This is a genomic window from Bacillus silvicola (assembly GCF_050524305.1).
GTDB lineage: Bacteria > Bacillota > Bacilli > Bacillales > Bacillaceae_G > Bacillus_A > Bacillus_A cereus_AT.
The window spans coordinates 226,660-688,032 of record NZ_JBNGVC010000012.1; the positions used below are offsets into that span (position 1 = coordinate 226,660).

Consider the following 461,373-nt stretch of genomic DNA (forward strand, 5'->3'; position numbering starts at 1 on the left):
TCTTCTCAAACGCAGCAGATACTTTTTCAAATTCCTCATCACTTTCAATGTATGAAAATTCGTCAGCTTCTTCTACTTTTAAAAAGAAGATATCAATGTCTTCCTCTGTTTCTGTTTGAATGTCTTCAACAAAGGCAACCGCAATGTATTCTGCTCCTTCGACATCCATCGCTCCAAGCACTTCAACTTCCTGTTCCTCATTATTCTCGTCGCTAAGGCTAAAGATTTCGCCTACTTCAATATCTGACATATTCATTCTCCTCCTATCACACTCTAAAAAATAGAACGTTCATATCGTATACTTACTAGCATATCTTTCCATAAAAAAGTTGAATTCATACAGAAAGAACAACAAATTTTCGCTGGTTTAGCATAAGTATCCAATTAATACTATAATCGATAAATATATATTTTCATACTAAAGAGACTTATGCAGCAATTCGAGTACATCTTTCATAGCATAAGGACCATCTTTTTTTACGTGCTCCGCAAATTCAGAAACGAGACGTAGTGTTCTCACACTTTCGATTGGATGCTCTCCTGATGCACTTTCAGCAGAAAGCATAACTGCATTTGTCCCGTCCAGTACAGCTTGAAATACATCAGTCACCTCAGCTCTTGTAGGAATAGAATGATCTACCATAGATTGAAGCATTTGTGTCGCTGTAATGACATACGTATTCGTTCGATTGCACTCACGAATCAGCATTTTTTGTAAAAGCGGAATAACTTGATACGGCAATTCCACGCCTAAATCTCCCCTTGCGATCATAATTCCATCCGCTTCTTTACATATATCTTGAAAATTCTCGATTGCTTCCAGCGTTTCTATTTTTGCAATTAAACTTGGGGACGTTTCTTTATGCTCTTGTATAAAATCTCGTATTTCTTTTATATGACTAGGTTTTCGTACAAAAGAACACGCAATAAAATTAACATCTTCTTCTAAAAGAAATTGAATATCTTTTTTATCTTTCTCTGTAATAGCCGGTAAACTAACGATTGTACCTGGTAAATTCACCCCTTTATGAGATGAAATATTGCCACCTGTTTTTACCCTTGTTTCTATTTTTTCCGTACTTACCTTTTCAGCGATTAACTCAACTTCTCCATCATTAATAAGAATTCTACTTCCAACTTTCACGTCATTCGCAATCCCTACATAATCAACACTTGCTTCTTCTTTATTCCCTTCAACTGGAGTGGTATGTAAAATAAATAACTCCCCTGCTTCAAGTGTAATTTGTTACTCTTTCATTTCACCCAATCTTATTTTAGGACCTTGTACATCCCCTAGAATTTTAATAGAATCGTCTAACGATTTCACTAAACGCATGATTGTTTTATGACTTTCATGCGTGCCATGTGATAAATTCAACCGAACAATTTTCATACCATTGTTTATTAACTGCGCTAATGTTTCTTTATTATTACTTGCTGGCCCAATTGTACAAACTCGATCAATTGTCATTTTCCCACCATCCTTTTTTAAATGTTTCCCATAAAATAAAGAGAAGATTCTTTTTATAAGAAAGACCGTACAACTAAGGGTGCAAAGAAGTTTTATATGAGGAGAATGTTTTGCTGAAGAAGTAGCTTAAATTTAACTTTTTGACTCCATAGTTATTGTTAGTTTCGTTGCAATAGGGTACTACTAATAATAAATCTTGTTTACATACGAATGTTAGATTGGGATGTCGAAAACAATCTATGGAGGGACAGCAATGACTAATCTTCGTAAAAAGATAATAGGACTAACATTAGCGGGAACGGTAGCACTAGGTTCATTCGCTGCAGGAAGCATGATGATGAACGGTAATGAGGTAAAAGCTGCGGCGAAAAAAGCAGAGAAACAACCAAAAAACGTAATTATCATGGTTATGGATGGGACAAGTTCTTCCGTCACAACATTGGCCAGATGGTATAAAGGCACACCTCTTGCACTAGATCAAATTGTATCCGGAGGTGTTCGTACGTATTCCGCAGAATCAGCTATTACGGACTCTGCACCGGCAGCTACAGCTTTAGCGACAGGAAACAAATCAAATTCAGGTTACGTGGGCGTATTACCTTCTGTTGTGAATTCACCTGGCTTAGAACCAGTGAAAGAAGAATGTAAGTTTCGTCCAGTTGCCAACGTCTTAGAAGGCGCAAAACGTTCCGGCCGTGCGACAGGAATCATTGCTACTTCAGAAATTCAGCATGCTACTCCTGCTAGCTTCTCTGCCCACCACGTTAACCGTAAAAATTTCGAAGTGCTTGGTGAACAGCAAGTTTATCAAAATATGGAAGTTGTTTTAGGTGGTGGAAAGGCAGCGCTTCAGCCGACGACAAGCAATGGAATTCGTAAAGACAACGAAGATTTAGTAAAAGTCATTCGAGACAAAGGCTACGACTTTGTCGAAACAAAAGATGCGTTATTAAACTCTAAATCAAATAAAATCTGGGGTTCTTTCTCTAATACTGCCCTTGCCTTCGATATGGATCGTGAAGCAAATCATCCTGAGCAGCCAACTCTTTCCCAGATGACGAGCAAAGCAATTCAAACATTATCAAAAGATAAAGATGGTTTCTTCTTATTCGTAGAAGGCAGTAAGGCAGATTGGGCAGCACACGCAAATGACCCAATCGGGATGATTAGCGATGTATTGGCATTTGATGATGCGGTTACCGAAGCGTTAGAGTTTGCGAAGAAAGATCATAATACTATGGTTATCGCTTTAACCGATCATGGAAATAGCGGTATTTCCATTGGTAACAGCAATACCACAAAAGGCTATGATACTACACCAGTATCAGCTTACATAGACCCACTGAAAAAGGCAAAAATGACACTTGAAGGTGCTACAAATAAACTAAAAGATGATTTATCTAATATAAAAGAAGTAGCTGCTCTATACGGTTTAGACAACTTAACTGATGATGAAAGAGAAAAATTAAAAGCTGCACGTAAGAAAGCTGATGTAGGTCCGATCCTTACTACATTATTGTCCAACCGTGCGAACCTCGGTTTTACAACTGGTGGTCATACGGGTGAAGATGTATTCTTATACTCTTACGGTCCTCAAAAGCCATACGGTTTAGTCCAAAATACCGACATTGCGAAGACAATGGCCAAAGCAATGGGCTTTCAATTAGGAGAAATAACTAAGAAATTATTTTTAGATGCTGAAACATCCTTTAAAAAAATTGGTGCAATTGTAACGATTGATAAAAAAGATGCACTAAACCCTGTACTTGTAGCAAAACGCGATAATACGGAGGCAAGATTGTCTGTTAATAAAAACATTATCTGTATCGATGGAAAAGATTATGAATTAGGAAGCATCGTTGTAGAAAGCAATGGGAAATTCTATGTACCTGAGCAAGCAATTCAACTATTTTTAAGACACTCTCACTAAATTAAAAAGTGCCTCCACGTGTCCATCAAACTAAGTTTCGAAAAAAGAAATTGAACTTCCTATGCAAATATACAAACAGACGTCATACAAAAACGCCATCCTTTCCTATGTTTCTACAGAAAGGATGGCGTTTTTTTCGTTATATTGATACAAATTTATCTTATTAAATCCATTCAACAATTGTATCCATAGTTTTTCTTGTTTTATCACGCTTCGGCTCTCCTTTACGGTAACCAAAGGCAACCATAACTGATACTTCAAGATTATCGTCTTTTATAATTCCTTCTTGACGAAGTAAAGAATCTACTTTCGCTTTATCAAATCCTTCTATTGGACAAGAATCAATACCGATTTGAGCTGCACTAGTCATCATATTAGCTAAAGCAATATAAGATTGCTTTGATGACCAATCAAGTACAGCACGTTCGGAGTCTAGCAATTTAAAATCGGATTCTTGGAATTTTTTGAATATTTCATATCTCATCTGTTGGGCTTCTTCAGGTAATCCAATAATATCTTTCATCATGTGCTGAATATACGCTGCATCATAGTGCATATCTTTAATATTTCTTGAAAGAACAATGACAAAATGACTTGCTGTTGCGAGCTGCCCACCTGCTCCCCATGAATATGGTAATAGTTTTTCTCTTAATTCTTTATTTTGTACCACAATAAATTTCCAAGGCTCATAGCCAAAAGAAGAAGGAGATAATCTGCCTGTTTCTAAAATAAATTTAAAATCATCTTCTGAAATTTTCTTCATAGGATCAAACTCTTTACATGCATGTCTAAAGTTAAAAGCTTCCATAATTTTTTGTTTTGTATTTGTGTTAGTCATAAAAAAAACCTCTTTTCATTATTTTTTTGCTCAACCAAATTATATTTTTTAAGCAACAATGATACAAGTACGCACATTTATGTGGTATAGTATCAAAAAAGATACTATTGTAAAAGGAGAGTCTTTTTTATGGTTAGTTCGAAAGAAGATGATGTGAATTATCCATTTTTAAATACTTATTCATGTCCAGTAGAAGCTATGGTTGAAGTTATTGGTGGAAAATGGAAAGGTGTTATTCTTTATCATTTATTAGATGGTAAAAAACGATTTAACGAATTAAAAAGATTAAAACCTAATATCACTCAAAGAATGTTAACACTTCAACTTAGAGAACTTGAAGCAGATGGCATCGTACATCGAGAGGTATACCGTGAAGTACCTCCTAAAGTAGAATATTCGTTAACCGAACTTGGCGAGTCACTACGTCCAATGATCCTTTTAATGATGGAATGGGCAACTCATAATATGGAGAAGGTTTTGGAGAGTAGAAATAACATTAAATAATATATAAAACCTGTAATTAGCCATTACAAACAACTCAAAAAAGATTGCCTCATAGGATACGGGTAATCTTTTTTGAGTTGTTTAGGTATGAAATTTTTGTCTTTGTAGCCTGTATCCATCAAGTTAAAAGTTTTTTGTTCCCCATCAAAGATCTATTTCTATTTTGTCATTGTTCGCTATAAAACATATACAGTTTCATATGGCAACGATCGAAAATAAATTCCATCCTTGTGTAATCTACATCGGGTAATATGATTGTGATGGGTAATACACCTGTGGTGGATAATAAGACTGTAATGAATAATAAGATTGTGGTGGGTAATAACTTTGTTGCATTTGTTGTGCTTGTAATGCTTGTTGCTGTGCTTGTATAGCCTGATGAACAGCCTGAATAGTACTTTGCGCTGGCCCCTGCCCTCCTAAAGGGCGCATTTGCGTTTCATTGTAAAAATAATTGCAAAGCATTCTTTATTCACCTCATCTCTGCATATATTTTTGTCTTCATGTTTCATACTATGAATATTGAATTAAAGTGGATAATTCCTAAAACTTATCATCTTGCAATCCCTAAATTTCTTTCTCTTCAATAAAATGAATCAAATGTAAAATAAAAGTTAATTTCAAGACAAATCATTGAGATTTTTGAAATTTTCATATATTGTTTTAATTGGGTTTAAACTCTCGAATATCAGAGGTGTTATTTATGAAAAAGATATATATTATTATCGGTATTTTACTAGTTTCGATACTTATAATTTATATTTTGTTCAATACTTCAATTATACAAAGTCCGAATTTATCTCATGCACCTTCTAAAGAAAAGATGAAGAAAGAAAAACAGAGAGAGTTGCAAACTAACACCGTTTCTTACGGCTTAAAGGATGATCAAGGTCAACATATCGACAATGGAAGTGACATTACTAGTAAAAATAATAAGATCAACGTAGCATTATCATTTATACATAATATTAATGAAGACCGAAAATATGGATTAATTATTTTAGAAGATTACGAACAAAAGCCTTTTAAAATAGATGACACTCCAAATGCGGTATCCCACTATTCTTTCGATATAAAGCCAAACAGTTCGATTACTACTAAAATCCATTTACAAATTTCTCCTACTGCTAGGGAATTAACCTTTTTAATAATTAAAAAACCTGAATATAAATTAAAAGATAATGACTTAAATAAAGCCGCTATATTAGAAGAGGTTCAAAGTATGCGATATTCGATTAATACTCATCATAGAGATAATGAGAAAATAAAACCTACTCCTGTACAGCTGAAAACTGTTTTAAAAGATGATCTTTATGAACCATTATTTGTTACTAGAAATGAGGAAAAACTACAAGCGGTGCTTTCTGAGAATGAAGGTAAAGAGCTAACTATATCAAATGGAAATGAAACAACAGAAGAAATAAATTATGCAATCGTGGCCTTTAACAATTGGGAGCAAGTTGAATTATTAAATAACAAAAAAGTTGCTTATACTACGGTCGCTCCTGAAACGAGACAAATTTTTAATTTCACATTACCTATAGTGGAAAAAGAAAGTAATTTCCAATTAGTTGCTTTTCCATTTCCTTATAAAGTCAGTAAAAACAATTATATGAGTCAACAAGCATTCGGTTCATTTCGCATCGTAATTAAAAATGAACAATAAATTAAGTCAGACTGAATGTAGCGAGCCCCTTATACTACCTCTACAAACTAAAAAGGCCTACTCACACGAGTAGGCTTTTTAAACTATGAAAGCTTCGTTAATAATTGATTTAAATCTTTTTTCGTTTTCGTCGTTAATGACTTCATTTTATTAACATCGATCTTTTCTTTCTCCGCTCCTACAATTAACGGATACATACTTTGACCAATTGTTTTAGAATCCGTCGGATGTGATGCTTCTAACTCTTTTTCAATTACATCCCACTTCTCATTAATTTGTTTTCCGAGTTTATTTACTGTATCTAACTTAGGATTAGCAGCCAACTGCTTGTCTAAGCTATCAATTAATGCAACAACTTCTTTAACGCTCGTTTTCACAGCAACACTTTTCTTCGGATCTTTCGTTGTCTTTCCGTTATTGTTTGTGCTTGTACTTGTGCTTTGATCTGTTGTTTTCCCGCTAGTAGTTTGATCATTCGTTTTTCCTGTCGTTTCTTTTTCTTTTGTTTTTCCATTCTCATTTTGAGTTGACGTTTTACCGTTGCTTTCTGTTCCTGATGATTCTTTCGTATTTTTTGTATCTTTATCTGTTTTTTCATTCGAAGAAGTATTTGTGTCTTTTTCAGTATCTTTCGTTGTTTTTGACGCTTCATCTGCACTTGTCGTTTTTGATTGCTCTTCATTTTGTGCAGTTGCCTGATCCTTCTTCGCTGCATCTTTATCTGTGGAGGTACTACAAGCTGCCATTGTAAGCATTGTACCAATTGCTACTGATGCGATAGCGACCTTTTTCATTTTCATATAAATCCCCCTATGTTTATATAATTTATCCTCCTCTTTACGATTCTATTTTCCCTTGAAAAATTCCTTTTCACACGAATCACCATCTTTCCGACAGTAATCTTCATAATAATACGTACAAAAAACGATAAATTCATTTTAATATTCGAGTTTCTTCTACTTCATTTTTCTCCTCTGCAGCAAAAGAAAAAGAGTATATTGTCACATGAAGATTTACAATCTACAAATGACAACATACTCTCCTATCAATTTTTTATCTTTCTTGACATTTTATTTATGCAAAAAAATTAAATATTTTATAATATTTTTGTTTCTCAACAAATGTTAACATAATATTATTATGAATAACCTCCATTCGAATGAATGACTTGCCCAGTAATCCATTTTGCCTCTTCACTTACTAAAAAAGAAATTAAACGTGCTGCATCCACCGGTTCTCCAACTCTACCTTGCGGGAATTTCCATACTAAATGATGCTGTAATTCCTCTGTAATCCATCCTGTATTCGTTGGCCCTGGATCAATAGCATTGACTGTAATCCCCTTCTCCATCGCAACTGGTGCTACTGATTTTGTAAATGCTTCAATTGCTCCTTTCGTTGCTGCGTATGCTAGTTCATCAGGCATTGGCCCTAGTGACTGTCCTGAAGTAAGGTTAATAATACTTCCATTCGTCTTGCTTGCATAATGTTTTATAAATAATGAACTTAATAACATAGTGGCACGAACATTTACCGTATAATGTTTATCTAACTGTTCTATATTTAATTCCTCAATTCTCGTATGAGTAGCATACGCTGCATTATTAATTAAAATAGATGGATCACCTAAACGTTCTGAGACCATATAAAACAAACGATTTGGCGAATATGACTGCGATAAATTGATTTCTGCCATTTCACATCGAACACCGTAACTTTCAATCTCCTCTTTCAACAAAAAGGGCTCTTTGTCATGCATTCCCCACGGCATCGCTTTATCATACTGAGACCAGTACGTGAAAAAAATGTCTATTCCTTTTTGAGCAAGCACCTTGCATACAGCTGCACCAATTCCATTCAGACGAGTTGCCCCTGTTACAATTGCTATTTTCTTCACCTTTTCTCCTCCATCTATGGATAAATCCTCTGCACGAATACAGAGGATCTATCTTTTTATTCAATATTTGACAATATGCGTTCTGCACCTAGTTTTAAAATTTTAATAAAGATATAATTTACAATCGTAAACATTACAAATAAAACAATAAACATAACCCACAGTCCTACTTGAAGGAAGAAGTATAATACACTTACTCCCGCTACAATAACTAAAGCTATTAAAATATTAGCTAAAAAATTCCACAAAGTTGTATAGCGGCTCTTAAATAATTTCTGTTCTGTATCCCAATGTATATCGGCAGTTTGTGCATCCCAGCGTGTACCGATTAAATTGATTAGCAATAACCCGTTCGCACTTAGCAAGTACCAAAGTATCATAAAGACTGGTGAAACTCCCGCTACAACTGCCATCGTAATACCGAATACTGCTAGAATTGCTATATTAATTATCCAAGCTGTTAATGCTTTCGCAAAAAAGATATCGGACGCCTTTACTGGTAAGTATCGATTCACAAACCAAGAGCTTCCATCTCGTGAAAATGACGTTGTTGCAATAACGTTACTTCCCATTAAAAATAGAGATGCACAAAGCCCTACACCAATCGCAAGACCTGCTGATTCTGGATTATTAATATATTCTGTAATCCATTTTAAATTTCCATCTTGTACAAATAAAACAAAGAACAGCATAATCGGCATAACGAAAGTTTGTACAATACAATTTAAGAAAAATTGCGGTGTACGGAATAACGTTTTAAATTCTTTTTTCACATATGCTTTTAAATGTGAACTTTGTACCGTTGATTTCTGTAAACCTTCCGACGTAATAGCTTGTTTCTTTGCTGTACTCGTTGAAAGTCCAATAACCCCTTTTAAATATGTACGCTCTGCAATGTAATAAAACACCACAAAAAATACAAATGAAATAAGTGCAAAGATTAATACATATAAAGGTCCCTTCCAACTTGCACTTTCTATTAATGCCACTGCTCCAAAATATGTAGTTGGAAAATAATTTGTCATTTGTACTAAAAGAGAGGATTGATTATTTACAAGGTATTCCGCAGCTGCGTCTCCAGAAAACGCACTTTTATTTCTCCACTGCATAAATACGTTAATTCCTACAATAAATAGTATACTTACGATTCCAATGAATATATTTCCTCGGTCTTTATTTTTCGCTATATTCGTATACCTCATAATAATTGTCATCAGTAACGAAGCTAATACTAACGGCACGATCGGGAAGAGTAAGTAAATAAAAATCATGTATATGTAATATGTAATAAATGCGCCACTTTTTAGACCGTACGTAATAAAGATTGGTAATAAAATGAATGAACTCATTACGTATTGTGTTATTAATACCGTTAAAAATTTCGCTGAAATAATTTGCGCTGGTTTTAATGGTAACGGCAGTAACATTTCAATATCATTGCTGTAGTAAAATACAGTTAAAATGTTCGTAATACTCATTAAAAATACCCAAATACTCGCAATCGCAAGTCCTATTGCGATAATAATTCCCGGTTCCTGTCCTATATGTTTCATACCTTCATACATTCCGTGTGTCATCGAACCAAATATTAAGAAGCCAACAAATAATATTGCTGCAAATGAAAATACATACGCCCAGCGTTTCTTCTTATCTGTTATGAAATCTGCATAATTTAATTTCAATAATACTTTCGTTAACGTCCAAATTTTACTCATTGCCCGTCATCTCCAAGAACATTTTTTCAAGTGATTCATTGGATTTAAAATGATCTCTCATTTCATTTAAATTCCCTTTAAACTGAAGATTCCCCCTATTAATAATCGCAACGCGGTCACATAATTTTTCTGCCACTTCTAATACGTGTGTAGAGAAAAATACAATCTTCCCTTTATCCGCATGTTCTCTCATCATTTCTTTTAAAATATATGCAGATTTCGGATCAAGCCCTGTTAATGGTTCGTCTAAAATCCATACATCCGGCTCATGTATAAGCACACCAATAATAACGATTTTTTGTCTCATACCGTGTGAATAACTTTGAATTTGATCAGATAATGCATTATAAAGATCAAATTTCTTCGCTAAAGACTCTATTCGTTCTTGTCGTACCTCTTTCGGCACTTCATACATATCTGCCATAAAGTTTAAATATTCAATTCCTTTTAATCGTAAAAACATATCTGGGCTATCTGGCACATAACCAAACGTCTTTTTCGCTTCCATCGGCTCTTTCGTAATATCTTTGCCGTTAATCGTAATGGTCCCTTTGTCCACCCCATGAATACCAGTAATCATCTTAATTGTCGTTGATTTACCCGCACCATTCGGTCCTAAAAATCCAAAGATTTCTCCGCTAGGTACCGATAAGCTTAAATCTTTTACTGCATAGGTAGATCCATTATAACTTTTCGACACATTCGTAATTTCAATCATTCCATCCAATCCTTTCCTTAATTACCAAATAACTATATTGATATTATAGCATACTTCTTTTTTTAGATTTTTGTATTTTTTCAGTTTTTTAACTTTTAAAATAAATATACAAACCTAATCCAACGATTAAAACAACAGCTAGTATAATATAAATCATCGTCAACCGTTTAATATTCCCTTTTGTCGCCTTACTATAATTCGCATCACCATTCCGCCCAATTAACACCGTCGCCACTACAGTAATCACTACAAGTAATACAACTATCATGATCCAAGTTAACATTTCTTCCTCCCCCTCCTTACAATCATTTTACAATATTATCCTCTTTATTTCGCAGTATATTTCCTCTTTTTACTATTATTATGAAAAGAGCTGGAAAACTACTATTACCATTCATTTCCATACGTGATATATTTATAACATGATGTGATTTATTTCTAACATTATAAGGAGGACCTATCATGAAAACAACTTGGATAAAATATTTAGGATTTCTCGGTTTTTTCGGATTTCTCGGATTTTTTTACGAAAAAGGATTGTTTACTATGTTCTGTTTCTTCTCCTTTTTCACAACGTATAGAACGGTTCAACACGATGAACTGTTTGAACAAATCGTCAATAAATCGTGCCGCAATGCATTTATCGTTACATTACTAACTACCGCTATCATTATGTTTATTGAAATGTTATTTCCAAACCCTACACTACAAGAGATTGATATCGCTCTTATTTTCGGCACACTTATTCTTACGTTCGGTTTCTCTATGTTCTTTTACGATAAACCAGTTGATGAAATGGAAGATGCGCCATGGCGTTCGTAACGAAGATAAAAGAATACCGCGCCAAATTGAATTTGACACAAGAAGATTTAGCGAAAAGTGTTGGTGTACGCCGTGAAACAATTAGCCATCTCGAAAAAGGAAAATATAATCCTTCCTTGCAGCTTGCCCATGATATCGCGAAAGCACTACATAGTTCTATTGATGAGATCTTTATTTTTGAAGATTAATGTAAAAAAGCCCTTATAAAATAAAGGGCTTTTTGTGTCATAACATGTCGTTAAATCGATATCTTTTGTTGAAAAGTCGATATATTTCATTTAGATTAAGAACAGACTACACTTTTTTCCGCAATCTCTACAATTCCTAAAATTTGCAGCAAACTCTCCACTTCATAGGTCGGCTTAACACTTGTCTTGTTTTCTTTCAATCTCGGATTATACCAACACGTATCAATGCCGTAATCTTCTCCGCCTTTCATATCAGAAGTTAGCGAATCTCCAACGATTAGTACGCTTGATTTATCAGTAATCCCAAACTTCTCAAATGCATACTCAAAAATCTCACGTGCTGGTTTTTGATGACCAACCTCTTCTGAAATAATAATATGATCAAAGAAGTTACTTAAAGGTGAATTTCCAATTCTCGATTGTTGTACTTTCGTATATCCATTCGTAATAATACCTAGCTTGCAATCTTGTAGATTCTCACATAATTGCACTGCACCTTCTATAAGGTGTACTTCTTTCCCTAAGTTTTCAAGGTATACATCACTAAATTGCTGTGCATCTACTTCTATATTATGAAGCGCAAATAATTGTCTAAATCGATCTACCGCTAATTCACTTAGCGTAATCATTTTATTTTCTAAGTCTCTCCATAATCCATTACTAATCTCTTTATAACTTGCAAGATAATCTTTATATCCTGTAGGCATGCCAAACTGTACAAACGCGTTATGTAATGCGTTTCTTTCCGTTTCAGGGAAATCTAATAATGTATCGTCTACGTCGAATAGTATTACTTTGTATTTCATGATGTTCTCCTCAATTCCTAATTTAAAAACTTCATTCTCATTGCTTAATTATAAGCTTATATATATTTCATTATAAAGTGCTTTAACCCGCTCTTTATAGAATACACCTTTATCTTCTATTTTCAAATGTGCTATAAATAAGTTTGCAAGCATGACCGCTGTATCTAACCTATAAAATAAACTAACAATATGCGGAGTAGCGTTAAAGATACTATCATTCTTATATCCCTCTTTAAATTCTTCCCAATTAACCTCATTCGTTTCAGCTATTCTCATAAGCTCCAATAATGGATGACCAATTAGAGCGTTATCCCAATCAACTATCGCTTTAATTTCTCCATTATATCCAATTAAATTGGCTGGTCGAATGTCCATATGCAATAAACTCTTTACATGATCTGCTGTACTAAGAATATGTTCAATTGTTTTTGTATCCGGAAGATTAATTTCACAGTTCGTGATTGTATTAAACCCTTCTATCCGTTTCACAATTCTTTCTGCTATATACTTACTAATGGGCTCTCTACTATTTTGTTCGTAATGCAAACCATCAATTGGCATACTATGAAGATTGCTCACTAACTCCCCTATTTTGCATGCAGAAATTGGCATATGATCAGTATACACACAATCCGAAATTAAAAAATCAAGTTCGGTTGAAAGATGCAATCCGTGTATCCTTGGTACTGGAATACTTTTTGAATGACAATACTTAGACAGTCCTGCTTCCTTTTGCAACGAAATCCGACTGTTAAATAAATCTTCATTTATATTTTCCACTTCTCTTTCCCATGGTACTCGAAATGCCAAAGGCCCCTTTTCTGAATCCCCTCGAAAAACAATATTTTGCACTCCCGTTCCAATCACCTTTAAATCCTGAACAGCTAGTTCCTTATACTCTTGACTTAGTATTGTTGCTAGCTTTTCTCTTAACCCCTCTGCTTTTACACGTGTATGAATCATTTTATCCCCCGATTCGTAAGTTCTTTTCATCCATTTTCTCCTCGGTGCACAACATCCTCATTAGCCAAATTATAGCAACAATAGTAAAAGGAGGCTAATCCAATTAGCCTCCTGACTTCTTATTTATCCTCTAACAATAACACTTTCATTTCCTCTAACGACTCTTTCGTAAAGCCAAGAGCTTTTTCAGCGTATGCTTCAATTGATCCGTATTGCTTCTTAATTTCATTAATCGCAGCTTGTAAATATTCAGCACGTGCTTCAAACATTGCACCTAATATCGCTCTGCTCTCATCGTTTTGTAATTTTGCACCTAAAAAGGCCATCATTTTCTCATTTAACTTTTCACGGAAGCCGTTACTTAATAAATAGTCTTCCATGACTGTTTCTTCTGATACACCTAATAGAAGTAATAATAATGCCGAACCAAATCCAGTACGATCTTTTCCAGCTGTACAGTGGTTTACTAACGGTAAGTTTTCTGGATTTCGAGCTAGTTTTAAGAAGCTCACAAACGCCTCATTACCACTTACAAAATCTTGATTCATTTTCACAAGGTATTCGCCTGGTTTGCCTAATACTGATAAATCACCAACTTGGAAAAACTCATTTATATTTAAATCTTTCGCTAATTCTTGCATAACTGGTAAGCATATTTGACGAGCGCCTGTAATACCTGGATTTGGCTTATGTTTCACTTCAAAATCTGTACGATAATCACAAATTAATTTTAAGCCAGACTTTTGTAAATACTCGATATCCCACTCTGTTAATCCTGCTAATTCTTCAGAGCGGTACAACTTGCCCCATTTTACTTTACGGCCTTCTGTCGTTTCATATCCGCCCATATCACGGAAGTTAAACGCGCCTTGTAATGGCAGTCTACGCTCAGCTACTGTTACTGCTTGTCCATTACTACCTACTAGTCTAAAATATGGACGCTCATTTCCGCTTAAGTTTTCAATTGTATATGATGATTCTCCATTTACCGTTGCAAGTAATTCTCCAATTTCTTCAATATGATCTGGTGAAGTACTCCAATAAATACGAACTTCTTCTATATTATTTTCCCACTTTATTTGTAACGTATTATCTTCATTTCTTTCTACAGTTGCTTGTAGCCAATTTCTTTGCTGCCCCATTCTTTCACCAACGCTTTCTCTTATAATCGAATCTTACTCTATTGTATTATAGGAATATCTACTTTGTCGTTCTCATTTTTCTTTTTATCTTACAAACAGGCAAAAAGTTCTTTTACTTGTTCAAAATTTGTACACGGATTCCCTCGAAATACGTATGCGATTTGTTCATTACCTAAATCTTCATATACAACTGTTCCTCGATCAGGGTGCGAATAAAACTCTAACCCGTTTATCATCTGTTTAACGCTATAATTCGTTGTCCATGAAGAAACAGGATAGTACACTTTGTTTTTATGCCTACAAACCCAAAGTGCATATAGTTTACTATCTTCATCCCAGTATACATACTGCGTTTCGTCATTTCCTAATCCGACCGATTCGAGCTTCCAACTTAACTTTTCATGAATTGGCAATTTCGAATAGATTACGTCATCTGGAGCATTCCACTCACGACATCTTCCTATCTCACCTATTTCACCTCTATTCGCTTGAAAGCTTAATAAGTGAAATGGTGTATGTAATATCGTTTTCGCAAACTCCATATTTACCGGCTGTAACCCAAATAGAAATCTTTCCATTTCATCTTGTTTTACATTTCCACGATCAATAGAAATTTCAATTTGCGTTTTCCATTTAGATGTAACGTAACTTTCTTTTCCCTTATAATTTACACCTTTCCAATACACAAGCCCTTTATATTGAAAACAAGCTCCTTTTGCTTGAGAAATACAACTATCTGGAAATACCGGCTCCATTATATCGAGAAAAAACTCTTTTACCCGAAACATTCCAGTTGGAGTAACAACCTGAAACCAAAATGTTTCCCACTTTTCACCCTCATAACGCTCTGAAAATTTTTCGATGTTCCAACCTTCTAACAAGATCTCTGGATACAGTAAAACAAAAGAATGGAATTGTTTTTCCAGCATATATAACCCTCCCGCTAAATGAGTTCGAGAGAGTAAGCCATCCATCCTTCTAAAATATTCTCACATATCGCTCAGTAGAGCTCAGTTGCTGACATCCGTTCTTTTCAAAGACATCCTTCATCCACTCGTTTTGTACATTTGTCTCACCAATATAATAAGATGCGCCTATTTCCTTTAAGACAAACATTGCCCCTGTAAAGAATGCTGCTTCATACCCTTTATTTCGCATATTTGGAGCGACTGCGAAATACATAAGTTTTCCTTCTTCTAACGTACCTCTTTCAATATGCGGGATTACAATTCCTATTGGCTCTTCTTCATCGATACTCGCTGTTAAACAATGTTCTTTCCATTGCCCACCAATTTCTTGTAGCATCATATTTACAAATTGATCATAAGTGACTTGTTCTTCCGTCATTTCGTTCCAAAGAGAATAAAAAGTATCTTCTCCTACTTCTTCAATAAGCTTAAAATCAATTTCACTTTCTACAGCTTCTACTTCATATATATCCTTAAATACGATCATGTTTTCAGTAATATATTCAAATGAATACGTTTCGAAACATTTTTTATACACATCATAATTTGGGCTTTTTGAAGAGATTTCAAAATGTAGTTTTTCTAATCCATCTTTTTCAGCTTCAGCAACGCAATATTGCATCATCTCTTCTAATTGCTCTTCTGTAAAAATCTCTGCATTATTTTCTTTTATCATGACAGAAGAAGCATTTCTTCTTATTTTAAAATGTTTTTCTAACTGTTCTATAGTCATCATATATTTCCCTCATCTATGTCATACTCGAATTTCTACTTGTTCTCCTTGCATGAGCAGGATTGTCCTTGAATATATAGAATACTAGAAAACATCGCATCTTTAAAGTGCGGAGGAGGTTCTCCATTGGATATTACAGCGCTGCAACAACAGTTAGAGCTTATACAACAAAATGACTATACGCAACTGCAACATATAGATATTAATGAGTTAACGTTGAACATGCTTCAGTATGTCGGAACGACTGATAGTTACGTTCGTTACCAACTTATCTATAAATGTTTTTCCCATTTTATTCATCACGAATTTCTTATGGATGATCAACTGAAATTACTTTTACAAACTTGTTTAAGTGATGAGTATTTATATTGTGACATTCACTCCCCACATACAGATGGGGTTTTCACACGTTCTTACACTGTTTCGTTAATCGCGTTAATACTCCAATTCGCTAACTCGCACTACTTTTTTACAGAGGAGGATATCGAAGAAATAAAAAACAAACTCATTACATACACAAACTTAGAAATGGATTTTCGAGGCTATATTGAAAATAAAGGATGGGCTCATTGTCTTGCACACGTATCTGATGCCTTCACTGAAATTGTTCACAATTCCTATACGACCTTTGAGTCGTACGAGGAATTAATTCATTGTTTATTAAATAAAATGTTCATTCCATCGGATCTATTTCATAATAACGAAGATGAACGCATTGTTACGCCGTTACTATCGATGCTATATCATGACTTTCCGCAAGATGAGTTAATTTCAATTATTTATAAAAAAATAAAAAGGCTTCCTCAAATCAGAAAACGCCTTTCTCTTAATGAGTATTGTATTTTATGCGCAAACATTAAACTCTTTTTACGCACATTATTTTTTAGAACAAAAGATGATCATAACTTAGCATTTACAGCACGTAAAACAGAAAAAATGTTAAAAGAACTGCCTAATTATTATTAAATATAAGGAGAAGAAATATGGGCTATATTGAAGACATGAGAAATCTAGTAGGAAATCATCCACTCATTTTAATCGGGTCACACGCCATTATATTAAATGAGAAAAATGAAATATTATTGCAGCTCCGTACAGATTTTAACCGCTGGGGCATTATTGGCGGCGCCTTAGAATATCATGAAACGTTAGAAGACGCGTTAAAACGAGAAGTATTTGAAGAAACTGGACTTATTATCAAAAATCCAGAACTTTTCCGTACATACTCAGGACCTGATTTCTTTCAAACCTATCCAAACGGTGATCAAGTACATGGTGTACTCGTTGTTTATATTTGCCGAGAATTCCACGGCGAGCTTGTATGCGATCAAACGGAATCGAAAGAACTGCGCTTCTTTTCGCTTGATAAGCTGCCTTTTAATCTTCATCCAGTCATTGAGCGGATTATTAAGGAGTTCCAACACTCCAATTAAAAAACATTACATATTTTATATAGAAATAAAACAACCTCATCTCCCGTCATTATAACGTGAAATGAGGTTGTTACCGTTCACCATAAATTCCAATTTCCCCAAAATGATATTAACGCTCTCTTTCTACAGCTTTATATTCCTTTGCAAATAAGAGTGTTATATAAGAAGTAATAAATGAAAAAATAGTATACATGCCCACCCAAAAGAAAAATGATGGATCGTATAATGTAATATTTAACATAAGAAAAATAAGAAATGTTACCATTGGCATCATATAAAATGTACCTACTTTATATGTCACAGCTATTGATATAATACAAATAAGCAATGGATATATACAGAAAATAAAAATTGACTCACTCAATGTTATGTCCCCCTTTCTGAAGAAATAATAGGTTTCTCGTAAACATTTTGGGGAACAACAAAGTTTTATATTTTTATTCGTTATTAGTAAATAAAATGTTAGATTGTTATCTCAATCTGATTTCCTTCAGGATCACTTACTACACTTTCGTAGTAACCATCCCCTGTAGTACGCGGGCCGTTTAATACAGGGGATCCTGCTTCTCTTAATGTATTAGTTAATTCGTTCACTTTTTCTTTACTACCTACAGAAAAAGCAATATGTGCATATCCTATTGTTTGTGTTTGTAATGCATCATCTATCCCTACCTGCTTCATAAGTTCTAGACGCGCACCACCTTCAAAAGTTATAAAATAAGATTCAAACTGCTTTTTCGGATTGTGATATAAGCTATTTTCTTCACCATTAAAGTACTGTTTATAGAAATCACGCATTCCTTCTAAATCATTCACCCAAATTGCTATATGTTCAATTTTCATAATCGACACCTTTTCTTTTATGCTATTCAACTGACAATTGGATGCTTCATTGCCAGCACATTTAATTTTCTTTATTTGTTCTCGTAATCATAAGATCAAGTCCAAGACTTTTTAATCCATATAAATAATCTTCTTTCCAATTACTCACTGATATTTTCGGAATATGTTCTGCCGGGATATACTGCGGACAACTTTTTACAATTTGATCTATTACGAATTGGTTCACTTCATCATCACAGAAGATGAATCCATGAGGGTTAATAATAGCTATACATGTAGCTATTAATCGGGTAATAGCATCTATATTATATTCCTCTGGATTATTAGAATTTTCAACTTCGTCTCCACTTCTCAAAGCTTGCAAGAAATTTTTATTATCGTACTGCGGGACGAAAGATATCTCTCCTGAGAAAAATGTACTTCCGCGTACAACATCTCCATTTACCATAATCCCCGCACCTGGCCCATTTTGACCTGAATACAAATATACAAGAGATGAATTGTCATTACTTCCTGTGTTTTTATGATAGCCGAGCACAGCAGCATTCATATCGTTTTCTATTACTACTGGTATAGAAAACAGTTCCTCCAAATGACTTTTCAAATTAAAATTTTGGAACTTTTCATATCCAGGAATATAGAAAATACGCCCATTATCGACTGCACCAGGAACACCAATTGATATAGAACTTATTTTTGGAAACGTAGCTATAAGACTTTCTATATGTTCTGTTAATACGCTTAGGCCCGTATCAATTAATGCACTTGAAGTACTCCCTTGTTCTTTTACTTCCCCTAAACAGTTAAAAATTGTATAGTTCGTCTCATTTCTCTCTAAAAATATCGCTAAACCTAACATATATTCTGGATTATATTCATATCGTTTTGCTCTTCTTCCGCCACTTGAATCATCTAAACCGGCTAAAGTTACTTCACCGTCTTGTTTCATTTTTTCTATAAATTTACTTATCGTTGGAAAACTAATTTCTAATGTATTACTAAGTTCAACTTTCGTTGCACTACCTCGCTCTAGAAGAGCTGTACGAATGCCGCGAAGGATTGTCTCTTTAATCGATTTTTGAGTAACAAATTGTTCACTCAAATCGCTCACCACCTTAATCAACATACTTATTAAACACTTTTAATAAGTTGCGTTGACAATATATCATACATCATTTTCTAAAGCAATAGAGATGATATATTTCTACTAGCGGCACTCCGTATTTAATTCGATGTATTCTCTCTCGTAACAGACGATACAATTCCAGACAAGATAACAAATAATAAAACAGCTAGCAAAGCATTACGTATTCCAAATGCTTCTCCAAGTATCCCTAAAAATGGTGGTCCGACTAAAAACGCTGTAAAACCGATTATAGAAACTGTAGCAACATTAGAAGTCGCATTTTCGCCACCATCTCCAGCAGCAGAAAGCCCAATCGGGAAACCTAGCGCGGCACCAATCCCCCACAGTACTACACCAAGTGCTAGAAAATATGAGTCACTCCCAAATATGACAATTGTCATTCCTATAATTGCCATCATAATAGTAGCACGCATAACAGCGACACGACCGAATCGATCAAGAAAATAACTACTACACATACGAGCTAACGTCATTGCCAATACAAAAATAGTGTACATAATAGAACCTGTCACTACACTTTGCTGATGTCCGTCTACCATCACGATAGGTAGCCAATCATTAGCACTCCCTTCTGCAAATGCCATTCCAAGTACAAAAAGACCAAGTAAAAGCACCTTTTTTTCCATACGTAAGGAAGTATGCTTTGCTCGCTGTTTGTTCCGCGATTTCTCCTTCTTTCCTGTTCCATGCGGAAGAAAACGATACAACATACATACAAGTAATACAAATACGATCGAAATTGCAAGAAACTGATACAGAATTGGGATGTGAAGCGAAGCCGCGACAGAACCACTAAGCGCGCCTACTAAAGTTCCTACGCTAAAAAAACCGTGAAATTTCGGTAGAAGTGTTGTTCCTAATTTCCGCTCAATGGAAGAACCTTCTACATTTAATGCGACTTCTGCTAATCCATATCCTACCCCAAATACTAGTAAGCTACCAAAAACCCCCATACTAGAAACAAAATAAATATTAATACCTAAACAAAGCAATCCAACAATCATAAAAAACATACTGCCTATAATAACGCCTCTAGCTCCCTTACAGTCAATGAAGCGACTTGCACTCAGTAAACCAATTATTGAACCGACTGATAGTCCGAACAAAATCCAGCCCATTTCTGCATTTGAAACTGCTAAAATCTCTCGCACCGCTGCCGTTCTAGAAATCCATGTAGCAAAAGCGACACCTGGCAAAGCAAATAAGAGGAATAGAGCGTTTCGAGAGGCAAGTAGTATCTTTGTATCATTCTCCGCGAAATCTTTCTTCATATGAAACACCTTTCAAATTGTTTATGCGTTAATTTACACACTGATGAAAACACCTTTTATTCTTCTATCGTTTTAATAACTTTAGCTGGGTTACCACCAACAACTACATTATTAGGTACATCTTTTGTCACAACTGCCCCTGAAGCAATTACAACATTATCTCCAATTGAAATACCAGGGTTAATAATGGCTCCCCCGCCAACCCAAACATTGTTACCAATCTTTACAGGCTTCCCATATTCTTTTCCAGAGTTCCGCTCTACCGGATGCAACGGATGCGTAGCAGTATAAATGTGAACGCCAGGTGCAAACATACAATTATCACCGATTCGTACTTCACAAACATCCAAAATCACACAATTAAAATTTGCGAAAAAGCTCTTTCCAACATGAATATTGTAGCCGTAATCACAACGAAAATCAGGATTAATGTGGGTTTTTCCGTCAGCTGAAGAACCTAAAAGCTGATTTAATAAAGTAAAACGTTGTTCATCTCCTGTCTCCATAGCCTCGTTATAAAGACGTGTCAAACGTTTTGTCTCCACCCTATCAGCCACTAATTCTTCGTCATCCGCAATATACATTTCTCCCGCCAACATCTTTTCTTTTTCCGTTTTCATAGAATCATCTCCTTCGTTATAGAATGAATTACACTTATTAAACAACTTTAATAAGTGACTTCAATTATACTTATTAAACACGTTTAATAAGTATCCCTATATTAGCATACTTTTTAATATATGCAACTAATAAGTTTGGAAAAGAAGTGCGAACTCCTTGCTCTACGTATCGATATAAAGAATAATTTATATCGAAAAACGAGGGAACGCTCATCGCCCCCTCTCAAATCCAATCCGTTTTTTAATTTCTGCTAAATTTATCTTCGCAATTTCACGAGCCTTCTCAGCACCGTTTTCTAACGCTTCATATAATAAATGCGGCTCATTCATATACATTTCGTATTTTTCCCGAGGTCCAGCCAATTCGCGGTCTACAACGCGAAACAACTCTTTTTTCACATCTCCCCATCCAATGCCTGTCTCATACTTTTCACGCATCGACTGCATTTCATCTTTCGTCGCGAATTCTTTATATATTGTAAATAACGTTTCTATTTCTTTCGGTTCATTTGGAAGTGAAGAATCTGTTTTGATTTTAAATATTAACTTTCGTAGTTTTTCTTGTTCTGCAAATAATGGGATCACATTCCCATAACTTTTACTCATCTTTCTTCCATCAAGGCCGGGTAAAATGGCACCCTCTTCTTGCACTACATACTCTGGAAGCGTAAATGTCGTGCCGAATGTATGATTAAAATACGTCGCAATATCACGCGCAATTTCAATATGCTGAATTTGGTCTTTTCCAACTGGTACATGAGTAGCTTGGAATAGTAATATATCAGCCGCCATTAAAATCGGATACGTATATAATCCCATATTCACTCCAGCATCGACCTCTAACCCTGCTTCTTTATTTTGCTCTACTTTCGCTTTATACGCATGAGCACGGTTCATAAGACCTTTCGGAGTTAGACAAGCTAATATCCAAGCTAGTTCTAAAATCTCCGGCACTTCTGTTTGTCGGTAAAAAATAACATCTTCTCCAAGTCCGAGTGATAACCAAGTAGCTGCTACCTCTTTCGTATAACTACTGAACTTTTCTGGATCATGCACAGCATTTAACGCATGATAGTCAGCTATAAAATATAATGCTTTTCCTTCATTATTTTTTGACATTTGTAATGCTGGTTTAATTGCACCAATATAATTTCCTAAATGCGGATAACCTGTTGGCTTAATTCCTGTTAACATTATTTTTTCACTCACACTAACTCCTCCTTCCTCAAAATAAAATAAAAAGAGCCCCTCATCCTATAAAAAGGACGAGAGACTCCCGCGGTACCACCTTAATTAGCTATCATTAGCTCACTTCATACTTCGATAACGTGAAGTAACCGTCTTTACCTACTCATTTCAGTGAGAAGCTCCAGAGCCCATTCCATATCCATCCCTTACTGATTCCCACCACATATCAGTTCTCTGAAAAGTTTTGAATATGTACTCTTCTCTTTCATTGCTTTTTAGTTATTTTTTACAGTTTATCACATTTTCCCTTCTAATAAAACTGAATTTTCTGGTTTTCTTTATTTGGAATTTTAACAATAACCATTACCGATTTATTCCACACCATATATAATCAATATATACAGAATTTCTTTGCAATACAAAAACGGGGTGAAGTTATGGGTTGGTTTACTAAAAAAATCGATAAGTTTAAGAGAAATATTCAGACTAACGATGATACTTTAGGGGTAATTATACATTTCACACCTATCGCTATATATTTATACACCTGCGATGAGTACATAGAAACGTTTGAAGGTGCGCTCACTTTTGAGAATGAGAACGGAAATCAAGTAGAAATAGGGGGTACTTTCATTTCTCTTGAAGTAGATGCTAATTTTCGCATGGACGATTTAATATTTGATTACAAACTAAAGGAAAGCAATCTACCTATTATTGAATTAAAAGCCTACGCATGAGACTAATTTGTTTACTATAAACTAAATAAGAGTAATAGATTTCTCCTCCCCAAAAGTCCTTATCGCTACCAAAACTGAAGATAAAAGAATCTTCTCGAAATGATAATACTATATCTTTTGTTTAAAAGGATTGATGATAACAAACTCTAACATGAACAGATTGCCCAGTTTATCAATTCATTGTATAAATTCTTATTCGAAGATTGAAAGTCCTTTTATCTATATCCTATACATATGAAGTTCACATAACCCCACTTATCAGTAGTTAGTCTGCCTAATTTCAAATGAGAATAAGCTCCTTTATTTTCTTTAAGCATAGCATGTAAAAGAGTATGAAATATTTATAAAAAGTAGGTGGAAACATGACATTAGATTCTCACCGTATTATAGGTTTTCCTGGAATGGGTATGGGCGGTTTCCCTGGAACAGGTATGGGTGGTTTTCCTGGAATGGGTATGGGTGGCTTCCCTGGAACAGGTATGGGTGGTTTCCCTGGAATGGGTATGGGCGGTTTCCCTGGAACAGGTATGGGTGGTTTCCCTGGAATGGGTATGGGCGGTTTTCCTGGAATGGGTATGGGTGGTTTCCCTGGAATGGGTATGGGTGGTTTTCCTGGAATGGGTATGGGCGGTTTCCCTGGAATGGGTATGGGCGGTTTCCCTGGAACAGGTATGGGCGGTTTCCCTAGAATGGATATACCAGTTATCTATAACCTTGATTTTTAATAGGGATACCGCTACATTGCTATCAAACTTTGAAAATACATTTTAATATCTATATACCAAAAACCTAAACATACTTCTTATTAAATGCAGCAAATGAAATTACATTTTTCGATATAAAAAAACAATTGATGCCCATCATACAGTAAAAAACCCTTCTCTAGACGCTATATTAGAAGCTGATTAATGGGCACGCCAATATGCAAATCAATTATTAATAAAAAAGAGCTAAAACAGTTTTATCTGTTTTAGCTCTTCTTTACGTATTCAACTTCACAAATCTATAACCGTGCGTTACTAACACTTTTAATATCGCATATCCTGGAATTGCTAAAATAATCCCCATAATTCCAAATAAATTTCCCGCAGTTAAAATGATAAATATAATAGTAATCGGGTGAATATCTAACTTTTTCCCCATGACTTGCGGAGAAATAAATTTACCTTCTGCTAATTGTACAATCATCATAACGATAATTACTTTTAACACCATTGATGGCGAGTCGATAAATGCGATAATTAAAGCTGGTGTAATTGCAATGATTGGTCCTACGTACGGAACGATATTTACAATCATCGCTAAAATAGCAAGTAGTACCGCATATTTAATACCAATAATAAGATAACCGATTAATAGCATAATACCGATAAATAAACTAACAATAATTTGCCCTCTAATATACGAACTAATCGCATAATGCATATCATCTAGTATTCTCTTCGCTGCTGGTTGTCTTTGCTCAGATATAAACCTTAAAAAATGATTCGGTAATTGCTCACCATCTTTTAAAAGATAGAACAATATAAACGGAACCATTACAAATGTTAAAACGACCTCTGTAACAGTACTTAAAAATCCAGTTACATTTCCTGTCACTGATGATAACGACTTCGTAAAATCAACTGTGTAGTCTTTTACCATACTCGCTACATCAATATTTAAATTCTCCTGAATTTTCCCTAGTAAATTACTTTCTCCGAATCTACGTGCTGCTCGTTCGATTTCATGACCGAAATACGGTAAGTTATCTATTAATGCATCAATTTGATCTTTAATAATTGGGATTACAGTTACAACTAAAAATACAAATAACCCTAGTACTACTAAATATATGGAAGCTATTGATACGATTCTTGAAACACCTTTCTTTTCTAAAAGCGAAACGAATGGATGTAAAATATAAAATAGCACTCCCGCCAATAATACCGGGAAGAAAATTGTTTTTAAAAAGACGATAAACGGAGTAAACACAAAAGAAATTTTCGTTAGCAGTAATATGTTAATGAACAATAACGCAAATCCAAGTAACACCGCTAAATAATTTTGTTCTCTAAAAAACTTTTTCAACTTATCTCTTTTTCTTATATTTACTTTCTCCAACGAAACCACCTCTTTGAATAATGAAAAGCCCTTATTCAGGGCTTCTCATTATAATCTATATCTTTATTTTCTTGCAGCTTTCACTACAAATGATACAATAAGAATTAAAACGATTGCTCCTAATAATGCTGGCACGACATGAATCCCACCAAATGATGGCCCAAAAGATCCAAATAATCTACCACCTAACGAAGCACCTAATAAACCTGCGATAATATTTCCAAACATACCACCCGGAAAATTTTTACCCGTTATAGAACTAGCAATTGCACCTATAATAGCACCAACTATTAATGTGATAATCCATCCCATCTTTAGTCCTCCATTTCTATTATGGTGTATTTCTTTTTAATACTAAATGATTATGTAACTATTATAATTATTATATCCAAAAAAGAAAAATGTTGTCAAATCTATGAAAATAAAGTCTACAAGGAGGTTTTACCCTATGATTCAAAAATTAATAACAACTTCTCACAACACGGCTACTTCTATTTTAAACATTCAAATACCCGCTTATGAAATCGAGGCGAAATATATAAATAGTACAGCTATCCCTCGTCTTTATGATACTGTAGCCGATATTCAATCATGTGATGAAATTTTTTACGGCTATTTTTATGAAGATACACTTGCCGGGTTTATTTCATTTAAAATGGATGAAGAGGAAGTTGATATTCATCGTTTAGTAGTATCCCCTGATCATTTTCATAAAGGAATTGCAACAAAACTACTACTATATGTATTTGACATGTTCTCCCCTTCCAAAACATATATTGTACAAACAGGGAAAGAAAATACCCCTGCTCTATCTTTATATAAAAAATACGGATTTATTGAAGTAAAGGATATCATATTACCCGATGGTGTGGTTTTAACCTCCCTTAAAAAATCAGAAAACAATAAATAGTTTGACTCATTAAATTATTTATGTTATCTTTTACTTTATAAAACCTTTTGCTGAGTCCAAATTTTGGAGCGGGGGAACCATTTTTGTAGCTATGCTACTTGGGGCGAATCTTATTTAAGTAGGGAAACTCTCACTTCCCGAGTCCGACAGCTAACCTCGTAAGCGTAATGGGAGAGGAAGGTGCTTTTTGCCTATGTTACACAGTGTACCTCCTTAATTATAAATATGGAATCGATACCATTAGACACCTATATTTATAGAAAAGGAGACATGTATAATGTTACGTTTATCTGATCACGCAATAAAAATGATGGAGCAAAGACTTCGACTTGAACAGCACCGCACATATCAAGCAAATAAAGTTGTAGATAATTTACATCACAAATACTTCTTTCAGCATATTTTTCAGCCGAAAAGATAAGGAAACCATACGTATAATATAATTTAATACAGAAAGCTTTGCGGTTCTGAATCGCAAAGCTTTTTGTATTACTATTAAAAATAATTTTCCATTAACTTATTCATCCAATCTGGCACACGAGCATTTTCTCTTGTATCAAAAGCAGCAATATATGGTTTTATATCTAAAATAGCCGTTCGATCATTAGCGTCTAATCCTTGCACAGTCATAATGTTATTTTCAATCGACAATATTTCAACAGTAGTAATTCCAATAGGGTTTGGACGATGCTTTGTCCGCTGAGCAAAACATCCCTTTTCATCAAAATCACTTAACCCCCTTGGCTTTCTAGCCCACGACTGTTTATTTTCTTCCTGAAAATCATTCATATAAAAAATAACAATTGCATGAGAATAATCCTCAAGACCTGTTAATCCTCCAATATACTCTGGATATATTTTGATGTTTGAAATAATACTTCCCCAATTACGATACACTTTCTCGTCTATAGAAGATTGTGCTTCACCAATCTTCACCATACTCACATGGACCATTTTCCTCCCCCTTTATATAACACTATTTACTTCCTCGCCTTAATAATAAAAGTAGTTGGTACCATCCTAGCTTTATATAAAGAATAATATTTCGTAGACGGCTCAGCTCGTTCTCCATCAAACGAGCTCGATGGTTCAGGCTCCTCTATTCTCTCAATTATAAATCCGGCTCTATTTAACTCATTTATGTATGTACTTATTTTTCTCTTATATAATGTCGCTTGTACATTTTCTCCTTTAAATGTTTCAAACGTAATAGGCGTTTCCTCATGATAAGAAGACTTTATAGCAATTTCTTCTGTACCATACTGTAAATTTGAATATACTGGGTGCTCCCAACTAAAAATAAAACTTCCTCCTGGCTTTACATATGAATAAATCAGTTCCAACGTTTTTCTTAAATTCGAAGTCCAACCTAATGCATAAATGGAATATACAATATCAAAATACCCTTTCGGAATATCTCCTTCTTCTTCCATTGCTCCGCATACTAACTTTGGATTCCAACTCTTTAACGTTTCATTCGCTGTTTTAATTTGTTCACTTGAAAGATCAAGCCCCCATAATTCCTCTGCTCCATGTTCCGCCATATATTGCAACGAATGCCCACTTCCACATCCAATATCAAGAACTTTTTTATTTCTGATTGAATCGAACAAATGAATCTCATCTTCAGACGCTGTATACGGGCCGTATTTAGGTAAACAATCCACTTGAAAGAAATAAGGTGCAACTGTATCCCAACACTTTTTATTTAAAGCTAACATTTGTGTATCTTCCATATCCTACATTCCTCCATCCAATTTTCTTCCCCTACTATAAATTACACATTATAGCCCGATCTTCCTTTTCTCTTTGCCCGGTAATTTTTCACTTTCGCGATCGTTCCGCACGCTCTTCCTCCTTCTTCTCCAGCATACATACCACACCATCTTTTGCTTCCATTTCGCGAATGATCATAAAATACCCAGCGACAATCTGGACATGCTTTTAACCTTCCCCACAAATTTCCTTGAATTGACATTAACACAATGCTTAATACTTTTGTATATACATTCTCTTCGTGCACAGGCCCATATGTAATACCTTTCATATCTTCCTTTACATGTACATGAAATGGGTATTTCACTAACCAATTTTGCAACGATCCTTCGCCTTCAATTGCCACCCGAATATCTTCTCGAAAACTTTTTAATTCCTCTATCGTATGAAATGGAACCTTTTTATGAAAATATTTTTTCATAAAAAGGTTTATATCCTCTTCTGTTTGTAGCAAATCAATTGGCTCTCTCGTATCGTTTGGTATTCTCCATGTATTTAAAAATTCCCGAATATATTCTAGTTCATTTGGTGCATTTTGATTCAATTCCATCCACCTTCTTCTCAAAATTTACTTTTTTCTGACTTTATGTATAATTATAATATAAAATAGTTAACCATCAAATAATTTTACTGGTTACATAATTAGGAGGAGTTCTATGAAAAGTCTCTCAATACCGATACGTTTCATGCTTATTTCTTCATTTTTTATGTCTTTTGGGTATTTTGCAGTATACGCATTTTTAGCTATTTATCTATTAACCTTTCTCCATTTTTCAGCTGTTCAAGTAGGAACAGTGTTGACGGTTATGACAATCACATCACGAGTTATCCCATTATTTTCAGGATTAATTGCTGAGAAAATCGGCTATATCATTATGATGATAGCCGGATTATTTTTAAGAGGAATCGGATTTATCGCTTTAGGAATATGCTCTGATTTCCATACAATTTCTATTTCTTCTGCACTTATCGGTTTTGGAACTGCATTTTACGAACCTGCTGCTCGCGCCATATTCGGGTCACAACCAGCTCATATGAGAAAAAATTTATTTACATATTTAAACCTTAGTTTTAATTGCGGTGCAATAATCGGACCAATTGCAGGAGGTTTTTTACTCTTACTCGATCCAATCTATGCTTTCTCCCTAACAGGATCTCTTATGCTGTTATTCGCTTTTATCTTTTACTTACTTAAAAATCACTTCCAAGTCACTACTGAAAACACGTCTATTACATTAGGAATACAGGCCATCTTACAAAACAAGTCTTTCCTTCTGTTTTCATTTATCATGATTTTCTTCTATATTATGTTTACTCAGCTTACTGTCGCACTTCCACTTCATATGAAAAACATTAGTAATAGCAACCAACTCGCTACATTAGTTATTACGATAAATGCAATAACAGGCGTCATATTTATGGTGCTATTCCGAAAACTATTTCACAAATACAACACACTTTCGATTATTAAATACGGTGTTTTATTAATGAGTATTTCCTTTTTACTCATTCCTTTATTTCAACACCCATATTGGCTATTTATTTGTGTAATTTTATTTACAATCGGTGAAACACTCGTATTACCTAACGCTGATATCGCTATTGCAAATTACAGTAGCGAATCATATACAGCTACTTACTTCGGATTTTATCAACTATCACTCGCATTTGGTTTTATCATCGGTAATTATACCGGTACATCTTTTACATCCAACTTAAACGGAATGTATACACCATGGCTTATTTTCGGTGGAATAGGACTTATTGGTTTTATTTCCCTACATATTTTAAATGTTAAAAAAGGATTACCTAAGGAGGATATATACCTATGTAATGATACGAAACACCTTTAACAAATTACAATTGAGATGGTACCTTTAGACAACCGACCTATAATAAAAAGATTCGACCATCATATGTGACAGTCGAATCTTTTTATTTTTCATATTCAAGATGATTATGTCTTTTACAACCAAATAAATAGCAAGCCCCTATATAATCAGTTTCAAATTCTAATCCTGGAACGTATCCAGATTTGATACGTTCTATCATTTTTTTATAACAATCATTCTCTTCTATATATTCCTCAATTAACTCTTTCTTATCGTTTTCTGTCCAGTTTTCTTCTACTTCTTCATTCTGAACATCTTCTATTTCTGCTGTTTTCGCTTCGATAGACTCCCGTATAACTTCATTTATACGGGAGAAATTATTAACTTTATATAGAGCATAAACAAATCTACCAATCCAATTGGGGCTTTTCCAATATTCTTTGTATCCCTTTTCGAACCATTCAATTGCTTCTTTATAGCAATTCAACTCAACATATAAATCTGCTACATTAATTTCCCCTAAAAAATTATCAGATTCCCTGTTAAAAGCATCTAACTTCTCTTTCGCTTCTGTCGTTCGTTCTAAATCAATTAAACATTTTACATAGTTATACATTATATAGTCCGAATCCCCTGCAATTCGTAAGAAAAATTCCGAAGCTTTTTCCAGCTCTCCAAGATTATAATGTGCTACAGCTACATTGTGATATGCTTCATCCGATGGTTGAATCGAAATAGATTTTTGTAATACTGCTTTCGCTTCTGCCCACTTTTTTGTTTCATATAAATTTCCCCTAAGATGTTATAGGGAAAGTATGAGGAAGGATTCAACTTAACAACTTCTCTTATTAATTCAAGAGCTTTATCATCATTCTCTTCCTCATAAAAATACATCCAAGCAAGATTATTGAGAGATTGTACATCTCTAGATTCATGTACTGCTTGTTGAAACAGTTCCATTGCTTCCTCATATTTATTTTGTTCAAACATTTCAATTGCCTTCTCGTTAATGTTCAAATAACTACCTCCGAAGTGAATGAATTCATCTATTCTTTATCATTATTTTAAAATGTAAAAATTGTAATTTCCATAAAAAATTTCTTTATCCTGTCTACATTTCGCTTGAAACAGAAGCTAAAACACACGAATTCACAACAATAAGTATACATTTCAATCTCCCTTAAATTGGATATGCAGCCTGTTTTAATTTACATATTATGGTATAATTAAAAAGAGTACTAGCTAAACATTTAAGCTCCACACTAGCAGTCTAACAATGCCAAAATCAAAAATCACATAGAATTGGGGGATATTATGAAACAGAAATTAATTGTTCTTCTATTCATTGGAATCATATTATCAGGATGTTCCACTATAGCAGAAAATTCTTTAGAAACCAGGAGTGGCAATATGGAATTATTAACACCAACGATTACTACAAAAGATAACGAATTAGAAATTAAGACCGAGGGCATTGATGAAAATAAAGTGACTTTTATTTATGTTGCCAATAAAAAAGTATTGGAACAAAAAATTAATAATGGCGAATCTCACAAACTTAACATTAAAGATATCGAGCACGCACATAGGACAGATTACAAACCAAGAGTTCAACTTTTGCAAACGAAAGATGATAATAATGATGGAGAAATAGTAACCTTCAAACAAGTGAGATATACAGTTAAAAACTAATTTGAAAGTTGTTTCATTATAAATGTAACGAACGAAAATATAATTTCAACAGTGGGTAAATGTAAGGGGTGCTAACATGAAAAAACGATGGATTTCTTGGTGGATTGGTAACATATTTTGGATTATCGTTTTTGGAATCTGGGCAGCTATTATTTGGCTACGAGATGTTGATGGTGCTGGTGTTACTCAAACACCTGAGCTTAAATTAGTGGCATTTATCGTTTTATTAATTGCTTTTATATTACCGATACTTATTCAAGTTGTATGGTTAATTGTTAATCTGAGAAAAGGTAGAAAAAAATAACGCATAAAAAAGAGAGGAACCTTTTTCAAACTAGATTCCTCTCTTTTTTATATGGGGATTATGCCATTCTTGTTAAGCTGCACTATTCCCTTTTCTTTACGATGCATGATCATCTTTCTTCTTCAACAACGCTCTCTTCTTCATCGCCTTCGTTAAATATCCGCCTTTAAATGAACGGATTTCATAAGAAGACATAAATGCTTTTGGTGCAATTTCATTAATAATTTCTAAAAGCTCTTTCTCTCTAGAACGCTTAGCAACGATATCTAACCGATAACGTATAGAATTAATACCTTCACCTTCAAATACTGTAACACCAAATCCAGAGTGCCGTAATTCATCTACTAATTCATTACAACGGTCTAGTAAACTAACTTGATACGTAATATAACCAATTGCTAATTTATTCTCTATATAACCGCCTAATAATAGTCCTGTACTAAAGCCAATGACATAGGCAATGATGTTCATCCAATTTGATAAATCTTGAAACACAATACCTAAACTGACAATGTAAATAGCTCCTTCTAACAATCCAACACCAGCAGCGGATCTTGTTTGATTCTTTACAAGCAAAATCGTACGGATCGTTAAAATGGGAACGTAAATAATTTGAAGCACAAAAATAAGTAGCGCTTGTAACATTGGTATCCACCTCTTTCACGAATTCTTTTGTCATGATAACATACTTAAGCTTTAGAAATCGATGGGTTTTTAAATTTTCTCGAATTTTTTTCCACACTATTGAAAAACCTAAAAAAGAAGCGTATTATATTTGGTCGTAAATTCAATTGTCATTATTAAATCGCTCATAGTATATTAACTATTGCGCCATTTATTCTCAAACACAAAAAAGGAACCCGGTCAGGTTCCTCTCATTATAACTCTATGTTTTTCGAAGCTTGTTCTCTTTGCTTCTCTTCTTCTTTTACTAACTGCATATTTGCATAGGCTAAATTCGCAATCATTAAAAAGTGACCGCCTAAAATACCCGTACCAAATGCCCACATTTCCATTTCATGCTCAATTTCATACATAATGATAGCCCCTAATATCGCGGCTGCAAATCGGTTTAAGACTCCTAATCCAGGAGCCTTTTCTTTCATTACAATACTTCTTCCTAGTTTCTCCACTCTACGAGCTAATAACCAAAGGCAATATGCGCTAACTGCTAAACCAATACCGAACCCTGTCACTTGTTTTCCAAATGGAGTAATCGCCCACATTAGTAGTAAACCACTAAAGATTGTATACAATTGTAATCGATATACACGTAAGGCTACTTGAATCAAAATATCCGCTCCTAATTTCACATTTTATTATGTGTCAGAAGAAAAGCAGCAACTTACACAGTTGCTGCTTTCTCTTGTTCTTGTTCCATTTTTTGAATTTCAACACGTTTAATTTGATAAGCATCTTTTTCTAACACTTTAAATTCATAACCTTCTGCTTCAACGTATTGTCCTTCTTCAATTTCATGATTTTGCATCATAATCCATCCACCGATTGTATCCACATCGTCTTCTTCAATGTGTAATCCAAACAAATCTTTTACTTCTGAGATAAGCACTTTTCCATCAACAATTTTATGATACTCGTTCACATGTTGAATTGGTGGTGCTTCATCTTCATCATATTCATCACGAATTTCGCCGACGATTTCCTCCAATATATCTTCAAGCGTTACAATTCCAGCTGTTCCTCCGTACTCATCATATAAAACAGCCATTGGAATTCGCTTTTTCTGCATTTGCAGTAATAAATCATGAATTGGAGTAGTTTCCATAACTTCAATAATCGGACGCATATACGTGCGAATCGATGATAAATCTTCTTTATCGTTGTTCATATATCGAATAAAGAAATCTTTTACATTGACCATACCGATAATATCATCTTTATCTTCTCCAAAAATCGGATAACGTGTGTATCGTTCATTTTGGATTACTTTCATGTGTTCTTCTACTGAATCTTCAAGATAGAAACCAACGATTTCCGTACGCGGTACCATGATTTCTTTCGCAATGCGATTATCAAATTCAAAGATATTATTTACATACTTGTATTCAGCTTGATTAATTTCTCCACTTTCATAGCTCTCTGAAAGAATAAGACGTAACTCTTCTTCTGTATGAGCTACTTCATGTTCAGAAGCTGGCTTCAAACCGAATAAACCAGTTACAACACGAGCAGAACCATTCAATACCCAAATAAACGGATACATAGCTTTATAGAATATCATTAACGGACCTGCTAATAACAATGTCACTTTTTCAGCTTTTTGAATTGCCATCGTTTTCGGAGCTAATTCCCCGACTACAACGTGCAAGTACGTCATCGTCATAAATGCAAGACCAAATGTTAATACTGATGAGATAGAAGGATTTAAATTCCATTTCTCAAATAATGGGTGTAATAATTTTTCTATCGTCGGTTCACCTAACCAACCAAGTCCCATCGCTGTAACTGTAATACCTAATTGACAAGCAGATAAATATTCGTCTAAATTTGTTGTTACTTTTTTCGCTGCTAATGCGCCGCGTTTCCCTTCCGCAACAAGCTGATCAATGCGACTTGAACGTATTTTTACAATCGCAAACTCTGCTGCTACGAAAAATCCAGTAAATGCGATTAAAACCGCAACCATGAATAAATTAAATATTTCCAATGAATCCCCTTAGTTAAAAAACTAAGGTGTCCACCTCCTGTATACTATAATGTTTTCTTATTTGTTCGTTAGAAAACATAGCCCGATACAAAAATTAAAGAGGTCGGATTTCACTTATTCTATAATAATAGAGCAAGTGTCTGTATTAAAGCTGTCGTTTGACCTGATAAAGATTTCGATATTTTTTCACGTTGTGAATCAGTCAATTCATCTAAAAGAGGCTTTAACTCCGTTAGTTCTGCTTCTAATCTATGAATATGGTCTGTCACATCATTCACATGTTTCGAAACGTGTTCATTGATACCGAGCAGCTTTTTCTTCTCCTCGATTCTCTCTTTAATCTCACAAAGCGGCATATGCATTTCTTTGCACTTCTCAATAAATTGTAATGTCTCAAATGCTGTTTCGTCGTAATAGCGATAATTAGATTGAGATCGCTCCGCTTTTAAGATACCTAGATTCGTATAATAATCAATCGTTCGTTTCGACACGTGAGCCATGAGAGCCAACTGTCCGATTCGATACACCTTCCCAACGATCTTCCCCCCTTGTTTATATTACTCCCATCATACAATACATAAACTGTACAGTCAAACGTGATGGTTTCTTATTCACAATTTATACAAAATTTTACGTCGCATCTTATGTTATCCATACACATATAATCTATTAAATTAACTATATAATAAAATCATTAGATTCATTAAGCCACCACTACCAAAATATAGCCAGTGAATAGCCCGTTCCTTTCAACCTTTCTTATTTAAGAACATATCATAATAGTATCGATATAAAATTCTTATTTATTCTATAGGAGGAGATTGAAATTACCACGACTATTATTTCTCATTTTTATAACGAAGAATATTTGCTTCCTTGGTGGCTTATGCACCATACAAAAATATTCGATCACGGTATATTAATTAATAGAGGCTCCACTGATCGTTCCGTTGAGATTTGTAAATTATTCGCACCCCATTGGGAAGTACGAAATTCAAGATTTATTGAGTTTGATCCAACAAATACTGACATTGAAGTGATGGGAATTGAAAGAGAAGTTTCAGGTTGGAAAATCGTTTTAAATACTACGGAATTCTTTTGTTGTAATAATGCAGAAGAGTTTTTCTCATCCCTTCATACACTAGGGCAAAATATGTATGCAATTAGAATGATTTTAATGATTGATAGCCATACTTACAATTATTCAAAGCCAAGATATTCTATCCCCTTAGTGGAACAACGACACCACGGTGTCTTCCCTTATAACCCAAAACTCGGATGTGCCTGGAGATTTATTCACAATCACCTAGATGGAGCATATTTACCCGGTAGACATTATTCGCGGCACGGGAATATAGTTTATAACTATCCTTCATTTATTTTAAAATTTTATTTTAGCCCTTGGAATGAACAGTCAAAGGCAAGAAAATTACAAATCACACCTACCCTTTCCAAAATGGGTGTTCAAATGGGGCTCCAAACACATTATGGACAATCTCCCGAAGAACTTGAAACCCGTTTTTTAGAACTTAATAACGTAACACAAGATCTCCGTAATAATCCTGAATATCAAGAATTATTTCCAAAGTTCAAACCTTAATATTATACGTACCGGCATTCTCACACATACTTTTTTCCTTCTTGATCAAAAACAATACCATTCGCATAAAATATGAATACTGTATATACTATAACTTTTTTAATTTAGGAGGACAAAATGAAAGCTGTTATTCTTGCTGGTGGGTACGGGACAAGGATTGGGGAAGAAACTCATTTAAAACCAAAACCTATGATTGAAATTGGAACAAAACCTATTCTATGGCACATTATGAGTTTGTTTAGTCATTACGGAATTACTGAATTTATTATTTGCTTAGGCTATAAAGGATATGCAATTAAAGAGTTCTTTTTAAATTACAACTTACACATGTCAGATTTCACAATACATTTAAGCGATAATACAATTACTAACCATTCTCATCGTATTGAACCTTGGAAAGTTACACTAATTGATACCGGTCTAAATACTGAAACGGGTGGACGGGTTAAAAAAATACAAAATTACGTCGGGGACGAACCTTTTTGCCTTACTTATGGTGATGGATTAAGTAATGTAAATATAAAGGAACTAATTGCATTTCATAAAAATCACGAAAAAATAGCTACCGTTACTGCCGTACAGCCTCCAGGAAGATTTGGATCTCTCGTTTTAGATAAACAATCTGTCACATCCTTTCAAGAGAAGCCACTAGGTGATGGTGGTTGGGTGAATGGTGGTTTTTTTGTTTTAAATCCTGATATTTTCAATTATATTAGCGGGGATAAATCTATTTTTGAAACAGAAACTTTAGTGCAGTTAGTAAATAAAAATGAATTAGCAGCCTTTCAACATACTGGTTTTTGGCATCCGATGGATACATTGCGCGATAAAAATAAATTAGTCGAGCTATGGGAAAATAATAAAGCTCCGTGGAAGGTTTGGTAATATGGCTTCATCATCTTTTTGGAATAAGAAAAAAGTATTTATTACGGGACATACTGGCTTTAAAGGTTCATGGCTCACCCTTTTTTTAACTTCTTTAGGTGCAGAGGTCATCGGCTACTCTTTTCAGCTTCCATCCTTCCCTAACCTTTTTGAACAAGGTAACGTGGCAAAAGAGTGTACGACAATTAAAGGCGATATTACAGATTACGATTCTTTATTCCATGCCCTGAAACAACATACTCCTGACATACTATTTCATTTAGCAGCCCAACCAATCGTCACCACTTCATATAAAAATCCTATCGAAACATTTAAAACGAATGTTTTAGGTACTGTTCACGTATTAGAAGCGGCAAAACATATAGAAAGTATACGCTGCATCATTAATGTTACAAGCGATAAATGTTATGAAAATGATGGGAGCGGTAACCGGGCATTCGTGGAAAGCGACCGACTTGGAGGGTTTGATCCTTATAGTGCTAGTAAAGCTTGTGCTGAACTAGTTGCAACGTCATATCAAAAATCATTCTTCCGCACTAACACTCAGAAAATTGCCTCAGTCAGAGCAGGTAACGTCATCGGCGGCGGTGATTGGGCAGAAGACAGATTATTCCCAGATATCATTCGAGCGTATTTACAAAATGATACGTTAAATATTAGAAACAAAAACGCTATTCGCCCGTGGCAACACGTATTAGATCCTTTACATGGCTATATCCTTTTAGCTGAAAAACTTTGGGAAAATACCGAATATGCAGAAGCTTGGAATTTCGGCCCGATGAATGAACCTAACAGAACGGTTCATGATGTCATTCAATCTATAATGAAATTATGGAATAAACCACTAACAATCCTTTCTCCTCTTACAAATACTCCTTATGAATCACCTACTTTAACACTCGATAGTACAAAAGCAGTAAATAAACTCAGTTGGACTCCTAAGTTATCAACAGATCATTCTATCGCTTGGGCTGTTGATTGGTACAAAGAATATGCATCTGGTCAAAATATGGAATCTTTCACGCGACAACAAATCGATGCATTCAAAAATTTATAAGGGGGCTATAAAATGGAACAGAAAAAATGCCGTTTTTGCCACTCATTACTAACAAATACTTTTTTAGATTTAGGAGTTTCCCCTCTCGCTAACTCATTTGTAGCTCCTGAAAACTCATATAAAATGGAACCATTTTATCCGCTGCACACATTTGTTTGTAACTCTTGTTTGCTTGTACAATTAGATGAATTTGAATCTCCGCACAATATTTTTCATGACTATTTATACTTCAGTTCTTACTCATCAAGCTGGCTACTACACGCTAAGCAATACGTAGAAATGGCAATTAAGCGTTTTAACTTAACAAACCATTCAAAAGTGATTGAAATTGCGAGTAACGACGGGTATTTATTACAATACTTTCAAAAAGAACATATCGAAACGTTAGGAATTGAACCAGCAAAAAATGTAGCAGAAATCGCTATCCAAAAAGGAATCCCTACTAAAGTGAATTTTTTCAGCAACGACTTAGCAAAAAAATTACCACAAGCCGATTTAATCATCGCAAATAACGTATTAGCACACGTTCCGAACTTGCATGATTTTGTCGCCGGTTTAAAAACGTTATTAAAACAAGATGGCACGATAACAATTGAATTCCCGCACTTATTAAATCTCATATCATTTAAACAGTTTGATACGATCTACCATGAGCATTTCTCCTATTTCTCACTTATAAGTCTTCAAAAAGTTTTAACTCATCATCATTTACAAATTGTTGATGTAGAAGAGCTTTCAACGCACGGTGGTTCATTGCGTATTTTTATAAACCATCATAGTGACTCATCCACTATCCATTCCAATGTTACAAACTTAATCCAAAAAGAAGTAGATCACGGGCTAGATACATTAGATTGCTATCTCCTTTTTTCTAAACAAGTGGAGCAATTGAAAATAGATATTTTGAAATTTTTTATCGAAGCAAAAACTTTAAACAAACAGGTTATCGGCTACGGAGCTCCCGCTAAAGGAAACACCCTTTTAAATTATTGTGGAATCGGAAAAGAATTCCTAGCTTATACGGTAGACAAAAATCCCCATAAACAAGATCTCCTTTTACCAGGAACTCGTATCCCTGTAAAATCTCCAGAAGAAATTCAGCACACTAAACCTGATTATATTCTCATATTACCTTGGAATTTAAAGGAGGAAATTATGAAAGAATGCTCCTTCATCCATGAATGGGGCGGCAAATTTTTAGTGACGATTCCAGAAGTTGGGGTAATTGAGCCATGAAAAAAATCCTTATAACAGGCGGTAGTGGATGGATAGGTAAGTATGTTGTACATTCACTTATAGAAAAGGGCTATGAAGTGCACGCCACTTATAATAAAAATAAGCCTTCTCACCTTTCCTGCCATTGGCATAAAGTAAACTTGCTTCGCGATGAAGAAGTAAAGAAACTCATTTACGAAATTAAGCCTACTTATCTTGTTCATTTAGCTTGGGAAGCAGTGCCACCCAAATGCTATGTATCCATCAATAATTATTATTGGCTCCAGTCCAGTATTTCTTTAATTCAACACTTCACAACATGTGGTGGAAAACGAGTCGTTGTAGCAGGTACAGGTGCAGAGTATGAATGGTTTAACGGTGTATTATTTGAAGATTCTCCGCTTCTTTCCTATAAAACACCTTATTCATTATGTAAAAATGCATTACATTCCTGGTTACAATCGTACGCAAAACAAACCGGCCTCAGCATGAGCTGGGGCCGAATTTTTCATATGTATGGTCCTTATGAACATGGCAATCGTCTCATTTCTAATATTATCACTTCATTATTAAAAAACGAGGAAGTACTATGTACACATGGAAATCAATCTCGAGATTTTCTCCATGTGAGTGATGTCGCTGATGCTCTTGTTACCTTATTACAGTGTAACGTTACAGGTACGATAAATATCGCTTCTGGTCACTCTGTACAAATTAAAGAATTAGCTTCTATCATTACCAAAAAGATAGGAAAAGAAAATCTAATTAAACTAGGTGTTATCCCTTTTCCTAAAGATGAACCTTTATTTGTCGGTGTTAATGTGGAACGTTTAAAAACTGAAGTAAAATGGGTACCAAGATACAATCTAAACGAAGGAATTGAGGAAACTATTTTCTGGTGGGAATCATTTATAAAAAAGCATAACGATACGCAGCACTAAAACGTAAATCCTTCGTCCCTCTCGCTAATTCCCTATACCATTCTTCCAATCTTTCAGGTGTAATAATGTGATGTGTCCCCATTCCTGCATGCTTACTACCTTCAGAAAGAGTCGGACCAATTTGTAATTTTCTCTTCCTCATCTCATCATTCCACGGACTAAATCCAAGCCATGCAATACAAGCAAGAGGTGGGTAATTCATAAATTCATGTGCAGTTAAATGTCTTCCAACTGTGTAGCTTCCATGTTCATTATTATGAATGAACCTACCTCTTCTCCATAATCTCCAATCTTCTGGTAAGTAACCATGAAATCGCTGTTTCATTAAAGGCATATCATACTTAAGTTCTGGATAACTATAGTCAGGATTATCGACCATGATAAGCCCTTCCAGCCAGTACATCTTTCCTCCCATTTCATTAAGTGATTTCCAAAATTGTTTTTTATCTTGAACACAAAGAAACTCCGTCGTATTTAAAATCATTTTCCAACCTTCTAATTCTTGTTCTACATGCATTACTTCACGGTCAGTTGCTAACGCATCAAATTCTGGATGTGCAGAATCTCGCACTTCCCAATGCGGTGCGAATTTTTTGCAAATTTCGACTGAACGATCTGTAGAACCTTTATTAATTAAAATACCATGATCAAACAGTTTCGTATGATGCATAAGCCACCACGGTAATAAATATTCTTCATTGTAAAAATGAGAAATAACGGTTGTAGTTATAATAATCTCCTCCTCTTTCTCTATTAATCTACTTTTTCATCCTACTCTTAATATACTTATCAGTTATGCAATTGGTTTCTTTTATTTTAAAAATATGTTTTTCTACCATATACTATGCTTTCTTCGACAACCACCATTTTCTAAAGAATCAACTCCGTACAATTAACATCCCAATAAACTGAAAATTAAGTTATAATATCATTATAAAATTATGAAGGAGGAATGCGCTCATGTACTACAACACTTCATTCGAAAACGATCAACCTGTAGACCGTCTATAATCTAAGACGGGCATTCATATAACAAGTGCACTATGCCTCGTCTTAGGGAATAAATCATAACCCTAAAAATAGACGGAGGTAATTCAAATGAAACAAACAATTTTAGGAGCTATATGTTTATCTCTAGCAGCAAGTATTTGGGGCGGTATGTACGTCGTTAGTAAATACGTACTCGACTTTATCCCGCCACTTACACTCGTTTGGCTACGTTTTATTATCGCTTTTGTTGTTTTATATGTGATTTTGAAAATAACTGAAAAAAAGCAAAAGAAAAAAGTAACCATCCACAAAAAAGATTGGCTATCATTTGCTTGGATTGGATTCATCGGGTATTTCATTTCGATCACATGTCAATTTATCGGAACGAAATTATCCGATGCTCATACAGGCTCCTTAGTGACATCAGCTACCCCTGCATTTATGGTTATATTTGCAGCGCTCATTTTAAAAGAGAAACTAACTACTCGTAGACTTTTATCAACTATAATAGCGACAATCGGTGTCATTATCGTTATCGGATGGGATATTGAAATCGGCTCCTATTTTATCGGTACAATCATTTTAGTTGGAGCCGCTATTACGTGGGCTTTACTGTCCATTTATGTAAAAATCGCTTCAGCTCGATTTTCATCTTTAGTTATTACAACGTACGCAATATTTTTTTCACTCTTTTTCATTACACCTTTTATGATATGGGAATTCCAATCAAGTCCTATTGAACATATGAACATGTACGTATTATTAGGCGTACTCTATTTAGGAATCGTCTCAACCGCAGGTGCATTTTTCCTTTGGAATAAAGGGTTAGAATTAATGGATGCTAGCATCGGTTCCTTATTTTTCTTCTTTCAACCTATCGTCGGTTCAATACTTGGCTGGCTCCTATTAAATGAGACGTTAAGCAGTAACTTTTTCATTGGTGGTATCCTTATTATATGTAGCGTTATAATTACGACTTTTGAAAAGAGAACGTAGTATAAAAAAACAGGCAGAGACTTAGTCTCTGCCTGTTCGCATAATTGGCTCTTGGTCGTGAAAACCAATACAAATTGGTATATTACTTTGTAATCCACCACATGCACTTATAAAACTACACACTGTTCTTGCAATTAAATATAAAGTAATACCTACAGACTTTTTATCTGAATCAAAGCCATTTTCACCATAAATATCAGCTAACTCTCCTAAAGATGGTCCTTCTATTTCATCCGTCCAATCACTTGACCAATCTTCATCTTCTTCTTCAAGAAACATGTAATCGTCACAAATATAGAACTGACTATCCCACTCATTATCAAGATCATACTCAAAATAAATCGCCTTTGCTTCTTCACTTCCAGCAATTTCTAACGCTTCTTTCAAACCTATTCTCATACTTTCCTTGTATGAATTTAATGGAATCCATTTAATTCGCTCCGCATGCTTACTTGATGCTAGTGTGCTACAAATATCATAATACTTCGATTCAATTTGAGATACTGATAACGAAAATACATCCTCTTGCATTTCCTCTAAATGCTGAAAAACATCCAAACTATTTCACTCCATACTCTTTACGCAGGCCAATGCGCTGGACGAGACAACACTTTCGGTAATTTCGTATGTTTGTCCCCTTTCGCCGCGTTAATTTGAACTTGTGTAAGAAAAATACTATTTGTAAAATCCGTCCCGCGAATATCTGCATCTCGCAAATCTGCTCCGATGAGATCTGCTCCTCTTAAATCTGCACCGTTTAAGTTAGCCGCAATTAAGTAAGCTCCTCTTAAATTCGCCCCTTGCAAATTTTTCTTTTTCAGATTTGCTCCCATAAGGTCTGCTCCGCGGTGACTAATTCGTTTCTTACGCGTGACATTCATTTCCTTCCAAACTAGCTCACTCGTTTCTAAAAGTAAAACATTTACTTCTGCACGGTGTAACGGGATATTTACTTTCATTAACTCGTCCGCAGTTAAATTCGAAAGGCGCTCTGTCTCTTCAATTGCTTTACTTAGTTCTTTATGAATTGATTGTGTCCCATTTAAATGAAGAGCCTCAGTCAAATACCACAGCATTTCATGAAGCTGATGCATAACTGGAAAAGCATCATACATTTTTCTCGCATGCTTAGCATCTTTCCGCCAATCAATCCCGTTAAATGTAACTTGAGAAATCTTCTGTCCAGCGCCAAAACATTCAAATACTGTACAACCTTTATAACCTTTTCCTCTGAGATCTTTATGTATGCTACATTTATAATCTGACTGTAAATTAGAACATGGCTTCCCACCATCTTTATTCACCGCAAAATCTACCGATGCTGCGAACGGTAACGCCACGCAACATAAACCGAAGCATTTTTCGCAGTTTGCTTTTAAATGATCGTTATGATTAGTCAAAATATATACCCCCTGTTGTCTTTTGACTATTTCATAATATTCCAACTGCACTAAATAATCAATTTTAAAATAAAATAGCATCTTTCATTTCAATTCATAACTTTATCCTGCAATTTCCTTTCAATTGAAAAAGACAGTTTCTATCAAATGAATTATAATTAAATTACAAATATTCAAATTAAAAGGAGACTTACTATGGCACTCGAAATGAAAACAAACTGTCAAATTTGCGATCATTCCCTTCAGCCCGATTCTGAAGCATACATATGCGTGTATGAATGTACATTTTGTGCACCATGTACAGAGGAAAGACAAAACGTTTGCCCGAATTGTGGCGGCGAGTTAGTACGTAGACCGAAAAAGAAATAATAAAAAGCAAAGCGATATCGCTTTGCTTTTTATTATTTTCTGGGTATCTGAAATTATATCAACGATTTTTTAATATATCGACTTACTGGTAAACAACGAGATTTCTACATGAATTGAGTTTCAATCCCTCTCATAAGTTACACATTTAAAAATTTAACACACACAGGCTCTGGTACAACAACATCAGGTTGTAAAAGTGTTAACTTTCCTGTAGATTCATTTCTTGAAAATAGTACAAGATTATGTGACTTTTCATTTGTCACAACAAGGAACTTTTCAGTAGGATCTAATACAAAGTCCCTCGGCCAATTTCCTTCTGTAGATGTATGTTCAACAAATGTAAGCTGACCTGAATTTTGATCCACGCTGAAAACAGCGATACTATTATGACCACGATTACCTGCATATACAAACCGGCCGTCAGAAGAAATATGAATCGCACTTCCTTGACTATTCCCATCAAATTCTTCTGGAATAGTAGAAATATACTGCAACTCTGTAAAGGCCCCTTCTGACGGGTTATATGTTAACACAATAACCTCTGAACTAAGCTCAGTCATCACATACGCATACTTTCCATTCGGATGAAAAGTAATATGTCTCGGACCACTCCCTGGATTTACAGATAAACTATTCACTTCTGTTAATGTACTATCTTTTATTTCATACGTAATTAATTTATCTATCCCTAAATCAACACCCACCACATATTTTTCATCAGGAGTATATCCCGCGTAATGCGCATGTGGTTTTTCTTGCCTTTCCCTATTCGGACCTGAACCTTTATGCGTCATAATAGATGCGGCAGGATTTACAGTTCCATTTTCTTCATTTACTACGAAAGACTCAATCGTTCCTTTATGATAATTCGCTGTAACTACCGTATGATTTCCACTATCAACACTCACATGACAAGGAGAAGCACCTTCTACTACTTGTCTATTTCCCGCCTTTAGTTCTCCAGTATGACTTTCAATCGAATAAGTAGCTACTCCGCCATTTTCTCCTTCCTTAACAACAGAATAGAGATATTCATTATTTCGATTAATCGTTACATATGTAGGGTTATCCAGCTTGGCCGCAAGTGTTACATTACTAATTTTTTTCGCTTCCGTGTCTAACGTAAACTTATATATTCCTTCACTATTTTCTTTCGTGTATGTTCCAACATATCCAATAAACTCTTTGTTATCCTTCATTTTCATAACCCTCTCTCCCTATATTTTTCGTTCATCATACTTCTTAAAATATTTTATGTTGAAAGAGTATCCTAAAAAATCGGAGTACCTCTTTATACGTTACCATATTTTCCTGCTAAATAGCTTTTAAACCCACTTTTTTTGATACGCTGCTATACTTTCGTATTCTTCTTCCAAGTGACGAGACAGACGAATATAGATTGGCGTTAAATCTTTGTATTTCTCCACACTTTCCACGTTTGGCTCATGATAAAAATTTGCACCTACCATTTCAGAAACTACGTGTAATGTATCTACTTCTCCTAAGCTATATAAACCGAGAATCGCAGCTCCTAAGCAAGAGCTTTCGAAACTTTCCGGAACATATACGTCTTGATGAAAAATATCCGCCATCATCTGTCTCCAAAGTTCCGACCTTGCAAATCCACCTGTCGCTTGAATTTTTTTCGGTTCACCAATGAGTTCTTTTAAAGCAAGAAGAACTGTATACAAGTTATAAATGATCCCTTCTAAAACAGCGCGAATAAGATGTTCTTTTTTATGATGCAATCCAAGTCCAAAGAATGATCCTCGTGCATTGGCGTTCCATAAAGGTGCTCTTTCTCCTGCTAAATATGGATGAAATAATAAACCATCAGATCCAGGATTCACTTTTGCTGCTATTTCCGTAAGCACTTCATATGGATCTTTTCCTAAACGCTGCGCATGCTCAACTTCTAACGTACATAATTGATCGCGAACCCACCTAAAAATCATACCACCGTTATTAACCGGTCCGCCAATTACCCAAAGATCCTCAGTTAACGCATAACAAAAAGTCCTACCCTTCGGATCCGTTACAGGATGATTTGTTACAACTCGCACTGCACCGCTCGTACCAATTGTAATAGCAACTACTCCAGGTTCTATTGCATTTACACCTAAATTCGATAATACCCCATCACTCGCACCTACTACAAAAGGAGTAGTAACAAGTACATTCATCTCTTTTGCAAGTTTTTCATTTATTCCTATTAAGCTGTGCGTCGTTGGAACAAGTGTAGAAAGTTTTTCATCTGAAATCCCCGCAACACGAAGAGCTTCCTCATCCCATTTTATAGATTTTAAATTGAACATCCCTGTCGCTGATGCTATAGAATAATCAATTACATATTCCTTAAATAACTTATAAAAAACATACTCTTTAATAGAAATGAATTTATAGCTTTTGGCGAACAATTCTGCCTGCTCTTTCTGAAGCCAAACTAATTTCGAAAGTGGTGACATAGGATGAATTGGTGTTCCAGTACGAAGATATATTTCATGACCATTCATATCATTTTTTATTTTCTCTGCCCAGCTTGCGCTTCTATTATCTGCCCAAGTAATACATCGCGTTAATGGATTTCCTTCTTTGTCTACAGCAATGACGCTATGCATTGCCGAGCTAAAAGAAACACAAAGAATATCAACCGGCTGTACATTACTTGATTGTATAACTTCTTTAATCGTATGTATCACTGCTTGAAAAATCTCTTCCGGATCTTGTTCTGCTATTTCCGGCGTGGGAGAATATAAAGGATATTCAATTCCATGACTTGCAATAACAGATCCATCAGTCGAAAATAGAACTGATTTTGTACTAGTTGTTCCAATATCTACACCGATCATATATTTCGAGCTCACCATGTAACCCCTTTCAAATTATTCCTATAACAAAAGAGCACTATGATTTTGATTTATACAAAAAAGACTCTCCCTTATGAGAGGTACGCGCTAACTAACTTTACTCTCATAAGGGAGGCCTTTTCATATCTATTGTGCTAATTTGAAAAAGAATCGTTTCTTTATTATATTACCGTTTTCACGTAATAAGATGCCAAACTCGAGATTAAGTTTATAGGATGAAGTTACATAGAGATTGGCCCTCCCGTGAAAAAGCAATTGGTGAAACTTTACTTCATTATAACTTAGGCGCTTTCGCCCAATCCGCAGCAAACTTTTCAATACCTTGGTCTGTTAATGGGTGCATAGCAAGTTGTTCAATTACTTTATAAGGAATTGTTGCAATGTGAGCACCTGCCATCGCTACACGAGTTACATGATCCGGGTGTCTGACAGAAGCTGCAATAATTTGTGTATCTAATTGATGAACATCGAATAATTCAGCAATTTTAGCAACTAATAATACGCCATCTTCAGAAATATCATCTAAACGTCCTAAAAATGGAGAAACGTACGTTGCACCTGCTCGGGCTGCTAAAAGAGCTTGGTTCACAGTGAAAATAAGTGTAACGTTCGTTTTCACACCTTTTTCAGTAAGATAGCGACAAGCTTCTAATCCTGCTAGCGTCATCGGAAGTTTTATCGTGACGTTTTTATCACCACCGTTAATTTTAATTAATTCTTCTGCTTGAGCAATCATTTCTTCAGCTGTAACAGCATCTGGCGTTACTTCTGCCGAAACAGACTCAACTTTAGGTACTGCCTGACAAATTTCTGCGATACGATCTTCAAACTTAACGCCCTCTTTTGCTACTAAAGAAGGATTCGTTGTAACACCAGCTAAAACTCCAAGTTTATATGCTTTTTTTATGTCCTCAAGATTTGCAGTATCAATAAAAAACTTCATGATCCATTCCCTCCATTTTTTAAACGTTAACGAGTTAAATTTTTAAGATGTTTATTTCTTTTCTACTGCATGTCCGCCAAATTCATTGCGCAGAGCTGCTACAACTTTTCCTGTAAATGTATCATTGTCTAATGAGCGGTAGCGCATTAATAGAGACATTGCGATAACAGGCGTTGCTGTTTGAAGGTCTAATGCTGTTTCTACTGTCCATTTCCCTTCACCAGAAGAATGCATAACACCCTTAATTTCATCTAGTTTTGCATCTTTAGAAAATGCATTTTCAGTTAATTCCATTAACCAAGAGCGAATCACTGAACCGTTGTTCCATACTCTTGATACTTTTTCATAATCGTAATCAAATTCACTTTTCTCTAAAATCTCAAATCCTTCACCAATAGCAGCCATCATACCGTATTCAATTCCGTTATGAACCATTTTTAAGAAGTGACCACTACCAGCTTTTCCAGCATATAAGTATCCATTTTCTACAGCTGTATCACGGAAGACAGGTTCAATGATGTCCCAAGCTTCTTGATCTCCTCCGATCATGTAACAAGCACCATTACGAGCGCCTTCCATTCCGCCAGAAGTTCCTGCATCCATAAAGTGAATGCCATCTTTCTTTAGTTGCTCGTATCGGCGAATAGACTCTTTATAATGTGAATTACCAGCTTCAATTAAAATATCTCCTTTTGAAAGCAATGGTGTAACCTCTTCAATAACAGAATCAACAACAGCGTGCGGAACCATAACCCAAAGAATTCTTGGTGATTGTAATGACTGAACAAGTTCATTTAAGCTAGATACACCTGTAGCTCCGTACTCTTTCATTTCTTCTACTGCACTTGAATTTAAATCAAATGCTACTACTTCATGTTTATGATCCATTAAATTTTTCCCTAAGTTTAATCCCATTTTACCTAAACCAATTAATCCTACTTGCATAATATAATTCCTCCTCAAATCATCTTTTATTAAAAATCCATATCACTACAATCTGGAATACCTTTCAGCACTAATAAGTTAGTATGTACAGAAAGGTATTCACAGTCATAGCTTACGAATTCAATACATTTTTTGTAATTTGAACAACATTTTCTGTCGTAAATCCAAATAGATTCATGACTTCAGCTCCAGTTCCTGAAGCTCCAAATGTTTCAATCGATAATATTTTTCCTTCTTGTCCTACATAACGCTCCCATCCAAGAGATACACCCATCTCAAGAGATACTCGCTTCGTTACAGAAGACGGAAGAACTGATTCTTTATATTCTTTCGATTGGCGATCGAATAACTCCCAGCTTGGCATTGCAACGATACGAACAGAAACTTGATCCTCTTCTAATTTTGCTTTCGCACTAGCAGCTAAGGATACTTCAGAACCTGTCGCAATTAAAATCACATCCGGCTTTTCATTCGTTTGTGTTAATACATAAGCTCCTTTAGAAAGATTCTCTATGTTCGCTTTCGTTTCATTAAACACCGGTAAATTTTGACGGCTAAGTACTAAAACGACTGGACCATCCGTTTGCTGTAAAGCATAAGCCCAAGCACTCGCTGTTTCATTTGCATCTGATGGGCGGATAACTGTTAAACCAGGAATTGCCCGAAGAGCTGCCAATTGTTCAATTGGTTCATGCGTTGGACCATCTTCTCCTACAGCAATCGAATCATGTGTAAATACGTAAGTAACAGGTAACTTTTGCAATGCAGCAAGTCGAATAGATGGACGAAGATAATCATTAAATACAAAGAATGTACTAACGAACGGTTTTACTCCTCCATGAAGTGCAAGCCCATTCGCTGCCGCGCCCATTGCATGTTCACGTACACCGAAGTATATATTTCGGCCAGCATACGATTCTACCGCATAGACTGCTTCACCTTTCATATCTGTCATAGTGGAATGTGAAAGATCCGCACTTCCACCGAAAATAGAAGGTATCGATTTCACATAATGATTAATAGCTTCTCCACTTGCAACACGCGTCGAAATTGCTTTATCCATACCAAAGGATAGAATGTCTTTCGCTTCAATTAAAACCTCACCTGTAATCGCTTTTTCTAATTCATCTGCTAGTGCAGGATTCGATTCTCTGTATAGATTGAACTGATCATTCCAGTCGTTCTCTTTTTCAATACCTTTTTGTTTAAGTTCATTAAAATGAGTTTTCACTTCTTCAGGCACAAAGAAGTCTTCCTCATAATGCCAACCATACACTTGTTTTGTCGCTGTCGCCTCTTCTACTCCAAGCGGATTACCATGTGCTTTGTTTGTTCCAGCAACTTTTGGACTTCCATAACCTATAATTGTTCTGACTTCTATAAGAGTAGGTTGGTCTATATTTTCTTTTCCTAATTGAATGGCTCTTGTGATAGCATCAACATCGTTTCCATCTTCAACTCTTACATATTGCCATTGTGCAGATTCTACCCGTTTCTGAATATCTTCAGAGAAAGCAATGTTTAATTCACCATCAAGTGAAATTTCATTTGAATCATACAATACAATTAACTTACCAAGTTTCATATGTCCTGCCATTGACATCGCTTCATAAGAGACACCCTCCATTAAGTCACCGTCTCCAACTAAAGCGTACGTATTGTGATCTATAATAGAGTGACCATCCTTATTGAACTTCGCTGCTAAATGAGCTTCTGCCATTGCCATTCCGACAGCATTGGCAATCCCTTGTCCTAATGGGCCTGTAGTCGCTTCAACTCCAGAAGTGTGACCAAACTCAGGATGTCCTGGTGTTTTACTATTTAACTTTCTGAAGCTTTTCAAGTCATCAATTGAAACGTCATATCCAGCTAAATGAAGTAAGCTATATAGTAGGCTCGATCCGTGTCCCGCTGATAAAACGAATCGATCACGGTTAAACCATTTTGGATGATTAGGATTATGATTTAAATGATTCGCCCATAATGCATAAGCCATCGGTGCTGCTCCCATCGGAAGACCTGGATGACCTGAGTTTGCCGCATTAATAGCATCAATTGATAACGTACGAAGTGTATTCACTGCTAATTGATTTATGTTTTGTGTCATAGTAATCGTCCCCCTAAATACTTTCATTAAAGAAAGTACTTATTTTTCCGTTTCTTGATCTAACCACCATTTAAATCCACTTTCTTGCAATAATTCATTAGACGCATCTGGACCATATGAACCAGACTCATATTCATGAAGTGGTAATACGTTTTCCTCGAATGCTTCAAGAATTGGTTGTACCCATTCCCATGACAATTCAACTTCTCTCCAATGTGCAAAGAATGTAGCGTCTCCATTCACAGCATCATGGATAAGTCTTTCATATGCTTCAGGTACTCCCACATCCGCTTGCTCGCAAGTAAAGTTAATACGGATCGGTTCAATCTCTCCATTTTTCAATGGATTTTTACTATTTAATTGTAATGAAACATTCTCACCTGGGCTGATTTCAATTATTAATAAGTTAGGCTCTGCATTTGGATTATTATCTTGATATTGTTGTTTTAACGTATTTTTAAATTCGATTACAATACGAGTAGACTTTTCTTTCATTCTTTTGCCTGTTCTTATATAGAAAGGAACGCCAGTCCAAAACGGATTATCGATCCATAAGCGTGCAGCAACAAATGTGTCTATGTTAGAAGAAGGATTTACTCCTGGCTCCTCTTTATATGCTACAACTTGCCCGCCTTTTATCTCTCCTGAAGAGTATTGTCCACGAATAATATGGTTCTGAACGTCTTCTTTTTTCACTTTACGAAGCGTCTCCATTACCTTTCGTTTTTCCTCTCGAATTTCACATGCGTTAATTTTTTCCGGCAGATTCATAGCAGTCATCATTAATATTTGTAACATATGATTTTGAACCATATCTCGAATGGCTCCAGCCTGATCATAATATCCTGCCCTTTCTTCAACCCCAACTGTTTCACTAGCTGTGATTTGTACATTCGCTATATGTTCTTTATTCCAAATCGATTGGAGAACAGGATTTGCAAATTCAAGTGCTTCAAGATTTTGAATCATCGGCTTACCTAAATAATGATCTATACGGTATATCTCGTCTTCTTCAAACGTTCGACTAAGCTTATCATTAAGTTCACGCGCAGATTTAAGATCATGCCCGAACGGTTTCTCAATCATCAGACGTTTCCATCCATCCGTTTTATCAAGTCCGCTTTCCTTAATATTTAAAGCGATTATCTCGAAAAATTCAGGTGCAACTGAAAGGTAGAACATTCTATTACCTTTTATGTTTAGTTCTTCTTCCCTTTCACGAACGACTTGTAATAATCTCTCATAGTCTTCCGGCTTACTCACATCTAATGGACAATAACGAAAATTATCTAAAAAACCTTCGAGTTCTGGAGTACCTTCTTCTCTATGACGGGAAAACGTCTCTATTGATTCTTTTATTCTTTTTTGAAAATCTATATGAGATACTTCACGTCTTCCAAGCCCAATAACGGATATTTGCTTTGGAAGCTTTTGATCTCTATATAAGTTATATAGTGCGGGGTAAATTTTACGTTTCGCTAAGTCCCCTGTCGCTCCAAATAAAACAAAGGTCATTGATTCCAATTTCAGTCCCCCTCTTGTTGTATAATCCTGGTCAATATATTAGAAATGAATTGTACAGAAGCCCATGTTTTATAAAAAACAAAGAGTTATCAAATTCCAATTCTTTTTTATACCTTTCGCTTTCTAATTGTCCCCAATATTAATAGTGCCAATTCAAAGCATTTCTACCACAACTTACTTATTTATCAAACTTAACAAACTAATGTATATTCAATTACTTTTAGTAATTAAATAACCTTACGTCTAGTATATTAACTATATAAATTACTATCGTCAATAAAAATGCCTCGAAATAAAGATTCTTTATTTCGTAATAGTTTTTTTGTGTATTCCTAGTTACCATCCATTTTCAAAGATAATGATCAATACAATAAATATCAGCTTTATCAAAACTTTTAATTACCTTCGTATTTAACTCACGAGCAGATTTTACACTATGACCAAAAGGCTTTTCTAAAATGAGACGGTTCAATCCTTTTGTAGCCCACAATCCACTTTCCTTAATATTTAAAGCAATTACATCAAATACTTCTGGTATAACAGATAGGTAAAACATGCGATTTTTAGGAATGTTTAATTCTGTTTCACGCATCTTTACAAGACTCAACAAATCTTGATAGTCCTCTATATTCGCTGTATCTAATTGACAATAACGAAATGTGCTAATAAATTCTTCTACTCCCGATTCGTCATCAGTAGATATTCTAGAAAATGTAGCAAGGGATTGTTCTACCTTTGTTTGAAATTCCACATCTGACATTACCCTTCTGCCAATACCGATAATCGAAATAGATTGCGGTATATTTTGATTACTAAATAGTTTGTATAAAGCCGGATACATTTTGCGTGTCGCTAAATCCCCTGTCGCTCCGAATAAAAGAAATGTCATTGAATCCATTACTTGTTCATTTCCATCTCTTGTAATACATTTTTATCTCCATATTGCATAAGTCCTATCGCTTTCATTCTTTATACTCCTTTACAACGCAGGGAAATGAGGTAGTACTTCTTCTCCTAGCTCATCCAATACTTCGTCAGCCGGGCGTTGACCATCAAATAGAGCAAGGAATAAATGATTCACACCAATACTTCGGTATATATCAAGTAATTCAATTAGTGCCTTACGCCCTGTACGGTAACCTAAACGTATTGGTGTAGGTCGTTCATTTGGATCTTCGGATAAGTCTAAATGCATCGGCTGTATAAATGGTTTGAATACATCTTGGTGATAATCCTCTACTAGTTCTCGCCATTGTCCAATTGCTGCTGCCTGATGTACCGGACTACGTGGGTAATACATCCATCCATCGCCATGTTCAGCGAACCATTCCATATTTTGTTGACTAAAACCTGTGATAAAGGTTGGAACGTGCTTAGACGGTTTTGGAACTAAATTCGCTCCATGCACTTCTCCTAGTGTCGACTGGATAGATGGGAAGTTTTTATACAAAATCTCTTCCAAGTAAGCAAACGCTTCTCTAAACTTTTCACCTCGTGTTTCATGACTAACACCTAACGCCTTAAAATCAGCACGTCTGTCACCGGATGAAACGCCAAGCATAATTCTTTCTGGAAATAGTTGATCCAATGTCGCAATTTCTTTCGCCACACGCAATGGATGACGAAGTGATAATACAGTTGCCGACGTTCCAAATGCGATTTTCTCTGTTTTGCTTGCTAAATACGTCAAATAAATCATCATATCGTGAATTTGACCTGTTGCAGGATCGCCAAAGTCAGGATCTTGTAGTAAAACATCTCGAAGCCATACGCCTGTAAAACCGTATTGTTCCGCTTTTTGTACTAACTCTACTTGTTTTTCCATCGTTGGAGCATGAAACTGATAATTTTCAATCGGAATGTGAACTCCTAACGTAAGTTGATCTTTTGCAAACATACGATTATATCCAAAATGATTCGCAAACTTTTCCATGTGTTTCACTCACTTTCCTTCATTCATATAAATCTATAATTTTCTTTAATTTTCGGTATTTTTTTCCAGAATTCATAAACAATACTGTACACCTTGTTGCCGATGGTAATCGTATTACCCCAAACATAATCGTTATAACTTTGTGCTCCGAGTGTTATTATAAATCGGTCATAACATGAATAACAGTACGTACTTTAAAGTGATGTAGGCACTTTTAAGTACCTATACTAAGTGAGTAATAATAAAGTGAAACTTTAATCAGTGGGGGTTTTGTTCATCCCCCACTGATTATTAGTTGAACCAATCGGGCTTTTACAGGCAGCCCGACCCCCACATAACTTCTTTGCTTCCGCTGAATTTTGAGGTGGGGGTCTTACTGCCCGGCAAATAGCAGAATAAACGTAATTAATAAATCATGCTGTAAAAAATAACATCTATCCTTTCTTCAAAAAGCTTTACAGTTGCTTTTGCAAGTGCGTTACATCATTCCACACACTTTCCTCTTCTTTATATAAGATTCTCACTAGCCAAATTCAAAATATTATACTTATTTTTTGTGCTTTGCTATGCTATAACCACGAACAGGAGGTAATAAACAATGAAAGCACAAGTTATCCATTCTTTTGGGGATTCATCTGTATTTCAATTAGAAGAAGTTTCAAAACCGAAAACTTTACCAGGTCATGTTCTCATTCATGTAAAAGCAACTAGTGTAAATCCAATCGATACAAAAATGCGTAGTGGTGCCGTTTCATCAGTTGCTCCTGAATTTCCAGCTATATTACACGGGGATGTAGCAGGTATTGTTATAGAAGTGGGAGAAGGCGTTTCAAAATTCAAAACTGGTGATGAAGTATATGGATGTGCCGGAGGTTTTAAAGAAACTGGTGGGGCACTTGCAGAATTTATGCTTGCTGATGCACGACTGATTGCTCACAAACCTAACAATTTAACAATGGAAGAAGCAGCTGTCTTGCCATTAGTTGCAATTACAGCTTGGGAATCTTTATTTGATCGTGCAAATATTAAACCTGGTCAAAATGTTCTCATTCATGGAGCTACTGGTGGCGTGGGACACGTTGCCATTCAACTAGCTAAATGGGCAGGTGCTAAAGTTTTTACAACAGCTTCTCAGCAGAACAAAATTGAAATAGCCCATCGTCTAGGAGCCGACATAGCTATTAATTATAAAGAAGAATCTGTTCAAGAATCTGTTCAAAAACATACGAATGGCAACGGATTTGAAGTTATATTTGATACGGTAGGTGGCAAAAATCTTGATCATTCTTTTGAAGCTGCTGCAGTCAATGGAACTGTCGTAACAATTGCAGCTCGTTCAACCCATGACCTCTCTCCTTTACACGCAAGAGGACTTACTCTGCACGTTACTTTTATGGCGTTAAAAATATTACATACAGATAAACGTGACGCTTGCGGGGAAATTTTAACTAAACTAACTCAAATAGTAGAAGAAGGAAAACTTCGTCCATTGCTAGATTCGAAAACTTTCACGTTTGATGAAGTTGCACAAGCACATGAACACTTGGAGTCGAATAAAGCAATAGGTAAAATAGTATTGAAAAACGTTTGGTAACTATAACTCGATAATAAAAATAATGATTCATTCATGCGGTTTAGCTTATTAAGCTTAATGCATAGATTAATTGTACAAATGTTAAACAAGGCGATCAAAAATGATCGCCTTGTTCTTTTTAAAAATATAATAGTGTTTTTTGGATTTCACCGATAGCATATCCCTATCCCTAAATAAAGCGAATAACTCTACTATAACTAGACCGTATTATTACATTTGAATATTACTTATGAAATTTCACACGCTCTTCAAGCGGTTGGAATTCTTTTTCACCTGGTGCAGCTATTGGATTACCAAATGGCATTTGTGCAATTAGTTTCCAATTAGCAGGGACATTCCATTCTTGTTTTACCTCATCGTCAATTAATGGATTATAATGTTGTAAAGATGCCCCTAATCCCTCTGCTTCTAAACCTGTCCACACGACTAATTGATGCATACCTGATGCTTGGTGTGACCAAATTGGGAAGTTTTCAGCATATGCAGCAAATTTTTCTTGAAGCGATTTAACGATAGCTTCATCTTCAAAGAATAGTACAGTTCCATAACCAGCTTTAAAGGAATCCATTTTTTGTTGCGTTCCTGAAAAATCTCCATCTCCAACTACTTTTCTTAATGTTTCAGTTGTAATATCCCATAATTTATTATGAGCTTCACCAAATAATACAACTAATCGCGCAGTTTGAGAATTGAAAGCTGAAGGAGTATATTTCACAGCAAACTCCACGATTTCTTTAATTTTTTCATCTGATACTTGTACCTCTTTATTAATCCCATAGTAAGTACGTCTTTCTTGCAATGCAGTATAGAAATCTTTTGTCATAATTCAATTCCTCCTAAGTTTTAATATTCTTCAAAATGATACATCTCGAAGATAATATGCGTTTAAATGAGTCCATTTTTGAATCATTGAACTTCATAACACCCATTGTCAGTCATTCTGAATCTAAACACACTGCTTCCTTTAGTTGCCCTAAAAAAGCCTTATTACATCATTGATACAATCTAGTGATCATTCGGTACTATTTTACCCATTCTCTATTCATGTATCCTGCGTGTTTCATATTTACACAAATATGAAAATAACCTTAAATTGATGGTCAAAAAAGCCAGGTAGCATGAATAACGCATCACCTGGCTTTTTACATTTTAAATTTAAGTTCAACTAAACATTACCACTGAATAGTAGTAAAAACTATACCCGTCACTTATTTAATAATTAACATCTCATAAGGATGTTGTTCCATAAATCTATTCTCCCAAGGAATCTCTAATGATGTCCAATTTGAACCACCGTCTACTGACTGATAAACCCCTTTATTGCTAAATAGATAGAACGTTCCATCACTTGTTGCCTTTAATACTGGTATGATTGTGCCTTTAGGAGTTGGTAAACCTACATTCATTTCTGCCCAAGGCTGATCTTTTTCTTTCTTATAAATAAATGATTCACATTTTCCATTATTGTAATCATGCGCTACATGTGGATTTGAAGATGTCGCGATAATAATATTTTCTGGATCATTTGGGTTAACTGCCATTTGATATGCGTAATGATGCTTTAACCCACTACACATATAGTTCCAAGTCTTACCTCCATCATTACTCTCCGCATATTCTTGACCTGGTTCTTTCAAGAATGAATCACCTAACACCCCATATAAACGATTTGGAGCATTGCGATGCGATTTAAGAATATGAATATCTTGAGGATAGTTCCCCTCTTTTTCCTCAGTCCACGTCATACCGCCATCTACACTTTTAATTAATCCCCCAACCTCAATCGTTGTATAAATAGTTTCTGGATTATTAGCATCAATTTCAATATGTTTTACGTGGTGCGTATATGTTCTTTGAGGAAAGAACCATGATGAATACGATGGCATTTGTCGATAATCCGTTAGCAATTCAAAACTGTCTCCTCCATTTTTGGATACAAACATGGCGCTCGGTTCAGTTCCTACATATACGATCCCGTTACCGTCATCACCCTTCTCTGGAGATACAGAAACTGCTGTAATAGCTCTCATATGAATAGCATTGGCTGGGAACACTTCACCAAAAGAAGGTAACGTACCAATCGCTTCCCATGAACTTCCTCCATCTTTGCTTCTCCATAATCCCCTATCAAAAGTACCACAATACATTCTTTCTTGGTCGTATGGATCTAAAGCTAACGCAACTGGATTAGCACCTACAAACTGTGATTGGACGCTCCATGTTGAGTCTTTTTTTTCTGCAATTACAAGTTCTCTATCAAACGCTAATATGAATTTTTCCATAACTAAAATCTCCTCGTTTCATAAATTCCCTACTATATTATTTAAATTTTGAACATTACAAGTTAAGAAATGATATTTATATGCTATAGCATATAAATGATGAATTTTATAAGGAATATGTGATTAATAACTTACATTATATAATTTGTTAACTTCACATCAGTACGATGAACAAGATATCCTGTTAAATCATATAAGCCCATATGCCACCTCCAAACAACTTACAATATACATGCTATAGCATACATTTTATAGAATGCATTATTTTATGTCAAACTTTATACTATTTTAAAATCAGTTTTCCACATAACCTAAAACAATTCAAAAGCCATAAACAGAAACACTTTATTGAATAGAAACTATAAAAAAAGAGCGCAATTTTTTGCACTCTTTTACTCATTTCTATTAGAAATCAAAGTTATCAGGATCTGGACCAACGCGGTGATTTTGATTTAACGCATCGATTTTTTCCATATCTTCTTTCGTTAATTCAAAGTTAAATATATCAGCGTTTGCAATAATACGGTGTTCTTTCGTTGATTTTGGAATTGTAATAACTCCATTTTGTAAGTCCCAACGTAGGATAACTTGCGCTATTGTTTTACCGTGTTTATCAGCAATTGCTTGTAATGTTTCATTATCTAATAATTGACCTTGCATTAGCGGTGACCATGCTTCCATTTGAATACCTTGTTCTTTACAGAAAGCTTGTAATTCTTTTTGCGTTAAACGTGGATGGTATTCCACTTGGTTAATCATTGGCTTAATTTCAGCATCTTTTATTACATCTTGCAAGTGATGGATTTGGAAGTTACTTACACCAATTGCACGTACGCGCTTTTCTTTATAAAGTGTTTCTAACGCTCTCCACGTATCTTTATATTTTCCTTCTACAGGCCAGTGAACAAGATATAAATCTAAATAATCTAGTTTTAATTTTTTTAAGCTCTCTTCATATGCAGCAATTGTTTCTTCATATCCTTGATCTGCGTTCCATACTTTTGAAGTGATAAATAATTCTTCTCTTGAGATTCCAGTCGCTTCAATACCAGCACGGATTCCTTCACCTACAGCTGTTTCATTTCCGTAAATCGCCGCTGTATCGATGCTGCGGTATCCTGCTTTAATCGCTGATTTTACAGCTTCTACAAGTTCTGGTCCTTCTTCTACTTTAAATACACCTAAACCGAACCAAGGCATTTCTACACCATTATTTAATACTGCTTTACTTTGTAAGTTTTTCATTTTATTTTCTCTCCTTTTATTTTACTTGATCTCTTTTTTCTAATGTCATACTCCACGCTGTTAAAATAACAGCACCTACTACCATAATGCCGCCTACCCAAGCCGTATGAATTAACCCTAACGAGTTCGTTACAATACCGCCTAAATAAGCACCAAGAGCAATCCCAGCATTAAACGCCGCAATATTAATTGCCGATGCAACATCGACAGCACTCGGTACGAATCGTTCAGCTAGCATTACGACGTATACTTGTAACCCTGGAACATTCATAAATGCGAATAGTCCCATGAAAATAATTGTGATTAACCCAGCTACCTTAAATGGTGCTGTAAATGTTAAAACAAATAATATAATCGCTTGAATAAAGAACATGTAAAATAGCGCTCGAATTGGATTATGATTCGATAATTTTCCGCCAATCACATTCCCTATCGCAATGGCGATTCCATACACTAATAAAATGATAGTAACCGTATTAGCTTTAAATCCTGTTACTTCTTGTAATAACGGAGATAAATACGTAAATGTTACGAATGTTCCCCCATATCCTAATGCAGTAATGATGAAAACTAGTAACAGTCTTCCGTTCGTAATCAGTTTAAACTGATCGCGGACTGACACAGGCGTACCTTTTTTCATATTAGATGGGATTAGAATACTATTTGCGATTAAGGCAATAATTCCTATTACCACGATTGCTAAAAATGATGTTCTCCAGCCAAATTGTTGACCAATAAAAGTTCCAATTGGCGCACCTGTAATAGTCGCAACTGTTACGCCAGTAAACATAATTGCAATCGCGCTAGCACGTTTATTTTCTGGTACAAGTGCCGCAGCAATCGTTGAACCAATTGACATAAACACACCATGCGAAAGCGCAGACACAATTCGCGCAATAAGTAATACAGTGAAACTTGTTGCGACAGCTGCAATTCCGTTACCAATAATGAAAATAACCATAATCCACATTAATAACGTTTTTCGTGACATATTAGCTGTTAACGACGTTAATACTGGAGCACCAAATGCTACGCCTAACGCATATAAAGAAACTGTTAAACCCGCTGTTGTAACCGACACATGTAAATCTTCCGAAATAGATGGTAGTAAACCGACACTAACAAATTCTGTTGTCCCAATCCCAAACGCACTAATTGCTAGAGCTAATAACGCAAATATACTTCTTCGATTCGTCTGAACTTCTGAAGACGATGCTGTATATGAATTCAATTGAGTTTCCCTATTCCCTATAATTCCTATCATAATAGTGCGATAAAAAGGCCTTTTTATCTTTCAAAAAATATATTTAATCTCTACAAACGCTATTATGAATGGTTTCATTCTCTTTTTAAAGAACGCACTTTAAAGTACGATAGGAACTTTTTAGTACCGTACTTCTTACTTTTCTCTTGCATGTACTATTATGAAATACATTTAAAATAATGAATAGTACGTACTTTAAAGTGCTGTAGGTACTAAAAAGTAACATAGTTAATTACTAGTACTATAAAGTGAAACTTTAATCAGTGGGGGTTTTGTTCATCCCCCACTGATTATTAGCCCTCACCAATCGGGCTTTTACGGGCAGTTCATCCCCCACCTAGCTTCTTTGCTTCCGCTGAATTTTGAGGTGGGGGTCTTACTGCCCGGCAAATAGCGGGATAAAGCTTGTTTCCCTCTCACATGTGCTATTATGAATGATATTTAACATAATAAAAAGTACGTACTTTAAAGTACTATAGGTACTAAAAAGTAACATTTACATAACCTAGCTTATTTTGCTCAAAATTGAAATCTACATTCAACAATGAAGGGTTTCATATGGAGAAATACACTCTTCCTGTAGAGGCAACTTTAGAGGATATCGATTAAAAATGGAAGAACAGTGCTATCCGAAGAATAGCGTACAACCGGACATAGAATATTCTTTAACTGATTACAATCAATCTTTAGATTCTATACTAGATTCTCTTATCCTTTTCATCTAGAAAAGGGTGAGAATACGCTCATGCTCATTTCCCCAGATAAATAATAAAAAAGGCAAAAACGAACAAAAATATGTTCATTTTTGCCTTTTTATTTAACGATTAAAATGTACGACTTTTGGAAAGAAAGTCGTTATCGGCTCCTGTTACACCGCTTTGCCCCCAGTTTCCTGGAATCATTTCACGAATAAGAATTAGCACTTTATCCAAAGGTGCATGAGTATATTTAGATGTTAATTGTGTAAGTTCGTTTACCCACTTATCCTTTGTCTCTTGATCAAATGTATTCCATATATCAATCTTGATAATAGCCATTCCATCAACGTTACTATCCGGTGTATTGTAAGACTCTTTTGTCTCCCAATTGGACACCCTACTTTTCTCAGCAAAGGTAGCATCACTTGCTACAGCCCCAGCTTTCCCCCAATTTTCTTTCTCAAGTTCCGTTATCAACACTTGAATTTTGTCAGGGACAATTTTTAATAGTTTTATTGTAATTTCCGTTACATTATAAATGAATTCCTTCTTTTCTTCTGTTGACATGGTTGGCCAAGTATTTAGTTCAATTAATGGCATAGTATTGCCCCCCTAAAGTTAATTATTTATTCACTAACTACAATTATTGGTTCAAATGATTTTTAACTGCTCTTACTACCAATTCGTGATCTTCTTCTGGTGGTAATCCCGAAACCGTTATCATTCCAATAACCCCTACGTTTTTTATTCTGATAGGAAAGCATCCACCAAACGCAGCATATTCCGAAGTATCTAAAAGATATTTTTCATTATATGAAATTCCAGTTATCTCACTTTGTATCTGCATATAATACGAGCTATGATCATGCAGGGAAACGACTCGTTTTTTACGCTCAATCCATTTCGTATTTTCCTCATTTGTCCCTGTCATCTTGAAATGAAATAATTGCACACCATTTTTCGTTATATCAACAGCAATCAATTTCCCTTCTTGCTTCGCTGTTTCAACGATACATAAACCTAGTTGCAAGGCATCTTCATTTGCAAAAGAGGAAAATTGAAGTGTTTCCTCCTCTTTTAAAATTTGTTTACTTATTTCATTCAAATTTGAAGTACTCATATCTTTAACCTCCATAATTGTTTTATGCCACACCGACATTTTTTGAAATTATTAGGCCATATAATATAACCTTTCAAACAATCTGAATCTAAATAAACTGCTTTAACATCGTTAGTAACTAGTACCGTAAAGCTTGTTTTTTTCTTACTGGTGCTATTATGAATGATATTCAAAGTTATAAAAAGTACGCACTTTAAAGTGCTATAGGTACTTTAAAGTACTATTCTACTTATCCCCATCTTACAGAGACTATTATGAAATATATTTAACATCTTAAAAATGTATGTACTAAAGAATAATATTTTTAATATCAAGCTTTTTTGCTCAATGGCTGTAATTCAAATTCATCAAATTTTTGTATCAAGACAAATGAAAAATAAAAAGAACCTAGCCGATACTAGATTCTTTTCCAATCAAAAAACACTCTTATATTTCTCGTGTGTTGTTACAAACGACTTAGAATAGAACTCCTACTAAAGGCTCATTTTAATTACAGTAAAAGATTGGTGAAACAAATACATTACACCACCTAAAAATAGGAGGCAACAAAAATGAGTGAAAAAACAGCAGGATTCTCACAAGTAAATCACGTCGGAATTACAGTAAGTAATTTAGAAAAATCTATCGTTTTTTATGAAGCATTAACAGGTAAGAAAATATCAAACATCGATAAAATTGGCGGAAAGAGAATGGCGCAAACCCAAGGACTTGAAGATACTCGTATTAAATATGCCAACCTACACTTAGACAATTTGAATATCGACATTCTAGAATACGTTGTCCCTAAATCAGATAAAGCCTCTTACTCAAATGATCAAATTAGTGCGATGCATCTTTGTTTTGAAGTAGAAGATATCAATGCCGCTGTAGAACGTCTAAAAGCAATTGGAATAGAACCAGATGGAGAACCTATTGTCTTCCAAGAAGATGATGGCTTGAAATCTGGATTTGGTACAGGTGTTGCCTACTTCCGTGATCCAGATGGTACTAATTTAGAGCTAATTGCTCCAAAAGGTCCATTTAGACGTGACTAATTACAATAAGCTGCCCATTTGGACAGCTTATTTAGATAATTATCGTTATTGGCAGTGAAATGACTTTACACATCTAAGCTATTGATGATAGATAATATTTGATGAATGGAACTATTTAAAACCAAAGGATTGATCTTACAGAAACTTAAAAATACAAATAGATATCATATTTATTATAATTTTTAAACTCCCCCATTAACTAGCTCTTTTATCGAGTTTAATTTTGAAGAAAGCTCAATAAACCATTCTTCATCCCCTGTTAATAATGCTAGATCTATAAGATAAAGAATTTGCTCCTTATTGATTACCTTTGATTCAGGGAGTTTGTTAACGTGTTTACTAAAGAGTAAAATCGCTTCGTTTATTGTGTACTTGTCGTCACGTTTCACAATGCTAACTGTAACTACATCTTCCACTTTATCAAGGGATACAATGTAACCAACTATAAATTCACCCTCATTTGATATTCCACGAACCCAATCTCCTACTTTTAAAACTTGATTATTATTTGACATCATAATTTTTCACCTTCTTATAAATATTTTTTGTGACGATATAAAAGATATAAAAACGAAATTGAACTGTAATATTTTTCGTTACATTTAAGTGTTAAGAACTCACGGCTATATAATCTTTAAGCCGCTTAACGTTCTTGATTAATAAGATCAACAACTTCTTTCATTGTATAATTCTTTAAGTATTCACCTAGATGCTCTTCCGCGCCTAAGAAAATGGCAAAAAGAACTTTTCGCATGTTCGATCCTACAACACACTGATCATTCGATTCCGGACACTTCGGCTGCAATGCACCTTCAGAGGTTATTTGATAAATATGCCAGAGATTAACTTCACTTAAATCACGAGCGAAAATAAAACCTCCACCAGTTCCCTCTTTTGATTGTATGAACTTATGTTTTTTTAACAAACTTAGCACTTTGCGAATGCGTACTGGATGAACACCTGCACTTTCTGAAATAGCACTACTTGTTGACATCCGGTCTGGCTGTAAAGCTAAATAAGTTAAACTGTGAATGGCCAAGGTAAAGTCGCTGTTCATTGTTTTCCTCCTATGATCAAAAATGTTGTTTCTCGTATATTAACATACTGTAGCCATAAATATTACAGATAGGTTGGTCGAATGTTAAAATATATATAAATAATTCTTACCATAAAAAATAAATTCCTTTATATTCTATCCGGACTCGCCTATATTCCATAACTTCATTTAGCTTTTTAAGTTAAAAATACATTTAACGACTCCATTGTTTCTTCACTTGTTCTTCTGCCAACTGTTTAATTTTTGTCCATATCGTATTTTTGCTTACAATAACATTTGTTTGATAATTTCTATCGTTATAATTAACTGTTACGCATACTTCTATCACCTTCTGTTTCCTCCTTTCAAATTTTTTTATATTTAATTGCTGAAAAGTCTTGGATTTAGTTATAATCTCTAACCTACAACTTCATTTTTTAAATAATCAAATTTAAAAATCCCACTGTTTTTTGACTTGTTCTTCTGCCAATTGTTTAATTTTTGTCCACACCGTATCTTTGCTTACAATAACATTTGTTTGATAATTTCTATCGTTATAATTAACTGTTACGCATACTTCTATCACCTTCTGTTTCCTCCTTTCAAAAAATTTCTCTTTCATACTATTACTTATTAATTAGCCAACTTTTGCAGTTCAATATTTAAGAATGTTCGAACGCTACGTGGTAAAAATTTACGAATTTCTTCGTCATTAAAACCAATCTGTAATCTTTTCTCGTCCAGCATAATTGGGCGACGCAACATTAGCGGATGCTCAATTATTAATTTATAAAATTCATTCAGCGAAAGCTCATCTATATTTATATTTAAGTCTTGAAAAGTTTTAGATCTAGTTGAAATAATTTCAGTAGCACCCTCTTCAGTTAAACGAAGAATGGATTTAAGTTCATCCACTGTCATAGAATTGGATACGATATTTTTTTCAGTATAATCAATTTGATTCTCTTCAAGCCATGCTTTCGCTTTTCGACATGAACCACAGCTTGCTGTTGTATATAAAACCACCATATTTCACTCACTCCTTTAATTTTCTTTATGAAACGTACATGTCAAATATCGGTTATTGAAATGTATTAAAAAAGATTACAGTTCAAAAACAAATACACGTAATATTATTTATTCGGCAATGTTTCGTTTATTTCTACTATTCGTTTCTTTTCATGCTTCTTTTATAAAATTATTGAAACTACATTTTACAGACGATGACCACTCACTTTTAAAAATCTTACTGTAATTTTAAACATTACAGTAAGATTAATCAACTGTTAAGTCTTGGAGTAATTAATCATTTTTTGTGTGAATTTCCCCATAGCGTTATGGCGAACCAATTTCCAATGCACTTCAAAATACATTTTATTCATTTCTTGCTTACATGTGCTATTATGAAATATATTTAGCATAATAAATAGTACGCGCTTTAAAGTGTTATAGGTACTAAAAAGTAATGTATGCATTTTCAAGTGCCGTTCTGCTTATTTCTCTCTTACATCGGTTATTATGAACGATATTTAGCACAATAAATAGTACGCACTTTAAAGTATTATAGGCACTAAAAAGAAATAATTTTAGTATGTGAATCCAAAACTGTAATCTAAATTTATCAAAGGAGTTTTTTATGAAGACATATAATATTCCTGTCGAAGCAACTTTAGAAGTTATTGGTGGAAAGTGGAAAGTTGTTATTCTTTGTCATTTAAAAAAGGGAACAAAAAGAACGAGTGAATTAAAACGGTTAATGCCTGGTATTACTCAAAAAATGTTAACACAACAATTACGTGAATTAGAAGAAGATGATGTAATTCAAAGAAAAGTATATGACCAAGTACCACCGAAAGTAGAGTATTCTTTAACTAATTACGGTTCGTCTTTAGGAGCCATACTCGATTCCCTCTGCACTTGGGGCGAAGTTCATCTTGAAAAAAACGGAAACACATCCATGCTTATTACAGCCGATGAATAATAACCGTTCCTATTGTAGCTACATTGAAGACAAAAAATAGGTCGAGGCATTACTTGCCCCAACCTATTTTTTATGCCTCTTTATAACTTTTTTGCGGTAATGACTGTTTCGAATTCAAAGGTTTCCGGCAAATGATCGGCGTAAGAGTACTCAAAAGTGCGTCCATCCGTTAAGTAGGCTACTTGTTCAACTCTCATTAGGAAATCTTGATTTGTTAAGTTCATAAACTGCTTTTCTTTATCATCTGGGCGAATTCCTTTGACCCTAACAACGGATGTTCCCACTTCAAGACCTAGTTTATTTTGAATGTGCGAGTAGATCGACTCCTCTAAAACCGAAGCTTCAACACCTGGGATGACCGAAATAGGCATCCATGTATGTTCCATAATCGTTGGGATACTGTGAATGATACGGAGGCGAATGATTTTATATACAAAATCCCCTACTGAAATGCCCAATTTTTCAGCAATGATTTCCTCGGCTCCGACAATCGTAAACTCGATAATTTCACTTTCTACCTCACTGCCGTAAACAGCTTTCGTACCTGTTAAAGTTTGAATCATTCGTGCCTTTTCCTGCTGACGCCAATCTTGAACGACTGTTCCACTTCCGCGCCGGCGGATGATGTATCCGTCTCTAACTAACAAATCCAGCGCTTTTTTAATAGTAAGAGCTGAAACCCCAAATTCTTCAGCAAGGACGGGGCTACTTGGAATTTTTTCGTTAATTTTATATTCACCGTCTAAAATTTGCTGTTTAATTTTTTGATAAATGCCGAGGTATTTTACTTGTGTTGATCCGCTTGCCATTTCCATACCTCCTTTAAGCTGTATTCCCTCTTCTATTCATTCAAATGTAAAGCCACAAGTTTGTAAACTGAAGGTGATGGAGCAGCAAATCCATTTTCCAAGATTTCAATATTCGTTACTGCTTCTTCGTCTTTCACAAGCTTTGGTGCACCATTTACGATTGTTTCATATGCTGCATCATAGAAACGACCGTAATCACCAAGCGGCGTTTTAATTTGTTTTTCAATCCAATCACCATTTGCATTGCGATATTTAGCAATTCCATAATACATCGGTGAATCTTCACCAAATCCTGCACTCTCAGGCATAATACCTGCTTTCAAATCATTCTCTTGCTGATCTTCACCATATTTAATAAATGATCCGTTTGTTCCATGAACGATAAAACGTGGATAATCTTTCGCTACAACATGGTTCGTTTTTAGTTTAATTTTCAGCTGATTTCCGTAATGTAGACCAACATCGAAATAGTTATCAACGGCACCTTCCTCTTCATTATTGCGAATATCGTATGTCACCGTATCTGGACGGCCAAATAGTGAAATCATGCGGTCCATCGTATGAATACCTAAACTATAAAATGAACCTTCTTCTTTTGGACCTTCGTGAGTGATTGAACCAGGACGGAAGTAATCAATATGTGATTCAACCTCAACAATATCACCAAGAAATCCTTGTTCAACAACTTGCTTCACCGATAAGAAATCACCATCAAAACGACGGTTTTGATAAGGCATAACTACTACACCTTTTTCTCGGCCTAAAGCTAATAATTCTTTAGCATGTTCTACTGTATCGCAAAATGGTTTTTCAACGATAACTGATTTTCCAGCAAGTATAACTTTTTTTGCTAATTCGTAATGCGTATGTGCTGGCGTACAGACCGTCACCACTTGAATTTCTTTATCATTCAACAATTCATCCAAATTAGTAGTAAAACTAACACCTTTTTCCTCATACGGAGCCGCTAATTCTTCATGAATTTGGCGAGCAAAAATCGTTTTCACTTTTATATTTTTACGTGCATTTACATAAGGTAAATGATAGCGGTTAGCTGATTTTCCAAATCCAATAAAGCCCATTGTTAATATCATATTCTTCAACTTCCTTGCTCCTATATTTTCGATTCTATATTTATTATATATTTTTATTATCAAAAGTATATAGTTTTGATTTTAAAATTATATATAAAAAAATCGAGATAGAAATCATTTTCTGATTACCATCTCGACTTTAAGTTATAGACCTATGTCCTACCATCATTTTATTTACACCCGATGAGTAGTAGAGAGCTACTTGGTTACATGCTCTTATTCATACATATAAGAACGTGTCATCGGAATTGTATCGTTAATGCCTTTTGTAAATACAAATTGATGTAAATCAATATTACCTGTAAAGAACGAAGCTGCACATGCATTTAAATATAAGCGCCACATACGAATGAATCGCTCATCTTTCGTTTTGCGAACTTCCTCCAGTACGTTTTCAAAATTTTGAGACCAATGTTGTAATGTTTTCCCGTAATGTCTACGTAAGCTTTCCACATCAACAATGAAAAATTGTTCGTTTGTCATGTTCGTGATTAATTCGTTAACAGCAGGTACATATCCGCCAGGGAATATATATTTTTCAATCCAACCATTCGTAGCACCACCATTGGCTGGAGAAGTAATACAATGAAGAAGAGAGATCCCACCATCATTTAGTAGTTTATTAACTGTCTCAAAGTATTGCGTAATGTTGTCTTTTCCTACATGTTCAATCATACCTACACTAACAATTTTATCAAATTTATGATTCTTAATATCTCGGTAATCAAGTAAATATACTTCAACTAAATCTGTAAGTCCCTCTTTTTTAATTCGCTCGGAAGTCTTAGCGTATTGTTCCTCACTTAACGTTACTCCCATCGCTTTCACACCGTACTGCTTAGCGGCAGCTGTAATGAGCTCACCCCACCCGCAACCAATGTCTAATAGCGTATCACCTTTTTGAAGGTTCAACTTTTTCAAAATATGATTCACTTTATTATGTTGAGCTGTCGTTAAAGAATCCTGCTCATTTTGGAAATATGCACAAGAATACGTCATTGTTTCATCAAGCCATAATTTATAAAAATCGTTCCCAATATCATAATGGTGAGCTATATCTTCTTTATTTTTTTGTTTTGAGAAATTCCATTTACTTTTGAAATATTGCAATTTACTATCACCTAAAAAGCTATCTTGCCTTTTATAAATAGATTGAATTGCTTTTTCAAGGTTACCCTCTATTTCAAGATCCCCATTCATATATGCTTCACCGAATGCGATAGAAGGATCCTTAGCTATCTCTTTTTTTGAAAGCGGCTTATGGAATGTTACATGAAATTGAGGTTCCCCTTCTCCATAATGGATTGTTTCTCCATTCCAAAGTGTAATTTGAACTGGATCTGAAAAAAGATTTTTGAGTATTTTTTTATAAAAAAGTTCTTCAACCATATAGACATCTCCTACTAAAGAAATTGAACAAAAAACTATACTAGTTAATAAGTCTTTTTGAACATAGCTTAAGATCGTTATGACTTCTTGCTACGAGTGTCATTATAAAACGGTTATATTATGAAGCATAGTACGTACTTTAAAGTGATGAAGGCACTTTTAAGTACCTATTAAAGCTTTAATCAATTATTCATAACGGCTAAAACAGTTGTTAATATGGTATAGATCCTTGCTTTTACTTTCTAAATTTTCATATTGAAAACACCACCTCGTCATTAGGTGGTGTTTTCAATATTACATATAGAGATTTCACTTAACTTTCGTATTTTTCTATCTATGCATTGTTCTCCCCATGCGGTTAATTGGTTTAATACACTTTGTAAAGACCAACCATAATCAGTTAGGGAGTATTCTACTCGGGGCGGAATTTGTTTATAAATTTTACGTGTAATTACACCGTCTTCTTCCAGCTCACGTAGTTGCTGCGTCAACATTCTAACAGAAATTTCAGGAATCAAACGTTGCAACTCGCTCGTTCGCTTCGTTCCTTTCGTTAAGTGGCATAAAATGACGACCTTCCATTTTCCCCCGATAATTTCTAACGTTATCTCTATAGGTATATTATATTGTTTCACGCGTTCTCCTCTCCTTTTTTATAAATTCGCTCTTTATTGTTGCGTAAAACTACATAATTTTCTATACGGCACATTTTAGTTCCTACAGCACAAAAAAGTACCTATATTACCAAAAAGTAATTATGCTACTAAAAAATCTCCCTCTATATACATGACAAAACAAAAAAAACGAACGTATTTCCGTTCGTTTTTTTCTTTTTTATTCTGCTGCTGTTATAAGCATAGACGTGTTGCCATTCTTTTCAAGATGATTTTCTCCCCAGTTACAAAGAGAATCGAGTATAGCATCTAAAGAATGACCGTAATCCGTTAAAGAATACTCTACTTTTGGCGGCACTTGGTTATACACTTTTCTCTCGATTACACCGTCTTCTTCTAATTCACGTAATTGTTGTGTTAACATCTTTTGTGTAATACCAGACATTAATTGTTTTAATTCGCACGTTCTCTTTTTGTCTTTCTTTAAATGACAAAGGATAACTACTTTCCACTTTCCACCGATAACCTCTAAAGTCGCCTCTACAGGAATATTGTATGTTTTCATATAAAAATCTCCTTTAATAATGTTATAAGGCAATTAAGCTAAAGATTTAAATATTACTTTTAAGTATCTATAGCACCTTAAAGTACGTACTTTTTATTGTATTAAACATGTTTCATAATAGCATACGTAAACAGCAGATGAGTAGTACGGCACCAAAAAGTACCTGTATTACTTTTTAGTATCTATATCACTTTAAAGTACGTACTTTTCATTATGTAAAATACATTTCATAATAGCATTTGTAAGAGTTGAGTGAGTCATGTAGTATTAGAAATTACATTTTAGTACCCGTACTTTAAAGTGAGTATTTTTATCATGCATTTTGTCAGACGATGAAATGACATGTATTGATTTTCACATCTATTCACAATGATTAATTAATTTTCAAATACATTTTAGGAGGATATCTTTAATGAGTAATTTACTAAAAGAAAAAATCGGTTTTGGTACAGCACCACTAGGTAATATGTACCGTAATATCCCAGAAGAAGAAGCAATCGCTACAGTAGATGCTGCTTGGGAGAATGGCGTTCGTTACTTTGATACAGCTCCACTTTATGGTTCTGGTTTAGCGGAGATTCGTCTTGGTGAAGCACTTTCAAAAAGAAATCGTGATGATTACTTTTTAAGCACAAAAGTCGGTCGAACTATTTCAGATGAACTAGAAGATCCATCTGCACGTGATTTAGGTGAAAAAGGCGGACTTTTCGAATTTGGTCGTAAAAATAAAATGATCAATGATTATAGCGCAGATGCAACTCTTCGTTCTATCGAGCAAAGTTTGAAACGTTTAAAAACAGATCGTCTAGACTTTGTTTTCATTCATGATTTAGCACAAGACTTTTATGGCGACGAGTGGATTTCACAATTTGAAACGGCTCGTACAGGAGCATTCCGTGCGCTAACACGTTTACGCGAAGAAGGAGTCATTAAAGGTTGGGGACTTGGAGTAAACAAAGTAGAATCAATTGAACTTATGCTAGATTTAGAAGAAGCGCAGCCAAATATATCCTTGTTAGCTGGCCGTTATTCATTATTAGACCACGAGCGTGCCTTACAACGAGTAATGCCTGCAGCTGTAAAGCATAATATGGATATTGTTGTTGGTGGCCCATATAGCTCAGGTATTCTTGCTGGAGGTGCTCACTTCGAATATCAAAAAGCATCACCAGAAATCATTGCAAAAGTTGAGAAAATCAAAGCTCTTGCAGATCGTCACGAAATCAGCATCAAGGCTGCTGCATTACAATTTTCACTAGCTAACCCAGCAGTTGCTGCCGTTGTTCCTGGTGCAAGTAAACCGGAACGAATTGTAGAAGACCAAAATGCCTTAAACACAGTAATCCCAGCAGCATTCTGGGAAGAAATGCGCGAACAAAAACTAGTAGCACCTAATGCACCACTACCAATCAACGTAAAATAAAGTGAAACTTTAATCAGTGGGCCATCCCCCACTGATTATTTCCCTGCAAATAGCGGGATAAAAAGGAGTCTAATAAATATGGCACATACTACTACATCTATGACAGTTTTTGCTTCACCTGAACAAGTATGGCAATTAATCGGAGGTTTTAACTCCCTTCCAGACTGGTTACCTTATATACCTAGCAGCAAAGTAACTGAAGGTGGACGCGTACGTCATCTAGCTAATCCAGATGGTGATACGATTATAGAGCGCTTAGAAGTATTCAATGATAAGGAACGCTACTACACGTATTCAATTATGAATGCACCATTCCCAGTCAATAATTATCTATCCACAATCCAGGTTAAAGAAGGGACTGAAAATAACACATCATTAGTAGAGTGGTCTGGTATTTTCACTCCTGTAGGGGTTAGTGATGAAGAGGCAATTAATCTGTTTCATGGCATCTACAGCGATGGACTAAAAGCATTGCAACAAGCATTTCTAGATTGATCCACCTTAAAAAAAACGATGAAAAGCAAAGCGATATCGCTTTGCTTTTTTATAAAATCCCTTTTAACTTTTCACCAATTAACTTCGCTACATACTCATAGCCTTCTAGTCCAAAATGCAAGCCATCTTTTTCTTCATCTTCTACGAATATTTTATAATTTTCTTCCTGAATCATCTCAGCATACAAATTTAGAAAATGGCTCCCGGTTTGCTTCGCTACTTCCTCTACAACTTCTGCATACTGGCCGAGTATTTCATTTGTTCTATTACGTTGTCTTTCTTCATCAACTGGCGCCGGACTAATAAGTAATACTTTTTCTGGTGAAATCGCGCTTACAATTCTCTCTAAGTTTTCTTTATATGCTTGTAATGGGACTTGAGCAAAAGAAACTGCATCATTCGTACCAAGAAAAACTGTTACAAAGTCTGGTTCATGTGATAATACATCTTCTTCAATTCTATGTAACGCGTCGAACGTATTATCACCTGGAACACCTGCATTCACTACTTCCCAATTCGGAAACATCTCTTGCAAACGTGGTGTTAACCTCGGCGTTCCATTGAAAAACGTTTCATCAGCTGTAATACTATCTCCAAAGCATACTAACGTTTTCATAAAGCTAACTCTCCTTTTATGTATGAAACAACTTTCCTTCTATCGCTTTCATATATCTTTCAGCAGAACGTTCCACTGCCTCATTTGCATTCTCTTTTACTACGCGATGAAAAGCGTTGTATAAACGATTAAACTGTAACGGCTTCACTCGATTCGCCATTTCCTCAACCTTTCTCGCAGGTAATGGAATTAAGTTCGGATAGCTATACATGAAGCTCACCCACTGCTGATCCGCTACAACTTGAATAATATCACCTGTTAATAAAATACCTTTTCCATCATTTCCTTCTTCCCAATGTAATACAGAACCACCACTAAAATGTCCTCCGAGACGATGAATGGTAATTCCATCTGCTAATTGTAAAGACTCTCCAGTCCAATAAATAATACGACTACTCGGGCGCATCACCCATTCTTTATCATCTTCGTGTATATAAATTGGTACATCAAATGTTTCCGCCCATTCTACTTGCGTTGAATAATAATGTGGATGTGACAGTGCGATTGCATCTAATCCGCCCCACTCTTTTATCTTCTCAATTGTCGTGTCATCTAAATAAGTAATACAATCCCATAGCAAACGATATGACTCTGTTTTTACTACAAATGCCGTTTGACCGATCGCAAATTCTGGTTTTGTCGTAATACTATAAAGTCCATTTTCTTCTTCTATAATTTCATTTTTATACGTATCACTCGTTCTCAAGTTTTCTAAAGTTGTCCATGACTGCCCTTTCGGATTAACATATTGTCTCTCCTCATCACAAATAACACAACTTACTGGTTCTTTCACACTCGCTGCATACTGTACTCCACACGTTGTACAAATAAAATTATTCATAGTTATTCCTCTACCCCTTTAATTTTTTATTAAGCTGATATTTGTTGATATTTTTCTGCTTTTTTATTTTCAATTGATAAGCTTATAAGAGTAATAAAGTAAACAACTGTAACCGCCATAGGAATTACGATAAATCCTTTTTCTGCAAAAAGAATCCCGCAAACTGACGTTACGAATACAGTCCCTACTGACAATAAACCATAACTTTTACTTTCATAAATCCATACGTACGGAATAAAATGCACACCTATTAACATTGCTACTACAAAAGGTAACCATTCTGGAAATTGAAAATAGGCAAGTAATACAAGCGGAATATTTAATACATTTATCCCACCAATTAATCCTGCTAAAATCCCTAACGGATTTCCTTTCGCAAACATATCAATTTTCAATATAGCAGCTAACATTAGGCCGAAAGGAAACACACAGCCCATACCAATTAAATACACCCACACAACTTGCTTTTCTGAAAGAAAAACACCAGTTATGCTCGCAATACTCCAAAATAAAAGACCGGCTAGTATAACAGGAAATCCCTTCTTCGTTTTTTGTGCTAAATCTCTTTTTGCTTCTGAAATATTCATTTCACTATCTCCCCCCCAATATTTGTGCTATAAATTCGTCTCAATTTCGTCCATCCAATAACGCCAAGCTACTAAGTAATCTTCTAAATCTTTCGGGTGGTGTCTTAAACACGTATCTATACGCAAAAATAAACCTATAATTATTTCCTCATATAAATCTCGTTCTTTTTTATGAAATACACATTGTTTCATCGCATAATCAATTGTTTCTTTCATTAAATCTTCCGGAGTTGAACAGAACGCGTAAATTAAATCGTATATAGGATCTCCTAAGACTGGTAAAGGATCTATCACACCGGTTAACTTATTCTTTTGAAATATAAAGTTATGGAATCCAAGATCACCATGTAATAAAAATGGCTTATTTATTCCAGTCCCCTTATTTAGACTATTTGTAAGCTTAAGAACAGTTCTATACTCTTCATCACTTATATATGGTTTTAGGTTTTCATAAGCTTCTATCACATTTGTTGTTAAAAATTCATTCCAAGATTGAACCGGACTTTCTTTCCATCCCCATCCATCTATATCTGAAACTATTTCATACTTATTAATAGCTTCTTTTACAAGTATACTAAGCGTAATTCGTTTATATCCACGTTCGCACGAAGTAGCCCCATCGAGAAAGGAATACACAATATATCTATTTAAAGGTTCCTTATACAAAAGCTTTGAAAATAAAGTATTCCCTTCATAAAAAGAAAGAAAATCAGCTTCTTCACGTATCACTTCTGATTCATTCAGCTTTACAACGTATTTCGCGTCCAACAAATATACTGTACTTGTCGTTCCTCCGTTCAACACTTTCATGCTTTTCGGATAATGTGAAATAACCTTCTCATTAACTAGTTGTTTAGCGATTACTGAAATATCCATTCACTCACCCTTGCATCTGAAGATTCCCTCAATTTAAAAGACAACTTTACTATTATTTGACAATTACAAGAGAATCCCTTCTAACATCTTAATATTGCAGAAATTAATTTTTATTTTATTAAAACGGATTCCTTCAATATTTCATCATATAATTCATTCCATTTATAATGATACATTGCACTCTCTTCTACTCTAACAAACATCCTTTTATCGGATTCATACTCACCGTCAAACTTATGCACTTCATTGATCTCCATCCGGTAGAACGGCTGATACCCTACTTTTGGATACGGACTATGTTCATTCCAATTTGGATTATCACTATGGTCAACGATAATATATCCAAATAAAGTACATTCTCCTTTTACATAACCTTCTTCCCACGCTTCTCATGGTCTATTAGTAAAACCTTATTATTATGAAAACAAAAACCGTGAACACTTGTGATTCTTTCGTATTCTGGCAATATACAATCTTTTTTCCACGTTAACTTCACTTTTGATTCCCCATAATTTGCGTATATAGTTACTATTTCCCTCACTCCAAATGATCTTCATTTAATCTAGTAATTTCTATTGAATTATCTCTTTCTTTTAACTTACGAGCCAAACTTTCTACACCAAACACTTCTGTAAATGTGTGACTACCTACAATTAAATTTATCCTTTTAAATTTTGCATGTTGCACCGTATATAATGTTTTTTCTCCCGTTATGTACGTATCACAACCTTTTTCTAGTGCACGCTCAATAAGGTTTGTATTGTTCCCTGCACCCGTTAAAATCGCAATCCGTTTCACTGGTCTGTCATGATTTTTCCAGCTCTTCACTTTCTCTTCCATTCTCTCTTCAAGTTTTTCAACTAAGTTTGAAAAGGGAATCGCTTCTTTATATTCTCCTATTCCCGGTAGCTCTTCTTCCTCATACGTGGAATATTCCAGTATTGTATGTATCTCAATTTCATTAAACAACGACGTACATGTGCCAAACTTTACAAAATCTAACGGCAAATGAATCCAAAAATGGTTCATTTCATATTCTTTTAATTTCTCAATACAAGCCTCTTCCATACCGAATAAAAAACTCCACGGTGCATGATGTGTAAGTATCATATCAACCCCATTTCGATATGCTTCTTCAATTGTTTCTAGCGTCAAATTTGTCGTGTAACCTATTTTGTGAAATCCCTCTTTACTAATGTGAGTGAAACCATACTCGTCATCACCGTATTTATTAAGATGCTCTTCAAAAAGTGATGTAATATGTTCTTTAAACTGCGTTATATTCATTTTCATTTCTCCTTTCATTTACTTTTATATTTCAAAAATAAGGAAATACTATTTAACGACGTTACATACATATAGGAGGACAATATGAAACCTGAATTTTTAAAAGCTATACATGAAGCGATTGGAAATGTTGAGCATATTCATATAGAAGAAAGTGGTGCAGATAGTTTACTCATTCATCACGATGATGCACAGCAATTAAAACAAGTTGCTGAAACGTTAGAACACAACAATTTCCGCTCTACAATTCGAACAACTGGGGATGCTTCGTATATTGAAGTATTGAACAGATAAAGAGAAGTCCCAGCTATATGCTGGGCTTTATTTTTTTATATTGAAATTTCAAACTCTTTCACATATACCGCTGTTCCCGCAATATCTATTTGTAACTTCTCATTTTCTACATCTTTCGTTACATAAACCGTCACACGACCGTCTTTATCTATTTCCTGTCCTTGCTCAACGATTGACTCCAGTTCATGATCAAAATTGTTCTCTAAATACGTCGCATAATAGGCTCCCATTACACCTGAAGCAGTTCCTGTCACTGGATCTTCTATTGTTCCAGAATAAGGTGATGAGAAATGACGACCGTGCATTTTTGCTTCTGCATCATATGTCTCCAAGCAAAGTGGATGAATAGCAACCTTTGGCATTTCTTTTAATACAGATGGAAATTCACTATTATTAGGTTTCATCCTTTCACATGCTTCAAGTTTTTTAATAGGTACAATTAAAGTCCAAATACCAGTACTTCCATATACAATCGGTAATTTTTCATCTAAATCATTTACTTCAAGACCAATACTGTAAGCTAATGCCTCTTTGGAACCTGTAAAATTTTGAAACCGTGGTGTTGCTTGTCTCATTTTAATAAAAGTTTCCCCACTTTTATTCGCACCTATATGTATCGGCAAAATCCCTGCCTTCGTTTCAATTGTTAAATTGTGTTTCCCTTCTAATAATCCTCTTTCATGAAGTGCATATATAGTCCCTACTGTCGCATGACCACATAAATCATTTTCATGACCAGGCGTAAAATAGCGAATTCTTACATCTGCTACTTCTGAAGAAAGAACAAAAGCTGTTTCGTTAAATCCAACCTTTTCAGCAATGAGTTGCATTTCCTCTTCCGCTAATCCATCTCCTTTTAATACAATACCTGCTGGATTTCCCATATTCGGCTTATTACTAAATGCATCATAATGGACTACGTTTACTTTTTTCATTCTCATATCCCCTAATCCTCTTTTGAAACTTTTTTAAAGGCCCAAATATATTTTGAATGGTTGTAAGATCGTACATTACCACTTTAACTCCCCTATACCCGGTTCAATAAACTTACCCGAAACATCCTCATTTGAATCCATTACCCAATCATATATATTTTGAGCTCCTTCAGCAGGAGTCATATTCGCATCAAAAGCACCAATGTCAGTCTTTAACTTTCCAGGGTGAATTGCGGTTACACGAATTCCTTTATCCGTAAACTCTTGTTGTAAACAAAGCGTTAACATATTTTGTGCAGCTTTTGCGATCCGGTATGAATATGAGAACTGCCCTTGTAGAAATTCTTTTTCGGCCATTTTATGTAAAGAGCCTAAACGAGATGATACGTTTATAATTCTCGGCTGATTTGATTTAGTTAAAGCTGAATACGTACCTTTTATTGCTCGAATAACACCTAAACAATGAAGGTTAAATAGTTCCATTAACTCTTCTGAATTTGTACGTAAAATTTCAGTTTCCTTTCCAGTAATTCCAGCGTTATTAATAACTAGATCAATATGCTCTGTGTACTCTCCAATTTGCTCCTTAATACTCTCAGTACTCTCATCATCTGACAAGTCTGCTAAAATAGGAAAACATCTAGAAGTAAAAACCTTATTCAATTGTCCTATCGCTTCCTTACTTCTAACTAGTGGATAAACAATATGTCCATTTTCATGAAATACTTTTACTAACTGCAATCCTAATCCTCGATTCCCACCTGTAACAAGTACCTTCATATATTCATCTCCTTATTTTTATAATAAATAAGAAAATCTACCCACCTACCATTTTCCTGAGAAAATGCTTCCCTCTTACATTCAAAGGAAAATCCGGCTCTGTCTGCAAGACGAACGGATGGCTCATTATCAACATGTATATGTAATTCGATTCTATGGAATTGAAAACTATTAAAAAACAACGGTAACGTCGATTTTACACTTTCAATTCCGTAGCCATTTTTCCAATATTGATTATGAATAGAATAACCCATCATTGCCCATTGATAATCCATACGTAAAATTTTTATAAGTTCTAGTTTTCCAATATTCGCTCCATCTTCTTTTCGGAATATGCCTAATACGTACATTTCATCTCGATGTGCCGCTTCATCAAAACCTCTTATCCATTCCGTAAACCATTCTTTCGTTGAAGACGACATATCATGATAGCCATCATCATATTTATGTTGAGATGGTAACCTCTTATTGAAGCCATCTAACCAATTTTCATAATCCTCTTTTTGAAATGGACGAATAATAAGTCTCTCTGTCTCTACTTGTAATAGCGGCAGCTTCATTTATATCTCTTCCTTTAATTATTTTATTGAATATTCTTTATTATCTTACACAAAATACAAAATCTAGTAAATTATTATGTTTTTTATAAACAAAAATCCAGTTATGCTTTATACATAACTGGATTATTCATTATTTGATAACCTTTTTTATTTTACAAGAAAAACATCCCTTAATTCCCTCTTCAACACTTTCCCTAAAGCGTTTTTCGGTAATTCGTCCATAAATACAACTTCTGGTATTTTATAGCTTGCTAGTTTTTCTTTACAATGCTGAATAATTTCTTCTTCTGTTAAAGATGTTTGAATGTCTTTTACAATGTAAGCTGTCGGAATCTCTCCCCAAAAATCATTTGGAATCCCAACTACTGCAACTTCTAGAACTCCATTTATTTCATGAATTACATCTTCTACTTGATCTGGATATACGTTGTCACCACCGTGCACGATAACATCTTTATATCTTCCCATAATATGTAGGAATCCATCATCATCTATCATGCCGGCGTCACCCATGTTAAACCAATTATCTTTTACTACCTTCTCCGTCGCCTTTTCGTTATTCCAATATCCTTTAAACATGTAAGGACTTCTTACGTGGATCTCTCCAACTTCATTCGTTGCTAGTTCATCACCCGTTTCTGGATGAATAATTTTTAATTCTACATGCTTAAGTGTTTTCCCTACAGAAGACATTTTTTCTTTTCCCATATTTGGATGCCATGAAGTTACGACCCAACCTTCTGTACTACCATAGCCTTGCACCATGTATATTCCTTTTTCCATATATTTTTGAATAAGCGTTTCCGGTACTTTTGTACCACCGCTTTGTGCTACTTTCAAAGTCGAAATGTTACGCTCTTGTTTATTTAGTTCATCAAGCATATAACTATAAACAGCTGGGAACGCAAGCATCGTAGTAATCTTTTCTTCTTCAATCTTATCCCAAATAAGAGTAGGATTCGAATCAGCTAAGAAAATCATCGTAACACCATGATAAATACAATTTAAAATAGAAAGCACGCCACTCATATGAAACAATGGGTGCACTGATAAAAAGCGTTCACCTGCTGGAATTTCTCTTTGCCCCGCAATCTCAGTAAAATAATGGTGTAAGTTTTTATGACCAATTACACATGCTTTTGCCTGTCCAGTCGTTCCTGAAGTAAACAAGTAAATGGCATCATCTTCTTCATGAACTTCCACGTTCGGCTCTGTAATTGACTGTTCTTGTAATTTTAATTCAAATGAACCAAAGCCTTCTTTTGTCGTTTTAATTACATAAGGAATATCTTTAACAGCATCAACCTTTAATAAAACTTCACTAAATTCATCATCAATAACTAATACTTTTAATTTTGCTTCTTTTACAATCGTTTCTAATTCATAAACAGTAAGCTGATGATTTAGCGGAATAAATACCGCTCCAATTTTTAAGCTTGCCATCATAACGCTTGGAAACGGATGATTATTTTTGCATAAGATCCCTATGCGATCTCCTCTTTGCACACCGCAATGTAACAAGTAATGTGCAAGCTGGTTTACTCGTTCATTATATTGTTGAAACGAATACCTTTTCTCTCCCCCGACAAGTGCTTCCATATTCAGTGATTGCATTGCTCTCTTTTGTAATAATTGTCGCATCGTTCTCAAGTAAAACTCCCCTTTATATATATTAGGTTTTTTATTTTATCAGATTAACTATTAATTTACTAAAGATTAAACTTAATGAATTAAATACATATACAAAAATAGCCATCTACTTAACAAGTAAATGGCTATTTCTCCTTATATATTAGAATACTCCTTATTCATCACATATTTCACATACTCAGGTGCACTTTTATTAATCTCTTCATCACTGATTTCATATTCTGCTCCATATAAATAAAATGATGGTATAAATTCCATTCCTGTATATAAGCTTGTAGCGTGAAATGGTTTCTTCAATTCATCCATCGTAATTCCGCTATTTTTATAGTCTTTTTCTAAGCCACCTATAGAAATAGCTACACCAAATTCTTTCCCCTTCACTTTATCCCCTTTTGATCCGTAGGCAAATCCATATGTTAATACATCATCGAACCATTTTTTTAATAATGGTGGTGAGCTATACCAGTAGAGTGGAAATTGAAATATATATCGGTCGTGCTCTACTAACAGCTTTTGTTCCTCTTCAACATTAAACTCCCAATTTGGTGCCGCTTTATATAATTCATGCACCGTAATTTCATCTGAATATTTCTCAAGTTCTTCTACCCATCTTTTATTAATTCGAGACTTTTCAATATCAGGATGTGCTACAATTACAAGTGTTTTCATATATTTTCTTCCCCCTTATAAATAATTCAAACGCTTTAGTATTAGTATGAATGAGTCACATATAATTGAAAAGTACGTACTTTCAGGTACTATAGGAACCTTAAAGTACCTGTGGAGGTGTTATATGAATCAAAATGATGATTGCCCAATCGCAACGACACTCGACGTGATTGGAGGAAAATGGAAAGTTCATATTTTATGTGTTTTGATGGATGGAAAAATGCGAACGAATGAAATCAAACGAGAAATCCCAAACATTACGCAAAAAGTTCTTACACAACAACTTCGGCAACTTGAAGCTGATGGGATTATCCATCGTACTGTATATCAAGAAGTACCACCAAAGGTTGAGTACACAATAAGCGAACATGGAAAATCTTTAATGCAAATTATGGATGAGCTATTTGAATGGGGAAAAGATCATCAGATGAAGAGGTTAAATGAGTAAAAGAACTCTACTTACTGTGTTACATCTTCTATGTCAAAAATTCTTCTGAAATTTTATAATAGGGGTATCGTCACATCACTATTAAGCTAACAAAAAATACCCCTAAAATGAAAAAAAGTTTATTTCTCAAAGGAATTAACTGTAGTGAAAGAAAATTACATATTCTTATAAATATAGCTCTTATGTAAAATCCTAAAAAATTATGGGAACAAAATTTCTTTCTTATTCTCATCTTACTGTTAAATTCAAGAAAGTCAGCATTTAAACTAAACTTGATAATATCGCTTTTGTACGATTGTCCGTTACCTCATAATAAATTTCTAATCCTTTCCGAGTACCTGTAACGATTTTAGCGGCTTTTAGTTTGGACAAATGCTGACTAATTGTACTTTGGGGCATTTGTAAAACTCCATACATTGTTGTTACATTCGTAGGGCCTTTTGCAAGCATTATTTTTACTAAGGATAAACGGACAGGATGTGCCAATACCTTTAATACTTCAGCGATTTCTTCATACATTTCTTTTGTTTTTTTCATATTTTTTCTCCCCTTTTATATAAATATTAATGATATCCATATATATAATTCGAAAGGATACACCATTTTGTGTCCGTCATTTAAAAAATTTAAATAATAAAAATTTCTCTAGTTTGAAACTAGAGGGGTTTATTAACATGAAACGAATTCTCATATTCTATAGATTCTTCTTTCCATCCCCTTGATGCTGTGTGGCAGGAATGTTTTCCCCCTCATTATTAGGCCCGTTATTTTCTTACTGAGACACCCTACCGTTGTTTTCTCGCTGATGTTCATTATTTCCTTGTTGAGACCCTCTACCGTTGTTCTCTTGCTGATTTCTATTATTTTCTTTCTGAGATCCTCTACCGTTGTTTTCTCGCTGATGTTCATTATTTCCTTGTTGAGATCCTCTACCGTTGTTCTCTTGCTGATTTCTATTATTTTCTTTCTGAGATCCTCTACCGTTGTTCTCTTGCTGGTGTCCATTATTTCCTTGCTGAGATTCTCTACCGTTATTCTCTTGCTGGTGTCCATTATTTCCTTCCTGAGGTCCTCTACCGTTATTCTCTTGCTGGTGTCCATTATTTTCTTGCTGAGATCCTCTACCGTTATTCTCTTGCTGGTGTCCATTATTTCCTTCCTGAGATCCTCTACCGTTATTCTCTTGCTGGTGTCCATTATTTCCTTGCTGAGATCCTCTACCGTTATTCTCTTGCTGGTGTCCATTATTTCCTTGCTGAGATCCTCTACCGTTATTCTCTTGCTGGTGTCCATTATTTTCTTTTATTTGCTTCAGTTGCTGTTCCTTGGATTGCTTTTGTTCTATATGCTCCTGCTTCTCGTACCTTTCTTCTTTTGCAGGAGACGAATCCGATGATACATCAGGAGATGACTTTGGTTGCTCTTGATTAGACGGCGGCGCAGGAGGAGTAAGCGATTTCTGCTTCTCATTCTCTTGCTTTATATAAACACCTGTGCCAACTCCTGCTTTCATGGCATTCTCACGCATTTGCATCGTACTGCTTTGATATACGACTTTAACGTGTTTTGTTTCATACTCTTTCTTTAATTTTTGCATAGCCTTTTCCAACTGTGGTTCTAACGACTTGTCCTTTGTAACAGCTGTTAGCATAACTTGCTTATCATTCGTTAAGTACTTATCCTCTTGACTCTGCTTTATAATAGTACGTATTACGTCTTGCAGGTGTTTATTTTCCCATCGCTTCATTTCTTTTAAAATACGCCTTCCATCATCATTACAAGCCCGCAAATCTATAACACGAAGATCCTTTGTTACGCTCACCTCTAAACTTGGATTTATATCAACTGAGACATAAGCAAATACTTTTTCTTCCGGTTGGTTGTAGAAAAACAGCAACACACATAGAAAACAAGCAACTAGTAATGATGCAGGCTTTAAGGAAGAAGGGATTGAAAAACGCGGTGCTCTTTGTTCTTGTTCTTTAAACGAGATTTCTTCTCCAATCATGTAAGAGTGCGCTTTTCTTTTAAACGAAATAAATTCTCCATTTGGAGTTAAAACAACTACGCTATGTTTTTTTATATCCATCACAATTCCTTTATTCATCATGCTTCCCCCCTCTTATATAATCAAGAATATATGTATAGTTATTTGCAAAGATAATACACATTGCAATAATGTATTTTCTATGTCGCTCCAACGTTTTACGACTTACCCTAACACGTGGCTCAATATGTTTCAGCGGTAACTTTTTCTTTCTGAACAGCTCTTCCATCATTTTCTCGTCTTTTATAATAATCTTTACAATTTCTATTAAGTGCTCACGCGTATCACGATGCTTAGGAGATTCCTTAGCAAGCTCTGAAAATGTGATTTTAAACTCAGCTAGCACACTTTGAAAATGAAGAATTTCCTCCTTACGGTTACTATTTTCTATCTCTTTCATATACTCCGTAAGCGATACTTGCATTTCTAATATTTCCTCTTGCTTATCTTCTTTTAAAAAGACAAGATTATGCTTAGACTCCTTGCGTATATAGTCAATTACATCTCTTTTTATAAGAAGATCAGCAAACGCTAGAAAAGATTTTCCTTTTTTATATGAATACTGTTCAATTGCCTCGTTAAACGCAAACAATCCAATACTATATTCATCATCCTGTTCTGTAATATATCGGCGGCAGACAGACGAGATTGATTTTCTAATAAACGGCTGATACTGTACGATAAAAGCGTCCTTATCTCCACCGTTGTTTTGTATGTTAAATACGATATCTTCTATTTTCGGTTTTCTTAAGATCTTCATTACTAAACTCAACACTTGTAATCCCTCTCCCTCCTTCTGCTTTAAATAGCAAAATGGTCACTAAACAAGTGACCATTTAACCACATTTTCTTAGTACTTTTCTTTTAGCTTGTCTTCTTGCTGTTGTTCATATTTTTCACGACCGATTTTTCAGATGATTATTCTTTTCTACTTGCGCTAGAGTGAAGTCTGTATTTGGTTCTGCTTTCTTGTTTTCTTTTGCAATAGCGTCCGCTAGTTTTTCTTGTTCTTTTTCTATTTTAGCCGCAATCTTTGAATAACTCTTCTCTATATTTTTGGTAATTTTAGCTTTTACTTTCGGATTCCCCACTTAATCTAGCAATTTTAGTAATGCTTCAATGTTGTTTTCGATGTGTACTTTTACTTTCATGACTTCTTTTTCATTCATTTGCTTTCTTCACTATATATATTTCGAAGGAACAAAAAGATTTATGGGGGTCAAAAAAACATTTTTTATAAAATAGCTATTTATTTCAAAAATAAAAACTATCAATTTGAAAAAAGATTAATCAAATTGATAGTTTTCTTGTTATATTTATTAATTTTGTATAACTAAGGTTAATCATATAAGCCTTTAATTGTAGTTATCCTTTTTCCTGTTACTTCTATTGCAAACATGATACAAGATTTTATCGGCCACCCCTTCACTAAAACCGTTCATTGCCATAAAGTCTTTTTTTAGCACCAAAAAATCCCTACAGATATAACTCCATACTTAAAAAGTAAGGGGATTATTATTAAAATTACGGAAAGGAATATTCCTAAAGATATTCTTTCAAACTTACCATTTACTCCACCACCAATGTATTTACCTGAAGCTAAATATTTATCTACATTAGACAACATATACTCTGTCATTTGGGTAGGTAATCCTTCTTCTCTTAAAATAAACTTAAATATATTATAGATTTAAAAATATCAGAAAGATAAATGTTATAATTTTCTAAAACATCCAAAAAAAAGTTGTTTTTTTAGAAAAGGAGTAGAGGGGAAATGTTTCAGAAGCTCAAATTTTATTTAATCAGTCTTGTAATTAGTTCAATGTTCGGTGGGATTATCATAGGTGCTAATTTCTTGGTCCATAACATCTACTATTTAGTTGTAGGTAAAGAATTTCATTTTAATATGTGGTCTTCCATTATTATATTTAGTATCGTATTTATTTCGGGTTTCTCGTATATGTTGAAAAAGGGTCCAGATATACTTATTAATGATTAAACCAATAGTAATTATCGTAGGCGCTACCATAATTTTGGTGGCGTTTTGTTTGTTGTTCAGGAAAGCTAACAAAACTAAATCCCCTTAATAATGAAAAAACACGCCATCCTTTCCTATGATCTCAAGAAAAAATAGTGTGTTTTTTAATTTTATGAAGAACTAATTATTTCTTTTATATAAATAAGAAAGGAAATTTATTATCATATTAATTAAACATATAACCTCGCTTCCTATTAAAAGGAGTATTGTGTTTTGAACTGTCGCTCCATTTCATTCATTTGCAACTTTTTCCTCATCTTTCATTTTCCAACATATATGAAACACGACCTGCACCATCCCACTTAAAAAGAAAGAGTTTTTTATATTACCGTTTAAAACCCTTAACAAATTTATCACAAAATTCTCCCCCCTAAAAGTTGCATCATATCTTCATATAGTCATAAAATTAATCTGTGGTCGAAAATACGTAAAGAGCTACTGGAATGAATTACTGAGAATACGAAGAATAAAGGAGAGAAACGGAGTAAAAACTAAAAAAATTAGACAAGGAAAATGGAGAGATGAATTAAATGTTAAAGATTATCAAACATTTAAAGCCATTTGTTGCTTCCATCATTGCAGTTGTATGTCTTTTAACTGTGCAGGCAGTATGCGATCTATCACTGCCAGACTACATGTCTAACATTGTCAATGTAGGGATTCAACAAAAAGGTGTAGAAAATGCAGTACCTGAGGTTATTCGTAAAAGTGAAATGGATAAACTTACGCTCTTTATGAATGAAAATGAGAAGAAAAAAGTTGCTGACAACTATGTGCTTTTAGATAAGAACAACCTCTCTCAAAGTGAACTAAAAAATGACTTAAAAGATTATCAGCAGCTTGATAAAGAGCCACTATATAAGCTACATACAGAAGATAAAAAAATAATTAACGAACTTAACGATATCTTTGGGAAACCAATGTTAATTACACAAGGAATTGAAAAAGGTGGCTCATCTGCTTTCTCTCCTGCTGCGACAGGTGACAACAACACACCAGCGAAGCTTCCGCCAAATACAGATCCTTTTGCAATCATTGCGAAACTTCCTCAAGATCAAATCAATGCAATGAAAGAAAAGGCAGATGAAAAGTTTAAGAATATGCCAGGCAGCATGGTAACACAATCAGCTGTTTCATACATTGAGAATGAGTATAAGAAGATCGGTATCAATACTGATAAGCTTCAATCTAATTTTATTCTTACTTCCGGCGGGAAAATGCTACTTTTATCCTTAGTAAGTATGGCAGCTACCGTTATCGTGAGTTTACTTGCTGCAAAAGTAGCTGCAGGACTCGGCAGAGACCTTAGAAAGAAAGTATTCCGGAAAGTTACAAACTTCTCGAATGCAGAGTTTGATAAGTTTTCCACTGCATCTCTAATCACAAGAAGTACAAATGATATCCAGCAAGTTCAAACACTTATGGTTATGATGCTTCGCATTGTATTCTATGCACCAATTTTAGGTATCGGCGGCATTATTAAAGTACTTACTACAGACCTTTCAATGGGATGGATTATCGCAGTTGCGGTAATTGCGATTTTAAGCCTAGTCATTGGTTTATTTAGCATCGCGATTCCTAGGTTTAAGCGTATCCAAAAGTTAGTAGATAAAATTAACTTAATCACTCGTGAATCTTTAACCGGTATGCTCGTTATTCGTGCTTTTAATAATCAAAAACATGAAGAAAAGAAATTTGAAAAAGGAAATCAAGATTTAACAAAAACAAATTTATTTGTAAGCCGTTTAATGTCATTTATGATGCCAATGATGATGTTTATTATGAATGCCGTTACTGTACTTATTATTTGGGTTGGATCACACCAAGTGGATATGGGACATATGCAAGTTGGTGATTTGATGGCATTTATGCAATATACAATGCAAATCATCATGGCCTTCTTAATGATTTCAATGGTATCTATTATGGTTCCACGTGCTTCAGTTTCCGCACAACGTATCGCAGAAGTTTTAGATACTGACATTACCATTAGTGATGTAAAAGAGCCGAAAACATTTGCTTCAGACAAGAAAGGTTACGTTGAATTTAAAAATGTTGGCTTTAGATACCCAGGTGCAGAAGAAGATGTGCTTTCCAATATCACCTTCACTGCAAAACCTGGTGAAACGACAGCTTTCATCGGAAGTACAGGTAGTGGTAAATCAACATTAATCAACTTAATTCCACGCTTTTACGATGTCACAAGCGGCCAAATATTAATAGATGGCACGGATATTAGAGAAGTATCTCAGAAGGAATTAAGAGAGAAAATTGGTTATGTACCGCAAAAAGGAGTTCTCTTCTCAGGTACAATCGAGAGTAATTTGAAATACGGTAAGAAAGAAGCAACTGAAGAAGAACTCGAAAAAGCGGCAGAAATCGCGCAGGCTATGGAGTTTATTAATGCGAAACCTGAAAACTTCCATACAGAAATATCACAAGGTGGTACGAACGTTTCCGGTGGTCAAAAACAAAGACTTTCTATTGCGCGTGCTCTTACGAAAAAATCGGAAATCTTCATATTCGATGATAGTTTCTCAGCTCTTGACTTTAAGACAGACGCAGCATTGCGCAGAGCTTTAAACAATGAGATTACAGGAAGTACTATTTTACTTATTGCCCAAAGAATCAGTACAATCATGAATGCCGATAAGATTATTGTACTTGACGAAGGAAAAATAGTTGGAACTGGTACTCATGAAGAGCTTATGGAAAACTGTGAAGTTTATAAGCAAATTGCTTTATCACAACTTTCAAGAGAGGAGTTGTCATCATGAGTGATAGAAAAATAGAAAATAGAAAACAAGGCGGTCCTGGCCCTGGCGGTGGCGGTCATATGGGCGGCGGCATGAGAAAGATTGAGAAAGCAAAAAACTTCAAAGGAACGATGAATAAACTCCTTCAATACTTGAAGCCCTATAAATTATCAATCTTAATCGTTATCCTTTTCGCAATCGGTAGTGCAGCCTTTACAATCGTTGGTCCAAAAATTTTAGGAAAAGCGACAACAAAACTTTTCGAAGGACTCGTAAGCAAAGTATCAGGAGCACCCGGTGCGGCCATTGACTTTACCTATATCGGAAACATTGTCATTTTACTCCTTGGATTATATATACTGAGCACTGTGTTTGGTATTATTCAGGGGTACATTATTTCTGGAGTAGCTCAAAAAGTATCTTATAACTTCAGAAAAGAAATCGATGAAAAAATTAACCGTATGCCGCTGAAATACTTTGATAAAACAACGCACGGCGAAGTATTATCGAGAATTACAAATGACGTAGATACGGTGAGCCAAACTTTAAACCAAAGTATGTCGCAAATCATCACATCCGTTATTACAATCATCGGTGTACTTATCATGATGTTATCAATCAGCTGGCAGATGACATTAGTGGCGCTTTTAATATTGCCAGTATCGATGATTCTCATCATGGCAGTCGTAAAACGATCACAAAAATACTTCAAATCCCAGCAAGAATATTTAGGACACGTAAACGGTCAGGTCGAAGAAATTTATAGTGGTCACAATATTGTAAAAGCCTTTAACAAAGAAGAAGAAGAAGTAAAAAAATTCGAAAAGGTAAATGATACCCTTTACCACTCCGCATGGAAATCTCAATTTTTATCTGGAATGATGATGCCGATTATGACATTTATCGGTAATATCGGTTACGTCGCTGTATCTATTTTAGGTGGATGGCTTGCGGTAAAGAGAACCATCGCGGTTGGAGACATTTTAGCCTTTGTGCAATATGTTAGAAGCTTTACGCAACCCATCGCTCAAGTAGCGCAAATCGCAAACGTACTTCAATCCACTGCGGCTGCTGCAGAAAGAGTCTTCGAATTTTTAGAAGAAGAAGAGGAAGTGCCAGAAGCAGAAAATCCAGTGAAGCTGCAAAAGGTTCAAGGAGAAGTTACCTTCCAAGATGTTCAATTTGGATACAATCCAGATAAGATCATCATCAATAATTTCTCATCTAACATTAAACCTGGACAAAAAGTAGCAATCGTCGGACCAACCGGAGCTGGTAAAACAACGATTGTAAAACTGTTAATGCGTTTCTATGACATAAACAGCGGTGCAATATGTATCGACGGTCACGATATAAAAGACTTCACGCGAGAAGACCTGCGCAACATGTTTGGTATGGTACTTCAAGACACTTGGCTATTTAACGGATCCATCATGGAAAATATACGTTACGGTAGACTCGATGCTACAGACGAAGAAGTAATTGAAGCAGCGAAAGCAGCTCACGTTCACAACTTCGTAAAAACATTACCAAATAAATATCAAATGGAACTAAACGAAGAAGCAAGCAACGTATCCCAAGGACAAAAGCAACTACTAACAATTGCACGTGCCCTTATAGCGGATCCGAAAATATTAATACTCGATGAAGCAACAAGCTCCATTGACACTCGTACAGAAGTACTGATTCAAAAAGCGATGGAAAACCTTATGGAAGGTAGAACAAGCTTCATTATCGCTCATAGATTATCAACAATACGTGATGCAGATTTAATCCTTGTCATGAAAGATGGGGATATTGTAGAGCAAGGTAATCATGAAGAGTTATTGAAAGCTGATGGTTTCTATGCTTCGCTTTACAATAGTCAGTTTGAAGGTGCGGATGCTTCGTGAGATTGATGGGACACTCCTCTTTTTTAGAGGGGTGTTTTATTTTTAGCCCCTATTTTAATAACAGTCATTGAAAACATAAAAATAGCCATCATTTCACGGATATTAGGCTAACCCCCATCGCTATCAAGCAAAGGTTTTAATATACCCCCTAAACAAAAATTCACATCCAAGCTGTTGATGATAGCTTATATTTGATGATCTGTCCATTTGGCATTTCAAACTGTTTGCGTAACCTGCATATCCTTAGCGTATAAAATCTGCGTTTTGTCGTCAGCACTCTGTTAAGAAAAAGAAAAAACACTCGAATAAGAGTGTCTTTTCTAATAGTTTTTTTAGCAGAAGCAGCTAGCCCCAACTATGATTAATAAAATAAATAATACAACTAATAAAGCAAATCCTCCAGCAAAGCCGCCGCCACAACTACCACCAAATCCCATAATAGTTCCTCCTTTAGATAAGAGGGGAAAACTAGGGGTCACTCATGTATTTTAATGGATTCATTTTACTTTATGTTTTTACGCATGAATTGAGCAGGTCCTTTTGAAAATCGAATAATACAACAGTTGAAATGCTTCGTGTTGCATAAGTTTGCAAAATATGAAGGCATTCCCCACTCTCTATAGAAGTATATACCTATCGCAAAAATAGGTAGGTGAGAAAATGAAAGCACTTTTGGTCATTGATGTGCAAAATGGCATTGTTAATTTAGGTGATTTCAAAGAAGAACTTTCATTGATGGAAAATGTGATTAACGATTTCAAAGAAAGTAATAGTCCTGTAATCTTTATGAAGCATTTGGATGACACAGAAGAAAGTCCTTTGTGTAGAGGTTCTATTGGTTCTGAACTACATAATTCATTAAAAGACTATGCTGATTATGTACTTGAAAAACAAACACCAAGCTCATTTTTCAATACCGAACTCTCAAATACATTAGATAAATTAGGGGTAAATCATCTTTTTATTATTGGTTTTGAGACTGAATTTTGTTGTATGTTTACGGCTATTTCCGCATTTGATAGAGGATACAAAGTAACATTTATTAAAGATGCAGCTGGAACAACTAATACAGAAAAATCATATGAAATGCAGGGATTAGACATTAGAAACTTTGTAGGAAAAGTCCTCAAATGGTCGAGTGTTATAGAAGTATTAGACTACGAAAGATATGTAGAAGTATACAAAACAGAAAACACCATTTGAGAAAAGGGATACCTTATAAAGAACAACAAAATTTACGAAAACAGCAAAAATAAAGAGAAGACACCTTAAGGTGTCTTCCTCCAACTTGAACCATCTTAATTTTAATACTATGTATTGGACTCCCATCCAACATTATTGTATCACACTGGTGTATAACGATTGTTGAGAAATACGATTCAAAATCACGCCTTTTAAAAGAACAACTCAATACAACAAAATATTGAATTATTCAACTTGTACTATATTCTCCTTTAATTACAAAAAACGAACCTCGAATTGTTCCAGCAAGTTTAGACTTCTGCCTAGCAAACTTAAATTTCTCTTCTAACTCCTTTGGTATCTCCATTCCCTCAGAAAGCTTAAATCCAACAGCCCGCTTCTTCGGATTATCCAGCGTATACATGACGTTAACTGCAAGACCATCCTCATAGAAGACATAGGAAAATTTAATATTTTCCACTTGAAAACACGATGTTTCTAAAGGTTTAGCCGCAAACTCAATATTACGTTCTTCTTTCAAAATGCGATTCACATAATTAAGAGTCTCCTCGCTTTCACTAGCTGGTACAACCGTAAATTCATGCTTATATTTGTTCATAAAGTAACGAGCTTCATGGGCGCGTAAACCAGCCAGCGCTTCTGCTACAGGTGAAGATTCTAAACCGGCTGTAGTTACATTTTTAAAATCTACGATATTGGACAATTCCATCTCTCCTTTTAACTCTTTACTTCCTAACAACTGGAATCCATATTTCACCAAATACTAGGCCGTTTCGCTGCCCCATCTCAACTGTTGTATTTGGCCCACCAACATAGGCAAAATCTTTTGCTTCTGCTAATGCTTGACCAAATGCAATACCAGTAAGCTTATTACTTAGCTCCTCAGATGTCTTGCCCTCCCCTTTAACTACTAGGTATTCTCCCCTCGGAAACTGGATAACTCTAGATTCTTCTTGTATCGTTGCCTCTGTCATGACACCAGCATAATACATCATCTTGTTATTCACCGCTTCACTCACAGCAAAAATGTAATCATTTGTAGCTAAAGTTTTTAAAGTGTCCAACCTTCCATCTTGTTCGACGGCTAGCCAAAAGTCTACCTTTTCCTTGTTTATGCCCGCAAAGTCTGTGTAGTGGCTCTTAAGTTCAGTTCCAATACCTAACACGATAAAACTATCTTTTTCTTCTATTGTATAATTTTTCATATTCAAAACCTTCCTCACTTTTAAATGAATCAAACGATTTATCTTTTCACTTGATGAGTTTATAATACCCTTAAATAATGTCAAAAAATGATACTGTTTAGGAGCACAAAATGAAAAAAGTTGAACGAATTAATACTATCATGCGGTACATCAACAACCGCTCCCACTTTACAATTTCTGAAATCATACAAGAATTTAACATCTCACGATCGACAGCTATTAGAGACATTAGAGAAATTGAAGCTATGGGGATGCCGCTTGTCGCTGAAGTTGGAAGAGATGGAGGATATTCTGTCATGCATAACTCTATCCTGCCCGTTGTTCGCTTTACCGATAATGAGGTTAAAGCTCTTTTTATTGCCTTTATGGCCACAAGAAATCAACAACTCCCTTATCTAAAGAGTCGTCAATCTTTAGCTGAAAAACTACTAGGACTCATCTCAGAAAACCAGCAGGATGACCTTGTTGTTTTAAATCAGCTCTTGCTTTTTGAAGGGACTAATCCCAATAATCCGGACCTACTTGAGCTTTCTGACCTCCCTCATCCTATGTTAGAAAAACTCATCCAAATCCTTCTTTTGGATAGCCATTTATTGATTACCATAAAAGAAGAGAAGGAAATCAAGTCTTATCCAATTTATCTATTGCACCTTTATAAAGAAAAAAGCCATTGGATAATTGAAGGCTTTGACTTAAAGGAAGAAAAGAAGAAAATATTTCCTGTCGACCATCTCACCAATGTCGAACCCTACAAACCGAAACAAAGATTAAGTAAGAAAAAGATTTTAGAAAAACTAAGTAAGAGGGACGAAGCAATTAACCTCGTAATTGAACTTGGTCCAAAAGCGATTGCCCAGTTCAAAAAATATCATCCTTTAAAAGTTTCAATTTCCTATACAGATCCTTACCAATCCACAGCCATTCTAAAGACTTTTATCAATGTTAACAATCTCGATGAATTAACAGAAATAATAAATTGGCTACTTTTCCTAGGTGGGGATATCAAGGTCAGAGAAATGCCCGAAGAAGCCTTAGAAATTTTACAAGAGAGATTATGCTTATATTGCCCATAAACAGTGATCAGTTAAACCCAAAATAATATTGAGTTTGACTAGATGCCCGTTGCCCCTAATTTCAAACATCTAGTAAAAATATTTTATTTGCTACCGCTGCTTTAAACGCTCTTCTAGGAATAAAGCCAACACAAAAAAGACATGAACTAATCTTTGTTCATGTCTTTTTATATTAGAGTTTAATCTTCGTTAAAATTCGAGTGTGGATTTATCTTATCCATAAGATCTTTCATTCTTTTTTCATATTCCACTATTTTTGAACTAAAACCAACAATAGTGAATTAAAATAATGACTTAATACTTGCTAAGACAGTAAGTATACCTATAACAATGACAAATACATTGCTCATTTTCCCTCTGTATTTAGCTAGTACTGGTACTTTACGAATCGCATACATTGGTAATAGACACAAGATGGCAGCCACTAACGGACCGCTAAGGGCATCAATGATTCCAAGAATACTTGGGTTTGCATAAGCTACATACCAGCATGTTAATACGACAAAAGTAAGAATCATTGTCTTAACTGTTTTTTCTCCTATATCTTTCCCACGTTTTTTACCTGACTTGATAATCATGTCACGCATTACCTCATACGCTCCTATATAATGGCCAAGGAAAGACTTTGTAATAGCCACAAACGCAATGATAGGAGCTGCAATAGTGATTACAGGCGAATTAAGCTCATTAGCAAGATATGATAGGATTGACAAGTTCTGTTCTTTTGCCACCTTAAGATCATCTGGAGTCAAACTTAAAGTACTGCTCCAAACAAAGAACATAACAACAGCGAATGTCATGATATAACAAACTTTTTGTATTTGAGCACACTTGGCATCAGTAGCGTCTATTCCATACGTAGCTCTCTGTTTCACAACAAATGATGAAATCATAGGTGAATGATTAAATGAGAATACTATGATTGGCAGTATCATCAATATCGTTCCCAAATATCCTGTTCCTGTTGAAGTAGTAGAAACACTTGAAAAGCTAAGCATTGACGTATTCCACTGTGGAATTAAAGATATTGCGATAAAAAGTAGAGAAGCTATGAAAGGATACACTAGCATACTCATGATTTTCACAGTAATATCTTGACCAAAATTTAGTATAGCTATAAGGCCGAGCACTAATACAAGAGATAAAATGGCCCTTGGGGGCTCCGGCATGTGCAATTGATGCACGATAAAACTACTTGCAGTATTTGTAAGTGCAACCGAATACATCAGCACTATCGTATAAATTGAAACGAAATATACTATGTTAAAAATTATACTTGCCTTATTTCCGAAATACTCTCTTATTGTACCTGTAATCCCCTCATCAGCAGAATTAGAAGCGTATATCATTTTAGCAAGTGCCCTATGTGAATAATACATAACAGGAAATGCAAGTATGGTAATTAACAGTAATGATAATAAACCACCTGAACCTGCATTAATAGGTAAAAAGAGTACTCCTGCTCCAATCGCTGTTCCAAAAAGGCTCAATGCCCAGGTAGTATCTTGTTTATGCCACTTTTTAGGATCTAGATAGTTCTCATTTTTCACTGCAGTATTTTCAGCTTGAAATTCTATTTTTTTTGCAGTATTCCCATTCATATAATAAATCCCCCTTGTATCCTATTCTTACGTCTCTTTTTAGGCTTAAGAATATAGACCATTCTTAAAAAATGAATCACTTACTAGGTGCACCACATTGTAAACGATTCCACCTAAACCTGTTTGCGAGGTATTTATCCTCCAACCCTATACTTCGTCAACATTGATGATATTGTGTACACCAGCTAATACGATGTCCGTTGCTACTAAACTATCTTGAAGAAATTCCCCTTCTGGTCACACACCCTTCTGCAATTAATCGTTTCAGTCTGTCCAACTTTAAAATGTTTGATATTTTCTCCGCAGGTAACCGATTACCTCTCGACGCCCTCATTATAACGTTTATATTTGCGAGTCTAATATTTTTTTATTTTTAGAAAGACTGAATAAACAGAATTATGAATAGATAATAAATTACAATTGCTATGTATTAATTGTGTCCATTGTTTGAAGCTGTATTAGTTAGCAAAAAGGGGAAAATAATACAGATATCATTTTTGTTAACACGTTAATTATGTTGGGAACTCATTATAAAGATAGTTATATTCCCTTTTGCTGAAACATCTTATTTTAGACGTAAAAACTGTTATAATGAATAATCATTGTAGATATAAAGGAATAAATTAAGAAAACATAAAATCATCCAACTGAATATTTATCATAAATATCGAATTAATATGCATTTTTCAGAAAAAAAGAACTTCTTTATCAAGGAGCCACCACATCTTCTATAATGATTGACATATTACGCCTTTCAAAAGAATAACACCATAAGTTTCCATTTACTATATGTAATATTTATTAAGTGTATCTTTTTCTAAATATGCATAATTGCATAGATAGTATACTTTCGTATTGTGTAATAAAGATATAGCCCATCTATGGAAATAGGCATACAAAAACGCCATCCTTTCCTATGATTCTACAGAAAGGATAACGCCTTTTTTGCTTTAGAGGTAGTGCAAAAACTTAGCTTTATAGCGATGGAACAGAATCCCTATAAAGATTTTTAATGTAATAAAATACGTTTATGTTATTATTGGATATTTCATCTCCTATTCCCTTGCTAAATGCCATTTAATGATATGTCCAGCGTGTGTAAGACCTCCTCCAAACCCATAGAGTAAGAGAGTATCCCCTTTTTTCACCTTTCCTTCATTCATACCTATGTCTAATGCTAATGGAATGGAGACAGAAGAAGTATTTCCCATGTATGTTACACTTGTTAACGTTTTATCCAGTGGGAAACCTGATTTTTCACATATAGATTCAATCATTCGTAAATTAGCACTATGTGGAACAAACCAGTTCACCTCTTCCAGTTGTAACTCTGCTTGACATAACAATTCTTTAATACCAATTGGTATTGTCCGTGCTACCCACTTATATACTTCTCTTCCATTTTGAACTATCTTCCCATGTGTTCTTAAAGGATTTCCAAACATGGTAGTAGATAAATTTTTACGATATACATGCATGCCTCCTTCCCCATTTGTCCCAATATGGGTAGCTATAAAGCTAGACTCTTCTTCATCTTTCTCTACTAAAACAGCTGCGGCTCCATCTCCAAATAAGATACATGTAGTTCGATCTGTATAGTCTGTAATCTTAGATAAGGTTTCTGTCGTTACAATTAAAATCTTGCGATGAAGGCCAGATGTAATTAAACCATTCGCCAGATGTAATCCATATGTAAAACCAGCACAAGTCGCATTGAAATCAACAGCACCTGTATGTTGAATATTAAAATACTCTTGTATTTGGCAGGCTACACTTGGAAAAGTGTAGTCAGGCGTAGTTGTTGAAACGAGAATACAATCCACGTCGACAAGACTTTTATGATAACGTTCCACTAAGTTTTCAATAGCTTTAAAAGCTAATGTAGAGGCATATTCGTTATCACCAGTAATTCTTCTTTCCTTCATCCCAGTTCTTTGTACAATCCATGCATCATTTGTATCTACTAATTTTTCTAAATCATCATTGGTCAGCTTTTTTTCAGGTACATAGGTACCAATAGCTGTAATTCTTGCTTTTGATTGCATACATTTATCCCCCTTTACTATTTTCACACTTGGTTATATAATCAAATAATAGTACCAGGTACTAATTGTTGTCAATATTCGAACATTTTATTTTTGGAAATTAAACTAACTAAAATATCTAGCTATGGTATAAAGGAGAGACATTCATGCTCAATATTCAACAAATTGAAGAAATTATTCCCCATCGTTATCCCCTTTTATTAATTGATCGGATTATTGAAGTAGAAGAAGGAAAGCGTGCAGTTTAGATCCAAAATGTTGTAACTAATGAAGGATTTTTTATCATTCATTTTTCTGACTATTCAGTCACTCTCAACGTCCTTATTGTAGATGCCCTTTTAACATGAATAAATAAGTAGAAGTTTATTGAAAAATTTTCTGGAGAAGAACAATGCTAAACCCCTGTATTGATGTAGAAAAAAAGAAATTCAGAATAATGTAAAGGGAGAAGAGTGATGATTGATATTTTAAAGATTTTTGCGGCATTAGTTTTGGGATACCTTTTAGGAAGCCTTAATACAGCGGTGATTGTAGGGAAAATATACGGCAAGGACATAAGAAGCCATGGAAGCAAAAGCGCCGGGCTTACCAATACTCTGAGGGTACTTGGGAAATCTGCTGCGGTGTTTGTTCTTGCGGGAGATATATTAAAAGGGGTAATTGCCTGTTATATAGGCCTGTTCCTTAGCGTTTACTTTTATTCGGGAGAGGCTAAAGATTGCGTAAGCCTTTTAGCGGCGGGCGCAGGGGCGGTTATAGGGCATAACTGGCCGGTATATTTTGGGTTTAAAGGAGGCAAGGGAGCACTTACAGCAGTGGCTGTACTGTTTATGGTTGACTGGGTTATGGCCCTTTTATGCCTTGGCTTTTTTGTGATAATAGTAGCTTTAACCCGTTATGTCTCTTTAGGTACAATATGTGCTACATTCCTTGTTGCGGTCATTTCATTTATTCCTGTTTTTGGGAATACCTTATATTTTTATATATTTGCATTCCTAATGGCGTTTATGGTTATTTTCAGGCATATGGAAAATATACAAAGGCTGCTTTTAGGAACAGAAAATAAACTTATTTTTCCACAGCGTTGAGCATGTCGTCAAAATAGAAAAAAATTGGGGTTAGTTAACCGTTTAAGGAGGACGGCAACTATTCTTTACTTTTGGAGCCACTCAAGAAAAATGTACTTTATAATCCTATTTTTGGTATATCTCCTACCTTAGTAGCAATAAAGGGTTAATATAAGTCATCACATCATGCGTAAATATTAACGTACACATTGAATAGAAGAAATCAAAAAATACGTTATCCTTTCCTATGATTCTACAGAAAGAATAGCGTATTTTTTATTTTAGGGGGGTATTTTGTTTTGTTAGCTTGATAGCGATGCGGTTGTACCCCTTAAACTATAAACGTATTTTGTAAACGGGTTTATGCTGTTCAGAACTTTGCAACGGAACCACTTCTTTCATCACAGCCTCTTGAGATTTGTCTCGCATAATCTCTCGTCTTTCATGCTAAATGCGTTTATAACAATACTTGTCGAGTTGCCCCAATTGTTGAACAAAGAAATACTCTACAAAATAGATCTTTCGATTAAACTTTTTACAAATTATCAATCTTTATTCTTAATGATCAGACTGATTTATAAATTATCGAACCTTATTTTAAACCCACAGTAGTTGGAGGAAGGCTGATGGTAACAGACGATACACCTCCAGATAAAAAATGGCCTCTTTGAGACATACTGTCCTAAGAGGCCATTTTTATTAGTCTTTATTTTAAATCAACAGTTATAAAGCGATTATATATGGCTTAAGAAAATATTTACTCTGCTTTCTTAAATGTAAGTGATTTACCTTTTGTTTCTTTTACTAACATAATACATGAAATTGAAATAATACTTGAGATGACTAAATAAATCGAAATTGGGATAGAGCTATTAAATTTATTTAGGAGACTTAGTGAAATTAGTGGTGCCAATGATCCTGCCAAGATTGGTGCTACTTGATAACATAAAGACAAAGCTGTATATCTGATGTGCGTTGGAAATAACTCTGTCATTAATGCGGAGTATGGTGAATACGTCATAGATTGTATGAATAAACCAATAGTAATGGCAGTTATAATTAACCAATCATTTCCTGTATCCATCATGGGAAACCCGATAAATCCCCAAAATGCAGTTAAAACGGCTCCTGTCATATAGATTGGCTTCCGTCCCCACACATCACTTAAGTGTCCCATTAAGGGGATGAGGAAAAAGTGAATTGCATGAGCACCAAACATTAATAATAAAATTTGTGAAGTATCTTTATCGACAACAAGTTTTAAATAACTAATGGAGAAAGTGACAACTATATAGTATAAGATGTTTTCTGCAAAACGAGCTCCAATACCAGCAATAATCGCTTTTTTATGGTCTTTAAGCACTTCTATAACACCTAATTGTTGTTTTTCTAATTGAGCTTGTTTTTCTTGTGACTCTTTGAAAATAGGGGCATCGTCTACACTTTTACGAATCCAAAGACCAATTAGGACGACAACAGCAGAGAACCAAAATGCTACACGCCAACCCCAGTCCATAAATTGCTCTGGGCTTAAATTTTTAGATAAAAGTAAAAGGATAATTGTTGCTATTAAATTTCCTAATGGCACGCCTGCCTGGGGCCAGCTTGCCCAATACCCACGTCTATCACTAGGGCTGTGCTCAGATACTAAAATAACAGCTCCACCCCATTCTCCGCCGAAAGCAAATCCTTGAATTAAACGTAAAGTAACGAGTAAGATCGGAGCCCAATATCCAATACTACCGAATGTCGGAATACATCCCATTAAGAAAGTCGTTATTCCAACGATAATTAAACTAATCTGTAATAAATTTTTACGCCCAAATTTATCACCATAATGACCAAAAACAAGTCCGCCAATAGGTCTAGCTATAAAACCTACCGCATAGAGAGCAAATGCAGCCAGGATGCCGTCAATAGCACTTCCCGTTTGTTGGAAAAATAATTCTCCAAAAACGAGAGCCGAAGCGGTACCATATAAGAAAAATTCATACCATTCAGCCACAGATCCAATCATCGATGCAACAACAACTTTTTTTAACTGCTTATTATCTGTTTTCCCCATGTTTACTCCCCCAAAAAAGCAGATTCATATTATTATGAATGAACGTACCAAATTACTTTTGTCCGCACATATTGTTCAAAAGCTTCTAATCCATTGTCTTTGCCACCAAAGCCAGATTGTTTAAAGCCACCAAATGGAGTAGTGATATCCCCTTCACTAAAACCATTCACAGAAACGGTACCGGCTTTAATGGCACGTGCCACGCGCATCGTCCGCTGTACATTTTGGCTATAAAAAGAAGCAGCTAACCCATAAGAGGTGTTATTGGCAAGTTCAATTGCTTCTTCTTCCGTTTCGAACGTACTAACCGCTAAAATCGGACCAAATACTTCATTTTGGAACAAGGTCATGTCAGCGGTTACATTTTCAAAAATAGTTGGTTCTATGTACCAGCCACTACCCACATCACTGTGAATGTTCCCTCCAGCGACTAAGCTCCCTCCTTCTTGAAGCGTAATATCCAAAAACGATTTCACTTTATTAAAGTGTGCTTCTTCAATCATGGGGCCAATGGCAACTGACTCATCCATCGGGTTACCCAATTTCCAGTTTGTCAAGCCAGACTTTAATTTTTCTAACAATTCCTCTTTGACAGATTCATGCACGATCAAACGGGAACCACAACTACAGTTTTCACTCATATTCCAAAAGGCAGCTGATAAAATATGCGGAACAGCCGCATCCAAGTCAGCATCTTCAAACACGACTTGTGGGCTTTTACCACCACACTCTAAGACAATTTCTTTGAGGTTACTTTCTGCTGAATATTTTAAGAAATACCTGCCGACTTCCGTTGAACCAGTAAATGATACAATGTCCACATCCATATGTCGCCCTAATGGTTCGCCTACTTTTTCGCCTAAACCACATACTAAGCTTAAAGCGCCTCTTGGAACACCCGCTTCATAAGCAAGTTCAATCATACGGTGAGCACTGAGTGAAGTTAATTCCGCCGGTTTCACAATGACAGAATTCCCTGCAGCTAATGCAGGTGCCACTTTCCAAGCAAACATTTGCGCGGGAAAGTTCCAAGGTAATACCGCACCAACAACGCCAATCGGTTCAGTAACAATCAAGCCCAAAGCATCTTTACCCGTAGGAGCGACTTTGCCAAAGAGTTTATCAATCGCTTCAGCGTACCAATAAAACGTATCGATCGTTGCTGGCATGTCAGTATTTAAACATTCAGTAATCGGTTTTCCAGCATCTATACAATCTAAGGCAGCCAGTTCTTCGCTATGTTCTTCGAGCAATTGCGCCCAGCGAATCATCACTTTCTTACGCTCATTAGGGGATAATTGACTCCAAATCCCTTCTTCAAATGTCTCCCTCGCCACTTTAACAGCCGCATCCACATCCCGCTCATCTCCATCAGCAATATAGCCAATGAAGCTGTTATCAATGGGAGTGCGATTTTCTAATTTGTCGGCAGCACTCTTAAAACCATCAATTAAGTTGCCGGCCCATAGCTTTCCTTCTTTAGCAAGGGCAAAAATTTGTTCTCTTGATACAGTCATTTGTCTCTCCTCCAGATTATTTATTAAAGAAAGCTAAGAATGTCGCCTTTTCTTCTTCTGATAAATCAGATAATGGAAGTCGTACCGCGCCAACGTTGATCTCACCTTTCAGGCAGCCTAGTTTGGCTTTTTGGTTATAGTTTCCAGATTCCATTGAATGAATAGCAGGGTAGATTTCGCGCATAATTTGTCCAGCCTTGTCCCAGTCACCAGATTGCGCAGCATTAAACATGGCAACTTGCTCTTCTGGGAACACATTCCCTGCACCAGCAATCCAGCTTTTCGCACCCCAGAAGAAAAAGTCTACAGCTTGATCATCACAGCCACAAATCACTTCAAAATTCTCAAATGGGGTTTGTAGCAAGCGTAAAGCACGACTAAAGTCACCACTACTCTCTTTAATAGCGACGATATTCAGATTTTTCGACAGATGCACCACAGTGTCATGCTCAATTTCAATGCCAATGCGAGCAGGAAAATTGTACATGATAATCGGTAAATCGGTTGCTGATGCTACAGTTTCGTAATGGGCAATCACACCCGTTTGATCAGGCAGGCTATAAGGAGTTGGTGATAACATTAAGCCTTCATAACCCAATTCTTTCGCTTGTTTAGCACGGTTAACCGCTCCTTCGGTTGATAAATCATTGATACCTGCAATTAAAGTTACGCGTCCTTTAGCCACTTCTGCCACAGTTTTTAAAACGTTTTCACGTTCAGCTTCGTTTAAGGCGTAATATTCGCCAGTCGTTCCACACACTACTAAACCAGTAACACCTTTATCAATAAACGTGTTAGTCAGTTTCTTTAAAGTATCTACATCTAAACTTTTATCGTTTTTAAACGGGGTAACCAACGGAACTAAAATACCATGAAAATTCATCTTCATTCTCCTCAAGTGTTTATTCTTTTTAGTAATAGATTACTTCAATCAGAAATCATTTTTGAAGTGATACTTCAATTATTTACGATAATAACACACCGATTTTTCATTGTAAATGGAATTTTCAGAATATTTTTTTGGAGATATTCTTCTTTTTTGAGCTAGTATCACTTACTATTTAAGTGGCACTTCATTTTAAAGTGAATTTTGGCACATCGATTTCTTGTTATCGTTCTTTAATTAGAGCTATTGTGTTATTCTTATGAACGTGTGCTCCTTGTATTTAGGATTTGGACAGAAGTACCAAACCTAGTTTTAAGGGGTTTTCACATAGCTAATCAGTTCAACAATCTATAAACTAACCATTAACATACATTTATTCAAAAATATCTTAACTAACTTTTTTATTTTCATCATGAGGTTACATCCAGCACCTTACTAAATAAATTTTCCTAGAATAGTAATCATGATTAATGTCAGTAGCGGGAGTGGATAAAAGTGAACGATTTAATTGGAGTAAAAATAAAGAGTTTGAGAAAAGAGCGTAAGTTAACATTAAAACAAATTGCTGATCAGACGAATCTTTCAATCAGCTTTTTATCGCAAGTCGAACGATCAAAATCATCCATAACACTCGAATCATTGAAAAAAATTTCAGAAGCACTCGGTGTCAATCCGAGCTACTTTTTTTCAGAGTCCGAAAAGCAGACAACACCAACAGTTATGAGAAACATCATTAGTAAGACGAACACTCTACATAACCAATTTTTTTATAGAGATTTAGCGGGCAACATTGAAAATCCACTATTTAATCCCATTTTAGTTTTGCTTAACCCAGGTGCTCAAAGAGAGGAATCTTATTCACATTCGGGGCAAGAATTTCTATACATTCTAGAAGGAAAACTGACGATCATCATTGACAAAGAGGAGCATGTTTTGAATCCTTATGATTGTATTTTCCTAGATTCAACAACACCTCACAATTGGATGAATAAAACAGATTCGGTTGTAAAACTCCTTTGCGTTTCAAGTATTCCTGTGTAAATTTCAACAGGTTCATTAGACATGATCTATGATTGGGGTAGCTGCGAGTCATTCGTCCGAATCACCCGCAGCCCTTTCCAAACCTGGTTGAATCTTCAATATTACTGCATCAGTAACTTCAAATTTCTTTTTAAGAATTGGACATAGTCCTTCTTTTTGCTTTCCTTGTACAGGGAAAGGAAAGTCTCTATAGACTTCAGATGTTTCTAATGAGTAGTTATCTATTTTAGTAGAAAAGTAACTAGTTCCTTCAATATAATCTGACTTCCTAAGAAATTGTAGAATTAATTGCTGGACAAGTCTGTCCAAAATGAAGTGAAGTTTATTTATCGACTATTCGGAATAGAGAAAGCATTTGTACGGGAACCATATAAAAAATACCGGCATCCTTCCCATGAAGAATACCGGTACTTCTCATTTATCCCGCTATTTGTGGGCAGTAAGACTCCCACTGATTAAAGTTTCACTTTATCACCCATACAAAACCGCATGAAATACGCCTAACAGTAAATATTGATCATGTATATAATCCCCATCATATACATTCATCTCCATGTAATACATATCTTCCTCAAGACGAATATTCCAATCTGCGATTACATAGCCCTTTCGTAATAACTTTCCAAGCCCAAGTGAAGTTTTGTGAACAACATATTCTTCTGTCTTATATGTAAAGGTAAATAAGAAATTTGCATCCAATAACTTTCCGTCACATACAATCATTTCATGCTCTGCATCATTATTATCGATGTACGTTACTAAAATCTTTCTTTGACGCTGCCTACTTATATCCTTTGCAATAACGCGAATATTGTCCTTACTATCCTTTATTTCATAAATGATATTACTACCAACTTTCGGAATGAAGTCTAGCACTTTCATCAGCGCATTTTTATAATAGCCCCGTACTACGCCTACTTGCTCGCTTCCATTGTAAACCTCTATCGACGTCGTGTCCGCTTTACTATCACACAGTCGTTTGTAAGAAAGCTGCATCATTCGCTCTCCTCTTAAGTACTGATCAAACGTCACAGGATATTCTATCGCGCGGAGTTCCTTATTTAGCCCATACAAATAGCGTTGAACGCTCTCTACTAATGTTGTAGTAGATATACGCTCCTGAAGTTCAAATTGTTGCCAGCTGGAAGAAACCCTCCACTGATTGTCCTCTTCATAGAAGAAACCAAGAATTACGTCATCACGGTCACTCGTTTCATAATTCATATGTACGCTCTGCCCGTGTTGAACTTGTTCCATCCACTGTCCTAAATAAATGCCCAGCTCTGCAACCTTCATGCATGACTTTTGAAAAAATACTCTGTCACCCACACAAATCGTTAAATCCCCTTCGATAAAGCCCTTTGCATAAGCAACATACCGTGGCTCATCCTTCTGTGGAATATCCTTGTCTATTTCAAACGAAAACGTTAACATCCTTTACTCACCTCTAGTTGTTACACAGCTCACACCTGACATCGCATCACTCTGAGAAACTATGTATATACATATATTTAATTAACACACTATAATGCGTGAATGACCTTAGCATAGTAGCGCTATTTTTTCTTCGCGAACTCCCTCAAAACAATATACTTCCACCATCTCCAAGGAAGTAATTTTTTCATCATAATAGCAAACTTTACCCCTTTTCCAATTGGATAACGGAGCGTAGTTTTTTTGCGATTGTAATAGAAATAATTGAAATGCATGTAATGAGTGTACATCTAATTGTTCAATTTGTATATGTTCCGCAAGATTTAGTGCGGTAGCTGATTCTGGTGCAAACACTCCACAACGTTTGTAAGTAACTTAGATATACTGATACTAGTACTCTAAAAAAGGATCCTGATTAGTCAGGACCCTTTCTTCTCTTTTACAGAGACATTTTGTGCATTGTATTGATTTTATGACGATTAGAATTGCAGTCAAAATATTATCTCTTCCCCTTTAACTCTCTCAGGCTGATTTTTCTCAACGTCTGAACCTACTTACGTACCAACTGCGTAACCAGTAAGAATACCAATAATTATGGCAATAACTAAGAAGCATGTGATTTAAATCCATTTTCCCACATATATTTTTCCGGAAAGTTTAGTTTCCATAGAAAACCGAACCGATGGTGCACTTATCCTAACTGACGTTTAAATGCTTTACCAGCGAAGAAGTAAGCGATAACCATAATGCCCACACACCAAGCAAGTGCAATCCAAATATCGTTGCCAACAGACCCTTCATATAAGAGGGCACGAATCGCATTCACGATTGAAGTCACAGGCTGGTTCTCAGCGAATGCACGAACAATTTTTGGCATAGTTTCAGTAGGAACAAAGGCCGAACTAATAAAGGGCAGAAAAATTAGTGGGTACGAATAGGCTGTCGCTCCTTCCATAGACTTCGCCGTCAACCCGGGAATGACAGCCAACCACGTCAGCGCCAGCGTAAACATCCCGAGTATTCCAGCTACCGCAAGCCAATCGAGAATATTAGCGCTGGAACGGAATCCCATTAAGAGCGCAACAAGGATAACCACCACGATAGTAAGCGCATTAGCAACAAGTGATGTTAATACGTGAGCCCATAATACCGACGAGCGCTTGATGGGCATCGTAATGAAACGTGCCATCAGTCCACTCTTTACATCCGTAAACAACCGCACGGATGTGTAAGCGACACCGGATGCGATAGCCATCAGCAAGATTCCCGGCAATAAATAATTGACGTAGTTATCCGTTCCTGTCTTTATGGCACCGCCAAATACGTAAACAAACAACAGCATCATCATAATCGGTGTAATCGCTACCGTAATAATCGTATCCGGACTGCGCATGATATTGCGCATTAAGCGCCCTAGTAATACCCCTGTTTTGCTTTTCATTTACATCTCCTCCTTTTTGCCGATGATCGCAAGAAAAATTTCTTCCAATGTCGGCTGCTTCTCGATATACTCCACTTTTGCTGGTGGGAACATCTCTTTAAGTTCTGCAAGAGTACCAGTTGTGATAATTTTTCCGCCATGCAAGATAGCAATACGGTCAGCCAGTTGTTCTGCTTCCTCCAAGTACTGAGTCGTCAGCAAGATCGTTGTGCCACCGCCGGCAAGTTCCTTGACTGTATCCCACACTTCAATCCGCGCTTCAGGGTCAAGTCCTGTCGTTGGTTCGTCGAGAAAAATGACTGCTGGTGTCCCGATCAAGCTCATGGCGATATCAAGCCGGCGCTTCATCCCTCCCGAATACTGGTCTGCCCTCTGGTTGGCTGCATCGGTCAGACTAAACCTTGCAAGCAAATTATCGGCAACTTGAGCGGGACTAGAAACTCCACGCAACTTGGCGATCATTATCAAGTTTTCTCTCCCAGAGAGCATACCGTCTAAAGCTGCGAACTGTCCTGTCAGACTGATGCTTTGACGGACATGATCCGGTTGATGCTGGACGTCAAAACCACAAATACCTACTTCACCACCATCTTGCTTCATCAGCGTCGAAAGGATATTGACCGTCGTCGTCTTGCCCGCTCCATTTGAGCCCAGCAGCGCGAAGATTTCGCCACGCTGCACCTCAAAATCCACCCCTTTTAAAACTTCCTTGTCTTTAAAAGATTTTTTTAAACCTTTTACAGAAATCGCTGCATTGCTCATACTTTTTCCCCCTTATAAAAATAGATTACCTATACCCTCTATTTAGTATCACTGATAATCTGTACTACTTAGTAGCGGTTTAAAAATATAACTGAATAGCGATGGCGGCAATTCACATTTGTAACCAGCTAATCAGTCAGTATTACTTATTACATTTATTTTTTTCTCAATTGCTTCATGATACTTTCATTCAAATCTTCACGATACTTGGAGACATATGTTTTAGCGTTTGCTACGAGTTCGTCAGCAAACGATGCTACGTCCTCCCCAGTAATGTCAAGCACTTGTCTGCCTTCCGCTGCACCGGCTTCAAACAAATCGATTAATTCATACTGTATGTGCAGCATATCCATTCCATTACCCGCTGAGAAATTCCACATGTAGTTTTGAATTTTCTTAAACACAAACTGATAGTCCTCTGGCAGTGCTCCAACACGTGCCATCATCATTTTGTACTCTTTTTTATCACCAATTAATTTTTTGAACATTTCCAACATCTTATTTTCCTCCTTTTTTATAAAGCAGAACAAGAAACTCTTCAAATATGAGTCGGAACATTTTATATTATGAGGCTAGTTTGACTTCAAGACGTTAATTTTTGAAGATACAAAATCCCATTTTTCCCAAAATAATTCAAGCTCCTGACGGCCATCCTCATTTAGTGAATAAAACTTACGAGGCGGTCCCATATCTGATGGTTTCTTTTCAATATTCACAAGCTTTTTCTTTTCTAATCGTACGAGGATGGTATAAACTGTCCCTTCCACGACTTCGGTAAACCCAAGATCATTCAGGTGGCGGGTAATCTCATATCCATACGTTTCACGACGGCTGATGATTTCCAGCACACACCCTTCCAGTGAACCTTTCAGCATTTCAGTTAAATTTTCCATGTTCTGATCCTCCTTTACCCCCTATTCTGTCTGACTTATATTCAGTATCACAGAGTACTAAGGCGATTTTTTACTGAATAGCTCTTGAGTAAAATCAGACTATTCAGTATTACTTATTACAACTACATTGTATGACTAAGTAGTTGTAGATGTCAACTCATTTTCAAAATTTTTCTAAAATCCACTATTACCTATAGTTTACTGAAAATATTTTGAGAAACAATACTACTCAGTATCACCTATTACAAGTACATTGTATGACTGAGTAGCTGTAAATGTCAACTCGATTTTTTATATTTTTCTAAAATCAACTATTACCTATTAGATACAGGCGATTTTCTTTTTGAAGAAATTTCGCCACATACCTATCCCGTTAAGAAAAAAAAATACCCCAAAACAAAAATGTAGAATTTTTATTTTGGGGCGCCATACTATATCGAAGTTAATGAATACGGCTAGCTCTTCTTATTAATAAGACAGATTATCCTTTTGTTACGATAACATCATATCCATATCTTCTGCTGCAGTTGTAATCAATTTTAAACCGAATGTTTCTTGTAATACATCAAGCACGCTAGGTGAAATAAATTCAGGAGCCTTTGGACCGATACGGATATCTTGAATTCCAAGACTAAATAGCCCGAGTAAAATAGCAACCGCTTTTTGTTCAAACCAAGATAGGACAATACTCAATGGCAATTCGTTTACTTCACATTGAAAAGCATCTGCTAAAGCAGCCGCTATTTTCAATGTAGAAATTGAATTATTACATTGTCCTAAATCAATGTAACGCGGAATCTCCGTACCCGGTACAACCCCATAACTTACATCATTAAAGCGGAATTTCCCACAAGAAGTTGTTAAAATTACCGTTTCTGGTGGAAGTGACGTTGCTAATTCACGATAATATTCCCCACCTTTTCCTGGAGCATCACAACCTGCGATGACAAAGAAACGCTTAATCTTTCCTTCTTTTACTGCCTCAATAATTTCTGGGGCTAATGATAAGACTGTATTATGATGAAACCCTGTTACTAACTGTTCATCCGAATCTATATGTACTTCTGGAAGTTCAAGCGCTTTTTGAATCAATGGTGTAAAATCATCATTTTCAATTTTTTGTACACCCTCTAAACCTGCAATATCATATGAATAGAATCGATCAGAATATGATCCTTTAATTGGCATCACACAGTTCGTTGTAGCTAATATTGCACCGGTAAATTTTTCGAAAAGTCGTCGTTGATCATACCATGCCTTACCAATGTTTCCTTTTAAATGTTTATATTTTTTGAGCTGCGGATATCCGTGCGCTGGTAACATTTCAGAATGCGTATAAATATTAATTTCTTTTCCTTCTGTTTGCTTTAATAATTCTTCTAACGCAAATAAATTATGACCAGTAACTACAATTGCCTTACCTTCTACATGGTTTTGCGTAATTTGAACAGGCTCTGGAACACCAAAGTGATTCGTATGTGCCTCATCTAATAATTCCATCACCCGCAAAGCTGATTTCCCAACTTTCATAGCCATATCAATATGTTCTTGTTCATTAAAATTAGAATTTGTTAATGTCATATATAAAGCTTCTTGCGTTGTAGCATCTACAAATGCATCAGTATACCCTAGCTGAGCAGCATGCGTACGATAAGCCGCAATTCCTTTTAACCCAAACACAATCGTATCTTGTAAACTTGCAATTGTTTCATTTTTACCGCAAACACCTATCACTTTACATCCACCTGTCGGCGTTTGTTCACATTGATAACAAAACATTATCATCCCACCCTCTCCCAATCATTCCTTACAACCTAAGCATAATACCCATTGATGAAAAGGGATGTGATATCAATCACAATAATATGTATAAATTTGTGACAGTTCACATTGTTGACATAATATTTTTACTGTCTTCTGATATTAATACTTGCGCATGATCAATTATTTGCATAATATATCAGCGCACTTTTAAGGAATACAAAAATCATACCCATCTAATATTTCACAAAATTTCCCTTGCTGATGGTACAATTAAAATTATGGAGGGATAATATGGTATATATGATGTTTTATTATGGGATACTATTTCTTATACTCGGTATTGCAGTATTTCTGTTTATTATGGCCGGGTCACGAAAAATTAGGGATAAAAAACTTTCATTCGTAATGATCGGTTTAGGGATAAATACACTTGCAAGTCCAGTGGCACTTTTTATAGGGGTGATGGCAACAGATTCTCCATATAGTACTAGACTTGATTTTTGGAAAGGATTTCTCTTTATTCAAGGAATACCTCTTTTCTTACTACTTATAGCTTTCATTTGGTGGTTTATTCGCCCGCCCAAAGTAAAAGTTTCAACGAGTATTGAAAAAGATCTTGAACAAAATATTAAAAGTACTAAGAAAAAAGCGACACGAGGCCGTCCCGTTACTGCCATACGTATTTTAATTCCAATTATTTTATTAGTAGGCTGTTTTTCTTACTTTTTGTATTTACAGGACATCACACTTAAAAAAAGTCATTCTCCGAATAATATAAATACGATTAAAGTAGTAAAAAAAGATTCGGACTCTACTCATGGTCCCTCTCCAGTCAGAATTAAATACGGTTGGTCGGAACATTTGGACACAAGTATTGCAAATGCTGGGGAACGTCTCGATTCTTCAAACGTTTCAATAGATTGGAAAAACGACTATGAAGCAACGATAACGCTACGCGGAAAAGAAACAGTACCTGAAGTTGTGGAATTTAATGTATCAGATAAATCCAGTAGTTCTGTTTTTAAGAAAGTACAAAAAGTGGTCAGTTCCTTTACCTTTCAAAAAAGTGAATCTCCAAATCTAATAAATATTATCGAGTTTAGGGAAACAATAAAATCAAAAGGACCAAGTCCCAGTTCAACTGTAAGAATCTATTATGGGAAAAGAGGTAGCATTTTAGAAAAATATAAAGAGGTCACTCTTAAGGAAATGTATACGACAGAGAACTTCAATATCAATTGGAGAAACGATGAACAAGTACAGGTAGATGTATTAGAGGAAAATGTAATAACAGCTACCATCGTGATTGATTTGTCAAAGTAAATTTATTTTTCACATGTTATAACTGTTTCCTACATGGCACACGAGAAATACATAGTATATACAACTAAAAAGATTTATAGACATTATGAGCAACCTCTTTCTTTACAACACATTTACATTATCTTTACATTGTTTACATTATTTATATGATATATTTATATAGAAACTACTTAAGAAATTTCATGTACATTTTATCTTTATGATTTCTTATCTGATTGATAAAAAGATCATGTTATATTTTTATAACAGGGGTGAACTAGGATGACTGAAACATTAAAAACACTTATAATGCTTGATGTTACTTACGTTGTTATAGCAATTATGACGGTACTGGTATTTGTATATTTGGAATTAAAATCTCAGTAACGTATACAGGCGTAATTGATAGCTTCGCATTTAAATATAGCTAGAAGAAAGCGAGGAGGAAATTGTTTCCCCTCGCTTTTATATTCCAACAGTTTCTTATTTCAACAAATCCAATGTATGTAAAAGTAATCCTCTGTCCCCTACTTCTCCATGACCAGGCACTACTAAGTTCATATTTCCATATCGGTTCAACACATTCTCAATTGATATCGACCATTCATTTACATATGCATCAGCAACATTCCCTAAATCTTTTGCCCCCGCAGATTTCACTAAACAGCCTCCTGCTAAAATGTTGTATTGCGGTAACCATACGACAATATTATCTTCTGTATGTCCTTTCCCTGGATAGAACGTTTCTACTTTCATATTTCCAAACTTCAAATTCGTAATTGTTTGTAAGTCTCCAAGTGGTTCTTCATATCCATTTTTCTTTGCTAATTCCGCAGTTAATGCTGTACTATGCGCTTTAATACCTCTTTCTTTCAACGTTTGTATTCCGCCAATTCGATCAGCGTGCGCATGTGTAATAATAACATCCGTTACGCGCTTCTTAAATTTCTTTTCTACCATCTCTATTAATTCTTTCGTTAACTTATCATCCCAAGAAGAATCGACAAGTACTAATCCTTTTGAAGTAGTAAGAACTAGACCGTTCGAAGGAACTGCTTCTCCGTTAAAATAACCTAACTCCGTATGAACCCATACATTTTTGTTTAACTGAGAAAGTGAAATAGTTCCTGTCTCATTTTTTATTACTTTGTGCTCTATCATTCGTTCTGCTTGTACAGAGGAAATTGTACTAACAAATTGAGTTGTTCCTAGTAAACTAACACATACCCCTACTTTTAATAATGTATTTTTCATTTTCTCCACCCTTTCTTTCAAACGAAATAGTTATTACCTATATTAGACAATTCATCTCAAATGTTTGTTCCATCTTTTCTTACATATTTTTCATGTAATTAATAAAAAAGCGTACAACATTCTGTACGCTTCAAAACTTAATCGTTCATTCCATAATTCTTAAATTCTTCCTCATTCCCATAAAATACATTCAAATCAATATACTTTTCTTTCCCGTTATACCCTCTTAGCCTTCCACGATTTGTGTATTGCCAAAACGTCCAATTTCTTTCATCCGATAAACTCGGTTTTGTAAGAACACTACGAATCCATATATCACATTCGGGATATGCATCTTTTATGTACAACTCATACGCCTCTTGAGTTGCATACAATATTACTTTCTTGTCATAATGTTTTTCTAGCATTTTTACCATTACTGTCAACTCTTTCTCAACATCTTCACGCTGAGGTGGATTATCTTTTTTATTAGCATAAAACTCAACATCAATTACCGGTGGCAATGCTTGTTTATGTTTTGGAACGGTTCGTATATATTGCTTTGCTTGCGTTTCACCTTTACTATCAAAACTAAAAAAATGATACGCTCCGGTGCGCATACCTGTCTTATTTGCATTCGTCCAATTTGTCGAAAAGTACTCATCCACAAACGCACTTCCTTCAGTAGCCTTTATAAACGCAAACTTCATATTTTGCTTTTCTAACTCTCTCCAATCTATCTCTCCTTGATAAGATGCGACATCTACACCTTTTACCTCATACTTGTCCGCACTGAATTGATTCGGAATGAATATACCTTGAAAAACTAAATAGGCGACAACACCCATTACACTAATTAAGGTGAAAACTCCTCCTATAATAAACTTCTTTTTCATTCATATCCCCCATCTTTACACATTAAAATTCTACTTACCATTCACGTTTTTTATTAATCATCATTTTTTCTTCAAACGCCTTCTCTAAATCAATATTTAATTTATTCGCTAAATCACATACATTCCAAATTACATCAAACATTTCTAAACCAATCTCTCGTTTCGAATCTTGTATTTTATCACGCTTTAATATAACTTCCGCTAATTCACCTAATTCCGCCATCGCATACATCGTGCGTTCTTCAATTGTTGTATGTTGAAACCCTTTTTCTTTACTAAAACTTGCTACATATCTCTGGAATTCTGAAATATTCATACTTAATCTCCCTTCTTCACAAATGCCATTTTTCTATTACACTTAAAATCAAAACTGTATTTTGTTAAATTATAACATTCATACTATAATTTATTTATAGTCCATTAACGGAGGTGTTTCTGGTGACTCTCTTCGCGTATCCATCATTATTTATACTAGCAATCATTTCATTTGCACTAGCTTATTTTATTGAGGTAAAACAATACACTTGGCTCTTATCAGGATTCAATGAACGCCGTGTGCTAGATAAAGTGAAGTTATCAAAAATAGTTGGTCTTTATAATTTAACTTCTGATGTTATTGCCACAATTGGCAGTGTCTTCATTACTCCTAATGTTAAAATTATATTTCCCATCATTATTATTGGCCACGTTATAATCGCTGCTTATGTAAATACACGTATGGTTCAGTAAAAAAAGACCATCCAATTGGATAATCTTTTTTATAACTTATCAACATATTGCTTCGCTTCTAACAATGAAAATCCAAAAGCCTCTCTTACTCTCTTAATTGCTGTAACTGTTTTTCCTTCTTCCACAAGCTGGCGTAATTCTTTATTAATTTCAGGTTCTCTATCTACAATTCCCATTTCTTTCGAAATTAATTGTAATCTATCTTCCATCTTCTTTAAACGCGCATCCGTTTTCTTTTCGATTTTATTTAATTTTTCAACGATATAAATAAACCCAAAAATCGCTATCGGTATGATCATCCAAAATTCCATGACTATTCCTCCTCATTAGCTTTCATTTGTTTTATTTCACTAATTTATGTAAATTTTACCACATGACACATTTAATGTATAATAGTAATATACAACACTATTGATAAAAACTTTTATGCTAGGGGGACACTTCATGAAAAGATTTTTGAAGACATTATTACTATTTGTAGTTCTTTCAATCGTATTACATGTGCTATTCGATATAACTGGTTGGCTCCTTTTCAAAGCACCTATTAAAAATAAAGAAATATTTATTTCCTTTATAACAGCTACATGGCTTATGTACATGTACCGAGATAAATTCCTTCAATTTTTACCTCGAACTTACTTAAAATAAAAGAAAACACTTCATCAACAAAAGATGGAGTGTTTTCTTTTATTCCCTCTTTCTCTTAAAACGCACCTTTTTATTCCATTCACTACACTTCTCTTTATCTACTAATGTATAATAAAGTTAATATTCTGTTTTATCAGAAGGGAGATACTATGAACTTATTAAGTAGAAATATATCCAAGCAAATGAAACAATATTCCGTTTCCGGGTTAAGCCTTGCCGTTATACGTGACGGTAGACTGGATGAAGCGACAGCCTATGGAACACTTGAGTCTGGAACAACTAGAAATATTACTACAAATTCCATCCTCAATTCTTGTTCTATTAGCAAATTCATCACCGCAATGCTCGTACTAACATTATCAGATCAAGCAATCGTACATTTAGATGAAGACGTAAATGATAGACTCACATCTTGGAATATCCCTACCAATCTATTTACTTCAAAGAAAAAAATCACTTTACGAAATTTATTAAGTCATCAATCTGGAATTACTGATCCTCCTAATAGTTTTGAACCTTATACCCTCGCAAAAGGACTACCTAAAATGTCCGAACTCCTTGCCGGTAATACATTATATTGCCCAGTACCTATAGCAGCAACTTATAAACCAGAAAGTGAATTTCACTACTCAGACGCAAACTTTTGTATAATCGAACAACTACTAGAAGATATTACAGGAAAATCATTTAGTCAGTTACTAGAAGAATTTATCTTCCAGCCACTACAAATGAAAAATAGTACACTCTTCTCTCCCAATGTCATAGATAAAACCGATGATTTTGCTTGTGGACATAATAAAGATGGCACCGTTACAAATGAGAAGTATCCATTTTACCCATTCGCAGCAGCTTCAGGCATTTGGACAACACCAACAGACTTATCAACTTTAGTAATTGAAATCATTCATTCCTTACAAGGAAAGGGCAAACTAAAACTTTCTCAAAAAACAGTACAAGACATGATTTCTCCTCAAGGTTGCTCAAAATGGACTGGACTAGGTGTTTTTCTAGATGATTCTAACGAAGACTTACAAATTTATTCCCTTGGATGGGGCGTGGGATTTCAATGTATGATGGTTTGTTATCCACATAGAGGTAATGGAGCTGTTATTATGACGAATTCCGATTTAGGTGTTCATCAAATGAAGGGCATCATTGGTGAGGTTTTAAAAACGTTATCCTTATAATGAAAAGAAAGAAGCTGTTCCTTCCAGCTTCTTTCTTTATCCCGCTATTTGCCGGGCAGTAAGACCGATTGGTTCAACTAATAATCAATGGGGGATGAAGAACCCCCACTGATTAAAGTTTCACTTTATATAACATTTTTCGCAACAATTTTTATATGTTCTGGTGCGATAATTTCCGTTATACTTTCTTGGAAATCTTCATGCAACAGTTCTTCAATATGTTCTAACTGCACTTCGACATGTGTGCATTCTAAATTATGTATGTTTAATAGTGCATAATGATCTTTCTTCTTAATTACTAAATATTGATTTTCTTCTGTTACGAGTATCGATCCTAATCGTACTCCTAGTAAGCGTTGATCATCAAACTTCATAATTACTTCTCCTTCCCTCACATAAATGAAATCAAAATGAAAATAATTATATTTATGGATAACACTCTTTTTTAGACTATATCATAATTTACTAGAATATAAATATCATTTTTCCTTTTAATAAAAATTCCTATTCTTTCATATATTTCAATACAAAAAACTTTCTCAATATAAAATTAGAATTTTCAGTTTTTATTCTTATGAAAATCTATTATAATAAAGTTAATAAATGTTTGACCTCTCCTAATTCATGTACATATGGATGATCAGTAGTTGCTGCTACTGATCTATTTTTTTGATTTCAGAAAGTAAATACGCTGCATCCTTTCCTACACCACAAATAAGTGCAGAGCCCCTTTGAGATTGCCACGGCAAACCGATATAATATAATCCTCTTACGGGACTTATTCCCTTTACATGATTAGGAAATCCTTTCTCATTCACTGTCTTTTCTATTTCAATCCAGTTATAACCTGAAGCAAAACCAGTTGACCATATAATACTTTCTGCACTATATGTATCACCATTCTGAAACATAATATTATTTTCTGATGCACTTACTACTTTTTCCTGTAGTTGTATTGCTCCATTACGAATAAGTTCCTGACCTTCAAAACCAAAAATAGGATCCTTCCTCTTTTGAAACCATTTTCCCCTCTTTGTATTTACTTCAGCGTACAATAAACCCAATTTTTCTAACCAATTAAAAATGCTCTTTCTAAAAAGATGTAACGGTAGAAATGTTAAAGGATGACTGATAGACATTGTAACTTCATGAGTTTTTGCAAGTTCTACTGCGATTTGCATTCCTGAATTCCCACCACCTACTACTAGTACTTTCCCCTTAGGAATTTGCGGTGGTGATTTATATTGTGATGAATGTATTTGAAAAACATGCGATGAAAGACGTTGTGAGTATGAGGGGATATACGGTTGCTGAAAACCACCTGTTGCGATAACAACCTTTTTTGATTGTAAAGTTTCTCTAGGAGTATGTAATTCGAATATATCTTTTTCTTTCTTTATTTTTAAAACTTCGGTTTGCAATTGGACCGGTAATTTAAAGTGCCTTGCATATTCTTCTAAATAGGTTGCAATTTCATCTTTATGTGGTAATTCATTTTTCCCACCTATTAATGCCCTCCCCGGCAAACTACTGTAAGACCTTGGGGTAAAAAGTTGCAAAGAATCATATCTGTTTCTCCATGAATCACCAATTCGCTTTCCTGCCTCAAGTAATAAAAAATTATATCCTTCTTGCTTCAAGTAGTATCCCATTGTTAATCCAGCTTGACCAGCTCCAATAATAATTAGGTCTTTCACTCTAATCCCTCCTTCTTTTATACATATGAATACTTGTTCATGTATTCATATGTTTCCGTAATCATAACATTTTATTTTTATATAATTCAATATCTACTCAAAATAAAAAAGAGCAGTTTACTATAAAGTAAACTCCCCTTCATTCTATCTTCCCAGTCTTTAGCGCCTGTGCCCAGTCATGTCTTTCCTGTTGAGCAGCTAATCCAACAGCTTCTTCCCAATTATAAGGAACTGAAATTTGTTCAATTATCCATTCTCCCAAAACCTTTTCTATCACTACATATTTTGCGTGCGGAGTTCCTGACTCCATTTTATGCATAACAGGTAATTCATCTTTGTATGCTGGAAGTCCTACACTCCCTGGATTTATAATAATCTTTCCGTTTGCTAAATAAACAACTCTAGGAATATGCGTATGACCGCATACTATTATTTTCTGCTCAATATTTTGGAGTTGGTCCATTATATTTTTTTCATTCTTTAATACCGCACCACTTTCATTCATCTCTTCTAACAAATACACCTCATCTGAAGTAGGTGTGCCATGACAACATAACATATCATCTACAATAAATTGTGAAGAATGTTGTTGTAACCAATCTATATGATTTTTTGTTAATTGATTTTGGACAAAAGTTAGTGTAGCAGACTGCTCTTGTATAGATTCCCAAAGCATGCGATCACAATTCCCCTTAATATGTACCATCTCGTTATTCATTAATATTTCAATTGTCCCTAAAGGATCTAACGGCCCATACACGCTATCCCCTAAATTTATTATCATTTCGACCTTACGACGCTCAATATCTTCTAATACAGATTTTAAAGCGTGACTATTCCCATGAATATCCGAAATTATCGCTATTTTTCTGTTCATTGTTACACCTACCTTGATAAATTATTTATGTCATCTCAATTTCTAAACCCGCTCCTCATAAAATATAATTCTATTTAAAAACGGATCAATCACAGTTGATTCCATTGTATCCCAAGGTGTTCTCTCTATATCAGGTTTTGAATAAGCATAATCTTTACTTGATAAAATAGCATAATAACTTTTTAAATCCTCTATTTTCACCCGAATCGCACCGCCTGGTGAAGCATCCCCATGATGTTCTGATAAATGTATCACAGCATCATGTAACGAAATTTGCATATATAATGGCATATTCTCCTCATACCGATGTTCTCAATCCAGTTTAAATCCTAAAAAGTTAAAGTAAAACAACTGAGCTTTTTCAATATCAAAAATTCTAAATATAGGTGTAATCATTTATAATCCTCTCCTATTTATAAACATCCGCAGCCAATTCTCTCAAAACATCCACGTTTACTACTTCAAAGCAACCATTATTTTTCTTGATTATCTCTTTATCACAAAAAATATTCAAAGTGCGCAATAAATGCCGATAACTCGTTCCTAACAATTCAGCTGTTTCCGTTAAATTCCCACTAAACACAATTCTATTTCCATGCTGAGCCGCTCGTTCCCCTGCTGCTAACATGTAACTCGCAAGTCTATTTTCAAGTGGATATAGTAAATTAATTGTACTATTTTTTGAAAGACGATTTAATTTATGTGCTAACGATCCGCAAATACATCGTAAAAATTTCGCATCATGAAATAATTGGTTTCTCACTTTCCCTAAAGGTAAACCAACACAATACGAATCAGCCATTACTTGTACGTTTGAAGCAGTCTTTTGAGAATGAATTAACTCCACATCTCCTAGTAACTGCAAACTATCATAAAAACATAATAATACCGATTTCCCGTTACTTAATGTGTTAAACGCTTTCGCTTTTCCTTCAACAAAAAAATATAAATAATCTATCTCTTCATTTTCTCTACAAATAAACTCATTCTTTTTAAAAAATAAAAGTTCCATATATGGCTTCATATCATTACTAAAAAATGAGTCAATATTATTTTGTTTCATATACTCTGCTAATTTAATAGAATTATATACTTTCTTCATAGTTCCCCCACCTTTACAACCTATCCCCATTGTAATTAAAATTTTCTTCTTCCACTATGACATATGTCATAGTAATACACAATTTCAGCATGATACAGTCATTACAAATATGAAATATAAAGGGGCTATTACATTGTATAACTTTCTTTCTGTCTTTATTGGTGTGCTCATCGCCGTTATGCTTCCATTTAATGGGATTTTATCTGAGTTAATTGGCAAGTACACAGCGAGCGTTGTCATTCACCTTGTCGGTTTAATTGCAGTTATTTTCGTTTTAATCATAAACAAAAATAAAATCCATTTTGATAAAGGTATTCCACTTGTTTTATATAGCGCTGGAGCGATTGGGGTGTTCACTGTTCTTTTTAATAATATAAGTTTCTCCGCCCTTGGTGCCTCTATTACAATCGCATTAAGTTTACTCGGTCAATCCATTGCTGCAATTGTTATTGATCACTTCGGCTTATTAGGAATGAAAGTTGCAAAGTTTGAAAAGAAAAAACTAATTGGATTATTATTCATCTCTTCTGGGATTATAGTCATGACAATTTATTAATGGGGGTAAGAAAATGTTATATATTTGTATCGCTATTTTAGCTGGTGTTTCTATCGTTGTTGCTAGAATTATTAACGCGAATTTAGCAAAGAAAATTGGGAATTGGGAAGGTACATTTTTCAATTATATTACTGGATTATTTTTCTCTATGATATTTTTAATTTTCAGTTCAGATTCATTTTATATTCCTAGTCATACGTTGCGATCTATTCCTATCGCTGTATACTTAGGCGGATTAGTAGGCGTTATCGTTATTTCATTATCCAACTATATTACTCCTAAAATATCGGCATTTTATTTAACGTTACTCATCTTTATCGGACAATTATTTGCGGGGACTATCATTGACTTCTTCCTGTCAAACGAACTCTCAACTGGAAAAATTATCGGCGGTGTTTTCGTATTAATAGGGCTTACTTACAATTTACTTGTTGATCGCCCTATTAAAACTGTGCCTAATAAACACGTTCAACTATAATACTTTGCTCTTACCTATCATATATTAATAGAAAAGCTCTTCACACGAAGTAATAGAGAGGAGAATACCCTATTAAGAAAATCATTTTATTGATAGGTAGCGCATTAATTATTTTTGGGACCGTATGGTTTTTAAACTCTGGAAAATCTATTCAAGATCTCTATACAGCAAGTAAACCAAAAAAGAAAGCTACTATTATTTCAACTCAAAGAGACCCAGATGCACCTCCTGTTTTTTTAGGGAAACAGGAAATAAAAGATATACATGTAGAGTCAATTAAAACAAAAAAATCTATCTTCCTTACAAAAACAGATGAATTAAAAACATTCATTAACAGTATGAATACAGCAAAAAAAGGCGATTTAACGCTAGATGAAGAAGGTTCTGATCTAGTAGATTGTAACATGTGGATTACTTTCCAAGATGGGACTTATAAACAATATTTAATTTGGATAGTAGATAACAACAGTAGTGAAATTATGATTGCTCATCAAAACAGTCCTGATGACATAGATCTTACTTATTATCAATTAAATGAAGGCAATTCGAAAAAAGTATATAGCTTATTTAAAAAGATTATATAAAAGAGAAAGTCATGGGCACATTAGCTCATGACTTTCTCTTTTATATATATTCAGGGAACACTTTACAGCTCTTTTCCTGCTCTATATCATGTCCGAAGAAAACAATTGGGTTTTCTTTCCTCACAACTTCTTTTAAACGCTTAATTGAAGATAAAGCTAACTCCGAATCAACCCCCGCGAACGGCACTTCATCTTCAAAATTTTCTTTCGTATACGATGCATCGATCGTTAATAACACTGGGCCAGAGTTCTCCGTCTCAATGAATAGCGACTGATGCCCTGGAGTATGTCCTGGTGTATACAATAGTTGAACACCTGATACGACCTCATAATCCCCTTCAATGATTTTGTAGTTTAAATTCGGCAATATACATTCTTTCATATATTCTTCTCTATGCTGCGCCGCCTCGTATTCAGCACGCTGTACAATGATTGGTGTATTTATAAAAGCACCATTTCCTCCTGCATGATCAAAATGCAAGTGAGAGCTAATAATATAAAGAAGGTCTTCCGGCTCATACCCTGCACGCTTTAAAATATTTACAATTCTATCTTCTTCAGTCATTTTCGGTAAAATTTGCCCCTCAACAAATGTACCGTTAAAAAGACCTTCATTATTAACCGCACTTTCTGGCATGCCTGTATCTACTAAAATAGGTCCTTCTTCTGTCTCCAATAAATAACACCATACTGGTAAGTTCAATAAATTCCCCGGTGTGAGCGTACTATTAACAGAGGAATGATCTAACATACAACGACCAGCTGGCACGAAATAAAGCTTTTTTACCGTCATTATGTATCCACCTTTACATGTAGTTTTGAATGAAACAATACAGTAAAGAATTCCTCCCATTAGAAATAAAATCCTTCTCACCTTTCATTATTCCAGCTATTATTTTGAGTTGTTCACAACTTTTCATTATATTGACAATTACTATTTATTACTCTCCTAGCAGTCGAGAGTAATAAAACAGCTGTTTGTATTTTGAAATAAAGTTCGATGATTTATAAAACATCCTATAAGGAATACAGAAACAAACAATAGTTTAAGAATGAAAAAAATACACGCTTAAACGAATTTTATATATAAAATAACCGACTACCTATATGCTGAGAAAAGGAGTCGGCTATTTTGCTTGTTATTATTCATTTACAGGCTCTTATATGCGGCGAGCAATGATTATAAAAGATGATATGCTATTTTATTTCACTGAAATATTTCCATTATGCGTGGTTAATTTAATTAGATTTTCTCCCTTTCCAATAATCGCATTACCTTTATATTTATCCAGGATATTCGCTCTGCCATTATCGACAGAAACATTAAATTGAACATTAGTTGGTTCTTTTTCGGTTTCAATATTGATTTTTCCATTGTGAGTCGTAAAATTAAGATTTCGATCAAGTTCAGTTGTTTTAAGAGTAAGACTTCCATTCTTAGATTGCCCCTCTATTTCACCTTCCACATGATCTAGCATAATTCTTCCATTATTCGATTTCACATGAATATTTTGTGCCATTATATCTTTAAAGTCCATAATTCCATTGTTTGCTTCTGCAATAACTTTTTGCGAATTGATTTCTCTTAATTCAACACGCCCATTGCTTGTATTGATATTAAAATTTGTTGCGTTTAGTTTTTTGGCAGAAACGTAGCCATTATTATTGGAAACTTTTAATAAATCATATTGTTTTTCAGGCAGATAAACATTTAATGTTAATGGGGCCAATACTTCGGAAATGTTGAAGTTGAACCAGCTCTGTTGTTTTTCTTTGTAAGAAATGAGAAGCGTTGAATCTTTCTCATCCGTAGCTAACGTTCTTTTTATGTTAGGACTAACTTCCCCATCTAATGTTACTTTAATGTTACTATCTGTTGTAGGATTGATGTTAACACGAACGTTATTCGTATCGATAATGACGCTTGACACATTATTATTGCTAATAACCTTTTCTTCTGAAATTGGTACTGCAGTAATTGAACGATAAGTGAGTAGACTTCCTACAATTCCAATAATGAAAATAATACCTGCAATGATGGAAAATTTCTTTTTATTTATCATGCTTAAAACCACCTTTTACTAGTGCTATATTGAACTTTAAATAACGAACAAATCCATTCTTTGCTAACTTCGTTAAAAATAACATAGCAATTACAATGAAATATCCAAGTCCACAAAGTGCTAAAGAAATGAAAAGGTTAAAAAGCAAGAATGTATTTGGATGCAAAATAGTATCTACAATAACAAACAGTGGTGAACCTAAAAATGAGATTCCTAGAACCCATCCCGAAAAAATCAATGCTGCTAATGTAATTGCAGGTCCAAGCACTATTACTAAATTGAAAAACCCTAATCCAATTACTGCCCAAATTGCCCGAAAAACATTTCCTGTTGTTGCACTTGCTGTTACTTTCTCAATATGATAATCTGCTAATAACTCTTTGGCGATTTGAGCTGGAGAACCTAATGAAGCTACAATTTCTTCTTCACTTTTACCTTCCTCTAATCCGAAGGTAAAATGTTCCTCATAATCTTTTAAAATATCTGCACGCTCTTTTTCAGATAATCTTTTTAGAGATGCATTTAATTGTTGTAAAAATTTATTTTTCGTCATTACGTACACCTTCTTTTATTAATTGATTGACACCTTGTGAGAACTCATTCCATTCCTCCAAAAGTTGGTACAAATACGTTCTACCTTTATCTGTCAGTTTATAATACTTCCTTGAAGGCCCTTCTGAAGACTCCTGTAAATACGTTGTAAAATATTCTTCTTTAGTTAATCTACGAAGTAGAGGATACACAGATCCTTCTGATATTTCAATTTGATTGGAAATACTTCGAACTAATTCATACCCATAACGGTCTTGCTTATCGAGTAAGACAAGCACACAAAGTTCTAAAACTCCTTTTTTAAATTGTACATTCAATGTTCGTTCACCCTATTCTAATTGACTTTCACTACTGTTTATTATTCAGTACCATTTTATAATAAGTAACTCATAAGTATAATATACCACTCAGTATTGTTCATTGCAAGGTACACTGGAAAAATAAGTATAACTTAAAAATAATGTTACAACGCTTATAAAATCAAAACGATGGCTTTCCTCTTTCAATGAAGACATTTTAAATGATGTTTAATCAAGCTCTTTATAAAATAGAAAGGAGTCCGCTTTTTTACATAACGACACTTTACCTACTATAATAAAAAAGAACAGACTCTTATTTTAATGGAGGGAATACAAATGAAAGCAATCGGTTTACATGAATACTTACCTATTGAAGAAGAAAACAGTTTAATTGATATTGAAGTTGAAAGACCTGTTGCCACAGGAAGAGATATACTTGTAAAAATTAACGCTATTTCCGTTAACCCAGTTGATACAAAAGTTCGATTTCCGAAAGATAAAAAAGAAGATGTAGCAAAAATACTTGGCTGGGATGCTAGTGGTGTTGTCGTGCAAACAGGCGAAGGTTGTATGTTATTTAAAGAAGGCGACGAAGTGTTTTACGCTGGAAGCATTACAAGGCAAGGTACATACAGTGAATACCATCTAGTTGATGAAAGAATTGTTGGTAAAAAACCAAAAACGTTAAGTGATGCTGAATCTGCAGCAATTCCTTTAACAGCCATTACCGCATGGGAAGGTTTATTCGAGCGTTTAGGCATTGATTATAATAAAAAAGATACGAACTCATTTAAAAATATTTTAATTATCGGCGGAGCTGGTGGCGTAGGTTCAATTACCATTCAATTAGCTAAATGGGCTGGACTGAATGTAATCGCAACTGCATCCCGCAACGAAACAATACACTGGGTTGAAAAATTCGGTGCCGATTATATTGTTAACCATCACCAACCTTTAAAAGATCAAATATTAGAGTTTGGGCTAAAAGATGTAGATTATATCTTCTGCTTAAACAATACAGATCAACATTGGCATGCAATGTGTGACATCATTAAACCACAAGGAAAAATTTGCTCTATCGTAGAAAATGAGCACCCTCTTGAGATGGGCATTTTAAAAAGTAAAAGCGCCACACTAGTTTGGGAATTTATGTTCACAAAAGCGATGTATGAAACTGGCGATATGATTACGCAGCACGAACTATTAAATAAAGTGAGTGAGCTATTAGATGAAGGTATCCTTCATACAACTTTAAACGATACGTTAACACCGATACATGCAGAAAATCTAAAAAAAGCACATGCATTGCTTGAGAGTGGACGTACAATTGGGAAAATTGTATTAGAAAAGTTTTAATAAAAAAGTCCGATTTCTAAATATGAAATCGGACTTTTTTACCTTTATTTACTTGAAATCCCTTGATCATCTTGAGCGTCTAACGGAGCTCTCTTCCCTATTCCGAAAGCATAGAAACTAATTGTTACGATAGCTAAGAAAACAATACCTACAATTAGTGAAATACGAGTATCATCGTTAAACCACATACCGATTAATACCATAATTAAAAAGGCAATTGTTAAATAGTTTGTAACAGGAGCAAATGGCATTTTGAATGGATGATCTTTCATCTCTGCTCCTTTTTCTTTTCTAAAATTAATTTGACTAATTAAAATGACGAACCATGGCACCATACCAGGAAGTACACTCGCGCTATATACATATACGAATAAGTTTTTCGGTGCGATATAACTTAATACAACACCGACCGCTAGACCGATAATTACGCCAACTGTTCCGAATAAAGGTACACCATTTCCAGAAAGTTTCGTGAAATATTTCGGTGCTTGTCCATTTACACCTAACGTATACAGCATACGTCCAGCACTATAAATACCACTATTACAACCAGACATCGCTGCTGTAATAACAACGAAGTTAATAAGTCCCGCTGCTGCCGTAATACCAACCTTCGCAAAAGTTGCTACGAACGGACTACCAATTGTACTTAATTGATCCCACGGATACACAGTTACAATAACGAAAATAGCACCAATATAGAAAATTAGAATACGCCAAATTGTACTTTGAATTGCTCTTGTAAGTGTCTTCTTCGGATCTTTCGCTTCACCAGCAGTAATCCCGATTAATTCCACACCTTGATACGCTCCAACTACAAGTGATAATGCAAAGAAGAATCCTGAAAAACCACCTGTAAAGAAACCGCCATTTGCCCAAAGGTTTGATATACCAATCGCTTCTCCGCCGTTACCAATTCCGAAGAAAATAAGACCAAATCCAGCAATAATCATTAATAAAATCGTAACGATTTTAATCATCGCAAACCAAAATTCAAATTCACCAAATGATTTAACAGAAATTAAGTTAGCTGCACCAAGAATAACCATTGCGATAACACCCGGTATCCAGGCTGGTAAATCTGGGAACCAATACTTCATATACGCCCCAACTGCGATAATCTCTGACATCCCAACGATAACCCACTGGAACCAGTTACTCCACGCTGTCATATAACCAGCTAACGGGTGAATATACTTATGACCGAACGTCGCAAATGAACCTGTACTTGGCTCCATGTACAACATTTCTCCCATGGCACGCATAATGAAGAAGATAAAAATACCTGCAATTGCATAAGCAAGCATTACTGACGGACCTGTCCATTTAATCGTGCTGGCTGATCCCATAAACAAACCAACACCAATTGTTCCGCCTAAAGCAATCATTTGAATATGACGTGCTTCTAAACCTCTTTTCAATTCTTTGTTTGCCACTTCACTTCCCCCTCTTAGATGATTCATAGCCGCATTTTAAAACAAGATGCTTTCCCCTAATTCCTTTCGGCCCTGAAAATGATGAAGCAAACGTCATTTTACACTAGCTTTAAAGCTATCCTAAAATCGTTTTTTGCCCCTAACAAAATTCTCAAAACCTTTCATCTTCCAATATTCTATAAATCTTAAAATTACTTATTTTATATTAATTCATTTATCTGAAAAATTCAATTATTTTTTCAATAAATTAATATGCATGATTACGTTTAATTTTTAACTTAATTAGAAATAAAATACATCTATTCAATATGATTCTAGTGTAAATGTTATTACAATATAAATAACCGAGGAAAGCATTTCTTCCTCGGTTTTATACAGCATGTACTTCAATATTTATAGTTGATAACGTCATTGTCCATCATTTAAATGAATTACATTTCCATCTCACCTGGAAATATAATATATTAGTAAAATTACATACCATATACATCCTTCGCACGGACTTCCTTATCAAAGCGAACGAATTTACTCTTTACTTCCATTCCAGCTGCTTCGTATACGCGAGGTGCACCTGTAATATTCTCAGAATCTACATTTAGATGGACCTTTAAAATCCCTTCTTCGTATAATTGACCGAATGCGTGATGTAACAGCGCTAATCCCAATCCTTGTTTCCGCTTAGAACGCCTTACACCTAAGTGAGTAATTTCTGCTTTATTATCAGCACCCTTTTTACTAAAGACAAAACCAACTACTTCATCCTCAACCATCGCCAGTGACCATAATGTAGGATGAAACCCATCTCTTTCTGTACGCTGCAAAAACTCTTCTAACGTAGAAGGATGCGAATTCCAGTGGTCTGCAAATGCTTCATTAAAAGCTTGATGTAATCTTCCATCATCTAAACCTAGTATGTAATGTCGCACTGTAACACCATTTGGCCATATTGGTGATGGAATATCTTTCTTTAATTCAATCCCCATCCCCCACCATATACGAGTTGGGATAAATCCATCTTCTTCTAATACTTTTTCCTCATAGAAATTATTTGCTTGTGTTACAATCGTGCCATTCAAGCAAGACGAATTACTTACAAGCCCCGTAGCACGCTCTTCAAGCTTTGACCATATTACATGTTCAATTCCTTGATTTATATAATCAGGGTTTACAAATACAGCAGATGGAAACTGCCCTTCATTCCCTGTCAAAATTCCATAAGCGATTATTTCTTCTTCATTCATAACAACATAAGAGCTTTTACTAACATCAATACCTTTCCATGAGTTATTAATATCCTCTACCGTTGTATCAACTTCACCGTAAATGGCTTGATCATAAATTGTACATAGTTTTAAAATTTGTTGTAAATCTTCTTGTGTAGTTGCTTTAACATTTAGTTTATTTACTAAGTTTCGCATGCATTCCACCTCATTCTAATTGAAAATTCGAACCTTATCGCAAAAACATTTCATAATACTACTATTTTATGAAAAATATTAGTCCTCCTAAAGCAATCAACAATACACCCGAAAACGGAAAACTCTTCTCTTCAGCTTTTATCTTTTCCTCAATAATATCTTTAATTTTCCCCTTCATATCATCTGGATATTTTTTAAATAAAATATTAGTTGTATGTAATGGCCTATTTAATATTCGAATTTTAACAGGAGATCCTGATAAATATATATTATTTTTATCCGAAGTAAATTCTATATTTGCTTCAGTAAGCCCTTCTTTCACTAATATATTCACTCGGCTAGAAGGTAAATTAAACACTGTATAATCGTTAAAAGCTAGTCCTCTAATATCGAAATGTGAGTATACGAGAACTAAAGTTATAAACAACAAAACTAGTACAACTATTGTTTTCACTAATGAAAGTTGATTTAACATATAAGAAGGTGTTGTCATATAAGCACAAAAGAATGCCATTAAATTACAAAGATAGTGGTTGACAATGAAAGTTTTTCTTATAACTATTGTAAGTCCGGAAATGATTAGTAGAGCGCATGCTAGATTCATTAACATATTTTCACCTCCCAAAAACTATAACCATACAACTTTGTTATATTTTAACATTAATTACATATTCATACCTGTAATTTTTTTCATAAAATATAAAAGAGTCTCATTAAAAAATGAGACTCTTTTACCATTTCATATTTAAATCGTTTTTGAAGTTTGTTTACCAAAAATAAATACTTTAGTAAACACCACCATGATAACTGCAATAGTCAGAAAATAAAGTGGCATCACCATCAACGAACCTGTATGAAGCTGACTCATTCCCCAAATTGTCACCGTTACAATTACATAGTAGCCTAAGCTAAACAATGCACCTGCTGTACCAATGACATCTTGAAAATCTACTAATGCTAAACTTAAACAGTTAGGCAACGCTATTCCAATTCCTAATAGCAATATAAACATCGCTACTAAAAATCCAATCATATATATTATGTTTGGATTTGATCCAACTGAAGTAATAACAGTTAAAAGGATAGCTCCCCCTGTCATTACAAGACAACCGATATATATAATTTTCTCTGGTTTATAAGTAGCCAGTAAACGTTTTGAAACTTTCGCCCCAATAATTGAAGCAAAAGCGACAACGATTCCTAAAAATCCATACATACTAGGCGATAACTGAAAGTATTCAATAAAGATAAACGGCGCTTCTGCATAATAGCTAAATAAAACACCATTCGCTCCTCCAATTAATAGACCGTATGTTACTACTTTCGGATTTGTAATCAACCGTTTTAAAACAGAAAACACATTTATTTGATTCGTCACTGAGTCCGTTTTTGTTTCTGGAAGAGAAACAAACGTATACAGCAAAATTCCGACGCTCATAACTACTAAACTTAAAAATACTATTTTAAATCCAAACATTTGATCGAGAAAACCACCAATTAACGGACCTATCGCTGGTGTAAAGGCAATGACTGCCGAAATTTGAGCAAACATAACATGACGTTTATGCCCCTCTACACTTTCACGAAGAATCGTTTGTGTAACAACTGATCCTGCACTTGCCCCAAACGCTTGAATAAAACGACTTAGCAATAAAAATTCAATGGAACTTGCAATATAGCATAAGAAACTTCCTATCCCGTATACTGCAATTCCAAATAACATTGCTGGGCGACGACCAATTATATCTGATAACCATCCAATAAAAAATACACCTAAAGCAAATCCAGCAAAATAAACACTTAGCGTTAACTGTACCTCATTATTACTTACGTGCAACGCCTTTGAAATGTCTGGTAAAGACGGTGTGTAAATTGTTTCACTAATTTGCGGAAATGCTACAAGAATAATCATTAACAAAAGTGATGGTACTGAGACTTTTTTCATTTTTAATACCCTCCTATAACTTTGAAAATTTCAGAAATAAAAAGACTTTCTTAGCTAGGGAACAGGAGGGGCCATTATAGAAATCCGATCATAAAACAACAAAGAAAACACCTCAATTACGCATGTTAATACTTATAGGAGGGTATATATTAACATTGATTTTACAATATAGTCTTTCAATTATATGATAGGTTATGTTCGTTTTCTAGTGTTCATGATCTGAATCTTTGTTAGTAGATGACTGACCTTTTATTCTCTCAGAAAATTAATACAGTTTGAAAAGCGCAACTATACAACGGAAACGCACCCTCCAATTGTTAAAAACAGTCTTACAATTGAAGGGTGCGTTTTTTATGTTAAATTTTCACTGTTTGTTCTTCTTGATAGATAATTTCACCATCAATAATAGTTGTTTCTACTTTTAAATCTTTAATTTTGCTTGGATTGATACTTAAAATGCTGTCATTTAATATAACTAAATCCGCCAACTTTCCGGCCTCTATGCTTCCTTTTATCTCTTCTTCAAAACTCGCATAAGCACCATTCCATGTGTATAGTTTAATAGCTTCCATTACGCTTATAGATTGATTAGTACCAATCTCCATTCCAGACTTGCTTCTTCTATTGACAGCAACGTGAATTCCTAATAAAGGATTATAGTCAGTAACTGGTGCGTCCGATCCACCTGCTGCAATGATGCCACGATCAATAAAATCACGAGCAGCGTACATGTGGTTAACACGCTCACCATAGTGCTGGGCATATATCTCTCCAAATTCATATGGAAATGGAGGGTTTGGAATCGGAATCACCTCGAGTTTTTTCATTCTCTCTTGTAAATCTGGTGAAGAAATTCCCGCGTGTTCGATTCGATGACGGTGGTCTTTTCTTGGTGATTCCTCTAGCGCCCTTTCTACACAATTTAAATACATTTCAATAGCTTTATCACCTTGTGCATGTACAGTGATCTGATAGCCTTTTTTATGAGCTTCACCTAAAACTTGATAGATTTCTTCCTCACTATAATAAAGAATGCCAGAATTGTTAGAGTCACTCGAGTACGGCTCACGTGTTGCAATTGTAGGCCCAGTGCTACTTCCATCTGTAAACATTTTAGCTGGTCCAACTTTGAATCTCTCATCTCCGGTACCAGTTACCACGCCAGCTTCGACCATTTTATTAACAAATTCATGGGAGTTATTTAACTGACATATCATTGCATATATTCTGACACGAATATCCCTACCCTTCACAGCTTGTTGTAGTAAACGGTAACTCTCAGGTCCAAATCCACCTGCGTCATGTATACTTGTTATGCCCGCTGCAACGAAATGATCTGATGCAATTTTCACAGCCTTCATCATTTCACTTTCCGTATAACTCGCAACCGCGCTCATCTCCATATTTGCTGCTTCAATTAACTTTCCTGTAAGCCGTCCTGCCTGATTCTTTTCAATAATCCCCCCACTCGTGTTCGGTGTGTTCTCGTTAATTTGCGCAATTTCTAATGCTTTGCTGTTCACTACGCTTATATGGTTGCAAGTACGAGATACAATAATAGGGTGTTCAGCTGAAATTTCATCCAGCTCAGTAATTGTTGGATAACGCTTTTCCTTCACAGCGTTTTCATTAAAGCCCCAAGCACGTATCCATTCGCCTTTTGGAGTTTCTAAGGCTTTCTTTTTCAGGTCCTCTAACAAAGCTTCGATAGAATCAATATGTTCAGCTTTACAACTTACCGCCAACTGATTCAGCCCGTGAGCAATGAGGTGAATATGAGAATCAATGAATCCGGGAAGAAGTGTTTTTCCTTGCAGGTCAATTACAGCCGTTTGTTCTCCTATTAAACTCTTAACCTCCTGATTTGACCCAACAACTGCGATACGTTTATCTTTTATTGCTACAGCTTCGACTACTGCATTCTTTTGGTCTACTGTAATAACTTCTCCATTTATCAAGACAACATCAGCTTTCATAAACTCAACCCTTTCGGAATTACTCTTTTAGAGTAATTCATTCAGTATTTAAAGCTATATCTCTCAATATTCTATTCCGCTTTTTAACAAATTAAAGTTGATATAAACATTCTTTCATTGTTTTAACGATAAAAGTAAAGTCTTCTTCTGTAATGCTTAATGGAGGCGCAAGCTGCAAAATATTATTGTAACCTGCAACAGTGTCGCCATTTTTACCAATAATTAGACCTTTTTCTTTACAAGCATTGATGACTTTGTTTACCTTTTCAATAGCAGCCGGTTCTTTCGTTTGCTTATCTTCCACTAGTTCAATACCTAAAAGAAGGCCTTTTCCGCGAACATCTCCTACGTTTGGATGCTCTTTTACATCTTCTAATTCATATAACAGTCGTTCACCCAATTCTTTGGAACGTTCAATGAGTTTCTCATTCTCCATAATTTCTAAATTCTTCAAAGCCAAGGCGCAAGCAGCTGGATTTCCTCCGAACGTATTCACATGGCGGAAGCGATCATAATCTTCACTGCCTACGTATGCCTCATAAATCTCTCGTCTGACTGCTGTTGCCGACAAAGGAAGATACGCACTTGTAATACCTTTTGCCATTGTAATGATATCTGGTTTAACGCCATAATTCATAAATCCAAATGGCTTCCCAGTCCGGCCAAATCCACATATAACTTCATCACAAATGAGCAACGCACCGTGCTTCTCGCAAATTCCTTTTACTTTTTCCATATATCCATCAGGAGGCATCAAAATGCCGCCCCCAGTAATAATCGGCTCCATAATCACGCCGGCTACTGTTTGACTTAACTCCCATGTCATAACACGATCAATTTCATCAGCACTTGCCAGTGTACGAACATCATCTGGATTACGATACGTATCAGGTGGTGCTACATGCAAGAACCCTTGCCCGAGTGGTTCATATTTATACTTTCGCTGCGCTTGACCTGTTGCTGCAAGAGCACCCATTGAGTTACCGTGGTAAGCACGATAGCGTGAAATAAACTTATAACGTGCATGATCACCTTTTTGTTGATGGTATTGACGAGCAATTTTAAACGCCGTTTCATTTGCTTCCGATCCACTGTTAGAAAAGAAAATAACATATTCATCATCAAGCCATTCATTCAATTTCTCTGCTAATTTAATAGCAGGAACATGGCTTTGTGTCAAAGGGAAATATGGCATTTCTTCAAGCTGTTCAAAAGCCGCTCTTGCAAGCTCTTTTCGACCATACCCAACATTCACGCACCAAAGACCCGACATACCGTCTAAATAACGGTTTCCATCAATATCCGTCACCCATGCCCCTTCTGCTTTTGTGATAATTAAATTCGTTGGATTAGGGGCTGCTCCTTTCATTGCATGCCAAAGGTACTTTTCATCTGCTTTTTTCAAACTTTGTGTTTGCTCTGTCGCTTGCACAATCACCAACTCCATTCTATTCTTTTATGGTTTCACATAAAGTGAAACTTTGATCAGTGCGGGTTTTGTTCATCCCCCACCGATTATTAGCCCTCACCAATCGGGCTTTTACGGGATCAATCTTTCAATAACGAGCCGTAAGCATTTTCTTGCGAGTATAGAATTCTACGCCATCTTTTCCATTTGCATGGAGATCACCATAGAAGGATTTCTTATAACCTGAGAATGGGAAGAATGCCATTGGAGCAGGAACCCCAAGATTGACCCCAAGCATACCTGCATCAATTTCTTCACGGAATGCACGAATAGCTTTCGCGCTATCGGTGTACAGGCATGCACCATTTGCGAACGGTGATGCATTAGCAACATGAATCGCTTCCATCAAGTCTTTTACACGTACAATAGAAAGAACCGGTGCGAAGATTTCATCTTGCCAGATTTTCATTTCCTGTGTCACATTGTCAAAAATTGTTGGGCCAACAAAATAACCGTTACCGTTTACTGCATCATCTTCACGTCCGTCACGAATAAGTGTCGCTCCCTGCTCTATACCAGATTGAATGTATCCGAGTGTACGCTCTTTATGTCCGTCACGAATAACGGGACCAAGGAACACACCTTCTTCCAGCCCACTTCCAATCGTAATAGCATTCGCCTCTTGAAGCAGTCTATTAACGAGCTCATCTGCAACGTCTTCTTCCACAACAACAACAGCCACGGCCATGCATCTTTCACCAGCTGAACCGAAGGCAGCGTTTGTAATTTCTTTCGCTGCAAAACTAAGGTCCGCATCTTTTAATACGATCGAATGATTTTTTGCACCTGCAAGAGCTTGTACACGTTTACCGTTAGCTGCTGCTGTTTTATATATGTACTCAGCCACAGGTTGAGAACCAACGAAAGATACAGCCTTCACATCCTCATTGTCAAGAATGCCATTTACGACGTCATGTGCACCATGCACAATATTTAGCACGCCACCTGGAAGACCTGCTTCTTTAAACAGTTCAGCTATGCGATTAGCCAGCAATGGTGTTCTTTCAGATGGTTTTAATACAAACGTATTTCCGCATGCAATCGCGAGTGGAAACATCCAGCATGGCACCATCATTGGAAAGTTAAATGGCGTTATTCCTGCAATTACTCCGATCGGGTAACGATACATCCCCGATTCAACACCAGTCGCAATATCAGGAAGTTGCTCTCCCATCATTAAAGTAGGTGCACCTGCGGCAAATTCAACACATTCAATCCCTCGCTGTACTTCACCGTAAGCTTCTTTATAACTTTTTCCATTTTCCAGGGTAACGAGTTTCGCTAACTCTTCCCAGTTTTCAATCAGTAACTGTTGATAACGAAATAGAATCCGAGCACGCCGAGGTACAGCGACCCTTCTCCAAGTTTTGAATGCTTCTTTCGCAGTTGCTACAGCTCTATCTAAATCTTCTTTAGTCGAAAGTGGCACACGAGCAATAATCTCGCCTGTTGCTGGATTTGGTACATCTTCAACTTGTTTACTTGTGGATTCTATCCATTGTCCGCCAATATAATTTTTCAACGTTTGTACATTTTTCGTTACTGCCATGGTGAAACCTCCTATTTTAAGATAACCGTCCTTTGTATTACACCTCTCGGAAGAAAGCGCATTCATCTGATTATATATAAACTGATTTACATATCTCCAACATTACTAATCTTGTCCATTTAATACGCAGGAGCAGCCATCTGCTTAGCATTTGTCCACTCCCAGTTCACATTATTTCAGATCAATCTCATGGTTCATCTTATAATTCTTTTTCAAAAACACTGGACAATCCCATTCACAAACAAGATCCTTAGCCAAAGAAACGACCCAGTCTTTTGTAATATGATACTTTTTTTCATCAACAGTAATAAACACTTCACCGTCTGTCACATAGAAAACTTCCTGCTCTTCTACATGCCACGTTCCTTTATTCGGTTCGCCTACCCATGGTTCCCATGTGTGAACACCTAGTTGCCCTGCTTCTTCTGCCGTAAGTTTTTTCGCAAAAAACATGATGATCCTCTCTCTTTCTTATTGGTAATTTTGAAGGAATCAATTCTATAAATCTACCGTCTTAACATTTGTAACTTTTAAACATTTGAATTCTTTTCTCATAAAGTATATGGCAATGAGAACGCCTGGAATTTCTGCAGCAGGACCTGCGTACCATACACCTTCCACACCCCAGAATTTCGGGAAAATAAATAGAAATGGGAACAAGAACAATAGCATTTTGCTAACATTAATAAACGTTGCAATCCAATTCCTCTCTTGTGATTCGAAATAACCGGAGATAAGTAAACTGACTGCATTAAGCATAAACAAAGAATTGAATACAACCGTCGTCCAAATGCCCAGTTTCTGCAATTCAGGATTACCACCGGAGAAAAATGACACAACTGGATCTGCAAAAATGATTAGTATGGCTGTCACAATCACAAAGAAGGAAACTGTAAAAATGAGCCCCATTTTAATTGCTTGCTTAACACGATCAAGGTTTCCCGCACCGTAATTATAACTAATAATCGGTTGAAGTCCTGTCATCCCACCGAGCGCTGCTAAGGCGAGGAGATTTGTAATGTAACCATTTTGAATCGTGAAAGCGGCAACGTGCAGCCCACCACCGTAGCTTTGTAGTAAGTTGTTGAAGATAATAATGGCAAAAAACATCATAAACTGACTCGAGAAAGATGCAAAGCCCGTCCAAGCTACTTCACCAATGGTCTTGAGATTAATCATCATATCTTTCATTTTCGGCTTAAGTTTTGTTTTACCAAACCAGAAATAAAAGATTAGGAGAACAGGGATCGATTGCGAAATCGTATTGGCCCATGAAGAACCCATCATCCCCATGTCATACTTCGTTACCATAATCCATTCTGTAATCCCAGCAACAACTGCTGCGACTAACCAACTGTTCATTGATAATCCAGGTTTTTCATCGATATTAGTTAAAATACTTAATACAACGGCCAATATCGTTAATGGCAATGAAATCCATAGCAGTCGGCTATATTGCACCGCATACGGGAGCGCTTCATCACTTGCTCCGAATAAAATCATAATTTCATTTTCAAAGACCAATCCAAGTACAGCTATCAAAGCGGAAAGAAAAAGAGTAAACCATAAAGTTTGACCCATAATACCTCTAGCTTCTTCTATCTTCCCTTTTCCAAGTCGAAGTGAAATGACCGCTCCGGCTCCCACACCTAAAAGAACACCAATCATACGGGTAATAACCATGACCGTAAATCCAATTCCAATCCCTTCGATTTCCAGCTCCTGAAAGCCACTGACGAAATAGCCATCGACAACCGATACAACTCCTAGAATTACGTTAGCCATAATTCCTGCCAAAGCAAACCGTAAATATAGTAACGGAATACTTTTGGTTCCTAGCACTGAATCATCCACCGGGTTATTCATTATTTCTGGTTGCTCTATTTTCGATGACGGACGGTTATCCACTATTTTCATGAGCATATCCCCTTACAAATAATTTATATAGCAAGTTAAGCTCAATTAATTCGCATACCACCCTACCGGATTTGCATGCTGGTGGATATTGATTTGCTTCGTTTCCATAAAGTGCTCCAGCCCAGTAGCACCTAATGCTCTACCTATTCCACTTTGCTTATATCCGCCCCAAGGCCCTTCAACATAAGCGAGATGATAACTATTAATCCAAGTAATTCCCGCACGTAATTTACTAATGACACGTTTTGCCAGGTCCATATCTTCAGTAAATACAGCACCGGCTAATCCATAAATGGAATCATTCGCTTTTTGGATGGCATCTTCCTCATCTTTAAATTTCTGTACAACAAGGACTGGGCCAAAAATCTCTTCCTTAACAATACACATATTCGCATTTACATCAGCAAAGATTGTTGGCGCAATAAAAAACCCTCGATCAAGCCCATTTTCTGTTAAGCGATTACCACCACAAACTAATCTTGCACCTTCTTCGATTCCTCTTTGGATATAATGTAAAACTTCATTCATATGAGACTCATTTGTGAGAGCTCCCATTTCAATGTTCTCACTTTCCCCGTTGCCAACTACAATTTTGTTCGCACGCTCAGCCAATCTTTCAACAAACTTATCGTAAATAGTCTCTTGTACAAGTAAACGAGATGCAGCTGAACAAACTTGCCCAGCATTGTGGAAAATACCAAACATCGCATTATCGACTGCGATTTCAAAATCTACATCGTCGAACACAATAAGTGGAGATTTCCCACCAAGTTCAAGTGTGATTTTTTTCATATTGCCTGCAGCTGCACGCATAATACTTTGACCTGTTTTTGTTCCACCGGTAAAGGCTACTTTATCAACATCATGGCTCTCTGCAAGCTCATTCCCAACCTTTGAGCCAGGTCCCAATACCAAGTTTGCCACTCCGTTCGGAAGCCCAACCTCTTCGATAATTTCAAATAATTTGAAAACGCTTACAGGAGTGACATCGGCAGGTTTAATTACAATTGTATTCCCTGCGGCAAGCGCAGGAGCAATTTGCCAAACGGCTAACATAAGCGGGAAGTTCCAAGGTACAATAAGTCCACAAACACCAATCGGTTCATGAATAATAATCGTTTCCGAAGAATCCTCACGAGTGTAAGATTCCTTTTTCATACCTTTGATCAAATCAGCATAATAGCGGAAGCATTCAATCGATACCGGGATATCCACATGGATTGTTGCACGAATAACCTTACCGTTATTTGCAGTTTCCAAACGGGCAATTTCAGCTGTCTTCTCTTCAAGACGGTCTGCAATCTTATATAGATAATCAGCTCTTTCATCAGCCGATAAGTTTGACCAGATTCCACTGTCAAACGCTTTACGAGCCGCCTTAATTGCTACCTTCGCATCGTCTTCTGATCCATGAGCTGACGTTGCGATAACCTCACTGGTTGCAGGATTGATAATGTTTCGTCTAGCACCCGATAATGCTTCTACCCATTTTCCGTCAATGAACATGTTAATTTTCATAACAACTCTCCTTTACGCAATAATATCTAACATTTTGAAACCAATATGTGCTATATTGACCAGCATCGTTTTCTGATTATAGAACGGGAATGATTTGAGGCGTTCCTTTTCAAATCTATATCCACCTGCACTCCCCGTAACGATCCATTGTGCCAATAAATTACCAAACAATGTCGAAAGAGACGCGCCGTGGCCCGTATAACCCGTTGCGAAATATGCGCCCTCTTTGGATCTGCCAATAACTGGGAATGTATCAATCGTTACCCCGATAAATCCACCCCACCGGTAATCAATCTTACTTCCTTCTAGTTTCGGCATTATTTTAACCATGGCATCGTAAACACTTTGATAAACAGCATCACCTAAGTTTGGACGAATATCGCCACCGCCAAATACGATCCGATTATCTGGTGTGCGCCTGAAATAGTAAAGGAAACTGCTTGTATCAAAAACCATGCGATCATTAGGAATGACGGTATTCACCAGCGATTCTGGAAGCTGTTCAGTAGCAATAATACGTGCCGAAATTGGCAGTACTCCTTTATTCAATTCAGCCATGATTTTTCCGGAGTAACCATCTGTAGCAACAATAATGTCTTTCGCTGTAACAGCACCTTTTTCTGTAACAACTTTCACACTGTTTCGCCCGTACTCAATAGATAGTGCTTTCGAATGCTCAAAGATTTTTGCACCTATCGATTTAGCTGCTTCTCCCAAACCAATTGCATAGTTCAGTGGTTGGAACGAGTAACTCGAGTCGTCGACTAAGCAACCATAATATTGCGGGGAATCAATTTCTTGATGCAACTGACTTCGATTAAGCACGCTACATTCATATCCAAAGTTTTTGTTTAAGTATTCACTTTCAAGTTTCAATCCTTCAAAATGCTTGGCTTTGTAAGCCGCCACAATGTGACCTGTCTTTCTAAAGTTACAGTTGATTTGATGCTCATCGATGATGTTTTTAACTAGTTCAACACTAAGCAGCGAAAGATCGTTAAGTTGTCTCGCCTCTTCCGCACCATACTTCTTAGCAAGCTCCTGCATCGTTGGCTTATAGCCTGGCAATACCATCCCGCCGTTACGACCACTTGCGCCATACCCGATTGTTTCCTGCTCCAGGACAATGACACTCTTTCCTAATTTTTGCAAATGATATGCAGAAGAAAGACCTGTGAAACCTGCGCCAATAATGACAACATCTGCTTCTTCATTTCCTTCAAGAGTTTTTCCTTTGTCATAGCTGTTTGCAGTCGCTGTCCACAATGAGAGAGTATCCATTCGATCCATCTTATCCATAGCTAATCCTTCTCCTTTCGTGACATGTATGTTACAATACACTCAAAAATATTCACAATATTCAAACTTATTAAGTTAATCATATGACTTGGAGTTTCCTCCAAGTCAATACCCATTTGAGAGTTTTTTAAATTCATTTTGCGAAAAAAATGGAGTAACTCCACTTTTTTCATCGGGGGGACATCTATGAAAATTGGTACATTTGCGAAGCTTTTTCATGTTACAACTGATACCGTACGTTATTACATTGAACTTGGATTATTAATACCAGACAAAAAAAACACCCAGTATCAAATGAACCAATTGTGTTTAGACGACATGGCTTTTATTACTGAACTGAAAAAATTTCATTTTTCATTGATAGAAATCCAACGAATTTTATCGTATCGGCGTGTCACAAACTTCTCGGACCATGAGGATATCGACTACTACAACAACTTGCTCAATGATAAAAAGAATGAGCTGACTAAGAAAAAAGAAGACATATCAAAAGCTATCCAATTGATTGAAAAAGCGGTTCAACCAAACTCACCTTCAACCAAAGAAGAGGATATTACAGGAATCCCGCTTGACTTTGTAAATCTGCTCTATTGTCCGAAGTGCCGCATTCCACTTGAAATGAAAGATGTAACGATTAAAAAAGTCTACATTAACACGGGGAGTTTAACTTGTAACTGTGGATACGAAGCAGCTATCGAGGAGGGTATTATCATTACCGCGAACTTGTACGAGACGTCACCTTATCCATCTTATTTTTACGATAAAGAAACGATTAAAGAGATTAATCCCAAAATGATTAACTTATTTGAAAAAAGTAATTTTCAATTTCAAAAAGTTCTACAAAATATAGATTTAAAAAACAAATTAGTCGTGGAAACAAACGTTGACGCTTTTGTGTCACTACCGAAATATATCGACATTCTTGAACCGAGCGCATCCTATGTATTCAGTGGCTATTCGCTTGCAATGCTCAAGAAGGTTAGAAATAGAATTGAGCGTATGAATACGAAGCCACGCGTCCTTTATATTTTGAATTCCGATTTAAATCTACCATTGAAACCGCTTAGCATCGATGTTTTTGTGGATAGTTTTACAATAACTGATTTTTCACTGCTCAACCCAGCGTTCCCAAGTCACGTTCTAAAAAACTATTTACATAACAGTTCAAAAATTGTCGGTGGATACTCGTATTATGATAGCTCGGCCAAATCCTTGAAAAATATTTCAGCCTTATATCCAAATTCCCATGAGCATATTTTATATCCAAAATACTTAGAAGAGAATTTATCAGTTAACGGATTTCAAATCATGCAAAATGAAAATATTGGTTACTGTACAGATCCAGGACCTTATTTCGACTATCATGTAAGAGACGAAAAATTCCACATGCTCATGTATTTGGCTAGTACGAAAAAATAGCACATCACACTTCACCCCAAAAAAGCGCCATCACAAGTGACGGCGCTTTTTCTATGTAAGAGCTACTAGAAGATATCCTTCTAGCCTACTCCCATTTATAAGTCCAAAATTGTTCAAGTTGCAACCATTTTAATGTTGCTGCATCTTTGTTTTTTATTTTTGCATGTGTTTCTTCAAGCATTGCTTCTGTTTGTGAACGGTGCGCACCTAGTGCAGCTAATTTATGCTCAAATACTTCACTAATATTATTTACAACATCCGGCTCACCGAGTACAGCTTCTCGATTTCTCGTAATCGCAACCGCATGAATGGCTGGACGTTCTTCTTTTGGCATACGTGATACAGCGCGAACTACAGCGCGGCCAAATGCATCATGATCTGGATGTACGCCGTGTTCTGGATAAAATGTAATAATTCGAGATGGATTTACTTCTTGAATTATCGCTTCGATTTTATCTGCAACGAAATCAACATCTTCAAATTCTAACGTTTTATCATGGAAACCGAGCATTCTTAAATCTTGAATCCCCATCGCTTCACATGCATCTTTTAATTCTTTTTCACGGATATTTGGAATCGTTTCACGGTTAGCGAATACGTTTTTCCCCATGTTACGTCCCATTTGTCCAAGAGTACCACATGCGTATGTTACAGGTACTCCTTGATCTGTTAATAAGCGAATTGTTCCTCCCGCAGCAAATGCTTCATCATCTGGATGCGGAAATACAACAAGTACATGTCTCTCCATAAGTTCCCCTCCTTCTTACTTAAATGGCGTTAAGCTTAACTCAAGCGCTACCGCTAAGCGACCTTGGTTATCATGCCCTGCGAGTAATAAACGCTCTTTATCGTCTACTTCCCAGTGCGTAATACCTTCTGCATATACCCAGCCATGATCCATTTTCAAACCAACTCGGTATGGGTTTGTTCCAGTTATTTTCCCGCGCTCAAAGCGAATAATTGCATTTCGAATGAATGCTCCAACTGTCATCATCTTTTCATTAAAGTGTGACGCATACGCTCCGTTCGTCGTTTCTAAATGAATATATACATCTTTATTTACAAAACGTTCAATTTCATTTTGAATAAGAGAACTATCTTTTACTATTTCCATCGGAATTCACCTCTTTAAACCATTTTACGCAAAAATAATGTAAATTGCTATCTCTATATTAGAGGACAACGCTCACTTTTCCTAATAATTTGCACTGTGTTTTTTATATTTTTTATATGATATGTAAAAATCATATTTTTTCCTTCACTTTGTTAAATAGTTTTCTTTCTTTTTTGAATTTGCTACAATATATTTTATCCCGTATTCATACAGCGAGATACATTTCGACAATTGAATACATACTTTAAAGAAGGTGACATGATTGGAACAATCAGCACATGAAGTAGCAAATTGGCAATATTATTTTGCAATTGCCGTATTTTTAGTCACGTACGGCTTTATTATTTCTGAGAAATTGAATCGTGCTGTAATCGCACTATTCGGCGCTGCTATTATGATTATTTTTGGCGTTGTAGATTTACATACCGCTTTCACATCACATATTCAATGGGAAACGATTACCCTTTTAATTGGGATGATGATTCTCGTACATATTACGAGTCAATCCGGCGTGTTTGAATTTGTAGCCATTAAAGCAGCAAAAGCAGCTAGCGGAAAACCAATCCGCATTTTATTGTTACTATCCCTATTAACCGCTGTCGGTTCTGCATTTTTGGACAACGTAACAACCGTATTATTAATCGTTCCTGTTACACTATCCATTACACGTATTTTAAAAGTAAATCCTGTTCCTTATTTAATTTCAGAAGTACTATTTTCAAATATAGGCGGAACAGCAACATTAATCGGTGACCCGCCGAACATTATGATTGGATCAGCAAATAAGCATTTAGACTTTAATGCCTTTTTACTTAACTTAGCTCCAATCGTAATTATTATTTCTATCGTTACACTTGGCATTATTTACTTCATGTATCGTAACAAACTAAAAACAACACCTGAGCAAATTAAAAAATTAATGGCATTAAATGAAAAAGATTATATTAAAGATCAAAGTCTCCTTTTAAAATCCATTACGATTTTAGGACTAACTATTTTAGGCTTTGTACTGCATTCTATTATTCATGTAGACGCTGCCGTTATTGCGATGACAGGTGCTACTCTACTGATGTTAATCGGAGCGAAAGAACATGAGATAGAAGATATATTCGCTCACGTCGAATGGGTAACAATTTTCTTCTTTGCCGGATTATTCGTTCTCGTTGGCGGGTTAATTGATATCGGACTAATTTCTTCACTCGCTAAAGAAGTAATCGACGTAACAAATGGTGATATCGGTTTCGCTGCTATACTTATCTTATGGGTATCTGGCATCGCATCTGCGACAATTGACAATATCCCCTTTGTCGCAACGATGATCCCGCTTATTCAAGATTTAGCTACAGGACTCGGACTATCTGTCGATTCTCCGCAAATCGAAGTACTATGGTGGGCTTTATCACTTGGAGCTTGCTTAGGAGGAAACGGAACGTTAATTGGAGCATCAGCAAACGTAGTCGTTGCTGGTATTGCAAAACGTGAAGGACATGGGTTCTCTTATATGGACTTCTTAAAAATCGGTTTCCCCTTAACGATCATTGCGCTATTGTTATCACATGCTTACATTTATTTACGTTACTTAATGTAAAAGTTGTATTGCATGAAATTATATCGTCAAATACAAAAGGTTTGCAGCATGGTGCTGCAAACCTTTTTTCTTCACCAAAATATACCTATAATTGCTAATCCACCTAAAATCATACCACCAATTTGTCCGACGATTGCCGGTGATAATTGAACACCTTTTCTCACTTCAACAACCGGTCTCTCGTGCCTTAATTGTTGTACTTCACTTTGAAGTTGATGTACACTTCCGTGTAATTCTTTAATTAGTTCTTTTAATTCAGCGACCTCTTCATTTACTGGTTTTGCTTTTTCTAAATTCATCTCGCATAACTCCTTATAAGTTCAATCAGTACACTGTAAAAATTCGCCAATTATTATTATTTCTCCTGCATACTATATATTCAACAATTCTATTTTTATAGTTTCTTTTCACACCTAAAAAATATAGCTTCATTAAAATTTAGCAGGTGTACCTTGGTGAAAATACATTTGCCACCTTCCTTCTCTAAATTTCCAAATTGAACTACGTAACGAGTGTTGATTATTTGTTTCATTGAATATTCGATAAGTAGTTAATACTACATCTTTGGATAAAGGATGTACTTCAAAATCACTTAAAGTCATTTTTACCACGCCTATTCCATTTTTATCGATATCCTCATTTTTATATAAAACTTTACCAGAACTCCCAAACTCAAAAAAATCATCTGCAAGTATCTTTTTAAGCTCTTTTTGAGATGTGCGAACCTCTGGCTTAAGTAATCGTTCCTCTAGCTGATATAAACACTCTCTTAATGGAGAGAAACCCTCCATTATTACACCCCTCCCTTCTGATTATCTGAATATTAGATTTTCCTCACCACACTATACAATTATTCTGTATGTTTTTACTAGTTTTGCAGCTCAATCCATTCATCCCGCAATATCCCCATAATGATACGATCAAAACACTTTCCATCTCTCTGAACTGCTTCTCTCATACAGCCTTCCATTTGAAAACCCATCTTTTTATACAGTGCAATGGCAGATTTATTATACGAAATAACATCGAGACCGATGCGGTGTAAATTCAATTCATAGAAAGCATACTTTAGAATAAGCTGGATTGCTTCTCTTCCATATCCCTTCCCTCTATCATTTGCATCTCCTATACCAATTGCTAATAAACCTGTTCTGTTATTCCACTCTATGCCATGAATTGCAACAAAACCAATTAAGCGCTCATCTTGAACTGTTCTTAACATGAAAGAAATACTATTCGATCTTCGTCCCTTAAATAGTCCATCATTTGATATTTCATGTAAAGATTGCGGGCATGCTAAGTCTGTATCTACACTTCTTAAATACTCACTATCCTCTTGCCACTTAGCCATTTCTTTAGCATCCGTTTCTCTAACAGCTGATAATTTAATTGTTTTATCCTGAAAAAGATTAATTGTCATCTGAAACTCCCCCTTTATTAAATAGCGGGGATACTTATTCTAGCCTATTTATCCCCTAGTTCCATAAACTCTTTTATAAACTGGATACATACAATAAGCGCTGACATTGGCACATCTCCTTTATACTAAATTAACTTCATTGTATAATTTTTCATTTATTCTAACAATAACAGAAAGGCCCTCCAAATTTAGAGGGCCTTTCCTAATAGCAAAACTGTATTATTTCGTAAACATTTTCTCCGCTTCATCCATTGCCATTTTGTTACCTAAAGCAGAATAGTCAAGCCATGGTTGGTCATTAATAATATATACGTGCTTACCTTTAACAGCTTTTAAATCTTTCCAAATTGGTGTTTCTTGAAGTTGTTTAAATGCAGCTTTCGCTTTATCATCTCTGTTAACGACAACGAAAATAGCATCTGCATCAAAGTCAGGTAATACTTCTTGTGAAATGACTTCGAAAGGACGGTTTCCATCAATTTTCTCTACACCATTTGCAGGTTGTAATCCTAAGTCTTGGAATAAAATTGGTCCCATCGGTCTTTTCGTACTAAATACTCGTAATTCTTTTGCAGTAACACGAATTGCCATTACTTTTTCGTTATTACCTAGCTCTTTATCAATTAAACTTTTCACTCGTTTTGATTGTTCTTCATAGTCTTGAATATATTTATCTGCTTCTTTCTCACGATTTACAAGTTTACCAACTTGTTTTAACTGATCTCTCCACGTACCTTCATCTAAATTGAAAGAATGTGTTTTTGCAATTTTTTCGTATTTCGCTACATCTTTACCAGCATATTTTTCATCCACATAAATTTCAGATGGCTTTAATTGTAGTAATGCTTCCATGTTTGGATCTGTTACAACGCCTAGTTTCTTCGTATCTTTCAACTGCTCTTTTGCGTGCGGTAAGAAATCTTTTAAATCTCCACCAATAACAGAACCTACTGGTGTAATTCCTAATGCAAGTAAATTATTCGTTAAGTGAATGGACATAGAGGCGATTTTTGGATCATTACTTTTTTCCGTTTTTTTCGTTGCCTCTTCATTAGATTTCGTTTGACCACATGCTGCTAATACTAAAATACACATGATGCTAAATAAAATAGTAAGTTTCTTTTTCATATGTTCTCCTCTTTGAAGTATTTATTTTGTTTTTGTAAGTAAATAAAGAAAATACGGTGCTCCTAAAGCCGCCACTACTACACCAGCTGGAATAGAGTTTGGCTCGAATATAGAACGACCTATCGTATCTGCGAGTACTAAAATAATCATTCCAATAATGCCAGCTAGCGGAAGGAAGTGCTGATATGTACTACCTACTAACTTCCTTGCAATATGCGGAGAAACTAAGCCGATAAAGCCAATTCCCCCTGCCATTGATACGCTTGCACAAGACAATCCTACCGCTGTAGCTAAGAGTAGTAACCGTTCTTTTTGAACAGATACACCAAGTCCTGCTGCTACACTATCACCTAGTGACAGTGCATTTAACGTTTTAGATTTCAGCCATGCGTACGGAGTTAGTATCAAAATCCAAGGTAATAATGCTAGAACATGAATCCAATCTCTTCCCCACACGTTACCAACTAACCACCTAGAAGCGAATGTATACGTCTCATCATTTAACTTGAGCGAGAAAAATAACGAAAGTGCACTAAAACCAGCTGAAACTGCAATACCAACAAGAATAAGTCGAATGGGAAGTAAACCTTTTGACCGATCACTCGCAAGCAAAACAATAAGAAATGCAGCTAACACTCCTCCGCCAAATGTAAATAACGGTATTAAAATCGATGCACTCTCGTTAATAGAATGAAAGAGAGTAACAAATACAATAAGCCCGAAAGATGCACCCGAATGTAATCCGAGAATACCAGGATCTGCGAGTGCATTACGAGATAGCCCTTGCAAAATCGCACCGGAAACCCCAAGGCCAATACCGGCTAACATGGTGATTATAATTCTTGGCATACGATAATCGTATAGCACGGTTGCACTCTCAAAATCACCATAGCCAAAAAGCGTTTGAATTACTTTGAGCGGTGCGATGCTCAGCGTCCCCGTATTTAAGCTAATCAAAATTACAGCGATACTTATACATCCGAAAATTGTAGTTACAGTAATAGCTCTCTTTTTATCCGTGTTAAAAAGATCCTTCACTTATAACTCCCTCCCAACTTTACGTGCTATATAAAGGAAGAACGGAACTCCAACAAGAGCTACCATAATTCCTATCGCAAGTTCTTTAGGAGGATTTACTGTTCTTGCCCCTAAATCAGCTAATACCAATAACATAGCTCCTAATAATGCTGACATAGGAATAATAAGCCGATAATTAACACCAACTAATTTTCTAGCAATATGCGGAATGACTAGTCCTACAAATCCAATAGAACCAACAGCTGAAACAGAAACACCTGCTAGAATCACTACCATAATCATCCCGAGTATTCTCGTTCGGTTCGTTTTCACCCCTAAATTTGTAGCAACATCATCCCCCATTGATATGAGTGAAATAGATCGCCCTAGCACTGTCGCAAAAACAATCGTTATGAGAATAATAGGCACTAAAAATTTCAAGTGTTCCCACTTAACCCCCGCAACACCACCAGCATACCAAAACGCTAAATCTTGACTTAAGTCATAATAAATTGCAATACCTGAACTTAATGAGTGTAAAAGCGCTGCCATAACTGCTCCAGCAATCGTTAACCTCATCGGCGTTAGCCCACCTGATGTTGCTGATCCGATAATAAAAATGAGTACTGTACTTAAAACAGCTCCAATAAAGGAGACAATCATTAAATAGGAATACGGCATATGCGGGAAAAAAGCAAAACTAAGTGCTACTACAAACATCGCTCCTGCATTTATTCCGAGCACCCCTGCATCAGCTAAAGGATTTCGTGTTACTCCTTGCATTACAGCCCCAGCGACTGCAAAAGCTGCTCCTACAACTGCCGCACCAATTACCCTCGGAAGCCTTAATTCATAAATAATTTGATGCTGCGTTAATTTCGGATTGTAATCAAAAACCGCTGCCCACACCGTTTGCAAATGAATATCCTTTGCACCGAATGCAACGGCTAAAAATATAGATCCAATTAAGCATAAAATTGTTAAGCTCATGAAAGAAATGAACTTAATATGTATCCAGCGATTATTACCAGCATGTACAGTAGACTTATGTAACATGTTTCATTTCATCCTTTATATTCAGTTGTTTTTTATAATCATTTTTTATTTATAATCATTATTGATAATAATTATCATTTTCATTTAGATATTATATCCCCACTTTTTTTAAATAGCAAACTATTTTTTTTACTTTGTTAAACTATCAAAATACTTATTACAATTCCCTTCTAAAACTTACAAATACATGCAAAATTGTGCGATGTTATATTTTCAAATTTATAGTATACTGAGTTATTATTTTGACTTTTCAAATAAAAATATCAAAGGTGAAGAAATGTTTCATGTAAAACAACTTATCCTCCCTACTTGTCCAATAAAAAAGAAATACACTCTGTAAAAACAGTTAGCCCATCACTCATTAGAGAGTGATGGGCCTTTTTTAATAATATTTTTTAAACCGTCCTCATCAAAGGCATTATAATTTACAAGAGCATAAGCAGTTGCACATTATGAACTAGTACTAGCAGAAGAGGTTGCTGCAGATGAAGCGGCAATCGTTGCTATCATAGCTGCCTGTTGTGCTTGTATGAGGACTTCTATCATAGTTTGTAAACCTGTGCTAGTAGCTTTACTTTCCTCACCTTTCTGACTTACGAACAGCTGAATAGCAATAAGAATATTTGTATCTGTATGCCAACGGAACAATTTCTCTCCCTGCAATTTTTCAATAAATGCTTTAATAGAATGAATCTCTTTTTCTCCATCCTCAAGTAACGCTAGTAGCCCGATAGCTGGATAATGCATCTGTTTCACTTTTACCTTTTCTCGTTTTAACAAATGCCATATGTTTGTACATGTTGCAACTAACATTTCTTCACGGACATCCTTCTTTAGTGAAAGAATGTGACTTAAAAATTGAAGATCATTCCCCTTACGCAAACCCGCTTTCGCTAGTTTCTGATACAGACGTTCTACACGGTCCATAAGTGTTTCTACATTCTCTGATTGTCCTGCTAATAAAACCGCGAGCGGATAATCATTAGTACCTGTAAGAAAAAGATGATCCTCTTTCATGCGTTTATATACTTGCATCGAACGCTGAACGTGCATGCCATGCTGTTCATTTTCTTCTGTTAAAAGCACAGCTGCTGCGAGATAAGTAAATATACTTCGGCTAAAACCACCAGCGACCAATTGTTCATATAAATCTAAAAACCTCCGAAAAGCTTCCTTGTAATCTGTAAAGTGAATATCTAAAGTTGCGGCCACCACAAAGCGATGATAAGACTTTAAGTATGAAAACATCCCTACCTGATTCTTAATATAACTACTAATTTCTAAAAAACGGGCGAGATCAAACAATTTATCACTACTTGCATACATAGCAGCAATCATCATACCTGTTCGAGAATCACTCGTTTTCCATTTTAGTTCTCCTTTTAACTGTGCATATGTATGTGTGTATTGCTCCAACTTTTGTTCCAATGTAATCATAGTATTCCCCCATTTTCTAGTTCCTCTCTTTTATTATACGTATATTCCATATTTAGGAATACCCTATTTCATACAGATTTTGCAACCTTATACTTTCTTCTGTATTATTTTCAATATTTTTCTATTAAGTAATACAAAAAAATAATAACTACCATAAAATTTAAGATGCTTCTTTATCCTAATAGGTTGGTTTTCTTTCCTTCTTCATCAGCATCACGATGATTAGCGTTCATAATCCTTCAAGAAGTTCAACAACAAAAAAGGATAGATAATAAATTATCTACCCTTTTTTGTCTATATATTATTTAACATTACACCTGTATTGTGAAAAATAAGGTTGTAATTACTTACACCTCAATTTTGACAAAACATCTGTGATTTCGTTTTTTATATGCAATTAAACTTTACCAAAAACTAAAGAGCCTTAATAATACGTTCCATCGCCTTCATTTGCCCAATATGGTCTGCTTCATGATAAAGCATCATACCGTAAAGCTCTCCAACTGTTTCCAACCCTAAAAATGGCTCTGGAAGTTTATTTTCAAATACTTCTGCTGGAATTTCGTTAATACGTTTTGCTTGTTCTTTTAATTGGGCCGTTAACACTTCTAACGTTGGTCCTTCTGTTTTCCATTTAGATGGTCTTGATCCATACCCAAACATACCTGGATATTCTGTTGGCAATTGTTTAAATTCTCTTCCAAACATGAAAATTTCTGCTGCTGTTAACACGTGACCGATATGCCAGCGAATTGTATTGTTAAAACCCTCTGGCTGCGTATCCACAGTTTTATCATCTAGCGTATCCATAAATTTAAGTAATGCCCCGCGCGTTATTTCAAATTGTTTTAAACCAATTATTCTATTCATTTTATCGTTCCCCTTCTTCATGTACAATTTATTACGAACTAAGAATGTTCAACTTATTAAAGTTTCACTTTGTTTAATTTATCAGAAACAATGAAGAAATACATCTAATTTGCTTAGTAAAAATAATAAAAAGGTTCACCTCTCGTAAATATAGAATTACTTACTACACAAATAGTTTAGTAAATAAAAGAGGAGTGTTAATTTCATGTTACATGTTTTAAAACAGCAATATAATCTTATTAGCTCTACAAGAGAAACTCTATTTACATTTTTGGAAGAAATTCCACAAGAAAAATTGCACAGTACGGTTCCTAACTTCGGAAGCGGTAGCATTATAAAGACCCATATTCACGTAGCCGATTGCTATCGATACTGGCTTGGATCATTCGCATTTAAACAAAAACGAGCAGAGTTTTCATTTGCTAGCGATTATGAAATTGAGCATGCAGATGTTTCGAAAGTTCGTGCTAGATTTAAAATAGTAGATGAAACTGTACAACGCTTTTTAGATGAATACAATGACCGGTGGCTCGAAAATATAGCAAATGAAGTGAAATGGCAAAAAGAATCTTGGAGCACAACTCCGCTATGGCTTTTAACTCATACAGAGACACATGAATTTCATCATAAAGGACAGATTGTATCGATGGCTCGTCACCTTGGATACAATCCTCCTGACACAGATCTTAGTTAATTCAATTGTTCTAACAAATGAACTACTATAACTGTCGTTAACATTGTTTATGTAAACGGAAAGGCTCTTCATTCTTTTTGATGTTGTTTATAGTTTTGCAAATTTTCTTGCGGCACAAACTTGAAGACTTTTATTATATTTTAATTATGTTTGTGTCGTGTTCTTATTGCTTAGTTTCATATCCATTTAAAATATATATTAATATGTTTCCTTTTATTATTTCAGTTACCTAATCAATAATAGTTTTTTTCTTTTTATTACCACTTTATACACAATAAAAACGAAAATACCGAAAATAATAGTTGAAAATGCTGGTAAAACTTTATAATTTGGCACGTACACAGTCCAAAAAGAATTAAGAAGCGCATGAAAAATTAGACACATAAAAATACTTTTAGTTGCGTTAAAAATTGTAGTTAGTAAGAAAGATACGGCAATTGTCGTAATTATAAAGGCTATAAAATCCCTTTGAGTTTGATTGGTACCCGGAATAAACCATAACGGCCAGTGCCAAATAGCCCATATAACGCTCACAATAACCGTACTAAAAAATGCCGAAAACCTCTTCTGAAGGGCAGGTTGTAAGAACCCTCTCCATCCAATTTCTTCAAGACCGCCACCAATGATCATTATTGGAAAATTAAGTAATGCCACGTATAATGGTTTTTGCATCGTTGCTCCACCAAATATCGTTGGAAGATAACAGCTAATAAAAGCTAGAACAACGATTAGAACATACCATACAAAGTGATGCCTAGGATTAACAATATTTTTAATAAATACTCTAAACTCTTCTTTTGATCCATATTTTTTCTTTAAACTAATTGCAATGATTGATGGCATGATCCCTCCGAAAACAAATAATATCATCGCTAACGGTGTACCAAATGTCGTAATGTTTAATTTTATTAAGCTAATTAATAGCCCCCATAGTATCCATGTAAATATAAAAGTGCGTATTACATATCGTTTAATCTCATTCCCCATTTACTTGCCTCCTTTATTTTAATTAGAGCATAAATTTAGAGATATGAAAATCACTTATGCTAAATTATTCCAAAACATTAAAGGAACCTCCCTACTCTATCGGCCTATCCGTTAATACGGGATAAACAAACAAAAAGAAAGAGCATGTTTTGAGAACCAATCAAAACATGCTCTTGTAAAGTGACAATAACGTTATTTAATTCTTGTTTAACTACGGTGCAAATTAGTGGTACATGCTTATTTCCCACTAAAAATATCTATAAAAACTCATGTTCATTTAAAAGCAGAATGAAAAACAATAATAATGATATTAGCAAAAAGTTTGATGATGTATTTTGTTGTGTATAAAACTTTTATTATTTGTTTTAGGTATACCATGCCATTATAAAATTCATGTAATATCAAAGTAAGACACATACTTTTCAAACAATACAAAAAATAAAGCTCTTCTTCCATGTAGATCAAAAATATTTATATACTCTATCACCAACCTTAAGGAGAAAATTATAATGAGATTAGAGAGTAAAAGAATTTATTTAAGGCCTCTTTGCGAACTAGATGCATCCATTATATTAGAAAGTACGATGGATACAGAGATACGTTATATGACTGGAACTAAGCCCACTTTTTCATTGGAGCAAATTAAGACACATATAGATCATATAAATAATGATTCAAGTCGCTATGATTTCGCTATTTGTTTACAAAGTACTGACGAAATGATTGGAGAGTTGTCGATTTTAGATATCGATGAGGAGAACAAAAGAGCAGGATTCAGAATATCAATGCTGTCCATAGCATTAACAGGACAAGGCTATGGAACTGAAGCTATTAAAATTGTTTTAAGATTTGTTTTTGAACAACTATCATTAAATCGTTTACAGTTAGAAGTATTTAGCCATAATTTACGCGGCATTAGAACTTATGAAAAGGTTGGGTTTGTAAAAGAAGGAACCTTACGTCAATCCTTATTTTATAACGATACGTACTCGGATGAAATTATTATGGCAATACTTAAAAGTGATTATAAAAATATGCTATAAAGAACCGATACTTGTTTCATCCAAGTATCGGTTTTCTCTATACAAAAGTGCTATTCTTCTTTCGTATAAAACAAATATTTCTCCACTTACTTCTTTGTAAAAGACTCCCTCGTTACATCAATAAATTGCTGTAACGGCGCTGTCATCCATTTATCTTTATGCCAAGCGATTTGCGTATAGATCGGAGTGATTGTATTCTTTAAGACTAATTCCTTTATCGTTCCCTCTCGTATATCTTTTTCTACTACTATCGCTGGTAAAACAGCTATACCTAAATCTGCAATGACACATTGTTTAATTGCCTCGACACTAACAAACTCGATTTTATTTGCCGGATATACATCTTCTGCGCGAAATAACTCTTCAAATAAAGTCCGATATGAGCAACCTAGTTCTGTTAGTAAAAGTGTTTCGCTCTCTAAATCTTTTGTAGAAACGAAAGGTTGTTCAAGCAAACGATGCCCCGGAGTAGCTACTACTTTTAATTCTTCTTTCATAAGTGGCTCTACATGCAGAACATCTTCTGTTTTACATTCGTCCAAAATAAATGCAAGATCGACTTTCCCCTCCATCAATTGTTCTTTCGCATCTTTATTGGAATGCGCTGGTTTAAATATAAGTTTTATTTGAGGGAATTGTGCTTTAAACCTTTTTAATATGGAAGGAAGCCTGTATGTACATTGACTTTCTTGCGCACCAATTATTAACGTACCTGCTATTTCCTCATCATCTTTCACAGCCATTTTTGCTTCATTACTGAGTGCAATCATCTTATCAGCATATAATTGAAACTTCCTGCCCGCTTCAGTTAAGAAAAGACGTTTTCCTAATCTTTCAAATAACGGCGTACCTAGCTCAGCCTCTAACGTTTTAATTTGCGCTGTCACGCTCGACTGAGCAAAGTTTAATTTCTTCGCAGTTTGTGTGAAATTCAAACTTTCTGCAGCCACTTTAAATGTAATTAATTGTTTTATCTCCATTTATCATCCCTCTTCTCAATCGATATTATCGATTGATTTCATCGAAATAATCTTCTTTGTCTATTGATAGTTGTATTGTATGATAAAGAACATCTACAAACAATATAAATGGAGGTATTCCATATGAAAGCACTTTGTTTCGAAACATTCGGAAACGCTGATGTACTACAATATAAAGAAATACATGATCCAATCATAAATCCAAATGAAATTCTTGTTCGCACGAAAGCAATCGGTTTAAATTTCGCTGATATTTATAGACGCCGCGGCGATTATCATCTCGCTGGAAATCCGCCTTATATATTAGGTTATGAAGGGGCTGGGATTGTTGAAAAAGTAGGTGCTGAAGTTACTACTATCCATCCTGGAGATCGTATTGCATTTGCTGATGTCCCATTTGCAAACGCAGAACTAGTAGCTGTTCCATCAGAGAAAGCAATTCCACTTCCTGAATCTATTTCTTTTGAAACAGCTGCTTCTGTATTATTACAAGGATTAACTGCACACTATTTAACAAAAGATAGCTATCAAATAAAACAAGGTGATATAGCTTTAGTACACGCTGCGGCTGGCGGTGTTGGTCAACTTCTCGTTCAAATGATTAAACTACAAGGCGGAAAAGTAATTGGTCTAACATCATCAAAAGAAAAAGCACAGGTAGCTACGTTAGCCGGCGCCGATCACGTATTTTTATATACTGAATCCTGGCATACGAAAGTACTTGAAATGACTAATAGTGCTGGCGTAAATGTAGTATATGAATCAGTAGGTTCTACATTAGAGGAAAGCTTTAGCGCTACTAAAATTGGTGGTACTGTCGTATTTTACGGAATGGCTGGTGGTAATCCTGCGCCTGTAGATCCACGTATGCTTATGGATACTTCAAAAACTTTAACTGGCGGAGACCTTTGGAACGTGCTTACTACGTATGAAGAACGTAAAAATCGCTCTACTCAATTATTTGATTGGATCGCTAGTGGAAAATTAAACATCGCAAGTCCTAGGACATTCTCTTTACAAGATGGTGCCCGTGCTCATGAATTATTAGAGAGCAGAAAAAGTACAGGGAAGATTTTATTGATCCCGTAATCGTTCCAATTTAAAAAGGAAAAATAAACATATAAAAGAGCATCGATTACGATGCTCTTTTATTATGGAATTTTATTCGTTTCTTTTTATTTCAGTAATTTCCGGCTCATCATATGAAATAATGTCGATTATATGGTTCAAACAAGGAATTTGATAGTGAATGAACTGCTCTTCAGGAAATATAAATTCAGCAATTGTTCCTGCTTTAACAAAATCTAAATATCTTGATTTCGAGTAAACCTTAAAGATTTCACCCTCTGAAATTTCGTAATCATCCATTACAGTAAACGATTCATTAGTAATGGAGTAAGCAACGTACGTTTCAAAATCCAATTGCAGAATTGATAGATTTTCATCAACATCAATGGAGTATGCTTCTAATTCAACCTCATCTGTGATTTTTACGAGGCTTTTAGTTTCGTTAACTTCACATCTATCAATAAGCACCTTCAGTGAATTATCTTCTGGTTCGAACAATTTGTTTAAATATATATATCCTTTAAATTTCATCAAATCATGAAAATCCATTGCCTTCCCCCCAGCTTAAACATCTAACAAAAACAGCGGCAAATCGCTTTACACTTACGCTACTACTCAGCGAAGGTTTCCTCCACACTTTCTTTCCCTTGTGCAACATAGCTCATATCTCCAACCGACTCGACTGTGTATGTTCCATCTTGATATACAATCTTCGTCACACTAGCATTTTCCACTCCAAGTTTTGTTTTGCTACTGTCTAACATTTCTATTAAGGTTGTAATCAAAAGCCCATGAACGACAACTAAAACGTTACCGCCACCATTTCCAGCAGCTTCTTCACTAATTTTATCAATCTCTGCTTTTATACGAGTAGAAAATAATTCCCAATCTTCCGCCTGTTTCGTAGGGTCTGCTGCTCTAATAAGATTAATCACTTCTTGAATAGAAAACTTCATGAGTTCTTCTGGCGATGCAACGTCCGCAGCTTTTCCAACCACATCCCACATATTTTCAAGCTTTTCACCTTCAAAAATACCAAAATTTAATTCTCGTAAATCTTTCCTTTTCTCAAGTTTCAATTTTGATTGCTCACTATATTTTAATACTAAATTAGCAGTTTCAATCGCTCGGCCGCTATCACTACTATACGCATTCGTAAAATGAATATCTTTTAATCCCATTCCTAAATTTGTGGCAACTTCCACACCTTTTTCTACTAACGGAGAGTCTGCCCAACCTTGCGCGCGATGGTTCGTATTTAATATTGTTTTACCATGTCTTGTAACATATAACGTAACTAAATTCTCATTAGCATCTGTTTCTCGCTTCTTCATCATATTCTCTCCCTTTAACTTTCTATGTTAATCTTACCATCTCAATTATCTATTGAGCAAAATATACGTAAGTGGATTTTCTTAATAAAAAACACTATCTTTCTGTATATCCCTACAAAAAGATAGCGTCTTTTATGATTACATTTTTTAACCGATACTCCTACTCAGCAAAAGCACTCGAATATTGTACAATTCCTTCTACACCTTGAAGAGCGTTCTCTCTTAGCTCCATCGCCATAAACACTTCATCAGGCACTTCAAAAGGCGCTTTTATATTCCACTCACATGCTTTTTTAAATCCAAATTTCGGATAGTACTCTGGATGCCCTAATACCACAACAGATTCATATCCTAGTTCTTTCGCTTTTTCTAAAGCAGCTACGATCAGTTTTCCGCCAATTCCTTTTTTCTGATGGCCCCTAGCAACTGATACTGGTGCAAGTGCTAATGATTCTACAGAAGTTCCATCCTGTTCTATTGTAATTTTTGATAACATAATGTGACCAACTATTTCTTCATCTACCGCAACGATAGATAACTCTGGAACAAACGCGTCACATTCTCTAATACGTTTTACAAGTTCATGTTCTTTTTTATCACTAAATTCTTCATTTAAAAATGCTTGTTTTACAACTTCTTCTGTCTTACTATAATCATTTTTTTGTTCTTGTCTAATCGTTACCATTCTATATTATCCTCTATTCTTTCTTATTTCTTTTTCAATTTTACGAAGCGCTTTTTTCGATCCGCGCTCAATATCGTGTTGCATTTTTCTTTCTTTATAATCAACAAATAGTGTATTTAAATCATATCCTTCTGGGTATAATTCTTTCGCCGCTACCTCTAAAGTAATACGTTTTACATTCACTTCAACGAATTCACCGTTATAATATACAACGACATTATAGAAATTATCTTTTTCCTTATATACAATCCCGAAATCGTTATGATCTAATAATTTCACACGGTCGCCTTTTTTGTATTCATAGTGCACTTCTCTTTTTTCCTGCACGAATTTCGGCTTTTTAATTTTACTTTCATTCACTTTTTCTAGAGCGTACTCTTTATTTCCCATATACTCTTTCGCTCTTTGCAGTACATGTTCTCTCACATTCATTTTATTCGCAATCCAAAGTGCATTACTTTCACCTGATTTACCGATCACTAATTTATAAAGTGGCTCTAGTGTTTCACTATTAAATTGCATTGCTGCGTTCATAAAATCACCATGCATTTCTGAAAAGCGTTTGATTTCACCGTAATGCGTACTCGCAATTGTAATACATCCCGCAAGGTAAAATTCTTCTAAAATAGATATCGCAAGCGCCGCACCTTCATTCGGTTCTGTACCGCTTCCTATTTCGTCAAATAACAGTAACGTATTATTATTTGACATCCTCATGATTTCAGAAAGATTTTTCATATGAGATGAAAATGTACTTAGTGCATTTTCGATACTTTGATTATCACCAATGTCTACAAATACATTTTCAAAAATAGCAATTTCTGTTTCTTTATCTCCAGCGATATGAAGGCCTGACATTGTCGCTAATGTTAACAATCCGATTGTTTTTAGCACAATTGTTTTCCCACCCGCATTTGGTCCTGTAATAATTAAACTTCGGTAGTTTTGACCGATTTCAAAGTTTAATGGTACTACTTTCCCACTTAAAAGCGGATGCTTACAATTCACTAAATGAATGTAGCCATGATCATTTAATTTCGGCTCTATTCCATCGATTGATTTACTAAACTTCGCTTTCGCAAATACCATATCATATTGACTAATCAATTCCATATTAATTTTTATATGATAAATATTTTCTAATACCATTCCTGATAAAGTCGCTAAAATTTGATACTCTTCCATCGCTTCTTCTGCTTTCAAACTTGCGAGCTCCGCATTTAACTTTGTAACCGTATGTGGTTCTATAAATACAGTAGAACCTTTAGCGGAAGCTTCAACAATACTTCCCGCAACTTGATTTTTATAGGTAGATTTGATTGGAATCGTATAGCGATCATCCTTTTTACTAATAAAGAATTCTTGAATATACTTCTTATTTGCACTACTATTTAAAAACTTCGTTAAACGTTCTTTTATTTTCCCATCTACAGAATCAATGTTATTTCGAATTCGTTTTAACTCTTTACTAGCCGCTGCATCAATGCTATTTCCTTTAATTGAAAAGTTAATTTCCTCTTCAATACTTTTAAATTCAGTCATTGAATTTGCATAGGAAGCTAATACTGGCGCAAAAAATTCTTTATCTAGCATAAACTTTTTAATCTTTCGGCACCCACGTAAGAAGTCTGAAACGCTCACTAACTCCGCTGGATCCAAAATCATCCCTTTTTCTAATTTTTGAATTGTACTAGCGATATTGGAAATTCCGAAGAAAGGAACATGCCCTTCTGCATCTACTATAGCTCGTGCTTCTGTCGTTTCATTTAAGCGATTTCTCACTACTTTTATACTCGTACTCGGCTCTAATTTATTTAATAATTCCTTACCTAATCCACTTACACAATATGATTTCACTATTTCCATTAATTCGTTATATTGTAACTTTTCAAAAGTCATCGTATTCATTTTGTTTCTCCTCACTATGATTGATTTATATCATAAATGAAGATACCTACTCATTAGATTCCAATGAGTTCTACATTATTCAATTACTATTTTTATACATTAAAAACATATACAAAAAAGCTGCGGGGATACCGCAGCTTTTACATTTACAAGGCAAGTGTAATAACATATGAGAAAATAAGCCATAAAAAACAGATGGCAATCCCCTTATTACACGCTTTATAAAGTATTGTAGGTATCTTCATAGGTTTCGAAATAAATCCATGACAAAATTAGGGGTATGATGTACATAAAAATCCCCTGGTCTCATCCGATTTATTTCATTAAATTTTTCCTATTTAGTACCTACCGCACTCACAAAAAGCACCTCTCATTAATTTATATTATAGTCATTGAAATCTAATTTACTGAAATCATCATACTATATGTTTTGTAATAAGTAAAGGTGCCAGACTATTGCCTTTCACACCTGAGGAATGTCACTTTTTTCACTTCGTAGACTGTAAAACCTTCATATAATCAGCCTTTTTCTCAAGGGTCTTTTTCGCATCTTCAGCCGTTAATATATAATCTACTGCAATATTTTTTAATACATCCTTATTAACGTCTGGCAGCTTAATCGTTATATCTTCCACACTACTCTTACTATTTTCAATCGTTTTATTAAATTCCTTAATAATTCTTGCAGCCTCCGCTAATGTTTCCATATGTACAGGATTGTGTACATCTAAAACAGTATTACTTCTAAAAACTGCCGTATAATACTGCTTCAAATTTTTCTTCGCTATTTCTTTCTCGGCATTCTTATCGAAAACAGTATCCCCCACCTGTATTTGAGCGAAAATAAGGATAGTATTATTCTCTTTTTTTTCATAATATGTATTGAATCTTTCTTGTAAATCATTCGCTTCTTTTTTTATTTTATAGTTATCATTATTTACTTTTGGAGAGATTTGTCCCTCGAAAGAAAGTTGAAATTGCAAATACGGTTCATCGACTTGCTGTACAGAAACTATCCGCCACTTTGGACCAAGGAAATCTTTTCCGCTATCCAGTGTTTCAACTTGGTTTAGTTTAACAGAAATACCATACTCCGATTTTGTATAACTTTGTGCTTTTTGTTCAAGTTCTTCATCCGTTATATCGCATGATGTTAATAGTAATAAAATAAATACTATGCTACATTTCATTTTTGTTTTTTTCATATTTCCTCTCCTTTTTCTACTACTTCCTATACAGAAATACCCTTAAAAATTTAAAATTACGATTTATATAAAGAACTTCCTCTAATAACCGCTACATCAAATTGTCTCCGCTAACATTAATAATAAAAACTCATCATCTTGCTTTAGAAAGCCCTAATAACCAAAAGTGTAAAAACACCCATTCATTGTCACTTTACACTTATAGTGTAATTTTACACTATAATCATTTTATCGTAAAGCAAATATAACATCTATTAAAATCACGTTAAAAACATACTAATATTTAGTTCTATAGCAATCACAGTACGATTTTTATTATTACGAAAAACAATATATAAATCTTTTATATTCAACGCTCGGTCGTACATTATAATTTTTGAAGCCTCCCCATTTCAGGCAAGGCTTCTTAATTTCCAGCAGGGATTTATTGTATTTCATAGTTATATAGGAATATGACTCATATTTAGAAAGGAAATGATTATGACTGAACTTAAAGATTGACTACAAGTAGATGATAAAGAGAAATGGGATTTAACGGATATTCACCATATAATTGAAGATTAAGAAAGCGATTTTCATAAAATTGAAGTATTAACGAAAGAATTACACGAGTTGGTGGTGGTTCTGGGGTAAGAGTTACATCCGCCAGAACTGATCTATTACCTTTAAACCAAGGAGATGTTCTTCGAGTACGAGTACGAATAAGAGAAGCCACGGGTGACATTATTTATTCCAACGCATCTCTTGTTATTTCAAAAGTCGACTAGTTCATTTATTAAAATAAAGATTTAGGTATGATAACAATATAAAAAGAAGAGGAAGACTTATATTTCAGTCTACCTCTTCTTTCCATCACCAATTCACTGCTGAACATATATGGAAACTGATCCTCCACTTACATAGAACTGCCCCCATCCGTCCTTATTAATTGTTACTGTATTTGTTTGATTACCCGTCATATCGTACCATACTTCCCCTGCGTTATTCTTTCCAACTTCCATCCACTTTGATCCTCCTGGTCCATCTGAGATTAATGTCGCTAGACCGGAATTAGCATGTACACCATCACCTTCTCTTGTCCATCCAATTACATCTGGATGATCCAAATAATCACGCTGCGTACCATATGCAAAGTTTTTTCGTGCCGTCAAAATCGGATCAATTTTATCTTTTAACGCTGGAATTTCATAACTACTATTTCCGCTTGTCCCATAGTAATCACCATAGAAAACTGAAGGATAGCCCTCTGCACGTGTTAAAATAAATGCATATGCCAACGGTTTAAACCACGGACTTACTACAGATTCCAATGACTGCCCAGGCTGAGAATCATGATTCTCAACGAGAGTAACTGCGAGTGCAGGGTGATTTTGCATTACTGTTCCATTTAAAATATTTCTCATATCATAATTCCCATTTCCTGTTGAAGCATAATGAAAATTGTAATGAAGCGGTGCATCAAACACAGATTGATTATAATTGACTTTCGCTAAATAATTGTTTAAAGCCTGAATATCATTTTGCCAATATTCTGCTACTGTAAACATTTCTTTCCCCGTTTGCTGTCTGGCATAATTTACCCAATCGCGTAAATATTCATGATCAATATGTTTAACAGCATCCAAACGAAATCCATCTAAATTTAATTCATTCGCATACCACGTTCCCCAATTTTTCATCTCATTCGCAACATCTGGATGATCAAAATCAAGATCTGCATACATCAAATAATCATAATTTCCATTTTCGCTAGACACTTCCCAGTCCCATGCTTTACCTATACCCCTAAATTTATAAATTCGATTTAATTTCCTTCCTTCATCCCAATCCGTTCCGTCAAAATGATACCATTTCCATTTGAAATTAGAATAAGCATCTCTGCGCCCTGGAAAGTTAAAACCCGTCCATGCACTAATTTCATAATCACCTGATACTTCAATATTTCGATTGTTACGGTCTACCTCAACAGCTGTTACGGTTTCAGTATAATCAGCCCCACCTTTATGATTCATAACTACATCACCGTATACGTCGATGTTTTGCTTATGTAAAGCGTCAATTGCAGATTTCAACTGTGCTTTTGTCCCATATTTCGTCCGCACCGTTCCTTTTTGATTAAACTCTCCCAAATCATATAAATCATAGGCCCCATATCCTACATCATTTTGCGAAGTCCCTTTATATGCAGGTGGTATCCATACAGATGTGATTCCTTTATGGGCTAAACTTTCAGCATCAGAACGCAAACGATTCCAATGATTCCCATCATTCGGAGCGTACCACTCAAAATACTGCATTAATGTTCCATTGTTTATCGTTGCTGCTTCTGCCTTGTTTCCCTCATATATATTAGGAAAAAGCAAAATAAAAAATAAACAGACTACCGTAATCCTTTTTAACATATTTACACCATCCCCTTCAAGAAAACGTTTGCATAATTCGTCAAAATTATTATAATATTCGTTCTACAGTTAGTAAAGTAACAATCTTTTAATCTCTCACATTATTTTTCAAAATATGAATTCAACTATTCCACAAGTACCCCACATAGTTTAAAATTCACATCGCATTCAAAATTGTATACAATTTATCTATAAAAGTATGGCGGGGGGATTTCTATGACAGACTTTCAAAAACAATTTTTCGCACGTTTACATATAGAAGAAAAAGAAACCGTATCATTTGAAGATTTATCTCAAATTATGTATAGAATGGCGCAAACTGTTCCATTTGAAAACTTAAATATTCTCGAAAATAACTTTAAAGAAATATCAAAAGAGAATTTAAAAGAAAAAATTTTAGTAAACAACCGTGGCGGTCTTTGTTATGAACTAAATCCTACTATGTATTACTTTCTTAAAGACTTTGGATTGGATGTTTATTTAGTTTCAGGGACAGTTTATAATGCTGCAAACTCTATATGGGCTGTCGATTCCGGACATATCGCAACTGTTTTAAAACTTCATCATGCACTTTATTTAATTGAAGTGGGATTCGGATCATACTTACCTCTTGCACCTGTTCCTTTCTCAGGTGAAGTCGTTCACTCAGTAACAGGAGATTATCGTATTCGCAAAGAAACAACTGAAAAAGGAAATTACATTTTAGAAATGCGTAAAAACAATGAGTTTCTGGATCAATCTTCTGCTGATGATTGGACGTTAGGCTATGCATTTTATATAGAAAAAGTGGATGAAACGAAAGCGAATGCAGCACAAAAAATCATCGTTGAACATAAGGGCTCACCATTTAACAAAGTACCTCTTATTGTAAAACTTACACATGACGGACACGCTTCTTTAACAAAAGATAGTCTTACAATAACAAAAGACGGTAAAAAATCTAAAGAAGAAGTTACAGACGAGCAATATACAAATCTTTTACATTCAAAGTTCGGAATTACACTATAACTGTTTAAGCCTCGCTATTTACAGCAAGGCTTTTCAATTTCCAGCAGGGATTTTTTGCAATTTGTTGTATTTCATAGTTATATAGGAATATAACTACATATTTAGAAAGGAAATGATTATGACTGAACTTAAAGATCGACTACAAGTAGCTGATAAAGAAAAATGGGATTTAACGGATATTTACCATACAATTGACGATTGGGAAAGCGATTTTCATAAAATTGAAGTATTAACGAATGAACTACACGAGTTTAATGGAAATATTCACGATGGCAATAGTTTATTAGCTTATTTAACAAAGAGTGAAGAAATTTCTAGCATAATATCTTTAATGTTCGCTTATGCACGATTACAATCTGATCTTGATACACGCGATACTGACGCTCAATCCCTTGTCGATAAAATATCACAATTACACGTGAAAGTAAGTGCGGCTAAATCTTTCTTTTCCCCATTCTTACTTAGCGTAGATGAAAACACATTACATGCTTACATAGAAGAAGCAGAAGGCTTACAATATTATAAAGAAGACTTATTTGAACTATACCGTTATAAAAAACACGTATTGAATAAGGACCAAGAAGAGATTTTATCACAAATGGGTGAAGCACTTTCCTCCCCGCAGCATACATTTGGCATGTTAAATAATGCAGATATACTATTTGGCGACGTGACTACTGATGATGGAGAGAAAGTAAATTTAACGCGTGGAATGTATGCAAAGTTAATAGAAGATGAGAATCGCGAGAAACGTAAAGAAGCCTATAAAGCTTATTACAAACCATATGTTCAGTTAAAAAACTCTATCGCTTCTACTTTATCCGCAGCTATTAAAAATAATGTTACTGTTTCAAAGCTAAGAAAATATCCATCAGCTTTAGAAAAATCATTATTTGGCGATATGGTTCCGAAAGAAGTATATGAAAATTTAATTGATACGACGAAAAAAAACATTCAATCATTACATACATATAATGAACTTAGAAAAGAAAAATTAAATGTAGATGAACTAAGACAATACGACTTGAGTGTTGATTTAGTAAAAGGTGTAAAGCAAGACATTCCATACGACGAAGCGTTTGACATAATGATCGCGTCACTAGCTCCTTTAGGTGAAGAATATATAGAAACATTAAAAAGCTTTAAAGATAAACGCTATATAGACGTGAGAGAAACACCTGGAAAACGCTCTGGCGCTTATAACTTTGGTGTATACGGTGTTCATCCTTTCATTCTTTTAAATCATCACGATGATTTAAATAGCCTTTTCACTCTAACTCATGAATGTGGCCACGGTATGCATACGCATTACTCACACGGATACCAACCAAGAATTTCTGCACACTATACTATCTTTGTTGCAGAAGTCGCGTCTACAGTAAATGAAGTGTTATTAATTCACTATTTATTAAAAGAAGCAAAAGAAACGAACGTGCGTAATCATTTAATTAACCATTTTATCGAGAGCTTTAAAGGTACTTTCTTTACACAAATCATGTTTGCTGAGTTTGAAAAAATCACACATGAAATGGCCGAGCAAGGTAAACCATTAAACGCCCAAGTCTTTAGTGAAATTTATGAAAAGTTATTTAGAGAATATAACGGTGATTCACTTGTATTTGATGAAGAAGTAAAATACGGCTGGTCTAGAATTCCTCACTTCTATCGTCCATTTTACGTGTACAAATACGCAACTGGATTTGCCTCTGCCATTCAAATTGCCGATAAATTATTAAGCGGCGATTCAAATGCTCAGAAAAACTATATCGAATTCCTTAAAGGTGGAAGCTCTGATTATCCATTAAACCTACTTAAAAAAGCTGGTGTTGATTTAACTACGCCAGAACCGATTGAAAGTGCACTAAATCGTTTTAGCTCACTTGTTGAAGAGTTTTCAGCATTATAAAAAGCATGCAGAGTATATGCTCTGCATGCTTTTTTCATTTGAATCACTTTACTCTAAATGCTGCTGCGTCACACAATGAATCATACCACCATACGCATACAGTGCATTTACATGAATACCAACGATTCTTCTTCCTGGAAACTGCCCTTCAATGATTTGCAGTCCTAACTTATCATGTTCATCACCGTATATAGGAACCAATACAACTTCATTGCCAATATAGAAATTCAAATACGAACCTTTACAGTCTGCCTCTTTTACCACTTTTCTTGTTACTGGTACTGGGATGAGTTGAAATGGACTTCCATCTATATTTCTTGCCTGTCGCAATTCTTGATAATGCTTTTCGTACGCTTCCAAAAGGTATGATTCACCTTCCCCGAAAGGATCATATTCATAAAGAATCGTATTTTCATTTACAAAACGTGCTGCACCATCAATATGATAATCTGTATCTTCATCATAATTATCTTCACCGCGAATACCGGTTATCCATATAAAATTCGTTACTCCTAAATATTTAGTCAACTCCATTTCAATCTCTTTCTGACTTCGTGTAGGATTTCGATTCTCATTTATAATAGAAGTTTTCGCTGCCATTAAGGTCCCGTTTCCGTTTACCTCAATTCCCCCGCCCTCTATACAGACACTAGATTTAACTTTTGGAATGCTATACATTTCACTTATTTCGGCCGGAATAACAGCATCATTTTCATACGGATATTTATCCCCCCAACCATTAAAGACCCAGTGGGTTAAGCAGAGATTTTCTTCCTTATCTTTTACAAATATCGGTCCATTATCTCTTATCCATATATCATCAGTTTTTTGAACTAAAAAATCAATGTTATCCATATTGACTTTCGCTTCAATTAGCTTCGATTGGACATGTGTTTTTTCTTCTTCATCATATACAACAATATGCACATTCTCTCCGTAATGAAGCTCCTTCGCCATCGTTATCCAAATATCATCTAACTTAGCTCTGTAACCTTCACCTCTATGCGTTTTATCATGAGGCCATTGGAGCCATGTCCCCTCATGTTTCTCCCATTCTGCAGGCATATAAAACAAACTATTTTCTATATTTCTCATACTTGTTCACCCCTTCTCTGAATGTAAGTACAGTCTATACTTTGACATCGTGTTAAGGTCAACAGAAATATATTCATTTACTTGTAGTAATTTTATAAAGCGATTCTTTATTTCTCCTTGTGATACACTACTTCTCCTTGTAAAACCGTCACTAATACTTTCGCATTTGGAATCTTATCGGCACTCATTTTAGTAATATCTTCATTTAGTAATATCATATCAGCTGATTTTCCAACTTCTATCGAGCCAGTTATATTATCAAGCCCTAATGCTTTCGCTGGCTTAATTGTATAAGCATCAATAGCTGCGTATACATCAGACAAACCCTTGTCATCAATGCTTAATGCATTCGAAATCGTCACTAGTGGATTGAGTTCATTTACATCCCAATCACTACTAAGTGATACGTTTGCTCCTGTTTTCCAAATCCGCCCTAACGGCATAATTCGTTTCATTTGCTGATTTGAAAAATACGTACTTGCCCAGCTTTGTTTTGGATCTTCTGCAAAATCATGACCTACTTGAAAATCAGCGCTAATACCTAATTTAGCAAAACGATCTATATCACTATCTTCTACCATTTCCACATGCGTAAGTGTATACGGCTGCTTTGCGCCTTCTTTTTTCGCTGCTTCAATCGCATTTAAACTCTCTCTTACCCCACCATCGCCAATTGTGTGAATGAGTGCACCGTAACCAATTTTATTAAGCTCCGTTAACCACCATTTCATTTTTTCTTCCGGAATATAGTTCAAGCCATACGGCGTTCCTTTAAACCACTCAAATTTATATTTTTCTAGTATTTTAGCTGTACTGTTAATGCTAATTCCATCACTATACATCTTCACTTGATTAATAAGCATTCGAGATGATACATCATCACGATTAATTTTTTTGAAATACTCCATTTGTTCTGCTTCATTTAAGTTCGGATATACCCACGGACGAAGTACTACTCGCGTTGTTAGCTTTTTCTCATCATATACTTTATTCCAAACATCTAACCAGCCTCGTTTCCAATAGAGACGTCCATCGCCTACTGTAGTAATACCATTCTTGGCAACCTCATCTAAACCGTCTAACAAGCCTTCGTAATTTTTTTCAAAGAGATTGGGCTGGGAATTCCATGCTTTTTCCATCACGATATCCCCTGCTGCATCATAAAGAATACCAAATGGTTCTCCTGATTCAGGATCTCGAATAATTCTTCCGCCTTGCGGATCTTTCGTATCTTTATTTATTCCAGCTAACTCGAGTGCCTTTGAATTAACCCATACAGAATGAGAGGTTCTTTCCATAATTAACACTGGATTATTAGGAAATAACTCATCAAGAACTTGTAATGGAGTTTGTTGTTCTGATTTTTCGTCCATATCTTTTAACAGCTCTTCTAAACTAAATCCAGTTCCGCTTATCCAGTCCCCATCTTTAACATCTTTTTTACAAACCTTTAAATACGAGCGTTGTTCTTGCAGAGAAGCATCTGGTGAGACACTACAATTCCCTGCTGCTGGTGATTTCGCTTCAAATATATGATTATGATTGTCCACAAAACCAGGGAGGATAAAACGTCCTTGTAAATCCACCACTTTCGTATCTTCACTTATAAATCCCTCTACATCCTTGTTTGAACCAACAAATGTAATTTTCCCTTCTTTAACGGCTACAGCCTCTACGATGTCTTGTTTTTCATTAGAAGTATAGATTGTACCATTTTTAAACACTACATTTTTGGGCAACTGATTAGGTAGAACTGAGCTACCATTCTCGCCTTCTCCTACTTCAGGAGTACATGCTGAAACCCATATCATACTAAGAATCAGACAAATAATCATGATTTTTCTTTTCATATTCTTTCCCCTTTTTATTATGATAAATTGCTTACATATATAGAATAAGGATTGACATAATGTTAATGTCAATCCTTATCCTCATTCTATTTTCATAACTAAAAAACAAATTTGTGTAACATACTCCTCTACTAAACAATCACATTCAGGTCCCTTTATATAAACTTCATATGGGTGACTATCTATTATATAGCCATTACTTTCCACCCACTCTTCTAATGCCATATAAGCATAACCTATATAGTCATAGCTGCCATAATGCATAGTAGTAACAATTTGATGCTGATTTAGCTTTTTTATTTCACACTCTTGTAATACACCTTTATTGTCATCATCCATAACCGGAATTCTTAATTCAATATCACTGTGATTTGGAATATACTCTTTATCATAAAAAACTACGGATGGAGAACCGACTATTTGAAAGCTATTTTTTTGTATATTTTCATATAAATCATAAAAATAATCATCCATATCATCTATATCTATTTGTAATCTTTGAGCAATTACCGTTATTTCATTTCTCATTCCAATTAATATATCGTAACTTCTATGGCGAGCAATATTTAGACCGTTATTCATATTTACCATTTCATTCATTTCAGAAATAACCTGTAAATTTTGTTTCACCTCATGAGACAATTCTATAATTTGCGCTTGCATATGTTTAATAAATGAATTTTGATCTGATGACTGGAGAATTACTTTAATTTTCGGCAAAGGAAACTTGTACTCCCTTAGCTTTTTAATTTTCAATGCTATTTCTAGCTGCCCTTGCTCATAATATCTATATCCATTTACCGGATTCACATATGCTGGTTTTAATATCTCCTCTTTGTCATAATGCCTTAGCATCCGCGTGCTCATTTTACAAATCCGCGAAAATTCAGTAATTTTATACATATAAATACCCCTTGAATACATTGTCTTATACGCTTATTTATTAAAACCAATCAAAAATTTTTCTAATTGAAGAACCTTCATTCTGATTGCTCAATCTTTTCATTTTTGAAGGTAACAAATGACTCGGACAATACCACGTTAAACAATTCATTGCGCCTCCCATAGTCGATATTTCTCCTACATGAATTTGAATAACTTGTTTTTCCGTATGCTGTTGAATATATCGTAAAACTTCCCCGTCTTTAGCTAATCCAAACTTAGGAACGTAAAGCGTATCACATGTTTCTAACATATTTATATACAAACCTTTTGCCGATGCTATTTCTTGATCATATTGCCCTTTCTCTGTATATGACGAAGGAACGACTATAAATTTAGCTTCTGGCATTTGCTCTTGAATAATCTCTTGAACATGATATCTAAATTCATGATCCCCTAAAAAATCACTAATAAACATTGTGTGTTCATCAATAAATTTAACCATTCCGTCTGCGTGCGCAAGTACATCTCCTTCTTCAGCAGGAATAATAATAACCCGGCTCACATCTAAATCCCACTCTAATTGCTCAATTATTTCCTCTTCTGTCCAATCATCGTTATCATCAAATATGCGCTCTGTTAATATAACAGTATCTTTTTTATTCCAAATAAGATTACCACCATCCAATATTAATGGTGATTTCACATAATCAAAGTCATTTTTCTTCAACCATTTATTAAATTGTTGATCTAAATATCGTCCTTGATCATCTGGTAAATAATTTGGTCGATATTTAAATTTAACAAGATGATTCGTTACAACTGGTGCAACATCTCTTAGCCAAATATCATCATACTCGAAAAAGTTTGTATGAAAGTCTTGCTCTTCAACAGATAAAGATATAAGTTGATCGGTAAATGATTTTTTTTCATTTAAGTATTCATTAAAATAAATAATGTCTTCATAAAATGGTTGATAATATTCATTCGATTCGTCTGGTATTGCAGTAAAAATAATTCCATTATGTTGTTGTTCCATACTATTTACCCCGCTTTTTAATAATGATTGAATAACTGATTTCAATAAGCCACCTATTTCTCTTTTCATTACAATTTTTGAAACGTGCACTTTTCATGAATGGATTATAGCACGGAGAAATTTTATATAAAAAATATAAAGCTGTCGTTAAGCCGTAAATTGACTCTTGACAAGATTTTAAAATGAAGTATTTCATGACAATATAAAAAATGTAATCATCGTACACAATTAACGATTAGATGATTTTTTTATCAAGATTCATATCCATTACTTCGAACAGACCGTTTTGATTATATAAGTTTAATAAATGTGTTTCTACCCCTATACAAATCCCTTCTAGTGGAAGGTCGTTTGGGTCCTGACCAAATGGATCTTCAATTTCAACCCCTATTGCTTCAATCCCTATAAATGCAAAACTTATAAACGCAGTTGCAAGTACTGTAACCCACCCAAGGCTATCAACAAGACCAATCGATAAAGTCCCGCAAAATATGAGCAGTAAAATTTTAATATGAGCAAAATATGCAAAAGGAATAGGCGTTGTTTTGATACGATCACATCCACCCACAGCCGTAAGCAGATTATTCAGATCAGCTTCCATATTAATTATTGCATTGGGATGAATTTGACCCGTTTTCAAACCTTTTGATAGTATAGTTTTTAACATAAAAACTATACTAATCGGTAAATGAATAGACCCAGTCAATATTTCTTTTTCCTTCTCAGAACAAATATCAAGCAATGCTTTTATTTCAGATAAATCTTTTTCGTCTCTCAAATGTCCTTTCGCTATCTTTGGAAAAGCAATTAATAAATGGAAAAATTTTAGCTTTTCCTGATCCGTCTTTTTCCCTTCAGACTCCCAATGACATAAAAAACTAACTGCTAAATTTCTAGTACAGGTACCAATCGCGCCAAATAACTTTCTACCTTCCCAGTACCTATCATAGGCAGTGTTAGTACGAAAAACTAACAGTAAACCTAAAGCTCCTCCAACAATTACCCAAGGTGTTTGATTAATTTTTATTTCTACATAATAATAATTAATTACAGTTACTATCGTTGAAATACATATATATAATAAAATTTGCGGGAAAATATCTCTTATAACTGTTCCCTTTAATGTAAATATTTGATGTAAACTATTTTGATTATTGTAATGAACCATATTTACAAAAACCTCTTTCTTTATTAACTTGTTATTCTTTAAATTATGAAAGTATACAATTAAATAGTAGAATCATAAACCCTATTATTATGAAACTGGTTAAGATTATTTCTTTCAATACCGTTACTCCTTTTTACCAAAAGATAAAACATCTTTTTTGATTTAAACAACAAATGTTCACTCTTCTAAATCACGACGCATTATTTTAGAATTTGCAATGAATAAAGCACTAATTAATACAAGAATCGCGCAAGCATATAACAATGAATCAATTGGACTATCGTGATCTATAATAATTAAACGAACGATAGCAGTTATACCTATATATATAAAATAACGTAATGGAAAATGAAAATTCATTTGAAAGTACTTTATAATCATTACGATGAATTCAAAATATAAAAAGAATACGACGATACTATCAATCAAATGATAACTAGATTCCTCACTATTTAATTTAAGTTCTTGTATAAATTGAATAACTTCTTTCATCAGAAACACACTTAGAACAATCCCTAAGCAAATCAAAGCAACATTTAAAATGTACTGTAGAATGATAGGGAACAACGAAAAAACTTTTTTAAAATTCTTTAACACAAACATTTTTCTCCTTTTCCATATACAACAATAATGACAATATATTTTTATTTAATTATCATTACATTAAAATTACACATTCCATTCTTATTACAAATGTTAAAACAAGACAAAATAAGTAAAGATAGCATTTCACCTATTTTGTCTATAAAGCAACATAACGAAACTATAATCGATTACTTCAATTGAATCGGTTGTTGCTGTGTAACACAATGAATCATTCCGCCATTTTTATAAAGCTCTCTCACATCAATACCGACTACTTTACGATCCGGGTATAACTTCTGAATCGTATCGTTTGTGATTTTGTCATTTGGGTCATTATAGTTAGGCACCAATACAACTTTATTCCCAATATAATAATTGATATACGATCCCTTATAATCGAGAGTTTTTCCACCTTCTAAAGTAACTTTATCTTTACTAAGCGGTAAGTATTCATATTTATATTTCTTTCCTGAAGCATTTTTTGCATCTAACAATTTATCCATATCTTTGTTTGACAAGCCCCATTCAGCCAAGTCATCTTCTTTCATCGTTACAATGGTAGATTTATCATGGAATTTAGCAAATCCATCAATATGAAAATCCGTAATATCTAAATTAGGTACTCCATCTAACCAAATAAAGTTTGTCACCCCAAGGTCACTTATATATTTTTCAATTTCCTTTTCTGATAAATCAGGATTTCTATTTTTATTCGTTACTGCACTTCGAGTTAATAAAGCAGTCCCATTGCTGTCTAATTCAATTGCGCCACCTTCAAGGACGAATTTCCCCCAATCAATTCTTTCAATCCCTAATTGTTTACTAACATTCTCACGTACACGGGCATCATTTTTATAAGGCGTTTTCTTCCCCCAACCATTAAATGCTGGATCTAATATTTTTAGATTTTTATTATTGTCATAAACAAAAATTGGTCCACTATCTCTTGCCCATACATCATCAGTAGGCGCTATAAAGAAATCAATCTTCTCCATATTTAGCCCTTCATCTGTTAAAAGCTTATTAATTCGCTCTTTTTCTTCCTGATCATACGCAACAATGTGGACTTTTTCACCCTCAGTTAAAGTACTTGCCATCTTAACCCAAATAGGTTCCACTTCTTGTTTATACTCTTGACCGTATGTGTATTCATGTGGCCATTGTAACCATGTACCTTCATGTTTATCTTTTTCATCCGGCATCGTATATTTCCCAACGTTTTTCTGTACCTCTACTTTTTCACCCTCTTTCCCTTTAGCATTTTCATTATTCCCTTCAAAAGAACATCCACTAATAATCGCTGTAGATAATGTAGCTATTAAACAAAGCTTTACTACTTTTTTCATTTTTTCAACCTCCTGTTCGTGTCTCCAATAATGTAAAGCTTCACATAGTGTGAAGCTCAAGCTTTTTCATCAATGTAAAAATTACCAATTATTCTTCCGCATGATAATTACATTATTTCAATACAAATAGATGACATTCACAAAACAAAATCCCTATATTTAACATTAATATCATTTAACTTCCTTCATAAATTTATTCCAATATTAACCCCCTCTCATACATGCTTGTTCACTAAATAAAACATTATTAAATAAAAAAATCGGTATTGATAATTACATATCAATACCGATTTTAAAATAATTATTTTCCTTCTATTAAATCATTCGCTAATTTCCTAAACTCTTGATTAAATGTATCATTCATACCATTTTGTACGTTAGAGAATAATATTACAAACGTTCTTTTATCCCAGTTAAAATTATTAAAAGTGTTCCAACCAGCTAATACACCATGATTATGATAATAATCTGGGTAAATATAGAAACTAAATCCATACTTTCTAGCGGGTGATACAGTAAACATATCTGATAAACTTTGTTTAGAAAGCAGCTTCCCATCCATAATTGCCTCATCTAACCTTTTCATATCATCAACTGTAGTGTACATTTCACCACAACCATATAACCAATTCATCCTTAAACGAGGCGTAGCTACTAACTCATTATCTTTTTTCGTATATCCTTCTGCTAAAAACATATCTCCTGGGAAAGTGGCACCCATCCCAGATTCATGCATTCCAACAGGAGTAAAAATATTTTCTTTCACATAGTCAGCAAGTGGTTCATTTGTTATCTTTTCTACAATATATGCAAGCACCATATAATTATAATCTGTATATCTCCATCCCGTTCCTGCAGGAAATTGTAACGTTTGCGCTCCGATCCAAGTTACTAACTTTAAACGTGACGCTGCATCAACACTACCTTGTCCCTGTTCTGGTAACCCGGACGTATGTGTTAACAAATTTCGTAACGTAATGTTTTTATCTGCTGGAAACGATGGAATATACTTATTTACATTGTCTTCAATATTTAATTTCCCTTTTTCTCTTAGTTGCATGATAGATATTGCAACGACTGTTTTCGTAATAGAACCAATGCGATATTTCGTTCTTGGCGTTGTTAATACATTATCTTTTACATTCGCATACCCGTAACCTTTTCTTAAAATTACATGGTCTTTACTAGCTACAAGAACACTCCCATTAAATCCTTTATCTTTTAAATATTGATCTAGTTTTACTGCTGCAATCTCATAACGTTTTTGCTGATTCGCATCGACTTTCGGTTTATCATTTTCAAATTTATTCTTATAACCTGAAAATGCCTTCAAATTATATTTCTTATCTTTATTTGCATATGTTAGTGCAGCGACACTCCCACAAAAAACAGCAAAAATAAAGAAAACAATTAGCCATTTCTTAAACATATAGGGACCCTCTTTTATCCAGTTTCACTTTATATTTTTCCATTCTATTCTATATCTTTTAATTTTCAAACACTTTATAATCTATCTATCATTCATTATATTACACTAGATTCCTTTTTCTCACACTCAAATTTTAACTACTCTCTATTGTAGTTCTTTTTTATAAATTTTCTACCTTACAATCGGATACATCTAACTTTAATTTAAATTTTTTATGTAACATTCGTTACACATTAACAAGAATGGAGGTAGTAATTTGAAAAAGACCGATAAACGCAATCGTTTAGATGATATGATGTTTCACTATCGAGTAACAAGAAACAATATGATTTCAATTGAATATTACAGAAAACAAATTATGACTTTAAAAGGAAATGACGCTGAAAAATTTTTAAACAAAATAAATCGGGCAAGTAACGAAAAAGAAAAACAACTTATTATGGCTAAAATTACAGGCAATTTCAAAAGAGGGAATGAGCGTTAATGAAAACAAATCTCATTTCTAAATTGATTATACAGCATATTAAAAAAGAAATGTCACGCCCACGACATTTCTTTAGATTTTTTTCATAAAAGATTTACATTTTTAATATTCTTTTACTGATACTGGTTCATCAGTAAGACAAATATTATTGTGATATTTTGTATCCCAGTATGCTCTCACATCATCTATTGATTCACGCTCTAAATTACTTTTTCGATCGTCAAAATAATTGGATATAAACACTTCTTCAGTTCTGCCAACGTAGGATTATTAGGATACACTTTATTTGAAACTACTATTTCATTGTTGTACAATCGTTTACTTTCATTGTCTATAAAATAACCTTTTCTTCTCATAACGCTCAGCCCTTTATGTTCATTTTATTATACAGATAAGGCATAACTAGCGGTATATTATCATAGACGCCTACCATTGTACACATATTAAGCCAACGCAGACGGTGGCAATAATTGTGGTCCTTCCCCCGTGCGCGCCAATACCCAATCATCGTAATACCACATTTCTGTTTGACGGCGGCTCATCATATAATCCCAGCGTACTTCGCGCTCAAATTCGATGATTTGTCCGTCACCACCAATTGTCACCCAGTTAAAACTCCCGTTATTATGCATCATCTTTACCCATAGAACAGGAAACTCCACAGTTTGTCCCCCGTCAACATAATGTCTCGTTTGTTTTTCTATACGAAGTAAAGTTACGCCATTTGCATATTGTCGATCAACCTTTTCCATTACATCCATCGCTATTTTCTCTGCCTCATCCTTATGAGGTAGTTTATTAGAGTATACTGGCATCATATTCGTATAACTTAAAAGATGCTTATCCTTTTGAGAAGTAATAGTTGTTATATGAGAGCCACCATAATTCAGTCGTTCTTCTGCTTGATAACGCTGAATTTCAACATTTACACCGTCACGTAGTTCTTCATGCTCATGCACTAATTTTACATACTTCGGAATGGGTAATAACATTGAAACTTCCTTACTACAGTTTTGAAAAGCATTTAATTGATTAGCCATTAAGCATCTCTCCCTTTACTCATTTCGTTTTGAAATAATGCTTTCGGTACTTTCGAAAGCATTGTCGTAATTTCTCCTGCATAATATACATATAATTCATGCATCGCTCGTGTACATGCTACATAAAATAAATTCCGTTCAGATTCTTTGCTATACATGTCATTTGAAGCATCAAATATAATAACAGCGTCAAACTCTATCCCTTTTGCCAAATAAGTAGGAATAATAACAACGCCTTTTTCATAAGTCGTATTTTCTTTTTTTACAAGATGAAAATCTAATTTATCCCCTATTAACTCCATAACCCTTATACATTCTTCATCTGTTTTACAAATGATTGCAATCGATTTATGACCTTGCTTTTGCAAATCTCTTGCTTTATCTATGATACTTTCTGCGCGCTCTCGTTCATCATTCACTTTTATACATAACGGCTTCTTCCCGTTACGGTTAAAAGCTTCAATTTCTTTTCCATTTGGAATGATATGTTTTGTAAATTCAATTATCGGTTTTGCCGAGCGATAACTACGGTTAAGCTGAATTGTTTCTACTTTTCTATTTGCAAACAACGTTGAAATCATATCCATCCCTCTATTGCTAGCGTGTGATAAAATGTTTTGATTTACATCCCCAAGCATTGTCCATTTCGCCTTTGGAAACAGCCGCTTCATAAACGCTAACTGAAATGGTGTATAATCTTGTACTTCATCAATAAATACAAATTTCACAAGGTGATTCGTTTTAAATCCTTCAATTAACTCTTTTAAAAACAAATACGGCGCTGCATCTTCATACGCTAATTGTTTTCGCACCAACCGATTTACTGTTTGTTTACATATCTCTTCCCAACCATTTGGTACAAAAACATCTTTCTGGATGGTTTCAAAGAACTGCTGAAATATTGCAGAATGATTTACAAAAGCTAAAGATTTCACCTTTCTTCGCAATGAACGAAAATGTTTTCTCACTACATATTTCGTTAATAATTCATGTTCCTGCTCATAATAATCAAATTGGTTATCCTTCTCTAATTTTTCATAAAAACGATTGTAATCTTCTTTATTTAAATACTGAACTTCTTGTTCTACCCAGTCTTTTTTCGCTTCTTTCTTTTCAAATTCATTTATCTTCTTACGAATCCATTCCGCTGTAAGCTGCATTCGATTCGGTATGGAAATAGACGTTTCTAACGCATAAAAATAATCATCTATCGTTCTTGCCTCAATCAGCACTTCACCTTTAAATGTGACATCATGAAATTTTAGTCCTTTTTCACTTAGACTTCTCGCATATTTCTCAATCAGTCCCATAAATTCAATTGATGATTTATATTGAATTCCTTTTAGTCTCGTTTCATACATGTTTTCCTGTTCTTTCGTTAACATGTATTCTAGCTGTGAAAAAGAATCTTCTACAATAAAACTTTTGCTGATCATATGCTCCACATACGCCTGAAAAGTCGTTTGCTGCATATTTTCCTCACCAAGCTCTGGTAAGACGTTAGCAATATAGCTATTGAACAACTCATTCGGAGAAAATAGCAAAATTTGATCCGCGTTTACTGTCCCGCGGTAACGATATAATAAATACGCAACCCGCTGCAGAGCTGCTGAAGTTTTTCCACTTCCAGCCGTCCCTTGCACAAGTAATACATCACTTTTATCGTTTCGAATAATTTTGTTTTGTTCCTTTTGAATTGTCGCTACAATACTTTTCATTTGTTCAGTTGCATTTCTTCCTAACGCTTCTTGAAGGAGTTCATCCCCTATCGTTATACCTGTATCGAACATACTTTGAATGTTACCATTTCGGATAATATATTGACGTTTCAAAAGTAAATCACCTGATATTGTCCCCATTGGCGCTATATACTTTGCACTTCCTAAAGAATAATCGTAATAAAGACTAGAAATAGGTGCGCGCCAATCATATACTAAAAATTCATCTGTCTCTTTATCATAAAAAGAGCCGATACCAATATAGATTTCATCAGTATCCGCCTCTTGTTCTTCTTTAAAATCAATTCTTCCAAAGTAGGGTGTATCTTTTATTTTCGTTAAAAGATTATATTCATTTTTCGCATGTCGATGGGTATGCTCCCTTTCCGAAAGAATCTCGGCCTCTTGCCTAATACTGGCCGCCGTTTCAACCGCCTCTTTAATATTATCTATATTTACTTTTACATCTTCCCAAAAGTTTTTTCTTATATTTACAATTTCAGACTTCACCGAACCAACTCGGCTGTCCAGCTCTTTCAGTTCCTCGTCTACTTTTTCAATGACTACATTTACACGTTGTTGTTCTTCTTTATAATGACTCATATAATCTCCCCTTCTCATTACGTTTCCTGATTGAAAGCCTTATATGATACGAAGTTCTTTACTTTTGAAAAATACCACGCGCAACAATTTCCCATGACTTTTGAAATTCTTCGTTTATCTTCTCTTCTTTCCATCGCTCAGAAAAAGCAGGGTGGTAGAACGGTGATAGGAGTCCAAAAATCGTATGCGCTAAAAATAAACTGTCTTGTTTTTCAATCTCGTTACGCTCTATCCCTTGATTTATAACCTTCTCCAGTTGCCTAACTAATCTTTCTTCGTGTTTTCGGATAACAGCATTCTTTTGCTGCACTAACGAACTATTCAATGTAAATAGCTCTTCATTTTCCAGTAACTCTTTCTTTTTAAGTTGGAACAAACATAAGAACCACTCTTGTAAAATCACTGCTGTTTCTCCGTCTTCTCCACTAATTTTCTCAAGTTGATCCGAATACTTTAATAACCATCTTTCCAAAATAGCGTCGCGAAGTGCTGCCTTACTACGAAAATAGGAGTATAAAGCTGCATGACTAACATCAAGCGATTTCGCAATACTAACAAGCGTCGTCCTACTCCATCCATATTTAATCAATTCCTTTTCCGCTGCATCCAAAACAACATTTCTCGTTAATGCTTTTTCTGTCATTTTTCTCACCGTCCACTTTATTTACATAATAAAATTATCTTCTGTTATTTCAACAACTTACATTTTTTATTATTTGTAAGTTACAATCAAAAAAATTCATCTTTCAAGTAGGTTATAAGATTAGCACACCTGCTTGCGACTTACAATATTTTATTTTTGTAAGTTGTAAGCAATAAAACCACCGCGTTTGAAATACAAGCGGTGGTTTTATATTAATTACATAATAAACGATTCATTATCTCTTCAAGTAATATCCCCGGATTTACTACCTCATTTTCCGTACGCCATCCAATAAATCCATCTGGTCTTATTACTACCGCTCCTCCATTTTCTATCCCGTATAGTTTTCTAAAAGAGTTACCTTGATCGATGAAATCACCAGCTAAACCTACCTGATACACTTTTATCTTTACGCCTAATCGCGATGAAACAACATTTGCAACTTCAGTCCAAGCACTAGGCTCTGCTCCAGTAAGTAACAAAAAGTTGCTACCAAATAGATCAAGTATAGAAACTTCTTTTCCTTCATAAGTTCCCCAAAAATGTGGTGCACGCGTTCCCGGGCGTCCGTTCAAATCAACTATATTCATTCTATGCGGTGTGTTACATTCGTCTATAATTGCTTCTGAGCAATACCGATAACCAACAGTGACAGCTAAACTATCCATATTACTCAAATTACCTTCCTCTCTGCCCGCAGCACGAAATAATATACTACTCGCATGGTCCGTTGTTAATTTTGCAACAGGGTATCTCTCTTCATGATATGTTTCTAACAATTTTGGTTTTGCTGCCCCTTTTATAACAGCCGCTAATTTCCAAGCTAAGTTATGCGCATCTTGTATTCCTGTATTTGAACCAAATCCTCCTGTTGGCGGCATAATATGTGCAGAATCGCCAACTAAAAAAATGCGATTTTCTTGAAATTTTGTAGCTGTACTTTCAGTCGCTTCCCACGGTAAAACACTTAATATTTCTGACTCTACATTTGTGCTTCCAATTGCTGTTTGAATAATTTGTTTACAGCGTTCTATAGTGAAATCCTCTGGTCGCTCTCCTTTTATTGGATCATAAGCTACATGATAGATCCATTTACTCACGTTATCGACCGGAATAAGTGCACCAAGAACCTCCGGATGAAGTACCATAGAAAAACCAAAGGCGTCTCCTTGTATAAATCCACTTAAATCAGCCTCAAAATAAATATTCATATAATAGCCACCGATTGTACCGCGACCTTCAGTTGTAATCCCTAACTGCTCACGTATTTTACTTTTGGCCCCATCTGCTGCAATTACATAGTCACAATGTATGACACTTTCTTTTTCTGTTTCACGATTTCGAATCGTTGCTTTTACCCCGTTTTCATTTTGTTCAAATGAAACTAGTTCATGATAAAAAGATAGTTGCCCGCCTAATGCTTTCGCTTCTTGTAACATCATCTCTTCTAAAATAATTTGATAACACGCAGTTTGTTTTGATGGACTAATCTTTTCTATTTTTTGAAGTAACTCTTCATCGTTTCCGTATTGAGTCGCTCTCATTTGTTCCAATTCTTCTTTATTCGCCTCAGCTATTGTATGAACTGCTATTCTTCCTCGGCAGTTCTCTAATGCTTTACCTGCCAATTTAATTCTTTGTTCCAAACCTAATTCTCGAAATAACTCCATCGTACGTAAAGTAAGACCGCCTGCTTTCGGATGAATGGCAGTAGACGGATGCCTTTCAACAAGTAAGTACTCAATGTTATGTTTTGCAAGAAATAACGCAGACGCTAACCCAGATAATCCCCCTCCAACAATTAAAACTGGTACATAATTCGATTTCATATATTTACCCTCCACATCATTGTTCTGAGCTCAGTGACATAAATATAATCAAAAAACCAACAAAAATATAGACTTATATTTTATTTTGAATTATCATATAGATAGATTACGCCCCAAAATTTCTTTTACCTTTTCATACATCTATAATCCACCTGAATTGTGTCTGTATGAAAGTGTAAAACAAAGGAACTTACTTTACGTTGAACCATGTTCTATCGTAAAAATCAAAAATAATACAAACATTATAAGCGGTCATAACCTTTTGGATTATATAAGGTTGCGACCGCTTATTTTATTGTTACATCATTTTTTGTTTTTAAAACTTCATCTATTGTGTTATGTAGTCCTTCCAATCCCTTTTCTATCTCCCTATAATTTTCAACAATAAAAAATTCATTCGTCTCGATTTTCTTTCCCAATATTGCACCTCATACAACAATCATATAGCATTACCATATCGAAATAATGGTTCATCATCTTAAACCTTTCGACTAATTACCAGGAGGCAAAGTGATTGAAATGAATAAACAAGAACAATTAAATATTATAAAAAAAGATTTTATTGATTCTCAAAAAGTATTATTGGCAATTGGTGATGAAACGCGTCAATCTATTTTATTAGTTCTAATGGAAACGGAATGTCAAACAGGATTACGTGTAGGAGAAATCACGAAGCAAACACACCTTTCCCGTCCAGCAGTATCACATCACCTTAAGATTTTACGAGAAGCTGGCATTATTTTAATGAGAAAAGAAGGTACAAAGAACTTTTATTATATTGACATACGTACAAAATTAGGATTATTAAAAAACCTTGTATTAGATATTGAGAAGCTACTGCAAAACTTTTATTAAAATTTGGAGGTATAAGAAATGAAAGCAATGATAATTGATAGATATGGAAAAGTCCCAATGCGTATGACAGAGATACCTACTCCTGAAATAAATGAGTATGAGGTGCTCGCAGAAATTCATACGGCTAGTATTAATCCAATTGATTTTAAAATACGCGATGGAAAAGTGAAGATGTTGCTTAAATATGAAATGCCCCTAATCCTTGGTAATGACTTTTCCGGTGTTATCGTAAAGGTTGGGGCAAAAGTGACTAACTTTAAAGTCGGTGATGAAATATATGCACGCCCAAGAAAAAATAAGATTGGTACTTTCGCGGAATATATAGCCGTTCATGAGGATGATATAGCCTTAAAACCAAAAAATTTAACTTTTGAGGAAGCTGCTTCGATTCCACTCGTTGGCTTAACATCATATCAAGCATTACATGACATCATGCAATTACAAAAAGGACAAAAGATTTTAATTCACGCTGGATCCGGTGGTGTTGGTACTTTTGCTATTCAATTAGCAAAAATAATGGGCGCCACTGTTACAACGACTGCTAGTGAGGCTGGTGCGAATTTAGTAAAATCTCTTGGCGCAGATGAAATTATTAATTATAAAACTGAGAATTTTGAAGAAATACTAACAAATTATGATGCAGTATTTGATACAATCGGTGGTACAACACTTGAAAAATCATTCAATATTATAAAAAGCGAAGGCAACATTGTTTCCGTTTCAGGAATGCCAAATGCTCGATTCGGTAAAGAATTCGGTTCAGGATTTTTCAAAACACTCTTATTTTCATTAGCAAGTAAAAAACTTACTTCACTTGAAAAAAAACATAATGCTCAATATTCATTTTTATTTATGAAGCCAAGCGGAGATCAATTACGTACTATTGCAAACTATATTGAAGCTGGAAAAATCAAACCTGTAATCGATCGAGTTTTCCCTTTTGAAGATGCTCAAAAAGCAATGGAATATTCAGAGTCTGGAAGAGCGAAGGGGAAAATAATTGTAAAAATGAAATAATAATAAAAGCGCCATTTTAATCAATCTTTTTGAAAAATGGCGTTTTTGTATTTGCTGTTAAATAGACACAATGCAATGAAGTCCTTACAATAGATTGCAAGGGGAAATAATACATTATACTTTTAGTTAACTTTACAAAGAATATATATGTACAAATACATAATTAAAAAACATAAAAAGGAGGAGATAAAATGACTAAAAATAATGAAGCAGGTTGGAATTTAGACAATAGTTATGCTACTTTACCACAATCATTTTATACAGACATCCCCCCTACTCCCGTAAGTTCACCGGAGTTAGTTAAACTAAACCATTCATTAGCAATATCTCTTGGCTTTAATCCGGAAGAATTGAAGAAAGAAGCCGAAATTGCCGTTTTTGCTGGTAATGCACTCCCAGAAGGAGCTCACCCATTAGCTCAAGCATATGCCGGTCATCAATTCGGACATTTTAATATGTTAGGCGACGGTCGTGCTCTTTTAATTGGTGAACAAATTACTCCTTCAGGAAAACGTTTTGACATTCAGCTAAAAGGTTCTGGCCCTACTCCGTATTCACGCCGAGGAGATGGTCGTGCTGCACTCGGTCCGATGCTACGTGAATATATTATTAGCGAAGCAATGTATGCACTTGATATTCCGACTACTCGCAGTTTAGCAGTTGTCACAACAGGCGAACCAACATATCGTGAAACAAAGTTACCTGGAGCAATTTTAACTAGAGTCGCTAGTAGCCATATACGCGTCGGCACATTTCAATATGCTGCAGCCCGCGGATCTATCGAGGATCTTCAATCACTAGCGGACTATACAATAAAAAGACATTATCCAGAAATTGAAGCTCATGAAAACCGATATACTGCATTACTACAAAAAGTTATTAAAGGACAAGCAAGTCTTATCGCAAAATGGCAACTTGTTGGATTTATTCACGGTGTAATGAACACTGACAATATAACAATTAGCGGAGAAACGATCGATTACGGCCCTTGTGCATTTATGGATAGTTACGACCAAGGAACCGTATTCAGCTCTATTGATACACAAGGTCGCTACGCATATGGAAATCAGCCATATATGGCCGCATGGGACCTCGCGCGACTAGCTGAATCTTTAATACCGATCTTACACGAAGATGAAGAAGAAGCATTAAAGATTGCTCAAGACGAAATTTCAAAATTTAGTGTCCAGTATGAAAACCAGTGGTTCATTGGAATGAAAAAGAAATTAGGACTATTTGGCGAAGACGAACAAGACAAAGTGCTTATTGAGCAACTTTTAAAAATGATGGAGAAATATAAAGCGGATTACACAAATACATTCCGTTCTTTAACTCTTGATACGATCGAAAATACAGCTCTATTTGAAAGTCCTGAATTTAAAGAATGGTACAAACTGTGGCAATCTCGATTAGAAAGACAAGAGGAATCGAAAGAAAACGCCTACGAAATGATGAAAAATAATAACCCATCAATCATCCCAAGGAACCACCGTGTAGAAGAAGCACTAGAAGCAGCTGTTACAAATGACGACTATAGCGTAATGGAGAAACTTCTTGAAGCTTTATCAAACCCTTATGCGTATTCTACAGATCAAGAAGAATACTGCATTCCGCCTGCGCCGACGAATCGTCCTTATCGTACTTTTTGTGGAACTTGATTGTTTAATATGTAAAAAGGTGCGTTCATACAAATTGTGTGAACACACCCTTTTTTATACTATCTCCTCTGCTCTTTCTTTACTCCAAAAACAAACTCCACTCCATTTCAATGAGCTTAATCACAACTCTACTATACAAATGTTGAGAAATATAAAACATCATTTCTAAATATTGTTATTTTTGATACTATATTTTATAAGAATATTCAAAAAGCGAGGGGATTTCATGAACGTTCAACTACAAGGTAATGAACAAATTACGAAATTATTTAATGATTGGTATTTAGCTATGCTTAAACAAGATGTGTCTCAGGCGACCAACTTAAAGCATGAAATTGAGGAAAAGGAACTAAACTTTGAAGAAGATGAAAACGTAGCATTATATCATTCCTTACTAGATTTTCGATATAAAGTTTTAGTAGATAGTTTAAGCATTTCAAAACATAGTTTTGATAAGATAGATTCTTATTCAATCTCATCTAACCATTCACTTTCTTACTACTATCATTTATTTAAAGCTATTCATGCTACTTTAACAACAAACTACAATTTAGCTAGCGAGCATTACGAAAATGCTGAAAAGCTACTAGGCAATGTTTCAGATAAACTAGAGGAAGCAGAATTTAATTACCGATTCGCTATCTTTAACCAACATTTTTATAAACCTATTGAAGCAATTCAGCAAGCAACAAAAGCCAGAAATATGTTCATGACTGAAAACGGGTTTGAGATAAAATTAGCACTTTGCGACAATATAATTGGTTCCTCATGTGTATTTTTAAAGCAATATGAACAAGCAGAGGAAAAGTTCAATTCTGCTCTTTCCATTTTACAAAAACTAAACGCAAATGATTTAGTTTTAAGCATTCGTAATAATCTAGGTTGGCTCTATGCAAGTCAAAACCTGTCTTCACTAGCGATTCGACATTTATCAGAGGTGTCAACCAAAATACCTACACACTTTAAATCGCTCTTTTTACAAGCCAGAGAGCATTCTAAACTTGGTGAAATAAACATTGCTGAAAAACTTATCAAAAAAGGATTGGAAGTTTGTACAGAACTAAACAATGATGAATATATACTTCATTTTAAAATTTTAAATTCTCTTAACAATAATGAGACAACTGAAGATCTAGAAAATATTATTCTTGAAGGAATTACGTATTTCGACAAAGAATCTTTATATAACTACACTCAAGAATATTCAGAGAAATTAGCAGTTAAACTTTACGATGAAAATAATCACATAAAAGCAAGTGAGTATTTTCATAAAGCATTACAAGCAAAAGAAAAAACATTTGAGAAAGGGGCATTAAAATGATAAAAAAAATTAGTTCTATCTTATTAGGATTATCTGTTATTGGAATTGTGTCTATTGGGATAAATAGTTCATTTACATATAAAGCAAGTCACGCCGATCTTCCCGCACCACAAAGACCTGACTTTGTTCAATCTGTTGACGTAAGTAAAGACTACAACTCAACAACAGCTGTAAAAGCGCTTTAAAAAACGAAAGACCTTCAATTCAGAAGGTCTTTTTTAAATGCACTTATTGAGTTAATGTAATCGAATATTTCTTCATACAGGGTTTTCCATATGCCTCCGACGGGATTCGAACCCGCACTCCTTTCGTAAGCATAGGCTAAGGGAAACACGCTTCCCTACGGAATTTCACCGACAGGAATTCCACCTGTCTCAGCTTATTTGCTTTTCGGTGCTTCTGAAACCTTCGCCTTGCGACCCGGTGCGACATGTTTTCCGGCGCTCTTCCCTTCTAGAGCTACGGAGGCATTTTCTTTTAAGTAAAAGTATATTTTCTACAAAATTAGCAAATTACCTTTATTTCACAGAACTCATTTTGTTCCTTTCATTAAATCCGCGATTGCTTTACTCCCCTCACTACCAACTTTCTCAAGTTTCTCTACAACTAATTTTCTTCTTTCCGCAGAATGATTTTGACTTAACTTCGCTTTTCCTTCTATTTTATTTATCTTTATTTTAAAGCCCACTATACCTTTACTTAATCCTGCCATATAATTCGAATCCACCTCATTTAGCGAGTAGCTACTCTGTGGATCTTCATATGTATGTACTAAATCTTGAAGAGAATCTATTAATTCCTGTTCATCTTCAACAATTTCTAATTCTCCATATACATGGACCGCAACATAGTTCCATGTCGGTACTGCTTTATTTGTTTCATACCATGACGGGGAGATGTAACTATGTGGTCCTTGAAATATAGCTAGTACTTGTTGGTTCCCACTATCTTTCCACTGTTCATTCGGACGTGCGAAGTGACCATGTAAAGTCAGGGTCTCCCTATTTAGTAACAACGGTAAGTGCGTTGCATATGGTTCTCCATTATGTTGAGAAAATAACGTCGCAAAGCTATTTTGTTCAATTATTTCGTACTTCATCTCTTCATCTTGTATTGCAAAATATTTTGGTATGTACATAATCTCCCTCTTTTCCGATCTTTTATTTCTCATTATATTTAGAAATCGTTTCATTCAACAGTGCCAGTTTGTATTTCTTTTACAATGGCAGCTTTCTATCAAAATAGAACAGGCGGCATATACTCCATGCCGCTTTAGTTTATTTTTTCTAATATATTTGTAATAAATACCGCCTTACCTCCACTATAGCCAGTTCTACTTTTCGACTCTCTTGCTAACTTTTCCTTTAAGCGCCCATATTCAATAGCAACATCGGCATGTTCACGAAGATAATCCCGAAACGCTACATGTCTCCTCAGCTCTTCACTATTCTTATCACACACATATAGATGCTGTTCCATCCAAACTGTATTTTCTTCATTCCACGGAACGAAAGCATCCTTTCTTCCAAACGCCTCTCTTCCTTTAAAGCTCCATTCCGATTGATGATAGTATCCTATCGTTTCAAGTTTTTTTACTACTTCAGGAAAAAATTTATAATCTTCTATTACGATATCAATATCTAATATTGGTTTTGCTGTAAGTCCTTTAATAGATGTACTCCCAACATGTTCAATAGATAAAATGCTGTCTTCCATTACATCGTTAATGAGAGTTTGTAGCTTATTAAATTCACTTTCCCACTTGGTGCTATATTCTTCGATAGTAATTCTCTGTTTCAATATATCCCTCTCCTCAAAAGCAATTACAACCTTTGAATATGAGTATCTTTAAAATCCGTCTCATATTTCAAGCCATATCCAAACATTCGATCCATTCCAATATGCGCTGTCCATATTAAGCCAATCATAATAACAGTATCTACCTTAAAATAGACACCTACTATAGCAATTAATATAGATATAATATACGTGTGACATATATTATAGATTTTAGCACCTATATGATTATTTATCCCATACGCTAACATTGATAAATCTGGAGCTAAAAGGAACAGAAAAAATATAATCCAACTAAATTCATATATTGAATACGCATAAATCGTAGCTACAAAAACAACCAGCTCTTCAAAATGTACAATACGTTTTTGCATTCTTTATCATTCCTATTTTTCTATATTTACCGATAAATTTTCATCACTGAAAGTATTCTTTGCATTTTTTGACCAGATGGTTGCTAAAATCGGCCCTGCAATATTATGCCATACTGCTGCTAATACACTTGGAAGTGCCGCAGCTGGTCCAAAATGTGCGGTTGCTAGCGCAACACCTAATCCTGAATTTTGCATTCCTACTTCTATTGAAATAGCTCTTCTTGTCCCCTCGTCTAGTCCAAGTACGAACGCTGTTATATATCCGAGTAAAAAACCAAATGCATTATGGAGCATAACCGCAATAAAGATAAGAAGTCCTGAAGAAGTAATACTACTTACATTGGCTGAAACCACCGCTGAAACTATAATGATAATTGCTAAAACCGATATTAAAGGGATAACAGTCATTCCTTTCGTAACAGTTTTAGGGAAAAACTTCTTTACTACTAATCCTAAAATAATAGGTATGATAATGACTTGTACGATAGAAAGAAACATAGACATAGGATTAACCGGCATCCATTGTCCTGCAAGTAGTAATAAAATGAGTGGTGTAGCAATTGGTGCTAGTAACGTTGATAATGACGTCATCGCAATAGACAACGCTAAGTTTCCTTTCGCTAAATAAACCATAACATTTGATGCAGTGCCACCCGGTACTGAACCGAGTAACACTAGTCCAGCTGCTAATTCAGCTGGTAACTTCATAACGTAGGCTAGTACGTATGCGGCAAGTGGCATAATAATAAACTGAGCACATACACCGATAATAACTGGCAATGGTTTTGTAGCTATGATTTTGAAATCAACAGCCTTTAATGTTAACCCCATCCCAAACATGACAACTCCGAGTAAAATCGTTATGTAACTATTTAACCCGAGAAATGGAGCGGGAATAAAATACGCAATAGCTGCAATACAAATAACCCAAAATGCAAAATACTTTCCAGCTATATTACTTATCGCTTCTAGTACTTTCACCCGATCAGCCCCTATCCTTTAATTCAAACACCTTATTCGGATTCAAAATATTTTGCGGATCAAGAGCTTTCTTTATTTTTTCCATTACGATTAATGCCGCCCCATGTTCTTCTTCTTGATACTTCCGTTTTCCGATTCCAACGCCATGTTCTCCCGTACACGTTCCACCTCGTTTAAGAGCATATAAAACGATACTTTCATTTATTTCGTCGCCCTTTTTCACTTCTTCTTTATCGTTTGGATCTATCATTAAGAGCACGTGGAAATTTCCGTCTCCTACATGGCCAAGAATACCACCAACAAGACCTACTTTATCTAATGTCTCTTTCGCATGTTGGATTGCGCCAGCTAATTCTGAAATTGGTACACATACGTCTGTACTCATAAGCTTTTTACCAGGATAGCTATGAACGTAAGAGTATGCTAGATTATGCCGTGCATCCCATAATTTATTTCTCGCCGCAGTTTCTGTTTCAAAAGCAACTTCTTTACATCTATGATCAAAAACAATTTCCTTAGTAAATTCAATATCTTGCTTAAGCCCTGCTTCATTACCGTGAAACTCTAAAAACAGTGTAGGTTCTTCTCTGTAACTTGTTTCATTATAATGATTTACTTGTTTCATAGATAATTCATCTACAAGTTCAATTCTTGCAATTGGAATACCCGCTTGTAATATATTAATGACAGCTTCTACTGCATCATTTATAGTTGGAAACGATGCTCTCGTAGCCATAACATGTTCTGGTATGCCGTATACTTTTAAAGTTAGCTCTGTAAAGCATCCGAGCGTCCCTTCTGATCCTACGAAAACACCATTTAAATGGTAACCTGATGATGACTTCGCTGCTAAATTTCCAGTATGTATTACTTCTCCATCAGCAAGAACGACTTCTAAATCACGAACTTGATCACGCATTACCCCGTATTTAACTGCTGTCGTTCCGCTCGCATTTGTGGCAGCCATTCCACCTAACGTTGCATCTGCACCTGGATCTACACTAAAAAACAAACCGTATTTCTTCAATTCTTTATTAAGCTGAGAGCGAGTTACTCCCGGCTGTACTCTCACAAGAAAATCTTTCTCTCTTATTTCGAGTATTTTATTCATAAGAGAGAAATCCATTGTAATTCCTTTTTCATATGGAATAACGTGTCCTTCTAAACTAGAGCCTACCCCAAAAGGAACGACAGGTTTTTTATGCTCACCCGCCACTTTCATTATTCTACTAACCTCTTCAGTCGTTTTCGGAAAAACAACTACATCAGGTAAACTACTAGTATGATAAGATTCATCTTTACTATGTAACTCTCTTACTGTCGTATTCACAACTACTCGATTTTCGGGAAGTACACCCTTTAGTTCATTTACTAAACGTTCTACTGTTATCTCCATCGTACACACTCCTACTTTCTATAAATTAGAATTACAAAATATGTTAAGGGTTTTATACATAATAATCCGAAAAGTTAAATAATTCAAGTTTTACATATTTGAAATTCGTTTCCTACTGTCGAATAAACAAAAAGAACTTGCAATAATTATTGCAAGTTCTTTGCTATAAGACTATATTTTAAATGACTTCTTTATTAACAACATAAACCAAATTAAAGTAACCGCCATCAACGAATGAGAAAACCCAACAATATAAGTTAACCCTTTGAAATCCGCTCCATTTAACTGAAGAAGCCCTCTCGCTGCTAACGAACCTAACATTAAAATTAATGCGATATTATGTACAACAAACCACTTATTAAAACTTTTCGCTTCATGAAACGCGAATACTTTTGCTAATCCTAAAGCAATTAAGAAGAAGAAAAAGCCAAGTACAAGTGTATGTGTATGCAAAAGATTTAACAAAGTAGATCCTACAATCCCCTTATACTTTCCATACTCCCTAGCGAAAATTCCTGATAATAAACCGATAATCAAATACGTAAACGATGCATTATATAATTTTTTCATTATGTACCTCCTTGAGTAGAATGTGTAGTGTGTCATATTTAGTAATAATGATAGTTATATAGTAAAAACTCCTAGTCACCTAGGAGTCATTGTATAAGCATCTCACTCTTTACAATCAATTCTAATTATAAAATATCTCTTTATACAAAACAAACGAACTTTATGTGAACAATCAGGACTATTTTAAAATATGTTGCGATTTTGTATTACACAATCCATACTAATTATTATAAATGTTAAAGGTGGTGCAATAGCTTGATAGTTCTTGAAACTGAACGCCTCGTTCTTCGCTGGTTTGATATAAAAGATGCTCCATTTATTCTTAAATTAGTAAATGATCCTGCATGGATTCAGTATATCGGTGATAAAAGGATCAAAAACTTAGAAGATGCAAAAAAATACATCTTAAACGGACCTGTTGATATGTATAATAAAATGGGCTTTGGCCTTTACTTAGTTGAACGAAAAGAAGATTTCACTCCACTCGGTATGTGTGGTCTTATTAAAAGGGATTCATTAGAAGATGTTGATATTGGCTTTGCCTTTTTAGAAGAATTCCGTTCAAAAGGATATGGCTACGAGTCAGCTTCCGCTGTAATAGACTACGGTGTACAGAACCTAGGTATGAAACGAATAGTAGCAATTACTTCTATAGATAACATCGCCTCAGGAAATCTTTTAGAAAAAGTAGGATTGCAGTTCGAAAAGATAATTTCAGACTCAGGAGAAGATTTAAAGTTATTCGGGTATAACGCGTAAAAAAGGTTCGCCATAAAGGGCGAACCTTTTTTACTAATTTTATAATAATATGTTACGTTACATGATAGTTCGCGTTAGTTCTTGTAATTGCCAATACCCCTTTCATATCACATTTTTGGTACTTTATAGAAATAACTCTTCCGCTTATAAATATATTATATTAATATATTAAATAAAGGGAGTGAGAATAAATGGAACAACATGATATTAATTCTTTAGAACAACCACTTTTTTCTAATTCTTCAATTCATTGCATTTATATTAATCATTTTTATCTTATAGGGGTCCTGCCGCATGCCCATCAACTTAAGACTTTTTACTACCCCCAAGTACAAAAAAACGTTATTCTTTCTTAATAATCTATGAGAAAGGGTGACGTTTTTTATGAATCTCTCGATTCAAGAGGAGTTACAACCATTTGCAGAAGAATTACAGCGCTATATCACACCTGGATTTTTGGAAGAACTAGCAAGAGAGATTAAGTTTATAAAGCGAAAACGCAAGTTTTCAGGATCAGATTTAGCTACCATTTGTATTTGGATTAGCCAACGGGTGGCCAGTGATCCTTTAGTCCGATTATGTAGTAGACTTCATGCAGCTACAGGTACTTTACTCAGCCCAGAGGGCTTAAATAAACGATTTACTGCAAAATCAGTGTTATTTTTAAAGCATGTCTTTTCGTTATTGTTACAACAAAAAATCTGTGAGCAGACTCACATTTCTAACCAACTTTTTGCTCATTTTAAACGCATTCGCATCATGGATGCCACTATGTTTCAAGTACCCCATACTTTGGAACATATATATCCTGGTTCAGGTGGCTGCGCTCAAACAGCTGGGATCAAAATTCAATTAGAATATGATTTACATAGTGGGCAATTTCTTAATTTTCAAGTGGGACCTGGAAAAAATAATGATAAAACATTCGGAACAGAATGTTTAGATACGTTACGGCCAGGCGATTTATGTATTCGTGATTTAGGGTATTTTTCATTAGAGGATTTAGATCAAATGGATCAACGTGGTACGTATTATATTTCGAGGTTAAAGTTAAATACGAACGTATATGTAAAAAATCCAAATCCGGAATATTTTAAAAATGGTTCCATTAAAAAACAATCAGAATACATACAAATCAATGTCATACAGATTTTGAATCAACTCCAACCAGGCGAAACGATAGAATATCAGCAAGCTTATATTGGGGATAAACAGCAGCTATTTTCACGTCTCATTTTTCATCGTTTAACAGAGGCACAATTAAAAAAACGTCTAGAGAAAATTGCAGAAAAAGAAAAGTCAAAACACAAAACCTATTCAGATAAAAGTAAATTAGCAGCGGGATTAAATGTATATGTGACAAATGCACCTTGGGAATGGGTTCCGATGGAACAAGTACATGAATTATATACATTGCGTTGGCAGATAGAAATTGTTTTTAAAACGTGGAAATCATTGTTTGATATTAATCATTGTCGTACCGTCAAACAAGAAAGAATAGAGTGCCATTTATACGGGAAACTCATCGCTATTTTTTTATGTTCTTCTACGATGTTTAAAATGCGCCAACTTGTGTTACAAAAGAAGCAAAAAGAATTAAGTGAATATAAAGCGATTGGAATGATCCAAGATCATCTGTTTCTCCTCTATCAAGCCATAGGGAAAAGCACCCAAGAGATAACAAAGCTTCTGATCCGCCTGTTCCACCTTCTAGAGAAAAACGGGCGGAAATCTCATCGATATGAGAAGAAAACTGTCTTTGATATCATGGGTGTTATCTATGAGTATAGTGGATGTAGCAAGCAAAAGAAAGCTGCATAAGAAAAAAATGAAACCCGTTAGGGTTTATTTCGTGTGCTTATTTTTAATAACTTGTCCCCATTTTGGGAGATTTTAGTTCAATTGAACAAAAGTTAATTTTGTATCCATCCTTAAGTTGATGGGCATGGGGTCCTGCCGACAAAACGCGGAAATTATACGCTAAGAAAGATTTTGAAAGAAAAACCCTTGATTTGTCTACGCTAAGCAGAAAATCAAGGGCTTCATTTATGTTCTAAGGGGCGTAATGATCGAATAGAATGGGAACTGTTAATATCGAATTTATATTGACCTAAGAAATTTATATGCTCCCAACCTAAAGGTGAAATATGGGCAAGTAAAGACTCCTGATGTTTTCCTACTTCCATCATATGCTCAATCGCTCGGGATAAATATACGGTATTCCAAATGCTAATTGCATTTATAATAAGATTTAATGCACTGGCACGCTGTAATTGGTCTTGCAGTGCACGCTCTCGAAGTTCACCATGTTTTCCAAAGAAAATAGCTCTTGCTAAGGCATTCATTGCTTCTCCTTTATTTAATCCCTTTTGAATGCGCCGGCGTAACGTTTCACTAGAAATATAGTCTAAAATAAATAAAGTTTTTTCAACTCGTCCCATTTCTCTTATCGCTTTTGCAAGACTATTCTGCCTAGAATAAGAACCAATCTTCCCCATAATAAGAGACGCAGACGCTGTTCCTTCCCGAACGGAATGTGCTAACCTTAACACATCATCGTAATTCTCTTGAATGACTTTTTTATGAATCCTTCCGCGTAACAATTTCTCCATATCAGGATATTGTTCAGGCTTTTCAAATGTGTAGAGTTTCGAGTCCAAAATATCTCTTAATCTTGGGGCAAAGCGATACCCTAGCAAATGAGTAAGACCGAATACTTGATCTGCATATCCAGCTGTATCAGTATAATGCTCTTCAATATGTAAATCTGTTTCGTGATGTAGTAAACCATCAATGACATGAACGGCATCCCTAGCATTCGTATTAATCACTTTTGTATAAAAGCTAGAGAATTGATCACTCACAAAGCGATAAATGGTAGCACCTTTACCTGTTCCGTAATGTGGATTTTCGTCTGCATGTAAAGATGAAACCCCAATTTGCATGCGCATCCCATCTGAAGACGAAGTGGTACCATCTCCCCAATAAGAAGCTAAATCTAGTTGGTGCTGGTAATTTACTAATGTTGCTTGTGCCTTATTCATTGAATCTTCATACAAACGCCACTGTGATGCAGTAGACATTTTGCCTGTAAGAAATTCCGTCTGTTGCCTCGGCCATTTTAGTTAGTCCTACGTTTGTCCCCATAGCCATAATTGCGGCCATGATTGCAGGCTTTTCTTCTTCTTTTGGAGGTTGTAACGTTGAAGCATGAAGAAATTGTTTTTCAAATCCGGTCCATTCGGATACTTCCATAAGTAAATCTGTTAATTTCACACGTGGTAATAGTTGATAAAGTGATAAACTGTAATTTCGTGCTGCATCAGGTACATTTTTCTCTAACCGTTGGATATGAAGATATCCGTTTTCAAAGTTCACACCTTCTATGTCTGAAATGTTCGCTGTAATCCAAGTTAATCGTTTTTGTAGCGATTCCATTCGCTCAAATAAGTAATCTTCAACCGATGGAGGTACAACTAGTCTATTATTATACTTCTCTTTTTCCCACTGATCTTTTGATATCAAATACTCTTCAAAATCTTGATGTTGTCGGCTCCCTGTGATAGAAACATTACCTGAACGAACAAGGTTTCTAAGTTCTGTGAGGACGGCCATTTCATAATAATGTCTATCTATACTTCCATCATCACTAAATACATGCTTCTTCCATCGATTAGGAACAAAATTTAACGGTGCATCTTCTGGAATTTTTCGTTTACTGTGTCTATTCATCTCTTTAATGGTATCAATTGCTTGTAGCAACGGCTCCCCTGATTTAGTTGAAGTAAATTCTAAGACATCTAATAAGGTTGGTGTATATTTGCGTAGATAAGTAAAACGATTCTTGAGTAAATCCAAGTAGTCATAATCCATAGGTCTAGATAATTGTTTGGCCTCCTCAATGGAGTTTACAACATCTTCCCAAGGCATTATAGATTCTAAGGCTGCATATGGATCTTTTCCTTGCTCTCTTGCTTCGATAAGGGCTGCACCTAGGTCAGCAAAGTGAATGACCTTTTCATTTACTGCTTTCCCATTTAATTTTTGAATTTCTTCTTGAGCTTTTCTTCCTTTTGATAGCAGTAAGGTAATTTGTCGATCGTGAATTTCAAACGCTTGATCTACAAGGTTTTGACTGAGATGTAAGAGATGTATGATTAAAAGTGCAAATTTCTTATTCTCTTTAAATCTACGAAATGAACGTGGTTCATATTTAGAGCCTAATCGAGATAATTGTAGTAAGAGATGGTTCTATCACATATCATAACGCAATAACCGAAGCACACCCAGAAGCTGTACAAGTAAGCGATCGCTTCCACATTTTAAAAAATCTAACAGATTATGCGTCTGATGTATTAAAGAAGGAACTAAAGAACTCCGTAAAAATCCCTGTGGATGAATCTAAATGTGAGGAAACTTGTACGCAACAAGATAATATCCCGCAAAGCAATATCAATCGTAAACTAACTATTAAGGAAAAGTACGAACGTGCACTTCAATATAAAGCTGATGGGAACAGTAAAAGCTGGATATGTAGCCAGCTAAATATGGACGTTCGGACATATGACAAATTAATACGTCTATCAGAAGAGGAAAAGCAGAAAAAATTTAAAAAGCAAGCAACGATTATTCACGAAGAAAAGGTACAAAGGAAAATGAACGATATAAATGAAGTACGAGAGTTAAAGAAGCTTGGGCTTAGTAATAAGGAAATATCCCGTAGAACGGGCTTTGATCGTAGAACGATAAAGCGGTATTTGGATGAAGACTTCACGCCGGTACATGCTTCTTATGGAAAAAAACGGAGTAGTAAACTGGATCCTTACAAAGAGGAGATTAAAGATTTATTCGAGCGAGGGCTAATGAGTTCGAAAATAGAAAAAATAATCCAGGAAAAGGGTTATAACGGCTCATCATCTAACTTGCGAAAATATGTACATGAATTAAAGCAGAGGAAGAGAGAGCGCTCAAACCTTTAGTGAATCAGATACTCCAACCGAAACCATAAAACGTTCAAATATCTTAAAACTTCTTTACAAGCCACTGGAAAAGGTAGAAGCTATTACACAAGAGCAATTTGAACGTGTTTGTGAAGAACACCCTATTGTAAAAATAGTTTATGACTTAACATGGGAGTTTAAAAACATCTTCACCACAAAGAGTGTTGAGAATCTCGACCATTGTATTGAGAAAATTAAGAATACTAATACACAAGAGTTTAAGAGCTTTACGAATGGATTAGCCCGGGATATTGAAGCTGTCAGAAATGCGGTAACTTATGAGAATAATAATGGTCTTGCCGAAGGGAGCATAAACAAGTTAAAGCTTATTAAAAGAATCATGTATGGTCGATGCAAATTCTCCACATTGCGGACAAATATTCTACTTTTGGAGAGAATGAGACTTTTCAACTACCTCCGGGAAGAACCATTTTTTACTTGCCAAATACATTCATCAGTCCCGTTTGACAAAGAGCCTTTGTCTCTGCTGCATTTTGCTATTTCATTTCGTTCGTTAACATACTTTGTTGTAGTCATTTATGAACTTTTCTTCTATAATCCTCTTTTAAAAAATATATGTAAATATAATAAAAAACGAATGATTAATAGAAATATTCTACGCCACTCGTTTTTTATCGGACTTCTTTTTACTGTACTTTTATTTTCTTTATGAGTTATTAGAAAAATAATTGTCTATATAAGTCTTTATTTTTTCAAAATCCTTTTCCATAAATAAGATTGCTGGTACTTCAATTATTGGAAGATTATTTTCATTATCAAAAGGTGGACACGGTTTGGGAACTACCAAATAGTCAACTGAGTTTTTATCCCTAATATAATTAATCGAAACATCATAATACTTAGAAAAATATTCCTTCAAATCATCCTGATTCCTTAAAAATGGTAGAGAAAATATTGAACCATAATTTATACCAGCGTCGACAATTAATACAAAGCATATTTTTTTCATGATACACCCTCCTCGTATAATAAGTTTTAAGTTAATAACTGTTCCTTGAAAATTAAATAGTTTTTATCTTCAAGAGCTACATCAAAAAATGATGTATGGGTAAAATTTAGTCTTGGATACTGGGGAATTTCCCCAGATAATGGAAGTATAGAAATGGATCCATCAGGAATATGCTTACTCCTCCTGTAGTTCGACCACGTTAAAAGACTGTGACCCAGACCAAAATACACTGCATACGCACAAGCTGTATCGGTTTCCTTCACTTACCTCTCATAGTGGTGGGAGGGCAGCTTAGGTGAAGGCAATCATTGAATACTCATACGCGAGGTTGTGGCTATGTTTTGGACTCTAGGGAGATCCCACAGTATCCAAGCTCATTCCAAATACTATTCAAAGAAAGGAGGTCCTTTCCATGAGATTATTCGTAGCTATTGATGTAAGCTCTGAAAAACTTGATGTATGTTTTCTTGACAGTCATGACACTTGTTTTCGTAATCCGAAATTAGCTTTAGCTTCTAGAAGAAACTATATGGTCAGCTCATATCCTGTCGGTATCTTGAGTGTTGATTTTACATGGAACGACTTTACTTAGGCGAAAAGTCTAAACTTTTTTACGGATCTAATCGGCTTTATATTTGAGAGATATTGTCTTATCGTGTTTTTTATGACATTTAGTTGGTGGCCCCGTGGTGTAATTAGAAAAAGGTAACACTGATAAAAACAGGTTTCCTTTTTCTTTATATTCAATTAAATTATATCATTATTTTACATAAATTTACAGACTTTGTTTTTTTATTTTATTGGTAAACTTATGCTTAGCATGAATTGGAGGGATATATATGATAGATTATAGAATAATTTCAAGAGAAAACTATTCAAATAAGATTGGAGAGCTTGTAACAATGCTTGAACATACAAGAGATGTTACATTGAGCGAAATCTCCAATTTAAACCAAAGTGATTTAGATTTCTTACCAAACGGTAATTCAAACACTATTGGTTCTCTCTTATCACATATTGCAGCGATGGAGTTTGTTCATCAAGCTATCTCGTTTGAAAAAAGAGATTTAACTGAAAGTGAATATCTAAAGTGGTGAATTTCTTTAGAACTTGGAGACAAAGCAAGGGAAGGAATAAAAAAGCAATCTTTAGATTATTATTTGAATGAATTATCACAAGTTAGAGAAAATACACTAACATATCTGAAATCAAAACAAGATAGCTGGTTATTCGAGGAAAACAAGTGGGATAATGGTGTGCCTTATAATAATTACTACTTGTGGTTTCACGTTATGGAAGACGAAATTAATCATCGTGGACAAATAAGAACAATTAAGCGATTGATGGGAATGAATAAATAAATCTTATTCAACCAAAGGGTGCTTTACTTGAGAAAGTCACTAGAAGAATCAAATGATAACTATGAACTGCCCCCAATTGCTAGGTTTTGTTTAACAATTGGGGGCAGTTCATTTATAGCGCATAGGTAATCAGCTTTTTGTTAATCATGAGGTAGATATTTTTAACTAAAAAACCAATAATGGAAATATATTACAGCTTATGACCCATTTTTACACGTATCTCGGCTGAACCCCTGATAGGCTTTATGTTCATAAAGATTATCAAGGGAAAGGTATAGCTTCAGCTCTTGTTGATATGCTTGAGTTAGAGGCAAAAAGATTAAACTTTTTAGAGATTATCACAGAGGCCAGTATTACTGCCAAGTCATTCTTTAAACACAAAGGGTACCAAGTAATCTGTTCACAAATTATAGAACGTAAGGGCATTAAATTAACTAATTATCGAATGGCTAAAAAGATAATAGCATAATTTCGCTCTACTACTAGCTATATACTCTATAAGGGCATCCATATTTTGAAACCACAATTTATACCAAAGTAGCTGTTTGGCCCCAGGTTAAGAAAACAACTATAAATTCATCACTAAGCTAAAAACCGATTTCCTTAGCGTACAGGAAATCGGTTTTTTCTTTGCTAGAAGTTGCTTAGCGTATAATTTCCGCGTTTTGTCGGCAGGACCCCTTATATGGAATCTTGTATAATGTCGTACTGAATTTAAGTATGCCTAAATGGACTGCACATATGGTAGCTACGATACTTTCCCTTGGTATTGCCTATCAAACTTTTATAAATTTCATTTAAATTTTTTTATTATGCGTAACAAAAAGGTCGCCACTTACGGCGACCTTTTTACTATTTCACTTCTACCGTATAATTCCCTGTTCCCCCGCCATACTGATACACATGTAAATAATACTTTCCTGGATACGTATAATAACTTCCTACTAACTTATTTCCTTCTTGCTGGGCATACGTAACATAATTATTTAAATCCGCTTCTGAATAAAGAACCCAGTTTACTCCGATATTATTTTCCTTCGTTACATTAATTTGTAGGTTTTTCGCAGTTTCCACATTTATTTCAAAGTAATCACTCGTATCACCATTTCCTAAACTAGCACGTAAAACTTGATTTAATTGCAGTTTATTCGCTGTCTGGAACGAATTATTCGGTTCTTTTTCTATACTATTATCTTCTTTCTTTTGAACCGTTACATTCGTTGTAACAGTATTCGTTAACCCTTTGTCATCTGTTACTGTTAATTTCGCTGTATATGTTCCTTCTTTTGTATACACGTGAGTCGGATTTTGTTCATTACTTACAGTACCGTCACCAAACTCCCATTTATAAGAAGCAATTTTCCCATCTTCATCTTTTGATCCATCGCTTTTAAACGAGATTGCTTCATTCACATTTCCGCTATACGGACCATTTATAACCGCAATTGGTGCTTTATTCACTGCACCTTCTTCTGTATTAATGCCGTGGAACACAACATCATATTCAAATTGCCCTGATGCATTCACACGATAATCCACAAAGTAAGCTGTTACTGTTTTGTAGCCTGTCCATTCTTTCGCACTTAAACGTTTTAACGTATCATTTACGTTTTGCGTAATTGTTTTCCAGTCTTCATATTCTCCTTTTGTAGCTGTTCCTGTATATGTTCCTTGTAGTGTAAATGTATTAAAGAACTGTGATTTATTTTTCTTTACTGATACATTACTTAATTTTGCTTCCGCCGTTATTTCTGCCGCAATATCTGAAACTGGTTTCGGTGCGTGAGTTGCTAAATAATCATCTGATACTAATGGAACATTATATTTCTCACGGTTATCTACTAACATTTGCATATAGTCTTGATACTCTTTATTTAAATTCGCATCTTTACTTAAAGCAGAGCGATATGCATCATATGCTGTAACATCATTTTTCCTAATAAGATCATGTATTTTGTCAAACATATCATATCTCTTATTGTACATATACGATTGTAAAGCGAAGGAATAATTATAGAAATCCCACGTTCCATACTTCGCATTTAACGTTCGCTCTGCCGTATAACGTTCTGCTGGATTTGAAGATAGCCCTCCTATAATGCTCTTTCTTGGAACGACGTTGTCCGTTCTCGTTGCACCTGCAAAGAACTCAGCATTCCCTTCTTCAAACCAAGATAATCTCTCATTCTCATACATCTTACCTTGCCCCCAAAGTCCTGGCACTTCATATCTACCTTGTAAGTAATGCGTGAACTCATGTCGGAACAATTCTTCTAAACTATAAATACTTTCTTCTGGCGTACGTTCATAAGTAAAGAACGTACCTGTTCCTTCTATATAAAGACCGCCGTTATTCGTTTCATATCCGTACAATTGACGGTTAAATTGATATTCAGCTGGACTATTATAAATAACCATTGTTAATACGTCATCTGGATTTCCTTTTTCTAAAGGTTGATCACTTTCAACCGTACGATGGAATTGTGCTTTCACTTCTTTTGCTGCCCAATATAAACGTTTCACTTTCTCTTCAGTCACTTTATCTCCGGCTTTTAAAACAATTGCCCCATCATCAAACGTATACGTTTTTGGCAAATATTTTTTCTTACCATCTTCTCGTATTTGATCTAAATCAACCACTTTACCATTTGCATCTTTCCCACCATAATTCGTCGTAATTTGCTCAGCTGCTACGAAATATTGCTCACCTAAATATGGGTAAATTTTCATCGCATCTGTTACAACTTGCAATCCTTTCGTCCCTGTACTATGGAACATACCGAGTCTACCTGTATAATAGATCCCATTATTAATAAGCCATCCGTTTTTCGCTGTAACTGTTCCCATTAACGCAAATCTACTTAACTCATTAATATAACTATCTATTTTTTGATACCACATTGTATCTTTCGGTGCTTTATTCGTATCGTACAAATACGACTGAATATCATAATCGACACCTTGCATAATATCGTACACTGCATTACCTGCTGAACGATTATCTATAAATGTAGAAAGACTATCATTATATTGCTTGAAAATGTTCGCAGCTGATGAAATCGTTTCCGCATCACTAGAAGCGTTTCCTATTAATTTTCCATATGACGATACAACTTTATTTTGTTCTAACGTACCGAGTTTGAAATTTGAGTTTTGAGAAATCGTTTTCAATGCAGGTAAGCACTTGTCATGATAGCTTCGTTCATTAAGTTTACTTAGTTCTGTATGATAAAAACCTAAATAAAACCCAGAACGTAATACCTCTACTAACGTTTCAATCCCTTTTGAATCATCCTTCGTATAAGTTTGTCCTTGCTGCTTCAATTTATCAATAATCGCCTGCATCCTACTATCATTTTGATAGAATGCAAGGCTGTCCTTATTAAACTGAAATAGCCCCGTAATTTGCTCCCAATTAATAGTTACGAGCAAATCTACTAACTGCTGATTACTTAATTGATTCAACTCAGCAATTGTATATGTTTTCGCTACAGCTAATTGCTGACTTTCTTTTTTTACTTCTGGTGGTCTTTGCGATAAATCGGCTAATTGTAGCCTTTTCTCAAACGATTTGTTTTCTAGCACTTTAGATGAGTGCGCTAACTCTTGCATCGGCAATTGTACACCAACTGGCTCCATTTTGAGCACATTTCGATAAGAAACTTGTTCCCCCCTAGTATCCTCTGCCGATATGTTCCCTTGAAAACTACCTAACATTAAACTAACAAAACTTACCCCTACTAACATTTTTTTTGAATAGCCTTTCATAATCTCCCCTACCTTACATTTTTAGTGTCCCGCACCATAATTTTACTATTCTGACTATTTGTTATGTATTGAGAAAAAATAAGGTAACGTTCACACATGTATCTATTCAAAGCAAAATTAACACTTGACTTCCCATACAATTCGTGTCAAAAAAGGATAGATAATAGCGAAATTCCTGCTACATCTATCCTCTTTTTCAACGCTATGATTTTAACTTTATAAACGTGACTTCCGGTAATGTTTGCATATGCTGAATAAATGCATTCTTTTCTTCAGGTGATATATTTTTCAGCTTCATTCCTACCTTATAAACTACACCTGTATCTCGCTGTAAAGTTTCAACTTCATATGAAAGTATTGGAATACCTTTCACTTGTAGCGTTTCTAATATTTGTTGTACTGCTTCATGCTTATTAATACACATTTGCACTGTTATATTTTGTGGAAATAAAAATTGCACCTTAAAAATACGACTTACAATCTCTAAACCAATTAAAACGAGAATCGTAGCTCCAATCCCTACTACATACATACCCGCTCCAATCGCTAATCCAATTCCTGCTGTAGCCCATAAACCAGCCGCTGTCGTTAATCCTTTCACCGCCTGTTTTTGAATAATAATTGTACCTGCACCTAAAAACCCCACTCCACTAACAACTTGGGCTGCAATACGACTTGGATCAAGAGACATATGATTTTCAAATATAATATCTGAAAAGGCATATTTCGAAACAACCATTATTAAAGCACTCCCTACCGCTACGAGGAAATGAGTCTTTAATCCAGCTTCTTTTGATCGAATTTCCCTTTCAATACCAATCATTGCTCCTAATAAACCAGCAACACCAATTCGTATAATAAAATCAATATGTAAGCTCACGGACACTTCCCCCTTTCATTCATTATAGATAGATAAAATAAAAATTATCACACACATCCATTTATCGATATGAAAGCATTTCGTTAAAATATACTTAATATCCCGTTTTATTTATGTTAATATTTAAAATATTAACATAAATAAAAACAACATACTTTTCATATGAATACTTTAAATTTTAAAGCGTAACTAATTTTTAATTAAAAACGGAATGTAGGCTGCATGAAATGAGGTTGAGAAAGTTCAGAAAACGTTTTCATTTTATGCCGTGATTTTTTGAAAATACTACACAAATAAAAGGAGCTTACTAACAATGAACGTCACTTTACTTACACCTACTACTGATTTACAAAAAGAATACCTAGATTTCTATAACGAATGGAAAGATAGCGGTGAAACGATGATTCCATGGGTTATTTCAAAAGACCCTTCTAACTTCCCAGATATGATTCAAGAACTGCTCGATGCACATAACGGAATAAATATTCCTGAAACTTGGGTACCAGATTCTACGTATTGGCTCGTTACAGATAATAATAGAATTGTAGGAGCTGTTAATATACGCCATAGTTTAACTGAACATCTATTTAACGCTGGAGGTCATATCGGTTATGGCATTCGCCCTTCTGAAAGAAAAAAAGGTTATGCTACGAAGTTACTAGAATTATCATTAGAAAAAACGAAGGAATTAAACATCACGAAAGTACTTGTCGTTTGCGACGAAGTGAATACAGCTTCTGAGAAAACGATTTTACATAACGGTGGACTTCGTGATGATGATTTCACTGAGGAAGATGGGAATGTAGTAAGAAGGTTTTGGATTGAGCTATGAAAAAGTCATCCAATGAACATAATCTTGTTATAGAGAAATATAGTAGAAGTAATGAGCTAAAAATAAAACAACTTATTGATTTATACAATGAAGAATCTTATCTATTTAACTTATTACAAGATAATAAAACAAAATGTGCGTATGTTGCCTACTATAAAAAAGATGTAGTAGGCATCTTTTTCGCCTGGAATAGCAACTTCCATCCATACTGCACATACTTTCGAATATATACGAAACCTTTCTATTCAGGGCTACACATTGAACAATTTTTATTAAACGAGATTCAAAAACGAGAAAACTTCAAACTACCATTACAAACCTCTATATGGGAAACATCAGCTCATTTAAAAGCTTATTATGAAGAACATAATTTTACGGAAATCCGAAGAACATATATGCCGATATTAGACTTACAAAAAATAATACTTACCAATCAAATCCTTAATTTAAATTATCATTTACAAACCTTATCGAACATCTTATCCAACAATAGTTTATTAAAAAAACTAGCGCACTTAGTAAAAATGAATTACGAACAGACTCACCTAGCAAATCCCGTTGCCTCATTCCCCCTCGAAACTTGGCAAAAAATGATCTTAGCTGATGATATCCTACTTGAAGGAAGCTTTCTAATTATCGATGAAGAGAACGAGATTATTGGGTACTCTTTCCTCCATACATCAAAAAAGGATAATACGCTAGAACTAGGACTGTGTGGGACTCACACTACGGACAATTTACCATTACTAAAACTGCTCGTTTTAGAACAAACTACGTATGCAAATAAAAACGGTTATTCTTTCGTTCAAGGTGAATTCGATTCGACGAGTATGTATGCAATGGAAATATTAAAATCTTTTCCTTTTAACCCTTGTCCTACTTGGATTACTTATCAAAAAGAAACCAGAAAGTGATAGCACACTTTCTGGTTTCTTTTATAACGCCTCTATTTCAAACTGCACTGTAATACCACTTGGGTCTACTACGGTAAATCCATTTGAAGTTTCATTTATCTCATGTTGTTTTTCTATTAATCTTTCTTTTACTTCATCTAACGCTTCTTTATGTGGTAGTACAATCGTATACACTTTTAATCCAGTTGCATGTGCTGGCGGGTGCGGATTATTTACCCCATTCCACGTATTTGCACCGATATGGTGATGATACCCTCCTGCCGAAATGAATAAGCAATCATCTTCACGCTGCTGCACTTCAAAACCTACTGTTTCTACATAAAATTCATGAGACTTTTCTACATCAGCTATTCGTAAATGTACGTGTCCAACAACCGTATCAGCTGGTAATCCATCGACCTCATAATCAACGAGCGTTGCCAGTTCTTTTAAGTCAAGCGGCGTACTTCCTCCTGGCCCTTCTCCCCATTGATCACGTGGACGGTCTGCATATATTTCGATACCATTACCCTCTAAGTCTTGTAAATAAAACGCCTCACTATACGTATGATCACTTGCGCTATTAAACCTTGAAATTGGTAAAATTTCATTTGAATATGTATAACGCCCTTCTTGCTCAGATGGACTATCAATTACGTTCTTATTACGAAGCACACCAAATAGTGCCGAAGCAAAAGCTTCACGAGTCGGAACTAAAAAGGCGACATGATATATACCCGTCGTACGCGGTTCTTGCAGCGCTGCATCTTCCAGTTGCTCAAGAACAAGTAACGTATTCTTACCACCCTTCCCTACTAAATATGCTGTATTCCCGTCTTTCTTAATTACCTCTAGACCAACAACATTTTCATAAAAAGCAATTTGACGCTCTAAATCTTTCACTTTAAATGTAACATGACCAATACGTGTTTTCGGATGAATTTGTACCATAAATAACTTCCTCTCCAGTTTCCTCTAGTTTTTTATATAAGTTGATAGGTCATAGCCCCATTCAACGAATACACCTTAATTTTGTTTTTTTGTAGCATCAATTTTTAGCCATTTTTTCGATATGTCACTCAATGTTCCATCTTGCTCTAATTCTTTTAACGCTTTATTTATATCTTCTAACTTTTCACTCTTTTTTGCAAATGGAAATGCAATCTCTCCCCATTCAAGTGGACCAAATCCAACTTTCACATTATCTAGTTTCGCCTTTGTTATTGTTGTTTCCACTTGAACTTTATCATTATAATAAGCATCGACGCGTCCAAATCCTACTTCGTTCAATTCCGCCGTTGGATCCTCTGAGTACGTTTTAATCGTAAAAGCATTATTTTTATTTAAAGCTTTTAACTCCTGCTCTCCTGCTGTACCAAGTCCAACACCTACAGTTTTTCCTTTTAGATCCTCTATCGATTTAATTGTATTATTATCTTTCTTCACCGCAAAAACAGATCCTGAATACACATATGGGATCGAAAAATCATATTTCTTTTTTCTTTCCGGAGAAACGGATAATTCATTTGCAATCGTATCAATACGACCTGAATCTAATAAACCAAATAATCCTTCAAAATCAGAAACATTCCATTCTACTTTATATCCAGCTTTTTTAGCAGCCGCCTCAATAATTTCAGCATCAAAACCTTTTACTTTTTCACCCTCTTTAAAAATAAATGGACTACGACCTGCAGAAGTCCCAACTTTCACTACTTTTTCATTCGTTTTTTCACTTGATACGTTAGAACCACATGCAGACAAAGCTCCAACTGATAGTGTTAATGCTATCGTTAGTAATAATGACGATTTTCTCATAACTCTTCCTCCTAAATAACGAAATGATTTCCTTCTTCAGATGCATTTAATTGTCGTAAAAACTTTTTCGTACGTTCATTTTGTGGGTTTCGAAAAATCTCTTCTGGCGTTCCCTGCTCTACGATAATTCCATCCGCCATAAATATAATGCGATCAGCCACATCTTTTGCAAAATTCATTTCATGTGTAACAATAACCATCGTTATATGCTGTCTTGCCAAGTCTTTAATAACTTGCAGTACCTCATTAACTAATTCTGGATCAAGCGCAGAAGTCGGTTCATCAAACAATAATACAGCGGGATTTAAAGCCATTGCTCTAGCAATCCCTACCCTTTGCTGTTGCCCTCCTGATAGCATCGTTGGATAAAAATCTTCTTTCTCAGCTAACCCTACTTGTTTTAATATTTCTCTAGCTATTCCCTTTGCCTCTTCCTCACTTTTTTTCTGTACAACCGTTAATGGCGTTGTAATATTTTGCAGTGCTGTTTTATTTTTGAATAAATTATAGTTTTGAAAAACCATAGCTGTTTTTTGCCGTAATTGTATTATTTCTTTTTTATAAAGTTTCTTCGCATGAATCTCCAAATCTTCAATTCTAATACTTCCATCATTCGGTTGTTCTAATAAATTCAAACATCTCAGTAGTGTCGATTTCCCTGAACCAGAAGGTCCAATAATTACTACCACTTCCCCTTTTTTCACAGTAAGTGAAATTCCCTTTAACACTTCATTATGTTTGTAGGATTTATACAAATCACTTATCTCAATCACATACTTCACCTCATTTCTGTTATAAATACGGCGCATCAAGTTTCTTTTCTAATTTTTTCTGCCCCCAGCTAATTGCAATTGTAATAATCCAATACACAATCGCTACCGCTAAATAACTTTCCATATAACGATACGATTGAGCAGCTAACATTTTCGCTTGTGCTAAAATTTCAGCCACCCCAAGCGCAAAAGATAACGAAGATTCTTTTAACAATCCAACAAAATTATTTCCAAGTGACGGCACTGCTACACGAATAGCCTGCGGAAAGATAATTTGCCGCATCGCTTGTGCTTTTGTCATCCCTACTGATAAACAAGCATCCATTTGCCCTGATTCAACAGCATTTAATGAACCTCGAATTATCTCTGACAAATAAGCAGCATTATTTAAACTGAGACCAATTAAAGTTGCTTGCATAGCTGTAAGTACTGTAAAAGCCGGAGATATTTGTGGCAATCCGAAATACAACACAAACAATTGAACTAATAACGGTGTTCCTCTAAAGAAAGAGATATACACCCTTGCAATTGGATATAAAAATTTCGTTTTGTTTTTTGTTATGGTTGCCAAGCCAATCCCTATAAAGAAAGAAAGAATCATGGAAACAACAGTAATCCCTAAAGTTATGTATACATACTTAAATAATTGCGGAAAACTTTCTAAAAAATACGTTACATCAAATTTCATTCTATCCCCCCTCTCTAAACAAAAAACTCTTCTTACACATATAAGAAGAGTTGAATGTTAATCCATTCCCCCCATCTTCCAGACGCCTCATACGTCTGCTGGAATTAGCACAGTACTTTTGTAGCCTGTTGCTGAGATTTCATCGGGCCAGTCCCTCCATCTCTCTTGATAAGAAAACTAATAAATTTTTCCATTTATTAAGTTGTTATTATGAAGAATACAGCTAAATTAAAACAATGTCAATAGGAAAACTAAGAATTAAACCCATACTTATTTCTTACATACAAACAATATGCCATCAAAATTACTCTTCTTTATACAACGTACACAAAAAGCCGGTACTTCTAACAAACTTAGAAATACCAGCTTCCAATCTTTTACTCTTATAGCTTATGATATTTATCTCATTTTATGTACTTCAGCAACTAGCTTTCCACCTTGTATGCCCATATACAACTTAACAGGAGCATCATTCGTGTTTTCAAATACTAAGTCTAAATATGGATATGCAATTGTAGCATCTCTTCCTTGTGGTACATAACCTACTGTTTTAGAATGTGTAGTTCTCTCTACCATTTTCAAACCAGCTTGATCTGCCGCATTGAATAAAGTAGATGATGTTTGACAAACGCCACCACCATAACCATCTACTAATTTACCATCTACAATTTCTTTTCCTAATTGGTACCCTTTATCTGGTGTTGTATCTCCAATTAGTTCATTAAAAGAGAAACGGTCTCCTTTCGCTAAAACAACTCCACTTACGCTCTGAGCAGATAAACGAATATTTTCAATTCGACCACCTGTTGAGCCACCTAAATTCGTTTCATATCTACCAATTACAGTACCACTGCCTTGCGCATCACTTAATGTTGCGGTAGGCTTTTTCTCCACAATTGGTAACTGATAAGTAGAATCCCACATACCTACATTTAATAATTTGTCTACTAACTCTTTTTCCATTAATTCATACGAAGGTTTTCCTTCTTGCCACGTTCCATCTGGCGCTAAACGTGAAGGAACCATCTTTTTATCGACGCTCTTTCCTACCTCACTAGCAACCTTTGATACCGATTTTTTGAATTTCGCTTCATCTTCAAAATAACCTAAGCTTGATAAATCTAGTTTCTTCACTTCAGTACCAGTACGACCATCCACTAAGCTAATTGAATCCTGTACATCAGCCTTAGCCTCTACAACGTTCCCACCAATATCACTCACTAATGCAACATCACTTACTTTTGCGCCACAACCACTTACTATAGCTACGCATAGCACCCCTACTAATATACCCTTTACTTTACGGAACAATATACTCTCTCCTTTTCCCCAACATCATTTCTTATGTATTATTTCATTTTTATGTATGTTTTGTTACAATCATTTTACAATATATTTAGAAAATGTTACAAGTTATTTTTTACTCTATTTAAATTACTCTTTTCTTTTGTAAATGTCTATACATATTAATATAAATTTTCGAGTTTGATAAGATTGTAACTTTTATGTAACCTATCTCTATCCAGTATATACCATTTAACGCATGGAATACAATTGTAAAACTCTTTCATTTCACCTCTTTATTCACCTACATGCTTCATAAAACGTAATGCTGATTTCTCATATATGATCATTATTAAACAACTGAAACCAAATTTTTATAGATCAAAACAATCAATCCCTTCAGCGCATCTAGGTATTTGCCGTGCCACTACTCCGCTTCTGCACATACATTATGGTGAATTTAACCTAATTATAAAGAAATGGAGGATGTGTTTATGTATCCCTACAATCCTTATGATCCATATAACCAATATGGTTACCAACCTCAGTATGATTTAGAGACACAATACCAACAATATATAGATCAATCAGAACAAGTTAATCCATATGATCAAAATCGCCAATTTCAACTTCCAATCTCTTTCCCTGGTACTGGAAACCGTCAACTAGAACGACGAGTAAATGAGCTTGAGCAAAGAGTACGTCAACTAGAAAACACAGTTGAGCGTCATACGCGTAGATTAAACCGCTTAAATCAGCGTTTACGTACAGTAGAAAATAGACTAAACATTCCATTTTCAGCATTAGAAGACGGATTTTAATTTCGAAAATAACAAATATATAAGGAAGGGGCTCCCCCTTCCTTATATAAATTGACGAAAGTTTTTTCCATCTCTATACTGATAAGAGTTAATGAAATGAAACAAGGTGATAAATATGGATTTTGAAATAAATTTTCTTTCCTTTTATGTAGTACAAGTAGAAGGAAAAGGTGAAGCAGTTGATAAACGCTATAAACATTTTCAAACATTAGACGCTGAAGAGTATGAAGATAGCTCTTTAAAAGAATTTTTGAATGGTGAATTATTAAAAATTTCAAAGCGAAAAGTAGAACGTCACGCAAAAACAGAACAAGCCCCAACCAAAATTGGTCGCTTTATTGTAGAAGAAGGACATGAACTTGATTCAAACCCTCATTACAACCTTTTTAATCGTATTCGCTTTGCAGAAACAAAAGAAAACTTCAAAGATATGAGCGAACCTCTCGTTTATACATATCTTGACACAAGCGCTGTACGTGGTGGTGTATTTTTAATCGCTCAAGCAAAACTACGCAAATACTTTGATGATCCATTCGTTTTCGTTATGAAATGTGACTTTGAACCGAAAGTTGCTTCTATTTCAGATGAATCAACACTGATTCGTAACGTTGAAATGGCCATCACAACAAAAAACATGAAATCTATCCAATATCCGTACATGCCTGAGGAAGGCATGGTCGAAGTAGGCGAACTAAAAATACACCAAGCATCACACGCCCGTTACTTTGAAGACTTCTTAAAATTCGTCGAATACGAACGCTCTATGCCTGAAATTATGAAAACACAAGTAATGGACATGGTATACGACCAAATTGAAGATGTATTTGAAGAAGGTACGGAAGAACGCGAACAATTCGACCAAGCGATGGAAGTATGGGCTGCCAGTCCGAAACGCGAAATTATGGAACAATTTTCAACCGAAGAAGTAATGGAAGCTACCGCTCAAATCGTCGAGCATGCTCCTGAAGTAGAATTAAAGTTAAAAGCAGATCATATCTCTGTGAAGGCCCTGCTTGCTGATTTTGGAGATCAAATACATATCGCAAAGGTAAATGACCGATACGTACTAATGATCGAAGCAGACACACTTACATTTGAAAAAGGATTCTCTCCAATTGAGTTTCTAAAGCCGGATGAATTGCAAGACGTGATTGAGCGGATTGAGAATAAGCAACAGTATTCTTATGATCCGAACGGGATTGAATAAATGCTTCCATATAACTATTTTTACCGAGCGCTATTAACAAGCGCTCTTTTATTTTGGTCACATTTACATATCTATTTTGTGGTCACTAAAGGTATATGGATACTAAAACCACTTTTTTTATACAATTTCATATTACTAATCAATCGGAGGTCTGATCATTTTCTTCTATTATGTACTTATGATCGAGGCTGATACGCTTACGTTTGAGAAGAGGTTCTCTCCTATTGAATTTTTAAAGCCAGATGAGTTACAAATAGTTATGCAAAAAATCAAAAATAAGAGTTGATATGTTTTTATAATGCTAAAGAAGCTGTACATTCTCTTTATACAGCTTCTCCCCTCAAAAACTACTAATTTTTAATGATTGTACGGCATTCCGCAAGAACAACGATGCGAACCGAATAATAAGTTATAGGACGCAGGAAATTCTTGATTTACACGTTGTACTTCTCGTGCAAATTCTTCTTCGTCTGTTGGTACTCGAAAAAGTGCATCTGCATTTTCTTGTGTATCTATATTGGCTCCAGGTGGCACAAACCTATTCCTCGAAACACGTACACCGTTTGTTACTACTGCATTGTATGAAATAAATGTTCCTTCTCCAATAATCGCATTATACACAATTGATTTAAAACCGACGAACACCTTATTTCCTATATAACAAGGACCATGAATGAGGGCGCCATGCGCAACACTTACTTTTTCCCAATATAGATGGAATACTCTTTATCATCAACAGAAACGAATTTATTCAATAAACCATGTAAGATAACTCCGTCTTGCAGATTTGTGTTTGAACTAATATAAAATGGAGTTCCTTCATCCGCACGAACGCTTACATTAGGAGCTACATATACATTATTTTTAATTCTCACATCGCCTATCACACTAGAAAATGGACTTATGAAAGCTGTTTTATCAATTTTAGGATAACGTTGAATCGGATTAAATGAGGTGATAGGGTTGGGGCTTATGAAGGGAGCAAACGAAGGATGGTGGCTCCTACAATTTCTTTTCGTCAAGAAAATATCTCCTTTAAAATCATATATATAGTATTCTATGTACCCCCTGCTATTTTGGAGACAAGTTGTTAAAAGATTAATAAGTATTATAGCGACTTGCTGATGGATTCGGTTACGTTTGAGAAGGGGTTCTCTCCTATCGAATTTCTGAGGCCAGATGAATTGCAGGATGTAATTGAGCGGATTGAGAAGAAGCAGCAGTATTCTTATGATCCGAACGGGAGTGAATAAATGCTTCCATGTACTAAACGTTATTTACATAAACAAACTATTTAGTGTCTTTTTGTTTTACAGTATCACATGCTCGCTATTTGGAACATAGTTGTCATTTATATTAAAAACCGATTCTACTAAGAATCGGTTTCTCTGCTTTATAACAAAATATGCTTATTTTTAAATTTTTTTAATCCAAGATGACATTTTTTGCAAGGTCAAGTAGATCCCTTCCTTGCTCTACAAGCGTATTTCCATTACAAATATTCGCTTCAATATTTTTAGTTGACCAAGTCCTTCTATAAGTTTTTGGTGTCCTTTTAGTCACTATGTATGTTGGTAAAATGAAAATTTCACTTCACTACCTCAAATTTATTGTACTCGTAAAAAGATAATTGAAAACGATATTTTGGATGTTCTCTCACCCAATCGTAGGCTTCTTCTAAAATATCCATTTTGTTTTGTGAGTCATTAAGTTCACTACATTCATCCCTTTTCTGTTCGCACAGAGGGCAGAATCCATTCACTATCTCGGCACTCATCGCACTAATAGTTTTACTTTCTAAGTCAACTAATAGACGAAGAATAAGAGAATGTTCTGCTTTTGTAGTCACCATCATTTCAGCAATTCTATCCTCATTCCAAAAGACACCGTTTAATTCCATCTTTACGTTGACATCCTTGATATCCAAGTTTATCACTATCACATCTCCCTTTTATAAAAATCTTATCTTACTCTTCTATTTTAATCGTTAATACCCCACGGTTTAAAGATATGTTAAGTTTTTTCCACTTCTTCTTCTTTGCTATAAGAGGAAGTGTAATTACTGCTAAAAGTAACGTGAATATTACACCAAAAACTAAAACGGTTAAAATATTAAAGATTGCTTCCATTTAACTGTCCACTCTTTCATTTCTATGAGTTCTTATTTTATTAATACATTTTACAATTCTTACTACGCCTTTATTTTCAAAGCAATTATAATGGCTCAATTATAACAACAAATTAATTTCTATTTAATATGAAGACTTTATCCACCGTCAAAGCGATAAAATTAAATTTATGTAGTTAGAAATGGAGGAGAATCTCATTTAACCTCTGTATTCTCCTCCATCTCAGCCAAATACCTAAGTTGCCGCTCTGCCTTTCTCACTGCAGTAGGAAAGTGTTTTTTTAGAAGTTCTACTGCAGATTCACTTATATAATATCTTTCCATTATACTTTCCCACGTGTCACTACTTTCAAATGCACTCCATACAAAAGGACGCTCTGCACTTTTTTTCATTTCTTTAAATACCCATTTTCGCATCTTTTTTTTCGCTTTTTCTGTTAGTTTTCCGTTCTTTACAAGTTCAAGCTCACCATGTCTCTTGTATCGCTTATTAATATCTCTCTCACTATATGCTTTAAGAAATATATTCGCTGTATTCTCAGCATCTGCGAAAGCACGATGTTGCCTACCTTCCCACGTTAAATCAAGCTGCTCCACTGCAAATTGTAAACTTGGTGTATGCTCAAATAATTCTTCATACGCTTGGAAAACAAATTTTTGCACATCAAATCTGCTCTCTTTTTCCATGCATGGGCATTCTACACCATGTAATGTACAATCGTGAGATAGAAAACGATAATCTTCTTTTCCCCATGAAATAAATATAGAATCTTCTCCGATAAACTTAATAAATTTCTCTATAATTTGAGGGAACTTCTCTACACCAATTAAATCTTGCTTTGTAATTCCAGTTAATTTTGTTGTATGACGAGTTAATGAGGCACTTGGTTTTACTAACTCTGAAAATTCTCCAATAATCTTCATCGTACTCGCATCTATTTTTACAGCTCCAATATCAACTATTTCTGACGGATCTTCCGATTTATAAGGCCTAAAATTCCTTTCAATATCAAACACAATGAAATGTGTAGCGTTTTTCAATTTATTTACCTCTTTCTAAATTCCTTTTCACGCAAATACTTTATTTTCAGTATTTATTTATTAATGCACTTTATGCATGAAATACCTCGTGTAAAAAAACAAAAATTCAGTCTTATTATCATATGTACATTGGAGGATATTCAATAAGAACGCAAAAAAAAGAAGGGCAAGCCCTTCTTTTTTTCATAATTACTTCTTGTTTACGTTTGTAGCTTGAGGTCCACGGTTACCTTGTTCTACTTCGAAAGTAACTTCTTGACCTTCTTCTAAAGATTTGAAGCCGTCGCCTTGGATAGCTGAGAAATGAACGAATACGTCTTCTCCGCCTTCAACTTCGATGAAACCGAAACCTTTTTCTGCGTTAAACCATTTTACTTTACCGTTTTGCATTTAAAAAATCCTCCTACAATGTACCTATATGTACATATTCATTTTCAACCACTTTACAATAATACGTCATAAATTAAAAAACTGCAACCCCCGAAGGAGATTTAACATTGCTACCCCCTTGGAAGTTACAGCTCATTTAAATCTCTATATTATTAAAAGTAAAATGGTTTAAAGTAACTATATCATATCAATATAATAAAAGTAAAGTTTTTTTTTAAGCTATACAGCTTTTTTCTTCCATTGCATCGTTTTTAATTCACCTGATCCAGCTACAACATAGTCTTCTTTTTCATTCACAATGCGCCAACCATGCCCTTTAACCGAATCACATACTGTAACAATTCCTTCTTCAAGAAGCACACGGCAAACAGTGCTAATTCCCGCCTTATTTTGCGTTGACGTTGTATATAACACATGTTGATCTACACTTAAATCTAAATAGCTACTCGCTTTTTGTTCACTTTGACATGTATGCCAACATATTTTTTCATTCTCAATACTCTCATCTATTTTACAAAAAGAAATATTCCCATTAATTCCCCTGCACGATCCACTTGCCGCTACTAAATAGGAATTATGTATAGTCAACGCAGAAATCATCTGGTTCATCGCTATTTTAATCCTTTTTAATTTACGTGTCTCTAAATCAAAAAGCCAAACACCACCATATTTAGTATGTATTTTCGTACCGATAAATAAGTAATGTTTATATAAAAATAATGATCGAATAGATGGTGCCTCGCTATCGTAATTAAGAAATGGCTGAATAGTCTCCCATGTGGAACCAAAATTATTAGAATGATACAGTGTTTTATCTCCATGAGCAATTACTGTTCCATTTTCATTACTACATACATTCCAGCTCGTTGCTTTCGTTGGAAAGCGCTGGATCGTCCACGTTTCTCCACCATTCATACTACGAATAAAAACTCCTTCGTCTCCTACTCCGTAAACTACGTTATCTTCACTATGTAAATCTCGAATTCGTTTTTGGAATCCAGTTAAAATCTGTTTCCATTCTCCATTTTTTTCAATGAATAAACCATTATATGTAGTAGCTAACAAAAGCTTTCCATCTCTTAACTTTGTAATAGCGGTTGCACTGAACTCTGTTTCCACGTTGACACTCCCATTCTTAGAACTTCTCGGCAAAAGCAATTGCAAAATCACTGCATTTTTCAACGTCTTCTTTATCTTCTGGAGCTAATTCAATTTTCAATCCTTCTTGTACGAGTTCTGCCCCGCATTTTACAAGACGTTCTTCAAATATCGTTACCGCTTCACAAAACAGTTCATACGCCGTATCACCTGATCCAAAAACAGCCACTTTTTTACCCGTTAAATCTATATTTTCTAACTCATCATGGAAATCTTCCGCTTCAAATGGTAATTCACCATCACCCCACGTATAAGATCCTAAAATGATTCCATCATAAGCTAATAATTCTTCAGCATCCATACCTTCCATCTCTTGTAATACTACTTCATGATCAAAGGCATCTAAACTTACTTTAATTAAATCAGCAATACTCTCCGTATTCCCTGACATACTTGCATACGCTATTAAAATTTTCGCCACCTTGGCATCCCCCTCTTACAATAAATGATTCTCATTCTCATTATATTAATAATGAGAATCAATTTCAATTATTATTTTCATCCGATTTATATCCTTTTCATTTATGTTAAAAGAAATCGTACATATGACTATTACTTTTTCATTTTGAGTATTAACATTCATATTCGTCTATTGCCAAATCTAGTTTCTCAACTTATTGTATATACATCCTTTCACATTTAATATGTTGCATATATAATGCGAAAGGCCATTTACACATTTCATTTTTTTCAGGTAACAAACAATTTCGATTTTACAAAAAGAGGAGTCTTTATAATGAAAAAAATTTTTATTAGACTTTTAAAAATATCATCCCTTTTGACAGCACTATTATTAACAGTGGGTGCCATTATTCTATTTGGCACTTCATACGGCCATAATTTACGTGTCATCGCAGCGGAAAGTATTTTAACGTCTCAACATCCGCAATACGCAAAAATTACATTACTGTCTGATAACGAGTTAAATGATATTTCTCAATCCATTACAAATCCAAAATGGAAAAATAGCGAGTTTGCCAATACAAAACTTTCAAAACAAGAATTAGAGCGAAAGAAAAATTTACCACTAACTGTTTCGATTGAAACAGTTAAGAAAAAATATAACGACCATTTTTTCGAAGGTAAATTAATGACTATTAGTAATCCATTAAATGTAAAGCTCGTTACACAACAAGGTTCACAAGGAAAAGACGTTGGGGAAAAAATATATGTCATGGCAAAACGAAACCATGCACTTGCTGCTGTAAATGCTAGTGGGTTCTGGGATGAAACGGGGCATGGTGGTGGTAAAACAGGCATCGGTATTGTTATGGAAAACGGGAAGGTCATAAACACACCGCAAGACATTAATACCCCTACTCTCGTTAGTGGACTTACAAAATACGGACAAATGGTTTCAGGAGAGTTTTCTGCTAATCAACTGTTAAATAAGAATGTCGTTTCCGCTGCTGGCTTTATGCCTCAACTAATTGTAAATGGCGAAAAAATGATTACAAATGATGGCGGATGGGGCTATGGTCCCCGAAGTATTATGGCCCAGAAAAAAGATGGATCAATTATGTTTTTCATCATTGATGGAAGACAACCTCATAGTATCGGAGCTTCTTTAAGGGACTGCCAAGATATTCTTTATGAAAAAGGGGCCATAAATGCAATGGCAATGGACGGGGGCTCGTCAGCGACATTGTACGCAATGGGAGACATTTTAAACATCCCTTCAACCTTATCTCATAAATCACGCTATTTACCAAACGCCTGGGTTGTTACCGCGAACCCTAAGCAACAAGTTCATGTATCAATAGACGGCAACCCCGCAAGCTCTCAAAAGATTTCCGAAATGACAGGATCTACTACTGTAGCTATAAATAAATAAATAAAAAAGAACAGATGACTATACAATCATCCGTTCTTTTTTATTACTTTTTAAAAATACCAAATGGTTTTCCAACTGGTAATACAACTTTTCCGAAGTGTGTATTTAACACGGCTGCTGCTGAACCATAGAAAGATAATAATGAAATACATAGTTCAGAATACGCTGCTAAATTATGCATTGCGTGCGGCATAACACCTAAAGTACTTAATGAAAGACCGATAAATAAGAAATCAATAAGGACGAAAATCATAAATAATACTTTATGTGTTTCCATTGCACCAATTGTCATAAAGATCGTGAAAATCAAGTATCCGATAAAGGCTACACCAAGCTGTTTTGAATCTGCAGTTTGGGCTAATTTTTCGCCAAATACTCCAAGTTGAATTAACCAAGTCATTCCAACACCTAACCAAAATAGGCCGTACGCACCAAATGCTGTTGTACCGAACGTATTGTTGTGCTTTGCATCGTGAATGCATGCAAAGATTTGTGCAAATCCTCCTAAAAAGATTGCCCATGGTAATACAAGTGAAACGCCATCTGTTAAGCCTAACTTTTGAGACGATGCTACAAGTGTTACCATCGCTAATCCAAATAGACCTATTCCAGATGGATCTGCTGTTGTCATTTTCACATGATGTGTAGTAGTTTGATTGCTCATATAAACCTCCTGATTATAAACATACTCGAATACAATACTTAAATCAGAAGGCTATGTCAATGGTTTTTTTTGTATGTTGTCAGACCTTATCTTATATAATAATCGAAGATACTTCCAACCACTTCATAAGGTTTTATATTTACATTTTCCAATTCATTTACCGGCATCCATAAAGGAATATAGCTGCCTCTATCTTTCCGTTTGAATTCCTCACCTTTACCACTTCCAAAAATTCCATCTATAATATGGGCATCATAATAATACTCGGTACCGTTATACTCCACCGTTGCAATAAGGTGCCCCATTTGTATATGTACCCCTAATTCTTCGTAAACCTCTCGCTTCGTTGCTCCTTCAGGTGTTTCTCCTTATTCAATTCCCCCACCTGGAAAAACAAAATATACCTCACCTTCTCGAACACGTTTTATAAGAGCGATTTTACCATCCTGTATAATTATGGCTGCACCGCGATTTCTTCTCACTTTATTACCTCAACACCAATCGCAACTGTTCCCCATTCTTTTTCTTGTTCTTTCGTATATATTTCGTATGTACTTTCTAACATTTCTTTTATACTAAGTTCTTCACAATCAAATAATTTTTTATCAATTTGTTCGTACATTGCTTTAAAGCTTTCGTATCGTTTTATCTCCGTTACTTTTACAGCCATCGTTTCTGCTGTCGTAAGGTTCGTAAATACAATTTCATCGTCTTGTTTTATAAGTTGACGTTTTTTATCGTATAAGCGTACTTCATATACTTTTTTTCCTGATTGAATTGACTGAAAAGGTTTATTATATAATCCCATTTCGTATCTCATACATTCCACTCCCTTTTATTCATCTTGCCTACTAACATTTTTGCACATTACTATTTCATACAACATAGTTCGCCTTACTTCACCTTGCATACAATGTTCCATATCCATTACTTTCTTTAGAGAGGATGCTAAAATTGGTATGTTATATTTAAATCAAAAACCTGAATATAATAAATATGATATCGGTGATTATACTTACAGTAAAGTAGGCCCTATTATTTTTTCTTGGAATGATGAAACAAAATTAAAAATAGGTAAGTTTTGTTCATTAGGAGAAGAAGTCGTTTTCGTACTTGGCGGTGAACATCGTGCTGATTGGATAACAACTTATCCATTTAATGTCCTCTTCGAAGAAGGAGCACACATTACTGGTCATCCTTCTTCAAAAGGTGATATCGTAGTCGGCAATGATGTATGGATTGGTTATCAATCCTGCATTTTATCTGGTGTTACAATTGGTAACGGGGCCATTATCGGGGCCAAGAGTGTTGTTACAAAAGACGTACCTCCATATGCAATCGTCGCTGGTAATCCTGCCAAACTAGTTCGATATCGTTTCCCGCAAGAAATCATTGAAAAACTAGAAAACCTTGCATGGTGGGACTGGGACATTTCCGTTATAAAAGGAGCTATTCCATTTCTACTCTCCAACAAAGTCAACGAATTTTTCACTTCTCCCGAAGAAGAAGCTACTTGATCTAAACAAAAAGAGCATCCTATTCTTTCAGGATGCTCTTTTTGTGTTTATTTTTTATTTATTCGCAACTGATTACACGGAGAACAGTGAAATGGAATTTTGTCTAAACAATTAAAGTTTGTTTCACAAATTTGTTCTATCGTTGGAACAAATGGAATGACAACTATGTTACTATCTATTATTTGTGTAACAGGTGGCAATACTGTGCCTACTTGATGTTCGAAGCGAATACTCGCTTGATTAATATAATTCCCTGAACCACTTGGTGCACTCTGAACTGTTACTTGGAACAAAACTGTCCGTGCTTCACCTGGATTTAAACTTCCTATAAGAAACCCTGATACTGGGCTTACATTTGGCACTGGCGTATTATCAACAGTTACACTTCCAGGAACAAATCGAAAACTACTATCTAACATATCTTGAAAACGAATATTTTGTATCGCTGTATCCCCCGTATTCGTAATAACTGTCGTAAACGTAATAACATCGCCTATTGTTGCTGATTGAAGATCTGCCGTTTTTACGACTGTTGTTGAAACATTTTGAGGAATAAACGGGATAACGACTGTATTACTATCGCCTTCAACTACTACTGGCGGCTCATTAGGATTTACAGTTGCAAGCCCATTCGCTGTAGATGTATTTGTAACTAAATTATTTATTTGCCCTCCTGTTATTACAACTTGGAAATTAATAATTGCTGCATCATTCGGCTGAAAATCACCTAGCGGGATACCAATATTTGGATTAGCAAATGGAAGAGGTACATCATTCACTGTTACCGTTCCATTTATAAATAACGTATTAGGATCAATAATATCTGTTAAAATAATATTCGTCACAGGAACTGTACTATCATTTATAACTGCAATTCCATACGTAATAACATCTCCTACCATCGCTACTTCAAAGTTTGCTCCTTTTGCAACAAATAAGATTGCGGTGTTTATCGTTACAATAACTGTATTACTCATGTCCATCACTGTAATTGGCGGCTCTCCTGGTACTAAAATATATTCTGCTAATGCCCCAGCAACGTTCACTACTGTACCACCATCTGGAAAACTTGTAATCGTAGCGTCATATGTTACAATCACCGTTTCACCGACTGGAATATCTGGTATCGTAAATCCAATCTGTGGATTTAACCCTGGCTGTGGTACTCCATTTATCGTTACACTATTTGGGACAAAATCAGCTTCCTGAGATAACACGTCTATAAATTGAACATTCATCGCATCAGCCGTACCAGTATTTAATATACGAACAGTATACGTTACCGTTTCTCCTACTCCAACAATTGGATGATCTACTTCTTTTAGCATATCTAAACTACCTCTATTTACTGGAGTTACTGTCGTATTACTTGGACTCGTAATTGTAAACGGTGGTTCTCCTGGAATAAGTTCAAAACTACCCGTTACACTCGCCGAATTCATAATGCTATTAGAAGGCGGGATTGAGATTACAGTTACTTCAAACGTTATGAGTACACTACCTCCTACTGGGAGATCCGGTAATGAAAAGCCTACAAAAGGATCTAAACCTACTTGCGGAATCCCATTTATCTGTACACTCCCTGGAACGAATTCTAAACTAGGTGATGGAACGTCAATAAATTGCACATTTGTCGCTGTTACCGTTCCTGTATTTGTAACTTGCACACTATACGTTAACGTATCTCCTAATCGTGTCGCCTGTTTGTTGACAGTTTTTATAACATTGAATCGCCCTCTATTTACCCTTGTTATTGTCGTATTACTCGGCTCTGTTACTACAACTGGTGGTTCTCCTGGTACTAAAGTAAAACTTCCTGTTATATTTGCAACATTCGTTATCGTTCCTGAAGATGGGATATTTGTCACTGTCGCTTGGAACGTCACTATATTCGTATTGCCAACAAGTATATCGCCAATTCCAAACCCAGTAATCGGATTCAAACCAGGTTGCGGAGTTCCATTTACCGTTACACTATTTGGGACAAATGACGCTCCTGCTGAAATCGTATCAATAAACTGAACATTGTTAGCTGTTACTGTTCCCGTATTCGTTATTTGCACTGTATACGTTAATACATCGCCAACGAGAGTCGCAGCCCTGTTCACCTGTTTTATAACATTAAATCGTCCTCTATTTACAGTTGTGAGTGTTGTATTGCTTGGTTGGTTTACTATAACTGGTGGTTCTCCTGGTACTAATATAAAGCTTCCAGTCACATTTGCCGTATTGGCAATCGTTCCGTTTGATGGAACACTGGCAACTGTTACTTGGAATGTGACTTCTACACTTTCCCCTGGATTTATATCTGGAAGCGAGAATCCATTATTAGGATTGAATCCAGGTTGTAACACACTGTCTATCGTTACACTGTTCGGTACGAATGTTATAGAGGAAGGTAATACATCACTATATTGAACATTCGTCGCTGTCACTGTTCCCGTATTTTGAACTACTGTTGTATATGTGATTGTATCTCCTACTGCAACAACCGGCTGACTTACTGATTTTAAAACATTCAAACCAGATTCATTTATTTTCGTTAATGTCGTGTTACTTGTCGTTGTTTCAGTAATAGGCGGCTCTGTTTCACTTACAGCAAATGTAGCCGTAACATCCACAAAATTAACAACTGTTCCACCTTGAGGTATGCTCGTTACCATCTCTTGATATGTGACAAGTACAAAATCACCTACAGGTATATCTGGAACTGTAAAGCCTATGAACGGATCGAATCCAGGTTCTGGTATTCCGTTTATACTCACACTTCCTGGAACAAATGCTACACCACTCGTACTAGAATCAAGAAATTGAACATTCGTTGCCGGCACTGTTCCAAAGTTAAAAATTAGTACATCGTAGGTTAATATTTCCCCAACCGTTGCTGATCCTTTATCTACTAGTTTTAACGGAAAAATAGACGCTATATTAATCGTCGTAACGACTAAATTCGTTAATATCGTTTGCGTAATAGGTGGTTCCTGCGGATTTGGTTGTGAAGTAAATGTAACGTCAGCATCGTTTAGTATGACTTCATTATCTGGAATCTCTGTAATCGTCACTTGGAACGTTACCGTAATACTTCCACCAGCAATTAATAACGGAGTAACTGTAAATCCTATTTCTGGATTTACACCTGGTTGCTGTATTCCACCTATCGTTACACTATTTGCAACAAATGTCGTTCCTTCTGGAATTACATCTTGGAAGAACACATCTGTAACAGGAATAATTCCTACATTCGTTATTAGAACGGTATACGTTAATACATCTCCAACAGCTCCAGCAGCAACATTTACAGTTTTTGTTGCTGTTACTTCACCAGGCGGAGGTAACGGTATTGTAACTACTGTCGTATTACTTGAATTTGTCGTTGTTACAGGCGGTTGTAAAGGATTTAATAAAAAAGTGGCTGTAGCAGATGCTGTGTTTAATACTGCTCCACGTGTAGACGGTGCAACTACCGTAACTTGGAACGTTACTGTCAATGATGTTCCAGCTGCGATATTAGGGAGCGGGAAACCAACATTTGGGTCAAAGCCTGGTTGAGGCGTTCCATTTATCGTTACACTATTTGCGACAAATGTTGTTTCTGTTGCAATCAGATCAATGAAAGAAACATTCGTCGCTAGTACTGTGCCGTTATTTCGAATGACAACAGAATACGTGTAAGTTTCTCCAAGTGCTGCTTGTTGCACAGATGAAGATTTTTGTATATTTAACTGCGCTGTATTTACTTGTGTCACTACAAAATTACTATTCGTAACAGTCGTTATAGGAGGTCCTGCCGGATTTATAAGGAAACTTGCAGTAACGTTCGATTGATTTCTTATATTCCCTCCACTTGGAACACTCGTCACCGTAACTTGAAACGTAATTGTAGCGGTTTGCCCGACTGGAATATTTGTAACTGGAAAACCTGCTATAGGGTCTGCGCCTTGCTGAACAACTCCATTTATCGTTACACTATTCGCTACAAATGTAGCTCCAGATGGGATTGGATCTTGAAAAATGATATTTGTTGCAGGAACAGTTCCTGTATTTTGAATAAGAATCGTATACGTTAACGTGTCTCCTACACCTGCTTGCGGCGTATTTACACTTTTTATTACATTAATTGATCCTACATTTACTCGTGTCACAACGATATTACTAATCGTTACAATTGTAATCGGTGGCTGCAGAGGGCTTACTTGAAAATCAGCAGTGACATTTGCATTATTCGGAAGTACTCTATTCGTCGGTACACTTGTTACCAACACTTGAAAAATGACTGTTACCATTGATCCAACCGGAATATTAGCAAGCGGAAAACCAATAGTCGGATCTAATCCTGGTTGCGGGGTTCCGTTAATCGTTACACTATTTGCTACGAATGTTGTACCAGCTGGTATCGGATCGAGAAATGATACATTTGTCGCTACTACCGTGCCGCTATTTTGTATAGTAACTGTATACGTTAACGTATCTCCTACACCTGCTTCACTTGCATTTACAATTTTCATCACATTTAATCCTGCAGAATTTACGACTGTCATTACGGTATTACTTGGTACCGTCACAGTAATAGGTGGTTCTGTTGGATTTACAAGAAAATCTCCAGTGACATTCGCATTATTTACAACATTATTCCCTTGTGGAATTGAATCAATTAATACTTCAAACGTAACAATTACACTCGCACCAGTAGGTAAATTATTTAATGTAAATCCAAGTTCTGGATCTGCCCCTTCCTGTAAAACACCATTAACCAATACACTATTTTCAATAAATAACGTCCCTTGTGGAATTGAATCTTGGAAAAATACATTTGTAGCTGGTACACTACCTGCATTTATTATTTCGATTGTATATATTAAAGTATCTCCTACAGTTGCAACACTCGTATTCACAGATTTTATAACTTCAAAGCTCCCTGTTTGTACTGTCGTATTCACGACGTTACTCGGAACAGTAATAGTAACTGGTGGTTCACTCGGATTCACTTGAAAACTTGCGGATACAGTTGCACTATTTAAAATATCTTCATTCGGCGGATCCTGCTCAATTAATACTTCAAATGTAACTACAACTGTCTGAGCCGCAGGGATATTCGGAAGAGGAAATCCTGAATTTGGATTTAGTCCACTTTGTGGTGTTCCATTAATTGTTACAGAGTTTGCAACGAAAGAAACCGCTGAAGAAGTAGTGTCTTGGAAAAATACATTTGTTAACGGAACGTTACCTGTATTTTGGACGGCAATCGTGTATGTTAAAGTATCACCTACTGCCGCTTGAGCTGTATTTACTTCTTTTATTACATTTAAACCACCTGTATTAACTTGTGTTACAACGGTATTCGTTTGCCTATTAATCGTTACTGGCGGTTGATTCGGAATAACGACGAAATTAGCAGATACATTACCGCGATTCGCAATCGTACCTCCTGATGGGGTAGATGTAACTCGTACTTGAAAAGTCACCGTTCTACTTCCACCTGGAGATATATTCGCTACTGTAAACCCAGTCGCTGGATTTGCCCCAGGTTGCGAAACTCCATCAACAGTTACACTATTTGGTATAAAAGTCGTTCCAATTGGGATTGGATCTTGAAAAATAACGTTCGTCGCCAGTACATTTCCTGTATTTTCAATTGTAACGGTATACGTAAGAACGTCATTAACTGTCGCAAAAGCTCTATCTACTGTTTTTCTCGTTCTTATATCGGCTATATTTATTGTAGTAAATACTGTATTACTTGTCGCTTGGCCTGAAACTGGTTGTTGACCAGGAACCGGAATAAAGTTAAACGTTACACTCGCACGGTTTGGAATTGGATTTACAAGAGGATTAGATGTTACTCGAACTTGAAAGCGTACTACAGTCGTTTGCGAAGCATTAATACTTCCAAGATTAATACTACTTGCTGGATTCGCTCCTGGTCGCGCTACTCCATTTACCGTAACACTATTTGTTACAAACGTTGTTCCAGCAGGTATACTATCAACAAAAATAACATTATTTGCAGCGACATTCCCATTGTTCGTGACATTCACTGTGTAGGTTAATACGTCATTAAGTGTTGCCGTCTGTAGGTCTACAGATTTTTGCAAACTTAGATTTGCACGGTTTACCGTCGTCTGTACTGTATTTGAAGAAGCTGTACTTGTGATAGGAGGACTTCCGACGAAAGGACGGAATTGGTAAGATACCATTGCACGGTTGGAAATTGGATTTGGATTTGGGAATGACGTAACTCTCACTTGAAATGTAACAATTCTTTGAGCGTTATTTGGGATTGTACCTAAATTTATTCCACTAGCTGGATTCGCACTCGGCTGCGTTACTCCTCCTACTGTCACACTGCCGGCTATAAATGTCGTTCCATTCGGAATACTGTCTTGTAATACAACGTTATCTGCACTTCCCGTCCCTGTATTCGGAACGGTAATCGTATATGTGAGAATATCTCCAACTGCTGCCACTGTTTTATCAACAGATTTGACAGGATTTATAATCGGCCCCGTCGCATCTATTTGAACACCAAAACCAGCTGCAGCATATCCATCTCCATTTGTAATGAAGCGAACTGTTGCTGACGTTTGATTATTCACTAATGATGATGAAGCATCTACATTCGTAATATCCCACCCTTGTCTTCTGACAGCCAAGGCTGCCCCTAACGGCTGATTCAAATTTCCAAACGTGCCGCTCGTATCTAAATTCCCATTGTCATTACAAATTTGTGATTGAAAGAAATTATTTGCGGGATTTCTCGGTCCGAATAATGCAACTGTAGCATTAGCGTTCGGCCCAAAACGAAGTTGATCTCCAACAATGTTAGAATCACCTTCTTGAGCAGTTACAAGTACTCTTCCTGTAACTGTCCCCGTAGACGGCGTTGCAAAACCAGAAATAATAGCATCAACTGGTGGCGATGAAGCATCGATGATTTCTTGACCTGCATACACTGATAAATTTCGAAGTGGTAAACTCGCATTTTGATAAACTACCTCAAGTGTCCAGCCTACCGATCGACTAATAGTTGAATTGGCAGCAGTTCTCGCAGCAGGAACACTCCCAGTTGTATATGTCCCCGCTCCTCCTCCATTAACAAAGTTTGTTACATTGGCAGATCTAACGTAATAAAACTGATTCCCAACTGATCCTTGTTGAGCAGTTGCAGGATCTGGTGCAACTGAAAATGTTCCTGCTGGTGTTGTAAACGAAATATTATCATTTAAAAATGCAGTAACATCCTCAGTATCAGTCCTGTATGTGCCAGCCCACACTAGTTCTGCGTATAAAACACTACTCCCTGCTGGAAGGTTTAAAATTGCACTTGAAGAATTTAATGGCCAATCATTTGTCGTTCCTGCTGGGAACCCTGGCACTTGAAGCGATGTATTTACTGTAGTAAATACATCAATCGTACCGAAGTTATTGCCTGGTGCAGGAGATGTAGGACTGAGTCCCAACGTGTTCCCAGTGAACGTGACGGCACCAGTTACTGTCGTTGTAAAGCGATTCATAAAAGGCACATAATCATCTCATTTCATTTCATTTATAGTAAAAAGTGCTCTATACTATAAAATGTAGACAAACTATAGAGTGTACGTTGTCCAACAAAATTCCGCACATACGAGAGGGGTTTATAAAATTATGCGCTACGTAATCATAACAGGAACTTCACAAGGTTTAGGTGAGGCGATTGCCACGCAATTGTTAGAAGAAAATACAACGGTCATCTCTATTTCTAGAAGAGAAAATAAAGAGCTTACTAAACTCGCAGAGCAAAATAACAGCAATTGCATTTTCCATTCCTTAGATCTTCAAGATGTACATAATTTAGAAACTAACTTTAACGAAATCATTTCATCTATTAATGAAAAGGCTGTATCATCTATTCATTTAATTAATAATGCGGGCACAGTTGCACCTATGAAACCAATTGAAAAAGCTGAGAGCGGACTGTTCATTACGAACGTTCAAATTAATTTACTTGCACCTATGATTCTTACCTCCACTTTCATGAAACATACGAAAGATTGGAAAGTAGATAAACGTGTTATAAACATCTCATCTGGCGCAGGAAAAAATCCTTATTTCGGATGGGGAGCTTATTGTACAACGAAAGCTGGCGTAAATATGTTTACACAGTGTGTAGCGACCGAAGAAAAAGAAAAAGAATATCCAGTAAAAATCGTCGCTTTTGCACCTGGTGTTGTTGATACAAATATGCAAGCTCAAATTCGTGAAACAAATAAAGAAGACTTCATAAATTTAGATCGATTCATCGCATTAAAAGAAGAAGGAAAGCTACTGTTACCCGAATATGTTGCGAAGGCAATTCGTAGCTTACTAGAAACAGAGGACTTCCCGCAAGGTGAGGTAATTCGAATTGATGAATAACAAAAAGGCACGCTATACTAGTGTGCCTTTTCATTCTACTTCTCTAAAAATATAAGTACAGACTCCATAATCTCTTCATAACCAATTTCTTGATAAATTTTATTTGATGTTGGATTTGCCAGATCAGTATATAATGTCGTTGTTTTGTAACCTTCATCTAACATACGTTGACTAAGTGCAGCTACACAATTTGATGCGTACCCTTTTTTCCGTTCTTCTTTCGGCGTATATACGAAATTAACTGTTATATTATTTGTAGTTGGTCTTGTTTTTGCAGCTACAGAGACTAATTTCCCGCCAACCTCCAGACCAAATAGACGGTTGGTAGTTATTAATGTATGCGCGGTTTGTTTCGCTTCCTCTTTCGTAGTAGGTAACTTCACGTCTTCACAAAATTGATATATCCATTTTTCTATTAATGGTAGCTCATCACTATTTATCGTACGAAAAATCCCATCGTTCCACTTCTTCTTTACTCGTTTTAATTCATATACACCTTGCTCCATTCCAACTACAATTTTTTTCTGTTCTAATATCGCAATCTCTTCAGCTAACTTCTTTATGACTTTCTTATTGCCAATGAAACCAGGAATATCCGGATATACTTTCGTTAACTCCTTTGCAAGTTCCACTATATCCTCTTCCGCAATTTCAGAAGTTGCAACAATCATTTGTCTTTCCACAGTTTGAAGAAATACAATCGTAACCTCTTCTCCACGTTTCGCTACCGCCATAAATATCGGTTCTTGAACAACTTGTAAAACGCCTAATATTAAATTATTTGCCTGCTCATTCTTTTCTAAAAATGATGTAACATCTTCTTTAAAACGGAGAACCTCTTCATATACGTGTAATTGAATCATCGACAATCTCTTCCCTCGATTTATATTTTAATTAAGTATTGGCGATTAATTCATTAAATCCTCCTTTTACGATTCAATAATATTTGAAACTAATGTGTTCAAATCATTTTCAGCATGCAAAACTCTCTTCTTTTCCTTCTCAAATATCTCTTCTTCTTTTCGAAAAGATTCTTTGCGTTTTTGAATCATACGCTCCATCTCTTTTTTACTCGGACCACCATATACATTTCTTTTTTGAATAAAAGCTTCTGGTGATATAATTTCTTTCCACTCTTCTTCTAATAAAGTTACTCTTAACTTTTCTTGCAAGTACATATTTACTTCTTTGAAATGTAATTCATGTAATTCTTTCTTCTGCTGCATAGACATATTCGCAATCGTACTTGCTGCATGATGTGCATGCCGGAATGGTATTTCATAGTTCTTTGTTAAAACATCTGCGAAATCTGTAATCGTAATCGCGTGTTTATATGAACGACTTTTTAACGTTTCCGCTTCTACCTTCATCGTTCGAATAACTGCGTTCATAATACAAAAAACACGAATCGCCTTTTCGATTCCTTTATATAAATACGGCTGCAAGTCATCCTCCGTATCGACAATATCGCCAAATGGTGTATTATGAATCATTTGAAATACAGTAAAGGCTTCCCCTAAAGCACTACTCGTAATAGCGCGTGCATGTTCAATTGAAACAGGATTTCGTTTTTGCGGCATAATGCTACTTATTTGTACATATGGCTTCGCTACAGTAATCCCATCGTATTCTTTCGTCGCTAATAGTAAAAAATCATGAATCCATCTACTTGTGTTCGTCATAATAACCATTAGCAACGAACTAACTTCTAATAAATAATCCGCTCCAGCGACAGCATCATATGAGTTCTCAATTACATTTGTAAATCCCAGTAGCTGTGCCACTCGCTCTCGCTTAATCGGGAAACTTGTTGTAGAAAGGGCAGCTGCCCCCATTGGAGAATGATTTACAAAATGATACGCTTTTCTCGTTCGTTCCAAGTCTCTTTGCATCGTATCGTAAATTGCTAAAACATAATGACCAAATGTTGTTGGTTGCGCTGGTTGTGTATGTGTATACGCAGGCATAATTGTTCCCATATGTTCCTCAGCGAGCTCCAGCATACTTTCTTGCAGCAATAAATGATGTTCCATTAACCGTAATACATATTGCCGCAAACTCATGCGATACATCGTTACACCCATATCATTTCTACTCCTACCGATATGCATATTACTGACAAATTCACACTTTGCTTCTTGAGAAAGTAAATGTTCAACTAAGAAAAAAAGATCTTCATGTTGCTCTGTATATAGCAACTGATCCTTTGGAATTGCCCCTACCTTTTTAAGTGCTGTTAATATAGCTTTCGCTTCTTCTCTTTTCATTAGCTTTTCTTCAGTTAACATAATAATATGTGCCCTATGCACTTGAAACATATCTTTCAATAAATAATTACGCTGAAAATCAAATACATGCTGTAGTACACAGTCTACATATGTTTTCCCAGGGAAATCAGCGCCTTCATTTTTAATAAACTCTTCTTTACTCTGTTTCATCACCTTTTCCCCTTTCGCCTAAGTATTACTACCCATCATACCCAGCGATAGCTAAAAAGTGCTTGTACATAAAGTGAAACTTTAATCAGTGGGTGGTTCATCTCCCACTGATTATTAACCTTCACCAATCGGTCGTTTACGGAATAAAAATAAACTCGGCGCTCATAGCACCGAGTTTATTTAATAAAAGTCGCATCATACTTATCACTTTGCAACACTTGGAAGTGTAAATTTGCTAAATGTTTACGTATTTCAGCACTGTCATCTTCATTTAAATTATTCGCTAAAAATACAATTTCTGTACAGTTCCCGCGTTTATCCATTGCATAAACCGCTTTTGTAACTGTCCATGGTGTATAACCATTCTTTTGCCCCGCGTGTCTAAATGTTTTACGATATTTCTTGGCACTCATATCCGTTTCAACGATATCCGCCCACACTTTTTCTTCTGCTTCTGTCAAGCCACCTTTATGATTTGCCTTTTGAAGCAATACCATATAATCGTTTGCAGAAGCAGCCGGCAATCTATCCGACCAAATTTTATCGTAACGTTCTTCCAAATAAAGAGGAATTTCCTTCTGTAATAATGGGCCCTTCTTTTTTAAGCGTTCATGAATAATCATCGCATATTGACGATATTGCTCTTGAGACATTTCTTTTAACTTTTTCTCTATTTTATATTTTGGAACATGTAGTTCTTTATGCAAATATCCCGGAATGTATAAAGATGAAACGATCGGAAATAGTGGTTGATGTGCAGGAAGCGATAAACTTTGTAAATTACGATTAATGTTCTCTAATCCTAACACTTCCATTAAGTACTCAGTATTCGCATTTGAACTGAACCTAACCATACCTTTTGCAACTTCCTCTAAAGAGACTGCTCCTTCAGTTATTTTTTCTTTTTTTTGCAAATAACTTTGCCATCTGTCTTGTGCACCACCATCTGTATTCGGCACATAATAACGATTCACATCATTAATTGAAACGAAACTAGACGGGTCGATTTTCCCCTCTGTAACTTGTTTCGTATATTCAAGCGCCACAATTAACTTCATCGTACTAGCAACTGGCAATACAACATCTGGATTTACAGAATACACAACTTTATCATTTCTCTTTACTAGAAGAGCGCTATTTTTTTCATCTTTATGTTCTTCAATAAAAGATGCTATATACTGCGCATCATCATTATTTGAACTCCACACTTTTTTCACTAAAAAGTTACCCGAGATTAGCAAAACGAAAATACCCACAATCACCGCGCATACTATAGTTTTTTTCAAGTAAAATTCCTCTCCTATTGTGTAACTCTTCTCTATTTATCTCTTAAAAACAAAATAATGGAGATGATTATTTAAATAATCATCTCCATTATTTTAACTTGTATGCTCCTATTATGTCTACGTCATAATTTTCACAAAATCTTCAAGAAACTTTTTATAATGTAATGACCAACCAATTCTCACCCAATTTTTCAATGCTTTCGCATCAGGTTGCGGGCGAAAATCAGCGATACTTTCTCCTTTTGCAACTCCAACCGTATCGACATCAACACGGCGATACACGTAATCTAAAAGAGATGGATTTGCCGCTACCATCATTGTAACAACGTCATGTACTGGACTACCTGTTATTTTTGGATTTAACTTTTTATAAGCTTTATAATAATACGTAAATATCGGTTCAATTAACTTATTAAAACTTGTTTTAGAGTGTTTCGTAATATACTTTACCATCTCCGGCGTAATAATAGCTTCAGATGTAACGTTAAGTGGCACTAATGTCACATTCTTTGCATTTTGCATAACTAATTGCGACGCAATGGGATCACCATGAAAATTCGCCTCCGCGACTGGTGTAACATTACCAGGCATTAAGAAAGCACCGCCCATTATATAATACTCTTTCACATACTTCATCATCGGTTTTTCTAAAATAAATGCTGTCGCTAGTGTCGTTGATCTGCCAGCATCAACAATGATTAATTCACCTTTATACTTTTCAAGAATATCAAAAAATGCACAAAAAGGTTTTATATTAGGTGAAAATGCTTTTGGCGGTTTAATAGGACCTAAGCCATCTGCCCCATGAATCTCCGGGTAATACGTCACAAAATCCCCGGATAAAGGGATTTTCGCACCATTAATAACAGGTATATCTTCCCTTCCCGCCATTTGCAATAAATATGCCGCATTAGTCGTTGCTTTTTCTTGCGTTACATTCCCGTATCCTGTTACAACACCAACAATATCAACATCAGGATGCATAATTCCATACATGATGGCTAAAGAGTCATCAATTCCCGGGTCTCCCAAAAACAACACTTTTTTCATCGACCTCAACTCCATCCCCTCAGTTGTTATTAATTTATGAATAGTCATGGATATACAGAATAAAAAAGAATAAATTCATACGAAAAAACGCAGCCCTATACGGACTGCGTTCTCCATCTTATCTAGACGTTTTTCTTCATAGTAACCATACTGCCAATGATGTAAGCAATAAATGCAAAGCAGATTGGGAAGACAACTGTATGTATACCGAACGGGTTTGGATAGAAAAGATGAATACACATATATGAGCCTACCCCAACTAAAATGGAAGCGAGTGCTCCAGTTGCATTTCCCTTTCTCCAATATAAACCTAGTACAATCGGCCAAATGAACGCCGCTTCTAAACCACCGAAGGAAAATAAATTTAACCATATTAAAAAATCTGGCGGCTTAATAGCTGCAGCATATACGAGTAATCCTACGATACCAGTAATCAAAAGACTACCTTTCTTTATCGTACTATCTGCTGCATCTTTATTTATGTAATTCACATATATGTCCTTAATAATTGACGAACTTACAAGTAAAAGTAATGAGTTTACTGTAGACATTATCGCTGCCATTGGTGCAGCTAAGAAAACTCCAGCTAGCCAAGGTGGTAACACTTCCATCGCGAGTAGCGGCATCACTTTATCTGGTACCGTTATACCAGGAAGTACTACTCGTGCAAATACACCAGTTAAATGCATACCAATCATAATTGTACCAACGACAATCGTCCCAATGATAAGCGCTTGATGCATAGCTTTTGAATTTTTATAAGACATAGCACGCACACTAATTTGTGGTAATCCAACGACTCCGATTCCAATTAAAATCCAAAACGATGTCACATATGATTTCGTTAAACTGCCATCTGCTCCAAATGGTGTGATTAAATTCGGATTAATTTGAATGAGTTCCTGCATAATCTTTTCAACTCCACCACCAGCAATGACAGTAGCAATTAAAATGATTGTTGTTCCGACTAACATAATGATTCCCAATAACGTATCTGATAAAGCAACTGCACGAAATCCACCAATTAGCACGTACACAAGTACAGAAAATGTAAATAAAAATAGTGCTGTTGTATAAGAAAGTCCTGTTAGTGACTCAATTAATCGTCCGCCGCCAACCCACTGGGCTACTGTTGCTGAGAACAAAAAGATTATAATACATAACGCAGAAAGAACAACTACCGCTTTATTATTGTACCTTCCCTTTAAATAATCAATAAGCGTAATCGCTTCCATCTTCCTTGCGATAATCGCAAACTTTTTACCGATAACCGTTAAAACGATATATCCTGTTACAACTTGAATCGCTGATAATAGCACCCATCCAAGTCCCATATTGTAAGCAATACCAGGCCCACCGATAAAGCTACTTGCACTACCGTACGTAGCAATCATTGTCATAGCTAATAATAAGCCGCCAAGCTCACGTCCACCAAGAAAATATTCTTGTAAAAATTTATTATTAGCAGTTGCTTGTACACGTCTTGATGCGTATACACCAATTAAAAACACAACGATAAATGAAATTATCATTGGAATGATTACATACCAATTCATCTCTTATTCCTCACTTTTTTCTTCCTCATCGAGTGAAATATCTTTAAATACAAAACGAACAACTAAACTAAGCAAAATAACCATTACGATAAATCCAACGATACAGCTATAAAAAAACCATGATGGAAAACCTAATACATATGTATATTCACTTGGATCCTTGCTACCAAGCCCATAAGCAAATCCATACCATATTATAAAATTAATAATAGCTAATCCAAGACCAATTAACGCTTCTCTATGAGCAATTCGAAAGCGTGGATCATCATGATAATTCTTCATTTTCTCCCTCCTCTCACGATGTATAATTGTACCACTGTTCTTCTAGTTTTTCCTACTAGAAAACAAAAACGCGCAGGATTTTTTGTAATTGTATAGAATACCATGTATCATTACATATTTTTTACAATTGTAACACAATTGAAATTTGAATTTTCAGTGTTTATTATTTATGATTTTAATTAGAGGCTTTTCATCTAGTTCCCACATCCTTGATTTCGGAATAAACGCCGTCTCGTACTGCGTTTACATTATATTTTCAAGGGGGTTATACAATGAGTCAACTAGCTGTAAATCTTCATGAAAAGGTAGAGAAATTTCTTCAAGGCACGAAAAAGTTATATGTAAATGGATCTTTCGTTGAAAGCGCTTCCGGTAAAACATTTAAAACACCTAACCCTGCAACTGGCGAAACACTTGCTGTCGTTTCTGAAGCTGGTCGCGAAGATATTCATAAAGCTGTAGTTGCAGCTCGCATGGCTTTTGACGAAGGTCCTTGGTCTCGCATGAGCACTGCTGAGCGAAGCCGTCTTATGTACAAGCTTGCCGATTTAATGGAAGAACATAAAGAAGAGCTTGCACAGCTCGAAACGTTAGATAACGGAAAGCCAATCCGTGAAACAATGACAGCAGACGTACCACTTGCAATTGAGCATATGCGCTATTACGCTGGCTGGGCTACAAAAATCGTTGGTCAAACAATCCCTGTTTCTGGTGAATATTTTAACTATACACGCCATGAAGCTGTTGGTGTTGTCGGTCAAATTATCCCTTGGAACTTCCCACTTCTTATGGCAATGTGGAAAATGGGTGCAGCCCTTGCAACAGGATGTACAATCGTTTTAAAACCTGCAGAACAAACCCCACTATCCGCCCTATACTTAGCTGAATTAATTGAAGAAGCTGGATTCCCGAAAGGCGTTATTAATATCGTTCCTGGATTCGGTGAATCAGCTGGACAAGCTCTCGTTAATCATCCACTCGTTGATAAAATTGCATTTACAGGTTCTACTCCAGTCGGTAAACAAATTATGAGACAAGCATCTGAATCATTAAAACGCGTTACATTAGAACTTGGTGGTAAATCACCAAACATTATTTTACCTGACGCTGACTTATCTCGAGCAATTCCAGGTGCGCTTTCTGGCGTTATGTTTAACCAAGGGCAAGTATGCACTGCTGGGTCACGCTTATTTATTCCAAAGAAAATGTACGATAATGTCATGGCTGATCTCGTTCTATATTCAAAAAAATTAAATCAAGGCGCTGGTCTAAATCCAGAAACTACAATCGGACCTCTCGTTTCTGAAGAACAGCAAAAACGTGTAATGGGCTATATTGAAAAAGGCATTGCAGAAGGTGCTGAAGTACTTTGCGGAGGAAACAAACCATTCGATCAAGGTTACTTCGTTTCTCCAACAGTATTTGCTGATGTAAATGATGAGATGACAATCGCTAAAGAAGAAATTTTCGGTCCAGTTATTTCTGCATTACCGTTTAATGATATTGATGAAGTAATTGATCGTGCGAATAAATCACAATTCGGCTTAGCGGCTGGTGTGTGGACAGAGAACGTAAAAACTGCACATTATATTGCAAGCAAAGTACGTGCGGGTACAGTATGGGTGAACTGTTATAACGTCTTTGATGCAGCATCTCCATTTGGAGGATTTAAACAATCTGGCCTTGGCCGCGAAATGGGCTCTTATGCGCTGAACAACTATACAGAAGTGAAGAGCGTGTGGATTAACTTAAATTAACAAGAAAGAACCTGACCTACTCGGTCAGGTTCTTTTCATTATGTATTCATTTACACCTGCAACCCTCCGCTAACATTTAGAACCTCTCCTGTAATATAAGACGCATAATCTGACGCTAAAAAGGCAGCTGCGTTTGCAATGTCTTCCGGTGTTCCAATTCTTCCAACTGGAATCGCTCCAACCATTTTCTCTTTTACTTTTTCTGGTATTGTTTTTGTCATATCAGTATCCATAAATCCTGGACAAATCGCATTACACGTAATACCAAAACTCCCAACCTCTTTTGCTGCTGTTTTTGTTAAGCCTACAACCCCCGCTTTTGTAGCTGCATAATTTGCCTGCCCTATGTTTCCTTCTCTACTAATTGAAGATATATTAATAATACGCCCATATCCTTGTTGCCTCATATAAAGAAGCGCTGGCTGCATACAATAAAAAACGCCTGTTAAATTAACTTGTAATACTTGCTCCCAAGCAGACTTCTCCATCTTATGTAACATTGCATCTCTTGTAACCCCAGCGTTATTCACTAAAATATGTAGTGTACCAAATTTTTGAACCGCATATTCAATTAACGACTTCGCTTCATTTTGATTGCTCACATCACATCGATATAAGCTCACTTCATATCCTTCATCCGATAACTCACGTGTCGTTTTTTGTAGCTTCTCTTCATTTACATCACTAATTAATACTTTGGCCCCCAATTTTGCAAAAACTCGTGCGATTTCTTTTCCAATTCCCTGCGCAGCACCTGTTACAACAGCTGTTTTTCCATTTAACAAGTCCATCCCTATCCCCCATTTCTATTAGCTATACTGTATATTTCGGCTCTATGCTTTCCAAATCCTCTTTGTATAAAAAAGTCTATTTGTGTCAAACTAACTTTGCAACGCCGCATAAAGTGAAACTTTAATCAAGGGGGATTTTGTTCATCCCCCACTGATTATTAGCCTTCACCAATCGGGCATTTACGGGTAGCTAATCTCCCACCTAGCTTCTTTGTTCCATCTGAATTTTGAGGTGGGAGTTTTACTAACCGTTTATGCGGGATAAAACACAAGGAGATTGTGTCGAATGAAAAACAAAAATGTAAACCGAAACAAAGCTGCTGATGGCATTGATGTTGAGTTCTCTCGCGAACTCGCTGACCACAATGACTTAGAAGCAAACGCACGTGCAAATGCCGCTGATGCACGTCAAAAACGCCAGTCATCAGAAAAATAAGGTACTACAACGTTCCTTATTCTTTTCAACAGGGACCTACTACCCGAAAAATAAACCGAGAGCTACTCTCGGTTTATTTTTTATTTTTTTTTATATAATGTGCCAAAGCAAGCAACGGATATATATGTTCGTAACTATGATACCGAATATAAAAACCACCCGGTAACCCTGTGCCAGTAGGATATTCTTCATTCATAGTAGACTGCGCGAGCAAATATGAAATTCCTTTTCGAATAATTGGTGTTTCTTGATCATAGTAAGAAATAAGTGCATCAAGCGCCCACGCTGTTTGTGATGGCGTACTAAAGGGTAAAGAAACAAACTTTTTCTCCTCACTACTTTGACATGATTCTCCCCAGCCTCCATCTGTATGCTGTATATGTTCAAGCCATAAAGCTGCTTTTTTCAACGATGGATGAGTAGAGGGCACTCCTAATGCAAGTAGACCTGTCATCGCTGCCCATGTACCGTATATATAGCATATCCCCCATTTCCCATACCATGATCCATTCGACTCTTGTACATCCATTAACCATTTGACTGCTTTCCTTTTTTTCTCTTCAGACAATTCATTCGGCGCATACGTTCCGAAAAACTCTAACACCCTACCTGTAATATCTGGTGTAGACGGATCAGTTAGCATATCACTCGCATTTTCAATCGGTAAATTCGCTAGTAACTGGCTCGTTACACCTCTTTCAAAAGCTCCCCAGCCTCCATCATTGTTTTGCAATCCTTTTATCCATCCGACGCCTCTATCCCATGCACCATCTATTTTACTATTCCCTCTACTTCGTGCTAACGCTCTAAGAGCAGCCGTTGTATCGTCTATATCAGGAATCGTTGTATTCACATCTGAAAATCCCCAGCCGCCAGCTATAATGGACGGTGCGTGGACACTCCAATCCATTTTCTTAGTTTGTTGTCTTTGTAGTAAATATTCCGTCGCCTTTTGAATCATCTTATTTTCTTTTATTACATTAGCTTCTTGCAATGAATAGCTAAGTAAAGCGGTATCCCATACGGTAGAAGGAGAATTTTGCAAATGACTTCCTCTGTCCATCTTCCATATATAAGATTTTAATCCCGCCACAGCTTTCTCAATAATTGGAGACTGAATAGAGTGCCCTAATGCAAGCAAAGCATAAATCATATAAAACGTAGCACTCGCGTAACTATATAATGTTCCATTTTCATCTATACGTTCTTCCATAAAGCGCTCTACTTCTTCGTATCCTTTATGATGTAAAGAAAGCGGATAAGATATTACCTTTTTCACATCACCTAAAAATGATTGAAACAACGGAGATCGCTCCTCTCGAAACCATTGTCCACCTTCGCCTGCAATATGATTTAAATTTGGCAATAACTTTTTCGCTACACGGAATCTCTTATTCATACAAATCATCATCGGAATTAAATGTATACGCGCTGAGCTGCTTAGCCCAAATATACTGAGAGGGGAGTCATCTTGTAAAAATAAGATTGGCGTTGGAAAGTGAAAAAGCGCAGGAAATTCATATTCTCCATGAATCGCTAATAAAAATTTCGTCATAAAATGTGCACGAGAAACTCCCCCGTGTTCCTTAATAAACATTTCAGCTCGCCTCATATTCATATCTTCTTTCGAATATTTTTTCGAAGCAAGTAAAGCAGCATACGCTTGAATCGTCGCGGATAAATTCCCTCCATTTTCATCTTCGTATAATTTCCAAGTCCCTTCATTTGTTTGAAGAGATGCTAACCTTTTCACGAACGGTTCTATTTCTTCATTTCGCCCTAATAATTTGAGTAAAAAAATCATGTGACAATCCGTTAGCAAAGCTCCTTCAAAACAAAATTCCCACTTTCCGTCTTGCCTTTGCATCGTTTGAAGTGCAGTCGTTCTCCGCTCTATCTCCTCACGCACTTTGTCATATAGTAGCACACCGCTCACCCACCCTTTCTAAGTCCGTATACGATATTCGAAAAACTAGCTAAATATGTATGAAAATAAAGAAAAGCAGAACGTGTATTACACATTCTGCTTACAAACAATACCCAACCCCGACAACAATTCCTAATAGTGCACCAACAACAACTTGATACGGTGTATGTCCAACGAGCTCATTTAACTTTTTATATTCTGTTTGTCTACCATGAAAAAAATCATTCAATATTTTCGCTTGCTTACTTACCGCAAGCCTTACCCCTGAAGCATCATACATAACAATAATGGCAAAAATAGCGGCAACTGCAAATATTGGACTCTCCACTCCTTCCACTACTCCGACACCTGTAGCAAGTGCAGTAACAGTCGAAGCATGCGAACTTGGCATTCCACCTGAAGCGAAAAACTTAGCAAAATCAAACTCCCCTGTTTTTATTAATTTAAAAACAACTTTCGTTAACTGTGCTAAAAACCAAGAAATTACAGCTGCCATTAGCGGGTCATTATGTAAAATTGTTTCCATGTTTTTCAGCTCCTCACTGACTATAATGGAATTTCTATATAATATAAGTATAAAGAAAAATGCGTAGAAAATACTACGCATTATGATACTTTTGCTGATTTATTTTTAATAAATTTCGGTTGTTTCTGTAGTAGAAACTTTGTTTTTGCCATCGAAAAGACAAATAAAGCAACCCATATACAGAAAAACGCGATCATATGAGTAGATGTGAAATGTTCACCAAAAACGAACACTCCTAAAATTAAACTAATAGTCGGCGCGATGTATTGTAAAAATCCTATCATATAGAGCGGAATAAGTTGTGCTCCTTTAGCAAAATAAAAGAGTGGTAATGCTGTAACAATACCCGCACCTATTAAAAGAAACGTTGATATTGCCGAAATAGAACCGAACGAACCGAAACCATGCACTCCTGTCATAAACAAATATATAAGTGCAAATGGCGTCACTAACATCGTTTCCATCGTAAGCCCGATTGTTGCGTCGTAATTTAATAATTTTTTCGTTAAGCCATATAATCCAAATGAAAAAGCAAGTGAAAGAGAAACCCATGGAATCGATCCGAAACGTACTGTTAAAATAACAACACCTAATCCAGCTAAACCAACCGCAACATATTGCCAAAAATTAAGCTTCTCTTTTAAAACAACCGTACCAAGTAAAATACTTATAAGTGGATTAATATAATACCCAAGACTCGCTTCGATTACATGGTTATGATTTACGGCCCATATGTATACAAACCAGTTTCCACTAATAAGTACCGAAGCAATTGTTAATGACATTAATAATTTAGGTCGTTTAAAAAGGGCCACTAACTCCCCACCAAACTGACGAAATCTCTTTGTTACTCCTAAAACTAACAACATAAAAACAAATGCCCAAACAATACGATGCGCTAATATTTCATCTGCCGGTACTTCCTCCACCCATTTCCAATAAATCGGAAGGACTCCCCACATCGTATACGCACCCGCCGCATATATAATCCCCTGCTTTTGCTCTGCTGTTTGACTCCCCATCTTTCTTTTTCTCCTCTTCTCTTTTTTTCTTCATTATAAGGTCTCACATGCTTACTTTACCAATATTCAATCTGCATTTCTTTCGACATTCCTCTTACAAATCCCTTATATGTATAAAAACACTCCTACTGTTATAATAACGAGCACTGGAATACCGAAGACAAATTTACTTTTATGTGTCTTATGACGAAACATATACATACCAATCCAAGCTCCAACCGCCCCTCCAGCTGCAGCTGATAAAAATAACGTACTTTCTGGCGTCCTCCACTGCTTTTTCATTGCTTTCCGCTTATCAAGCCCCATCATACTAAATGCTATAACGTTGATAATAATAAAATAAATCCATTTCATCTCTTTCTCTCCCTTAAAAAATTCGCTTTATTGTAACACGAAAAAACCACGCAGGCGAGTAGCCTGCATGGTTTTATAATTCAGTCTCTTGATTCTCTTGTTCTTTTTGTTCTTCCATTTGTTGTTCTGCAATTTCCGCGGAAATCATTCCATAATAAATTTCTGGATACAATCCAAATATTTGATATACACTTCCTAAAAATGGCATCGGAATCCCTCTTTTCTAAAGTTGTATTGCCATTCTTAAGGATTCCCTTTTCACTCATTATACATTCGTTTTTGGCGTTTCTTCTTCATCGTGAACGTGTAATATATTTTGCCATTTTTTATAAGGAGCGCTATTTGGATCTACATACCCTTTCGCATACGAACGATCCCACAATTGTTTCATAAACATCTCTTTCTCTTTCTTTGCAACCATATCTGCACCTGTTCCGTAATAATTTTGAAAATACAGCTCAATTTCATCAAGGAATAGTCTTAACAACTCATCCGATGTTTCTTCTAACGTCGGATCATATTTCGCCTCACGGTCATACATTAAAATCATATCTAAAATATTATGGACATGCTCTTTACGAAGCCATCTAATATCTTGAGCACCCAATACAAATGGATGTGTATATAAATGTCCACCTTGTATCATCGCTTTTTCTTGTTCTTCTTCAAACCTGGACAAGATGTTTTCATAAATGAACGGATTATGAAGCAACGCTCTGTGCAACTTATAACTTTCGCTTGAAATATTTTTCCCCATCGACTGGATTAAAAAGCTACGGCCGACACCGTTATATTGATACACGAATTGTCCATCAACAGCAACTAAACTAATCCAGCGGTACATATAGGCGTATAGAAGAGCACGATTGCATTTATCGTAATCTAACTTTGTTTGCGTTGCATTCAAGTCTGGCATAAAGGCTGGCAAGTGCCAATATTTATCTAAATGCGGCGTCAAACTGGATTTTTTACTATTTAATTTGTTTACGCGGCGATAATACGATTGGAAGTAATCACCTTTATCATTCATAAAGCCATTTGCAATATGCCCAGATGAAAGCTTAGGAAAATCTTGTAGCGATAATCCGTAATGAGCACGATAACAAATCACTTCAAATGGTGAAAACGCCTCGTTTACCGTATCTTTTTCTTTAAACATTTCTTGCAATAACTCTTCTTGCAATTCTTGTTTTAAAGATGGATGTACGCCCCAATATTGTAATTCTCTATGATGAGAAACTTTCGGAACGAACGGACTTGCTAAATGGAAGAGATCTTCAATTTTTTCACGAACGTATTCATCACGGTCACGCTTCTTGAAATCTGCTTCTTTTCGCAATGCCTCAACGATATTAAGCTCTAATTTGTCACGATAGCGCACTTTAAGTTCGTCATAACAATAACTCAATATATGTTCACGATAGAAGTCTTCAACCTTTTTCGACTGAATTTCTTCGGCTTTCGCATCACGACAATATTCCCCGTACAAGCTCATATAAATTTCTGCTGATATATCTTTCGGTAATACACCTAAATTTAAATGTTGCTGCATATCTTGCCAAATCTTTTCTTGCAATTTCTCTTCAGCTAATACATATACATTCGTCGGGTTCGTTTTCCCCTCAAATTCTTTGCTTCGCTTTTGAATTTCAAACAATAAATTTTCACGTGTTTCGTGTAAGTTATCAAAAAACCTTTCCCAATATTGAATCATTTTATCAACTGCTTGGTATAGCGATTGATACACGAGTTCTAACAACATCTCTTTACGATACTCACTTAATTTGTGCACATATTGCGTTACGATATCTTCAAATTCTTTTTTGAACAAACGTTGCTGATTATAAAGCATTTTTCCGAACCAACCTTGTTGCTGCGCAATTTCAACACGGCGAACAGCCGTTACCGTTCCATCAATATTACTCACATTAAATTTCTTATCGTAGTTTTGGATTAAATTACGCTTTTGTTCATTATTTTCATGTAGTCGATTCATCTTCTCTACTAACTGCTTTCGAATTTCATACAACATAAAACGTGATGCGACTGGATGGACAGGATCTGTTTTCTTTAAAAACCATGTGTTTAATTGATAAGACTGTCCTTCTGAGCCACTCGGTGTAAAGCGATCTGATTCGATCATATCATATAAAAGGGTAGTTACATGTTCATGTACACGGCTCGGAATCGCATACGCATATAAACGCACCGCATGATCAACTCTGGCTACTTCACCTTTCATTTGTTCCATTATTTTAAGTTTCGCAGCCGATATTTTGCACTCATGCTGCAGGCGGTTTAATTCCTCATCTTTTTGCACTGTACGGTGTACATAGCTTTCAACAGCCTCTAAAAACAACTTAGACTTTGCGACACCGACCTTGCCGCCCTCTGCTCCTTCACGCGTTTCATTAAACATTTGTCTATAAAAAATATGGGCCTGCTCTGGACGAGTAGCAAGATGCTCTAAATCTTCTAAATAACTTTTCCCGCGCTCTGGCTTTTCACGCTGCATACCACGTTTGACATCTTGGTCGTATCTTTGCTTCTTTTCTTGAAACAGTTGATCTAAATGCAGCCAAGATTCATCTAAACCTTGAACCGCCCATTTTAAAGCACAATATTTCAAAACGTGCTCATACGGATAAATAAGTTTTGCCGTTCCTGCTCCGCAATATCTACCTTTCCCGCTCGATTCTGCCAATTGCTGAATTTGATTATCTTCTTGTGCAAAATGATTTGCAGACATCGGACTAAATAACTGTAAATGAATTGTATTTGCCATTTGCTCCATATAATCTGATAAATTGTGCAAATGGTGCCCATGTAAATTTTCATAATCATATAAGAAACAATAATTGTACGGTAAATGATGCTGCTTTATCGTATGATTCGTTCTTCCATCTTCATCCACTTGATCAGGACGATATTCTAATTCAATCGTGACGCCGCCTCGTTTTGATAATTCACCAGTAGAGCCGAGCGTAATAGCGTGCAACTCTTTTAACGATGCATAACCATTCGCTTGCACTGTTTCAAACTCTTTCGCACTAACCGTTCTCGTCTTCACTAAAACGTCTGGCATTAAAAACGCGCCGCGAATTAAAATGTTGTGATGCTGCAACTTTTTCCGAAGCATTTCACGCAAATATAATGCGATTTGTAAAAACATCCCTGAACCTGTTCCGCCAGCTAGTGACGTTACAATAATGACACGTACACCATATTCTGTCTGATCACTTGTAACCGGAAAAATCTTCTCTATTTCTTGCCAAAACGATGTCAGCTTATCTTCTTTCATCGCTGCACGTAACGCTAAACGTGAAATGACGCGCAACTGTCCGGCCCCTTCTGTTAATGGTTTATCAAGTATAGTCGGGTCCATCGGAAACCACTCCGGAATCGTTGGATCTCCCGCAATATACTCTCGCGGCGTTTTACTCGAGCTCGTTTGCGTCTTAAACTTACGAATATGATCAAATTTACTCAATGTATTCACATCTGTATCAAATACATGCATTGCTACCTTTTTTCGGCGCTCTTCTGGTAATTTTTCATATATTTGATGTGTCACAGTACTACCGATTCCACCTAAACCAATTAATATCGTTGGAACTTGTAATGTCATGTGAACCACCTTCCTATTCTTGCTTGTTTGAAAAGATAGGGGGAAAGAAAACTAAAACCCCTCCTCTTTTCCCTATCTACTATTCACACTCGTACCTATAAATCTCTTTACCATATCCTCTATCAATTAATAAAAGTTCATTTGGATATAGTGTCTTATGTTCCATTCCAACCTCATCCTCTGTTATAAACATTCCATCAATAATCATCCCAACTACTTGTGACTCTTTCGCTACAAATATAGATTTCGATCCTTTTTTCGCTATTAATGTTACAGATTGCACCGTCTTTCTTTCTGCTCGGAATGGAATGCCAAAATAGTGCTTCCACCATTTATTTTTAAGTAATTCTGGTTCGGATTGATACAGCCAATCTTTCGCTACTTCTTGATCCCATTCATAATATAATAATGCTTTTCGGTGAAATCTCGGACGAACAATCCATCCTAAAATAATAATTCCCACTATTAAAAGTAATAAAGTGATAGGAATTACAAATTTAAAAATGAGCGCATATTTCTCAAAAAATGGCGCATTTTCTATGTGAAGTACAATCTTTTCCTTTACTTCTTGTAATTTTGAATCATTAATCGTGATGGTAGCTTCTACGGTGCCTGTATCTGTAAAATTGAATGTGTCGGAGTAATAAGGTCGAGGATAAACGTAAATTTGATTATCATGTTGTTTTACTTCATAGTTGATTGATTGATTGGATGTGACACCAGTAGATTTTAATAGTTTCTTTACAGCCTCTTCTGTCATCGGTTTACCATCTAACTGTGGCTGTAAAATAAATGGTTTACTATTTTCCAAATTTGTTACCTTTTCTTCATAACCTTTTGTAACAGTTTGAAGTGTTAATTTCGGTTTTACGGATGTATCAATTTTGAATTCTTTCGTCTGCCTATAAAATCCCTTTATGTTCATATGAACTTTTCCACGTACTAACTCTTTGCCAACTTTTGTTTCATAATAAAACACATGTCTTTTATCATCCCACTTCATCGGATACTGCTTTCCGTCTATTTCTACTTCTGCTTCAAAATAAGAAATTTGAATTGGTAGCTCCGTAGGTTTTGCTTCAATAACAGCCGTTACTCCTTCGTACATTTTCTCAACATTTTTTCTATCTTTATCATCTTTGTCATACGTAGAAACAGTATAATTGAGCGCTGGTTCAACAAGTACTTGTAATCCTTCTTTCTCAATATCTTGATCCACTTCTATCGTATATGTCCCTGGCTTAATCACTTCCTGATTCGCTGTACTTACATGTACTATATTTCCGAATAATTTAGCTTCTCCTGGTGCATGTATGGAAAAAGAAGACTGCATTTGTAACGGTTTAGAAATTTGCATAACTTTATAATTGGACAAAGACGATGATTGTCGTACAAGCGTCATACGCTTTAATGGGAACGGTGTTGTAATCTCTACTTTTTTCCCTACTACTTTCGTTTTTACAATCGATTCAACTGAGGAAAATGGATCACGATTGGCAACTAATGCTGCCACTTGATTTACACTTTTTACAATGCCGTCCTCACCGCTAGACGGCATGACAACTCCATTCATTTCTTTTTTCCAAATCTCTTTAAACGTATTTAACTGCTCTTTTTCTTGCTGCCCTAAATCCTCTTCCATCGTGATTAAGACTGGGTGTAAAGAAATCTTTTTAGAATCCATTTCTTTCTTAAACTGTGCTAGCTTCTGCGTAATTTGTTCTTTTCCGCCAACCTTATCTTTCTCCAAATCATTAAATGCCCCGTCAGTTAATACAATAAGCCAAAATTCACGTTTTCCATCTATATCTGCTTCCTTTTTTATAGATTGCATCGCCGTTTCTACTGCGCTAAATGGAGTATTTAAATATGTTTTCCACGCGCCGATCCCATCAATTTCTGTTTGCCTTCGATCCTTTGTTAACGAAATGTTTAACGGATCATTTGGTTTACTCATTGGAACGTAAGAAAATTTATCTTTCTCATCTAATAGCGCAACTAAACTTTGCAAAGCGTAATTGGCATACTTCCAGCGATCGTTATTTCTCATGCTGCCCGAATCATCATATACAAGTGAAACGACCCTTTCCTTTGCCTCCTCTCCTTTTGCAAAAGCTGAAAAAGGTAAACATATAAATAGAAACAACATGAACGTGGCACAAATTCGAATTTTCATGATGAGGCTTCGCCACCTTTGTAGACAAATTCCTATGTTTAAATTTATGAGAGGAAACAAGATATATGACTTGTATTTTAGGACAACAGTTCACAACAATCACATTATGTAAACAAAAATAAAATACTCCATATTTTATTTCGAGTTTTTTCCTTATTATATATCTGCAATATCCCCTAGCTTTCATACTTTTCCCGCTATAAATTCCACCATTAAAGTTTGATTTTCTTTTCAATACAAAAAATAAAGAGCACGCTATAATTAGCGCACTCTTTATTTCTTCACATACACTTCAACAATCGGATTTTCCTTCTGATCTGCATGTAAACGTATATTCTCTTCACTTGTATTGTAAATACTAGCTAACAGCATAACAGTTAGTAAGTTAGGTATCTTCGCATCGCTTCCGTATTTTATTTCAAGCGCCTCCTTATATTCAAAATCTAAATCTCCTTGCACATATGTATACACTTCAAAACCATCCTTCAAATTACATATGACCGTATCAATAATATCCGCCCCTACTTGTTTCTTTATTTCCCCCCGCAATGCTTCAATAAATTCTTCCCAAGGAACTTCGTACGTTTGAAATTGGTCTGTAGATTTCATTTCATTTCCTCCTCACTATATATCCTTTTCATATATTTCCCCTTTCCTATAACAATTATGATAGATAGGTCATTCATACAAGCCGCACTTGTCCCGCTTACATATCGTATTACTGTAATGGGAAGGAGGAAAGAACATGCATAGACAAAAATGTTATGATACATGCCAACGTTATTTCGGAAAAGTAGTTCGAATTGAAGATCGTGACGGTCGCATCCATTTAGGTAAAATAGTAGACGTGACAAATGATTCTGTTTGGATCGAACCGGTAAAAGGGCGTTCATCTTTTGATACAGGATTTGGATACTATGACTCATATTCAAACGGTGGATGTGATATTTGCGGTGGTCTTAGTAGATGTGACAGCTGTGGCTTCGGATGTGGCGGTAGCTGGGGCGGCGGCGGCTGTGACCGTGGTTGTGACCGTGGTTGTGGCGGCGGCTGGGGTGGCGGCTGGGGCGTTGAACTCGGATTTGGTTTCATTTTTGGAATTACTTTAGCTGCATTATTTTTCATCTAACATAGTAAAGAGTTGACTATCTTTAGCCAACTCTCTTTTCTATTTTTCACATATAAAAATACGATGCCCTAAAATATGTTGATACATAAGTAGTACTTGTTCATGCTGTACCCACGCCTCATACAGCTCTTCTGGAATAAATGATGATACATTCCACTCTGGCTCCTCCATATGTCCTGCAACTGTTTGTGCAATAGTTCCGCCACCAGCAATTGTGATTTTTTTGAAATTTGCCATTTTAAATAAATGAACCCACTCATTCTCAGTTAATAATTCTTTCATGCCATATAATTGTACGATTTTTTCTTCCTCATTTTTCTCAATATGACTTTCAATAATCATTTCAATGACAACAAGCTTTCCATCCTTCTGTAATACACGATAACATTCCGAAATAACCTTTTCTTTATTTGTAAAAGCGAGTATAGATTCTCCAAGTACAAGCTCAAATGAATCATTTAAACACGGTAATCCTTCTACATCGCCTTGAATCAATTGTATATTTAAACCATCAAACAACCATCTATCTTTCGCTTTTTGAATCATAATTTCATTCTTTTCAACCGCTGTCACTTTATAACCCAATTCTTTTGTCATATACGCCGCTGTTTTCCCCGTGCCGCAACCTATCTCAAGAACATTTGCTCCGTGTCTAAGTGGCAATTGAGATAGCAATTGTTTTGTTAACGTAAAACCACCAGGATGGGCACTCCCTATTCCGTAATAAGCTAGAAAATCGATGTATGTGTTTCGTTTCATGAAATTCTCCCTTTTTTATTTTATATATTCCAGGAAGGGAGAAAAGTGCATAAAAAAAAGGGCGCATCGCGCGCCCTCTCTCTTACTTATCTTCAGAAATATATGCCCATTTGTAGCTATAATCTCCACCAACTGGGTGATGAATAATACCTTTTACTTTCGGTCTTTGAATAAGGGCATCACCACGTTGATATAACGGTGCAATTGCTGCATCTTCAAGTAGCATTTTCTCAGCTTTTAGTAAGCTATCCCAACGCTCTTTCGTTTTCGTTAATAGCTCGCCTTTACCTTTTTCTACAATTTCATCATATTTCGGATTTGAGTATCCAGTTTGGTTATGAGGTCCATTTGTAACGAACATATCAATGAATGTCATTGGATCTAAGTAGTCAGGTCCCCAACCAGCGTAAGATAAATCATAATCTAGATCTGATTCTAATTTTAATTTTTGTTTAAACGGTTGATTTTTCAAATTCACTGTTAATCCTGGTAAGTTCTTCTCAAGCTCTCCTTTTAAGAACTCCCCTACTTTTTTCGCATTATCGCTATCATAGTTTAATAGCTCTACAGTTACTTGCTCTTTTCCAAGTTCTTTTTTCGCTTTTTCCCAATGCTCTTTTGCTTTTTTCACATCTGTTTTTAAAATATCTCCATTTTCTTTACGGAAGTCTTTTCCATCTGGACTCTTCGCAAATTCTTTTGGCACTAAGTAATCTGCAGGTGTAGATCCGTCATTTAAAATAACATTCGTTAAACCTTTTTTATCATATGCCATCGCAATCGCTAAACGTAAATCTTTACTCTTTAACACTGTATCTTGGCCACCACGTTTTTGGTTTAAACGTAAGAAGTACGTTGACGGTGTTTTTTGTGTAAAGAAGTCTGGATTTGATTTATATTTGTCAACCATTTCAGATGCAAGTGCAGCACGATCGATTTGTCCACTTTCATATAAGTTTACACGTGTACCACTATCTTTTACTACGTTAAAGTTGATTTCTTCTAACTTAACTGTTTTATTATCCCAGTATTGTGCATTTTTCTTTAACTTCCAACCTTCTTCATGTTTCCAGTCTGTTAATGTAAATGGTCCGTTGTATAACGTTGTATCTGATTCTAAACCGTATTTTTCTCCTTTTTCTTTTACAAATTTTTCATTTAACGGATAGAATGTTCCGAATGAAGTTAATTCTACAAAGTAAGGAACTGGATTTTCTAATTCTACCTCTAATGTGTAATCATCTACAGCTTTTACACCTAACGTATCAAGTGGTGCTTTCCCATCATTAATTGCTTTTGCGTTCTTTAAATCAAACATAATGTATGCATATTCCGCTGCTGTATTTTTATCTACCGCACGTTGCCAAGCAAACACGAAATCTTTCGCTGTTACAGGGTCTCCATTTGACCATTTCGCATTTTTATTTAATGTGAATGTATATTTTTTACCATCATCACTCTTTTTATATGATTCAGCAACCCCTGGTGCTGCTTTATTATCTTTATCAAGTCGATATAAACCTTCCATTACGTTGTTTAAAGCAAGAAACGATACTTGGTCTGTCGCTTTTGCTGAATCCATAGATGGAATCTCTTGAGTTTCTGTTAAATTAAGTACTTGCTTTGCAGCTAATTTTCCGCCTTCTTTTTCGCCACTTTTCGGCGTTGTGCTTGCCTTCTCTTTATCCCCTGATCCAGAGCAAGCTGTTAATGCCATACTCATTACTAGAACTGGTGCTACAACAGCTGTTAATTTTGTCATCTTTTTTCTCTTCATTTTTTTGTACCCTCCCCAATTATATGTACGATATTAACATTTAGAGATTCTCTATTAACTTTCGTTATCAGAAAATTCTTATTAATTAATATTCTACTGTTTTTTCGAGTTTTGTAAAGTATTTTTGTAAATTTTCTAAATATTTATTTTTTTATGATAGTAACTTGTTATTTTACTATTACTACTATATGAATTATCCCCCATCTACTATATGTAAACATCCCCATCCTTATTCTTCTCTATTGCTAATTTCTATATTTTCCTTATTCATATGAAATCTTTTACTATCATTTATCTTTCCAACCGTTGAATTTTATTCTAATATCCTACAGTAAACTTTAAAATGTGTCCTCAACGTTTCTCAAAAATTCAATAAGCCTTATCCTCCTTATACTAAAAAAAGCATTTCAAAAGCATATTAACCACTTTTGAAATGCTTTCATATTATTTCTTTCCGCCATCCTCAGTTACATACGCCCACTTAAAGCTATATTCTGGACTGATGTTGTGTTTCACAATTCCTTTGACATTCGGTTTCATTACATATGATCTTCCTGTTTGATATAAAGGAACTAATCCAGCATCTTCTTCAAGGAATAATTTTTCTGCTTTTCCTAACGCTTCCCAACGTTTCTTCGGATCAGACAGTAATTCATTACCTGCTTTTTGTACCATTTCATCGTATTTCGGGTTTGAATAACTCATTTGGTTATATGGGCTCTTCGATTCAAACATATCAATAAACGTCATTGGATCCGCATAGTCTGGACTCCAACCTGCATAAGAAATTTCATAGTCTTGTGCTGATTCTAATTTTAATTTTTGTTTGAATGGTTGAATTTTCGTGTTAATTGTTACACCTTTTAAATTCTTCTCAATTTGATCTTTTACATAATCAGCAATCTTTTTCGCAGTTCCATCATCATAGCTTAGTAATTCGATTGTAACTTGATCTTTTCCAAGTTCTTTTTTCGCTTCTTCCCAAGCAGCTACGCCTTTTTTCAGATCGTATTTCAGACCATTTTTAAATGTATCTTGATAATCTTTTCCATCCGGTCCTGCCGCAAGCCCTTTTGGAACCAATTGATCTGTTGCTTTTGATCCATTATTTAAAATAACGTTTGCTAAACCTTTTTTATCAACTGATAATGCAATTGCTTCACGAAGCTTTTTGCTCTTTAACGGTGTATCTTGTCCGTTACGCTTTTGATTTAAACGTAAGAAGAATGTACTTGATTCTGCATACTCACCGTATTCATCTTTATTCGATTTATATTTATCTACAAACTCTCCTGATAGTAGTGTGAAATCAATTGATCCTGTATCATATAAATTTACTTTCGTAGCAACTTCTTTTACTACACTATAATTAATTTCTTCTAATTTCACAGTCTTATTATCCCAATATTTGTCATTTTTCTTCAACTGCCATCCTTGTTCATGTTTCCATGAGGACATAACGAATGGCCCGTTATACACCGTTGTATCTGCTTCTAAACCAAACTTATCTCCTTTTTCTTTTACAAACTTTTCATTTAATGGATAGTATGACGGGAATGCTAATAAATTTAAGAAGTACGGTACCGGTTTTTCTAATTCTACTTCTAGCGTGTAATCATCTACCGCCTTCGCTCCTAATTCTGTTGCAGGTTTTTCTCCTTTATTAATCGCTTCTGCATTTTTTATATAGTAAGCAATAAATGCATATTCTGCAGCTGTATTTTTATCAAGTAAGCGCTGCCATCCGAACACGAAATCTTTTGCTGTTACAGGATCTCCATTTGACCATTTCGCATCTTTACGCAGTTTAAACGTATATTTTTTACCATCTTCGCTTTTCGTACTAGATTCTGCAGCAGCCGGAATAGGCTTATTATCTTTATCAAGACGATATAACCCTTCCATCGTGTTCCCTAAAATTTGTGCCCCTAAAGTATCAGTAGATTTAGAAGTGTCCATCGTCGGAATTTCTTGGTTTTCCGTACGATTTAATACTTGCTTCGCTGCATATTTAATATCAGATTTTTTTTCTTCCCCACTATTAGATGTAGTAGTCGTTTTCTTTTCCCCACCTGATCCAGAGCATGCTGTCAATGCAACACTCATCGCTAAAACCGGCACTACAACCGCTGTTAACTTTTTCATCTTTTTTCTCTTCATTTTTATACCCTCCCTAATTATATGTACATTACCAACCCTTGAGAGACCCCTTGTTAATGATTTACTTTTCAGAAAATTATAACTAATGTTATTCTACTCTTTTTTTCGCATTTGTAAATAGTTTTATTTTAAATATTCTGATTTTTATCTTCATAATTTAGTATGATTTATCCCCCATCTACTATATGTACATACTATACGCCTTGTTCTTCTCTATTTAACTGAACTAAAAATTAGTATTTTTAGCTCACTAAAAAAAGCATTTCAAAGTAGCTAAGCTACTTTAAAATGCTTTTTTAACTCTATTATTTTTCAGTCACGTATGCCCACTTAAAGCTAAATTCTGGACTGATATTATGTTTTACTACACCTTTTACATTTGGTTGTAAAACATAAGAATCTCCACGTTGATATAAAGGTACAATCGCTACATCTTCTTCAAGTAATGTTTTTTCAGCTTTTCCTAACTCTTCCCAACGTTTCTTTGCATCGCTCATTAATTCCGTTCCAGCTTTTTTCACCATGCCGTCATATTTAGGGTCAGAGAAGCTCATTTGGTTATGAGAATGTCCAGTCTCAAACATATCTAAGAACGTCATTGGATCTGCATAATCTGGATTCCAACCACCGTATGAAATATCATATTGTTGCTCAGATTCTAATTTTAGTTTTTGCTTAAATGGTTGAAGTTTAATGTTAACTGTTACACCTTTTAAGTTCTTCTCAATTTGGTCCTTAATATATTCTCCAACTTTTTTCGCATTACCAGTATCATAGTTTAAGAATTCAATTGTAACTTGGTCTTTACCTAGCTCTTTTTTCGCTTCTTCCCAAGCTGCAGCAGCTTTTTTAGCATTTGGTTTTAAACCATTTTTAAAAGTTTCTTGGAAGTCTTTACCGTCTGGTCCAGTTGCTAAACCTTTTGGTACTAAGAAGTCAGCTTCTTTTGATCCATCATTTAAAATTACGTTTGCTAAATTCTTTTTATCAACTGATAGTGCAATTGCTTCACGTAGCTTTTTACTCTTTAATGGTGTATCTTGTCCATCACGTTTTTGGTTCATACGAATGAAATACGTACTCACTTGTGAATATGTTCCGAATTCATCTTTCTTATTTCTATATTTATCTACGAACTCTCCAGTTAATAAAGCAAAGTCAACTTGACCGCTATCATATAAATTGATAAGAGTTGCTGGTTCTTTAACAACACTGAAGTTAACTTCTTCAAGTTTTACAGTCTTTTTATCCCAATATTGATCATTTTTCTTTAATTGCCATCCTTGTTCATGCTTCCAATCTTTAAGAACGAACGGTCCATTATAAACTGTTGTATCAGACTCTATACCGAACTTCTCCCCTTTTTCTTTTACGAATTTTTCATTTAATGGGTAGTACGATGGGAATGCTACTAAGTTTAAGAAGTACGGTACCGCTTGCTCTAATTCAACTTCAAGCGTAAGATCATCTACCGCTTTCACTCCTAATTCAGCTACAGGTTTTTCACCTTTATTAACCACTTCTGCATTTTTAATTGGGAATGCGATAAATGCATACTCAGCAGCTGTTTTTGGATCTAATAGACGTTGCCAAGCATATACGAAATCTTTCGCCGTTACTGGATCTCCATTTGACCATTTTGCATCTTTACGTAGTTTAAATGTATATTTTTTACCATCTTCACTTTTCGTGCTAGATTCTGCTGCAGCTGGAATAGGCTTATTATTTTTATCAAGACGATATAATCCTTCCATCGTATTCCCTAGCATTTGTGAAGATACTGTATCTGTTGATTTAGAAGAATCCATCGTTGGAATCTCTTGGTTTACTGTTCGATTCAACACTTGTTTTGCCGCTAATTTTCCCTCTGACTTGCTATCTCCACTTGAGTTTGTGCTTGTCTTTTTATCTCCGCCTGATGTAGAACATGCTGTTAGTGCCATGCTCATTGCTAAAACCGGTACTACAACTGCCGTTAGTTTTTTCATTTTTTTCTTTTTCATTTTTTGTACCCTCCCTAATTCTAAACGATATCTAATCAAGAATTTTCTGATAATTCTGTTTTTCTTTATATATTTATCAGACGATTCTTACTAATTCTTATTCTACTAATTTTTTAAAATTTGTAAAGTATTATTATTAAAAATTTTTAAAAAATTATTTTCTTACAGTAATATTCATAAAAATTCCATATAATGTTCAAATTCTATTTCTCATTCATATAAATGTACCATTTTAATAGTCTTTATTATATTTACACATTAAATCTCTGTGAATTATTGTTAATAAATAATGTATATTTTTAGAAACTCTTTTCCTACAAAAATAAAAAAAGTCAGCAAGGCTGACTTTTTTTATCCGGCCATTTTCTCTTTTTTCATTTCATCTAACACTCTCGTATACTTCTCATCATTGAATTCATTTTCGCTTTTTGCCACAACTACAGTCGCTACACCGTTACCAATTAAATTTACAATCGCTCTTGCTTCTGACATGAAACGATCTACACCCAATAAAAGTGCTAACCCTTCTAACGGGATAACATTCATCGCAGATAAAGTAGATGCTAGTACAATAAATCCCCCGCCCGTTACTGCTGCTGCTCCTTTCGATGTAACTAATAAAATAGCTATTATAGTTAATTGTTGACCTAGTGAAAGATCGACGTGAAAGACTTGAGCTAAAAATATAGTAGCCATTGATAAATAAATCGTTGTTCCATCTAAGTTAAAAGAATAGCCTGTTGGAATGACTAAACCTACTACCGGCTTCGAACACCCGAAGTCTTCCATCTTTGTCATCATTCGCGGCAGTACTGATTCTGATGATGATGTCCCCAAAACAATAAGTAATTCTTCTTTAATATGCGCCAAATATTTCCACAAACTAAATTTATACAGTTTACAAATAAAATTTAAAACAATAAAAACAAATAATGCCATTGTCGCATATACGCAAATCATCAATTTACCAAGTGGAATAAGTGTACTTAAACCATATTTACCAATTGTAAACGCCATTCCACCGAATGCTCCAACCGGTGCTAATTTCATTACAATTGATAAAATGTTAAAAAATACTTTCGATAATCTTTCAAAAAAGTCGATAACAGGTTGTCCATTTTTCCCTAGCATCGTTAACCCTGCACCAAATAAAATGGAGAAGAATAACACTTGTAATATATCACCTTTTGCAAATGCCTCAAACATATTAGAAGGCACGATATGTAAAAAGAAGTCCATCCATTGCATTTCTTGCCCGCTTTGTACATATTGTGAAACATCTCCGCCCTTTAACTTTGAAGGATCTAATCCATCTCCAGGACGTACGACATTCGCTACGATAATACCAATGACAAGAGCAAAAGTTGTAACAATCTCAAAATATAATAACGCTTTCCCACCAACTCGTCCTACCTTTTTCATACTTCCCATACTTGCAATACCAAGCACAATTGTTAAAAAGATGATTGGTGCAATGACCATTTTTATCATATTAATGAACGTCTCACCAATTGGCTTCATTTGTTGTCCAACACTAGGCCAAATCGCTCCTACTGCAATACCACAAATAATTGCCACAATAACTTGGAATGTTAAATTCTTTACAATTTTCATTTTTAATACTCCCCTGTTTCTTTCATTTCTCCCATACTATTTCTATCGATGACAATCATTTATTATATATGATAGCCCCCTTGCTATTTAACTTGAACCCCTTTATTATGTTACACTATTATGTATAATTTTTAAATAGTATATAATAATTAAATATAAAAGTTATACTGTTAAACAAAAAAGCCCACTAATTAAGTGGACTTTCTACTTTACAACGGCAAATCTCTCTTCCTAAACACTACAATTGCTAATATAAAAATACATAGTGCTCCAACAGTTAAGCATAAGCTTACTGGCCATATATTATATGTTCCTTCAACAATTTCTTTCGGACGAAACAATGTAAATAAAGATATATTTCTCATCCATTCTAACTTATCACTTAATTTACCTACCATATCTAATACAAAAAATAAGATAGTTAAACTTGCTGAATAACTTAGTGCCTTTCTTTCGTCATTACATATACAAGAAAAGAAAAATGAATAAGCACTAACTACTAAAAATATTAGGCCTCCGACTACATTTATTTTTAAAAATAATTCTTTATTTAAATTATTATCTTTTAAAAACCATTCTGCACCTAATATACCAGCTACATAAGTAACAATTACAATAATTAATAGTCCCAATATGAGAACGGTAGCTTGCGTAATTGCAATTTTCACCCTGGATACAGGTGTTGCTAATAAATATGCCATCGCTCCTTTATCTACATGACGAGCAATTAAATGCGTTGCAACCGTGACGCAAAAAATTGTTAAAATGATAATAAACAATAGGCTATAATATTCACCAGCTAAAAAATCCATTACGTTTTGAATTGGACTCTCCATTCCAACGATTTTTTTTACACTATCAGGCATGCCACTTATTAATTCATTTAACCCTTTCGCTGAAACCATCGATGGGAATATCCAAATTAATAACCATAAATAAAGAGCTGCACCAGTAGCATAACTCAAAATACTTTTTTGCGTTTCTTTCAAACTAGCTAAAAATAATTGCTTATTCATGCTTTACCCCTTCTTCCTTATCGTAATAATGCATAAATAAATGTTCTAAATCCGTCGCTCTCGTTTGTAGTGCAGTTACATTATAGTTTGAAAGTATTTGTAAAACAGTTTGATAATTTCCTTGCACAATAATTGATGCTGTTTTCCCTTTCACAGCCTCGAATTGTAAATTTGATTGAGTAAGTGACTGTATTTCAGCTTGAGATGCTACTGTTACATCTATTACTTGTCTTCGCATTCCCTGTAAATCATGAATATCTTCAACCGTTACAAGACGACCATCTTTAATAATAGCTACTCTGTCACAAGTTCTCTCAATTTCAGTGAAAATATGCGACGACATAAGAATCGTTTTCCCTCTTTGCTTTTCCTCTAATATTAAATCTATAAACACTTGTTGCATAAGTGGATCGAGTCCTGATGTCGGTTCATCTAAAATTAGTACTTCTGGATCATGCATAAATGCAGCAACAATCCCTACTTTTTGTTTCATTCCTTTAGACATTTTTCGAATTGGTGTTTTCACATCGAATTGCAGACGCTCTATTAAATCATCACGTCTCTTCGTTTCCTTCAGCCCACGCATTCCTTGCATCAAATTTAAAAACTCTAATCCATTCATTCCTTCAATAAAAGAAATTTCTCCTGGTAAATAGCCAACTTCTCTTTGAATTTTCGCAGCATCTTCCCAACAATCTAATCCGAAAATTGTCGCTTTACCAGCTGTCGGTTTTATAAATCCCATTAAATTACGAATTGTTGTTGATTTCCCAGCACCATTTGGTCCTAAGTAGCCAAAAACTTCCCCTTTTTTCACTTCAAATGTAATATCAAACAAGCCTTTCCCATTTGAAAACTGTTTTGTGACATTTTGAACTGAAATCATAAGCCCACCTCATTTTTTGAAATATTTAATGTATGATATTTCAAAATTATTGTACTCCTCATCTTTCATATTCGCAACAACTTTTTGAAATATTCATATGTCCATATTTCAAAAATATTGTTTTCAATTATTTTTTCTTGTATATTTTAAATGAGGTGATTGCTTTGAACGGCTTTGAAAAAGTGAAAGAAAAAAAAAAACGTGCCATTAAAGATGCTGCCTTTAAATTATTTTCAGAACGTGGATTTAATGAAGTGAAAATAGAACATATTGCAAAGAAAGCAAACGTTTCTCAAGTTACAATTTATAATCATTTTGGAAGTAAAGATGCGTTATTTAGGGAGCTTATACAAGAATTTATAATATCTGAATTTCAATATTATAAAGATCTTGCAGAAGAAAACTTACCTTTTCATGATATGATGCAAAAAATGATTGTAAGAAAAATGAATACTGGCGGGTTATTTCAGCCTGATATGTTACTACAAATGATGCAAAGAGACGAAGCGCTCAGAGAATTTATTTATAGTTATCAAAATGAAAAAATCCTGCCTTGGTATTTAGAAATATTAGAACAAGCACAGCAAAAGAATGAAATTAATCCACACCTTTCAAAAGAAATGATGTTACTTTACATTCAAATGTTCACTAAGTTAGGTGATGATTTCGGGGTGCAACTTCTTGAAGGAGATCGAGAAAAACATATACAAGATATAGTCACTATGTTTTTTTACGGCCTTTCTGTTCCACAAAAATAAAAAAGACACGAAATTCGTGTCTTTTTTATTTTACAGGAATAACTCTACCCGTTTCACTACTTTCAATAGCTAATTGAATCACTTTAATAACATCTAAACCTTCTTCTGCTGTTACAGGTGGTTTCTCACCATTTACAATACTATCTCTTACACCTTTATAATACATTTCATAACAGCCGACTTCTGTCGGCATACATACTAATTCTTCTTCTGTTTCTATAGTAGCAAAATTCTCTTCAGAGTCTGCACCATAACCATTATCTCCTGGCTTCATTCCTTCTTTTAATTGTTCTTCCTGTGAATCCATACCATACTTCACAATAGAACCTTTATCTCCATGCAGTGTAAAATGTGGACCTGCTTGGTTTACGTAACTGCTACTATGTAAAATGACACGCTTTACTCCGTAATGAAGTACAACATGGAAGTAGTCATCAATTTCTGCACCTGGTCGTTGCTTTATTACATCAGCATTTATCGCATCTGGTTTCCCAAATAATGATAATGCTTGATCAATTAAATGTGAGCCTAAATCATATAAAATTCCCGATCCTGGTAAATTCTTTTCTCTCCAGCGATCACGTACATGTGGGCGGAAACGATCGAAATGCGCTTCATATGCGTATACATTCCCTATTCTTTTTTCTTCTAACAATTTCTTTATCGTTAAGAAATCATTATCAAAACGGCGATTGTGATACACACTTAAAACGACATTATGTTGCTTCGCTAATGAAATAAGTTCTTCTCCTTCTTCAATTGAAACAACGAATGGTTTTTCCACAACAACATGCTTACCATGTACAATCGCTTCTTTTACATATGGAGAATGAGTTGTATTCGGTGAAGTAATAACTACTAAGTCAATATCAGCACGATTTACTAATTCCTTAATTGTGCCAACAACTTCAGCATTTGGTAATGCTTGTTTCACTACTTCTTCTTTTGATGATAAAATAGCACGAATATCATATTCTTCTATCGTTTGTAATAACGGGATGTGAAATGTTGTACTAGAAAATCCAAATCCTACAATCCCTACACCTATTTTTTTCATGTTGCCCCTCCATTTATCCCGCTACTTGCGGGCAGTAAGACCCCTACCTCAAAATTCAGCGAAAGCAAAGAAGTTAGGTGAGGGCCTTACTGCCCGTAAAAGCCCAATTGGTTCAACTAATAATCAGTGGGGGATGAAGAAAACCCCCACTGATTAAAGTTTCACTTCATGAGAACGATTTCATTCCACTATTATAACAATATTATTTTTATATACATAATGATTTGCTTATAAAAAAGCATCTTGCTATGAATGATAGCAAGATGCTTCCTTTACTCCGTTCTTTTCTTCGTCCACGTTTCTACAACTTCACCAGTATCATTAACATCTAATACTAAACTACCGTTACTATACCGGTCTTTATTTCGATACGCTTTCGGATCAATCTCTTCTACAATGTGTTTCTCTGTCTTCATGTAAACTAGTTCATCGTCTCGAACAATTTCAATACCGACAATGCGGTACGGATTACGTTTTAACTCTTTGAAAATAACAAGACCTCGCTTCGCCCTCGTTGATTTCTCAATTTCTGATGCTTTTAGACGTTTTACAGCACCACGCTGCGTTACGAGAATAAGTTGATCTTTGTCACCATTTAATGGTTTACCAGAAGCGACATAGTCATCTTCTTTTAAATTAATTGCTTTCACACCAGCGGCTCTTACACCAACTGGACTTACTTCATCTTCATGGAAAATAAGTGCATATGCACCATGAGTTGCAAGAACAATATCACTCGTTCCATCTGTCGCAAATATATCAACAACTTCATCTTCTTTTTTCAAGTTTACAGCGACGAACGCTCTTGAATAACGTTGCACTTTATATTGGTTTAATTCGGTTTTCTTAATCATACCGTTTCGTGTAACAAATACGATAAATCGTTTTTCTTCTTCAAAATTCGGTACGACGGTCGCCCAGATAATCATTTCATCCCGCTCGAGTGAAACGAGATTCGCAACGTGTTGACCTAAATCTTTCCAACGGATTTCTGGCATTTCATATACAGGAAGATAAATATAATTTCCTTTGTTCGTAAATAAAAGAACGGTTTCTGTCGTGTTTGTATCGAAACGCTCAAGTAAGATGTCACCCTCTTTCATACCGAAGTCTTTCCCGTTCGATGCATTATGTGAACGCCAACCCGTTCGTTTCACATATCCTTCTTTCGTTACAGTAACGATGACATCTTCTTGCGGAATCATAACTTCCACATCGATTTTAATTTCCTCAATTTGTTCTTCAATAATAGCACGGCGATCATCACTATATGTTTTCTTTACTCTCTTCAAATCTGTTTTAATAACTTGAAGTAGTCTTTTTTCACTTTGTAAAATCGACTGTAACTCTATAATTTTCTTATTAAGCTCATCCGCTTCTTGTTCTAACGCCGTAATATCTGTATTCGTTAAACGATATAATTGCAGCGACACAATTGCTTCTGACTGTGCTTCTGTAAATCCAAATTTCGCACTTAAATTATCTTTCGCGTTACGCTTATCTTTAGAAGCACGGATCGTTTCAATCACTTCATCTAAAATCGATAATGCTTTCTTTAAACCTTCTACAATATGTTGACGATTTTCTGCTTTTCGTAATTCATATTGTGAGCGTCTTGTAACAACTTCTTTCTGATGCCCAATATATGCATCCAAAATCTTAGGTAATGTCATAAGTGTCGGACGACGATTATTTATCGCTACCATATTAAAGTTGTACGGAATTTGTAAATCTGTATTCTTATATAAATAATTTAAAATACCTTCAGCATTTACTTCTTTTTTTAATTCTACAACGATGCGAAGACCTGTACGATCTGTCTCATCACGCACTTCAGCAATTCCATCTAGCTTTTTATCTAGACGTAATTCATCCATTTTCTTAACAAGGTTTGCTTTATTTACTTCGTACGGAATTTCTGTAATAACGATTTGTTGCTTCCCACCACGAATCGTTTCAACTTCTGCTTTTCCGCGAATAATAATTTTACCTCTCCCTGTTTCGTACGCTTTTTTAATACCATCAATCCCTTGAATAATACCACCCGTTGGGAAATCTGGTCCTTTAATAACTGTTAATAAATCATCAACAGTACTATTCGGCTTATCAATACGCATCATCGTCGCATCAATTACTTCTCCAAGGTGATGCGGAGGAATTTCTGTTGCATAACCAGCTGAAATCCCTGTCGATCCGTTCACTAATAAGTTTGGGAACATTGCTGGTAATACAACTGGTTCTTCACTCGTATCATCGAAGTTTGACACAAATTCTACTGTTTCTTTATCAAGGTCACGTAATAACTCAGATGCAATTGGTGATAACCGTGCTTCTGTATAACGCATTGCCGCTGCTGGATCGCCATCAACACTACCATTATTACCATGCATTTCAACTAAAACATTACGTACTTTCCAAGTTTGACTTAAACGTACCATCGCCTCATATACAGAGGAATCACCGTGTGGATGGTAGTTACCAATAACATTACCTACTGTTTTAGCTGATTTACGAAACGCTTTATCATGTACATTTCCTTCTACATACATAGAATATAAAATACGTCTTTGTACCGGTTTTAAACCGTCACGCGCATCTGGAAGCGCGCGGTCTTGAATAATATATTTACTATAACGTGCAAAGCGATCACCTAACACGTCTTCAAGCGGGAGGTCATGAAACTTCTCTGCTTGCATGTTATTCCACCTCCGTCTCCATAATCATTTCATTTTCTAAAATATTTCCCTCTTCTTGCATACCAAATTGTACATTTCGTTCGATCCATTTACGGCGAGGTTCTACTTTATCACCCATCAATGTCGTAACTCGACGCTCAGCTCTTGATGCATCGTCAATTTTCACACGAATTAACGTACGTGTTTCAGGATTCATCGTTGTCTCCCATAATTGATCGGCATTCATTTCACCAAGTCCTTTATAGCGCTGCAACATATAGCCTTTACCGACCTTTTTTGTTACACCATCTAATTCTTCATCAGACCATGCATATTCAATTACTTCACTTTTCCCTTTTCCCTTACTTACTTTATATAAAGGTGGAAGTGCGATAAATACTTTACCAGCTTCAATAAGTGGCTTCATATAGCGGTAGAAGAACGTCAGTAGTAACACTTGAATATGTGCTCCATCCGTATCTGCATCGGTCATAATAACAACTTTATCATAGTTAATATCTTCAACAGCGAATTCATTCCCTACGCCACCGCCAATTGCGTAAATAATCGTATTGATCTCTTCATTCTTAAAAATATCAGCAAGCTTTGCTTTTTCTGTATTAATTACTTTACCACGTAATGGTAATACTGCTTGGAAACGTCGGTCTCGACCTTGTTTCGCTGAACCACCGGCAGAGTCACCCTCTACTAAGTACAGTTCATTTTTCTGTGGGTTACGTGATTGTGCAGGTGTTAACTTACCACTCAATGTACCTTCTGATTTCTTTTTCTTTTTACCAGTACGCGCTTCTTCTCTCGCTTTACGAGCAGCCTCACGCGCCTGCGCTGCTTTAACTGCCTTTCTCACAAGAAGTGTAGCAACATCCGGGTTTTCTTCTAAAAAGTAAGCTAAATGCTCAGATACAATTGCATCAATTGAAGAACGAGCTTCACTTGTACCTAGTTTCCCTTTCGTTTGCCCTTCAAACTGAAGTACTTCTTCTGGTACACGTACAGAAACGATAGCCGCTACACCTTCACGAATATCTGTACCTTCTAAGTTTTTATCTTTTTCTTTTAATAACGATACTTTACGAGCATACTCATTGAACACACGCGTCATTGCTGTTTTAAATCCAGCTTCGTGTGTTCCCCCATCTTTTGTACGTACGTTATTTACAAACGAAAGAATGTTTTCTGAATAGCCATCGTTAAACTGGAATGCTAACTCTGCTTCAATTCCGTTTTGTTCACCAGTGAAGTATACAACTGGATGAATCGAATCTTTCTCTTCGTTTAAGTATGAAACGAAAGCTTCAATTCCTGTTTCATAATGAAATACATCCTCTAAATCATTACGTTCATCTTTTATCGATATTTTCATTCCTTTTAATAAGAATGCAGATTCACGTAATCTCTCACATAATGTTTCATAATTGTAATTTGTTGTACTGAAAATAGTTGTATCTGGTTTAAAATGTATTGTTGTACCAGACTCTTTTGTCTTCCCGATTTTCTCTAACGTCGTTGCAGGAATACCACCATTTTCAAAGCGTTGTTCATAAATATTTCCGTCACGTTTAATCGTTACTACTAACCATTCTGACAAGGCATTTACAACTGATGCCCCAACACCGTGCAAACCACCACTTGTTTTATAGCCACCTTGACCAAACTTACCACCAGCATGAAGTACAGTTAAAATGACTTCAGGTGTTGGTTTCCCAAGTTTATGCATTCCCGTAGGCATTCCTCGCCCTTTATCAATAACACTAATACTATTATCTTTATGTATTACGACAGAAATTTCGTCGCCAAATCCCGCTAACGCTTCGTCAACGGAGTTATCTACTATTTCATATACTAAATGATGCAATCCACGGCTATCCGTACTCCCGATATACATACCCGGGCGTTTTCGAACGGCTTCAAGTCCTTCTAACACTTGAATTGCATCTTCATTATATTGGAACTGATGCTTCGCCAAACTCCTTGCCCCTTTCCTAATTAAATCAGAACATATGTTTCTATTATAGAATAACGCCTCGACTATAGTTTTGGCAAGTTATCTTATCTATTTTATATACCATTTTCAATAGAAAAATCCTTGTTTTTTCACAAGGATTCCTCTAGGCTACTATTTCAGAAAAATAATCGTTTGTCAACGAGAAATGGATATGTATTCCAATATTATACATTCCATACCTTTATCATGATCCAAATGATCAATATCCAAAACGGGATAACAAGTAACAATCCCCAAAAACAGCCTTTAAAAAATCTCATGATGAACACCTCGTCCATCGGCCCTACTTATGTATATTGTGAGGGCTGAATCAATCTTTTTATCTTTAAAGTCTATACTACTTTGTCATCGCATGCTCTACTTTAATACAACGATCCATTATTACAGTATAGCCTTTTTCTTGTAAAAGTTTATATGTATCTTCATCTTGTACTCCTAATTGTGCCCAAAAAACATCTGCATCAATCTCTACAAACTCTTTCCCAACATCCATTAAAAATTCTGAACGGCGGAATACGTTTACGATATCAACATGTTCTTTAATATCCTTTAGTGAAGGCACTGCCTTTTCTCCAAGTACTTCATCAACTGTTGGATTTACCGGTATAATGCGGTACCCCGCGTCTTGCATTGCTTTTGAAACCATATACGATGTACGTTCTGGTTTATCTGATAATCCAACAACTGCGATTGTTTTGCTTTTCTTCAATACTTCACCAATTTCCGTACGAGTTGGGTTTTCAATTGTCATAATTAATCCCTCCTATACCTTTAGTATATCCGATAAAGAAAGTCTCTTTCAACATGAAAGAGACTTTCTTTTATTCCGATTGATGTAAGCTAATAATCAGAAGGAAGAGAACTCTCCACTGGTTAAAGGTTACATTTATTGATTCTTTGTAGCTGAATTATCTGCTAATGTAGCTGTTTTCGTCATTTTTTGACCATTGCGATAGAATGTAACTTCTACTTTCTCGCCTACTTTTTTCTTTTCATATAAATATTTACGGAATTGAAGTGAATTTTCTACTTTTTGATCATCTAATGCTACTACAATATCATATTGCTCTAAACCAGCTTTTTCTGCTGGTGATACTGGATAAATTTTACCTAATACAACGCCATTTGTTACTTCTTTTGGCACTTTTAATTGATTTACTGCATAAGCTTGCACATCTTCTAATGAAACGACACCGACTCCTAGTGCTGGACGTTTCACCACTCCATCTTTTTCAAGTGATTCAATAACTGGTTTTGCGATGTTAATTGGAATTGCAAAACCAATACCCTCTACTGATTGCTGAGCTATTTTACTTGAGTTAATACCGATTACCTCACCGTTTTGGTTAAATAGTGCACCACCACTATTACCAGGGTTAATCGCTGCATCTGTTTGAATAACTTGTGCTTGCCAATCAGGACGTTTATCACCATCAATATCAACTGGAATTTCACGCTCTTTACTACTGATGATACCTTCCGTTACACTTCCATCAAATCCTAATGGATTACCGATTGCAATTGCTTTCTCACCCGCACGGATTTTACTGGAATCACCTAAACTTGCAACTTTATTCACATTAGATCCATCAATCTCTACAACAGCTAAGTCCAACCAAGGGTCCTTACCAACTAATTTTGCATCGACTTGCTTTCCATCGCTTAGTTTAACGGCAAGTTTATTTGCACCATCTACTACGTGGTTATTTGTTACGATATATGCTTTATTTCCTGCCTTTTTATAAATAACACCTGAGCCTGTACCAGCTGTTTGTTCTTGGCCTGTCGGCTGCATCGCAAATGGATCAGCACTTTGTTGCATATTAATCACACCAACAACAACATCCTTCGCGCCCTCGATCATTCCCGGTAAATCAGTTTCATTTTTCGCTTTATTTACAACTGGAACTACAGTTCCTTCTACTTGTTTATTAGAATTGAATGACGAAACAGCTGCACCATTATTTTGCACCCATGGCATGTACGGTGCTGCAAAACTAATCGAAACTGCCCCGACTACAGCTCCAACTAAACCTGTGAAAAAATATCCTTTTTTACTACCTGATTTTTTCATTTCTCTCGTTTCACTATGCTCTTCATTTAAATTCGGTCCGTCGTAATATCCCATGTTTTATTTCCCCTCTCTGGTGAACTCGTACTTTCAGTATAGTCACTTTTTGTGTCCTTCTTGTGAACTCATCGTGAAATCCAATTAAAAAAATACTCCTATCTATCATTATAGACAAGAAAAGTATTTTTTGTACATTCCACCTACAAAGGAGAGTATAAATTTGCTATATCCCGAAGCTAAAGTGCATAGTAACTTAAAGGTTATTCTTCAAATTTATAACCCACTCGAATGACAGTACCGATATGCTTCGCTCTATCTCCTAGCTTATTTCGCAGTTTTTTAATATGTGTATCAACCGTTCGATCATCGCCGTAGTAGTCATATCCCCATAACTGATCTAATAAATGTTGACGCGACAACACAATTCCTTTGTTCTCCATTAAATAAACAAGAAGCTCAAACTCCTTATGTGTCAATATAATTTCTTCTCCCTCTACTAAAACTGTTCTAGATAGTCGATTCACTTCTATTCCAGCTAAAGACATAGCATTTTCTTCAGTTACTCCTACCGCACCATCCGCACGTTTCAATAATGTCTTTGCTCGAGCTACTAACACTTTCGGACTAAAAGGTTTTGTTACATACTCATCTGCACCTAATTCGAACCCTAGTAATGTATCATCCTCATCTGAACGTGCTGTCAACATAATGATTGGTACTGCTGATTCTTTTCTAATTCGTCTACAAACAGACCATCCATCTATTTCTGGTAACATAATATCTAACATAATTAAATCAATTTCATGCTCTGCAAATAATTCTAACGCTTTTTTTCCGTCTTCTGCTTCGATTACTTCAAAGCCTTCATTACGAAAATAATCACTAACGATTTCACGTAATCTTCTTTCATCTTCAACAAGTAATACTGTTTTATTCATATAATCTATCCCGCCTTTTTACTCTTTCAATCGAATAATACGTTGATTGGAGCTTCCGCGAAATGGAAGTGTTAAATCTTTTTTCTCGATTTCAAATCTTCCATCGACTAAAACATCCCCATAATGTAACAACTCTATCATATCATTATTTTGAGAACTCTGTATCTCTTCTAACGTATAACCTGTATACATCCATAGATTTTTTTTCAAACCTTTCACAACTTTTGCTACTTTTTTCACTTCAGCAGCTTGGAAGAATGGATCTCCACCTGAAAATGTTACATCAGTTAATGGATTACTTGCAATCTCTTTCACAATCTCTTCTACCGTCATTTCAGTTCCGTTGCAAACATTCCAAGATGCCGGATTATGGCACCCGAAACAACGATGCGGACAGCCCGCAAAAAACACGACTGTCCGCAATCCTTCTCCATCTACTACACTATCATGAATGATGTTCATAACTTTCATTTATGCTTCACCCGATCCATCTCTTCACTACGTTTCGCACTATTCCACTTCGACATATCTCCTACAAGATAGCCCGTTATACGGCGAATTCTTTCTATATTAGCTTCATCTTCATTTCCACAGCTTGGACATTCATTCCCAATAACTCCATGATAACTACAGCACTTACAACGATCAACTGGATGATTAATTGAACCGTAGCCAACGCCATTCTCTGCCATCGCTTGCACAATTTGCTTTAATGCCTTTTTGTTATGCATAGCTGCTCCGTCTAGTTCAATATACGTAATATGTCCCCCGTTACATAGGGCATGGAAAGGTCCCTCTAAACGAATTTTTTTTATAGCTTGAATGTTATAGTAAACTGGGATATGGAATGAATTCGTATAATAATTATGGTTCGTTATACCGCTAATCACACCAAATTCCTCCCTATCTTTTTTCACAAACTTCCCTGATAGCCCTTCGGCAGGAGTTGCAATTACTGAGAAGTTCAGTTCATGTTCTTCTGTCGCTTTATCCATTCTATCTCTCATAAAGGAAATGATTTCATACCCGAGTTTCCATGATTCTTCATCTTCTCCGTGATGCTTTCCTCTTAAAGCTACTAAACATTCCGCAAGACCGATAAAACCAAGACTTAACGTCCCTTGTTTTAAAATGGATGCTACAGAATCTTCAGGCTGTAACTTTTCTCCACCGCGCCATACACCTTGTGAATATAAAAATCGAAAATCTCTCGCTCGCTTCGTACATTGATACTCAAATCTCTCTAATAATTGCTTAATTCCTAAATCTAAATAATAATTTAACGCTTCAAAGAACGCTTCTTTTGAACCACTAATTAACGCTAATTTCACTAAGTTTATAGACGTAAATGATAAATTCCCTCTTCCAATCGCTGTTTCTTCTCCATGTATATTAGACATAACACGAGTACGACATCCCATGTAACATACTTCACTTTCCGGTCGGCCATCATAATGCACTGCATTAAATGGCGCATCTAAAAATGAAAAGTTAGGGAATAATCGTTCAGCCGTTGTCTCTAACGCTAATTCAAATAAATCATAGTTCGAATCACATTCTTCAAAGTTCACACCTTTTTTCATTTTAAAAATTTGAATAGGAAAAATTGGTGTTTCCCCTTTACCAAGACCCGCTTGTGTCGCTTTTAAAAGCTGTCTAACCAATAACCGTCCCTCTTTTGATGTGTCTGTTCCATAGTTAATAGAAATAAACGGTACTTGTCCCCCGCCCCTACTGTGCATACTATTTGAATTGTGAATAAACGCTTCACACGCCTGATACGTATCATTTTCTGTTTCTTTCCATGCAAATTCTTCTATCTGTTCTTTTGTAAGCGGATATGACTGTAATCGTTTCTTATGTCTCGCTACTGTTTTTCTCACATATGGAGCTAAATCAATATCAAAGAGTGCAAACGATTGACCACCGTGCTGCATATTTTGATTCGCTTGAAAAATAATAGACGAAAGAGCCAATGCACTTTTAATGTCTTGCGGTTGTCTCATATGTCCATGTCCGGTATGAAAACCGTTAGCAAGCATTTGTGCTAACGGAATTTGCGAACAAGTCGTCGTTCCTGTCGCATAAAAATCCAAATCATGTGGATATAATATATTTTGATCTATCGCTTTTTTCACTTGATCTGATAGTAAATTTGCTACAGCATAATACTTTGCGCTCTCAGATGCGAACGTTCCCATCACTCCCATTGGAGATCGGCCATCTACATTTGCATTTTCCTGCATTAAATCTTGTTCATTACCGTGGATAATTGTCTCAAATACTTTCATTAATTCTTCTCCACGTACATTTTGTTTCAACATTCATAACCCTCCACCAACATGTTGTTGTCTTTTGATTAAAATCATACAACATATAGTTCTAGTGTATTTATGAAAAATGTAACATTCCTGTGAAAGTTTTTTTAAAAATTAATGACTTTTTCATTTGTAAAAAAGAAATGTGCTCTTTACAAATGTATGGTACAATATACGGGAAAAACTCTTTTTACCCTTTATCAACACATTTGTATAAAGGAGACTGAACTCATGATTATTACATATCTTTTATTTATCGTTGCCTACTTACTTGGCTCGATTCCGTTTGCATTAGTCGTTGGAAAAATTGGCTATGGAATTGACATTCGTGAGCATGGAAGCGGTAATTTAGGCGGAACAAATACATTCCGTACACTAGGGAAAAAAGCGGGTTTTATCGTTACAATTGCTGACATTTTAAAAGGTACATTAGCAACAAGTCTACCGATTATTTTCGGGTTAGATGTTCACCCACTATGGTTTGGATTAGCAGCTGTTCTTGGACATGTATATCCAATCTTCGCGAAATTCCGCGGGGGGAAAGCAGTTGCAACTTCTGCTGGGGTGCTATTATGCTATTCACCTATTGTTTTTGCAATATTAGCTGTTGTCTTTTTCAGCCTTTTATTTACAACAAGATACGTATCACTTTCTTCTATGGTAACAGCTGTCGTTGCTGTTATTGCATCAATTGTTAGCGGGGATAAAATCTTCATTATTGCGATGTGTTTATTAGCAGGTATGGTTATTTATAAACACCGTGCAAATATCGGGCGAATTATAAATAAAACTGAACCGAAAGCAAACTTTTCAAAAAAGCAAAAATAAGATCGTAACCCACATAACGCAAAAAGAAAACGTGAAGCATATTAATAGCGTCTTTTTGCGTTATTTTTTATACTAAAGAAAAAGCAACATAATTTGGAGGAACTATACATGAATCTTTCCGTAACAAAAGAAGCAGCACAATGGTATAAAAACGAATTACACTTACAATCGGGTGAAACACTACGCCTTTTCGTACAATACGGCGGTTGCAGTACTGTACAAAAAGGACTTTCTTTAGGTATTCGTAAAGATGACCCTGCGCACCCTGCTGTTCAAACTCAAGAAGAAGGTATTAACTTCTTTATTGAAGGCGATGATGAGTGGTTCTTCGATGGACATAATTTATCTGTTACATTTAACGACGGTGATGATTTCCCCCAATTTAATTATGAAAAATAAAAAAAGCGTGGCTTCTGCCACGCTTTTTTTATTTCTTTTTAATTTCCTCATATTTCGCATACCACTCAGGATATAATTTTTTAAATGATACAGGGCGGAACCCTTCTTTTTTCGCACAAATATTCGTTGTACTTGCAGTAATGCAAAGCTCACCATCACCGTTATATATTTCATAACCATATACAACACGAAGCGGGCTCACAGTATCAATCCACGTTTTCACAATTGCTTTTTCTCCGTAACGCATCGCTTTACGATATGAAATTTGCAAGTCTAATACAGGAGAAATAATTCCCTCTTTCTCCATTTCAACATATGAAAATCCTAATTCTTGTATAAGTTTAGTGCGCCCAAGTTCCAGCCACACTAAATAGTTTGAATGGTAAACAACACCCATCTGGTCTGTTTCCGCATAGCGGATTTCAACTTCATGTTCTGCTACAAACATTTCTATTCGCCTTCTTTCACTTCTGCTACCTTGCATACATTTAATCATAATACAGTGGAATCAAAAATAAAATAAAAACAGTGAATCTTTTACCGAAAGGGGCAAGTATATGATCCAAATTGTAACTGTTCGTAGCGGTGATAGTGTTTATGGTTTAGCATCAAAGTACGGATCTACACCTGAAGAAATTGTAAAAGACAATGGACTAAATCCAGCTGAAACACTCGTTGTTGGTCAGGCACTTATTGTTAATACAAAAGGCAATAATTATTATGTACAGCCTGGTGACAGCTTATATCGAATTTCTCAAACGTATAACGTTCCTCTCGCTAGCTTAGCTAAAGTTAATAATCTTTCATTAAAATCTATTCTCCATGTCGGCCAACAATTATATATACCAAAAGGTACAAAACGAGCAGTAGAATCCATCGCTTATTTACAGCCTTCAACAATACCGATAAAAGAAAGTTTAGTAAATGCTACACGTGCTATTAATCCATTTTTAACCTATTTAGCCTACTTCAGCTTTGAAGCAAAAAGAGACGGCACTTTAAAAGAACCAACGGAAACAGCGAAAATCGCTAATATTGCAACGCAAGGTAAAACCATCCCTATGCTCGTTATTACAAATATCGAAAACGGGAACTTTAGTCCTGAACTAACATCTGTTTTGTTGCGTAACCCAACCATTCAAAACAAATTTATTACTAACATTTTGCAAACAGCTGAAAAATACGGCATGCGAGACATTCATTTTGATTTCGAGAATGTAGCACCTGAAGATCGCGAAGCGTATAATCGTTTTTTACGAAATGTGAAAACACGCTTACCTAGCGGGTACACATTAAGTACAACGCTTGTACCAAAAACAAGTTCCAATCAAAAAGGGAAATTTTTTGAGGCTCATGATTATAAAGCACAAGGGCAAATTGTTGATTTCGTCGTCATTATGACATACGACTGGGGTTGGCAAGGCGGACCACCGATGGCGATTTCTCCTATCGGGCCTGTGAAAGAAGTACTTCAATATGCAAAATCTCAAATGCCACCACAAAAAATTATGATGGGGCAAAATTTATATGGTTTCGATTGGAAACTTCCGTTCAAACAAGGAAATCCACCCGCAAAAGCAATCAGCTCTGTTGCAGCTGTTGCACTAGCTCGTAAATATAATGTTCCTATCCGCTATGACTTCACGGCTCAAGCTCCTCATTTCAATTACTTTGACGAAAACGGCGTACAACACGAAGTTTGGTTTGAAGATTCACGGTCCGTTCAAAGTAAATTTAATTTAATGAAGGAACAAGGTATAGGCGGTATTAGCTATTGGAAGATTGGCCTACCATTCCCACAAAATTGGCGTTTACTCGTTGAAAACTTCACAATCACGAAAAAGGGCTGACATAAGTCAGCCCTTTTTTCATATTGCTGTTGAAAATACACCTTTAATTCCCTCACAAAAAAGAAGAATGATAATATCCTTCTTTTCTAACCGTTATCTACAATTGGTTGTTTGCCAGTTTGGTCTTGCATTTGCTTCCCTTTATTGCCACCAGCTTTTTTCGATTGTGTTCCAATTTGATTTGGTGCAAAGTCTTTTGAATTCTTTTTCGGATTACCCATTACTATCGCCTCCTTAACACTAGTATCGTACTAGTGTTAAGAATTATTCAGCCTGCTTAAAAAGTTTCATTTCATAACGTTTTTCAATACGTTCTTCAATTCGATCGATTGCATCACGATCGCTTAATAATTGTTGTTTATTTTCATTTACAAGTTCTTCAAACGATTTACGGCGACTTCTTCTCATGCTGCTCACCCTTTCTCCTTTGCTTTCTTACTACATAGTATGAGCAAATGAAAAACTCTTTAATCAGATTTGCAAGAAAATTTTATGTTTTAGTACTCCTAAAAAAACTCCGTGTACAATATTTTGCACACGGAGTTTTTTTATACCATAACATTTAAATACTCTTTCAGTTTTTCATCTGCATTCTTTTCATTTTCTTTATAATCATGAAGCGCCTGTAATACAAAATCATACTGTTCTAAAATATAACTTTCTAATTTCAAGACATCCTCTAAGTTATTAAGCATAATTCTCGTATTACCAACTTCACTTTTTAACGCCGGTTCACATTTTAAACTCGTACATATTCCCTTGACATCATCTTCTAATATCTCTGTTAATACGTATTTCTTTCGCCCTTTTACCTTTAATCTCATAACTGGATAAAAAGCTTTTATATCTAGATAACTACCTACGTTCATACAACGTAGCCATTCTACATTTCGTCTATTACGTACAAGTATCTCTTTCACTGCTTCGTATACCGCAGTTTCATCAAGTACGACCTTATTTACTTTTCGTTTCCCATCTACTTCAATAGATGCACATTTTTGATAAACAGCCGCGCACGTAATACAATCGTCAAATGCATTATGAGAACTTAAGCGAATTCCAAGCATTCGCTTTAACGTTTCAAGTTTATGATTAGGTGCGTGCTTCATATATTTCTTAGCTAAAAACACCGTATCAATTACTTTATTTTTAGGCTCAGGTAATCCAAGCATATTTACATTACTTTTCAAAAAACGCATATCAAAAGAAGCATTATGAGCCACGATAACATTTGTATGTAAAAACGCTAAAAATAACGGTAACACTTCTTCAATTGTCGGTGCATCCGATACACGATAATTTGTAATACCTGTTAAACTCGTAATTCGGCTCGGAATTGGACGCTCCGGATTTACATATGAAACAAACTGATCTACCAGTTCATGATTATGATATTTCACTGCTGCTACTTGAATAATTTTATCATTATAAGGGTTAAACCCTGTTGTTTCAAAATCAATTACAACATAATCTAACGGTAAGGATATATTCCCCACTCCAAATACACTCCTTTTTCTCTAAACGTTTATATTTCTTTTATCATATCACGAAGCTTTCACTACTTGAAAAAGAAAAGGCAGAAATGATTATATTCCATCTCTACCTTTTCATCGTTATTTTAATTTAGCAATCCGTTTCTCCATCTCTTTTTGAGTCATCGGTCCAATGAACTTATCTTGAATGACACCTTTTGTATCTATAAAATACGAAGTTGGTATGGTAATTACTTTATAAGCTGTTGTCACATCAATGTTCTTGTCCAATAAAATAGGAAAAGTAATTCCTTTTTCTTTAGCAAAATTGCTTACCTTTTCTTCTCCCCCACCTTTTTCTGAAGGCGTATAATTTATTGCTAAAATTTCTACTTTTTCTTTATGTTCTTTATAGAAAGCCTCCATATCAGGCATTTCTTGCTGACAAGGCCCACACCACGTTGCCCAAAAATTTAAAATCACTTTCTTTCCTTTTAAATCAGATAACTTTACATGCGTTCCATCTAACTTAGTTAATTCAAAGTCTGGCGCACTCTTCCCTATTTCAATACCATTCCTTGCAATCATCTCTTTCATAGCAGCTTCACTTTTTTCTTGCTTCCCCTGTACCGCCTGATCTTTTTTACCAAACTGTTCATAAGCCGCATATCCCGCTAAACAAAGTAACACTGTAATAATCGTAAGCTTCCGCCACATTTTATATCACCCTAACGTGTTTTTCTTCTTATAACATAATCACAAAGATACTATATACCTTATTTTAGCTTATACGGACAAGCTTGGAAATATTCACATTCGAAATAGTTAGAATATTTATAGTATAGATGAAATATTTACCTTTTTATCATATAATTAGAAATAAATACAAAACCTGCGAGGTGATATGTATTTTGCAATTACTTATCAACCCTTTTACTTTTGTTTTCTTTACTTTACCATTACTATGCATTTGTTTTAGCGGCTTACTATACAAATTCAAATGGGCTGCTATTATTATTTCTTTTACTGTTCCACTTATTTTTTTCATTATCGTCTCGGGGTTTGATATACACCTAACTTTACAAAACTTAGACGTTTGGATTATTTATAGTGCTGTTTATTCTGTACTTTCCTACATAATAGCAGCTCTAATACGAAGAAAACTGCACATGTAAAACTTTCAAAAAGGGGGATTTTTATGAATCTATTTGAAAAAATACTATTATATATTCTTAGTTTTATATTTTCCCCAATCGGGATTATCACTTGGATCGTCTCGCTCTTCAGTAAAGATCCTGAAAAAAAGCAAGTTGGGCGTATTTGTCTCTTTATCGCTTTAATCTCATTTATCCTTTTAGCCGGTCTCGGTATTCTTAGTTTCTTCACGATGACTACCACCACTACTATACAATAGTTATAGAAAGGATGATTGTTTTGGGAGAGCATCCTATTAGTAAAGAACTTCGCTATATACGAATATGTTTAGTTGTTTTAGTAATCGTTCTTTTATTTTTCAACAGTGAAAGAGTCGTTAAAATTTCTACAAATCATGATGCCGTAGAAAACGTTTCAACCAGTAATATGACACAAATTGCTGAAAATACATTTGCTATCCAAGAATATAATCCATCACTAAGTAGCGAACATACGGTCAAAATTTTCAAATATAATCCGGATACAAATCAACTTACTCTAGTCAAAGAGTTTAGTACTAACGATCCAGAGTCTTATACGTATCAACTTAATAAGAGTGAATAAAGATAAGAGCGCTATATAGCTCTTATCTTTTTACTAGCATCTCTTTAAACAATGACTTACAAGTTAATAATTCTCTAGGATCCCCACATTCCACAATACTCCCATTATTCATGACGACAACTCGATCCGCTATCATCGCCCTCTCAACATCATGTGTCGTCACAATTCTCGTTACATTCCCTCCTAGCCCTTTCAGTATATTCCAAACCACTTCTTGATTGTTCGGATCTAATCCCGAAGTTGGTTCATCTAAAATAATGAGATTCGGATTTGATACAATCGCTCGCAATAACGCCAGACGCTTTCTCTCTCCTCCCGAAAACTCTTCTCCGCTTTTATGTAGTACAGTCTGAATACCTTCAGATAACCTCCAAATAATCGGCTTCGCATTTACAAGTTCAATATTTTTTTCTAATTGTTTTTCTAGGCGCTCTTCCCCGAAATACATATTCTCTTTTACTGTCGTTCGAAAAAAACGAGGTTCCTGCCATATAGTAGTCATACAAGCTTTATTACCATAATAAGCAATACTACCATTAGATGGTTTATATAAGCCCGTGATTAATTTTAAAAGCGTCGTTTTACCTGCACCACTTTCCCCCACAATGATAACGAGTTCGCCAGGATTAATTTGCAAATGAATTTTTTTAATTCTACATCTCTCTTCACCGTTCTCTTGAAATGAAACATTTGTTAATCTGATTCCTATCGCTCTTTCTACATTTCTGTATTCAGCCTGTATATCTAAAAAACAAAAAACTCGATTTGCCGAAGCGATTGCGACTTGCGTCATCATCAATAAATCACTCGCATAACGAACAGGGAAAAAAAGCATCTCAATTGTAGCTAATACTGCAACGAGCGATCCAACTTCCATATCCCCTTTTATTATTTTTTGTGCTCCTATAATAAGAACAACTATATACGCGACCGTTTCAATCACCGTTCCAACTATTCCAATGCAATGTTGCATCATCGTCTTCTTTACTTCCGTTTTATAAGATTGTGCTGTTACTCCTTTAAATAAGTGAATTGCCCATTTTTCTTTTTGTAAACTCCGTAAATCTTGTATACCTTTTACAAACTGTGACACCATCTCTACAACACTTGATTGATTTTTTTGAGAAATATCCGCAATATTCCTTACCTTTTTCCCCATAACCATTGGAACAATTGCGCTTAAAAATAAAAACGGAGTTATCCACCATATAAAGTCTATTTCTATATGTTGTAGCGCTATGATTGCACCAATAAATTGCGCAAGTGCATGAATATATTCGACTAATATAGATCCATATAACCTTACCCAGTTCGGGATATCAGAAACGACTAATGTTTCTAGCTCTCCTTGTTTTACCTTCTCGCTTTCTTCAAATGGTAATAGGAAAAAATGACGCAATACATCTATACGCTTCTCTCTTAATATTCGCTGACTCGCTTTTGAGCTTACATAATCAAATGAAAGATTGTTCACCCACATTAACAAGCGGCTGACTGTAAACAAAGTAATGTAAAGATATGCTCCCTTCAGCTCTCGTTGAATAAGATTATCTACAATTAGCCCCATAAATAGTGGCCGAGATAAATTTAAAATAGCTGCAAAAAGTCCACTGCATACAGCTGCTATTACTAATAATTTTTCTTTCTGTAACGGTAACAATATTCTTTTATATTCTTTCATGATGTTCCCTCCATTTTTATAGTAAAAAGAAAAGGATGAAACCAAATGGTTTCATCCCTTTCCATAAAATAAGGAAGCTAACAATTGTTAGCTTCCTTATCGTTTATTTCAATTATTTAGTTCGACACTTTAGACTCTTCAATTTTCTCACGAAGAACCATTTGCAGGATACCACCGTGACGGTAGTAGTCAATTTCAACTTCACTATCGAAACGAGCTACTACTTCAAATTGTTTTTCATTGCCATCTGCATCGGTTGCAACTACTTTTACAAGATCGCGTGGTCTAACTGTTTTGTCAATTTGAATTTCAAATGACTCGTTACCAACAAGACCTAACGTTTCAGCGCTGTCGCCATCTTTAAATTGAAGTGGTAATACGCCCATTAATACTAAGTTACTGCGGTGAATACGCTCGAAGCTTTCTGCGATTACTGCTTTAATGCCTAATAAGTTTGTACCTTTCGCAGCCCAGTCACGAGAACTTCCCATACCGTAATCTTTACCAGCAACAACTAGAAGACCTGTTCCATCTTCTTTATATTTCATAGCAGCATCATAGATAGATGTTACTTCACCAGTTGGCCAATATGTTGTATATCCGCCTTCTGTTCCTGGTGCGATTTGGTTTTTAATACGAATGTTTGCGAATGTACCACGCATCATGACTTCATGGTTACCACGGCGAGAACCGTAAGAGTTAAAGTCAACTGGTTGTACACCGTTTTCTAATAAGTAGCGTCCAGCTGGTGTATGCTTACCGATTGAACCTGCTGGTGAGATGTGGTCTGTCGTTACAGAGTCACCAAATTTACCAACTATGCGTAAACCTGATAATGTTTCAACTTCACCTGGCTCTTTAGATAAACCTTCAAAGAATGGTGGGTTTTGAATGTATGTTGAGTCATTATCCCAAGTATATAAAGCTTCATTTGAAGTTTGGATTTCATTCCAACGCTCATTGCTGTTAAATACTTGCGCATATTCTTTCTTGAACAGTTCAGATGTAACAACATTTTGAACTACGTCTTCAATTTCTTTAGCTGATGGCCAAATATCGTTGAAGTAAACAGCATTGCCATTTGCATCTTTACCGATTTCATCATTTTTCAGGTCAATATCAACAGTACCTGCAAGTGCATATGCCACAACAAGTGGTGGTGATGCTAAGTAGTTTGCTTTTACAAGTGGGTGAATACGACCTTCAAAGTTACGGTTACCAGATAAAACAGATGTTACTAATAAGTCGTTTGCTGCGATCGCTTCTTCTAATTCATCTGCTAATGGACCAGAGTTACCGATACAAGTCGTACAGCCGTAACCAACTGTTTGGAAACCTAATTGATCTAAATACGTTGTTAAACCAGATTTATCTAAGTACTCTGTAACAACTTTAGATCCTGGTGCTAATGATGTTTTTACGTACTCAGGTACTACAAGTCCTTTTTCAATTGCTTTTTTCGCAACTAGACCTGCTCCAATTAATACGTATGGATTTGATGTATTTGTACAGCTTGTAATTGCAGCGATTGCAATTGCACCTGTTTTCATCGTTACTTCTTTATCTTCTAATGTAACCTTCACTTCTTTATCAAACTCTTGCTCATTAAATCCAAGTCCTTGTGTTCCGACTGGTGCTACAACAGCTTTGTGGAACGCATCTTTCATATCTGAAAGTGGAATTAAATCTTGTGGGCGTTTCGGTCCAGAAAGGTTAGATTCGATTGTATTTAAATCAATTTCAACAAGATCAGTGTAAATTGGATCTTTACTGTCTGCTGTATAGAATAAACCGTTCGCTTTACAGTATTCTTCAACAACGCGAATTTGCTCTTCATCTCTACCTGTTAAACGTAAGTATTCTAATGAAATGTCGTCGATTGGGAAGAATCCACAAGTTGCACCGTATTCTGGTGCCATATTTGAAATTGTTGCACGGTCAGCTAAAGGCATGCTCTTTAGTCCGTTACCGAAGAACTCAACGAATTTACCAACTACACCTTTTTGACGTAACACTTGCGTTACTTTTAATGCAACGTCTGTTGCTGTAGTACCACTTGGAAGTGTACCAGTTAATTTCACACCGATTACTTCAGGTACTGGGAAGTATGAAGGCTGTCCAAGCATTCCTGCCTCTGCTTCAATACCACCAACGCCCCATCCAAGAACACCGATACCGTTAATCATTGTTGTATGTGAGTCTGTTCCAACTAATGAATCCGGGTATGCAACTAAGTCACCTTCAGTATTTTTCACAGCATGAACAACTGGTGCTAAATACTCAAGGTTTACTTGGTGTACGATACCTGTTGCTGGCGGAACTGCACGATAGTTATCAAATGATTTTTGTGCCCAGCTTAAAAATTTATAACGTTCTTCATTACGTTTAAACTCTAAGTCCATGTTGAATGCAAGCGCGTCTGCCGTACCCGCTCTATCAACCTGTACAGAGTGGTCAATTACAAGGTCTACAGTAATTTCCGGATTAATTTTATCAGGATCTCCGCCCATGTCTGCCATTGCTTTACGAAGTGAAGCCAAATCTACAACAGCTGGAACGCCAGTGAAATCTTGTAAAATTACACGAGATGGTTTAAATGGAACATCGATATCTTGCACATCTTTCGTTCCCCATTTTGCTAAATTTGTAACATGCTCTTCTGTAATTACGTGTCCATCTACTTGACGAAGTACAGATTCAAGTAAAACTTTCACGGAATATGGTAATTGAGATACGTTGCCAACCCCTGCGTTTTCAAGCGCTTTCAATTGATAATAATGATACGTTTTTCCATCTACTTCGAAAGTTGCACGTGATTGAAATGGATTATGTTTGACCATTATGTTTCCCCCCTGTTAAACGTGACTAAGTTGTCTGAATATAAAATGTAGACAAACTTTTCAATACCTTACGATAATATCTTATTACAACTTTCTAAATAAGTAAATAATAAGAAACTTATGGATTATCATAAGTTTTCTTTATCTTTCTAAATTTGAATAGTGTCCATGCTCTTTATGAATACTATTACCATAAAGTAAAGCGCTCTTTCAGCGTTTTACTTTACGTTCATATATGCTATGAACAACTCATGGTTCGTCTATAAAAAAACATTATAGAGGTGTGAAAAATGAATAAACGAAAAGCAAATCATACTATTTCAGGAATGAATGCTGCATCCGCACAAGGGCAAGGTGCTGGCTATAACGAGGAGTTTGCAAATGAACCTTTAACACCAGCAGAGCGACAAAATAATAAGAAACGTAAAAAGAATCAGTAACAAAAAAACCCAAAAGGTATGTCTGCCTTTTGGGTTTTTTTCTAATGTTTATAACGTAATAACTCCGAAACGGTTACAAATCGATACCCCTGCTTTTTAAGCTCAGGTAAAATTTCCGATAACGCCGCCACTGTCTGACTACGATCACTACCTCCATCGTGCAGCAGTACAATATCTCCACTTTTAGCATGTTTCACAACATGATTTACAATGGATTCAGTACCTGGGTTTGCCCAATCACGAGGGTCTTGATGCCACGACCATAGAACAGTTTGATAACCAGCTTCTTTAGCTGTTTTAAATACAGCATCGTTAATATATCCGCCTGGAGGACGGAATAACAAAGGTTCTTTCACCCATTTTTCAAAATATTTCTTTCCATCTAAAATATCATTTTCTAATTTCTCATCTGATGAATTATTCGCATACAAATGATTCATCGTATGATTTCCAATTTCATGCCCCTCTTTTAGCACTTTCTTTACTAGATATGGATTACGCTGAACTCGAAATCCAATCATAAAAAAAGTCGCTTCAGCTTTATATTGACGTAATAAATCCAATATTTGTGGTGTATAAGTTGGATCTGGTCCATCATCAAATGTAATTGCAATAATTTTTTCATTATTAGGTACTTCCCATGTTACATAGCCAGTTGGTTCTAGCTCTTTTCTGAGCAACATTTTCGCTTCCACTTTTTCCACTTGAAATATATGTACTGCGCAAATTAAAGAAAAAATTAGTAGAACAATTTTTTGTTTCTGCATATTAGCTCTAAAAGTTTTGAGGTTGTTGAATTCACAACAAGCTCATTTACTTTTCTAATTGATCTACATTTCGCATAATATTTTGGAGATTATTTTCGTATTGCTCAAGTTGTGGACGTTGTGTTTCCGAAGCTACTTCTAGCGCATTTTGAATCTGTTCATACGCTTCCTGGACCTCTTGGCGTAACTCTTTTAAATCATGACCGTAGTTCGGATCATTTTTCACGATATTGTTAAATGAATTTTCTGCTTGTGTAACTCCTTGCTGTGCAGCTTGAAAAGCTTGTTGTTTATCTTTATGATATGGCATTATATGATCCCCTTTCTGTAATAGTTAGTCCCATTTATCTTTACCCTTTTTTCTAAAAACATTCTCGTATAAATTCGCAAACTTCTCTCATTCTAAATAGGAAGAGGAGGTGTTATATACAATGGGCAAAAACAATCGTGAATCTAAAGAAAAAAAAGGACAACCTGAGCCATTAAGCGGATCTCATAAAGTAAAAAACCGTAATCATTCTCGTCAAAAAAATCATGCGCATCATGATATGTAAAACAAAACATTCACACTAGCTACCTTTGCCACATACAATGTTTATATTTTTCCATTTATTCTTCACCCCTGGCTCATTCATGCATAACATAGTATGAATTGAGATTTTACGGAGGGTGTCTTACATGGGCAAGAAAAAGAAGGATTGTCTTTTTCATGTTGATGGTTTCGAAGAATGGATGGATCAATTTTGTTCTGATTCTTGTAGTAATTTTAGTTTTCCAAATCAAATTCATATTGACCTTTGTGAAACAGAACAAGAATACATTCTGGAAACAGATGTACCAAATGTGACCGAACAAAATGTACTCATTAAAAAGATGGAGACAGGCCTAAACATATGCATACTTCATAAAAATACTTCTTTACAGCGGATCATTCCTTTACCCGCTAATATTATTTATAAGAAGATGCTAGCCTGCTTAGAGAATGGATTTTTAGCCATTCATATTTCCAAAAACGAAGTTGCCGATAAGCATGAAAAGAAGGTTCTTTTTTCAAATTGAGAGTTAACATAAATACAAAAATAAGCCCCAGTAACTTGCTGGGGCTTATTTTATTTCGCATGCATTTCTATATTAAAATTTCTATCATATCTTTTTTTCAATAAGCCTTTTGTAACTAAAAGTACAGGAAATGCTACAGTTGAAAATATAGCTAGCGCTAAAAATACTACAAATCCATTTTGGTACCCGTAATAATCGAGAAGTACTCCTCCAAACCAAGGACCAATTACTCCTCCAATTCCTGAAAAGCCCATCGCTCCGAAGTATGTTCCTTTCAGATTGGAATCAGCGATTTCATCAATAAATACATCTGTCATTGAAAACATTAACACTTCTCCAAATGTAAAAATAATGGTACAAATAGCTGCCCCTAACATAGATTCTACTAGTCCAAACCCAAATAATCCTCCGCTCACAAATAAAGTCCCAACCATAATTGATGCTAACGGTGTATACTTTTTACACATTTGAATAACAGGGTATTGAATAACTACTACTGTAATTGCATTTAAAGCTAGCATATATGAGAACAACTTCACTCCATCCTGAAAGATTTGTGCATTTGCAAAATATTGAGATACTGTCGTCGTTAAATGTGAAAAGCCACAATTACTCAAAATAATACCGACTAAAGCAACTAAAAATACTACATCCTTTCGCAAAATACGAATAGCACTTAACATTGTAACAGGCTTTTCTTTATTTATTTTCTTTCGTTCCAGTGGATACTTCTTAAATTGGAACGCCAATATAGCTGTATATAAAATGTATACTCCAGCTGCTACTAAAAAAGGAATTGTTGATTTTGCGCTTCCAATCTGTAATCCGACAAGTGGGCCAATCGCTACTCCAACATTTATTGCACCATAACGCAAATTATATACGAGTAAACGATACTCTGGTTTCGTTAAATCAGATAATAAGGCTCTTGACGTCGGTTCAAAAAAGGACCTACATAATCCATTCAAAGCATTTAATAAAAAGAAACTTAAAACATGATCTGCAACTGAAAAACCTATAAATACAAACACCCAAACGATCATGGACCATATTATAATCATCTTTCGGCCGAATCGATCCGATAAATTCCCTCCGATAAAACTAGCAAAAACTCCAACAAGTGCACTCGTTCCGATAATAGCACCCGTCATTCCAGCTGATACCCCTTTAACAGTCGTTAAATAAATTGCTAAAAATGGAATACTCATTGACGTGGCGAACCTCGCAAATAAAGTCCCTATTATAATTGTCATTCCTAACGGATGAATATTTTGTAACTTCCCCTTCATCTTCAAACCTACTCTCCCTGTTCTTACATAAAAAAAAGAAAGCAAAGGATGGAGTGACCCCTGTCAAGTAGACAGTATTCAAAAAACACAATTAAGCAACCTGAGTTCTATATTTATATGGACTCAGGTTATTTAGTTTCTTTTGGAACCTGTGGTGATTATAAAAGTATATATATTTGCGCACAGCAAACTTAACCTCATCAGCTGTGCGGAAAGAGTATAGGTGAAAACACTCTGACTTAAAGTGACTGAAGAAGCTTTCTATACAAGCATTGTCCCAACAGTTCCCCTTTCTGGACATACTAGCCTTCATCTGATATTTTTTGAGTAGTTGAGTATATTGACGAGATGTGTACTGGAACCCCTGATCACTATGCAGGAGAATCCCTTTCACGTTTCGTTTTTTTCTTGCCTTTTTAAGTGTGTCTAGTACTAGTTTCAGGTCATTTCTACGGCTAATTTCATAGGCAACAATTTCATTGTTGTATAGGTCTTTAATAGCGGATAAGTACAATCTCTGTCCATTGAAAATCAAATAGGTAATATCTGTTACCCATTTTTCGTTTGGTTTGGAAGCTTGAAAATCCCTGTTCAGATGGTTATCTGAAATCACGTAAGCCTCTTTCTTCCCGTAATAAGGTCGTTTTCTCCTAATAATGGCTTTGATACCTAGTTCACCCATCAACCTTTGTATACGTTTGTGATTAAAATGAAGGTTATAAGTAGCTTTCAGCCAAACTTGTACTCTCCTGTATCCATAAATCCCTTTAAGTTTTTTATGACACTCCAATACCTTCTTTTTTATTTCGGTATCCTCCAATTGTTTTTCAGAAGGCATCAACTGTCGCTTTATCCATTTGTAGTACCCACCTCTAGTTACTCCAGCGATATCACATAGAATGGTAACTGCATAACCTTTTTCTGATAGCCCTTTGATGGCTTCAAACTTCTTCGTTTTTGGTACAGATTCCACTCCTCCTTTTACATCCCTAAGAGCTTTTTTAACATTTCATTCTCCGCTTCTAATCGTTTCATTTTAGCTTCTGGATCTTCTGGATTGGTTTTTGGTCTACCTATACCTGGACCTTTCGTTTTACCACGTTTTTCTTCTAGTCCTTTGATACCTTCAGCTTCAAAGTGTTTCACCCAACGTCTTACTACCGAGTGATCAATTCCTAATTCTTTAGCAACCGTTTTGTATCCCATTCCTTCTTTCAAGTATAAATCTACTGCTTTTTTCTTAAATTCTATATCATAAGTTACTCTAATTTTGCCCATAGAAAAATCCCCTCCATAGTAAACAGATTAATGTGCTTTCTTTTTACTGTCTACTATAAGGGGATCATATCAGGATCTGCTTTCTTTTCCCTTTTTATACTTGAGATGTTTGTACCCGAGCTGTTCTCGTTATGTCCATATCAATTCCATATGTAAACTGTAATTCCTTACAAACATCTTTAATTAAAATTGCGACATTATACGCTTCATTAAATTGTAAAACTATGCTTTCTACTTCTTCGTATGTATACTTATATTCTCCTGTAATGACACTTTTTAAATCAAAGCATTCATTAATACAAAGTTGTACAAGTAGTTGGTCATATTTTTCTAGTACATCTTCTTTCTTCCAAAGTAACTCCTTTACATATAACCGATCAAATTTCACACTTTCTCGGTTACAATCCGTTAAAATCCGGGTCATTTCATTTAGTTCTCGATATAATTCAGAAATATTTCTGCTTAAACTAAGCAGTTTATCTACGCCGTTTTCATATGACATATTCATTCCACCCCCGCATTTTCTTCTTATTATAGCAAGAAAATTCTAAAAATAGTTTCTTTCTTCTGAAATATTAGGAAACTAATTTCAATTGCTTTACAATGAAACTAGCTAACACGAAAGGGGAAAGAAAATTGGAGAAAAAATTATATTACATCGACGCTTATAAGAAAGACTTTACTTCTAAAGTTATAAAGCAAGATTATAGTACAGAAGGAAACTTATATGTTGTCTTAAGTGAAACCGCATTTTATCCAACAGGCGGCGGACAACCACACGACACTGGAACTTTAAATGGTATTCCGGTAAGTAACGTTGAAGAAGTAAATGGAGAAATTCGTCATTTCATAGTAGAACAATTACATACAGAAGAAGTAGAGGGGAAAATAGATTGGGATCGCCGTTTTGATCATATGCAGCAACATACAGCTCAGCACATTTTATCTGCTGCTTTTTGGGATTATTTTAACATACCAACAATTGGGTTCCACCTCGGAAAAGAAACGATAACAATTGATTTAGAAACGGAAAATCTGCATGCAGAAACAGTTGAAAAGGCTATGCAAATTGCCAACAAAATTGTTTTTGAAAACCATCCGATCCGTATAAAGTGGATGAACTTAGAAGAAGCGAAAACATTACCTCTTCGCAAAGAACCGACTATGACAGAAAATATACGCGTTGTTATTATCGAAAACTATGATTACAACGGCTGTGGCGGAACGCATCCGAAACACACTGGTGAAGTAGGTCCTATTCAAGTACTAGGATGGGATCGCAATAAAGGTGGTATACGCTTAACGTTTATCGCTGGCTGGCGCACACTAAAATTAATGGGTCAACAACAACAAATTATGAAAGATGTTTCTAAACAATTAAACAGTAGCGAAGCTGGTATTCCAGCAAAAGTATCCCAACTTCTTACATCCCAAAAAGAAAACGAAAAAGCACTACAAACAATGAATGAAAAACTATTATTTGCAGAAGCGAATGAACTATTGCAACAGCCAGAAGGAATACACGCTGGAACACTTATTTCTAAAGTATTTATTAATCGTTCCATGCAAGAAATCGCAAAACTTTCCGCTATCATTACAGAACAACAAGAGCATGCAATTACATACTTCGTTATTGAAAATGAGGACAAATTACAATGTATTCTTGCTTGTGGTAAAGCAGTGACACTCGATATGAATGCTCTTTTAAAAGAGGCCCTTCCTATAATTGAAGGAAAAGGCGGAGGAAATAAAAAGAGTGCTCGTGGTGGTGGGAGAGCGATTATGGCTGGGGATGAGTTTTTAAATCAACTTGTTTCTTCTTTACAGTCAGCAGTGTAAAACATTTTAAGGAGATGGCGTCTAGTCAAATTTCAAACTAGAGACATCTCCTTATTTTTTTGCATCCTACATAGTAATACGGTAAATGAAATTACAGGAACGACATTTCGACAAGAGATATCGATTTACCGACAAAAATCGGTATTCTAAGTAGTTGATATTTACAAACCAATATTTTGTTTTAAACCTTGATAACTTCCTGCATTCAAGAAGTTTTCAGATGCAAGTTTAGTAAATTTATCAGAAAAACCATAACTACTTAATTCTTCTATCGCTACCATTTGTACATCATGAATTGGGTTGAGATCATATTCATTAGACGGAAGCGTAATTTCCCCTGTAATCCTTTCAAGCAGAAACGTAATATGCAATAAAGATGGGCTAGCATCTGGTTTATCACAAACATAGAGTAGCTTCTTAATTTTAACTTCTAACCCTGTTTCTTCTCGCATTTCCCGAATCATTGCTTCCTCTAACGTCTCACCATTCTCTACCCTTCCTCCAGGTAAAGACCAATTGCGATTAGCAACTTTTTGCTTTACTAGTAACACCTTTTCATCTTCAGTTAAAATTCCGGTAACACGAACTTGCATTACATTTTCCATATGTAATCTCCTCTTCCCATTATATTTACAAATTAATCCTTCCACAAAAAGAACGTATGTTTTATAATTAAAGAAAATTATGGAAGAAAGAAGTTGTTACATTCATGCGTCCACCTTTAACAAAGTCTATATCACTTGAAGATTTCCAAAACTATTATTGGTTAAAAGCAGAACTGCAAACATTTTGTCGTGAACATGATTTGCCAGCTAGTGGCTCTAAGATCGAAATAACCGAGCGTATCTCCCATTATTTAACTACTGGTAAAATATTAAAAAACAGCTCCGGTCAAAAGGTGAGTAAAGCCTCCCTATCCTATAAAGACCTTTCCCTTCAAACTATTATTACTAACAATCACCGCTGTAGCGAAGATGTTCGTGCTTTTTTCAAAGAAAAAATCGGAGCAAACTTCCGCTTTACAGTAGCTCTTCAACAGTTTTTTAAAGAGAATGTTGGAAAAACATATGAAGACGCGATAACGTTTTGGTACGAAGAAAACGAACGTAAAAAAGACCCATCCTATAAAACAACTATCGGCACACAATTTGAATACAATCGTTTTACTCGTGACTTTTTCGAAGATCCAAATAACAAAGGAAAATCAAAAACTGATGCTATCGCTGCTTGGAATGAAATAAAAGCAAAACCTGGTAGCAATGTTTATACTCCTCAAAGAGTAGAAAACTAGTGTAGGAGCTAGTCTTCTATTTTTTCAAATAATAGAGCAAGCCCTATCCCGCCCCCAATTCCTAATGTCGCAACTCCATATTTCATATGCTCTCTTTTAGCCTGATAAAACAAGCGTGTTACAAGCATAGATCCAGACGCACCGTACGGATGCCCGAGCGCAATTGCACCACCATTTACATTTAATTTTTCGTACGGAATTTGTAACTCCTTTGCACATGCCACAATTTTTGAAGCAAATGCTTCATTTATTTCAAAATAATCTATATCCTCTACTTTTACATTCATTTCATTTAATAATTTATTCACCGCAAATATCGGACCAGTTCCCGGAAGATTTGGATCCACTCCAACTACAGCACTACGAACGAAACGAAGTACAGGCTTGTATCCTAATTTTCGGGCTTGCCCCTCTTCCATTACAAGAACGGCACATGCCCCATCATTTACACCGCACGAATTACCTGCCGTTACTGTACCATTCTGTAAAAATGCCGGTTTTGTTCTTTTAATGATTCGTTCATAATTCATTTCTAGCTTTATAGATTCATCTAACAATCCATTAAAAAACAATATTTCATCATGTATATATCCTTTTTCTAATGCTTGCAGTGTTCGTTTATAACTGAGGCAAGCATACTCGTCTTGCATTTCCCTCGTTATGTTATAACGCTCTGCAACATATTCAGCCGCTACTCCCATGTCAGGATCACCAATTGTTTCAGGCGAAAACCTCGCTCTATTTTGAAAAGGTGATGTACTTGTACTTTCTACTCCTCCTGCAATATAACAATTACCTGCCCCGCCTTGAATGAGATGGCATGCGGTACGAATGGCTTCCAATCCAGCACCGCATTGCCGATCAATCGTTACACCAGGTAGATGATAACCGAGCCCTGCTTCTAAAGCAGATAATCTTGCAACGTTACCTCCTGGTCCAACAACATTTCCTAATATGACATCATCTATTTCTCTCTCAATTCCTTTGCTTAAAAACGTAAGAAGTGGCGTTGCTAATTGCTGAACTTCATAATCTTTCAACATCCCGTTTTTTTTACCAATAGGTGTTCTTTTCGCTTCTACAATAACCGCCCTATTCATATATCTTCTCCCGGTTTTCAATCATACTTTTTGCTTCGATACGAGCAATCTTCCCACTATTTGTATAAGGTATTTCATCAACAAAGTGCCATTCTTTCGGTATTTTAAAAGATGATAATCGTTGTAAGCAAAAACTCTTTAATTGTTGCTTTGTAGCACTTCCTTTTACGATAGCGACAGGCTTTTCACCCCAATAACTATCTTTTATACCGACAACAACAATTTCTTCAACAGCTGGATGCGTATATAGCAAACTTTCTATCTCTTCTGGGTAAATATTGATTCCTCCAAATAAAATCATGTTCTTCTCTCTACCAACAATATATATAAAGCCTTCTTCATCTTGGTAGCCCACATCTTGTACTGTCATCCAACCATCTTTGGTCAATTGCGGGATTATAGCTCCATCCGATACATAGCCCATAAAAAACTGATCACTTTTCACATACAAAGTTCCTATCTCACCTGTCTGTACCTCTTCTCCTGCTTCATTACATATTCGAACTTGTACATTATGACAAGGTTTCCCTACTGAAGTCGGCTTTCTTTCACTCTCTTCATCGACCAATGCCGTTACAAAGCTTAGCTCAGACGCACCATAAAACTCATATCTTTTTGCATAAGGCAACATATTCTTCATCTTTTCTTTCGCTTCAGCTTCCCATTTTGCTCCTGACGAAATAATTTTCATTTCACTTTCAATTACTTTATTTTCTTTATACAAAGACTCAAGCATTGTAGGAACTGTATACATTACAGAAATATTCTCTATCTTTATACTAGATAGCACTTGAACTGGTACAAATTTTCTCAATATGTGTACCGTTTGCCCTAGAAATAATGAACTTATTGCCCCGTATAAAAAAAGAGAATGAACGAGCGGCCCAGCTATTAAAATAGAGTCTTCTTTTTTCATATGAAAGTCATGTACATTACAATCAAAACTATGAATCCACGATTGTTGTGCACGTAAAAATGCTTTTGCCTTCCCAGTCGATCCGGATGTAAATCCCATATAAAAAGGAGCATGATGTACATTCTCTACAGGGGAATATGTAGGAAGATATTTCTCTATCATTCTCTTCCACTCACCAATTTCAATTACTCTTCCTTCTTCACCCGGTAGATCATTTACCTTATATCGCTCTGTCACAATCATATCCGGATTACTGATTGCAATTCTTTCTTCAAGCTCATCCTGTTTCCACTTTATATCTAGTGGTACACAAACCCACCCGGCCATAGCAGCACCAGCAAATAGTTGTAAAAACTCCATACTATTTTCTAATACAATTGCTACCGTTTTATTCTTCGATTCTTTTTCATGCAACCAGTTTGCTACTTTACAAACTGACTCAAACCACTCTTTATGTGTTAAAACTCTATCATTTTCCTTAATCGCTATTTTATTTGGTTGTAAAGAGACATGCTTTTTGTATTCTTTTGTAATCCCCATATGAGACGTCCTTTCTTTACAAAATAACAAAAAGAAACACGCAATTAACGTGTTTCTTCTCTTTCTTATCCCGCATTTGTATATTTTCCATTCTTTAAAGCGGGCGTAATAATGTGTTTCAATGAACGATGTAATTTTGTCACGAGGATTGCTGCTATAATCGCTTTTATGCAATCACCTGGTAAAAACACGATACTTACTTTCATCGTTTTCCATATGGAAATATCCATTACGAAAGCTTGTACAATAATACCAAATACATAAACAACGAAAATACCACCAATTATATTAATGCATAATACTTTTATAATAGAAACTTCACGTAAACGCTCAATTAAATAGCCAATTACAAATGCTCCTACAATATAACCAAGTAAATATCCTGCACTTGGACCAAAAAATACTCCAAGGCCTCCACGCCCGCCAGCAAGTAGTGGCGCTCCAACTCCGACAATAAGTAAGAAAATAAGCTGACTCAGTGCACCAAGACGTGATCCTAACAGTCCACCCGCAAGCATAACTCCAAGCGATTGTAATGTAATAGGAACTGGTGTAATAGAAAGAGCGATTGGAGGTATTAACCCTAGTACTCCCATAATAGAACTAAATAAAGCGACGAAAACTAAATTTTTTGTATTCATATTTGCTTCTCCTGTTTGTAAACTTAAATTCCATTTTAGATAACATATTATAGGAGTTATATTATCTTTCCGCTTAATTTTTGTCAACTTATTTTCAAAGAAAGTTAACAATTAAACTTATTTTATTTCTCTTTATGTAAATGCTCCAGTTCTTTCCGGAGCGTTTGCTTTAAAAACTTCCCAACAGATGTTTTCGGTATTTCTTCCATAAATACAATATCATCTGGTAACCACCACTTCGCAAACTGTGGTTTTAAAAACTCATATAGTTCTTCTTTTGTAACCGTACTATTTTTCTTTTGAACAACGCAAGCAATTGGTCGCTCTTGCCACTGCGGATGGGGAATTGCAACGACAGCCGCTTCAAATATAGCATCATGTGCCATTAAAGCATTTTCAAGATCAACTGAGGAAATCCATTCTCCTCCGCTTTTAATAACATCCTTCGTACGATCAACAATTTTCACGCAACCTTCCTCATCGACTGTAACGACATCGCCAGTATATAACCAACCGTCACGGAACCCTTCCACCGTACGTTCATCGTTATAATAGCTTGCAGCGATCCAGGGTGCTCGTAAACATAGTTCTCCCATTTCAGTACCATCCCACTTCACTTCACCCTCTGCACCAACTACCTTCATCTCTACACCAGGAACAAGATATCCTTGCTTCGAACGAATCTCAAGTTGTTCTTCATACGCTAAATCTGTTTCATAACTTTTTAGACGTGCAAGCGTTACAAGTGGACTTGTTTCAGTCATGCCATATGCATGTACGAAAGGAACATTATATTTTTGCTCAAACGCTTTAATAACGCTTTTCGGTGCAGCTGCGCCTCCGCATAGTAATCTCGTTATACTAGATAAATCATAACTATTATTTTCTAACTCTTGTAAAACACCGAGCCAAATTGTCGGCACACCTGCAGCTATCGTTACTTTTTCAGTTTGAATCATTTCTAATAAAATTTTCGGCGTAAACATCGGCCCCGGAAGAACTTGTTTTGCCCCAAACCAAGTAGCCGCAAAAGGAAGTCCCCAAGCGTTCACATGAAACATTGGTACAATAGCCATTGCTGCATCACTTTCCGATAAAGCTGTCGTATCCGCTAATCCGAGTGCCATACAGTGCAACACTGTACTACGATGTGTATAAACAACCCCTTTTGGATTCCCTGTAGTCGCTGACGTATAACACATACCAGCAGGTGTAGTTTCATCAATATCCTTTACAAATTGGAAATTTGGATCACCCTCTGCTAATAGCTTTTCATAATGATATACAGGCTCCAGTGAAGTATTTGGAAGTTCATCTTTATCAGTCATAATAATGTAGGCTTGTACAGTTGATAATTCTGATTGAATATTTTCAACAAGTGGTACGAGATCTTCATCAATAAGTAGAATTCGATCTTCTGCATGCTGAATAATGTATGAAATATGTTGAGGAGATAAACGAATATTAATTGTGTGTAAAACGGAAGCAATACCCGGAATAGCAAAATATGCTTCTACATGTCGATGATGATTCCACGCTAACGTCCCTACACGTTCGCCTTCTTGAATCCCAAGCTTTTTTAACGCACTAGAAAGTCTTCTCGTTCTTTCTCCTAACTGCTTATACGTTAATGTCGTAACTGTATCATGTGTGCGTGAAACGATTTCTTTCTTTGGGAATAACTTTTCTGCTCTTTCCATCATAGAACTAATTGTTAGCGGTACATTCATCATCATATTGGTTACATCCCCCTTTAAAGCGTTTTCATTTTTCGTTTATTATAACAGACTTCCACAAATAATTACGACATTTTTCTGTATTTTCTGAATTATTTCTTTGGAAATAATTCAGAAAATACTAAGAGAAAATATACTAAAATTCCTTCTTACGATATATAAATACCGAAATAAAAAAAGAAAAGATATATATGATAACGCCAAATATTGTATATAAAATTGAAACGTATACAGATGAATTTAAATTTGATATTGGAAATTGGTCTATTAGATAACCAATTATACCTTGTAATCCAAAATAAGTAACAAGTCCCCCACATGCACCTCCAATTGTAATAGCATCAGATTTTTCTGCTCCAAAAACATAGAGGAGTGGATAGGCTATTGCTCCGGCATTAAGAATGATGAAGGTCCCTAAAGAAACACTCTTAAATATACCATCATCAATTGGTGTACCTGAAACTAAACCATGTACATAAAATATGCCATATGATAATAAAGTACCTATAATTACAACTAAAAAATAGAAAAAGTAGTGGCTTTGCACAATATTACTTCTAGTAACTGGTAAAGTAAGTACATACTTTTCATAACCTGACTTACTCTCATATTTAATAACTTCAAGTGCAGGAATTGCAGCAAATAAGATAATGAACGTAGCAATTAAGCGGTACATGGAAGCATCACCAAAATAAAAAACGACTCCGGCTCCCAATATCGCTATTCCCATAAACATAAAGAAAGTTCGATACACTAGATAATAGTTTGTCAATAATAAACCTCTCATTTATTTTTCACTCCTCGTTAATAAGACACTCATTTCTTCTATCGAGATGGTTCTATGAGCAATACCACTTGGTAATTTATGTACATCTGATACGAGTACATTGAAATAAGAACCATGGCTCCTTCTGGCCACAACTATATCTTTGTTAATTAAAGCTAGTTGTTCCTCATCAACATCTACAATGGAGTAACTTTTCAAAACTTTATCCTTTTCTTCGTTCAATAAAATTTCTCCATCTTTTATAATGATAAGATGGCTAGCTATTTTTTCTACATCACTCATAATATGAGAAGAAAGTAATATACCACCATTACTTTTACTCACAAAACTTTTTAATTCCTCTAACACTTCCTCCCTAGATGAAGGATCAAGACCTCCCGTCGCTTCATCTAGGATTAATAATTTGGCATTATGCGACAGCGCAACAGCTATAGTTAGTTTCATTGACATCCCACGCGAGAATTTACCTACTTTCTCATTAGTAGATAAAGAGAAAGTATTAACTAATCTATAAAAATTAGCTTGGTCCCAAGATTCAAACATCTTTTCAAAAACCTTATTTAGTTGCTTTATTGTAAGATGAGCCGGTAGATTCATAGCATCAAATACAACCCCTATCTTTTCCTTACTCTTGGCATCTTTATTTATATTTTCTTCACCAAATATTTTTACCGTACCGCTATCTTTAGAAATTAATTCTAGTACTGTTTTAAAGGTTGTTGATTTCCCTGCCCCATTGTCACCAATGAATCCAACAATTGATCCAGGCGGCACATTGAAGGAAACATCTCTTAAAACAACTTTGTTTCCAAATGATTTACTTAAATTTTCAATTTCTAGAAGATTTGACATCATTACACTCCTATCTAAACTTTTCATAAAAAATCGAATAAAAATAAGTTTTCTCCTATTAAAAATTATCCACTTTTTCTCTCACTTTCTTTTTCAGTTTAAAAATAAGACGATTACTATATTCTTTATTTTCTACTAAAATTCGATACATCTCCCACACTCCTACAACACGAACAAAAAGATAAACTCCGATAGCAATAAGTACAACACAGTACGGATAATACTGCACTAATTCGCCTGAAGTGATATGTTTTTTCTCAAACAAAAACGGGATTGCGCCTGCGGCTATAAAACAAAATCCAACAATCATCACTGCAGCATACTTCTTCTTAATTACTTCATATCTTTTTGTCAATTCTTTTAGAAAGTTTTGATCAAATAGTAGTTCTTCCTTTTTCAATACATTGTATCGACTCTCTTCTATCGTTGCAGGTACCATCATTGCTCCAATTCCAAGGACAGCAATGATAATGACAAGGAATGTCGACATTGTTGCATTTTCTTTAAATAATAAATACGGTATTGTAGATAAAATCAGCAAACTAAACCCTAACGCTATATATTTAGAAATTTTTTGTCCATACACTATATACCCTTCTGCCATTTCTTTACTTACGTAATAGCCATCTACATTTTCATTACTTTGCTCAGCAGTTTCTTTTAATAAATAGTCGAGTGATACTTCAAATACATTTCCAATCATTATTAACTTTTCAGTTTCAGGAAAACCTTGACCGTTTTCCCATTTACTAACCGCTTGCCTTGTCGTATTTAATTTTTCAGCTAACGCCTCTTGAGAAAGGCCCTTTTCCTTTCTTAATTTAAAAAGCTTTTCACCAAATCCCATATGTGTATCCCCCTTTGTTTTCTTAGCTAAATTGTATGTAAACATTGCCCTTACCTCTATCTTCCTGCGGTTGCACTTTGTCAACTTACGGTTGCGATTGTGTTATTTAGCGGTTTTATATACGATTTAGCTATTTTCCCCATGATTATGGGGTGTCAATAAAATAACCATCTCAATAACCAATTATAACAATTAAAGGTAATTATTGTTATAAAGAAATCAAAAAACTCCCTTATTCATTTAAAGGAGTTTTCGCTATGAAATATTCCAAGAAGAGCTAATTTTTCTTCCTCATATTGATTCACAATTTCTTCTATACATTCTTGTATGTCGTGCAACAATTAATAAGCATCCCACACAGTATAAGTTGTCATCTCTTTATACAAGGCATACCCATATATATGTAAAATATTACTCCTATTAAATTCCCTAATAAAAACACTTCTCAATAATCATAACGGCTTCTGCTTAAACTTTTCATAATGTCGTACTTTTAATAAAAGGATATTCCCGCAATCTGTACAAATATAAGCATCCACTGGTGAAGATGTGAACATCGTCTCCTTTTTCCGTATTTGTGCATATCCGACAAACTCACCTTCTCCTATGTTTTGAGAACCACAATTAGAGCATGTCTGCACGTCTTTCTGTTTCATGAGAGCACCACCTTTAATCTGTTTCTACTCCCTTCGACGGTTAACTTCCATTTCCCTTCCAAAAAACTTCTTATCCTCTTACATTTCAACAGGAATCTCAGAACATAAAACGTATATGTACTATGAAATATATTTATTGACGGAGGAATTTTATGACTACTGTTATGACACTCAATACAGCACAAGAAATTGAAAACGCAGAAATACATATGCTTTCTTCTAGATTAGCGCTAATGCAAGCAATAAGCGGCAACCCAATGCAAGTACAAATGAAAAAGCTTGGGAGTGCCACTGCCTTTTCATCAAAAGTAATTGCTGGTCCTGCTTTTAACACAGTAAAAGGTGTTACCTTTACAACTACAGATGAGTTAGATGAAATTATCTCTTATTATCAATCACTACAAATCCCTTGCCGTTTTGAAATTACACCAGCGCAAGGTACAGCTGAATTATTTCAATACTTATCTCAAAAAGGATTTTACCAATCTAGCTTCCATACCGCTGTATATAGTAAACCGAAAGAAGATCCTTCTCTTCTTCCTTCTAACATTTTAGTACGCAAACTAAAAGAAACTGAGTTTGATATTTTTGCATATATATATGTATGCGGGTTTAACATGCCATCCTTTACAAAAGATGGCGTGCGCCAAAATAACGAAATTCTTTACAATAAACCAGGCTGGCATTTTTTCATAGCTGAAGTTCAAAATATCCCTGCAGGCATTGGTGTACTGTATGTAAATAAAGGTATTGCCTCATTAGCTGCTTCTGCTACTTTACCGGAATTTCAGCGTAAAGGGTGTCATACTGCATTAATTCAAAAACGAATAGAAACAGCTATAGCAACAGACTGTCATTTAATAGTTGGACAAGCAAGGTTCGGTAGCATCAGTCAAAATAATATGGAGCGCGCTCATTTAAAAATCGCTTATACGAAATCCATATGGACTGCAAAAGACATATAATTAACATTTTTTCTCCTTCCATTACAATCTTATACATTCTATGACAATTCCTTTTCTATCCTATTAATCATTTGAATATTCAAACTAGATTTGTTACGCTATTACTAGATACATCATTCAACTTGCAATATGAAAAGAGAGTTCTAATCAAACTACAAGGAGGAGAAATGTATGACTAAGCATAATTATGGTTTAAAAGAAAAAGTAGAAGGTGCCATCGATAAGGTAAAGGGTGAAGTAAAAGAAGTTGTCGGAAAAGTAACTGACAATAAGAAATTACAAGCCGAAGGAAAATGGAATAAGGTGAAAGGCACTGCTAAAGATACAGTTGGTAATGTAAAAGAAAAAGTACATGAATATAAGGAACATAAATAATAAAAACACGTTAGATGTATTTCCATCTAACGTGTTTTTTTATTTTATCTTTACTTTATATACATAACTAACCAAATAACATACAATATATTTTTATTTCTCTATACTCTTTGTAAGCGGTTCTTTAAAGGCATTTCTATTCCACACAGCAAAAACAATAAGAGAAATAATAAAGAATACAACAAGACATATACCCAAATAATCAAAATTAACTACCTGTATGAGATTCCAAAACGGGCCCTGTAAATTATAGCTTTCAATAAGCAAAGATAATAGTTGATAACCCCCTATTAAAAAAGCCGTTATAACAGATATTGAGGTAATTAATACATTATATGAATTTCTTATTCGACTATTTTCCATTGCCCACTTATAATTCGTATTCATGAATGTACTATCTAATGTATCCATCAACGACATTCCTGCAGCAAACAAAATAGGAAAAGCAAATATACTTACAAGTGGAATGGACTGACTTGTTGCAGTTACTGTAGAAAGAGCAATTAATCCAATTTCACTTGCTGTATCAAAACCAAGCCCAAATAAAAAACCAATCATATACAATTGCTTTTGACTATCAATAAACCTAAATAAGTGCTGCGTGAAACGATATATAAATCCTAAGTTTTCTGGTTGCTTATCCTCTTGGCTTCGTAACACTTTAATAAGGTACAACAGATTGGTAAGACCGATAATAATAAGGAATGTGCTAGAAACGATTGTACCGATAATACCGCCTATAGTAGAAAAACTCTCCATTCCATGTTTTGCCGTTTTTCCAATTAAAGCAATTAATACTATCATCACAAATACTACAGTAGAGTGTCCTAATGAGAAGTAAAATCCCACCCCCTGTGAGTTCTTACCTTTTTCAATTAATTTCCGAACAGTATTATCAATTGCGACAATATGATCACTATCAAACGCATGACGCAATCCTAAAGAATATGCAATAATAGCCATTCCAATTATGCTATTGCCTTTATACAGTGCAGGTAATAATAAGAGAATTCCAAGCACATGAAGAAATATGATAATAACAAAAAAGTTAGTTGCTTTTTTCAGTTCACTTTTCCACATAGTTACGAACCCTTTCTACTCTAAATTGAATACTCTTAAAAAAGAAAAGTGCCATAATGAAAACTAAAATCGTTATAATAGTCACTAAAATAATTACAAAATCATTTAACACGTCTGTATGATTTGTAAGTGTTAACAAAGCTGGTATCGTTGCAGTAATCCAAGATTCAATGAAGCAAACAATCCCTACATAAATATGGATCTTCTTTTTCAACCCATCTTGCAGGAAAAATAAAAACCAAAGGAACGCCCAAAAGAACCAAATTATTGTACTTTGTAGACTTCCACTCTCATGTAATTGATTCACTATTCCCATAACCGTCGCAATAATAGCAACCCAAAGAGAATAGTAACCTACACCCGAAGAATCAAGTTTTAATATATTCGTAAGACCAACATATAAATAAGTAAAACCAAATAAAAAAATAGTTCCATTAGATAGGATAGTCCACTCATCGGATGGACTTCCTGTAAATAATAAATATAATGGTGTCAAAGTTTGTAATGCCCCTACAAATAAATTGAAGTACCCTACGCTTTTGCTATCAATGAGTTTAAAAGCTGCTAGTGAATTCATAAATAGAACTGCACCGACAAACAATAATCCCACATTAGTCATAGTATCCCCTTCTCCTACTTAATATTTTCGATAGGATGTTAATTCTTCATGCAAACAGTTCTCTCTAACAAAACGATGACACTGAAAAAATATGGACTCCATATCCTCTGTATTATGACTGAGTATGCGTATGACAAAACCTTTACAGGGCATAGAAGATATTCCAATCTTCATATTATTGGCGTTAGAAAGCGACGTTTTCAATGCTGCAATTAAATCATTTGTAATGTTCTCATTAATAACTATGAAAGTACCATAATGGGAATATTGATTTAATATTCCCATTTGATCTAACGACTCTTTGAAAGGGTTTAACAATAGATGATCGTAAACTACAAGTTTGTTTTCCATATATATTTTTGTTAGCGAATCAAAATACTGGTATGTGAACTTCTCCATATTTGGAGACCAACCAGGCGTAACTGAATCACATAAAATCAATGTAGAATTACTTTGCATATATATATTTGTTTTTTGCTTATATGCTGCATCCTTGTACATAATTAACGGATCTGGTAAATACTCCATAACAGCATTTTCACCAATACAAACATTCAATTCTTGCAAAGCATAACTATTTGGAGTCTTGTAAACTTTCGTTGCTGATTGGCTTGTTACATATGTTTTCGCATCTTCACGAACATTTATATTTATAGAATAGAAGTCTCCTTTTAAATAGCCTCCACCAGAATTCATGATATAGTAATATGCTCTACCATAATCGTCCAAATATATTGGCTGCGTTACTTTTAAGGCATCTTTATGATAAACCTTAATAGGTACGGTTTTATGTCTCTTTTCCATCACATCAATGTTTAAGACACCTGTAGGGGCTTTCATTTTTTCAATCCTTCTAACATGATGTTTTGTCGCATCCAATTTATTAATTCCTGTAAGCCTTCCTCATCCTTCAAATTTGTAAAAAAATATGGTTTATTATGTCGGTAATTTTTCGTATCCTGCTCCATAACTCCAAGATCAGCCCCTACATAAGGTGCCAAATCCGTTTTATTAATCACAAATACATCAGATTTGATCATTCCTTGTCCACCTTTACGAGGAATCTTTTCTCCTTGTGCCACATCGATAATATAAATTGAAAAATCCACTAGCTCTGGACTAAATGTAGCAGCTAAATTATCACCCCCACTTTCAATAAAAATAATATCTAAATTATTATGTCTAATCATGAGTTCTTCAATTGCTTCAAAATTCATAGAAGCATCCTCTCGAATTGCTGTATGTGGACACCCTCCTGTCTCTACACCAATAATTCTATCTTCTGGCAAAACACCTGTTTTCAATAAAATCTTTGCATCTTCTTTCGTATAAATATCGTTTGTAATTGCTGCAATTTCATAATCTGTATTTAAATATTTTGTTAACTTTTCAACTAACATTGTTTTCCCAGCACCTACCGGGCCACCAATACCAATTTTAATAGGCTTTATCATTTTATTTTTCCTCCCTATGACATGAAGACTCTTATATTTACATCTTCATGTTGCATTTGATTTATTTCGAATTCAGGATCATTCAATCCAAAATCCTCTAATGAAAGCATTTGAATTCTATCAATAGATTCACAGATCAATTCATGGCATTCTTGTAATAGTTTTTGACCATCTGTTTGCCCAAGAGGAATGGCTCTCACACCATTTTGAATAATGCTTCCAACACTTGAATATAAGAAAACTAAGAGCGTTTCTTCTATTGTCATTTTCAATTCCGCCCCTAATATTCCGTATACAATACTAGGATGTCCTTGTAATCTATTACAAAAAATATTTTCTTTGTACACATTTAAATTTTCAAATGAAAACAATTCACAACACAACTTAGAGGCACTTTTACTAATCATTCTATTTGCTTTTCTACATTCAAAAGGCAATGTTTGTGCCGTTATTAATTCATCTAAAAATGTAATTTTCTTATCATCATTATTCTTAATGGCTTCGTAAGTATATTTGCAAATTAAGCCGTCCGTGTGTGTTAATTGCACTTTTACATATCGATTAATCCATTTGAAAAATTCGCCTTTATTTGTAACTTGTCCCTCTTGAATAAATGTTTCTAATCCAAAAGAGTGACTAAAACTTCCTGTTGGGAAGTTCGAATCACTAATTTGGAGTAGGTTAAGTAGGTTAAATATGCTTATGTGAAGCATGCTTGAACGGTTTTGGTAATACTCTATGTTCTTTTTGATAAGGAACACCTTCCTTTTTGAGTAACTCTTCTACTAAGTAGTCGTTCGCCAAAATCATACACCCTTCATCGAATTGTGCTGGCAAATGTCTATTTCCTAAGTTATGCGCAATAATTCCCATTTCTTTTATTGACGTTGGAGTAATTACAATTACCTCTTCTGGTAACACTTCAATATATACAATACGATGTTCATCTTCATATAAAATATCACCGTTCTTTAATGTTTCCCCATTATCTAAAGACACTCCAATTTCAAAACCAGATTCTGAAAATAATTTCTGAACCCTCTTCAGTAAAAGTTCACTAGAAATCAATATTTTATCAAGATGCTTTTTTGTATTTGAAAAATCATTCATATTGCATACGTTGTTATTAATTTTTTCAATAATCATTTTATCTCCCCCGTTATATCAAAATAAAAAATATCTTTGAGCCATAGGTAATACATCTACTGCTTCACACGTAATAACTTGTCCATCAACTTTAACTTCATATGTCTGCGGATCTACTTCAATTTCTGGTGTTGCATTATTCAGCTTCATATCTTGCTTAGAAATCTCTCTCGTATTTCTAACAGGTAATACAACTTTATTTAAACCTAATTTTTCTTTAATATTATTCTCATAAGCTACTTTAGATACAAATGTAATCGAACTTGACTGTACTGCTTTTCCATATGCACCAAACATCTTTTTTTCATAATATGGTTGTGGTGTAGGGATCGAAGCATTCTCATCTCCCATTAATGCCATCACTACCATCCCGTTTTTCAAAACCATATCTGGCTTAACACCGAAAAATTGGGGATCCCATATTACAAGGTCTGCATACTTTCCTACTTCAATAGAGCCGACATATTCTGAAATCCCATGTGTAATAGCTGGATTAATCGTATACTTAGCTATATAACGTTGAATTCTATTATTATCGTTATATTCTTTATCTCCCTCTAAACTACCAATCTGCTTTTTCATTTTATCGGCGGTTTGCCAATTGCGAATAATAACCTCTCCAACCCTTCCCATCGCCTGTGAGTCAGAGCTAATCATGCTGAAAACCCCTAAATCTTGCAAAATATCCTCTGCTGCAATTGTTTCTTTTCGAATCCTTGAATCCGCAAACATTACATCTTCTGGAATATTTGCTTTTAAATGATGACATACCATGAGCATATCTAAATGTTCATCCAACGTATTCACTGTATATGGCAAGGTCGGGTTCGTTGAAGAAGGTAAAATATTATTCAGTGCAGCAATCTTTATAATATCTGGTGCATGCCCACCGCCAGCCCCTTCAGTGTGGTACGTATGAATAACACGATTATCAATAGCCTTTATCGTTTCTTCCACAAAACCACATTCATTTAACGTATCCGTATGAATAGCAACTTGAATATCATATTTATCGGCGATCTGTAACGAGTGATTAATTGCTGAAGAAGTCGCGCCCCAATCTTCATGAATTTTTAATCCAATAGCCCCTGCAAATATTTGTTCTTCCAGGGCAGGTAAACTTGAACTATTTCCTTTCCCTAAAAACCCAAGATTTATAGGAAAAGCTTCTGCTGCTTCTAGCATTTTTCTTAAATTCCAAGATCCAGGTGTTATTGTAGTTGCCTTAGTACCCTCTGCCGGTCCTGTTCCTCCACCAATTAAAGTTGTTATACCTGAAGCTAATGCTGTATCAATTTGTTGTGGGGATATGAAATGCACGTGTGTATCAATACCTCCAGCTGTAACGATTTTCCGCTCACCAGAAATTACTTCCGTTGATGTTCCAATGATGATATCAATATTATCCATAACTGAAGGATTACCACTCTTACCAATTGCTGAAATCCTTCCATCTTTTATACCAATATCCGCTTTATATACTCCTGTATAATCAATAATAATTGCATTGGTAATAACAACATCCACAACACCCTGTTCCCTTGTAAGTTGCGAATTTTGTCCCATACCATCTCTAATTGATTTCCCTCCACCAAAGACAGCTTCATCACCATATACGGTGTAATTCCGATCAATATGTGCGAATAATTGTGTATCCGCTAAACGAATAGAATCTCCTGTAGTTGGACCATATAAATCAGCATATTGTTTACGTGACATCTTAAAGCTCATGCTATCTCCCTCTTTTTTTGTAAGATTGAATATCGCCATCCACTTTATTTTTAAATCCATATACTTCTTGCTTCCCTGAGTATGGAACTAATTCAATCGTTTTTTCATCCCCAGGCTCGAATCTTACCGCTGTACCCGCTGGAATATTTAAATGTTGTCCAATTGCTACACTACGATTGAACTTTAACGCCTCATTCACTTCATAAAAGTGGTAATGAGATCCAATTTGAATCGGTCTATCTCCCTGATTTAACACCTTAACTTTCGTTGCTTTTTTATTTCCATTACATACTATGTCTTCTTTCGCAAGGATATATTGCCCTGGAATCATCTCATTCACTTCCTTTAATGAATTGGTTGATGAATAGTTACTAATTTTGTTCCATCAGGAAAAGTTGCCTCAACTTGAATATCTGATATCATGTCTGCAATACCATCCATAACATCTTCAGCACTTAAAATATTTTTTCCAAGCTCCATTAATTCCGCTACATTTTTACCATCTCTTGCTCCTTCCAAAATTTCATACGTAATAATAGCGATACTTTCTGGATAGTTTAACTTAAGCCCTCTCTCCTTTCGTCGATAAGCTAAATCAGCCGCAGCAACTACCAGCAGTTTATCAATTTCTCTTGGCGTTAATCTCATTACAATCTTCCTTTCTGAAGTATTTTAAAACTAAGAATATTCTAAAAATAAAAAGTGTACTTCCAATGTCCTTTCCGTGTTTTCTCCATGTTTTTTTCTGCCAATCAAATAAAAAAAGACTAGAATTTCTAGTCTTTTTTTATTTCCCTTCATTCTTCTCTAACACATACAAATCTTCTTCAATATTCGTTAATTTCTCACTTACAAGTTTTCTTGCATCTCCAATTGCTTGATTGTATGCAAATGGTCCTACTAACTTTATCATTTCTTCTATTAAACGTTCTGCTTGGAAACGTCCAATCTCATCTAAATCTTCTTCAACAAAAAATTGCTGAATTTGTGCTACAAGCTCTTCTTTTTTATCATTTGGTATTTTTATGTTCATCATCATTCGTTACTCCTCTATATTTAAGATAATACTTTTCTTAACTCTACCATAGAAAAGCGATTTCCTGGACAAGTTTTTGTAACCCCTTCTAACTCCCTATGGCCGAGTATATTTACTTTCTCTATGGCAAACTGCTTCATAAACATTTTACATAAAGAATATAATGAATTCATTTGCGGGGTAGTTGGATCATATTTATCAAAATTTCCCGTCATACATATTCCAATTGTGTCACTATTATTATCTTTCGCATGTGCTCCAATATGTAAACCTCGCCCTTCGACTACAGTTCCATCTTCTTCAATAAAATAATTGTAACCAATCCCGCTCCATCCTCTTACCTTTTGATGAAATTCGTGAGTTTTATACACATCCCATCCATCTTCTGACGTATGGTGGATAATCAGTTTATTTACTTTCTCTAAAGGAACTAATTCATCTTGAAATGTTAAATTTACACATTTAATTTTCATTTGAACTTCCTCCCCTTAAAAATCAATTATAATAATTGTTTTATCATCTGGTCTTATTCTATTTTCTCCTTCTAGCCTTTCAATGATTGCTACATATTCTTTTATACTATTCTTTCTTATATATACCACAATTTGTTCTAACGACCACTCCGGATGGAACAATCCGTCCGAACAAATAAAGATCCCACTTACATCAGCTACATGTAATTCCCCATGTTGTAAATAAGTCATTGCCTCTTTCATCCCATTTGCAACTGAGTAACCGTTTGGCACATTTGCAAGATAGCGGTTGTATTTTAACTGCTCCCGAACATCTTGAAAAACATGTTCTTCTGGGACTTGTAATCCTTTTTTACGATCCTCTTCTCTCTTCTTTTTTGCACGTTTACTAATTCCCTTAACTGTATCTTTTGTTAATACTCTTATCGCTCCATCCTGAAGTATTGCAACAATCATACAATCACCTAATTGTGCATATTCAAGTTTCTCGCCTTTTATTTGAACTGCTGCAATACATGTACACCACAGATGGTCTTTTTTTCTCGTATCGACCTTGTACTCTAGCATCTTGTTTTGCAATAATTCATTCGCCTTTGCAACTTCACCTTGTAAACTATTAATCTCCCTTAACGAAGTAAAATGACTTGCAAATAAATGCGAAGCGATGTATGCTCCATTATGTCCTTCTTCATCACCAAAAGGAACGAGCGGTGTTGCTCCATCACATACACCATAAATCATTTTATCTTCATTACAAAAAAATGAATCCTCACACTCTTGTTTTAAAGGACTCTTTTGTTGGTATGTTGTTATCTTCATATCTGTATCCCCTCCCAATTTACCAAACACTCGAACTATTTAGATTAATCTAATTTTCCAAAATAAACTGTTTTCCCCTAAAACTTTCAATTTCATATATAATCTTGAAATAATATGATTATTTAGTGAAGGACGGGAAAGAGATGGTCAGATTTCTTGGTGTTATTTTTGGTTCTATTATTATTGCAATTGCCTTTAATCTTTTCCTTATCCCCCATAAAATTTTAAGTAGTGGAATTGGCGGAATTGCTATTATTTTAGGAATTGCAACCCCTGTGAACACAGGTATTATTAACTTTGTATTGAACTTACCTATCCTTATTTTAGGATACATAGGTCTTGGAAAAAAAGTAATTTTTAACACAGTTGTCTCTGTAATTGTATTATCTGTTGCACTATATTATATTCCTGTAAAAGTCGTGGCAACAGACCCACTTTTATCATCTGTATTTGGCGGTGTCATCGCCGGAGCTGGTATTGGTCTTGTCTTTAACTGCCATGGTTCAACTGGTGGATTTGATATTATCGGTATGTTGTTATCTCGTAAGCGAGATATTAAACTTGGTGGATTCCTTATTGCATTAAATACTGTTGTTGTTGTCATTGCAGGATTTTTCTTCACTTGGGATGTTGCCCTTACAAGCTTACTTTCAATTTATGTAACTGGTAAAGTAATTGATGCCGTTCATACGAAGCATCGTAAAGTTACACTTATGATTGTAACAAATCAAGCAGAAGAAATGAAAAAAAAGCTTCTTTCAACTGTAGTACGCGGAATTACATTACTGGATGGTGAAGGTGCTTATTCAAACGAGAAAAAACGTGTACTTATGACAGTCGTTTCTCGTGAAGAGTTAGCAAGTATGAAACTAACAATTTCCGAAATTGATCCTCATGCATTCGTTAATATTACGGAGACTGTTGAAGTATTAGGATTGTTTAGAAAAGCGTAAAAAACTAGGTGGACCTCCACCTAGTTTTTATTTTCCATGAATTCAATTCGATTTCCAAACGGATCTGACACGTAAAATCTAATCACATCTGGTCGTGCATTGTCATCTATTATTTCAACACCTTGCTTTATTAACTCTTGTTTAAATTCATTAATTTTCAAAACATAAAAAGCTGGATGCGCTTTTTTAGCTGGATTAAAGTTTTGCTCAACTCCGATATGAATCTCTTGATTTCCACACTTAAACCAACACCCACCACGCTTCTTTAATTCCTCTGGCTTTGGGATTTCCTCCATACCAATTTTATTACCATAAAATTCTCGTGCTTCTTCTTCACATCCTACTGGCGCCGCTACTTGTACATGATCAATTCCTTGAATATAATTTTTCATATTCCTTCCCCCTCTTCTATTCTAATGTTATAACGAAAATACATTCATGTAACTTAGAAAAAATTAATAAAGCAATATAAGATTCTCTTATTATTTATTTTATATCCCTTACCAAAATCAAGAAAATAAATTTTATTCGGTAATTTCCATTTTTTATAGAAATACACATCAAACCTATATTATAGTTATTAATAGATCCATCTTTTTTAGATGCCAGTTGTACGGAGGAAATATTATGAGTCGTAAAAAATATTCATCTACTCAAAAAAAGCGTCACCCAAACGTATCAGGACGCCTACGAAACCATATACAAAATCGTTCTTTAGCAGAAATGTATGCATCTCTTTTTGAACATAATCCTGATAGTATTATTTCATTGAATTTAGAAGGAGTTATTTTACATATTAACCCCGCTGCTGAAAGAATATTAGGTTATACTTCTAGCGAATTAGAGCGAAAAATAATCACTTCTATTTTAGAAGCACATATTTCTGATCGAGTACTACAATACATAAAAAATACTGCAGCTGACAATCAACAAGAGTATATCGTCTCTATTTATCATAAAGACGGGTATTCACTAGATGTCGTAACAAAATTAGTTCCTATTTTTGTTGAAAACCGTTTAACAGGTGTATACGCCATTATGAAACCCCTTGAAAAATCCGAAAGAATTGAGAAAGCATTACAAGAGAGTGAGAAACGATTACGCACATTAATGAATTCAATGCCTGCGTTTGTTATTTTTAAGGATCATGAAGGGCGCTGGCTTGAAGCGAATGACTATGCGCTTTCTTGTTTCAATTTCCATAGCGTTCCTTATCATGGAAAAAGAGATAATGAACTCATTCAATATAACGAAGCATATCGGGAAGCTTTTTTGCATTGTGAAGAAGTTGATGAACTAACATGGCAAAAAGGACAAATTCTTCACGGAGAGGAATTTATTATACATAGAGATGATTTCGACTTAATTTTAAGTATTTCAAAGGTTCCACTCTTCCACCCTGATGGCTCACGCAAAGGTCTTATAGTGATGGGAAGGGACGTTACCGAACTAAAAGAAACTGAAAAGTTATTACGAAAATCCGAAAAACTTGCAGTAGTAGGACAACTGACAGCTGGAATTGCCCATGAAATTAGAAACCCACTCACTTCATTAAAAGGATTTTTAACATTATTACATCCAGAAATAAATGAGGAAAATAAATGGTATGTGGACGTTATGTTGAGTGAAATTTCACAAATGGAATCTATAACAAGCCAATTTATGGCGATGTCTAAACCACAAGTGTTATCTATTCATACATACAACGTACAAGCATTAATTGAAGAAGTTGTAACTTTTATTTTACCAACAGCAATTATGCATAGCGTTCATATCATCATGGATCATTTCGATTATATTTCTGACATTCAATGTGACAGCAATCAATTAAAACAAGTTTTTATTAACATATTAAAAAATGCAATCGAGGCGATGCCTGATGGTGGTAACATATTCATTCAAACAGCTTCGTTAGAAAATGATTTTATTTCAATACGCATTATTGATGAAGGTTGTGGGATTCCTGAAGAGCGCATGGCTCGTCTTGGCGAACCTTTTTATAGCTTGAAAGAAAAAGGAACTGGCCTTGGCTTAATGATGTGCTATAAAATCATTCAAGAGCATCACGGAAAATTATTCATTTCCAGTGAATTAAACATAGGAACAACTGTCGATATCCAATTACCGATTACTACAGCTCAGCCTGTAACAAACTCTTAACTATGCTAAATTAATATAGTAAAAGACATCTGTTATAAGTAGTTGGGTTATTGCGGAAAACATCTACACTAATACGTTAAAAAGCTCAAAGTCCCTATATGACTCTGAGCTTTATTTTTGTATACGATTTATTTTATTAAATCCACTCTTTTCCATGTTTACGAATAAACTGAATATCATTTTCATAATGTTCAAGATGCCCTTCATCTATCATCTTTTGGAAGTTCATATCGCCTTCTAGTGCTTTTCTTTTCATGTATTTACATAATCCTTCTAATCGTAGAAGTACCATCTCCAAATAATCCTTGGCCATGCCATCACTTTTATAGGATTCAAAAAACAATTTAACTCTTTGCTTTATACGGTCTGCATGCTGTAATGAATTATAATAAACCGCCTCACCTGTTTCCTTATAATAAACTCTACTTAATGGGACACAAGTGTAAAGAGTATAGGCTATGTCCCAAAGTCTTGGTCCAGGACCCGCAACATCAAAATCAATAATACCTACTGGTTTTTCGTTATTAAAAATAATGTTGTATATTGCAAAGTCATTGTGGCATACAACTTCTATATTATTTGGAGTATTATCCATCGGTTTCCAATCATCTGATAAAGGAAAATCACTCACAGCATCATGATAAAGCCGAAGCATCTTCGCTATTTCTTTTAAAACATCATTAGACCACATGTACTTTTTTAAAGGATAATTACCGGCTTTCCCTTCAATAAATGATAATATCTCTCTATCTTTATCATCAATACCTAAAAACTTTGGTGCATAACTAAAACCTTTGTTTTCCAAATGATTTAATAACTTATGAATTTTGGTACTGCCTTTCTTTAATTCTCGTCGAACAGTATCTTCCGAACGATATACGTTTGAAACATTCCCTCCCGTTAGCATTTCTTCATTTTCGTAGTTTGCCATCTAATAGTTTCCCCCTCATTATTAAAAAAATCCACACTCCTGTTCATTAACAAACAGGAACCCCTTTACTTTTCTTTATATTTTAACATAGTTTTCCTATTCTCCTTTAACCCCTTAAATCACAATAAAAAACGGGTATAAAATCTTTATGATTTTATACCCGTTTTTTGTCTATCATTTATGCCTGTGAAACCATTTTTTCATACCATTCTGTTGCCTTCTCTACTTCACCAATCGTTAATTGATGCCCTCTATTTTCCCAATGCATTGTTACATTTGCATTTGCATTTTCTAATAGCATCTTCAATTCCTCTGACTCAGAAGATGAACAAATTGGATCATTTGTTCCAGCAGCAATAAACACTGCTTTCTCTACTAAATTAGGAAGTTCTATCCCTCTTCTTGGGACCATTGGATGATGAAGAATAGCACCTTTTAATGCATTTTCATAATGGAATAATAAACTCGCTGCAATATTTGCTCCATTTGAATACCCAACAGATACGATATTATCTCTATCAAATTCATATGTTTTTGCTGCTTCATTTAAAAATTCATTTAATTCCTTCGTACGGAAAACAAGATCCTCTTCATCAAAAATACCTTCTGCTAATCGGCGGAAGAAACGAGGCATCCCATTTTCTAATACATTTCCACGAACGCTTAATACAGAAGCTTTTGGATCAATTCTTTCTGCAAGCGGTAATAGATCTAATTCATTTCCTCCTGTGCCATGAAGCAATAACAATACTGGTTTTGATGTATCTTTTCCTTTTTGAAAAACATGTTTCATCATATTCCTTTTCCCCTTTCAATCACTTTAGTCTAGATTTCTCACTTCAAATGGTAAGAGTGTCTGTTCAATTTGTTTTCTATGTTGTTCATATCGGTCCGGTAACTTTAACTCCTCACCCATCGTCTCTAAAGATTCGTCATGGGCAAAACCAGGAGGGTCTGTTGCAATTTCAAATAAGATTTCGCCGTGTTCTCTAAAATAAATTGCGTTAAAATAATTTCGATCTTGTACAGGGGTTACACCATATCCAAAGCGAGACACATGCTCTTTCCAGTCTAGTTGATCGGCATCGTCACTCGCTCTCCAAGCAATATGATGAACTGTACCAACACCCATCTGACCACGTCCGATTGTTGATAACCTCAAGTCGATAATATTTCCAATGTCAGCAGAAGAACGGAATCGAACAAATTCACCTTCTTCTCCAATTTTCTCAAGACCCATAACATGCTCTAACAATTCAGCTGTTTTTTGAGGTTGTGCAGATAAAAGGACAGCACCGCCAAATCCTTTAATTGCTACTTCTGGCGTAACTTCTCCAAAACTCCACGTATTTAATTCGCCCGCTTCTCTTTCTACTAATTCTATATGCAAACCATGCGGATCATCAAATTCCAAATACTTTTCTCCAAAGCGAGTCATTTTTGTATACGAAATATTGAACTTCTCCAATCTCTTTTCCCAAAATCCCATAGCACCTTTAGGTACAGCGTAAGAAGTTATCCCTACTTGACCATCTCCAATAACACCTTGCTGAGCACCTGCCCATGGGAAAAATGTAATAATAGTTCCTGGTGTTCCTCCGTCATTCCCAAAGTAAAGATGATACGTGCCTGGGTCATCAAAATTCACTGTTTGTTTTACTAAACGTAATCCTAATACACCTGCATAAAAATCTACATTTTCTTGTGGATGACCTACGATTGCTGTAATATGATGTATCCCCATTGTTTTCTTTTCCATTTCGCCCACTCCTTCTTCATTTCGTTATAAAAACTGTTTATACACTAAAATTCATTATTCATTTTGCCCATAGCACAAAGTAAAATCCATCATAATAATTTTATCTTGAATTCGAGATATTAACCAAAAAAATTACCACACCAGTGTTCACGGAACTAAAGTTATCTTGAATTCGAGATGTTTTCCAAAAAATATATATGTTATTTCAAATTATAGAACATCTTTACTATTTATATAACGTTCAAAATTTATCTTTGATTCGAGATTTATTATATGTTAATTGTTTTTTATTGTCAATAAGTTCCTTATTTAATTATTTCTCTTTGATTAACTTTATGATCAAAGAAAAGGTCATACAAACGTATGACCTTTAACGCATATATTTTATCTTCTATTTACTATAGGGAACAATTCCGACAGTGGAACGATTCTTCCGCTTTCATCTTTAAACACAATATGCTCTCTCGTTAAATGACGCGGACTCTTCACTCCCGCTGCTGCCGCTAATGAAAACAAACTATATCTCATACTAGTAACATAGTTCATTACTCGCCATTTCTTCTCATACGGATCTAATGCTTTTTGGTAGTGTGGATTCGTAGTTGCAACCCCAGATGGACATTGTCCTGAATTACATTGAAGTGCCATAATACAACCACTCGCCATCATAAATCCGCGTGCTGAATTTACAGCATCTGCACCAATAGCTAAAGCAATCGCCACTTTATCTGGTGTGATTAACTTCCCGGAGGCAAACACCTTTAGTTTATCCCTGACACCAAAATGATTTGCCGTATCAATAAATGTAAGTAATGCCGGTATAAGCGGAAGCCCCATACTATCTGCCATCGATTTATATGTTGCACCTGATCCACCTTCTGAACCGTCGATTGTAATAAAATCTGGATAGATGTTTAATTCTTTCATTGTTTCTAATAAATCTTCCAAAGGCTCCTGTTGACCAATTACAATTTTCATCCCGATTGGTTTACCGCCGTTTTCTTGCAACTTTCGAATAAAATAAAGTGTATCCGCTGCATTTTTTAAAAATGAAAATCGATTCGGTGAATTAATCGTCTCCCCTTCTCGTACGTTCCGAACAGAAGCAATTTTCTCATTTACTTTTTGTCCCTCTAGATGGCCACCACGTATTTTAGCACCTTGCCCAAATTTCAACTCGAACGCCTTAATATTACTTTCTTTCGCTTTATCCATAAATTTCTCCATTGAAAAATTCCCGTCTTCATCACGGTATCCGAATAACCCTGGACCAATTTGCGCAACGATATTCGCACCTGTATGTAAATGTTCTGGAATTACACCCCCTTCTCCAGTATTAATCCATGATCCACCTGCCATTTTCGCACCAAAACCGCTCGCTAAAATATAATTTTCTCCAATCGCACCGTAAGATGTCGCTGATGCTCCAAACATTCCATGTAGCTTCCACGGATATTTTTGGTTTTCACCGACTATAATTGCATCGTCTTCTTCATACAGCCAAAGATTTGTTGTATCCGCTGTCAATTTTTCTCTTCTTGAAAATAAACCTTCTTTATGAATCACATACTTTTTACCTTCTCGCTCTTGCAATAGATTCACACTTAATTCCTCAGTTAATATCGGAAACAATGTATTAGCAATATAATAGCCAGAAGCTTCAAAATCTCGTTTCGATCCAAAACCAAGTATTTCAGAGCGATATTTCGCTAAAAACATAACACTTTGAAAATCATAACGTGAAAAAGGCTTTCCATCCGTATCGTGATCAAACCAATATTGCCGAAATTCAGGCCCTATCTTTTCAAGTAAATAGCGCATTCTCCCTAAGTATGGATGCAGTTTTAATATAGAATGATGCGTCCGTTTTTTTACAAAAAATGTAATGATAAAAAAGATGATTAAAAGTAACATCAAAAAGAGCAATATACTAATAATAACGAGTAGCGTTTCACTCATTCCGCTTCCTCCTATGAAATTCCATAATAAAAGGAGAACACTCGATGTGTTCTCCTTTTATCTTTATTCACACTAATGTTACAAGATGCTCTTTCGCGTCATATTCAACTAAACTTTCAGCACGTTTAATGCGATGAACAAAGTCTGGATTAGCAATTAACGGTCTTCCGAATGCTGCTACATCAATTGTTCCTTCTTGTAGTGCTTCTTCTGCCTCTTTCGGATTCAAATTACCTACTCCAACTATAGTACCATCCCAATATTTTCTTACTAGTTGATGAAAATTCTTTCCGTCAGCAATCACTTGCGTATAATTCATCGTTGAAGGATGGATCATCGTTAACCCCGCTTCTTTAAACATATTTACGAACGTTTCAAGCGCAAGTTCAGGATTTTCCCACATATAAGTAGGGTTATCACCTTTAAAGGCAGAGAAGCGAAGAAGTGTTTTATCAGCTCCAACTGCTTCAATTACAGCCTGAACAACTTCTTTCATAAACGTTAATCTTTGCTTTAAATCACCGCCGTATTTATCAGTTCGCTTATTCGCAAGTTCATAAGTAAATTGATCAATTAAATATCCGTGTGCACCGTGAATTTCTACACCATCAAATCCAGCTTCTATCGCATTCTTCGCAGCTTGTGCATATTGACCAATTACTTTCTTTATTTCTTCTATTGTCATTTCTTCTGGTGTATCAAACGGTTTACGAAAACGTGGAACATTCCCTTCTGCAGCAATGGCTGACGGTGCTTGCGGCAATTGACCACCAATTATTTCATGGTGACTCATGCGTCCAACATGCCATATTTGAGCAATAATCGTTCCACCTTCTTTATGTACTGCCTCCGTAACCGGTTTCCAAGAGTTGATCTGTTCTTGTGTATAAATCCCTGGTACTCCTGGGTTTCCTTTTGCTCTCGGACTAATAACAATTCCTTCTGTAATAATTAATCCAATCCCATCCTCGGCACGTTTTCGGTAATACTCTACTACGTCAGTGCCAACTACTCCGGTTTCATTGTCTGCAAAACATCTCGTCATCGGTGCCATTGCAATACGATTACGAAGAGACCAAGATCCAATTTGAATCGAATCAAACAACTTCGTCTTTTCAATATTTTCAAAAGATCCCCAAGCATTTATATTTGTTCCTTCATAAATACTTGCCGCTTTATTATTTGAACTTGTCATTTTTCTTCCCCCTAAAAAAATCTTACTATAATCGCATCATACTTACTTATAGATAGTAACGTCAATTTATACGCTTTTACCATAAAACATTCGAATATCAAAAAAATAGAATGATATAAATAAAATTAAAAAAGGTTTCCTAAGCAGGAAACCTTTTTTAGTTGACCATATATGGCTAACAATTCGTTTATCTCTTTTATATAAAGAATATAAACTATTATTATCTCTTCACATATAAAAAATTACTTAACAATAGAAGTGAGAGTGGTTCAGTATTCTTCTAAAAATAATAACTTATATATACCTAAAACAATGAAAGCCCTACCTCTCTTTCATCCTTACGGCTCCTCGTCCGTGCCAGTGTGAATCAGGATTGCAAAAATCAAGTAACTATTTTATCGAAGTATTTAATGAAACTTCGAACATTCGTAAAAGAATTTAAAAAATAAAAATGGATTTGATTGTAGTAGTAACAAAAGAGGTTAATGCTCTAAAAGTGGTTTGAAAGAGTTGAATGTCTTTGAAATGATTGATTCTCTATAATTATATTCCCAAAAAATTCAAGATCTTTTTTGGGATGTAATACATTATTTGTAATAAATCTTAACAAAAGCTTTTTATTTGATTTTCTGTGATACCTTCAATTAATCCCAGTTCACTAATCAAAAATTCATGTGCGTTATCTAACATTTTCTTTTCGCTTGCATTAAGTGCTTTTTCTTTCTGCATACGCAATAAATCACGTACAACTTCAGCACCTTCTTGTATTTTACCCGTTTTTATTTTATCAGTGTTCAATTTATACCTTTGTTTCCACGTAAGTAATCTATCTGATTCCCCATGTTGAAAAACATCTATTAAGTGTGTTAATGCCTTTAAATCTGTAACTGGTCGTATATTTGAATTCAATATTTTCCCCATAGGAATCATTACTTCCATATTACTAGCCGACATTTTTATAACATAATACTGTTGTTTTTCCCCTGAAATTTCCTTTTCTTCTATGGCTTTAATTATACCTGCTCCGTGCATTGGATAAACAATGTTATCGCCAATTTGAAACAAATAATCCACCTCCATATATGGTAACCTTCTCAAGCATAACACACATTTATTTTTTTAGCAAAATTTTTATAATATCACAAAATTATTTTCCATGTCAATTTATTTACACATAAAAATTCAATTTGTACAGAAACACTAAAGAACCCGCATTTTTGTTACCTTTTCCTCCAATTTTATATACCTTGTAAAACAAAAAATACATCGCTACATATAAGTAGCGATGTATTTTTATATAATGTGCAACATGAAAGACACAAACGGTTACTTCAAAACTTCACACACAATTCTTCGCTTATATACTAACCTGTTTACTAATCGTTTCTCGTGCTAACAGAAAACTCATAATCACTTGCGCAGCTACTCTACTCGTCATATCCCTAAAATCAAGAGTTGGATCAATTTCTACTATATCCATCCCTTGAACGAGTGGCTCTTTACCAAGGAATTCAATTGCATCAAGTAAAGTTGTACTATCCATTCCACCAGGGCCAATTGCTGGACAGCCTGGCGCAAACGCTTGGTCTAATACGTCCATATCAAGAGAAATATAAATAGAAGTCACACCTTGTTTTCTTAATACTTCAATACTTTCTGAAATAAGATCTTTTATTTCTCGCTCTCTTACATCTTTCATTGTATACACTGTCACGCCATGCTCTTTTGCATATTCATGGTACGTACGTGCATTTGAAAAATTACGAATTCCGATTTGAACGAGTTGTTTTCCTGTAATGACATCATTTTCTAGTAAACTACGGAACGGTGTACCATTTGACGGACCACCATCATCTAAATTGCGTAAATCATGATGGGCATCAAATTGAATAATACCGACCTTTCCTTTACTATTTGCAAAACCTGTTATACTCGGGAAACTAATCGAGTGGTCACCACCAAGAACAATCGGTATCATTTTCGGATTTACTTTCGTCAAGTGACCAACTGTTTTCGCAATTCGGTTATGACTTTCTTTTATATCTGTCACATGCATCGTAATATCACCGCAATCATGAAGAACACTTTCTTTCATATCGTGTTCTTCTGTAATTGCGTACGTGCTATATGCATCTAACATCGCACGAATTGTTTTCGGTGCAAAACATGCCCCTGAATGACTAATAGATGGTTTAGAAAGGGGTGCACCAATTAAGGCTGCACCGAATATTTCTACGCCTTCCTCCCAATCTTTAATCATCTCACTCCATTTCGTTACTTCACGATCAATAAATTTTGCATTTTTCTTTAAATAGTGGCCGTGCTCCACGATTGTTCACCTCTTGTATATGCGATATTACCGTTCTTCCACACTGTATTTACATGACTTACGCCGTAATGGTACGGTACGTAAGCATAATTGTAAGCATCCCATAAAACTAAATCTGCCTTACGACCAACTCTAATTTTCCCAGCTACATCACCACGATTAATTGCGTAAGAAGAGTTAACTGTTACCGCATTCCAGACTTCTTCTGGTGTCATTTTCAGTTTCAACATCGCAATGCTCATAATAAGCTGAATGTTTTCAGTTGGACAGCTACCTGGGTTAAAGTCTGTAGCTAAAGCAACTGCTACACCTTCATCAATCATTTTGCGTCCACGTGCAAAACTTTCTTTATTTAAATAGAAAGTCGTTCCTGGTAATAAAGTCGCTACTGTATTAGAGTTTGCAAGCATTTCAATTCCTTTATCAGAAGCGCCAACTAAATGGTCCGCTGATGCTGCACCAATTTCAGCTGCTGCTTCCGCACCACCAAGAGGGTCGATTTCATCTGCATGGATTTTCACGTCAAAGCCAAGCTCTTTCGCTTTTAATAAAAATTCTTTTGATTCTTCTACAGAGAACACACCTGTTTCGCAGAAAATATCGATGAATTCAGCTAATTGCTTCTCTTTCATTTCTGGCAGTAGGTCTAACATCCATTGTAAAAATTCTTTTGATCTACCTTTATACTCTTTCGGAACTGCATGAGCACCTAAAAATGTGGAAACTAAATCGATTGGATGCTCTTTTTGTAATTGTGCAGTTGCCTCTAATTGTTTCCATTCCGTCTCGTCATCTAATCCGTAACCACTCTTAGCTTCTACAGTTGTCACACCAAAAGATAACATACGGTCTAAATGAAATTTCGCTTTTTGAACAAGTTCTTCTTTCGACGCCTGCTTCGTTGCATTTACAGTTGAAAGAATACCTCCGCCTTTTTCTAAAATTTCTAGGTACGGAACTCCTTGTAATTTTAGTGCGATTTCATTTTCACGAGATCCACCAAATACAAGATGAGTGTGCGGATCAACAAGACCAGGAGAAACCATTTTCCCGCCGCAATCAATAACTTCTTTCGCCTGAAGCCCTTTTGCTTCTTCCGCTGTTCCAACGAAAGTAATTACGCCTTTTTCAATTCCAACTACACCGTTTTCAATAACAGGAAGCGTGTTCATCGCTTCCCGTCTTAACAAGCCATCTTCTTGATCCATTGTTAGTAATTGACCGATATTTATTAGTAAAGTGTCCAGCATGTTTTCTCCTCCTTATTTCATCATTGGAATGTTAACGCCTTTTTCTTTCGCTGTTTCAACAGCTAAGTCATATCCAGCATCTACGTGACGAACAACACCCATTCCAGGATCAGAAGTTAATACGCGCTCAATACGTTTTGCTGCTGCTTCTGTTCCATCTGCAACAATAACCATTCCAGCGTGAAGTGAATAACCCATACCAACGCCACCACCGTGGTGAACAGATACCCAGCTCGCACCGTTTACACTGTTAATTAATGCATTTAAAATTGGCCAGTCTGCTACTGCATCACTGCCGTCTTTCATCGATTCTGTTTCACGGTTTGGAGATGCTACTGATCCGCAATCTAAATGGTCACGACCGATAACGATCGGTGCTGATAATTCACCATTCGCCACCATTTCATTAATGATGCGGCCAAATTTTGCGCGCTCACCGTAACCAAGCCAACAAATACGTGATGGAAGGCCTTGGAACTCAACTTGCTGACGAGCCATACGAATCCAGTTACATAAATGCTCGTTATCAGCAAACTCACGTAAAATTACTTCATCAGTTTTATAAATATCTTCTGGATCACCAGAAAGCGCTACCCAGCGGAATGGTCCTTTTCCTTCACAGAATAACGGACGGATAAATGCTGGAACGAATCCTGGGAAATCGAATGCATTTTTTAATCCTTCATCGAAAGCAACTTGGCGAATGTTATTTCCGTAATCAAATGTAATCGCGCCTTTTTCTTGCATTGCAAGCATTGCTTCCACATGTTTTTTCATACTTTCTTTTGATAATTGTACGTAACGTTCTGGATCTTCTTCACGAAGTTTCGCTGCTTCTTCTAACGTGTAACCTACTGGAATATAACCGTTTAATGGATCATGAGCAGATGTTTGATCCGTAACTAAATCTGGCGTAATATTACGCTTCACTAGTTCTGGTAAAATCTCCGCTGCATTTCCTAACAATCCGATTGAAATCGGTTCTTTCTTCTCTTTATACTCGTTCGCAATAGTTAACGCTTCTTCTAAAGACTCTGTATACAGATCACAATATCTCTTTTCAATACGACGATCGATACTACGCTTATCTACATCAATAGCGATCACAACACCGCCATTCATCGTTACAGCAAGAGGTTGCGCACCACCCATACCACCTAAACCAGCAGTAAGTGTTACTGTACCTTTTAATGATCCATCGAAATGTTGACGTGCCGCTTCACCAAATGTTTCATATGTTCCTTGTAAAATCCCTTGTGTTCCAATGTAAATCCAGCTACCAGCTGTCATTTGGCCGTACATCATAAGACCTTTTTTCTCCAGTTCACGGAAGTGATCCCAGTTCGCCCATTTCGGTACTAAGTTTGAGTTCGCTAACAGAACGCGAGGTGCATCTTCATGTGATTTAAAAATTGCAACTGGTTTTCCTGATTGAACAAGTAACGTTTCATCGTTCTCTAACGTTTTTAATGAATCAACAATTGCATTGTAGCTTTCCCAGTTACGAGCTGCACGGCCAATTCCGCCATATACAACTAATTCTTCTGGTTTTTCAGCAACTTCAGGATCTAAATTGTTCATTAACATACGAAGTGCAGCTTCTTGAACCCACCCTTTCGTTTGTAACTCAGTACCTCTTGCCGCACGAATTGTTTGTTGTACTTTTTCCATTTCAATCTCTCCCTTTTCTTGTTTTATAGTGCTGCGTTTACATCCAATCTTTCTTTTATCGAATAATTCGTTTTTAACCAATGCGTGATATTTTCAATATCCGTTGAGAATATGCGATCATTTGTAATAGAAGGTACTTGCTGACGGCCTTGATGATAGAACGTTTTCGTTACTGTACTCATGTTTTCAATACCGCGATATTCTGCTGCTTGCATCGCACAAATCATCTCAATAGAAAGAACGCGTCTTGCATTTTGAATAATTTGATGTGCGTGACGTGAAGCGATTGTCCCCATACTCACGTGATCTTCTTGGTTAGCTGACGATGGAATTGAATCTACACTCGCCGGATGTGCTAACGTTTTATTTTCTGAAACGAGTGAAGCCGCTGCATATTGCATAATCATTGCACCAGACTGAAGTCCTGGCTCTGGACTTAAAAATGGTGGTAGATCATTTAATTGCGGATTTACTAAGCGTTCAATACGACGCTCTGAAATATTTGCAAGTTCTGCCATTCCAACTTTTAAGAAGTCCATGGCAAATGCAATCGGTTGTCCGTGGAAGTTACCACCTGAAATTACTTTTTCCCCGCCATCAAAAATAAGTGGGTTATCTGTCGCTGCATTCATTTCAATTTCTAATTTTTCTTTCACGTAATTTAAAACTTGCCAAGAAGCACCGTGTACTTGTGGGATACAACGAAGTGAATATGCATCCTGTACACGAAGTTCTCCTTGTTTTGTCACTAACTTACTATCTTGAAGGATGTCACGAATTCTGCTCGCTACTTCCACTTGCTCTTTATAACCGCGTGCTTTATGCACATTTTCATCAAATGCATCAATAATGCCTTGTAATCCCTCAATTGTCATAGAAGCAATTAATTCAGCTTGATAAGCCGTTGCTTCTGCTTCTATATAAGATAGTACTCCTTGCGCTGTCATCGCCTGCGTGCCATTAATTAACGCAAGACCTTCTTTCGCTTCAAGTTCAATCGGCTCAAGGCCCTCTTCTGTAAGAGCAACCATCGCATGCACTCTCTTCCCTTTATAGAACACTTCACCTTCACCTAATAAAACAAGAGCAAGATGAGATAGAGGTGCTAAATCGCCACTCGCACCAAGTGAACCTTGTTGCGGAACGACTGGGTGAATTTTACGATTTACAAACTCAAGAAGCATATTTACAACAAGCGGTCTAACACCAGATACTCCTTTAAGCATCGTGTTCGCTCGTAAAATTAACATACCGCGTGATACTTCTTCAGGAAATGGATCGCCTATCCCGCATGCATGTGATTGAATTAAGTTGTGCTGAAGTGCCTTTACATCATCTTTTTGAATAAGCACATCACTAAACTTTCCAAAACCAGTTGTAATACCGTAAACGACTTTTCCGTCCTCTACAATTTTCTCGACAACTTCGCGGCACTCTGCCACCTTTTGCATACTAGTTGGGCAAGCTGTTACACCTTCACCTTCAAGTAACAACCTCTTCATTTCTTCAACTGTCAATGTGTGTCCTGTTAGCGTAATCATTCTTTTTCCTCCTTATAAAGGCAAAAGGGGACCTTATCTTTTTAAGACAGACTTCTGTCCTAAAAAAGTAAGGCCCCCTTCTAACTAATAGACTATGGGCAAATCATATGTGATTAATTCCTAAACCAATCGCCTCATGCTCAGATCCTTTTACAGGTGCACCAATCGTTCCATATAATGCAACAGCAACCCATTCGCCTTCTTTTTTTCCGTCGTATGGTCTACCGCGCACAATCGCAAAGCGAAGTCCTACTGTACGAAGAACGTCTGCTAACTGAATTTGACCTCTCGTCACTCCGTACAAAGCTTCCATTATTGCATGATAAAGTGCATGTGTTTCTCTGTAAACGTCTGTTTCAATAACTTGGGTGCTTTTCGCCGCTGTTTCCATTGCTGCTACAACCTTTTGCGAATTCATAGAACCCACTTTCCCCGTACAATACTTCCAACCTTTTGGAATAGATAATACAGGGCTTTCATTCTCATCCGCAAGTGCCAACAGCATGGCCATACGACCAATTCGATGTGTTCCTTGAAGAAGCATGTGACTCTCTCATTTCTTTTGAATTATTTGAATATTACTTAATTTAAGAATATATGAAAATGGTTAAATCGTCAATAGTTTAAAATAATATTCAAACAATTTTTTCATCTTCTCAATTTGTGTACACAAATTATTTACATAAATTTTTCAAGCGTGCTATAGTCTCACTAACAGATGCAAAGGAGCGAAATTTCAGTGGCGAAGCGAAAAGATATTCATTTTCGAATTGAAGAAAAATTACTTGAAAGATTTGAAGCAGCACTCCATTACGAAGGTTTAAATAAAACAGACGTATTAACACATGCAATCCAGCAATTTTGCATAAAGGTGGAATGTGAAAAAATGAATGATGTAAAACGCCAATACAGCGTAAGCAACCATTTACAAACACGTATCAATACGCATAAACATTTTGAAGAGAAACGAGTGAATGTAGATGAAGTCGTCATGGAACATTTACAACTCCAAGGAGAAGAAAAAATATTAGAGGTCGGATGCGCTAACGGAAAATTCCTTTCCCTTTTACAAACAAACGGTCATAAAGGACATCTAACCGGCTTTGATCAATCGGAAACTATGCTTTCTGAAGCTGCAATAAAGAATAAAATAATTGAATGGAAACTGGGAGATGCTAGTAAACTTCCTTTCGACGCTAATTGTTATGACTGGGTAATCGCAAGGCATATGCTATACCACATGAAAGATGTCGAAAAAACAATTCAAGGATTCCATAAAGTAATTCGTCCCGGCGGCGCGCTTTTAGCTACAACAAATTCTAAAGTTTCAATGCCTCGTATAGTTGAAATGTGTAACAGCATGCTAGACGCATTTGACTTACCAAAAACATCACCAGCAGTAGCTCCATTTTGTTTAGAAAATGGTAAAGAGATAATAAAATCTGTTTTTTCAACTGTTGAAGAAACAATTATTCATAATGCACTCATTTTCCATCATGCCTCTCCAATTATAAACTATATTTCTAGCATGTTTCCATCGCTGAATATACCTGATAATATGTATCTTCATGCTGAAATGAAGGAGTGGCTGAAAAAAGAAATAGAAAAGGAATTATCACTTCACAACGGTATATGGCGCGATCCGAAAACGATAGCGATTTATCGATGTAAAAAGAAAAAAAGCTAGCAAATGCTAGCTTTTACACGTTTTTCGGTAATAGCTTCTCCATCATCATATTGCCCTTACCACCATAAAAATTTGTATTATGTTCGTTCGCTACTCCAAAATAAGAAGCAACTGCTATTCCGAATGGTACAAAAGCATGTCCTTGTGCTGTAATAATATTTGAGTGTCGCACAACTTCTTCATACACAAAATTTTCTACTGGAAAACAATCTATTTTTTTATAATCGATAGTCACTGTATACGAGATTTCTTTGAATGAGCCTGCTTTTGCTAGCGCATACGGTCCAGCACAAATAGCAGCTACTAATTTTTCTTGTTCGTGAAATTGACGGATGACTGAAAAGAGTACTTCCGCATCCTTCATATGTATTGCATCTCCGCCCGGAATAATAATCCCCTCATATTCTTCTACACGCACTTCACTTAATTCTATATGCGGTTGTACTTGCAAGCCTGTTTCACTTATAATCAATTCTTTTGTTAAACCCGCAGTAATGATTTCATATTTCTTTTTCAGCAATGCTGTTGCTACTGTAATTTCAAACTCCGCAAATGTTGGATATACGAATAATAATATTTTTTTCATAGTCCTTTCTCCTTTAACCAGCCCATAAAATATGCTTCTAATTCATCCACTGTTAATGTATTCGTGTCTACACAAGTTACAGGAAATTGTTTATACCATTCTTTTTCAGTTTCTACTAATTTAAATTGTTCCTCAAAAGTACTTCGATTTCTTGTCATATCATTATTTTTTCTATCATATACATTCTCTTTCGAAACGTCTAAATAAAAAATTGCATCCGAACGGCATTCTCTTAATTTATACAATTCATCTTTTAATTCTGTTTCTATATCCCACTCTTTCCCTATCACTTTCGGATAAAAGAGTGTATAAAATTCAATATCTTCTGGCCCACGATCAAAAATCACGACTGAACTTTTCACATTTTGAAACTCTTTTATTTTTGCTTCAATAAACATTTTTTGATTTGTAATAAATCCCTCTTTTGTACACATATCCAAATTTAATTTTTTTCGCTTTTCTACAATTTGATAAGGATTTTCATATATAACTGAAAGCCCACATCGCTCTAAGCTTTTGGCCAATGTTGTTTTTCCACTTGCCATCGGTCCTTGAAGTGAAATTACGTATACCATCCCTCTCATTCCCTTTTCTTATAATACATTGATAATATACAGAATTTTGAAAACTATCAACATAATATATATCACCTTGTTTCTTATTCTTATGTAACTTATAATAAAAAATAGAGATTATGACGGACGCAAAATAATGTAAGCTTGGAAATCCAAGCTTACATTATTTTTTGCTTTCCCTTTTCTTATAAAAAGAGTATACTAAATTAGAACGTATGTTCTTAATAATTACATACAGTAAGGAGATAGAACAATGGTATACGACACAAAAGCAATTTCTTGGAATGCATCTTTAAAACAACTTCAACGCCGCTATACAAACAAACAAGTTGACCGAAAAGAATTTGAAGATATTGAACTAATGGAATTCTTCCGCGATAACGACTACATTTCTTTACCTACACATATAAGCGGCCTATCAACAGCGCGTTTTACTTCTTACTCTATTTTCACAACTGAAGATAAAGATCGTAAAGTTGGCACACTTATTATTGAGTACGTTGAAGACGATACTAATAATTTATGTGTTGAACAACTATACTTCGTTTAAACTATAACGCTTGGTCAAATTGACCAAGCGTTCTTGCTTTCTATGAATCTCACTGTTTATAATATGAATAAAAGAAAGCCGCAATCATTAAGGGGGGATATACTTGCTCGAAGGATGGTTCAGTTGGTTCATTGTATTATGGACTGTAATTTTATTAGGACTTATGTCTATCGGTGGATACTTTATGTTCAGAAAATTTTTAAAACGATTACCGAAAGAAGACGGTATGTCTATTTTAGATTGGGAAGCACACTACATTGATCAAACACGACACTTATGGGATAACGAGCAGAAACAATTATTAGAAGAACTCGTAAGTCCTGTTCCTGAACTATTTCGTGATGTTGCTAAATCAAAAATTGCTGGTAAAATTGGAGAACTAGCATTACAAGAAAATGCCTCTCAAATTACACAAGATTTAATTATAAAGGGATATATCGTTGCCACACCGAAGCGTGATCATAAATTTTTAATAAAAAAACTACACGAAAAAGAGATTGATTATTCTCATTATCAATCTTTACTAACAAAATACCCTTCGTAAAAAAAGATTGCTAGCTTATGGCAATCTTTTTTTACTGACAGTTACTGATTTTACGGCTGTTAATCTAGCTTCCGCTAAATCTATTTGTAATCCAATCGCACCGGCATAAATATAATCAAATGTATTTGGAATATTAACCATTGTAGAAGTTGTCCCCGCTGTCAATACTCCATTAGCAGGGACATCATTAGTCACATCAAATTCAGCACGTCGATTCGTTGCGGCTGTTCCAATCGGCATATTTCTATCCCAAAAACCTCCGACTGTATCTAAATTTCCTAAATAATTATTGACTTGTGAAGCAAAAAAGTTAGGATTTGCATTGTTAGGTCCTGAAAGTGCTCTACCATTTAAAACAAATGTATCTGCAGTCGCATCCGTATCACCATTAGGAATTCCAGTTGGAACCTTGAATCCATCAGAATCAGTAACTATTTCATTCCAAGTACAGGTTATTACACTTCCAGCTAATAGAATGATTACAAATATCGCATCAGTTACGTATACTTCTCAGCCTGATCCTACTAGACCACCCGTCACAACAACGACAACAACACCACCAATTACGATAGAAGTAAACCCGAATGAGCCAAACACATTTATTAAGACTGCAAATGTAAATAGCGTCCAGCTCGGTGACTTCATAACATATACACTTACCTTCACTAACAATGGCACTATACCAGCAAATAATTTACTCATTACCGATCCACTACCTCCTGAAGTTACTTTCTATCAGGATTCAGTAACAGTAAACGGCGTATTACGTCCTGGAAGTAATCCAACTATTGGTATTCTTATTGAAACTGTTAATCCAGAGGAATCCGTTATCGTTCGCTTCTTCGTACAAGTAACAAGCGAGCCACAAAATGGCCTTATCCAAAATACTGCGCGAGTTAGATATACACTCAGACCAGACCCTACTAAACCACCGATTCCTGTCGATGAGACTTCAGAACCAAACATCATTCCGTTTATCGGTCCATTCATCTCACCAAACTTAAATTGTTTTTTTAATGGTGAACGGTTTATACGTCGCGGTTGGAACAGAGGATGTTAACAATATAAATAAAAAGACAGCGTTTTTGGCGCTGTCTTTTTACTTAATACATATACAGTTTTAAGTTAGTTTCATATCTTTTTCATTATAAAAACCGTCTTCTTTTTCCATTTCCTTCTGTAATTTCGTAAAGGAACGGTACATCGCAATTCTCCATGACACAATCATCGCAAACGCAAGTAAGAAGAACATACCGCTAAGTTGTCCTAAATCAAGAGATTGACTTAAGTATGTTTTAAATACAATCCGCACTACAAGTAATCCAATTAATATAAAAACAAATGCTTTTGAACGCTTCAAATAAATCTCTTGTCCTCTAATTTCAAATTTAGATGTTTTAATAAGAAAAATAGAGAAAAACAACCCGACACCAATTGCTTCTAACATTTCTGCTGGAGTTAATCGAAATTCAGGAAAAACATACATCAACGCTCCCGTACTCATAAAAAATGGCGGAAGTATAATCTTTTTCAATGTTGCAGGTTTCTTAGCTGCCTTTAAACGAATAAACATCGCACCAACAGCCATACAAACAGCAACGATACTGGATAAAACAACTATGTTCATATTTTCTCATCCTTTTTTGTGGCTATATGCAAAATATACTTTCATTATATGCTTTTCCGTTAGTATTTCCAACATTTTCACAGAATAATACTAAAAACCGGTAAATCCACCAAATAAACTTGAGAAATATACGATAATTTTCGTCATCCAATTAAAATATAAGAATATCCCCATGACAATCATAATGTATCCTCCGATTTTCATGAAAGCCATACTATTTCTTTTAATCCAAGACATTTTCGTAATAAAGAATGAAAGTACGAAAAACGGGATAGCAAATCCAAGTATGTAAGCAATCATATAAATCATTGCCGATTCTGGGTTTGTTGCAGCTAATCCAATTACAGACACTAAAATAGGTCCAGTACATGGTGTCCACCCTGCAGCAAATGCCAATCCAATTAGAACTGAACCAAAATAACCACTCGGACGATTCTTAAAAGTAAATTTACGATCTTGCATTAAAAACTTCGGCTTAAACACACCGACAATTATAAGACCGAACACGATGATAAATATACCACCTAACTGTCTAATTAAATCTTTATAATCCGTAAAGATGCCTCCGATAAAACTTGTACCAAATCCAATCGCAATAAAAATAATTGAAAAACCAAGTAAGAAAAACGCTGTATGTATCATACTTCTTTTGCGAAGCATTGCATTTTCTTCTTTCAATTCAGAAACCGACATACCTGTTATGTATGATAAAAATGCCGGGTAAAGCGGTAAGCAACATGGGGAAATAAATGATAGAAACCCAGCGCCAAACGCTAAAAAAATACTAATATCTTGCATGATTCCACTCCTCTCCTTACATATTGTAGCAAAAACACATAAAAATACTATGAACAATTCGTGAACTCACTTTAACAACATGATAATAAGAAAAAATACCTTTACAAACAGTTTCTAATAAAACGTTTTCATTTCCTTCTATTATATAGAACAATCTCAATTGGATTATAAAGCTCTTCCTAATTGTTACTAACATAACAAAGGTTTCACAGTTTCTCAAATACTTAGCACATTACAATTAACTTCGCACATATTGGCCTGAAAAAATATTTTTTTCAAATGCTGTCTTTATACAATGTAACGCTGATTTTACAATACTTTAATTATTATTAATTTCAAGATTATGCATAAATATCATACTTTTATTATTATTCTATAAAATGTCGCACTTTTCTTTCAGTTGACCCTTTATTTTTAATTTTGTATACTTCCCTCTAGTTATATATGTCCGTTACGGAACAATTTCATATAGATGGGAGGAATTTTTCATGCTTCGTTATTCTCTTTTAGTTTTATTAGGAGCGTGTAGTTATGGGATTTTAGCTATTTTTGTTAAACTTGCTTATGCAGAAGGATTTTCACTCGGAGAGGTAATTGGTAGCCAATATTTGTTCGGTTGGATTATTTTGCTTACTATTACACTTCTATTTTCTAGACACCGTGTTCCATTAAAACAAGCGTTAATTCTATTCGTTGCAGGAACATCGGCAAGCTTTACTGGAATTTTTTATTATGCTTCATTAAAAACTGTACCAGCTTCTATTGCAATTATACTTTTATTCCAGTTCGTTTGGGTTGGGATTATCATTGAAGCAGTCGCAACGAAAACATTACCTTCAAGAGAAAAAGTTATTTCAGTTATTTTCTTACTTGTAGGTACATTTTTATCAAGTGGTTTACTAGAAAAATCAGCAGGTGATTTCGATACGACTGGAATCATTTTAGGTTTATTATCTGCCGTTACATTCGCAACATACATTTTCGTGAGCGGAAAAGTTGCTGTTGAAGTGCCTTCATTACCGCGCGGTGTTCTTTTAATGGCTGGTGCTTTAACTTTAGTAATGCTCGTATTCCCGCCAACATTTATTATGAACGGTGCCATTTCTCAAGGGCTTTGGAAATACGGCTTAGGATTAGGAATATTTAGCATCGTTATTCCATCTATTGCCTTTACAATTGGCATTCCAAAAATCGGTTCTGGATTAGCAACTATTCTTGGTGCAGCAGAACTACCAGTTACAACTATTATGTCTGTATTCGTTTTAAAAGAAGCTGTACTATCTTCACAATGGTTCGGTGTATCACTTATTTTAATCGGTATCGCAATCCCGCAAATTGCCTATGCAATGCGTGGACGCTATCAAAAACATCATACACATAAAAAAGTGGCTGCATAAACGAGAGAGGATTTTCACTTGAGAGTCCTCTCTTTTATTGTTGTATACTTATAGTAAATACTTCGTTTAAGAAAGAGGGCATAATACGTGGCATCTATTCCAAATCAATTAACAGAAAAACTTATTTCTATTCGTCGACATTTACATGAGTATCCAGAACTATCGTATGAAGAGTTTGAAACAACAAAAGCGATAAAAGATTGGTTAGAAGAAGCAAACATTACTATTATTGATTCCAATTTAGAAACAGGAATTATCGCTGAAATTTCTGGTAATAAAAACGGTCCCATTGTAGCAGTTCGTGCTGATATTGATGCCCTTCCTATTCAAGAAGAAACAAATTTACCGTACACTTCGAAAAATCACGGTAAAATGCATGCTTGCGGGCATGATTTTCATACAGCTGCTACTATTGGTGCAGCCTATTTATTAAAGGAAAAAGAATCTTCTCTTAACGGAACTGTCCGCTTTATATTCCAGCCAGCTGAAGAAAGTAGTAATGGAGCTTGCAAAGTTATTGAAGCTGGACATTTACAGGATGTACAAGCTATCTTTGGTATGCATAATAAACATGATTTACCAGTAGGTACAATCGGTATTAAAGATGGGCCACTAATGGCTGGAGTTGATCGGTTTGAAATTGAAATTCACGGAGTTGGTACACATGCAGCTGTACCAGATGCTGGCGTAGACCCTATTGTCGCATCTTCTCAAATTGTTATGGCACTGCAGACAATTGTAAGTCGGAATATAAGTTCATCTCATAATGCAGTTGTTAGTGTTACAAACATCCATTCAGGAAATACGTGGAACGTTATTCCTGAAAAAGCTACGTTAGAAGGAACTGTACGTACATTCCAAGCTGAAACACGTGAAAAGATTCCAGCATTAATGGAGCGTATTATTAAAGGGGTTTCTGATGCACTAGGTGTAAAAATAGAATTCCGATTTTACCCAGGCCCCCCTGCTGTTCATAACGATAAAACACTCACTAATCTTTCTATTCAAATTGCAGAGCAAATGAATCTAAACGTTATCTCTCCTACACCATCAATGGCCGGAGAAGATTTTTCTTTTTACCAACAAGAAACACCAGGTTCATTCGTCTTTATGGGAACAAGTGGTACACATGAATGGCATCATCCAGCTTTTACAGTAGATGAGCAAGCATTACCTATTAGCGCGGAGTATTTCGCCTTATTAGCCGAAGAGGCTATTCATCAATTAGCACATACAAAAAGCCGTTAAGTTAATCCTTAACGGCTTTTGCTTATGCTGTTAAATCTCGTTTTATAAATATTGTATAGGAAATCCCTAGAAATACAATTAAATACAGAAGAAGCATACAAGAAGCGAATGGGAATGTTACCCCATCAATAAAGCTTCCATTCTTTGAAATACTATATAAATCTGTGTTTGCTGGCAATAAATATTTCGCCCATTCATATCTAGTTGCTGCTATTAACGCAATATTTCCTGATAAAGCAAGAAATAGCGAAATACCAATTGCGCCGCCACTAGATCTCGTTAAAACAGAAATCATAAACGCAAACGCTGCGTACACAATAGTTGGCAACCACGATAAAACATAATACTTACTTACTTCCATAAAAATGTTTTGTTTTATTATATTTCCATCTTGGAAAATAAATTCACTCCATGCAGGCTGTTGGAATTTATAAATAACAAGTCCACATAAAGCGGAGAAAATCATATTAAATATAAACAATAACGCTGCAAATATAACGATTGCTAAAAATTTTGCTGTTAATATTTTAAATCGATTTGCCGGACGGATCGTTAAAAATTTATATGTTCCCCAGCTGTATTCATTCGCAAAAATTGTACTTGCATACACAAGAATAAACGGAAGCAAAATTGGAAATACGATAAAACCTGTATCTCTCATAAATGAAAGCGGAGAACTACTTGACGGTGCTGTGTCCGTATCCAAATACTTCATTTTAAGCTGATATTCCTTTACAAGCTCGTCCCCTGACTTTTCTGCTAAAATATCCGCTTTTTTCATGCCGAGTTTTTTCTCTATTTCTACAGTGCGTTCTGTATAATCCGCTTTCCACCCTTTTGTTTCTGGCTCTAAATACTTGACCGTAACCCATCCTAATCCAATAATTAATACTGCAATAACTGCAAAAGGAATAATCGTTCGCTTTCGCTTAAATATTTTATACAACTCGTTATAAACTAGATTAAACAATATCTTTTCCTCCTGTTAATTCTAAAAACTGCTCTTCTAGCGTTTTTCTTTCTTCATATACACGATAAACTTGAATGTTTTTCTCCATCAATGTACGAAGAATATTTGGAATTTCTTCATCTTTCACGTTTATAACTAATTCGTTTTCTTCTACTAAAACATCGTATTCTAAAACTTCTTTCGCTTTATTCACATCATCTACACGTATATGTATTTTTTCCGTTTCTTCCTTTTTGTCACTTTGAATATTTTGTGTTGCGACATATTCTCCGTGCTGAATAATAATAACTCTGTCACACATTAATTCTACTTCTGAAAGTAAGTGACTAGATACAAGAACCGCCTTTCCTTGTTCATGTGCAATTTTCTTTATGTACATCCGCATTTCATGTATACCACTAGGATCTAATCCGTTCGTTGGTTCATCTAGTATTAATACGTCTGGATCATGAATAAGCGCCTGAGCAATTCCTAAACGCTGTCTCATACCGAGTGAATATGCTTTTACTTTACGATCAATTACTTGTCCCATCCCTAGCAATTGCACTACTTCATCGATACGTTCTTCGGTCACATTGCCATTCATTCTTCCGAAATATGTTAAATTTTCATAGCCGCTTAAGAAAGGATAAAATTCCGGTGTCTCAATTACAGCACCAATTTTCGCAGCAGTTTTTTCAAATTGCTGTTTTACAGATTGACCATCAATCCATACTTCTCCTTCTGTCATACGAATCATTCCAACCATCATTCGCATTAATGTCGTTTTCCCAGCACCATTTGGTCCTAATAAGCCAACTACTTCACCTTTTTTCACTTCAAAACTAATATTTTCTACTAACGTCTTTGAACCAATTCGCTTTGTTAATCGATCAACTTTTACGATCGCTTGCTCATTTATCATTCCATACAACCTTTCTTCTTAACTCTTTTTTTCAGTTCTTCCCACTGTATCATGATTAATAACATGTGTAAAATGAAGAAAAAGCCATGATTTCTCATGCCTTTCTCCTCGTTTCATATGACTTTTCATTTTTTAACCTTTGTATAAATCTACAACATTGCCACATCGATATTATAATGACGGTTATCATAACAACTGCTGTTACCATTATCGCATACAACGTAATTGGTGCATTTGTTACTCCTTGGATTCCTACTACTTTCATAAAAATAATAATAAATAATTTCAGAAATAACATACCATGAATTAATCCGAAAACGAAAGCTCCTCCGTAAGTTAATAATTGCTCCTGGCATAATAAACATAACATTTCTTTTTTCTTCATATTCACTACTTCATACGATCTAAACTCCTCTCTTCTACTCTGTAAAAGAGAGGCTGTCATTTTATAAGTAATGAACATACACACAAAAATTACAAATAGAAACATTGCATAAAACCACTTTACAAATATAGGTGTATATTCCGCTTTACTTATTACAGCTTCATTGAACCGGAATGATATCATAAAAAAACAAACCATTGTATTCATAGCAATCCACATAAATTGTTTTAACCTTTTGGTAGCAAATGTTTGTATATTTTTTCTCGTCAACCGAAATAAAGACATAAATTTCTTCCCCTACCTTACTTCATAACATACGTATTCTATACTACTAGTGTATAAAAATATGACATTTTAAACATCGCACTTCAATCGGAATCTTTACTAAGCCTTTAGTCCTAGAAAATAAAATGGGAATAAAACCATTTATACACTATAATTGTAAAAAGCAGGGGTTATACGCGTGTAAAATTACTGTTTATTCTTTCTTTGTTACTTTTCACTAGTTGTGTAGCCCACTAAAAAACAATGAAGGTGCCACTGTTAAACCATATAAGTTAACAAAAGAGCAATCTGATATTTTAAAAATGACTCCTATAGGAGAAGGAAATAGAATGTTTTATAACGTTACAATCAAAAATAATAAAGATGAACTCCATGCTACAATTGACTATTATCAAAATGGTAAAAAAGTAAAAGAAATTGCTAACATAGCTTCATCACATTTTTCAGAAAAGAACATAAGGCTTTCCTTCATAGCACCACATCTCCAATTTGATAAAGATGTACAAGAAAAAGGCCAATGGTATATTAATATCAACGGTGGTTCAACGCTTGTTCCTGAAGAGTCTCCTCCAATCGTAAATAGTTCTGCAACTACTACAATTCAATCTACTAAAAACGTAAAATACAATCAAAAAACGATTTTAGCCGCTGTAATCCCAACAAATAAAGAAACTATAAGCGTCCCTACAATTGATGAAGAAACGGATATTGATCTACTCTTAAAAGAAAACGAACATGTTTATCTATTTAGTATCGAGCTAAAAAAACAATAAAGCGGAAATGCAATTTAGGTGCATTTCCGCTTTATTGTTTAACAAGGTGTAGTTTTGTGTATCTTAATTAAATCCCTTCTCCGTCATGGTTACTGCTCACCCTTCTCATCTTCCACTTCAATCCTTTTTTTCTCTCTTGCAATTTTCAAAAACTCTAAAAGCTCTGGGTTAGTATTCATTTTTTTATAAGCTACCGACATTTCTGCAACAAAATTAGAATCATATAACTCTTTATATACAACTTCTGTTTTATATAATTTATTTGCCGATACAGGGATTACTGTAATCCCAATCCCTGCTGCTACAAGCCCCATAACTGTTTGATATTCTGTTGCTTCTTGTACAATTTGAGGACTAAAGCCAACCTCTCGACAAAGAGATAAAATTGTATCATACAACGCCGGCCATACTGGTCTCGTAATAAATACAAACGGTTCATCGCGTAAATCTTCTATATGTATTTCATCTTTCTCTGCAAGTGGATGTGCCTTTGGCAAACATAAAGTACAAGATAACCTTTGAATTGGTTCTAACTCTAATAATTGTGTTGGAATTGGTGGACGTAAAAATCCAATATCAATACGATTATCATGAAGTGCATGCACTTGATCTGGTGTAGATAATTCATGTAATGCGACAGACACTCTCGGAAATTTCTTTCTATACTCCCTGACGATAGACGGTAAAATATCATATATCGCCGCACCTACAAAACCAATTGAGAGTGATCCAACTTCTCCCCTTTGCGCACTTTGTGCAACTTCTACTGCTTTTTCAATTTGCTCAAACGCTTTTTTTACTTCTTTTAAAAACATTTCTCCTGCTTCTGTTAATTCAACCTTTCTCTTCGTTCTTGAAAATAACAGAACTCCCATTTCTTTTTCTAATTGCTGAATTTGTTGACTAAGTGGTGGTTGTGTCATTTGTAAACGAGCAGCCGCTCGTCCAAAGTGTAACTCTTCTGCCACAACAACAAAATATTGCAAATGCCGTAATTCCATTTTGGACACCCTTTTCACTTTCAATTAATACGTCTAATATATTAATAACATATAATTTATATATTAGACAAATATTTTGAATGAACGTATAGTAGAAATTGTTAATTCTTTTTTACAATTTTTATGTAAAAAAAGAAAGAGGTGGTTACTGTATGAAATGGTGGAAGTTAAGCGGGCAAATTTTATTATTATTTTGTTTCGCTTGGACAGGTGAATGGATCGCAAAACAGGCACACCTCCCAGTTCCAGGAAGCATAATCGGTATTTTTTTATTATTAATTTCATTAAAATTTAACCTGGTGAAAAAAGAGTGGATACAAGACGGAGCAGACTTTTTATTAAAAGAACTTATTTTATTTTTCATTCCTTCTGCAGTCGCTGTCATACGCTACAAAGATACACTATCACAATATGGAATCGATCTCATTTTAATTATCGTGATTAGTACACTTTGTGTCACTCTCGTAACGGGACTATTAACAGAATTGCTATTAAAGCGGAAAGGATCAACACAATGATCGGCTTTCTTTGTTTGCTATTAACACTATTCACATATTGGGTATCTAAAAAAATGTATCAACGCTGGAATTGGAGCTTACTTTCTCCCCTTCTTGTATGCCCAATCATTTTAATTGCTTTATTACTCGGATTAGATACACCATACGAAACCTACGAATCCGGTGGTCATTGGTTAACAGAATTATTAAAACCTGCAACGGTTGCTTTCGCATGGCCAATCTATAAATATTTTGATCTATTAAAAAAACATGGAACTGCTATTTTAATTAATGTCATTGTCGGTTCTTTTCTATCAGTTATTACTTCAGCACTATTAGCTAATTTTTTTCAAATTGATTCATCAATCGAACAGAGTTTAGCACCACATATTGTAACGACACCTATTGCAATGGCTATTTCAGAAATGATTGGTGGCATGTCACAATTAACAGCAGTTTTCGTCGTATTAACTGCCTTAACTGGGGCATTACTCGGTCCTACTCTCATACGCATATGCCGCATTAAAACAGCGCTTGCAAAAGGTATAATGCTAGGTACTAGCGCGAATGGAACCGGAACATCAAAAGCATTTGAAATCGGTCCTGTCGAAGGTACAATTGCAAGTTTATCAATGCTTTTAACAGCCGGAGCTAGTTTAGTTATCGTTCCGCTTTTCTTATCTTGGATACATTAAAAAAGCGAGTGTTTAAACACTCGTTTTTTTATTTATATATTTATTTAAAATCTTATAATCCTCCGGGAAAGATAGCGTTAATTCCTTCATTTCATCTATCCTCTTCCAAGCAATTTCATGTATTAACTCATCAGGATCTTGGATTTTCATACTACCGCCTATTTTTTTAACGACATAATAATGAACGTATACAGGAACCCCGTATGTAATACCTTCTTTTTCGTATATTTTATTTACAACCTCCACATTGTAACCCGTTTCTTCCCAAACTTCTCGAATACAACATTCTTCTAGTGTTTCTCCATTTTCAAGCCCACCACTTGGAACAGACCACCTTTTTTCTTCACCCTTTTGCCCTTGCAACACCATTAAAACTTCATTTCTTTCATTTACACATACTGCTGCACAACCTACCCATCTTTCCATATACATCCCTCCCCTATAAAAATTCACCTTCTTTATCATTTTCTCCTTGAAAAAAGAGGAAAAAAGTAAACTAATGACGAAAGATCACATTAACTTCATAGACAATCCCTTCTTAGAAATTAAAAACGGAAGGATGAAAATATGATTTCTAAATATGTTGTGGAATGTGTCTTTTGTGAAGAAAACCGAAAACCTCGCCAAGCTATCGTAACAGTTCCTGCCACTACTCAGCTACTAGCCATTGAAAAAGTGCGTGCGGAATGTAAACGTCGTTTTGGAAAAGCTTTATTATTGCAAACAGAAATTAAAGAAGAAATAGTTTTTGAACAAAAAGAAAGCTAACCATAAACTGGTCAGCTTTCTTATCCGATCATATTTTCACATGAAGATTAGGGGCATCCTCTTTAAGGATCGGGATTTACCCATTATGTGCGTTCCATAATGGTCATCGAACAATATATTTCTATACAATAAACTATTGAATAGAATAGGGCAAAACTTGTTCGCATTTTTTAGAAAAGGGATAGGGATATAATTCAAGTAATACTTCGAATACTCGAACTTTACACTCATTATATTAAAGCAAATCCTTTTATATTGGAAATATGAATTACTTACATAATTCATTCGTAAAATATATTAATAATTTTCTTTACTCTACTAACAACATACATCCAGCTAGTATCGGTGTCATAATCATTGAAAATCTTAAAAGCATGCGAGGTGCATAATTTGTAAACTTAGCTCCTATATATGCCCCTAACATTGTCCCGATTAAAACTTGTACTAATAATACATAATCTAAATACCCTTCCGAACTATATCCAAGCCCACCTCCAATTGCGATTGGTAATATAACAAGCATTGTCGTGCCTACAGATTGCTGAATTGTTAATCCTAATAGAACTATTAATCCAAGTTGGATAAAAGGTGCTGAACCAATCCCAAATGAACCAGCTAACATTCCAGTAACCAGTCCGAGACATATACATTTAATCAAGTTATCTTTCGAAAGTTCGTTACGCCCTTTTAAAGACGACCGTTCCTTTTTTTGAAATATAATTAATCTAATAAACATAAAAATTGCAGATAAAAATAACATTCCCGCTGTAAACCAGTGTAGAAGATTCGCTGGTATTAGCGAACCAAACTTCGAACCAATAAAGGAACCAATCGCTCCAAATCCCCCAACAATTCCGCCTATTACAAGCACAACATTCCCTTCTCTATAATGACTTAATACCCCAGATAATGTCGTAAATGCCATAGCAGTTAGAGATGTTGCAAGAGCAACGTGAATAGGGATATGGAATACTAAAGTGAGTATTGCGATGATAAATCCTGCCCCTCCTGCTCCGACAAACCCTAATAAAACTCCCATTAATAACATTGTTATAATAATTGCCACATATTCCCCCTCCAATATTCCAATTATCTATCACATGCGCACTTCTATACAAACAAAAAGCATCCTAAATGGATGCTCTTTCTACTTTTTCTATATTAATAATATGTACTTACTCTTGATTAATCAAAATAACAGCGGGCCCAGAAACAACTACTCCGGCCACTTCTATCTTTTCAAATTCCATCACTGTAATAGATATAACCCCTTCTCTTTCCATCAATTCCTTACTCAGGACTTCAGTCGGTATTGATTTCACCGTCCTACCTCCTTTTCATTTTATACAAAAAACTACCCAATGCCTCTAAATATATGCATCACCACCACTTTCATTCCTTATTCCAGTCAAAATTCACATCCCCTTTCTATAACATATTGAAAAATAAAAAAGCACTCGCCAAAGCGAGTGCCTTTTCATTATTTACTCTCTATTACTTTTAACATTCTATTAATAAATGCTGCAGATTCCCCACGTGTTGCAGAACCTTTTGGCATAAACTCATTATTCTCATTCCCTTTTACGATACCTAACCCATAAACACGTTGAACCGCCTGTTTATCATACGCTAAATTTTGATCCGTAAATGGTAATGGAACTAAATTACCTTTTATATTTTTGTATTGCAATGCACGATCAATCATAATGACAGCTTCATCACGTTTAATCGTATCATTCGGAGCAAATATATCATTTCCTCGTCCACTTATAATCCCAGCACTAGCTGCACGATTAATACCATCTACTAGTGATGGATGAGCTGTGCTTATATCTTTGAAATTCGATTTCCCCTCTGGTAATTGCAATGATCTTGAAACTAAATTCGCAAATTCACCACGTGTTACAAGGCGTTCTGGCCAGTAAGAACCCTTTCCGTCTCCAACCATAATACCTCTTTTATCTAATTCACGAATATCCGCTTCATACCAACCGCCTGTAATATCATCTTTATGATTTGCATCATAATAAGCTTTTGTTCCCTGTAAGAATGGTTCCCATGCATTATTATTTATCATAATAGCCGGACAATTCTTTCCGCTCCAAAATTGATGTTTTTTCACATTTTCTAAAGGAATATTTAATTCCCCCATTAAATAGGCTGCTAGTTTGCGAGCATTTTCCACAGCTTTATTATAATCACCATCTTGATTGACAGCAATTTCAATTGCAATGGATTCTCTATTACCAGTTCCCTCTGCTCCATCTCCAGCATGCCAACCATTTTCATTTAATGGTAGATGTTGATAAATTTCTTTATCATCTACTGTAAAATGCCAAGATGCTGAACGATCAGTCGTTCCTGTTGCTTGACTGTATAAATATTGTGCATGGTTTTTAGCATTTGCTCCAACACTATAATTATCTGTCTCATGAATTGTAATGTATTTTGGTTTCATCGCATTGCCTGGACGAATATTTTCATTTCCTGTTGGCACAATCATTTCCTTTAATGGTACACCGTAAATATCCGTTGTTTTCTCTGCTGATGGCGCTGCATACATAACAGCTGCACGTTTTGTACGTGTTGGTGTTGTGTCTTGAATAAGCGAGGCCTTTATCCCTTCAAATTTTGCTGAAGGTGCATAAATCCATTTCACCTCATTATCTATTTGGACTTGGAACCACTTTCCAACTTGTCCAATTGCAATAATTGTTTGCGGTTGTAACACTTTCTCATCTTTATATGAATTAAATGGTGCGGTATATGTAGCTGTCTCTTCATTAATTACTAACTTTTCGTTTACCAAGCGATAAACTTCCTTAACCTCTACATTTCCTTCACTATTTTGTATCCACCCAGCTCCAGATGATGTTTCAACATAGTAAGCGTTTCCTTTTCGTTTCTCGGCTTTCACTACTTGATTAGAAAGCTGCACACCTGTTGCTTTTTGTAAATCAGCAGAATCAAATAAAGATGCTGAACTTATTATATGTACAAGAAAATCTCCTTGCGCTTCAGTTGTTACTCCTTTGTCCTCTCCACGCCCATCTTCATCTTTCATATGTTTTTCAATACTTTTTAAAGCTTGCTCTTCAGTTGAAATTGTTACGGTCTTTTCTACTGTGTCAGCATAGGAAAAAGTTGGAATCGTTACCATACTAAATACAACTGATGCAGCTAAAACATTATAAAATCCTTTTTTCATAATAATTATTTAACACGCTTATATCGAAATTCGTGTTAACTTCCCTCCCTAATCTAAAAGATTTAATACTATCTAGTAAACTTCTAAACTAAATAACCATTTACAATATAACAAACTCTATCTCATTCGTATAGATAGGAATGACTACTATTTACCTGTTTTTTCTATATTGGAATATAGAAAAGAAGCTATAAAAGATATAGCTTCTCCTCTCACTATTTCAATCTCGTTGTACCTTATACTCTATAACTCTACCATCTTTATCAAATTGCAAAACAAGACATTCACTATCTATAGGAATGAAACTACGTTCATTCCCAAGATAGTATAGTGTAGTAATTCCCGTTTCCAAACTGCTTGTTTTCGTAGGGACCCCTAACAATTTTATGATTTCCTCGTTTGATTTCCCTATCAATTTATGCCGCTTTAATAAGTCATCTATCATATATACCCGTTTTTCCTCATCATTTAACCACCGATCCTGATTAAAGTTTGAAGTGTATTTATTTAAACTTAATTGTAAAGTGCATACTATCAATGGAATGAGAGCAACCATCATTACAGTGAACAGCTGTTTCTTATCTTTATCACGTCTTGCTGATACATGTAAGACAGCCTTTTGAATAATAACTAGTAGAATAAAAGGCATTGCTACTACAAAAATACTCGTTACACTCAATGACACATGAACCATATCAATAACAAAGATAAACACAAGATACATTAATATATACAAACAAAAATAAATGTACAATATTCCCCACAATATAGAGCTTTTACCTTTCTCCACCCAAATAACACCTACTTTATCCCTTTAGTGACACTCCCAGCTCAAAATTCAGCTGTAAAGAAGTTATGTGGCAGTCGTACTGACCATAAAAGTCCGATTGATGCGGGTTAATAATCAGCGGGGAATGCCCCACTGATTAAAGTTTTACTTCGCAACATAATTCATCTGGCCAATCATATCTCTAATCTTTCGTAGTTCTTGTGCTGTATATATTACTTTACTTGTTAAAACTTCATTTCTGAAAAACGTTACAATTTGCTCTCTATCTTTAAATCTCGGCAATTCTTCATTAGAAAGATCAATAACTTCTTTTCCACTTTCATTTTCAAAATATACAATCGGTTTTATTTTTCCCTTTACAATATCTACTTGCATTTCTTCCAAACAATTATATAAAGTTTGAGATAGTATTTTCGCTTTATACGCTGGATTCCCTTCATTTCTTACTTGCAAAGTTAATGAAGTTCCATCCGTAATAAATTCAAATGTCTCTTCTTTTTCAATTTCATGCTGATACTTGCCAATTTCCTCAATCATAAATGAATATATACCTGCATTTTCTCTCGTTAAGCCATGGATTAATTTCCCTGTCCATTCTTTCGTCTCCAGTAGATAAATACCAGTTTTACATAAGATGAGATGATGGATTCGATTATCGTTTACGTCACGTTTATGTCTATCTTTATTACTTCTCATAAAGATATTCGGCATAATATGAAACTCATCTTCTAGTATGATTCCTTGCTCAACAAAACCTCGTTTCATATAATGTAATGCTTCATGTGTATTCACTTCGGCACCATTTTTGGCATACTCTCGTAAATCTGCAATTAAATTTTGAAACATATGTAGCTCATTACTATGCTTATCTTGCATTTCACTACGTTCTTTACTATGTTGAACAGCTAGTTGATTTTTCATCATACGCATATTTTCAAGTTCTCTAGCTGTACTCACTTGTAAATCATTATATTTTTTTTGCTCCATACTCTTTAAAGTGCTTTGTTGTTCTTTATGCTCTGTAATCGTAGCTGCAATTTCACTTTCATATGTTTCAATCGCTTGTTTCTTTTCAAATTCTACTTGCTGGCTCTCTGATTCTAACTGTTTATTTTTATAAAACAGTACAAACACTGCAGCTAATAATATTAAAATTCCACCTATTAGCACATACTCCATATTTTTTCTCCTTTATTTCACGTCCGATTATTTTTATAAATATATCGATTATATTATACTATGCTTTTAATATACACTTTGTAAAAATTATATATTTTTAATAAAAGGCACCTCAGTCGAGATACCTTTTAAGTTCACTTTATTGTACACCATACTGAATATAACTTGAATCATAGTATACCCATTGATTTGTCCCTAAGCAAAGCCATCCATCTTGCTTACTCCATACTCGATATGATTCACCATGATGTAACTGTCTTATAACATTCCCATTTAATGATGGAGCGTCTCGCAGATTCACATTATCGCCAGTAATAGTTGCCACATAATGTTTATACTGAATATAACTTGAATCATTATATACCCACTGATTTGTCCCTAAACAGAGCCATCCATCTTGTTCTCCCCAAACTTCATATGATTCGCCACGATTCAATTGGCGAATTACACTAGACTGTAAAGATGGTCCACTTCGTAAATTCACATTATCTCCATTAATTACAGCAACTCCGTATACTGGAGTCGCATTATTAGGCGTGGGAACATTACCTCCACCACTTGCTCCATTTCCTTGTAAAGCTTCTAATGAAACAGCTGCTGATACATCACAATTTCCTACACCTGAAATTTGCCCAGAATCTGTGTACTGCCATGCTGTCCACTCTGTCCATCCACCAGCATCAACAGGCGGTATACTAGAATATCTGGAAATCCATAGTGGAATGTCACTTAACCCGCTAATTCCAAATTCATTAATATACCAAACTCCTGTATATAACATTACATTTTTCCCAGTAGCTTGTTTCACATAATTTACGAAACTTCTTGCCCAATTCGATATAGTCGCACCCGTTAAACTACTATTGCTAGTATCCGTTGGCGATTCTAAATCTAAAACAGGAATTAAGTCCGTCTGATTACTCTGTAATATATTCACAAAATATTTCGCTTCTGAAATGGCATCATTTTGTTCTGGGTGCGCAAAATGATATGCACCAATTAATACATTCGCATTTCTCGCAGCTTGTACATTTTGAACGAAAGTAGGGTCAATATAGTTCACACCTTCCGTCGCTTTTGCATACGCCGCTGGAATACCAGATGACTTCACAGCATTCCAATCGATGTTTCCTTCCCAATGAGACACATCGATAAACGTAACATTTGAACTGGATCTATTTTGCATATAAAAGCTCCTATCAATTTTTTTTATTCCGTATACAATATGTATAACTTCAGTTAGTGGACACGACTTTTATGCTATAGTAATAAAGTTCTAATATATTTATTTTGTCGAGATGTTTAAGAAAAAAGTGAAATTGAAACTACACCCTACACTAGAAACTCCATTAATACACTTTTAACACCGCAAAAAAGGCCTTGTAATTACAAGGCCTTTTGCAAACTACCTTTATTTTGCAGTAAGTACATATTGTAATAAAGTCCTTGTTTACTAAGTAACTCTTGATGTGCTCCGCTTTCTACAATTTCCCCTTCATGCATAACAAATATTTGATCCGCATCTTGGATTGTAGACAATCTGTGCGCAATCGCTATCGTTGTTCTGCCTTTTCGCATTTGCTGCAATGCCGTTTGGATAGCCTCCTCTGTTTCTGTATCAATATTTGCCGTCGCTTCATCTAACACTAATACTTTCGGATTGGTTGCTATCGTTCTAGCAAAAGCAATTAATTGCCTTTGACCACTAGAAAATGCAGCTCCTCTTTCGACAACTTCTGTATCATACTGCTCTGGTAATTTTTCAATAAACGTATTCGCTTGCACAAACTTTGCCGCTTCCTCTATCTCTTCATCCGTAATCTCTTCATTATACATACGAATGTTTTGCTTTACATTTCCAGCAAATAAAAATGCATCTTGCAGCACAAGACCAATTTTCTTTCGAATTTCTTGTTCTTCAAACTTTTCTAAATCTACTCCGTCTATTACAATATTTCCTGATTTAATATTGTAAAATCTCATTAATAAATTCATAATCGTACTCTTTCCGCTACCAGTATGCCCTACAAAAGCAACCGTTTGCCCTGGCTTTACGTGAAAAGATACATTTTTTAAAACGTCACGCTTTCCATCATATGAAAAAGTAACATCTTTAAACTGAATTTCCCCATTAGCTACTCGTGGCTGTTCACTCCCAATTTGAACAGGAGCTAAATCTTTATCATCCATTAAATGAAATACACGCGATGATGAAACAAGCGCTTGCTGGAAGAAAGATAGTTTCATCATCATCTCATTTACCGGCTGGAAGAAACGATGAATATAGTTAACGAAAGCATATAAAACCCCTACTTCAACAGGACTCTTTAAAGCATCGATTCCGAATAAACCAAGTACTAACGCAATTGCTACAATATGAACAAGATCTGTTGCTGGACGTAAAAGTAATGCATCTAATTTCAATGTACGGCGTCCAGCATTAAAATGTTTATTGTTCACTTCTTCAAATTCTTTTCTCATCCGCTTTTCTTGTCGGAACACCTGAACAATATTCATACCTTGAATGGACTCATTTAACTTTGCATTTAATATACTCAGCTGATTACGTACCTCTAAATAAAAAGCTGCACTTTTCCGTTGATACAACACCATAATTGCAAGCATTATCGGAATTAATATGAGCGAAAATAGCGCTAATTTTACATCTAATAAAAACATCGCTACTAAAATCCCTACTAAAAAGACTACATTTTTCACGAATGTTGATAGTACACTAACATAAAAATCCTTAATCGCTTCTGTATCATTCGTTATGCGGGATACGAGCGTACCAATCGGCGTACGATCAAAGAAGCTTAATGACAATTTTTGAACATGCTCATACACTTCAACTCGCATATCTTGGACAATCTTAAAAGCGATATTTTGAAAGTACAATAAGTCTAAATAAGTAAATAATACTTTTAATAAATGAGCAATAATATACACTACAAATAGGGTTACAAGTGCTGATTGTTCAAAGTTACCTGGCACTAAGTGTTCATCAAGAAATTGTTTAATTAAAAAAGGACCCATCATTTCAGTTACAGTTGCACCAACTAGAAATAAAAATGCTAACGCTAATAACCCTTTATAAGGCCTCATATAAGAAAGCAACCTTCTTAAATCACTCCGTTTTTTCTCAGCCATCATACGCCTCCTTTCTCTACTAATGCCTCTAACTGCTGGCTTTCGTACATTTCTTTATACCAACCATTTTCTTTCATTAATTGCTCATGTGTCCCTCGCTGCATAACCCTACCTTCATCAATAACAAGAATAAGATTTGCATGCTGAATAGCACTTAAACGATGGGCAGTAATGATCGTCGTTTTCTCTGCTCTTTCTCGTTTCAATGCAGTTAAAATAGTTTCTTCTGTTTTTGCATCTACGGCTGATAAACAATCATCTAATATTAAAATTTCAGCATTTGTCAATAATGCACGCGCAATAGAGATTCGCTGTTTTTGACCTCCTGATAGTGAAACGCCCCTTTCACCTACTACAGTGTCATACCCTTCTGGAAATTGAAATATATCATTATGGATACAAGCAATATCAGCAGCTCGGCTAATTTCTTTATATGTAGCATCGGCCTTTCCAAAAGCAATGTTCTCCCCAATACTCGCTGAAAATAAAAAGTGATCTTGCGGTACATATGAAATTGCAGAACGCACACCGTGAAGTGTTAAGTCTCGAATATCCCGCTCCCCAACTTTTAATTCACCATTAAAATGATCATACTCTCGAATTAAACATTTTAACAACGTCGTCTTCCCTGCACCGGTACGTCCTACAATTCCTAACGTTTCACCCTTTCTTAAATTAAAGTAAATATCTTTTAAGTTTAATAGTTCATTCTTTTTATAAGAAAACGAATCAACAGCGAACGAAACATCACCACTTGCTATAGTATTTATAGCATTGTCCCTATTCACTACATCTGAAGTTTGTGAAAGTATTTTCTCCACACGATCATACGAAGCACGTCCACGCTCCATAATATTAAATAGCCATCCAAACGCTAACATTGGCCATACAAGTGTCCCTAAGTACGTTGTAAATGTTACCAATTCACCTACAGTTAATTCACCCCGTACGACTAATAATGATCCGTAACAAATTGCGATCAAAAATGAAAATCCGACAATTAAAGAAATCGTTGGATCGAATAACGAGTCAATACGTGCAACTAGCATATTTTTGTGTACGACATCTTCAGATTTTTTCCGAAACGCTTGTAAATCCTCTTTCTCTTGTCCAAGTGAGCGAATTACCTTCATCCCACTCATACTTTCTTGTACTTTATCATTGATTTCAGAAAACGATTGCTGTGCCTTATGAAATCTTCTATGCAATAAAGTTCCATAATAATTTGTAGAAATAGCTACAATTGGCATCGGAATTAAACTTAATAACGTTAACTTCCAACTAATTGTAAATCCCATCGCTACGAGTACACATCCTCCAACAGCTAAGGAATCAACGAGTGTTAAAACACCTGACCCCGCAGTTTGCTGAATCGCCTGAATATCATTTGTCGCATGTGCCATCAAATCGCCTGTGCGACGTGATTGATAAAAGGATGGGCTCATTTTAGTAAAATGTTCATATAAATTCTTTCGCAGTTGACGCGCTAGTTTTAAAGAAGATCCAAAAATCATAATACGCCATAAGTAACGTAATATATACATCGTAATTCCTACAACTACTAATAGAATAACCCAGTTCAACAATTTTTCAGACGTTAATGTTCCATTATTAATTTCATCTACTACAATACCTAGTACTCTTGGCGCTACAAGTTCAAGAAGCGCGACACCAAATAACATAATAATTCCGATTATGTACGCTCGTTTTTCTTGCTTAAAAAACCAAGCTAAATTAAAAAACACTTTCATATTTATCCTCCTCCCTTAAAATGAGCGATGTTTTCAGTTTAACAAAAACACAGAATTTTTAAAAGTTTTAAACACTTATTATAACCAAAAGAAAAGGACACTCGGTAAGAGTGCCCTTTTCTTTTGGAAAGGTTTTTGCCCCATTTGCATCAAAACCCTTATATATCAAGGTTTGACGACTATTTTCCACCGCTATTTCTGTTAAGAAAAATATAGCACATCTTCATTTACCTTGTCTATAAAATTCCAGCATCTTATACAAAAGTGGTTTATCATTCGTCTATTTTTTTAAATCGTCACTTCACAAGTTAAAATCATTTACTGCTTTTGTCTAAACTCTTTCATCCAAGCAACCTCAGAAGAATAATGTTCTATTCAGCACCCAAATCTATTTTTAAATATTTCACCTTTGAAATCATATCACCACTATAACTATCCTTACATTGTGTTTTTACAATTAAAATTGCATTCCCCTCATTTTCTTAGTTATTTTGGGTCTGGAACGCTTTTAATATCATTAGTATATTTATTTAACAATTCTATGGCTGCCTGTTTTAATTCTAATCCTTCTTTCATTTTGCTTGAATTTAATTCCTCTACTGAGAGTATTATTTTCACTCCACTATCCATGTAAGTTTCATAACTTTTTAATAATGTTTCATGATGTTGTTTATATGCATCTGGAATATGTTGTTGTGGGTATGTTTTTAATGTGTCATAATCATTTCCAATTGCTTTGTATCCATTTCTTATAGCATCTTTCCACTTATTGCCTCCAAACAAACTTGTGTTATTATTTGCTTCCATAAGAAGTTTCTCTATAAGTTTGTTCGATATACCAGTTTTTTCAGTAATGATGACAATATTATTAACATATTTTTGTCTTTTTTCTTTCTCAATATTAACTAAATCTATTTTTGGCTCTTCTTTAGCCTGTTCAACCTTAGTTTGTTCTACCTTTTCTTCTATTTTTGATTCTTCATTTTTAGGTTCTTCTTTGACTGTATCTGTCTTTGACGAACATCCAGCCACTAATGCCACCATCAATAGCGTAACTCCCCATTTTTTCAACATTTTCATATCCCTGCTCCCCTTTTATGAATTTCACACTACCACTAATAAAAATGTCGTATTTTTCCATACACATAAACTTCCTATTATGTAATATTTCCAAAAATCAGATCCTTGCAAACCTTCAAAAACATTCCACTGCGAGAATTGTTCATAGTAGAATGTTTACATTTTTCATACTTCTTTAAAATTCATTTGAATTTTTATTGTATGAAGAAAATGGCGGAAGCAGACTGAACGAAATGAGATAATGAGCCGAAGGCGAACAGGAGAGCGTTAGCGAAAGAAAGATAAGGGAACCTTCCTTTTTTACTATATAAGTTGAATTAAAAGGTTACAGCTACTGTTTGTCGAAATATAATAAGTAACATATATTGACAAATGGAGCGGAGCAAAATGACACATGTACACCAAAACGAAAAAGAAAGCCTACTTGTAGCAATGAAAACGACTAAAACGAAACGAATGTATGAACGTTATCAAACGATCTATTTCTATGTACAAGGCTTTTCTATAAAAGAAATAATGAACATGATTGGTCGTTCTGAAAAAACAATCTATAATTATGTGAATGCTTACAAAGAAAAAGGATTGCATGGCTTACTCATGGGACAATCAACAGGAGCACCACGTAAATTAGCCCCTGAACAAGAACAGGAGTTAGTTCAAGTGATTGCATCTCATCTACCCGTTGATGTTGGATTTCCAGCTAAACATAATTGGACTTTATCCATTATCGCTTCTTTCATTAAAAGAGAATGGAACGTAAGTTACACACTTCGCGGGGTGTCTCGACTTTTACATGATTTAGGGCTTAGTTACACAAAACCGACGTATACATTAGCGAAAGCAGACCCGGTGAAACAACAAGAGTTTAGGGAAGTTACCTTCCCCGCCTATAAAAAAAAAACTTTTAAACGAGGAGATTGACCATCTTCTGTTTCAAGATGAGTCCATGATCCGCGATTACCAAGCACTGCAGCATACATGGTTTTTAAAAGGAAAACAACGCAGTATTCCTACTTATGGGAAACACCAAGGTGTTAAACTTATTGGTACACTTAATTATGAAACAGGTGAGTTAGTTTGTGTAGAAGAGGAGCGGTATGATGCCGAAGCATTTCTTCGTTTTCTTCAGCATGTACTTGAACTGTATCCCAACGGGAAAATAGCTCTTATTCTAGATAATGCGCGTATTCATCATGCGAAGCTCATCCAACCACTTTTAAGGAAACACTGTCATCGCTTAGAATTAGTGTTTTTACCTCCCTACAGTCCCGATTTAAATTTAATTGAAGGGGTATGGAAATGGCTCAAATCAGACATCATTCATAATGTTTTTTATTCATCGATTTATGAAATTCAAAAAAATGTACAGGCTTTTATTCAGGAATTAAATCGCACACCTGAAAAAGTGATCGATCGATTATGCATTCGATTGTAATCTTTTAATTCAACTTATATATCTATAGAAATTTTTTTAAATGCTTCATTTCTTGGCGCTTGTTCTTCATTGTCTTAGATGTGAACCCTTTTGCCAAACAGTGGTACAAATACTCTTCAATTACATCTTCTAATTCCAACAAAAAAACCACCTTTTCCATTGGTTTATATTCCAACAGAAAAAGTGGTTTTTAAGAAAAACAAAGCAAATTCCATGAAAATTTCAGAGAAAGATAAACCAATGAATACATTGAGTTTATTCATTCACACGAAATTAATGCTTATATCATATTGATGAAACGCTTGCGGCTCTAAGAATTACCCATCCGCTTATTTCGTTTGTTGCTTGCTCATCGCGCTCATCATTTGATTGATTTTCTTTTGGGAAGGTTTTTGTCCCATTTGCATCATCATCATTTTTAACATTTGTTCATTAATTGGTGGATTTTTTTCTAAGTAGTTCATCATGTATTTGCGGGCAATGAAAAATCCTAACGCCACGCCTGCTACTAGTGCTACTACGCCCACTAGAATACCTAACCAAATTGGCATATATTTTCCTCCTTCATGTTGTCTACCTTACAGTGTACTAAAACCTTTTCAATAAGACAAGATAGAATTCGACATTTTTTACACATATGTTCGTACTTGTTTTAAAGGATTCAGCCATCCATACTTTGTATTTTCATAATCCATAGCTAAAAATGTTAATTCACACTTTCTTAACACCTCAAAGAAAGTCGTTTCCATAGAGACATTTCCAGAGGTATTCATGCGAATATAGTGTGGTTTCACCATTATTTCGCCATATTCCGCTCCCGTAAAAAGTGTATGTGTACGATGTGTTCTATCATATTTACCAAGAACGCGCAAAGCTTGCTCTAATTTATGATGAATTTTCATTACTTGTAATGGCATCGTTATATACATCATTTGTTTATATAGTACTTTTTTCTCCGAAAGGGACCCAGATTCTGAAAATCGAGCAAATAAATCAAAAAACAAATATTCACGACCAAAATAAGCTTTCGCAATATCCTCTTGAATTAAATACAATTCATACGTTTTCATTTTTCCCCTCCCAATCTGGACAACCTTTTCTCTTCATTATATAGAAGAAAATTTGCAATGATTGTCTGACTGCGGAGAGATAAAAAACTTTTTCTGTCGAAAAAACTCATTTACATAGAAAAACCTCTCCATGCCGGAGAGATTTTTCTAAAATCATTAAAGCATTTCTTTTACTTTACGAACAACGTTCTCTACAGTAAATCCATACTCTTCCATAATCTTCTCACCAGGAGCAGAAGCACCGAATGTATCGATACCTAGTACATCTCCATCAAGACCTACGTAACGGTGCCATCCGATTGTAGCACCCATTTCAATTGCGAAACGTTTCGTTACTGCTTTTGGTAGTACAGATTCTTTGTACTCAGCAGTTTGAGCTTCAAAGCGATCCATAGATGGCATGCTAACAACAGCTGCATCAACGCCGTCTGCTGCTAGAGCTTTTTGCGCTTCAATTGCTAAGCTTACTTCAGATCCAGTTGCAATTAAGATTACATCAGCAGTTTCTTTTTTGCTTGCAGAAACTACATATGCACCTTTTGCTACTTTTTCATAAGTGTCGTCTTTTGCACCTTCTAATGTTGGAAGGTCTTGACGAGTTAACACTAATGCAGTTGGTGTTTTTGTTGATTCTAGAGCTATTCTCCAAGCTGCAACTGATTCGTTACCGTCTGCTGGACGAATAACAGAAACGTTTGGCATTGCACGAAGTGCTGCTAATTGTTCGATTGGTTCATGTGTTGGACCATCTTCACCAACAGCAATACTGTCATGTGTAAATACATACGTTACAGGCAATTGCATTAATGCTGCAAGACGAATTGCTGGACGTAAGTAGTCAGAGAATACGAAGAACGTACCACCGTAAGTTTTTAAACCGCCATGAAGTGCGATACCGTTCATTGCTGCACCCATTGCGAACTCACGCACACCGTACCAAATGTTTTTTCCGCTGTAATCAGCTCTTGTAAAGTCTTTTTCGTTATTCATGTATGTTTTGTTAGAACCGGCAAGGTCAGCAGATCCACCGAAGAATGATGGTACAGACTCTGCAATTGCATTAATTACAGCACCTGAAGAATTACGTGTTGCTGCTTTTGATCCTAATTCATAAGTTGGTAAGCTTTGTTCCCAACCTTCTGGAAGAAGACCGTTCATTGCTGCTTGCAGTTCGTTTGCTAATTCTGGATATGCTTGTGCATATTCACCTAGCATCGTGTTCCAAGCCGCTTGCGCTGTTTCACCAACATCTTGTACTGTTTTACGGAAGTTGTCATATACTTCTTCTGCTACATGGAAGTCTTGTTCAGCAGTCCAAGCGTATGCTTCTTTCGTTAATTTTGTTTCGTCTACACCAAGCGGAGAACCGTGTGAAGCTGATTTTCCTGATTTGTTTGGAGAACCGAAACCAATTGTCGTTCTTACTTCAATTAGCGTTGGGCGTTTTTCGTCAGCTTTCGCTTCTTCAATTGCTTTCGCGATTGCTTCAATATCGTTTCCATCCTCAACACGGATTACTTGCCATCCGTATGCTTTGTAACGATCTTCTACACTTTCAGAGAATGAACGATTTAAATCGCCATCTAATGAAATATCGTTTGAATCGTAAAGCACAACAAGACGACCTAATTGTAAATGAGCAGCTAATGAAGATGCTTCAGCAGAAACGCCTTCCATTAAATCTCCATCACCACAAATAGCGTATGTATGATGATCTACTACATTATACGCATCACGGTTATATTTAGCCGCTAAATGTCTTTCAGCCATTGCCATACCTACAGCAGTTGCAATACCTTGTCCAAGTGGACCAGTAGTTGCGTCTACACCTGCTGTATGACCGTACTCAGGATGTCCTGGAGTTTTGCTTCCCCATTGACGGAAGTTCTTTAAGTCATCCATTGTTACATCATAACCAGATAGGTGAAGTAGGCTGTATAATAACATTGAACCATGACCTGCAGATAATACGAAACGATCGCGGTTAAACCACGTTGGGTTATTTGGATTGTGTTTCATAAATTGAGTCCATAATGTATAAGCCATTGGTGCTGCACCCATTGGCATTCCTGGGTGACCAGAGTTTGCTTTTTCAATCGCATCAATGGATAATGTGCGAATCGTGTTGATAGAAAGTTGTTCGATTGAATGTGACATGCTATTCTTCCCTTCGCGTATGTTAGTAAACGTTTTATACATTTATATGATAGCTTCCCACGCAAGATTATACAACATGTATCGACAAATATGTTGATGTTTTTTTGATTTCCCATAAAAAATACAGTGATTCAGGGAATGTATGGGCATTCAATATGACATACTTTTTTATTATTTTTATTTTAGGAAGAAAGGGAATTATCTGTATTTTTATGCAAATACACTAATTTATTCTATACCAACTTTTTTGATAAACACTTAAAAATACAAAAAAGCATCTGAATTAGACGCTTTTAAAATAAGTTAAATAATTCGCTTACGAATAGAACTTGAAATAAAATCAATTATAATTACCATTAAAATGATACCTAATAAAATAATTCCCACACGAGACCAATTACGTGAACTAAGTGCAAAAATTAACGGCGTACCAATACCCCCTGCTCCAATAACACCTAAAATCGCAGCGGATCGTACATTAATTTCGAACCTGTATAACGTATACGATAGAAAATCCGGTAACACTTGTGGTAATACCGCATACCAAAGTATTTGAAACCGATTTGCACCCGTTGCTATTAACGCTTCCGTCGGCCCCTTATCTATATTTTCAATTCCTTCCGAATATAGTTTCCCTAACATTCCGATAGAGTGTAACCCTAAAGCTAGAACTCCGGCAAAAGAGCCTGGACCAACAGCTTTTATAAATAAAAGAGCCATAACTAATTCTGGAAATGTACGAACAAAACTAAGTACAAATTTCCCAGTTCCTGAAGTTAATTTTCCACTACTCATATTCGTTGCCGCCCAAAAAGCAAATGGAACAGATAAAAAAGCAGAAATAAATGTACCTAATATCGCAATTGCCAACGTATCAATTAAACCATGTAATAAATCTTCACCATCTGGCAAAGATACATACGACCAATCTGGGTTTAATACGCCTGTCATAATTGCTTTTGTAATTTCTCCCGCAGTATTCTTTATTCCCTCGAGTGGGACTCCTGAAAAGGCCCATACATATACAACTGTAAGTGCTATAAAAATAATCCAGCGATTTACACTCAGTTTCTTCGGTTTTGATATGATTATCGTCGTTTTACTCATTATAATTTCTCCCGCAACAATGTACTTATATAATCGATTAGCAATACAACAACAAGGGTATAAATAATAATGGAAGCAGTTTGTTGATATTGTAAAAATCCAAGTGTACGATCATAATATAATCCAATACCACCTGCTCCTACTAAACCTAGAACAGCTGCTGCACGTACATTCACCTCAAATGTATAAAGTACATAGGAGACGAAGTGCGCTTTCACTTGCGGAATGACCCCATAAACTATCCATTGCACCTTATTCGCTCCTACAGCTGTCATCGCTTCTAATGGACCTGGATCAATTGATTCAATTGACTCATACAATAATTTCGCTACGAGTCCAACCGAGAAACAAGTAAGAGCCAAAATACCTGGAAGTGGTCCTATTCCAAAAATCGCTACAAAAATAGCCGCTAATAATAAATCTGGTATTGTTCGTATAAAATTTAAAATCAATCGAGCTGGACTGTACAAAAGTACACTAGTAAATACATTACTTGCGGCAAATAGTGCAAGTGGAATGGCTAAAATCGCCCCTAAAGTCGTTCCAATAATCGCCATACGTATTGTATCTAACATTGCTGTTGTAATAATTTGAAAATAACTCCAATCTGGCGGCACCATTTCCTTCAATAAATCCATCATATTTGGAAAACCCACTACTAGTTTTGAAAATGATGCGTCGACCTGTACACTACTACCCCACAACAGTAAAATAACTAGAATAACCGTTAACATATGTTTCAATTTACTCGGCGGCTTCGGTATCGATTTCGAATATATCGTCACTTCATTCATTTTGCTGCCACCCCTAATAATGCGCTTTTCTGAGCTACGTCCCCATAAATTTCAGCGAATTTTTCATCCATTGCCGCTTCTACTAATCCATCAAAAACAATTTCACCAGCATGTAATCCGATAATACGAGTAGCATATTGCCTCGCTAAATCAATAGAATGTAAATTTACAATTGTCGTAATTCCGAAATCTTCATTAATTTTCTTCAAATCATCCATTACTTGCTTTGTTGTCAGTGGATCTAACGAAGCAACAGGCTCATCTGCCAATATGATTTTTGCTTCTTGTGCCAATGCTCTAGCAATTGATACACGTTGCTGTTGTCCCCCTGATAATTCATCAGCTCGTGCATATGCTTTTTCTGAGATATTCACTCTATTCAACGCCTGGAATGCAAGCTCCACATCTTCTTTCGGAAACAGACCTAACGTTGTACGCAATGTAGAATGATATCCAACCCGCCCAGCTAATACATTCTTCAGTACCGTTGATCGCTTCACAAGATTAAAGCTTTGAAAAATCATACCAATATCTCGGCGCATGCGTCGTAATCCTTTTCCTTTTGCAGCAGTAATAGACTCCCCTTCAATAATAATTTCACCTTCTGTGATCTCATGAAGGCGATTTACCGACCTGAGAAGTGTAGATTTTCCAGCCCCGGATAGCCCGACCATTACAACAAACTCACCTTTTTGAATTTTCAAGTTTATATTATTCAATCCTTTTGTACCATTCGGATACACTTTGGAAACATTTCGAAACTCTATCACACATCTTACCTACCTTCTATGTATTATCAATAACTGAAAAACGGCAAACTAACTGAAATTACACACTTTCCAGTTAGTCGCCATTTCCATATGTATTATTGCGTTTTCACTTTCTTTCCATATTCACGAACGATATCAAATTTACTATCATCAGATTTAACATATCCTTCATGTGAGTATACTTCTTTAATGATTTTGTGCCCTTCCTCATTCTTTCCTATTTCAATGAAAGCATCTTGTAATTTCTTGCTCCACTCTGCATCTAAATCAGAGCGTACAGAAATCGTATCGTTTGGAATTTTCTCCGTAAATTTTACTATTTTCGTTTGATCGAATATATTCGGATAATCTTTTTTCACAATATTGCGAGCATCTTGGAATACAACAGCTGCATCTACATCACCATTTAAAAGAGCAATAAGTGACTGATCATGACCTTTTAATGTAACAGGTTTCACATCTTTCAACGGATCGATTCCCTCTTTTAACAACACCGCTGCCGGCCATACGTAGCCTGCTGATGATGTAACATCTTGATAGCCAATTTTTTTACCTTTTAAATCTTTTACACTATTAATATTAGAATCTTTCTTAACAACAAACTCTGATTTATAAACATCTACTAAATCCTTTGTGGGAGCTCCGGTTTCATCATCCACCCCAAAACGTTGCGCCTGTAAAATTACGTTTGCAGCCTTTTTCTCATGTGCTAACACATACGCTGTTGGAGGTAAAAAGCCTACATCTACTTGCTTAGATGCCATCGCTTCTACAATTGTATTGTAATTCGTTGAAATACTAACTTTTACCGGAATGTTTAATTTATCACTTAATAGCTTTTCCAATGGTTTTGCCTTCGCCTCTAACGTATCTGCATTTTGAGAAGGAACAAATTGAACATTTAGCGTCTTCGGTACATAACCTTTTTTCGTATCTTCATTTTTACTTGCACTTGATTCCTTCGTTCCACATCCACTTAATAATCCCGCTGCTAGTACAACTGTTGTACTCATTGCAAAAACTTTTTTCAACATGTTAATGCCTCCATTTTTCGTTGTTATAAAATACCCTTCCATAAACATGAAGAAATATATCACACATTTTTACAAATAATTGCTTATTTACAGAATCTTTACACATTCTATACATTCACATTAAAATTCTTTTCATATATTTGATATGATTAATTGAAAGATAACAATAGAAAAGGTGAATGATGTTGAATCAAAATCAAATTGTAACTTTAAATATTTTATTAACAAGTGATATACATGGTACTGTTTATCCAATTCACTACCAAGATAATTCCAAAGCAGAAATTGGTTTAGCTAAAATTTCTACTCTTATAAAAAAAGAACGTTCTAAAAATAAAAACGTTCTTTTAATCGATAACGGGGACTTTATTCAAGGAACTCCATTTACTTATCATTACGCTACATACGAACAGGATAAGAAAAACCCAATGTCCTTATTAGCAAACCACTTAAGTTACGATGCTGCCGTTATCGGGAATCATGAATTTAATTATGGAATGGATATATTAAATCATGCTGTAGATACTGCAAACTTCCCGTACCTATCAGCAAACATTTTAGATAAAAACATAAAAGAACCTTATTTCGGGAAACCATATATAATAAAACGTATCGAATCAAATATGAAAATTGCTATTTTGGGGGTAACAACGTATTACATCCCAAATTGGGAACAAGCCCATCACATTAAAGATTTACTATTTGAAGACGCATTCGAAACTACAGGAAAATGGGTTTCTTACATCCGCGAACATGAAAAACCAGATTTACTAGTCGTAGCCTATCACGGAGGATTTGAACGTGATTTACAGACCGGAGTACCAACTGAAGTGTTAACAGGCGAAAACCAAGGATATGCAATATGTCATGAAATTGAAGGTATAGATATTTTATTAACAGGCCACCAACACCGAGAAATTTCTCACACAACGGCTAACGGTGTAACAATTTTACAGACTGGATGTAATGGGCAATCAGTTGGAAAAATAACCGTAACCTTCGAAAGAATGGAACAGAAGTGGGTAAAAAAAGAAAGTTATTCAGAGTTGTTGACGGTGCAAGGAATTGAGGCAGATCCAGATGTTCTCTCATTAGTATCTGATTATGAAGAGAATACACAAAAATGGCTTGATCAACCTATCGGAATCATTCATGGGGACATGCAAATTTCAGATGTTATGCAAACTCGTTTGCAAGACCATCCATTTATTGAATTTATAAATAAAATACAAATGGATATAGCTAACGTTTCAATTTCTTGTACAAGCTTATTCCATAATACATCTCCAGGTTTCCCGAAATATGTAACAATGCGTGACATCGTTTCTAATTATATTTATCCAAATACATTAAAAGTAATTAGAATAACTGGAGCGGACATAAAAGATGCCCTTGAACTCTCTGCTTCTTATTTCACATTAAATATAGATGGAACTATCATCGTAAACCCTGCCTACATAGAACCAAAGCCGCAACACTATAATTACGATATGTGGGAAGGAATTTCGTATGTATTAAACATTTCCAAACCAATTGGCGAGAGAGTAGAATCTTTACAGTATAAAGGCGCTTCTCTTAATATGAATGAAGAATATGACGTTGTTATGAATAATTATCGTGCAAGCGGTGGCGGGAACTTCTTTATGTTTCAAAATAAGCCAGTAATAAAAGACATACCAACAGATATGTCTGAACTTATCGCTAACTATATATTGAAGCATAAAAGGATAGAAGCAACGAAAAATGACAACTGGAAAGTTATTAAATAACGATTTTAACAAATAAAAAAAGATGGGCTGCGCCCATCTTTTAATTTAATTTTGCATTATCTTGCTTTTTTAAAGCTTTTAATTTCGTCGGTGTAACATCCGTTCCTTCTTCGTTAACGACTTTAATTCCTTTTAATTCGTTTAACATATTTTGACGAAATCCTTTTAAATATTGTTCACGTAGCGATTGGCGCTCACGTTGTTCTTCTTCAGTTAAGCCTTCAGCTTTTGCTTTTTTCGCTAAGAAGTTAATGCGTTCAATGAGTTCTTGACTCGGCATCTCGAATCCCCCTTCTACTCAAAACTGATTATTATCATACAATAGTTAGTCCTCTTTATCAAGCAATTGCTTTGTATATTCTACATACCTTCGATGTACAGTTGCTTTTGAAACATCATGACCAAAACCACGAAGTGTTGCTGCAATTTCTTCAAAAGTTAATTCATTCCGGCGTAAACGTACAATTTCCTCAATTGGTACTTCTTTTTTCTCACGTCCTATACTTAAATGACGATTTTTCAAATTATTCTCTGGACGAAATCCTTTCTCTACCGCCCTTTGCATACCACGTTTAATTTTTAAATTGTGAATCTTTCTTTGATACTCTTCAACAATCCCAATTATATCTAGCACCATCGAATCAGAGTCAGAGAGTTCTAATTCTCCATTATGCGTATGCGTATATACTTTTATTCCCTCTTTATGTAAACAGTGCATTAATGCAATTTTCGCATTCCCTCTACCAAGACGCGTTTCATCTTGTATTAGAAGTACATCAACTTGTTCATCGCGAATTGTATCTAGCACTTCTAATATGCCATCACGTTCAATTGTATAACCGCTAGCCTGCTCCTCAATCACCTTTGTAACATTCATTTGATAACGCTCAGCTAAATGCAATAATTCATCTTTTTGACGCAATAATGATGTTTCCTGCGCTTCTTTTGTTGTGCTTACACGTGCATAAATAATTGCATTCATTTTGAACCCTTCTTTCTCACTATATTTTCCTTATAGTGTATCATAAATTCGCATTTCGTTCGAACTTATGTTTGTAGAATGTTTTTTCGCATGTTATACTTAATAATAAGAAAAATGAAAGAAAACGAGGTGTTAGAAAACATGGAAAAGTTAACGAAACGCCAGCAAGACATTCTCGACTTTATTAAGCTAAAAGTACAAGAAAAAGGATATCCACCTTCCGTACGCGAAATCGGTCAAGCAGTCGGCCTCGCTTCTAGTTCTACAGTGCACGGACATTTATCACGACTAGAAGAAAAAGGATATATTCGACGCGATCCAACAAAACCACGCGCAATTGAAATTTTAGGTGACAACCGAATGGAAACAGAAACACAATCTGTTATTCAAGTTCCAATCGTCGGAAAGGTTACTGCCGGTTTACCGATTACAGCAGTCGAAAGTGTAGAAGATCACTTCCCACTTCCAGCTAGTATTGTTGCTGGAGCAGATCAAGTGTTTATGTTACGCATTTCTGGAGATAGCATGATTGAAGCTGGTATCTTTGATGGTGATTTAGTTGTTGTTCGCCAGCAACAGTCTGCATACAACGGTGAAATTGTAGTTGCTTTAACAGAAGATAACGAAGCAACTGTTAAACGTTTCTACAAAGAAAAAGACCACTTCCGTCTACAACCGGAAAACTCTTCTCTAGAACCTATCATTTTAAAACAAGTGTCAGTTATCGGAAAAGTAATTGGCGTATATCGTGATTTACATTAAAAATAATAAAAAGAAGATAATCCCCTTATTTATATAGGGCATTATCTTCTTTTTATATTTTGATAGATTTCCGTTCACTCAAAAGAATGCATTACCTTAATTATCAACGCGTTTCAATAGTAACATCTCCAGCAGCTGTTTTACCGCTAATTTTTTTACTCCCATTACCAATTGTTATATTTTGATTTTCTTCATTAAAAATTGTCACGTCTCCAGCAGCACTTTGCCCCGTTATAACTGCATCTTGTGGTTTTTCCAACAAAGTAATATCTACATCGCCAGCAGTTGAACTTGCCTCTGCATCATATTTAGGATCATGATCCATAATATTTACATCCCCGCTAGCCGTTTTTGCTGTTACTTTCCCTATTACTTTTTTAAAGCTCACCTCACCAGCTTTTGTAGATCCCTCCACACTCTTAGCTGTTACATGTTTCAAATCTACTTCTCCAGCGAGTGTTCCAACACTTACGCGATCACTTTTCACATCACTTATTTCTACTTGTCCAGCGGATGAATTCACTTTTATCCCTTGGTAAGAACGTTCAGGCACAAGTATAGTCACTGTAGGCGTTTGAAAATTGAAAGTGAAAAATGAAAAATCAAATGAGACACCTTTCTCTATTTCTCCTTTAATTTTTAATGTGTCACCATCCTCCACAATACGAATCTCTTGCTTACGTAAATCACCTGATTGCTTTACATAAAAAGTGGAATCAGGTGATTTTTGGACAATGATATCCCCAGCATCTAACTTAACTTCTATATTTTTTAGTGTTTCGTTTTTAATTACTTCTTCTTTATCGCCTTTTTCTGCAGTTTTTACTGCCTTTTCATATGTTTGTGAAATTCCTATTACCCCAATAATGATACAAGCGATAGCTACTAATAATACTTTTTTCATCATCTACTCCCCTTTTATCATTTTGAAGTTCCATATTACATATCGTACACACAATCTTTTAAACCACTTCGTACTATAATAAGCTGCAATACATAACAACAAACCTACTCCAACAAACGTTATACTAACGAAAAGATCCAACCATATAAACGTACCCATGAATATTTTTATAATAACGAAAAATGGTGTCACTACACTAGCAATTCCACCGACCCAAAAGGAAAATATAAAAGCTATAATTGCAACTAACGGGCCTAACACAATAATAAAATTAAACAAACTAAGTCCAACCACTGCCATGACAGCTCTTGTTACATTTGAAGTCGACGGATCTTTTTTCATTTCATCAAATCGATACATCGCAAGTAAGTCTTTCGCAATTACTTTCGGAGAGCCAAGACCCTTTATTATTTCTGATTCAGTTTTCCCCTCTTCTATCCCAAACTGAAAGTGCTCTTCATAATCGAATAAAATATCTTGTCTCTCTTCTTCTGGTAACTTCCTAAGATAACTTGATAATTCTTTAAGAAACCGTTCTTTACTCATCCCATTCCACCCCTTCAATAATTTCTTGAACACCTTTAGCAAAATCGCGCCACTCTGTTACTAATAAAGTAAGTTGCCTCTCTCCTTGCTCTGTTAGTTGATAATATTTACGGGGCGGTCCTTCCGTGGATTCTTTTAAATATGTTTGAAAATATTCCTCTTTCGTTAAACGACGTAATAGCGGATATACAGAACCTTCCGATATTAAAAATTTATTTGAAATTTGCTGAACAAGTTCATAACCATAACTATCTTTACGTTTCACAAGTGCCAAAACACATAGTTCTAACACACCTTTTTTAAATTGAGCGCTCAAGGACAATCCCCCTTTCTTATTTTAGTACTGTTCAGTACACAGTACCTGATTTATCCATAATATACCGCTCAGTACTATTTATTGCAAGGTACCAAATTATATTTATTTCCTAAATTTAGAAAACGCACAAATAAAAGCACGAATAAGATCCTGTTGTAGGTGATCATTATTCGTGCTTCTATTCGATTTGAACTATATTAACACAGAACTTCATTCAGCTTTCTCCTCTAAGAACTAACTTCTACTTGTTTACCTAATAAATTACGAAATACCCCTTTCCTCTCTCGAGCTAGTTGGTTAAACGCTCCTTGTTGAACGACCTCCCCTTTATCTAATACGATAACCTGATCAGCGTTACGTATCGTTGATAAGCGATGGGCAATTACAATAATAGTCATTTGACCCTTTAACTTTTCTAATGCACTTTGAATTAACGCTTCGTTTTCTGTATCTAACGAACTTGTTGCCTCATCTAAAACTAAAATAGAGGGTTTTCTTAAAATTGCTCGTGCCAAAACTAACCGTTGCCTTTCCCCACCCGAAAGCCTAACTCCTCTGTCCCCAATAAAAGTATCAAGCCCGTTTGGAAGCGTTCGTACAAATTCAGCAGCAGCAGCAAAATCTAATGCAGACCAAATCTGTTCTTCACTTGCATTCGGCTCAATCATCAATAAATTTTCTCTTATGCTTGCATTAAATAAGAATGGATCCTGCTGAACATAGCTAATAGATTTCCTTAAAGCCAATAAATTATCACTTGTAATAGTCGAGTCATCTAGTAATACCTTTCCTTTTTCCGGATGAACAAGTCCCATCAAAATATCAATTAATGTACTTTTTCCAGCACCTGATCGTCCAACAATAGCTGTCATACAATTGGTTGGGATTTGCAAATTAATATTTCGAAGAGCGTATACAGGTTCTTTTTCATTATAACGAAAACAAACATTATGACATTTAATTCCTTCTTTTATAGTTAGCGGTGTTATACATTTAGATGGTTGACTTACATCTTCCAATTCAATTGCTTCGTTACATTCTCGCTGCAATTCTAATAAAGACTTAAAAGCAGGAATATTTGCAGCTAATTGCTCCAAGTTTGATTGAATCCCTGTAAACCTGGGCCATAGTCTAGAGAAAATAAGAACGATTACTATTAATTGTCCTGGCTGCGCTTGAAATAATTTAACAGATGTAAAAATAAGTAATGCAATTAGAATAGACGATGCAAATTTATAAAAAAATTGCGATTGATTTTTCAACTTAATATATGCTAGTTGTTCTATTTCTATTTTTTTACACCAATTACTTAACCATGTATATCTAGACTCTTCCAACATGTTACTCTTTATATCTTTAATACCATTAAAATGATCTGTTATACCGCTAAGATAGCCTCTGGCTATTTCAGACGTTTGATTTCCTAGCATCCTTGATTTTTTTATAAAACGTCTAGAAAAGTACGCAAGTATTAAACCCGTAAATAGTACAAAAATTGTTATCTTTACAGAAAACCATAAAGCAATTCCAATTTGTATTATAGTAAAAATAAACGATGTTAGAAGTTGAAGGAATAAATTAGTTCCAATCATAACTCGTCCTAGTTCCTCAGTCAGTGAATTAATCAAATCGGACTTTCTCTTTTTCACAAAGAAACTCCAATTAACTCGTAATAGAGCATGATAGATTTCCAGCCTTATATAGTTTGTAAATCGCATTATAATTTTCATATTTCGAAGAGCAAGATTTTGTTGTAAAAGCGATTGGACCACCACTAATATAATATAAATACTTAAAATAAGTAACAATCTCATCGTTTCAGGGATATCATATAATATTTTAAATATCATTATATCTGGAATTGACCCCATGTTTATTTGGATAACGCCACTGATATTAATCATAGGGAGTAATAAAAGAAGCCCTATCCCTTCCAGCAAACTAACTAGCGCCATCCCGAATAAATTTATATATAGTATTTTCCCAGAAAAAGCATATAATTTTTTCACAAAATATAAGAGATATTCCACTTTTATTTCCTCCTATGATAACTCATGCTTTCTTACTCTTCTCCAAGTGCACAGAAGAGGTCGTAAAGGAAAATACAGGAAATGAAGATATTTAGGTAACGGTAAAGTCTTTGCATCTATCGGATAAGGGTACAAATAACTTAATATAAATAAAAACTTTTGACGTTTTGACATTAATGAATATAAATGACGGCTGTGATACTTTGCTATTTCTTCCGGGATTGGTGGTGTGTGTAGGTTTATCATTTGTTTTAAATAAAACAGTGCATCGTGCGCTAATCTCCTAGTAGACTTTTTGTTTGTCCATATTTTCATTTCTTCAATAATTGTTGAATTTAACAATTCATTTGATAGAATCAACGTCTGCCCTACTATATGTCCAGATTGATATTTATTTAATAGCTTATTAATTTCTAACCAATTCAGCTCTTGCTCTATCATTTTATTTACATCTACTAACCAGCGTAATCTCGACCATCCATGACGTGCTCCATGAGAACAAAGAAATACAAACAAGTCCTCTTTACCTAATACATATACAGGATTACTGACTAATGTACTTTTTCTTTTCCTCCCCCATAATTCCACAAATTTCATTTCCTTCCCAGGACCTGGATTTAGCCTCCAATGAATCTCCAGTTTAATTTTCTTTTCAGGATGAAAAAATGTTATATGATGATGCCTCCATTTCCAATCATTTAATACCGTTTGAATATATTCATCCTTCACATACCCTTGCTCTAAAAGAATTTTTTCCGCATTCTCCAACTGATGAATCGGGATAAGGACATCTAAATCACAAGATGTTCGTAAAGAGACATCACCATAAAGATCGTGCGCAAGTGCTGGCCCTTTTAAAAAAAGAGTACTAATATCATTTTCAATAAACCATTTACTTACTTGCTCCATTTCAGCACTTAAAAAAAGCATTCGAAACATATTCTCTTTAAACTCTTGACGCAATATTCTCATAACATGAGCTGGAATTAATCCTTTATTTACTCCGTTCAACTTCGGATAAATATATGGATGCACCCGATGATGCATCGCCAAGTCGAGAAACTTATTCCAATCAATATCTACACACCATTCACTTCGATTCCTAAGTACTATATCATCATTTTGCAACTTCAAAATTTCCAATATTAATTTCAACTCTTTAGACAGGCATTCTACATTAAGATGAAAATCATTACTCATGTTATTCTCCTTTAGTTGTTTTTCAATCTAACTTCTTTGCAAACGTTCCAACTACAGTGAATTTCTCCATCCCTTCTGCCCCAGTGATATAAAAAGGGCCACTTCTTAGCCATGCATGAGCAACCATTTCCCCATCTTCATCCTTTGCAGTTCCTAAATACAGCGTACTCTCAATTTGTCGTCTCTCTAGCATTTTCATCCCAGCTATCGCTTTCACAAGACATTGACTGTCCCAAAGAGTATGTCGACTCGTAATTCGAATAACTTCAGCTATACTTTTAAGCATCCTAATATTAGTTTCAACATAATTTAAAGATGTTTCATCCATATAAACACCTAATGTAGTGGCAGACTTAGAGAATGACATAAATTTTAGGATACGAGCCCATCCTAAATATATATATGCCTCTATGAATAAAAATCTAGTTTTCATATCTAACGATAAAAAAACAGTTATCTTTTTTACTATATTCATTTATCTCCCTACTTCTTTTTCAAAATAGAAAACTAGACTAAGCTACTTACTCAATTACAACCAGTCCCTCTTCTAACAACATTTCCAAAAAGGAAACAACTTGTCCCTCACATTGTGATTGTTCTACTTTATACTCCGATATTAAAGTAGTGACCAACTGAGTAACCGATATTGGTTTTTCAATAAGTTCCCATATAACTCCTCCCATTCTCCCTAAATTATAATATTTCCCATTTTTTATACTTAACATGACTTTTTCTCCATCCATATCACTTACTACATTCCCTTTAACTTGTGCAACACATTGATTTAATAATATTGCTTGTTTTTTAATCATGAATTATTCTCCTTTATTTATAGTTGTTAATATAAGAGAAACTAATTGTGGAGCACTATATCCTCTCTCTGGTCTACATAATTCATACAAATCAACCTTAGTTAAAATAGCAGCAGAGGTCGTAAAATGCCATTCCATTAATCCTAAACCCTGGATAAGAAAATTGCGAAATGTATGACGATATAGGGTGTAAAATCGCTCAAGTTTTTCTATATGACGAATTCCCACCTTGCCATCCTCTGTTTTCACTAATTCTACTACCCCTTCTAGTGGGATTGATTCAGCAATATATTTAGAAAGAACCGGAACATTGTATTTGGTTTCCCTACCATATATCGATCGATAGTTGTTTGTACCCATTCCTAAATTATCCAAACTATCTTGCCACAATTTTTGTTGCGGATAAGCTGGGATGACTACTGGGGAATTTGTATCACTTGAAAATGATATCGCTATTACATCATCACTTAAAAATTGATAGCCTTGTTGTATAAAAGCTGACGCAAGCGTAGACTTTCCAGCACCTGAATCTCCTACAAATGCATATGCTTTTCCATTAATAATTACCGCACTTCCATGCAATGGATATACTTTTCTTTGCATCAATATGGCGCCCATACAAGTTCCTAGAATCCAAAGCCGAATCATATCCTCTTCATACTCTTTCATGGGTGAAACAAATATTTTATTTCCGTCTTGAATAGCAAATATTGCAATATCAGGAACCTGAAACATAACTAAATCTTTATTAATTACAAATTCATCTTGTTTATCTGATAAATCCAACCATAATTCCGACAAATCTTTAATTCTTACCTCAATATCTATTGAATCAATTTTATTGTTGACATAAGGTAGTTCTGGTAGAGAGATATCACTGATAATAAATAGCCCAAATGCTTTATATACTATATCGGTGTTAGTTATTAACATTATTTTCACCCCAATATTACGATAGTAATATTAAATCTCCTTATACACTTTCACGTACAAGGAGATTTAGCATGTAAAACAATTCATATCAAATATACAAAATCCATTTAACTTTAAACATTTGAATAATATAAATTAAATACTTTTATTCTTATCATCTAACTAAAAGTTAGATCACCCTTTGGAGTATGGTCAGGAAAAGCGGCATCAGTATACTCTCCTTCTTTCCCCAACATTGTCATCTTCACGTCTAGCACTTCTAAAGTAGGTTTCTCCCATTCTTTTTTCATATTTTCACCTCCCTTCAAACAAATGTTTTAATGTATCGATATACAATTAAACTACGCATTAAAATTTTGTAATTAAAATTAGTAGCATTTTCAGGTCGCACATCTTCCTTAACTTTGGATAAAGCTTCTTTTATGACCCGACCATCTAAATATTCTAAAGCTCTTTTATCTACGCTCAGTTTCTCTATTTCATCTATAAATATATCCCAATAAGGAATCATTCGATGGACCCAATCAACACCTTGGACACCTCTAGTGTTTTGATTCAATCTAATCTTATCTGGCAGCATTTTTTCTGTAGATCTTCGGATTAAAGCTCGATCCAATCCATTTTGTACATATTGTTCTTCTGGTACAGATAAACAAAAACGAATTACACGTATATCATTAGTTGGATCACGCTTCCATAATCCGTAGCGCAAAGATAGCTTTGCTGCAAGTGTACTACCTGCATTCCACTGAAAAACATCTTCAAAATGTTTTCGACGTTCCTCATATATATTTGACTCAGAATACCATCCTGTTTGTTCTAACCCATATGCTTTAAATCTCTCAAAAACCCCTGTATTTTTTGCAAATTCCGGATTGATTAACATTGGCCTTTTATTTACTTTATTTTGTGAAAAAATCCGATCCACAACTGGAAATCCAACCCTAAATATATCTGGTATTCTGCGTAATCTATTTCCACCTGTATTTTTACTATATTGATTTAATTCTTTATAAAGACGAATCCATTTTAGTTTTTTTAGCAGAATAGCGTAGTACTCTAAGGCATATCCCCACGAAATGGTAAAATTCCCTCTATCACCATTTAATAATACTCCAATACCTTCCTCATGAGCTTTTTCAAACATCCCTTTTAACCAAAATGAGTTTTCAAAGAACTTATATGGCGTCTCTAATATTTCTAAAAAGCTATCTATCTCTGAATAGGAATCTTTCCCCTTAAAATCTAAGTAATGCCCCCTAATTCCTCCTACATGTTCTATAGTTGATTTGATATACACACTCTCATTAGGCACTAGCCGTTTAGGTGTAAAATCTACGAAATCATGTGGCGGAATATAACTGAAAGTATGTAACCGTTTATTTTCTTTCCGCATTGTATTTACTGCAAAGCTGACAACAGCTCCTGAATCTAATCCACCACTTAACTGAGCACCTACATTAAGGTGTGTACGTAATCTATCATCTACCGCTTTTTGAAAGACCTCTTGAAATGCTTCTATGTACTCTTCGTTTGACTTTAATTTCAACCTCTCGTTTACAGTTAGAGTACAATATCTCATAAGCTTTATTTTATTTTTGTCTATCAAAATACTATGTGCTGGGGGGACTTGTTCTATGTGGTTATACGGTGTGATTGAAGTATCTACCGCATCTATCATGCCAGATACCGCCAAATACTCGGCTAACCACTGCTCATTTAATTCCTTACGTACATACGGTAATGATAATAACGGACTTATTATCGTACAAAAAGCGACTCGTTGATGGTCACGAAAATAATAAAGAGTTCGGCTTCCTGAAAAATCCCTTGCACCAAACAGTTTTTGGTTACGTTCATCCCAGATCATAAAAGCGAAGTCGCCAACTAAATATTTCGGGGAATCCTCTCCCCATTTTTGGTAAGCACGTAAAATCAATTCACTGTCAGCCATCCCTTTTCTTTCAACATTATCCACTTGCAACCTATCAAACAACTCAATTCTATTATCAATGATTGCATCAGCAGTAATAATTAATTTCGATTTAACATCATAATAAGGTAATTGTTCACCAATTGATTCTGGTGTGATCCATTGGGCATGGCAACCAAAGAATATATTTTCTTTATGCCATATTCGAATATCATCAGCAGGGTACTTGCTTAAACAACTCATTACTCCTCTTCCATGTTCAAGTGATACAGGTTCGTTATTAAAGTGAATAATGCCAGCTATAGCACTCATTTTCCCCACCCCTTATACAACAAGTTACCGCAAAGGTTCTTTTTTATGTAATACAATTTCCCTCCCTCGATTCAATTCTCTTTAAAGAACAAAAATATACATTTCAACTCCCAATCAACCACACGTCCTAATTCACCTATAAACCTAGGTATAGATACATTTAAATTATCATTATATTACTTTCACGTCAATACATTAATGGAAATAAACACCAAAAAATAACGTTAATGTTCATTATATTGAACGTTATTCCACTTGTTTCTCTGTGAATTATTCCATGTTATATAATATTTATAATAGCCTGAATAACTCTCCGTTGATCCTCATCCATCATGTTGGAACCCGAAGGAAGACAAACCCCCTGTTCAAATAATCTTTTAGATACATCATTATCTTTCTGATGAGAATAATACTTACTTTCTTTAAAAAGTGGCTGCATATGTAGTGGCTTCCAAGTAGGACGTGCTTCAATATTCTCTTCTGCTAAGGTTGTCAATAATTTTTCAATAGAGATACCAGATTCCTTTTCATCAATCATCATAGTTGTAAGCCAACGATTCGAGCGAGTATTTTCTAATTCCGGCATAAAACAAAATCCAGGTATGTGAGATAATTCTTCATAATACCGATTAAATATACGCCTTCTAGCCCTCACTCTATCTTCTAACACTTCTAATTGCCCTCTCCCAACACCCGCTAAAATATTACTCATTCGATAATTATATCCTATCTCACTATGTTCATAATGTGGTGCTGGATCCTTTGCTTGTGTCGCTAAAAATTTTGCTTTCACTAATGCTTCCGCATCATCAGATACAAGCATTCCACCACCCGAAGTTGTAATGATTTTATTTCCGTTAAATGAATAAACCCCAAACCTACCAAATGTACCGCTTGCTTTTCCTTTATATGTAGAACCTAGAGATTCTGCTGCATCCTCGATTATAGGAACATCATATTGATTACAAAGCGAAAGGATTTCATCTAACTTAGCACTCTGACCATATAAATGAACAAGAATAACCGCCTTCGGTAATTCCCCTGCTTTATTAGCATCATATAATGCAAGCGCTAGCGCTTGCGGTGACATATTCCATGTTTCCGGTTCCGAGTCAATAAACACCGGTTCAGCTCCCAAATAAACAATCGGATTCGCACTCGCTACAAAAGTAAAACTTGAACAAAACACTGTATCTCCCTTTTTAACATCTAATAGTCTCAAAGCCAAATGAATAGCAGCCGTACCTGAACTAACTGCAGCCCCACCTTTAACTCCTACAAAAGATGCAAGTTCTCTTTCAAATTCATCTACATTTGGACCAAGAGGGGCAATCCAGTTTGTATCAAATGCATTTTGAATATATTTTTGTTCATTTCCACTCATGTGCGGTGAGGAAAGATAGATTCGTTTTTTATGCTGAATGGTTTGCATATGAACACATCCTTTATACATATTTTTAAAATTATGTATCTAAAAACATATGCTTTAATACAGGTATATCAGGGAGTCTTCTTAAATCATTTATTGTATAATGTGCTTTATAATCTTGCCCAACTATAAGATTATGGTAAATCCCATCTTCTCTATTAATATGAATTGTTATCCAATTTAGTTTCTTCGCAGTTATAAAATCCTTACTTAAATTATCTCCTATATAAACACACTGCTGATGTGGAACCTGTAGTTCCTTACTTATTTTTTCATAAGGAATTTGGCTCGGCTTCCAATATTCTTTTCCCAGCTCATCAGTGAGAATTATTGAGTGAAATCTCTCTTTTAACTTTAATGCATTAATTTTCTTTTCTTGGGCAACTAAATATCCGTCTGAAATAAGTCCTATTTTAACGGTATTAACTAAATTATTTAGTACCCAATCCGCTTCATCCAACAATTGAATATCTGGTTTATGAAACCTATACTGTTCTATCAAATTACTAATCAATTTTTCATCGTAAGGAATGTTTAACTTTTCTAGTGTTTCATTAAACACGAACCTTCTTTCCCCCGAATCGAATAATTGAATTGCAATATTATAAAATCCAGTTTTCTTATACTTCTCTTTAATCCAATCATCCACTGCTTTAAAACCACTTACAACATAATCTTTCTCTTTATATAAAGTATCATCCATATCAAAAACAATTGCTTTAATCACCATCTTAAATACTCTCCATAAAAACCGCTTCATCATATCTAAGCATCGTTAAGTTTTCTCTCCAATTAAAGTCCCTATCTATAAAAACTTCCCCCTGACACATTTTAATTGTCCAAAGCGGAAAATTTGCTCCCGCCTCTATGGATAATGGAATCCCTCCACCAAAACGAGGATTTATTTCAATAAACTTAATTTCCCCATCTTCTTTTTTAAAACATTGTAAAGTTATACAGCCAACAGGATCAGGAAGTGCCTGAATTACATTTTCTGCAGCTTTAATGATTTCAAAATCCTTTTTGGTCATTCCTTTGCTTACCTCACCCGCTCGTGTTTCTATACGCAATCTAGGAACAATTGTTTTTATATTTCCATTGAAATCTACCATTACATCTATAGTGTATTCTTCCCCTGAAACGTATTCTTGTATCATAGCGTTAGGTATATACTCCTTGAAGAATTCTAATTCCTTTTCATTCATAATTTTTGTTACACCTTTACTAGAACTTCCATTATATGGCTTAATTAATAATGGAAATTGATATTCTTTCCTTTCAATTTCTTCATCACTATATACTTTAGGCGTTGGAATATTATTAGAAACAAAGAAGTTATATGTGTATTTTTTGTTATTAGCTATTTTATTTAATTCCAAACTAGAAACTAGTATTTTTACACCGATACTTTCAAAAACCTTCGCATTATTAGCCAAAAGGATTAATTCCGTATCAATTAACGGAATTATTAGTTTTATCATTTCAGATCTACATATCTTTAATAATTCATTAATATACCCTTCTTCATTTACACGCGGAACAACAAAATGCTTATCGCTAAAGTAAATGGTAGGAGCAGTTTCTTTTAAGTCTGCAGTAAAGATTTTCCCTTCGATTCCTTCTTGTTTAAGTACTTCCTTGAATTTTTTAATTAAGGCAACCCTCCTACCTGAGCTAGTAAACAAAATATTCATTTCATTCTCCACCACGCTCGATTCCCCCCTTAAAAACTGGCATAGTCACATGCTTATTATTTGTTATCCCTTCTGACTTTAAAACCTTACTAAAAGTCAGATATAAAATTTTCAAGTCTAAAAGAAAACTTTGATTCTCAACATACCATACATCTAATTTGAATTTTTCATCCCATGAGATACTATTTCTTCCATTAATTTGAGCCCACCCAGTGATTCCAGGTCTTACATTATGCCTTTTAGCTTGCTCTTTCGAATATAAAGGCAAATATTCCATTAATAATGGTCGAGGACCCACCAAACTTAATTGACCTTTTAGCACATTTATTAATTGTGGTAATTCATCTAAACTATATTTTCTAAGAAATTCCCCAAATTTAGTTAATCTAACGTAATCAGATAGCAGCTCGCCATCACTATCTCTAGCATCAGTCATCGTACGAAACTTGTAAAGGTAAAAAGGCTGTCCATGTAGTCCTGGACGTTGTTGTTTAAATAGAATAGGTGAGCCTATTCTAAACTTAACTAGGACTCCTACTAAAAGAATAACGTGACAAAAGCACAATAATAATAATAAAGAAATAAGTATATCAAAGAGTCTCTTCATTAATAATCATACTCCTTGCTAAAATTTTTACGAATGCCTTTTTCAAAGATAAATAGACAAAAAAACATTCATTACAAACTTACTTCATTTCACTATACATCTTAGAAAAAAATTTAAACCTCGTATTTTTTAATTCCTTTTTTATTTATACATTTAGTTCCTCTTAAATTTATTGTTGATTTCACTTTTCAAAATCACTTTTTATCCCTATCATTTATTTACAATTAAATTCGTAAAAAAACTATTCAATCGCTCTTTGGTTATCACGTACAATAAAACTCTTTTTGTCAATCATTCGCACTACAGGTTTATATATACAATTTATTACATACGATGAAGCAATACATAACGTTATCAACCAAATAAAAATTATGATTGGATATCTAGGTGCAAATATAAGCTCTGGAAAAATTGACATATAAAAAAACATATGAGTCAACCATATGTTTGTCGAATGATCCCCCAAAAAAGCTAATATATGTTGTATAACACTACTCTTATTCATAAGAATAAAGAAACTAATAAATGCAATAGCCGTAAAAGGGGCGATAATCATAGATTCATAAAAAGCATGTAAAACTATTAACATGATTATCCCTATAGCACAAAGTATATTCTTATAAGACATGTCATAAAATTTATTATATAGTTTCGAATAAATTTTTTCTTTCGCAAAAATAGTACCTACAATAAATGGAAGTAAAGATGTACCAACCAATACCACGGCATTTACTGACATACCTAGAATTGTATGATGCCCAACATCCAAAACATTTTTTATACGTTGAATATAACTCACTAAATATATAGTTCCAAAAACCAGTAACAAACTTAATGAATTATATTTCCTCACCAATTTAGTCAATAACGGTGCTAAAAAGACAAGAATAATATATGTCTGTAAAAACCACCATGCACCATTATATGAAGATGATAGTACAAAGACATTGAGAAGGAACTTTATTATACCACCTGAGAAAACCTCTGATTTACCTGAAAAAAATCCTACAACAACAAATAGAACAAGCACTATCCAATAGTTCATTAATAGTTTTAAGATACGTATACAGTTTCTATTTACATTTAATCTTTGTTCTTTATAAAAAATTACATATAAACCATAACCACTTACAAAACAATATATAGGTACACATGCATCTCCAAATAATGCCAAGTAGTAAACTAGCGGCGTTCCATTGATTGTTATAAAGTTTTCATACATCCCATTAACTTCTTTCCTACCAAACAGGTGAAGTAACAACATGAGTAATATAGCTGCTCCTTTTAACATTTTCGCATCACTTTTTGAAATTTCTATAAAATCGAATCTCCTCCTTTCATATCTGCTGGTTTCTCATTATACATTCCATATCAGCTGTTTTATTTAAGCCGTATATAATTAAATTTAGTTGTCGTTATATGATACTTCTTCCTAAAGTTTTAAAAATCCCAACATAAATAAAAAGCCACTATGCTTATGAAAACATTGTGGCCTTTCTCTTTTTATATTAATAATTCAGCACATTACGCATTTATTTGTCCGAATATTGCAAATGTAGCCAATAGACCGATTTCCTTCCATACAATATCATTATCAGTAATAGTATCGCTGGAAATTGTAGAAAAAGTGGGTGAGATTGTATGTGACGTACCATTATTTAAAGCTTCATATACATGGTTACCAAAATTAATTCTACTTCCTTTCACATAACTTTTAGACGCTATCCACGTTTGATTATTTGCATATCCGCTTTTAGAACAAACCCAACCAATATATCCTCCCGCAATCGGATTTGAATTTCTTATTTCTTGTCCTAATCTATAATATCCTGTTGTCGGGATAGTTGGTATTCGATAGTATGGATCTAACACACCGTTAACAACATTTCCTTGTAAAAATTCTTTTCCTGTAATCATCATTGTTGCATTATTTAACATATTATTTTGCATTACAACTTGAAGTGTATTACTTGCTGTCCTATTGTCTATTCCAACTTGCGTTAAATTTACTGCGGTTATAGTATTATTTTGGATCACTGCTTGCTTACCTGCAAATTCTCCATCTAAAATAACAATCGTTCTTTGAAGAGTATCATTTGTAATTTTTATAACATTTCCACTTAACACTATATCATCAGATACATTTTGAACATTTAAGACTGTTCCATTTGGTTTTTCAATATGACAATTAATCATCTTGAATGACTTGAGATTATTTACTGTAAGTAACGTATTGTATCTATCCGTACTAATGAACTTACAATCTCTTAACTCTAAAGAGGTTGTTTTACTTGTTGCACCCAACAAATCAATTTCCTTAAAAAAACAATTCGTATATGTTCCTGCAAATAAGGTTGGGTTTTTAACATTATTAAATAGTGTATTTTCAAATATCCATCCTGGTTTAAATGTTCCTGCTGTTACATAATTTAAATACAACACATCTTGCCCTTCAAACACGCAGTTCGAAATTATTTGCGGCTCATTTTTAACCTCTAAAGTCCATTGATACAATGATGATAAGGAAGCTAGTTTATCCGCATCATTAAAAAAACGACAAGAATCAACTTTAACTACATATGGAAAAGGTGTATCAATAATCATCTTACTATTACAAAAAACATTACTTACTATGTTAATAGACCTGTTCGCATATACACCCTGCGTGTTTATTTGTGTTCCATATACGTAATTATTAGAGAAAATAACATCGCCTGACAAAGAGATTTTTGTTAATCGAATATTATTCCCTGCCACCATTACCCTATCGGTGCCACCATTAACTGCTAGCCCAACATAAGCATTTGATACTGTATTCATAATAGAATTGTCCAATATATAGATGAATTTCCCATTTACAACAATAATATTGTAATTTTTATTATCATGAAAATTATTTCTTTCAATATAGATATATTGGTTTAAGTCATATCCATCTTCAACATCAATTCCACTTTGTGGATTAGTACCTGCAATATGATGAATATTATTATCTCGAATGTATACATTCTTTGCACCACATACACTAATTCCTTGTCTACGGCAGTCATGTAAATTACATTTCTCAATATACGTATATTGAGGGAACGAAGGCACTCGAACATTTATTAAGCAATTTGTAGAAGCAGGAACATTACCTTGATGCAGAACGATTTTAGCGTAACTTGCTCCTTTAGGAACCTCTACTTCATCAAAAAATTGCACATTATTTTTTGATGATATAAATACATCACTTAAAGTATAAAAAATCACATCATAATAATCGCATTTTATATCAGAACCCAATGCTCCGTATCCATTTCCATACAAACCGAAGTAACCATACTTTACAATAGCCACTTGAGTCATATCAATTCGCAAAGTGGAACGTATCTTTGTTGTACTACTTACTAATGAACCATCTGTTGTATTAATTGCTCCCTGTTCAAATGAACTTGCTAATGATGTAGGAAAAGGTGAAATCTGACCAAAAGTACTGTTCAGTGTAATGGCATCTCCTGTACAATCTAAAATATCTAGATTATCTAAAGATACAAACCTTGTATTGTTCCCCCCATCAGCAGGTGGAATAAAACTCCCCACTTCAATTCCGTACCCTCCCTCATGTGTTCCTCCACTTGAATAATCATGCGTATCTCTATCCCCTTGGATAACACCATTTGTAACCCTGGAATAAATCTGATTTTTGCGAAAACTTACAATTGCATACCCTGTCAATTTATTCGTTTCCATTTTTAAGATTGAACCATTTAAATTCAGTGTAAGATAGCTTTGAGGTTCAATAGGATTTTGTTTATCAATTAAATATATACCTTTTGGTAATACAACTTCTGTATACCCTTGTTGCTGCGACGCCCAAACTAAAGCATTATTAATCCCTTGAGAAGTATTAACGGCGTCAGTTCCATCATTCTTAACATTCCACCTATCTAATTCTAATGTATATACACTTAAAGAATTTGTAATCCCTAAAGATTTTGGAATCCATTTTGATTGATTACTATCATAAGTCAAAATATCGTCATTAGAAGGAGGCTTGGTTACAAAATTCAAATCACTCAAACTTCCAAGATTAACCTTTCTAATCCACATCAATTTACACCTCTTTTTCATGTTTCTATATATTATGTTCAATACGGTAAATTGATTGGATATAGTAGAATTACTTGTACTTTCTAAATATCAATACAGGAATTCACTATTTAGAAAGACCTTTTACAATCCCTTTCTTCTTTCCTGAAAGATTTTCTCCTACTCATTATTTTTGGTCCACTTACCAAATAATTGGAGTAGACGATATAATTTTGAAAAGTAGTTTGGTCCAAAGGAAATTTTTATTGAAGGCCCTTTTGTATTTTCATAACTAATCACAATAAGTTAGATTACAGGAAACTTAGCAATAACATTTTTAATACCTCTTTTAATTTTCCCCTTTCTATACACTCTTTCACCTAGCACGTACAAATATTCTATATTTTTATATTTGATAGCCTCTAAATATTCCTTTGAAAAATAGTCCCTAGAACCTTCGTTATGCAAACACTCTATTACCTTTTCATTCGAAACATACTCTTCTATTAATCCTCTAATGTGCGCTTCACTCAGGTTACTATTAAACAAATTATATAGACATGTTTTAAATGTATTTAGCAACATTATACTAATTCCGTTGTACTGCTCTTGTTTAGTATCTAAATAATATTTATTAATAACTTCTTTTTGTATTTGATAACCATTGACCATATCCTCAAATAAATACGGCATATATTTACTTGTTAGTCCGCCCATCCTATAATAATATAAAGTCTCATCAATAATTGTTACCCTATTTGATTTTATAAACATTTCCAAATTATAAAAAAGATCTTCTCCCAAAAAATGTATTTTTTCTAAATACCCCCCACAACTTTCGAGTATCTTCTTTTTATATAACTTTGCAAATAACGAAGCTGGGAATGGGTGCCCCCAAAAGTATGCTACTACTAATTCTTGTCTTATTTCCTCCTTATTATAAATTCTATTATTATCGAAGTATTCACTTTTATTTTTTTTCTTAATCAACATACCATTACCTAGAACTTTATACGCATTACAAACTGTAATATCCGCAGAACTTTCAATAGAGTGTTTATATAGTATTTCAACCATTCTCCTGTCAATCCAATCATCTGCATCAACGAACATGACATAATCAGAACTCGAAACTTCTATTCCTTTTCTTCGAGTTGGAATACTTCCCTCATTATTCTTATTTATTACAATGATTCTTCTATCTAGCTTTTCATATTTCCTACATATATCCAAACTACCATCTGAGGATCCATCATTCACTAAGATCAGTTCCAAATCCTCAAATGTCTGGTTAAGAATAGATTTTATACATTTATCAAGTTTTTTCTCTGCATTATAGATAGGTACTACTACACTTATCCGACTCATACACTTCACCGCCCTTTATACAAATAGTCATAGTAATCTGAATTATATTGTTATTTTTAGATTTTATGGTACATCATTTAAACTCACAATGCTCTAACTGTTAAACATCTAGATGTATGTAATTAAAAAACCGCTATGCTTTTATACATAACGCCCTTTCTCTTCTAGAATAATATCCTTCTTAATATATTTACTTATAATACACCTTCTTTTCATTTTATTATGCACATTAGGATCTTTATCTTCTTATTCAAAACATAACTTCCTTCGATTGAATCCACATAACATATAACATTTTTAGAATTTTATTCATTCCTCCCACTAATGATTTGTTCGAACAATCTAATGTTTTTTTTATAGGAAAAAAATTCCCTTCGTTCTTTACTTTTCAACTTATACTTCTCTATTAATTTAGGAGATGAGAGCATCCTTTTTAACCCTTCGTAGATACCATCTTCACTGTTTTCAACTAATAATCCATATTTTCCATTATCTAACATCTCAGCAGGTCCATTGCAATACGTGCTTAAAATTGGTAACTCCAAAATAATTGCTTCCGCTACAGCTAAAGAAAATCCCTCGGTTAATGAGGATGAGACATATATACTACACCTACTCATATATTTATATGGATTATCCTTAAATCCTAAAATATCTATTTTCCCACTTAAAACAGGGGTATGAAAAATCATTTCATTTAACTTCTCTCTTTCGGGACCATCTCCTAAAATTATTAAATTAAAATCATAACCTTCACTTAATAATCTTTTACATGAACGGATTAACCTATCAATACCCTTTTCAGCACTTAATCTACAAGAACATACGATGTTTATACCATCCTTGAATTCATAGTCCAATACCGCTTCATGAGATAGTTTCGTTATTTCATTATTATTAATCGGATTAAACAACACTTGACATCGTTCGTTCAAGTCATATTTATTACCAAATCGTTTTCGTGCAGCATTTGTTAACGTAATTATTGTATCGAAATTTCTGTAAGCTCGTTTTTGAATCCATCTTTTATAATTAACAAATGTAGTTGATTCCTCAGTTTCAAGATGTTCCAACCCTCCATGAATCCACATAACTTTATAACACTTGTTAATACTAATTGGGTATGAAAAAAAGTCTTTAGTAGTTACAATAATGTCATAATTCTCTTTAACTATGAACTTATTCACAAATATATGAGGCAAACATATAAATGAATAATACAGTAATCTTTTATAAATGCCTTTAACAGGTTTATAAAAAAGATATTGTATTCTAACATTTTCCGGGATTTTTTTAATATTCTCCTTCTCTCCTTCAGTTCTATACATAATAAACAGAGTTACTTCAAATTTAGTATAATCCAACCCATTCAAAGTATTTACTATAACTTTTTCAACTCCACCTATTGACATTATATCTGTGACTAGCAAAAGTTTCTTTTTCAATCAAAAAACACCCTTTCAAAAAAATGACATAAATAGTATTTTAATTACTATATTATGCGACTTGGTGATATTCAAAAACTTATTCATAGATAGGTCTTACTCGAATTTTTATGTGCTAATCGTCTAGATATTATTTTATTAGTTAATGTTTTGAACACATTAATTAAATACTCAAATTCTTCACTTTTTCTAAACACCATAAAAAAGATTGTATTTGGAATAACTAAACATAAAATGCTACGTATTACCATGTTACTAACTATAGAATTATTAAAGATATTGCCCAGAATATCCGTTATTATAACAGCAACTAAAACCAGCACTACAAACAATCCATATCTAGCAAAATATAATTTTACTGATTTTTTGAAAACTAAATTAAATATAATATAAGGATCGTACCAGAAGTAAGTGCACAATCTACTGATAATAGTCCCCAAAAATACACCTGCAATTCCTATGTGTTTCGCGAGAATTATAGAAACTACAATGTTTATGACAGCCGCTATAATAGGTCTATATTTTCCTTTTTTAAATAAACCAGTGGTTTCTCTAAAAGTTGTGGCCGCATTTTGCATTCCGGCAGTAAAAAAATTTAGTATTATGGCAAATATTATGTATTTATTAAACACATAATCCTTACCTAACCATAGAGTTATAAATGGATTCATTAAATTCCAAAGACAAACAGTACAAAAACCATATATCCAAAAATTAGCGAAATTCATCACACGAAAAATAAAATACTTTTTTTCCGCATCTTCTTTAGCATTTAAATTCCCGACACTGGCAGTAACAGAATAAAAAAAATACCCCAACAAGGTATTCAATGTGTTTAAAATCAATAAATAGTTCGAATACACACCAACCCAAATAATTCCAATAAATTTAGAGATAACAATATTATCAGTTCCGTTAATTACTACACCACTAATTTTATATAATAATAAAGCATACAAATTTTCAAAGAATAGCTTTCTATCTTCTTTGGATAATTTTGCATTATTTTTCCCTTGTAGATATGGATATAATTTATTTGCCGTATTTGCAATATATATATTTTCAATTATTCTCAATACTAATTGAACTATTAGTACCAAAATATAATTACTTATAGCTACCAATAAAAAAATTTGTAACGAGTGGGATATGATTGTAAATATACTATGTATTTTGGAAATAACATGATTACGTTGATCAGCAATAATAATTGATTGCTTATACACAAAATAATATGATGAAACTGAACTTACTAAAAATAAGAGGTAGATCATGTTAATATTTTCAATTGTAGTATGGGCATTCGTTATATAAGGAAGAAATGGTAATAGTGATAACCCTAGTAACAAAACTATTAATCCTATTAATCTGTATGCTTTTTGATATAAGTTCATTAATGCCTGTATTTTATAAATATCATTTTCAGCTAAAGGCTTGTATAAACTATAAATTATAGCAGTATCAAAACCCAAATTAGCTAGTGAAAACATAATTAATATACTTGTAAAAAGTCCATCCACACCTAAATATTCTACGCCGAGTGTATAAATAAAAACCGTTCTAACGACAAACCCCATACCAATACTGAGTAATTGTCCAGACAAACCAAATAATATATTTTTCAGGGAATTTTGTATTCTCATAATAATACCCTCTATTTTTAATTGTTTTGTTTAAGTATTGCATTTACTTTAATACTAATTTTTCTTTTTAAAATTGGAAAAAATTTCGTTATTCTGTATTTTAGTAATGCTTTTCTTCTCTGTGCTTTAAAATCATAATTTAAAAACCAGTCTAGTAAGTCTTTATCTAATATATACGTATAATTTTGCTTCATCCGAATTTGAATTAGATTCCAATACATAACAATGAACGTATTTGTAAAAAACTTCACCTCATTATTTAAAGATTTTTTGACGTACTGAAAAAGATTATTCGGGATATTGAACCCATACTCCCGAGGATCTTTTCCTTCAGCAATAATTCCCATAATAGTCCTTAAACATTTTTCACATTTACAACAATTTTCTTCATTTTTAAAACATACCCTGATATTAACCGATTCCTTATTAATTGAATAATGGTCAACAACCACTTTAACTTTATCCTGCCTAGTAAGTTCGTATCCATCGTGAAAAACTTCACCTGATGCATATTTTATTTCATTGTCGACTGTTGGATCCGATGCACAAGTAACTTGATATAAAGGTGAATTAGAGCTTGCAATATATATGCATTTTATCTTAAGTTTGAAAGCTATAGGAATAGCTGCGGATATTATTGCTAGTCCATGATGCAATCCATGCCACCATGTATCGTCTAATTTATCTCTAAAGTCATGGTCAACATTCCCCGCAATTATAAAAGTTCCATAATTAGATTGAATAAGAATATTTTCTAATCCATTCTCTTTTGCAAAACTTATAACATTTTCTTTATCTGCTTCCCAAACATTACTATTCTCTATATCATCTTCATGCCATCCATATTCCGTAATCAATAATGGCTTTTTATCCTTTATTCTTATAAAAGTAGTAAGTGCATCAAGCCCCCCACTAAATAGAGATGCTGCTTCAAGTTTAGGAATGTAAGAATTGTCAACAATTTTATCTACTACAATAGAACCCATAAATTTGACATTAGGAAACATATTTTGATATGCACTTTTTATATTATTTAGACAGACATAAAAGGATTTATCTAATTCTTTTATCACTATTGTTGAATCAGTAATCCATATAAGAGGGACTACATTCGCAACAAATGGAATAGCTAAAATGCTATTTGGAATATCCGATACATTATAGTTGTATTCAAGAAACATATGATTACTTGTTTTAAAATACTTTTGTAAATCCCCCTCGATACTAAAAAAGTAATCCACCCTGTTATTTTTTATTATAATTTCATCGAGAATTATGCTATTCATTTTTACCTCCTAATAAATCGCCTCATTTACCATATGTTCTGTTTAATTTGAGAATTGTCTTAACCATCGATTTACCACATCAAAATCTACCTTAACATCTGTGATTATTTCTGAATTAATCATTTTTTCAAGATTATTAAAATCACTTCTATCGATTAAATTTAAATTATATGTCTCGCCCATTCCCTTTGCTCTTTCATCTATAGAGATAATTATTGTACGTTTTTTATGTCGCATTGCGAATATACCACCATGTAAACGTGTTCCAATATAATCCACTTCTCTATTCAATATTTTTTCGTACTCTTCGATGGTAGGGGGTACAATTTTTATTTCTTGTACACCTTTTAATTCTTTCAAATATTCAAGATCTCCCGCGTCTTGTATCCAAAAATAAACATTTTTATAATTTTTATTAAGTATATCTATCAATAATTGATCCTTTACACGGTTCTTAGAATGATGAGTAAGTGTAAAAACAACTGAGTCTGATTTTTTTGTAGGAATTCCCTTACAAAACTCAGGTGTAAGGGACCACAATGTTACACACCCTGTATTTAAAGCTTTAAACCCCATTTCTTCTAAAAATCTTTTGGTTCTTTCGTCCCTAACGCTATGTATATATTCATGTGATAGAACTTTTTTATATAACAACTTTGTATATATATTTATCTTATTACCTTTCCCTGCACCAACACCAACTAGAATACTCCCTTTTAAAGGACCACAATTAAACATATTAATATTCCATTGAGGAAAATGAGTAAACATGTCCATCGCTAGCAAGTTTGAACCACCTACAAACTTATATTTAGCGCTACTATAAATCTGTACTCGATGTGATTTTCTTACTACTTGATACCAATGAAACGGTGAAACATGAGTGGGTAATGTTAAAACATATGCATTTTGAGTTATATCAGATAGCTGGTACTTTACACACTTCATTATTATGTCATCGCCCTTGTTAAGAGAACCTACCGACGTATCTAACACTAAAACATTATCCATGAAAACACTTCCTCCAAATATCTTTTATACATATAATAAAAGATTTTTTAGTTTTATAACTTAATCAATTATCACTCAATTAATCTATATATCTTTTCCACTTCTGTTTCATTGCCATAATTCCGTTGACTAACATTATTCACAATTTCAGTTCTGAATTCGACATCATCAACCAGGTTTTTTATCCCCTCTACAATCCCCTCTACACCCATTGGACAAATATATCCATCTACACCATTCTCTAATTGGCTTTTTGCAGTTGGAAAATTAGTTATAAGTACTGGTTTATTAAGGATTTGTGCCTCACGTACTGTCACAGCTTTCCCTTCATATCTGGATGGTTGTACATATATATCACACGCTTTTATGTACGGATACGGATTGGTCTTCTTGCCTAGTAGAAAGAATCTACCTTGAAGCTCTAGTTTATCTATCAATTTTTCAAGTTCAGTCTCTTGAGGTCCATATCCAACAATGTACCACTCAATATCGTATCCTTGATCCAATAATTTCCGACAGGCATATATAGCGTCATCGATTCCCTTAGCATGTGAAAGTCTACCTACAGTAACTAGTTTTATCCGTTCAAGGTCAACTGGTATTTCATGATTAACATCTTGATTAGATTGCTCACGTATAAACTCAGGAGATATTATATTTTCAATAACCTGTACTTTTTTATTTATATAAGGAATGCTACTAAGAAATGTATCTCTACAACTTTCAGAAACAGCCACGATATCATCTATTTCTTTCCACATTTTATATTCCATGCCTTTATTAAGTTGTATGTTTGAATAATCTGTATGAATCCACCCAATTTTTCTTTTCGCCCGAACTTTATTACCTACGAAATAATGTGGCCACAAAAAACTAATCGCAACATCGTACTCTTCTTCCAACCTCGGAAGAAATGGAAGAGACATTCTCCATCCATATTGAATGACAAAGTATCCTGGTTCTTCACTCTTCAGATACCCTCCATGCACAGTACCCATAACTTTACCTATCAACCTTGTTATCCCAATAGAGATATGCCCATCTTGTACTATTTGTTTAATTGATTTCCTAAAAGTAGTGTATTTTTTTAATTCTTGTAACAAATTCGGTTCTTTAGGTAATAAAGAAAAAAACTCTCCCTCATGTTTAAATAACATTAAATCTACATCATATTTACTGTAATCAATTGTATTTAGCAAACCAATTAAGCTTCTTTCTACTCCACCAATTGCCAAATCAAAAGATGTAATCAATATTTTTTTCTTTTTCATCATCGAATACCTCACAAAATCTATTGTGGACTTCTATTAATTCATATGATATTTTGCTATCTCCGCCCAACAAATCACCATATGAATCAAGTATATAAATTAGCAATGAACCAGATTACCTTATAGCTTCCTTACCCTCTATTCCATATAACGTTAACCACTCAAGAATATTATTATTGATATCAAAACCTAATTTTGAAATATTATTAATTATTACTCCCTTTTCAGGTCTTTCTTTTAGTAGAGCTTTATAAATTTCTGTAGACCATATTTCAATTTTTTCATCTAAGCCAACAAACGACATTATACCTAAGCCCATATCAGTATTTTTAGGTATTGTATCCGCCACAACACAAGGTACGCCTGCACATTGTGCTTCCAATGTCACAATACCGAACCCCTCAAATAAAGAAGGAAAGATAAAAACATCTAAAACATTCATAATTACCGGAACGTCTGTTCTCACCCCTAAAAATCTAATGTTTTCATAAATACCTAGTTCTTTTGCTTTCAATTCAATAGAAGTTTTTAACGGACCATCCCCTGCTAAAATAGCGATAAAATTCGTATCCCTCTTTAAAATCTCCTTTAAAACTTGTAAGATAAAAATATGATTCTTCGATTCCGAAAAACGGCCTATATGCCCAATTAATTTCGCAGTATCCGGTATACAAAGTTCTTTTCTTACACTAGAAATCTCCTCTATATCCACATCAATAAATTGTTTTATATCTATTCCATTTTTAATCAATTCCACCTTATTATTGTGAAGCATCTTTTCACCAAATAAAAAACGCGCCGCTTCAGCACTGCACGCACAATAGTCTGTTCCAGCATATTTAATAATAGATTGCAGTATCTTTAGGGTAACTCTTGCTGTGACTCCAGATCCTTGTGGCCAATTATTACTGTGAGAATGGCAAATTCGCTTTTTTATACCAGCCTTTTTTGCAGCCACAGCTACAAAACCACCTTGATAATCCGTATGTGCATGTACAGCTACATATTGACTATCAGACATTATTTTTGTAAGTTCTTTAATATATGCCAAAGGCCCTACTTGTCCTAGACTTGGTATTCTATATACTCTCCCTCCTAATGCTGTTATTTCATCATCGTAATCACACTTCCCACTTCCATGAGATACAAAATCAAATTGAAGTTGCTCTCTATCTATTTTCCTATACATATTCATTATTAGAGTTTCGGCACCGCCCCGATTCATAGCACTGACAATGTGCAAAATTCTTTTGGCTTTTTTAGTCTTAAGCATTGAAATCTACCCCAATCTTACAATCAATCCCCTATATTTAACCCTTTATTATCCAAGTAAATTGCTCTTATAGATAATACCCAAAGTAATGATATGTTCATAAACAAAATAGATAAAATAGCATACCAGGATACTATAATAAATTAATTTCTGATCCTTCTGTGTAAATAACTTTACAACCCAAGAAATTAATATTAATTGATATAATCCAAAATAAATCGAAAATCTTGCAAAAATCCAATTTTGAGTTGAAATAATCATAAAAACTAGACCTAATAATGCCATATTTACGATATAATCACTCTTCGGAAAAAGTTTTCTTAGTTTATGCCTCCCAATAAAAGCAAGGATGAGCGACGCTGAATCCACAGCAACCCTCAATATATTGGCTCCACCTTCGTGAAAATTCTTATATTCACCATATTGTGTATCTTCTATAGCCGTAAAAAATAACGTTGAAAATTGATTAAATCCAATTACAATTATTACAGCAAAAACAAGAAGGATACATGTCATTACTGACCAAGATTTCCTTCGAACTAAAAAATATATTGGAATTAAAACAAGCGCACTTTGATGAAAAGTTGAAGCAATAAGAACTATTAAAATATACATTTTCCAGTTACCATTCAAAATATATTTGGTCGCAGCGAAAATAATAGCTGCAGCTAAGCACTGCCTTATTCCATTCATAGAAACTAAATACATCCCAGACGTTATATACACATAGAGACTTATTTCAATTAACCTTGAATATTTATATAGAGTAAGTACAATTAACACATTTGTTATCAACGCTGTAATAAAAACCATGACTTGAGGATCATCGGTGTACCCCTTTAAAATCATTTGAAATATATTGAATCCCATGTCTTTATTATTCTGGATATATTCCCAATTAAATTCGGCAACAGTATATGCATGCATATAAAAATAAGTATCCCCAATATTATTTCTAAGCCCTGACACTAATACAAGAGATAGAACCGCCATCAAAATTAAAAACTGATTTGGCTTTATCGATGTAAGACTATTAGTCACTGGTATAGCAAAATATCTTGCAAAAAATGCGAGTATGAATACTATAGCAAGATTCATCCAAAGTATGGTCATTATTCTGTCCTCTCATTTAATTACTAAATAAGTCTCTACATGTTTACTTTCATTTTTGTTTTCATTGTAATGTAACTATAAAGGATAGCCCCAAATGGTAGTGCGCAAAGTGTCAGTCCTTTACATGGCGATTCTTGTATAAACCTTCTATTTCTCGATATGAAACTACTAGATACATAATGTATAGCTTGCCTATACTTAAATAGTCGATTAGTAAATGGTAGTTTCATTAGTTCCTTGCGATAAAAAGCAAACCCTCTTGGATTTTTACGATATTGATTTAGCATATTCATTGATGATCCATCAGCCATGTATTCTACATAACAAAGCGCTTCGTTCATTAGTAACATCTCATACTGTTGATCTAACATATAGTATTTATATGCTAACCCTACATATTTTTCATTTTTAAAAATTGGGTATGGATATTTCTTAGTCAATTCTGTGCGATAGATCAATTTTTTATCACCTGTGACACCATGTTTGTTGTAAAGATCAAAAAGCGTGGAGTGTTTAAGGTTCTCTGGTAACTTTGAACCAATTATTTGCCCATTTGTATACAAATCCAATCCAATTATCCCACTAACTTCTTCATTCCCATAGCTACTCCAAAAAGAAAGGATTTTTTCTACAGCATCATCGGGCATATAATCATCAGAATCAATACAAACATTTAGCTCCGTTTCAATCATTTCATATGCTGTATTATGAGCACCATGCATCCCTTGATTTTGTTGCCAATGATACATAATTTTGATATGTTTTTCAGCTATCCAACTATCCACCAATTCTTTTGTGTTATCATTAGATCCGTCATCTATTATTAACCATATAAAACTCTTACATGTTTGACGTTTTAAACTCTCATAACAATTTGTAAGACAATACGCTCTATTATAAGTAGGGGTGAAAATCGTTAAATTCTCCATATTACTCACCTCGAAAGTACTGAATAATAGTCTTGAGTTAATTCTGCCGTATGTTTTATATCGTAGCCTTTGTCTAAAAATACTTGAGCTGGTATTTTTCTCGAAAAATTACTAATTTCTATATTTTTCATTTTTTCTATCCAAGCCTTTTTATCTGTTAGAGGAACATGTTCAACTAGGTTCATTCCCAAGTCCACTTCTTTCGTAATTGCATCTGATATAATACAAGGCAAACCAACTCCTTGCGCCTCTATGAGAGTAAGTGGTAATCCCTCATGTATGGATGGAAAAACAAATGCATCAAATGCTTGAAGTACCCTCTCTATATCGGCTCGTATCCCAAGAAATCTTATATGCTTCTCCAAATTCAATTCCCTTACTTGATTTTCAATTTCCACACGAAGTGGCCCTTCTCCAGCTAATAAAAGCATTGAATTCGGCCTAACTCGAGCTAACTGCGCAAATAATTCTATAAGGTAGATATGGTTTTTTTGATGAGCGAACCTTCCAATATGGCCAATAACAATAGCATCTTGCTCAATTTGTAATTCTTCTCTTACTTGTTTTCGCATTTCTGGACAGAACAAAAATCTATCACAATCAATTCCATTTTTTAAGATTTTAGCTACATCGGCTTTATCCGCAAATAGCCATCTGGCAGCAGCATTTGAACATGCTAACAAATGCGTTGCACATGTACCTATAGATTTTCCTGCATACCATTTATAGATTTTTGCAGCAGCACCACCTTCACTACTAGTATTGTGACTATGCGCAATCCTAACTGGCACTCTTGCTTTTTTAGCTGAACGAAGGACAAATCCACTCATTTTATCCATATGTGAATGAACGATTTTATATTGCGGATGAGAGCTAAAGAAAGTATCTAGCGCCTTTATATAGCCTCTATGACCAACGTCTGTAACATATGGAATTCTATGAACTTTTCCGCCTAACTTTACTATTTCTTCATCAAATACACCCTCTTTACAAGTTAAAAAATCAAATTGTACTTTTGAGCGGTCTATATTACGATACAAATTCATAATTAAAGTTTCGGCTCCGCCTCTATTCATATTTACGACTACATGTAATACTCTCAATGGAGTGCCCAATTTAAATCCTCCATTTCATCCATATATGTTGTATAAATTTCTTGTTTCTCTTTCAACACTTCATTAACTGAATATTCACTTGTAATAATAGTACGTCCACACTGTCCAAACTGCGCTTGTAATTTAGTATTTTTAGAAATGAAATTTATTCTTTCAGACATCGTCTTTATATCATCACGATCTATAATCCAACCATTTTTATTACTAATAATTAGCTCCCTATGTCCCCGATTATCAGTAGCTACAACCGGAAGTCCACAAGCCATAGCTTCCATAATATTAACTGGTAAACCTTCCCGGTAACTCGATGCAACAGCTAAGTCACACATCTGCAACAAAGAGGCTATATCATTTCTATAACCAAGAAAGTGAACCATATTACTCACGCCTAGTTGGGTCGCTATTTTTTTGCACTCTTCTATTAACGGTCCTTCCCCAGCAAGTAGAAGCTTTGCATGTGGAATTTCATTTTTCAATTGTGCTACTACATGGATTAAAAAACTTTGATTTTTATTCTTATTAAATTCAGCAGCATAACACATTAAAAAATCTTGTGGATTATAGCCAAATTGTAGTTTTAATTCTTGCTTTTCAGTTTCAGTTACAGGAGCAAATCGCTCTATATCTACCCCTACACCATGAACGAGTTTAATATCTTTCGCTTGAAAACGATGTTTAACTGCTAAATTGTAATCTTCTTCGTTAATTGTTATTAGGCAGTCCGTATTAATCGCTAAACTCCTTTCAATTGGATAATATAGAAGCCAATTTATGAATGGTGACCCTTTACAAAAATGAAATCCATGTGCTGTATATACGACTTTTGTTCCTTGCTGCCTTGCTTTTCGAGCAGCTAAACGAGCAATTACTCCTCCCATAGGCGTATGACAATGAATGATTTTATATTTATTTTGATGAATAATTGATTTTAGTTTTTTATATGCATGAAGATTTTGTATGCTGAGAGGTGATCTTTGGATAGGAATATTATATTTTTGAGTTACGTACGGAAGATGTATATTCCCATTCGCTGCAACATGCACTTCCCATCCTTGGTCTGTAAACCATTTCAAATACGGTAAATGAAAAGCTTTAAAATGATAATCCACAGTTGCACAAAACAGAACTTTTTTAGACACCATCCCACGCACCCGTCTTATATAATTTTTTTCTATTAACCTGATACCGGTATTAACAGCTTTAAAGTTTTACGCTGATTTACTAACTTTAACAATCGTTTTCTTAATTCTACTTCGTTTAAATCGGTATAACTTGAAATGAACTCTTCAATTTCTTCTATACGAACATTCATTTCTTGCCCTACATAAATTCTCGGATGAACTTGTTTCTCATTCATTTCATCTTCTTTTAGTAATTCTTCAAAAAGTTTCTCCCCTGGACGTATACCAGTAAATTCTATTCCTATTTCATCTACAGAATTTCCTGATAATCGAATTAGATTTTTGGCAAGATCGACAATTTTTACTGGTTCTCCCATGTCTAATACAAAAATCTCTCCACCTTTAGCTAAAGCACCAGCTTGCACTACAAGTCTTGATGCTTCCGGAATTGTCATAAAATACCGAACCATATCAGGATGAGTAACTGTAACTGGTCCACCATTTTTAATTTGCTTCTTAAATAAAGGTATAACACTCCCTCTACTTCCTAAGACATTCCCAAAGCGTACAGTAACAAATTTTGTATGACTTAATTTATCTTTATTTTGAATAACCATCTCCGCCAATTTTTTCGTCGCTCCCATAACACTCGTCGGATTCACTGCTTTATCCGAAGAAATCATGACAAATGTTCCCACTCCATGCGCTCTCGCTGCCTCTGCTATATTCATAGTCCCAATCAAATTATTTTTAACAGCCTCTTCAGGATTATTCTCCATTAGAGGTACATGTTTATGTGCAGCTGCATGATATACGACATTTGGAAGATGTTTACTCATAATTAAATTCATCTTTTTTTCATCTTGTATATCTGCGATTTCAGGAATAAACGTGCCTTTCATATCTCCATATTTTTCGTTTAATTCCATTTCTATAGAATATATACTGTTTTCCCCATGCCCTAGTAAAATCAACTTTTTCGGCCTAAATTTTGCAATTTGTCTACAAATTTCCGAACCAATTGAGCCACCTGCACCAGTAACTAAAATAACTTTATCCGTTATATAATCTGAAATAATATCCACATCAAGCTCAACAGGATCCCGCCCTAATAAATCTTCTACTTGAACATCCCTGAATTCATTCACCGCAACTTTACCTGTTACTAAATCTTCTAACATCGGAAGAATTTGAGTTTTCACTTGCGTTTTTAAACATTCTTTTAAAATAGCATTTCGATCACTTTTGTTTAGCGAAGGAATTGCTAAAATAATATTTTCAATATTCAGTCTTCTGGTTACATACTCAATTTGATTACTACCACCCATTACTGAAATTCCTAAAATATCAAGATTGTGTTTTTTTACATTATCATCAATAAATGCGACTGGCATTAATTCGGCAGCACTATTCTTTAACAACTGTCTTGCAACCATTGTCCCGGCTGAGCCAGCACCAACAATTAAAGTTCGTTTTTTATCACCCTTTTTTACATAATAAGTATCTCTATACATTCTCCATATAAAACGCGAACCACCAATTAATAAAATATGGATCATCCAAGTTACAACTAACAATCGAAAATACATTTTTTGCATTATAATTTGTTGCATAACCGCTGTAGTGATAATAGAAAATGTAACAACTTTGCATATAATGAGTAATTCACCTATACTTGCATATTCCCAAGCTTTTTTGTATAAATTATAAACAAAAGCAAACAAATGATGACTTAATAATAAAGTGATAGAGCTAATAACTGATGATAAGGTGATAACACTGAAGCTAGCATTTACAAAGAAATAACTAAAAAAAATAGCACTTAACACAATCAGTGAATCCATTAAAAGCAATAACGATATCCTCCGCCGATACGTCATGTAACTTCCTCCTTTAATCAATTCCATACTTAACTCTTTCAAATTTAAAGTTTCTAACTATATTCTCTTTATTAAAAACACATAGTTAGAAACTTTAATAAAACATGGGCATCTAACCCGGCCTCACATTACACTCTTGATGACTCGCATCTAAGGTTGTTTTCACAACCCACAGCATAATCGAGTGCCTCCGTTGATAGCGGTAAGGAGACATCACCACATCGTAGCTCTTCAAAAAATTCTTTATAAAGAACACCTTAATATAAGAATATTAAATTTATTTTTCTAAAGTACATTTATGTTATTTATACTTTCCCATTCAAAATTGCACCCAATATTCTACTTTTCGTAAAACTTAACGCTCTTTTCGTTTCAATCGCATCTTCGTTCACAGTACGATTATAACGAATCACCAATAATACTCCTTCACACTTATCAGCTAATACACTCGTATCTGTTACTTCTAATACAGGAGAAGAATCAAATAATATGATGTCGTACCATCCCATCGCCTTTTGAATTAACATATCCATTGCATCTGAACTAAGTACTTCAGATGGATTGAATGGTATCGGTCCGCTAGTTAATACATCCAGACTTTCCATCTCTGTTTTTTTCACAGCGCCCTCTAAAGTTGTTTTTCCGTTCAATATATCAGTTAATCCAATTGTATTTTCTACTCCAAACATTTCATGAATCATTGGTGTTCGTAAATTTGCATCTATTACCAATACTTTTTCACCTTTTTGTGCTATTGAGACTGCTAAATTAACTGTGATCGTTGATTTCCCTTCACCATACCTCGGAGAAGTAATAACTATAGTTCTGCTTTTATGAATAGATGAAGATAATTGAAGGTTTGTTCGAAGCGAACGATACTGCTCCGAAATTTTCGATCTTGGAGCGGTATGTACAATTATACTTTCTCCTTTAACTTTATTTGTTTTTCGTCTATTTTTGTATGCCACTCCGTTCCCTCCCCCAATAATACCGTATTTTTTTTACTGAATTTGTCTTTCACATTTTTTCTATTCATCTTAGATATTCCGCCCAAAACAGGGATATCTAACAATTGTTCAATTCGCCGTTCCGATTTGATTCTCTCATCAAGTGAATCCAATAAAAAAATGAATCCAATACTGAGCACCATACCTATAGAGAATGCAATTAGTATCGTCTTAAAGTGATTTATATTTATAGGCATAGAATTTTTTTGAACTGGGTCTTCTGGTAATATACTCACATTATTAAAATTCAGTATATTCGCTACTTCTTTCTTATAAACAGCGGCTGTAGTATTTGCAATTTTATGAGCAAGTACAGGATCTATATCCACTACATTTATTCTCATAATCTGGGACCCTTGCAAACTTTCTGTACTTATTTGTCCACTTAATGCACCTGCAGATCTGTTAATATTCAATTCAGCAGCCACTTTTTCTAATATTACAGGCTCATTTACCATCGCTTTCAATGTATTCATCGTTTCAGCATTAGCTTGAACAATAACCCTTGCTGAAGAGGCATACAATGGTGTTTTTACATATATACTATATATCGCTCCTGCTACTGTTGTGAGAGTTGTAAATAATAGAATGATCCAAATTCTTTTCCGTATAATAGTAAATAGATTTTTCAAATTTATTTCTTTATCCATAATTCTCCTCCTCATTTAAAACCAATGAGCTTGAAATTGAAATTAAAAACTCCAGTACAATAACATTTTCATTCTTTTAAATATACAAACATTACTAATTAATGCCATTTTAGTTCTTTATATAGAACGAGTCAATACAAATTATTCTTGTTAAATCACTTCTTAATTACACCGCAAAAATTACGACAAATTTCACTGTAATTCGCTGTAGATAAATGACGAAAAAGCCCTGATGCCGTTGAAGTGACCCCTAAAAGTTAGACATGGTTATTTCATTAGGCAGCGTTTTGGGCGTGGGTCCGGTATTGTATCGGACTCATACCCTTTAATTTTGCCTTAATTCTCTTATGATTATAGTAAGATATATATTTTGCTAGTTCTTGTTCAAAATGTTCCATATTCTTAAAGTCTTTTCGATATAAAAATTCAGATTTCATAATACCAAAGAAATTTTCGATAACTGCGTTATCGTAACAGTTCCCTTTCCGAGACATACTTTGTGTAATACCACGTTTATGAAGAGAATCACGGTATTTTTTCATTTGATAGTGCCAACCTTGATCGGAATGAATAAGGAGGGCATCCTCATCTGTTAAGCGTTCAAAGGATTGGTCTAACATATTAGAAACAAGGGCGTAGGTTGGCCTTGAACCAATTGTATACGTGATAATTTCACCATTAAACAAGTCCAACATTGGCGATACATATAATTTCTCTCCAAATAATTTAAACTCCGTAATATCCGTGACCCATTTTTCGTTTGGCCTTTCTGCTTTGAAATTACGTTCTAAAATATTAGGGGCAATCTTTCCAACAGTTCCTTTATAAGAGCGATATTTCTTCATACGGACCAAACACTTTAATCCTAATTCTTTCATAATGCGTTGTATCTTTTTGTGATTTATTTTATGTCCACGATTAGTAAGTTCATCACGAATACGGCGATAACCATAACGGCCTTCATGTTCATGATAAACAGCTTGAATTAATACTTTCAAATCTGCATCTGGATCCGGACGTTTGGCATTTTTTAACCAATAATAATATGTGCTACGTGGAATATTGGCAAGCACTAAAAGTGATTGTACCGGAAATTGATGCCTTAATTCATAAACTACTTGCGCTTTGTCTTTTTTTGTGACTTCTGTTTGTTTTGAACTAAGGCATTCAACTTTTTTAAATACGCATTCTCCATACGTAACCTTTCTAACTCCTCTTGGAGTTCTTCAATGGAGCCTTCGACTGGTAATTGCTTTTTCACTATTTTGTGATTTTTATTATTCATAGACGGATGCCTCTTTTCTTTAAGTTGTAGGGCATCCAATCCTTCTGTTTCATAAGCTACTTTCCATTTACGAACCGTTTCATAAGATGGAATATTAAAAATTGCCGCTGTTTCCCTGATAGACGTCCTATTTTCAATCATATAGTTAAGTACGTCTAGTTTAAATTGCGTAGAGTAAGATGTATAGCGTTTTTCAAAAGCTTTTTCACCGGAATATTCATATCGGCTAATCCAGTGATAAAATACCCGCTGATCCACGCCTATAGATTTAGCAATGCTTGTCCCGCCTTCTGGGCCTTCTAAATATCGTTTTACTGCTTGTATTTTTTCTTTTGAAGAAAATTTAGCCATAAAAAAACTGCACCTCCAATTGTTAGTCGTGTCTAACAATTGGGGTGCAGTTCAGTAGTATTAGGGCTTTTTTCTCTCTTAGTATAGAGACATATATTGATCGCGTTCCCATTGGTGAACTTGAGTTCTAAAAATATCCCACTCAATTTCTTTTGCTTCAATGAAGTGCTCAAGTAAATGGTCACCTAGTGCACCACATACCACTTCATTTGATTGTAATGTAACTAATGCTTGCGCTAATGTTGCTGGTAAGTCAACGATACCTGCTTCTTCACGCTCTTCTTTTGTCATTACATAGATGTTACGATCTACTGCAGCTGGCGGAGTTAATTTGTTTTTAATTCCGTCAAGACCTGCTGCTAATAATGTAGCCATTACTAAATATGGGTTTGCAGCTGGGTCAACACTACGTACTTCTACGCGTGTACTAATACCACGAGATGCAGGGATACGTACTAATGGGCTACGGTTTTGTGCAGACCATGCTACGTAACAAGGAGCTTCATATCCAGGTACTAAGCGTTTATATGAGTTTACAGTTGGGTTTGCTACCGCTGTAAATGCTGGTGCATGTTTTAAAATACCTGCGATGAAGTGACGAGCATCATCACTTAATTGTAAGTCACCGTTTTGATCGAAGAATACGTTCTCACCATTTTTGAATAGTGATAAGTTACAGTGCATACCTGAACCGTTCACACCGTATAATGGTTTTGGCATAAATGTTGCGTGTAAACCGTGTTTACGAGCAATTGTTTTTACAACAAGTTTGAATGTTTGAATATCATCACATGAGCGAATTGCACTTGCATATTTAAAGTCAATTTCATGTTGACCTGGTGCAACTTCATGGTGAGACGCTTCAATTTCAAAGCCCATCTCTTCTAGTTCAAGAACGATATCACGACGACAGTTTTCCCCTAGATCCATCGGCGCAAGGTCGAAGTATCCACCGTTATCGTTTAATTCTAATGTTGGATTTCCTTTTTCATCTACTTTAAATAGGAAGAATTCTGGCTCTGGTCCAAGATTGAAATCTGAGAATCCTAAAGCTTCCATTTCTTTTAACACACGTTTTAAGTTGTTACGTGGGTCTCCATCAAATGGAGTGCCATCCGCATTGTAAATGTCACAAATTAGACGAGCAACTTTACCTTTTTCAGCTGTCCAAGGGAAAATTACCCAAGTATCTAAGTCAGGATATAAATACATATCAGATTCTTCAATACGTACGAAACCTTCAATCGAAGATCCATCAAACATCATTTTGTTATCAAGAGCTTTCGTTAATTGTCTCACTGGAATCTCTACGTTTTTAATTACTCCTAAAAGGTCTGTAAATTGTAAACGGACATACTTTACATTCTCTTCTTCCGCCAAACGGAAAATATCTTCTTTTGTGTACCTAGCCATTATAAATTCCTCCTTAGTCCCTCTAAACACCTTCAGAATCAGTTATCTTTAGTGAAAAAACCTTGAAATGTCACCTTGTCGCAATGAAGTTCGATTAAACCTACCTGTATGTTGTAGTTCATCTCGAAGTATTTTGCGAAGCTCAGTTTTTGAAATTTCTTTCGTTTCTTCTTTTACTTTCACTGTTTCTGTTTGATTTTCTTTCATTAGTAACACTTGTTTAATACCAGCCATATTCAAGCCTTGATCTAATAAATCTTTAATCTCTAACAACTTATCTACATCGTTAAATGAAAATAATCTACGATTCCCCTTTGTACGGGTTGGAGAAACAAGATTATGCTCTTCATAGTAGCGAATTTGACGTGCAGATAATTGTGTTAAATCCATAACAATACCAATAGGAAACAGCGGGGCAGAACGTCTATCTTCTTTCATTGTTTCAGTTCCTCCTTCGCCTTAACTGCTTCTCATTTTATACCATGTTATGTTTAGTGTCAATAGATGTTAGCTTTTCTTACATGTTTTTTTATAAATTTTTTCATTCTTTTTTCTAATGAAATAAATCATTACTTTCACACGAAAAAAGCTGTCGAAATCGACAGCTTCCCCTTAAGAAATTGTTAATAATTCTTTTTCAATTAATGCGTCAATTGCAGAACAAATCGCAATCTTCACATGCGAATAAGTTAACCCACCTTGCACGTAAGCAACATAAGGCGGACGAATTGGACCATCAGCTGATAATTCAATACTTGCACCTTGAATAAACGTTCCCGCAGCCATAATTACATCATCTTCATACCCCGGCATATAGTTGGCATATGGAGTGAAATGAGAATTAATCGGAGATGCATATTGAATCGCTTGGCAGAATGCAATCATACGATCTTTATCATCAAATTGAACAGACTGAATTAAATCTGTTCTTGGTGCATTCCATGCTGGTGATGTATTCATTCCTAACTTCTCTAAAAATGCAGCTGTAAAAATCGCACCTTTTAGTGCTTGTCCCGCTACATGAGGCGCTAAGAAGAAACCTTGATACATTTCTTGTAGACTGTATAAAGATGCCCCTGCTTCCGCACCGATTCCTGGAGATGTTAAACGATATGCACACGCTTCAACATACTGTTCTTTACCAACAATGTAACCACCAGTTTTAACAATTCCACCACCTGGGTTTTTAATAAGCGAACCTGCCATTAAATCTGCACCAACATGACATGGCTCTTGCTCTTCAATAAACTCGCCATAACAGTTATCTACAAATACAACAACATCAGGCTTAATTTCTTTAACAAACGCTATCATCTCTTTAATTTGAGAAATAGTAAATGACGGACGAGTAGCATAACCTTTCGAGCGCTGAATACCAATCATCTTCGTATTACTATGAATTGCGGCTGCAACTGCTTCAAAATCAACAAGCCCCTCTTCAGTAAGCGGAACTGCATTATAACCAATATTATATTCTTTAAATGAACCTACACCTTTTCCGCGTACACCAACGATTTCTTCTAACGTATCATACGGCTTGCCAGTAATGTACAATAACTCATCTCCTGGACGTAAAATACCGAATAACGCTGTAGAAATAGCGTGAGTTCCTGAAATAATTTGCGGGCGAACAAGACCAGCTTCTGCCCCAAATACATCCGCATACACTTTCTCTAACGTGTCACGGCCAATATCATCATAACCATAACCTGTCGTCGGAATAAAATGCGAATCACTAATTTTATGTTTACGAAAACTTTCTAATACACGAAACTGATTACTTTCAATTACTTGATCCGCACGTTTATGTACTTCTGTAATCTGAATCTCTACTTCTTTTACGATTGGAGCAATTTTTTCTCCATTTTTCAAACGATCAAACATTTTTATTTTCTCCTTCTTCCACTAAAAATCTCTTTAATTGCCCATTAAGTGATGAATGAGCAAATATATACCCTGTACAATCATATATAAATTTATTTTCCAAAAACTCCATCTTTGTTAATAGTGTTTCTGTTTTTAATAGCGTTAACAACTTACCTTCACTCGGAGGAATTTCCACTTGATAACGATCCATTTCTTCCTTCATCTGTTTTTCTATCGCTTCTTTTATATGTAATAAATCACTTTCTTCAAAAGCACTAGTCATTAAGAAGTCACTTTTCGGAAATGGAATGAAATTTTGATGCAACTTATCTTTTTTATTATAAAGCGTAATAATAGGAATATGATTAATTTTAAGTTCTGACAATAATTCTTTTACCGTTTGTTCATGCCCTACGTAATTAGAGTCTGCCGAATCAACAACATGCAAAATCACATCCGCTTCACCAGCTTCCTCTAACGTAGAACGAAAAGCAGCAATTAGTGACGTAGGTAAATCTTGTATAAAACCTACTGTATCAGTCAGTAACACTGTATAACCGGAAGGTAATGGCATCTTTCTTGTTGTCGGATCTAACGTTGCAAACAATAAGTTTTCTTCAAACGTATCAGCTTCCGTTAACCTATTAAACAACGTGGATTTCCCTGCATTCGTATATCCTATTAACGAAACTTGAAATACTTTATTATCTTTTCTTCTCTCACGATATCTTTTCCGATGTTCCACAACAACCGCAAGTTGTTTCTTTATTTCATCAATACGCGATCGAATATGACGACGATCCGTTTCAAGTTTTGTCTCTCCCGGTCCTCTTGTACCAATCCCGCCACCCAGACGAGATAAAGACAAACCTTGCCCCATAAGGCGCGGCATCGTGTATTGCAACTGGGCTAATTCTACTTGAAGCTTACCTTCTCTCGATTTCGCACGTTGCGCAAAAATATCTAATATTAATTGCGTTCGGTCAATTACTCTTGCATCCAACACTGAGGATAGATTCCGAATTTGACTCGGTGTCAACTCGTTATTAAATATAATAACAGCTGGTTCTAATTCTTCAGTTAAAGCCGCAAGCTCTTCTAATTTACCTTTCCCTATATAAGTCGCCGGATGGAACTTCGGACGTTTTTGCGTCGTTGATACTAACACTTCCGCTCGAGCAGTCTTCGCTAGCGATGCAAGTTCTTTCATGGAATGCATAAATTTTTCATCATCATCTTGCGACAATTGACAGCCAACTAATATGACTTTTTCTTTTTCTTCCATCAAATATGTTCACTCATCCTTTTCGAAATTTAAACCTTCTAATATAATAGCAGAGGAAGCATATTTCATCTAGTTAGCGGGGGAGAAAATTCATGGCATGGGAGATTTTTAGCATCATAGGCACAATCGCCTTCGCACTAAGCGGAGCCATTGTTGCAATGGAAGAAGATTATGATATTTTCGGGGTATATATTTTAGGAATGGCAACCGCATTTGGGGGAGGTGCCCTTCGTAATTTATTGATTGGTTATCCAATCGTCGCATTTTGGCAACAAGACATGTTATTCCAAATCGCACTTTTATCAATGACGATTATTTTTCTTTTTCCAAATAAATTAATTAGACATTGGAAAAAGTGGGAAAACATCACAGACGCCATTGGCTTATCAGCATTCGCTGTACAAGGAGCACTATATGCTCAAAAACTAAATTTGCCAATTAGCGCTACAATCGTAGCTGCAGTTTTAACCGGCATCGGCGGTGGTATTATTCGTGATCTTTTAGCTCGCAGAAAACCTCTCGTCCTTCGAGCTGAAGTATATGCGTTTTGGACAATTTTAGCAGGTTTCTTAATTGGCGCTAAAATTATCGTTAGCGATTGGGCTCTATACACCTTATTCATTTTAATTGTTTGCTTCCGCATGATTTCTATTCATTACAAATGGCATTTACCGCATAGACGTATCGATACAAATGAACGTTCAATGCATAAATAGCACTCTTACCTCTTTACATATCGTAAAGAGGTTTTTCTTTTCTAACGAGTTTTTCTTCACATAATGTTTATACTAATTTTTAAAGTGAGGTGAATACAAATGACAAACCACGTTAATAAAGGTGCTCAAAAAAGCTCAGTAGGCCAAATTGAACACGACCCTAATTCAGCACACGAAAAAAGCGCTAAAATGGAGCGCTTCCATAAATCTTACCAAGAAAAAGCGAAAAAAGAGTAAACACGCTTATACACCAAAAACAGACGCACAGTTTACGTACTGTGCGTCTCCTCTTCAAGCATCAAATCCATACTTGATATCCCAATCAAATCATATTTATCATACGTATCCTCTTGTAACAATCGCATAGCTTGTGTGCGAATTGATTTTTCAACAATATTCCGTACGTATCGCCCATTACTAAACGATGTAATTTGTGACGAATACTTTACCGCGTGTAAATGATCTCTAAATTTCCACTCTGCTTCTTTCGACAACTGATATTCACGCTCTTCATACATTCTCTTCCCAATTTCCAACAACTGATTTACCGAGTAATCCGCAAATTCAATAATAAACGGAAAACGAGATTGTAATCCTGGATTTAATGAAAGAAAATGATTCATTTCTCTTGAATATCCAGCTAAAATTAATACAAAACCGTGTTGCTTATCTTCCATATGCTTCACAAGTGTATCAATCGCTTCCTTCCCAAAATCCTTCTCTCCCCCCCTCGCTAATGAATACGCCTCATCAATAAATAAAATCCCTCCCATAGCCTTCTTTATTAAGTCCCTTGTCTTTTGTGCTGTATGACCGATGTACTCACCTACAAGATCAGCACGTTCAGCTTCAACTAAATGCCCTTTCGATAAAATATTCATCTCAAACAACAATTTCCCTATCATTCTAGCAACGGTTGTCTTCCCAGTACCAGGATTCCCCTTAAATAACATATGAAGCACTTGCTTCTCAGACTTCAACCCCACCTCTTGCCTTTTTTTATTCACAAAAATCCAAGCATAAATTTCTTTTATTATCTTTTTTATATCATCCATCCCAACAAGTTTTCCCATTTCTTCTTCAATTCTCTGCAACATCTCATGTTTAGTAGTGGTTTCACTTGAAATTACGGCTTTATTTTCTGATGCCGGTAACGAAATTTTTTTTCGATGGTTTAATACAATATTAATTTGATTGTTATTTTTCTTACGCATCGATTGCTCCATACAATCACCTCATTTTATCCACTCACCAAATATTATTATTCCAACCTCTCTTTCAAATGCCTATTTTCAGAAAAGTTTGCTATAATATAAGAAATAATTAAGGTGGTGGGACTATGGAAACAACGGAATTCCATGATACAATACAAGCCTTTTCTATTTTTTTATTGAATAAAGGTCGAAAGCCTTCAACCATTAAACGTTATGTTTATGACATTGAAGATTTCGGACATTGGTTAGAAAAAAACCAAAAGCTCCCTTCCAGTAATATATGGGCAACACTTTGTACAAAAGACTATGAAGATTACTTTTCCGACTTAAAAAAGAATCGACACTACTCAGAAAAAACGATGCATCGTGTATTTATTGTTCTAAATAGAATGCATCATTTTCTAAATATTCCCAATCCGTTAAAAGATATGGAAATTACTATTCAACCAGACCGTGCATTGCGCGATGAAGATTTCATTTCATCCGATGAAGAAAAAAGATTAAAGCATATAGTCACTTCATTAGACGGACTTTCAGAAAAACAACGTCCTGTTCGTCCATTATTAACGGATCGTAATATCTCCATTTTAAGTCTGTTAATCGACTACGGACTATCCTTACAGGAACTCACAGCACTAACTATGCATCACGTTCATTTCGAAACTAATACACTTTCTATTCCAGCAACCGCAGGAGTAGAAAGATCAATCACATTAACAACCGAAGATAAAAAGCAACTGTACACATATTATAAAAGTATTCCAGAACCAGTTCGCCCTAAATACCATAGTAACGATCCATTGTTTGTTGCATTCGATTTTAACCGCGGAACATTCAGATGGGTATATGAAAACGACGCACCAAAGGCATTAACAGAAATCGCTATCCAAAAAATGATCCGACTTGAAGTAGCAAGAGCGAATTTACGTAAAGGCATTTCTGGACAACACTTTCGAAACACTTTTATTTTACGCCTAATAAAAAAACAAACCCCAGAACCAGAGATCATAAAATTAGTTGGCTTCAAATCAAAAGTCTCACTAAAACGATATTATCAATATGCTGAAAATAAAAAAAACGCCCTATTATAAGGCGTTTTTTTTATTTCTTTTCGAAACAATCAATTTCACTATGACCATTTAACTATTCTCTGCATCTACTATGATGAGTTTCGTTCACATTCTCATTAGAAAGGAGAGATTTAATGTCTCGCTTTAACGACAATCAAAATAAATACTCCAATCCATGCTTCCCAACTAGTGCTGGACGAATTCCAACTACCCCAACGATTCCAATTACTAAAGCACAAATTAGAAAATTCCGCGCAATCATTAACGATTTAATAAAAATAATCCCTAAACTTTTCGCCAATCCATCCCCAAAAAACATAGAAGATCTAACAGATACATTGCACCTACTAAACAAATTCATTTGTTCACTAGACGCTACTTCTGCTCTGAAAGCACTAGGATTCGCCATTATCAAAAACTTAATAACTATATTAAACAATCCGACCTTCGTAGCAAGTGCCGTATTTGTTGAACTTCAAATTTTAATTAATTATTTACTTTACATTACAAAGTTATTCCGAATTGATTCTTGTACACTCCAAGAACTCCTTAAATTAATTGCAGAGTTACAAACTACTCTAGTTAATTCAGCTTCTTTCGGCAGAGGACCTACTGGACCTACTGGACCTCAAGGTAATACGGGCGTGACTGGTGCTACCGGACCTAGAGGTAACACCGGCGCTACTGGTGCTACCGGACCTCAAGGCATTCAAGGTAACACGGGTGCCACTGGTGCTACCGGACCTAGAGGTAACACAGGTAACACTGGCGCTACCGGACCTAGAGGTAACACAGGTGCTACTGGATCTCAAGGGCCTCAAGGTAATACTGGCGCTACCGGACCTCAAGGTGTTCAAGGTAACACGGGTGCTACTGGTGCCACTGGACCTCAGGGTGTTCAAGGTAACACGGGTGCTACTGGTGCCACTGGACCTCAGGGTGTTCAAGGTAACACAGGTACTACTGGTGCTACCGGATCTCAAGGGCCTCAAGGTAATACTGGCGCTACTGGACCTAGAGGTGTTCAAGGTAACACGGGTGCTACCGGACCTAGAGGTAACACAGGTGCCACTGGATCTCAAGGACCTCAAGGTAATACTGGCGCTACCGGACCTCAAGGTGTTCAAGGTAACACGGGTGCTACCGGACCTAGAGGTAACACAGGTGCCACTGGATCTCAAGGACCTCAAGGTAATACTGGCGCTACCGGACCTCAAGGTATTCAAGGTAACACCGGCGCTACTGGTGCTACCGGACCTCAAGGCATTCAAGGTAACACGGGTGCCACTGGTGCTACCGGACCTCAAGGCATTCAAGGTAACACGGGTGCCACTGGTGCTACCGGACCTAGAGGTAACACAGGTAACACTGGCGCTACCGGACCTAGAGGTAACACAGGTAACACTGGCGCTACCGGACCTAGAGGTAACACAGGTAACACTGGCGCTACCGGACCTAGAGGTAACACAGGTGCTACTGGATCTCAAGGGCCTCAAGGTAATACTGGCGCTACCGGACCTCAAGGTGTTCAAGGTAACACGGGTGCTACCGGTGCCACTGGACCTCAGGGTGTTCAAGGTAACACGGGTGCTACTGGTGCCACTGGACCTCAGGGTGTTCAAGGTAACACAGGTACTACTGGTGCTACCGGATCTCAAGGGCCTCAAGGTAATACTGGCGCTACTGGACCTAGAGGTGTTCAAGGTAACACGGGTGCTACCGGACCTAGAGGTAACACAGGTGCCACTGGATCTCAAGGACCTCAAGGTAATACTGGCGCTACCGGACCTCAAGGTGTTCAAGGTAACACGGGTGCTACTGGACCTCAAGGTGTTCAAGGTAACACAGGTGCCACTGGATCTCAAGGTACTCAAGGTAACACAGGTGCTACTGGACCTCAAGGTGTTCAAGGTAACACAGGTGCTACTGGACCTCAAGGTGTTCAAGGTAACACAGGTGCTACTGGACCTCAAGGTGTTCAAGGTAACACAGGTACTACTGGACCTAGAGGTAACACAGGTGCCACTGGTGCTACTGGATCTCAAGGGCCTCAAGGTAATACTGGCGCTACTGGACCTCAAGGTGTTCAAGGTAACACAGGTGCTACTGGACCTCAAGGTAATACTGGCGCTACCGGACCTAGAGGTAACACAGGTGCCACTGGATCTCCAGGACCTCAAGGTAATACTGGCGCTACCGGACCTCAAGGTATTCAAGGTAACACAGGTACTACTGGACCTCAAGGTGTTCAAGGACCAACGGGTGCTACTGGTATAGGAGTTACCGGACCTACTGGACCTTCTGGTGGGCCTCCTGGACCTACTGGACCTCAAGGTGTTCAAGGTAACACGGGTGCTACTGGACCTCAAGGTGTTCAAGGTAACACAGGTGCCACTGGATCTCAAGGTACTCAAGGTAACACAGGTGCTACTGGACCTCAAGGTGTTCAAGGTAACACAGGTGCTACTGGACCTCAAGGTGTTCAAGGTAACACAGGTGCTACTGGACCTCAAGGTGTTCAAGGTAACACAGGTACTACTGGACCTAGAGGTAACACAGGTGCCACTGGTGCTACTGGATCTCAAGGGCCTCAAGGTAATACTGGCGCTACTGGACCTCAAGGTGTTCAAGGTAACACGGGCGCTACTGGACCTCAAGGTGTTCAAGGTAACACAGGTACTACTGGTGCTACCGGATCTCAAGGGCCTCAAGGTAATACTGGCGCTACTGGACCTCAAGGTGTTCAAGGACCAACGGGTGCTACTGGTATAGGAGTTACCGGACCTACTGGACCTAGCTTCCCAGTAGCGACAATCGTTGTAACAAACAACATCCAACAAACAGTAATCCAATTTAATAACTTTATTTTTAGTACTGCAATTAACGTAAACAATATTATCTTTAACGGCACAAATACAGTGACTGTTATCAACGCTGGTATTTATGTAATTAGCGTATCCATCTCTACAACCGCACCGGGATGCGCTCCGCTTGGAGTAGGAATTTCAATAAACGGAGCAGTGGCAACTGACAACTTCTCTTCAAATTTAATAGGCGATTCGCTTTCATTTACTACAATTGAAACGTTAGCAGCTGGCGCAAATATTTCTGTCCAATCTACCTTAAGCGAAATTACAATCCCCCAAACAGGCAACACTAACATCCGACTTACTGTATTTAGAATCGCTTAAATTTCACCACTTATTGTTTATGGCAAATAAAAAAAAGAGCGAGAAATTCGCTCTTTTTTTTGCTATGTACAATAATTCATTACTACTCTAGTTCAATCGAAACATTTTTTTGTGGTACAAATGTAGAAATTGCATGTTTATAAATAAGCTGTTGCTTACCTTCTGTCTCCAGTAGGACTGTAAAATTATCAAACCCTTTAATTAATCCACGAAGCTGGAAACCATTTAATAAGTACAGCGTAACGAACGTATTCTCTTTACGGAGTTGATTTAAAAATTGATCTTGAATATTGATTGATTGCTTCATGTCGAATCCTCCTCTTTTTCTCTACTTAATATTATTCGACTTTAGTTGTAACTTTCCTTCTATGTATCGTAAAATTTCTGACGTTTTTTCACCATCTGTAACATCAAACCATGTGACATCCATTTTATTGCGGAACCATGTTAATTGACGTTTGGCATAACGGCGTGAATTCGTCTTTAATTGTGCCACCGCTTCTTCTAAAGAGACACGATTCTCAAAATAACCATATATCTCCTTATACCCAATCGCTTGAATAGATTGACAATCTCGCATCCCTCTACTATACAGCCCTTCTACTTCCTCTAATAAACCTTGTTCCATCATTAAATCCACTCGCAAGTTAATGCGATCGTATAGCATTTCTCGATCCATTGTCAAGCCAATTAATGAAACATCATATAATAACTCGTTTTCTTGTTTTTCAAGTTGATCACTCATTTTTTCGCCCGTCGTATGGAAAATTTCTAACGCACGAATGACACGTCGCACGTTATTTGCATGAATACGCTCCGCGCTTTCTGGATCTACTTCTCGCAATTTTCCATGTACATATTCCACACCACGTTCTAAAGCTAACTTTTCCATTTGTTCTCGGTATGTAGCATCACCAGCATCATCTGTAAACTGATAATCGAATAAAACAGATTGTATATAAAGACCGGTTCCACCAACTATAATTGGTAATTTACCACGCTTTGTAATTTCTCGAATATGTTTACGAACACGTTCTTGAAATTCCGCAACAGAAAATGATTCTTCCGGATCTTTTATATCGACCATATAATGTGGAATTCCATCCATCTCTTCTGTTGTTACCTTTGCAGTTCCAATATCCATCGTGCGATAGATCTGCATGGAATCGCCACTTATAATTTCACCGTTCAACGCTTTTGCAAGATCGATACTTAACTTCGTCTTCCCAACAGCAGTGGGTCCAATTATGACAGCAACTTTTTCACGTTGCACTTCTCCCATATCATTCAACTCTCTTTATGTAATGTACTCCATCTATTGATTATACCCAATCTTACCAATTTTAACGACATGATTGCAAGTTCTTTCATTCCGGTAAATGAAATTATAAATAAAAAAGAACATAGTTTGTCCAATTCTGCATATACATGATAAAAATCGCTCGGAGAGGATGGGTTGACTATGAAACAATCCACTATCAATTTTTCAACACTAACAAATGACCTCATTTTGGCTACAGCTACAAAAGAACAAAATTGTTCACAAGACGAATTGTACTTCGCCTTAAATTGTTTACTACGTTCTTTTCATTCTACTCTTCAAGAAACAACGTTACATTCGGAAAACACACATACAGAGTATATGCAAACTCAATTTTGCAGCGCATATAAAATTATTACAGGTAAAACAATTTATCCATTTCAATAACCATTTTTTGAGGCGATATTGTTATTACAAAATGATAAAAAGCGGTTGCTTACATATTTTCAAGCAACCGCTTTTTTACATTAATAAAGATAAATTATTTTATAACTTTCACTTTAACGGATTTACGACCCCAACTATCAGCATTGCTATCTGAACCAACTAAAACATCAATACGGTTTCCTTTGATCGCGCCACCAGTATCTCCAGCAATCGCTTCTCCATATCCTTCCACCCACACTTTTGATCCAAGAGGGATTACTTTTGGATCCACAGCAATAACTTTCATATTTGGATTCGCTGTTAAATCATGCCCCATCGCAGTTAACACACGTCCACCATACGTACCATTCTCACCTGGATTCGCTGTATACGCTGTCGCTTCTACTGTTATTTCACGCCCACCAGCAGGTTCACTAGTTTCAGTAGATTTCGCAACTGGTTTCGCAGTTGGCTTTGTTTTTTCTACAGGTTTACTTGAATCTACACTCTTAACAGCTTCTTTACTCTTAACTGTCGTATTATTTTTAACCGATGTTTTCACTCTAGCCGGTGCTTCTTCTTGAGTTACCACTTCTTTCGTTTCAATCACAGGTGCCGTTCCTGTTAAAAATGGAACGTGAGCATATGCTGTTTTCCCATTATATTCGAATTGTAACCATTCATTTTGAACTTGATTTGTCGTTTCAATCACATCATCTTTATTTAGTTTACCAATAATTTCAGAGTCAGTATTCGCTCCAGCACGAACATTTAATACGTTCGCCGCTACATAATAAGTACTTTTTGTAAATTCAGCACTTACAAATGCTTCTTTACCATTTAATTTAATTTTTGTCCATCCGTTTTCTGTATTTATAACATCTAATTTATTTCCACTTAACATTTTACCTACAAGCTTTGACTCGACAGTTGGGTTTTCTCTAACATTTAATACGTCCGTTGTTACAATCGTTTCCGCTTTCGCAGAACCTGCAAAAATCCCAAGACCAAAAACTGCTGCTGTTGCTATACCTAATAATTTTTTCATGAATAGCCTCCATTTGCTTTGTTTTCGTATTTTCATTATAGCAACAGATTTTGGGGGTTTTTAGAAATCACACAATTACAAAGCATTCGTAATACACCATTAATGAGCTGTAACATAAATTTCCATATTCATAAAGTGCATTTCCAATAGAATCCCCAATAGTTTTCATATATTTTCCACATAGAAGCATGAGAATTTTTTCCAGAAAAAATTACAGTATTACTGTTTTGTTACAAAAAAATCACGTTTCATTACATCTTTTACCAAAATTCATCATTCTCCAACTATTAACCTACTTTTTTGTAATAAAAAAGGAACAACTCCTATTAGCTGTCCCTTTTATCATTTATTTAACTTTCTTTTTCCAAACACCTATCATAACCGCTGAAACAATCGTTCCAATTAATATAGAGAAAATATATAGCAACGGTTTATTTACTAATGCTATAACAAACAACCCACCATGTGGTGCTGGTAACGTAATTTGGAATAACATCGATAACGCACCTGCAATACTTGAACCAACAACACAACTTACAATTACTCGAATCGGATCTGCAGCTGCAAATGGAATTGCACCTTCTGTAATAAACGATGCGCCCATAATATAATTTGTTAAACCTGATTTACGTTCTGCTTCAGTAAACTTCGATTTAAAGAATGTAGTTGCGAATGCAATTGCAAGTGGCGGTACCATACCACCAGCCATAACAGCAGAGTGCACTCCAAAGTTCTGCGCTTCTATTGCAGCAATACCAAATGTAAATGCAGCTTTATTAATTGGACCACCCATATCAATTGCCATCATACCACCTAAAATAAGACCTAGTAATATAGCATTTGTACCGTTCAAACCATTTAACCATCCTGTTAACATTTCATTCAATGCTACTACAGGCGGAATTACTACTTTTTGCATTACAACTCCTGTAATTAACAATCCAAAGACTGGATATAACAAAACAGGTTTAATCCCTTCTAACTGTGCTGGTAATCCTGAAAATAATCTTTTCAATCCTAAAACAACATATCCAGCTAAGAAACCAGCAATTAATCCACCTAAAAATCCAGCATTCGCATGTGCCGCTAAAAACCCACCTACGACACCAGGCATAAAACCAGGTCGATCAGCAATAGAACTCGCAATAAATCCAGCTAAGATTGGTACTAGGAATAAAAACGCACCTGTTTTTCCGCCTCCAATAGACATTAGCAATTCAGCGAAAGGACCTTCTGCCTTAATACCACCAACCCAAAACGCTAGCGCAATTAAAATTCCGCCACCAACAACGAATGGAAGCATATTACTTACACCGTTCATTAAGTGCTTATAAATTCCTAACCCTTTTTCTTTCTCTGCGCTTTCTGTCTTCCCATCTTCCTTTATTCCTTTAAAGATAGGCGCGTCTTGTTTTACAGCTCGATTAAGAAGCGCTTCCGTTTTTCTAATCCCATCAGCGACTGGCACTTGAATGACATGCTTCCCAGCAAAACGGTTCATTTCTACTTGTTTATCTGCCGCAACGATAATAGCCGTTGCACGTTCAATGTCCTCTCTTGTTAAACCGTTTTTTATACCTGTTGATCCATTCGTTTCAACTTTAATTGCGATTCCTAGCTCTGCTGCTTTTGCTTTCAAGCTATCTGCAGCCATATACGTGTGAGCGATTCCAGTTGGGCAAGCCGTAACTGCTAATACGTACGGTTCATTTCCTTCTGGTTTTGCAACTTCAACCTCTTCTTCTTCTTTTTCATTCTCTTTTTCATCAAATAAACGAAGAAGTTCCTCTTCATCCTTTGCTTCTAATAATTGCTTGCGAAACCCTTCATCCATTAATAATGTAGAAAGACGAGACAACGTTTCTAAATGCGTATTATTCGCCCCTTCACTCGCAGCAATCATAAAGAATAAATGTGCAGACTGTCCGTCCAGCGATTCATAGTTGATACCGCTTACACTTCTACCAAAACAAATCGCTGGTTGCTTAACAGCTTTCGTCTTCGCATGAGGTATAGCAATACCTTCACCAATTCCAGTTGTACTTTGTGATTCCCGCTTTAAAATAGCTTCTTTAAATTCAGCTTTACTATTTAAACGATTTGCCCCGCTTAACTTCTCAACTAATTCATCTATGACAGCTTCTTTATTTGAAGCTGTCATATTCATAATGACTGTATCCCTTTTTAATAGTTCTGTAATTTTCATATGTTGGTTCCCCCTATCGCTTAGCTACAATTACTTGCGACAATAATCCTTCTACTTTTTCTTTTTCACATAAATCAGCTGAAAATGCTGTTGCACTCCCTGTTGCAACGCCATATTGAAATGCCTTTTCAATATCTTTTGTCTGTTCATATTTACCTACAAATCCTGCAACGAGAGAATCCCCGGCCCCAACCGAATTAATTACAACACCTTTTGGAACAGTTGCTTCATATATACCTTCTGCCGTAAATAATAAAGCTCCATCTCCGGCCATTGATACGATAACGTGCTCTACACCTTGTTCGATTAATTTTCTTCCATACGGTAAAATATCTTCTACTGTTGAAATCTCTACTCCGAATAACTCACCAAGTTCATGATGATTAGGCTTTATTAAAAATGGCTTATTTTTAATTACATGTTGCAAGGCACTTCCACTTGCATCTACTACTACGCGAATGCCTTTTTCTACTCCAAACGCTGCGATTGATTCATAAAAGGTACTTGAGATAGACGCAGGTATACTTCCAGCTAGTACAATGCAATCTCCCTGCTTCATACTTTCAATTTGTTTCATTAATTGTTCAAATTGCTCATTTGTCACATTAGGACCTTGCCCATTTAATTCTGTTTCTTCTTGCCCTTTTATTTTCACATTAATTCGGGAATCTCCGTCTACTTGGACGAAGTTTGTTGTTACACCTTCCGCCTGTAATACATCTTTAATAAATTGACCGGTAAATCCACCAGTAAATCCAAGCGCTACATTTTCAACACCTAAACGATGAAGAACGCGAGAAACATTAATCCCTTTCCCCCCAGGAAACTTCATATCTTTCTCTGTTCGATTTACTGCGCCTAAATCGAAGGAATTAACTTGTACTACATAATCAATAGATGGGTTTAAAGTAACTGTATAGATCATTGTTTATCAGCCTCAATTACATTGGTTTGTCTTTTATATTTTTCTAAATCAATTTCTAAATGGTTTGTAATAATATTTGCCTCTTCAACATTTGCAATTTTCGCAAACGCAACTTCTGAAAACTTACTTTCATCAATTAAGAAATATCCTTCGTTCGCTAATGTTAATGCCATTTGTTTTAAAAGTGCCTCTTCTGGATCTGGCGTTGTAAAACCAAGCTGTTCATGTACACCATTCGCTCCTAAAAAACATTTATCAAAACGGTACTTCTGCATACTTTCCTGTGCCATAGCACCAATTAAAGCTTTCGTCCTACTTTTCATCATCCCGCCTAGTAAATATGCACGAATATTATTTTCAACTAATGCTTCAATATGCATAAGTCCATTCGTAACGACAGTAACATCTTTGTTTATTAAAAATGGAATCATTTCAAATGTTGTACTTCCCGCATCTAAATAAATGCAATCACCTTGTTCAACAACGCTAGCCGCATAGTTAGCAATTTGTTGTTTTATATGAATGTTTTTGGATGATTTTTCAACCATCGTTGGCTCTTGCCCTTTTCCTGTTAAAACAGCCGCACCACCATGAACTCTTTTTAATAACCTTTGTTTTTCCAATTGTGCTAAATCACGACGAATTGTTGATTCAGAGCTTTCTGTTCTTTCCACTAATTGTTGTAATTTAACAACCTTCTGCTCTTTTACAAGTTGCAATATCATTTGATGACGTTCAGGAGTTAACATTTTATTCACCTCTTCTTTGATTACAGTATAATGAAAACGATCACAAAAATCAACCAAAAACATTCATTAATAATCACAAACAACCAAAAACAATTATAAATAGCCAAAAAGAAACCTATTTGATACAATAATCAAATAGGTTTCTTCTTTCGATCCACTTTATAGAGAAGCTTTATATATATCTAGAACATCATCTTTATTTAGTTTTTTAAAGTTACCAAATTCCCCATAAGCCATCGCTTTATCCGCCATTAAATTAATTTCATTTTCTCCAATAGCGTAATCAGCTAATGTTACTGGCGCTTCAATCGAAGTCCAAAATTGACGTAACGCCTCAATTCCTTCTAATGCAACCTCTTTATCTGTCTTCCCATCTGTTTCTACATCGAATACACGAATAGCGAACTGTTTAAAGCGGCTTACATTCTCATCTACAACATGCTTCATCCAGTTCGGGAATAAAATCGCAAGGCCACCTCCATGCGGTATATCATGAACAGCAGAAACCGCATGCTCAATATTATGGGTTGCCCAGTCTCCTTTTACTCCCATCGCTAAAATGCCGTTTAACGCCATCGTGCCGCAATATAAAATTGTTTCCCTATGCTCATAATTTTCTAGATCACTTAAAAGCTTAGGAGCTGTTTCAATTACTGTTTTTAAAACAGATTCACAATAACGATCTTGTAGTTCTGTATTTGTTCCATGATGGAAATATTGTTCTAATACGTGTGACATAATATCTACCATACCGTAAATTGTTTGATCTTTCGGTACAGATGCAGTATGAACTGGATCTAAGATTGAAAACTGCGGGAAAGTAACTGGGCTACCCCAGCCATATTTTTCATTCGTTTCCCAGTTTGTAATTACAGATCCTGCATTCATTTCAGAGCCTGTCGCCGCAAGTGTAAGTACAGTACCAAATGGTAACGCCTCGCTAGCAAATACTTTTTTCGTTACAATGTCCCATACATCTCCATCGTACTTACTACCAGCGGCAATTGCTTTCGTACAGTCGATTACACTTCCTCCACCAACAGCTAAAATAAAGTCGACTCCATTATCTTTACAAATTTGAATCCCTTTCTTTACAGTTGATACACGAGGATTCGGTTCAACACCTGTCAACTCAAACACTTCTGCATTTATATCCTTTAAGATAGAAATTACATTATCATAAATACCGTTTCTTTTAATACTTCCTCCTCCATATACGAGAAGAACTTTTTTACCGAACTGTGGAATTTCAATTTTTAACTGCTCTAATTGTCCTTTACCAAAAATAAGTTTTGTTGGATTACGAAATACAAAATTTTGCATATCCCTTTACCATCCCTTCTATATGAAAAGCAACTATACTTTTATATACCATATTTTTTTCATATCACAAAAATATTTGCTTTACAAAAAAAATCCCAGCCTAAAGGCTGAGACTTTTTATTGATAATAAGGTGATATCATTAAGTAAACAATAACACCAGATAAACTTACATATAACCAAATTGGCATCGTCCAACGTACAATTTTACGGTGACGTGTTAATTGGTTTGTAAAACCAAATACAAGTGCGAACAATGCAAGTGGTACAATAATTGCTGCCAGGATAATATGTGTAATTAAAATGATGAAATACACATATTTAATAAATCCTTCTCCGCCAAAATGTGTTGCTGGCGCTAAGTAATGGTACGATAAATACGACACACAAAATAGTAAAGTCGTTGTAAATGCTGCCAGGATGAAGCCACGATGCATTTTTACATTCTTTTTAATAATAGAGAATAACGCTGCTAATAAGAATACGAACGTAAAGCTATTAAAAATTGCATTTAACATTGGTAAGATTGTTACATCAAAATGTACTTCTCCTTCATAGCCAACAGGTCCAAAGAACAAAAATAAAATAATCGCATTTACAATTACAGAAAGCGTTATCACAATAGGAGCATAGCTTTTCTGATTAGTTGATTGATCCACCAAAATGGTCACTCCTCTTCCTTCAAATATGTATACGTAACCTCACTATTTTAACATATTATTCACAGTGTAAATGTGACAATAGTTTGACACAGTAAGACAGAGCAAAGAAAAAAATCCTTCTTAATAAAACTTCTTAAGAAGGATTTTATCGCTTTATTATTAAAATAGCAATGTAATTAGTTTTTGTTGAAAAACGTATTGCTATATGCTTGAAAAATTTCAGACACTTGATATCCCATTAAAGAAATTGCTGTTAATGAAAAGAAACCAATCATAAGAAATCGAAACCACATATAAATCTCCTCCTTGTATTTAGCCTATAAAGCAGTTGCTATATTACAAGTTGAGTGGCACTCTTCATCGTCACTTTCCTTCTTCTTCACAATCGCTGTTATAAATCGAATCATAAAGAAAATAACAAAAGGAAATTGTTCGTAATTTACATTGGCATAGTTTTGCAACGGCTCATGTTGCAAATCGGACGGGGATGAGAAGGAATAGAACATACCTTGCTCTTCCATATATACAATTACAATTTTCATGCAAAATAATATCCCAAGAAACGAAACAATATCTTGCCATTCTGTCGTATATAACAGGTTATACAGCTCTAATACGTACTCTTCCATCATCATCCCCCCCTTCCTTTTTTATCATTCTGCTCTCCTTCGTATAAAAAGTCAAGAAAAAAGTTTATATTCACTATGACAATAGTAATTACTCTTTTCTTTACTTATATATGAATCTTTTCTAGCAATGATTGGATATACCTTTTCTTCGAAAACAAGAAATTAGAATTGAACGGATTCTTTATCCTCACCTTTAGGATTCAAAACCGAACCATTTTTATTTTTATTTCTTAAATAACTACTTACAAGACTTAAAAATAATTTCCCACCAACCAACATCGCACGTTCATCAAAATCGAATTGAGGATGATGATGTGGATATGTTGCTCCTATTTCTTCATTACCCGCACCTGTGAAGAAAAATGCTCCTGGAACATGTTCTAAGTAGTATGCAAAATCTTCTCCCCCCATAATCGGTGGTATTTCAATGATCCTTTCTCTTCCAAGATCTCGTTTCGCAATCTCCATAAAATGACTCGTTTCATCTAAATGATTTATTAATATCGGATAGCCGCGTTTATATTGAATATTAACTTCCGCATGAAGAGATTGACAAATCCCCTCAACAACTCTTTTAAATTCCTTCTCCATAAATTCTCTCACTTCAGGATCCATCGTCCGAATTGTCCCTGTAAATATAGCAGTATCCGCAATAATATTATCTGCTTGACCAGCATGGAATGTACCAACTGTTAAAACTGCTGATTGAAGTGGATCAACTTTTCTACTCACTAAAAGTTGCAACTGATTAATAACTTGTGTTGCAATGATAATGGCATCTACAGTATGATGCGGCATACCTCCGTGACCGCCTCGTCCTTGAATCTTCACTTCAAAAGTATCAGCTGCCGCCATCATTGCTCCCGCTTTCGCACCAACAATTCCTACAGGCATTTGAGAAGATAAATGTGTGCCAAAAACAACATCTACTTCCTCTAAACAACCATCCTCAATCATAGCAATTGCTCCGCCAGGCTCTTTCTCTTCTGCATGTTGATGAATAAGGACTATTTTTCCTGAAAGTTGGTCTCTGTTATCGCTTAATACTTTTGCAACTCCTAAAAGGGTTGCTGTATGGCCATCATGGCCACAAGCGTGCATTACGCCAGGAACCTTTGATTTATATGAAACTTTCTTTTCATCTTGAATAGGTAGTGCATCAAAATCAGCGCGCAACGCGATCGTCTTCCCAGGTCTTCCTCCTTCAATTACGCCGATTACCCCTCTTCCCCCGACATCTGTTTTCACATCAATATGAAAACTTTTTAAAATTCTAGCTATTTTTTTCGGTGTTTCTATTTCTTGAAACGATAGCTCTGGGTATTGATGAAAATCTCTTCGCCACAAAACCATTTGGTTATATAAACTTTCCAATTCTTTATGCCATGTTTCTATCATAGAAATGCCCCTTTCTTTTTTAATACTTTAAATAAAATTTACATAATATTCTGTGTTTAATCAATGAAAAAAGAGAACTTTCTCTGAAAGTCCTCCTACTATTCTAGTAATAGTCTAGTTACTATTTTGCTTCAATACAAATACTGAAAGTTCAGGTACACTCCAAAATCTAACAGGCATTCGGGTTGTCCCAATACCACGATTTACGTATAAATGTAACAGCTTATTCTTCCCTTCTACTTCATACATACCTTCCACATGACTCTCAGCTAGTTTTGTAGTAATTAATGGACCTATAAAAGGAATTTGAACTTGTCCTCCGTGACTATGGCCTGACATTTGAAAATCAACTGGGTAACGTGCTACTTTGTCTACAACATCCGGCTCATGTACTAAGAGCATATTGAAATCTTGTTGCCTTATATGTTTTAAAGTCGAGTCTATTTGCGGCTTCCCTAATAAAAAATCATCCAAACCTGATATTGTAATATATTTGCCGTTTTCCGCTTTAATTTTCTGCACTTCATTGACTAACACAGAGAAACCAGCTTCCTCCATATATTTTTTATAAAATAAACTACCTCCACCGCCCCTATCATGATTCCCAAACACTGCATATTTTCCTAAGGGTGCATGTATTTTCTGTAAAATACCTTTCGCCTCTTCTCTTTCGGCTTTATATGATCCAAACTTATCAATTAAATCCCCTGTAAAAACTACTACATCTGGATGTAACGCATTCATCTTCTCCACCAAATTTTCTAGTTGTTTCAGTGTAAATTCTGGCCCTAAATGTACATCTGAGAACTGCAATATTTTTTTATTATTAAACTCTTTAGGAATTGTAGGAGCTTCTATTTCATTCCACGTAACTGTTACTAGTCTTCTTTCTATTTCTGTCGCATAGAAATACAAACTTACTGGTATCATTAATATACTTATGAAACTAATAATAAATATCTTTACAATTGATTTTTTCCGTTCTTTTTTTACATGATGCGTATTCATGTTTTCACCTCTAAAATCACTTTAAAGCCTTATTGTTACATTAATGTGACAACATGAACAATGTTCGTTATATCCAATTTTATCCCCACTCCCTTTGACAAATTTATACAGAAGTCATAACATATTTTTATAATACATAGATTTTTTAAAATGTTTCTTCTATTCATTCCATCATTCTATTAAGGAGAGGTTATTCATGTCTGTATTTACACCAGAAGAAATTACGGAACTTGCTGCTAATTCTGGAAGAAAAAAAGCTCATTTATCATTGCTCCCTATGCTAATTCTCGGTTTTTTTGGTGGTGCTTTCATAGCATTAGGATATTTACTTGATATCCATGTTATCGGAACAATGCCAAAATCTTGGGGATCATTTACTAGTTTTCTAGGTGCTGCCGTATTCCCTATCGGTCTTATACTCGTTATCCTTGCAGGCGGTGAATTAGTAACTGGCAACATGATGACCGTTTCAATGGCATGGCTTCACAAAAAAATCGACTTATTTCACTTCATACGAAATTTAGTTATTGTTACGTTTAGCAACTTCATAGGTGCTATATTCGTCGCTTATTTTTTTGGTCATATCGTCGGCTTAACGGAGGGAGCTTTTTTAGCAAAAACTGTTTCTATTGCACAAGCTAAACTACAAGATACACCACTGCAAGCCTTCATTTCTGCAATCGGGTGTAATTGGCTCGTTTGTTTAGCTGTTTGGCTCAGTATGGGAAGTAAAGAATTTATCGGAAAGATTGTTGGTATTTGGTTCCCTGTTATGACTTTTGTCGCGATTGGATTTCAACACGTTGTAGCCAATATGTTTGTCATCCCAGCTGCAATTTTTTCTGGTCATTTAACTTGGGTTGAATATTTTCCAAACTTCATTTTTGTTTTCTTCGGAAACTTAGTAGGGGGTATGTTATTTGTAGCATTACCTTATTTCATATCTTATAATAAAAAACTACCTTCCAATAAAGAGAAAACTGCATTAAAGAAAAAATCTGTATCCGCTTAAATTGAATGTCTATAAAGTGGTCCTAAAAAATATTACAAATTTCATTTTTTTTGCGAATATATGTACGTACACTTGTTCTCGAATGTTTTATACGTTATAATAACAACTTAAATAGCATTATTTACATATGAGGTGAAAAACATGAATAAAACAGAATTAATTAAAAACGTAGCACAAAATGCTGAGATTTCTCAAAAAGAAGCTACTGTAGTTGTACAAACTGTAGTAGAATCAATCACTAACACTTTAGCTGCTGGTGAAAAAGTACAACTTATCGGATTCGGTACATTTGAAGTTCGTGAAAGAGCTGCTCGTACAGGCCGTAACCCACAAACTGGTGAAGAAATGCAAATCGCAGCTTCTAAAGTACCTGCTTTCAAAGCTGGTAAAGAACTTAAAGAAGCTGTAAAATAATGAAAAAATAGCCTTCTCGTTTATGAGAAGGCTATTTTTTTCATTACATAATTAATAAACATTTGACCATTATGCTGCTTTTTTTGTTCCTTTAAGCAAATATAACCGTTTCTTTCAAAGAAAGGTTTTGCTGTAATACTCGCCTCAGTATATATCTCCCTATGATGCAATTTCACTGCTTCTTTTTCTAACTTCTGTAGTATATATGAAGCTATGCCTTTTCCTTGATAATCTTTATGTGTAAATAAGCGATCTACGTAATGCTCATCATTATAATCCCCAAATCCCGCTATTACTCCTTTATAATCGGCAACATAACAAACATTCTTTTCTAAAGACTCTAACCATCTTGCTCTATCTAGTCGATCTGGTGCCCATGCCTGTAGCTGTAACACGTTATAATCTTTTGCATTAACCGTATGAACTGTTTCATAGAACAACTGTAATACTTGCTCTAAATCCTCTTTCTGGAATGTTCTAATTATAATATCCTTCAACATATGTAAATCTCCTTATCAAAATAACACTTAGTTTTTCTACTATCTACAATTCAATATTTTTGCTTTATTATATCTTTTTATTTTCTATACGAACAAAAACAATACTTTGAATAAGTATTGTTTTTGTAATAGTCATATGCAATTATTTAATGAGCTTTTTAAGATTTCAATTTAACTCTTTGTAATCTTAACGCATTTAATACGACAGATACAGAGCTAAACGCCATCGCTGCACCTGCAACCCAAGGAGCTAAGAAACCCAGCGCCGCAATTGGAATTCCTAGACCGTTATAAGCTAACGCCCAGAATAGATTTTGCTTAATATTTCTAATCGTCATTTTACTCATAAAGATTGCATCAGCAATACTATTTAAATCACCACGTATTAACGTAATATCCGCTGCTTCCATTGCTACATCTGTTCCTGATCCGATGGCCATTCCGATGTCTGCTGTAGCAAGAGCAGGAGCATCATTAATTCCATCCCCAACCATAGCCACTTTCTTACCACTAGCCTGAAGTTTTTTCACTTCCTCTGCTTTTCCTTCTGGTAATACTTCTGCAATTACGTGATCAATACCAACTTGCTTAGCAATAGCTTGAGCAGTTTGTGTATTATCTCCTGTAATCATAACAACATCTAGACCCATTTTCTTAAGTCTTGCAATTGCTGCTTTTGAAGTATCCTTTACAGTATCTGCAACAGCAACAATTCCAGCATATTCCTTATCTATCGCTATAAGCATTGCTGTTTTTCCTTCTCGTTCTAACTCTTCCATTGATTTAGAAACTTCTTCAATATCAATATTGAATTTCTTCATTAATCGGCGTGTACCAATTAATAATTGTTTCCCTTCTGCGACTGATTCGATACCGAATCCAGGAATCGCTTCAAACGCTTCTGAACTTGGGATATCAATTTTCTTTTCTTTAATTCCTTCTACAATCGCTTCTGCAAGTGGGTGTTCAGAATTTTTTTCTGCCGCACCTACTAAACGTAGTATTTCTTCTTCATGGAATCCATCTGCTACAATTACATCTGTTAACACTGGCTTCCCATTTGTCACAGTACCTGTTTTATCTAGAATAACTGTATCTAATCGATGCGTTGCTTCTAAATGTTCCCCGCCTTTAAATAAAATACCATACTCAGCCGATCTTCCTGATCCAGCCATAATAGATGTAGGTGTCGCAAGACCTAATGCACATGGACATGCGATAACAAGTACTGCTATCATTTTCTCAAGTGCTCCGCCAAAATCACCTGGTGTAACAAATATCATCCACACTGCAAATGTGATAATAGCAATCACAACTACAACAGGTACGAAAATACCTGAAATTTGATCTGCTACCCTTTGAATAGGAGCTTTTGAACCTTGAGCCTCTTCTACTACTTTAATAATCTGAGCTAATGCAGTATCTCTTCCTACCTTAGTTGCTTTCACTTTTAAAAATCCATTTTTATTCATTGTAGAACCGATTACTACATCCCCAATTGTTTTATCAACTGGAATACTTTCACCCGTTAACATCGATTCATCAATTGCTGATTTCCCTTCTACAATCTCACCATCTACCGGAATTTTTTCACCAGGCTTTACATAAACGATATCACCAGCTACTACTTCTTCGATTAAAATTTTCATTTCTCTTCCATCTCGCACAACTGTAGCTGTCTTTGCTTGTAAACCCATCAACTTTTTAATTGCTTCTGATGAACGTCCCTTTGCTTTTGCTTCAAATAATTTCCCTAAAATAATTAGTGTAATAAGTACCGCGCTCGTTTCAAAATATAAATCTGTCATATGTTCCGAAGAACCGATAGATTGAATGCTTAAATATACACTATAGAAATAAGCGGCCGATGTTCCAAGTGCCACAAGAACATCCATGTTAGCACTTTTATTACGTAACGCTTTATAAGCCCCAACATAAAACTGTCCACCAATGATAAATTGAACTGGCGTTGCAAGAGCTAGCTGCACCCAAGGGTTCATAAGCATATCAGGTAAATAAATAAACGATGTAAATGAGAAGTGACTTACCATTGCCCACAGTAACGGGAATGATAAAATAAACGAAATGATAAACTTATTCTTTTGTCGCTCAATTTCTTGTAAGCGATGATCAGTTGATCCATCTTGCTCATCTGATTTCACTTCCAATTTATATCCTAATTTCGTAATTGCACTCTTCATTTCATTTATATTAATTTCATCAGGATTAAAATCTACTGTAGCCGATTCCAAAGCGAAATTTACTGTCGCTCCATTCACACCTTCTAACTTATTTAAACGCTTTTCTACTCTATTGGCACATGCTGCGCATGTCATTCCTGAAACAGTAAATTCAGCTTTATCACTTACAATTCCATATCCTAACGATTCAACTTTTTCCTTAAATTGTTGCGGATTTGTTTTTTGGGGATCATACATTATTTTGGTTTTTTCAAGTGCAAAATTTACATTTGCATCATGAACACCTTCTACTTTTTTTAGACCTTTTTCAATTCTATTTGCACATGCCGCACATGTCATTCCTGATATTTGAAGATTGGCCTCTTTTTGTTCATTCATGTCTCTCACCTCTATATACCCTTATGAGGTATAATTATTAGCAAAATAAATCGTACTTCCTATAAAGTACGATTTATTTCCATATCTAAAAATAATTATTGAACATCGTATCCTTGATCTTCAATTACAGCAACGATATCTTTTAATGTTACAACTGATGAGTCGATAGTAACTTCAACAGTTCCTTCTGCTAATTGAACTTTCACTTGGTCAACACCGTTTAGTTCTTTCACACTGCTTTCGATAGCATTTACACAATGTCCACAAGACATACCTTCAACTTGTAATGTTAACTGTTCCATTTAAAATCCTCCTCTTGTTTCTTCATTGTTTGTTAATTACAACTACATTTTACCATACCCCCCTAAGGTAATCAATAGTTTTATATCATGATTTTTCAATTATTTTCTAAAAGTTTATTTTACACACACTTATTCACAACAATACACCTAAACCCTATATAAGGATAAATAAACAAACAAAAAAACAAGCCAGTTATATACTAGCTTGTTTTTACGCTTTTGAAAAACGTTCAAATACCGTCATTAATTCTTCGATTGCTTCGTCACCATTCCCATCTTTAATAGCTCCTGAAACACAATGACTAGTATGATTTTTCAAGACACCCATTCCTACTTTTTTCATCGCTGCATTAATGGCTGAAATTTGCACTAAAATATCAACGCAATAACGATCATTTTCAATCATATTTTGAATACCACGGACTTGTCCTTCAATTCTCTTTAATCTATTTATAATTTGTTCTTTTTCTTTTTCTGATCTATGTGTAGTTGCTTCATGCTCTTTATGATCCATATTATCACCTTCTCAAAGTTTTTCTTCATCCAATAAAACAATTACTTTTACGAGTATACCAATTATAGCATCAAACATCTATGTATGATACCCCATATGAGTATATTTCCGCTTTATGATTATTCTTAACAAATTATTAGCTTCTCAGACTCAATTATTATGATACCCTTTCCTTTTTTCAAAAAACAATAATAAGCAGGGATTGTCCATCCCCGCTTATTATTCATCCTCAAATATAAAAGTCTCAATTTTCACACATATAAATCGAGACTTTTTTCTTCCTATATATATTATTGCTGATCACATACTTTTGTATCATTCACTACTGAAGTTCCTTCAACGGTTACCGTATGAAAACAGTCATTTACACGAACTGTCACAACATTATCTTGCCGATCAATGATATGATATTCATTAAATTTTTTATTCAAAGCACTGCGAATTTGTTCTCCTTCATAAATTGGAATGCCATGTGATAAAACCCAAATAAGCCCGGCAATAACAAGAATTGCTTTCATACGATCTACCTCCTTGAGAATAAAGTGAACTTTTAATCGGTGTTTATTTCAGCCCTACTAATCATTAATTGAATCAGTCGAGCTTTTATGGGATAAGTTCATTTCGTCTATTTTATGTTTATGCTAATTGTGACGGAAATGTGACAACTTTTTGTCTCTTTAGACGAAAAGTTGAAACAAAACTTTCAAAAAGGACAATTCTACTTATAAAAAAGGTTATGGAATGTTTCATCCATAACCTTTTTTCAGTCCTATTTTACAACTCATTTACCTGATTTAATGTGATTTTTCGGGACTTGTTCTATTTCGATTTATCTATATCAAAACAAAACTTTGAAAAAACTTCCCACACAAGTTCATTTCTACTATGCACCCCAACTTTTTCGAAAATAGATTTTAAATGATCCTGTACGGTGTATATAGAAATACAAAATTATCTAGCTAACATACCCGGAAGACTCCTACTTATTACTTGCTTCTCACGTGTTGTCAGGCTATATACCTCCGCAATAAGATGCGATTGTTCAGATAAACATTTGAGTTTATTAAAATCATCTTCTAAAAATTCGGTCATAAACAACTGTAGATAAACCTTTTCAATACTTGCATCAGTATACGCCTTCTACACTTGACTAATAAATCTCAATCCTTTACTTAAAGACGTTGGCACAACCGATGCATGATTCTCCCCTTCAGCTTCATAAAACTTAAACCTAAACTTCTCATATTTGAATTGAAGAAGACGCTCTGATAATGCATTTGCATCTACAACCATATGCTCTCGCTCCAATGATCCCACTGTAAGGAATACTCCCGTTTCAACCTTCGCTTCATTTAATTCATTTACAAGATTCTCTTCTTTTTCAAGTACGGATTGATTATTCCACCAAATAGACGGGCTGCTAATAAAATAATTTTGAAAAGCATTTACATTTGTAAATAGTATATGTAATGCAAATAGACCACCTAAAGAATGCCCAAATAACGTTTGTTTTTCTTTATCGATTTCAAAAACATTTTCAATTTGTGGTTTCAATTCTTCTTCAATAAAAGTAAAGAAATTATGTGCTCCTCCTGTTTTAGGCCACGGTTTGCCATCCGGTTTTAAAGGAGCATCTTTTGAAATTATAGAAGGTGTAAAATCATAACATCTTTCTTCTCCTGAAAATGCCCCTTCAATTGGATAACCAATACCAACTATAACGGCTGATGAAACACCTGTTTTTTCCGCTCTAACCGATTGTATTTTAACCGCTTCATGGAACGTTTGAAAAAAGGCATTGCCATCTAATACATATATGACCGGATATCCTGAATCTGGTGCTGGTTGCTTCGGCTTTGAAATATGGATTTGATATTCCTTACCTTCTAATTTTGAATACATTTTCCACTGCTCTGTATTAGATGTAATAATCTGCTGTTTTTCGATAGTAGTATTCACCCTATATCCCCCTTTTTTAACTTGTTACATATATTTCTACTTTTTCATCCTGAGATACAACGCTATCATAACCGAAACAAACAGGGGCCCCATTATATGGATCAATCATGACTCGTGCATCAATATGAAATACTTCTTTTAATACTTCATTTGTAATTATCTCTTCTGGGCTACCAGTTGTAACAATTTCCCCTTCTTTCATTGCAATAATTTCATCTGAAAACCTTGCTGCATGGTTAATATCATGCAGTACCATAACAACTGTACAATTATGTTCTTTATTTAACTTCTCCACAATTTGCAGTACATCTAATTGATGAGACATATCAAGATATGTCGTCGGTTCATCTAGTAGTAACACTTCTGTCTCTTGCGCTAAAGCCATCGCTAGCCATACCTTTTGTCGTTGACCACCTGATAGATTTGCTATTTGCCTCGTTCGAAAAGCAGATGTTTTCGTTATATCTAATGCCCAATCAATCATCTCTTTATCTTTTGAAGTTAACTTATTTACGTTATTTCGATGTGGATAGCGTCCATAAGAAATTAATTCTTCTACTTTAAGTTCTCCTGGTGCAATTGGAGTTTGCGGGAGTAAAGCTAACAGCTTGGCAATTTCTTTCGTTGGAATTGTATTTAAATCTTGCCCTTGCAAATACACTTTACCGCTTTTTTGCTTTAAAATTCGTCCCATTGTTTTTAACAATGTCGATTTACCACACCCGTTTGGCCCTATAATTGTCGTTACTTTTCCTTCTTGTATTTCCACATTTAAATCGCGAAACACTGTAAGCTTTTCATAGCTCGTTTCTAAATTCTTTGCACTTAAAATACTCACTTTTACTCCTCCTCTTACGCCTTCGCCTTATAAAGTAAATATAAGAAATACGGTACACCGACAATAGAAATAACGATTCCAACTGGTAACTCTACAGGTGTGAAAACTGTTTTTGCAATAAAGTCTGATGCAATTACAAGGAACATTCCGATTACTCCGCACGTAGGAATGATATACTTATGCTGAATACCGACAAGTCTTTTCGCTATATGCGGTGCCATTAGTCCAATGAAACCAATACTTCCTGAAACAGCAACACATGCACTCACAAGTCCGATACTACTTAATAGTAAAATGGATTTCTCTCGTTCTACTGCAACACCTAAACTTGTAATACTCGTTTCTTCCAATTGAAATAAATCTAATAAATAAGCTTTCTTTTGTATAAGCGGAATTAAAATGATAAGCCACGGTAACATAGCAACAATATATTTCCAGTTTGCACTATATATACTTCCAGACACCCAAACCGCAGCCATCTCAAAATCAGTTGACTTCATTTTAAGTGATAAATACATAGAGAATGCTCCAAACCCTGAACCAATTGCAATCCCTGTTAATAAAAGACGCTGCGAGTCTAACTTACCGTTTTTCCAAGAAAACAGATAAATTATGATGGCTGCACCTAATCCACCGACTAAACCAAACATCGGCATCATCATAATAGAAATCCAATCTGTACTCTTTAATTGTCCTTGAAAGAAAAACATGAAAATGACGATTGCTGTTCCTGCCCCAGCATTTACTCCTAAAATACCTGGATCCGCCAATCCATTTCTCGTAATTCCTTGGATAACGGCACCCGCAACGCCTAAACCTAATCCTACTAATCCAGCAATTACAATGCGTGGAAGACGAAAATCAAAAATAACTAAATCATGCTCTGGTACTGGATCAATTCTAAAAAGTGTTTTAAATACATCTGTAATCGTAATATCAAACGTACCATTCGTTAAACTAATATAAATTGCACCAAAAATTAAAAATATAATAATCCCCATCGTCATTCCAAAACGTTGACTTGAACTTTTAGGCATGTCTCTCTCCTCCTCTTGTACGGATTAAATAAAGGAAGAAAGGAATTCCAATTAAAGATGTAACAACTCCAATTGGTGTTTCAAATGGATAGTTTACAAATCTACTTAATACATCGCATAATGCTAAGAAAACTCCACCAATAACGCCTGCGCATGGCAAAATCCACTTATAATCTACCCCGATTAAGAAGCGAGTAATATGCGGAATAATTAAACCTACAAAACCAATTTTCCCAACTAAAGCAACTGCCGTTCCTGTTAAAAAAATTACTGATAAAATTGCCATTGCTTTAACTAGTTTTGTACGCTGTCCTAGATTAATAGAAACTTCTTCTCCTAACGAAAGAATGGTAATAGATTTTGATATTAACAGTGCTAAAACTATCCCAATTATCCCAAAAGGTATCGTGATTTTAATTATATTAGGATCCACTTGATCTAACTTTGCATTAAACCAAAAACTAACATTTTGAGAAATTTGGAAATACGAAGCCATCGCGGCTGATACACTGCTTAAAAATGTTCCAATAACTGTTCCAATTATTGCTAATCTAACAGGGGATAAGCCATTTTGAAGTAGTGAGCCAAAACCAAACACTATACCGGCTCCTAGTGCAGATCCAATCATTGAACATAAGACCATACCGATCGATGACATTCCCGGAAGAAAAATCATACTAAGTGTAATAACAAAAGCTGCACCATCGGTCACACCCATAATAGAAGGGGATGCAAGATAGTTTCTTGTCATCCCCTGCATAAGTGCTCCTGATATGGCTAGAAATGCTCCGACTAAAAGAGCTGCAACTACCCTTGGCAAACGTGAAGTAATAATAATATTATGATTTACATCGCTTGAATTGAAATGAAATAATGCATTCCACACTGTTTCAGCATCAATGCTTTTTGCACCATATAAAATAGAAAGTATAACTGTAAATACAATCACTATGGGTGCTATACATAAAATAGTTACTGGTACCGCATTCGTTTTCTGCATATCATTCAACGCACCTTACTTATTGTATTATTTTGATAAATTTTTCACTGCTTCTTTTAAGAATGCTGTTTTACTCCAAGCAGTACCACCTTGTGCCATTGGATCTACAACGTTTACAAATACTTTCTTTTCTTTCGCTGCATTCATACTTTGCCAAATTGGATTACTTTCAATGTCTTCTAGCACTTTTGGTTTATTATTTTCGCTTGCCTCGTATTGTAAGAAGATATAATCCGGATTAACTTCAGCAAGTTTTTCTAAAGAAATCTTCTCTTGTGCTTTTACAGTTTTTAGTTGTTCTGGCACAGTTAGTCCAAAATCTTTATAAATTACAGGATTAAAGTATACTCCTTCTGGGTATAAAAATAGGTCGTTTGCTCTTAGTCTAATGACAAGTACTTTTTTATCTTTTAACTTATCTCCCAGTTTCGCTTTTGCTTTTTCAGCGTCTGCATTGTAATCTTTAATAATTTTTTCTGCTTTGTCCTTCTTACCAGTTAGTTCCCCCATTAACTTTAAGTTATCTTCCCAATTTGTTGAAACGTGTGATACTGGGAACGTCGGAGCTACTTTCGTAAACTTCTCAGCTGTTTCTGCTGGGAATTTCGTACTTGATGTAATAACGTCTGGTTTTAATTGAAGTAATGTTTCAAAATTCGGTTCCATTTTCTCACCAACAGATTTTGCACCTTCTAAATCTTTTTCAAGATATTTTGGCAATTTACCACCAACAGTAATGGCACCTACTGGTTTAATTCCAAGTACTGCTGCATCTTCCATTGACTCTAAACTAGCTGTCGCAATTTTATCTACTTTTGCTGGCACTGTATATTCTTTACCTAAATATGTAATTTTTCGTTTTTCATCTTTTTTCGTTTCTGTTGCTTTTGTTTGTTGCTTTTGTTCCCCAGAAGTTTTGTCTGCACTATTACATGCTGCTAAACCTACACTTAAAACTGTAACCATCCCTAATGTAAATAATTTCTTATTCATCTTTATATATCTCCTCTCGAAAGCTTTAAATATATTATTTTAACTATGAAACTTAATTACATGAAACATATTTCTCATATATATTTCACATCATTAATAAATCTACATAAAATGGAGAGCCATTCTCGTTCACTTCCCCTAGTATTAAATTCTTTACAACCCTCATCCATCGATAATTGTTATCAATGATAATGATTATCGTTATTAAGTATATATTTAAAATCAGATTATTTCAAGAATGATTTGAAAAATTTTAACAAACTGAATTAAAAAGAAGTATCCGCCTATTATTAGCGAGATACTTCTTTTTTTAGAAATTTATATGTAATTCAACTGGACAATGGTCTGATCCCATTATTTCACTGTTGATTTTTGCATCTGTTATTTGACCTTCTATTCTTTCCGAGACAACAAAATAATCTAAACGCCATCCAATATTTTTTGCTCTGGCTCCCATTCGATACGACCACCACGAATATGCACCTTCCTGATCAGGATAAAGATGACGATACGTATCAATAAATCCTTCTTCTAAAATACATGTAAACTTCTCTCGTTCCTCATCAGAGAATCCAGGATTTTTACGATTACTTTTTGGATTTTTTAAATCGATTTCTTTATGAGCGACGTTTAAATCACCGCAAAAAATGACTGGTTTCTTCTCATCTAATCTTTTGATATATGCCCTGAAATCATCTTCCCATTTCATTCTGTAATCTAAACGCTCTAATCCTCGTTTTGAGTTTGGTGTATATAAAGTTATCATGTAAAAATCTTCGAATTCTAAAGTAATAAGTCGCCCTTCTTGATCATGCTCTTCAATTCCTAAACCGTATGTAACAGCAATTGGTTCTTTTTTCGTAAATATAGCCGTTCCAGAATAGCCTTTTTTTACAGCATAATTCCAGTATGTATAGTATCCCTCTAGATTTAAATCAATTTGCCCATCTTGTAATTTAATCTCTTGTAAACAAAATATATCAGCATTTGATTCCTCAAGATATTCTAAAAATCCACCTTTTGCGATAACTGCTCGCAAACCATTTACATTCCACGAAATTAACTTCACCTATAGTCCTCCTCTTGATGTTCACTTTCAAATTTCATGCTATCACAAAATAGAAAAACAATCATATTTTCATCTTTGTAATCTTGCTCTTACATTTGTGAATACATACATACGCACTTTATTCAGGTTATACTAATTTCAGAGGTGATGTTCTTTGCACAATGAAGGAGTTACGTTAACAAATGAGCATTGGCAAGCGATTATTCATAATGATTCTTCCTATGATAGCAAATTCTTTTATGCTGTGAAATCAACCGGAATCTTTTGCAGGCCGTCATGCAAATCAAGGATACCAAATAGAAACAATGTACGAATTTTTCATCATGCAGAGCAAGCATTAAGTGAAAACTTTCGCCCGTGCAAACGTTGTAAGCCAAATGGGATCACTTTACCTAATGAAGAGTGGGTAGAACAAATTAAAGATTATATCGAAAAACACTTCGATGAATTATTAACTCTCGATATACTTGCAGAAATGTGCCATGGTAGCCCATTTCATTTACAACGCACTTTCAAAAAAACGACAGGAATAAGTCCAATAGAATATATACTACAATTCAGGATTGTTAAAGCGGCAGAACAGCTATTACAAACAAATCAATCCATTAAAGAGATTAGTACCGCTGTCGGGATAGAAAACCCCGAATATTTTGCAACTTTATTTAAAAAGAAAACCGGATTAACTCCTACTGAATATCGAAAAAAGAACGAAATGAAAGAAGGATACAAGAATGAATTCCTACAAAAATAAATTTATTTATTGGACGCTACTTACACATAAGAATTGGCAGTTTCATATTGCTGCAACTGAAAATGGACTATGTTTCATTGGATCACAAGATGAAAACTTTGAAGAACTAAATATATGGGCTAGAAAAAAATTGCCACAACATATATTGGCCTGTAATCCAGATTATCTACAATCATATACGAAAGAAGTTATCGAGTATTTAGAAAGTAAACGAGAAACTTTTACATTCCCTATCGATGCTTACGGAACTGATTTTCAATTATCTGTTTGGAATACGGTACGTGAAATTCCTTACGGGAAAACATATTCTTATTCAGAAATTGCCGAAAGAATGCAAAAACCTACGGCTATACGTGCCGTTGCTACTGCTATTGCTGCTAACCCCCTCCTTATTACAATTCCTTGCCATCGTGTTATTGGTAAGAATGGTAAACTAACCGGCTTTAGAGGTGGCTTAGAAATGAAGAAAGAGTTGCTTACATTAGAAAAGTCGCAGGTAGAATTCATATGACAGCAAAATATACTAGCGCATTGACTTTAACAGTTCCAACAGAATTTAGTTTCCAAGAAAATTTTCGCTATCTATCCCGCTCTAACAATGAATGTATGTTTCACATTGAAGATAACAAAATTTATAAAGTTGTCCCTGTTCACGATGTAAATCCTTTAGTTGAAATTAGTATGAATATGGATGGTAATATTCAAGTACGTTTTTTAGGAGAGTCATATATAACTGAAGAATCGATACGTGAAGCTGTAGCTAACTATGTAAAAGAGTGGTTTGATTTAACTACTGATTTAGCTCCCTTTTACACGTTAGCTAAACATGATGTACTCCTTCAAGGACCAATTGAACAATATTATGGACTTCGAACTTTAGGTATTCCTGATTTATTTGAAGCACTTTCCTGGGGAATTATCGGTCAGCAAATTAATCTCACATATGCTTATACGCTAAAAAGAAGATTAGTCGAGACATTTGGAAGTTATGTAGAATGGGACGATAGAAAACATTGGGTATTCCCTTCTCCTGAAACAATTGCAAATTTACATGTAGAGGATCTAAAAAAATTAAAAATGACGACTAGAAAATGTGAATATTTAATCGGTGTTGCAAAGCTTATTACAGAAGGAAAACTGTCAAAAGAATCTTTACTGCAACTACAAAATGTAAAAATCGCTGAAAAACAATTAACTGCTATACATGGTATAGGACCGTGGACTGCCAACTATGTTTTAATGCGTTGTTTACGATTCCCTTCCGCTTTTCCAATTGACGATGTCGGTTTGCATAATGCAATTAAATGTATAACAGGTTCCGAAAGTAAACCAACTAAAAATGAAATAAAAGATTTTGCGGTAAACTGGAAAAATTGGGAGTCTTATGCGACTTTTTACTTATGGCGAGTACTATACTAAAAGAACCAAGTAGCAACTCCGCACTACTTGGTTCTTTTTTAAGCTTGTTCTTCAAATCGTCTTGCAATTTCTACAATAACTTGAACAGCTTTTTCCATAGTATCTACCGAAACATACTCAAATTTACCGTGATAGTTTTCACCACCAGTGAAAATATTTGGCGTTGGTAATCCCATATACGATAATTGTGATCCATCTGTTCCACCACGAATTGGATGGATGTTCGGTTCGATATTTAAACTTTTCATCGCTTCATAAGCAATATCAACAATTTCTCGCACTGGTTCAATTTTTTCAAGCATGTTATAGTACTGATCATTCATCTCTAAAACAATCGCATCTTCACCGTACTTCTCTTGCATGTTTTTCACAATATCTTTAATGTTATTTTTACGCGCTTCAAAATGATTACGATCAAAATCTCGAATAATATAGTAAGCTTTACTTTGCTCGACGTCACCATTTAAAGAAAGTAAATGATAAAAGCCTTCATATCCCTCTGTATATTCTGGCGCCTCTTCTACCGGCAACTGTCTATCGAATTCCATAGCAAGTTTACTTGCGTTACGCATTTTGTTTTTCGCTGTTCCAGGATGTGTATTTGTCCCTTTAAAAGTTAATTTAGCGCTTGCAGCGTTAAAACTCTCATATTCTAAACCACCTAATGGACCTCCGTCCATCGTATAAGCAAACGATGCACCAAACGCTTCTACATCAAAATGAGCTGGCCCACGACCAATCTCTTCATCTGGTGTGAATGCTACTCTTATTTTTCCATGCTTAATTTGCGGATTATGTATTAAATAATTCATTGCGACCATTATTTCTGTAAGACCAGCTTTATCATCCGCTCCAAGAAGTGTTGTACCATCAGTTGTAATAATTGTATGTCCTTTATATGATGGTAATTCCGGGAACTGTTCAGGTGTTAACACAACATTTAATTCTTCATTTAACGTAATCGCATTACCATCAAAATTTTCATAAATTTGTGGTTTTACGTTTTTCCCTGTAAAATCTGTTGCTGTGTCTAAATGAGCTAAAAATCCTATTACAGGAACATCCTTATCTGTATTAGCAGGCAGTGTTGCCATTACGTAACCATTATCATCCATCGTCACTTCTGATAACCCAATCTCTTTTAACTCTTCCACTAATAACTTACCAAACTCAATTTGCCCTGGTGTTGTAGGTACTGTATGACTTTCTTCATTTGATTGTGTATCAATCTTTACATATCTCGTAAATCTTTCAATAAGTTCTTGTTTCAAATTCGTTCACTCCTTTTATAGTTCTCTCTCTATTATAATCCTTAAAACGAAATATTTTAACTTTTTTGACTGTAAATATATATATCCATTTACATTTTTAATAAATCATAAAAAGACATAATATTTGTACATTTAAATTCAAACATGTAATATACATCATTATATATTGGGAGGTTTTAAAGATGAGGCTAACTCTCTTTCGCTATTTTCTTTTTTTCCTAGGATTAATTTTCTTTGGACTTGGAAATGCTCTTGCAGTCAAAGTTAAATTCCTCGGTTTACACCCTTGGGAAGTTTTAAATATGGCTCTCTACCAACGATTTGGGTGGACAATTGGTACTTGGAGTGTCATATGTGGATTATGTCTCGTTCTTATCTCTTTACTAGTAGATCGAAAATATATAAACGTGGGCACATTTTTAAATGCACTACTTATCGGTCCTATTATGGATTTTTTCTTACAATCAAAAATCCTTCCAAACGCTAGTGATTATTTATGGATAAACTTACTCATTTTATTTTCTGGTATTGCAATTACAGGAATTGGGGGCGGCATGTACGTTGCGGCTGGCATTGGTGCTGGACCCCGTGATGGATTCATGCTTACCATTTCTGACAAAACTGGGTTATCTATTAGCCGTGCTCGAATCATTGTAGAATGCTTTGTACTAGTCATTGGATACATGCTAGGAGGTCCTGTTTTTATCGTAACTTTTCTATACACTTTTATTCAAAGTCCAATATTCCAGCATTCATTTAAGGTATTTCAAAAACTCTTACATACTTTAAATAACAAAAACAAAGAACATATTAGTGAAACTATTTAAAACTCAGCTTAATACAAAAGAGTGTGTTTTAAAAGTAATTTTTAAAACACACTCCATATACCCCATTTCATTCTCCTTTCCATAATCTCTCTACATTCATTAATTGCTCTTCTTTAAATTCTAGCTTATATATATCCGGTTTGGATGTATTCATTAAAAAATCAAGTCCATATTGATTATCAAAATAGTTCATCATTAGTGTCATTACAAGCCCATGTGTACCAATTACAATTTTATGTCCTTGAAAATTCATTAATATTTCTTTTAACACTCTCACTACCCTTCTCTGACAATCCGCATATGACTCTCCATCCGTCAGTGCATATTTTGAATTAAAAAACATCTCCTTTACAAGTGGGTACACTTCCTTATCCGATATAATTTTATCTTCATTTAAAAACTTACACTCTTTAAGATTTTCATATACTAATATTTCTTTTTCATGGAAATTCGCTGATTCTTCTATCGTTAACATAGCCCTCTTATACGGACTTGAAATGAAAGTATTAATTCCCTCTGTTTCTAATATCTCAGTTACTCTTTGAGCATCTAAAATTCCCTTCTCAGTTAATCCACGTGTTCTTTCATTTCCTTCTAATTTTGGCGATTCACCATGCCTAACCATATAGATATATGTATTCATAATTCCTCCTTAAAAATATTTATAAGTTAATTACTTTAATCTTTTCCATATCAAAACTTGAATACAATCAAAATATTAATTTATTCTTTTTTTATGAACTTTGCTGAGCAGTTCGTCTAACCCACTCCGAAACTAAACTCTCAAATAATTCAGGCTGTTCAATTTGCAAATTATGTCCCGCGATATCTAATACCGCTAATGTCGCTCTTGGATAATCTTCAATGATTCCTACAATATCTTGATAACCTACCGATATATCTTGTCTTCCAGCTAATAAAAGAACGGGTTTCTCATATTTTTTATGCTGGAAGTCCAAAGTAAGAGAGTAATTCTTTTGTAATCTTTCAATAAACCCATCATTAGCAATATCTAGCCCTGGCTTAATTTCTTCTTTGAAACGCTTATATGTATACTCATTCGCAACCACTGCTAACTCACAAAATTCTTCCCTTTCGGTTGAAGTAAGTGTGTTTAAAAATTCTTCATCCTTTACAATTACCCGTTTATCCGGGAGAATCCTTTTTTCTCGTTGCGCTACAACAACAGGACATACTAACAATAATCCATTAACTCTCTCAAACATCTTTGAAAGTATCCCGCTAGCTAAATATCCCCCGTAAGACTCTCCTACTAGTAAAAAATCTTTTGTTGGGATGATTTTCTCAATAAATGCAGTTAACAGTTCTAATATATAATCTGAACTATTTATCCAATCTGGGGCATTCGATTTTCCCATTCCAGGTAAATCAATATAAATTCGTTGATATCCTTTAGACTTCTGAAACACTGTTTCCATACATCTCTTCATTAATCTATGGTCAGGAGAACACCCATGTATGATAAGTACTGGCTTTCCTTCTCCAATGATTTCATAGTATACTTCTGCATCCCTAATCCGGCATATCATAAAAAAACCTCCCTATTTTGATATTTACCTTTAAAAACAACCCTCTCAAACTCAAAAGAATACACGTTCTCATTTTATATCTTTTCAGAAGTTAATTTCAAATCTTAATTTTCAGATTACAAATACCAAAAAGCTTCCCTATGAGTGTATCTCTTCCAAGTAAGCTTTTTTATATTTTCTTTTATCCTATCAAAATTCGAAACTTCTCTTCTCTAGCTTCATTACATCCTATTCTTCTATTTGCATCAACACAATTCTCCAACCATCTGGGTCCTCTATAGTAATCCCCTTTTCTTTCCAATATGGATTTTCCGGTTCTACTTCATCGTATCCCATTGCATGTAGCCTTTTACTCACTTTTTCTACTTCATTATATTCTTTTATATAAAATATAAGTAAATTATCTTTTGTTGGGGCTGGACATGGGCTTCCATCTATATGTCTTGTAAATTCTAAATGATATTCTTCATCCGGTAGACCAAACATGACTCCATCATAGCCGTCATGGTCATTAAACTCACCTATACGTTTTAAGCCTAATCCTTCTTCATAGAATGCAATAACCTCTTCAAACTTGTCTGTTGGACGTGCTATCCTAAACCTTATCCACTTTTTCATGCTCTTCCTCCCACACTAAAAACTTAATGTATTATTACATATTATTGTATATACTCAACACATTTCTGAAATCCCTCATTGGTATGAGAATAGTTACATACTAATGTCTTACTTAATATTCTCTAATAGCAACAAAACATCATTTTATATGTATTTTTGCATTTTCACTTGCAAACTCTTAAAAAGTCATTACAATTTACAGAATGACTAAATATACAAATTTTATCCAAACTAATAAGTATTGATCATATTATTTCCCGAAAATTCCCAGAAGTATTATACTACTCAATTCTTTCTTTATAAACATGCTTTTTCTGTAGAAATCTGATACAATCCTTAAGTAATATCCTTATGTATGGATATTATGAATAACGCACATACTTTAAGAAGGTGATCATATTGAAAATAAATAAAAATTTGCAATTATGTATATTAACAACAACTTTAATATGTTATTCCAGTTATTGTTTTATATATTTCTTTTTGTTCCATGCTCATTTTTCCGGCTTCAACGTACGCTTCTCTTCACTCATCGTAGAAGCCATTACATTTATATCATTAATTTATTCTATATACTCTAAAAAAGTCCGCTCCAATCCTTTTTGGTTATGTATTACACTCGCAATTGGCAGCTTTTTATTAGGGAAAATAATATATATATATCAAAATGAATTTTTCCAATTTCCAATACATCAATTTTCTATTTCTGACGTATTTTATATGCTTTTTCTATTCTTATTTCTTATTGCTTTCTGCTATAAAATCTTAAACAAATGCAATAAGTGGGAAAAAGCTTTCTTTATATGCGATATATGTATAGTACTCACTTCCATTCTCACATTAGAATGGTATTTATTTAACCAACCAGATTTAAATATATTCTCTCTCTCAATGGGAGACATGGTACTTTCATTTCTATATCCAATTGCAGACTTACTTTTTCTACTACTAGGCGTTATTCTCTTTTTCCGCCCAACAACTTTTAATTCAAAATGGAAAATTTATATCTTTATTTTTGTATTAATAAGTTCTGCAACTTTTAACTATATTTATTTTTACTTACATACTTATTTATCGTATGACACGATAGCATTATTACGTCTATTATATAGAATACCAATATTATTAATTGCCATTGCTGGTTCTATTTCAAACGATCATAATAGCAATACAAACCATTTTATTATAAACCCTATATTAGGAAAAAAAATCTTAGTCGTATTTCCTTATCTTGCTGTTACAATACTAATCGGGTTTACATTAAAAGAACAAACATCGTCTTCAACTCTCATTACAGGAAATTGTATCGCTTTTGTTTTCGTACTTATTCGGCATTCTATTGCACATATGCAAAACAACAGCCTAACAAAACGTTTACAAGTATTTAATACTCAATTAGAAGAAAAAATTACTTTACGGACTTCTGATTTAGTCCAAAAATCAGATGCTTTATCTCAAAAACAACAAAAATTCAAATCTTTATATGAGTATCACCCTGATCCTATTTTTACGATTGATTTAAATGGAATATTCTTAAATGCGAATAATGCAGGAAGTGTATTACTCGAAGCACCAACGAACGAGTTACTCGGTGAAACATGTTTTTCGATTATTTTAGATGCAGATAAACATAAACTAGCATCTGCATTAGAAAAAGTTAAACAACAAAAATCAGCATCTTTACAACTTAGTTCTCAATATAAAGATGGCTTTACTTATTCCTTATACGTTACCATCGTTCCTATTATGATAGACGGACAAATTTCAGGAAGCTATATTATGGTAAAAGATATTACCGCATTAAAAAAACAACAAGAAGAAATAAAATATTTAGCATTCCACGATACTGTAACGAAAATTGGGAACCGATCCTTTTTCCATAAGAAATTAAGAAAAGTTATAAAGAATGCTCAAACAATACAAAGTGAGTTTGCATTATTATATTTAGATTTAGATCGCTTTAAAGTAATTAACGATACACTTGGACATTCGTCAGGTGATTACATATTAGAAGAAGTAGCAAAACGTTTCCAATCATGTCTTCCATCACATACTCATCTGTCAAGAATCGGTGGCGATGAATTTACAATTTTAATCGAAAACTATACGGACCATGATTGCTTATTCAAGTTATGCAACCGATTATTTGAATGTATGAAAAAACCGTTTGTCATACATGAGCATAAATTAACTTTATCACTGAGTATCGGCATCGCTATTTATCCACATTCCGGAATCGATACCGCTACACTTCTGAAAAACGCTAATGTTGCAATGTATGATGCAAAGGCGAAAGAGCTTAACTCTGTCTCTATTTATGACGATGTAATCGCAAAAAAAATCGAAAGACGATTACGATTAGAAAAAGATTTACCAGACGCAATACAAAATGAAGAATTGTTCCTTTTGTATCAACCTCAAGTTGATAGTGAATCTAATAAAATTATCGGTGCAGAAGCTTTAATCAGGTGGAATCATCCTGAATTAGGTGTTATTTCTCCATACGAGTTTATTCCGATTGCAGAAGAAACACTACAAATTATTCCAATAGGAAAATGGACATTACAGCAGGCTTGTGAGCAAATGAAACGTTGGCACGCACTCGGATATTCGCATTTAAAAATAGGTGTAAATTTATCTGCTAAAGAATTTGAGCAAGAAGATTTTGTAAAGTCTATTTCTTCTACTTTAGCAAATACAGGTTTATCAGCAAGTTCTCTCGATCTTGAATTAACAGAACGAATTGCAATGATGGATGAGAGAGAAACATTGATAAAACTGCGTACACTAAAAAGTTTAGGGATTCACATTTCAATCGACGACTTTGGTACAGGCTATTCTTCCCTAGCCTACTTACCTTTATATCCAATCGATACGTTAAAAATCCCGAGAGAATTTATTACAATGTCTGAAACGTGTGAAGATGGAATGGAAATCATTAAAACGATTATCACATTAGCAAATACATTAGGAATGTCTGTCATTGCTGAAGGTGTAGAAACGAAAGAACACGTGAATTTCCTTCAAAAAAATAAATGTCAGTTTATTCAAGGTTATTATTACAGTAAACCTATTCATACTAATGCATTTACTGAGCTATTAGAAATCGGTATTCACCAATAGTACATAGCTAATCGGTATAAGTAATAATGAATTTGAACAACTATAGTAAAAAGGAAAGAAGATACCTTCTTTCCTTTTGTTTTTCTATTTAAATTTCTATTACTTCACCACTTCATTTATTATATCTATTAATTGATGAATCCCCTCATCATTTGTTTTCTTATATCCATTCATGTTTTGAATATATCTCTCCTTATTTGTATACAACTTATTTACTGCATGTATAAATGTACTAGTGTTTACTCTATCTTGAAGTAAAACTTCCGCATACCCTTGCCTAGAAAAATAGTCAGCATTTAAAACTTGATCCCCTCTACTGGAAGCATTAGTTAACGGAATAAGCAACATCGGTTTCTTCAAAAATAACAATTCAGAAATGGCGGTAGAACCCGCTCTGGAAACTACAACACTTGCCATATTTAGTATATGCGGCAACTCTTCCCCTATATATTCAAATTGCATATAACCTTCCATGCCAATAGATAAATCCACCTTCCCTTTACCACACATATGAACAATATTAAAATTTAATAATAATGTATCTAAACTTTTCCTTACCATATCATTTATCCACTTAGCACCTTGACTCCCACCCATTATTAACAATACCGGTTTATCTTGCTGAAATTTACAATAGCTTCTTCCTCGTAATACGTTACCTCTCTCAATTTCTCCCCTTACAATTGGCCCTACATAAACCTTCTTCTCAGTACTTACATTACCCCCTGTTTGAGGAAATGTTGTGCATAGTTTTTTAGAAAAAGGTAATGCTATTTTATTTGCCAACCCTAACGTACTATCTGGTTCACGTATTATTATAGGTACACGATTTAACCATGCCCCTATAACTACAGGAACTGAAACAAATCCTCCTGCTGAAAAGATAACGTCAGGCTTCATTTTCTTAATTAATTTATAACTTTGTAAACAACCGTGTATAATTTTAAAAGGATCTTTAAAGTTCTCCCAATCCCAATATCTCCTAAGCTTCCCCGTTGAAATACTATTGTATTTAACATTTTGAACTAATAATTTTTCAATTCCATTTTGAGATCCAATATACTCAACTCCCCATCCTTTTTCCATAAATTTAGGAATCAATACCATATTAATCATTACGTGTCCGGCTGTACCGCCCCCAGTAAAGAGAATCTTTTTATTCATAACTTATATCCACCTTTATCATTAAAAATCTAGCTTTATATTAATCTTTAACTCAAATCCTATATCTTGTAAAAGATCTTTGATGAGTTCATAAAAATCATTTCCATACTCACTACACTTATACTGAGCAAAAACTTGAATCACATGCCTAGTTCTAATCTCTAGTGCTGGCTTTGTTCGATCAACCTTTTTTTCTTCCACATACGCTCGATATTGATTTATTGCCTCATAGAGGTGTAACACATGCGCTTCTTCATCTTTCCAATCCAGCGTATCAACAATCGAAAGAAATAACGTACTTTGATTATCTATTGCTTCATAACCATTCATATACTTCTTACACCCTTTTTTATTAAATGCAGATGTCACTGTGCTTCGCATACTCAAGTACATCTTTCAATGATTGATGAAATTGGATTTTTGGGACCCAACCTAACTTTTTTATATCCTCTAACACTAAACTTTTATTTGAGTCACTCTCAAAATTATCTGTTTCTTTTATAGTAAAGTTCAGCTGTGTTAATCCTTTATATTGTTCTAGTACATCTAATAAAGATCGTTTTACTCCTGATCCAATATTATATTCTTTTCCATTTATACCATCACGTAATAACACATGATACGCTTTAACTGCATCACGTACATCTAGAAAGTCCCTACTATCTTTCAAACTGTTTACTTCAATAATTGGTTCACTTTTACCCGACTCTATATCTATCATTTTTTTTGCCAGAATAGAACAAATGCCATTCGATACTCCTGGACCAATTAAGTTCGAGGGCTTTGCAATGATAATATTTGAATCCATTAACCCACCCCAAGCCTCTGCGACGATTACTTGCATAGTTTTACTTAAACTATATGGATTTGAAAATTTTATGGTGTTCATACTATCTGCTTGCAATGCAGATCCTATAACTAATGTTCTACAATGGGGGGCTTCTTGCTTAATTGCTTCTAATAAATATAACGTCCCTATCACATTAATCTCCATGTATTCAAGAGCAGCTGTCCAAGACTCTATGACCGAATTTCTTCCTGCTAAATGCAATACATAGTCTGGCTTTATTTGTTTAATTACCCTCATTACTTCGCCCTTATTAGTTAAATTACAAGTAATTCCATTCCTGCATTTTTCTCTATGTGAACGATTTTGAAACATAGGAATTACATGAAAGCCCTTGTCTAAAAAATATTGGCAAGCATGGCGCCCTGTGAAGCCATTTGCACCAGTTATTAAAAGGCTCGCATTTTTTTTCATCGTAAAAAGCCTCCTTTTTCTAACATTTGTTTCACCTCATGTTTTGCAAGTAAGTCTTGTTGAGAACTAAAACTCTTCACATCCACAAGCGGATAACTAGCATAATATTCTTGAAGTCCTTCTATAGGAATAGTCGGTAGTACCACAAAATAATTTTGATCAAAACTAATACTTGTTTTACTCTCTACCTCAGATAAAAGCATTTCACTTAATTTTTCACCAGGTCTTATCCCTACTTCTTTTATCTTCACGTTTTCTTTTTTTGAATCTTCAATCAATACTGTTGCTAAATCCGTTATTTTACATGCTGGCATTTTCATAACAAAGATTTCCCCTCCTCTTCCTTCAGATGCTGCTTTAAATAACAATCCAACAGCATCTTCAATTGTTAAGAAGAATCTAGTCATATTTTCATCAGTAATCCCTACCTGTGAAGACTTTTTAATTTGCTTTTTAAAGAGCGGTACCACACTTCCATTCGTCCCTAAAACATTTCCACCACGAACACAAATGAATTTTGTTTTCTTCGTTTGCACATTCGCATGAATCATTAACTTTTCACCAATTGCTTTTGTCATCCCATACGTATTTGATGGGTCGGCCGCTTTATCAGTTGAAACATATATAACTTTCTCAACTTGCTTCTGGATTGATGCTTCAATTATATTTTGCGTACCATGTATATTTGTTTTTATAGCTTCATAGGGATAATACTCACATACTGGAACATGTTTTAAAGCTGCAAGATGGAATACATAATGTACACCTTGGCAAGCATAGACTAGTTGGTCTTTATCACGAATATCTCCAATAATAAATTTTAATCTATTGTCATTTATAAACTGTTGCTGCATTTCAAACTGAACCGTTTCATTCCTTGAAAAAACCCTAATTTCTTTCGGCGATCTTTCTAATAGTTGTTTTATAAGTTCATGTCCCCACGAACCTGTGCCACCAGTAATTAAAATTATTTTATTAAGCATTCCTTTTCCTCCTACCATACATTTCAATAAAAATTGTACTTATTAACGCGATTGAATTATTTTCAATTGATTCAAATCATAATCGTCGTTTGTTACATTAAATTGACAAAATAAAAAAACAGAAACTATTAAACATAGTTTCTGTTTTTCATTTCACCTCTTAACAGTAAGATTTTTTCATACTGTTTGCTCGATAACTATATTACTTGTAAAAAAACACCGCTCATTTATTTCATATACTCGTAATAAAATAAATAGAATGATTCATAACCAATATCATGTTTAAATTCATGAAAAGGGAGGTAATGGAATGTACCAAAGCAACTCAAATAATACATATAATGAAGCTTCCAAAGCACTTCCTCTCTCCCTATTTGATGTAAAAAACGAGTTAAAACAAAAATGCAAACTCATTCATTCTGGAACCATGTATAAATTAACGAAAGAAGAGCAACTCATCATCGACAACATAAAAGCACAAACAAAACAACTAAATAAAAATAATGTAACAAGAACACGTGCATACTACCAATTTTACATTCAATATCCAGAAATACATTGGGCACTACTTGGGCATATGGTATCACGTAACGGTGGTTGGAATATGACCGATTTAAAGGGAGATTTATATACGAGAATTTTATCTGAGAAAGATCAAATTACATTTTTTTCTTTCTTAGAAAGAGGAAATTGGCTTATTTTCCAAGATGTATATCCTCAATTTTTGCTATATGAACAAAGTGTAAAAAGATCTCAAAGGCTATTTCACCTTCTCCCTCACCTAAATGTTTCTACATTTATGGAAACGATGTGGAACGATTTTTGGAAAACAGGTAACAAAAAAACATTAGCGATTGCAACTATTATTAATGAACAAAACTACTTAGAAAAAAGAGTTATTCAAAATGCTCACTTTCAAAAGACTGTACTAAATAGTATTGGATTTAAGCTCTTTGATTTCTTTCAGTTTAATCATATCCTTTTCCCATTCTACGAAAACGATAAGAAACAAAAAGTATTACTATTTGGTGATACAATGAAACATTTTACTTCCTTACATGAACGAATCTTAATCGGAAAAAGGTTGTATTCATTATTATTTCGGGATACACATGTTTTATCTCAAATAATAAGCTGGGCCCAAAATCATCCGCATACAGGATCAAGAAAAGATTACTGGCCTCATTTATTTTCAAGTGTAAATGAATCTTTTTCCCGTGAGTTTTATAAACGCCGAATAAAGAAATGCCAGTTGCGTAGTGGCGCATATCGTATATACAGCCCTGCACTCATCTATGCATGGCGCGATATGAAACATGAAGAAGATGAAAGTAAAGATTGGTTTACTGATTGGCAAGTTGTAAATTACTTAGTTGATAAGGAGGAAAAGATAAGTGGACAAATTACAGAAGACTATTGCAAAACACTCGAGAAAATTGAACTTGCCATTCTCGCAAAGAAAAATGTCCTCCTCCGAGAGGAAGAATGACTTTCTAGCTTTAATAATTACAGTTTTTTTCTCTGCTATTATTGGAACTTGTTTAGATGCTTTCTTTGTTAATAAACAACTATATTCCTTTCCAGTTAGGCCCTTCTCATCCATATTTTCAGTTAACATAGCTTTTACGTTGTTTGTACTGCCGATTTTAACAGCCTCTTTTATACAAATTTCAAAAAAATTATCTACAGTTTCTAGAACTCTATTTATTTTTTCAATAGGTATTTGTGCTAGTATTTTTGAACAAGTTGCTGAGAGATTAGGTTTATTTGTACATAATATGAATTGGCAGCATAGTTATTCTTTGTTTGGATATATCATTTTCTTTTCTCTTATTTGGACATTTTATAATTGGATGCTAAAAATAAAGAGACCGTTTTTATAACGGTCTCTCCTTAAGCATAATCTTCAGTTACTGCTACTGAACGACTTTGAAGGCTTTTTGATCGCAAACGATATGCAACTACTTTCTTTTTATATTGCTTTATTACATCAACGTGTTCCTCGTAGCTATATATAGAAAATCTAATCTCTCTTTTTCCTTTCTTCGTCTCCATGACTATCGGTGTACCATTCCCTTGTGGCGGAAAATAATGTTTATCTAAAAATAAAGCCTCATTAAATTCATGGATAACTTGAAGTTTCATTTCTCCTTCTATACTTTCCCCATCTACTGTTATAGTAGTATTTTCCTCATCAAGTTTTTGATGTAATTCGAATCTACTAATAATTGATTCTACAACAGAAGTTGGCATACTAGAAACTAATACTTTAAGAGCACCAAAAATAAATAATGTAACTATAAACCACGTTGTCACTTTCATCATCTCCATTACGTTCTAAAACGAGTAGTGTTATACTCCTTATTACGATTCATTAATTTTTAAAATAAAAATTTAATTCCATAAGGTACTAATATACTAATAAGTATCCCTGTTACAATCATCGTTACCGAACCGATAGTTGCCTCTTTCTCTCCTTCTTTCACTAAACGACTCACACCAATGATATGTGATGCACAGCCCATCCCTACTCCTTTTCCAATTGTACTTGTTATACGGAAAAGCTTAAGTACTGTCGGTCCTATAATAGCACCTGTTATTCCTGCAACAACTACAAAACTAGCTGTCATAGATGGGATACCACCAATTTGCTCGGCTAATGAAATTGCAATAGGCATCGTCGCTAATTGCGGGATAGTTGTTAATATAAGTTCCTTATCTATATTCAACATTTCCCCAATCACTACATTCAAACTTATTAAAGCTACTATACCGATTACTACCCCAACAAGTATTGATAAGAAGTTTTTCATAAGTATTTTTCGTTCCTTAAATAGCGGTATTGCTAATGCTACAATCGCAGGGCTCAAGAAGCTTGAAAGAATATCTCCCCCATTTTCCTTATAATCTTGATGCGAGATCCCGAAGGTAAGAAATATACAAATCATAATCGTCGTAACTGTTAACACCGGTAAAGTAAATGGAAACGTAAATTTTTTATATAGCTTTGTCGCCAATAAATAAATCACTACAGTAATAAAAATTAAGACCATTTGAATAGCGCACCTTGTCAATTTTATTTTTTAGATGTTATTAATAATTGACTTACATAACCTGAAATAATCAATGTTACTATCGTACTTGCAACAACTAAAAGAAATATAATACTCCCCTTACTTAAAAGAAAAGACCCGTATTCCATTAACCCAGTTGTCGAAGGAATTAGAAATAATGGTAAAAATATTATTAACTTTTCTGCACCTATCTCAAACCAGTTTAACGGTAAAATACGAGTGGAGAGGAGCAAGAACAGCATTAACATCCCAATTAAACTTCCTGGCATTGATAGATGGAATACTCCCTGAATCCACGTACCAGCTAAGCTAAATACATATAGCACGCCTACTTGAAGTAAAAGCGTCACGTACTTCATTTTTTTCCCTCATTTCAATATCGAGCATCACTATTACGAAATCTCATTTAACGTTTCTGCAAACCTCGTAATTCCCAGTTGAATTTGTTCTACGTCTACTCTCCCAAAAGTAAAACGAATATATTCACTTTTAGAACCTAAAACACTTCCTGGAACGAATGCTACACCATTTCGTATCGATTCACCTAACAAATGATATTCATCAAACGTTCCTTGCACTTTGCACCATAAATGTATTCCGCCCTCCGGAACGAAAAATTCAACTCGGTCCCCTAATAATTCTTCAATCTTTTTAATTAACTCATCTCTTCTTTGTTTCAATTGTCCACGAAGCATTGTAATATGTGCATGAAAATCTTCTGATTCTAAAAATTGATTTGCTACCCACTGTGTAAATACACTATGACCAAAATCAACTTGTTGCTTCGCATCTGCTAAACGTTCTATTACGCGTGTAGGACCAATTACCCAACCAATACGTAATCCTGATGCAACAATTTTTGATAATGAACTTACATAAAGAACATTCCCATTTTGATCCATTGATTTTAATGTGGGATTCACTTCTCCATTAAAAGAAGTCAAACTATACGGATCATCTTCAACAATCGGTATACCGTATTCAGAAGACAGTTCTAGAATTTTTTTACGTCTCGCTACTGAAAGCACAGTGCCAGTTGGATTTTGATAATCCGGATTCAAAAACACCATACGAATACGATGCTTTTTGTGCAAATCAATTAAATCATCCGGATTCATTCCATGCTGATCAACAGGTAAATGGAATATTTTTAAACCAGCGGATTTAAACATCGGAAGTGAGAAACAATACGACGGATCCTCAATTGCAATCGCATCACCAGGCTTTAATAAACATTGAACGATAAGATTCAGCGCCTGTTGTGCTCCAGATGTAATAAGTATAGAACTTGAACCTGCTTCAATTTGTTTATATTGCTGAACATGTGCTGCAATTGTTTTTCTCAGCATTTCATTTCCAAGTGGATGGTCATAACTGAGGTTTTCCATAAATGTTTTCTCCGACAAAATCGTTCGGAATCTATCACTTGGAATTAATTCTGGTGATAATTCACCACTCGCTAAATTAATTAAGTCATCTTTTTGTGTTTCCGTTCGAATTTGTTGAACAAGTGGTACATTAGGTAAGAACGATCCATCCTCAACATACCTCCCCCAGTTCGGTATTCGTTTATGTGACACACCCCATATGTCTGTATTCACCCGAGTGCCGCTTCCTTTTTGTCGTTCTACTACCCCGAGTGATTTTAATTCCTCATAAGCAGCTACTACCGTACTCCGGTTCACCTGTAACTTCTGTGCTAACATACGCTCGGAAGGTAATTTTCTATCAGAAGGGAATTCACCGGTAGAAATGCCTCTTTCAATGTAATCAGCAATTTGTTTATACACTGGTATCTTATCTGCACGATTCAGTTTCCATTCCATTTAGTTCCCTCCTCTCCAAGCTAGTGTCCTGAATTCATTAATAACAGTATTCACTGTAAAAATGGTATTAATCAAACGCATGGTTTAAAAACACCTCAACCGTCACATTAAAATTAGTAGGCTGTTCTAAATAAGGCAAATGCCCACTATTTTTCAACTCAACGAACGTCACGTTTCTCAGGTGTTTTTCAAATTCTCTCACATACTTTTCCGGAACAAAATAATCATTCTCTCCTCGTATTATTAATACAGGACATGTAATGTTATAGAGGTATGGTCTTTGATCGTAATCAACTAATTCAAGGTAAGAGGGACTTTCTGCTCCGTATAAGCCAAAATCGTGTCAGTCACACAATACGACTCATCATCTGGATGCGGGAAAACAACTAAAACATGGCGCTCATTTTTCATCAATGCATTAACTCCTTCATCATATACACACTCTATAAAATAACGACCGCATACCAAGTAACTCCCACAAGAAGCCCTAAAAGAAGAATGATATAGATAGCAGATAAGTTTTTTACATTCCTCTTTGTAGACTTACCGTAATTCTCTTCTACATTTCTTGCGACTAGTACGGTCCCAAATAGTGATACAACTACAATAATAACAACTAGTGAAATCGCAAAACTCATTGTCTTTCACCTCTCTAAGGCCAGTCTATTTTAAAACATGAATAACATACTACCTTTCTTCTCTTATCATAATAGAAGTTTGTAAAAAACGGACCCACCACTTTTGTGTTTTTTTGCTCATCCACTTTGACAATAAAAAGTAACTGATCGTTTCGTATAAGTTGCTTTTCTTTTCTCAGATTTATTTAGTTCTAAAAGCTGTGCATTTTCGTTATTTATTTTTTCACAATTAATAACTTTATCGGCAAAACCAATATTTAGTCACAATCCTTCAATGAAATAACTGTATACAGAGCTTAATGCTATTTCTATTTCCTACCTTTCATAATTTGTTATACACTAGGAAAATAGCAAATAAACTATTCGTTAGCAGGTGGAAAAATATGTATGACGTTACAATTATCGGAGCTGGAGTGAGTAGCATTTTTATGGCTTATGCATTAGCTAAAAGTAACAAAAACATTTTAATTCTTGATAAAGGTAAACCGCTAGAACATCGGAATTGTCCTTTAGACCAAGGGAAAACGTGTAACTGTAACACATGTGATAAATATTTCGGATTTGGTGGTTTAGGAAAGTCTGAAGGGAAATTTAATTATACAAATGGATTTGGAGGCGAACTCGAGCAAAAAGTAGGTAAAAAAGCTTTTATACAACTCATGGCTGAAGTAGATGAAATTCTATGTCAGTTTGGCGGAAGTTCGGTTTCAAAATATTCTACAGAAAATCTAAATCTCACTAAGAGAGCTGAGACATGTGGTTTACAAATGCTGACAACAGAAGTAAGGCATCTTGGCACTACACTTTCAAGTAACATTTTTCAGCAGCTCTACGAATTTTTACTTACGAAAATAAATATCCGATTTCATATAGATGTAGAGCATATCATGAAACAGAAAAATCATTTTAAAATAGATACAAATCAAGGAATAGTTCAATCTAAGCAAATCGTATTTGCAACAGGACGTTCCGGGGCGGATTGGTTAAAAGAAATGTGCACTTCTCTAAATATTTCTCAAGAGCAAACTCGTGTAGATTTAGGTATTAGAGTAGAGATGAAAGAACACCAATTACGTACTATATTAAAAGATACATTTGAGACGAAACTTTCTTATGAGCATGAACTTTTCACGGCTACTACTTACTGTATGAATCCAAAAGGACGCATTATTCGAAAGTACGAAGACGGCTTGATTATGCCTGACGGTCAAAATTTCCGAGAGCAAGAAACTGGCACTTCTAACTTAAATTTCACTTTATTTATCCCGCGCTATTTTCCAACTCTCAAAGAAGCAAATGTATACGCAAGTTCAATTATTAAAAACATTAACCAAGGACGAGATCGGATTGTTATACAGCGTTTAGAGGACTTAATAAAGAAACAACCTACAGCGGAGAACAACATGAAACATAATCGTATACAGCCTACACTACACGGAGATTATGGAGATTTGAATAAAGAAATTCCTCCATTATATATTGAAGGACTCAAAAAATTTTTATTACGTTTAGAACAATTTATACAAGAGCCTATCGATCAAGATACTTTATTATATGGAATTGATGGCAAGTTCTACGCTCCTACAATAAAAATCAATAACTATTTTGAAACAAGTATGAATGGGCTATTTTTAATTGGAGATTGTTCAGGCGTCACTCATTCATTATCTCAAGCAGCCGCAAGCGGTCTGTATGTCGGAAAACACTTGTCTGACATTTAATCGCTATAATTTAAATACCAATCAAATATTTTGAGCTTCATCAGTACTTTACTTATGTAGTAATAGCATGAATGAAATCCTTCCCTCGCTACTGATTAACCTACAAAGAATCGGGATTTTACAAGATACATATTTAATATAACCATGTATGTAAAACTATTGACATTCAATTCTAACAAATTGAATGTCAATAGTTTTACAAGTCTCTATTCATTTTCACTTTTATTTGTTCGATATTTTGTAACATCGCCGTAGGGTTTAATATGTTAGGATGTCTATAAGTATTTTTTACTACAACTATGACTTTTTCTGCTCCGTTTCTAAAAAAATTAGATTTATGTTACTTCGCTTTAAAATTCTCCATTGTATGTATATGAATACTTCAAATTATTACCTTTAGAAAAATATAGTCTAAATAGTTCACCACACTCTAATAGTTATAAAAATATAATATATAACCTCAGTTAAATAAACTCTATAAAGAAGGTGTAAAAATGAAGAATAAAATAAATTTACAAATGCAAAATATAAGCTTTGTTATAATAATTGCTTTAGCAGTATGGTTAAAAACATATCTTATTACGCGATTCAGTTTTGATTTAAAAATTGAGTCTTCTACACAAGAATTTATTTTGTTTATTAGCCCTCTCGCTGCATCGTTAGCATTTGTTGGATTAGCATTATTTGCAACCGGTGAAAAGAGAAATTATATAGCGCTATGTATTAATTTCTTATTAACAATCGTACTTGTTGGGAATGTAATGTTCTATGATTTTTATAATGATTTCGTTACGTTGCCAGTACTTGGACAAACATCAAACTTTGGCCAATTAGGCGGCAGTATTATAGAAATATTGAACTACAAAATTATACTCGCATTCGTAGACATTATTTTCTTCTTTATTTTATTAAAAAAGAAAGCAATAGTCTTTAAAACAGAACGTGTAACTCATTCTGCACGCTTATTATATTTTCTTTTAACGATTGGTGTATTTTTTGCGAATCTACATCTTGCAGAAAAAGAACGACCTGAATTATTAACGAGATCCTTCGACCGCGTAATGCTTGTGAAAAATTTAGGACTATACACTCATCAAGTATATGATTTAACACTACAAGTAAAAGCAGGATCCCAAAAGGCACTTGCAGATAGTAGTAAATTACAAGAAACTGAAAACTACGTAAAAGCAAACCAAAGTGAACCAAATCCTAATATGTTTGGTGCAGCGAAAGGAAAAAACGTAATTGTCGTTACTCTTGAATCCTTGCAAACCTTTTTAATAGGTGCATCCGTCAATGGTCAAGAAGTTACACCGTTCTTGAATGAATTCATAAATGAAAGCTATTACTTTGATAACTTTTTCCACCAAACTGGGCAAGGAAAAACATCAGATTCTGAATTTCTAATAGATACATCGTTGTATCCATTAAATCGAGGAGCTGTATTCTTCACGCACGGTAACAATGATTATACTGCGACTCCAGAAATTTTACGTCAGCAAGGCTATTTTACTTCTGTATTCCATGCGAATAACGCAACATTTTGGAATCGTAATATCATGTACTCTGCTCTCGGTTATGATCGTTACTATAATGAACTTGATTACAAAATTACGCCAGAAACAAATTTAAATTGGGGCTTAAAAGATATCGAATACTTTGATCAATCAGTAGATATATTAAAAACTGTTGATCAACCATTTTACGCTCGTTTCCTTACTTTAACGAACCATTATCCATTTACGTATGATGAAGATACAAAATTCATTGAACCATATAACTCTGGTAATGGCGTGTTTGATCGTTATATCGTAACAGCACGTTACCTAGACGAATCAATTAAAAAATTTATTGAGCGTTTAAAAGCCGAGGGAATATATGATGATTCTATTATTGTTTTGTATGGTGATCATTATGGCATTTCTGAAAAACATAATCGCGCAATGGCACAGTTTTTAGAAAAAGATCAAATAACAGAATTTGATACTTTAAATTTACAACGTACACCTTTATATATTCATATGCCTGGCCAAACAGAAGGTCAAACGATTTCAAAGCCTACGGGACAAATCGATATGAAACCTACTATTCTAAATTTATTAGGGATTGATACTACGAACGATATCCGTTTTGGTCATGATATGTTTTCAGATGAATATACCGGTTTTGTTGTTTTACGTGATGGTAGCTTTATTACAGACAAGTATGCATACACAAACAACACTTTCTATGACCGCATAACAGGTGAAATTGTAGATTTACCAAAAAAAGAAGCACAAGCACTCATTAACCGTGCACAAAATGAATTACGAATGTCTGACAAAATTATTGAAGGCGATTTATTACGTTTCTCAGAAAGTAATAAAATTAAAACTGGAGAAGTAAAAACTAAAATTAAAGAAACTGAAAAATAATCTATATATGCGAAGGGAGCAACTTATTAAAAGCTGCTCCCTTTTTACTTTCTTATAACACATGGTGCAATTTCATATAAAAAAACTGATATATTTTACTTTTATTCTACGCTTGTTTCTAAAGTTACATCTGTATAGGTATTATCATCACCTATATTTAAAATTACTTCACATTGACGTAACCTCAATTCAAAGAGCTTTATAGGATCATGGTAAACTTCAGGGGTTGATTTCATTTTATGCAGTTTATCTTGTTTTTCTTTTATTTCTAAATGAGTGTTTTTTACAGCTTGTTCCAACGCGCCAAATGGATTTCTAAAGAACATATTAATATCCCGCTCTTGTGTATTTTCAAACAGCTCAAATTGCAAGAAAAACTTCTTCATAATAGAAGCCGTTACATCGGTATAATCTTCATTTTCTAAATACTGTTTGTATTTATTATATAGCATAGCTTTATTTTTAGGAAGAACTCCAAATAATTTACCGGCACTTTTCAGTAAAAATTGCGCTGGTGTAAATCGACGTAAAATATTTACCTCTTCCATTTGTATTCTAGTTGTCATTCTATCAGTATCTCTACGCCAGTCATCAATTACTTTAAAGTCACATTCTAACTGTATTCGATTTTCTCCAAATAAAGAATTAAGCCCTTCACTGGTTTCTTCTAAGTACAATTGACTTTGAAGGAGTTCGTTATTAGAAGTTGCAATCCAATTTTGCATAGAGCGAGCAAGATTAGGTAATACAGTTTGTTCTAGATATTGTTGCACTCTTTCATTCATCGCTGTGTTTAGTGCAATATCAATGTGACCAAAATCGCTTTCTTCACTAATTAAATCGGAACAACTCTGCAATAGTTTCGGAATATGTTCTGTAAGATCATTAGTAATTTCATTTTTCATCGTACGATATGATTCTGTAATTAAATGAATTTTTTCCTTCTCAAAAGCAGTAAGGTTATTAATACAACCATTAAGTTTAACTAACGTATCTTCATTCCAATTAATAGAATCCACTAGATTATTTTCCTTCTCGACGCGTTTATCCAAAAGATATGTAATTGTTTTTCGAATGAAAAACAATAGCTTTTCATTACGTTCTGCATCGATATTTTTATAGTTAAAGTTAAAATGAATAAACTCAGTTAAATCGTTTAATTGTTTACTATTTGTATATAACGAAGAATAAGGGAAAACTCTTGCATTAGGGAAATATGTATTTATTCTCACTTGCGTATCTTGTATAACTCTTTTTGCTTCTGCTTCATTGTAAATGTTATCGATTTTATTTAATAAGAAATGAACTTGTAGATTTGGTGTATGTTCTTGAATACTTAATAGAATGTCACGTTCTTTGTCAGTAAAAGGTGAATCCGCATTCAATACGAATAATAATTCATCTACGGAATTTAAATATTCAAATACCTCATCTCTTGCATCATTGTTCCTATTAAAGCTAGGTGTAACAACGAATGTAAGTTTGTTTTTACTTAAAAATCTGCATGGTAATTTAAATTCAACACATGCTCTATCTCTATATGTTTGACGGTGCACTGCCATCATGTTATGGAAATCAGAGAAATTCTCAGTTGTTGTAATTTCCGAATCTGTTATAGCGTTAATTTCTGTATAAGCGTCATTTTTAAAAACAACCACATTTGAGATTGAGTTTTCTAATATATTTTCTCCTAAAATAGAGTTAATAAACGACGCTTTTCCGTTTCCTGAAGTTCCAGTTACTAATAGGCGATTTGTTCTTAAATCTGCAAGCTCGCCAACTAACCAGCTAAATCGGTGACCCATTTCTAAATCATGTTCTTGTGCCCAGTCTGTAATAGATTCAAAAAGATGTAAACTATACTCTAAGCCATTCACATGATTAATAGAATATGACAGTAGGTTTTCCGCGTCTTTTATATCCGCTGAATCTATTTTAGAAGGAAAAATCTCATCCCATGCCAATACTGCTGCAGATGGAAATACAGCATGAGAGGGATTGACTACTTTTAACCAATTTGTTAACAGATTTGGAATGATATCGTGTAATTGTCTAAGCATATATTGACCTTGAATTAATTCAAAGTATGTTTCTTCGTAAAGTGAAGAAATTTTGTCCCATATATCGGACGAATGTATTTCGATATGTATAAAAAATTCATTTATTGTGTTAAGCCATAATAAGTAATTTTGTTCATCTTTATAGCTGCGCCAAAGTGATGAAACTATTTGCGTAAATTGTACTTGATCTACATTATTTAATGTTACTAATACTTTATAAAAATAATCTGGTGAAATATTTTTAGTAAATCCTTTATTGATATATTCTTTTAGAACCTCAAACCATGGATAAGATTCTGTTCGAATTAACTCGTTCACAGCCAGCTCTACTGCACTATCAAAATCTTGCTGTTCTTCATAAAAGGAACGTGCAATTGTTGTGACGTTTGGATAATCGGGATTTAAAGAAACCGCTTCTTTTATAACAGCGAAAGCTGAATCAAAATTATTTTGCTCGATGTAAAGAGACAGTAATTGCAGTACAATTTCGGTCATAAGTATTTTGTTATCAGTAGTAATGGAAGTATACACATTTTCAGCAACTGATAATTGGTTAAGTTCGAAGTAAGCATCCGCAATATTTTTTTGTGCCCATGGCGCTAATTCATTACTAACTTTCTCCCATTTAAAAATAGCTGCTTCAAAATCTTGATGGTGATAATAAAATTCACCTTGTGCAAAACGAATATAAGATCCATCAGAAATCTCATTTTTTTCTTCGTTTACATAAGCTTCTCCTAGTACTTGAAGAGGTGGATGTGTTTCGTTTTCCATTAGGAATGTTTCATAATACATCTTTTTTATTAATTGTTTTTCTATTCTCATCTTTTCCCCCACTATATCTTGAAAACACATTTTTAAGATATGTCAATACTTTTTTTATGTATGCTTTTTATCTTAACAAAGAATTTCTTTTGGAAAATTTCATTTTCCTTTCATTTTTCAAGTAAGATTGAATTTTTATGAGAAAAGTTTCATTTCTTTTTCAATTCGCTTTCAGTTGTGAAACAACATTAAATGTTCCTAATAACCTAATAACAATATAATATTCCACATTATATTATCAGGAAAATCCCATATAAGTCACATTATAAAAACAATCTATAACGAATATATATGCATTGTTTGTTTCACTGATAAATAAAAGAACTCATCACATAATGGTTATTAGATAGACCAATATGCTACGTCCCCACAGAATTTCGAACACACCACGATAACTTAAACAACAATAATAATGCACAGCTATCATTACAATATATTTCTCCAATTGTTTTCCTTAAAAATATTTCAGTAGTTATGTAATTAAATTGTTCTAACCTATATAAATAACTAGTCCAAAAAAACTCTATATGCATATCATGTTATAGTAAAGAATTTAGGAAATCCTAAAAAGGAGGCATTTTCATGTTTGAAGATAAATCTAAAATAAATTACCCATATGAATTTACTGAAACTACAACAGTCCCTCTAAAGAACCCCATTGAAAAAAAATTCAAGAACGGCACAGGTACACATAACTTCCCAATTAAAAAGCATTATAAAGAGCAGGTTTTATATACTGAAAAAATTAATAATAATAAAAATAAATAATCGTATAGATCCTTATAACAATTAAACAAATAAGAATCAATATTTGGCCATGCATAGTTATGTGTTTAATAATGTAGAAATCCTTATTATACAATTTACG

448 protein-coding genes, 27 pseudogenes, 2 riboswitches and 1 other annotated feature (1 of these 478 only partly in view) are annotated in these 461,373 nt (G+C 35.0%); of the genes and pseudogenes, 123 read left to right on the top strand and 352 right to left on the bottom strand.

Translation table 11 applies throughout. From position 1 onward, the window contains the following. Both ACP6L7_RS12985 and ACP6L7_RS12990 read right to left on the bottom strand, forming a co-directional pair. Positions 1-250 carry the 5' portion of a DUF1292 domain-containing protein gene (locus tag ACP6L7_RS12985; RefSeq protein ID WP_097833180.1) on the bottom strand. The gene continues 26 nt to the left of window position 1, outside the view, so 250 of the gene's 276 nt are visible here — the first part of the coding sequence; it begins with the start codon at positions 248-250; the stop codon falls past the left edge of the window. 168 nt (positions 251-418) lie between these two features. Then, positions 419-1,471 (bottom strand): annotated as a pseudogene (locus ACP6L7_RS12990) (pyruvate kinase). Between the two features lie 253 nt (positions 1,472-1,724). On the opposite strand from ACP6L7_RS12990, the gene ACP6L7_RS12995 reads away from it, so the two are divergent. After that, positions 1,725-3,401: an alkaline phosphatase gene (locus tag ACP6L7_RS12995; RefSeq protein WP_098361769.1), complete on the top strand. Its 1,677-nt coding sequence runs from the start codon at positions 1,725-1,727 to the stop codon at positions 3,399-3,401. Positions 3,402-3,564: 163 nt separating this feature from the next. Here the strand turns inward: ACP6L7_RS12995 and ACP6L7_RS13000 are convergent, their stop codons facing one another. Beyond that, entirely contained in the window at positions 3,565-4,239 is a 675-nt protein-coding gene (locus ACP6L7_RS13000; protein ID WP_097833183.1) for an NAD(P)H-dependent oxidoreductase, read from the bottom strand. A gap of 129 nt (positions 4,240-4,368) precedes the next feature. Between ACP6L7_RS13000 and ACP6L7_RS13005 the strand changes: the two genes are divergently transcribed. Continuing rightward, positions 4,369-4,743 carry a winged helix-turn-helix transcriptional regulator gene (locus ACP6L7_RS13005; RefSeq protein ID WP_097833184.1) on the top strand — a complete coding sequence of 125 codons (375 nt, stop codon included), beginning with the start codon at positions 4,369-4,371 and terminating at the stop codon, positions 4,741-4,743. A gap of 237 nt (positions 4,744-4,980) precedes the next feature. Here the strand turns inward: ACP6L7_RS13005 and ACP6L7_RS13010 are convergent, their stop codons facing one another. Next, positions 4,981-5,208 carry a DUF3947 family protein gene (locus tag ACP6L7_RS13010; protein ID WP_097833185.1) on the bottom strand — a complete coding sequence of 76 codons (228 nt, stop codon included), beginning with the start codon at positions 5,206-5,208 and terminating at the stop codon, positions 4,981-4,983. 238 nt (positions 5,209-5,446) lie between these two features. On the opposite strand from ACP6L7_RS13010, the gene ACP6L7_RS13015 reads away from it, so the two are divergent. Beyond that, positions 5,447-6,409 (top strand): hypothetical protein, encoded by a 963-nt coding sequence (locus tag ACP6L7_RS13015; protein ID WP_430529280.1) that lies wholly within the window; start codon positions 5,447-5,449, stop codon positions 6,407-6,409. Positions 6,410-6,492: 83 nt separating this feature from the next. Here ACP6L7_RS13015 and ACP6L7_RS13020 read toward each other — a convergent pair whose 3' ends face one another. The 5 genes from ACP6L7_RS13020 to ACP6L7_RS13040 all read right to left on the bottom strand — a co-directional run bounded on the left by ACP6L7_RS13020 (position 6,493) and on the right by ACP6L7_RS13040 (position 11,022). After that, positions 6,493-7,209, bottom strand: coding sequence for a hypothetical protein (locus ACP6L7_RS13020; RefSeq protein ID WP_097833187.1), 717 nt, complete (start codon positions 7,207-7,209; stop codon positions 6,493-6,495). Positions 7,210-7,547: 338 nt separating this feature from the next. Further along, positions 7,548-8,306, bottom strand: a complete 759-nt coding sequence (locus ACP6L7_RS13025) for an SDR family oxidoreductase (protein ID WP_097833188.1) — start codon at positions 8,304-8,306, stop codon at positions 7,548-7,550. A gap of 56 nt (positions 8,307-8,362) precedes the next feature. Beyond that, entirely contained in the window at positions 8,363-10,021 is a 1,659-nt protein-coding gene (locus ACP6L7_RS13030; protein ID WP_097833189.1) for a putative ABC transporter permease subunit, read from the bottom strand. Then, complete coding sequence (locus ACP6L7_RS13035; RefSeq protein ID WP_097833190.1) at positions 10,014-10,739, bottom strand: ABC transporter ATP-binding protein; 726 nt, start codon at positions 10,737-10,739, stop codon at positions 10,014-10,016. The genes ACP6L7_RS13030 and ACP6L7_RS13035 overlap by 8 nt, the downstream gene beginning before the upstream one ends. A gap of 88 nt (positions 10,740-10,827) precedes the next feature. Next, positions 10,828-11,022, bottom strand: coding sequence for a hypothetical protein (locus ACP6L7_RS13040; RefSeq protein WP_097833191.1), 195 nt, complete (start codon positions 11,020-11,022; stop codon positions 10,828-10,830). A gap of 179 nt (positions 11,023-11,201) precedes the next feature. Between ACP6L7_RS13040 and ACP6L7_RS13045 the strand changes: the two genes are divergently transcribed. Together ACP6L7_RS13045 and ACP6L7_RS13050 are read left to right on the top strand one after the other, a co-directional pair. Continuing rightward, positions 11,202-11,561, top strand: a complete 360-nt coding sequence (locus ACP6L7_RS13045) for a DUF3796 domain-containing protein (RefSeq protein ID WP_097833192.1) — start codon at positions 11,202-11,204, stop codon at positions 11,559-11,561. Continuing rightward, the gene (locus tag ACP6L7_RS13050) at positions 11,549-11,749 is read left to right on the top strand and encodes a helix-turn-helix transcriptional regulator (RefSeq protein ID WP_097833193.1); all 201 of its coding nucleotides are present in this window, start codon (positions 11,549-11,551) and stop codon (positions 11,747-11,749) included. The genes ACP6L7_RS13045 and ACP6L7_RS13050 overlap by 13 nt, the downstream gene beginning before the upstream one ends. 95 nt (positions 11,750-11,844) lie before the next feature. Here ACP6L7_RS13050 and ACP6L7_RS13055 read toward each other — a convergent pair whose 3' ends face one another. The 5 genes from ACP6L7_RS13055 to ACP6L7_RS13075 all read right to left on the bottom strand — a co-directional run bounded on the left by ACP6L7_RS13055 (position 11,845) and on the right by ACP6L7_RS13075 (position 16,364). After that, positions 11,845-12,555, bottom strand: coding sequence for a YjjG family noncanonical pyrimidine nucleotidase (locus tag ACP6L7_RS13055; protein ID WP_097833194.1), 711 nt, complete (start codon positions 12,553-12,555; stop codon positions 11,845-11,847). A gap of 48 nt (positions 12,556-12,603) precedes the next feature. Next, positions 12,604-13,548 carry a phosphotransferase family protein gene (locus ACP6L7_RS13060; RefSeq protein ID WP_098361768.1) on the bottom strand — a complete coding sequence of 315 codons (945 nt, stop codon included), beginning with the start codon at positions 13,546-13,548 and terminating at the stop codon, positions 12,604-12,606. Positions 13,549-13,637: 89 nt separating this feature from the next. Continuing rightward, positions 13,638-14,660 (bottom strand): tyrosine-protein phosphatase, encoded by a 1,023-nt coding sequence (locus ACP6L7_RS13065; RefSeq protein ID WP_097833196.1) that lies wholly within the window; start codon positions 14,658-14,660, stop codon positions 13,638-13,640. 89 nt (positions 14,661-14,749) lie between these two features. Next, on the bottom strand, positions 14,750-15,589 hold the full coding sequence (locus ACP6L7_RS13070; RefSeq protein ID WP_097833197.1) for a hypothetical protein: 840 nt from the start codon (positions 15,587-15,589) through the stop codon (positions 14,750-14,752). A 49-nt stretch (positions 15,590-15,638) separates the two neighbouring features. Further along, entirely contained in the window at positions 15,639-16,364 is a 726-nt protein-coding gene (locus tag ACP6L7_RS13075) for a GNAT family N-acetyltransferase (protein WP_097833198.1), read from the bottom strand. A 123-nt stretch (positions 16,365-16,487) separates the two neighbouring features. Here ACP6L7_RS13075 and ACP6L7_RS13080 point away from each other — a divergent pair, with 123 nt between their 5' ends. Next, on the top strand, positions 16,488-17,327 hold the full coding sequence (locus ACP6L7_RS13080) for a DUF2785 domain-containing protein (RefSeq protein ID WP_097833199.1): 840 nt from the start codon (positions 16,488-16,490) through the stop codon (positions 17,325-17,327). Between the two features lie 17 nt (positions 17,328-17,344). Continuing rightward, positions 17,345-17,794: an NUDIX hydrolase gene (locus ACP6L7_RS13085; protein ID WP_097833200.1), complete on the top strand. Its 450-nt coding sequence runs from the start codon at positions 17,345-17,347 to the stop codon at positions 17,792-17,794. 109 nt (positions 17,795-17,903) lie between these two features. Here ACP6L7_RS13085 and ACP6L7_RS13090 read toward each other — a convergent pair whose 3' ends face one another. The 6 genes from ACP6L7_RS13090 to ACP6L7_RS13115 form a co-directional block, all read right to left on the bottom strand. Then, a complete protein-coding gene (locus tag ACP6L7_RS13090; RefSeq protein WP_071744128.1) occupies positions 17,904-18,158 on the bottom strand; it encodes a YbeF family protein in 255 nt (84 codons plus the stop codon). 98 nt (positions 18,159-18,256) lie between these two features. Beyond that, the gene (locus tag ACP6L7_RS13095) at positions 18,257-18,637 is read right to left on the bottom strand and encodes a VOC family protein (RefSeq protein WP_097833201.1); all 381 of its coding nucleotides are present in this window, start codon (positions 18,635-18,637) and stop codon (positions 18,257-18,259) included. Positions 18,638-18,698: 61 nt separating this feature from the next. After that, positions 18,699-19,739 carry an ROK family transcriptional regulator gene (locus tag ACP6L7_RS13100; protein WP_141533422.1) on the bottom strand — a complete coding sequence of 347 codons (1,041 nt, stop codon included), beginning with the start codon at positions 19,737-19,739 and terminating at the stop codon, positions 18,699-18,701. Positions 19,740-19,861: 122 nt separating this feature from the next. Then, positions 19,862-21,055, bottom strand: a complete 1,194-nt coding sequence (locus ACP6L7_RS13105) for an MFS transporter (RefSeq protein WP_097833203.1) — start codon at positions 21,053-21,055, stop codon at positions 19,862-19,864. Positions 21,056-21,111: 56 nt separating this feature from the next. Beyond that, positions 21,112-21,675, bottom strand: coding sequence for a maltose O-acetyltransferase (locus tag ACP6L7_RS13110; RefSeq protein WP_097833204.1), 564 nt, complete (start codon positions 21,673-21,675; stop codon positions 21,112-21,114). Positions 21,676-21,885: 210 nt separating this feature from the next. Then, positions 21,886-22,884 carry a tryptophan--tRNA ligase gene (locus ACP6L7_RS13115; RefSeq protein ID WP_097833205.1) on the bottom strand — a complete coding sequence of 333 codons (999 nt, stop codon included), beginning with the start codon at positions 22,882-22,884 and terminating at the stop codon, positions 21,886-21,888. Between the two features lie 49 nt (positions 22,885-22,933). Beyond that, positions 22,934-23,141 (bottom strand) — a binding site (T-box leader). A 159-nt stretch (positions 23,142-23,300) separates the two neighbouring features. Here ACP6L7_RS13115 and ACP6L7_RS13120 point away from each other — a divergent pair. From ACP6L7_RS13120 to ACP6L7_RS13130, 3 genes and pseudogenes are all read left to right on the top strand, one after another. Continuing rightward, on the top strand, positions 23,301-23,600 hold the full coding sequence (locus ACP6L7_RS13120; RefSeq protein WP_097833206.1) for a hypothetical protein: 300 nt from the start codon (positions 23,301-23,303) through the stop codon (positions 23,598-23,600). 362 nt (positions 23,601-23,962) lie between these two features. Further along, the gene (locus ACP6L7_RS13125; RefSeq protein WP_097833207.1) at positions 23,963-24,325 is read left to right on the top strand and encodes a hypothetical protein; all 363 of its coding nucleotides are present in this window, start codon (positions 23,963-23,965) and stop codon (positions 24,323-24,325) included. Between the two features lie 92 nt (positions 24,326-24,417). Beyond that, positions 24,418-24,509, top strand: a pseudogene (locus tag ACP6L7_RS13130) (1-deoxy-D-xylulose 5-phosphate reductoisomerase); the annotation flags it as partial. Between the two features lie 72 nt (positions 24,510-24,581). Here the strand turns inward: ACP6L7_RS13130 and ACP6L7_RS13135 are convergent. Together ACP6L7_RS13135 and ACP6L7_RS13140 are read right to left on the bottom strand one after the other, a co-directional pair. Next, complete coding sequence (locus tag ACP6L7_RS13135; RefSeq protein ID WP_141533421.1) at positions 24,582-25,703, bottom strand: AI-2E family transporter; 1,122 nt, start codon at positions 25,701-25,703, stop codon at positions 24,582-24,584. Positions 25,704-25,766: 63 nt separating this feature from the next. Continuing rightward, positions 25,767-26,015, bottom strand: a complete 249-nt coding sequence (locus tag ACP6L7_RS13140; protein ID WP_000539733.1) for a GlsB/YeaQ/YmgE family stress response membrane protein — start codon at positions 26,013-26,015, stop codon at positions 25,767-25,769. Between the two features lie 136 nt (positions 26,016-26,151). Between ACP6L7_RS13140 and ACP6L7_RS13145 the strand changes: the two genes are divergently transcribed. Both ACP6L7_RS13145 and ACP6L7_RS13150 read left to right on the top strand, forming a co-directional pair. Next, a complete protein-coding gene (locus ACP6L7_RS13145) occupies positions 26,152-26,613 on the top strand; it encodes a GNAT family N-acetyltransferase (protein WP_097833209.1) in 462 nt (153 codons plus the stop codon). Positions 26,614-26,651: 38 nt separating this feature from the next. Next, a riboswitch (cyclic di-AMP (ydaO/yuaA leader) is annotated at positions 26,652-26,794 on the top strand. A gap of 96 nt (positions 26,795-26,890) precedes the next feature. Beyond that, positions 26,891-27,034: a hypothetical protein gene (locus ACP6L7_RS13150; protein ID WP_000945246.1), complete on the top strand. Its 144-nt coding sequence runs from the start codon at positions 26,891-26,893 to the stop codon at positions 27,032-27,034. Between the two features lie 74 nt (positions 27,035-27,108). On the opposite strand, the gene tsaA is transcribed toward ACP6L7_RS13150, so the two are convergent. Genes tsaA through ACP6L7_RS13165 form a run of 3 tightly spaced genes read right to left on the bottom strand, consistent with a single transcriptional unit; the run spans position 27,109 to position 28,933 of the window. Beyond that, positions 27,109-27,567, bottom strand: coding sequence for a tRNA (N6-threonylcarbamoyladenosine(37)-N6)-methyltransferase TrmO (tsaA, locus tag ACP6L7_RS13155; RefSeq protein ID WP_097833210.1), 459 nt, complete (start codon positions 27,565-27,567; stop codon positions 27,109-27,111). A 26-nt stretch (positions 27,568-27,593) separates the two neighbouring features. Continuing rightward, entirely contained in the window at positions 27,594-28,349 is a 756-nt protein-coding gene (locus ACP6L7_RS13160) for a class I SAM-dependent methyltransferase (RefSeq protein ID WP_097833211.1), read from the bottom strand. A gap of 41 nt (positions 28,350-28,390) precedes the next feature. After that, on the bottom strand, positions 28,391-28,933 hold the full coding sequence (locus ACP6L7_RS13165; RefSeq protein ID WP_141533420.1) for a CGNR zinc finger domain-containing protein: 543 nt from the start codon (positions 28,931-28,933) through the stop codon (positions 28,391-28,393). Between the two features lie 112 nt (positions 28,934-29,045). Here ACP6L7_RS13165 and ACP6L7_RS13170 point away from each other — a divergent pair, with 112 nt between their 5' ends. Next, on the top strand, positions 29,046-30,242 hold the full coding sequence (locus tag ACP6L7_RS13170) for an MDR family MFS transporter (protein ID WP_097833213.1): 1,197 nt from the start codon (positions 29,046-29,048) through the stop codon (positions 30,240-30,242). Positions 30,243-30,324: 82 nt separating this feature from the next. Here the strand turns inward: ACP6L7_RS13170 and ACP6L7_RS13175 are convergent. Then, positions 30,325-31,238 (bottom strand): annotated as a pseudogene (locus ACP6L7_RS13175) (tetratricopeptide repeat protein). A gap of 279 nt (positions 31,239-31,517) precedes the next feature. Between ACP6L7_RS13175 and ACP6L7_RS13180 the strand changes: the two are divergent. Then, a complete protein-coding gene (locus ACP6L7_RS13180; protein ID WP_430529415.1) occupies positions 31,518-31,913 on the top strand; it encodes a hypothetical protein in 396 nt (131 codons plus the stop codon). A 76-nt stretch (positions 31,914-31,989) separates the two neighbouring features. Next, complete coding sequence (locus ACP6L7_RS13185) at positions 31,990-32,217, top strand: DUF3923 family protein (protein ID WP_097833215.1); 228 nt, start codon at positions 31,990-31,992, stop codon at positions 32,215-32,217. A gap of 96 nt (positions 32,218-32,313) precedes the next feature. Here ACP6L7_RS13185 and ACP6L7_RS13190 read toward each other — a convergent pair whose 3' ends face one another. From ACP6L7_RS13190 to ACP6L7_RS13205, 4 genes are all read right to left on the bottom strand, one after another. Next, complete coding sequence (locus ACP6L7_RS13190; RefSeq protein WP_097833216.1) at positions 32,314-32,862, bottom strand: DUF2179 domain-containing protein; 549 nt, start codon at positions 32,860-32,862, stop codon at positions 32,314-32,316. Between the two features lie 233 nt (positions 32,863-33,095). Then, positions 33,096-33,509 carry an ATP synthase subunit I gene (locus ACP6L7_RS13195; RefSeq protein ID WP_000616833.1) on the bottom strand — a complete coding sequence of 138 codons (414 nt, stop codon included), beginning with the start codon at positions 33,507-33,509 and terminating at the stop codon, positions 33,096-33,098. Positions 33,510-33,562: 53 nt separating this feature from the next. After that, positions 33,563-34,885 carry a hemolysin family protein gene (locus ACP6L7_RS13200; RefSeq protein ID WP_097833217.1) on the bottom strand — a complete coding sequence of 441 codons (1,323 nt, stop codon included), beginning with the start codon at positions 34,883-34,885 and terminating at the stop codon, positions 33,563-33,565. Between the two features lie 119 nt (positions 34,886-35,004). Next, positions 35,005-35,412 carry a MerR family transcriptional regulator gene (locus ACP6L7_RS13205; RefSeq protein ID WP_097833218.1) on the bottom strand — a complete coding sequence of 136 codons (408 nt, stop codon included), beginning with the start codon at positions 35,410-35,412 and terminating at the stop codon, positions 35,005-35,007. A gap of 299 nt (positions 35,413-35,711) precedes the next feature. Here ACP6L7_RS13205 and ACP6L7_RS13210 point away from each other — a divergent pair, with 299 nt between their 5' ends. The 5 genes from ACP6L7_RS13210 to ACP6L7_RS13230 all read left to right on the top strand — a co-directional run bounded on the left by ACP6L7_RS13210 (position 35,712) and on the right by ACP6L7_RS13230 (position 40,583). Further along, a complete protein-coding gene (locus tag ACP6L7_RS13210; protein ID WP_097833219.1) occupies positions 35,712-36,485 on the top strand; it encodes a glycosyltransferase family 2 protein in 774 nt (257 codons plus the stop codon). A 117-nt stretch (positions 36,486-36,602) separates the two neighbouring features. Then, positions 36,603-37,370: a glucose-1-phosphate cytidylyltransferase gene (gene rfbF / locus ACP6L7_RS13215; protein ID WP_097833220.1), complete on the top strand. Its 768-nt coding sequence runs from the start codon at positions 36,603-36,605 to the stop codon at positions 37,368-37,370. A gap of 1 nt (position 37,371) precedes the next feature. After that, on the top strand, positions 37,372-38,427 hold the full coding sequence (gene rfbG / locus ACP6L7_RS13220) for a CDP-glucose 4,6-dehydratase (protein WP_097833221.1): 1,056 nt from the start codon (positions 37,372-37,374) through the stop codon (positions 38,425-38,427). A gap of 12 nt (positions 38,428-38,439) precedes the next feature. Beyond that, entirely contained in the window at positions 38,440-39,663 is a 1,224-nt protein-coding gene (locus tag ACP6L7_RS13225) for a class I SAM-dependent methyltransferase (RefSeq protein ID WP_097833222.1), read from the top strand. After that, on the top strand, positions 39,660-40,583 hold the full coding sequence (locus ACP6L7_RS13230) for an NAD-dependent epimerase/dehydratase family protein (protein ID WP_141533419.1): 924 nt from the start codon (positions 39,660-39,662) through the stop codon (positions 40,581-40,583). Before ACP6L7_RS13225 ends, ACP6L7_RS13230 begins: the two co-directional genes overlap by 4 nt. Here the strand turns inward: ACP6L7_RS13230 and ACP6L7_RS13235 are convergent. Beyond that, positions 40,552-41,337: a glycosyltransferase family 2 protein gene (locus ACP6L7_RS13235; RefSeq protein ID WP_097833223.1), complete on the bottom strand. Its 786-nt coding sequence runs from the start codon at positions 41,335-41,337 to the stop codon at positions 40,552-40,554. The genes ACP6L7_RS13230 and ACP6L7_RS13235 overlap by 32 nt on opposite strands. A 344-nt stretch (positions 41,338-41,681) precedes the next feature. On the opposite strand from ACP6L7_RS13235, the gene ACP6L7_RS13240 reads away from it, so the two are divergent. Beyond that, a complete protein-coding gene (locus ACP6L7_RS13240; protein ID WP_097833224.1) occupies positions 41,682-42,569 on the top strand; it encodes a DMT family transporter in 888 nt (295 codons plus the stop codon). Positions 42,570-42,590: 21 nt separating this feature from the next. On the opposite strand, the gene ACP6L7_RS13245 is transcribed toward ACP6L7_RS13240, so the two are convergent. After that, positions 42,591-43,127: a hypothetical protein gene (locus tag ACP6L7_RS13245; RefSeq protein WP_097833225.1), complete on the bottom strand. Its 537-nt coding sequence runs from the start codon at positions 43,125-43,127 to the stop codon at positions 42,591-42,593. A gap of 20 nt (positions 43,128-43,147) precedes the next feature. Beyond that, on the bottom strand, positions 43,148-43,969 hold the full coding sequence (locus ACP6L7_RS13250; protein WP_097833226.1) for a pentapeptide repeat-containing protein: 822 nt from the start codon (positions 43,967-43,969) through the stop codon (positions 43,148-43,150). Between the two features lie 195 nt (positions 43,970-44,164). On the opposite strand from ACP6L7_RS13250, the gene ACP6L7_RS13255 reads away from it, so the two are divergent. Then, positions 44,165-44,338 carry a DUF1272 domain-containing protein gene (locus ACP6L7_RS13255; protein WP_001162783.1) on the top strand — a complete coding sequence of 58 codons (174 nt, stop codon included), beginning with the start codon at positions 44,165-44,167 and terminating at the stop codon, positions 44,336-44,338. A 137-nt stretch (positions 44,339-44,475) separates the two neighbouring features. Here the strand turns inward: ACP6L7_RS13255 and ACP6L7_RS13260 are convergent, their stop codons facing one another. From ACP6L7_RS13260 to ACP6L7_RS13295, 8 genes are all read right to left on the bottom strand, one after another. Then, positions 44,476-45,543, bottom strand: coding sequence for a lactonase family protein (locus ACP6L7_RS13260; RefSeq protein ID WP_097833227.1), 1,068 nt, complete (start codon positions 45,541-45,543; stop codon positions 44,476-44,478). Between the two features lie 120 nt (positions 45,544-45,663). Next, positions 45,664-47,205 carry a gluconokinase gene (gntK, locus tag ACP6L7_RS13265; protein ID WP_097833228.1) on the bottom strand — a complete coding sequence of 514 codons (1,542 nt, stop codon included), beginning with the start codon at positions 47,203-47,205 and terminating at the stop codon, positions 45,664-45,666. A 274-nt stretch (positions 47,206-47,479) separates the two neighbouring features. After that, entirely contained in the window at positions 47,480-48,148 is a 669-nt protein-coding gene (gene fsa, locus ACP6L7_RS13270) for a fructose-6-phosphate aldolase (RefSeq protein WP_000667692.1), read from the bottom strand. A 51-nt stretch (positions 48,149-48,199) separates the two neighbouring features. Further along, a complete protein-coding gene (gnd, locus tag ACP6L7_RS13275; protein WP_097833229.1) occupies positions 48,200-49,093 on the bottom strand; it encodes a phosphogluconate dehydrogenase (NAD(+)-dependent, decarboxylating) in 894 nt (297 codons plus the stop codon). A gap of 112 nt (positions 49,094-49,205) precedes the next feature. After that, positions 49,206-51,200 carry a transketolase gene (gene tkt, locus ACP6L7_RS13280; protein ID WP_097833230.1) on the bottom strand — a complete coding sequence of 665 codons (1,995 nt, stop codon included), beginning with the start codon at positions 51,198-51,200 and terminating at the stop codon, positions 49,206-49,208. A 39-nt stretch (positions 51,201-51,239) separates the two neighbouring features. After that, positions 51,240-52,724 (bottom strand): glucose-6-phosphate dehydrogenase, encoded by a 1,485-nt coding sequence (gene zwf / locus ACP6L7_RS13285; protein ID WP_098361765.1) that lies wholly within the window; start codon positions 52,722-52,724, stop codon positions 51,240-51,242. A 349-nt stretch (positions 52,725-53,073) separates the two neighbouring features. Beyond that, positions 53,074-53,622: a glucose-6-phosphate dehydrogenase gene (locus ACP6L7_RS13290; RefSeq protein WP_097833232.1), complete on the bottom strand. Its 549-nt coding sequence runs from the start codon at positions 53,620-53,622 to the stop codon at positions 53,074-53,076. A gap of 81 nt (positions 53,623-53,703) precedes the next feature. After that, positions 53,704-54,657 (bottom strand): LLM class oxidoreductase, encoded by a 954-nt coding sequence (locus tag ACP6L7_RS13295; RefSeq protein ID WP_097833233.1) that lies wholly within the window; start codon positions 54,655-54,657, stop codon positions 53,704-53,706. Positions 54,658-55,255: 598 nt separating this feature from the next. Between ACP6L7_RS13295 and ACP6L7_RS13300 the strand changes: the two genes are divergently transcribed. Further along, positions 55,256-56,251: a zinc-dependent alcohol dehydrogenase family protein gene (locus ACP6L7_RS13300; protein ID WP_430529281.1), complete on the top strand. Its 996-nt coding sequence runs from the start codon at positions 55,256-55,258 to the stop codon at positions 56,249-56,251. A gap of 223 nt (positions 56,252-56,474) precedes the next feature. Here the strand turns inward: ACP6L7_RS13300 and ACP6L7_RS13305 are convergent, their stop codons facing one another. The 6 genes from ACP6L7_RS13305 to ACP6L7_RS13330 form a co-directional block, all read right to left on the bottom strand. Continuing rightward, positions 56,475-57,074 (bottom strand): nitroreductase family protein, encoded by a 600-nt coding sequence (locus ACP6L7_RS13305; protein WP_097833235.1) that lies wholly within the window; start codon positions 57,072-57,074, stop codon positions 56,475-56,477. A 385-nt stretch (positions 57,075-57,459) separates the two neighbouring features. Beyond that, complete coding sequence (locus ACP6L7_RS13310; RefSeq protein WP_097833236.1) at positions 57,460-58,533, bottom strand: WD40/YVTN/BNR-like repeat-containing protein; 1,074 nt, start codon at positions 58,531-58,533, stop codon at positions 57,460-57,462. Between the two features lie 405 nt (positions 58,534-58,938). Further along, the gene (locus tag ACP6L7_RS13315; protein ID WP_098774735.1) at positions 58,939-59,778 is read right to left on the bottom strand and encodes an aldo/keto reductase; all 840 of its coding nucleotides are present in this window, start codon (positions 59,776-59,778) and stop codon (positions 58,939-58,941) included. Positions 59,779-59,794: 16 nt separating this feature from the next. Beyond that, entirely contained in the window at positions 59,795-61,009 is a 1,215-nt protein-coding gene (locus ACP6L7_RS13320) for an MFS transporter (protein ID WP_097833440.1), read from the bottom strand. A gap of 857 nt (positions 61,010-61,866) precedes the next feature. Next, complete coding sequence (locus ACP6L7_RS13325) at positions 61,867-62,340, bottom strand: tautomerase family protein (RefSeq protein ID WP_097833441.1); 474 nt, start codon at positions 62,338-62,340, stop codon at positions 61,867-61,869. Between the two features lie 43 nt (positions 62,341-62,383). Further along, a complete protein-coding gene (locus ACP6L7_RS13330) occupies positions 62,384-62,899 on the bottom strand; it encodes a heme-degrading domain-containing protein (protein ID WP_141533441.1) in 516 nt (171 codons plus the stop codon). Positions 62,900-63,411: 512 nt separating this feature from the next. Here ACP6L7_RS13330 and ACP6L7_RS13335 point away from each other — a divergent pair. Next, positions 63,412-63,894 carry a VOC family protein gene (locus tag ACP6L7_RS13335; protein ID WP_097833443.1) on the top strand — a complete coding sequence of 161 codons (483 nt, stop codon included), beginning with the start codon at positions 63,412-63,414 and terminating at the stop codon, positions 63,892-63,894. A 182-nt stretch (positions 63,895-64,076) separates the two neighbouring features. Here ACP6L7_RS13335 and ACP6L7_RS13340 read toward each other — a convergent pair whose 3' ends face one another. The 5 genes from ACP6L7_RS13340 to spxA all read right to left on the bottom strand — a co-directional run bounded on the left by ACP6L7_RS13340 (position 64,077) and on the right by spxA (position 65,959). Next, positions 64,077-64,412: an IDEAL domain-containing protein gene (locus tag ACP6L7_RS13340; protein WP_071747490.1), complete on the bottom strand. Its 336-nt coding sequence runs from the start codon at positions 64,410-64,412 to the stop codon at positions 64,077-64,079. A 125-nt stretch (positions 64,413-64,537) separates the two neighbouring features. Next, positions 64,538-64,951 (bottom strand): Rrf2-family transcriptional regulator SaiR, encoded by a 414-nt coding sequence (gene saiR / locus ACP6L7_RS13345; RefSeq protein ID WP_071747491.1) that lies wholly within the window; start codon positions 64,949-64,951, stop codon positions 64,538-64,540. A gap of 193 nt (positions 64,952-65,144) precedes the next feature. Further along, on the bottom strand, positions 65,145-65,279 hold the full coding sequence (locus tag ACP6L7_RS13350) for a BA3454 family stress response protein (protein ID WP_141533442.1): 135 nt from the start codon (positions 65,277-65,279) through the stop codon (positions 65,145-65,147). A gap of 102 nt (positions 65,280-65,381) precedes the next feature. Then, positions 65,382-65,516, bottom strand: coding sequence for a BA3454 family stress response protein (locus ACP6L7_RS13355; RefSeq protein ID WP_000573535.1), 135 nt, complete (start codon positions 65,514-65,516; stop codon positions 65,382-65,384). 47 nt (positions 65,517-65,563) lie between these two features. Then, complete coding sequence (gene spxA, locus ACP6L7_RS13360) at positions 65,564-65,959, bottom strand: transcriptional regulator SpxA (protein WP_000261180.1); 396 nt, start codon at positions 65,957-65,959, stop codon at positions 65,564-65,566. A 607-nt stretch (positions 65,960-66,566) separates the two neighbouring features. Between spxA and ACP6L7_RS13365 the strand changes: the two genes are divergently transcribed. Further along, complete coding sequence (locus tag ACP6L7_RS13365; RefSeq protein WP_071711655.1) at positions 66,567-66,911, top strand: winged helix-turn-helix transcriptional regulator; 345 nt, start codon at positions 66,567-66,569, stop codon at positions 66,909-66,911. 80 nt (positions 66,912-66,991) lie between these two features. Here the strand turns inward: ACP6L7_RS13365 and ACP6L7_RS13370 are convergent, their stop codons facing one another. From ACP6L7_RS13370 to ACP6L7_RS13390, 5 genes are all read right to left on the bottom strand, one after another. Next, entirely contained in the window at positions 66,992-67,720 is a 729-nt protein-coding gene (locus tag ACP6L7_RS13370; RefSeq protein ID WP_097832635.1) for a GntR family transcriptional regulator, read from the bottom strand. Positions 67,721-67,752: 32 nt separating this feature from the next. After that, positions 67,753-68,814: an oxidoreductase gene (locus ACP6L7_RS13375; protein WP_097832634.1), complete on the bottom strand. Its 1,062-nt coding sequence runs from the start codon at positions 68,812-68,814 to the stop codon at positions 67,753-67,755. A gap of 216 nt (positions 68,815-69,030) precedes the next feature. After that, positions 69,031-70,203, bottom strand: coding sequence for a cyclopropane-fatty-acyl-phospholipid synthase (locus ACP6L7_RS13380; protein WP_097832633.1), 1,173 nt, complete (start codon positions 70,201-70,203; stop codon positions 69,031-69,033). A 275-nt stretch (positions 70,204-70,478) separates the two neighbouring features. Further along, on the bottom strand, positions 70,479-70,838 hold the full coding sequence (locus tag ACP6L7_RS13385) for a winged helix-turn-helix transcriptional regulator (protein WP_097832632.1): 360 nt from the start codon (positions 70,836-70,838) through the stop codon (positions 70,479-70,481). A gap of 199 nt (positions 70,839-71,037) precedes the next feature. After that, complete coding sequence (locus ACP6L7_RS13390; RefSeq protein WP_071771906.1) at positions 71,038-71,382, bottom strand: winged helix-turn-helix transcriptional regulator; 345 nt, start codon at positions 71,380-71,382, stop codon at positions 71,038-71,040. Positions 71,383-71,794: 412 nt separating this feature from the next. Here ACP6L7_RS13390 and ACP6L7_RS13395 point away from each other — a divergent pair, with 412 nt between their 5' ends. Together ACP6L7_RS13395 and ACP6L7_RS13400 are read left to right on the top strand one after the other, a co-directional pair. Beyond that, positions 71,795-72,805, top strand: coding sequence for an aldo/keto reductase (locus tag ACP6L7_RS13395; protein ID WP_071747498.1), 1,011 nt, complete (start codon positions 71,795-71,797; stop codon positions 72,803-72,805). Positions 72,806-72,883: 78 nt separating this feature from the next. Continuing rightward, a complete protein-coding gene (locus tag ACP6L7_RS13400; RefSeq protein WP_097832631.1) occupies positions 72,884-73,300 on the top strand; it encodes an SRPBCC family protein in 417 nt (138 codons plus the stop codon). Between the two features lie 49 nt (positions 73,301-73,349). Here the strand turns inward: ACP6L7_RS13400 and ACP6L7_RS13405 are convergent, their stop codons facing one another. The 6 genes and pseudogenes from ACP6L7_RS13405 to ACP6L7_RS13430 all read right to left on the bottom strand — a co-directional run bounded on the left by ACP6L7_RS13405 (position 73,350) and on the right by ACP6L7_RS13430 (position 77,507). Further along, positions 73,350-73,916, bottom strand: coding sequence for an SGNH/GDSL hydrolase family protein (locus tag ACP6L7_RS13405; protein WP_071747500.1), 567 nt, complete (start codon positions 73,914-73,916; stop codon positions 73,350-73,352). A 16-nt stretch (positions 73,917-73,932) separates the two neighbouring features. Continuing rightward, positions 73,933-74,757 carry an MBL fold metallo-hydrolase gene (locus ACP6L7_RS13410; protein ID WP_097832630.1) on the bottom strand — a complete coding sequence of 275 codons (825 nt, stop codon included), beginning with the start codon at positions 74,755-74,757 and terminating at the stop codon, positions 73,933-73,935. A gap of 29 nt (positions 74,758-74,786) precedes the next feature. Continuing rightward, the gene (locus ACP6L7_RS13415; RefSeq protein ID WP_097832629.1) at positions 74,787-75,344 is read right to left on the bottom strand and encodes a DUF7010 family protein; all 558 of its coding nucleotides are present in this window, start codon (positions 75,342-75,344) and stop codon (positions 74,787-74,789) included. Between the two features lie 27 nt (positions 75,345-75,371). Then, positions 75,372-76,220 carry an aminoglycoside phosphotransferase family protein gene (locus ACP6L7_RS13420; RefSeq protein WP_097832628.1) on the bottom strand — a complete coding sequence of 283 codons (849 nt, stop codon included), beginning with the start codon at positions 76,218-76,220 and terminating at the stop codon, positions 75,372-75,374. 110 nt (positions 76,221-76,330) lie between these two features. Further along, positions 76,331-76,752 (bottom strand): annotated as a pseudogene (locus ACP6L7_RS13425) (NUDIX hydrolase). Between the two features lie 5 nt (positions 76,753-76,757). Continuing rightward, positions 76,758-77,507, bottom strand: coding sequence for a Nif3-like dinuclear metal center hexameric protein (locus tag ACP6L7_RS13430; RefSeq protein ID WP_097832627.1), 750 nt, complete (start codon positions 77,505-77,507; stop codon positions 76,758-76,760). An 84-nt stretch (positions 77,508-77,591) separates the two neighbouring features. Between ACP6L7_RS13430 and ACP6L7_RS13435 the strand changes: the two genes are divergently transcribed. Next, a complete protein-coding gene (locus ACP6L7_RS13435) occupies positions 77,592-77,801 on the top strand; it encodes a hypothetical protein (protein WP_000801638.1) in 210 nt (69 codons plus the stop codon). A 35-nt stretch (positions 77,802-77,836) separates the two neighbouring features. Here the strand turns inward: ACP6L7_RS13435 and ACP6L7_RS13440 are convergent, their stop codons facing one another. The 5 genes from ACP6L7_RS13440 to ACP6L7_RS13460 all read right to left on the bottom strand — a co-directional run bounded on the left by ACP6L7_RS13440 (position 77,837) and on the right by ACP6L7_RS13460 (position 82,395). Then, on the bottom strand, positions 77,837-78,736 hold the full coding sequence (locus ACP6L7_RS13440; RefSeq protein ID WP_097832626.1) for a PhzF family phenazine biosynthesis isomerase: 900 nt from the start codon (positions 78,734-78,736) through the stop codon (positions 77,837-77,839). Between the two features lie 75 nt (positions 78,737-78,811). Beyond that, the gene (locus ACP6L7_RS13445) at positions 78,812-79,516 is read right to left on the bottom strand and encodes an SDR family NAD(P)-dependent oxidoreductase (RefSeq protein ID WP_097832625.1); all 705 of its coding nucleotides are present in this window, start codon (positions 79,514-79,516) and stop codon (positions 78,812-78,814) included. Then, complete coding sequence (locus ACP6L7_RS13450) at positions 79,513-80,076, bottom strand: GNAT family N-acetyltransferase (protein ID WP_097832624.1); 564 nt, start codon at positions 80,074-80,076, stop codon at positions 79,513-79,515. Before ACP6L7_RS13450 ends, ACP6L7_RS13445 begins: the two co-directional genes overlap by 4 nt. Positions 80,077-80,223: 147 nt before the next feature. Beyond that, complete coding sequence (locus ACP6L7_RS13455; RefSeq protein WP_141533443.1) at positions 80,224-81,726, bottom strand: class I adenylate-forming enzyme family protein; 1,503 nt, start codon at positions 81,724-81,726, stop codon at positions 80,224-80,226. Between the two features lie 135 nt (positions 81,727-81,861). After that, positions 81,862-82,395, bottom strand: coding sequence for an NAD(P)H-dependent oxidoreductase (locus tag ACP6L7_RS13460; protein WP_097832623.1), 534 nt, complete (start codon positions 82,393-82,395; stop codon positions 81,862-81,864). 124 nt (positions 82,396-82,519) lie between these two features. Here ACP6L7_RS13460 and ACP6L7_RS13465 point away from each other — a divergent pair, with 124 nt between their 5' ends. Beyond that, a complete protein-coding gene (locus ACP6L7_RS13465) occupies positions 82,520-82,843 on the top strand; it encodes a winged helix-turn-helix transcriptional regulator (protein ID WP_097832622.1) in 324 nt (107 codons plus the stop codon). 261 nt (positions 82,844-83,104) lie between these two features. On the opposite strand, the gene ACP6L7_RS13470 is transcribed toward ACP6L7_RS13465, so the two are convergent. The 5 genes and pseudogenes from ACP6L7_RS13470 to ACP6L7_RS13490 all read right to left on the bottom strand — a co-directional run. Further along, complete coding sequence (locus ACP6L7_RS13470; RefSeq protein WP_097832621.1) at positions 83,105-83,380, bottom strand: ArsR/SmtB family transcription factor; 276 nt, start codon at positions 83,378-83,380, stop codon at positions 83,105-83,107. A gap of 235 nt (positions 83,381-83,615) precedes the next feature. Then, positions 83,616-84,950, bottom strand: a complete 1,335-nt coding sequence (locus ACP6L7_RS13475; RefSeq protein WP_430529282.1) for an anti-sigma factor domain-containing protein — start codon at positions 84,948-84,950, stop codon at positions 83,616-83,618. Then, the gene (gene sigI, locus ACP6L7_RS13480; protein ID WP_097832619.1) at positions 84,943-85,665 is read right to left on the bottom strand and encodes an RNA polymerase sigma factor SigI; all 723 of its coding nucleotides are present in this window, start codon (positions 85,663-85,665) and stop codon (positions 84,943-84,945) included. Before sigI ends, ACP6L7_RS13475 begins: the two co-directional genes overlap by 8 nt. 121 nt (positions 85,666-85,786) lie before the next feature. Further along, positions 85,787-85,981: a hypothetical protein gene (locus ACP6L7_RS13485; RefSeq protein ID WP_240523212.1), complete on the bottom strand. Its 195-nt coding sequence runs from the start codon at positions 85,979-85,981 to the stop codon at positions 85,787-85,789. A 264-nt stretch (positions 85,982-86,245) separates the two neighbouring features. Continuing rightward, a pseudogene (locus ACP6L7_RS13490) lies at positions 86,246-86,535 on the bottom strand (hypothetical protein); the annotation flags it as partial. A gap of 129 nt (positions 86,536-86,664) precedes the next feature. Here ACP6L7_RS13490 and ACP6L7_RS13495 point away from each other — a divergent pair. From ACP6L7_RS13495 to ACP6L7_RS13505, 3 genes are all read left to right on the top strand, one after another. Beyond that, on the top strand, positions 86,665-86,889 hold the full coding sequence (locus ACP6L7_RS13495) for a hypothetical protein (RefSeq protein ID WP_097832618.1): 225 nt from the start codon (positions 86,665-86,667) through the stop codon (positions 86,887-86,889). Between the two features lie 569 nt (positions 86,890-87,458). Next, positions 87,459-89,705 carry an ABC transporter ATP-binding protein gene (locus ACP6L7_RS13500; RefSeq protein WP_097832617.1) on the top strand — a complete coding sequence of 749 codons (2,247 nt, stop codon included), beginning with the start codon at positions 87,459-87,461 and terminating at the stop codon, positions 89,703-89,705. Beyond that, on the top strand, positions 89,702-91,576 hold the full coding sequence (locus tag ACP6L7_RS13505; protein ID WP_097832616.1) for an ABC transporter ATP-binding protein: 1,875 nt from the start codon (positions 89,702-89,704) through the stop codon (positions 91,574-91,576). Before ACP6L7_RS13500 ends, ACP6L7_RS13505 begins: the two co-directional genes overlap by 4 nt. Positions 91,577-91,908: 332 nt before the next feature. Here ACP6L7_RS13505 and ACP6L7_RS13510 read toward each other — a convergent pair whose 3' ends face one another. Further along, complete coding sequence (locus ACP6L7_RS13510; RefSeq protein WP_063219790.1) at positions 91,909-92,013, bottom strand: YjcZ family sporulation protein; 105 nt, start codon at positions 92,011-92,013, stop codon at positions 91,909-91,911. 223 nt (positions 92,014-92,236) lie between these two features. Between ACP6L7_RS13510 and ACP6L7_RS13515 the strand changes: the two genes are divergently transcribed. Further along, entirely contained in the window at positions 92,237-92,779 is a 543-nt protein-coding gene (locus ACP6L7_RS13515; RefSeq protein WP_097832615.1) for an isochorismatase family protein, read from the top strand. A 229-nt stretch (positions 92,780-93,008) separates the two neighbouring features. Here ACP6L7_RS13515 and ACP6L7_RS13520 read toward each other — a convergent pair whose 3' ends face one another. Continuing rightward, complete coding sequence (locus tag ACP6L7_RS13520) at positions 93,009-93,482, bottom strand: DUF8821 family protein (RefSeq protein ID WP_489686865.1); 474 nt, start codon at positions 93,480-93,482, stop codon at positions 93,009-93,011. A 22-nt stretch (positions 93,483-93,504) separates the two neighbouring features. Continuing rightward, entirely contained in the window at positions 93,505-93,984 is a 480-nt protein-coding gene (locus ACP6L7_RS13525) for a GyrI-like domain-containing protein (RefSeq protein WP_097832614.1), read from the bottom strand. Positions 93,985-94,094: 110 nt separating this feature from the next. On the opposite strand from ACP6L7_RS13525, the gene ACP6L7_RS13530 reads away from it, so the two are divergent. Further along, positions 94,095-95,057: a helix-turn-helix transcriptional regulator gene (locus tag ACP6L7_RS13530; protein ID WP_097832613.1), complete on the top strand. Its 963-nt coding sequence runs from the start codon at positions 94,095-94,097 to the stop codon at positions 95,055-95,057. 281 nt (positions 95,058-95,338) lie between these two features. Here ACP6L7_RS13530 and ACP6L7_RS13535 read toward each other — a convergent pair whose 3' ends face one another. Both ACP6L7_RS13535 and ACP6L7_RS13540 read right to left on the bottom strand, forming a co-directional pair. Beyond that, positions 95,339-96,658 carry an aromatic amino acid transport family protein gene (locus tag ACP6L7_RS13535; RefSeq protein ID WP_097832612.1) on the bottom strand — a complete coding sequence of 440 codons (1,320 nt, stop codon included), beginning with the start codon at positions 96,656-96,658 and terminating at the stop codon, positions 95,339-95,341. Between the two features lie 1,055 nt (positions 96,659-97,713). Further along, on the bottom strand, positions 97,714-98,703 hold the full coding sequence (locus ACP6L7_RS13540; RefSeq protein WP_097832611.1) for a ketoacyl-ACP synthase III: 990 nt from the start codon (positions 98,701-98,703) through the stop codon (positions 97,714-97,716). Positions 98,704-98,849: 146 nt separating this feature from the next. On the opposite strand from ACP6L7_RS13540, the pseudogene ACP6L7_RS13545 reads away from it, so the two are divergent. Next, positions 98,850-99,041: pseudogene (locus ACP6L7_RS13545) on the top strand (hotdog family protein); the annotation flags it as partial. A 117-nt stretch (positions 99,042-99,158) separates the two neighbouring features. Further along, positions 99,159-99,791, top strand: coding sequence for a glycerol-3-phosphate 1-O-acyltransferase PlsY (plsY, locus tag ACP6L7_RS13550; RefSeq protein WP_097832610.1), 633 nt, complete (start codon positions 99,159-99,161; stop codon positions 99,789-99,791). A 736-nt stretch (positions 99,792-100,527) separates the two neighbouring features. Here plsY (ACP6L7_RS13550) and abaF read toward each other — a convergent pair. From abaF to dapA, 3 genes are read right to left on the bottom strand one after another with little or no spacing between them, the layout of a single operon-like run. Continuing rightward, a complete protein-coding gene (gene abaF, locus ACP6L7_RS13555; protein WP_097832609.1) occupies positions 100,528-101,835 on the bottom strand; it encodes a fosfomycin efflux MFS transporter AbaF in 1,308 nt (435 codons plus the stop codon). Between the two features lie 32 nt (positions 101,836-101,867). Next, positions 101,868-103,352, bottom strand: coding sequence for an aldehyde dehydrogenase (locus ACP6L7_RS13560; protein WP_097832608.1), 1,485 nt, complete (start codon positions 103,350-103,352; stop codon positions 101,868-101,870). Between the two features lie 16 nt (positions 103,353-103,368). Next, entirely contained in the window at positions 103,369-104,235 is an 867-nt protein-coding gene (dapA, locus tag ACP6L7_RS13565; protein ID WP_098361781.1) for a 4-hydroxy-tetrahydrodipicolinate synthase, read from the bottom strand. A 498-nt stretch (positions 104,236-104,733) separates the two neighbouring features. On the opposite strand from dapA, the gene ACP6L7_RS13570 reads away from it, so the two are divergent. Next, positions 104,734-105,279: a helix-turn-helix domain-containing protein gene (locus tag ACP6L7_RS13570; RefSeq protein ID WP_097832606.1), complete on the top strand. Its 546-nt coding sequence runs from the start codon at positions 104,734-104,736 to the stop codon at positions 105,277-105,279. A 471-nt stretch (positions 105,280-105,750) separates the two neighbouring features. Here the strand turns inward: ACP6L7_RS13570 and ACP6L7_RS13575 are convergent, their stop codons facing one another. The 7 genes and pseudogenes from ACP6L7_RS13575 to hcp form a co-directional block, all read right to left on the bottom strand. After that, entirely contained in the window at positions 105,751-106,713 is a 963-nt protein-coding gene (locus ACP6L7_RS13575; RefSeq protein WP_097832605.1) for a tubby C-terminal domain-like protein, read from the bottom strand. A 122-nt stretch (positions 106,714-106,835) separates the two neighbouring features. After that, positions 106,836-106,958: pseudogene (locus ACP6L7_RS13580) on the bottom strand (short-chain dehydrogenase); the annotation flags it as partial. 446 nt (positions 106,959-107,404) lie between these two features. Beyond that, the gene (locus tag ACP6L7_RS13585; RefSeq protein ID WP_000837807.1) at positions 107,405-108,154 is read right to left on the bottom strand and encodes an ABC transporter permease; all 750 of its coding nucleotides are present in this window, start codon (positions 108,152-108,154) and stop codon (positions 107,405-107,407) included. Next, on the bottom strand, positions 108,155-108,916 hold the full coding sequence (locus ACP6L7_RS13590; protein WP_097832604.1) for an ABC transporter ATP-binding protein: 762 nt from the start codon (positions 108,914-108,916) through the stop codon (positions 108,155-108,157). 155 nt (positions 108,917-109,071) lie between these two features. Further along, on the bottom strand, positions 109,072-109,413 hold the full coding sequence (locus ACP6L7_RS13595; protein WP_000891991.1) for a DUF1048 domain-containing protein: 342 nt from the start codon (positions 109,411-109,413) through the stop codon (positions 109,072-109,074). A gap of 75 nt (positions 109,414-109,488) precedes the next feature. Next, a complete protein-coding gene (locus ACP6L7_RS13600) occupies positions 109,489-109,809 on the bottom strand; it encodes a PadR family transcriptional regulator (RefSeq protein ID WP_000429485.1) in 321 nt (106 codons plus the stop codon). A gap of 492 nt (positions 109,810-110,301) precedes the next feature. Then, a complete protein-coding gene (gene hcp, locus ACP6L7_RS13605) occupies positions 110,302-111,588 on the bottom strand; it encodes a hydroxylamine reductase (protein WP_097832603.1) in 1,287 nt (428 codons plus the stop codon). Positions 111,589-111,864: 276 nt separating this feature from the next. Here hcp and ACP6L7_RS13610 point away from each other — a divergent pair, with 276 nt between their 5' ends. Further along, the gene (locus tag ACP6L7_RS13610) at positions 111,865-112,896 is read left to right on the top strand and encodes a hypothetical protein (RefSeq protein ID WP_097832602.1); all 1,032 of its coding nucleotides are present in this window, start codon (positions 111,865-111,867) and stop codon (positions 112,894-112,896) included. Positions 112,897-113,358: 462 nt separating this feature from the next. On the opposite strand, the gene bla2 is transcribed toward ACP6L7_RS13610, so the two are convergent. The 3 genes from bla2 to ACP6L7_RS13625 form a co-directional block, all read right to left on the bottom strand. Next, complete coding sequence (gene bla2, locus ACP6L7_RS13615) at positions 113,359-114,129, bottom strand: BcII family subclass B1 metallo-beta-lactamase (RefSeq protein WP_097832601.1); 771 nt, start codon at positions 114,127-114,129, stop codon at positions 113,359-113,361. Between the two features lie 137 nt (positions 114,130-114,266). Then, the gene (locus ACP6L7_RS13620) at positions 114,267-115,004 is read right to left on the bottom strand and encodes a glycoside hydrolase family 25 protein (RefSeq protein WP_097832600.1); all 738 of its coding nucleotides are present in this window, start codon (positions 115,002-115,004) and stop codon (positions 114,267-114,269) included. A gap of 34 nt (positions 115,005-115,038) precedes the next feature. Further along, positions 115,039-115,320: a MazG nucleotide pyrophosphohydrolase domain-containing protein gene (locus ACP6L7_RS13625; RefSeq protein ID WP_097832599.1), complete on the bottom strand. Its 282-nt coding sequence runs from the start codon at positions 115,318-115,320 to the stop codon at positions 115,039-115,041. Positions 115,321-115,442: 122 nt separating this feature from the next. Between ACP6L7_RS13625 and ACP6L7_RS13630 the strand changes: the two genes are divergently transcribed. Further along, positions 115,443-115,733, top strand: coding sequence for a DUF3784 domain-containing protein (locus tag ACP6L7_RS13630; RefSeq protein ID WP_097832598.1), 291 nt, complete (start codon positions 115,443-115,445; stop codon positions 115,731-115,733). 29 nt (positions 115,734-115,762) lie between these two features. Here ACP6L7_RS13630 and ACP6L7_RS13635 read toward each other — a convergent pair whose 3' ends face one another. After that, positions 115,763-116,044, bottom strand: coding sequence for a hypothetical protein (locus ACP6L7_RS13635; protein ID WP_097832597.1), 282 nt, complete (start codon positions 116,042-116,044; stop codon positions 115,763-115,765). Between the two features lie 133 nt (positions 116,045-116,177). On the opposite strand from ACP6L7_RS13635, the pseudogene ACP6L7_RS13640 reads away from it, so the two are divergent. Both ACP6L7_RS13640 and ACP6L7_RS13645 read left to right on the top strand, forming a co-directional pair. Further along, positions 116,178-116,368 (top strand): annotated as a pseudogene (locus tag ACP6L7_RS13640) (hypothetical protein); the annotation flags it as partial. Positions 116,369-116,530: 162 nt separating this feature from the next. Beyond that, positions 116,531-117,568, top strand: a complete 1,038-nt coding sequence (locus ACP6L7_RS13645) for a serine hydrolase domain-containing protein (protein WP_430529283.1) — start codon at positions 116,531-116,533, stop codon at positions 117,566-117,568. Positions 117,569-117,693: 125 nt separating this feature from the next. Here the strand turns inward: ACP6L7_RS13645 and ACP6L7_RS13650 are convergent, their stop codons facing one another. The 5 genes and pseudogenes from ACP6L7_RS13650 to yeiL all read right to left on the bottom strand — a co-directional run bounded on the left by ACP6L7_RS13650 (position 117,694) and on the right by yeiL (position 121,244). Further along, positions 117,694-117,942 carry a hypothetical protein gene (locus ACP6L7_RS13650; protein ID WP_000666936.1) on the bottom strand — a complete coding sequence of 83 codons (249 nt, stop codon included), beginning with the start codon at positions 117,940-117,942 and terminating at the stop codon, positions 117,694-117,696. A 279-nt stretch (positions 117,943-118,221) separates the two neighbouring features. Further along, a complete protein-coding gene (locus tag ACP6L7_RS13655; protein WP_097832594.1) occupies positions 118,222-119,265 on the bottom strand; it encodes a flavin-containing monooxygenase in 1,044 nt (347 codons plus the stop codon). 139 nt (positions 119,266-119,404) lie between these two features. Continuing rightward, positions 119,405-120,142: a metallophosphoesterase family protein gene (locus ACP6L7_RS13660; protein ID WP_097832593.1), complete on the bottom strand. Its 738-nt coding sequence runs from the start codon at positions 120,140-120,142 to the stop codon at positions 119,405-119,407. Positions 120,143-120,184: 42 nt separating this feature from the next. Next, a pseudogene (locus ACP6L7_RS13665) lies at positions 120,185-120,538 on the bottom strand (glyoxalase superfamily protein). A 13-nt stretch (positions 120,539-120,551) separates the two neighbouring features. After that, positions 120,552-121,244 carry a transcriptional regulator YeiL gene (gene yeiL, locus ACP6L7_RS13670; protein ID WP_097832592.1) on the bottom strand — a complete coding sequence of 231 codons (693 nt, stop codon included), beginning with the start codon at positions 121,242-121,244 and terminating at the stop codon, positions 120,552-120,554. A 109-nt stretch (positions 121,245-121,353) separates the two neighbouring features. Here yeiL and ACP6L7_RS13675 point away from each other — a divergent pair, with 109 nt between their 5' ends. The 3 genes from ACP6L7_RS13675 (at position 121,354) to ACP6L7_RS13685 (ending at position 122,862) form a co-directional block, all read left to right on the top strand. Beyond that, positions 121,354-121,800 carry a DMT family transporter gene (locus tag ACP6L7_RS13675; RefSeq protein ID WP_430529284.1) on the top strand — a complete coding sequence of 149 codons (447 nt, stop codon included), beginning with the start codon at positions 121,354-121,356 and terminating at the stop codon, positions 121,798-121,800. A gap of 13 nt (positions 121,801-121,813) precedes the next feature. Beyond that, positions 121,814-122,278: a DMT family transporter gene (locus ACP6L7_RS13680; RefSeq protein ID WP_097832591.1), complete on the top strand. Its 465-nt coding sequence runs from the start codon at positions 121,814-121,816 to the stop codon at positions 122,276-122,278. An 89-nt stretch (positions 122,279-122,367) separates the two neighbouring features. Further along, entirely contained in the window at positions 122,368-122,862 is a 495-nt protein-coding gene (locus ACP6L7_RS13685) for a hypothetical protein (RefSeq protein ID WP_097832590.1), read from the top strand. A 40-nt stretch (positions 122,863-122,902) separates the two neighbouring features. Here the strand turns inward: ACP6L7_RS13685 and aiiA are convergent, their stop codons facing one another. From aiiA to ACP6L7_RS13705, 4 genes are all read right to left on the bottom strand, one after another. Then, positions 122,903-123,655 carry a quorum-quenching N-acyl homoserine lactonase AiiA gene (gene aiiA / locus ACP6L7_RS13690; RefSeq protein WP_097832589.1) on the bottom strand — a complete coding sequence of 251 codons (753 nt, stop codon included), beginning with the start codon at positions 123,653-123,655 and terminating at the stop codon, positions 122,903-122,905. 409 nt (positions 123,656-124,064) lie between these two features. Beyond that, positions 124,065-124,925 carry a DUF4097 family beta strand repeat-containing protein gene (locus tag ACP6L7_RS13695; protein ID WP_097832588.1) on the bottom strand — a complete coding sequence of 287 codons (861 nt, stop codon included), beginning with the start codon at positions 124,923-124,925 and terminating at the stop codon, positions 124,065-124,067. Continuing rightward, positions 124,915-125,478, bottom strand: a complete 564-nt coding sequence (locus ACP6L7_RS13700; RefSeq protein WP_097832587.1) for an HAAS signaling domain-containing protein — start codon at positions 125,476-125,478, stop codon at positions 124,915-124,917. Before ACP6L7_RS13700 ends, ACP6L7_RS13695 begins: the two co-directional genes overlap by 11 nt. Then, the gene (locus tag ACP6L7_RS13705; RefSeq protein ID WP_002137567.1) at positions 125,465-125,794 is read right to left on the bottom strand and encodes a PadR family transcriptional regulator; all 330 of its coding nucleotides are present in this window, start codon (positions 125,792-125,794) and stop codon (positions 125,465-125,467) included. The genes ACP6L7_RS13700 and ACP6L7_RS13705 overlap by 14 nt, the downstream gene beginning before the upstream one ends. 318 nt (positions 125,795-126,112) lie before the next feature. Here ACP6L7_RS13705 and ACP6L7_RS13710 point away from each other — a divergent pair, with 318 nt between their 5' ends. Beyond that, entirely contained in the window at positions 126,113-127,132 is a 1,020-nt protein-coding gene (locus tag ACP6L7_RS13710) for a zinc-binding alcohol dehydrogenase family protein (protein WP_097832586.1), read from the top strand. A gap of 44 nt (positions 127,133-127,176) precedes the next feature. Here ACP6L7_RS13710 and ACP6L7_RS13715 read toward each other — a convergent pair whose 3' ends face one another. The 11 genes from ACP6L7_RS13715 to ACP6L7_RS13765 all read right to left on the bottom strand — a co-directional run bounded on the left by ACP6L7_RS13715 (position 127,177) and on the right by ACP6L7_RS13765 (position 141,658). Then, positions 127,177-128,568: an amino acid permease gene (locus tag ACP6L7_RS13715; protein WP_141533444.1), complete on the bottom strand. Its 1,392-nt coding sequence runs from the start codon at positions 128,566-128,568 to the stop codon at positions 127,177-127,179. 473 nt (positions 128,569-129,041) lie between these two features. Then, positions 129,042-129,986: a GNAT family N-acetyltransferase gene (locus ACP6L7_RS13720; RefSeq protein ID WP_097832584.1), complete on the bottom strand. Its 945-nt coding sequence runs from the start codon at positions 129,984-129,986 to the stop codon at positions 129,042-129,044. A gap of 61 nt (positions 129,987-130,047) precedes the next feature. Beyond that, positions 130,048-130,596, bottom strand: a complete 549-nt coding sequence (locus tag ACP6L7_RS13725) for a hypothetical protein (protein WP_097832583.1) — start codon at positions 130,594-130,596, stop codon at positions 130,048-130,050. 135 nt (positions 130,597-130,731) lie between these two features. Further along, positions 130,732-131,931: a multidrug effflux MFS transporter gene (locus tag ACP6L7_RS13730; RefSeq protein WP_098361783.1), complete on the bottom strand. Its 1,200-nt coding sequence runs from the start codon at positions 131,929-131,931 to the stop codon at positions 130,732-130,734. 356 nt (positions 131,932-132,287) lie between these two features. Next, positions 132,288-133,907 carry an amidohydrolase gene (locus ACP6L7_RS13735; RefSeq protein WP_097832581.1) on the bottom strand — a complete coding sequence of 540 codons (1,620 nt, stop codon included), beginning with the start codon at positions 133,905-133,907 and terminating at the stop codon, positions 132,288-132,290. 91 nt (positions 133,908-133,998) lie between these two features. Continuing rightward, on the bottom strand, positions 133,999-135,354 hold the full coding sequence (locus ACP6L7_RS13740; RefSeq protein ID WP_170961034.1) for an aspartate aminotransferase family protein: 1,356 nt from the start codon (positions 135,352-135,354) through the stop codon (positions 133,999-134,001). 109 nt (positions 135,355-135,463) lie between these two features. Then, positions 135,464-136,924, bottom strand: a complete 1,461-nt coding sequence (locus ACP6L7_RS13745; protein WP_097832579.1) for a CoA-acylating methylmalonate-semialdehyde dehydrogenase — start codon at positions 136,922-136,924, stop codon at positions 135,464-135,466. Positions 136,925-137,095: 171 nt separating this feature from the next. Then, positions 137,096-137,377: a cupin domain-containing protein gene (locus ACP6L7_RS13750; RefSeq protein WP_097832578.1), complete on the bottom strand. Its 282-nt coding sequence runs from the start codon at positions 137,375-137,377 to the stop codon at positions 137,096-137,098. A gap of 45 nt (positions 137,378-137,422) precedes the next feature. Then, on the bottom strand, positions 137,423-138,841 hold the full coding sequence (locus ACP6L7_RS13755; protein ID WP_097832577.1) for an MATE family efflux transporter: 1,419 nt from the start codon (positions 138,839-138,841) through the stop codon (positions 137,423-137,425). A gap of 45 nt (positions 138,842-138,886) precedes the next feature. After that, positions 138,887-140,359 carry an aldehyde dehydrogenase family protein gene (locus tag ACP6L7_RS13760; protein ID WP_097832576.1) on the bottom strand — a complete coding sequence of 491 codons (1,473 nt, stop codon included), beginning with the start codon at positions 140,357-140,359 and terminating at the stop codon, positions 138,887-138,889. A 12-nt stretch (positions 140,360-140,371) separates the two neighbouring features. After that, positions 140,372-141,658, bottom strand: a complete 1,287-nt coding sequence (locus tag ACP6L7_RS13765; RefSeq protein ID WP_097832575.1) for an NAD(P)/FAD-dependent oxidoreductase — start codon at positions 141,656-141,658, stop codon at positions 140,372-140,374. Positions 141,659-141,844: 186 nt separating this feature from the next. Between ACP6L7_RS13765 and ACP6L7_RS13770 the strand changes: the two genes are divergently transcribed. Next, positions 141,845-143,077, top strand: a complete 1,233-nt coding sequence (locus tag ACP6L7_RS13770; protein ID WP_430529285.1) for a MerR family transcriptional regulator — start codon at positions 141,845-141,847, stop codon at positions 143,075-143,077. Between the two features lie 85 nt (positions 143,078-143,162). Here ACP6L7_RS13770 and bshB2 read toward each other — a convergent pair whose 3' ends face one another. Both bshB2 and ACP6L7_RS13780 read right to left on the bottom strand, forming a co-directional pair. Then, positions 143,163-143,825, bottom strand: coding sequence for a bacillithiol biosynthesis deacetylase BshB2 (gene bshB2, locus ACP6L7_RS13775; protein WP_000439465.1), 663 nt, complete (start codon positions 143,823-143,825; stop codon positions 143,163-143,165). A 15-nt stretch (positions 143,826-143,840) separates the two neighbouring features. Continuing rightward, entirely contained in the window at positions 143,841-144,191 is a 351-nt protein-coding gene (locus ACP6L7_RS13780; protein WP_000407039.1) for a YojF family protein, read from the bottom strand. Positions 144,192-144,453: 262 nt separating this feature from the next. On the opposite strand from ACP6L7_RS13780, the gene ACP6L7_RS13785 reads away from it, so the two are divergent. After that, the gene (locus ACP6L7_RS13785; protein ID WP_097832573.1) at positions 144,454-145,779 is read left to right on the top strand and encodes an ArsB/NhaD family transporter; all 1,326 of its coding nucleotides are present in this window, start codon (positions 144,454-144,456) and stop codon (positions 145,777-145,779) included. Positions 145,780-145,850: 71 nt separating this feature from the next. On the opposite strand, the gene ACP6L7_RS13790 is transcribed toward ACP6L7_RS13785, so the two are convergent. The 8 genes and pseudogenes from ACP6L7_RS13790 to ACP6L7_RS13825 all read right to left on the bottom strand — a co-directional run bounded on the left by ACP6L7_RS13790 (position 145,851) and on the right by ACP6L7_RS13825 (position 152,728). Continuing rightward, positions 145,851-146,078 (bottom strand): coiled-coil domain-containing protein, encoded by a 228-nt coding sequence (locus ACP6L7_RS13790; protein WP_001047302.1) that lies wholly within the window; start codon positions 146,076-146,078, stop codon positions 145,851-145,853. 132 nt (positions 146,079-146,210) lie between these two features. Then, entirely contained in the window at positions 146,211-146,570 is a 360-nt protein-coding gene (locus ACP6L7_RS13795; RefSeq protein WP_097832572.1) for a nuclear transport factor 2 family protein, read from the bottom strand. Positions 146,571-146,647: 77 nt separating this feature from the next. Then, on the bottom strand, positions 146,648-147,199 hold the full coding sequence (locus ACP6L7_RS13800; protein WP_430529286.1) for a GNAT family N-acetyltransferase: 552 nt from the start codon (positions 147,197-147,199) through the stop codon (positions 146,648-146,650). A 219-nt stretch (positions 147,200-147,418) separates the two neighbouring features. Further along, entirely contained in the window at positions 147,419-148,327 is a 909-nt protein-coding gene (locus ACP6L7_RS13805) for an iron-hydroxamate ABC transporter substrate-binding protein (protein WP_097832570.1), read from the bottom strand. 21 nt (positions 148,328-148,348) lie between these two features. After that, positions 148,349-149,365: a FecCD family ABC transporter permease gene (locus ACP6L7_RS13810; RefSeq protein WP_097832569.1), complete on the bottom strand. Its 1,017-nt coding sequence runs from the start codon at positions 149,363-149,365 to the stop codon at positions 148,349-148,351. Further along, positions 149,366-150,400 carry a FecCD family ABC transporter permease gene (locus ACP6L7_RS13815; RefSeq protein WP_097832568.1) on the bottom strand — a complete coding sequence of 345 codons (1,035 nt, stop codon included), beginning with the start codon at positions 150,398-150,400 and terminating at the stop codon, positions 149,366-149,368. A 450-nt stretch (positions 150,401-150,850) separates the two neighbouring features. Further along, a pseudogene (locus tag ACP6L7_RS13820) lies at positions 150,851-151,887 on the bottom strand (DUF4003 domain-containing protein). A 364-nt stretch (positions 151,888-152,251) separates the two neighbouring features. Then, positions 152,252-152,728, bottom strand: coding sequence for a DinB family protein (locus ACP6L7_RS13825; RefSeq protein ID WP_141533445.1), 477 nt, complete (start codon positions 152,726-152,728; stop codon positions 152,252-152,254). 184 nt (positions 152,729-152,912) lie between these two features. Here ACP6L7_RS13825 and ACP6L7_RS13830 point away from each other — a divergent pair, with 184 nt between their 5' ends. Beyond that, on the top strand, positions 152,913-153,401 hold the full coding sequence (locus ACP6L7_RS13830; RefSeq protein ID WP_097832565.1) for a DinB family protein: 489 nt from the start codon (positions 152,913-152,915) through the stop codon (positions 153,399-153,401). A 225-nt stretch (positions 153,402-153,626) separates the two neighbouring features. On the opposite strand, the gene ACP6L7_RS13835 is transcribed toward ACP6L7_RS13830, so the two are convergent. Then, positions 153,627-154,388, bottom strand: a complete 762-nt coding sequence (locus ACP6L7_RS13835; RefSeq protein WP_097832564.1) for a CPBP family intramembrane glutamic endopeptidase — start codon at positions 154,386-154,388, stop codon at positions 153,627-153,629. 509 nt (positions 154,389-154,897) lie between these two features. Between ACP6L7_RS13835 and ACP6L7_RS13840 the strand changes: the two genes are divergently transcribed. Next, positions 154,898-155,431 carry a GNAT family N-acetyltransferase gene (locus tag ACP6L7_RS13840; RefSeq protein ID WP_097832562.1) on the top strand — a complete coding sequence of 178 codons (534 nt, stop codon included), beginning with the start codon at positions 154,898-154,900 and terminating at the stop codon, positions 155,429-155,431. A gap of 86 nt (positions 155,432-155,517) precedes the next feature. Here the strand turns inward: ACP6L7_RS13840 and ACP6L7_RS13845 are convergent, their stop codons facing one another. Next, positions 155,518-156,411, bottom strand: a complete 894-nt coding sequence (locus ACP6L7_RS13845) for a LysR family transcriptional regulator (RefSeq protein ID WP_097832561.1) — start codon at positions 156,409-156,411, stop codon at positions 155,518-155,520. Between the two features lie 123 nt (positions 156,412-156,534). On the opposite strand from ACP6L7_RS13845, the gene ACP6L7_RS13850 reads away from it, so the two are divergent. Continuing rightward, complete coding sequence (locus ACP6L7_RS13850; protein ID WP_098361788.1) at positions 156,535-157,500, top strand: quinone oxidoreductase family protein; 966 nt, start codon at positions 156,535-156,537, stop codon at positions 157,498-157,500. A gap of 72 nt (positions 157,501-157,572) precedes the next feature. On the opposite strand, the gene ACP6L7_RS13855 is transcribed toward ACP6L7_RS13850, so the two are convergent. From ACP6L7_RS13855 to ACP6L7_RS13875, 5 genes are all read right to left on the bottom strand, one after another. After that, entirely contained in the window at positions 157,573-158,028 is a 456-nt protein-coding gene (locus tag ACP6L7_RS13855) for a hypothetical protein (protein WP_097832559.1), read from the bottom strand. A 62-nt stretch (positions 158,029-158,090) separates the two neighbouring features. After that, a complete protein-coding gene (locus ACP6L7_RS13860; RefSeq protein WP_097832558.1) occupies positions 158,091-158,813 on the bottom strand; it encodes a histidine phosphatase family protein in 723 nt (240 codons plus the stop codon). A gap of 160 nt (positions 158,814-158,973) precedes the next feature. Continuing rightward, positions 158,974-159,498, bottom strand: coding sequence for a GNAT family N-acetyltransferase (locus ACP6L7_RS13865; RefSeq protein ID WP_097832557.1), 525 nt, complete (start codon positions 159,496-159,498; stop codon positions 158,974-158,976). Between the two features lie 6 nt (positions 159,499-159,504). After that, positions 159,505-161,406, bottom strand: a complete 1,902-nt coding sequence (locus tag ACP6L7_RS13870; RefSeq protein WP_097832556.1) for an endonuclease MutS2 — start codon at positions 161,404-161,406, stop codon at positions 159,505-159,507. 488 nt (positions 161,407-161,894) lie between these two features. Then, positions 161,895-162,611: a hypothetical protein gene (locus ACP6L7_RS13875; RefSeq protein WP_430529287.1), complete on the bottom strand. Its 717-nt coding sequence runs from the start codon at positions 162,609-162,611 to the stop codon at positions 161,895-161,897. 605 nt (positions 162,612-163,216) lie between these two features. Between ACP6L7_RS13875 and ACP6L7_RS13880 the strand changes: the two are divergent. Continuing rightward, positions 163,217-163,378 (top strand): annotated as a pseudogene (locus ACP6L7_RS13880) (exosporium leader peptide); the annotation flags it as partial. Positions 163,379-163,471: 93 nt separating this feature from the next. Here the strand turns inward: ACP6L7_RS13880 and amyS are convergent. Continuing rightward, positions 163,472-165,013, bottom strand: a complete 1,542-nt coding sequence (gene amyS, locus ACP6L7_RS13885; protein ID WP_097832554.1) for an alpha-amylase — start codon at positions 165,011-165,013, stop codon at positions 163,472-163,474. 216 nt (positions 165,014-165,229) lie between these two features. Between amyS and ACP6L7_RS13890 the strand changes: the two genes are divergently transcribed. Both ACP6L7_RS13890 and pepF read left to right on the top strand, forming a co-directional pair. Further along, positions 165,230-166,021, top strand: a complete 792-nt coding sequence (locus tag ACP6L7_RS13890; RefSeq protein ID WP_097832553.1) for an arylamine N-acetyltransferase family protein — start codon at positions 165,230-165,232, stop codon at positions 166,019-166,021. A gap of 118 nt (positions 166,022-166,139) precedes the next feature. Further along, complete coding sequence (gene pepF, locus ACP6L7_RS13895; RefSeq protein WP_097832552.1) at positions 166,140-167,927, top strand: oligoendopeptidase F; 1,788 nt, start codon at positions 166,140-166,142, stop codon at positions 167,925-167,927. Positions 167,928-167,975: 48 nt separating this feature from the next. Here the strand turns inward: pepF and ACP6L7_RS13900 are convergent, their stop codons facing one another. From ACP6L7_RS13900 to ACP6L7_RS13935, 8 genes are all read right to left on the bottom strand, one after another. Then, the gene (locus ACP6L7_RS13900; RefSeq protein WP_097832551.1) at positions 167,976-169,022 is read right to left on the bottom strand and encodes an agmatine deiminase family protein; all 1,047 of its coding nucleotides are present in this window, start codon (positions 169,020-169,022) and stop codon (positions 167,976-167,978) included. A 107-nt stretch (positions 169,023-169,129) separates the two neighbouring features. After that, positions 169,130-170,872 carry an amidohydrolase gene (locus ACP6L7_RS13905; protein WP_097832550.1) on the bottom strand — a complete coding sequence of 581 codons (1,743 nt, stop codon included), beginning with the start codon at positions 170,870-170,872 and terminating at the stop codon, positions 169,130-169,132. Positions 170,873-170,953: 81 nt separating this feature from the next. After that, positions 170,954-171,775 (bottom strand): MerR family transcriptional regulator, encoded by an 822-nt coding sequence (locus tag ACP6L7_RS13910; protein WP_097832549.1) that lies wholly within the window; start codon positions 171,773-171,775, stop codon positions 170,954-170,956. Positions 171,776-171,815: 40 nt separating this feature from the next. Then, a complete protein-coding gene (locus ACP6L7_RS13915; RefSeq protein WP_097832638.1) occupies positions 171,816-172,793 on the bottom strand; it encodes an agmatine deiminase family protein in 978 nt (325 codons plus the stop codon). A 235-nt stretch (positions 172,794-173,028) separates the two neighbouring features. Beyond that, a complete protein-coding gene (locus ACP6L7_RS13920; protein WP_097832548.1) occupies positions 173,029-173,961 on the bottom strand; it encodes a bestrophin family protein in 933 nt (310 codons plus the stop codon). 177 nt (positions 173,962-174,138) lie between these two features. Then, on the bottom strand, positions 174,139-174,558 hold the full coding sequence (gene psiE / locus ACP6L7_RS13925; RefSeq protein WP_070144297.1) for a phosphate-starvation-inducible protein PsiE: 420 nt from the start codon (positions 174,556-174,558) through the stop codon (positions 174,139-174,141). A 176-nt stretch (positions 174,559-174,734) separates the two neighbouring features. Next, on the bottom strand, positions 174,735-175,892 hold the full coding sequence (locus ACP6L7_RS13930; protein ID WP_141533446.1) for an agmatine deiminase family protein: 1,158 nt from the start codon (positions 175,890-175,892) through the stop codon (positions 174,735-174,737). A 301-nt stretch (positions 175,893-176,193) separates the two neighbouring features. Then, positions 176,194-177,321, bottom strand: coding sequence for a serine hydrolase domain-containing protein (locus ACP6L7_RS13935; protein ID WP_097832546.1), 1,128 nt, complete (start codon positions 177,319-177,321; stop codon positions 176,194-176,196). 256 nt (positions 177,322-177,577) lie between these two features. Here ACP6L7_RS13935 and ACP6L7_RS13940 point away from each other — a divergent pair, with 256 nt between their 5' ends. Then, complete coding sequence (locus ACP6L7_RS13940; RefSeq protein ID WP_097832545.1) at positions 177,578-177,805, top strand: hypothetical protein; 228 nt, start codon at positions 177,578-177,580, stop codon at positions 177,803-177,805. 200 nt (positions 177,806-178,005) lie between these two features. Here ACP6L7_RS13940 and ACP6L7_RS13945 read toward each other — a convergent pair whose 3' ends face one another. The 6 genes from ACP6L7_RS13945 to ACP6L7_RS13970 form a co-directional block, all read right to left on the bottom strand. Continuing rightward, on the bottom strand, positions 178,006-178,161 hold the full coding sequence (locus tag ACP6L7_RS13945) for a hypothetical protein (protein WP_240523213.1): 156 nt from the start codon (positions 178,159-178,161) through the stop codon (positions 178,006-178,008). A gap of 87 nt (positions 178,162-178,248) precedes the next feature. Continuing rightward, on the bottom strand, positions 178,249-178,845 hold the full coding sequence (locus ACP6L7_RS13950) for a hypothetical protein (RefSeq protein ID WP_097832544.1): 597 nt from the start codon (positions 178,843-178,845) through the stop codon (positions 178,249-178,251). Then, positions 178,845-181,166: an RNA polymerase recycling motor HelD gene (helD, locus tag ACP6L7_RS13955; protein WP_097832543.1), complete on the bottom strand. Its 2,322-nt coding sequence runs from the start codon at positions 181,164-181,166 to the stop codon at positions 178,845-178,847. Before helD ends, ACP6L7_RS13950 begins: the two co-directional genes overlap by 1 nt. A gap of 58 nt (positions 181,167-181,224) precedes the next feature. Beyond that, positions 181,225-181,809, bottom strand: a complete 585-nt coding sequence (locus ACP6L7_RS13960; RefSeq protein WP_097832542.1) for a TetR/AcrR family transcriptional regulator — start codon at positions 181,807-181,809, stop codon at positions 181,225-181,227. Positions 181,810-182,021: 212 nt separating this feature from the next. Next, complete coding sequence (locus tag ACP6L7_RS13965) at positions 182,022-183,638, bottom strand: FAD-dependent oxidoreductase (RefSeq protein WP_097832541.1); 1,617 nt, start codon at positions 183,636-183,638, stop codon at positions 182,022-182,024. A gap of 287 nt (positions 183,639-183,925) precedes the next feature. Beyond that, a complete protein-coding gene (locus ACP6L7_RS13970; RefSeq protein WP_254915713.1) occupies positions 183,926-184,057 on the bottom strand; it encodes a hypothetical protein in 132 nt (43 codons plus the stop codon). Between the two features lie 91 nt (positions 184,058-184,148). Here ACP6L7_RS13970 and ACP6L7_RS13975 point away from each other — a divergent pair, with 91 nt between their 5' ends. From ACP6L7_RS13975 to ACP6L7_RS13995, 5 genes are all read left to right on the top strand, one after another. Continuing rightward, the gene (locus ACP6L7_RS13975) at positions 184,149-184,493 is read left to right on the top strand and encodes an ArsR/SmtB family transcription factor (RefSeq protein WP_097832540.1); all 345 of its coding nucleotides are present in this window, start codon (positions 184,149-184,151) and stop codon (positions 184,491-184,493) included. 18 nt (positions 184,494-184,511) lie between these two features. Continuing rightward, on the top strand, positions 184,512-185,510 hold the full coding sequence (locus ACP6L7_RS13980; RefSeq protein ID WP_097832539.1) for an NADP-dependent oxidoreductase: 999 nt from the start codon (positions 184,512-184,514) through the stop codon (positions 185,508-185,510). 191 nt (positions 185,511-185,701) lie between these two features. After that, positions 185,702-187,168 (top strand): protein adenylyltransferase SelO, encoded by a 1,467-nt coding sequence (locus tag ACP6L7_RS13985; RefSeq protein WP_097832538.1) that lies wholly within the window; start codon positions 185,702-185,704, stop codon positions 187,166-187,168. 226 nt (positions 187,169-187,394) lie between these two features. Next, complete coding sequence (locus ACP6L7_RS13990) at positions 187,395-188,489, top strand: Rap family tetratricopeptide repeat protein (RefSeq protein WP_097832537.1); 1,095 nt, start codon at positions 187,395-187,397, stop codon at positions 188,487-188,489. After that, positions 188,486-188,674, top strand: a complete 189-nt coding sequence (locus tag ACP6L7_RS13995) for a Phr family secreted Rap phosphatase inhibitor (RefSeq protein ID WP_000592005.1) — start codon at positions 188,486-188,488, stop codon at positions 188,672-188,674. Before ACP6L7_RS13990 ends, ACP6L7_RS13995 begins: the two co-directional genes overlap by 4 nt. A 347-nt stretch (positions 188,675-189,021) precedes the next feature. On the opposite strand, the gene ACP6L7_RS14000 is transcribed toward ACP6L7_RS13995, so the two are convergent. The 6 genes from ACP6L7_RS14000 to ACP6L7_RS14025 form a co-directional block, all read right to left on the bottom strand. Next, complete coding sequence (locus tag ACP6L7_RS14000) at positions 189,022-189,627, bottom strand: FMN-binding negative transcriptional regulator (protein WP_097832536.1); 606 nt, start codon at positions 189,625-189,627, stop codon at positions 189,022-189,024. A gap of 134 nt (positions 189,628-189,761) precedes the next feature. Beyond that, a complete protein-coding gene (locus ACP6L7_RS14005) occupies positions 189,762-190,289 on the bottom strand; it encodes a GrpB family protein (protein ID WP_097832535.1) in 528 nt (175 codons plus the stop codon). Positions 190,290-190,312: 23 nt separating this feature from the next. Next, the gene (locus ACP6L7_RS14010) at positions 190,313-190,660 is read right to left on the bottom strand and encodes a DUF4260 domain-containing protein (RefSeq protein WP_097832534.1); all 348 of its coding nucleotides are present in this window, start codon (positions 190,658-190,660) and stop codon (positions 190,313-190,315) included. 12 nt (positions 190,661-190,672) lie between these two features. Further along, positions 190,673-191,641, bottom strand: a complete 969-nt coding sequence (locus tag ACP6L7_RS14015) for a bile acid:sodium symporter family protein (RefSeq protein ID WP_097832533.1) — start codon at positions 191,639-191,641, stop codon at positions 190,673-190,675. A 4-nt stretch (positions 191,642-191,645) separates the two neighbouring features. After that, the gene (locus ACP6L7_RS14020; RefSeq protein WP_097832532.1) at positions 191,646-193,037 is read right to left on the bottom strand and encodes an FAD-binding oxidoreductase; all 1,392 of its coding nucleotides are present in this window, start codon (positions 193,035-193,037) and stop codon (positions 191,646-191,648) included. Between the two features lie 171 nt (positions 193,038-193,208). Continuing rightward, positions 193,209-193,607: a DUF2871 family protein gene (locus tag ACP6L7_RS14025; RefSeq protein ID WP_000737904.1), complete on the bottom strand. Its 399-nt coding sequence runs from the start codon at positions 193,605-193,607 to the stop codon at positions 193,209-193,211. 255 nt (positions 193,608-193,862) lie between these two features. Here ACP6L7_RS14025 and ACP6L7_RS14030 point away from each other — a divergent pair, with 255 nt between their 5' ends. Both ACP6L7_RS14030 and ACP6L7_RS14035 read left to right on the top strand, forming a co-directional pair. Further along, complete coding sequence (locus ACP6L7_RS14030) at positions 193,863-194,366, top strand: GNAT family N-acetyltransferase (protein WP_088097216.1); 504 nt, start codon at positions 193,863-193,865, stop codon at positions 194,364-194,366. A gap of 384 nt (positions 194,367-194,750) precedes the next feature. Continuing rightward, complete coding sequence (locus tag ACP6L7_RS14035; RefSeq protein WP_430529099.1) at positions 194,751-196,187, top strand: IS4 family transposase; 1,437 nt, start codon at positions 194,751-194,753, stop codon at positions 196,185-196,187. A gap of 221 nt (positions 196,188-196,408) precedes the next feature. On the opposite strand, the pseudogene ACP6L7_RS14040 reads toward ACP6L7_RS14035, so the two are convergent. Further along, a pseudogene (locus ACP6L7_RS14040) lies at positions 196,409-198,608 on the bottom strand (Tn3 family transposase); the annotation flags it as partial. 29 nt (positions 198,609-198,637) lie between these two features. On the opposite strand from ACP6L7_RS14040, the gene ACP6L7_RS14045 reads away from it, so the two are divergent. Together ACP6L7_RS14045 and ACP6L7_RS14050 are read left to right on the top strand one after the other, a co-directional pair. Beyond that, a complete protein-coding gene (locus tag ACP6L7_RS14045; RefSeq protein WP_373605119.1) occupies positions 198,638-199,345 on the top strand; it encodes a hypothetical protein in 708 nt (235 codons plus the stop codon). A 25-nt stretch (positions 199,346-199,370) separates the two neighbouring features. After that, positions 199,371-200,039, top strand: a complete 669-nt coding sequence (locus tag ACP6L7_RS14050) for a transposase (protein ID WP_097832530.1) — start codon at positions 199,371-199,373, stop codon at positions 200,037-200,039. Here ACP6L7_RS14050 and ACP6L7_RS14055 read toward each other — a convergent pair. Continuing rightward, positions 200,034-200,336 (bottom strand): hypothetical protein, encoded by a 303-nt coding sequence (locus tag ACP6L7_RS14055; RefSeq protein ID WP_000717614.1) that lies wholly within the window; start codon positions 200,334-200,336, stop codon positions 200,034-200,036. The two genes, ACP6L7_RS14050 and ACP6L7_RS14055, sit on opposite strands and share 6 nt — an antisense overlap. A gap of 412 nt (positions 200,337-200,748) precedes the next feature. On the opposite strand from ACP6L7_RS14055, the gene ACP6L7_RS14060 reads away from it, so the two are divergent. The 3 genes and pseudogenes from ACP6L7_RS14060 to ACP6L7_RS14070 form a co-directional block, all read left to right on the top strand. Next, complete coding sequence (locus ACP6L7_RS14060; protein WP_097832529.1) at positions 200,749-200,928, top strand: hypothetical protein; 180 nt, start codon at positions 200,749-200,751, stop codon at positions 200,926-200,928. 247 nt (positions 200,929-201,175) lie between these two features. Further along, positions 201,176-201,697 (top strand): annotated as a pseudogene (locus ACP6L7_RS14065) (DinB family protein). Positions 201,698-201,932: 235 nt separating this feature from the next. Then, positions 201,933-202,166 (top strand): annotated as a pseudogene (locus tag ACP6L7_RS14070) (GNAT family N-acetyltransferase); the annotation flags it as partial. A 383-nt stretch (positions 202,167-202,549) separates the two neighbouring features. On the opposite strand, the gene colA reads toward ACP6L7_RS14070, so the two are convergent. Together colA and ACP6L7_RS14080 are read right to left on the bottom strand one after the other, a co-directional pair. After that, the gene (gene colA / locus ACP6L7_RS14075; protein ID WP_097832777.1) at positions 202,550-205,465 is read right to left on the bottom strand and encodes a collagenase ColA; all 2,916 of its coding nucleotides are present in this window, start codon (positions 205,463-205,465) and stop codon (positions 202,550-202,552) included. Between the two features lie 202 nt (positions 205,466-205,667). Beyond that, entirely contained in the window at positions 205,668-206,345 is a 678-nt protein-coding gene (locus tag ACP6L7_RS14080) for an MgtC/SapB family protein (protein WP_097832776.1), read from the bottom strand. A 313-nt stretch (positions 206,346-206,658) separates the two neighbouring features. On the opposite strand from ACP6L7_RS14080, the gene ACP6L7_RS14085 reads away from it, so the two are divergent. Together ACP6L7_RS14085 and ACP6L7_RS14090 are read left to right on the top strand one after the other, a co-directional pair. Beyond that, positions 206,659-207,177 carry a GNAT family N-acetyltransferase gene (locus ACP6L7_RS14085; protein ID WP_097832775.1) on the top strand — a complete coding sequence of 173 codons (519 nt, stop codon included), beginning with the start codon at positions 206,659-206,661 and terminating at the stop codon, positions 207,175-207,177. After that, the gene (locus tag ACP6L7_RS14090) at positions 207,174-208,091 is read left to right on the top strand and encodes a GNAT family acetyltransferase (protein WP_097832774.1); all 918 of its coding nucleotides are present in this window, start codon (positions 207,174-207,176) and stop codon (positions 208,089-208,091) included. Before ACP6L7_RS14085 ends, ACP6L7_RS14090 begins: the two co-directional genes overlap by 4 nt. 21 nt (positions 208,092-208,112) lie before the next feature. On the opposite strand, the gene ACP6L7_RS14095 is transcribed toward ACP6L7_RS14090, so the two are convergent. From ACP6L7_RS14095 to ACP6L7_RS14115, 5 genes are all read right to left on the bottom strand, one after another. Next, the gene (locus ACP6L7_RS14095) at positions 208,113-209,021 is read right to left on the bottom strand and encodes a VOC family protein (RefSeq protein ID WP_097832773.1); all 909 of its coding nucleotides are present in this window, start codon (positions 209,019-209,021) and stop codon (positions 208,113-208,115) included. A gap of 75 nt (positions 209,022-209,096) precedes the next feature. After that, positions 209,097-209,888: an amino acid ABC transporter substrate-binding protein gene (locus ACP6L7_RS14100; protein WP_071747614.1), complete on the bottom strand. Its 792-nt coding sequence runs from the start codon at positions 209,886-209,888 to the stop codon at positions 209,097-209,099. An 11-nt stretch (positions 209,889-209,899) separates the two neighbouring features. Continuing rightward, positions 209,900-210,661, bottom strand: a complete 762-nt coding sequence (locus ACP6L7_RS14105; protein WP_170961061.1) for an amino acid ABC transporter ATP-binding protein — start codon at positions 210,659-210,661, stop codon at positions 209,900-209,902. A 19-nt stretch (positions 210,662-210,680) separates the two neighbouring features. Beyond that, positions 210,681-211,349, bottom strand: a complete 669-nt coding sequence (locus ACP6L7_RS14110) for an amino acid ABC transporter permease (protein WP_097832771.1) — start codon at positions 211,347-211,349, stop codon at positions 210,681-210,683. 68 nt (positions 211,350-211,417) lie between these two features. Further along, positions 211,418-211,524, bottom strand: a riboswitch (SAM riboswitch). A 224-nt stretch (positions 211,525-211,748) separates the two neighbouring features. Then, positions 211,749-212,660: a VanW family protein gene (locus ACP6L7_RS14115; RefSeq protein ID WP_097832770.1), complete on the bottom strand. Its 912-nt coding sequence runs from the start codon at positions 212,658-212,660 to the stop codon at positions 211,749-211,751. A gap of 467 nt (positions 212,661-213,127) precedes the next feature. Between ACP6L7_RS14115 and ACP6L7_RS14120 the strand changes: the two genes are divergently transcribed. The 3 genes and pseudogenes from ACP6L7_RS14120 to ACP6L7_RS14130 all read left to right on the top strand — a co-directional run. Further along, positions 213,128-213,454 (top strand): hypothetical protein, encoded by a 327-nt coding sequence (locus ACP6L7_RS14120; RefSeq protein WP_071747617.1) that lies wholly within the window; start codon positions 213,128-213,130, stop codon positions 213,452-213,454. Positions 213,455-213,569: 115 nt separating this feature from the next. Then, positions 213,570-214,661, top strand: a complete 1,092-nt coding sequence (locus ACP6L7_RS14125) for a DUF3900 domain-containing protein (protein ID WP_000345024.1) — start codon at positions 213,570-213,572, stop codon at positions 214,659-214,661. Positions 214,662-214,830: 169 nt separating this feature from the next. Next, positions 214,831-214,947, top strand: a pseudogene (locus ACP6L7_RS14130) (DUF3900 domain-containing protein); the annotation flags it as partial. A gap of 71 nt (positions 214,948-215,018) precedes the next feature. Here ACP6L7_RS14130 and ACP6L7_RS14135 read toward each other — a convergent pair. Then, a pseudogene (locus ACP6L7_RS14135) lies at positions 215,019-215,683 on the bottom strand (LbetaH domain-containing protein). Positions 215,684-215,755: 72 nt separating this feature from the next. Between ACP6L7_RS14135 and ACP6L7_RS14140 the strand changes: the two are divergent. Further along, a pseudogene (locus ACP6L7_RS14140) lies at positions 215,756-215,914 on the top strand (DUF3900 domain-containing protein); the annotation flags it as partial. Between the two features lie 335 nt (positions 215,915-216,249). On the opposite strand, the gene ACP6L7_RS14145 reads toward ACP6L7_RS14140, so the two are convergent. From ACP6L7_RS14145 to ACP6L7_RS14170, 6 genes are all read right to left on the bottom strand, one after another. Next, entirely contained in the window at positions 216,250-216,597 is a 348-nt protein-coding gene (locus tag ACP6L7_RS14145; RefSeq protein ID WP_141533566.1) for a hypothetical protein, read from the bottom strand. A gap of 31 nt (positions 216,598-216,628) precedes the next feature. Beyond that, positions 216,629-216,790 (bottom strand): hypothetical protein, encoded by a 162-nt coding sequence (locus tag ACP6L7_RS14150; protein ID WP_097832769.1) that lies wholly within the window; start codon positions 216,788-216,790, stop codon positions 216,629-216,631. A gap of 194 nt (positions 216,791-216,984) precedes the next feature. Further along, a complete protein-coding gene (locus ACP6L7_RS14155) occupies positions 216,985-217,830 on the bottom strand; it encodes an exonuclease (RefSeq protein ID WP_097832768.1) in 846 nt (281 codons plus the stop codon). A 189-nt stretch (positions 217,831-218,019) separates the two neighbouring features. Then, a complete protein-coding gene (gene cspB / locus ACP6L7_RS14160) occupies positions 218,020-218,220 on the bottom strand; it encodes a cold shock-like protein CspB (RefSeq protein ID WP_001179147.1) in 201 nt (66 codons plus the stop codon). A 219-nt stretch (positions 218,221-218,439) separates the two neighbouring features. Beyond that, positions 218,440-219,339, bottom strand: a complete 900-nt coding sequence (locus tag ACP6L7_RS14165; protein WP_097832767.1) for a WD40/YVTN/BNR-like repeat-containing protein — start codon at positions 219,337-219,339, stop codon at positions 218,440-218,442. Between the two features lie 16 nt (positions 219,340-219,355). Continuing rightward, positions 219,356-219,799 (bottom strand): flavodoxin, encoded by a 444-nt coding sequence (locus tag ACP6L7_RS14170; protein WP_001062757.1) that lies wholly within the window; start codon positions 219,797-219,799, stop codon positions 219,356-219,358. 315 nt (positions 219,800-220,114) lie between these two features. On the opposite strand from ACP6L7_RS14170, the gene ACP6L7_RS14175 reads away from it, so the two are divergent. Continuing rightward, positions 220,115-221,212: a phosphodiester glycosidase family protein gene (locus tag ACP6L7_RS14175; protein WP_098361996.1), complete on the top strand. Its 1,098-nt coding sequence runs from the start codon at positions 220,115-220,117 to the stop codon at positions 221,210-221,212. 43 nt (positions 221,213-221,255) lie between these two features. Here the strand turns inward: ACP6L7_RS14175 and ACP6L7_RS14180 are convergent, their stop codons facing one another. From ACP6L7_RS14180 to ACP6L7_RS14190, 3 genes and pseudogenes are all read right to left on the bottom strand, one after another. Further along, positions 221,256-221,876: an acetate uptake transporter gene (locus tag ACP6L7_RS14180; protein ID WP_000070943.1), complete on the bottom strand. Its 621-nt coding sequence runs from the start codon at positions 221,874-221,876 to the stop codon at positions 221,256-221,258. Between the two features lie 86 nt (positions 221,877-221,962). Continuing rightward, a pseudogene (locus ACP6L7_RS14185) lies at positions 221,963-222,358 on the bottom strand (NUDIX hydrolase). Beyond that, a complete protein-coding gene (locus ACP6L7_RS14190) occupies positions 222,355-222,696 on the bottom strand; it encodes an ASCH domain-containing protein (protein WP_097832765.1) in 342 nt (113 codons plus the stop codon). Before ACP6L7_RS14190 ends, ACP6L7_RS14185 begins: the two are co-directional and overlap by 4 nt. A gap of 139 nt (positions 222,697-222,835) precedes the next feature. Between ACP6L7_RS14190 and ACP6L7_RS14195 the strand changes: the two genes are divergently transcribed. Then, on the top strand, positions 222,836-223,393 hold the full coding sequence (locus ACP6L7_RS14195) for a CatB-related O-acetyltransferase (protein WP_002128459.1): 558 nt from the start codon (positions 222,836-222,838) through the stop codon (positions 223,391-223,393). A 47-nt stretch (positions 223,394-223,440) separates the two neighbouring features. Here the strand turns inward: ACP6L7_RS14195 and ACP6L7_RS14200 are convergent, their stop codons facing one another. Further along, positions 223,441-230,913 carry a DUF7507 domain-containing protein gene (locus tag ACP6L7_RS14200; protein ID WP_097832764.1) on the bottom strand — a complete coding sequence of 2,491 codons (7,473 nt, stop codon included), beginning with the start codon at positions 230,911-230,913 and terminating at the stop codon, positions 223,441-223,443. A 121-nt stretch (positions 230,914-231,034) separates the two neighbouring features. Here ACP6L7_RS14200 and ACP6L7_RS14205 point away from each other — a divergent pair, with 121 nt between their 5' ends. After that, positions 231,035-231,784 (top strand): (S)-benzoin forming benzil reductase, encoded by a 750-nt coding sequence (locus ACP6L7_RS14205; RefSeq protein ID WP_097832763.1) that lies wholly within the window; start codon positions 231,035-231,037, stop codon positions 231,782-231,784. 35 nt (positions 231,785-231,819) lie between these two features. Here the strand turns inward: ACP6L7_RS14205 and ACP6L7_RS14210 are convergent, their stop codons facing one another. From ACP6L7_RS14210 to ACP6L7_RS14235, 6 genes are all read right to left on the bottom strand, one after another. Beyond that, positions 231,820-232,647, bottom strand: a complete 828-nt coding sequence (locus tag ACP6L7_RS14210) for a GNAT family N-acetyltransferase (RefSeq protein WP_097832762.1) — start codon at positions 232,645-232,647, stop codon at positions 231,820-231,822. 66 nt (positions 232,648-232,713) lie between these two features. Further along, complete coding sequence (argH, locus tag ACP6L7_RS14215) at positions 232,714-234,222, bottom strand: argininosuccinate lyase (protein ID WP_097832761.1); 1,509 nt, start codon at positions 234,220-234,222, stop codon at positions 232,714-232,716. Positions 234,223-234,398: 176 nt separating this feature from the next. Then, positions 234,399-235,508, bottom strand: a complete 1,110-nt coding sequence (locus tag ACP6L7_RS14220; protein WP_097832760.1) for a serine hydrolase — start codon at positions 235,506-235,508, stop codon at positions 234,399-234,401. Between the two features lie 117 nt (positions 235,509-235,625). Beyond that, entirely contained in the window at positions 235,626-236,558 is a 933-nt protein-coding gene (locus ACP6L7_RS14225; RefSeq protein WP_071747631.1) for a nucleoside hydrolase, read from the bottom strand. Between the two features lie 122 nt (positions 236,559-236,680). Further along, a complete protein-coding gene (panF, locus tag ACP6L7_RS14230; protein ID WP_071772002.1) occupies positions 236,681-238,114 on the bottom strand; it encodes a sodium/pantothenate symporter in 1,434 nt (477 codons plus the stop codon). Positions 238,115-238,117: 3 nt separating this feature from the next. Then, positions 238,118-238,396, bottom strand: coding sequence for a YhdT family protein (locus ACP6L7_RS14235; RefSeq protein ID WP_071747633.1), 279 nt, complete (start codon positions 238,394-238,396; stop codon positions 238,118-238,120). A 272-nt stretch (positions 238,397-238,668) separates the two neighbouring features. Here ACP6L7_RS14235 and dhaS point away from each other — a divergent pair, with 272 nt between their 5' ends. Further along, a complete protein-coding gene (gene dhaS, locus ACP6L7_RS14240; RefSeq protein WP_097832759.1) occupies positions 238,669-240,153 on the top strand; it encodes an aldehyde dehydrogenase DhaS in 1,485 nt (494 codons plus the stop codon). A 50-nt stretch (positions 240,154-240,203) separates the two neighbouring features. Here dhaS and fabG read toward each other — a convergent pair whose 3' ends face one another. Continuing rightward, on the bottom strand, positions 240,204-240,944 hold the full coding sequence (gene fabG / locus ACP6L7_RS14245; RefSeq protein WP_097832758.1) for a 3-oxoacyl-ACP reductase FabG: 741 nt from the start codon (positions 240,942-240,944) through the stop codon (positions 240,204-240,206). Between the two features lie 286 nt (positions 240,945-241,230). Here fabG and ACP6L7_RS14250 point away from each other — a divergent pair, with 286 nt between their 5' ends. Further along, positions 241,231-241,380, top strand: coding sequence for a YfhD family protein (locus ACP6L7_RS14250; RefSeq protein ID WP_002121294.1), 150 nt, complete (start codon positions 241,231-241,233; stop codon positions 241,378-241,380). A gap of 73 nt (positions 241,381-241,453) precedes the next feature. Here ACP6L7_RS14250 and ACP6L7_RS14255 read toward each other — a convergent pair whose 3' ends face one another. From ACP6L7_RS14255 to ACP6L7_RS14290, 8 genes are all read right to left on the bottom strand, one after another. Further along, positions 241,454-243,307, bottom strand: coding sequence for a terpene cyclase/mutase family protein (locus tag ACP6L7_RS14255; RefSeq protein WP_097832757.1), 1,854 nt, complete (start codon positions 243,305-243,307; stop codon positions 241,454-241,456). Positions 243,308-243,407: 100 nt separating this feature from the next. Continuing rightward, a complete protein-coding gene (locus tag ACP6L7_RS14260; RefSeq protein ID WP_070144340.1) occupies positions 243,408-243,833 on the bottom strand; it encodes a divergent PAP2 family protein in 426 nt (141 codons plus the stop codon). 80 nt (positions 243,834-243,913) lie between these two features. Then, positions 243,914-244,855, bottom strand: coding sequence for an EamA family transporter RarD (gene rarD, locus ACP6L7_RS14265; protein WP_097832756.1), 942 nt, complete (start codon positions 244,853-244,855; stop codon positions 243,914-243,916). 105 nt (positions 244,856-244,960) lie between these two features. Continuing rightward, on the bottom strand, positions 244,961-245,209 hold the full coding sequence (locus ACP6L7_RS14270) for a DUF1294 domain-containing protein (RefSeq protein ID WP_097832755.1): 249 nt from the start codon (positions 245,207-245,209) through the stop codon (positions 244,961-244,963). Positions 245,210-245,282: 73 nt separating this feature from the next. Continuing rightward, positions 245,283-245,417 carry a hypothetical protein gene (locus tag ACP6L7_RS14275; protein WP_002014348.1) on the bottom strand — a complete coding sequence of 45 codons (135 nt, stop codon included), beginning with the start codon at positions 245,415-245,417 and terminating at the stop codon, positions 245,283-245,285. 57 nt (positions 245,418-245,474) lie between these two features. After that, positions 245,475-248,837: a tubulin-like doman-containing protein gene (locus ACP6L7_RS14280; protein ID WP_097832754.1), complete on the bottom strand. Its 3,363-nt coding sequence runs from the start codon at positions 248,835-248,837 to the stop codon at positions 245,475-245,477. 79 nt (positions 248,838-248,916) lie between these two features. After that, positions 248,917-251,013 carry a vWA domain-containing protein gene (locus tag ACP6L7_RS14285; RefSeq protein ID WP_097832753.1) on the bottom strand — a complete coding sequence of 699 codons (2,097 nt, stop codon included), beginning with the start codon at positions 251,011-251,013 and terminating at the stop codon, positions 248,917-248,919. 273 nt (positions 251,014-251,286) lie between these two features. Continuing rightward, positions 251,287-251,622, bottom strand: coding sequence for a hypothetical protein (locus tag ACP6L7_RS14290; RefSeq protein WP_430529288.1), 336 nt, complete (start codon positions 251,620-251,622; stop codon positions 251,287-251,289). A 136-nt stretch (positions 251,623-251,758) separates the two neighbouring features. Here ACP6L7_RS14290 and ACP6L7_RS14295 point away from each other — a divergent pair, with 136 nt between their 5' ends. Beyond that, positions 251,759-252,142: a hypothetical protein gene (locus ACP6L7_RS14295; RefSeq protein WP_098519720.1), complete on the top strand. Its 384-nt coding sequence runs from the start codon at positions 251,759-251,761 to the stop codon at positions 252,140-252,142. 39 nt (positions 252,143-252,181) lie between these two features. Here ACP6L7_RS14295 and ACP6L7_RS14300 read toward each other — a convergent pair whose 3' ends face one another. From ACP6L7_RS14300 to ACP6L7_RS14330, 7 genes are all read right to left on the bottom strand, one after another. Further along, the gene (locus ACP6L7_RS14300) at positions 252,182-252,901 is read right to left on the bottom strand and encodes a class I SAM-dependent methyltransferase (protein ID WP_097829046.1); all 720 of its coding nucleotides are present in this window, start codon (positions 252,899-252,901) and stop codon (positions 252,182-252,184) included. An 82-nt stretch (positions 252,902-252,983) separates the two neighbouring features. Continuing rightward, positions 252,984-254,678 carry a peptide ABC transporter substrate-binding protein gene (locus ACP6L7_RS14305; protein WP_097829047.1) on the bottom strand — a complete coding sequence of 565 codons (1,695 nt, stop codon included), beginning with the start codon at positions 254,676-254,678 and terminating at the stop codon, positions 252,984-252,986. A 444-nt stretch (positions 254,679-255,122) separates the two neighbouring features. Further along, a complete protein-coding gene (locus tag ACP6L7_RS14310) occupies positions 255,123-256,838 on the bottom strand; it encodes a peptide ABC transporter substrate-binding protein (RefSeq protein WP_141533561.1) in 1,716 nt (571 codons plus the stop codon). Between the two features lie 305 nt (positions 256,839-257,143). Next, positions 257,144-258,841, bottom strand: a complete 1,698-nt coding sequence (locus ACP6L7_RS14315; RefSeq protein WP_097829048.1) for a peptide ABC transporter substrate-binding protein — start codon at positions 258,839-258,841, stop codon at positions 257,144-257,146. 351 nt (positions 258,842-259,192) lie between these two features. Further along, positions 259,193-260,455, bottom strand: a complete 1,263-nt coding sequence (locus ACP6L7_RS14320) for a dicarboxylate/amino acid:cation symporter (RefSeq protein ID WP_097829049.1) — start codon at positions 260,453-260,455, stop codon at positions 259,193-259,195. A 209-nt stretch (positions 260,456-260,664) separates the two neighbouring features. Beyond that, on the bottom strand, positions 260,665-261,471 hold the full coding sequence (locus tag ACP6L7_RS14325) for a DUF2705 family protein (protein ID WP_097829050.1): 807 nt from the start codon (positions 261,469-261,471) through the stop codon (positions 260,665-260,667). Further along, the gene (locus tag ACP6L7_RS14330) at positions 261,464-262,357 is read right to left on the bottom strand and encodes an ABC transporter ATP-binding protein (protein ID WP_097829051.1); all 894 of its coding nucleotides are present in this window, start codon (positions 262,355-262,357) and stop codon (positions 261,464-261,466) included. The genes ACP6L7_RS14325 and ACP6L7_RS14330 overlap by 8 nt, the downstream gene beginning before the upstream one ends. A 164-nt stretch (positions 262,358-262,521) precedes the next feature. On the opposite strand from ACP6L7_RS14330, the gene ACP6L7_RS14335 reads away from it, so the two are divergent. Then, positions 262,522-263,115, top strand: a complete 594-nt coding sequence (locus tag ACP6L7_RS14335) for a TetR/AcrR family transcriptional regulator (protein WP_097829052.1) — start codon at positions 262,522-262,524, stop codon at positions 263,113-263,115. Positions 263,116-263,140: 25 nt separating this feature from the next. On the opposite strand, the gene ACP6L7_RS14340 is transcribed toward ACP6L7_RS14335, so the two are convergent. The 8 genes from ACP6L7_RS14340 to ACP6L7_RS14375 form a co-directional block, all read right to left on the bottom strand. Then, the gene (locus tag ACP6L7_RS14340; RefSeq protein ID WP_097829053.1) at positions 263,141-264,172 is read right to left on the bottom strand and encodes an oxidoreductase; all 1,032 of its coding nucleotides are present in this window, start codon (positions 264,170-264,172) and stop codon (positions 263,141-263,143) included. A gap of 272 nt (positions 264,173-264,444) precedes the next feature. After that, on the bottom strand, positions 264,445-266,868 hold the full coding sequence (gene parC / locus ACP6L7_RS14345) for a DNA topoisomerase IV subunit A (protein WP_097829054.1): 2,424 nt from the start codon (positions 266,866-266,868) through the stop codon (positions 264,445-264,447). Between the two features lies 1 nt (position 266,869). Beyond that, positions 266,870-268,834, bottom strand: coding sequence for a DNA topoisomerase IV subunit B (gene parE / locus ACP6L7_RS14350; protein WP_001062190.1), 1,965 nt, complete (start codon positions 268,832-268,834; stop codon positions 266,870-266,872). A gap of 376 nt (positions 268,835-269,210) precedes the next feature. Further along, positions 269,211-269,624: a CoA-binding protein gene (locus tag ACP6L7_RS14355; protein ID WP_097829055.1), complete on the bottom strand. Its 414-nt coding sequence runs from the start codon at positions 269,622-269,624 to the stop codon at positions 269,211-269,213. Positions 269,625-269,759: 135 nt separating this feature from the next. Further along, positions 269,760-271,001 carry a S1C family serine protease gene (locus ACP6L7_RS14360; protein ID WP_097829056.1) on the bottom strand — a complete coding sequence of 414 codons (1,242 nt, stop codon included), beginning with the start codon at positions 270,999-271,001 and terminating at the stop codon, positions 269,760-269,762. Between the two features lie 203 nt (positions 271,002-271,204). Next, complete coding sequence (locus ACP6L7_RS14365; protein WP_097829057.1) at positions 271,205-271,882, bottom strand: response regulator transcription factor; 678 nt, start codon at positions 271,880-271,882, stop codon at positions 271,205-271,207. An 18-nt stretch (positions 271,883-271,900) separates the two neighbouring features. Beyond that, positions 271,901-272,353: an anaerobic ribonucleoside-triphosphate reductase activating protein gene (gene nrdG / locus ACP6L7_RS14370; protein ID WP_097829058.1), complete on the bottom strand. Its 453-nt coding sequence runs from the start codon at positions 272,351-272,353 to the stop codon at positions 271,901-271,903. Then, on the bottom strand, positions 272,350-274,206 hold the full coding sequence (locus ACP6L7_RS14375) for an anaerobic ribonucleoside triphosphate reductase (protein ID WP_097829059.1): 1,857 nt from the start codon (positions 274,204-274,206) through the stop codon (positions 272,350-272,352). Before ACP6L7_RS14375 ends, nrdG begins: the two co-directional genes overlap by 4 nt. Before the next feature lie 225 nt (positions 274,207-274,431). Here ACP6L7_RS14375 and plsY (ACP6L7_RS14380) point away from each other — a divergent pair, with 225 nt between their 5' ends. Together plsY (ACP6L7_RS14380) and ACP6L7_RS14385 are read left to right on the top strand one after the other, a co-directional pair. Then, entirely contained in the window at positions 274,432-275,028 is a 597-nt protein-coding gene (gene plsY, locus ACP6L7_RS14380; protein WP_097829060.1) for a glycerol-3-phosphate 1-O-acyltransferase PlsY, read from the top strand. Positions 275,029-275,136: 108 nt separating this feature from the next. Further along, positions 275,137-275,427 carry a HesB/YadR/YfhF family protein gene (locus tag ACP6L7_RS14385; RefSeq protein WP_097829061.1) on the top strand — a complete coding sequence of 97 codons (291 nt, stop codon included), beginning with the start codon at positions 275,137-275,139 and terminating at the stop codon, positions 275,425-275,427. 28 nt (positions 275,428-275,455) lie between these two features. Here ACP6L7_RS14385 and ACP6L7_RS14390 read toward each other — a convergent pair whose 3' ends face one another. Beyond that, positions 275,456-275,875 carry an acyl-CoA thioesterase gene (locus tag ACP6L7_RS14390; protein ID WP_000495819.1) on the bottom strand — a complete coding sequence of 140 codons (420 nt, stop codon included), beginning with the start codon at positions 275,873-275,875 and terminating at the stop codon, positions 275,456-275,458. A gap of 109 nt (positions 275,876-275,984) precedes the next feature. Here ACP6L7_RS14390 and ACP6L7_RS14395 point away from each other — a divergent pair, with 109 nt between their 5' ends. Then, a complete protein-coding gene (locus ACP6L7_RS14395) occupies positions 275,985-277,277 on the top strand; it encodes a glycoside hydrolase family 18 protein (RefSeq protein ID WP_097829062.1) in 1,293 nt (430 codons plus the stop codon). An 86-nt stretch (positions 277,278-277,363) separates the two neighbouring features. Here ACP6L7_RS14395 and sspN read toward each other — a convergent pair whose 3' ends face one another. The 4 genes from sspN to ACP6L7_RS14415 all read right to left on the bottom strand — a co-directional run bounded on the left by sspN (position 277,364) and on the right by ACP6L7_RS14415 (position 279,466). After that, positions 277,364-277,498, bottom strand: a complete 135-nt coding sequence (gene sspN, locus ACP6L7_RS14400) for an acid-soluble spore protein SspN (protein WP_000527988.1) — start codon at positions 277,496-277,498, stop codon at positions 277,364-277,366. Between the two features lie 43 nt (positions 277,499-277,541). After that, positions 277,542-277,685 (bottom strand): FbpB family small basic protein, encoded by a 144-nt coding sequence (locus tag ACP6L7_RS14405; protein WP_001254699.1) that lies wholly within the window; start codon positions 277,683-277,685, stop codon positions 277,542-277,544. 140 nt (positions 277,686-277,825) lie between these two features. Further along, on the bottom strand, positions 277,826-278,773 hold the full coding sequence (locus ACP6L7_RS14410; protein WP_097829063.1) for a 3'-5' exonuclease: 948 nt from the start codon (positions 278,771-278,773) through the stop codon (positions 277,826-277,828). Between the two features lie 117 nt (positions 278,774-278,890). Then, complete coding sequence (locus tag ACP6L7_RS14415; RefSeq protein WP_097829064.1) at positions 278,891-279,466, bottom strand: redoxin domain-containing protein; 576 nt, start codon at positions 279,464-279,466, stop codon at positions 278,891-278,893. 481 nt (positions 279,467-279,947) lie between these two features. Here ACP6L7_RS14415 and ACP6L7_RS14420 point away from each other — a divergent pair, with 481 nt between their 5' ends. Together ACP6L7_RS14420 and ACP6L7_RS14425 are read left to right on the top strand one after the other, a co-directional pair. Further along, positions 279,948-280,163 (top strand): hypothetical protein, encoded by a 216-nt coding sequence (locus tag ACP6L7_RS14420; RefSeq protein WP_097829066.1) that lies wholly within the window; start codon positions 279,948-279,950, stop codon positions 280,161-280,163. 11 nt (positions 280,164-280,174) lie between these two features. Beyond that, entirely contained in the window at positions 280,175-280,507 is a 333-nt protein-coding gene (locus ACP6L7_RS14425; RefSeq protein ID WP_430529289.1) for a YmzC family protein, read from the top strand. A 22-nt stretch (positions 280,508-280,529) separates the two neighbouring features. Here the strand turns inward: ACP6L7_RS14425 and ACP6L7_RS14430 are convergent, their stop codons facing one another. Together ACP6L7_RS14430 and acnA are read right to left on the bottom strand one after the other, a co-directional pair. After that, positions 280,530-282,188 (bottom strand): ABC transporter ATP-binding protein, encoded by a 1,659-nt coding sequence (locus tag ACP6L7_RS14430; protein ID WP_141536796.1) that lies wholly within the window; start codon positions 282,186-282,188, stop codon positions 280,530-280,532. 116 nt (positions 282,189-282,304) lie between these two features. Then, positions 282,305-285,028, bottom strand: coding sequence for an aconitate hydratase AcnA (gene acnA / locus ACP6L7_RS14435; protein ID WP_097829069.1), 2,724 nt, complete (start codon positions 285,026-285,028; stop codon positions 282,305-282,307). A 290-nt stretch (positions 285,029-285,318) separates the two neighbouring features. Here acnA and sspO point away from each other — a divergent pair, with 290 nt between their 5' ends. Further along, a complete protein-coding gene (gene sspO / locus ACP6L7_RS14440; RefSeq protein WP_097829070.1) occupies positions 285,319-285,468 on the top strand; it encodes a small acid-soluble spore protein SspO in 150 nt (49 codons plus the stop codon). Positions 285,469-285,509: 41 nt separating this feature from the next. Here the strand turns inward: sspO and pdaB are convergent, their stop codons facing one another. Together pdaB and ACP6L7_RS14450 are read right to left on the bottom strand one after the other, a co-directional pair. Continuing rightward, positions 285,510-286,235: a polysaccharide deacetylase family sporulation protein PdaB gene (pdaB, locus tag ACP6L7_RS14445; protein WP_141533353.1), complete on the bottom strand. Its 726-nt coding sequence runs from the start codon at positions 286,233-286,235 to the stop codon at positions 285,510-285,512. A gap of 46 nt (positions 286,236-286,281) precedes the next feature. Continuing rightward, the gene (locus ACP6L7_RS14450) at positions 286,282-286,545 is read right to left on the bottom strand and encodes a hypothetical protein (protein WP_001146300.1); all 264 of its coding nucleotides are present in this window, start codon (positions 286,543-286,545) and stop codon (positions 286,282-286,284) included. Between the two features lie 121 nt (positions 286,546-286,666). Here ACP6L7_RS14450 and ACP6L7_RS14455 point away from each other — a divergent pair, with 121 nt between their 5' ends. Both ACP6L7_RS14455 and ACP6L7_RS14460 read left to right on the top strand, forming a co-directional pair. Continuing rightward, positions 286,667-286,789 carry a small acid-soluble spore protein P gene (locus tag ACP6L7_RS14455; protein WP_000517651.1) on the top strand — a complete coding sequence of 41 codons (123 nt, stop codon included), beginning with the start codon at positions 286,667-286,669 and terminating at the stop codon, positions 286,787-286,789. A gap of 124 nt (positions 286,790-286,913) precedes the next feature. Then, the gene (locus ACP6L7_RS14460; protein ID WP_141533354.1) at positions 286,914-287,294 is read left to right on the top strand and encodes an Hsp20/alpha crystallin family protein; all 381 of its coding nucleotides are present in this window, start codon (positions 286,914-286,916) and stop codon (positions 287,292-287,294) included. 50 nt (positions 287,295-287,344) lie between these two features. Here ACP6L7_RS14460 and ACP6L7_RS14465 read toward each other — a convergent pair whose 3' ends face one another. The 4 genes from ACP6L7_RS14465 to ACP6L7_RS14480 form a co-directional block, all read right to left on the bottom strand. Beyond that, on the bottom strand, positions 287,345-288,583 hold the full coding sequence (locus tag ACP6L7_RS14465) for an MDR family MFS transporter (RefSeq protein WP_097829072.1): 1,239 nt from the start codon (positions 288,581-288,583) through the stop codon (positions 287,345-287,347). Positions 288,584-288,674: 91 nt separating this feature from the next. Further along, the gene (locus ACP6L7_RS14470; protein WP_430528867.1) at positions 288,675-289,556 is read right to left on the bottom strand and encodes an IS3 family transposase; all 882 of its coding nucleotides are present in this window, start codon (positions 289,554-289,556) and stop codon (positions 288,675-288,677) included. An 8-nt stretch (positions 289,557-289,564) separates the two neighbouring features. Next, positions 289,565-289,861 (bottom strand): transposase, encoded by a 297-nt coding sequence (locus ACP6L7_RS14475; protein WP_000516528.1) that lies wholly within the window; start codon positions 289,859-289,861, stop codon positions 289,565-289,567. A 94-nt stretch (positions 289,862-289,955) separates the two neighbouring features. Further along, complete coding sequence (locus ACP6L7_RS14480; RefSeq protein WP_141533355.1) at positions 289,956-290,363, bottom strand: hypothetical protein; 408 nt, start codon at positions 290,361-290,363, stop codon at positions 289,956-289,958. Between the two features lie 134 nt (positions 290,364-290,497). Between ACP6L7_RS14480 and ACP6L7_RS14485 the strand changes: the two genes are divergently transcribed. Further along, positions 290,498-291,700 carry an alanyl-tRNA editing protein gene (locus ACP6L7_RS14485; protein WP_170961009.1) on the top strand — a complete coding sequence of 401 codons (1,203 nt, stop codon included), beginning with the start codon at positions 290,498-290,500 and terminating at the stop codon, positions 291,698-291,700. A gap of 161 nt (positions 291,701-291,861) precedes the next feature. Here ACP6L7_RS14485 and ACP6L7_RS14490 read toward each other — a convergent pair whose 3' ends face one another. Further along, a complete protein-coding gene (locus tag ACP6L7_RS14490; protein WP_097829075.1) occupies positions 291,862-292,305 on the bottom strand; it encodes an NUDIX hydrolase in 444 nt (147 codons plus the stop codon). 104 nt (positions 292,306-292,409) lie between these two features. Between ACP6L7_RS14490 and ACP6L7_RS14495 the strand changes: the two genes are divergently transcribed. Then, the gene (locus tag ACP6L7_RS14495) at positions 292,410-292,991 is read left to right on the top strand and encodes a DUF6434 domain-containing protein (RefSeq protein WP_097829076.1); all 582 of its coding nucleotides are present in this window, start codon (positions 292,410-292,412) and stop codon (positions 292,989-292,991) included. Between the two features lie 8 nt (positions 292,992-292,999). Here the strand turns inward: ACP6L7_RS14495 and ACP6L7_RS14500 are convergent, their stop codons facing one another. From ACP6L7_RS14500 to ACP6L7_RS14540, 9 genes and pseudogenes are all read right to left on the bottom strand, one after another. After that, the gene (locus ACP6L7_RS14500; protein WP_097829077.1) at positions 293,000-294,091 is read right to left on the bottom strand and encodes an acetyl-CoA C-acyltransferase; all 1,092 of its coding nucleotides are present in this window, start codon (positions 294,089-294,091) and stop codon (positions 293,000-293,002) included. Further along, positions 294,084-295,547, bottom strand: a complete 1,464-nt coding sequence (locus ACP6L7_RS14505; protein ID WP_430529290.1) for an acyl-CoA synthetase — start codon at positions 295,545-295,547, stop codon at positions 294,084-294,086. The genes ACP6L7_RS14500 and ACP6L7_RS14505 overlap by 8 nt, the downstream gene beginning before the upstream one ends. 65 nt (positions 295,548-295,612) lie before the next feature. Continuing rightward, positions 295,613-296,188: a biotin transporter BioY gene (locus ACP6L7_RS14510; protein ID WP_097829079.1), complete on the bottom strand. Its 576-nt coding sequence runs from the start codon at positions 296,186-296,188 to the stop codon at positions 295,613-295,615. A gap of 122 nt (positions 296,189-296,310) precedes the next feature. Next, positions 296,311-297,924 carry a long-chain fatty acid--CoA ligase gene (locus tag ACP6L7_RS14515; RefSeq protein WP_097829080.1) on the bottom strand — a complete coding sequence of 538 codons (1,614 nt, stop codon included), beginning with the start codon at positions 297,922-297,924 and terminating at the stop codon, positions 296,311-296,313. Between the two features lie 136 nt (positions 297,925-298,060). Beyond that, the gene (locus ACP6L7_RS14520; protein ID WP_097829081.1) at positions 298,061-298,711 is read right to left on the bottom strand and encodes an ABC-2 transporter permease; all 651 of its coding nucleotides are present in this window, start codon (positions 298,709-298,711) and stop codon (positions 298,061-298,063) included. After that, entirely contained in the window at positions 298,712-299,563 is an 852-nt protein-coding gene (locus ACP6L7_RS14525) for an ABC transporter ATP-binding protein (protein ID WP_097829082.1), read from the bottom strand. Between the two features lie 58 nt (positions 299,564-299,621). Further along, entirely contained in the window at positions 299,622-300,410 is a 789-nt protein-coding gene (locus ACP6L7_RS14530) for a helix-turn-helix domain-containing protein (RefSeq protein ID WP_097829083.1), read from the bottom strand. A 263-nt stretch (positions 300,411-300,673) separates the two neighbouring features. After that, a pseudogene (locus tag ACP6L7_RS14535) lies at positions 300,674-300,784 on the bottom strand (GNAT family N-acetyltransferase); the annotation flags it as partial. Positions 300,785-300,862: 78 nt separating this feature from the next. Next, positions 300,863-301,066 carry a hypothetical protein gene (locus ACP6L7_RS14540; protein WP_000810209.1) on the bottom strand — a complete coding sequence of 68 codons (204 nt, stop codon included), beginning with the start codon at positions 301,064-301,066 and terminating at the stop codon, positions 300,863-300,865. A gap of 152 nt (positions 301,067-301,218) precedes the next feature. Between ACP6L7_RS14540 and ACP6L7_RS14545 the strand changes: the two genes are divergently transcribed. Continuing rightward, the gene (locus ACP6L7_RS14545; protein ID WP_097829084.1) at positions 301,219-302,031 is read left to right on the top strand and encodes a GNAT family N-acetyltransferase; all 813 of its coding nucleotides are present in this window, start codon (positions 301,219-301,221) and stop codon (positions 302,029-302,031) included. A 171-nt stretch (positions 302,032-302,202) separates the two neighbouring features. Continuing rightward, positions 302,203-302,406, top strand: coding sequence for a CsbD family protein (locus ACP6L7_RS14550; protein ID WP_097829085.1), 204 nt, complete (start codon positions 302,203-302,205; stop codon positions 302,404-302,406). A gap of 93 nt (positions 302,407-302,499) precedes the next feature. Here the strand turns inward: ACP6L7_RS14550 and ACP6L7_RS14555 are convergent, their stop codons facing one another. The 12 genes from ACP6L7_RS14555 to ACP6L7_RS14610 form a co-directional block, all read right to left on the bottom strand. After that, complete coding sequence (locus tag ACP6L7_RS14555) at positions 302,500-303,486, bottom strand: HoxN/HupN/NixA family nickel/cobalt transporter (protein WP_097829086.1); 987 nt, start codon at positions 303,484-303,486, stop codon at positions 302,500-302,502. Further along, positions 303,473-304,105 (bottom strand): AmiS/UreI family transporter, encoded by a 633-nt coding sequence (locus ACP6L7_RS14560; RefSeq protein ID WP_097829087.1) that lies wholly within the window; start codon positions 304,103-304,105, stop codon positions 303,473-303,475. The genes ACP6L7_RS14555 and ACP6L7_RS14560 overlap by 14 nt, the downstream gene beginning before the upstream one ends. A gap of 18 nt (positions 304,106-304,123) precedes the next feature. Then, positions 304,124-304,945 carry an urease accessory protein UreD gene (locus ACP6L7_RS14565; protein ID WP_097829088.1) on the bottom strand — a complete coding sequence of 274 codons (822 nt, stop codon included), beginning with the start codon at positions 304,943-304,945 and terminating at the stop codon, positions 304,124-304,126. Continuing rightward, positions 304,942-305,559 (bottom strand): urease accessory protein UreG, encoded by a 618-nt coding sequence (gene ureG, locus ACP6L7_RS14570; RefSeq protein WP_097829089.1) that lies wholly within the window; start codon positions 305,557-305,559, stop codon positions 304,942-304,944. The genes ACP6L7_RS14565 and ureG overlap by 4 nt, the downstream gene beginning before the upstream one ends. Positions 305,560-305,573: 14 nt before the next feature. Continuing rightward, on the bottom strand, positions 305,574-306,272 hold the full coding sequence (locus tag ACP6L7_RS14575) for an urease accessory protein UreF (RefSeq protein ID WP_430529291.1): 699 nt from the start codon (positions 306,270-306,272) through the stop codon (positions 305,574-305,576). Next, the gene (locus ACP6L7_RS14580; RefSeq protein WP_097829091.1) at positions 306,250-306,705 is read right to left on the bottom strand and encodes an urease accessory protein UreE; all 456 of its coding nucleotides are present in this window, start codon (positions 306,703-306,705) and stop codon (positions 306,250-306,252) included. Before ACP6L7_RS14580 ends, ACP6L7_RS14575 begins: the two co-directional genes overlap by 23 nt. 18 nt (positions 306,706-306,723) lie before the next feature. Then, on the bottom strand, positions 306,724-308,436 hold the full coding sequence (gene ureC, locus ACP6L7_RS14585; RefSeq protein ID WP_097829092.1) for an urease subunit alpha: 1,713 nt from the start codon (positions 308,434-308,436) through the stop codon (positions 306,724-306,726). 1 nt (position 308,437) lies between these two features. After that, positions 308,438-308,767: an urease subunit beta gene (locus ACP6L7_RS14590; protein WP_000612162.1), complete on the bottom strand. Its 330-nt coding sequence runs from the start codon at positions 308,765-308,767 to the stop codon at positions 308,438-308,440. Between the two features lie 14 nt (positions 308,768-308,781). After that, positions 308,782-309,084: an urease subunit gamma gene (locus ACP6L7_RS14595; protein ID WP_097829093.1), complete on the bottom strand. Its 303-nt coding sequence runs from the start codon at positions 309,082-309,084 to the stop codon at positions 308,782-308,784. Positions 309,085-309,223: 139 nt separating this feature from the next. Next, positions 309,224-309,475, bottom strand: coding sequence for a DUF2164 domain-containing protein (locus ACP6L7_RS14600; RefSeq protein ID WP_002066602.1), 252 nt, complete (start codon positions 309,473-309,475; stop codon positions 309,224-309,226). Between the two features lie 17 nt (positions 309,476-309,492). Beyond that, positions 309,493-309,945: a peptidoglycan recognition protein family protein gene (locus tag ACP6L7_RS14605; RefSeq protein WP_097829094.1), complete on the bottom strand. Its 453-nt coding sequence runs from the start codon at positions 309,943-309,945 to the stop codon at positions 309,493-309,495. 15 nt (positions 309,946-309,960) lie between these two features. Then, a complete protein-coding gene (locus ACP6L7_RS14610) occupies positions 309,961-310,764 on the bottom strand; it encodes a protein phosphatase 2C domain-containing protein (protein ID WP_097829095.1) in 804 nt (267 codons plus the stop codon). A 143-nt stretch (positions 310,765-310,907) separates the two neighbouring features. Here ACP6L7_RS14610 and ACP6L7_RS14615 point away from each other — a divergent pair, with 143 nt between their 5' ends. Continuing rightward, positions 310,908-311,717 carry a YitT family protein gene (locus tag ACP6L7_RS14615; protein ID WP_002146290.1) on the top strand — a complete coding sequence of 270 codons (810 nt, stop codon included), beginning with the start codon at positions 310,908-310,910 and terminating at the stop codon, positions 311,715-311,717. A gap of 20 nt (positions 311,718-311,737) precedes the next feature. Here ACP6L7_RS14615 and ACP6L7_RS14620 read toward each other — a convergent pair whose 3' ends face one another. Next, on the bottom strand, positions 311,738-312,109 hold the full coding sequence (locus tag ACP6L7_RS14620) for a VOC family protein (RefSeq protein ID WP_071747691.1): 372 nt from the start codon (positions 312,107-312,109) through the stop codon (positions 311,738-311,740). A 235-nt stretch (positions 312,110-312,344) separates the two neighbouring features. On the opposite strand from ACP6L7_RS14620, the gene ACP6L7_RS14625 reads away from it, so the two are divergent. Beyond that, complete coding sequence (locus ACP6L7_RS14625; RefSeq protein WP_097829096.1) at positions 312,345-313,877, top strand: BA3702 family sensor histidine kinase; 1,533 nt, start codon at positions 312,345-312,347, stop codon at positions 313,875-313,877. A 136-nt stretch (positions 313,878-314,013) separates the two neighbouring features. Here the strand turns inward: ACP6L7_RS14625 and ACP6L7_RS14630 are convergent, their stop codons facing one another. The 11 genes from ACP6L7_RS14630 to hutP form a co-directional block, all read right to left on the bottom strand. Beyond that, positions 314,014-314,808 (bottom strand): phosphotransferase, encoded by a 795-nt coding sequence (locus ACP6L7_RS14630; protein WP_097829097.1) that lies wholly within the window; start codon positions 314,806-314,808, stop codon positions 314,014-314,016. A 178-nt stretch (positions 314,809-314,986) separates the two neighbouring features. Continuing rightward, the gene (locus ACP6L7_RS14635) at positions 314,987-315,601 is read right to left on the bottom strand and encodes an alpha/beta hydrolase (protein WP_141533366.1); all 615 of its coding nucleotides are present in this window, start codon (positions 315,599-315,601) and stop codon (positions 314,987-314,989) included. 27 nt (positions 315,602-315,628) lie between these two features. Further along, positions 315,629-316,567, bottom strand: a complete 939-nt coding sequence (locus tag ACP6L7_RS14640) for a ring-cleaving dioxygenase (protein ID WP_097829099.1) — start codon at positions 316,565-316,567, stop codon at positions 315,629-315,631. Between the two features lie 384 nt (positions 316,568-316,951). Then, positions 316,952-318,526 carry an FMN-binding glutamate synthase family protein gene (locus tag ACP6L7_RS14645; protein ID WP_097829100.1) on the bottom strand — a complete coding sequence of 525 codons (1,575 nt, stop codon included), beginning with the start codon at positions 318,524-318,526 and terminating at the stop codon, positions 316,952-316,954. A gap of 67 nt (positions 318,527-318,593) precedes the next feature. Beyond that, positions 318,594-319,721 carry an alkene reductase gene (locus ACP6L7_RS14650; protein ID WP_097829101.1) on the bottom strand — a complete coding sequence of 376 codons (1,128 nt, stop codon included), beginning with the start codon at positions 319,719-319,721 and terminating at the stop codon, positions 318,594-318,596. Between the two features lie 603 nt (positions 319,722-320,324). Then, positions 320,325-320,786 (bottom strand): CarD family transcriptional regulator, encoded by a 462-nt coding sequence (locus ACP6L7_RS14655; protein ID WP_170961010.1) that lies wholly within the window; start codon positions 320,784-320,786, stop codon positions 320,325-320,327. Positions 320,787-321,078: 292 nt separating this feature from the next. Continuing rightward, positions 321,079-322,050 carry a formimidoylglutamase gene (hutG, locus tag ACP6L7_RS14660; protein ID WP_000399820.1) on the bottom strand — a complete coding sequence of 324 codons (972 nt, stop codon included), beginning with the start codon at positions 322,048-322,050 and terminating at the stop codon, positions 321,079-321,081. Then, positions 322,029-323,300: an imidazolonepropionase gene (gene hutI, locus ACP6L7_RS14665; protein ID WP_097829103.1), complete on the bottom strand. Its 1,272-nt coding sequence runs from the start codon at positions 323,298-323,300 to the stop codon at positions 322,029-322,031. Before hutI ends, hutG begins: the two co-directional genes overlap by 22 nt. Positions 323,301-323,312: 12 nt before the next feature. Further along, complete coding sequence (hutU, locus tag ACP6L7_RS14670; RefSeq protein WP_097829104.1) at positions 323,313-324,971, bottom strand: urocanate hydratase; 1,659 nt, start codon at positions 324,969-324,971, stop codon at positions 323,313-323,315. Positions 324,972-324,994: 23 nt separating this feature from the next. After that, positions 324,995-326,512: a histidine ammonia-lyase gene (gene hutH, locus ACP6L7_RS14675; RefSeq protein ID WP_097829105.1), complete on the bottom strand. Its 1,518-nt coding sequence runs from the start codon at positions 326,510-326,512 to the stop codon at positions 324,995-324,997. A gap of 103 nt (positions 326,513-326,615) precedes the next feature. Next, the gene (hutP, locus tag ACP6L7_RS14680; RefSeq protein ID WP_000926520.1) at positions 326,616-327,056 is read right to left on the bottom strand and encodes a histidine utilization transcription antiterminator HutP; all 441 of its coding nucleotides are present in this window, start codon (positions 327,054-327,056) and stop codon (positions 326,616-326,618) included. Between the two features lie 195 nt (positions 327,057-327,251). On the opposite strand from hutP, the gene ACP6L7_RS14685 reads away from it, so the two are divergent. Further along, positions 327,252-328,199: a class I SAM-dependent methyltransferase gene (locus tag ACP6L7_RS14685; RefSeq protein WP_141533356.1), complete on the top strand. Its 948-nt coding sequence runs from the start codon at positions 327,252-327,254 to the stop codon at positions 328,197-328,199. A gap of 13 nt (positions 328,200-328,212) precedes the next feature. Here ACP6L7_RS14685 and ACP6L7_RS14690 read toward each other — a convergent pair whose 3' ends face one another. Together ACP6L7_RS14690 and ACP6L7_RS14695 are read right to left on the bottom strand one after the other, a co-directional pair. Beyond that, complete coding sequence (locus ACP6L7_RS14690) at positions 328,213-328,785, bottom strand: DJ-1/PfpI family protein (RefSeq protein ID WP_097829107.1); 573 nt, start codon at positions 328,783-328,785, stop codon at positions 328,213-328,215. Next, positions 328,782-329,369, bottom strand: a complete 588-nt coding sequence (locus tag ACP6L7_RS14695; RefSeq protein WP_141533357.1) for an AAA family ATPase — start codon at positions 329,367-329,369, stop codon at positions 328,782-328,784. Before ACP6L7_RS14695 ends, ACP6L7_RS14690 begins: the two co-directional genes overlap by 4 nt. Positions 329,370-329,613: 244 nt before the next feature. Between ACP6L7_RS14695 and ACP6L7_RS14700 the strand changes: the two genes are divergently transcribed. Both ACP6L7_RS14700 and ACP6L7_RS14705 read left to right on the top strand, forming a co-directional pair. Further along, the gene (locus ACP6L7_RS14700; protein WP_097829109.1) at positions 329,614-329,910 is read left to right on the top strand and encodes a hypothetical protein; all 297 of its coding nucleotides are present in this window, start codon (positions 329,614-329,616) and stop codon (positions 329,908-329,910) included. A 103-nt stretch (positions 329,911-330,013) separates the two neighbouring features. Then, the gene (locus ACP6L7_RS14705; protein WP_097829110.1) at positions 330,014-330,454 is read left to right on the top strand and encodes a DUF2621 domain-containing protein; all 441 of its coding nucleotides are present in this window, start codon (positions 330,014-330,016) and stop codon (positions 330,452-330,454) included. A gap of 15 nt (positions 330,455-330,469) precedes the next feature. Here the strand turns inward: ACP6L7_RS14705 and ACP6L7_RS14710 are convergent. Continuing rightward, positions 330,470-330,844 (bottom strand): annotated as a pseudogene (locus ACP6L7_RS14710) (hypothetical protein); the annotation flags it as partial. Position 330,845: 1 nt separating this feature from the next. Between ACP6L7_RS14710 and ACP6L7_RS14715 the strand changes: the two are divergent. Further along, positions 330,846-331,514, top strand: a pseudogene (locus tag ACP6L7_RS14715) (hypothetical protein); the annotation flags it as partial. Positions 331,515-331,574: 60 nt separating this feature from the next. Here ACP6L7_RS14715 and ACP6L7_RS14720 read toward each other — a convergent pair. The 3 genes from ACP6L7_RS14720 to ACP6L7_RS14730 all read right to left on the bottom strand — a co-directional run bounded on the left by ACP6L7_RS14720 (position 331,575) and on the right by ACP6L7_RS14730 (position 333,045). Further along, the gene (locus ACP6L7_RS14720) at positions 331,575-332,081 is read right to left on the bottom strand and encodes a CcdC family protein (RefSeq protein ID WP_001028639.1); all 507 of its coding nucleotides are present in this window, start codon (positions 332,079-332,081) and stop codon (positions 331,575-331,577) included. Positions 332,082-332,171: 90 nt separating this feature from the next. Beyond that, a complete protein-coding gene (gene ccdA / locus ACP6L7_RS14725; RefSeq protein WP_071747706.1) occupies positions 332,172-332,879 on the bottom strand; it encodes a cytochrome c-type biogenesis protein CcdA in 708 nt (235 codons plus the stop codon). A gap of 16 nt (positions 332,880-332,895) precedes the next feature. Next, positions 332,896-333,045, bottom strand: a complete 150-nt coding sequence (locus ACP6L7_RS14730) for a peptidase T (protein WP_306475211.1) — start codon at positions 333,043-333,045, stop codon at positions 332,896-332,898. A gap of 322 nt (positions 333,046-333,367) precedes the next feature. On the opposite strand from ACP6L7_RS14730, the gene ACP6L7_RS14735 reads away from it, so the two are divergent. Both ACP6L7_RS14735 and ACP6L7_RS14740 read left to right on the top strand, forming a co-directional pair. Continuing rightward, on the top strand, positions 333,368-334,276 hold the full coding sequence (locus ACP6L7_RS14735) for an EamA family transporter (RefSeq protein WP_097829113.1): 909 nt from the start codon (positions 333,368-333,370) through the stop codon (positions 334,274-334,276). A gap of 87 nt (positions 334,277-334,363) precedes the next feature. Next, positions 334,364-335,524: a M20 peptidase aminoacylase family protein gene (locus tag ACP6L7_RS14740; RefSeq protein WP_430529292.1), complete on the top strand. Its 1,161-nt coding sequence runs from the start codon at positions 334,364-334,366 to the stop codon at positions 335,522-335,524. 22 nt (positions 335,525-335,546) lie between these two features. On the opposite strand, the gene ACP6L7_RS14745 is transcribed toward ACP6L7_RS14740, so the two are convergent. The 3 genes from ACP6L7_RS14745 to ACP6L7_RS14755 all read right to left on the bottom strand — a co-directional run bounded on the left by ACP6L7_RS14745 (position 335,547) and on the right by ACP6L7_RS14755 (position 338,068). Next, on the bottom strand, positions 335,547-336,494 hold the full coding sequence (locus tag ACP6L7_RS14745; protein ID WP_097829115.1) for an ABC transporter permease: 948 nt from the start codon (positions 336,492-336,494) through the stop codon (positions 335,547-335,549). Further along, on the bottom strand, positions 336,487-337,398 hold the full coding sequence (locus tag ACP6L7_RS14750) for an ABC transporter ATP-binding protein (RefSeq protein ID WP_141533359.1): 912 nt from the start codon (positions 337,396-337,398) through the stop codon (positions 336,487-336,489). The genes ACP6L7_RS14745 and ACP6L7_RS14750 overlap by 8 nt, the downstream gene beginning before the upstream one ends. A gap of 94 nt (positions 337,399-337,492) precedes the next feature. Continuing rightward, complete coding sequence (locus tag ACP6L7_RS14755; protein ID WP_097829117.1) at positions 337,493-338,068, bottom strand: FtsX-like permease family protein; 576 nt, start codon at positions 338,066-338,068, stop codon at positions 337,493-337,495. Between the two features lie 153 nt (positions 338,069-338,221). Here ACP6L7_RS14755 and ACP6L7_RS14760 point away from each other — a divergent pair. Further along, positions 338,222-338,841 (top strand): annotated as a pseudogene (locus tag ACP6L7_RS14760) (histidine kinase). An 89-nt stretch (positions 338,842-338,930) separates the two neighbouring features. On the opposite strand, the gene alsR reads toward ACP6L7_RS14760, so the two are convergent. After that, entirely contained in the window at positions 338,931-339,842 is a 912-nt protein-coding gene (gene alsR / locus ACP6L7_RS14765; protein WP_097829118.1) for an acetoin biosynthesis transcriptional regulator AlsR, read from the bottom strand. A 152-nt stretch (positions 339,843-339,994) separates the two neighbouring features. On the opposite strand from alsR, the gene ACP6L7_RS14770 reads away from it, so the two are divergent. Continuing rightward, complete coding sequence (locus tag ACP6L7_RS14770; protein ID WP_097829119.1) at positions 339,995-340,360, top strand: CidA/LrgA family holin-like protein; 366 nt, start codon at positions 339,995-339,997, stop codon at positions 340,358-340,360. Then, positions 340,357-341,034 carry an LrgB family protein gene (locus ACP6L7_RS14775; protein WP_097829120.1) on the top strand — a complete coding sequence of 226 codons (678 nt, stop codon included), beginning with the start codon at positions 340,357-340,359 and terminating at the stop codon, positions 341,032-341,034. The genes ACP6L7_RS14770 and ACP6L7_RS14775 overlap by 4 nt, the downstream gene beginning before the upstream one ends. 12 nt (positions 341,035-341,046) lie before the next feature. Here the strand turns inward: ACP6L7_RS14775 and ACP6L7_RS14780 are convergent, their stop codons facing one another. Further along, a complete protein-coding gene (locus tag ACP6L7_RS14780; protein ID WP_097829121.1) occupies positions 341,047-341,460 on the bottom strand; it encodes an NUDIX hydrolase in 414 nt (137 codons plus the stop codon). 141 nt (positions 341,461-341,601) lie between these two features. Between ACP6L7_RS14780 and ACP6L7_RS14785 the strand changes: the two genes are divergently transcribed. Continuing rightward, positions 341,602-341,802, top strand: coding sequence for a DUF3903 domain-containing protein (locus tag ACP6L7_RS14785; protein ID WP_000624205.1), 201 nt, complete (start codon positions 341,602-341,604; stop codon positions 341,800-341,802). 310 nt (positions 341,803-342,112) lie between these two features. On the opposite strand, the gene ACP6L7_RS14790 is transcribed toward ACP6L7_RS14785, so the two are convergent. The 9 genes from ACP6L7_RS14790 to ACP6L7_RS14830 form a co-directional block, all read right to left on the bottom strand. Then, the gene (locus tag ACP6L7_RS14790) at positions 342,113-342,868 is read right to left on the bottom strand and encodes a sulfite exporter TauE/SafE family protein (protein WP_097829122.1); all 756 of its coding nucleotides are present in this window, start codon (positions 342,866-342,868) and stop codon (positions 342,113-342,115) included. Between the two features lie 109 nt (positions 342,869-342,977). Continuing rightward, on the bottom strand, positions 342,978-343,124 hold the full coding sequence (locus ACP6L7_RS14795) for a BC1881 family protein (protein WP_000836278.1): 147 nt from the start codon (positions 343,122-343,124) through the stop codon (positions 342,978-342,980). 158 nt (positions 343,125-343,282) lie between these two features. Continuing rightward, positions 343,283-345,010: an S-layer homology domain-containing protein gene (locus ACP6L7_RS14800; protein ID WP_097829123.1), complete on the bottom strand. Its 1,728-nt coding sequence runs from the start codon at positions 345,008-345,010 to the stop codon at positions 343,283-343,285. 220 nt (positions 345,011-345,230) lie between these two features. Then, on the bottom strand, positions 345,231-345,800 hold the full coding sequence (locus ACP6L7_RS14805) for a hypothetical protein (protein ID WP_097829124.1): 570 nt from the start codon (positions 345,798-345,800) through the stop codon (positions 345,231-345,233). A gap of 144 nt (positions 345,801-345,944) precedes the next feature. Further along, positions 345,945-346,979, bottom strand: a complete 1,035-nt coding sequence (locus tag ACP6L7_RS14810; protein WP_097829125.1) for a nuclease-related domain-containing protein — start codon at positions 346,977-346,979, stop codon at positions 345,945-345,947. A gap of 139 nt (positions 346,980-347,118) precedes the next feature. Then, entirely contained in the window at positions 347,119-348,165 is a 1,047-nt protein-coding gene (locus ACP6L7_RS14815; RefSeq protein WP_097829126.1) for a GH25 family lysozyme, read from the bottom strand. A 200-nt stretch (positions 348,166-348,365) separates the two neighbouring features. Then, on the bottom strand, positions 348,366-350,129 hold the full coding sequence (locus ACP6L7_RS14820; RefSeq protein WP_097829127.1) for an ABC transporter ATP-binding protein: 1,764 nt from the start codon (positions 350,127-350,129) through the stop codon (positions 348,366-348,368). Then, the gene (locus ACP6L7_RS14825; RefSeq protein WP_097829128.1) at positions 350,129-351,880 is read right to left on the bottom strand and encodes an ABC transporter transmembrane domain-containing protein; all 1,752 of its coding nucleotides are present in this window, start codon (positions 351,878-351,880) and stop codon (positions 350,129-350,131) included. The genes ACP6L7_RS14820 and ACP6L7_RS14825 overlap by 1 nt, the downstream gene beginning before the upstream one ends. Before the next feature lie 486 nt (positions 351,881-352,366). Continuing rightward, complete coding sequence (locus ACP6L7_RS14830; protein ID WP_097829129.1) at positions 352,367-352,960, bottom strand: hypothetical protein; 594 nt, start codon at positions 352,958-352,960, stop codon at positions 352,367-352,369. A gap of 387 nt (positions 352,961-353,347) precedes the next feature. Between ACP6L7_RS14830 and ACP6L7_RS14835 the strand changes: the two are divergent. Beyond that, positions 353,348-354,395: pseudogene (locus tag ACP6L7_RS14835) on the top strand (IS630 family transposase). Positions 354,396-354,724: 329 nt separating this feature from the next. Here the strand turns inward: ACP6L7_RS14835 and ACP6L7_RS14840 are convergent. The 7 genes from ACP6L7_RS14840 to ACP6L7_RS14870 all read right to left on the bottom strand — a co-directional run bounded on the left by ACP6L7_RS14840 (position 354,725) and on the right by ACP6L7_RS14870 (position 361,327). After that, positions 354,725-354,946: a YneF family protein gene (locus tag ACP6L7_RS14840; protein WP_001123316.1), complete on the bottom strand. Its 222-nt coding sequence runs from the start codon at positions 354,944-354,946 to the stop codon at positions 354,725-354,727. A 78-nt stretch (positions 354,947-355,024) separates the two neighbouring features. Beyond that, positions 355,025-355,465: a sporulation inhibitor of replication protein SirA gene (sirA, locus tag ACP6L7_RS14845; protein ID WP_097829130.1), complete on the bottom strand. Its 441-nt coding sequence runs from the start codon at positions 355,463-355,465 to the stop codon at positions 355,025-355,027. A gap of 156 nt (positions 355,466-355,621) precedes the next feature. After that, a complete protein-coding gene (tkt, locus tag ACP6L7_RS14850; RefSeq protein WP_097829131.1) occupies positions 355,622-357,622 on the bottom strand; it encodes a transketolase in 2,001 nt (666 codons plus the stop codon). Between the two features lie 303 nt (positions 357,623-357,925). Then, positions 357,926-358,729, bottom strand: a complete 804-nt coding sequence (gene phnE / locus ACP6L7_RS14855) for a phosphonate ABC transporter, permease protein PhnE (RefSeq protein WP_097829132.1) — start codon at positions 358,727-358,729, stop codon at positions 357,926-357,928. Further along, on the bottom strand, positions 358,729-359,523 hold the full coding sequence (gene phnE, locus ACP6L7_RS14860) for a phosphonate ABC transporter, permease protein PhnE (RefSeq protein WP_097829133.1): 795 nt from the start codon (positions 359,521-359,523) through the stop codon (positions 358,729-358,731). The genes phnE (ACP6L7_RS14855) and phnE (ACP6L7_RS14860) overlap by 1 nt, the downstream gene beginning before the upstream one ends. Next, on the bottom strand, positions 359,520-360,293 hold the full coding sequence (gene phnC / locus ACP6L7_RS14865) for a phosphonate ABC transporter ATP-binding protein (RefSeq protein ID WP_430529293.1): 774 nt from the start codon (positions 360,291-360,293) through the stop codon (positions 359,520-359,522). Before phnC ends, phnE (ACP6L7_RS14860) begins: the two co-directional genes overlap by 4 nt. 95 nt (positions 360,294-360,388) lie before the next feature. Further along, positions 360,389-361,327 carry a phosphate/phosphite/phosphonate ABC transporter substrate-binding protein gene (locus ACP6L7_RS14870; RefSeq protein WP_002137777.1) on the bottom strand — a complete coding sequence of 313 codons (939 nt, stop codon included), beginning with the start codon at positions 361,325-361,327 and terminating at the stop codon, positions 360,389-360,391. Between the two features lie 179 nt (positions 361,328-361,506). Between ACP6L7_RS14870 and ACP6L7_RS14875 the strand changes: the two genes are divergently transcribed. Further along, complete coding sequence (locus ACP6L7_RS14875) at positions 361,507-363,096, top strand: bifunctional metallophosphatase/5'-nucleotidase (protein ID WP_141533360.1); 1,590 nt, start codon at positions 361,507-361,509, stop codon at positions 363,094-363,096. A gap of 40 nt (positions 363,097-363,136) precedes the next feature. On the opposite strand, the gene ACP6L7_RS14880 is transcribed toward ACP6L7_RS14875, so the two are convergent. Together ACP6L7_RS14880 and ACP6L7_RS14885 are read right to left on the bottom strand one after the other, a co-directional pair. After that, the gene (locus ACP6L7_RS14880; protein WP_097829136.1) at positions 363,137-363,376 is read right to left on the bottom strand and encodes a DUF896 domain-containing protein; all 240 of its coding nucleotides are present in this window, start codon (positions 363,374-363,376) and stop codon (positions 363,137-363,139) included. 45 nt (positions 363,377-363,421) lie between these two features. Continuing rightward, complete coding sequence (locus ACP6L7_RS14885) at positions 363,422-364,078, bottom strand: YneB family resolvase-like protein (RefSeq protein WP_097829137.1); 657 nt, start codon at positions 364,076-364,078, stop codon at positions 363,422-363,424. 141 nt (positions 364,079-364,219) lie between these two features. Between ACP6L7_RS14885 and lexA the strand changes: the two genes are divergently transcribed. Then, positions 364,220-364,840 (top strand): transcriptional repressor LexA, encoded by a 621-nt coding sequence (lexA, locus tag ACP6L7_RS14890; protein ID WP_128853760.1) that lies wholly within the window; start codon positions 364,220-364,222, stop codon positions 364,838-364,840. Positions 364,841-364,943: 103 nt separating this feature from the next. On the opposite strand, the gene ACP6L7_RS14895 is transcribed toward lexA, so the two are convergent. The 35 genes from ACP6L7_RS14895 to hflX form a co-directional block, all read right to left on the bottom strand. Further along, complete coding sequence (locus tag ACP6L7_RS14895) at positions 364,944-365,747, bottom strand: DUF4097 family beta strand repeat-containing protein (protein WP_097829138.1); 804 nt, start codon at positions 365,745-365,747, stop codon at positions 364,944-364,946. Further along, on the bottom strand, positions 365,748-366,290 hold the full coding sequence (locus tag ACP6L7_RS14900; protein WP_097829139.1) for a DUF1700 domain-containing protein: 543 nt from the start codon (positions 366,288-366,290) through the stop codon (positions 365,748-365,750). Next, a complete protein-coding gene (locus ACP6L7_RS14905) occupies positions 366,283-366,606 on the bottom strand; it encodes a PadR family transcriptional regulator (protein WP_141533362.1) in 324 nt (107 codons plus the stop codon). The genes ACP6L7_RS14900 and ACP6L7_RS14905 overlap by 8 nt, the downstream gene beginning before the upstream one ends. Positions 366,607-366,833: 227 nt before the next feature. Beyond that, the gene (locus ACP6L7_RS14910; protein WP_097829141.1) at positions 366,834-368,636 is read right to left on the bottom strand and encodes an ABC transporter ATP-binding protein; all 1,803 of its coding nucleotides are present in this window, start codon (positions 368,634-368,636) and stop codon (positions 366,834-366,836) included. 12 nt (positions 368,637-368,648) lie between these two features. Beyond that, positions 368,649-369,836: a nucleotidyltransferase domain-containing protein gene (locus tag ACP6L7_RS14915; RefSeq protein ID WP_097829142.1), complete on the bottom strand. Its 1,188-nt coding sequence runs from the start codon at positions 369,834-369,836 to the stop codon at positions 368,649-368,651. Between the two features lie 22 nt (positions 369,837-369,858). Next, positions 369,859-370,311, bottom strand: a complete 453-nt coding sequence (locus tag ACP6L7_RS14920) for a lasso peptide biosynthesis B2 protein (RefSeq protein WP_097829143.1) — start codon at positions 370,309-370,311, stop codon at positions 369,859-369,861. Between the two features lie 46 nt (positions 370,312-370,357). Then, positions 370,358-370,648, bottom strand: a complete 291-nt coding sequence (locus tag ACP6L7_RS14925; protein WP_097829144.1) for a lasso peptide biosynthesis PqqD family chaperone — start codon at positions 370,646-370,648, stop codon at positions 370,358-370,360. Positions 370,649-370,651: 3 nt separating this feature from the next. Then, entirely contained in the window at positions 370,652-371,581 is a 930-nt protein-coding gene (locus tag ACP6L7_RS14930; RefSeq protein ID WP_097829145.1) for an aldolase, read from the bottom strand. 158 nt (positions 371,582-371,739) lie between these two features. Continuing rightward, positions 371,740-371,871, bottom strand: a complete 132-nt coding sequence (locus tag ACP6L7_RS14935; protein WP_141533363.1) for a paeninodin family lasso peptide — start codon at positions 371,869-371,871, stop codon at positions 371,740-371,742. Positions 371,872-371,885: 14 nt separating this feature from the next. Continuing rightward, positions 371,886-373,826 (bottom strand): lasso peptide isopeptide bond-forming cyclase, encoded by a 1,941-nt coding sequence (locus tag ACP6L7_RS14940; RefSeq protein WP_097829146.1) that lies wholly within the window; start codon positions 373,824-373,826, stop codon positions 371,886-371,888. 280 nt (positions 373,827-374,106) lie between these two features. Then, positions 374,107-375,258, bottom strand: a complete 1,152-nt coding sequence (locus ACP6L7_RS14945) for an aminotransferase class I/II-fold pyridoxal phosphate-dependent enzyme (RefSeq protein WP_097829147.1) — start codon at positions 375,256-375,258, stop codon at positions 374,107-374,109. 31 nt (positions 375,259-375,289) lie between these two features. After that, positions 375,290-375,985 (bottom strand): HAD family hydrolase, encoded by a 696-nt coding sequence (locus ACP6L7_RS14950; RefSeq protein ID WP_097829148.1) that lies wholly within the window; start codon positions 375,983-375,985, stop codon positions 375,290-375,292. A 1-nt stretch (position 375,986) separates the two neighbouring features. After that, a complete protein-coding gene (locus ACP6L7_RS14955; RefSeq protein WP_373605108.1) occupies positions 375,987-376,949 on the bottom strand; it encodes an ATP-grasp domain-containing protein in 963 nt (320 codons plus the stop codon). A gap of 1 nt (position 376,950) precedes the next feature. After that, positions 376,951-377,556 carry a sugar transferase gene (locus tag ACP6L7_RS14960; protein ID WP_097829150.1) on the bottom strand — a complete coding sequence of 202 codons (606 nt, stop codon included), beginning with the start codon at positions 377,554-377,556 and terminating at the stop codon, positions 376,951-376,953. Positions 377,557-377,797: 241 nt separating this feature from the next. Continuing rightward, the gene (locus ACP6L7_RS14965; protein WP_097829151.1) at positions 377,798-378,874 is read right to left on the bottom strand and encodes an acyltransferase family protein; all 1,077 of its coding nucleotides are present in this window, start codon (positions 378,872-378,874) and stop codon (positions 377,798-377,800) included. A gap of 206 nt (positions 378,875-379,080) precedes the next feature. After that, on the bottom strand, positions 379,081-381,648 hold the full coding sequence (locus ACP6L7_RS14970; protein ID WP_097829152.1) for a right-handed parallel beta-helix repeat-containing protein: 2,568 nt from the start codon (positions 381,646-381,648) through the stop codon (positions 379,081-379,083). A gap of 285 nt (positions 381,649-381,933) precedes the next feature. Continuing rightward, positions 381,934-382,995, bottom strand: coding sequence for a glycosyltransferase family 2 protein (locus ACP6L7_RS14975; protein ID WP_097829153.1), 1,062 nt, complete (start codon positions 382,993-382,995; stop codon positions 381,934-381,936). A gap of 305 nt (positions 382,996-383,300) precedes the next feature. After that, positions 383,301-384,440: a glycosyltransferase gene (locus ACP6L7_RS14980; RefSeq protein ID WP_097829154.1), complete on the bottom strand. Its 1,140-nt coding sequence runs from the start codon at positions 384,438-384,440 to the stop codon at positions 383,301-383,303. A gap of 83 nt (positions 384,441-384,523) precedes the next feature. Further along, the gene (locus ACP6L7_RS14985; RefSeq protein ID WP_097829155.1) at positions 384,524-386,083 is read right to left on the bottom strand and encodes a lipopolysaccharide biosynthesis protein; all 1,560 of its coding nucleotides are present in this window, start codon (positions 386,081-386,083) and stop codon (positions 384,524-384,526) included. A 17-nt stretch (positions 386,084-386,100) separates the two neighbouring features. After that, positions 386,101-387,369 (bottom strand): peptidase, encoded by a 1,269-nt coding sequence (locus tag ACP6L7_RS14990; protein ID WP_430529294.1) that lies wholly within the window; start codon positions 387,367-387,369, stop codon positions 386,101-386,103. 42 nt (positions 387,370-387,411) lie between these two features. Further along, on the bottom strand, positions 387,412-388,380 hold the full coding sequence (locus ACP6L7_RS14995; RefSeq protein WP_097829157.1) for a polysaccharide pyruvyl transferase family protein: 969 nt from the start codon (positions 388,378-388,380) through the stop codon (positions 387,412-387,414). Between the two features lie 71 nt (positions 388,381-388,451). After that, on the bottom strand, positions 388,452-389,651 hold the full coding sequence (locus ACP6L7_RS15000) for a glycosyltransferase (protein WP_097829176.1): 1,200 nt from the start codon (positions 389,649-389,651) through the stop codon (positions 388,452-388,454). Between the two features lie 115 nt (positions 389,652-389,766). Continuing rightward, entirely contained in the window at positions 389,767-390,924 is a 1,158-nt protein-coding gene (locus ACP6L7_RS15005; RefSeq protein WP_097829158.1) for a glycosyltransferase family 1 protein, read from the bottom strand. A gap of 48 nt (positions 390,925-390,972) precedes the next feature. Beyond that, positions 390,973-392,037 carry an EpsG family protein gene (locus tag ACP6L7_RS15010; RefSeq protein WP_430529295.1) on the bottom strand — a complete coding sequence of 355 codons (1,065 nt, stop codon included), beginning with the start codon at positions 392,035-392,037 and terminating at the stop codon, positions 390,973-390,975. A 35-nt stretch (positions 392,038-392,072) separates the two neighbouring features. Continuing rightward, positions 392,073-392,966 carry a glycosyltransferase family 2 protein gene (locus ACP6L7_RS15015; protein ID WP_097829160.1) on the bottom strand — a complete coding sequence of 298 codons (894 nt, stop codon included), beginning with the start codon at positions 392,964-392,966 and terminating at the stop codon, positions 392,073-392,075. Between the two features lie 5 nt (positions 392,967-392,971). Further along, a complete protein-coding gene (locus tag ACP6L7_RS15020; RefSeq protein ID WP_097829161.1) occupies positions 392,972-394,081 on the bottom strand; it encodes a glycosyltransferase family 1 protein in 1,110 nt (369 codons plus the stop codon). Further along, complete coding sequence (locus ACP6L7_RS15025; RefSeq protein WP_097829162.1) at positions 394,066-395,223, bottom strand: glycosyltransferase family 4 protein; 1,158 nt, start codon at positions 395,221-395,223, stop codon at positions 394,066-394,068. The genes ACP6L7_RS15020 and ACP6L7_RS15025 overlap by 16 nt, the downstream gene beginning before the upstream one ends. Before the next feature lie 32 nt (positions 395,224-395,255). Then, positions 395,256-397,082, bottom strand: coding sequence for a polysaccharide biosynthesis protein (locus tag ACP6L7_RS15030; protein WP_097829163.1), 1,827 nt, complete (start codon positions 397,080-397,082; stop codon positions 395,256-395,258). Positions 397,083-397,387: 305 nt separating this feature from the next. Further along, the gene (locus ACP6L7_RS15035; protein ID WP_097829164.1) at positions 397,388-398,050 is read right to left on the bottom strand and encodes a CpsD/CapB family tyrosine-protein kinase; all 663 of its coding nucleotides are present in this window, start codon (positions 398,048-398,050) and stop codon (positions 397,388-397,390) included. Next, the gene (locus ACP6L7_RS15040; protein ID WP_097829165.1) at positions 397,999-398,739 is read right to left on the bottom strand and encodes a YveK family protein; all 741 of its coding nucleotides are present in this window, start codon (positions 398,737-398,739) and stop codon (positions 397,999-398,001) included. The genes ACP6L7_RS15035 and ACP6L7_RS15040 overlap by 52 nt, the downstream gene beginning before the upstream one ends. A 275-nt stretch (positions 398,740-399,014) precedes the next feature. Beyond that, a protein-coding gene (locus tag ACP6L7_RS15045; RefSeq protein ID WP_430528870.1) for an IS3 family transposase occupies positions 399,015-400,375 on the bottom strand; the annotation gives its coding sequence in 2 pieces (ribosomal slippage) (positions 399,015-399,919 and positions 399,919-400,375; 1,362 coding nt in all). A gap of 78 nt (positions 400,376-400,453) precedes the next feature. Beyond that, positions 400,454-401,788: a type I glutamate--ammonia ligase gene (gene glnA, locus ACP6L7_RS15050; protein WP_097829166.1), complete on the bottom strand. Its 1,335-nt coding sequence runs from the start codon at positions 401,786-401,788 to the stop codon at positions 400,454-400,456. A 48-nt stretch (positions 401,789-401,836) separates the two neighbouring features. After that, positions 401,837-402,226, bottom strand: coding sequence for a transcriptional repressor GlnR (gene glnR, locus ACP6L7_RS15055; RefSeq protein WP_000656784.1), 390 nt, complete (start codon positions 402,224-402,226; stop codon positions 401,837-401,839). A gap of 174 nt (positions 402,227-402,400) precedes the next feature. Next, a complete protein-coding gene (locus ACP6L7_RS15060) occupies positions 402,401-403,672 on the bottom strand; it encodes a methionine gamma-lyase family protein (protein ID WP_097829167.1) in 1,272 nt (423 codons plus the stop codon). Next, on the bottom strand, positions 403,665-404,939 hold the full coding sequence (gene hflX / locus ACP6L7_RS15065; RefSeq protein WP_141533364.1) for a GTPase HflX: 1,275 nt from the start codon (positions 404,937-404,939) through the stop codon (positions 403,665-403,667). Before hflX ends, ACP6L7_RS15060 begins: the two co-directional genes overlap by 8 nt. A 92-nt stretch (positions 404,940-405,031) precedes the next feature. On the opposite strand from hflX, the gene ACP6L7_RS15070 reads away from it, so the two are divergent. After that, positions 405,032-405,655 carry a trimeric intracellular cation channel family protein gene (locus tag ACP6L7_RS15070; protein WP_097829169.1) on the top strand — a complete coding sequence of 208 codons (624 nt, stop codon included), beginning with the start codon at positions 405,032-405,034 and terminating at the stop codon, positions 405,653-405,655. 99 nt (positions 405,656-405,754) lie between these two features. Further along, a complete protein-coding gene (locus ACP6L7_RS15075) occupies positions 405,755-405,892 on the top strand; it encodes a hypothetical protein (protein WP_071747730.1) in 138 nt (45 codons plus the stop codon). A 32-nt stretch (positions 405,893-405,924) separates the two neighbouring features. On the opposite strand, the gene spoVK is transcribed toward ACP6L7_RS15075, so the two are convergent. Continuing rightward, complete coding sequence (gene spoVK / locus ACP6L7_RS15080; RefSeq protein WP_000438190.1) at positions 405,925-406,881, bottom strand: stage V sporulation protein K; 957 nt, start codon at positions 406,879-406,881, stop codon at positions 405,925-405,927. Positions 406,882-406,994: 113 nt separating this feature from the next. Between spoVK and ACP6L7_RS15085 the strand changes: the two genes are divergently transcribed. Continuing rightward, entirely contained in the window at positions 406,995-407,960 is a 966-nt protein-coding gene (locus ACP6L7_RS15085) for a tyrosine-type recombinase/integrase (protein ID WP_097829170.1), read from the top strand. A gap of 113 nt (positions 407,961-408,073) precedes the next feature. Beyond that, positions 408,074-411,130: a Gly-Xaa-Xaa repeat protein gene (locus tag ACP6L7_RS15090; protein WP_430529296.1), complete on the top strand. Its 3,057-nt coding sequence runs from the start codon at positions 408,074-408,076 to the stop codon at positions 411,128-411,130. A gap of 82 nt (positions 411,131-411,212) precedes the next feature. On the opposite strand, the gene hfq is transcribed toward ACP6L7_RS15090, so the two are convergent. Together hfq and miaA are read right to left on the bottom strand one after the other, a co-directional pair. After that, positions 411,213-411,437 carry an RNA chaperone Hfq gene (gene hfq, locus ACP6L7_RS15095; RefSeq protein ID WP_000813896.1) on the bottom strand — a complete coding sequence of 75 codons (225 nt, stop codon included), beginning with the start codon at positions 411,435-411,437 and terminating at the stop codon, positions 411,213-411,215. Between the two features lie 21 nt (positions 411,438-411,458). Further along, a complete protein-coding gene (gene miaA / locus ACP6L7_RS15100; protein WP_430529297.1) occupies positions 411,459-412,412 on the bottom strand; it encodes a tRNA (adenosine(37)-N6)-dimethylallyltransferase MiaA in 954 nt (317 codons plus the stop codon). 180 nt (positions 412,413-412,592) lie between these two features. On the opposite strand from miaA, the gene ACP6L7_RS15105 reads away from it, so the two are divergent. After that, positions 412,593-412,838 (top strand): hypothetical protein, encoded by a 246-nt coding sequence (locus ACP6L7_RS15105; protein WP_071771467.1) that lies wholly within the window; start codon positions 412,593-412,595, stop codon positions 412,836-412,838. Between the two features lie 94 nt (positions 412,839-412,932). On the opposite strand, the gene entD is transcribed toward ACP6L7_RS15105, so the two are convergent. The 9 genes from entD to ACP6L7_RS15150 all read right to left on the bottom strand — a co-directional run bounded on the left by entD (position 412,933) and on the right by ACP6L7_RS15150 (position 422,763). Beyond that, the gene (gene entD / locus ACP6L7_RS15110) at positions 412,933-413,865 is read right to left on the bottom strand and encodes a cell wall-binding protein EntD (RefSeq protein ID WP_097831039.1); all 933 of its coding nucleotides are present in this window, start codon (positions 413,863-413,865) and stop codon (positions 412,933-412,935) included. A 346-nt stretch (positions 413,866-414,211) separates the two neighbouring features. Further along, positions 414,212-416,071, bottom strand: a complete 1,860-nt coding sequence (locus ACP6L7_RS15115; RefSeq protein ID WP_430529298.1) for a PTS fructose transporter subunit IIABC — start codon at positions 416,069-416,071, stop codon at positions 414,212-414,214. A 13-nt stretch (positions 416,072-416,084) separates the two neighbouring features. After that, complete coding sequence (pfkB, locus tag ACP6L7_RS15120) at positions 416,085-416,996, bottom strand: 1-phosphofructokinase (protein ID WP_097831037.1); 912 nt, start codon at positions 416,994-416,996, stop codon at positions 416,085-416,087. Continuing rightward, positions 416,993-417,745: a DeoR/GlpR family DNA-binding transcription regulator gene (locus ACP6L7_RS15125; RefSeq protein ID WP_097831036.1), complete on the bottom strand. Its 753-nt coding sequence runs from the start codon at positions 417,743-417,745 to the stop codon at positions 416,993-416,995. Before ACP6L7_RS15125 ends, pfkB begins: the two co-directional genes overlap by 4 nt. A gap of 159 nt (positions 417,746-417,904) precedes the next feature. Continuing rightward, positions 417,905-419,068 (bottom strand): iron-containing alcohol dehydrogenase, encoded by a 1,164-nt coding sequence (locus ACP6L7_RS15130; protein WP_097831035.1) that lies wholly within the window; start codon positions 419,066-419,068, stop codon positions 417,905-417,907. Positions 419,069-419,185: 117 nt separating this feature from the next. Next, a complete protein-coding gene (locus ACP6L7_RS15135; RefSeq protein ID WP_000228315.1) occupies positions 419,186-419,728 on the bottom strand; it encodes a DUF420 domain-containing protein in 543 nt (180 codons plus the stop codon). Between the two features lie 317 nt (positions 419,729-420,045). Next, positions 420,046-420,357 (bottom strand): hypothetical protein, encoded by a 312-nt coding sequence (locus ACP6L7_RS15140; RefSeq protein ID WP_097831034.1) that lies wholly within the window; start codon positions 420,355-420,357, stop codon positions 420,046-420,048. Between the two features lie 162 nt (positions 420,358-420,519). Further along, positions 420,520-421,755, bottom strand: a complete 1,236-nt coding sequence (locus ACP6L7_RS15145; RefSeq protein ID WP_097831033.1) for a M20 metallopeptidase family protein — start codon at positions 421,753-421,755, stop codon at positions 420,520-420,522. A gap of 114 nt (positions 421,756-421,869) precedes the next feature. Then, complete coding sequence (locus ACP6L7_RS15150; protein WP_097831032.1) at positions 421,870-422,763, bottom strand: metallophosphoesterase; 894 nt, start codon at positions 422,761-422,763, stop codon at positions 421,870-421,872. A gap of 196 nt (positions 422,764-422,959) precedes the next feature. On the opposite strand from ACP6L7_RS15150, the gene ACP6L7_RS15155 reads away from it, so the two are divergent. Continuing rightward, positions 422,960-423,775 carry a formate/nitrite transporter family protein gene (locus ACP6L7_RS15155; RefSeq protein WP_097831031.1) on the top strand — a complete coding sequence of 272 codons (816 nt, stop codon included), beginning with the start codon at positions 422,960-422,962 and terminating at the stop codon, positions 423,773-423,775. Positions 423,776-423,916: 141 nt separating this feature from the next. Next, entirely contained in the window at positions 423,917-424,189 is a 273-nt protein-coding gene (locus ACP6L7_RS15160; protein WP_001043904.1) for an HU family DNA-binding protein, read from the top strand. A gap of 20 nt (positions 424,190-424,209) precedes the next feature. On the opposite strand, the gene ACP6L7_RS15165 is transcribed toward ACP6L7_RS15160, so the two are convergent. The 12 genes and pseudogenes from ACP6L7_RS15165 to ACP6L7_RS15220 all read right to left on the bottom strand — a co-directional run bounded on the left by ACP6L7_RS15165 (position 424,210) and on the right by ACP6L7_RS15220 (position 434,980). Next, complete coding sequence (locus tag ACP6L7_RS15165) at positions 424,210-424,689, bottom strand: GNAT family N-acetyltransferase (RefSeq protein ID WP_097831030.1); 480 nt, start codon at positions 424,687-424,689, stop codon at positions 424,210-424,212. A 158-nt stretch (positions 424,690-424,847) separates the two neighbouring features. Next, a complete protein-coding gene (locus ACP6L7_RS15170) occupies positions 424,848-427,268 on the bottom strand; it encodes a heavy metal translocating P-type ATPase (RefSeq protein WP_430529299.1) in 2,421 nt (806 codons plus the stop codon). A 95-nt stretch (positions 427,269-427,363) separates the two neighbouring features. Continuing rightward, positions 427,364-427,570, bottom strand: coding sequence for a copper chaperone CopZ (copZ, locus tag ACP6L7_RS15175; protein WP_071726924.1), 207 nt, complete (start codon positions 427,568-427,570; stop codon positions 427,364-427,366). Between the two features lie 211 nt (positions 427,571-427,781). Further along, the gene (locus tag ACP6L7_RS15180; protein WP_070144516.1) at positions 427,782-428,084 is read right to left on the bottom strand and encodes a metal-sensing transcriptional repressor; all 303 of its coding nucleotides are present in this window, start codon (positions 428,082-428,084) and stop codon (positions 427,782-427,784) included. A gap of 290 nt (positions 428,085-428,374) precedes the next feature. Beyond that, positions 428,375-428,602: a hypothetical protein gene (locus ACP6L7_RS15185; protein ID WP_097831028.1), complete on the bottom strand. Its 228-nt coding sequence runs from the start codon at positions 428,600-428,602 to the stop codon at positions 428,375-428,377. 301 nt (positions 428,603-428,903) lie between these two features. Continuing rightward, positions 428,904-429,116, bottom strand: a pseudogene (locus ACP6L7_RS15190) (helix-turn-helix transcriptional regulator); the annotation flags it as partial. A gap of 108 nt (positions 429,117-429,224) precedes the next feature. Continuing rightward, positions 429,225-430,043 carry an alpha/beta hydrolase gene (locus ACP6L7_RS15195; protein ID WP_097831027.1) on the bottom strand — a complete coding sequence of 273 codons (819 nt, stop codon included), beginning with the start codon at positions 430,041-430,043 and terminating at the stop codon, positions 429,225-429,227. A 16-nt stretch (positions 430,044-430,059) separates the two neighbouring features. Next, the gene (locus ACP6L7_RS15200) at positions 430,060-430,881 is read right to left on the bottom strand and encodes an ABC transporter ATP-binding protein (protein ID WP_097831026.1); all 822 of its coding nucleotides are present in this window, start codon (positions 430,879-430,881) and stop codon (positions 430,060-430,062) included. Between the two features lie 14 nt (positions 430,882-430,895). Then, complete coding sequence (locus ACP6L7_RS15205; RefSeq protein ID WP_097831025.1) at positions 430,896-431,918, bottom strand: FecCD family ABC transporter permease; 1,023 nt, start codon at positions 431,916-431,918, stop codon at positions 430,896-430,898. Next, on the bottom strand, positions 431,911-432,918 hold the full coding sequence (locus tag ACP6L7_RS15210) for a FecCD family ABC transporter permease (RefSeq protein WP_097831024.1): 1,008 nt from the start codon (positions 432,916-432,918) through the stop codon (positions 431,911-431,913). Before ACP6L7_RS15210 ends, ACP6L7_RS15205 begins: the two co-directional genes overlap by 8 nt. Before the next feature lie 27 nt (positions 432,919-432,945). Further along, positions 432,946-433,911: an iron-hydroxamate ABC transporter substrate-binding protein gene (locus ACP6L7_RS15215; RefSeq protein ID WP_097831023.1), complete on the bottom strand. Its 966-nt coding sequence runs from the start codon at positions 433,909-433,911 to the stop codon at positions 432,946-432,948. 310 nt (positions 433,912-434,221) lie between these two features. Continuing rightward, positions 434,222-434,980, bottom strand: a complete 759-nt coding sequence (locus ACP6L7_RS15220) for an exodeoxyribonuclease III (protein WP_097831022.1) — start codon at positions 434,978-434,980, stop codon at positions 434,222-434,224. Positions 434,981-435,134: 154 nt separating this feature from the next. Here ACP6L7_RS15220 and ACP6L7_RS15225 point away from each other — a divergent pair, with 154 nt between their 5' ends. Genes ACP6L7_RS15225 through ACP6L7_RS15235 form a run of 3 tightly spaced genes read left to right on the top strand, consistent with a single transcriptional unit; the run spans position 435,135 to position 437,150 of the window. Further along, positions 435,135-435,731 carry a bifunctional transcriptional activator/DNA repair enzyme AdaA gene (locus ACP6L7_RS15225; protein ID WP_097831021.1) on the top strand — a complete coding sequence of 199 codons (597 nt, stop codon included), beginning with the start codon at positions 435,135-435,137 and terminating at the stop codon, positions 435,729-435,731. Then, complete coding sequence (locus ACP6L7_RS15230; protein ID WP_097831020.1) at positions 435,712-436,242, top strand: methylated-DNA--[protein]-cysteine S-methyltransferase; 531 nt, start codon at positions 435,712-435,714, stop codon at positions 436,240-436,242. The genes ACP6L7_RS15225 and ACP6L7_RS15230 overlap by 20 nt, the downstream gene beginning before the upstream one ends. After that, positions 436,239-437,150: a DNA-3-methyladenine glycosylase family protein gene (locus ACP6L7_RS15235; RefSeq protein WP_097831019.1), complete on the top strand. Its 912-nt coding sequence runs from the start codon at positions 436,239-436,241 to the stop codon at positions 437,148-437,150. Before ACP6L7_RS15230 ends, ACP6L7_RS15235 begins: the two co-directional genes overlap by 4 nt. A 38-nt stretch (positions 437,151-437,188) precedes the next feature. Here the strand turns inward: ACP6L7_RS15235 and pepT are convergent, their stop codons facing one another. Next, entirely contained in the window at positions 437,189-438,421 is a 1,233-nt protein-coding gene (gene pepT / locus ACP6L7_RS15240) for a peptidase T (protein ID WP_097831018.1), read from the bottom strand. A gap of 182 nt (positions 438,422-438,603) precedes the next feature. Between pepT and ACP6L7_RS15245 the strand changes: the two genes are divergently transcribed. Next, complete coding sequence (locus ACP6L7_RS15245; protein WP_097831017.1) at positions 438,604-439,248, top strand: YczE/YyaS/YitT family protein; 645 nt, start codon at positions 438,604-438,606, stop codon at positions 439,246-439,248. A 67-nt stretch (positions 439,249-439,315) separates the two neighbouring features. On the opposite strand, the gene ACP6L7_RS15250 is transcribed toward ACP6L7_RS15245, so the two are convergent. The 3 genes from ACP6L7_RS15250 to ACP6L7_RS15260 form a co-directional block, all read right to left on the bottom strand. Further along, on the bottom strand, positions 439,316-439,891 hold the full coding sequence (locus tag ACP6L7_RS15250; protein ID WP_097831016.1) for a histidine phosphatase family protein: 576 nt from the start codon (positions 439,889-439,891) through the stop codon (positions 439,316-439,318). Between the two features lie 91 nt (positions 439,892-439,982). Further along, positions 439,983-440,798, bottom strand: a complete 816-nt coding sequence (locus ACP6L7_RS15255) for an alpha/beta fold hydrolase (RefSeq protein WP_097831015.1) — start codon at positions 440,796-440,798, stop codon at positions 439,983-439,985. Positions 440,799-441,026: 228 nt separating this feature from the next. Continuing rightward, positions 441,027-441,416, bottom strand: coding sequence for a VOC family protein (locus ACP6L7_RS15260; protein WP_097831014.1), 390 nt, complete (start codon positions 441,414-441,416; stop codon positions 441,027-441,029). Between the two features lie 399 nt (positions 441,417-441,815). Between ACP6L7_RS15260 and ACP6L7_RS15265 the strand changes: the two genes are divergently transcribed. Next, the gene (locus ACP6L7_RS15265) at positions 441,816-444,539 is read left to right on the top strand and encodes a putative bifunctional diguanylate cyclase/phosphodiesterase (protein ID WP_141533256.1); all 2,724 of its coding nucleotides are present in this window, start codon (positions 441,816-441,818) and stop codon (positions 444,537-444,539) included. A 99-nt stretch (positions 444,540-444,638) separates the two neighbouring features. Here ACP6L7_RS15265 and murG read toward each other — a convergent pair whose 3' ends face one another. The 4 genes from murG to ACP6L7_RS15285 are packed head-to-tail and all read right to left on the bottom strand — an operon-like array spanning position 444,639 to position 447,947. Then, entirely contained in the window at positions 444,639-445,703 is a 1,065-nt protein-coding gene (murG, locus tag ACP6L7_RS15270; protein ID WP_097831012.1) for an undecaprenyldiphospho-muramoylpentapeptide beta-N-acetylglucosaminyltransferase, read from the bottom strand. Between the two features lie 21 nt (positions 445,704-445,724). After that, a complete protein-coding gene (locus ACP6L7_RS15275) occupies positions 445,725-446,033 on the bottom strand; it encodes a DUF6572 domain-containing protein (protein WP_430529416.1) in 309 nt (102 codons plus the stop codon). 22 nt (positions 446,034-446,055) lie between these two features. Further along, a complete protein-coding gene (locus ACP6L7_RS15280; RefSeq protein ID WP_097831010.1) occupies positions 446,056-446,964 on the bottom strand; it encodes an SDR family oxidoreductase in 909 nt (302 codons plus the stop codon). Beyond that, positions 446,961-447,947 (bottom strand): UDP-N-acetylglucosamine 4,6-dehydratase family protein, encoded by a 987-nt coding sequence (locus tag ACP6L7_RS15285; RefSeq protein WP_097831009.1) that lies wholly within the window; start codon positions 447,945-447,947, stop codon positions 446,961-446,963. Before ACP6L7_RS15285 ends, ACP6L7_RS15280 begins: the two co-directional genes overlap by 4 nt. A 310-nt stretch (positions 447,948-448,257) precedes the next feature. Here ACP6L7_RS15285 and ACP6L7_RS15290 point away from each other — a divergent pair, with 310 nt between their 5' ends. Continuing rightward, positions 448,258-449,436: a DUF2515 domain-containing protein gene (locus ACP6L7_RS15290; RefSeq protein ID WP_097831008.1), complete on the top strand. Its 1,179-nt coding sequence runs from the start codon at positions 448,258-448,260 to the stop codon at positions 449,434-449,436. After that, complete coding sequence (locus tag ACP6L7_RS15295) at positions 449,411-449,830, top strand: CBO0543 family protein (RefSeq protein WP_097831007.1); 420 nt, start codon at positions 449,411-449,413, stop codon at positions 449,828-449,830. The genes ACP6L7_RS15290 and ACP6L7_RS15295 overlap by 26 nt, the downstream gene beginning before the upstream one ends. A 10-nt stretch (positions 449,831-449,840) precedes the next feature. Here the strand turns inward: ACP6L7_RS15295 and ACP6L7_RS15300 are convergent, their stop codons facing one another. The 8 genes and pseudogenes from ACP6L7_RS15300 to ACP6L7_RS15335 form a co-directional block, all read right to left on the bottom strand. Beyond that, positions 449,841-450,263 (bottom strand): YfmQ family protein, encoded by a 423-nt coding sequence (locus tag ACP6L7_RS15300; protein ID WP_097831052.1) that lies wholly within the window; start codon positions 450,261-450,263, stop codon positions 449,841-449,843. Positions 450,264-450,328: 65 nt separating this feature from the next. After that, positions 450,329-451,000: an LrgB family protein gene (locus ACP6L7_RS15305; RefSeq protein WP_097831006.1), complete on the bottom strand. Its 672-nt coding sequence runs from the start codon at positions 450,998-451,000 to the stop codon at positions 450,329-450,331. A gap of 23 nt (positions 451,001-451,023) precedes the next feature. Then, complete coding sequence (locus tag ACP6L7_RS15310; protein WP_097831005.1) at positions 451,024-451,380, bottom strand: CidA/LrgA family holin-like protein; 357 nt, start codon at positions 451,378-451,380, stop codon at positions 451,024-451,026. Positions 451,381-451,413: 33 nt separating this feature from the next. Continuing rightward, entirely contained in the window at positions 451,414-452,847 is a 1,434-nt protein-coding gene (pdxR, locus tag ACP6L7_RS15315) for a MocR-like pyridoxine biosynthesis transcription factor PdxR (protein ID WP_097831004.1), read from the bottom strand. A 67-nt stretch (positions 452,848-452,914) separates the two neighbouring features. Then, positions 452,915-453,154: pseudogene (locus ACP6L7_RS15320) on the bottom strand (alpha/beta fold hydrolase); the annotation flags it as partial. Then, a pseudogene (locus ACP6L7_RS15325) lies at positions 453,151-453,258 on the bottom strand (bacillithiol biosynthesis deacetylase BshB2); the annotation flags it as partial. The pseudogenes ACP6L7_RS15325 and ACP6L7_RS15320, both read right to left, overlap by 4 nt. A 32-nt stretch (positions 453,259-453,290) precedes the next feature. Continuing rightward, positions 453,291-453,485, bottom strand: coding sequence for a hypothetical protein (locus ACP6L7_RS15330; protein ID WP_002014626.1), 195 nt, complete (start codon positions 453,483-453,485; stop codon positions 453,291-453,293). A gap of 174 nt (positions 453,486-453,659) precedes the next feature. Then, positions 453,660-453,794: pseudogene (locus ACP6L7_RS15335) on the bottom strand (GntR family transcriptional regulator); the annotation flags it as partial. 74 nt (positions 453,795-453,868) lie between these two features. On the opposite strand from ACP6L7_RS15335, the gene ACP6L7_RS15340 reads away from it, so the two are divergent. Both ACP6L7_RS15340 and ACP6L7_RS15345 read left to right on the top strand, forming a co-directional pair. Next, the gene (locus tag ACP6L7_RS15340; protein ID WP_098361640.1) at positions 453,869-455,206 is read left to right on the top strand and encodes a BaiN/RdsA family NAD(P)/FAD-dependent oxidoreductase; all 1,338 of its coding nucleotides are present in this window, start codon (positions 453,869-453,871) and stop codon (positions 455,204-455,206) included. 494 nt (positions 455,207-455,700) lie between these two features. Next, positions 455,701-457,620: an LTA synthase family protein gene (locus ACP6L7_RS15345; RefSeq protein ID WP_097831002.1), complete on the top strand. Its 1,920-nt coding sequence runs from the start codon at positions 455,701-455,703 to the stop codon at positions 457,618-457,620. A gap of 101 nt (positions 457,621-457,721) precedes the next feature. On the opposite strand, the gene ACP6L7_RS15350 is transcribed toward ACP6L7_RS15345, so the two are convergent. Continuing rightward, entirely contained in the window at positions 457,722-460,505 is a 2,784-nt protein-coding gene (locus ACP6L7_RS15350) for a dynamin family protein (RefSeq protein ID WP_097831001.1), read from the bottom strand. Between the two features lie 582 nt (positions 460,506-461,087). Between ACP6L7_RS15350 and ACP6L7_RS15355 the strand changes: the two genes are divergently transcribed. After that, positions 461,088-461,273 carry a hypothetical protein gene (locus tag ACP6L7_RS15355; RefSeq protein ID WP_097831000.1) on the top strand — a complete coding sequence of 62 codons (186 nt, stop codon included), beginning with the start codon at positions 461,088-461,090 and terminating at the stop codon, positions 461,271-461,273. The last annotated feature ends 100 nt before the right edge of the window (positions 461,274-461,373 follow it).

What these genes read in the sequence shown, in the direction of transcription:
- ACP6L7_RS12995 (WP_098361769.1), top strand. Translation starts at nt 1,725, where the DNA reads ATGACTAATCTTCGTAAAAAGATAATAGGACTAACATTAGCGGGAACG.
- ACP6L7_RS13000 (WP_097833183.1), bottom strand. Translation starts at nt 4,239, where the DNA reads ATGACTAACACAAATACAAAACAAAAAATTATGGAAGCTTTTAACTTT.
- ACP6L7_RS13005 (WP_097833184.1), top strand. Translation starts at nt 4,369, where the DNA reads ATGGTTAGTTCGAAAGAAGATGATGTGAATTATCCATTTTTAAATACT.
- ACP6L7_RS13010 (WP_097833185.1), bottom strand. Translation starts at nt 5,208, where the DNA reads ATGCTTTGCAATTATTTTTACAATGAAACGCAAATGCGCCCTTTAGGA.
- ACP6L7_RS13015 (WP_430529280.1), top strand. Translation starts at nt 5,447, where the DNA reads ATGAAAAAGATATATATTATTATCGGTATTTTACTAGTTTCGATACTT.
- ACP6L7_RS13020 (WP_097833187.1), bottom strand. Translation starts at nt 7,209, where the DNA reads ATGAAAATGAAAAAGGTCGCTATCGCATCAGTAGCAATTGGTACAATG.
- ACP6L7_RS13030 (WP_097833189.1), bottom strand. Translation starts at nt 10,021, where the DNA reads ATGAGTAAAATTTGGACGTTAACGAAAGTATTATTGAAATTAAATTAT.
- ACP6L7_RS13035 (WP_097833190.1), bottom strand. Translation starts at nt 10,739, where the DNA reads ATGATTGAAATTACGAATGTGTCGAAAAGTTATAATGGATCTACCTAT.
- ACP6L7_RS13040 (WP_097833191.1), bottom strand. Translation starts at nt 11,022, where the DNA reads ATGTTAACTTGGATCATGATAGTTGTATTACTTGTAGTGATTACTGTA.
- ACP6L7_RS13045 (WP_097833192.1), top strand. Translation starts at nt 11,202, where the DNA reads ATGAAAACAACTTGGATAAAATATTTAGGATTTCTCGGTTTTTTCGGA.
- ACP6L7_RS13050 (WP_097833193.1), top strand. Translation starts at nt 11,549, where the DNA reads ATGGCGTTCGTAACGAAGATAAAAGAATACCGCGCCAAATTGAATTTG.
- ACP6L7_RS13055 (WP_097833194.1), bottom strand. Translation starts at nt 12,555, where the DNA reads ATGAAATACAAAGTAATACTATTCGACGTAGACGATACATTATTAGAT.
- ACP6L7_RS13060 (WP_098361768.1), bottom strand. Translation starts at nt 13,548, where the DNA reads ATGAAAAGAACTTACGAATCGGGGGATAAAATGATTCATACACGTGTA.
- ACP6L7_RS13065 (WP_097833196.1), bottom strand. Translation starts at nt 14,660, where the DNA reads ATGGGGCAGCAAAGAAATTGGCTACAAGCAACTGTAGAAAGAAATGAA.
- ACP6L7_RS13070 (WP_097833197.1), bottom strand. Translation starts at nt 15,589, where the DNA reads ATGCTGGAAAAACAATTCCATTCTTTTGTTTTACTGTATCCAGAGATC.
- ACP6L7_RS13075 (WP_097833198.1), bottom strand. Translation starts at nt 16,364, where the DNA reads ATGATGACTATAGAACAGTTAGAAAAACATTTTAAAATAAGAAGAAAT.
- ACP6L7_RS13085 (WP_097833200.1), top strand. Translation starts at nt 17,345, where the DNA reads ATGGGCTATATTGAAGACATGAGAAATCTAGTAGGAAATCATCCACTC.
- ACP6L7_RS13095 (WP_097833201.1), bottom strand. Translation starts at nt 18,637, where the DNA reads ATGAAAATTGAACATATAGCAATTTGGGTGAATGATTTAGAAGGAATG.
- ACP6L7_RS13105 (WP_097833203.1), bottom strand. Translation starts at nt 21,055, where the DNA reads ATGAAGAAAGATTTCGCGGAGAATGATACAAAGATACTACTTGCCTCT.
- ACP6L7_RS13110 (WP_097833204.1), bottom strand. Translation starts at nt 21,675, where the DNA reads ATGAAAACGGAAAAAGAAAAGATGTTGGCGGGAGAAATGTATATTGCG.
- ACP6L7_RS13120 (WP_097833206.1), top strand. Translation starts at nt 23,301, where the DNA reads ATGGGTTGGTTTACTAAAAAAATCGATAAGTTTAAGAGAAATATTCAG.
- ACP6L7_RS13125 (WP_097833207.1), top strand. Translation starts at nt 23,963, where the DNA reads ATGACATTAGATTCTCACCGTATTATAGGTTTTCCTGGAATGGGTATG.
- ACP6L7_RS13140 (WP_000539733.1), bottom strand. Translation starts at nt 26,015, where the DNA reads ATGGGATGGATTATCACATTAATAGTTGGTGCTATTATAGGTGCAATT.
- ACP6L7_RS13145 (WP_097833209.1), top strand. Translation starts at nt 26,152, where the DNA reads ATGATTCAAAAATTAATAACAACTTCTCACAACACGGCTACTTCTATT.
- ACP6L7_RS13150 (WP_000945246.1), top strand. Translation starts at nt 26,891, where the DNA reads ATGTTACGTTTATCTGATCACGCAATAAAAATGATGGAGCAAAGACTT.
- tsaA (WP_097833210.1), bottom strand. Translation starts at nt 27,567, where the DNA reads ATGGTCCATGTGAGTATGGTGAAGATTGGTGAAGCACAATCTTCTATA.
- ACP6L7_RS13160 (WP_097833211.1), bottom strand. Translation starts at nt 28,349, where the DNA reads ATGGAAGATACACAAATGTTAGCTTTAAATAAAAAGTGTTGGGATACA.
- ACP6L7_RS13170 (WP_097833213.1), top strand. Translation starts at nt 29,046, where the DNA reads ATGAAAAGTCTCTCAATACCGATACGTTTCATGCTTATTTCTTCATTT.
- ACP6L7_RS13185 (WP_097833215.1), top strand. Translation starts at nt 31,990, where the DNA reads ATGAAAAAACGATGGATTTCTTGGTGGATTGGTAACATATTTTGGATT.
- ACP6L7_RS13190 (WP_097833216.1), bottom strand. Translation starts at nt 32,862, where the DNA reads ATGTTACAAGCGCTACTTATTTTTGTGCTTCAAATTATTTACGTTCCC.
- rfbF (WP_097833220.1), top strand. Translation starts at nt 36,603, where the DNA reads ATGAAAGCTGTTATTCTTGCTGGTGGGTACGGGACAAGGATTGGGGAA.
- rfbG (WP_097833221.1), top strand. Translation starts at nt 37,372, where the DNA reads ATGGCTTCATCATCTTTTTGGAATAAGAAAAAAGTATTTATTACGGGA.
- ACP6L7_RS13225 (WP_097833222.1), top strand. Translation starts at nt 38,440, where the DNA reads ATGGAACAGAAAAAATGCCGTTTTTGCCACTCATTACTAACAAATACT.
- ACP6L7_RS13230 (WP_141533419.1), top strand. Translation starts at nt 39,660, where the DNA reads ATGAAAAAAATCCTTATAACAGGCGGTAGTGGATGGATAGGTAAGTAT.
- ACP6L7_RS13240 (WP_097833224.1), top strand. Translation starts at nt 41,682, where the DNA reads ATGAAACAAACAATTTTAGGAGCTATATGTTTATCTCTAGCAGCAAGT.
- ACP6L7_RS13255 (WP_001162783.1), top strand. Translation starts at nt 44,165, where the DNA reads ATGGCACTCGAAATGAAAACAAACTGTCAAATTTGCGATCATTCCCTT.
- ACP6L7_RS13260 (WP_097833227.1), bottom strand. Translation starts at nt 45,543, where the DNA reads ATGAAAATGAAGGATAACAAAGAGTTTATTGGATATGTTGGAACATAC.
- gntK (WP_097833228.1), bottom strand. Translation starts at nt 47,205, where the DNA reads ATGGTGAGCTCGAAATATATGATCGGTGTAGATATTGGAACAACTAGT.
- fsa (WP_000667692.1), bottom strand. Translation starts at nt 48,148, where the DNA reads ATGAAGTTTTTTATTGATACTGCAAATCTTGAGGACATAAAAAAAGCA.
- gnd (WP_097833229.1), bottom strand. Translation starts at nt 49,093, where the DNA reads ATGCAAGTAGGATTAATTGGTTTAGGTAAAATGGGATTAAACTTAGGG.
- tkt (WP_097833230.1), bottom strand. Translation starts at nt 51,200, where the DNA reads ATGACACAAAACATAAATCAATTAGCAGTGAATACACTTCGTACGTTA.
- ACP6L7_RS13290 (WP_097833232.1), bottom strand. Translation starts at nt 53,622, where the DNA reads ATGGATTCAATGACATTTCTTTTATTCGGAGCGACAGGGGATTTAGCG.
- ACP6L7_RS13295 (WP_097833233.1), bottom strand. Translation starts at nt 54,657, where the DNA reads ATGGAAAAGTTTGCGAATCATTTTGGATATAATCGTATGTTTGCAAAA.
- ACP6L7_RS13300 (WP_430529281.1), top strand. Translation starts at nt 55,256, where the DNA reads ATGAAAGCACAAGTTATCCATTCTTTTGGGGATTCATCTGTATTTCAA.
- ACP6L7_RS13305 (WP_097833235.1), bottom strand. Translation starts at nt 57,074, where the DNA reads ATGACAAAAGATTTCTATACTGCATTGCAAGAAAGACGTACTTACTAT.
- ACP6L7_RS13310 (WP_097833236.1), bottom strand. Translation starts at nt 58,533, where the DNA reads ATGGAAAAATTCATATTAGCGTTTGATAGAGAACTTGTAATTGCAGAA.
- ACP6L7_RS13315 (WP_098774735.1), bottom strand. Translation starts at nt 59,778, where the DNA reads ATGAAAAACTTACAAAGTAAAGCAGTATTAAATAATGGTGTAGAAATG.
- ACP6L7_RS13325 (WP_097833441.1), bottom strand. Translation starts at nt 62,340, where the DNA reads ATGCCATTAATTGAACTAAATACTTGGCCAACCATGTCAACAGAAGAA.
- ACP6L7_RS13330 (WP_141533441.1), bottom strand. Translation starts at nt 62,899, where the DNA reads ATGTCGGTGTGGCATAAAACAATTATGGAGGTTAAAGATATGAGTACT.
- ACP6L7_RS13335 (WP_097833443.1), top strand. Translation starts at nt 63,412, where the DNA reads ATGAGTGAAAAAACAGCAGGATTCTCACAAGTAAATCACGTCGGAATT.
- ACP6L7_RS13340 (WP_071747490.1), bottom strand. Translation starts at nt 64,412, where the DNA reads ATGATGTCAAATAATAATCAAGTTTTAAAAGTAGGAGATTGGGTTCGT.
- saiR (WP_071747491.1), bottom strand. Translation starts at nt 64,951, where the DNA reads ATGAACAGCGACTTTACCTTGGCCATTCACAGTTTAACTTATTTAGCT.
- spxA (WP_000261180.1), bottom strand. Translation starts at nt 65,959, where the DNA reads ATGGTGGTTTTATATACAACAGCAAGCTGTGGTTCATGTCGAAAAGCG.
- ACP6L7_RS13365 (WP_071711655.1), top strand. Translation starts at nt 66,567, where the DNA reads ATGAAGACATATAATATTCCTGTCGAAGCAACTTTAGAAGTTATTGGT.
- ACP6L7_RS13370 (WP_097832635.1), bottom strand. Translation starts at nt 67,720, where the DNA reads ATGGCAAGCGGATCAACACAAGTAAAATACCTCGGCATTTATCAAAAA.
- ACP6L7_RS13375 (WP_097832634.1), bottom strand. Translation starts at nt 68,814, where the DNA reads ATGATATTAACAATGGGCTTTATTGGATTTGGAAAATCAGCTAACCGC.
- ACP6L7_RS13380 (WP_097832633.1), bottom strand. Translation starts at nt 70,203, where the DNA reads ATGGTTGAAGAACTTTTTTATAAAAAAATACTCAAAAATCTTTTTTCA.
- ACP6L7_RS13390 (WP_071771906.1), bottom strand. Translation starts at nt 71,382, where the DNA reads ATGAAAACATACAATATTCCTGTAGAGGCGACTTTAGAGGTTATCGGT.
- ACP6L7_RS13395 (WP_071747498.1), top strand. Translation starts at nt 71,795, where the DNA reads ATGAGTAATTTACTAAAAGAAAAAATCGGTTTTGGTACAGCACCACTA.
- ACP6L7_RS13400 (WP_097832631.1), top strand. Translation starts at nt 72,884, where the DNA reads ATGGCACATACTACTACATCTATGACAGTTTTTGCTTCACCTGAACAA.
- ACP6L7_RS13405 (WP_071747500.1), bottom strand. Translation starts at nt 73,916, where the DNA reads ATGAAAACGTTAGTATGCTTTGGAGATAGTATTACAGCTGATGAAACG.
- ACP6L7_RS13410 (WP_097832630.1), bottom strand. Translation starts at nt 74,757, where the DNA reads ATGAATAATTTTATTTGTACAACGTGTGGAGTACAGTATGCAGCGAGT.
- ACP6L7_RS13415 (WP_097832629.1), bottom strand. Translation starts at nt 75,344, where the DNA reads ATGAATATTTCAGAAGCAAAAAGAGATTTAGCACAAAAAACGAAGAAG.
- ACP6L7_RS13420 (WP_097832628.1), bottom strand. Translation starts at nt 76,220, where the DNA reads ATGGATATTTCAGTAATCGCTAAACAACTAGTTAATGAGAAGGTTATT.
- ACP6L7_RS13430 (WP_097832627.1), bottom strand. Translation starts at nt 77,507, where the DNA reads ATGAATATAACGCAGTTTAAAGAACATATTACATCACTTTTTGAAGAG.
- ACP6L7_RS13435 (WP_000801638.1), top strand. Translation starts at nt 77,592, where the DNA reads ATGAAACCTGAATTTTTAAAAGCTATACATGAAGCGATTGGAAATGTT.
- ACP6L7_RS13440 (WP_097832626.1), bottom strand. Translation starts at nt 78,736, where the DNA reads ATGAAAAAAGTAAACGTAGTCCATTATGATGCATTTAGTAATAAGCCG.
- ACP6L7_RS13445 (WP_097832625.1), bottom strand. Translation starts at nt 79,516, where the DNA reads ATGAAGGTACTTGTTACAGGTGGGAATCGAGGATTAGGATTGCAGTTA.
- ACP6L7_RS13450 (WP_097832624.1), bottom strand. Translation starts at nt 80,076, where the DNA reads ATGAAGCTGCCGCTATTACAAGTAGAGACAGAGAGACTTATTATTCGT.
- ACP6L7_RS13460 (WP_097832623.1), bottom strand. Translation starts at nt 82,395, where the DNA reads ATGAAAACACTTGTAATTGTAGCACATCCTGATATTGAAAAGTCTCGA.
- ACP6L7_RS13465 (WP_097832622.1), top strand. Translation starts at nt 82,520, where the DNA reads ATGAATCAAAATGATGATTGCCCAATCGCAACGACACTCGACGTGATT.
- ACP6L7_RS13470 (WP_097832621.1), bottom strand. Translation starts at nt 83,380, where the DNA reads ATGAAAAAAACAAAAGAAATGTATGAAGAAATCGCTGAAGTATTAAAG.
- ACP6L7_RS13475 (WP_430529282.1), bottom strand. Translation starts at nt 84,950, where the DNA reads ATGAATAAAGGAATTGTGATGGATATAAAAAAACATAGCGTAGTTGTT.
- ACP6L7_RS13495 (WP_097832618.1), top strand. Translation starts at nt 86,665, where the DNA reads ATGTTTCAGAAGCTCAAATTTTATTTAATCAGTCTTGTAATTAGTTCA.
- ACP6L7_RS13500 (WP_097832617.1), top strand. Translation starts at nt 87,459, where the DNA reads ATGTTAAAGATTATCAAACATTTAAAGCCATTTGTTGCTTCCATCATT.
- ACP6L7_RS13505 (WP_097832616.1), top strand. Translation starts at nt 89,702, where the DNA reads ATGAGTGATAGAAAAATAGAAAATAGAAAACAAGGCGGTCCTGGCCCT.
- ACP6L7_RS13510 (WP_063219790.1), bottom strand. Translation starts at nt 92,013, where the DNA reads ATGGGATTTGGTGGTAGTTGTGGCGGCGGCTTTGCTGGAGGATTTGCT.
- ACP6L7_RS13515 (WP_097832615.1), top strand. Translation starts at nt 92,237, where the DNA reads ATGAAAGCACTTTTGGTCATTGATGTGCAAAATGGCATTGTTAATTTA.
- ACP6L7_RS13525 (WP_097832614.1), bottom strand. Translation starts at nt 93,984, where the DNA reads ATGAAAAATTATACAATAGAAGAAAAAGATAGTTTTATCGTGTTAGGT.
- ACP6L7_RS13530 (WP_097832613.1), top strand. Translation starts at nt 94,095, where the DNA reads ATGAAAAAAGTTGAACGAATTAATACTATCATGCGGTACATCAACAAC.
- ACP6L7_RS13535 (WP_097832612.1), bottom strand. Translation starts at nt 96,658, where the DNA reads ATGAATGGGAATACTGCAAAAAAAATAGAATTTCAAGCTGAAAATACT.
- ACP6L7_RS13540 (WP_097832611.1), bottom strand. Translation starts at nt 98,703, where the DNA reads ATGCAATCAAAAGCAAGAATTACAGCTATTGGTACCTATGTACCTGAA.
- plsY (WP_097832610.1), top strand. Translation starts at nt 99,159, where the DNA reads ATGATTGATATTTTAAAGATTTTTGCGGCATTAGTTTTGGGATACCTT.
- abaF (WP_097832609.1), bottom strand. Translation starts at nt 101,835, where the DNA reads ATGGGGAAAACAGATAATAAGCAGTTAAAAAAAGTTGTTGTTGCATCG.
- ACP6L7_RS13560 (WP_097832608.1), bottom strand. Translation starts at nt 103,352, where the DNA reads ATGACTGTATCAAGAGAACAAATTTTTGCCCTTGCTAAAGAAGGAAAG.
- dapA (WP_098361781.1), bottom strand. Translation starts at nt 104,235, where the DNA reads ATGAATTTTCATGGTATTTTAGTTCCGTTGGTTACCCCGTTTAAAAAC.
- ACP6L7_RS13575 (WP_097832605.1), bottom strand. Translation starts at nt 106,713, where the DNA reads ATGTTAACGTTTTCGTTTGAAATAGACAAGGATATTCCACAGAAGGAT.
- ACP6L7_RS13585 (WP_000837807.1), bottom strand. Translation starts at nt 108,154, where the DNA reads ATGAAAAGCAAAACAGGGGTATTACTAGGGCGCTTAATGCGCAATATC.
- ACP6L7_RS13590 (WP_097832604.1), bottom strand. Translation starts at nt 108,916, where the DNA reads ATGAGCAATGCAGCGATTTCTGTAAAAGGTTTAAAAAAATCTTTTAAA.
- ACP6L7_RS13595 (WP_000891991.1), bottom strand. Translation starts at nt 109,413, where the DNA reads ATGTTGGAAATGTTCAAAAAATTAATTGGTGATAAAAAAGAGTACAAA.
- ACP6L7_RS13600 (WP_000429485.1), bottom strand. Translation starts at nt 109,809, where the DNA reads ATGGAAAATTTAACTGAAATGCTGAAAGGTTCACTGGAAGGGTGTGTG.
- hcp (WP_097832603.1), bottom strand. Translation starts at nt 111,588, where the DNA reads ATGTTTTGTTATCAATGTGAACAAACGCCGACAGGTGGATGTAAAGTG.
- ACP6L7_RS13610 (WP_097832602.1), top strand. Translation starts at nt 111,865, where the DNA reads ATGGTATATATGATGTTTTATTATGGGATACTATTTCTTATACTCGGT.
- bla2 (WP_097832601.1), bottom strand. Translation starts at nt 114,129, where the DNA reads ATGAAAAATACATTATTAAAAGTAGGGGTATGTGTTAGTTTACTAGGA.
- ACP6L7_RS13620 (WP_097832600.1), bottom strand. Translation starts at nt 115,004, where the DNA reads ATGAAAAAGAAGTTTATTATAGGAGGAGTTTTCACCTTAATTAGTGTA.
- ACP6L7_RS13625 (WP_097832599.1), bottom strand. Translation starts at nt 115,320, where the DNA reads ATGAATATTTCAGAATTCCAGAGATATGTAGCAAGTTTTAGTAAAGAA.
- ACP6L7_RS13635 (WP_097832597.1), bottom strand. Translation starts at nt 116,044, where the DNA reads ATGGAATTTTGGATGATCATACCGATAGCGATTTTTGGGTTTATTTAT.
- ACP6L7_RS13645 (WP_430529283.1), top strand. Translation starts at nt 116,531, where the DNA reads ATGAACTTATTAAGTAGAAATATATCCAAGCAAATGAAACAATATTCC.
- ACP6L7_RS13650 (WP_000666936.1), bottom strand. Translation starts at nt 117,942, where the DNA reads ATGAAGTTTGATGATCAACGCTTACTAGGAGTACGATTAGGATCGATA.
- ACP6L7_RS13660 (WP_097832593.1), bottom strand. Translation starts at nt 120,142, where the DNA reads ATGAACAGAAAAATAGCGATAATTTCGGATATTCATGGGAATAGTCAC.
- yeiL (WP_097832592.1), bottom strand. Translation starts at nt 121,244, where the DNA reads ATGAAGAAAGTATATAATTCTATTAAATTAGCAGAGTATATGAAACAA.
- ACP6L7_RS13675 (WP_430529284.1), top strand. Translation starts at nt 121,354, where the DNA reads ATGAAATATAAAGGGGCTATTACATTGTATAACTTTCTTTCTGTCTTT.
- ACP6L7_RS13680 (WP_097832591.1), top strand. Translation starts at nt 121,814, where the DNA reads ATGTTATATATTTGTATCGCTATTTTAGCTGGTGTTTCTATCGTTGTT.
- aiiA (WP_097832589.1), bottom strand. Translation starts at nt 123,655, where the DNA reads ATGACGGTAAAAAAGCTTTATTTCGTGCCAGCTGGTCGTTGTATGTTA.
- ACP6L7_RS13695 (WP_097832588.1), bottom strand. Translation starts at nt 124,925, where the DNA reads ATGATAAATAAAAAGAAATTTTCCATCATTGCAGGTATTATTTTCATT.
- ACP6L7_RS13700 (WP_097832587.1), bottom strand. Translation starts at nt 125,478, where the DNA reads ATGACGAAAAATAAATTTTTACAACAATTAAATGCATCTCTAAAAAGA.
- ACP6L7_RS13710 (WP_097832586.1), top strand. Translation starts at nt 126,113, where the DNA reads ATGAAAGCAATCGGTTTACATGAATACTTACCTATTGAAGAAGAAAAC.
- ACP6L7_RS13720 (WP_097832584.1), bottom strand. Translation starts at nt 129,986, where the DNA reads ATGCGAAACTTAGTAAATAAACTAAATGTTAAAGCAACTACACAAGAA.
- ACP6L7_RS13725 (WP_097832583.1), bottom strand. Translation starts at nt 130,596, where the DNA reads ATGTTAATGAATCTAGCATGCGCTCTACTAATCATTTCCGGACTTACA.
- ACP6L7_RS13730 (WP_098361783.1), bottom strand. Translation starts at nt 131,931, where the DNA reads ATGAAAAAAGTCTCAGTACCATCACTTTTGTTAATGATTATTCTTGTA.
- ACP6L7_RS13735 (WP_097832581.1), bottom strand. Translation starts at nt 133,907, where the DNA reads ATGAAAGCTGATGTTGTCTTGATAAATGGAGAAGTTATTACAGTAGAC.
- ACP6L7_RS13740 (WP_170961034.1), bottom strand. Translation starts at nt 135,354, where the DNA reads ATGGAGTTGGTGATTGTGCAAGCGACAGAGCAAACACAAAGTTTGAAA.
- ACP6L7_RS13745 (WP_097832579.1), bottom strand. Translation starts at nt 136,924, where the DNA reads ATGGCAGTAACGAAAAATGTACAAACGTTGAAAAATTATATTGGCGGA.
- ACP6L7_RS13750 (WP_097832578.1), bottom strand. Translation starts at nt 137,377, where the DNA reads ATGTTTTTTGCGAAAAAACTTACGGCAGAAGAAGCAGGGCAACTAGGT.
- ACP6L7_RS13755 (WP_097832577.1), bottom strand. Translation starts at nt 138,841, where the DNA reads ATGAAAATAGTGGATAACCGTCCGTCATCGAAAATAGAGCAACCAGAA.
- ACP6L7_RS13760 (WP_097832576.1), bottom strand. Translation starts at nt 140,359, where the DNA reads ATGAAAATTAACATGTTCATTGACGGAAAATGGGTAGAAGCATTATCG.
- ACP6L7_RS13765 (WP_097832575.1), bottom strand. Translation starts at nt 141,658, where the DNA reads ATGGATAAGATGGATCGAATGGATACTCTCTCATTGTGGACAGCGACT.
- ACP6L7_RS13770 (WP_430529285.1), top strand. Translation starts at nt 141,845, where the DNA reads ATGAAAATTGGTACATTTGCGAAGCTTTTTCATGTTACAACTGATACC.
- bshB2 (WP_000439465.1), bottom strand. Translation starts at nt 143,825, where the DNA reads ATGGAGAGACATGTACTTGTTGTATTTCCGCATCCAGATGATGAAGCA.
- ACP6L7_RS13780 (WP_000407039.1), bottom strand. Translation starts at nt 144,191, where the DNA reads ATGGAAATAGTAAAAGATAGTTCTCTTATTCAAAATGAAATTGAACGT.
- ACP6L7_RS13790 (WP_001047302.1), bottom strand. Translation starts at nt 146,078, where the DNA reads ATGAATTTAGAAAAAGCAAAACCAGTAAATGAAGAGGTCGCTGAATTA.
- ACP6L7_RS13795 (WP_097832572.1), bottom strand. Translation starts at nt 146,570, where the DNA reads ATGGAGGGTTTCTCTCCATTAAGAGAGTGTTTATATCAGCTAGAGGAA.
- ACP6L7_RS13800 (WP_430529286.1), bottom strand. Translation starts at nt 147,199, where the DNA reads ATGACAATTAATCTTTTTCAGGATAAAACAATTAAATTATCAGCTGTT.
- ACP6L7_RS13805 (WP_097832570.1), bottom strand. Translation starts at nt 148,327, where the DNA reads ATGAAAAAGAAACTTACTATTTTATTTAGCATCATGTGTATTTTAGTA.
- ACP6L7_RS13815 (WP_097832568.1), bottom strand. Translation starts at nt 150,400, where the DNA reads ATGTTACATAAGTCTACTGTACATGCTGGTAATAATCGCTGGATACAT.
- ACP6L7_RS13825 (WP_141533445.1), bottom strand. Translation starts at nt 152,728, where the DNA reads ATGAAGAAGGGGAACGATAAAATGAATAGAATAATTGGTTTAAAACAA.
- ACP6L7_RS13830 (WP_097832565.1), top strand. Translation starts at nt 152,913, where the DNA reads ATGTTACATGTTTTAAAACAGCAATATAATCTTATTAGCTCTACAAGA.
- ACP6L7_RS13835 (WP_097832564.1), bottom strand. Translation starts at nt 154,388, where the DNA reads ATGGGGAATGAGATTAAACGATATGTAATACGCACTTTTATATTTACA.
- ACP6L7_RS13840 (WP_097832562.1), top strand. Translation starts at nt 154,898, where the DNA reads ATGAGATTAGAGAGTAAAAGAATTTATTTAAGGCCTCTTTGCGAACTA.
- ACP6L7_RS13845 (WP_097832561.1), bottom strand. Translation starts at nt 156,411, where the DNA reads ATGGAGATAAAACAATTAATTACATTTAAAGTGGCTGCAGAAAGTTTG.
- ACP6L7_RS13850 (WP_098361788.1), top strand. Translation starts at nt 156,535, where the DNA reads ATGAAAGCACTTTGTTTCGAAACATTCGGAAACGCTGATGTACTACAA.
- ACP6L7_RS13855 (WP_097832559.1), bottom strand. Translation starts at nt 158,028, where the DNA reads ATGGATTTTCATGATTTGATGAAATTTAAAGGATATATATATTTAAAC.
- ACP6L7_RS13860 (WP_097832558.1), bottom strand. Translation starts at nt 158,813, where the DNA reads ATGAAGAAGCGAGAAACAGATGCTAATGAGAATTTAGTTACGTTATAT.
- ACP6L7_RS13865 (WP_097832557.1), bottom strand. Translation starts at nt 159,498, where the DNA reads ATGGTAACGATTAGACAAGAACAAAAAAATGATTATAGTAAGACAGAA.
- ACP6L7_RS13870 (WP_097832556.1), bottom strand. Translation starts at nt 161,406, where the DNA reads ATGAATACGATGACTTTTGAAAAGTTACAATATAACGAATTAATGGAA.
- ACP6L7_RS13875 (WP_430529287.1), bottom strand. Translation starts at nt 162,611, where the DNA reads ATGAAAAAAACAAAAATGAAATGTAGCATAGTATTTATTTTATTACTA.
- amyS (WP_097832554.1), bottom strand. Translation starts at nt 165,013, where the DNA reads ATGTTAAAAAGGATTACGGTAGTCTGTTTATTTTTTATTTTGCTTTTT.
- ACP6L7_RS13890 (WP_097832553.1), top strand. Translation starts at nt 165,230, where the DNA reads ATGACAGACTTTCAAAAACAATTTTTCGCACGTTTACATATAGAAGAA.
- pepF (WP_097832552.1), top strand. Translation starts at nt 166,140, where the DNA reads ATGACTGAACTTAAAGATCGACTACAAGTAGCTGATAAAGAAAAATGG.
- ACP6L7_RS13900 (WP_097832551.1), bottom strand. Translation starts at nt 169,022, where the DNA reads ATGAGAAATATAGAAAATAGTTTGTTTTATATGCCTGCAGAATGGGAG.
- ACP6L7_RS13905 (WP_097832550.1), bottom strand. Translation starts at nt 170,872, where the DNA reads ATGAAAAGAAAAATCATGATTATTTGTCTGATTCTTAGTATGATATGG.
- ACP6L7_RS13910 (WP_097832549.1), bottom strand. Translation starts at nt 171,775, where the DNA reads ATGTATAAAATTACTGAATTTTCGCGGATTTGTAAAATGAGCACGCGG.
- ACP6L7_RS13915 (WP_097832638.1), bottom strand. Translation starts at nt 172,793, where the DNA reads ATGGAACAACAACATAATGGAATTATTTTTACTGCAATACCAGACGAA.
- ACP6L7_RS13920 (WP_097832548.1), bottom strand. Translation starts at nt 173,961, where the DNA reads ATGGTTCATTACAATAATCAAAATAGTTTACATCAAATATTTACATTA.
- ACP6L7_RS13930 (WP_141533446.1), bottom strand. Translation starts at nt 175,892, where the DNA reads ATGAAAAAAGTAGTAAAGCTTTGTTTAATAGCTACATTATCTACAGCG.
- ACP6L7_RS13935 (WP_097832546.1), bottom strand. Translation starts at nt 177,321, where the DNA reads ATGTTTAAGAAATGGCTAATTGTTTTCTTTATTTTTGCTGTTTTTTGT.
- ACP6L7_RS13945 (WP_240523213.1), bottom strand. Translation starts at nt 178,161, where the DNA reads ATGAGAAGAAAAGGTTATTTTATAGACAATGAAAGTAAACGATTGTAC.
- ACP6L7_RS13950 (WP_097832544.1), bottom strand. Translation starts at nt 178,845, where the DNA reads ATGGCTAATCAATTAAATGCTTTTCAAAACTGTAGTAAGGAAGTTTCA.
- helD (WP_097832543.1), bottom strand. Translation starts at nt 181,166, where the DNA reads ATGAGTCATTATAAAGAAGAACAACAACGTGTAAATGTAGTCATTGAA.
- ACP6L7_RS13960 (WP_097832542.1), bottom strand. Translation starts at nt 181,809, where the DNA reads ATGACAGAAAAAGCATTAACGAGAAATGTTGTTTTGGATGCAGCGGAA.
- ACP6L7_RS13965 (WP_097832541.1), bottom strand. Translation starts at nt 183,638, where the DNA reads ATGAAATCGAATTATGTACCAGTTTTAATTGTTGGAGGGGGATTATCT.
- ACP6L7_RS13980 (WP_097832539.1), top strand. Translation starts at nt 184,512, where the DNA reads ATGAAAGCAATGATAATTGATAGATATGGAAAAGTCCCAATGCGTATG.
- ACP6L7_RS13985 (WP_097832538.1), top strand. Translation starts at nt 185,702, where the DNA reads ATGACTAAAAATAATGAAGCAGGTTGGAATTTAGACAATAGTTATGCT.
- ACP6L7_RS13990 (WP_097832537.1), top strand. Translation starts at nt 187,395, where the DNA reads ATGAACGTTCAACTACAAGGTAATGAACAAATTACGAAATTATTTAAT.
- ACP6L7_RS13995 (WP_000592005.1), top strand. Translation starts at nt 188,486, where the DNA reads ATGATAAAAAAAATTAGTTCTATCTTATTAGGATTATCTGTTATTGGA.
- ACP6L7_RS14000 (WP_097832536.1), bottom strand. Translation starts at nt 189,627, where the DNA reads ATGTACATACCAAAATATTTTGCAATACAAGATGAAGAGATGAAGTAC.
- ACP6L7_RS14010 (WP_097832534.1), bottom strand. Translation starts at nt 190,660, where the DNA reads ATGCAAAAACGTATTGTACATTTTGAAGAGCTGGTTGTTTTTGTAGCT.
- ACP6L7_RS14020 (WP_097832532.1), bottom strand. Translation starts at nt 193,037, where the DNA reads ATGGAGATAACAGTAGAACGTTTAGTAAATGAACTAAAGGGTGTACTT.
- ACP6L7_RS14025 (WP_000737904.1), bottom strand. Translation starts at nt 193,607, where the DNA reads ATGAAAAAATTATATAATGCATCGTTTACGTATTTGATTATCGGTTTA.
- ACP6L7_RS14035 (WP_430529099.1), top strand. Translation starts at nt 194,751, where the DNA reads ATGAATCTCTCGATTCAAGAGGAGTTACAACCATTTGCAGAAGAATTA.
- ACP6L7_RS14055 (WP_000717614.1), bottom strand. Translation starts at nt 200,336, where the DNA reads ATGAAAAAAATATGCTTTGTATTAATTGTCGACGCTGGTATAAATTAT.
- ACP6L7_RS14060 (WP_097832529.1), top strand. Translation starts at nt 200,749, where the DNA reads ATGAGATTATTCGTAGCTATTGATGTAAGCTCTGAAAAACTTGATGTA.
- colA (WP_097832777.1), bottom strand. Translation starts at nt 205,465, where the DNA reads ATGAAAGGCTATTCAAAAAAAATGTTAGTAGGGGTAAGTTTTGTTAGT.
- ACP6L7_RS14085 (WP_097832775.1), top strand. Translation starts at nt 206,659, where the DNA reads ATGAACGTCACTTTACTTACACCTACTACTGATTTACAAAAAGAATAC.
- ACP6L7_RS14090 (WP_097832774.1), top strand. Translation starts at nt 207,174, where the DNA reads ATGAAAAAGTCATCCAATGAACATAATCTTGTTATAGAGAAATATAGT.
- ACP6L7_RS14095 (WP_097832773.1), bottom strand. Translation starts at nt 209,021, where the DNA reads ATGGTACAAATTCATCCGAAAACACGTATTGGTCATGTTACATTTAAA.
- ACP6L7_RS14100 (WP_071747614.1), bottom strand. Translation starts at nt 209,888, where the DNA reads ATGAGAAAATCGTCATTATTACTAACGATAGCATTAACACTATCAGTT.
- ACP6L7_RS14110 (WP_097832771.1), bottom strand. Translation starts at nt 211,349, where the DNA reads ATGAAATTTGATGTAACGTATTTTTTAGAAAGTTTTCCGCAATTATTT.
- ACP6L7_RS14120 (WP_071747617.1), top strand. Translation starts at nt 213,128, where the DNA reads ATGTATCCCTACAATCCTTATGATCCATATAACCAATATGGTTACCAA.
- ACP6L7_RS14125 (WP_000345024.1), top strand. Translation starts at nt 213,570, where the DNA reads ATGGATTTTGAAATAAATTTTCTTTCCTTTTATGTAGTACAAGTAGAA.
- ACP6L7_RS14150 (WP_097832769.1), bottom strand. Translation starts at nt 216,790, where the DNA reads ATGGAAGCAATCTTTAATATTTTAACCGTTTTAGTTTTTGGTGTAATA.
- cspB (WP_001179147.1), bottom strand. Translation starts at nt 218,220, where the DNA reads ATGCAAAACGGTAAAGTAAAATGGTTTAACGCAGAAAAAGGTTTCGGT.
- ACP6L7_RS14175 (WP_098361996.1), top strand. Translation starts at nt 220,115, where the DNA reads ATGAAAAAAATTTTTATTAGACTTTTAAAAATATCATCCCTTTTGACA.
- ACP6L7_RS14180 (WP_000070943.1), bottom strand. Translation starts at nt 221,876, where the DNA reads ATGAGCAATCAAACTACTACACATCATGTGAAAATGACAACAGCAGAT.
- ACP6L7_RS14190 (WP_097832765.1), bottom strand. Translation starts at nt 222,696, where the DNA reads ATGAGATACGAAATGGGATTATATAATAAACCTTTTCAGTCAATTCAA.
- ACP6L7_RS14195 (WP_002128459.1), top strand. Translation starts at nt 222,836, where the DNA reads ATGTTATATTTAAATCAAAAACCTGAATATAATAAATATGATATCGGT.
- ACP6L7_RS14205 (WP_097832763.1), top strand. Translation starts at nt 231,035, where the DNA reads ATGCGCTACGTAATCATAACAGGAACTTCACAAGGTTTAGGTGAGGCG.
- ACP6L7_RS14210 (WP_097832762.1), bottom strand. Translation starts at nt 232,647, where the DNA reads ATGATTCAATTACACGTATATGAAGAGGTTCTCCGTTTTAAAGAAGAT.
- argH (WP_097832761.1), bottom strand. Translation starts at nt 234,222, where the DNA reads ATGAAACAGAGTAAAGAAGAGTTTATTAAAAATGAAGGCGCTGATTTC.
- ACP6L7_RS14225 (WP_071747631.1), bottom strand. Translation starts at nt 236,558, where the DNA reads ATGAAAAAAGTGTTGTTTTTGGGAGACCCGGGAATTGATGACTCTTTA.
- panF (WP_071772002.1), bottom strand. Translation starts at nt 238,114, where the DNA reads ATGAATTGGTATGTAATCATTCCAATGATAATTTCATTTATCGTTGTG.
- ACP6L7_RS14235 (WP_071747633.1), bottom strand. Translation starts at nt 238,396, where the DNA reads ATGAAGAATTATCATGATGATCCACGCTTTCGAATTGCTCATAGAGAA.
- dhaS (WP_097832759.1), top strand. Translation starts at nt 238,669, where the DNA reads ATGAGTCAACTAGCTGTAAATCTTCATGAAAAGGTAGAGAAATTTCTT.
- fabG (WP_097832758.1), bottom strand. Translation starts at nt 240,944, where the DNA reads ATGGACTTGTTAAATGGAAAAACAGCTGTTGTAACAGGTGCTGCGCAG.
- ACP6L7_RS14250 (WP_002121294.1), top strand. Translation starts at nt 241,231, where the DNA reads ATGAAAAACAAAAATGTAAACCGAAACAAAGCTGCTGATGGCATTGAT.
- ACP6L7_RS14260 (WP_070144340.1), bottom strand. Translation starts at nt 243,833, where the DNA reads ATGGAAACAATTTTACATAATGACCCGCTAATGGCAGCTGTAATTTCT.
- rarD (WP_097832756.1), bottom strand. Translation starts at nt 244,855, where the DNA reads ATGGGGAGTCAAACAGCAGAGCAAAAGCAGGGGATTATATATGCGGCG.
- ACP6L7_RS14270 (WP_097832755.1), bottom strand. Translation starts at nt 245,209, where the DNA reads ATGAAATGGATTTATTTTATTATTATCAACGTTATAGCATTTAGTATG.
- ACP6L7_RS14275 (WP_002014348.1), bottom strand. Translation starts at nt 245,417, where the DNA reads ATGCCATTTTTAGGAAGTGTATATCAAATATTTGGATTGTATCCAGAA.
- ACP6L7_RS14280 (WP_097832754.1), bottom strand. Translation starts at nt 248,837, where the DNA reads ATGACATTACAAGTTCCAACGATATTAATTGGTTTAGGTGGAATCGGT.
- ACP6L7_RS14285 (WP_097832753.1), bottom strand. Translation starts at nt 251,013, where the DNA reads ATGAAAATTCGAATTTGTGCCACGTTCATGTTGTTTCTATTTATATGT.
- ACP6L7_RS14290 (WP_430529288.1), bottom strand. Translation starts at nt 251,622, where the DNA reads ATGAAATCTACAGACCAATTTCAAACGTACGAAGTTCCTTGGGAAGAA.
- ACP6L7_RS14295 (WP_098519720.1), top strand. Translation starts at nt 251,759, where the DNA reads ATGCATAGACAAAAATGTTATGATACATGCCAACGTTATTTCGGAAAA.
- ACP6L7_RS14300 (WP_097829046.1), bottom strand. Translation starts at nt 252,901, where the DNA reads ATGAAACGAAACACATACATCGATTTTCTAGCTTATTACGGAATAGGG.
- ACP6L7_RS14305 (WP_097829047.1), bottom strand. Translation starts at nt 254,678, where the DNA reads ATGAAGAGAAAAAAGATGACAAAATTAACAGCTGTTGTAGCACCAGTT.
- ACP6L7_RS14310 (WP_141533561.1), bottom strand. Translation starts at nt 256,838, where the DNA reads ATGAAGAGAAAAAAGATGAAAAAGTTAACAGCGGTTGTAGTGCCGGTT.
- ACP6L7_RS14315 (WP_097829048.1), bottom strand. Translation starts at nt 258,841, where the DNA reads ATGAAAAAGAAAAAAATGAAAAAACTAACGGCAGTTGTAGTACCGGTT.
- ACP6L7_RS14320 (WP_097829049.1), bottom strand. Translation starts at nt 260,455, where the DNA reads ATGAAAATTGTAAAGAATTTAACATTCCAAGTTATTGTGGCAATTATT.
- ACP6L7_RS14325 (WP_097829050.1), bottom strand. Translation starts at nt 261,471, where the DNA reads ATGAATAAGCAATTATTTTTAGCTAGTTTGAAAGAAACGCAAAAAAGT.
- ACP6L7_RS14330 (WP_097829051.1), bottom strand. Translation starts at nt 262,357, where the DNA reads ATGATTTCAGTTCAAAATGTCACAAAACAGTTTTCAAATGGGAAAGGC.
- ACP6L7_RS14340 (WP_097829053.1), bottom strand. Translation starts at nt 264,172, where the DNA reads ATGAAAAAAATAGGTGTAGGGATTGTAGGATTTGGATTTTCTAGTACA.
- parC (WP_097829054.1), bottom strand. Translation starts at nt 266,868, where the DNA reads ATGCAAGCAGAGAAGTTTCATGACCTCCCGCTTGAAGACGTGTTAGGT.
- ACP6L7_RS14355 (WP_097829055.1), bottom strand. Translation starts at nt 269,624, where the DNA reads ATGACAATTGAAAACCCAACTCGTACGGAAATTGGTGAAGTATTGAAG.
- ACP6L7_RS14360 (WP_097829056.1), bottom strand. Translation starts at nt 271,001, where the DNA reads ATGGGATATTACGACGGACCGAATTTAAATGAAGAGCATAGTGAAACG.
- ACP6L7_RS14365 (WP_097829057.1), bottom strand. Translation starts at nt 271,882, where the DNA reads ATGAATAAAACAGTATTACTTGTTGAAGATGAAAGAAGATTACGTGAA.
- nrdG (WP_097829058.1), bottom strand. Translation starts at nt 272,353, where the DNA reads ATGAAAGTTATGAACATCATTCATGATAGTGTAGTAGATGGAGAAGGA.
- ACP6L7_RS14375 (WP_097829059.1), bottom strand. Translation starts at nt 274,206, where the DNA reads ATGTTGAAACAAAATGTACGTGGAGAAGAATTAATGAAAGTATTTGAG.
- plsY (WP_097829060.1), top strand. Translation starts at nt 274,432, where the DNA reads ATGATTATTACATATCTTTTATTTATCGTTGCCTACTTACTTGGCTCG.
- ACP6L7_RS14385 (WP_097829061.1), top strand. Translation starts at nt 275,137, where the DNA reads ATGAATCTTTCCGTAACAAAAGAAGCAGCACAATGGTATAAAAACGAA.
- ACP6L7_RS14390 (WP_000495819.1), bottom strand. Translation starts at nt 275,875, where the DNA reads ATGTTTGTAGCAGAACATGAAGTTGAAATCCGCTATGCGGAAACAGAC.
- ACP6L7_RS14395 (WP_097829062.1), top strand. Translation starts at nt 275,985, where the DNA reads ATGATCCAAATTGTAACTGTTCGTAGCGGTGATAGTGTTTATGGTTTA.
- sspN (WP_000527988.1), bottom strand. Translation starts at nt 277,498, where the DNA reads ATGGGTAATCCGAAAAAGAATTCAAAAGACTTTGCACCAAATCAAATT.
- ACP6L7_RS14405 (WP_001254699.1), bottom strand. Translation starts at nt 277,685, where the DNA reads ATGAGAAGAAGTCGCCGTAAATCGTTTGAAGAACTTGTAAATGAAAAT.
- ACP6L7_RS14415 (WP_097829064.1), bottom strand. Translation starts at nt 279,466, where the DNA reads ATGTGGCGGAAGCTTACGATTATTACAGTGTTACTTTGTTTAGCGGGA.
- ACP6L7_RS14420 (WP_097829066.1), top strand. Translation starts at nt 279,948, where the DNA reads ATGAATCTATTTGAAAAAATACTATTATATATTCTTAGTTTTATATTT.
- ACP6L7_RS14425 (WP_430529289.1), top strand. Translation starts at nt 280,175, where the DNA reads ATGATTGTTTTGGGAGAGCATCCTATTAGTAAAGAACTTCGCTATATA.
- ACP6L7_RS14430 (WP_141536796.1), bottom strand. Translation starts at nt 282,188, where the DNA reads ATGAAAGAATATAAAAGAATATTGTTACCGTTACAGAAAGAAAAATTA.
- acnA (WP_097829069.1), bottom strand. Translation starts at nt 285,028, where the DNA reads ATGGTCAAACATAATCCATTTCAATCACGTGCAACTTTCGAAGTAGAT.
- sspO (WP_097829070.1), top strand. Translation starts at nt 285,319, where the DNA reads ATGAATAAACGAAAAGCAAATCATACTATTTCAGGAATGAATGCTGCA.
- pdaB (WP_141533353.1), bottom strand. Translation starts at nt 286,235, where the DNA reads ATGCAGAAACAAAAAATTGTTCTACTAATTTTTTCTTTAATTTGCGCA.
- ACP6L7_RS14450 (WP_001146300.1), bottom strand. Translation starts at nt 286,545, where the DNA reads ATGCCATATCATAAAGATAAACAACAAGCTTTTCAAGCTGCACAGCAA.
- ACP6L7_RS14455 (WP_000517651.1), top strand. Translation starts at nt 286,667, where the DNA reads ATGGGCAAAAACAATCGTGAATCTAAAGAAAAAAAAGGACAACCTGAG.
- ACP6L7_RS14460 (WP_141533354.1), top strand. Translation starts at nt 286,914, where the DNA reads ATGGGCAAGAAAAAGAAGGATTGTCTTTTTCATGTTGATGGTTTCGAA.
- ACP6L7_RS14465 (WP_097829072.1), bottom strand. Translation starts at nt 288,583, where the DNA reads ATGAAGGGGAAGTTACAAAATATTCATCCGTTAGGAATGACAATTATA.
- ACP6L7_RS14475 (WP_000516528.1), bottom strand. Translation starts at nt 289,861, where the DNA reads ATGGGCAAAATTAGAGTAACTTATGATATAGAATTTAAGAAAAAAGCA.
- ACP6L7_RS14480 (WP_141533355.1), bottom strand. Translation starts at nt 290,363, where the DNA reads ATGTCATATGAAAACGGCGTAGATAAACTGCTTAGTTTAAGCAGAAAT.
- ACP6L7_RS14490 (WP_097829075.1), bottom strand. Translation starts at nt 292,305, where the DNA reads ATGGAAAATGTAATGCAAGTTCGTGTTACCGGAATTTTAACTGAAGAT.
- ACP6L7_RS14495 (WP_097829076.1), top strand. Translation starts at nt 292,410, where the DNA reads ATGCGTCCACCTTTAACAAAGTCTATATCACTTGAAGATTTCCAAAAC.
- ACP6L7_RS14500 (WP_097829077.1), bottom strand. Translation starts at nt 294,091, where the DNA reads ATGAATAGGGCGGTTATTGTAGAAGCGAAAAGAACACCTATTGGTAAA.
- ACP6L7_RS14505 (WP_430529290.1), bottom strand. Translation starts at nt 295,547, where the DNA reads ATGGGGATTACAAAAGAATACAAAAAGCATGTCTCTTTACAACCAAAT.
- ACP6L7_RS14510 (WP_097829079.1), bottom strand. Translation starts at nt 296,188, where the DNA reads ATGAATACAAAAAATTTAGTTTTCGTCGCTTTATTTAGTTCTATTATG.
- ACP6L7_RS14515 (WP_097829080.1), bottom strand. Translation starts at nt 297,924, where the DNA reads ATGATGATGAATGTACCGCTAACAATTAGTTCTATGATGGAAAGAGCA.
- ACP6L7_RS14520 (WP_097829081.1), bottom strand. Translation starts at nt 298,711, where the DNA reads ATGAGAGGTTTATTATTGACAAACTATTATCTAGTGTATCGAACTTTC.
- ACP6L7_RS14525 (WP_097829082.1), bottom strand. Translation starts at nt 299,563, where the DNA reads ATGTCAAATCTTCTAGAAATTGAAAATTTAAGTAAATCATTTGGAAAC.
- ACP6L7_RS14530 (WP_097829083.1), bottom strand. Translation starts at nt 300,410, where the DNA reads ATGGGATTTGGTGAAAAGCTTTTTAAATTAAGAAAGGAAAAGGGCCTT.
- ACP6L7_RS14540 (WP_000810209.1), bottom strand. Translation starts at nt 301,066, where the DNA reads ATGAAACAGAAAGACGTGCAGACATGCTCTAATTGTGGTTCTCAAAAC.
- ACP6L7_RS14545 (WP_097829084.1), top strand. Translation starts at nt 301,219, where the DNA reads ATGACTACTGTTATGACACTCAATACAGCACAAGAAATTGAAAACGCA.
- ACP6L7_RS14550 (WP_097829085.1), top strand. Translation starts at nt 302,203, where the DNA reads ATGACTAAGCATAATTATGGTTTAAAAGAAAAAGTAGAAGGTGCCATC.
- ACP6L7_RS14555 (WP_097829086.1), bottom strand. Translation starts at nt 303,486, where the DNA reads ATGTGGAAAAGTGAACTGAAAAAAGCAACTAACTTTTTTGTTATTATC.
- ACP6L7_RS14560 (WP_097829087.1), bottom strand. Translation starts at nt 304,105, where the DNA reads ATGACTAATGTGGGATTATTGTTTGTCGGTGCAGTTCTATTTATGAAT.
- ACP6L7_RS14565 (WP_097829088.1), bottom strand. Translation starts at nt 304,945, where the DNA reads ATGAAAGCCCCTACAGGTGTCTTAAACATTGATGTGATGGAAAAGAGA.
- ureG (WP_097829089.1), bottom strand. Translation starts at nt 305,559, where the DNA reads ATGATAAAGCCTATTAAAATTGGTATTGGTGGCCCGGTAGGTGCTGGG.
- ACP6L7_RS14575 (WP_430529291.1), bottom strand. Translation starts at nt 306,272, where the DNA reads ATGCTTCACATAAGCATATTTAACCTACTTAACCTACTCCAAATTAGT.
- ACP6L7_RS14580 (WP_097829091.1), bottom strand. Translation starts at nt 306,705, where the DNA reads ATGATTATTGAAAAAATTAATAACAACGTATGCAATATGAATGATTTT.
- ureC (WP_097829092.1), bottom strand. Translation starts at nt 308,436, where the DNA reads ATGAGCTTTAAGATGTCACGTAAACAATATGCTGATTTATATGGTCCA.
- ACP6L7_RS14590 (WP_000612162.1), bottom strand. Translation starts at nt 308,767, where the DNA reads ATGATTCCAGGGCAATATATCCTTGCGAAAGAAGACATAGTATGTAAT.
- ACP6L7_RS14595 (WP_097829093.1), bottom strand. Translation starts at nt 309,084, where the DNA reads ATGAGATTAACGCCAAGAGAAATTGATAAACTGCTGGTAGTTGCTGCG.
- ACP6L7_RS14600 (WP_002066602.1), bottom strand. Translation starts at nt 309,475, where the DNA reads ATGATGATGAACATAAAAATACCAAATGATAAAAAAGAAGAGCTTGTA.
- ACP6L7_RS14605 (WP_097829094.1), bottom strand. Translation starts at nt 309,945, where the DNA reads ATGAAAATTAAATGTGTAAATTTAACATTTCAAGATGAATTAGTTCCT.
- ACP6L7_RS14610 (WP_097829095.1), bottom strand. Translation starts at nt 310,764, where the DNA reads ATGAAGATAACAACATACCAACAAAAGAGTCCTTTAAAACAAGAGTGT.
- ACP6L7_RS14615 (WP_002146290.1), top strand. Translation starts at nt 310,908, where the DNA reads ATGGTCAGATTTCTTGGTGTTATTTTTGGTTCTATTATTATTGCAATT.
- ACP6L7_RS14620 (WP_071747691.1), bottom strand. Translation starts at nt 312,109, where the DNA reads ATGAAAAATTATATTCAAGGAATTGATCATGTACAAGTAGCGGCGCCA.
- ACP6L7_RS14625 (WP_097829096.1), top strand. Translation starts at nt 312,345, where the DNA reads ATGAGTCGTAAAAAATATTCATCTACTCAAAAAAAGCGTCACCCAAAC.
- ACP6L7_RS14630 (WP_097829097.1), bottom strand. Translation starts at nt 314,808, where the DNA reads ATGGCAAACTACGAAAATGAAGAAATGCTAACGGGAGGGAATGTTTCA.
- ACP6L7_RS14635 (WP_141533366.1), bottom strand. Translation starts at nt 315,601, where the DNA reads ATGAAACATGTTTTTCAAAAAGGAAAAGATACATCAAAACCAGTATTG.
- ACP6L7_RS14640 (WP_097829099.1), bottom strand. Translation starts at nt 316,567, where the DNA reads ATGGAAAAGAAAACAATGGGGATACATCATATTACAGCAATCGTAGGT.
- ACP6L7_RS14645 (WP_097829100.1), bottom strand. Translation starts at nt 318,526, where the DNA reads ATGAGTGAAACGCTACTCGTTATTATTAGTATATTGCTCTTTTTGATG.
- ACP6L7_RS14650 (WP_097829101.1), bottom strand. Translation starts at nt 319,721, where the DNA reads ATGACAAGTTCAAATAATAAAGCGGCAAGTATTTATGAAGGAACAAAT.
- hutI (WP_097829103.1), bottom strand. Translation starts at nt 323,300, where the DNA reads ATGCTGGACACTTTACTAATAAATATCGGTCAATTACTAACAATGGAT.
- hutU (WP_097829104.1), bottom strand. Translation starts at nt 324,971, where the DNA reads ATGGAAAAAGTACAACAAACAATTCGTGCGGCAAGAGGTACTGAGTTA.
- hutH (WP_097829105.1), bottom strand. Translation starts at nt 326,512, where the DNA reads ATGATTACGCTAACAGGACACACATTGACAGTTGAAGAAATGAAGAGG.
- hutP (WP_000926520.1), bottom strand. Translation starts at nt 327,056, where the DNA reads ATGCTTCTTCAAGGAACACATCGAATTGGTCGTATGGCCATGCTGTTG.
- ACP6L7_RS14690 (WP_097829107.1), bottom strand. Translation starts at nt 328,785, where the DNA reads ATGAAAAAAATATTATTATTCGTATATCCAACATTTGCGGAGTTTGAA.
- ACP6L7_RS14695 (WP_141533357.1), bottom strand. Translation starts at nt 329,369, where the DNA reads ATGAGAGGGATGGTATACGTAATTTCACTTCAAGGACCGATGGCAAGT.
- ACP6L7_RS14700 (WP_097829109.1), top strand. Translation starts at nt 329,614, where the DNA reads ATGGTATACGACACAAAAGCAATTTCTTGGAATGCATCTTTAAAACAA.
- ACP6L7_RS14720 (WP_001028639.1), bottom strand. Translation starts at nt 332,081, where the DNA reads ATGAACATAGTTGTTTTATCCAGTATCGTTGCTGTTTGTATGGCTGTT.
- ccdA (WP_071747706.1), bottom strand. Translation starts at nt 332,879, where the DNA reads ATGCAAGATATTAGTATTTTTTTAGCGTTTGGCGCTGGGTTTCTATCA.
- ACP6L7_RS14735 (WP_097829113.1), top strand. Translation starts at nt 333,368, where the DNA reads ATGCTTCGTTATTCTCTTTTAGTTTTATTAGGAGCGTGTAGTTATGGG.
- ACP6L7_RS14750 (WP_141533359.1), bottom strand. Translation starts at nt 337,398, where the DNA reads ATGATAAATGAGCAAGCGATCGTAAAAGTTGATCGATTAACAAAGCGA.
- ACP6L7_RS14755 (WP_097829117.1), bottom strand. Translation starts at nt 338,068, where the DNA reads ATGTCTTTATTTCGGTTGACGAGAAAAAATATACAAACATTTGCTACC.
- alsR (WP_097829118.1), bottom strand. Translation starts at nt 339,842, where the DNA reads ATGGAATTACGGCATTTGCAATATTTTGTTGTTGTGGCAGAAGAGTTA.
- ACP6L7_RS14770 (WP_097829119.1), top strand. Translation starts at nt 339,995, where the DNA reads ATGAAATGGTGGAAGTTAAGCGGGCAAATTTTATTATTATTTTGTTTC.
- ACP6L7_RS14775 (WP_097829120.1), top strand. Translation starts at nt 340,357, where the DNA reads ATGATCGGCTTTCTTTGTTTGCTATTAACACTATTCACATATTGGGTA.
- ACP6L7_RS14780 (WP_097829121.1), bottom strand. Translation starts at nt 341,460, where the DNA reads ATGGAAAGATGGGTAGGTTGTGCAGCAGTATGTGTAAATGAAAGAAAT.
- ACP6L7_RS14785 (WP_000624205.1), top strand. Translation starts at nt 341,602, where the DNA reads ATGATTTCTAAATATGTTGTGGAATGTGTCTTTTGTGAAGAAAACCGA.
- ACP6L7_RS14800 (WP_097829123.1), bottom strand. Translation starts at nt 345,010, where the DNA reads ATGAAAAAAGGATTTTATAATGTTTTAGCTGCATCAGTTGTATTTAGT.
- ACP6L7_RS14810 (WP_097829125.1), bottom strand. Translation starts at nt 346,979, where the DNA reads ATGGAGTATGTGCTAATAGGTGGAATTTTAATATTATTAGCTGCAGTG.
- ACP6L7_RS14815 (WP_097829126.1), bottom strand. Translation starts at nt 348,165, where the DNA reads ATGCAAAATAGATCCAGTTCAAATGTTACGTTTATCGATGTGTCTCAT.
- ACP6L7_RS14820 (WP_097829127.1), bottom strand. Translation starts at nt 350,129, where the DNA reads ATGGCTGAGAAAAAACGGAGTGATTTAAGAAGGTTGCTTTCTTATATG.
- ACP6L7_RS14825 (WP_097829128.1), bottom strand. Translation starts at nt 351,880, where the DNA reads ATGAAAGTGTTTTTTAATTTAGCTTGGTTTTTTAAGCAAGAAAAACGA.
- ACP6L7_RS14830 (WP_097829129.1), bottom strand. Translation starts at nt 352,960, where the DNA reads ATGAAAATGTTGAAAAAATGGGGAGTTACGCTATTGATGGTGGCATTA.
- ACP6L7_RS14840 (WP_001123316.1), bottom strand. Translation starts at nt 354,946, where the DNA reads ATGCCAATTTGGTTAGGTATTCTAGTGGGCGTAGTAGCACTAGTAGCA.
- sirA (WP_097829130.1), bottom strand. Translation starts at nt 355,465, where the DNA reads ATGAAAACGTATGAATTGTATTTAATTCAAGAGGATATTGCGAAAGCT.
- tkt (WP_097829131.1), bottom strand. Translation starts at nt 357,622, where the DNA reads ATGTCACATTCAATCGAACAACTTTCTATCAACACGATTCGCACATTA.
- phnE (WP_097829132.1), bottom strand. Translation starts at nt 358,729, where the DNA reads ATGAGTAAAACGACGATAATCATATCAAAACCGAAGAAACTGAGTGTA.
- phnE (WP_097829133.1), bottom strand. Translation starts at nt 359,523, where the DNA reads ATGAATGAAGTGACGATATATTCGAAATCGATACCGAAGCCGCCGAGT.
- ACP6L7_RS14870 (WP_002137777.1), bottom strand. Translation starts at nt 361,327, where the DNA reads ATGTTGAAAAAAGTTTTTGCAATGAGTACAACAGTTGTACTAGCAGCG.
- ACP6L7_RS14875 (WP_141533360.1), top strand. Translation starts at nt 361,507, where the DNA reads ATGATGTTGAATCAAAATCAAATTGTAACTTTAAATATTTTATTAACA.
- ACP6L7_RS14880 (WP_097829136.1), bottom strand. Translation starts at nt 363,376, where the DNA reads ATGCCGAGTCAAGAACTCATTGAACGCATTAACTTCTTAGCGAAAAAA.
- ACP6L7_RS14885 (WP_097829137.1), bottom strand. Translation starts at nt 364,078, where the DNA reads ATGAATGCAATTATTTATGCACGTGTAAGCACAACAAAAGAAGCGCAG.
- lexA (WP_128853760.1), top strand. Translation starts at nt 364,220, where the DNA reads ATGGAAAAGTTAACGAAACGCCAGCAAGACATTCTCGACTTTATTAAG.
- ACP6L7_RS14895 (WP_097829138.1), bottom strand. Translation starts at nt 365,747, where the DNA reads ATGATGAAAAAAGTATTATTAGTAGCTATCGCTTGTATCATTATTGGG.
- ACP6L7_RS14900 (WP_097829139.1), bottom strand. Translation starts at nt 366,290, where the DNA reads ATGAGTAAAGAACGGTTTCTTAAAGAATTATCAAGTTATCTTAGGAAG.
- ACP6L7_RS14915 (WP_097829142.1), bottom strand. Translation starts at nt 369,836, where the DNA reads ATGAGTAATGATTTTCATCTTAATGTAGAATGCCTGTCTAAAGAGTTG.
- ACP6L7_RS14920 (WP_097829143.1), bottom strand. Translation starts at nt 370,311, where the DNA reads ATGAATATAGTAAAAAAGATAACTGTTTTTTTATCGTTAGATATGAAA.
- ACP6L7_RS14925 (WP_097829144.1), bottom strand. Translation starts at nt 370,648, where the DNA reads ATGATTAAAAAACAAGCAATATTATTAAATCAATGTGTTGCACAAGTT.
- ACP6L7_RS14930 (WP_097829145.1), bottom strand. Translation starts at nt 371,581, where the DNA reads ATGTTAATAACTAACACCGATATAGTATATAAAGCATTTGGGCTATTT.
- ACP6L7_RS14935 (WP_141533363.1), bottom strand. Translation starts at nt 371,871, where the DNA reads ATGAAAAAAGAATGGGAGAAACCTACTTTAGAAGTGCTAGACGTGAAG.
- ACP6L7_RS14940 (WP_097829146.1), bottom strand. Translation starts at nt 373,826, where the DNA reads ATGAGTGCTATAGCTGGCATTATTCACTTTAATAACGAACCTGTATCA.
- ACP6L7_RS14945 (WP_097829147.1), bottom strand. Translation starts at nt 375,258, where the DNA reads ATGCAAACCATTCAGCATAAAAAACGAATCTATCTTTCCTCACCGCAC.
- ACP6L7_RS14950 (WP_097829148.1), bottom strand. Translation starts at nt 375,985, where the DNA reads ATGGTGATTAAAGCAATTGTTTTTGATATGGATGATACTTTATATAAA.
- ACP6L7_RS14955 (WP_373605108.1), bottom strand. Translation starts at nt 376,949, where the DNA reads ATGAATATTTTGTTTACTAGCTCAGGTAGGAGGGTTGCCTTAATTAAA.
- ACP6L7_RS14960 (WP_097829150.1), bottom strand. Translation starts at nt 377,556, where the DNA reads ATGAAGAGACTCTTTGATATACTTATTTCTTTATTATTATTATTGTGC.
- ACP6L7_RS14970 (WP_097829152.1), bottom strand. Translation starts at nt 381,648, where the DNA reads ATGTGGATTAGAAAGGTTAATCTTGGAAGTTTGAGTGATTTGAATTTT.
- ACP6L7_RS14975 (WP_097829153.1), bottom strand. Translation starts at nt 382,995, where the DNA reads ATGAGTCGGATAAGTGTAGTAGTACCTATCTATAATGCAGAGAAAAAA.
- ACP6L7_RS14985 (WP_097829155.1), bottom strand. Translation starts at nt 386,083, where the DNA reads ATGAGAATACAAAATTCCCTGAAAAATATATTATTTGGTTTGTCTGGA.
- ACP6L7_RS14990 (WP_430529294.1), bottom strand. Translation starts at nt 387,369, where the DNA reads ATGAATAGCATAATTCTCGATGAAATTATAATAAAAAATAACAGGGTG.
- ACP6L7_RS14995 (WP_097829157.1), bottom strand. Translation starts at nt 388,380, where the DNA reads ATGGATAATGTTTTAGTGTTAGATACGTCGGTAGGTTCTCTTAACAAG.
- ACP6L7_RS15000 (WP_097829176.1), bottom strand. Translation starts at nt 389,651, where the DNA reads ATGAAAAAGAAAAAAATATTGATTACATCTTTTGATTTGGCAATTGGT.
- ACP6L7_RS15005 (WP_097829158.1), bottom strand. Translation starts at nt 390,924, where the DNA reads ATGCTTAAGACTAAAAAAGCCAAAAGAATTTTGCACATTGTCAGTGCT.
- ACP6L7_RS15010 (WP_430529295.1), bottom strand. Translation starts at nt 392,037, where the DNA reads ATGACCATACTTTGGATGAATCTTGCTATAGTATTCATACTCGCATTT.
- ACP6L7_RS15015 (WP_097829160.1), bottom strand. Translation starts at nt 392,966, where the DNA reads ATGGAGAATTTAACGATTTTCACCCCTACTTATAATAGAGCGTATTGT.
- ACP6L7_RS15025 (WP_097829162.1), bottom strand. Translation starts at nt 395,223, where the DNA reads ATGGTGTCTAAAAAAGTTCTGTTTTGTGCAACTGTGGATTATCATTTT.
- ACP6L7_RS15030 (WP_097829163.1), bottom strand. Translation starts at nt 397,082, where the DNA reads ATGACGTATCGGCGGAGGATATCGTTATTGCTTTTAATGGATTCACTG.
- ACP6L7_RS15040 (WP_097829165.1), bottom strand. Translation starts at nt 398,739, where the DNA reads ATGGATAAAGAAATAAATTTGAAAAATCTATTTACTATTATACGGAAA.
- glnA (WP_097829166.1), bottom strand. Translation starts at nt 401,788, where the DNA reads ATGGCTAGGTACACAAAAGAAGATATTTTCCGTTTGGCGGAAGAAGAG.
- glnR (WP_000656784.1), bottom strand. Translation starts at nt 402,226, where the DNA reads ATGAAAGAAGATAGACGTTCTGCCCCGCTGTTTCCTATTGGTATTGTT.
- ACP6L7_RS15060 (WP_097829167.1), bottom strand. Translation starts at nt 403,672, where the DNA reads ATGTTTGATCGTTTGAAAAATGGAGAAAAAATTGCTCCAATCGTAAAA.
- hflX (WP_141533364.1), bottom strand. Translation starts at nt 404,939, where the DNA reads ATGGAAGAAAAAGAAAAAGTCATATTAGTTGGCTGTCAATTGTCGCAA.
- ACP6L7_RS15070 (WP_097829169.1), top strand. Translation starts at nt 405,032, where the DNA reads ATGGCATGGGAGATTTTTAGCATCATAGGCACAATCGCCTTCGCACTA.
- ACP6L7_RS15075 (WP_071747730.1), top strand. Translation starts at nt 405,755, where the DNA reads ATGACAAACCACGTTAATAAAGGTGCTCAAAAAAGCTCAGTAGGCCAA.
- spoVK (WP_000438190.1), bottom strand. Translation starts at nt 406,881, where the DNA reads ATGGAGCAATCGATGCGTAAGAAAAATAACAATCAAATTAATATTGTA.
- ACP6L7_RS15085 (WP_097829170.1), top strand. Translation starts at nt 406,995, where the DNA reads ATGGAAACAACGGAATTCCATGATACAATACAAGCCTTTTCTATTTTT.
- ACP6L7_RS15090 (WP_430529296.1), top strand. Translation starts at nt 408,074, where the DNA reads ATGTCTCGCTTTAACGACAATCAAAATAAATACTCCAATCCATGCTTC.
- hfq (WP_000813896.1), bottom strand. Translation starts at nt 411,437, where the DNA reads ATGAAGCAATCAATCAATATTCAAGATCAATTTTTAAATCAACTCCGT.
- miaA (WP_430529297.1), bottom strand. Translation starts at nt 412,412, where the DNA reads ATGGGAGAAGTGCAACGTGAAAAAGTTGCTGTCATAATTGGACCCACT.
- ACP6L7_RS15105 (WP_071771467.1), top strand. Translation starts at nt 412,593, where the DNA reads ATGAAACAATCCACTATCAATTTTTCAACACTAACAAATGACCTCATT.
- entD (WP_097831039.1), bottom strand. Translation starts at nt 413,865, where the DNA reads ATGAAAAAATTATTAGGTATAGCAACAGCAGCAGTTTTTGGTCTTGGG.
- ACP6L7_RS15115 (WP_430529298.1), bottom strand. Translation starts at nt 416,071, where the DNA reads ATGAAAATTACAGAACTATTAAAAAGGGATACAGTCATTATGAATATG.
- pfkB (WP_097831037.1), bottom strand. Translation starts at nt 416,996, where the DNA reads ATGATCTATACAGTTACTTTAAACCCATCTATTGATTATGTAGTACAA.
- ACP6L7_RS15125 (WP_097831036.1), bottom strand. Translation starts at nt 417,745, where the DNA reads ATGTTAACTCCTGAACGTCATCAAATGATATTGCAACTTGTAAAAGAG.
- ACP6L7_RS15130 (WP_097831035.1), bottom strand. Translation starts at nt 419,068, where the DNA reads ATGCAAAATTTTGTATTTCGTAATCCAACAAAACTTATTTTTGGTAAA.
- ACP6L7_RS15140 (WP_097831034.1), bottom strand. Translation starts at nt 420,357, where the DNA reads ATGGAAGAGTACGTATTAGAGCTGTATAACCTGTTATATACGACAGAA.
- ACP6L7_RS15145 (WP_097831033.1), bottom strand. Translation starts at nt 421,755, where the DNA reads ATGATAGAAACATGGCATAAAGAATTGGAAAGTTTATATAACCAAATG.
- ACP6L7_RS15150 (WP_097831032.1), bottom strand. Translation starts at nt 422,763, where the DNA reads ATGAATACGCATCATGTAAAAAAAGAACGGAAAAAATCAATTGTAAAG.
- ACP6L7_RS15155 (WP_097831031.1), top strand. Translation starts at nt 422,960, where the DNA reads ATGTCTGTATTTACACCAGAAGAAATTACGGAACTTGCTGCTAATTCT.
- ACP6L7_RS15160 (WP_001043904.1), top strand. Translation starts at nt 423,917, where the DNA reads ATGAATAAAACAGAATTAATTAAAAACGTAGCACAAAATGCTGAGATT.
- ACP6L7_RS15165 (WP_097831030.1), bottom strand. Translation starts at nt 424,689, where the DNA reads ATGTTGAAGGATATTATAATTAGAACATTCCAGAAAGAGGATTTAGAG.
- ACP6L7_RS15170 (WP_430529299.1), bottom strand. Translation starts at nt 427,268, where the DNA reads ATGAATGAACAAAAAGAGGCCAATCTTCAAATATCAGGAATGACATGT.
- copZ (WP_071726924.1), bottom strand. Translation starts at nt 427,570, where the DNA reads ATGGAACAGTTAACATTACAAGTTGAAGGTATGTCTTGTGGACATTGT.
- ACP6L7_RS15180 (WP_070144516.1), bottom strand. Translation starts at nt 428,084, where the DNA reads ATGGATCATAAAGAGCATGAAGCAACTACACATAGATCAGAAAAAGAA.
- ACP6L7_RS15185 (WP_097831028.1), bottom strand. Translation starts at nt 428,602, where the DNA reads ATGAAAGCAATTCTTGTTATTGCCGGGCTTATTTGGGTTTTATCACAT.
- ACP6L7_RS15205 (WP_097831025.1), bottom strand. Translation starts at nt 431,918, where the DNA reads ATGCCTAAAAGTTCAAGTCAACGTTTTGGAATGACGATGGGGATTATT.
- ACP6L7_RS15210 (WP_097831024.1), bottom strand. Translation starts at nt 432,918, where the DNA reads ATGCAGAAAACGAATGCGGTACCAGTAACTATTTTATGTATAGCACCC.
- ACP6L7_RS15215 (WP_097831023.1), bottom strand. Translation starts at nt 433,911, where the DNA reads ATGAATAAGAAATTATTTACATTAGGGATGGTTACAGTTTTAAGTGTA.
- ACP6L7_RS15230 (WP_097831020.1), top strand. Translation starts at nt 435,712, where the DNA reads ATGAATTCCTACAAAAATAAATTTATTTATTGGACGCTACTTACACAT.
- ACP6L7_RS15235 (WP_097831019.1), top strand. Translation starts at nt 436,239, where the DNA reads ATGACAGCAAAATATACTAGCGCATTGACTTTAACAGTTCCAACAGAA.
- ACP6L7_RS15245 (WP_097831017.1), top strand. Translation starts at nt 438,604, where the DNA reads ATGAGGCTAACTCTCTTTCGCTATTTTCTTTTTTTCCTAGGATTAATT.
- ACP6L7_RS15250 (WP_097831016.1), bottom strand. Translation starts at nt 439,891, where the DNA reads ATGAATACATATATCTATATGGTTAGGCATGGTGAATCGCCAAAATTA.
- ACP6L7_RS15255 (WP_097831015.1), bottom strand. Translation starts at nt 440,798, where the DNA reads ATGATATGCCGGATTAGGGATGCAGAAGTATACTATGAAATCATTGGA.
- ACP6L7_RS15260 (WP_097831014.1), bottom strand. Translation starts at nt 441,416, where the DNA reads ATGAAAAAGTGGATAAGGTTTAGGATAGCACGTCCAACAGACAAGTTT.
- murG (WP_097831012.1), bottom strand. Translation starts at nt 445,703, where the DNA reads ATGAATAAAAAGATTCTCTTTACTGGGGGCGGTACAGCCGGACACGTA.
- ACP6L7_RS15275 (WP_430529416.1), bottom strand. Translation starts at nt 446,033, where the DNA reads ATGAATGGTTATGAAGCAATAGATAATCAAAGTACGTTATTTCTTTCG.
- ACP6L7_RS15280 (WP_097831010.1), bottom strand. Translation starts at nt 446,964, where the DNA reads ATGAAAAAAAATGCGAGCCTTTTAATAACTGGTGCAAATGGCTTCACA.
- ACP6L7_RS15285 (WP_097831009.1), bottom strand. Translation starts at nt 447,947, where the DNA reads ATGCTTAATAAAATAATTTTAATTACTGGTGGCACAGGTTCGTGGGGA.
- ACP6L7_RS15290 (WP_097831008.1), top strand. Translation starts at nt 448,258, where the DNA reads ATGTACCAAAGCAACTCAAATAATACATATAATGAAGCTTCCAAAGCA.
- ACP6L7_RS15295 (WP_097831007.1), top strand. Translation starts at nt 449,411, where the DNA reads ATGTCCTCCTCCGAGAGGAAGAATGACTTTCTAGCTTTAATAATTACA.
- ACP6L7_RS15305 (WP_097831006.1), bottom strand. Translation starts at nt 451,000, where the DNA reads ATGGTCTTAATTTTTATTACTGTAGTGATTTATTTATTGGCGACAAAG.
- ACP6L7_RS15310 (WP_097831005.1), bottom strand. Translation starts at nt 451,380, where the DNA reads ATGAAGTACGTGACGCTTTTACTTCAAGTAGGCGTGCTATATGTATTT.
- pdxR (WP_097831004.1), bottom strand. Translation starts at nt 452,847, where the DNA reads ATGGAATGGAAACTGAATCGTGCAGATAAGATACCAGTGTATAAACAA.
- ACP6L7_RS15330 (WP_002014626.1), bottom strand. Translation starts at nt 453,485, where the DNA reads ATGAGTTTTGCGATTTCACTAGTTGTTATTATTGTAGTTGTATCACTA.
- ACP6L7_RS15340 (WP_098361640.1), top strand. Translation starts at nt 453,869, where the DNA reads ATGTATGACGTTACAATTATCGGAGCTGGAGTGAGTAGCATTTTTATG.
- ACP6L7_RS15345 (WP_097831002.1), top strand. Translation starts at nt 455,701, where the DNA reads ATGAAGAATAAAATAAATTTACAAATGCAAAATATAAGCTTTGTTATA.
- ACP6L7_RS15350 (WP_097831001.1), bottom strand. Translation starts at nt 460,505, where the DNA reads ATGAGAATAGAAAAACAATTAATAAAAAAGATGTATTATGAAACATTC.
- ACP6L7_RS15355 (WP_097831000.1), top strand. Translation starts at nt 461,088, where the DNA reads ATGTTTGAAGATAAATCTAAAATAAATTACCCATATGAATTTACTGAA.